This is a genomic window from Mycobacterium sp. 012931 (genome assembly GCF_000419295.1).
Taxonomy (GTDB): domain Bacteria; phylum Actinomycetota; class Actinomycetes; order Mycobacteriales; family Mycobacteriaceae; genus Mycobacterium; species Mycobacterium marinum.
In genome coordinates this window covers 2,422,207-2,883,579 of record NZ_AOPX01000001.1, presented here as the reverse complement: position 1 = coordinate 2,883,579, position 461,373 = coordinate 2,422,207, and the positions used below count along the sequence as shown (strand labels likewise).

Genomic DNA, 461,373 nt, shown 5'->3' with positions numbered 1-461,373 from the left:
GGTGCCGATCGCCGAGAGCGTTCGAGCCCGATGGGAAGATCGCCTTCCTTAACTTGTTGGAAGAGTGTTTCGGGGCTGTCGTAGGGTCCTGATCACCCTCGGGTGGCAGGTATGGCTTAGATCGCCGCCTCTGGGGTGACGTGGGCCCAGGTCTTGCGTCGTGATCGTTCCCGAGGCGCGTGCAGTGCGTGTCCGGTGCGTAGGCACCAGACCAACTCCCATTTGAGCGCGCCCCGCCCCGGATGTAGAGCGATTGGTAGATCGCTTCGTGGCTGATACGCATGGACTTGTCCTCGGGGAAATCGACTTTGAGCCGGTTGGCAATCTGCTCTGGGCTCCACGCTAGCGACCACGGTCGGTCCTTGCGGTGGGGCTTGTTGCGGCCGGTGAATCGGGGCGGTTGCGGTCCGGCGATGGTGCCGCCGTCGGGGTGGCTAATCTGCCCTGAAAGGCGTTGCTGCACATAATCATGCAGCTGCGGATTGGCGGCCAATTTCGCGGTCTTGGGCCGACATGCGGCCATATCGGCCTTCCACAGCACGACCGAGGCCCGGAAACCGCTGCTCCCGTAGCGAACAGCGGCGCTGCGGCGCAGTTCCCGTGAGATCGTGGACGGGTCGCGCCGAATCGCCCGGACGATTGCTCAAACACGTTGCCCTGAACCCGCAGTAGCGCGACTTCCTCACACTCAGCGAAGGACAGGCAACGGGAACTTCACATCAAAGCGTTGTGGAACCAGCGTGCCCCGACCGCCGACGCCACGCCGGCGATCGCAGCTTCGGCCGGATCACCCGGTCTGCTGCCTGCTGACGACAAACCATTCAACACCTCCAACATCGAGGTGTTGCGACGACCACTCGAATCCGCCATCACCGCCTCAACCTCTGAGCGCAGCAGATTCCACTGTTCGTCGGTGAGGTCCCAGGGATACCGCGCTGTTCTGTCACGACATGGGCAACCCGCAGCGGGGCAACTGGTTTGCCTGGACTCGACAAGGTAGACAGGCATTCACGGGGTTCCCAGCAGCAAGGGGATGTGGTGTCCATCTGCTACCGCGGGCTCCGTCTCATGCCATTGCGCGACGCCCGATCGTGATCACACCGATATGACCAGTCACTTTAGTCACACGAGTATGTGAACAGCCTCTAACCGCAGTCCCGCCTCCGGCCTGGGCCATTAGGGGTTAAGCCTGGAGATCAGGATGCGGTCCGGATCGTGCTCCTGAACAACGGACATCAGCTGGTCGGTGTCGTCGCCCCACCAGTCGTTCGGCGTGTCCAAGATGTCGGCATAGTTGACGTAACGCCCGCCCGTCAACACGCCGGCAAGGTCGTGCCGGATTTCTTGCAACAGGGCGTCGTGCCGGGCGGCGAGGCCCGCGTCAGCCGGCAACCGGTCACCCAGCCCCCAGTGATACACAAAGTCCTGCCCGCGGTGGAAAAAGGCGGTTTCCTGCGGCGTGAATGCGGCAACTGCACCGTTGATCGCCTCGATGCCCACTGCGCCGCCAGGCAGTTCGGGCGCGAATTGAAGTTCGTTGATCTGTCCGACGATGGCGGCCGCTTCGACTGCACCGAGTGCACCTCGGCCGATGTCGCTGGCTATTCGGTGTGGACGGAGGGTCGCGGGTGCCGGGTCGTGAAGAAAATCGTTCGAGACGAACACGGCATCGAAAAACGATTCTTCGCGGATCGATGCATGCAAGGCGGCAGGGTGCTCGAGCAGTGGCCGCATGAGCGAGCGGGCGTCGTCTTGGTTGCCGAGAAACTGGCCATCGATACGCACTCGGGGCGTGCCGGGAATCACGTCGGCAGGGCCGGCGCTTGCTTCGTCGGCATAACGGTCCGCACCTGTCGTTCGAATGCTGAGTTGCAGATCGAGTTCGCTCGGCGCCGTGTGCATCAATTGAGTGAACAGAAGAATCGCCTCGACTGCCGCGTCCCAACGCCAGCCGAGAGTCACACCTGTCACTTGCTGGATCGGTACGGTGTGAAACACCAGGTCCGTGACGATTCCTACACAACCAGCGCCGCCACGCAGCCCCCAGAACAGATTTGCGTTGGTCACATGAATCTGTCCACTGGCAGTGACAACCGTCGCCTCGGCCAAGAAGTCCGAGGTGAGGCCGAAGTGGCGAGTGCATTGGCCAAACCCGCCGCCAAGCACTAACCCGCCGACGCCCACGGTGGGACATTCGCCGATGGGCATCGCCCGCCCAGTTCCATCCAGCGCGCGCGCAATGTCGCCGACGGTCGCGCCCGTCATCGCGTGCAGGTATCCCGACGGGGCGTATCGGACCGCGCTCAATCCGCGCAGGTCAAGCAATACGCCGTCGTCACGGACAGGGAATCCATCAAAGCTGTGCCCACCCGACCTAATCGATAGCCGAATCCCCGCCGCATTCGCCCAGGCCATGATGGCGGCAACCTGGTTTCGATCAGCTGGACGCAACACGGCCGCTGGCGACCGGATGCGTCCGGCGCGCGAAAAAACTCTGCGCCCGGCCTCATAGAGCGGGGAGCCGGGAGCACCCACTCGCCCCGGGCACAGGTTCTCCAAGGTTCGAAAATCGCACGCCTCAAGAGCCATGCCAAACTCCATCATGTTCGGCGGGAAAGAGGTTGTCCCGAGTTCCGCAAAACTTCCGCGGCGGGCCGGTGTGAACCATCCCGGATTTCATGCGGTTTCATGCCCCCTCGGGATTCTGTGAGCCAGCCGGTCGACCGGTCACGAGTTGGGAATAGTAGCGGGCTTCGGCTTCGGCGGGCGGGATGCGTCCGAGGCGGTGCATGAGACCGTATGTGGTGACTGCTCGCCGAGTGGCGTACTTACTGGCCGGGGCCTCGCTCACGCAATCTCGTGGGCTACCGAGCGCGGTTCTGTGCTCGGCCCTTCCGACAGGTGTTAAGGAGGCCCCCGTGTTTTGCGAGCGTACAAGTGTTGGTTTGATGTGCACGCGTGTTCGGTTGTCGCGGCGACGATCGATGGGCGAAGCGCGGACGTGTTTTGGGCGCGGTTGACGCCGTCGCACGCGAAGGTCATCGAGTGAGTGGGCAAGCTGCCCGGCCCGTGCGCGGTGGTCTACGAGGCCGGTCCGACGGGTTTCGGGTTGGCGCGGGCGTTGTCGGCGGCGGGATTGCGATGCCAGGTCGCGGCGTCGTCGAACTTGTTTCGCCCGGCGAGTGATCGGGTGAAAACCGATGCGCGCGACGCGCTGAATTTGGCGCGGTTGTTGCGGCTGGACGAGGTTGTGCCGGTGTGGATTCCGAGTGCGGCCGAGGATGTTACCCAGGATCTGGTCCGCGCCCGAGAAGCCGCCAGAACGGACTTGATGCGGATCAGACATCGGTTGTCGAAATTGTTGGTGCGTCACGGGATCGTCAACTACGACGGCAAGGCGTGGACTGAACACCCCGACCGGTGGCTGCACCACCAGCGATTCGACGCCGCCCCCACGCAGTCGGCATTCGAGGATGCTTACGAGGCGGTGGTGCTGGCTACCGCGCGGCGTGCCGTCGCGTCCCATGCAGTGGTGTAAGTCGGGCTGGCGATTCGCATGAGGCTCTGCGAGTTTTAACCATGCCGTGAACGCGGCTGGGACCACAACGTGTTGGCCGGGTTGATCATCAGCGCGGCTGAGCAGAGCAAGGGCGGTTTCGGAGAGATAGCGTTCGGACACACCAAGATCGCCGACAAGAACATTCCGTGCAAGGGACTCTCGTCGCTGGATCTCTGATGCCGAAGTCGCCGAAATCCCCTACACCGCCTTCGCATCCACCAAAGACCGGATCACCGCACGCCTGGTCGTCCGTCGTGTCAAGGACGCCTGCCGCCCCGACGCGTTGTTCCCGGTCTGGCGGTATCACCCGTTCTTCACCAACACCGACCTACCCGTCGAGGCGGCCGACATCACCCACCGCCAACACGCGATCATCGAAACCGTGTTCGCCGGCCTAATCGACGGACCCATGGCGCACATCCCGTCAGGCCACTTCGCCGCGAACTCCACCTGGGTGCTCTGCGCGGCGATCTCTCCCAACCTGCTGCGCGCTACCGGCGTCCTGGCTGGGGACCGACACACGCGGGCACGCGGATCGACCCTGCGCCGCAAGATCGTCGACGTCCCGGCCCGGCTGCCCCGCCCACAACGCCGGCCGGTTCTGCACCTACCCACCCACTAGCCCTGGTCAAAGGCCTAGCTTGCGTTGCGGCACAGCACCATCAGATACAACCCCCAACGGGCGCAACAACCCGACCCCGCCGACAGGCCCGACCGCAGCGCACAGGAAAGGCTGGACAGGCCAGCGACTCCCTCGGGCCCCAGGGCTCCGGCGTTCCCTGGACCCGGTGGCCGCTGCGCCGGGAGTTGTCCCGGGCCCCTCGGGGCCATTACCAGGCCCGCTTCCGGCGGGTGTAGCGTCGATACCGATTATCGTGCCGTTGCCTGCTGGGCCGGAGCCGGATGGGGTACCCAGCAAATAGGGGAATGGCTCGGTCTGACACGCGGAAGGCGCATTCTGCACCCGGTTGGGTGTCTGGTGCGCCCGTGCGTCGTAGCGGTCGAAGACGCCGCCCTAGCCCGGATTTTTTGCGCGGGTCTGGTTTGATGCTGGTTTGATGCCACTTCGCCCTGAAAGGCGTTGCTGCACATAATCATGCAGTTGCGGATTGGCGGCCAATTTCGCGGTCTTGGGCCGACATGCGGCCATATCGGCCTTCCACAGCACGACCGAGGCCCGGGAACCGCAGCTTCCGTAGCGAACAGCGGCGCTGCGGCGCAGTTCCCGTGAGATCGTGGACGGGTCGCGCCGAATCGCCCGGACGATTGCTCAAACACCGTTGCCCTGAAGCGCGATTTCATCACACTCAGCGAAAGACAGGCAGCGGCCCGAGGGCTGGAACTTCACATCAAAGCGTTGTGGAACCAGCGTGCCCCGACCGCCGGACGCCACGCCCACAATGCCCGCGGCTTCTTCGGCGAGAAGCCCTTTAGCGATCTGTCCCCAGAAGGCCACCTCGACATGACGCCGATACTTCCGATGCCCCGGCGATCGCAGCTTCGGCCGGATCACCCGGTCTGCTGCCTGCTGACGACAAGCCATTCAACACCTCCAACATCGAGGTGTTGCGACGACCAGTCGAATCCGCCCTATCTCCCTATCTTACTGTGGGAGACCGAAGAGCCGAACCACCCCGTGATCGCGCCCGGCGGTGTAGCCGCCGTCGACGGCAATGGCCTGGCCTGTCACAAAAGAAGCGTCGGGTGAGAGCAAGAAGGCAGCCATGGCCGCGATCTCCTCCGGCTTTCCCAATCGTTGCAGCGCATGCTCGTTGGTGATCGACGCACGCGGGCCCTCCATTCCCGGCATGCCGAAGACCCCTTCGGCCAGGGGGGTGGCGATGAAGCCCGGGCAGATCGCGTTCGCCCGGATACCACTGGGCCCATAGTCGAGCGCAATGTTCTTGGTCAGCAACACAACACCGCCCTTGGCGGCGTTGTAAGAACTACCGCCGGCGGTGCCCTCCAGACCTTCGATGCTGGCCAGCGTCACGATTGAGCCGCGTTCGCCGTCCACCCGGGGTTGCTCGATCATCCTGGCCAACGCCGCCTTGGCTACCAGAAAAGTGCCGGTGAGATTGACCCCAATGACTCGGTCCCATTCAGCGCGCGCCAGCAGATGCACCGGGCCGCCACCGGCCACCCCAGCCGAATGCACCACCCCATCGAGGCGGTCGGGCACGGCGTCGAACACGCCGGCGACCGCGTCCTCGTCGGTGACGTCGGCGGTCACGAACGTGAATCGCGGACCGAGGTCGTGGGGCGGGGTTACGACGTCGGCACCGACAACTGCGCAGCCTTGTTCGAGCAAGCGGCCTACGGTGGCCAAGCCAATGCCCGAGGACGCACCGGTTACCACAAACGTGCGGGACGCCCGATGATCGAGCACCGGGCCGCCCTAACTTTCCAGTGCTGCCGCGCAGCCGTCCAGGACCGCGACGAAGCTCGACCTCAATATCGGGCGACTGACCACCTCCAAGAACCTGCCACCCGCACGCGCCGGGTGGGTATAGGTGGTCAGCCAGTCGACGTGGGTTCCACCGTCTGACGGCGTGAACGTCAGGGTGCCCCCCTGATGAATCAACGGCGGGAAGGATCGCAAGATGAGATAGGAGTAGCTGCGTGGACGGTCGACGGCCGTGATCTGCTCCCGGAACCAGGCACCCAGCGCGGTCACCTCGCGCACCGCACCAGCGCCGGGCGGGGGTGAGTCTTTGGTGTAGCCGGCCTTGAGTACCAAGGGGGCCGCGGCCAACTTGGTCGGGTCGGCCAGCCAGTCGAAGACCTGCTCAACCGGCGCAGCGATGGTTCGCTCCAAGTGAATCTCGACCATGAGATCTCCTGTCTGGCCGAAGCCGCATCCCCCGCACATGCTAGACGCCACCGCGTCGCGCTGTCGCTGCCCCGCGCGGCGGCGCACCGTTTCGAAACGAGGGCCTGACATTGCCGAGGGCCACTCGGCGAGATCGGCACCGACCGTTGTTTGCCAGCGACTCGCGATGGGTTGATCGTCAGCCACCATCCACGCGAAATAGCTTGGCTTGGTTGGTTTTAAGCCTCGAATCGGCGATGGCCCGGCGGTCGTGCGCCGCGCATGGCATATACTGAGCCGGCGCACTTTGGCAGCAGACCGACTCACGCAGTTTGAACTGCCCGTTGCGCTCCGCCGCACCGTCTGGTTTGACGCTGTGCGGGCCCGGCGGGAGGCAACATGGTCGCAAACTGCTCGACGAACACCGGGTGGCCGCTATTGGAAGGAGCTGATTCATGGATGTGGCGAGGACCCCGGATGCCCGATTCCAGAATCTGGTCGGTTACCCGTTTGCGGCCCACTACGTCGATGTCGCGGCAACCGATACCCCACATTTGCGGATGCACTACATCGACGAGGGTCCTGCCGACGGGCCACCTATAGTACTGCTGCATGGGGAGCCCACGTGGAGCTACTTGTACCGCACCATGATCCCACCGCTTGCTGCCGGCGGATACCGTGTGCTCGCGCCCGATCTGATCGGCTTCGGCCGCTCCGACAAGCCCACTCGTATCGCGGACTACACATACCTGCGCCATGTCGAATGGGTGAAGTCCTGGTTTGAAGAATTGCGCCTGGCCGAGGCCACGCTTTTCGTCCAGGATTGGGGATCGCTGATCGGACTGCGCGTCGCCGCCGAACACGGTGACGCGATTGCGCGGCTGGTGGTGGCCAATGGGTTCCTTCCCACGGCACGCGGGCGCACCCCGACGGCGTTTCACATCTGGCGGGCCTTCGCGCGCTACTCTCCGGTGCTGCCCGCCGGTCGCCTTGTTGCGGCCGGGACGGTGCGCAAAGTTCCCCCCGCCGTGCGGGCCGGGTACGACGCCCCCTTCCCCGACAAGAGCTACCAGGCTGGCGCCCGCGCCTTCCCCCAGTTGGTGCCGATCTCACCCGATGATCCCGCGGTTGCGGCCAACCGTGCCGCATGGGACGCCCTTGGCCGCTGGGAGAAGCCTTTCCTGGCCATCTTCGGGGAGCGCGACCCACTCCTTGGACGAGCCGACCGTCCACTGATCAAGCACATTCCCGGTGCGGCGGGCCAGCCGCACGCCCGTATCAACGCCAACCATTTCATCCAGGAAGACAGCGGGCCAGAGCTGGCCGAGCGCATCATTTCCTGGCAGTAGGCCCGTTCAGGCAGCGCGACCTGGCGGGCGGCGGTAAAGCGCTGCGCCGGCCGTGACGCCGGCCCCGGCGGCCACAAACAGGATCTGGGCGCCCACCGGAACCCGCGCGATCTGCTGCTCGAACGCGGCGGGCAGCGCTGCGGTGTGCATGCGTCGATCGTTTGCAACCCCGATCAGCTCTGCCGCCACCCCGAGCCGAGCGCTCAACGCGGCGCGGAACCCGGGCCTGGGCGGGGCGGCAACAATCATGTCGACCGACGAAAGCGCCACGCAGTTCGCCGCCAGGCATTCGCGCACCGCATGTGCCGCGACAGCGGCAAACTCTTCATCCGCCTCGGCCGACTCCGCGAATCGCAGAACGTTGCGGGCGTCAGCGAAACCAACTGTTGCGCTGAATGATTCGTCTGCCTTCCCGTTGACGGCGTTAGCCCACTGCACCCGGCTCAGGCCGTAGGTGTCATCGCTCCAGCCGCATAGCAGCGCGGCCCCCGTGGCGGAGAAGGGAAAGTGCTCGCTCATTCCATGGCCTGGATCGGCATCGCTGGCGACGATGAGCGCCCGACTGATGCTGTGCGTCCGCAAGAATCCGTCAACGATCTGCAATGCGGTGAGCACCCCGCAGGCCCCGTTGGCGATATCGAAGGAGAACGTACCGTGAGCACCGGCGTGGGGGTCCTCCGGGTTGGCGCCGATGTCGTCCTGGATCAGTGCCGCCAATGCCGGCTCACCGAGGTTGCGGTCGCGGTAGATCCCCGCATTGACCACAAGATCCAACTCGTCGGGGTCGCATCCGGTGCCCTGTAGGCAGTCTTTGGCAGCTGCAACGGCTAGGTGAAGCGCACTGTGCCGGTTGCGCCAGCCCGAATGTGCAACGTCGACGCGGTCAATCACTGTGCCCATAGCGGCTCACCATCTTCTCATCCAGGGTCAGCAAGACGATCCCGATTTCCAGCCCCGAGGCCAGAGCGATCAAGGCAATTCGCTCCCCTGCCACGATGCGTCCGGCCGTGAGTTCCTCGATGAGGGCCACGGTGTGTGTTGTCGATGCCGTGTTGCCGTAGCGGTCCACGGTGATCACCGCGTCATGGCGGGGCTTGTCCCCAAAGGCTTCCGACATCTTGGCCATGCCTTTACGGATGGCACGTGCCGACGTCTGGTGGGTGATCACATGGTCGATGTCGTGAATTGAGATTCCGGCCGTCTCGAGGACCTCCTCGAGCAGCAACGGCGTATTGGCCATTGCGGCCTGGTGGATCGCGCGGGCATTGGTGAACATCCGCGCGCCCGGGTCGTGTCCGCGCGGGTAGGCCAGGCACAGCCGGCTGTAGTCGGCGAAGGTTGTGAATCCGGCCAGCGCGATTCCCGCGGAACCGACGGGAGCTCGCTCCAGCAGCAGCGCGGCGCCAGCGTCTCCCAGGGTCAACGAGGCCAACTCCTTGCTCATGATGTTGCGGATGTGGCGGGCGGCATTGTGGCTCAGTTGTGAGATGTATTCACCGCTGACGACCAGGCCGCGCTCTACCACCCCCTGCCGGATCCAGTTGTTCAAAATCGTTAACCCGGTGAGCATTCCGGCGCAGGCGTTGGACACGTCGAACGTCATCGCACGGTGTGCCCCAATGCCGCGGGCCACCGCACTGCTCATCGATGGCTCGAGCCATTGGGTGAGGCCACCGCGGAACTTGGTGATGCTGCAATTGATCACCACATCCAGCGACGCCGGATCCTGGCGTGCAGCGGCCAGCGCGTCCAGGGCGGCGGCGGTGGCCAGGCTGTAGGAATCCTCATCGCCCACCGAGACGCGGCGCTCGCGGATCCCGGTCAGCCGTTCCAGATCGATGTGGGTGCGATGGCGGGTGCTGGACATCAATTCGTCTGTGGTGAGGTGCGTTTCGGGTAGATGCCGACCAGCACCGGCGATCCGGGTGACATACGGTGCGCGCGGACCGTTCGGGGTCTCCATCACCAGCCAATGTCGCGTCATGCGTGAGACCTCCTTGCGGTAGCACCGGTCAGAGCCGGAACTCAAGGACGTCGTCGACTGGGCGACGGCCGGAGCGTTCCACGTGCTGATCATGTCTCGGCGACTTGCCGATTCGGATGAGCAATTGCGGAAGGCTTGTTGTCTGGACGATCTCGGCGATGATGTTGCGACTCATGGCCATCTCGGTCATGTGGGTCAGCGTGCAGGTCGCCAGGCCCGCCATCGTGCACTCGAGTAACACCGCCGACAACGACTCACCGCATCGAAGCACGTCACACAAGTCGTCGGAATCGGTAGAGAGCACCACGATCTTAGACTGATCATGCTCGATAGCGGAGCGACGTCGCCCCCCGCCGGCCGGGGGAAAGCTGCGCGCAACGTCGACTCGGGAAGCTTCCGACGTCGACAGCAGGGCACCTTCCGGCGCATGGTCGGCGTTCGAGCTGAATGGCGAAGTCCACCATCGTAGTTCGGACATATACGTGGTGTCGTTACGTCGCAAGTTCTCGGTGAACCGAGACGCCTCGGCCAGCGCCGCTCGGCCATCGTCCGCCACCACGTGCAGCAGCACGTCATACCGGACCGCGGCGTGACGCAGCACCGGCTCGATCGCCGCCCATTGGGTGACCGGGTCAAAAGGCAAACGGTCGGTGCGGCGTTGCCCGATGGCATCCGCCCGATGGCGCTGGGACGCGGTGACGGCCTGCATCGGGTGAAACCGCAGTGTCGCCAGATGATCTGGATTGCCCCGATCGGGCGTCCGTTCGGTGACACTCTCCCAGCCGGCAGCCGACGTCGCGACCCGCAGGTGGTCAAGGACAGCACCGCAACTCAATATCAGCTCCCGGCCCGCGTGGTCGGTGGCCGGCATCGAACGGGCTCGATCAGCCCACAGTTGCAGTGTGTCGGCTTCGGCGACCCACCGCCACGGTTGGCTGTTGTGTAGCGACGGAGCACGACTGGCAAGCGCCACTGATTCTCGAATCACGGTTTCGTCGGGCGCCGTCGCCGCCGTCATAGCCACCACCCTTGCGTCTGTGACGTCACAGCTAGAAACTTGCGCCGCAGGTTGGCCAGGGCCGTTGGTCCTTCACGGCAGGGACTTAGGCTCGCAGCCCCGCCTACTCGGGGTAGATCGCTCGGCACCAAGCGTCGTGGGCTTCGTTTAGGGAGAACTCAATTGGCCGGGAGGTATCCATCGGTAGGGCGGTATCCCAGCCGGCATGTTGAGCCGCCATGGTCGCGGCGATCTCCGCAGTTACCTCGGAATTGCCCGGCGCTCGGGTGATGATTCGGTCAGCGGCCATATCGACCGGCAGGGTGCACAGCAGTTCCACCAAGGCCGCATGAGTTTGGCCGCCAAGGTGGTGAGCCCGCGCGCGAGATTGCGGATCCCGCCAGGTCCCGTCCAGGATCACCGATCGCCCCTCTTGCAAACACCTGCGCGCCCGGCTCAGCACCAGATCGTAAACGACCGTGACGTTGTCGCGGGTGTACAGGCCTTCGTCCAGAACACCCGACTCGCCGTGAATGTCACCGCGGTCGCGCAGTTCCTTGCGCACATCGTCGGTTGAGATGACCTGTGCGCCAACCTGTTCGGCCAGAGCACGCGCCAACGTCGACTTTCCGGTACCTGGATTCCCGCCCACCAGCGCCAACCGAACTGCGCCGGTCTCCAGGTGCCGGGCGGCTAGCTCCAGGTGTCGGGCGGCATCCGCGGCGGCCTCTGGTTTGCCTTGCGACAGCCGGACACAGTCGGTCTTTGCGCGCACCACCGCGCGATAAGCGATGTAGAAGTCTCGTAGTGACGCCGGCGCCACATCCCCGGAGTGCGCGAGATAGCGATCCAGGAAGTACTCCCCCAGGTCCTTGCGCCCCAAGAACTCCAGGTCCATCGCCAGAAACGCGGCATCATCGACGCGATCGACATAACGAAGTCTGTCGTCGAACTCCAGGCAATCGAGCAGGGCGGGTCCGCCTTCGGCGCAGAAGATGTCATCGGCGAGCAGGTCCCCGTGACCGTCGACGATGCATCCCTGGGCAATGCGCTGGGCCAAGAGGGTCTCGCGGCCGGAGATGAATGCCGCGACCAGGTCTTCGATCCGCCCGATCGACTCGTCGGGGAACGACGTCCCCGCATAACGATGCAGTTCTGCCAGGTTGTCGCCGAAGCGTCGGCCGATCGCGGCCGGTTCGCCCGCGGGGTTGATTGTCGGACTGCGCTCGGCGCCCTCGTGAAAGCGGGCCAGCACTGTGGCGATGGTGTCCAACAACGCGCGCACCGATTCGTCGGATCCGCCGCTGCTGATCTGATACGCAAGCCGGTCGCTGTCGTGGTAGCGACGCATTACGACCAGCGGTTCGGCCGGCCCCCCGGTCGGGTCGGTGCAGTGCGCGACGCCGAGGTAACTGGTGGGGGCTAGTCGACTGTTCAGCTCGACCTCGCGGGCACAGGCCCGCTCCCGTTGCTCCGCGGTACGGAAGTCCAGGAAGTCGGTCAGCACCGGTTTCTTCGCCTTGTATGCACGTTCGCCGACCAGCACCACCACACCGGTATGTGTTTCGTGCACCTCGATATAGGCGGTGTTAGGGCTGTGGGTGGCATCCGGCGACTCGGCAGATTCGCTGTCGGTGCTGATGGCGGCCTCCGTGGCTCTCGGTTATCGGCGGGTATGGGCGGCCAGCCCGGTTGGTGCCGATCTCAGGCGGACCGGGCCACGATGACCGGCGTGTGAACCGCGTGCAGCACCGCGTTGCTGGTCGAACCGACCAGCATGCTGGTAAATCCGCCCCGGCCGTGGCTGCCCAGAACGACCAGCTGCGCGGTCTGTGCTTGGTCGATCAATTGTCGCGCCGGTCGATCACACACGACCACTCGATCCACCGTGACATCCGGATAGCGCTCCTGCCAGCCGGCCAGACGCTCGGCCAGAGTCTCCTCGGCCTCTCCCTTTACCGTCGACCAGTCCAACCCGGGCAGGTCAACCACTTCAAGATCACTCCAGGCGTGCACCGCTTTGAGTTCGACGCCCCGGCGCGACGCTTCGTCGAATGCGATCGCGGTCGCCAGCTCTGAGGCCGACGAGCCATCGATGCCCACCACCACGGGGGCCCGGTCACGGTCTTCGGGTTGGGGCGCCTCCGGATCTTCGTCTCGGATCACTGCCACCGGACAGTGCGCCCGGTGCACCACCCCGGAGCTAACGGAGCCGAGCAGGCCGCGAGCGACGGCCCCGCGGCCGTGGCTGCCGACCACCACCAAATCCGCTTCCTGCGACAGTTCGACGAACGTGGGAACCGGCGCCGACCATCTCAACTCGCTCTTGATCTGGGTGTCGCGACCCTGCTGCGTGACCTCTTGGGCGATCTTTCCCGCCTGTTCGAGAACCTGGCGGCCGTCTTCCTCCTGCCACGCTGACATGCTCGTCATCATGGGCATCTCGGGCCACATCGGCACCGCCTGGTTCACCATGTGAACCAAGGTCAGCGGAACATGACGCAATGTGGCGTCACGCGCCGCCCACGAAACCGCCGCAGACGAGGCAGCCGAGCCATCGACGCCAACAACAATGCCAAGGTGTTTCATCGGTGCAGACATTTGATCCTCCTCGGTCATCAAATACGTTATTCGCCAAACGGCCATCGGTCTTGAGGCTTTGGTCATCAGCCACGTGGTCATGAGGCCCGGGCTGACATTATCGGCACCACCCAGGCTGTGGCTTGCCGGCCGATCGAGGTCCAATGCCGACGTCGCGCAGATTCCGGTCGGCCGCGCGTTACCAAAGCCGCAAAACCGGGGTCAAACGGCCCTGCCCCGGCCTCAGGGCAGCTCAATAGCCTCTTGCCGTGAGCGGCCCACCGACGCCAGGGCAGGCCAGCGGTCCCGGATGGGAGGGTGCCATGAGCCATCCGCAAGCGCCTAGGTGCGTTGTTGTGGGCGTCGACGGTTCACAGGCCGCGATCAACGCCGCGCGCTGGGCCGTCCCCGAGGCCGCCAGCCGCGGCATTCCCCTACGCCTGGTCCATGCCGTTCCCGAGCGGGCGGCATCGACCAACGATGAGGCCGCCCTGGATGTCGAATACGCACAAGCGGCGTTGCACGCGGCTTCGGCTGCGCTGCATGCCATCGAAGTGCCGGTCGAGGTAGAAGTGGACATCGTGCGAGGATCGGCCGAGGCCGCGTTGGTCAGCGAATCACTTACTGCGGCAATGGTTTGCGTTGGATCGGTGGGAATCGGTCGAGTGGCGCGCAAGCTACTCGGTTCGACCGCCGAGGCGGTGACGCAGCGAGCGCATTGCCCAGCGGCCATCATCCGCACCGATCCTGACACCGAGTTGTCGGACACGTCCTGGATCGCTGTTGTCGTCGATGACTCGCCCGGAAACGATGCGGTGCTCGAGCACGGCTTCCGGGAGGCCCAGCTGCGCGGGGCGCCGATTCTGGCGATGGGAGTGTGGCGGTGGGGCCTGGGCGAGATTGCCTACGAGCAACTCCATCGCCGGCTTGACCGCTGGGTGTCCCGCTATCGAGATGTCCACGTCCAGCCCGCGGCCGCACGACACGGTGCGGCCGACTTCCTCGCCAAGACCGAGGAACCTATCCAGTTGGCCGTGGTCGGCAGCGATGATGCTGGCGATGTGGCACGAATGGTCGGCGCGGTGAGCCGGCGTCTTCCCCAGCGCAGCGGGCATTCGGTGCTGGTGGTCCGCCGCTGATCGCGCTGACCGAGCCCGAAGTCAGAGATCGCCGAATGGAACGGTCCAGCTGATCCGCGTTCCGCCCTCGGTGGGCGTGGTGATCCCGCAAGTGCCGCCGAGCTTTTCGGCCCGCGACCGCATGTTGGCGAGGCCGCTGCGCCGCGATACGTCGGGGGATATGCCGCAGCCATCGTCGACGACTTCGAGGCTGAACATGTCGCCGACACTGACGTCCAGCGTCACTCGCCCGGCGCCGGAATGGCGAACGGCGTTGCTGATGGCTTCGGTGGCCGCCGCCTCGGCGTGGTCGGCAAGCTCACCTTGAACGGCCGACATCGGCCCATGCATATGGATTGTGGTGACAACGTCACGGTGTTCGGTCAGGTCGGCAACCACCTGCTGAATCCGCTGCCGAAAGCCGCCGTCGCGACCCGACGGAGACTTCAGCTGGAAGATGGTGCTGCGAATTTCTTCGATGATCGTTTGCAGATCGTCGACGGTACGGTTGAGCCGGTCGATGACCTCCGGGGAGCGGGCCCTGGCCAGCGTTCCCTGCAGATCCATACCCGAGGCGAACAGCCGCTGGATGACGTGGTCGTGCAAGTCATGCGCAATGCGCTCGCGCTCGGCCAAGATGGTCAGCTGCCGCGCGTCCTCGCGGCCCGAAGCCAGCAGCAGTGCAATCGCCGCGTGGGTGGCGAACTGGCTCACCAGATCCAGGCAGCGGGCATCGAATGGCGGCTGATCCGCGCCCCGCGCGACGGCAATCACCCCGGCGATCTTTTCGTGGGCGCTCAGCGGCATCACGATGGCCGAGCGCTGCGCCACGTCGGTGAATGCCTCAATCGGGTAACTGAAAGCCTCACTGATCAATGGTTCGCCGGACCGAAAAACGTCGCCGCAGGTAGAGCCGCGCACCGGAACCTGCTGGCCGACAACCTCCTCGGCATGCAGCCCTACCGCGGCGGAGACCACCAGGGTGTCGATCTCGTCGGTGGCCAGGTCGGACTCGACGGGCACCAGAACGATGGCCTGTTCGGCATCGGTGAGCGTGCAGGCCCGCTGGGCGATCAATTGCAGGGGCTCGCGCCGCGACTCGGTGCTGGACATCAGCGCCGTGGTGATCTCGCGGCTGGCCTCCATCCACTTCACGGCCGTGCGCTCGCGCTCGAACACTTGGGCATTGTCGATAGCGACACCGGCCGCAAACGCCAACGCGCGGGCGGCGAACTCGTCGGACTCGGAGAACTTGCGGCCCGGATCGACATGGGTCAGATACAAGCTGCCGAACACGGTTCCCCGGATCGTGATCGGTACCGCGAGAAACGCTCGCATGGGCGGGTGGTGTTCGGGGAAGCCGCAGGCCGCCGGGTGCATGGTCAGGTCGTCCAGACGCAGCGCGGGTGTCTCGACCAGCGAAACGCCCAGCACCCCCTTGCCGACCGGCAGATGCCCGATGCGACGGGCCACGTCATCGTCCATTCCCGCGTGAATGAACCTGATCAGTGTCCCCTCGGGATCACGGACGGCCAAGGCACCGTAGGGGGCTGAGGTCAACTCCCTGGCGGCAAGGACGATCCGGCGCAGCGTTGCGTCGAGGTCGAGATCGGAGCCGATCTCGACGATCACCCGCAGCAACTGCTCCATCTGATCGCGAGCTGCCAGCAACTCGTCTAGCTGCGCGTGCATCCTGCTAACCAGCCCTAGCCGGCCCAGTCCAGCAAACGCTGGGCCGCTTTCGTCGCTGCCCACCCGACCCGGTACCTCCACCCATGCCTTTTCGGTACTACCGCAGGTGACGCTGCGTTCGCAGCGTCGGGAACCGATATTTAGCTTAATCCCATTGAAATTGAGCGACCACAACCTGGCCGCAAGCCGGGGAGAACTCCCCCAGTCTCAGCCGCGTCCGCGATTTCGTCGCGAGGGCCGTCAATCGCCCTGCACGGACCGTGTTCCCTGACCCAAACGGGAAGCGAACACCGCCGCCTGCGTTCGCCGCTCCATGCCCAGCTTGGCCAGTAGGCGCGACACGTAGTTCTTCACGGTTTTCTCGGCGAGGAACATCCGGGCGGCGATCTGCCGGTTCGTCAACCCCTCGCTGAGGTGTCCGAGCAGCGTTCGCTCCTGTTCGGTCAATCCGGACAGCGGATCCTTCTGCTCGGCCCCGCCACGCAGCTTCGCCATCAGTGCCGCGGCCGCGCGGTTGTCCAGCAGCGATTTGCCGGCACCGACGTCTTTGATGGCCCGCGCCAGCTCCATTCCCTTGATGTCTTTGACGACGTAGCCGCTGGCCCCCGCCAGAATCGCCTCGAGCATCGCCTCGTCGGAGGTGAACGACGTCAGCATCAGGCACCGCAATTCCGGCAGGTCCGAAAGCAGGTCGCGGCACAGTTCGATGCCGTTGCCGTCGGGCAGACGGACATCAAGCACGGCGACGTCGGGCTGCAATGCCGGGATTCGTGCCATCGCCTCGGAGACCGAGCCCGCCTCGCCGATGATTTCCAGATCTGGGTCGGACCCGAGCAGGTCGACAAGTCCGCGCCGAACGACTTCATGGTCGTCGACCAAAAAAACCTTAACCATGGCGAGAAACCCTAACCATTGCCAGTCCTTCCACATGACGGTGCGAACTGAGAATCATGGAGCCGTGGGTGACGATTTCCACACCCCATGATTCCCCACTTTCGCCGGCGATGGGTACTCGCGCCCGGCGGGGGTGGGCGCCGCGGCCGGTAGCATCCGGTGACGTATCGCGGCCGGCCCGCCGGCGCTGGCCCGCCAGCCAGGCTGTTTAATGCCGAACCAGCAGAACCGAGCAGTCGGGGTAGCCCAATATCGGATGACAGTTGGGGGTGGTCAGTCCCGGCAACTCATCGGCGTCGGCTTCGCCCACAACGGCCAGGTCGATGGCACTGCTGTGGTTTTCGACGGATCGTGCGCCGGTACCGGAGGCGACAACCTGGACCGGCACGTCCGGGTAGCGGCGCACCCAGCTGTCCAGCCGGCGATCGATTTGGCGAACGACCGCGTGGCGACGCCGCCCCTCCTCCATGGCCGCGTGCACAACTTCGTCATTGTCGGCGTCGTCGTTGAGGACGACAGCGATTACCCCCAGCTCCGTCGGGGATCCATCGGGATTGGTCCGGATGACCGCCACCGGGCAGTGTGCACCCCGGACCAACGCCGCCGCGGTCGGGCCCAGTAACCCGTCCGTCGCCGGTCCTCGCCTGGTGGTGCCGACACAGATCAGTGCCGTCTCCTGCGATTCATCGATCAAGACCTGCGCGGGCTCACCAGCACGAACAACGGTCTCGACCTCGATCGGATGGCCGTCGCTCTGGACGGCACCCTCCGCCTCGGCCAGTGCCCGCTCCGCGCGCTCGAGCTCCCAGTCGGGGGCATGCACCGATCCCGTCTGCTGGCTGGGGATGATATAGACGAGGCGAAGGGGCAGCTGCCGGCTGATCGCCTCGTCTACGGCCCACTTGGCAGCGTTGATCGCGGCCTGCGAGCCGTTGATGCCCGCCACCACCGACTTCGCGTCCAGGTGCTTCATGAAGGCTCCCAATTACTTCGATCCGCTCCATCCCAGCCTATTGCGCCTGCGTCCGTAATGTGAGGGCCGTTGGACCGCTGCCGCGGCAGTTCCTTGTTGGGGGGGCCGACCACAGATCCGCGTTCGGGGGTTGCGGCAACCCCTAGGCGACCTCCACCGGTTCGGCGACGTGCTCGAACAGCCGCTCGACATCCGCACGCTCGCAGGCTTGCGTACCCGGCGTCAGCAGCATTGCCGCACCCGCCGCAATGCCCAACCGAACCGACTTGACCAGCGGCCATCCGCGAGCCAGACCGACCGTGGTCGCGGCAACCATGGCGTCGCCGGCCCCAACCCCGCTGCCGCCTCGCATCTCAACCGCTCGAAATCGATGCCGCGCCCGGCGAGTCGCAAGCAGTGCACCATCAGAGCCCAACGACACCACCACGACCTCTGCGCGACCCGTTTCGACGAGTTCGCTTGCCGCGGCCAATTGCTCGGCCTCGGTAACCAGCGGCCGACCGACGCACTCGCGCAGCTCCCGCACACTGGCCTTGAGGAGGTACACCCCCGCACGGATGTGGCTGAGCCCGCCGCCGGAGGTGTCCAGGATCAGACGTGCGCCCAGACCACGGCAAGCCTCGGCGACCCGCTGATAGAAGTCGGCCGGCACGCCCGGCGGCAGGCTGCCGCTGGCCACCACGAATTGCGCTGAGCGCGCGGCAAATCCAAATTCTTGCAGGCACTGGGCCTGCTCTTCGGGTGCCAGCACGGGTCCGGGAAGCACAAAACGATACTGCTCGCCGGTGCTGGATTCGTTGACGGTGAAGCTCTCCCGCGTCGATGCCGCTATCGGGATTTCGCCGAAGGCCACACCGGCTTCGCTGAGCAGTTTGCTGACGTGGGCGCCATGCGATCCGCCCACCGGAAACACCGCGAACACCGAGCCGCCGAGGACGTGCGCGATCCGCGCGACGTTGATGCCTCCCCCACCCGGGTCATAGCGAGTTTCGCTGCAACGCAGTTTCTCCGTCGGCCGCACCACGCCGACACAGGTGGTGATGTCCAGCGCCGGGTTCATGGTCAGCGTGACGATCTGTGGTCCGCGCACCGCCGGATCGGCCGGACTCGTCATCCGCGTTGGCTCCGCTGATCGCCGGGCGCTACAGGCCACTCGGGTAGGTTTCGGGCGTCTCCCCGGCGATCCACAAACTCGTGGTCTCGAGGGGCTCGAGGGCGCGGGTCTTGTCGATGTGGATCATGGCGTCGAACTGATCGGCGGGACGGACATGGAAGTAGTGGCTCTGCCGCTCGGTGGCCGGAAGATAGATCACCCCGATCGCCCGGCCCAATCGAACCCCGGACAAGGGGTCAGCGGCCTCCGGGCTGGTTGCCGCCGAAACCAGGAAGGCGTCCTTGCCGGTGTCGTGGAACAGTTCTTCCACACTTGCGTGCAGCGCCGGGCGCACCACTTTGCGTTCGGCGATGCCGCCCCACTCACTGGCGGCGGTGACCGTACCGGAGTAGGTACACAACCCGATCAGACGACTGTCATCGCCGTAGCGTTGACGGACCAGTTGCCCCAGCGTCAGTTGTCCGTCCGCCCACACTTCCGTGGCTCGCGCATCGCCGACATGAGAATTATGGGCCCACACCACTATCCGGGCGGGCGCCGCTTCGCGATGGCGATCCAGGTGCGCCTGCAGCGCCGCCAGCGTCTCGGCCATGTGCTGGTCGCGCAGGTTCCATGACGTGACACGGCCACTGAACATCGCCCGGTAATACACCTCGGCATTGCGCACCGTTTGTGCATTCTGTTGGGCGTAGAAGGCCTCGTCTTCGGCGATGAGTCCGTCTCTGCGCGCGTAGTCGAGCGCATTGCGCTGCGTGTCGACCAACTGCTCGATCGCTTGGCGTTCACAGGAGGGGCCGGCACCGAATGCCGCCGCATACCCATACGCCTGGCCGTCATCGGCAGCCGTGTGGTCGAAGCACGCGTAGCGAGCCCGGGCCCGCGCCGCCGCCGCCGGATCAACCCTGTCCAAGAAGGCGACCACCTCCTGCATCGACCGATGCAGGCTATAGAGGTCTAGGCCGTAGAAACCGGCTTGACGCTGACCGTTTGACGCGCAGCGCTGATTGCGCTCCCGTAGCCAGTCGACGAAGTCACGAACCACGGTGTTGCGCCACATCCAGGCGGGAACCGCGCAACGCCTGCTCGGCACTCTGGTCCTCCCCCAGCCCGTGCACATATCGATTCACGCGATACGCGTCGGGCCAGTCCGCCTCGGCCGCCACGGCGCAGAAACCCTTCTGCTCGATCAGCCATTTCGTAATCTCGGCCCCGGCTTCGTAGAACTCGTGCGTGCCGTGCGAGCTCTCGCCGATCAAGACGATCCGGGCGTCACCGATGACGGCTTCCAGCGCTTCGCGCGGCGGTACCCCTCCGTGCGCGTCGATGGCCACATTTCTGATCACCTCGGCCGGCGTGGGTACCGCAGGTCTGAGCGCCGGGATCCCCGTCGTCGGGGTAGCCAGCAGGTTGCGAACCTCCTCGTCGGTGACCTGACGGAAGTCCCAGAAAGACTCCCCGACCGCGAGGAAGGGGGTCGGCATCGACGCGCACACCACGTCATCGACGAGGCCGGCGAACTCTCGGCAACTCGACTCGGGGGCGGCCGGCACCGCAATCACGATGTGCGCGGGCTCGGCATCGCGTATCGCCTGCACCGCCGCAAACATGCTGGCGCCAGTCGCCAAACCATCGTCGACCAAGACCACCGTCTTGCCGGCCACGTCCAGAGGTGGACGGCCCGCGCGGTAGGCGGCTTCGCGCCGGACCAGCTCCCGGGCTTCGCGCTCGGCGGTGTCGCGAAGTTGCTGCGGCGTGATCCGCAGGCCCCGCACGACGTCGTCGTTGACCACCACGCGGCCGCCACTGGCCAGAGCACCCACGGCAAACTCCTCGTGGCCGGGAGCGCCGAGCTTGCGCACGATGAAGGCGTCCAACGGTGCGTGCAGCGCGGCCGCGACCTCCCACGCGACGGGTATTCCGCCGCGCGCCAAACCCAGGACAATCACGTCTGGCCGGTCGCGGTAGGCGGTCAACAGATCTGCCAGCACCTGGCCGGCCTCGTGACGGTCCCGGAAGACCCGCCGCGGTGCGTTCCGATCGGCTCTCGCCGCGCTCGTCCTTGCGTACCCGCGGTCGTGTCAGTTGACGGACTGGACCCGTACCCGGCGCTCGGCCGGCTTCGCCTCCGCGACGGGAACCGAGACGGTGAGAATTCCCTTGTCGTAGGAGGCCTCAATGCCGTCTTCGGTGACGCCGGACGGTAGCGGCACGGTCCGGATGAACGAGCCGTAGCAGAATTCTGATCGCCCGTTGAACTCTTTCTTCTCACTGCGCTCGGCCTTGATGGTCAGCTGCCCGTCGAGCACCGTGATCTCAATGTCTTTTTCGGGGTCGACACCAGGGATTTCTGCGCGTAGTTCGTAGCGGTCGCCCTTCATCTCGTCCTCGAGCTTCATCAGCCGCGAATCAAAGGCAGGACGGAGCCCGGCGAAAGACGGGAAAGCCGCGAACAACTCGGAAAACTCCGGGAAAAGCGACCTTGCGGGGCGCTGAACGGAAAGGGTGCCCATGATTTCTCCTCGATCTCGAAATCACCGTGTTGACCACTGTCCATCCGACCACCAAATGCCGGCCGCCAATAGGGACGGAAGTCCCCGACTGGCGCGGCTTTCTGGGGATCGCCGCAATGGGTGGGCTCAGATCACACGGGCACCACGACCGACGGGGCAGCCGGCAACCTCGGCCGGTCGGCCGCAACAACCGGTTTAAGCGCCGCCACCACCCGCGGCGGGCGGCGCGGGAGGCGCCGGCTCGTCCAGCCACGGCTGTTCATCGACGGGAAGGTCGCCGGGCACGAAGTCACGACTGTGGTCGGCGCCATCGACATCCCGGTGAACATCATCGTGGCAGGTCGTCGGATCCCAGTTGGGCCCCCAAGTCGGATCGAAAGGCTGGCCCGGGCACCAGTAGTAGGTGGGGGCCGGCGTTGGCGATAAGCCCGAAGTCCGCCATAGCGAGCACGGCGGCGATGATGCCCGCGACAACCAGGACAGCCAGACGTATGAACCGATGCACAGCAGGAACCCTATTCAAGTTGCCTGGCAGTTGGCTGAAATTGGTCTGGGATGTCGGCGAATGTGCTAAGAGTCGGTGTCTGCCGGCGGACACCGCCCGACCCGAGCAGCCCCCGGTGATCACCGGCTAGCGCTCCGATGTTCGCAGTTCCACAGCTGGGCGCGGCACCGCACTGATGTAGGCCATGACACGGCCGAGAATGAGATCGTACGCATCGCCGTCCTCTGCGAGGCGGACCAGCCCCTCACGCCGCAAAAAGCCCTCAATGCGCCGATCTAACGGCCATTCGCGATACATCGTGTTGTCGGCATAGGGCGACCTCACGAATCGGCAGGCTATGGCATCGACATCAGAGTCTGTCAATAACGGCGGACCGCCCAGCGCAGAAACCACTTCCATTTCCTTACCTATGTACGCACGGCACTGGTTGAGTCACCAGGGTGACCCCATGATTCGGTGCCCTTCACGCACCGCATAGGGCCGTAAGTCACCTATGCGAGAAGCAAATCTGGTAATTCCACGGTAGCCGCCGGCCGGTACCCGCGAAAGAGCCCACCGGCAAATTGCAGCGGCCAAATAGCGCCACCTGCCCGAGCCACAACCTGGCGCTAGCGGCGGATCTCCAATACATCGCGCAGCGGCCGCCGCGGCGTCAACTCCGGGGCGGCACCCGTTGGCGCAATGCCGACCCGAACCAATACCTGTGGCTCGGCTTGACCACCGGTGAGTTCGCGAACGGTGGCACGGCCGGCGTCCATCTCCGTGAGGTGGGTGACCGGGCAAGTGGCCAGCCCCGCCAGGGTGCACTCCAACAGGACCGCTGATAGTGCCGCGCCGCAGTTGAGCGCATCCGCGCGGCTGTCGCCCGGCGTCGACAACACAACGATCGTGGCGTGGTCATGCCGGCCCGCAGAACTGCTCTCGCTACGCCAGTCGACCGGGAACGAACGGTTCACCGCTACTTCCCGGGCCGCTGTTCCAGACGCCAGGGCGCTCTGGGGTATCCCCTCAGACTCCCTGGAAGGTGCCGTCCACCAGGCCAATTCATGATGGTAGGCGTCGTCGTAGCGGCGCAGCGCCTCGGTGAGCCGAGACGCCTCCGCCAGCCGGGGCCGCGCGTCTTCGGCCAACACCGCCAGCGTGACCGTTTCGGTGTCCACCGAACTGCGCAGTACGGGCTCGAACGACTCCCAGTCGCCTGGCGCCCGGAATGGACGGCGGTCAGTCCGGCGCCGCGATATCGCCTCGGCCCGCTCACGCCGGGCCTGGGCAATCTCGTCGATCGCCGCGAAGTCGATCGAAGCCAGATGGTCAGGATTGTTGGGGTTGGGAAACAGGTCGACGTTGCTGTCCCAGCCGGCGGCGGCCATCGCGACCTGGAAGTGATCGAGCAGCGCGCCGCAGCTGATCACCGCTTCGCGGCCCGAATCATCGGCCGACGTCACCATCCGATGCGGGTCGAGAAACAAGTCGACGGCGCCGCTGGCAGCCACCCATCGCCAGGGCTGACTGTTGTGCAGCGATGGAGCGCGGCTTGCCAGCTCGACAGCCCTGGCAATCACCTCGGTGTCAACCATCGTCTCGGTCATCGCACTCACCTGCCTCCCATCTTCGACCATCGGGCATCAGAACATCCGACGCAAGGGCCTTTGGCCCCCGCCGCGACGACATAGGGCCCCGGGAGACTCGCCGGGCTCCCAGGAGCACCAACTCGCGTTCACCAGGTTGCCACTTGCGTGGCGGGACGGGCGACCGCTGACATAGATGACTTTCTTCTCTATTGCCGCACACCATCCCGGGAAAACGATGGAGGCGCGTCAGCAACCAAAGGAAACGGCCATGGCAAAAACCTGCCGCCGTGAGCATCCGGCACGAAAAGTCGCTGGCCCCCGCCGCTAGGACCACCCATGGACGTTATTCACAAGACTGCCCACGACTCTCGTGTCGCCCCCAACCTCTCCGACTACCAGCGGGCGCGGGCACAATTCCGGTGGACCGATGTGCCGGCATTGTGCGAAGGCATGGGAGACGACAAGTGCAACATCGCCTTCGCGGCGGTGGATCGGCACTGCGCTGGTCCGATCGCGACCCGTACCGCCCTGCGGTTTGTCACCGACCAAAGCCGGGAGGACCAGTCCCCCACTCAGGACGTCAGCTATGCGGAATTGGGCCGGCTGGTCCGGAAATTCACCGCGGTGCTACGCGGGCTCGGCGTCAACAAGGGTGACCGCGTGTTCACCATCATGGGCCGCATCCCCGAGCTGTACATAACGATGCTGGGCGCGCTGCGCAACGGCAGCGTGGTTTCGCCCCTGTTCTCGGCATTCGGCCCGGAGCCGATCGCCACCAGAGTGGAGATCGGGCAAGCCGATGTGCTGGTGACCACGGCGGCGATCTACCGGCGCAAGATCGCCAAGATCCGCGAACGACTCACGTCGGTGCGCCACATTTTGGTGGTGGACGCTCAGAGCTCGGGCGATCAGCTGCCCGGCACGCTCAGCCTCTGGGAGCTGATGGCAGCCGCGGACGACAACGCGCCGGCGGAACCCACCACCGCCGACGACCCGGCCCTGCTGCACTTCACCAGTGGCACCACCGGAACACCGAAGGGCGCCATACATGTGCACGGCGCGGTCACTATGCACTACATCACCGGCCTGTATGCACTCGACCTACACCCCGACGACATCTATTGGTGCACAGCAGATCCCGGCTGGGTCACCGGAACGTCCTACGGCATCATCAGTCCGCTATTGCACGGCGTGACGTCCATCGTCGACCAGGCCGAGTTCGACGCCGAGCGCTGGTACCGGATCCTGCAAGACCAGAATGTGTCGGTTTGGTACACCGCCCCGACCGGGATCCGGATGCTGATCAAAGCGGGCGCCGAATTGGCAGCACAGTATTGCTTCCCCCACTTGCGTTTCATCGCAAGCGTGGGCGAACCCCTGGATCCCGAAGCGGTGTGGTGGGGAAAGCGGGTGCTGGGCCTGCCGATTCACGACAACTGGTGGCAGACCGAGACTGGCGGCATCATGATCGCCAACACGCCGGCCTTCGACATCAAACCTGGCTCGATGGGCAGGCCGCTGCCCGGGGTGGACGCATATATCCTGCGCCACAACGACGATGGCACCACCTCGGTGATCGATGATCCCGACGAAGAAGGTGAGCTAGCCCTCGAGCCGGGCTGGCCCTCGATGTTCCGCGGCTATCTACACGCCGAGGACCGATATCGAAAGTGCTTCAGCGACGGGCTGTACCTCACCGGAGATCTGGCCAAGAAGGACGCCGATGGCTACTTCTGGTTCGTCGGCCGCAAGGATGACGTGATCAAATCCGCCGGCCACCTCATCGGCCCGTTCGAGGTGGAGAGCGCGCTGACCGATCATCCGGCGGTGGCCGAGGCGGCGGTCATCGGCAAGCCCGATCCGACCGTCGGCGCAATCATCAAAGCATTTGTGGTACTCAAGGACGGCTTTACCGCCGATGACGACCTGCGGCTGGAGCTGCTGGGGCACGCCCGCAAACACCTCGGAGCGGCCGTGGCGCCCAAAGAAATAGAGTTCGCCGACGCACTGCCCCACACCAGCAGCGGCAAGATCATGCGGCGGCTGCTCAAAGCCCGCGAACTCGGTCTCCCCGAGGGGGACACATCCACCGTCGTGGGATTTCCCGAACCCAAGCCCCAAGGAGTGCCACTGTGATGGATGCGAAGCTGGCGCGCGAGCTGCTGTCGGACATGGTGCGGGTGCGCCGGATGGAAGAGAAGTGCGCGGAACTCTACAGCGCAGCCAAGATCCGCGGATTTCTGCATCTCTACGTCGGAGAAGAGGCGGTAGCCGCCGGATCTCTGCGAGTGCTTGCCGAGGACGACGCGGTGGTGGCGACATATCGCGAGCACGCGCACGCGCTGCTGCGCGGTATTCCGATGACCTCGATCATGGCCGAGATGTTCGGCAAGCAGGAGGGCTGCTCGCGAGGTCGCGGCGGGTCGATGCATCTGTTCGACCAGGCCCGGCGATTCTACGGCGGCAACGCCATTGTCGCCGGAGGCCTGCCACTGGCGGTCGGCATCTCGCTCGCCGACTCCATGCTGAAGCGAAATCGGGTCACGGCATGCTACTTCGGTGATGGAGCCGTCGCCGAAGGCGCGTTTCACGAGTCACTGAACATGGCGGCACTGTGGAAGTTGCCGGTGCTGTTCCTATGCGAGAACAACCTGTACGCCATGGGCACCGCATTGCATCGAGCCCAGTCGCAGACCGACCTCACGGTCAAGGCGGCGTCGTACAACGTTGCGACGCTGGCGGTCGACGGGATGGACGTAGCGGCCTGCATGAGCGCTACCCAGCAGGGTGTCGACCACATCCGCAGCACCGGCGGACCGTTCTTCATCGAGTTCCGTACCTACCGATTCCGGGCCCATTCGATGTTCGACCCCGAGCTGTACCGGGACAAGGCGGAAGTGCAGCGATGGCGCGAGCGCGACCCGATCCGGCTGTTCACCGAACAGTGTCTGAACAGCGGCACGCTGACCGATGACGACGTGCGCGACATCGAAGGGTCGGCGGCCGACGAGATCGCTACGGCGGTTGCCTTCGCCGATGCCGGAACATGGGAGGACGCATCGGATCTCGAACGCGACGTGCTGACTCCGCCCGATAGCTGCGATGCGACCGCGGAATCGATCTGGGAGCCGGCGCGATGAAGACCACCTACCGAACCGCTGTCCACGATGGCTTGCACGACGCGTTGAGCAACGACCCGCGGGTGGTGCTGATGGGCGAGGACGTCGGCCGCTACGGGGGCACCTACGCCGCATCCAAGGGCTTGCTCGAGGAGTTCGGACCCGAGCGGGTGCGCGACACACCGCTGTCCGAGCTGGGCTTCGTCGGCATCGGAATCGGCGCGGCACTCAACGGGTTACGTCCCATCGTGGAAGTGATGACAGTCATTTCAGCCTGTTGGCCCTCGACCAGATCGTCAACACCGCGGCCGCCCTGCGACACATGTCCGGCGGGCAGTTCTCGGTACCGATCGTGGTGCGAATGGCGACCGGCGCCGGACGTCAGCTGGCGGCGCAGCACTCACACAGCCTGGAGCCCTGGTATGCCCACGTCCCGGGGATCAAGGTCCTCGCCCCCGCCACGGTCGAGGATGCCTACGGAATGCTCGCCCCCGCGCTGGCTGACCCGGATCCGGTGATCATCTTCGAGCACGTACAGCTGTACAACACCTCCGCCGATATCGATGTGCTCAAGCCGACCGACATCTGTAAGGCGGCGGTGCGCCGCAGCGGTACCGACGTCACCTTGATCGCCTACGGCGGCTGCCTGGCCAAGGCGCTGGACGCGGCAAACGAGTTGTCGCTGAACGGAATCGAGTGTGAGGTCGTCGATCTGCGGGTGTTGCGTCCATTGGATACCGACACGATCCTGGAGTCCGTCCGCAAGACGCATCGAGCGGTGGTGATCGACGAAGCTTGGCGCAGTGGAAGTTTGGCCGGCGAGATCTCCGCGCAAATCATGGAGGGCGCCTTCTATGACCTGGATGCACCGGTTTCGCGGGTGTGCAGTGTGGAGGTCCCCATCCCCTATGCCAAACACTTGGAGCAGGCGGCGCTGCCCCAACCCGACAAGATCATTGCCGCGGTCCAAGCGCTGTTCGGTGACCAGTCATGATCGAGTTCAAAATGCCCGCCCTGGGCTCCGACATGGACGAGGGCACGCTGAACGAATGGCTGGTCAAGCCGGGTGACAAGGTAAGCCGCGGACAGATCGTGGCGATCGTCGAGACGACCAAGGCCGCCGTGGAGATCGAGTGCTGGCAGGAGGGCACGGTCGATGAGCTGGTCGTCCCCGTCGGCGATACTGTCGAAGTCGGAACGGTACTGGCCACCCTGCTGGAGCCGGGAGCCAGTCCGCAGAAGTCGCCGCGCCAGCGACCCCGCAAGCGCGCCAAACCCGCCCCCACGGTAGCCGCATCGGCACCGGCGCCCGCCCACGGCGCCACCGCGGCGCCGCGCCACCGGCGCTGGGTCTCCCCCGCCGCCCGCCGGCTGGCCCAATCCCTGCATGTCGATCTCGACGCGGTCAGCGGCACCGGCCCCCAAGGGGCGGTCACGATCAGCGACGTCGAGCACGCCGCCGCCAGCGCCGTACCTGCCAAGCGGCCCGCGGCCACGGCTGCGAGCACGTCCGCCAAATCCATCGGGGCCAAATCCACGGCCCAGAACAAGATCGCCGAGCGTGCCGCGCAAATGCGCAAATCCATCGCCGCGGCGATGAGCCGGTCGAAGCGGGAGATCCCGCACTACTATCTCGCCGACGAAATCCTGATGGAGAAGTCACTGAACTGGCTGACCACCCGAAATGCGCAACGCTCAATCACCGAGCGGGTGCTGCCGGCCGTCTTGCTGCTCAAGGCCGTCGGACTGGCCGCCCAACGCTTCGGCGAGTTCAACGGCTTCTGGCGCGACGATGGGTTCCAGGCCGCCACCGGCGTGCATGTCGGGGTCGGGATATCACTTCGCGGGGGTGGGCTGGTCGCCCCGGCCATCCACGACGTCGCCGACAAGAAGCTCGACGAATTGATGGGTGACCTCACCGACCTCGTCGCGCGGGCACGCGCCGGTTCGCTGCGCAGTTCGGAGATGTCGGACCCGACCATCACGGTCACCAACCTTGGCGACCAGGGCGTCGACACCGTCTTCGGCGTGATCTACCCGCCGCAGGTGGCCATTGTCGGGTTCGGGAAACCGGCCCAACGAGTGTGCGTCATCGACGGCGGGATTCGCGTTGTCACCACCGTGGAGGGCACCCTCGCCGCAGACCACCGGGCCAGCGATGTACACCGTGGCGCCCTATTTCTGGCCGCGATCAACGAGCTGCTTCAGCAGCCCGACCTGCTAGAGAAGTGATGGGCACATGACGACACAACAAGACACCCGCGCCGTGGTCCTGTCGGTATTGACGACCATCGCGCCCGAGGTCGACGCCGATGACATCTGTGACGATGTGCTGCTGCGCGATCAGGTCGATCTTGACTCGATGGATTGGCTGAACTTTCTACTCGGTATCCACAAACGGATGCACGTGGACATCCCCGAATCCGACTACGCGACCCTGCGCACCCTCAACGATGTCGTGACCTACGTCGAGACACACGCGTCCAAAACCGCTTGAACGACATTGGTCCCTGCCCGGTAGGACCTTGGGCCGGCGATGCGCGCCGCCGACTTCAATAGCATCATGCTTGTGACCTACCAAAGGAGAGGGGTTGGCTGATGTCGGGAGCCGGTGATGGGATCACCATCCTGCCCGTGCACGAATGCTGGGACCTGATGAAAAGCGTCACGTTAGGACGGCTGGTTACCAGCGTCGACGGGCGGCCGCAGATCTTCCCGGTGAACTTCGTCGTCCAGCGCCGCACCGTGCTGTTCCGCACGGCCGAGGGCACCAAGTTGGTCAGCACGGCGATAAACCACAAAGTCCTGTTCGAAGTTGACGATCACACCTCCAGCGAGGGCTGGAGCGTCATCGTCGAGGGCAGGGCCCGTTCGATGCGCACCGACGAGGAGATCGCGGAGGCCGAGAGCGCTCACCTGTTGACGTGGACGGCAACGGAGAAAACCCACTATGTGCGGATTCTGCCGGACGCGGTGACAGGTCGGCGGTTCCAGTTCGGTCCACCGGGCCAGGAATAAACCAACCGCCAGCTGGCGCCGGCGCCGACTCGTGATCGCCGGCGCCAGCACGGCGAGTTTGTTAGATCTGGGTTAGATCTGCCCTGAAAACGACAGATTTCGGATACGGCTGACGTGCTCGCCTGTGAAGATGGGCCGCACGGGGCCGTACGTCGAACCGGGGGGGGATGGCAGTGTCGCTGGTAGTCGCCGAACCCGACGCGTTGAGCAACGCAGCCGGGCATTTGGCGGGTATCGGCTCGAAGATCGAGGATGCGACGGCTGCCGGGGCCGGTCCCACAACTACCGTCGCCGCCGCGGCCTCTGATGATGTGTCGATCGCTATCTCGGAGTTCTTCGGTACCTACGGCAAGCAATTTCAGACGTTCAGTGCGCGGGCGGCAGCATTTCACGACGAATTTGTCAGCCTCTTGCGCGGCGGCGCGGCCGCATACCTCGACACCGAGTTCGCCAACGCCCGGCTGGGCCAGGCGAACCCGGCGAACTCGCCGGCTCCGGCGGCCGCGGCGCCCGGCGGCGCCTTCCTCGCCGAGTTGAGTGCGGGCAACACCGAGTTGGGCCCGATCACCGGTGCAATCTCGGTGGGAGAACTTCTCCCGGGCGCCCCGCCAGAGATTGGTGCCGCCATATCTGTTCTCGGCGGCGGCTCCCTGTTGCCCGGGCTGTTCGGGTTTGGCCCGTTCGCTCCGACAACCGGTTCGCCTGCCGTTGCCGAGGGGCCATGGCAAACCCTGTTCGCCAATACCTGCGCCAATCTGCAGACCATCTATAGCGACTGGGCTGCCCATCCGTTCCCGGCCGCGCAGCAGGTGATCGCAAACCAAGCCGAATACGCCCGGACGATAGGCGGCGGACTCGCGGCCGCCGCGCAAGACCTCCCCGCAACTGTGGCGAACCTGCCGGCGAACATCGGACTCGCCGTCGCCGACGCCGTGAATTTCCCGGCGGAGCTGCAGGGATACCTCGGCAAGCAAGTTGGCTACGGCCAGGTAGTTGTGGACGCGCTGCAGAACGCGGGCGCGGAGCTGCCGCAGACTTTGCCCAACTTTTTCGGCGACGTCGACAAGGCCAACCAAGCGGTGATGGCGGGCGACTACAACGACGCGGTGGACTACGTCCCGCGAGCCGCGGTGGATCTTTTCCTCAGCGGAGTCAACATCAACAACCTCTCGCAGATCACCGTCGAGGGCCCAGCGGGAGAGCTACTCCCGCTGATGTCACTGCCTGCGCAGATGCAGCAGGACCTGATCGACCTGCTTCCGCCGGGCGCCATTCTCACGCAAATGGTGCAGAACAGCTTCAACGCCACCAGCACGGTCGTCAACTCGATCGCCTTGGCCGCAATCGGCCCGCCGATCGCCACGCTCGATGGGTTTGCAACGGGCCTGACGGTGCTCCGGCGGAGCGGTGGCCACGGGAAACGGTGTGGGGGCTGTCGGCGCCTTGCTCGATATGCCCGCCTACGTGTTGGACGGTTTCCTCAACGGCGAAACCGTCGTGGAGCTAAGGGTGCCGGTGAGCGAGACGGTGACTATCCCGTTGACGCCCCTGACGCCTCCCATCGTCGTCGGCGCCAACACGCCGGTCCTGGTCCGGATGCCCTTCGGCGGAGTGCTGGCCCAGCCGCAACCGATCACCGCGACAATCGAACTTCCGGGCACGGGGAGTCCCGCCCCGCTCGACATCACGATCCCCGATATGCAAGTTGCGGGTGTCGTTCCTACCCTGCTGAACGTGATACCCCAACGCGTCGCCGAGGCGATTGCACCCGAGTAATGGGTCGGCGGCCATTCCCAATTCCGGTGCGTTCGGCCCGGCCGGTCCCATACCTGCCTCTCACGACGAATGTCTCTGCGAGAAAGGGACTTCGGACCCTCCCATACGGTGTGCGTCGATGCTCAGATAGCTCTAGCTCGTCGCTACGGACGCGGTGGTCGGCTCGGGCGCCAACCGAGTTAGCACCATGAGCGACACACCGCCCGGCACCTCACCGTCGGGGTCAGCTACGGAAGGAATCACCATGGGCCTCGCGTTATCGACAAGGTTGACGGCCCCGTTCGATGACGCGGTGGCACGCACCCGGGCGGCTCTGGCCGCCCAAGGGCTTGGGGTGCTCACCGAGATCGATGTCAAGGCGACGCTGTAAGCCAAACTCGGCGCGCAGATGGAGGACTATCTGATCCTCGGCGCCTGTGACCCGGACCTGGCGCACCGGGCCATCGAAGCCGACCACGAGATCGGGCTGCTGCTGCCCTGCAACGTCTTGGTTCGCGCCGACCCGGACCGCCCGGGCGACGTGCTGGTCGAGGCGGTGAATCCGGGCATGCTGCTCGCGGTGACGGGCGAGGCGGCGCTCATCTCGATCGCCGATGAGGCGACCCAGAAGCTAGTCGCCGCCATCGCCTTGCTGGCCGCCACCGAAGCGGCCGCGCCGGCCTGATCGACGTCCGCTACACTTCGGCGCGTGGCCGCGGGCGACCGATTTCATCGACGGCCAGGCCGACCACCACCGGAATGGCATCCAAGACCTGTGGCGTCAAACCAACGCCGTGGCCGATGTCGGCGACGTCGACGGTGATGATGACCAGCCGTTCGGGCACCCGGTCCAAGGCTTGTCCCAGTGCGTATGCCTTGGCTACGTCGGCCCGGTGCGAACTCACCCCGCTGGATCCGGCCGCCAGGTCGCCCAGGGCACAGCGACGCACCCGGCCCGGTGTTGCTGGCGTCGCGACCGCGGCATCGATCAGCACGGCCAGCCCGGCACCCGACCACGCTTCGAGCAGACTAATCGGATCCGCGAGGTCGGTCACCACACGAACGCCCGACAACGCCAGCTCCCGCAACGCCGTGGCGGCGGCCACCCCGACACCGTCGTCACGCCGGTAGCGATTGCCGAGCCCGATGACGACGACAGCTGCGTTCATCCACGCTCGAGGGTGAGTGTCAGGAAGTGTGTCGAGCACGAGATGCACGGATCATAGTTGCGGATCGCACGTTCACACATGGTGGTGAGCACCTCGTCGTCAAGAGCGAGGTTCTCCGAAACCACCCGGGCCAGGTCGGCCTCGATGGCCGCCTGATTCTGCGAGGTGGGCGGAACGATGGTGGCCGCCGACACCAATCCGGCATCGTCGATACGGTAGCGGTGGTAGAGCAGTCCCCGTGGCGCCTCGCTGACGCCATGGCCCACCCCGGCCCGAGCCGGCACCTCGACGAACGGTCGCGCCGGCCGCTGGTAGTTCTCGATGATCCGCAGCGCCTCTTCTATCGCGTACACCACTTCCACGGCACGAACGATGATGCTGCGGAATGGATTTCGGCACTGGACGGAAAGTCCGGCCCGGGCGGCGGCCTGCGCGGCTATCGGGGTGAGTAACGACGAGTTCAGCGCGTAGCGGGCCAGCGGACCGGTCACATGGCAGCCGCCGTCCAATGTGGCATGCAGGGCGGTTGAATGGGGCACCTGCAGCTCCACGACGTGGTCGGTGAATTCGGCCACCGGAAAGACCGGTCCGGCACTGCGCGCGATGGTGCCGTTCTCGATCGGGTAGCGGTCGGGCGTAGTGAGCGCCAGGAACTCATGGTCGAACTCGAGGTCGGGGAACTCGAACCCGGCCACCCACTCCACGGCGGCCAGCGCGTCGTCCAGAGCGCGGCGCAACTGCTCAGCCATCGGCGCGAAGTCCGATCGAGTTGGGACGGAATAGAATCCGCCCAGCCGAACATTGATCGGGTGGATCGCCCGCCCGCCCACGAACTCCATCAGCTGGTTACCGGCCTTCTTCAGGCGTAACCCGCGCTCGACGATCTCACGTTCGTCTCGGGCGAAGGCGATCGCGTCGGGATAGCCCAGAAAGTCCGGTGCGTGTAACAAGCAGATGTGCAGGACGTGGCTGTGTATCCATTCGCCGCAGTACAGCAACCGGCGCAGCTCTATCAGGTCCGCGTCCAGCTCGACACCGCAGGCACCTTCGAGCGCATTGCAGGCACTGACCTGGTAGGCGACCGGACAGATGCCGCAGATCCGCGCGGTCAAGTCGGGCGGCTCGGTGTGCGCGCGGCCGCGCAGGAACGCTTCGAAAAACCTTGGCGGCTCGTAGATGTTGAGCTCGACTCGGTCCAGCTCGCCATCTTTGAGCGAAACGTAGAGCGCCCCTTCGCCTTCGACACGTGTCAACGTTCCGACGCTCAGCGTCCGGTTGTCAGGTGCCATCACTTGCTCCGCTCCGCGGCGAAACTGGTGACGTTGAAAGTCGAGAACACCCGGTCGACACCGTCTTCGGACATGCCGTCCCGGCGCAGCAGCGGGATCAAGGTCGCGGTCTGCGGTGCCGCCGATGGACCGAAGCAGCCATAGCAGCCGCGATGGTGCCTGGGACACAGCGCACCGCAGCCGGCGTGGGTGACCGGGCCCAGGCACGGGGTACCCTCGGCGACAATCACGCACGTCACGCCGCGCAGTTTGCACTCCGTGCACACCGTCTTGGCCGGCAGCCGCGGTTTACGCCCGATCAGCAGCGCCTCGAGAATATCGAGCAGCTGCCCTCGGTCAATGGGGCAGCCGTGCAGCTGGTAGTCGACTTTGACGTGCGCGGATATCGGCGTGGAAGTGGCCAGGGTGTCGATGTATTCGGGCTTGGCGTAGACGACCGAGGTGAACTCGGCGACGTCGGCGAAGTTGCGCAGCGCCTGCACTCCCCCGGCGGTCGCGCAGGCACCGATGGTGATCAGCAGCTTGGACTGGGCCCGAATCTCTTGGATACGTTGCTCGTCGTGATGGGTGGTGATCGACCCCTCGACCAGCGAAACGTCGTAGGGCCCGCCCACCATGGTGCTGGACGCCTCGGCGAATGTGGCGATCTGCACCTGATCGGCAAGCGTGAGCAGCTCGTCCTCGCAGTCCAACAGGGTCAACTGACAACCGTCGCAGGAGGCGAATTTCCACACAGCCAAAGTGGTTGGGCCCATCTAAAGCTCTTTCACTCGTAGCAGCGGTCCGGCGACGTCATAGCTGACGACGGGCCCGTCCCGGCACAACAGCAGCGGTCCCAGCTGGCAGTGACCGCACCACCCCACACCGCATTGCATGTTGCGCTCCAATGAGACCCGAATATCTTGGGCCGCTACCCCTTTTGCCAGCAGAGCTTCGGCCCCGAACCGCAACATCGGTTCGGGCTCGCACAGGAATGCGGTGGCGTGTTCGGGGTCCAGGGCAAGTCGGCGCAGCGGCTCGGTGACCAGACCGACCTCGCCGCGCCAGCCCTGAACCGGGACGTCGACGGTGACGTGCAGTTCGATATCGGGGTCCTGGGCCCACTTTTCCAGCTGGGCCGCGAACACGAAATCCGCCCGGGAGCGGGCGCCCACGATCAGCGTCAGCCTGCGGTAGCGAGAGCGCTGCGCCAGCGCGCCCAGGACCGCTGGACGCAAGGGGCACAACCCCACACCGCCGGCGACCATGACCAGATCACGGCCGGCCGCCTCATCAAGCCCCCAGGTCGTGCCGAATGGGCCCCGCACTCCCACGATGCTGCCCGGTGCGGCATCGTGCAGGGCACGGCTGACCGCCCCGACCGCGCGAATCGTGTGGGTGATCGACCCATCTGTGACGCTGGGATCGCCACTGATCGAGATTGCCGCCTCGCCCACCCCGAATGCGTAGAGCATCATGAATTCGCCCGGCTCCGGGCGCCGCAATGCCTCGCTGACCGGCTCCAGGTACAGCGTCGCCGAATCCGGGCTCTCCACAACGCGACTGCGCACCCGATACGGGACTGGCGCCATCGCTGATGGCGGCGCTGCGACTCCGGCCGCTGCGTCAGTCATCGTCGACCATCTTGTTCATCTCAGCGGTGATGTCGATGCCGGTGGGGCACCAGGCGATGCATCGCCCACAGCCCACACAGCCCGACATGCCGAACTGGTCGTGCCAGGTAGCCAACTTGTGGGTCAGCCAATGCCGGTAGCGTGACGCGCCGGATTGGCGCACGCTGCCGCCGCCGTGGACGTAGGTGAAGTCGAACTCGAAACATGACGCCCAATGCCGCCAGCGTTCGGCGTGTTCGCCGGTGAGATCGCTGACGTCTTCGGTGCTGGTGCAAAAGCAGGTGGGGCAGACCATCGTGCAGTTGCCACAGGTCAGGCAGCGACTGGCCACCTCCTCCCACTGCGGCGACTCCCGGGAGCGCAGCAGCAGGTCACGCAGATCGACCTCGGGCATCTGCCGTCCCATCCGGTCGGCGGCGGCCTCGACATCGGCGCGCGCCGACGCCACGTCGCCGCTGCTGGCTGACTGATGCGGCAGCGCGGCGAGCACGTCGGCGCCCTGTGGACTGCCGACGTCAACGACGTAACCGACTCCGTCGGAACCAACACGCTCGGTGAGCGCCAGGTCGTAGCCGGGTCCAACGCCGGGACCGGTGCCCATCGACGCGCAGAAGCACACTCCCCCGGGCTCGGCGCAGTTCACCGCTACCACAAAGATCTGGCGCCGGCGACCGACAAATGCGCTGTCGGGGTAGTCGGAACGACCCAACACCCCGCCCAACGTCGCGATCGCCGCCAGATCACAACCGCGCACGCCAAGGAATGCGTAACGCGGGGCCTCCGGCTCGGATTCGGCTGCGCCATCCCCGTCTCGAGTGCCGGCCCACATCCGCTGACGCGGCGGATGCAGGAACTGCTTCCAGGATTGCGGTCCCGCCGAGTGCCCGAAGGCCGCATCGTCATCGCGACGACGCAGCCGATAGTGCCCCGGAGCCACGTCAACACCCCAGCCGCGCGGAAGGTCGTCTGCGGACTCGAGTTCGGCAAGCACAATCGCGTTGTCACGCAAGGTCGGACCGACCACCCGATATTGCCGCTCCATCAGCACCTCGACGAGGCGACGCAGCCCGGCCATGTCCAACAACGCGGCGCCGGAATCTGTCCCGGGTCTGTTCATCGTCACACTCATCAGCCTATTTCACGACAGACGCCAAAGGGCACAACGCCTGAATTTCGGCCTGTGCCAGCCGAAGTGAAGCCCGCCAGCCATCTCATCAATATCGATTCGTCCTGCCGTCATCGTCTTGCAGACAACCGAGCTCACGGTCCCACTGTGCGTCACGCACTCGATCGAGCTGGGTACGGACCGCGGCCACCAGTGCTGCCAGCACGACGCACATGCTCAGCAGGATCACCATGGTCACGCCGACCGCGTCGACGGCGGCGTGCCAAGTCGGTGTCGGCGGCCGCACCAGATTGTCGTCTCGATCCACCCATACTTGGATACGCTGGCCCGCCTTGACCGGGCTGGTGCGTTGCAGCGAACCGGAGTGCTGCGCGGCCGCCCCGGGCCATCGCACTTGCACCACAACGGCTTCGGTGTTCGGGTTGCGCGTCGTGCCGGTCACTTCCGCTGTAACGGGGTGGCGCACCTGTGCCTGCTCGGCGTATTGATCAGCACGTGCGTTGAAGACGACCGCGCCCAACACCGCGGCGACCGGTATTGCGACTAGCGATGCCGCCAGCGCGATCAGCACGACCAAGGCTTCGACGCGGTCGGCGCGCCGAAGCAGTGGGTTGCGGCCGGCGATGCGAGCGATCCACCAGTCCCGTGGGTCCAGTTTGAACGTCTCCATCACAGCTTTCCCCGTCCCCGCGGTGCGGCTCGCCCGAGGCCGCGTACGCCGCACCAGGGGGCTATTCGGTGCCGCATTGTTCGCGGTCAGACATCCACTCGACGATCTCGGCGAGTGGACGTCGCGGGGTCGACGGCAGTGGATCGGCGTTGATCGGGGCCCATCCCACCCGAAGCAGCATCTGCGGATAGTCATTGTTGCCGAACACATCGGTCCGAACGGACTCGCGTGTTTCGGCAATCTCGAGCGGTTCGGTGACCGGGCAACTGGCCAGACCCATCGCTGTCGCGGTGAGTAGCACGACGCTGGTGGCCTCGCCGGCGCGGAGCTGGGCGAGCCGGTCGTCGGTTCGAGTTCCCAACGCCAGCATCACCGCATTGTCATCGGCGGGCGCGGCATCGGCCGGCATCGCCAACGTTGAGCCGGCGAATAGCCGGCTGGGCAGCGGCGCCGCGGGATCGGAGACGGGCGTGTTGCGAGCCGGAACACCGGAGGCCGAGGCGTGCCGCCCGCTCCAGGCGTTGAGTTCGGCCAGATACTCGTCATCGGCGGCGTGGTCCCAGACAGACTTCGCCACAATCGCGTTCAACTTGTCCGTGGCGTCGACTTGCCGCAGCGATACCCCGCAGCGGGCGGCCCGCGCCGCCATCAGGGCAACATCGCTTACCGGAACCGGCCAGAAGCTGTAGTGGCGCCGATCGGTTCGGCGCCTCGGTATCGCTGCGGCCAGGGTGATGTTCAGCTGGTCGGGGGTGTGGCGGGACACCTCCAGCGCGGCAAGGTGAGTCGGATCGGCCGGGTTCGGCAGACGAGCCACCTTGGCATGCCAGCCGACCGCCGCCAGCGCAATGACGCAGTGATTCAAGGCGGCGCCGCAACTCGAGATGAGGTCTCGCCCCTCCGGGTCGGTGTTGGGCAGCTGCAGGCTCGTGTCGGCGTACAAATGCAGCGTCGTTGCCCCAACCTGCCAACGCCACGGCTGGGTGTTGTGCACCGAGGGCGCGCGCGAGGCGAGGGTGAGAACAGTTCGGACCGTGCCGGCATCCGGGAAATGCGCATTCATGATTGCTGCTCCTTCGGCAAGTCGTCCTCCTCAACGATTGCGCAATCACATCGGCCATACGAGGGCATGGCGTCCCTGCAGCGAGGGACTTTGTGCCATTGTCGAAGCGGCCAACGCGCCATCAGCACGGCAGCACAGCGCAAACGCGCTAAGAATCGTCCTGCGCGAGGGTATCACCGCGACGTCGATGCCTTCTTACAGCAGCGCACCCGCCGCGGGCGGCAACCAGCCCAGTGCGGCCATCGCCATGGCCAGCAGGGACAGGCCCATGCCAACGCTGGCGCTTTGTACCGCAATGCGCCGCGACCACCGAGCGATATCCATCGCGTCGGCCAACCGGTCGAGGCGGTCGGTGGTCAACACTATGTCGGCGGCCTCCGAAGACGCGGTGGCCCCACGTGCTCCCATCGCCACCCCAACCGTGGCCGCCGCCAGTGCAGGAGCATCGTTGACACCGTCGCCGACCATCACGGTCACTGCCCGTTGGGTTTCGGCGCGCACCGCGCTGAATTTGTCGGCCGGGCTCTGGTCGGCATAGACCTCGTCGAGGCCCAAAATGGCGGCCACCTCCCGAGTCGGCTCGGCTCGGTCGCCGGTGAGCAGGATCAGCCGGGTGAAGCCGGCCTGGCGTAACCGGTGCATGGTTCGTGGCGCCTGCCGGCGCAACGGATCCCGCAGCAACACCGCGCCCTGGGGGTCGCCGTCCACACAGACCCACGCGATTGCCGCACCGCCGAGGCGGGCGCGGTTGACCGCGGCTCGCGCCCAAGGGCCGGTCGCCGTGTCGGCCGATAGCTTGCCGACCGTCAGGCGCCGCCCGTCGATGGTGGCACTGACACCGCGGCCCGGCTCCTCGACGACGTCTGCCGGCAGTGACAGCTGCAAACCGCGATTGAGCGCCTCGGTGACGATGGCTTCGGCAAGGACGTGCGGGGAAAGCTGGTCAACCGAGGCGGCCTGGCGCAGCAGCTCGGTCCCGCCGCTACCGGGTGCGCTCACCACGTCGACCACCGAGGGGCGCCCCACCGTCAACGTGCCGGTCTTGTCCATCATCAATGTCGTTGCGTGACCGAGGTTTTCCAGTGCGCCGCCACCGCGAATCACCACGCCCATGCGTGAGGCGCGGGACAGGCCGGAGACGATCGCGACCGGTGCTGCCAGCAGCAGCGGGCATGGCGTGGCGACCACCAGCACGGCAACGGCTCGCACCGCGGAGCCGCTGGCGAGCCATGACGCCGCGGCCAGCACCAGCGCCATCGGCAGAAACCAGGCCGCGTAACGGTCCGCCAACCGCACGATCGGCGCATTCTCGGCGCCGGCCTGCTGCGCCATCCGTACGATGCCCGCGTAGGTGCTCTCGTCCGCCGTCGCGCTCGCCCGAATCTCAAAGGCGCCGCCCGCATTGACCACACCACTGCGGACCGGTTCGCCGACACCACGTTCGACCTGCAGCGGCTCACCGGTCAGGGCCGACTCGTCCAGTACCGCCACCACATCGGCGATCCGGCCGTCCACCGGGACCACTTCACTCGGGCCCACGACCAGGATGTCGTTGACGACCACCTCCGCCAGCGGGATCTGGCTGACGTCGGATCCGGTGCGTCGCCGCGCAAACCGCGGCGCACGCTCCAGCAACAACCTCAGGTCCCGGGTGGCACGGCGTTGCGCGGCCGCGTCGAGCGCACGCCCGCCCGCCAGCATCACCGCAATCAAGGCACCGGCCAGGTATTCGTGGACCAGCAGGGTGCCGACCAGCGATAGGACCGCGATGATGTCCACGCCGACTTGACCCCGGCGCAACGCCAAAACGACCCAGGTCAGCGCCGGCACGACGGCCACCACGGTGGCCGTGATCCAGCAGCCGTCGGCCACCACCCGCGCACCGAAGAGCCAGGCGAGGCCACCGATGACCAACAAACCCACGGTGAGCACCACCAGGGTGGGTTCGATCAGCCAGCGCACCCGCAACATCCACCGGTGGGCCATCGTCGCAGTATCGCCAACCACCGGAAAATCCTATCGACACCAGCCATTTCTGAGTCCAGCACGCCGAGAGCCCAGGTGTGAGCAGATCGCCGTGCCAGCACAGTCGATCATTCCCGGACCGTGCTGGGCTAGGGCCGTAATACCCAGCCGGCCCGGGCCTTAGGACTTCGGGCGCGTGGCGCTGCGATACCTGTCAGTGGCTCAGCGGTGAGCCGACCCGATGCAAGGTGCCATCAGGATCGACGTAGGCGAACTCCCGCAATCCGTAGGGCGTGTCGTGCGGCGCATGAAAGTGGCCGCCGAGGTTTTCCACCGCTTGCCACTGCGTGTAGACCGAGTCGGCATCACCGACATAGAGGTAGACACTGGCAGAGGTGCTCAGCGGGTCATGGTCGGCCCACTCGGTGAGATGGATCGACACCTGCCCTCGGTCGACGAATCCGTACCGGTCGGGACCTTCGTAGGCTCGAGCGGCGAAGCCCAACGTGCGATACCGGGCCAGCGCCGCATCTAGACTCCGGACGGTCAAGATCGGCGCGATCGCAGTGAAGTCGATTTCAGCCACACCTCAGTGTGTCAGCTGCGTCCCGCACCGGATCTCGCCCCGGTTTTGCCTAATCGCGGCGACGGCCAAAAACCGGCGCGTAGAAGTACCAGAGTCCCGCGCGCGGGTGACCGTTGTGGTGTCACCATCGTTGGATGAGTGACGATCGAGTCCGGTACGCCCGCAATGGCGACGTGCACCTGGCGTACCGGGTGTTCGGGCAGTCCGGGCCGACGGTGATCTGGGTGCCGGGGTGGATGGTCAGCAACGTCGACACGATCGACGAACCAGGCAGTCCCTATGCGCCCGGCATCGAGCGCGCCTCCCAACAGGTCAGGCTGGTGGTGTGGGATAGACGTGGGACCGGCCTCTCGGACCCGGCGACGCATCTGCTCTCGCTGGACGAGCGCCTAGAAGATCTGCGTGCCATCGTCGATTCGGTGGGACTCGACCCAGCCGCACTCTGGGGTACCAGCGAGGGCGGCGCCGTGAGCATCTTGTTCGCCGCAACCTACCCGGACCGGGTGGGCTTGCTGAGCCTCTTCGGTACCGCCGCACGGTTTTCCCAAGATCTGCCGGACTTTCCCTGGGGATTCACCCCCGCTGAGGTGCAGTCGCAGCTCTGCGCGATCGAAGATGACTGGGGCCGAGGGGCATTGGCGGAACTGTTCTACGGTCAAGCGGCCGAGGTGCCCGGAATGCGAGAGCTATTCGGCAGGCTGCAACGGTCGGTGTCAAGCCCTTCGATGGCGAAACTGTGGCGGCAGGCCTTCATGGCGACCGACGCCCGTGCCGTGCTGGGTTCGATCCGCGTTCCCACATTGGTCCTGGCGCGCCCCGGTGATCAACTCGTACCCCTGGAATCCTCGGCGGCACTGGCGGCGGCAATTCCCAACGCTCAGTTTCGCCTCCTGCCGCCCGGTCCCCACACTCCGTTCGACATCATCGACGATCTGGCCCGGGAGGTGCTCGACTTCTTCACCGGGGAGTCGGGTGCGCCGGCCGACGAACGCGTGCTGAAGACCGTGCTGTTCACCGACATCGTGAGTTCCACCGAGAAGCTCAGCACCATGGGCGATACGGCATGGCGTCACCAGCTCAACGGCCATGACAGCGTGGTCGACAACCTACTGCTGCGCTACGGCGGCACCCGCGCCAAGCACACTGGCGACGGTGTTTTCGCGCTGTTTGATGCACCAACGAAGGCGGCTCGCTGCGCCCTGCAGCTGGTCCCGGCCCTTGCTGCCCTCAACATCGCGATCCGCGCCGGAATACATACGGGCGAGTGTGAGCGACGGGGCCAGGAGTGGAGCGGCATGGCGGTACACATCGGCGCCCGCATCGGCGCGCTGGCCGATGCCGGCGAAGTGTTCGCCAGCCGCACCGTGCGCGATCTGACCGCCGGCTCCGGCCTGACCTTCGAAAGCCTTGGCCCCCAGCAACTCAAGGGCCTCCCCGAACAGATCGAGATCTATCGGGTCAGTGCGGCCTGATACCGCTTCGACCGCGGCGCCGGCGGCACCCAGCTCAACGATCTCTCACCCGTCCCCGGCCGGCTGGCCAGTCCGGTTCAGGGATACCCGCGCGGGCCCCGTCGACCCGCTCAACCGGCGCCAATCCTCGTACAGGAGTTTGCATCCCAGCCACCCGAAGACGAGCGGGAAAACGAAGTACTGATATTGGGTCCACGCCAGCGCAAGCAGGGTATCGGCCACGCCGCCGGCCATGTTCTTGAAGCCCCCGAACACTTCGCTGAACGAGAAGATGAAGGTAGCCACCACCGGTTCTCCTGCTCCCAGGACTGGGATCAGGTACCGCATCGGCGAGCGTCTCTTGTTGAGCCGCCAAAACGCCAGCGCGCCGGCGATGTTGCCGAAGGCATAGATCTCCAGGGTGAAGAACGTCGGATTGTGATTGACCGTACGAAGGTCAACCGAACCAAATGAGGCCAGGTCCCACCAGTACATGTGCAGGACGTTCTCGCGCAGCCACGGGGTGTAGGCGACGATATCGCCCAGGGTGTGCAGGTCGTGGAAAACAAACGGCGAAAAGATCACCCAGGGGATCTCCCAGAGCAGGTTGGTTATCGCGTAGGAAACCATCCACAACACCAGGCACTCGTGAAACAGCGCCATCCGCGGCCGCTTGCGCGCCCCGGGGAGCAGCAGCGGGATGAACCAACCGTTGAGCCAGATGCTGATGCCGTAAAGAGACGTTTTGGTGCTGGTCGTGAAGTCCAGCACGCCCAGGTAGAACAGCGCCGCAAAGATCGCGGTTGCGCCCCAGAAGATCGCGGTCCACACCGCGAACGCCCGCCACGTCGAGGAGCTGACTCGGCGCTCTTCGCCAGCGCCGGGCAAAAAGCGGTCGGTGGTGGGACTGGCCAGTGCGGTCATCCGCATCGCCCGGCCCGTCTCGTCGACCCCGTCGTCTGCTCCCGGGCGACACCGACGCGTCCCCATTTGCCGCATTTCATGCCCTCACCACCGGCCCTTGCGTCTGTCGAAATATCGACATACCGTTCGATATTTTGACGGACACCGTAGACCCAGCCTCAGTTTCCAGTCAAGGCTCGTCCCCGCCCACCGAGCGGGTCATCGCGGTGCTGGAACTGCTCGGCCATAATTCGGCCAAGCAGTTCTCGCTGGCCGAAATCTGCCGCGGCCTCGGCATCAGCCGCGCCACCGGTCACGCCATCCTGACCACGCTGGCCGCGCGGGAGTGGGTGATCAGGGATCCCGAAACGTTTCGCTACAGCTGGGGGCCGGCCATCGCCGGATTGGACACGCCGACCACCGCACAGTTACACCGAGGCGATCTGCAAGAGCTGGCCGCCGCCACCGGCACCCAAGTGATGCTGGCCCGCCGGGAAGACGCCACGCTGGTTGTCATCGACACCGTCGGCGAGTGCCCGCGCGGACCGCGGATCTCGCGGGGTATGCGCACACCGTTCGTGGCTCCGATCGGACGAGACTATGTCGCCTGGTGGAGCCCGGATGCCCAGCAAGACTGGCTGCGGGCATTCGGGGCGCCAAACCCCCGGTTTCTGCAGCGAATGACATTAGTACTCAACCAGATTCAACGGCGCGGCTTCGTCGTCGAACGGCTCACCCGGCAGTACGTTCGGGTCTACACGGCGTTGCGCGCGCTCAGCGCCGACGGCGAGGTCGATGAGATCACCACCCAATTGGCCCGCGCTTATGCCGACCTGGCCATCATCGACGTCTTGGATGAGGAGCTGACCAGCGGCGCCACCCACAGTGTCGCCACGATCTCGGCGCCGATCCGCGGGCCCGACGGTTCGGCCACCATGACCGTGATGGCCACGGTATTTGCCAACCTCGACGGCGCCGGCATTCGCAAGCTCGGCGAAAGACTGCGCCGCAGCGCACACGCCATCGAGCAACGCAGCGCGCGCCCTAGCGCGTGACCTGGCACGCACCAGACGACGTCGTCGGTCCGCTAATTCGCCGATGCCCAGATGACGCCCAGATTCTGTCGTCGCCAATTGGCTGTTTTGGCCGCCGGCCGGAGTTTGCAGGCGACATAATCTCCCGAGGAGTGGTCCGACGAGTAGCGGCGCGGAGAGGGCAGTCATGTCAAAGGCATTCCGGTTGCCGGTCATCATCCTGGCCGGTTGCGCGGTCATCGCCGGATGCGCATCCGGGCGGCCCGCACCACCGGCAGCATCTGCTCCGAGTTCGTCGACATCGGCCGTCAACCCGGCCACCCCGATGACGACGCGCACCGGCGCGAGCCCAACCACCACCGCACCCTGCGTCGGACTGTCGATATGCCCGCCCCCACCACCGGACGCCGAGGGAAACCCGGCCTGCTTCTATTCCGACGGTTGGCAGCCCACTTCGTCCGGATCGGGTATCGAAGTGTGGTATTTCCATGAGCCGCAAGACATGTCGAAGTCCGGCAAGGTGACCGCGGTGGTGCGCAAGAAGGACGGCAGCAACGAGTCCCAAGAGGCCGTCATCGAAGCCGGCCAACAAGTGCATCGTTTCGAGTTTCCGACCGTCGACCAGTCCGCCGTCGACGAAGTGTTCCTCGACACCGGCAATAGCCGCTGCTTCGTCACCGGAGGAAGCAGTTGATCCGCGCACACCGGGCCACCAGATCGGCGGCATCGGTCATGCGCGATCCCCTTTGGGAGGTGGCGGGGGCGAACCGATGAGCGCCTGCATGGCCCGATGCGCGCGCAGGACGATCGCCGCCCGGTCCGCTCCGCTGCCGCGGTGCACGTGTGCGGCGTTGTCACCGGCGATGACAACCGGACCGTTGGCCAGGTTGTCCAGACCCTCACGGGCTACGTCGGCCGGATCGGAAACCAAGATTCCCGGCGCATCGAAGTTCAGCCCGGCCCGCTGCATCGCCGGCGTGCGGGTCACCCCCAGCACGAGTTCAAGCACATCCACGCCGGCTTCGCGCAGCTCTAGCCAGAGGCTTTCGGCGAACAGCCGGCTGAACGCCTTGGCACCGGCGTATGCCGACTGCCGCATCGCTCCGTAGGTGGCCGCCGTCGAACCGACCAGCAAGATGCCGCCGCGGCGGCGCGCCCGCATCGGCCGCCCGAAGTGGTGCACGAGTTCGAGCATCCGCGTCACGTTGAGGTCGATCACCCGACCCAGTTCGGTTAGCTCGGCATCGAGGAACTGTTCCCGGCAGGTGTTGGCGCCCGCGTTGTAGATCAACAAGCCGACCTCGAGGTCGGCCGTCTCGGAGCAGATCAGCGCAACCGCCTCGGGATCAACGAGATCCACGGCAATCGTGCGCACGTGCACGCCGGTCTCCCGGCAGCGTCGCACCGTATCGGCCAGCGGCCCGGATGCGCGCGATCAGCACCAGATTCAGCCCGCCGCCAGCCAGCTGCCGGGCGAACTCGGCGCCTACCCCCTCCGAACCGCCGGCGATCACCACCCACGGACCGTATTTGGTCATGTCGGTCATGGTTGAACAGCGTGGCACTGGCAGCGCCCGCCCGGTCCACGTGGGGGACCAACTCCTTACAGTTGCCCTCATGAACACCGCCTTGGACATCACCACCAACGGACCGATCCGGACCTGGACGATCAACCTGCCCGATGTGGGCAACGCGATCACCGGAAGGGACTTCATCGCGGCATTCGAGGCCGCGGTCGACGACGCGAACATCGACACCAGCGTCCGCGCGGTCATTCTCACCGGGGCCGGCAAGATCTTTTCGGGGGGCGGCAACGTCAAGGAAATGGCCAACCGCGACGGGATGTTCGGCTTGGACGCGCTCGAACAGCGGCAGGCTTACACCGACGGAATCCAGCGCATTCCGCGCGCACTGGCCCGTCTCGAAGTCCCGCTCATCGGTGCGATCAACGGCGCGGCCATCGGCGCGGGCTGCGACCTGGCGATGATGTGTGACATCCGGATCGCATCGCAGCGAGCCTCGTTCGCGGAGAGCTTCGTCGCGCTCGGCATCATCCCCGGCGACGGCGGCACCTGGTTTCTGCAGCGTGCGATCGGCTACGAGCGCGCCGCGGAGATGACGCTGACCGGCGACCGCATCGATGCCGCAACGGCTCTCGAATGGGGCATGGTCAGCCGGGTGGTGCCCCACGACGATCTGCTGCCGCAGGCACAGGAGCTGGCCGAGCGGATCGTCAAGAACCCCGCGCACGCGTTGCGCATGGCCAAGCGACTGCTGCAAGAGTCCCGGGTCGGCTCGCTCGAGTCGACGCTGGGGATGGCCGCCGCCATGCAACCACTTGCCCATCGCGACCCCGAACACCAACAACGCATTGCGAAGTGGCGGACGCGCTGATGGCGCTGCCCCGGTTGGCGCCACCCGCGGGGGCCCTCGATTCCCCCCGGGCCGATGTCCTGCGCGGCGAGGTCCGCGCATTTCTTGCCGAGCAGTCCGCCGCCGGCGGGTTCACCCCCTCGGTTGATGCCTGGCTGTCGGCGTGGGATGAGGACTTCACCGCCGCGCTCGCCGACCGCGGCTGGTTGGGCATGACCGTGCCCGTCGAGTACGGCGGACACGGGCGCACGTTCCTGGAACGATTCGTCGTCACCGAAGAACTGCTGGCCGCCGGTGCACCCGTGGCCGCCCATTGGATAGCCGACCGTCAAATCGTGCCGTCACTGCTCAAGTACGGGACCGAACTGCAGAAGTCGCACTTCCTGCCTCGGATTGTGCGCGGTGAGTGCTTTTTCGGCATCGGCATGAGCGAGCCCGATTCCGGTTCCGATCTGGCCAGCGTGCGGACCCGGGCGGTACGCGGCGAGGGCGGTTGGCTGTTGTCGGGCACAAAGGTATGGACCTCGGGGGCACACCGCGCCCACGCGTTCATCGTGCTCGCGCGCACCGCGCCGGTGGACCCCGACCACAGGCATGCCGGGCTAAGTCAATTCATCGTCGACCTACGCGGGCCGGGGGTCCAGACCCGGCCGATCATCTCCATGAATGGCGCCCACCACTTCAACGAGGTGATCCTCGACAACGCCCATGTACCCGACGAGATGGTGTTCGGGGCAATCGGCAACGGCTGGACGCAGGTGACATCGGAACTCAGCTTCGAGCGCAGTGGACCAGAGCGCTTCCTGTCCACCTTCGTATTGCTGGCTGCTACCGCCGAAAGCATGGCCGAGCAACGCTTTACCCGCGACCAGCAGCTCGGGCGACTGGTGGCGCGCATCGCCGGCCTGCACCAGATGTCCGCCGCGGTGGCTGGCGCACTTGAGCGCAACGATCCCGCCGACCTACCTGCGGCGGTGGTCAAGGTGCTGGGCAGCAGCACCGAGGGCGACATAGCCGAACTCGCCGACCTGGCCGACTCGACCGACCTGGCCGACTCGGGCGCCCCGCACCGCCCGCGCGATCCCGAGTTCGCCGCCCTGGTCACCGCGGCGCTGGACCAGCGGCCGGGCTTCACCCTGCGTGGTGGAACCAACGAAGTGCTGCGCGGTGTCATCGCGCGGGGATTGGGACTGCGATGAGCGCCACCGTGCACACCGTCGACCCCGCCCTGGTGAACATGATGGAGGCGGTCTTCGCCCAGTACCGCACGTCGCATCCCCCCACCGAGGCAAGCCGGCGCGATCCGGCGCTGTGGCAGCGACTCGAGCAGCTTGGCCTGGCCCGTCTCACCGGTGCGGAAGACAGCGGCGGCAGCGGGGCCAGCTGGTATGAGGCGGCCGAGTTGCTAGCTGCAGCGGTACGCAACGCGGTGCGAATTCCGTTGGCCGAACATGATCTGTTGGCTTGCTGGTTGCTCGATGCCCATGACATGGGCGCCGACGCCGCGGTAAGAACGGTGTGTCTACTCGACGCCGATGGGGTCACTACCGAGGTTCCATGGGCCTCTCACGCCGACCGCATCGTGGTGATCAGGCAATCGGCTGGCGAATACCGCCTTGCCGACGTCGATGCGCAGACACTCACTATCACTCCCGGCGCCAACATGATCGGCGAACCGCGTAACACGGTCCGTGCCGACCATCTCGACCTTCGGGGTGTGCCCACCACCGGAGCCGTGGTTTCAACGCTGAAGTTCAAGTCGGCACTGGTGCGGGCGATCCAGGTCTGCGCGGCGCTGGACCAGATTCTGCATCTGTCGGTTGAGCACGTGAGCTCACGCGTCCAGTTCGGCCGTCCGCTGGCCAAGTTCCAGGCGGTACAGAATCTAATCGCCGACATCGCCGCCGAGACCGCGCTGGCCAGGGCAGCGACCGAGGCCGCACTCACCAAGGCCGTCACCAGTCAATGGTCGGCGCAGAACTTGGACTTTCTTGTCGCGGTTGCCCGCTCGTGCGTGGGCCACGCCGTCTCGGTCGTGGTGCGCAACGCCCACCAGGTGCATGGCGCCATCGGCACCACCGAAGAGCACCGGCTGCACGAATTCACGCGCGCGGCATTGGCTTGGCGTTCGGAGTTCGGCTCGGTCCACTATTGGGACGAGCAGGTGACCAAGGCCGCACTGCACGCGGGCGGCTCCGGGTTGTGGGGTCTGATTACCGGGTAGCCGGGCCGGAGCGCTACCGCACCACAACGGTGCTCGGTGTTCGCGGTGCACCCAAGATGTGCCGGTGAGACGGCGGGTGGTGTCCGCCCTCGTCGGTGATGCCGTAGCGCTCGGCAAGCTCGGCGCCGATCACGGTTTGTCCGCTCAGCTCGCCCAGAGCGGAATCCCGATACAGTGCATCGATCAAATAGCCGGTGAATTCTGGGGTTTCGGCGTGCTCAGCGGTCTTGGCGAGCGTGCGCTGACCGTCTGGGTGTTGCCCGAATGCGCCTCGCAGCTTCTCGGTCAGCAGGATGCCCATCCAGATCGACACCGTTGCGACGCCGGTGTCATGAAAGTCCACCGCCATGTCGGCGGCCATCTTGTCGATACCGGCCTTCTGCGCCCCGTACGCCGGGCCGTGCATGTAACACACCGACCCCGGTGACGAGGTGAAGGCGATCAGGCCGCGGCCGCCGGCCACCAGAAGCGGTGCGGCATAACAGGATGCGACATAAGAGGACCGCAGACCGACATCGAGTACGTCGGCCAGCGCAAGCGGCTTCTCCCAGAACGGCTTGGGGTCGACCAAGTCATCGGAGATCGCCGCGGCATTGTTGACCAGCAGATCAAGGCGGCCCGATTCCTGCTGCACCCGCTCAAACAGCGCGGCGGTGGCCGTGTCATCGCGATGGTCGACCCGGACCGCGACTCCCCCGGGCGGCGCGTCGGCGACGCTGCGGCTCGTCGCATACACCCGCCAGCCCCGCGCGGCCAGAGCCGCCGCGATACCACGCCCGGCCCCACGGCTCGCCCCGGTCACCACCGCAACCAACGCCTCGTCACTCATCACGGTCCCGAATCTTCACTGAATCACGCACTGGAACAACATTTTTCAGTCTAGGACTGACCCGCATCCAGCACCCCGGCCGGAGCGGATGCGCCCCGGGCAATGACGACCGGTATCGAGGTAGCCGCGTCGGTGCGCAGGATCGTGTGCACGATGTTGACCAAGTCCTCGACCGGCATCAACTTGCCTGGCATGCAGCCACGCGCCAGCCAAAGCGGATAGGCCTTCATAGCTAGCTCTCTATCCCAGCCGATGTTCATGCCGGTCTGAGCATCGCCCTCGCCGCCGGCGCACTCTCCGACGATGACGCAGGTGAACCCGATTTCCGGGTGTTCGGCTCGCCACGCCTCCACGAGTCGTTCCAGTGCCGCCTTGCTGACGCCGTAGGCACCCAGGCCAGGCCATGGGGGCGCGTGGCTGCCCGCGTCCGAGGAGAGATAGACCGGCCTTGCCCGCGGCGGCCCTCAGTTGCGGCAACGCCGCCGCCGTCGCGAGCGACGCGCCTATGACGTTAGTGTCAAAGACCCGCCGCCAGGTGTCGGCGTCGGTTTCGGCCAGCCGAACGAGGGGGCTGATGGCGGGGGCGTAGACGAGGTTGTCGATCCCCCCAAGCGCGTCGGCCGCCGCGGCGAGCGCCGATCGGCACGACGCTTCATCGGTAACGTCGCATTCGACGGCGACGGTCCCCGGCCCCGCTTCCTTGGCGGCGGCCCCCGTTCGCTCGCGCCGCCGGGCCAGAAGTGCGACATGATCGCCACGCCGCGCAAGTCCAACACCAATGCAGCGCCCCAGCCCGCTCGAGGCTCCGATCACCACGGTCTTTGACATAACCCGCCTTCACCAGCCGATGTCACTCCCCCCGGCGCCATGGCCTGGAAGGATGCCAGCGCGATTCCCTTCGATCCACGGCGCGCAAGGTCGCATCGACGCTGCGCGAAGAGCCCCGCGCAAGCCACAGCGTATCGACCGTACCCGGACCGCGTAAGGCGTTCGGTGGCCCGAAGATCGCCGACGTCTACTCGGTGACCGCTTGCAGCACCACGCTGCTGCGCGCGTCAACGACGATCGTGGCCGCCGCCGGCAGAGCCCCGGCCGAAGTCGCTGTTGCGGCAGCGGTAGCGACCACAACCCGCCAACCGCTGCCGAACTCCACCGGCGGGAGGGTGAAGTCGATGGGCTCGAAGTGAGCGTTGAAACACAGGATGAACGAGTCATCGAGGACTCGGTGGCCACGCATGTCCCGGTCGGCGATGCCCTGACCATTGAGGAAAACGGCGATCGACTTGGCGAAACCGACCCCCCAGTCCTCGTCAGCCATCTCTGATCCATCCGCGGCGAACCAAGCGATGTCGGGCAGCCCCGCTTCGCCACGGCGACCGACCGGCTTTCCGTTGAAGAAGCGCCGCCTACGGAATAGCGGGTGGTTGGCACGTAGTGCGGACACCGCATGGGTGAACTCCAGCAGGCCGGTATCGACGTCGGACCAGTCGATCTAGGTGAGCACGCTGTCCTGGCAGTATCCGTTGTTGTTCCCGTATTGGGTACGCCCGAGCTCGTCACCGTGCGAAATCATCGGGACACCCTGCGACAGCATCAGAGTAGCGATGAGGTTGCGCTGCTGACGGGCCCGCAGCGCATTGATCGCGGGGTCATCGGTGGGCCCTTCCACACCGCAGTTCCACGAGCGGTTATGGCCCTCGCCGTCGTCGTTGTCCTCCCCGTTGGCCTCGTTGTGTTTGTCGTTGTAGGACACCAGGTCGCGCAGTGTGAACCCGTCATGGGCGGTGACGAAGTTGATCGAAGCAACCGGCCTTCGCCCGGTGTGCTCGTAGAGGTCGGCCGATCCGGACAATCGGTAGGCGAACTCATCGAGCGTGGCCGGCTCACCGCGCCAGAAGTCCCGAACGGTGTCGCGGTACTTGCCGTTCCACTCCGTCCACTGCGGCGGAAAGTTGCCCACCTGATAGCCGCCGGGGCCCACATCCCACGGCTCGGCGATGAGCTTGACCTGGCTGACGGTTGGATCCTGTTGCACGAGTTCGAAAAACGTCGCCAACCGATCGACCTCATAGAACTCGCGCGCCAGGGTAGCCGCCAGATCGAACCGGAAGCCATCAACATGCATCTCGGTGACCCAGTAGCGCAACGAATCCATGATCAGCTGCAGCGAGTGCGGATGGCTGACATTGAAGCTGTTGCCGGTTCCGGTGTGATCCACGTAGTAACGCATGTCATCATCGACCAGCCGGTAGTAGGCGGCGTTGTCGATACCACGCATAGAGAGCGTGGGCCCCAGATGGTTGCCCTCGGCGGTGTGGTTGTAGACGACATCGAGGATCACCTCGATGTTCGCCTCGTGCAGGGCGCGCACCATCGCCTTGAACTCCTGAACCTGGCCCCCTGGCAGCATGGCGCTGGAATATTTCGGGTCGGGCGCAAAGAACGAGATCGTGTTGTCGCCCCAGTAATTCGAGAGATTCTTGTCGGCCAACGTCGAGTCGTTGGCGAAACGGTGTACCGGCATCAGCTCGATCGCGGTGACACCGATGCTTTTGAGGTGGTCGATGATTGCCGGGTGCGCCACCGCGGCATAGGTGCCACGTAGCTGTTCGGGTATGTCCGGATGGGTCTGTGTCAGGCCTTTCACGTGTGCTTCGTAGATGACCGTGTCGGCGTAGTGGTGGTCGGGGGGCCGATCGTTTGCCCAGTCGAAATAGGGATTGATCACCACCGCTTTGGGCATGCTGGCCGCGGAGTCCTCGTCATTGCGGCTCTCGGGGTCACCGAAGGTATAGCCGAACAGCGACTGGTTCCAGGCGAATGTGCCTTCGATCGCCTTCGAATAAGGGTCCAGCAGCAGCTTGTTCGGATTGCACCGGTGCCCGGCGCGGGGATCGTGGGGACCGTGGATGCGGTATCCGTAACGCTGGCCGGGGTCGATGGCCGGCACATACGCGTGCCAGACGAACCCGTCAACCTCAGGCAGTTCGACCCGGCTCTCCGTGTCGTCCGCATCGAACAGACACAGCTCGATCCGCTCAGCGACTTCGCTGAAGATCGCGAAATTCGTACCCATACCGTCATACGTCGCGCCCAGCGGGTAGGCCCGGCCCGGCCAGACCTCACCGGTGGGTGTGGGAGCAACGGCGGTGCCAGCCATGGCGAACTTGATACCCGATCGGCGTCGCGGTCAAACGGCGCGACGGCCCGGTGGGCACCGCACGATCAGGCAGTTTGAACAAATCTAGAAATTTATCTATTGATTGCACAACTCCTCTGATATGTTCAAAACATGCCAGCGGTCGCCCCTCCGGCGCGCTGGCCGCACTACCTGGATCAGGGCAGTGACCACACTGAGAAAGGATCGTCATGACGTCCGTGGCGCAACCAAAGTCGGAAAATCCGGTCCAGCAATGGCGAGACCGGAAGCGATACCTGTGGCTGGTGGGATTGGTGCTGCCGACGGCATTGCCGGCAAGCCTCGCGCTGGCATGGGTGTTCGGCAAGCTCGGCTGGACCGCCGTCACTCCGGTGTTGTGGTGGATCGGGCCGTTCCTGCTCTACCTGCTGCTACCGGCCCTGGATGTGTTCTTCGGCCCAGACGGCGAGAACCCTCCTGACGAAGTGATGGAGCGCCTGGAGAACGACAAGTACTACCGCTACTGCACCTACGCCTTCATTCCGCTGCAGATGGTCAGCCTCGTCTTGGCCTGCTACCTGTGGTCGGCCGACAACTTGAGCTGGCTGGGACTGGGCGCAGGACTGGGCCTGATCTCCAAGATCGGTCTCACCATGACCATCGGAGTCGTCGGCGGGGTGGGCATCAACACCGCCCACGAATTGGGACACAAACGCGAGAACCTGGAGCGGTGGCTGTCCAAGATCACCCTCGCCCAGACCCTGTATGGCCACTTCTACATCGAGCACAACCGCGGCCACCACGTCCGCGTCTCCACCCCGGAGGACCCGGCCAGCGCACGGTTCGGTGAAAGCTTCTGGATGTTCCTCCCGCGCAGCATGTTCGGCTCGCTCAAGTCCGCATGGGAGCTGGAAAAGAGCCGCATGCAACGCATCAACAAGCCCACCCTGAGCATGCGCAACGATGTGCTCAACGCCTGGATCATGTCGGTGGTTCTGTTCGGCGCGCTGACCGCCGTGTTCGGCTGGCAGGTGCTGCCATTCCTGATCATTCAGGGACTGTTCGGCGCATCACTGTTGGAGTCGGTCAACTACCTCGAACACTATGGGCTGCTGCGGCAGCGCACCGCTTCGGGGCGCTACGAACGCTGCGCACCCGTGCACAGCTGGAACTCCGACCACATCGTCACCAACATCTTCCTGTACCACCTGCAGCGGCACAGCGACCACCACGCCAATCCCCTACGCCGCTACCAGACGCTGCGCAGCATGGACGGCGCCCCCAACCTGCCCAGCGGCTATGCCACGTTGATCACGCTGACCTACTTCCCGCCGCTGTGGCGGAAGCTGATGGACCACCGCGTCATTGAGCACTACGACGGCGACATCACCAAGGTCAACATCGATCCGCGCAAGCGCGACAAGATCCTCGCCACCTACGGTGTCCGGTGATGGCCGCTTACCACTGCCCGGTGTGCGACTACGTCTACGATGAAGCTGTCGGTGCCCCGCGCGAGGGGTATCCGGCGGGCACCAGCTGGGCCGATGTCGATGAAACTTGGAACTGCCCAGACTGCGGCGTCCGGGAGAAGATCGACTTCCAGCTACAGGAGGCCTGACATGTCAACCGATTTCAAGCTGTATCGCTGCGTGCAGTGCGGGTTTGAGTATGACGAGGCACAAGGTTGGCCCGAAGACGGCATAGCCCCGGGAACACGTTGGGACGACATTCCCGACGACTGGAGCTGCCCGGACTGCGGCGCCGCAAAGTCGGACTTCGAGATGATCGAAGTCAGCCGGACCTAGCACCATCAGCCCACCGGATATGGCCATGCGGACATGTATGGCCATATCCCCAGATAGCAACCTTCAGTAGCCATTTCGGTTGTCACAACCGGCCCGCGAGGACCTACCGGAGTTAATTCGGGCGGGACCGACGTCGTCGACATTCTCGCAAATGCACGGGCGGCGCCTACCCAAAACAACATTGTGGACCGAAAGTCGAAGGCACTATCAATGCGCACTAATCTCAGCTACATGGTCGACCCCGAGCATCGAACCCGCAATCCGTATCGCAGCACCGCTGCGAATCTGATGCATAACGGGGTTCTCGACGCGATGCACGGGTTGCTGCTGGTCAAGAAATGGTCGTCGATCACCATGGCCGATGTGGCTTCCGCCGCAGGCATCAGCAGGGGCACCCTCTACAACGAATTCCAGTCGCGCCGGGGCCTGGCGCGCCACTACGCCCTGCGCCTGACCGACAGCATCGTCACCGGAATGCAAACGGCGATCAGCGAAAACCACGGCAACGGCTACAGCGCTATGCAGACCGTGTTCAGTGATTTCTTCCACCGCGTCGCCAACGACCCCCTAGCCCAGGTGCTGCGAACTGAAGACGCACCCAACGACATTCTGCGTTTGATCACCGTCGAGAGTCAGTTCCTGGTCGATCATGCCACCGAACAGCTGTCCCAGACCTTCCAGCACAGCTGGGTAAACGCCAACGAATACGACGCGGCGGTGATGGGCCAGGCGGTGGTACGGGCTGCCCTGAGCTACCTCGCCCTGCCCCCGAGTGATGCCGATGAGGCCGCCAAAGGGATGGCGCACCTGCTCGCGCCCTACATCGACTCAGTCAATAGGGCGCGCTGACGGCACTCGCCGTCGCCGCGAGCGTGCGTGTCTGCACGAAGACACGCCGTGCTGACCGGCATTCTGCGCACCCTCACCGCCCAGACGCAGGGAGACCGCTCAATACCGTGTGAACCATGAAACACCTCGAGGTCGACGGAATCGGAAATGTCAGCCGGATCGGGCTGGGCACCTGGCAGTTCGGCTCACGCGAGTGGGGTTATGGGGACCGGTACGCCTCCGGCGCCGCCCGCGACATCGTCGCGCGCGCTCGTGCGCTGGGAGTCACCCTGTTCGACACCTCCGAGGTCTACGGACTGGGCAAGAGTGAGCGGATTCTCGGCGAGGCACTCGGCGACGAGCGCGCCGAAGTGGTCGTAGCCAGCAAGATCATGCCCGTGGCGCCGTTTCCGGCGGTGGTCAAGCAGCGCGAACGGGCCAGTGCCCGCAGGTTGCAGCTCGACCGCATCCCGCTATATCAGATCCACCAGCCCAACCCGGTGGTCCCCGATTCGGTGATCATGCCGGGCATGCGCGAGCTCCTCGACACCGGCAGGATCGGAGCGGCCGGCGTCTCCAACTACTCGTTGGCGCGCTGGAAGAAAGCGGACGCCGCACTCGGGCGCCCCGTCGTCAGCAACCAGGTGCATTTCTCGCTGGCGCATCCCGGTCCGCTCGATGACCTGGTTCCCTTCGCCGAACGGGAGAACCGCATCATCATCGCCTACAGCCCACTGGCGCAGGGGCTGCTGGGCGGCAAATACGGTGTGGACAACCGGCCGGCCGGTGTTCGGGCCGTCAACCCACTGTTCGGCACGGAGAACCTGCGCCGGATCGAGCCGCTGCTGCAGACGCTTCGCGCCGTCGCCACTGACGTCGACGCAAAGCCCGCCCAGGTGGCGCTGGCATGGTTGATCAGCCTGCCCGGCGTGGTCGCCATCCCGGGAGCGTCCAGCGTGGAGCAACTCGAGTTCAATGTTGCCGCAGCCGACATCGAACTCAGCGCGGACGCGCGTGCCGCACTAACCGAGGCGGCCAGGGCTTTTCACCCCGTGTCGGCCCGGCGATTCCTCACCGACACGGTCCGCGAGAAGCTGGGCCGGCGTTAGTTACAGCGTTCGCGTCAGACGATCCGCCAACAGCTCGGCGAACCGGGCCGGATCGTCTGGCGCACCGCCTTCGGCAAGAAGCGCTGTGCCGTAGAGCAGCTCCGCGGTTTCACTGACCGCCTCCTTCTTGGCATCGTCGTCAGCGCTCGCCTGCGCCTGGCGCAGACCGATCACCAGCGGATGGGCGGGGTTGAGTTCCAGCGTTCGCTTGCCGACCGGAACGTCTTGCCCGGTGGCCCGGTAGATGCGGGCAAGCGCGGGAGTGATGCCGAACGTGTCGGTGATCAGGCAAGCCGGCGACTCGGTCAGGCGGGTGGACAACCGCACTTCCTTGACCTGTTCGCCCAACGTCTCCTTGAGCCAGCCCAGCAGGTCGGCGAACTCCTTCTGCTGCTCTTCGCGCTCGGCCTCGCTCCCTTCGCCGTCGGAGTCCAGGTCTACCCCGCCCTTGGCGACCGACTGCAGCGGCTTTCCATCGAACTCGTTGACCACTCCCACCCATACTTCGTCGACCGGTTCGGTGAGCAGCAGCACCTCATAGCCCTTGGCCCGGAAGGCCTCCAGGTGCGGCGACTTGAGGATCTGCTGTCGCGAATCCCCGGTCGCGAAGAAGATCTGCGTCTGGCCTTCCTTCATGCGCTCCACGTAGCCGGCCAGGGTGGTGGGTTCCTCTTCGCTGTGGGTCGAGGCGAAGGAGGAGATCTCCAACAGCGTCTCGCGGTTGTCGAAGTCGGCCAGCAGCCCTTCCTTGACGACCTTGCCGAACTGGGTCCAGAAGGTGCGGTAGTCCTCGGGCCGCTCGGACTGCAGATCCTTGATGGTGGACAGGACCTTCTTGGTCAGCCGTCGGCGAATCGCCTTGATCTGGCGATCCTGCTGCAGAATTTCGCGAGACACGTTCAGTGACATGTCCTGTGCGTCGACGACACCCTTGACAAAGCGCAGGTACTCGGGCATCAGCTGGTCGCAGTCGCCCATGATGAATACGCGCTTGACATACAGCTGAATACCGAAGACCGCATCCCGATTGAACAGGTCATGCTGGGCGTGCGAGGGAATGAAGAGCAGCGCCTGGTACTCGAAGGTACCTTCGGCCTTCATGGCGATGACCTCCATCGGGTCATCCCAGGCATGCGCGATGTGCTTGTAGAACTCGTTGTACTCGTCGGCGGAGACCTCGTCCTTGGGCCTGGCCCACAACGCCTTCATCGAGTTGAGCGTCTCGGTTTCGAGGACCACGGTCTCCTCGCCGGGCTCCTCACCCTCTTCGTGAGGGGCCGGGACGCGCTTCTCCACCTCCATGCGGATCGGCCAGGCGATGAAGTCTGAGTACTTCTTGATCAGATGCCGTAGCCTCCAATCCGCCGTGTAGTCATACAGCTCGTCCTCGGCGTCTTCGGGCTTGAGGTGCAATGTGACCGAGGTCCCCTGCGGAGCACCCTCGACGGATTCGATCGTGTAGGTGCCCTCTCCGCTGGACTCCCACTTGGTGGCCTCGCTCTCCCCGGCCTTGCGGGTGAGCAGTTCGACCTTGTCGGCGACCATGAACGATGAGTAGAACCCGATGCCGAATTGGCCGATCAGCTCCTCGGAGGCTGCGTCGTTCTTGGCCTCCCGCAGCTGCGCGCGCAGCTCGGCGGTGCCCGACTTGGCCAGGGTGCCGATCAGGTCCACGACCTCCGCCCGGGTCATTCCGATGCCGTTGTCGCGCACCGTCAGTGTCCGCGCGCCCTTGTCGGCCTCGGTCTCGATGTGCAGGTCCGAGGTGTCGACTTCGAGGTCCTTGTTCCGGAAGGCCTCAATTCGCAGCTTGTCCAGCGCATCGGAGGCGTTGGAGATCAGCTCCCGCAGAAATGAGTCCTTGTTGGAGTAGACCGAGTGGATCATCAGATCCAGCAGCTGCCGGGCCTCCGCCTGAAACTCCAGCTGCTCGACACGCGCGTTCATGAGATTCCTTCCGACGACATGGCGTCTCGATTTTAGCGAGATGGTTGAAAACACACGTCACGGGGGTCACCGAGCGAGGCCGCTGAGGTCGGTGCAGCCCCTGCGCCCAGCCGAACACTTTGCGGCAATGTTCGAGGTAGAACCGCCTTCGGTGTGGCATTCTGCGTTAGTGGCCGCTGATCTGGGGGGGGTCCACCTTCGGGGATCGTGACGTTCCTGTTCACCGATGTTGAGGGCTCCACCCGCCGGTGGGAGTCCGACCCCGATCGGATGCGGGCCGCCCTCGCGGCCCATGATGCGGTGCTCACACGGACGATCCAGACGCACCGGGGCTGGTTGTTCAAGCACACGGGCGACGGCGTCTGCGCCGCGTTCCCGTCGCCGAGATCCGCCGTCGATGCCGCCGTCGATGCACAGCGAGCACTCGAGTTGCCGGTGCGGATGGGGCTGGCGACCGGCGAAGCCGAGCCGCATGACGCGGACTACTTCGGTGCGGTGCTCAATCGCGCCGCGCGGGTGATGGCGACCGGCCACGGTGGCCAGATCCTGCTGACCGACTCGACAGCAAATCTGATCAGCGGAGTGGACTTGCTAGATCTCGGGTCACGCCGGTTGCGGGATCTGCCTGCCCCGGTGCGGGTGTTCCAGGTTCGGGCACCGGGCCTGCGCACCGATTTCCCCGCCTTGCGGGCACCGGATACAAGTCCTGGCAACCTGCGGCCCGCGCTGACCAGCTTCGTCGCTCGTGCGGCGGAGATCGGCCAGGTACAGACGGCGTTGCAGGTCCATCGGTTGGTGACGTTGACCGGGGTCGGTGGTGTCGGCAAGACTCGGCTGGCGCTGGAGGTCGCAACACGTGTTGCTGATGAATTCCCGGATGGCGTTTGGCTTTTCGAACTGGCCGCCGTTTCCGATCCGGCCGCGGTGCCCGACGCGGTGGCCGCCGTGCTGGGGATTACCCAACAAGCGGGAAAGACCGTAACCCAGAGCGTGGCCACGGCGCTGGAAGGACGGGTCCGGCTCTTGGTGTTCGACAATTGCGAGCACGTGCGTGACGCGGCGGCCGACCTGATCGAAGCCATCCTCGCCGGTTCGACGACCGTGCGGATCCTGGCGACCAGTCGCGAGCGGCTGGAGGTGCCTGACGAGCAGCTGTGGTCGGTGCCGTCGCTGGATGTCGGTGGCGGCGTGGTGTCCGCTGCCGGCACCCTCTTCGTCGAACGCGCCCAAGGTGTTGCCCCCGGCTTCGCACCGACCGATGCCCAGGATGCGGCCGCGATCGCCGAAATCTGCCGGCGTCTTGACGGAATCCCGCTGGCCATCGAGCTGGCCGCCTCCCGCATGGCGTCGATGACCCCGATCGAGGTGCGTGATCGGCTCGATCACCGCTTCCGCTTGCTGGTCGGATCTCGGCGCGGCCTGGGACGTCACCAAACGCTGCGTCACGCCGTTGCGTGGTCTTACGACCATCTCAGCGACGCGGAAAAGGTTCTGCTAGAGCGTTGCTCGGTGTTCGCCGGTGGTTTCGATCTGCAAAGCGCCTGCGCGGTAGCCGGATCCGCCGATACTCACGACGACTACGAGGTGCTGGACTTGCTGGATGCGTTGGTGGGCAAGTCCCTGCTCATCGTCGACCGGCTTTCGGGGCGATCACGGTTTTCGATGCTGGAGACCATCCGCGAGTTCGCCGAGGAGCAACTGGTCACCCGCGGGCAGGCACTGGCCGCTCGAACGGCGCATGCCCGCCACTTCGCCCAGCGGTTGCCCGACGTGGCGGCGGTGTGGGACAGCCCCCGGCAACCTGAGGCCTACACGTGGCTCACCGCCGAACTCGCCAATCTGCGCCTGGCCTTTCGCTGGACCGCCGACAACAATGACCTCGACGATGCCGCGAGCATCGCCACCTGGGTGGGATTTCTCGGCTTTTTTGTGAACAGATTTGAGCCGCTGACGTGGGTCGAGGAAGCGATCGAACGAGCGGTCGATCATCCCAAGCTCGCGTTCCTGCACGTGCTGGCATCACAGTGCTATACGACGGGGCGCGTCCAAGAAGCCATCCGCTACGCCGATGAGGCCGCCCGGTTGCTGGCCACCGACCGCTACGAGGTGCCGTTCGGCATCGAGGGGTGGCCATCCGGTGCGTATACCAGCAGCGGGCACCCTGAACAGTCGGTCGAGTTGTGCCGCACCCAGCTCGCGCTCGGTCACGACACGCACACACTCACCCTGGGATGTCTGGTGCTGGCCTTGACGATCAAGGGTCAATGCGACGAAGCCGAGCAGCTGGCCGATGCGCTGATCGAGTCCGCCGAAGCCACCCGCAACCCCGCGGCGCTGTGTTACGCCCTACTTGCCTATGGATTCACCTTCCGCGACACCAACCCCGCCAGCGCCCTTGCCGCCATGCGCCGTGGTTTGCGGATCGCCCAGGACACCGGTAACCGCAACAGCGAGACGCACCTAGCCGCCGTATTGTGCCGCGTCGAGGCCAAATATGGTGATCCATTGTCCGCGCTCGACCACTTCACATTGGCGATTCATAATCACCACGAGGCCGGAAACACCACCCTGATCAACACACCGCTGGCCGTACTGGCAGCGTTCTTCGATCGGCTGGGCCGCTACGAGGCGGCTGCCACCATCGCCGGTTTCGCATTTCACCCCATTACCGAGGCGTCGTTCCCGGAGCTCAGAACAACCATCTCGCACCTGCGCGATGCACTTGGAGACCACGCCTATGAATCGTTCTCCCAGAGCGGTGCCGCCATGACCACCGCCGCCATGGCGACCTATGCGTATCACCAAATCGACCACGCCAGAACGGAACTCCAAGCACGGTGAGTGGGGCGCCCAGGCAAAGAAGGTCGGCTATGACAGGTCTTTGGCGACTGCATAGAGGCTGGGATCATGAGCACAGATGATCAGCAGCCCCGGATTTTGGCGGCGCTGCAGCTCGGCTAGACGCGCCTGATTGTCACGCAGTTGCCTGCGGTCAAAGGAGAATAGCTCTTCCTGGCTTCGCAGAACGAACGGCACTTTGGACTGTCCGTCCAATGTTCCGACGTGATAGAAGGCGTCGCCGCAATGCAGGATCCAACGGTCGCCAGCGTCGACGGCAACCGCGGCATGGCCACGGATGTGACCGGGCATCGGCACCAGGACCACACCGTCAGCAATGGTGTCAAGGGTTTTGGCCGCGGCGAATCCACGCCAGGATTCGCCGTCGTGACCATGCTCCACCAGTTTGGGGCCGTGCGCCCATTGCACGCTTCGATACCGCACGCGCTCACGAAACGATGGGGCGTGGATGGCGCCGCGCGCCTCGGCGGAGGTGACGTGGACCTGAGCGTCCGGGAAGTCGGCCAGCCCGCCGATGTGGTCGAAGTCGAAGTGGGTCAGCACGATATGGCGAACGTCGGACGGCCGGTAGCCAAGGCGCTCGATCTGGTGCACCGCAGTTTCGTTCTGCAGCAAGGCAGGCCGAAGGAAGTGACGAAACGCGCCCAGCCGGCGCGGATCAAGACAGTCTTGTACCCCAAAGCCGGTGTCGACCAGGACCAGCCCGTTGCCGGCCTCGACGAGCAGGACGTGGCACAACAGTGCTGCGCCGGGTGAATTCATGGTGCCGCAGTTGAGGTGGTGGACCTTCACCGGCGGGCTCCTTCCGATTCCGGTATGACACCGATGCAGCTACAAGAACTCGGCCTAGTTAACAAGGGCCGGACCGGGGCCGGCACGCCAACACGGCGGACCGTTTTGCCCGTAGGATTCGCAGCTATGCGTCGACGCCACGGGCAGACCGAGGGGCAACGCCCGTGAAAGCATCGGCGCCATCGCGACGGATTGTCGCGGTGCTGCTGTGTGTGGTTCCGCTGAATCAGATTCCGATGGACGCCTACACCCCCGCGCTGCCACAGATGGAAACCAGTATTGGCACCACCGCTACTGCCCTGCAGTCCACGGTGACGGTGTTCATGATCGGCATGGCCTTGAGCTACCTTGCCGTGGGCATCATGTCAGATTCCTGGGGACGCAAGCCGGTGCTCATGGGCTGCGCGGCCGCGCTGACGGTGACCAGCCTCGCCTGCGCGGCGGCCAACAACGTTGCCATGTTGCTGGTGCTGCGGTTCCTGCAGGGCGGTGCGTGTAGTGCCTTCATCGTTATCGCAATCGCCATTGCCGCAGACTGTTTCGAAGGTGCACGCCTGAGATCGGTCAACGGCTTGCTGGGTGCTGCCTGGTCAGCGGCACCGATTCTGGCCCCGGCAGTGGGCGGGTTCATTGTCGAGTACACTTCGTGGCACTACGTTTTCGTCTTGATAGCGGCGTTGAGCGTCGTGGTGGGATTGGCGGTCGCCTGGGCGCTACCGGAAACCCTGGATCAAGAGTCCCGGACCCGATTTGAACTCGGCCAGACGTGGCAGGTTCTGACCGTGACCGCGCGCAACCGCGTGTTCCTGGCGTTGGCAGCGATTTTCGGGTTATTGGCCGGTCCGCAGCTCTCATTCGGTGTGGCCGCACCGTTTTTGTATCAGGACGAGATGGGCTTGTCGCCCTCAGCCTATGGTCTGATCGCGCTGGTCGTCGGTGTTGCGGTGTTGCTCGGCAGCTTTTCGACCGGCATGCTGGCCACTCGCATGGCCTTTCGCCGATTGGCATTTGCCGACTGGACGCTCTACATGGTCGGGGCGGCGCTGCTATTGGGGTCGGCCCCCGTGGTTGGTGTCAATCCCTGGGCGATCACGCTGGCGGTATCGCTGGCGGTCGCGGGGTGCGGCGCGTTGGTCCCTCAGGCGCAGGCCGCAGCACTCGGGGCGTTCAGTCGCAACCTCGGTTTGGTCAGCGGACTGTTCGGCACCCTGACGTACCTGATCATCGCCGCGATCATGACCATCGTCGGAGTCAGTCCGGAACGCACCCAGGCTCCGCTGGGATGGCTCTATGTGCTTTGTGGCGCACTGGTATTCGCCGCACTCGCCTGGGTGACGCCACGAGTCCAGGGCGAAAAACCCACGCCGGGCTAGCTCACCCGCCGACGGCCCAGCGTGTTAGTCGCGGACGCATTCGATGACGATCGCGGGCGGATAGTTGAGGTAGTCATCCCAAAAGTCGCCCTCGTCTTCGCCCTGAGGTGCCGCCGCCAGTTCGGGCACGTGCACCACGAAATCGTGAAAGCCGGCCTGCCGCAGCGCGGCTTCATACGCCGCAATCGGCAGGTAGTAGTTTTCGATCACCAGCGGTGCGCCATCGACAAACGCCGTCAACTCGATGGGCGCGCCCTCGAACGCGGCATCGGCCAGCTTGATCTGGAATCCATACTTGCGGTAGTCGGGCACTCGTCCGAATGTGTAAAGGCCCGGGTTGGTGGTGAGGGTGACAAACCGGCCACCCGGCCGAACCCGGCAAGCCACCCCGCGACACATCCTGGCTAGCTCGTCGCGGTCTCGGGCGTACACCAGCAGATAGGCCGAGATCGCGAGGTCGAAATCCTGTTGTGCCACTTCCTGGCTGGCGTCGGCAACGAAATACTCGATACCTAGTGGCTCGTGTGCCTCCTGCCCGCGGGCCAGCCCGATCATTTTCTCGGAGATATCGAAACCCACAACGCGCGCGGCGCCGGCCCGCCGCATCACGCGGGTGTAGTCCCCGGCACCGCAGGCGATGTCAACCACCTTCTCGCCCGTGACGGCGCCAATGTGTTTCAGAAATGAGTAGGCCTCGATCCTGGTCCGCACCGGGATCGCCTTCGTCTTCTTGTACTGTTCAGCGATTTCGCCCTGGTTGTAGTCAGTGACCATCCTGTCCCCTCTTCCTGTCCTCTGTGTTCGTCCTCTTTCCTCACCCGGGTTGCTGTCCAGCCTATGTTCTGAGCTGGTCAGCGGTTGGAACCCAACGCTGACCGGTCGCCCCCATATTTCTGCGATTCCCGAGACCGACACCAGCGCAGCGGCGAAAGTGGTCACGTGACGGATCGCGCACCGACGGTGGTGGACGCCCACGTTCACCAATGGGACCCGTTTGCCACTCCCCGGGCAGTGTCCGGCGTTGCGAAGATCGTGCGCCGCGCGCCGGCGGTGCTTCCAGCGCTGCTGCGGCTTTTTCCACGCGCCTCGCGCGAGTTCATCGGTGACCCGCGCTACCTGCTGGATCGCTACCTACCGGTCGACTACCTCCAAGACAGCTCCCCCGTCGGCGTCGACGCCGTCGTGCACGTGGAAGCCGGGTGGCGGACCAAAGACCCACTGGGCAGCGTGGACGAGACGCAGTGGGTCAGCGCCCTGCCATTCGGCATTGCCGGAGCACCGGTCCTCGGCGCGATCGTGGTGCATGCCGACCCGTCGGCGCCACGTATCGCTGAACTGCTGGACGCACACCTGCAGGCGAGCGCGTTGGTGCGCGGGGTGCGCTGCATCGGCGCGCACAGCGACGACCGCGGCGTCATGAATTGGACGCCCAACGCCCATCTGTACTCGAGCGCGGATTTTCGGCGCGGCTTCACCGCGGTGGCCGAGCGCGGGCTCAGCTTTGACATGTGGGTCTACGGCCACCAATTACCCGACGCGATCACGCTCGCGCGGGAATATCCCGACACCACCTTCATCCTCGATCACTACGCCACTCCGGTGGGCGCATACGGTCCGTCCGGCAAACACACCGGCACTAGCTCCGCGGACCGCCGCGCCATCCTCGGGCGGTGGCGCGACGACATCTCATCGCTGGCCGAACTGCCCAACGTGGTCGCCAAGCACAGCGGCTTCGGGATGCCGGTGTTGGGCGCCGGAGCACGCAGCCACGACGAACTGCGCGAGGCGGCTGCGCCGCTGATCAGCCACTTGCAGGCGGCCTTCGGACCTCAACGCACCTTCTGGTCCTCGAACTTCCCCATCGACAAGCCCAACGTGGCTTTGCCCCAGACCATTTCGATCCTGCGCGAGGTGCTCGGTGACCAGTTCGACCAGACTCGGATACTGCGCGACAACGCCAGCCGCGTGTACCGGCTGACCTCGAACTGACCTCAGCGAAGCGTCTTGCGTAAGACCCGTCAGATGTCGGTGGTGGTGTATCTGATCTTGACTGGAGGCGCGGCCAGCAACGGCGGCAGCTCTGTTATCCGTCCGGGGCCGGCACGAAAGCTGCGGTAGGCCTCATCGTGCTCGACGGTGTCCCAAAGCTCGTAGATCAGCCAGTGCGCTTCGTCGTCCTCGTCGACAAGCACGTCGGTGCCGAGGTTTCCGTCGAAGGCCCGGGTATCTTGCAGCGCTCGCCCCAGGACATCGCGTGCCGCACCCACAGCCTCGGGCTTGATTCTGAGTTCGAGTGTCACGGTGACTGGCATGGCGGTCTCCTTGTCAGATTTGGTCGTCGGATTTGGTCGAATCGTCTTGGCCAGCGGGCAGATTAGCAGTACCCCGCCACCGGCGTTACCAGGGCATTCCCCCGGTGAACCTACCGAGGTCAAGCCGAGTCTGTCACCACCGCCGCCGGGTCGCCAGCATCAGCATCATCCACAACGCGGCCAGAAACCCCACCGCGACGACGGCAAACGTCACCCATCCGAGCAGCATCGCGGCAGGTCCCGGTGATCTGGTGATCGCCAGCGGGATGCACGCGGTTGGTGGGTGAACGCGGCCCACGGGCGCCGCCACGATCACCACCGCGGCGATGGTCGACGCGAGCAGCCCGGACATGGAGGTGAGCATGCCGATCAACGTGATGGGGACCGTGATCGCCAACCCGGTGGCATAGCAGCTGGCGATGACGTGCGGTCTGCGCCGGTAACGGTTCGGTGAGTGCAGGACGATAGCGGTTGTGCTCGCCATCGCCGAGATCGCGAAAGGTTCGCCCAGGCGCAGCAACAATAGTGCGCTGGGAAGCAGCACCAGCGCACCCGCAACCATCCGTTCGGCCACCGCGATGGCCGGTCTTCTCGGGTTCGTGGCGCCGGTGCGGGCAGCGCCGGTACTGCCGGCGCTGCCATCAACGTCCTGCCAATACGGCCACCATCGAACTCGAGCCATCCTGGCTATCCTCTCTCGCGGATTGACTCCTTGCAGCGTTCGGGAGCAGGCTCGGTGGCAGCCTGGACCGTCGCCACGTGGGCGTAGCCGCCGGGGCGGCCCCAAACGGTCGCTCACCCGGGCCGACAAATCCAGAATCCGTTGACGACGGGAGCACGCGCATGAGGTCCGCTGTGGTGACGACCCCGGGCCACACCGACGTCATCGAGGCACCCGACCCGCAGGTCGGGCCCAAAGACGTGTTGGTCAAGATCCGCGCCTGCGGAATCTGCGGCACCGATTCGTTCTACATCTCGATCGGTGGCCTACCGCCCCATCGAGGCCGGATGCCGCTCGGGCACGAACCCGCCGGCGAGGTGGTCGCGGTCGGCTCGCGGGTATCTGGCCTAGCCGTCGGTGACCACGTCGTCATCAATCCGATGGCCGCCCCCAACGGCATCATCGGCAACAGCGGAGCCAGTGGCGCGCTGGCGGACTATCTCCTCATCGAGGAGGCGGTGCGCGGGGTAAGCCTGGAGGTCATTCCCGAGCACATACCGTTCGAAGTGGCCGCGCTCAACGAGCCGATGGCGGTGGCCCGCCATGCTGTAAACCAATGCAAGCCAAAGCCTTCTGACAAGATCCTGATCTACGGTGCCGGCCCAATCGGTCTGGGCGCGGTGCTGGCGTTCAAGTCGGTCGGCGCCGCGCACGTCGCGGTCGCTGATCTCATCCCGTCCCGCCTGGACAAGGCGCTCCAAGTGGGTGCCGACGCGGTCATCAATTCCGCCGAGGAAGATCTCACCCAACGGCTCATCGATCTGCACGGTCCTGGGCAGGCACTGTTCCCCGGCAAGGCGGGCACCGACATCTACCTGGACGCCGCCGGCGCGCCCGCGGCCGTCAACAGCGCGCTGACCAACGCGAAAAAGGGGGCCACCATCGGCATCGTGGCCGTCCACAAGAAGCCGGTCGAGGTCGATCTGGTCACCGTGATGAGCCACGAGATCACCCTGGTGGGATCGATCGGCTACCCCACCGAAATCTTCGACGTCACCAAAGACATCGTCGCCGATTGGCAGAGATATGCATTGATCGTCGACCGCACCATCGCATTCGACAACGTGCAGGATGCCCTTGCCGCCGCCACCGCACCGGGAACGGCCGACAAGATCGTTGTGACTTTCCCCTAGACCGCCACCCGTTGCGCCGACCCCTGACTGCTATCCCTCGTGGGCAGCCGATCAGGACAGCTGATAGCCGTCGCGTGAGATCGAGAAACCTCCGCCGTCGCCGATATCGCGGCAGGTCACCCCCGACGTCTCACTTTCACACTGCAGCGATCCCTTGGTGATCTTGTCGCCGTAGGCCAGCGCCGGCCCGCCGCCCAGCGCGGTGTCACCGGCACAGACAAATCGAGCGGGCTGACCGGCGGTGAGCACGATGCCCTGCCCATAATTCATCATCGACTCGCAGTCGGCGGGCTTCGGCGGCGGCGACCAGGTGCGGTCACGGACATCGCAGCGCACCGACGAAGAGTCGATCATGCAGCCGATGTTGCCGCTGGGCGACGTGAAGCCGACGATGTCGGCGTGAGCCGTTGCCGGGGCGAGCACGCCGGCCGCGAACGCACCGACAACTGTAACGAGCAGGCGTTTCGGGTGGCGAGTCATTGCTTGGACCCTACTCGTCGGTTGTCGCTGCAAGGCGGGCAAAATGCATCCGTTGCCGGCCGGGACATCCGGCCAACGCCTGCCCCACCCGATACGGCCACCAACCTCGCAGCACAAGCGATTCACCTCGCGACGACATCGCTGCGCAATGGCCAACTCGCCAAGACGTCCAAACATTCAGTTGTTCAACAGGTTTAGCGGATCGACCGGTGATTGATGAGCCCGCGCGCACCGGGCTCGGGGTCTCGGATCGCACGGGTAACCGCAAGGCCACGCCCGCGGGCCGCCGTCTCGGGGGATTGTCTCGGGGGATTATTGTGCGGGTCCCGCCTGCTCTATGACGGCGCAATCGTGGCCGAACGCTACGCGGCCGTCGGAGAATTCCTCGACACCAACCCGTCCGGCGCCGATCCGACGGTGGCCGCCATCATCACCGCGGCGCGCTCCACCACCGGGGCCGCCTTCGCCGCGGACCTACACGCGCTCGCCTATGCGCGCGGTGCTGCGGCCGAACTTCTGGGCCGCTTCTACGCACTGTTGCTACCCACCACCACCGAGCACCCGAGTTTGGCCGCCGTTGCGGCCGATCCGGCCGGGATCAATCGGCGGATGGGTACCTTCACCAACTTCTGCAACTTGCTGGACTTGGCCGCGATCGCCATCCCCGCCGCACCACTGCCGGACGCGAGGCCGTTCGGTGTCATGCTCATCGCCGCGGCCTTCGGCGACCAGGTCGCCATCGACATTGCGGCCCGCCTCAGCGGGGTCAGCACCCCGTTGCTGGTCAATCATGGGGTTGAGCTGGCCGTCTTCGGGGCTCATCTGCGCGGACAGCCACTGCACCCCCAACTACAAGAGCTGGGCGCCCGCTATTGCGGGCCGATCACCACCAGCGACGCCTACCGCCTGACCGTCCTGGACACCACGCCCGCCAAACCCGCGCTCGTGCGCACCGATCCCGGCGCCGGCGCCGGCATCCGCGGCGAGCTCTACCGAATCTCGGAAGCCGGCCTGGGGCGCTTCCTGGCCGCGCTACCACCACCCATGGCGCTGACCGCGATCGAACTCGAAAACGGCAGCGAGGTGGTCGGTTTCACGGCCACCCAGGACGCAACCAGCGACGCGACCGACATCACCGCCTACCGCGGCTGGCTGGCCTATCTGGCCGCGCAACGCTAGAACCGTCGCGACCGAAACGCGGTCAGCTCTTGGTGCCGACGGTGATCAGATCAGGCACCAGCCGCGTCCAGACCGGCCGACGGACGCGGTGCTGATCGCTGATCGTGAACCCCGCGCCTTCGAACAGTGCCCGCATCTCGGCCGGCGACGGGCTGTGCTGGGGTTTCCATTTGCTGGCCGCTGGGAGCTGCAGCAGGGGCTGGCGCGCGCTCAGGGACGAGACGGCCACCAGGCCGCCGGGGGCCAAGACTCGATGAAACTCCCGCAGCGCCGCCGGCTGATCGAAGAAATGAAATGCGGTGGTGGTAACCACGGCATCGAGTGCGCCGTCATCGAACGGCAGTTGCTCCGCCGGGCCGCGCAGCCACCGCACCCGATCGGATTTGGCCCGGGCCTGGTCGAGCATCCCGTGCGACATGTCTACACCGTAGATTTCGTCAGGGTGCAGTTCGCGCTCGATCCGAGCACTGAGAATGCCAGTGCCGCAAGCAATATCAGCAATCCTGCGAGATTTGTGGGCGCGCAGCTGGGCGAGAACCTCGTCATGGGGCGGGCGATATACCCATTGCTGCAGGATTGCCAAGTCGTAGGCCGGGGCCAACAAACTCCAGATCCCCGTGACGGCGTCGTTGAAGCCCCGGCGCGGCACCGTCGTCATGCGGTCAGGACCGAACTGTAGTAGATCGTGTCTGCCATGGTCACCGAGTCATTGTTATGCGGGATCGGCGCGGCACCGTTGTCGGCCAACAGCTGACTCATCTGGGTGCCGACCGACTGCCAGCCCAGGTTTTGCAGATACAACTCCACATCCGCTCGGTCACCCTCATAGCCGAGATCACCGAACTCCAGCTCAAACCCGTGCTCACGCCATCTGGCGGTGGCCTTGCGCATCAGTTCCCGCGCCTTTTCGGCGTCTTGCTGCGGCCTGTTCGGGATCGCCTCGCAGGCCAGCCGGCTGCCCGTGGCGCTGAGCGCGGTGATGTTGTCCAGCAGTCGGTCCTGAGCTTCCGGAGGGAGATAGCCGAAGAGGCCCTCGGCAATCCACGCGGTAGGGCGACCGGCGTCAAAACCCGCTTCCGTCAAGGCCTTCGGCCAGTCTTGACGCAGATCCACGGCCACCGTGCGCAAGTCGGCTCGCGGTACTGCGCCCAGCCCCGCCAACGTGGTGGTCTTGAACGCGATCACCTCCGGCTGGTCTATCTCGAAAACCGTCATCCCGGCCGGCCAATCCAATCGGTAGGCGCGCGCGTCCAGGCCCGACGCCAGGATCACCGCCTGACGGACGCCGGCGCGGGTCGCATCCTGAAAGAACGCGTCGAAGAAGCGAGTCCGCACGGCCATCGCATCTGGCATCTGCGCTAGCTGCCAACCAGACTCCGTATCGTCGACGTCGGCTACCACCAGATTGCCGGTGACCCAGCGCGTGAAGAAGTCCACGCCGACTGCACGAACCAGCGGTTCGGCGAACCTGTCCGCAATCAAGGGGTTGTCGGCATTGGTGGCGATCGCCCGCGCCGCCGCCACCATCGTGGCCGTCGCCCCCACACTGGTGGCCAAGTCCCAGCTGTCGTTGTCTGTGCGTGGCATGCGCCCTCCGATATCGAAGCCGAAAATACTTAGTCAGTATAACCACTATCCCGGTGCGCGCTGAACCGGCGTAAAATTGATGTCTCAATGGCAGTAACCGAAAGCGTCGCGCGATGCCGAACCTCGACACGAACACCCAGAATCGGACCAACTTGTTACGGGCGGCGCTCATCGCCGTCGGCTTGATCTTCACCTTCGCCGTCTACCCCCTCACCATCATCTGGCCATCCGGCTGGAGTTGGGGTCACGGGTCATCGCATTACCTGACGATGATCATCGGCATCTACACCACACTTGGAGTCTTCCTTCTGATCGCGGCACGAGATCCGCTGGCCCACCGCAGCCTGATCTGGTTCACGGTGGTATCGAGCGTCGTTCACGCCGCGATCATGGCCGCGCAGGCGATCGGCGACCCACACGAGCGCGGCCACCTGGCCGGTGATGTGCCCGCTCTGGTGATCGTCGCCGTTGTCCTGGGTCTGTTGATGCGGGGCGCCGAAACCCCGCGACGAGTCCAGACACCCGGGTAGGCCCATCTAGGGCCCGCTCGGGCCAACTACGATCGGCGGCGAATCCTTGCCAGCCAGATATCCGAAAGGCCCAACGCCGGTGGCCCGTTCATATGATTTTGCTCAGGTCGACGTGTTCTCTGCGACGCCATATATGGGTAACCCGGTCGCGGTCGTTCTCGACGCGGCCGGGCTGGACGACGAAACGATGCAGCGCGTCGCCCGCTGGACGAACCTCTCGGAGACGACTTTCGTGCTGCCGCCCGAAGACCCGAACGCCCACTACAAGTTGCGGATCTTTACTCCTGGTGGGGAGCTTGCTTTCGCCGGTCACCCCACCCTCGGCTCGGCGCATGCCTGGCTCGAGCACCGCGAAAGCCCAGGCTGTGCGGATCACATCGTGCAGGAGTGTGGCGCAGGCCTGGTGCAACTGCGTCGCCATCACGGCATGCTGTCGTTCGCCGCCCCACCCATGCGACGCACGGGCGATCTGGACGAGGCCTATCTGACGCAGATCGTCGCCGCATTCGGCATTGCTCGCGACCAGGTGCTGGCCCACCAATGGGTTGACAACGGTCCCGGATGGGCGGTCGTGCAACTGGCCACCACCCAAGAGGTGCTCGACCTTGAACCTGACTTCTCACAGATGTCCGCTGCCATGGTGGGGGCGATCGGCGCCTACCCGTCGGGTTCCGAACACGCGTTTGAGTTGCGCACCTTCGCTCCCGGGGTCGGGGTCGCCGAAGATCCGGTGTGCGGCAGCATGAACGCCGGCGTCGCCCAGTGGCTGACCAGCACGGGCACCGCGCCGCTGAGCTACACAGTCTCCCAAGGGGCGCGTCTGGCCAGAGCCGGAGAAATATCGATAACCACCGATCCAGACGGTGTCGTTTGGGTCAGCGGGGCGACGAGCACCTGCTTCAAAGGCACCGCCCTGTTCTAGCAACGCCACACCGCTACCCGTCGTAGCCCGTCGAAGAGGGGCTCGCACCGACCGTGGACCAGGTCATCGGGTCCGGCCCCTGGCCGACGCGCAACCCGGCAGCGCGCAAGAGAGGACGCGGGAAAAAACGGAAAAAGTGAGGGATCGAAAGCCGTAGCCTCTGTGGTCCCTCAAAAAAGCCGCATGAAAGCGGGGTCCGCGCCCTCCCCATGATCGAACCGCATGCCGGCAATCACCGCAAGTTGCGCACCTGCACGAGCGAAACCAGGCCCATCTGGTGCCGCAGCGTCCTGGGCGGAAGCAGCCGAAAGCCGTGCACACCCGGCCGGCCCGTGGCGACCTGGACGATCTTGCGCGCGATGCGGAAATCCACGTCCTTGAGCACTCCCCGATCCGTTGTCGTCTCGAGCAGTGCCGATAGGCCGGAAACCGCAAAGGGATTCGTGACATCGAGCATCACGTTGGTGGCCTCGACGAGCTGGCGCGCCCGTTCCTCGGCCGGCATTCCCGACAGGGCCGATCCGGTCGCGTCCAGGCGCGTCGTGATCCGACCGACGAGGCGACGCAGCCGATGAGGCGCCAGCGCCATCGTCCCGGCATGGGTGACGGACATCCCGAGACAGTCGATCCGGTTGCGGCCGCGGTAGGCCGGATCGGAGGCGCACGGTTGGCCGGTCGCGCTCAGGGTGGTGCGAAGCTCTTTGGCGAGCTTGCGTTTGACGCCCAACTCGTCAAGCAACGCATCGATTCGCGCATCCGCCTCGTGCAGCGCCGCGAGGTCAGGATGAGCGATGAGGAAGTCATCGTTGTACCGCGCGTAAAAGATGCCTTCGATACCGACGATCGCCCGGTCCATGGGTATGACCGCCAGATTGCCCAGCACCGGAACAAGCGGTGTTCCCATCGCGACGCCGTAGCGCCGGGTGAACTGGACCCCGCTCTCATCGCGCACGATGGGGCGGGCCAGCGCGGTGATGAGGTCCCAGGTGTGAACTCCGATGCGGCCCTTCGAACTACCGAGGGTCGCGATCTCGCGCAGCGTTGGCCACAGCGCCGCGTCCGGACCGACCGGCAGATTGTCGCCGTAGTGTTCGAAATCTGACTGCAAGACATACAGCGGCGGGCCTTTGTCGCCCACCCGGTGGCGGTGAGCTCGCACATAGCCGGCAAGAGCACGCACCGCCGCAACATTCGTCAGGCCAGGCAGATAGGAGTAGACGCCGGGCAGGCCGTAGCAGCGCGCATTATGCGAAAGCAGCTGAAACAGAGCCGAACCCACGACGTGATCGCTGAACGCGGGCGTGTGGGCGGCGCGGACTTTCCCTTTGGTCTCGAGCATCCAGAGGTCGACCGGCTGCGGTCGGTATCGGCCGCTGCCGACACCGCGGGCTATCGCCCGCGACAGCGTGCGCCGCTGGCTTGCGGTGCCAAAGTAGGTGACGCCGCCGGCCGCCTCACCGAAGGCCAACCCGCGCCGGCGCTTCTTGGAGAAGATCCGCAGAATAGCGTCTTCGTAGGTCTTCGGATCCGCCAGTCGTCGCTCGATGTCAACGGGTTCAACCATGGCGGCCCAGCCCCGTCTCCATGGTGCCCCAGCTGAACCGCCAGGCCTTCATGGTTTGCAGCCAGCGCCTGAACACCGCGGGTTCGGGGTCGGGAGGCAGCAGCATGAGCCGACGCAGCCTGCCATCGTGATACAGCGGCGTGAGCAGGCGATCAGCCAAGGGAACCACGATGGAGCCGCCCTCGAGGCTCGCTATTGCCGCGGGCAACGCCGCGGTCAACACACCGTGGTCGAGATTGCGCATGTCTCGTGCCCCCGCGAACGTGTCGAGGTCGAAAACGATGCCGTCCGGAAAGAGCACATGAAACTCGGCGCACAGCGTTTCAACATCACCCGACTGCGATGTCACATCGTCCATTGGCAGGATCCATTTTTCGGCGATCAGACGGTCGAGGGCAGCCGCTCCGGTAGTCATCGGCATGCCCAACGAGTTGCCGCGGTTGGCAGCGCCCCCGGTGATCGCCTGGAGCGCCAGGTGGGGCTGCTGTGCGGTATCGCCGTTCGCGGTTCGCTGGTAGTAGACAAGAATCGTTGCCGACCGAAACGCGAAATGCCCTTTACCGCTGAATGTTTGCCGCATCAGCGCCACCGCGGCCGATCTCTGCTTGGCCGCGATCGAGTCCGGGATGGTGATGCTGCCGACCAGGACTGGCCCCTGCTCACGGGCGAGCGCACGCATCCAGTCCCCCAGCATCAGCAGCGTGGGCGGCGCAGGTGGGCGGCGGTCTCGATAATGCTGCAGGTCGATCAGCACGACGAGTTGGGCGATCAGCGCGGCGGTGATCTGAATCAGGTCAGAGGCGGGGTTGCGGTCCATCCATACCAGCCACAACAAGCCGGCCAGCAACACGATGGTCAAGAGGTGGGTGCCGAAGCGGCCTTCGGCGAACAGCCGGATCTGGTACATCCCGATCAAACTGCGCACGACAAAAAGCGGAAGCAACGCAAACAGGAAGCTCAGCGGAATGTCGTGCAGGACATAGGTCCCGAGCACGGCGGCAAGCGACCAGAAGAACAGGGCGATGAGCGGCGTCATCATCAGGAGCCGGTGGAAGAAGAAGAGCCGAAATTCCCTGAGCGCCGGGATACTGCGCAGTCGGACGAAGTCGAAATAGAAAAGCCCCGCGCCCTCGAAGGCGCCGCAAAACAACGGCAGCACCAAATAGAAGAACTGGAACACATCGACGTGCCGCCACGCCGCTACACCGGCGGTGAGATCAAACGATCGCGTGCTTGTCCCATACACGCCGACAATGGCAAGCACGATGATCGCGTCCATGCGCAACACAAGTCCCGACAGCGTTGTCTGCAGACCAAGCCAGGGCGGGATCTTGGGCAGCAGCCGCCAGAATGCGTACCAGGGTGCCCCCAGCTTCGGCCACAGCCCGGTCAGCCGATAGACCTCGAGGGTGAAGTGCACGGTGCCCCAAATGCCGATGGCGTTGGACGCGACGATCGCAATGATGATCGCGGCGGTGGGATACCAGTAGAGGCCGGCGGTGAGGATTCCCAGCTGGACGAAGGTGGGAGCGAGCATCAGCCATCTGGGCCGGTAGATGCGCCGGGTGGCATAGATCCCGGAATGGATCACTCGGACCGGAAAGCCGAGCGCCAGTTCCAGGACCACCAGAAGTGCATAGAGGTGCGCAATCGAGTCGTCGCCGGATGGGCGCAACAACGTCAGTGCAGCACCGGCACCGATCATCAAGACCACGGCGACAATCACCGAAAGTACCAACCAAGAGCCAATTTCGCGTTCGGCCGCGTCCCGGTCCCCGGCCCGGAAGAAACCCCTCAGCCGCTCTCGCATGACTTCGAGCAGCCCCCACCAGCCGCCACCGGCGATCAGGCTGCCGATTCGCAGCACCATGACGGTAAACACGGCCAGCCCGCCGAGGCTGGAGAGCAGCAGCAGGAATTCGATGACGTGAACGGCGAATCGGCTGGTGTCGAGCAGGAACGCGGACCGCAGCCGGTAACGGAAGTAGGCGAAGATCCGGCCGGTGAGCAGGCTCGTGTAGAGAGAAACCAAGCGGCCTTCCCGGCGCGCTCTGCGCTGGAACCAGCGATCGATCTCGTTCACGAGACGCGTTTCCGGCGCCGCAAGCTCGTCGGCTGCGGCAAACACATGTGATCTTTGGCGGGCGATCCACCAACGTTGACACACGGACGTGAAAAGCTGTACTGCGTTACTGGTTTGGGCGAGTGCGGGAATCTCCCGCTCAACACCGCTGAGAAGAGTGGACCATGCAACTGCGGCGAGGCGACAAGGCTGTACTTTCGATATCGGCCGGTCTCGCGGCGATTGTCGTCGCGGCTGTCGCCTTCGGCCTGCTCGTGGTGGACCGCTCGCCGCCACCCTCCAAACAACCCGGCAACAGCAGCTCGAGCCTGCTCGTGATGACCTGGGGCCCCAGCCTGTGCCGGGTCGAGCGCAACAACTCCGGATGCAGATCCGGTCACGTCGAGAAGTTGGGGCGGACATTGATCCTGCACGGGCTCTGGCCCCAACCCCCAACCGAACAGTTCTGCGACGTGCCAACAGCGGACGAAGGTCGGGCTCGTGACCATCTACGCGATACCGACATCGCGTCGCTGGATCTGCCGCAGGACGTGCAATCGAAGTTGCAGTCGATGATGTCGGACATCAAGGCCATGGTGCCGCACGAGTGGTATGCGCATGGCAGCTGTTCCGGCGTCACACCGGCGGTCTACTTCAGCGCTGCCGTGACACTCGCCGACCAGCTCGGCAGGATCCTCGATCCGGTGTTCGAGAAGGCGCAGGGCCGGCAACTGTCGCTCGGCACGATACGCGAGCGCATCGATGCCGAACTGGGCGACGGGGCGGGCGAGCGCGTCAGTCTCACCTGCCGGGATGTCGACAAGAAAGAGATCGTCGTCTACGAGGTGCAACTGTCGCTTCCTCCCGTCGCCGAACTTGGCGCCACCCAGAGCACCCTGTCACTGCAAGACTTGCTCTTCAAAGGCCCAACGATATCCGCCCAATGCCGGCGTGGACGTGTGCCGTGAGGATTTGCTCAAGTTTTGCAAACTCCACCGCTGCATAAACCCAACGCCGTCGGTGGCGGTCGTTTCGCGGGTACCATCCCACCTCGCATCTGCACCCCGGTCAACCGCATACGGACTTCGATCCCGTGTCACCGGCCCGGGCATCAACCCGACCCGGCAAGCTGGTGACCGGCCGGTGAATGCCCGGCCCGAGCGCCGCGATGAACCTGAATCCGAAACCAGCGGGCCATCATCCATGCGATAGATACGCCCACGGAAATGGATGCGCGCCGGCCGGACGACGAATCCGTCCTACCTACAGCACGTCGACTTGCCGGTCGGGCCCCGACGGATCGACTGCCGCACCGCAACCAGGGAACATCACACCGATACCCTCCCGGGGTAGGGTCTTATCCTTCGGCGCCCGAGCTGATTAGCATTCCCGCTGTGGGTACGCCGGGCATCAGACATTTTGCCCGCCCAATCGCTGGACCGTGGTTTGGCGACCGGCCGGGCACCAGCTCATGCACCAATCCGAAATTCAAGAAGTAGGAGAAAGCATGCATATTGCGCTAGTACGAGCGGCGGCGGTCGCGGTGCTCCTGTCCCCCGGCTTCCTCGCCGTCGGCTGCGGTTCGGACTCGACGAAGTCCGGACCAACCACGCCGACCCAGTCGACGGCCAGCGGGGCATCTTCGACAACCACGGCCCAGGCCAGCGGCGGTGAATGCCCCGCGGCGACCGCGGTCAACGTCAGCTCGACAAACGGCGGCTACCCGGATGGGATCAATTGGTCCACCGTCTACGCGGCGGCAGATCGCCCGCTGGCCGGCCTGGGGGGTGACGGCAGGGCCATCGTGGTGTACATCGGCACCACCAAGCGTCCGCTGGCGGATCTCAAGGATCGCAAGATTGAACTGGCGGCCGATGAGGCGTTCCTCAAGCTGGAGTTCACCAACGGCGCGCAGAATGCCGGGGAAGGCGACTATACGACCTCCAGCGACCGCAAAGACCCCAACACGTTCGATCTCTCGATCCGGGTGACCGGACGGACGACGGTGCAGATGTCGCAGGCAAAGGGCAAGGCCCAGCTGGTCACCGACGGTAACCGGGTCTGCGGCAACTTCGACATCGCGGACAAGTGGACGTCGGCGTCTGGCACCTTCGCAGCCGAGGTGGCAACCTAGCCCCACCAGCCGGTTCATCGGCGTGCGCGTGGTGCGGCAGGATGGATATCACCATGACCGACACCGCGACCGATCCTGCGCCCCCAACTGCCAGCCGGGGGCGTCACCTGGTGCGGCTCGCGCTGTTCGCCGGTTTCCTGCTCGGGATGTTCTATCTGGTTGCCGTGGCCCGTGTCATCGACATCGCGGGGATCCGTAGCGCGATCACGGCGGCGGGCCCCCTGGCGCCGCTGGCGTATGTCGTGATGTCGACCGTCCTCGGCGCGATGTTCGTCCCGGGTCCGATCCTGGCGGCCGGCAGCGGCGTGCTGTTCGGCCCGGTACTGGGCACATTCGTGACCCTGGGCGCGACGGTGGGTACCGCGGTGGTCGCCAGCCTGCTCGGCCGGCGCGCGGGCCGGGACAGCGCCCGTGTCCTGCTGGGCACCGACCGCGCCAATCGTCTCGATGCACGGATCGAACGTCAGGGGCTGTGGGCGGTGGTTGGCCAGCGCTTCATCCCCGGCATCTCGGACGCACTGGCCTCCTACACCTTCGGGGCCTTTGGGGTACCGCTGTGGCAGATGATCGTCGGGTCGCTCATCGGATCTGCGCCGCGCGCGTTCGTCTACACCGCGCTGGGTGCCACCATCATGAACCTGTCGTCCTGGCTGGCGTACGCGGCCATCACCGTCTGGTGCGTGACCGCGATCGTCGGGGCAGTCACCGCGCGGCGCGAGTACCGCAAGTGGCGTGAGCGCGCGAGCGACCCGGCGCCGGCCGAGTCGGCCTAGGTTCATCCGCGTCGACGACGACACCATCGGGTGACGGCTGGGCGGCGCTGCCGTACGGTCGCCAGCGACCCGTGAATCTTGTTTGGAAGGTGAGCGCACGCGATGCCGGAGCAGTCTCAGTTCCCATCCGCGGCTAGTGTCGCCGTGAGTCTGGCGTGGGTGGGCGGTGCGCTGATCGGCGCTTACCTGCTCGGCGTGCTGTTGTCGTGGATATTGAAACGCATCGGCCGGCGCAGCGAACTGCTGGGCGATATCGCGCCGCTTACCCACAAGCCGCTTCGGGTCACATTGATGGTGATTGCCGCGATTGTCGCGGTACACGGTTCCGTGCACGGTGCCGTGGCCTCACACGGCTGGGTTGACCACACCCTGGTGCTGCTGTTGATCGCCGCCATCACCTGGCTGGTGGCCAGCCTGGTGCTCGTCGCGGAGCGGCGCGCGATCAATCAGTTCGGTGGCGGTGACGCGACGATGACCGATGCCGATCTGCACCGCAGACGGATCCGGACCCAGGTGACGACGCTGCGCAGGCTGGCGGTGGCCGCCGTGGTGCTGTTGGGTCTGGCGGCGGCCCTGATGACCTTCCCCGCCTTCGCCGCGCTCGGCACCGCCCTGTTGGCCTCCGCGGGCGTGCTGTCGGTGGTGGCCGGTCTTGCCGCGCAGACCTCGCTCGGTGCGGTCTTCGCCGGTATCCAGATAGCGTTCTCCGACGCCATCCGCGTCGGCGATGTCGTTGTGCTCGAGGATAAATGGGGCCGCATCGAGGAGATCACGCTGACCTATGTGGTGGTAAACCTCTGGGACCAGCGACGGCTGGTCTTGCCCACCACTTACTTCACCACGACACCATTTGAGAACTGGACGCGCAATGCCACCGAACTGCTGGGCACCGTCGAACTCGACGTCGACTTCGCGGTTGGGCTGCAGGCGATGCGCGCCGAACTACAGCGCCAGCTGGCCGGCAGCGAACTTTGGGACCAGCGCGTTGGCGCGTTGCAGGTGACCGACGCCGTCGGCGGCCACGTGCGGGTGCGGATACTGGTCAGTGCGCCCAATGCCGGCGCCCTGTGGGACCTGCGCTGCGCGGTCCGCGAAGGCATGGTCGACTGGTTGCAGCGCAACCAACCCGCAGCCCTACCGCGCTGGCGCGTTGCGCATTCCGACACCCGTTGCGCCGGACAGCCCGCATGCCGCGATGCCGGAAACGGCGCAAATGAGCAGGACCCTGGCTAGTCGACTGCGCGATCGGGTGTTCCGTGGTCGCGTGTGTGGCCCGGACACCGGCCCCTTGTGCCGCGACATCGGAGGCCAAGCTGGCACCGACGAGTTGGCGCTACGACTCCGTCTCCAAGTCTGCGTCGGTGCCGTGGCCGACTCCGGAGGCACGCGAAAAGATCTTGCGGCGCAACACCCAAACGACCGCCAGCACCAGCACGCCTAGTACCGGGATCCACGGCAGCAGAAATCCAATAGTCAACACCAGGCCATCGACAGTCGCGATCAATGACTGCCATCCGCGTTCGAGGGCTCCGAGGAAACCACCGGGCGCCACCGTCGGCTTGGACGAGAGAGTGACATTGATTGTTGCATAGGAGATTTCGTCACCGAGTGTGGTGCGCTGGGCACGCAGCGAGTCCAGCTCGGCCTGACGCTCGGTCAGCGACGACTCCGCGGCGAGTAGGTCGGCAACACTGCCGGCCCGGCCCATCAGCTCGCGCAGGCGATTCACCGATGTTTGCAGAGCCTCGATGCGGGCGTCGAGGTCGACGCGTTGGGACGTGACGTCGGTGCGGCCGATCGACATCGATTCCACTTCACCGAGATTCTTCGCGTCGGCCAGAACGCCGTCGAGCTTGTCGGCGGGGATGCGCACGACGAGGCTGACCGTGGGCGAGGAGGCCCCGGAGCGTTCCGAGCGCGAGTCGACCCTGCCGCCGGCGTCGGAGACCGCGGCGGCGAGCTGGTCGGCGGCTTGGGCGGGCGCTGCGACGACCATCTGCAGCGATCCGTTGGTGATGATGTCCCGTTTGTAGGTTCCGTCCGCCGGGGTCCTTGGTGGCGGCGGCGCTTCCGGCAACGCGACCGTGTTCTCGGTGCCGCCGAGGCTGCCCTTGGTCTCCGGAATCCCGATTGAATCCGCGATTTCGGGAGGCTTGCCGCCCACTATGCCGGTGCTTTGATCACGCGTCGCGGTGGACAAGCCGTCACCGCTAAGCGACCAGATCCAGCCGGTGCCAACCAGCAGCGCACTGACCAGCGCCACCGCAACTACGTTGCGTAGCTTGACCGTTCGCGCTTTCGATCGCTTGGCTTCCGAGTCGCCGCGGGCGGATCCTTCCGCCCGCCGGGTCGATACCGCATTCTGCGACGCGCCCCTGACTCGCGGCGGGTCGTGGGGGGCCGGCACCGCGACGGGCTGGATCACCCGGTGGTGCAGGGCGCCCTCGGCTACCACGCGGCCGTCCCGAAGTTCACTGGCGACATAGGCGGTGAACCTGCACAAGACACCGAAGCGCAGCGACGTGTCGACGATCCGCGTCGCCACGTCGTCTCGGGTATCCGCTGGCGCCGCGGCGTAGCCGTCCTCGAGGTCGCGCAGGTGGGCCCGCGCCCATTGCGCCGTCACGGCTGGGACCGCGCAGCGCTCCGCGGCCACGGTGATCGACCAGTCCGCGCCCGCCTCGGTGGCGCCGCGCACGGTCAGCGAACCGGGCGCACTCCCCCGATACCGTCCGGACACCACCAGCGGCACCCCGGGCAACAGGTCGGGCAACCGAGCCGGGCTCATGGTGTCCTCGATAGCCGTGAACCCCGCGGCACGTACTTCCAGCCCGGTCGCCAGCGGCGTCCGGGCGCAGCGCTGGATGACGCCGGGCAGGGCCTCGTCGAGGCGGTCCTCGTTGTCCACCAGCACGCAGCGTCCCCCACCGACACCGGCCAGGCGGCGCAGGAATCCGGCGTTGACAGCCTCATCGACACCGATCGTGTGCAGCCGTACCCGCCCCAGATCGCCGGACAGCTCTTGCAGTAGCTGGTCCTCGTTGCCGACCTGCCCGTCGGAGATCAGGATGAGCACCGCATCATCGGTGTCGGCCACCTGCTCCCGGCCCAACAGGGCCAGCGCCCGCCGCAACGGCGCGAGCATTTCGGTGTCGCCGCGCGCTTCGACGCGAGCGAGGTGCTCGACCGCGCGATAGCGATGCCGGTCACTGGCCTCGGTCAACCCCGCGGGCAGACCGACCGGATACTCGATGCCGTCATCGAAGGTCAGCACCGCGAACCGGTCGTCGCTGGTGAGCGCGTCCACGATGCGGGATGCGGCGCGGCGGGCGGCGGTCATCTTCCACCCGGCCATGCTGCGGGAGCGGTCCAGCACCAGCACCAGGTGCCGTGGGCGCGGTGTTGCGGCACCGGCCGGCGGCAGCACCGTCAGCTGGTAGGTGCCCTCGTCGCCCTCGGCATCGGGAACCAGCACCAGCGAGCTGGCGAGTTCCTGGGCGTCGCAGTCCAGCCGCAAGACGAAATCCCGGTTGGCCGGTGCACCGGGTGTCACCTGTATGCGCCCGTCGGCACCGGTCACCGCGGGCATGTTTGATCGCACCTGCGACAGGTTGAAACCGGCGGGGTCGATCCCGACGTCGATGGTCACCGGAACCGAGTGCGCAAATCCTGCCACCAGCATCGGCGGGGTGATCCGAGATGCGTCGGGGACCGCGTCAGTGTCGTCGGCGTAGCCGTCGCCGACAGCAATATCGGCCAGCGGTTCACCCGGGATGTAGCGGGGTGCGACCACCAATGGGAAGCGGAATGTCGCCTCACCATCCTCGTAGGTCAGCGGGTTGATGATGGCGAGCGCGACGGTGACCCGTTGACCGGGCACGATATTGCCGACCCGGATGGTGAACACGTCCGGCCGGTCCTCCTCGAGGATCCGGGCCGATCGTCCCGATGCGATGGCCTCGTCATACGCGCGGCGAGCAGCCTCACGCTCGCGCAACTCGGCTTCAACATCGCGCCCGTCGACGCTCACCCGCATGCGGGTGACCGCCGCACGATCTGGCAGCGGGAACACATAGCTGGCTTCCAGGGCTACGTCGAAAGCGTTGACGAAGTCTTGCCTCAGCTCGACTCGGCTGGTGAGTCCGGTGATATCGACCCCAACATCGACGCGTTCGAGTGGCAGGCTGCCCCGGTCGGTGCTCAGCGCGCCCGGGCCAGGCTGGCCGTCGGCGGCGACGGGGCCGGTCGTATCGGCCTCAGTCGTCGGCGTGATGCGCACGGTCATGATGGGCTCCGTTCATCTCATCCTGGGATAGCAGGCCCGACAGCAAGCCGCGGTCGGCCAACAGTTGCAGCAATGGCCGGGCGGCCGCACGGATCGCGTGCAGGTCGTCGTCACCGGGGCGGCCTTGGCCCTCGGCGGGCAGCAACAGCGTCACCCCGCCAGGCAGGCTTACCGCCGCAAGCGACGTGACAGTGTCAGCACCGCCACCGTCGGTCGCCGGTTCGACGGTGACCGGCCGATCGGCCCAGAAGCGGCTGCGGCGGCTCGGGTGGACCTCGGCCGATGCCCGCGCCGCGGCCGTGACCAGTTCGTCGGGAACGGCGGCCACCCTGCTCAACGTTTCGTTGGTCGCTCCGGCGAGCTCGGCTTGAATGTCGGCCAACGAACGGCCCTCAGCCTGGCGACGTTTGACCCCAATGACCTGCAGCAGGTGCCGCAGGCCATACAACGCGGTGCGCCCCTGCATGACCGGCCGGTCGACGAGCCCGGTAGTCGTGTACCACCGCACCGAGCGTCGATCGGGAAGCTAGCGAACCCGGCCGTTGGGCGCTCCCGGGTAGGCGGGATCGGCCAGCCCGGCAGCAACCCGTCGCACCAGCTCGTCCAGCGTCCACGACGCCCGCTCGGCCATCCGTCGATACTGACACTGTCACTATTACACTGTCAACGTCTGGGTGTCTCCGACCTTGAAGCACTGCGACGACGGCCCACTCGATCCGGGCGGATCCGGACGGATCTTCGGGCCTGGCCAGTCGGCGCCCACCGGCCCAGGCGGAACGGCTCACGAGCACGATTCGGTAATCCCACCGCCAACGGCTCGCGTCTCACCCAGAATAGGGAGTCGTGAACGGTGCTGCTCCCCTAGGCGGGCGACGGGGTTGATGGCGGAAAGATCGTGTTGAGTTTCGGCGCCCTCGGGCCATTGGAGATGACGATCGATGGCGTAGCCGTGCCGTTGGGCACCCCCAAGCAACGGGCGGTGCTGGCCGCGTTGCTGATCAATCGCAACCGCCCCGTCGCAATCGATGCGTTGATCGAGGCGGCGTGGGAACAGGGGGCTCCGGCGGGGGCACGAGAAACGCTGTATGCGTATGTGTCAAAGCTGCGTCGCCTGATGGCCGGCGCCGGCATCGAGACCCGGGAACTGCTGGCAAACATGCCGCCGGGATATCGACTCACGGTTGCCGACGGCGACTACGACCTCGGCCGTTTCGTGACCGAAAAGAACGCCGGGGTACGGGCCGCCGCGGCTTCGGGCTTTGAACAGGCTAGCGACCACTTCTCGGCCGCGCTTGCCCAGTGGCGCGGTCCCGTGCTCGACGACCTACGCGACTTCACCTTCGTCGACGCCTTCGCCACCGGACTGGCCGAGGAAAAACTGGTCACACAAATCGCTCGCGCGGAAGTTGAAATTGCTTGCGGCCGCGCCCAGTCGGTAATTGGCGAGCTGGAAGGACTCACCACCGACCACCCCTACCGGGAACCGCTTTGGGTGCAGCTGATCACCGCTTACTATCTGGCCGAACGCCAATCCGATGCGCTGGATGCCTATCGTCGACTGCGGGACAGGCTGGCAGACGACCTCGGTGTCGACCCCGCTCCTACGGTGCGCGCGCTATATGGACGAATCCTGCGTCAGCGGCCACTCGACGTCTGCAAGACCGCCCAGTCGAACGCCGATGAAACCATCAGCACCCTGTCGGTCCACATGCCGGCCATTCCGGACGCCACCCACGGCCCCTCGCTACGCGACGCGAACGAACGTCGGTATCCGTTGGTCGCGACCACCACCCGGATCGGGCGCAGCCCGGACAATGACATCGTTCTTTCCGGTGGCAAGGTCAGCCGTCACCACGCCGCGATCGTTGACACCGGGTCCAGCTTCGTCATCGTGGATTTGCGGTCACTGAACGGCGTTTCCGTTTCTGGTCGGCGTGTTCATACCAGCACCGCGCTAACCGAAGGTGACCGGATTCGCATTGCCGAACACCAGTTGATGTTCGAAACCGCCTCCGGAGCCGACAGGGTGTCCTAGGCCGCAACGGCGATGAGCGTGATGCGCCGAGCATCGTCGATCGTCGAGATAGCCCAGCACGGCTGTGCCCAGCCGCATGCAGGGGGCCGATCCCAGGGCTCCGGCGTTCCCTGGGGCCGATCCCAACCAGGTTGTCGCCGTTGAGGAAAGCCCCAAGGTTGTGGTTACCAGTGTTGAAGAAACCCTCGTTGAAGGTCCCATGGTTAGCCAGACCCAACAACCCCAACCCCGGCAACGGCAACGGCAACGGCAACGGCAACGGCAACGGCAACGGCAACGGCAACGGCAACGGCAGACTAGAGTTGTTGCTACCCACATTGAAAGCACCAACATTGTTGAGGCCGTCGTTGCCGATACCCAACCCACCGAACTGAGTCAGCGGATCAGTAGGGGTGAAATGCGGGCCGACGTTCCCGATACCGATATTGACCGAACCGTTGTTGAAGGCGCCGATGTTGTCCAGACCGTTGTTGGCGATGCCGAGCCCCCCGAACAGGGTAATCGGATCAGTAGGAGTGAAGTCCGGACTGATGTTGCTGATACCGAAGTTCAGCGTGCCGTTGTTGAAGAACCCGACATTGCCCTGACCAACATTGCCATAGCCATAATTCGGCCACTCCGACGCCGCCCCTGGTAGCCCGGCCAGGTCTGCACTGTTGAAGCGCAGGGGGCCGATCCCAACCAGGTTGTCGCCGTTGAGGAAAGCCCCAAGGTTGTGGTTACCAGTGTTGAAGAAACCCTGGTTGAAGGTCCCGTGGTTAGCCAGACCCAACAACCCCAATCCCGGCAACGGCAGACCAGAGTTGTTGCTACCCACATTGAAAGCACCAACATTGTTGAGGCCGTCGTTGCCGATACCCAACCCACCGAACTGAGTCAGCGGATCAGTAGGAGTGAAATGCGGGCTAACGTTCCCGATACCGATATTGACCGAACCATCGTTGAACGCACCAACATTGAACAGACCATTGTTCGCGACCCCCGCCCCACCAAACAACGTGATCGGATCAGTAGGAGTGAAGTCCGGACTGACATTGCTGATACCGAAGTTCAGCGTGCCGTTGTTGAAGAACGCGAAATTACCCTGACCAACATTGCCGTAGCCATAGTTCGGCCACTCCGACGCCGCGGGCGAGATCAGCTGGGCAGCAGCGGCGGCCGCTCCGCTGTGGTATCCCACCATCGCGGCCACGTCCTGTGCCCACATCTCCTCATAGATTCCCTCGGTGGCCGCGATCGCCGGCGCGTTCTGCCCGAACAGGTTCGACAGCACCAGGGACACAAAGTTGGAACGGTTGACCGCTATCAGCTCCGGGTGCACGGTGGCTGCCACCGCCGATTCAAACGCACCCACCACCGCTTCGGCCTGTGCCGATGCACTCGACGCGTGGGTTGCAGCGGTGTTCAACCACCCCGCATACGGCGCTGCCGCGGCAAGCATCGCTTTGGACGCCGGCCCCTGCCAGGCCTGGGCGGCTAATTCCGCGGTCGTCGAGGAAAACGATTGCGCTGCCGCATCGAGCTCAGAAACCAAGGCATTCCAGGCAGCGGAGGCCTCCTACATGGGAGCCGAGCCTGCGCCGGCTAACATCAACGCCGAATTGATCTCCGGCGGTAACGCGAAAAAACTCATCGCCCATTATCCCTTCCCACAAACCCGCCCCCGGGCAAATGTCCGAAAAGTCCTACAGCGGAACAGACGGTACAGCGGCAGGCCCGACCGAGGTTGCGCAACGAGAAAAAAAGGAAGAATTGAGACCTTCCGCCTGCCGACATGGCCCAAATAGATTCATCCCACCAGTACTGAACAGGCAAAAGGCGCTAACCACACACCAGCCGCATCTCACCCATGAGAAAATCCGAGCCCTCCTGCACGCCTCCGACCACGTACTTGAACCGGGTTGCCTGGACTCCTACGCGGGCGGCGAGAGCAATGATCAGAGCGTTCTGGATGAATTTCTGTGGGCGGGCGCGAAAGTGGGCATGTGTTCGCGTGGGTGATCTGACCGTCGAAGTGGTGTTGCGCGAGGCGCTGCCCGCGGCCGGGGGCGATGGAGGTCAAAAGCACCGCGGGGCATCGACCGCCCTATCACCCCTGATTCGGTTGAGCGGCAGCGGCCTTCCCCGCCCATCCCGCCCGTGCCAGCTCGCTAGCCGCGACTTACGGCCGGCGTCGCAGGGATGGCTGTCGGCCCCCTGGCGCGGCGCTACCACCGGCCGCGGCGGCAATTGCTGCGGTCCGGATGATTTCGGGGGACGATGGTGCCCAACGAGTGGGTCCGTAAAGTGCACCCGGCGTACTTGCCGAGGCCAGAGCGGACACACAACAAGCTCCGAAAAAGCAAGTCGTTACGGTTGGGGTAATTGATACAGCCGGTGCACGAGTGCGAAAGTCGAGTGCGCTGGTTGCTGGGACTAGTGTTGGCGCAGGAGGTCCGATGACGGGTACCGATGCCGGTGGGCACCCATCTGACCCAGCCGTGACCGAGAACGAGTCCTATGAGGTACTGCGTCGTCTGCAAGGGCCACACCGCAATTCCACGAGTTCGACCGGTGGGGTAGGCGAATTTTCCGAAATCACCATCACAAATGCGGTGCCGGAATTGGCTGACCTGGGGTTTGTCGACGCGTATGAGGTGGGACGAGGCGGGTATGGGGTGGTGTATCGCTGCCTGCAGGCCGAGTTGGGCCGGGTGGTGGCGGTCAAGACGTTGACCGCCGATGTGGACGAGTGGGGGCCGCGGTTTCTGCGGGAGGAGCAGGCCATGGCCCGACTGACCGCGCGTCCCAATATTGTGCCGGTGCTGCAGGTGGGGCAAACCGCCAGCGGTCTGCCGTTCTTGGTGATGCCGTTTTGTGGGCGCGGGTCTGTGCAGCAACGGATCGAGCGCTATGGGGTGTTGGCGGTCGAGGAGGTGCTGCGGATCGGGGTGAAGATCGCGGCGGCCTTGGAGTCGGCGCATCGGGTGGGCGTGGTGCACCGCGACGTCAAGCCCGCCAACGTGTTGCTCACTGATTACGGTGAGCCCGCGCTATGCGACTTCGGCATCGCGCGGATGGAGGCGGGATTTGAGACCGGGCCCGGGATGTTCGTCGGGTCACCCGCAGGGCCTGGGGTCACCCGCCTATACCGCTCCGGAGTTGTTGGCTGGTGAATCGCCTAACGCCGCGTCGGATGTGTATGCGCTTGGAGCCAGCCTGTTTGCCGGATTGACGGGCGATGCGGCGTTCGAACGGCGCAATGGTGAGCAGGTGGTGGCGCAATTCCTGCGGATCGCCAATGAGTCGATCCCGGATTTGCGTGACAACAATATTCCCACCCAGGTGGCGGACGTGGTCAATGCGGCGATGGCCCGCGAGCCCGGGGATCGCCCTTCGGCGCTCAAGCTGGGTGAAATGATCCAGCAGGCCCAAGCCGATCTTGGGCTGGCTGTTGATGCGATGGCGCTGCCGGAAGCCAACGGTGAGGAGGGAATTCGGTCGGCGCGCCGGATACCGACGGGGGCGCGTTCCGGGGCGGAGCGCTACGGACCGGGCCGGGTGCCGGTTCTGCCGGCCGGGCTGGTGGGACGCCGCGACGAGCTGGCGCAGTTGCGAAAGTCGTTGTACAGCTCGCGGCTGGTGACGGTGACGGGCATGGGTGGAGTCGGAAAAACCACGCTCGCGATCGCCGCGGCCGGCCAGTTGCGCGCCGAGTTCTCCGATCAGGTGTGGCTCGTCGAGCTCTCCGAGCTACGCGACGGCGACATGCTAGCTGAGGTCGCCATCGCCGCCCTGGGGGTCTGCGATCAAACGGGCGCGCCGCCAACCGACGTGCTTGTCGAATTTCTTGGCCACGGCATGACTCTGCTGGTGATCGACAACTGTGAACAGATCATCGACGCGGTAGCCAAACAGGTCGACAACTTGCTGCACCACTGCCCGCAGCTACACATTCTGGCTACCAGCCGTGAAGTCCTCGATATCGATGGGGAATCTGTCCTACCGTTGATGCCACTCGCGGTGCCCGAAACCGATGCCGACTCCACGCTGGGCAGTCTGGCCCGCTATGACGCGGTGGAGTTGTTCGTTGCTCGCGCCCGGGCCGGGGTCCCCGAGTTCCGCCTGACCCACGCCAATGCGGCGGCGGTGGCCCGCGTCTGCGCGCGCCTGGACGGCTTGCCGCTGGCGATTGAGCTGGCGGCAGCCCGGCTACGGGCATTGTCGATCGAGCAGATCGCCGACGGTCTGGCGGACCGCTACCGCCTACTCAGCCGTGGCCACCGCGGTGCGCCCACCCGGCAACAAAACCTCGTCAGCTGTGTGGCGTGGAGCCATGACCTGTGTACCCCCACCGAACAACACCTGTGGGCAATACTGTCGGTCTTCGCCGGCAGTTTCGATCTGCCCGCCGCCCGGCATGTGAGCGCCGGCAGTTTGCTCGACGAGCAGTGTCTGGATGTGATGTGCACGCTTGTCGACAAGTCCATCCTGATCCGCACCGAGCACGATGGCCAAGTTCGGTTCCGATTGCTCGACACCCTGCGCGACTACGGCCGCACCCACCTCAGCGCTGCCGAACACCACCAACTGCGCCACCGCCAAGCCGACTACTACCACCGTCTGGCGACGCAAGCGTACAGCGATTGGTTTGGACCTCAACAAATCGAATGGTTGAGTCGTCTCACCGCAGAAACGCCTAACCTGCGCGAAGCGCTGCAATTCTGCATCACCCATGAACCTGCCACCGCGCTGGAATTGGCCGCAAATTTGCGCGAGATCTGGATTCCGCGCGGAATGTTCAGCGAAGGGTACCGCTGGCTGGATCTCGCGCTGACTGCGTTACCACCCCTACCCAGCCCCGAACGCATCCGAGCGTTGGCTCACATTTCGGAGTTCGCAAATTTTCGCGGCAATTTGCCGAGAGCGACGGAGCTAGTCGCGCAGGCACGCCAACTTTACGAATCGCTGGCCGATCGACGAGTAATTGCCGTGCTCGAATGCACCGACGGCCATATGGCGATGATCAACGGTGATTTCGAACGCGCGCGAGACTGTCTCCGACGTGCTGCGTCGGCAACCGACGACCTGCAATCCAAGGGCTGCGCGATGTTGCTCATGGGTTGGGACTCTCTCTTTTGGGGCGATGTTGAGAATGCGTCAGACTGGTTCGAGAAGGCCCTTGCCGTGTCCGAATCCCACGGCGAATCGTTGCAACGATCATATGTGTTGGTATGCACCGGAATTAGTTCATGGCGCCGAGGCGCGTTCGAACGCGCCGAGCAACAGCTCCAGCAGGGTATCCAAATTTGTCGAGCACTCAATGATCGGTGGATGGCCGCGCAGTATTTTGAGGCACTGGCGTGGTGCGCCGGATCCAATGAGGACTTCCGGCGTGCCGTCGTGTTGATGGCGGCGGCCAATGTGCTGAGCCCGGCTACTGGATTTCCGCTGATGGCACTTTTCTCCGGACTTCACGACGAGTGTGAACAGCGCTCCCGCGCCGGGCTCGACGACGCGGAATATCAGGCGGCTTGGAACCAAGGCAGCGCGCTGAGCTTTCAACAGGCCGTCATGGTCGCCATGGGCGAATGATGAGAACTACCTTTTGCGGGCCTACGTGGCCTGTCCCCTAGACGGCTCACCCGGATAAGCGGCGCGCCGTAACCCCAGCGGCCCTTTGCGCCCTGCGGTTCAACAGTGACGCCCAAGATCACCGGCGGCTGGTTGGAAATCCCACAACCTGGGGAAATGCCCGACTATTCAAACACCGCACGCGAGAAATTGCACCGCTTAACGCGGGTTGCCCCGGTGATCATCGGCGATTGACGCCGACCGACCGGGCGACGGTAAGGATTTGTAAAGGTCGGAACCCGATAGTGCTGACATGCGAACCCAACACGGTTCCAGGCAGCCGGATCCACAGGTGCCAGGTCGGCGACGTCAACCTGCCCCGCTACGGCTCGCCCCCATCCGCGTCGCGGCAACTCGAGTTTCATTCACTCACGCCAGCCGCCGGACAGCGGAAACACGTCAGCGCAATGACGCATGCCGACGTGCACACCACAACACAACCGCTACTACCGCCGCGGCAAATCTGCGCGCAACAAACGATGGCGTTTGCCCGTGCAAGTGACGCGGTCAAGAAGCGCTTCCCAGAAAGGAAGAAGCCGTGATAGACAAAGCCCCGTTCCCAGGGCTCCGGCGTTCCCTGGCCCCGTTCCGAGGCGCACGTACCGTTCTTCACAACACCACGACGGCGAGCATGCAGCCGACAACCACGCACCCGGCCCAAGCCAGAAGGCTTCGTAGTTCTGGGGAACTGCTTGGCGCGCGAGATGTATCGGCCCACAACAAGCCACGCAACGTCGACAACACCAGGGGTGGTAACGCGCCCGCCAACGAGCGGCGCCGCCGGCCCGGTCGCCCCCGTGGCAACAGCTCCGACACTCGGCAGCGCATTCTCGCCAGTGCTCGCGAACTGTTTGCGAGCAACGGTATCGACCGAACATCGATACGGGCGGTGGCCGCGGCGGCAGATGTCGATGCGGCGCTCGTGCATCACTACTTCGGCACCAAGCAGCAGCTGTTCGCCGCCGCGATCCACCTTCCCATCGACCCAAAGCTCGTGCTGAAACGCATGCAGAACACCCCAACCGCTGAACTCGGATTCGCGCTGCCGTCCATGCTGCTGCCGATGTGGGATTCCGAACTCGGCACGGGGTTGATCGCCTCGCTGCGCTCCCTGTTCGGCGGCGGCGATGTGGACTTGGCACGCTCATTCCTGCAAGAAGTCGTCACCGCCGAGATGGCGTCGCTGGTCGACAATCCAGCGGGAACGGGCATGATCCGTGCCCAGCTAGTCGCGTCGCAATTGCTGGGCGTCGTCATGGCTCGCTACATCTTGCAGATCGAGCCGTTCGCCTCGATGCCGGCAGAGGACATCGCGCGAGCCATCGCGCCGAACCTGCAGCGTTACCTCACTGGGGAAATCTAGGTCCCGCGCCCATCGTTGATCGGGCGTGCTCGCCGTCGTCATCGGCAGCGCGGGCCTGGTCGACAAGTGGCGCCGGGAGACAGTCTTGGTGCGGTGGGCCGGTCGAGGCGGCGGAATCGTCGAGTAGATTCCCGTGTTCGGTGCCGGCCCGCCGCAATCGGCGCTACCGGCTTCGCTGTTTATCCGGTTTACCCGCGCCATGCGATCCGGCACCCGTGCCGGCCCGGGGTTCTTGGGTTCCGGGCCAGCACGCCCCGGTCGGTGTCTCACGTTCGCAACCGTTGCGGACACATCGTTGACACCGGCGTAACAAGTTTGGCATCGATGCTTCCTATGGTGAGGCGGTCCGCCTTCCGCGGTGCAGGACGTCGCGGACCCCCTTACTGGTAGGAGCTCAGTTGAGCGGAAACGCAGTTCGCCTGCAGGCGATCAACAACGTCGAGGCATATGTCCCCCCAGCCGTCAGTTTCGTCGCGGGCGAGGCCCCGGGCGAGATCTTCGGCTCCAACGTCTTCACCAAAGCGGAGATGCAGGCACGGCTGCCAAAAGCGGTGTTCAAGTCGGTCCTCGCCACCATCGACAAAGGCGCCAGGCTCGACCCTGCGGTCGCCGACGCGGTCGCGGTGGCGATGAAGGACTGGGCGCTGGAGAAGGGCGCCACCCACTACGCTCACGTCTTCTACCCGATGACGGGGTTGACCGCCGAAAAGCACGACAGCTTCTTGGAACCCACCGCCGACGGACAGACGATGGCCGAGTTCGCGGGCAAGACGCTGATCCAGGGTGAGCCCGACGCGTCGAGTTTCCCGTCCGGCGGGTTGCGCAGCACGTTCGAGGCGCGCGGCTACACCGGCTGGGACGTCACCAGCCCGGCCTATGTTCTGGAAAACCCGAACGGCAACACCCTGTGCATTCCCACGATTTTCGTCTCGATGACCGGGGATGCCCTCGACTACAAGACGCCGCTGCTGCGCAGCCAGCAGGCCATGGGCATCCATGCCGAGCGCATTCTGAAACTGTTCGGCCACAAGGAACTCAACAAGGTCGTCTCGTTCTGCGGTCCAGAACAGGAGTACTTCCTGGTCGACAGGCACTTCTTCGTGGCGCGGCCCGACCTGGTCAACGCCGGTCGCACCGTCTTCGGCGCCAAGCCACCCAAGGGCCAGGAGTTCGACGACCACTACTTCGACGCAGTCCCCGAGCGGGTACTGGGCTTCATGATGGACACCGAGCGGGAGCTGTTCAAACTGGGCATTCCCGCCAAGACCCGCCACAACGAGGTCGCCCCGGGCCAGTTCGAGGTGGCCCCGATGTTCGAACGGGCCAACATCGCTTCTGACCACCAGCAGCTGCTGATGACGGTCTTCAAGACGCTGGCCAAAAAGCACGGCATGGAATGCCTGTTCCACGAGAAGCCATTCGCGGGGGTCAACGGTTCGGGTAAGCACGTCAACTTCTCGGTCGGCAATGCCGAGCTCGGCTCACTGCTGGTTCCCGGCGATACGCCACACGAAAATGCGCAGTTCCTGGTGTTCTGCGCCGCGGTGATCCGTGCCGTGCACAAATATGCTGGGCTGCTTCGGGTTTCAGTTGCATCGGCCACCAACGACCACCGGTTGGGGGCCAACGAGGCGCCACCGGCGATCATCTCGATCTTCCTTGGTGAGCAGCTTGCCGATGTGTTCGAGCAGATCGCCAAAGGTGCGGCCACTTCGTCAAAGGACAAGGGCACCATGATTATTGGGGTCGACACCCTGCCGCCGCTACCCACCGATCCCGGCGACCGCAACCGCACCAGCCCATTTGCGTTCACCGGCAACCGGTTCGAATTCCGCGCACCCGGCTCGGGCCAGACGGTTGCGGTACCGATGACCATCCTCAACACGATCATGGCCGACTCGTTCGACTACATGGCCACGGTCTTGGAGAAGGCCGTGGAGGACGGGGAGGACTTCGACGCCGCGGTGCAGAAGCTGCTCACCGAGATCATCACCGAACACGGTGCGGTGGTGTTCAACGGTGACGGCTATTCGGAGAACTGGCAGGTCGAGGCGGCCGAACGAGGCTTGCCGAACCTCAAGACCACGCTGGACGCCATTCCCGAGTTGATCAAGCCGGAGTCGATCGACCTTTTCCACAAATACGACGTCTTCAATGAACGAGAGCTGCACAGCCGCTACGAGGTCCGTTTGGAGCAGTACGCGCTGACCATCGCGGTCGAGGCGAGGCTGACGTTGGAGATGGGGACGACGGTTATCCTGCCGGCGGCGATGCGCTACCAGACCGAACTCGCCCAGAACGTCGCCGCTCTAAAGGCCGCTGGCGTTGAACCGAGCATGGTCGCGCTGGAAGCGATTTCGGCTCCGCTGTCGGATCTGTCCGCGGCACTGGCGTCACTGAAGATGGCGTTGTCCGAGCACTCGGCGGATTCGGCGCTCAGCGAGGCCAAGCATGCCCAGGAGGCGCTGCTGCCCGCGATGGACGCGGTGCGCTGCGCCGCTGACACGTTGGAAAGCGTTGTGGCCAATGACTTGTGGCCGCTTCCCACCTACCAGGAGATGCTCTACATCCTGTGATGAGCCCGTCGGGCGTGGGGGTCGGCCGCGTCAGCGGACACTGGTGATTCAGCCCCCACGCCCGGCGCTCTGCGCTAGCACCGGGGCCGCTGCTGCGCACCCGGTTGCTCATCGAGGCCGGCCGCCATCCCCACGCGACCGGATGCCACGTCAATATTTGAGCGATTTCACCGGTCTCTTGATCCCGTGATAGGCACCAGCCCTGCCGCGCCCGACCGACGCCGGTGCACGGCAATCACCCGCGGCACTACGCAGCTAGATGCGACACCTACTGGTGTCCAGGCGGGCGTAGACCCAGAGCGCGCAACAGGTCGTCAGGCTCCCACCGCGGGCTGCTCACCGCGTCACCGGAGTCGCGCAACCGTCCGCTCTGGGCCCGAAGCCCCGAGCGCTTCTTTGAATGCCGGCGCAATCCACGAAGGCTCGTCAGCGGAAGGAACAAGGTCGGCCCGTCGCGCTCAACCCCGGTCCGCCGCGCCGGACCGCCTTGGTTCGCCGAACTGTCCGAGTGGGCCGGGTTGACCGGCTGCAGCGGGTTGGTTGCATGCACCAGTTGAGCTTTAGTCGACATCGTCAAGGAAGGTTCGGCCGTCGCGGAGGCCGCTGTCGGCAGCGCCGATGTTGCCGTCGGCGCCAACAGTTCGCCCACACCGCCGACGGCTCCAGGGGCACCGCTGCCCACGGCCCCCAACGGCCCGCCTGCCAAGGCGGCCGTGCCATATCCATCCAATGACCTGCCAAGGCCGGAGCCGAGCCCGACGCCATGACCAGGACTGTGGCCGCTGGCCGAGCTGGTCGCACCGGCACCGTGGTCACCACCGGTGCTGGCAACACCTTGGCCCGCCGAACCACCGCCGCCTGCTCCGCTCGAGCTGGCGGCCGCGTCGGTACCGCCGGCCGAGTTAGCCGCCCCGCCGGCCCTGGCCGCGCCGCCGTCGCTGACGTGCGAGCTAGCCATGCCGTCTCCGCTACCACCTCCGGCACCGCCGTGTTGTACGCCGGTGCCCACCGACGCAGCATCTCCGTTGCCGGCCGCAGGTCCGGAGTGCACCGTGGCCTGGGCGGGACTGCCTCCGGTTCCGGCCGCGGCCGTAGCGCCGGCGGGTCCGACCGGTGCGGCGTTAGCGGTGGGTTGACCGACATCGCCAAATCCGCCGGCACCGCCATGCAGACCGCCGCCGATGGCGCCGTTTCCCGTTCCGGGTCCCCCGGCCTGCCCCTCTGCCGGCGCGGTGAACACGCCGATCGCCTTCTCCAACGGCGAGGCGTTGGTGGCCTCGGTGGAGCCGTACGCTTGCGCGCTCGTTTGCAGGATCTCGACAAACCGGTCGTGAAACTCCGCTGCTTTGGCACTGAGAACCTGGTAGTTGTAGGCGTGCGCGCCGAACAACGACGCGATTCCTGCCGAGACGATGTCGCCGCCCGCGGGCTGCACGGCCGCCGTCGGGGCCGCGGCAGCCGCACTGGCTTGGCGCATCGTCGAAGCGATCGCGGCCAAATCCCCGGCCGTGGCGGCCAGCAGGTTCGGCGAAGTGGTCACGTGCGGCATGAACGTACTCCAACTCCAACTACCAAAACCCGACAGTCATCGGATCGCGACTTCACAAAAACTATCAGCTATCAGCCGAAATGTTAGCCCGATCCGGGAAGACAGCTCAGGATTCACGCACCCTGAGGCTCCGCTCGCGAACTCGCCGGCGCCCCAGCATAGCGGCAGGCGCCAACTGCGTGCCGGTGCACGGCCATCAAGAGTGCGTGCCGCTGCCGCCAAGAGGACTGTCACCGAACATGTTTGGTTCGAAATGCTCTTGTGACCGACGGCGCTCATCGATACCCAATCTCATCCGTAGCAAATCGTTTTGGAGAAGACACGGTTACGACGTCCCCGCCGCGCATCGGTTCGGCAACTAAATCGGCCGCTCGTCTAGGAAAGATCTCCGGACGGCGATACAGTTCCGCCGCACCGTTCGTTCGCGGAGATACCTTCTGAGCGCGATCATGAGAAGAGTTGTCGTTGAGAAAGTTTGATCGAATCAACATCGCTGTGGTTGCCAGTGCCGGGTTGTGCGGGGCCGCCTTTGCGTTCAGCCCCAGCGCGGCGGCGACGCCGTTACGAACGGGCGACCCCAGTTGTGTGGAACAGATGGCGGGGGTTGGAGCACCCGCGGCGGGTGCGGCGCCAGTGATGGCGCCGATCCTGCCCGGCCCCCCGGTAGCGGGGGCGGTGCCCGTCGCGGGCGGCCCATTGCTGCCGGTGCCCGCCGCCGGCCCGGTACCGATCCCGGCACCGGTGCCCGCGGGCGCCCCGGTACCACTGCCAGCCGGCGCGCCAGTACCAGTACCAGTACCAGTGCCGGTGGCGGTTGGCGCTCCGGTGCCGGTAGCGGCTCCGGGACCGGCCGCCGCGCCACTACTGCTTCAGGCCGGGGGCAAAGGCGAGCCCACCGCCATCGACCCGGCGCTGACGGCTGACCCAGTCGTCCTACCTGGTCCCCCGCCGGCACCGGCCCCTGCCCCACCGGCACCCACGGTGGTCACTGGCGCGACGTTAGCCGGGGCCACCCAACCGGTTGCGCCCTGCTGCAACCCCTGATCAGTTGCTGGGCGGTGCTGGCTCTTCGGGCTGGCCCGGCAGTCCCTCAACAGCGCGGGTGGGGATGGGATCGGCCGACTTGATTGTGCGGGCGGGGATGGGATCGGCCGACTTGACTTGCGAGGGAACCCCTTCCTTCACAATCACCGGGTCGCCGACGTTGACCGTGTTGAAGTACCATTCGGCGTCGGCGGGGCTCAGGCTGATGCAGCCATGGCTGATGTTCTCCACCCCCATTGCTTGTGTCGCCCACGGAGCGGAATGCACATACAGGCCGCGGCCGGTGATGCGAACGGCGTAGTCCACCGTGAGCCGATAACCGTCAGGAGCATCCACGGGTATTCCGACGCTGCTCGAATCCATGATCACCGAACGGTCTTTCGAAAAGACGGTGTAGGTGCCGACCGGCGTCGGATACTCCGATCTACCCATCGAGGCGGGAAGCACCCCATCTTCACCCCAATGGGGACGGTGGTGCGGGGCGGGTAACCGAGGCGGCGGTTCCGCGTCGACCCCATCGATAGTCACGGTGAAGGTGTGATTTGCGATGTCGGCAACACCGAGGACCTCCGGACCCGTCTTGAACTGCGAGGATACGCCGCCCGCCGAGAGGGCCACGGTGCTGTGCGCCGGCCAGAATTGATCGGGAACCCACTGCACAACGTTGTTGTCGAGCCACTGGTACCTACCGGTCATCGCGGGCGCCGACTTCACCGCGATGGCGCGCTCGGCCGCATGCCGGTCGGCGACCGGCCCGCTGAACGTCACCACCACGGGGTGCGCAACACCCACCACCTCGCCCCGCGTGGGTCGAAGTGATGCAATCGATAAATAGCCCTGCGACCGGTTGATCCCCGCCAGACGTACGTCACCTGGCCCTGCGACCACTGCCGCAGCGATCCCGATCACCACTAGAACAGACCTAACAACTGCCCGCATCGCGTTTATCACCCTTTGAGATGACCAAATTGTCATTGTTGTTTCGACGATGTTAGGGGCGACATGGCAGACGGTGCGTAAGTACGCGTGACCTGAATGGTCAAGGCTTCGAAAAGATTTGGTCACAGGCGGCCGATGTGACAAATGGTCTCACCGAAACTCATCACGATGAATTGAGCTGAAGCAACGCCGCACGACCGCGCAATCGCGGGCCCGGAGCCAACCAACAAATCGCCTCGCCTCGCGACCCAGCGCGGCTTCGCCGCCGAGTTGTTCGGCGGGCCGGCGGCTCGGCAAATTGACGTTCCCGACGCCCGCCGGGTGGCGCGAGCGTGTAGAACGTCATTGTGCGCCATGTGCAAGACACCGTGTCCACCCCCGACGACAGCTGTCCGGTGAGCCTGTTCGTACCTGATACCTGCGAACCGGTGCCGGGCGTCGTCATGTATCCCGATGTCGGCGGATTCCGGCCGACCTTTCAGGAGATGGCGGCGACCCTGGCCGGTTTCGGCTATGCGGTGTTGCTACCCGACATGTACTACCGCCATCGTGGCTACGCCCCATTCTCGTTGCCGTCGGCATTCACCGATCCAGGCGAGCGGGCACGGATGATGGCATTGGGAGACAGTTTGATCCCCGACATGATGGCCAGTGATGCCGATGCCTACTTCGACTACCTGAGTACGCGAGCAGAGGTGCGCGACAACAGCTTTGGTGTATGCGGATACTGCAGAGGCGGACGGGTCTCAATGATCGTCGCCGGACGATGTCCGGATCGTGTCGCGGCAGTCGCGTCATTCCACGGAAGTCAATTGGCTGCCGACAGTCCCAACAGTCCGCACCTGCTGGCCAGCCGGATGCGCGCGAAAGTGTATGTCGCCGCGGCAGACAACGATGCACTGTTCCCTCCGCAGCAGGCCGCAACCCTGCGCAGGGCCCTGACCGCGGCCGGAGTGGACCACACGATCGAAACCTATGCCGCCGAACACGGATTCGCCGTTGCGGACAACCCCGGCTACGACGCCGATGCGGCCCGCCGCCACTGGGATGCGTTGCGCGACTTCTTCGGTTCGACGCTAGGTACCCAACCGGGCAACACCGGTTGAATTAGACCTAAGACGCCTAAGACGCCCCGCTGGTGTCCTTGGTCAAGTGCTGGCCGGTCTGCGGATTGACCGCGGTTTCGCCCGCCGGCAAGTTCGACAGGTCTGCCGCAATCACCGTCTGCATGTCTCCCGAGTCGGGCAGGGCCAGATGCGCGGGCGGGGACACGGCCGGCTCGAGGAGCAGATCGGCACTGTGGCGCCGCAGCGTACGGCCGCGGAAGAAGCCGGGCGAGATCGCCCACCAGATCAACATCACCACCACGCCGAGCAGCATGGACCCCACCCCGACCACCGCCACCGCGCCGAACCCGAAGATCGTGACATTGTGGCCGTTCTCGACGAGCCAGTCCCGCTTCGCGTACTCGATCAGGCCGAAGATGAAGACCACCGTCAACACCACCCCGCCGGTCAGCAGCACGACGCCGCGCTTGACGAAGTTGCGCAGCGACTTGGTCAGCGTCGCACGGTAATAGTGCGCGCAGGCATATCCGGTGAGCCCGTAGTAGAACGCGATCACCAACCCAACCGAACCGATCAGTGCGCTCAGCAGGTTGCGGCTGACCAGCGTGAACAGCACATAGAACAAGATCGACACCGCTCCCATCGCGATCGTCGACACGGTGGGCGTGAGGTAGCGAGGGTGGATTTTGGCGAACGACGCGGGCAGTGCCTTGTACACCGCCATCGACAGCGTGGTGCGCGCCGTGGGCAGGATTGTGGTCTGCGTCGAGGCCGACGCGGAGGTCAGGATCGACGCCGAGAGCAACAGCAGCCCGATCTTGCCGAGGACGCCGTCGCCGAACAAGGCCGGCCCGACCGCGGCGAAGACATCGTTGGAATTGTCCGGATTTCCCAGTCCGATGCCGTCGACGCCGACACCGGCGGAGGCGATACTCGCCACCGTGACCACCGCATAGGTGGCCAGCAGCAGAAACGTTGAGATCACCGCCGCACGCCCGGGGGTGCGGCCGGGGTCATCGGTCTCCTCGTTACATGCCACCGCGGTGTCAAAGCCCCAGTAGATGAAGATGGTGATGAGCAACGCCGGCGCCATTTGGGTGCCAAAGTCCAAACCGCTGGGCCACAACCAGGACAACGAGGGCCGCAACGAGCCCACATCGCCATGATTGGTGTAGACCCTGGCCAGCGCGACGGCCGCCAGAGCGACCAGCACAACGAGTTCCACCGATAGCAACACGTACTGCATCCGCGCAGAGACGTCGGTGCCTCGATAGCAGATGTAGGTCATCACCACGATCCAGGCGACGCCCGCGACCGTGGACCACAACGTGCTGTGCGCCAGGTTGCTCGCCGACTGCCAGCCAAGCTCGCCGACGAACGTAAAGGAATACGCACCGGCGATTTGCGCCAAGTTGGCCATCACGATCACGTCGGCGGCGATGATGCCCCAGCCCCCGAGCCACCCGGTAACCGGCCCGAAGGCCCGCGATGCCCAGGTGAAGGTCGTCCCGCAATCGGGTTCGGCCTTGTTGAGCTCCTGGTAGGCGACGGCGATCATGTACATCGGAATGAACGAGAGCAGCACGATCGCCGGCGCCTTGACGCCGCAAAGCAACTCGCCGCGGCTTGCCACGATGAGTCCCGACGTCGCCGCCAGACTGTAGGCGGGTGCCGTGGAGGCCGTACCGATAACAACACTGGATAGCAGCCCCACGGCGCCACCTTTGAGACCCTTGCCTTCCACCGCGACGCTCGTGGCCTCACCCTGGCTCACACAATCTCCTTCGATCGGTTGATGACTGGTCTTCTTGTCAGCGTCAAGGTGCCCCACTATCGAGGATGTGGCAACTCGAAACCGGATCTGGGCGCGTCACCATGCCGACCGGCGAGTCGCCGGCGGTCGCGGCTTGGCGATCAACTCCTGGCAGGTACCTCCTGAAGGCCCCACGGCGCCCCGTAGGCACTCAGCAGCTCGAGGAAGGGCACCGCGTCGAACGCTTCCGGACCCAGCACTCCCCTGCCGCTCCAGGTGCCACTGGCCAACAGTTCCAGCGCCACAACGGGGTTGATCGCGGTTTGCCAGACCACACACTGGTGTCCGTACTCGTTCATCGACCATTGGTTGTCGACGACGTGATACAGATAGGTCGAGCGCGGGTTGCCGTCCTTGCCGGTTCCGGTCACCCACAACCCCGCGCATGTCTTGCCGTGCATCTTCGGCCCCAGCGTGGCGGGATCGGGCAGGCAGGCGGCGACCACATCGCGCGGGCTGACTTGCGCGCCGCCGACGGTGATCTTCTCGGTGCGATCCAGCCCCAGCTTGCGCAGCGTCTTGAGCACTTCGATGAACTCGGTACCCAGACCGTATTTGAAGGTGGCGCGCTTGGCTTTGACCCAGCGGGGCATCAGCAGCACTTCCTCGTGCTCCACGTTGACGCATTCCACCGGTCCGATCCCGTCTGGGAAGTCGAAAACCTCTGGTTCGCTGAAGGGTTCGGTAACAAACCAGCCACGATCGTGCTCCCAGATCACCGGCGGGTTCAGGCATTCTTCGATGGTGGTCCAGATCGAGAACGACGGCGCAAAGTCATACCCGTCCACGGTCAGGTTCGCGCCGTCGCGGGTCCCCAGTTCGTCGATGTCGGTGAATAGGTGATCGGCGGCGTAGCGGGCAAACACATCGGAAAGCCCCGGCTCGACTCCCATTCCCACCAGCGCGAGCCGATCCGCGGCCCGCCATTGGTCGTCGGCGGCGAACTGCTCGTCACCGAGCTTGACCCCGGTCAGCTGGTAGGGCTGTTCGGGATGGCGCTCAGACAGGCTCATCGCCATGTCCAGGTAGTCGGCCCCGGCGGCCAGCGCCCCTTCGAAGATCGGCATCACGAATCGCGGGTCGACCGCATTGACTACGTGGGTGATCTGATGACGGCGCACCGCGGCGGCTACCGCGTCCGCAGATCCGGCATCAAGAGCGGCTGAGCAGAACCGCGCATCGGCCACCGCCTGCGCGGCACGGCTGGCCCGCGCCTCGTCGTAGTCACAGACCACCACATGTTCGAAGAAGCTGCGGCGCGCGGCAATCGCGCAGAATGCCGAGCCCACGCCGCCAGCGCCGACCAACAAGATGCGCATCGGTGTCGTCGTCACTGTGAAACCACCGCCACTGAGTATGTAACTGGCGCTTCGACATTAGCCACGCTGTATCCAGACCTTTCTGACCAGCCCGCGGTATCGGGCAGATTCGGCATGCTCGGCGTTCACCGGGCACGTGGGATGCATTGCTTAGATCGGTTCTGCGGCATCACATCCGCGCTTGCCCACCCGCGGCGGGCACGATTCATCAATCCCCACTCTCCGTGTCGAGCTGAATCGGGCTGGTCGGATCGCCCCGGTCCGGTAAACCGTCGGGCGATCTCAAGAACTAGATTCGCGTGGAAAAGATTGTTCGATGCCAAGGCTTTTCAGCGACACCAGTGATGTCGCTCATGACATGTTTGATGGTGAGGTATTCCTCGAACGAGTACTCGGACATGTCTTTTCCGAACCCGGACGCTGCCACGCCGCCGTGCGGCATCTCGCTGACGATCGGAATGTGGTCATTGATCCACACGCAGCCCGCCGAGATCTCTCGCGAGGCCCGTTGCGCCCGGTAGACATCGCGGGTCCATGCCGATGCGGCCAACCCGTAGTCGGTGTCGTTTGCCTGTCGCAGCGCGTCGTCGTCGCCGTCGTGCGCACGCACCGTGAGTACCGGGCCGAAGATCTCTTCGCGGTAGGCCTGTGACTGTTCGCCGACGTCGGCCAGCAGCGTCGGCAGATAAAAGGCACCGGCCAAATCCGGAATCCGGCCACCCACCACGATGCGGGCTCCCTGCGCCGGAGCCTTGGCCAAGATGTCGGCCACCCGGTCACGATGGGCGAGCGAGATGAGCGGCCCGATGTCGGTGTCGGGGTCCATGGGGTCGCCGATCACGACCGTCGACATCACGTCGGCCACCCCGGCCACGAAGTCGTGGTACAGCTCGCGCGCGACAATGGCACGGGTCGCCGCTGCGCAGTCCTGCCCCGAGTTGATCAGCGCGCCGGCCACCGCTCCTTGTATCGCGGCATCCAGGTCAGCGTCGTCGAACACGACAAACGGGGCCTTGCCTCCGAGCTCGAGCTGGGTGCGGCGGCCGTGCGTGGCAGCGGCGGCCATCACCTTGCGCCCCACCGCGGTGGACCCGGTGAAGGTGACCAGGTCGACGCCGGGGTGAGCGGCCAGTGCCGCCCCCACGTCGGCGCCCAGTCCCGTCACGACGTTCAGCACGCCATCGGGCAGACTGGCCTCGGCGGCCAGCCGCGCCAGGGTCAGCGTGGTGAGCGGGGTGAGTTCGCTCGGCTTGATGACGACGGTGCACCCGGCCGCCAACGCCGGCATCACCTTCCACACCGCCATCTGCAGCGGGTAATTCCACGGCGTGATGGTGGCCACCACGCCGATCGCCTCACGGCGGATGCTCGAGGTGTGATCGGCGGAGTATTCGGCGGTGGCCTGACCCGGCAAACGCCGCGCGGCGCCGGCGAAGAACCGGATGTTGTCGACGCTGCCGGGCACGTCAAATTCCTCGGCCAGCCGTAGTGGCTTGCCGGTCTGGCACACCTCTTCGGCGATCAGTTCGGGTGCGCGCTGCTCGAGTAAGTCCGCAAGCTTGGCCAGCACGGCGGAGCGTTCGGCCGGCGTCACGCCGGCCCATTGGGGCAGGGCACGTCGCGCCGCTACGACAGCGCGGTCGACGTCGGCCGGTGTGGCCAGGGCCAGCTCGGCGATGGTTTCCTGAGTCGCGGGGTTGATTACCGCATGTTGGCGCCCGCCCGTGCTGTGAGCTGCACCGTTAATCCAACTTCCGGCCACCGACACAGTCGTTGTCATGGCGATAAGATATCTGACCACGTGCGGTTCCGCTACGCATTTCGCACTTTTTATCGGATTTCGCATCGATTTCAGTGGTTAAGCTATACATATTCCACTGATTTCGTGTATACTGTCTGCCATGACTAGTTCTGGCGCACCGGTTGGCAATCAACCGGAACAGCTGCGCCCGACTGGCCTGGGCGCGGCCACGCAGCTCGATGACCTCTCCAAGGCGATCATCAAGGAGCTGCAGGAAGACGGTCGGCGTTCCTACTCGGCGATCGCCAAGACGGTCGGGCTCTCGGAGGCCGCGGTCCGCCAGCGCGTGCAGCGATTGATCGAGACCGAAGTAATGCAGATCGTGGCCGTCACCGACCCGATCCAACTCGGATTCGCCCGCCAGGCGCTGATCGGCATCCGCGCCACCGGCGACACCACCAAACTCGCGCAGCAATTGGCGGCTATTCCCGCGATCGACTATGTCGTACTGACCGCGGGAACATTCGATGTGATCGCCGAACTGGTCTGCAAAGACGACGGCGATCTGCTCGATCTGCTGAATCTGGAAATCAGGGCGCTGCCCGGAGTTCTCTCGACCGAGACACTCGTTTACCTGAAACTCGTTAAACAGCAATACAATTGGGGAGTCAAATGACTGAACTGTCCGCCAAGGCCAACCGCCACCTGTGGGGGCATTTCGCCCGTCACGGCGCCGGGATCACGCCGCCCATCATCACCCGCGGTGAGGGCGTCACAATCTGGGACGACCGCGGCAACAGCTACCTCGATGGACTGTCGGGGCTGTTCGTCGTGCAGGCCGGCCACGGCCGCACCGAACTCGCGGAGGCCGCCGCCAAGCAAGCCGAAACGCTGGCCTTCTTCCCGCTGTGGTCCTACGCCACCCCGACCGCGATAGAGCTCGCCGAGCGCGTCGCGCACTATGCACCCGGCGATCTCAATCGGGTGTTTTTCACCACCGGCGGCGGCGAGGCCGTCGAGTCCGCGTGGAAACTGGCCAAGCAGTACTTCAAGGAAACCGGCAAACCCGGTAAGTACAAGGCAATTTCGCGATCCACCGCGTACCACGGCACACCGCATGGCGCGCTGGCCATCACCGGGTTGCCGGCGTTCAAGGCGCCGTTCGAGCCGCTCACCCCCGGCGGCGTGCGGATTCCGAACACCAACTTCTACCGCGCCCCCGCACCGTATGCAGACGACTCGAAGGAGTTCGGCCTGTGGGCGGCCAACCGAATCGCCGAGGCGATTGAGTTCGAGGGGCCCGACACGGTCGCGGCCGTCTTCCTCGAGCCGGTGCAGAACGCGGGCGGTTGCTTCCCGCCGCCGCCCGGGTACTTCGAACGGGTCCGCGAAATCTGCGACGAGTACGACGTGCTGCTGGTCTCCGACGAGGTGATCTGCGCCTTCGGTCGCATCGGATCGATGTTCGCGTGCAACGACTTTGGCTATGTCCCCGACATCATCACCTGCGCCAAGGGCATGACCTCCGGGTACTCGCCGATCGGCGCGATGGTCGCCAGCGACCGACTGTTCGAGCCGTTCAACGACGGCAAGACGACGTTTGCGCATGGCTACACGTTCGGTGGGCACCCGGTGTCCTCCGCGGTGGCGCTGGCCAACCTGGACATCTTCGAGCGGGAAGGCCTCAACGACCACGTCAAGCAGAACGCGCCCGCGTTCCGCACCACGCTGGAGAAGCTGCTCGACCTGCCGATCGTCGGCGATGTCCGCGGCGAGGGATTCTTCTACGGCATCGAGCTGGTCAAGGACAAGGACACCAAGGCGACCTTCAGCGATGAGGAAAGTGAGCGGCTGCTGCGCGGCTTCCTGTCCTCCGCACTGCTGGAAGCCGGGCTTTACTGCCGCGCCGACGACCGTGGGGACCCAGTGGTGCAGCTGGCTCCGCCGCTGATCAGTGGCCAGCAGGAGTTCGACAAGATGGAGCAGATCCTGCGCGGGGTGCTCAGCGAGGCCTGGAGCCGACTCTAAGTCGGCCCCCGCGAGCAGACGCAAAATCGCACTGAGCCGCGGACCGCGGCGCGATTTTGCGTCTGCTCGCGCAAGAAACTGGGCCCTCCCGGGACCTCTACTGGTGGTATTGAGCCACCAGGGCAGCGTATTCGTCGAGCAGCCGCAGGGACTCCTCCCGCGGGCAGGTGGGCAGCAGCAGCGCCAGCTGGCCAAAGCCCAGGTCTTGGGCGGCGCGCCAATAGTCGGGCTTGTTCGGTGTTCCGAACATCGCCAGCGGGACTTCGTGACCGGCGGCGCTGCGTAGTTGGTCCACCCGCTGGGTGAGCTGGTGCACCGGAAGCGGGTTGGAGATCCAGCCAGCGTCATGGCGAACGACGCGTTTCACCGTGGCATCGGAGTTACCGCCGATGTAGATGGGCGGATGAGGCTGCCGCACCGGCTTGGGCCGGCTGTAGGACGGGGGAAAGTCCACGTACTTGCCGTGATATTCGGCCGGTTCGTCGGTCCAAAGCGCCTTGATGGCCTCGATGCGTTCGTCCAGCAACGCACCGCGCGTCTTTGGGTCGGTGCCGTGGTCGCGTAGTTCTTCGATGTTCCAGCCGGCGCCCACCCCGAAGACGAATCGGCCACCCGAAATAAAATCAATGCTTGCGGCTTCCTTGGCCGTGGTGATCGGGTCACGCTGGATGAGCAACGCAATCCCGGTGAACAGTTCGATCTTGGACGTCACCGCCGCGGCGGCGGCCAGTGTGACGAACGGGTCAAGGGTGCGGTAATAAACCCCTGGCAGCTCGCCGCCGCCCGGATACGGTGTTTCGCGGCTGGCCGGGATGTGGGTGTGCTCCGCGATCACCAGCGACGAAAACCCGCGCTCTTCGATCGCACGCGCCAGTGACACCGGATCGATGCTGTCGTCGTTGACGAAGGTGGAGATCCCGAACTTCATCGCACTACCCCTATCTGTCTGCGTCGCGTCACCGATGAGACATTGCGCGCCGACCAATTATTCCGTGGGCAGCGAAACGGCTGCGACAGGGGCAGATTCACTGCCTACCCCGATGGTCGCGAGGTGTGCTGAGCGATCAGCTGTTGCAACATCGGCACGGTCCGGTCCAGTGGGTCGGTGGAGCGTGCGGCCAGGCAGAGAATCACGGCACCCTCGACCGCGGCCACGACGGTGGTGGCCAGCGATTCGGCCGTGTCGTCCCCCACGCCCTGGGCCCGGAAGCGTCCGGCAAGCACCGTCTGCCAAGCGCCGAATACCTCACCGGCTGCATCCGCGGCCGACGGCGACTCCGTGCGCCCGAGCGCGGCGGCCACGATCGGGCATCCGGCCGCGTAGTCGCTGGCGCGCAGGGTCTGCTTCCACGAGTCCGCGAACGCCACCAACGGCTGATCGCCGCCGGCGGCGATGCTGGCCAGAGTGGAATCCATGAGCCGGCCCGCCGTCCGGGTAGCCTCGGTCATCAGCTCTGACTTGCCGCCGGGAAAGTTCACGTAGACCGACCGGCGCGCGGTGCCGCTGTGTTCGAGTAGGTCGGCTAGGCCGGTCCCCGCAACCCCGTTACGGCGCAGCAGCTCGATGGCGCTTTCGATCAGACGCTCACGCGCGGTCATCGTCTCGCCCTTCCTCGGGTCCGCTGGTCGCTAACACACCCATCGGTTGCAGTATACCGATTGGTCTACTAATGTCAGGTAGACCCATCGGTATAAACCAGGGAGAGGACCCCGATGACATCCACACCGCCCGTCGCACTGATCACCGGAGTGTCCTCTGGCATCGGCGCGGCCATTGCAGTGCGACTGGCCAGCGCGGGATTCCGCGTGGTCGGCACCTCGCGCGCACCGCAGCGCTTGGCTCCGATTCCCGGTGTCGAGACCTTGGCGCTGGACGTCACCGACGACACCGCGGTTCGCTCGGTGGTGTCGGAAGTCATCGACAGAACCGGACACATCGACGTGCTGGTCAACAACGCCGGCCTGGGAATCGCCGGGGCCGCCGAAGAGAGCTCGATCGACCAGGCCCGTTCCTTGTTCGACACCAACTTCTTCGGCCTCATCCGCCTCACCAATGAGGTGCTGCCACACATGCGCCGACGCGGCAGCGGGCGAATCATCAACATCAGCTCGGTGCTCGGCTTCCTCCCCGCGCCGTATGCGGCCCTCTACGCCGCGTCAAAGCATGCCGTGGAGGGTTACACCGAATCGCTGGATCACGAACTTCGCGAGTACGGCGTACGCGCGCTGCTGGTCGAACCCAGTTACACCCGAACAGATTTCGAGTCGAACATGTGGGAGGCCGACACACCGCAGGCGGCCTACGCCGACAATCGCGCCGCCGTGCGCGCAGTGGTGGCAAACAAGATTCGCAACGCCGAGTTGCCCGCCGTTGTGGCTGACGCCACGTACGCCGCGGCCACCGACAAACGGATCAAGCTGCGCTACCCCGCCGGTCGCCACGCCCGACAACTCGCGTTGCTCAAGCGCATCGCACCGGCCGCCGTGCTCGATAACGGCATCCGCAAGCAAACCGGACTGAATTCGCCGCGACCGACACCGGTTCTGGCCGAGCGCTGACGGATCACTCAAAGACTCAAAGGGGTCGCCATGACAAACGTCAAAGACGACAAGACGCTCCGCAAGTTCCGCAGGGAGCGTGCGCTCGGACGCTACTTACTCAACCCCGCCGTGAAGGGGATGGGCAAGCTGGGACTGCGAACCGCGCTGGCCACCGAGCTGGAGACGATCGGGCGCAAGAACGGCCAGGCCCGCCGCGTTCCGGTGTCCGCGCAATTCGATGCCAACGGCGCGTGGATCATCTGTCAGCACGGCACCCGCTCGGGCTGGGGACGCAACATCGTCGACAACCCGAATATCCGGATTCGCCAGGGGACTCGGTGGCCTACGGGCGTGGCGGCATTGCGGCCCGACGACGACGTCGTCGCGCGAGGGCGCAAGTTCGGCAGACTGGGAGCAACCGTGGTCAAGGCACTGGAAACCACACCGGTTTCGGTGCGGATCGACTTCACCGACTAGTCGTAGATGACGGCACGTCCCTGCCGCTGCAGCTGGGCCAAACGGTCCCGCATGGCCTGCAACTGTGCGGGGGAATGCCCCGCCCAGTCGGTGAGTTCACCAATGATTCTCACCGGCTCTCGGGTGCGGTAGGAGCGAGTCGGGTTTCCGGGAAGCTTTTTGTCCGTCACGTTCGGGTCGTCCTCTAGCGCACCGACCGGTTCCACGACGTAAGACCCTCACCCGTCGCCAGCTCGGCTCCCCACACCGCCGCATCCAGCGTTTGGGTGACATAGACGTGGTTCGACAGCCGCTCCGCGCCGTAGTTCGACCGGCGCCCCGGCACCAACAGGTCCCCCACCGACAGCTCTGCTTTGGTGCCATGCAGGAGCGCACCCGACTCGTGGACCTCGAAGGGTTTGGGTGCAGCGGGCACACTAATCCCCGTCAGCGGGAACGGCGTTGGGAGTCACGAGGAACTTCTCGCCGGTCGCTCGTTTGACGTATTCGTGGAACGCCTCGGGTTTGAGCATGCCGGCCAGCGAAACCTCGCGAGTGTAGTGACTGGCGAACGTCGTGCTGAGCTCCGCGGCCACCCGAGCTCGCAGCCGAACAAAAGCCTCAGCCCCCGCGCTCTGCAAGAACGTGGTGAGCAACCATCCGCCGACGCCCAAGGCCATCCCGAAGTCCCGCTTGAGCACCGTGGGACTGGTGTCGAGGGAGCCGTAGATGTACACCTGCTTGTGCACGCTCGATCCGTAGCGTGAGTACTCGGCCGCGGTCGCGTTGGCCGCCTGCTCCATGCCGCTGAGGATCTGGCCGGCCAGCGTCCCACCGCCGGTCGCGTCGAAGGCGAGCGTGGCCGATGTCGCCTTGAGAGCCTCGACGAGGTCCGTCGAGAACGACGGCGAAGTGGAGTTGCAGACGTACTCGGCGCCAAGCGATCTCAGCAGCTCCTCTTGCTCGGGCTTACGCACGATGTTGATCAGCGGTATCCCGTCTTTGAGGCAGAGCTTGACCAGCATCTGGCCGAGGTTCGACGCCGCTGCGGTGTGCACAAGGGCCGAATGCCCTTCGCGGCGCATGGTTTCGGTCATTCCCAGTGCCGTCATTGGGTTGACGAACGACGATGCCCCATCTCTGGCCGTGGCCCCGTCCGGCAGAACCAGACATGCGGAAGCGTCGATCGCCCGGTATTGCGAATACATCGCGCCGCCCGCGATGGCCACCTTCTTGCCGATGAGGGCTTGGGCCGCTTCGGACGAGCCCGCGGCCACCACGGTGCCGGCTCCCTCATTGCCCACCGGCAGCGATTGGTCCAGTCGCGCCGAAAGGGCTCCCAAAGTGGCTTTTCCGATCGGGGCGGTGACGATGGGGCGCTGCGCCGTGCCGGTGACCGTCGCGGTAGCCATGTCGGCGCTGGCGACCAGAAGGCCCAGATCCGACGGGTTGATCGGCGAGGCTTCCACCCGCACCAGTACCTCATTGGCACCGGGAACCGGAACCGCAACCTCGTGCAACGAGAGTTCGAGCGTGCCCTCAGATGTCACCACTGAACGCAGCTCGAGGGCGATCTCAGGAAGGTCTTGGGTCATAGTGGTGCCTCGCTCCTGTGTCGGACGGATGCTCAGAGCATATGAACTCACCGCGGCGCCAATTATCTTCCCGGGCCACAAACCTCATGCTAGACAGGCTTGCATGAGCACCCTTGCCGAGCAGACCCGTTGGATGGACGCAACCGATCAAGCGGCGCTGGTCGCGGCCGGCGAGGCATCCCCTAGCGAGCTGCTGGAGGCCGCGATCGAGCGCATCGAGCGCATCAACCCGGCATTGAACGCGGTGGTGATCCGCTGGTTCGACCACGCTCGCGAGACGGCCAGCGCCGATCTCCCCGGCGGCCCGTTTCGCGGTGTGCCATTCCTGATCAAAGACCTCTATGCGCTCTACGCCGGACAGCCCATCAGCAACGGCAACCTCGCGTTCAAGCAAGCGCATGTCATCGCGGACGCCGACACCACGCTGGTCGGCCGGTACCGCGCCGCGGGGCTGGTGATAGCCGGGCGCACGAACAGCCCCGAACTCGGCAGCCTGCCGACCACCGAACCGGTCGCCTGGGGCCCAACCCGAAACCCATGGGACACCAGCCGCACACCCGGTGGATCCAGCGGCGGTTCGGCGGCGGCCGTCGCCTCGGGCATTCTGCCGTTCGCCCACGCCAGCGACGGCGGCGGATCGATCCGCATTCCGGCGTCATGCTGCGGCCTGGTCGGGCTCAAACCCAGTCAGGGCCGCATCACGCTCGGCCCGCTCCGAGAGGAGAGCGGCATGTCGGTCGAGCACTGCCTCAGCCGCACCGTTCGTGACACCGCCGCGTTGCTCGATGCGACGCGCGGACCGGGCGTCGGCGACACGGTGATCGCGCCACCGCCGATACGGCCCTACACCGAGGAACTCGGTGCGGACCCCGGTCGGCTGCGCATCGGCATCCTCGACCACCACCCCCGCGGTGGGCCGGTCGACGCGGAAGTCACTCATGCGACCCAGGCGGCCGGCCGGCTGCTCGAGTCGCTAGGTCACCACGTGGAGGTGGCATGGCCGGCGGCGTTGGAGGACGCCTCATTCGACTCGACGTTCGGCGCGCTGTGGAGCACCAATATGGGCCTGGCGCAGCGCCGCTTCGAGGAGCAACTCGGCCGTCCCTTGGGCGAGGATGAATTCGAGCTGGTGAACCGGGCCCAGGCCGACTTCGCCAAGCACTTCACTTCCGTCGACTACGCGCTGGCGCTGTCGGCGATCGCTGCGTTCCGCAGGGCGATCCAGTCCTGGTGGCACGACGGCTGGGATCTGCTGCTCACACCGACGGTTGCCTCGTTGCCGGTCAAGCTCGGCACCATCGTGAGCACCCCCGAGCACCCGATGGCGGCGATGCAGCGCGCGGGCGAATTCGTACCGTTCACTCCCCCGTTCAACACCAGCGGTCAGCCGGCCATCAGTCTCCCGCTGGAGTGGACACCCGATGGGTTGCCCCTCGGAGTGCAGCTGGTCGCCGCCTACGGTCGCGAAGACGTGCTGCTGCGCATCGCCAGCCAGCTCGAGCAGGCAAAGCCCTGGGCGCAGCGCACACCCGACATCTGAGCGCACAGCCCGCAAGCGGACAGTTTTGCGCGGTGTCGGAAATCAGCAGGGACCGCTGGGGATCCCGCGGGCGGGTGAGGTCTCCTGACTGGGCATCACCTGAGGGAACGGCACCCGATATGGGGGCACCGTCTTGGTAAACACCGTCACGGTGTCAGGAACGCATTGCACCTGTTGCGGAACGGCTTTCAACGCGGGGTGATCGAGATTCGGTGGTGATGCGTTGGGCGGGACGGCGAAGTTGAATGTCGAGGTCATGTCGCCGGTCACCCCCCGTCGCCAGGTGGTCAGGTTGGGAACCGGCACACCGAACCGTTGCTCGAGCAACCGCAGCTGCGAGGTGTGGTCGAAGATGTCATGCACCATCAGCGGGCCACGGCTGTAGGGAGAGATCACGAAGCAGGGCACGCGATAGCCCAGGCCGATCGGCCCGCGGATGCCACCGGACCCGGTGACCGCGTTGATGTCGGGCACGGTAATCCACTCTCCGGGCGTGCCCTCCGGCGCAGTTGTCGGTGTGACGTGGTCAAAGAAGCCGCCGTTTTCGTCGAAACTGACGATCAGCGCCGTCTTTTCCCACACCGCGGGATTGGACAGCAAGATGCGCAGGATATTGACGATCGCGGTGCCGCCGACGGCAGGCGCCACCGGCACTCCGGGATGCTCGGACACCTGGAACCCGGGCAACACCCACGAAACCTGGGGCAGCCGGTTGGATGCGACGTCGGCGACGAAGTCCAAAGGATAGGTCGGGGCGATGCCGTAGCGGGCCATGTTCGAGCGGGGATCCCGGGCCTGAACGAAGTCGTTGAGCATGCCGTCGTAGCCGATGACGGTGTTGTTGAGCGCGCCCAGCAACTTGTTTTGGTACACCTTCCAACTGATTCCGGCATCGCTGAGGTTGTCGGGCATGGTGCGCCAACTGAAACGGCCCTGCGGCTGGATGTTGGGGTCCACCAGCAGCGGGCCGCCCTGTTCGCCGTTGGGATCGATCCAGGCGCTCATCCAGTACAGCCGGTTGGGCGAGGTTCCACCGATCAGGGAACAGTGGTAGCCATCGCAGATGGTGAAGGTATCGGCGAGCAGGTAGTGGATCGGTTGGTCTTGGCGGGTGTAGTAACCCATTGTCACCGGGACGTTGCCTTGCAGCGTCTGGGCTTGGGCCTGCGCGCCCAGCCAATTGTCGTTGGCACCGTTGTTGAACGCCCGGTGCATGTCGATCCATTGGTGGCCGGGGTCGTTGACACATGCGCCGTTGAGCAGCGGGCCCCTGGTGGTATCGAACCGGTAGGGAATTGTCACGCCGGCGGGGTCAATTGATTGGGTCTGAGGATTCCAGCCCTTTTGCTGGAATGCTGATGAGGGCGTGTCGAATCCGTTGATGCCCGACAGCGAGCCGAAGTAGTGGTCGAAAGACCGATTCTCCTGGAGCATGAACACAAAGTGCTCAATGTCGGTCAAATGCCCAGAGCACGGACCGGCGCCGTAGGCCTTTTCGATCACTGGACCCGCCAAGGACATCATTGCGCCGGCGCTGCTAGCGGCGGCGAGTTTGGCCATGAACTCTCGCCGCGACATGCCATCGACAGGGTGTTTGCTCACCAACATACCTTTCCTGCTGGACGCTGCGGTTCACGGTATATTTGCGGTGGTGATTGGCCACAAAGGTCATCCGGTGTGTCGTGTCCGGATTTTGACGTCGTTCGCCAGCCGCGGTACATCGTTTCCCCATTCGGGGTGCCTTTTGGGAGTTGCCGGCAAATATTGACGCCGGCTATCTGCGTCGCCCTGCGCGTGTGACCGGCAGTGTGCCCGCGGACTTGCCGATGTGGGCGTGGAGGCGTCGTGACGGTGATTTGTCGCGGTGCCGAACCGGATCTTTGGCGCGTGCGGATTCGGCTTGCGCTCACCGCGCCTCGGGTGTCACCGACTCGGCACGGACATTCGTCGCGATGCCCTCGAGCGCCCATCCCTTCGCAGCCGGACTGTCTTGGGACACTGCAACTTCGGCACCAGAATCAAGGCACGCCCGGCCTGGGGCATCCTTGACGGGGGCGGACCCGACCCGCGGCGAAATCGGCCGCATTCTCTGTGGTGACGCGCGCGCCGAACACCCCATCAGCGTGAACATGGCGGCGCCGCGGGCGAGCGGTCGGCCGAGCACCCGCGTTATCGCGCATCTGTCGCCGTTGGATGTCGCCCCATGGCGTCCACAGCAGGAGCGGGACTTTCCCTGGCAAAAAACTGGGACTTCCAGATGACCATTGACATGCGCCCCGGCCGAATGTTACAATAATGTTAGCCGGAACGCCGGAGCCCTGGCCATCGCCCGAACCCGCCGGTGACAAGGAGTTCCCGAGACCACCAAAGATCGGGCGCGGGCAACACAGTATTGCCCGTAACGCCGAAAAGGCGTGGCGGTCACGCTAGATTCTGGTGCTGCGGACAATTCAATGGTGAAGGGCCGGGTGGCATTAGATGTCGTATGTGATTGTGGCGCCGGAGATGCTGGAGGCGGCAGCGTCGGATTTGGCGAATATCGGTTCGGCCATCGGCGTGGCCAATGCGGCGGCGGCCCTTCCGACAACGGCGGTGCTGGCCGCGGCCGCCGATGAGGTGTCGGCGGCCATCGCGGCGGTGTTCGGCGAACACGGTCAGGCCTATCAGGCCTTCAGCGCACAAGCGACGGCATTCCATGCCGACTTTGTTGAAGCCCTCACCACAGGGGTCGGCTCGTATGCCGCCGCCGAAGCCACCAATGCCGGGCAGGCGCTGCTGGGTGCGGTGAACGCGCCCGCCCAGGCGCTGCTAGGGCGCCCGCTGATCGGCAACGGCATCGATGGAACAGCGACGAACCCGAACGGCGGGGACGGCGGGCTGCTCTACGGCAACGGCGGCAACGGATACAGCCAAACCGATGGCGGGCTAGCGGGCGGAAAAGGCGGAAACGCCGGGCTGATTGGCAATGGCGGCGCCGGCGGGAACGGCGGCGATTACCTTGTCGGCGGCGGAGGGGCCGGCGGCAACGGAGGGGTGCTGTACGGCAACGGCGGTACAGGCGGGGCCGGCGGCAGTGGGACAACGAGTTACGGCGCCGCCGGGGTTGGCGGCAACGCGCTGCTGTTCGGCAACGGTGGTACCGGCGGAAGCGGACTTGGTGGCGGCGGCAACGGCGGGAATGCCGTGTTCGGCAACGGCGGTGCGGGCGGCGCCGGGGTAGCCGGCATCGGTGGTAACGGCGGAAACACCTTCATCGGCACCGGCGGTGCTGGCGGGGCCGGCGGCGGGACCATTCTCGGCGGCGGCTCCCACGCCGGTGGGGACGGCGGCAGCGTCGGGCTGTGGGGCTCCGGCGGGGTCGGCGGGGCCGGCACGACCCCGGATGCGGATAGCGGCTACGCCGGAGGTGATGGCGGCAACGGCGGCAACGGCGGGCTGCTCTACGGCGACGGCGGTGCGGGCGGGGCCGGCGGCCTCGGGTCGGATTACAGCTCGGTCCTTTACAACGCGGGTAACGGCGGCAATGGAGGCGTGGGCGGTAACGCCAGCCTCTTCGGTAACGGCGGTGCCGGCGGTGCCGGTGGCGCCGGCGGAACCGGCAGCAGCCTGTCCTACGGAGGCCATGGCGGCAACGGCGGTAACGGCGGCACCGACGGCCTGCTGTTCGGCAAGGGCGGCGCCGGCGGGGACGGTGGCGCCGGCGGAGGAACGACCTTCAGCGGCACCGGCGGCACCGGCGGCACCGGCCGGCACCGAGGCAGCAGCTTCATCGGAAGCGGTGGCACCGGCGGAGCCGGCGGAGCCGGCGGGACAGCTACCGGCTCCGGCGCCAGTGGTGCCGGCGGTGCTGGCGGTAGCGGCGGCTACAACGGCTTCATCGGTGCCGGTGGGACGGGCGGCGCCGGCGGCGACGGCGGGGGCGGCAACCAGGGGGCTGCCAGTGGAGACGGTGGGAGCGGCGGTACCGCCGCCGGCCTGTTCGGTGCCGGCGGCACCGGCGGTACCGGCGGTACCGGCGGCACCGGTGGCACCACCACCGCCAATGGCGGAACGGGTGGAGCCGCCGGGGTCGGTGGAAGCGGCGGCGACGCCAGTAGCCTCATCGCTCTTGGTGGCACCGGCGGCGTCGGCGGCGTCGGCGGCGCGGCCACCGGCGGCGGCGCGACGATCGGCGCGGACGGCGGCAACGGTGGCAACGCCACCGGCCTGCTCAACTTTGGCGGTAGCGGTGGGGCCGGCGGCGCCGGTGGGGCCGGCGCGACCACCGGCGTCCAGGGAGCCGGCGGCATGGGCGGCACACCCGGTGGCCAGCCGGGCGCAGCCGCCGTGTCTGCTCTGCTTCCCGGCGGCCTGGCCAGCAGCACTGCCGCTGTCGGCGGCGCCTACCAAGACCTGTTCACCAATACGATCACCAACCTGCAAAGCCTCGGCGCTACCTGGGCCGCCAACCCGGCGCCGTTCCTGGGCCAGATAGTCAGCAACCAATTCGGCTATGGCCAGCTGATCTTCGCGGCGCTCGGCAATGCCACCAGGGACTTCACCCTCGGGCTGGCCGGCCTACCGCCGACCTTCCAAACGGCCTTCCAAGCCGTGTTGGCAGGCGATTTCAGCGGCGCGGCCAGCGACATGGCGGAGGGCCTGTCCAAGCTCGTCGCCACCGGTGTCGACACCAGCGATCTGTCCAACATCAAGCTGCTCGGCCCAGTGGGAGACCTGCTGCCAATCCTGCGTATTCCAGGCGACACCGCATTCAACGTCGCCAACGTGATCCGGACACCCACGGACACAACCGTTTCGGTGGAGTTCACGAGTTATGTTCCGCCCGCGATTACCGGCACCTTCGGGCTGCCAGTGGCGCTGACCCTAGATGCGGCGGGTTCGGCGGTGACCACCGCGAACGCGGTCGGCACCAGCGTGACAGCGCTGACCAACGCCGTGCAGGCCGGTGACTGGCCGGCGGCGATCGGCGCACTCGTCGATGCTCCCGCCGTCGTTGCCAACGGCTTTCTCAACGGGCAAGGCACGATGACCGTGCCGTTGTCGGTACCAATCGTGGATTCGGCGGTCATCAATTTCCCTGTCAACGGGATTCTGGTTCCCCCCCACGACTACACCGCGACGGTGGTGATTGCCGGGTTCTCCTATGACGTGCCAATCATGGGCACGCCCATCGGTGGCATCGTGCCGGGACTGCTGACCTATGCGCCCCAACAGTTCGCGAACGCGATCGGCGCTGCCGGGTAGGCGTTTTGCGGGGCACGCTGGCGGGAGGCGACGGTGCCGCGGCCTCGACGCGGCGTGCACATCACGACCGTCGGGTGCGCCTGCGCGATCCTGCGGCGATCGTGGCCGCATACGCGAAATGCCCTTGCGTCCTACACTCCTGACATGGACATCCTGCGAGCTGCGACCGAGGACATTCGGTTAACCGCCCGCCGATGGCATACCCAGTCCGCCGCACTCGGCGTCGACCCACCACGATCGGCCGGGTTGCCATGTCAGTCCTCTGCAGCGGCGGTGAACGCAGCGCATGCTGCCATCACGATCGCCGCTGCGCTGACGGGGCGGGTGCAGGCAAGTGCAACCAAAGTGGCACAGGCCAACACCGGCTATCGCGCGAATGAGGCCAAGTCAGCGGCGCAAATCGCCGCAGTAGCGGACCGGGCAAGAGACTGCTGACGAATGGCGGCCGCAATCGGATCACTACCTACCTTGTCGAACCTGATGGCCTGACCGACGGAGCATCTGACCGAAGCTGCCGCTTCCTGGACGGCAGCCGGCTATCGTTGGTAAGAGGTGTTCAACCAGATCTGGCGAGACAGTCTGTCAGTCGACTGGAAGGGCATCGGAGCTGACGCGCTGCACACCCGAACCCACGCCGATCACACCAAAGTCAGCGGCTTGGTCGACCAGTTGCACGAGGCGGCCCGCATCGCTCGCGTCGGTGCCTCCGATTTGTACGCGGCCCGGTCGCGGGTTCGGTACGCGGTTGAAGATGCCCGTGACGCCGGATTCGTTGTTGGCGAAGACTTATCGGTCACCGACTACTCAACGGGCGGCTCCCTCGTCGAGCGAGCAACTCGTCAAGCCCAAGCCCAAGCACTCGCCGCTGACATCCGCCAGCGCGCAGGGCTACTGATCAGCCTTGATGGGCAACTCGCCGGCAAAGTGACTACCGCGATGGCTGGTATCGGCAACGTCTTCCCGGCGGATAACCCGACAACTACGACCACGCCTCCGCCTCCCCCGCCGGCAAGATGCGACCCCGAAGACGTTGCAGAGCTCATGCAGAAGGTAGACGAGTGGAACCAGAGAGACGCGCAACTTACCGATGAAATCAATGCATACAACCGCGAAAAGCGGGACTTCAATCTGAACGATCCTGAGGAGCGCAGGAAGGCAGCAGACTACATCCGACGCGGGCAGGAACTGCAGGCGAAGAAAGACAAACTCTTGGATGACCAAAGAGACCTGATTCGGGAGGTGACGGAGTGCGGAGCGAAAATCGTAGACAGCCACATAGAGTGGCCAAACGGATCAACGAGTCCGACTCCGAGCCCGACGCCGCCGCCAACCCCAACTCCGACCCGGTGACTGCCCCGATGCGAATGCCGCGAATCACTCGGCGGCCAGGAAGGGCATATACAGCGGTATCAGTGGTCCTAGCGGCGGCCGCAGTTTTCAGCACTGCCATCGGGTGCGGCCCGGCAGCGACCGACAAGGCTTCGGGCACAACATCACCGAGCGCCAAAGCCACCGACTCATTCGCCCCAGCCCCGCCGGTGATCAACGCGCCGATTTTGACGTCCGCCCCCGCGGCTCGGCTGCAACCAGGATCTCCGATCATGGTTGGCGAGGGAACCGCGACCATGGTGTGCAAGGCCGGCTTTCTCATCGACTACCCCGACCCGAACCGTGCTGATCAGCGACTGCCCGGCTTCATCACCGCCGCGCAATGTTCTCGAGGCGCTACACATGCACCGGTGTCGGTAATGCGGGCCCAGGACGCAAGCCAACCACCTAGCCGAATCCAGGTCGGCGAGATCACTTACGCCGCTCCCGGCACGGAGCAACCAGCAGTCACCAACGAGCCCTGGACAATCCCGACGTCTCCGCTGGCAGTGTTCGGCTCTGGCCGACAAGACTGGGCACTTCCCGTGGACGCCGAGATCAATAACCAAACAGCTACGGGCGCAACGGTTCAGGAGTTGGTACCAGCCAGGCTAAGCAGGGCGTCTGCAACGTGGAGCAATGTCGACGGAGACATCGTGACCGGCCGCGTGCTCGACCCAGTCGAAACGCCAGAATTGAAGAACCTTCCGACTGGTATCGCCCGGGTGGTCCTGGCCGCAGATGATGCAAACAAGCCCATCGAACAGTGGGTACTCGGCTCTCCGGTCACCGTTGATATTGACAACGCGATCTACAACCTAGGCGTGATAGTCGGTGTAGACGAGACCAGACACTGGGTCGTGGTTGACCTCATCAATCCGCTTCTCACTCAACTAGATGCGCGCCTGATCACCACTGCCTAGCGTCCAACCTTCTCGCAGAATGTGGTAGGCGTGACTCTTCAGAGTGTGTTGCGTTCTAAACAGCTTGCTTCGGAATGTTGCCCACTTCACCGAGCGACAACCGGAGGGCCCTAATTGCACCGACCGAGATCACCAGCATCGACTTGATATCTGGTACTCGCATTTGAAGCGTTCTGCGCGATCCCCACTCGTTTGGCCGCTTGACGTGTGACAACGTTTTCGCAGTACCAATGGAGAATCGTCGAGGCTGCCCGACCTGTCGAAGCCGAGTTGTCCTCGCCCGTAGACAGTGAAGTGATATGAGCCATCGTCGGCAATGTCGATACTCAGACCATCATTCGTCCGAAGTCCTAGCTGTATCGGACTGACATCTAGCTGCGCCGATAGTCGATTAGTGTCGAATTGCAGTTGGTCACGTTTATCACCCAAAAAGCGGTCTGCATTCGTCAACTATGTCGCTGTCTACCAATTCCCTGGGTTCGCCTTGACGCCGTCCGGGCCAAGAATCATGTATTAGAGCGCGCCAGGCGGTGGGCCTGACGTCGAGAACGAGTGGGCGCAATCCGCTCACCGCGGGTGCCCACCCCAAGACAGTCGAGTTCTTCAACACCGCTACGCATTGAGACGATCCCAAGGTCCTATTCGCTGGAATCTCGCTCAACCAGAAGCCGAATTGCTCGCTGTCGCCGCTGGCGAGCTGCCGCCCAGAACGGGCCTGAGCAACTACTTCATGCGATCGGTGATCGCATCAACTACAGCATTCGCTGTCTGCTCAGACTGCGGAAGACCCAACACCGCCACATCAATCAGTACCGAAGATTGCAGGCGATACATCACATTCCATAGATCCGACTTGAGGGCCACGGTCGAGGGATTCGGCTGAGCGATTGTGAAATCGTAGTGTTTAGCCTGCATATCGGAACATGCTGTCAGCGCCGGAACAAGTCGATCGAACGCGTCGCGCGCCGCACCATCATCCGGATAGATGCCGATCCCCTGTGTGACAACGGCAGCCATATGAGGTTGCCCCGGCCCGGTGTTGATTGTTCCGTTGTATGTCACCGACCGAAACTGTGCCCAGCCGCTGCCGAACGCAACGTTCTGGTCGAAGACCGCCCGGCATGGCCCCGGAGCGTCCGAGTCTGTGTGGCGCGGTGAGCGCACGTCTGATCCCTGCTCTGACGTGAGGCCATCGAAGCTAGCGATACGGCGCACGTCATCGATGCCGACGATCAAGGAGTCGGTAGTCACGCCCGGCGCGGCTTCGGCACTTGTGTTGACACATGCGGACATCGCGGCGACACAACAGCCGATGACCGCCGAGTTGCCCACCGCAGACACCACCGAACGAATCGCGGACAGGCACCCACCCGCAGATCGCCGTCGCCAAAGGAATTGCGAATTCATCGGATTGAAGATCGCAGAGCTCCTATCCCAGGTCAAACTGATCTTCACAGCCCGAAGCGACTGGCGGCTCGCGCGCCGGAACGCTGGCGAGTCCATGGGGTCGCATGGCACAACATGCGGGCAGTTCCGCTGGCGCGCAGAACGACGATAGCCCCGGATTGGCGGCATCGGCAGCCACCGTCTCACCGGTTGCACACTTGGCAGCGCCCCATAGAAGGGTCGCGGCTTCTGGTAGCTACTCCGGCGGTGCCTCGTTGAGGGTGTCGCTGTCGGCGGTGACGCCCGCGGTGACATCGAGCCGCATGGCTTCCAGTTCCGAGTCCGCCACCAGATCTTCAATGCAGGCTTGCGAAGCGCCGAGGTAGGTGCTGTCAAAGTCGATTTCGGTGGCTAGGCACCAGGTGTGGTCACCTGGCCAGCACAGGTTGGCGGAGAGGTGCCACGAGTAGCCGCTGTCGGTGCTCAAAGACTGGGTGAGTGCGGCGAGGGGGCCGTGAGCAAGATGGTAGTCGCGGTTGGGAAGCGCGAAGGTCGGTCTGTCATGAAAGGCCTGGTGGAGTTCGCCGCGGCCGGCCCACACCGCAAACCAGCAGTGGTCAGCGCTGGTGGTGTGGTGCGACAGAACGCGGGTGAGCGAGGCGGCGGTGCCGGGAGTCAGCGCTCCTACCGCTGGTGCTTCGTCGAAGAGACCGGGTTGGCTATCGGAGTACCCCGAGGCATATCGAGACCGGTAGCCGATCAATCGGGTGAACTGCATCTGCGGATGGACGATTTTTCGGTTAGCTCGGGCGATCTGAGCCCAGCTCACGGCGTCACCGTGGTTGTCGGCGGGGTGGAACACCCGAGCGTAGGCGGCGAAGGTGTCCGGGACTACCGACCCGACGTTCTCAGCAAAGCTGCGCACGCTTTCGGTCAACCACCGCGCCGGGCCGAGATCATCGACAACCTCCAAACCACCCACGGCAACCACGTCATCTACCGTAAAGCGCCCGGTACAAGATCGCACGTGCTTCGTTTCAAGAAATTCGAGAGTGATCCGATCCCTCTCGCAGAATGTCGTAGGCGTGTCTCTTCAGGTTGTGGTCGTCAGGCTCTCGCCAGTGTCGGTGTAACTGGGTGCACCGGGAAAGCCCGACGTGCAATGGGCCTTTCTTGATCGGCACCTCATAGACCAGGACTCCACCTTGACTTCTTACCGGACGAGAATGCGAAATTGGGTCCCTGAACCCGTTCGGGTCGATCAGCCAAGTTGTCCAGTGCTGATCGCGTGTCCCCGGTGAATCAGTGGGACCGACGATCGGGGACCTCCCACGCCAGTCGAGACTGGCTGCAGTGCGGCGCAATCCGTCAGCTGCGAACCGGCGGCAGCCGAGACGGTCAGCCGTTCCCGTCCGGTTCGCCGATCGCCCGACCGAGATCACTGATCTTCGTCAGGCCGTAGTGCGCCGCGGTCGCGGCGGTCACGACGATGCCGTTCTTGTTCTGGGCCGGCGCCGGCTGCAGAGCGACCAGCCCCGTTCCCTGTAGCGCCTGGGCGAGCACGGCATGGGCTTGGGGCGGATCCGAGATCGAGCCCCGGCTACCGTCCAGGTACGCGAGGAGGCTGCCCACGTACTCGGGGACCAGGCCGACCGTGCCGTCGCGAAGCAGCGGAAAGTACGTGTCGCGGTTGCCGATCCCGAGGTGCCGCTCGACCAGGAAGCCGGCGCCCGCCAGCGCATGGGCGTAAAGCTCGGCCACGGTGACGCTCTCGGCGAAGTTGGCCGAGCCGACGACAATGGCCGGTTGGTTTCTGCGCGGTGTGCGCGGAGTCAGGCCGTGACGCCGCTTGGTGAGGAATTCCGCCGCCACCGCCGCGGCAGAAGCCCCGAGAAGGACGCGGCGATTGAGCTCGGCGAGGCGCTCGGTTGTGAGTTCCGCGCTCAGGGCGTCGATGCTTGCGGCGAGGTGCTCGCCGTGCGCCGCCCGCAACTCGTCGCGCAGGATCGGCGTGACACTCTCGGCTGGCTGGGCATGGCGGTCATCCTCGAGCAGAACGAAGTCGCCGGCCAGCAGACGTGGATCGGTGGTGAAGAGCACGCCGACCTGAATCTCTCCGGCTTCGAGCGCGTCGACGGTGCGCGGCCCCGCCCGCATCGGTGACGCGAAATTCCTTGAAGGTCAGCCCGTATCGCGCGCGCAGCAGCGGCAGACAAAGCGGTTCGGTTGGACACTCGGGACCGGAGCCGAACACCAAATTCTTGGCCGGGATCACATCCGGCTCCACGCTTTACGGGTCAAGCTTGTCGCTTTCGAAGACCAGGAAGCTCGCCCCCTGCGGGTCTTGCAGCAAGCTGAAGACGCCCTTCGGCTGTTCGGTCGGCTCCGCGAGAACCGCGCCGCCGGCGGCGACCGCGGCAGCGCCAGTCTCCGCGATGTCGGTCACCACGAAGTAGGGCAGCCAACGCGACGGCACACCGGCGTCCGCCGCTGTCAGAGCGCGCATCCCGCCGTTGTCGCGCCCTGCCACACGAATCACCCAGTAGGGCACGGGCATGCCGTCGAGAAAATCGATGCGCCAACCGAATAGCTGCGAGTAAAAGGCGATCGCGGCATCGACATCCGGGGTGGCCAGCTCATTCCAGGTCAGGCATCCAGGCTCGTTCACGCAAGTCGCGCCGAAGGATCGACCGGGCTGACAGAGGTGGATGACGGACCCGTGCGGATCGCGCACGACCACCATCTTTCCTCGGTCTCCGAGATCCAGTGGCCCGGCGAGGATGACACCTCCCAATGCACGGGCGCGGGCGGCCGCTGCGTCGACGTCGGCGACCGAGATGTGCGAGTTCCAGCGCGTCTGATCACCGGCGGGGTCGGCCACAGGCAGGGCATAGAGCCCGGCGACCTCCTGGCGGTCTCGGCACAACACCGTGTACGCGCGCCCGTCTGCCGTGCGCCGCTCCTCCGGCGTCCAGCCAAAGAGCTGGCCATAGAACATTGTGGCCGCCTCCGGCTCGGTCGTGGCAAGGTCGACCCAGCTGAACGTCCCGTCCGCGTACCCGGTCCGCGCTCCCATGAGGGGCAGCCTATCGAAGCACCGGCCACCTGCGGGCCCGTCTAGCTGCAGACGTCAACGACAGACTTGCGCCGCTCGTACGCGTTCGACGAGAGCGATGCCGCCGCTGATCCAACCTTCTGGTGTCCGCGCCGGAACAAGCCGATCGAGCGTGTCGCGCGCCGCACCCTCATCCGGACAGATGCCGATCCGCTATGTGGCGACGGCAGCCATATGAGGTTGTCCTGAGCCGGTGGTGGTTATTCCCGTGTGACGCGGTGAGCGCACATCTGTCCCGGGCTCGTCGAAGCTCGCGACGCGACGCAAGTCATCGACGCCGACACAACAGCCGATGACGGCCGAGCCGCTCACCGCCTCACCACCGCGCGAGCGGTCACTTGCTGGAAACGGCGGACAAGGGATCCGCAAGACACCTGAGTTACCTGCCCGACTTGAAGAACAAGGCGGCCTAGACCCACCAATCGCTGTCCACCGCCGAATACAAGGAGATGAACCGAACCGCTTTCCATCAGGTGGAGGCGGCCAAAGCGATTGTGGCCTCAGCAGGCCCGAACCTTGACATCCGACAAACGCGGTTCCCAGATCGGCGGCCCCTGTGCCACTTCGGGTTACACCATTGGCACAGCGCATGCGCAACGGGGGCGGCGCGAATTCGCCCAACACGTAGTTGCAAGAGCAGAGCTGGCAGGTGCGCGGTCCGCAAGCGCGCTGCGCAGGCAGGAGTTGCCGCCATCGACGTGCGCGGAGACTGTGTCACCGTGTCGGGAGAACTGCAGGGCAGTGTGATCGTCGAGCGGCGTGGAAATCCTCAGACGTACGGAGAGCTCGTGGACTACCTTCGCTCTGCAATAAGGGTGTTGCAGTCTATGGTCGGCGACCCGGCACTCTGGCGTTGGCGAGGTAACCAAGAAGGCGGCCATACATCCGATCCTCGAAACCGAAGCGGTACGGGACACCCTCTTCGAGGCTCTTGCATCTCTCCTCGATGATGCGCTCCGCAAGGTCCGCACTGAGATCAAGCACCGGTATGCGCTGTTCGCCAATGTTGAGAAGCCGAAATATTGGGGCCGCGACGAAGTCCGAGCCAGACGTCGCTGGCCGTCGAGCCGGACTAGATGCACGGCTTCCAGCGGCCGCACCTGCCGAGGAGCCGGCTTCGCTGGCCTATACACACCAAAGCCCGAACGGTGAGCAGTGCTGACACCGATATTGTACGACACCAACGTTAGGGTTGGGGCTGCTGATTCGAAGCCCTGACGCCACAGCGGCCCGGTACGACGGCCGAGCCCCCGTCGGTGATCATGTAGAAATGCTCCAGGCCTGGCACGTGAGTGTGCACGGAGGCTACGCCGTCGCTCGACGTGTGAACCTCGTTGAGGTAGGCGCTATAGCGATGTTGGGCGAGTTTGGCCGCCAGCTGGCTTAGGTGCTCAGATGGCGATGACGGGGCGCTGGTACCGACATATGGGGGTACCGCCCGAAGATACTGTCGGAGTTGTTAATTCGAACGCTGCGCACGCCTGCAGGCTCGGATAGTCGACGAGCAACTCGATAGCGCGCAGACGATCTGCGTCGTCAGCGTGCGTCAACTCGGCTTCGGCCAGTTCGGTTAGCGCGCGATAAACGCTGTGATGCCGAGACAGCGAAGCCCCGGAACCGCGCCGCGAGCCGCCCGCCCGGCGCGGTGGCGTACGCAAGCGTGACGGGTACGTCTAGGTCGGTAGTGATGTCGACCAGCCACACTTCACGCGAATCCACTGTTCAACAGCATTTTTCGGTAGCCGACATGCCACGAGCCTAGGGCGTGGTAACGCGGTCTGCGACCGCCACACCCACACAGCGCAATACCCCGGGCCTGGTGCTTGAATTCGCTGCCGGCCGTCGTCGCCGCGCGGTCACAGGTTGCGTTGGCGGCGGCTAGTCGTGGGTGTGTGTTCCCAGGTGGGTTGGTGTGTGATTGGGATTACTTGTGGTGCAGGGGCTGCGGGCGGGTAGGCATGAATCAGCTATGAGCGCCGAGGGTTTTCACCGAATCACGATTGACAGGCCGATACCGGATCGGTAGCTTCCCTCCAGGTCGGTCGCCGCGGTCGAAAAACCAGCGTGTTGGCTGCGAATACGCCGAAGATCGTTTGTCTGTCAGTGTTTCTCAGGTTTCTAGGAGGCGTTGAGTGTTGTATGGGTTGTTGCCGCCGGAGGTGAACTCGACGCGGATGCATACCGGCGCGGGAGTGGCCCCGATGCTGGCCGCTGGTGCAGCCTGGGAAGGGCTAGCTGCAGAACTGAGCACCGCAGCGACCTCATTCGGGTCAGTAACGACAGATTTAGCCGGCGGCCCATGGCAAGGACCCGCGTCGGTAGCCATGACCACAGCCGCAGCTCCCTATATTGCGTGGTTGACCGACGCCGCCGGGCACGCCCACACCGCAGCAACACACGCCATCAGCGCAGCCAACGTTTTCGAAACCGCACTGGCGACCACGGTGCACCCCGCAGTAGTCACCGCCAACCGGAGCCTGCTCGCCACCCTGGTCGCCACCAACCTGCTAGGACAAAACAGCCCCACGATCGCAGCCACCGAAGCCGCCTATGAACAGATGTGGGCTCAAGACGTCGCAGCAATGACCGCCTACGACAGCGGAGCCCGATCGCTGATCACCGCGTTGAAATCGGAAGAGAAAACACCCCCACCCGGCGATGTCACACTGCCCGAACCAATCCCAACAGCCACACCCAAACAACCCGCTGGTGGTGGGCTGATGTCAGGCCTGGTATCACAACTGGCCAAGTCCGCCATGCCACTAGCCATGGGTTTAGCCCCTGTAGCACTGTCAGCGGGCATGTCAGCGCTCGGGCCAGCCATGTCAGCAGCTGCTGATGGCGCCGGCCCACTGGCCACTGCCGGTGCCGGTGTTGCCGGTAGCCAGGCGGGGGCGGTATCTGCAGCCATGGGCCAAGCTCATTCCGTGCGGGCGTTGTCGGTGCCACCAACTTGGGGGGTATCACCGACCACCAGCGGGGCCAGTAACGCAGTCATGGCTGCGACGCCATCAACGTCGAGCGGTGTTAGTGCTGTTGGTGCGCCAGCCGGTCGCCTGGGGGCACCGATGCCGATGGGCATGCCGATGGGCGCTGCCGGTGCCGCAGCCGCTGGCAGCAGCAGCGGCGGTAGTGGTGGCGGGGTTGCGGTGACCTCATCACGACCCAGCATCATCCCCCGCATCGTCTAGAGAAAAGCTGGGTTTGTTGTGTGTGGGTAGGTGATCGCCGAATTAGACAATCAAAGAATCGGATAGATCCGGGAAATTATGGTGTCTATTATTAATGGAGTTAGGTAATGGTTGAGCGTTTTATGACTGACCCGCACGCAATGCGGGACATGGCAGGCCGGTTCGCAAACCACGCACAAGTAGTCGAAGACGAAGCCCGCAAGATGTGGGCATCCACCCAAAACATTGCCGGTGCCGGGTGGAGTGGTCTGGCATCGACGACCTCGATGGACAGCATGGCGCAGATGAATACCGGGTTCCGCAACATCGTGAACATGCTCCACGGAGTCCGTGACGGCCTGGTCCGTGACGCGAACCACTACGAACAACAAGAACAAACCTCGCAGAAGATCCTGGGCAGCGACACATAAATACCGCGCAACCGCCGGGCCCCGGGGGGTCAGGGCTCCGGCGTTCCCTGCCCGGGGGGTGAACCCGGGGTTTATTCATCACTGTTTCCCCGCAGGGCTTCATACACCCACCACGATTGTGTTCAGTAATTAGGGAAAAGGGTTTCCATGACAATTAGTTACCAGTTCGGCCAAGTCGACGCTCACGGCGCAGTCATCCGAGCCCAAGCCGCAGCACTTGAAGCCCGCCACCAAGTGATCGTCAGCGATGTCCTACGCGCCGGCGACTTCTGGGGCGGCGCCGGATCAACAGCCTGCCAAGAATTCATCACCCAACTCGGCCGCAACTTCCAAATGATCTACGAACAAGCCAACACCCACGGCGCCAAAGTCCAAGCCGCGGGAAACAACATGGCCACCACCGACACATCAATCGGATCCAGCTGGGCCTAACCCCCCGGAACCGCACCACCGCAGGGTGTGAACCGCCACCCACCCGGCGCCCACACCACACCCGTCGGTGCGTGCCCCCACCCGCCACCCGGCCCAGTCACAGATGCAGTAACTAGTAGTCAAAACCCAAGAAACCCAAGGCAGTACCCGGCTCAGACGCGAACCCACAACGCCGCGAGCCCACCTTCGACGAGTAACCCATCAAATACCGAGTTCATAGTTTGGGGAGTGTTGTTGTGCCCGTAGACGTTGTCCCACAAGAGGTAATCCTCGCTGCTGGCGATCTAGCCGGTATCGGCTCCACCATCAGTGCAGCCAACAACGCAGCCGCCCCACCCACCACCGTGCTCGCACCCGCCGCCGCTGATGAGGTATCAGCCCAACTCGCAGCGGTATTCGGTGACTACGCCCGGCAATTCCAAGCCCTCAGCGCTCGAGCAGAACAGTTCCACGACCAATTCGTGCATACCCTACGCGCAGCCGGCTACACCTACGAAGACGCGGAATACACCAATGTCTCGCAATGGATCTCGGGAGAGTTCTCCAAACTAGTACAATTCATCCTCAACCTGGTCAACGCGCCCTCGGAATTACTGTTCGGTCGGATGATGATCGGCAACGGCGCAGACGCCACCGAAGCCGGAACCGCCGGCCAAGCCGGCGGCTGGCTAATCGGCAACGGCGGCAACGGCGCCGCCGGAGCAATCGAACAACACGGCGCCGGCGCCGTCGGGGGCGCCGGCGGCGCCGCCGGACTATTCGGCAACGGCGGCAACGGCGGCAACGGCGGCTGGTCCGGACACGGTGGTGCCGGCGGCCGTGGTGGATGGCTCATCGGCAACGGAGGCGCCGGCGGCAACGGCGGACTATCCGGCAACGGGGCCGCCGGCGGTACCGGCGGATGGCTAGCCGGTAATGGTGGCAACGGCGGTACCGGTGTACTCGGCGGCAACGGCGGAGACGCGCGAGGACTGTTCGGACACGGCGGCAGCGCCGGCAGCGCCAACGACTATCGCCTATTCGACATAGGTGGCAATGGCGGCCACGGTGGCCGGCTCTACGGCAACGGCGGCGACGGCGGCGCCGGCGACACCGGCCTCTTCGGACACGGCGGCAACGGCGGCAACGCCCGAGGACTGTTCGGACACGGCGGCACCGGCGGCGACGGCGGCACCAGCGGCTGGTTCGGCAACGGCGGCGACGGCGGCACCAGCGGCTGGTTCGGTAGCGGCGGCAACGGTGGCAACGGCGGCGACGGCGGAACCACCGGCATCGCCCGCGGCGACAACGGCGGCGACGGCGGCAACGGCGGCAACGGCGGCTGGTTCGGCACCGCCGGCAACGGCGACTTCAATGGTTCTGGCGGCCACGGCGGTACCGGTGGGTTGGTCACTGGTTCCGACTTCCGACGGTGCCGATGGCACCGAAAGCTTCGACGGCGGCAACGGTGGTTCGGGCGGCTTCGCGACCATCGGTGCTGGCGGTGCCGGAGACACCGGCGGTTCGGGCGGCTCTACCGGTGGTGACGACGGCCCAGACGGCTGGGCATTTGCCGGTGCTGGCGGTGCCGGTGAAGACGGCGGTTTCGTAGCGGTATCGACGGGGACGGCGGCACCGGAGGTTATGTGAATGTCGGATCTGGCGGTGATAGTGGTGCCGGCGAAGCCGGCACCATCGGCTGCCGCAACCGCCCAGTTCGCGGAATCGTCGGCATCCCAGCCGATCTGTGCAAACTGCCATCTTCACGCCGCAACGCAATCAAACCTCGATACGAAGAACTCGTCGCCTACTTTCAACTCGCACATGATCATGAACCAACAACATCCGAACAATTTTCCCTTTAGCAGCGTGCGGCTTTCGACACCCGCGAAGCTAGACCAGAACCAAGCTCGCCAGGCCAACAACGCGCCCACTGGCGCAATCACGCCACCACATACCTCGGCGGACAAGCCAAGCTGGACGCAATGCTGGCAGACACACTCACAGCACGCGAACGGCCCGGGGTGGAGATCACACCGGATTGGATCCAGTCACAAGCCGCCGCTGTAATCGAAACTATCTCCAAGTCACGCTCGGCCTGGGAACGAAACCACGTGTTCGCCGAAGCTCAAAGAAGTGCGCGCACAGAAGGAGCAGCCCTCGATCCTCGGGTCGCGGTCGCCATCACCGACACCGCACTCCAAGAGCCCCAAAGCATTCCGCGTCCGAGATCAGCGCATAAAAGCCGTTGAACGCTTTTACTCAGCGAAAATGTTCGACCTGTCCAAAGACCCGTACGTGCTTGCCCAACAGAGTATCTGGCTCTCCCGCTAGAACGACTGCTCGAAGAGCCAGTGTGCGCAGCAATTTACCGGCAAAGCCCCATATTCGTTTCCGTCGCATTCGACGCGAGGTGGGATCTCTTCGCCGGCTCGGGCCGCGATTTTGAGCAGTCTGGAAGTGGCAGGCGATGGCCGATCGGCGCATGGAAGGCGACGCCGACAATGGACTGTTGACACCGAACGCGTACGACCGCAGCAGCCCCTCAACTACGCTAACCGGCAACTGGCTGACCGAGAGGACCTCGCGATGCGTTTCAATCCACCACCCAACTGGCCGCCGCCACAGGACGGCTGGGTTCCTAGCCCCGGTTGGACCCCCGATCCCTCCTGGCCTCCGCCCCCGTCGGGGTGGCAGCTGTGGATCGACGACGAAACACTCCCGGCAGGCCCCACAGGGGGTGTAGCTGCACCGCCTCCGGGCCGTCTAGGTCCTCCGGGTCGGCGTAAGTTTGTCGTCGGCCTCGCGGCGGTCGCGGCTGTCATTGTCGCAGTCGGCGTAGCGGCACTGATCCTTGTGCCGCAAACGGCCGCCGATCCGCCGAAGTCCGACGAAGACCAGATTCGCGAGGTCCTAAGCGGAGTCGTCGAGGCGTACAACAATGCCGACTTCAACAAGTATGTGAGCTATTTCTGCCCGTCGGAACGGTCGGGTCTCGGCGACGCGTCGCAACTCCGGCAAAATCGCTCCGATACCGGTCGCCTCAGTTTCGACGACATCTCCATCGACGTCACCGGCGACACCGCGAAGGTCACGGCGACAGCGACGGTGGAGAACGAGGACGAGCCAGATACCCAGACAGTGGACTTCGTGAAGGAGGACGGGCGTTGGATGATGCTGCTGTTCGAGGACAAGTGCTCAGCCTGACTACGCCGGGGACGTAGCCGTCCCCGGAGACTGCCGGTAAAGCCACATATTCGATTCCGGCGTATTTGGTCGTGCCGGGCGGTGGAAATGGACTATAGCTGAGCCCGCCCGCATAGCGCGTTCCAGTTGGGAGGTGTCTTTGGTGTTCGGCCGACACGAACGGCAAGTAGAGGAGCTGAACGCCGACACCGGCTCGGATCGACGCTGCAATCCGTTCGATGCGCGCGGCCCACGGCGCAACGATGGCCCGCCAGGCGAAGACAATTCTGCGTGGCGGATTGCAGCTGACGGTAATGGCCAACACGTTGGGCGCCAACCCGGTCCGCGATGTTCAGCCGATCAGGCTCAAGCGACGACCAACTGGCGCGACGGCGCTCAGCGCCGACGATCTGCACGACCTGCTGGTGCGGCTGCGGGCCGACGACTACTGCCAACGAAACGATCTTGTTGACCCGATCACCGTGCTAATCGCCACCGGGCTTCGCCGATCCGAGCTGCTGGCGTTGCGGTGGACCGACTTCGACGAGTCGAAACAGACGATCGCGGCCACCGGAAATGTGGTGCGCGTATTGCCTGGGTTGTTGGGGTCGCGAAGGGTGCCTGCTGTCGATGGAACGACTGCGGTCATTTCGCCAATGCATGGGTAGCAGTGGCGGAAAGTGCGCGACCAACTCGGCGTGCCCGGCGTTACCACCCACTCGTTCCGCAAGACTGTCACGACGTTGATCGACGAGGAAGGCCTATCCGCTCGCGTAGGCGCCGACCACCTCGGACACTCCAAAGTGTCGATGACGCAGGATCGATACACGTCTCGCGGGCGCGTGCACACCGAGGTCGCCGCCCTGTTGGACCGCGCCATGAAGTACGAATAACGGTCGGATCAGATAATTAGGTGGGCTAACTACCACCTCTGACGTGGGGCGGGCGGGGCTCGAACCCGCGACCAACGGATTATGAGTCCGCGGCTCTAACCAACTGAGCTACCGCCCCTGGCGCTATCTAGCTACGGACATGATTTCCGATCTCGTGGTTTCGGCTTCCGGATACCCCGGCGCTTCCGATCGCTTGCCTACGACGCCCGCTGTGCAGCCAGGCGGTGGCTGTGCAAGCGCCTGAGACGATCAAGCGTCTTGACCACTCTCGGGCGCCCTAGAAGCCTCTGCACAATTTTGACATTAGTGCTCACGCCGGTCGCCATCGGCACCCTGGGCAGTCGCGGCCCGTGCGGCGCCGCCCCCGCAACCCCAGCGCTTCGCCGAAGGAGCGCTCCAGGCTAGGTCTTGACTCCCTCGACCAGCGCGCTCTTATCGCCGGCGAAGGTGAAGCAAAGGGTTGTCGCAATGCGGACTATTAGCACCTAACCGGCGTGCCCCGGCATAGATCGAAATGCCCATCCGCGACGCACCCAGCCAAACGGACGGCGCAACACGCAACAGCCAGGAAAGCCAAAACAACAAGCACCTAGCCCACCAAATCCACCCGCGTGGCACATATTATTCGAAACCAAAACACCCCTGTCAAGAACTTTCGTAAATTGAGAAACTCTCCACCTGCGCTCTCCCGAAAATGCTCCTCACGCCAACGCCGCGACCTGCACGAATACCCGCGTGGAGACAAATGCACTTCTCACCAACAAGGCGAATGAAACACCGCGCAATACAATGAGCCAGCACTAGCAGAACCGATCATCAACGCGCTAACCAGGAGAACGGCGCGGCCGCCTCACTAGTCCCATTTCTGACACTTGACCCGCCGCCGGTAAGACCGCATAATCTTGCGAAACTCAACGACTAGACAGAAACCAAGCTGAGGAGAACTCCGGCATGGATCGATCAATTCTCCGACGCGACGAATTCAAATATCTTCATTTCACCGAGGCCCAGCAGTCCGGCCTTGTTCACCTTGCGCGCCGCATTCATGCACAGAGCTACGTCGCATCCCAATTTGTCACGGCGGACGCACTGGTGGACGGAGCCTTGCCTGCAGAGCTCGATCATGCACGCGGCCAGCACGTCACCTATTCCATTGCCTACCTGACAGACTCGCAGATCGAGGAAGAGTCACTCGGGTCCTCGGACCCTACCGGTCACGCGATCGCGACATGGCGGATTCGAGATATTGCCCCCGATGACGACTTCACCTCCCTTCCGGCGTACACCTCGACGGCCGGCGCCCTATCATCAGACGGACTCGATTTCCTGCGCTCAGTAGATGGCGATCCGAGATCGATACTGCGAGAAATCGGCGCCCTTGCAAAAACACCGATGTGCCCGGCCGGTGCGGTACTCGAAATCATTCGGGACGCGCTCCACCGTGCGCTTGCCCGTGACGTCGACGAGGTCTGGTTCTTTAGCATCGTCCAATCGACGTATGAGACATTCGTAAAGCACCTTGGATGCCTAACGGTCCGGCCGATCGGCAATGCGGTCCGCTTACGAAAATCCGGGGTGCGGTCTCATGTGCGGCTTGTACCGGTGATTGTCGAGCCGCGCCGATTCCTCGAGCGCCTCTACCGGTGCGCAACCACTCCGGCGAACCCCCGCGCAAGAACGCAGCTGGCGAGCTTTGAGTTCTTTGCAGAAGGGCTGCCCGAAGACTACGTCAGCAAATAGATAGTCGCCGCATCGGTAAACCAGGAAGAAGTGGTGTCCTCGAACGCAAGATGTCTCGCATGAATCGTGTGGGTTCGTTTGGCTGAATGCATAGATCATCGACGGCCACCAAGGCCGACCAAGTCAGCATGACGGATCACAAACGCAGCGCAGCGCATCCGACTGCGCTCGGGAATCTGCGGTCCGGGGACAACATCCAGCACGCGATCGGCGGCTGCCCGCCGACCGGGGCGCACCGTTGGACAGGTCGGCACCACCATCGCGTTGGGCCTGCTGTTCGACACCCTGATTGTGCGCTCGTTCATGACGCCAGCGATCGCCGCGCTGCTTGGTCGCTGGTTCTGGTGGCCCCAAACTCCACCGCGGAAGCGGCTTGCGCTGAAACCATGAACACCCCAGTCGGCCAGGCCGCACACCCCGTCATTTCCCCTCAGGGTGAGACTGATTTCCCCAGTGGAGAAGAATTTGCCCAGGTCAAACGGCCCCGCTGAGACAGCCAAAGCTATGGCGCGGCCGGCGCGCTGCTCAAGTCAGTCCATCTGCTTGACAGTGCGCACCGCCATTTGAAAGATGATGGTGGACAGCATGATTCGATAGGCTCTGTTGCCGGTGCAGTCGCGTCGGCCAGTGGTTTGTCGCATCGGGGTCGACTTCGCCCGGCACGCCGGCCAACCGCTCGAACGCTTCGTCGAATCCACAACTTCCATAACGACTGCCGGGGGCGACTCGTATGAACAACGACACCGTCACTGCCGCAGACGTTATGCACGCACTCTCGCTGGCTCGCGAGGTGCTAAACAGGCAGCCCGAGCTGGCCAAAGGCCAACCTTTCACCTGGACTGCGGGGCGCCCGTGCCTGTCCATCCACGCGGCCATCGTCTTCACCAGTCCCAACCCGCGGGTCCGCGATGCCGTGAGCGAAGCGACTCTGCGGGCACTGCAGGGCCAGTTCCGGGGTCGCCGTATCGAAGATTTCAACGACCACCAGCACACCACCGTCAGCGACGCGCAAACGCTGCTACAGCGGGCGAAAGCCAATGCCCTGGCGGTGGCTGCCGTTGACACCGAACCGATTTGGATTCCCGCCCGGTCATCGGCGACCCCACCGCACCGCACCCCTTGGCACCGCCCCACCCACCTGTCCGATGTGCCGTGGAATTCGCCGGACTGCGAGTGGAAGGATCGTCGCTCCGGATGAGGCGACCTCGCCACGACAGACGCAAAACCCCCGGCTCAACGGTCCGCGGGAAACCGTGCCCCACGGCCGATGAGCCCCGTCGACGGGACAACGCAGCAAGATCACCGTGACGTTCGCCCCGGCAGGCTGCGCATGGCTTCGCGCGCAACGGAGCGCTTCCACTCCGGATGGTCCGCCGAAACAGCGCGCAGGGTACGATAGGACTTCCAGAAATCACGCGGGGACGGAACCGACGGCAGCCGCGCCAACTCCCAGTGGATGCCATTGATCGGATCGTCGAAGAACACCGCGTAGTAGCCGGGTGTGTAGATGGGATATTCCCTGGGCGGGTCGGTGACGGGGATTGCCCGCGGGAGCAGAAAGTCTCGATGGAAGCGATCGATTTCCGCCCGGCTTCTGGCCCACAGCGCGATGTGGTTGATGCCGACCTTCTGGTCCCGATGCCGTAGCTGCCCGCCACCGTCGGCAGGCTGAATGCCAATGTAGCTGTGCGGCAACGGGAACCGAGCCATGTAGTACGTCGACCGATATTCGATGTCGAGGGTCCAGAAGCTCATGTAGCCCAGCCAGCCGAACATCGCGTCATAGAAGGCGATCGACTTGTCGTAGTCCAGAACATTGAATTCCACGTGGTGAACACCGCGCCAGCGCATCGCGCCTCCCTACCTCACCGGGCCAGACCGCGTGAGCACCACCGCGCCCCAGACCCGTGCACCCGACAACTATCACCGTAGGCGTCGGGTAAGGCCACCGCTTCGGTGGACTTCTCCGCTGCCCAACGACCGCGCCGGATATAGCATTTCGGCTGGTGACAGCGGTGGGTCCGAGCACGGGGCACCGCGCGCCCTCGGCGCCGGGCCCGGCACCGGTTGAGAGGAGGGGCGATGGCCGACGTCCTGCCACCCGGGCTGAGCACCGCACAAGCCCGCGAACAGCTCGCCCACGATGGCGCCAACCGGCTGCCGGCCGCCAAACGGCCCTCGGTGGGCCGGCGCCTGATCGGGGAGCTGACACATTTCTTCGCCTTGTTGCTGTGGGCCGCGGCGGTGCTCGCTTTCTTCGCCGATCTCCCCGAATTGAGCATCGCGATCGTTGCCGTGATCGTGCTCAATGGCGTCTTCGCCCTGATCCAGCAGGCCCGCGCCGATCGGGCCGCCGACCGGCTTCAACAGATGCTGCCGACGCGGATCACGGTCTGGCGTGATGGCCGCCGGCAGGTGATCGACGCCGAGGATGTGGTGGTCGACGACATCGCGCTGCTGGAAAGCGGCGACCGTGTGCCGGCCGACGCCGTGGTGCTCACCGAGAACCGGTTGCTTGTCGACTCCTCGATGCTCACCGGTGAAAGCGAGGCCAGCGGCGTGGCCAGCGGTGAACCGCTGTTCGCGGGCACGTTCGTGGTCGAGGGTGACACGTGCGCACGGGTCACCGCGATCGGCCAGCACACCCGCCTGGCCGGGATTGCCCGGCTGACGACCTCGACCACCAAACCCGACACCCCGCTGACCCGCGGCCTGCGCGGCGTGGTGCGCCTGACCGCGGCGATCGCGGTCAGCGTCGGCGCGATCTTCCTGCTCGTCTCGGTGCTGGTGGGCAACCCGACCCAACAGGCCTTCGTGTTCGCCATCGGTGTCACGGTGGCCCTGGTCCCCGAGGCGCTGCTGCCCACCGTCACCCTGTCGCTGGCCTGGGGATCCGAACAGATAGCCAAACGTCAGATCCTGGTCCGCAACCTCGAGGCCGTCGAGACGCTGGGCTCGACGACGTTCATCTGCACCGACAAGACCGGCACCCTGACCCGCAACCAGATGACCGTCGTGCAGGCCTGGACCCCGGCGGGCGCGCTGGGCGTCGAGGGCGCCGGCTATGGTCCAACGACGCAGCTGGCGTGGTCGTCTCCCGGCGCAGCGGATCCGGTGCGCGAACTGGCCGTGGCGGCCCAGCGCTGTTCCACCGGGTACGCCGAAGAGGTCGACGGACGGTGGCGCGCCCACGGGGATCCGATGGAAGCGGCGTTGGACACCTTGGCCCGCCGGGTGGGCATCGACACCGTCAACGACCGTCGCACCAGCTCCGTGGCGCTGCGCTTGCCCTTCGATCCCCGACTGCGCCGCTGGCCGTGGTCGCGGCGGACCAGATTCTGGTCAAGGGAGCACCCGACAGCGTGCTCCCGCACTGCGGCGACAACCCGGCAGCCCGGCAAGAGGTGGAGACGTTCACCGGCCGGGGGCTGCGGGTGCTCGCCGTCGCGGCGGCCCCACGCGACGGCCGTACCCCCCGCAACCTCGAAGAGTGCGACCGGGGGCTGCGGCTGCTGGGCTTGGTGGCGTTGGAAGATCCCCCGCGAGAGGGCATCGGCGACTCGCTGCGGGCCTGTCGGGGGGCCGGCGTGAAGGTGGCGATGGTCACCGGCGATCATCCGGCCACGGCCACGGCCATCGCCAACGAGGTGGGTCTGCGCTCCCCCGACGCGCCGGTGCTGTCGGGGACGGACTTGCCCACCGACGAACAACACCTGGCGGCGCTGCTCGACCACGACGGCATCGTCATCGCCCGGGTCTCCCCGGAGGACAAACTGCGCATCGCCCGGGCCCTTCGTTCCAGGGGCCACGTGGTGGCGATGACCGGGGACGGGGTCAACGACGCCCCCGCACTGCATGAAGCCGACATCGGCGTGGCCATGGGCGAATCCGGCACCGACGTCGCCCGCGAGGCCGCCGACCTGGTGTTGCTCGACGACTCCTTCGCCGGCATCGTGGCCGGCATTGAGCAGGGCCGCGCCACCTTCGTCAATATCCGGCGATTTCTGACCTACCACCTGACCGACAATGTCGCCGAACTCGCGCCGTTTCTGGTCTGGGCGCTGTCCGGCGGCCTGTTTCCGCTGGCTCTGGGCGTGCTGCAGATTCTGGCGCTCGACCTGGGCACCGACACTTTGTCCGCGGTTGCGCTGGGTGCCGAGCCGCCCGCCAAGCACCTGCTCGACGGACCGCCGGTGCATGGCCGGCTGATGAATCGCACCGTGTTGCGCCGGGCCTTCGGGCTGCTGGGGCCCCTCGAAGCCGTCCTCACCCTCACGGCTTTCCTGGTGTCGCTGATGGCGCTGGGCTGGCGCGTTGGTGATCCGTTTCCCACCGGCGCGCACCTGGCCGCGGCATCGGGCGCGGCGTTCATGACGGTGGTCCTGGCTCAGACGGCGAACGTCTTCGCCTGCCGGTCCTCCTCGCGCTGGCCTGGATCGCTCGGTTGGTTCACCAACCGGCTCTTGGTGCCGGCGGTGCTCATCGAGCTGGCCTTCTCGCTCATCGTGATGTGGGTGCCACCCGTGGCGAGGCTGCTCGGCCAGTGGAACCCGCCGCTGTGGGGCTGGGCCGTCGCGCTGGCCTCCATGCCGATCCTGCTCGCCGTCGACGCATTGGATAAGCGGGTACGGTCACGGCGGCGGCGGGCCGGAATACCGCCAAACGGTCTATCCCGCTATAGGTTTGGGCTGACCGCATCGGGGCCGTCCGCGGCGTCGGCTGCTGCGATCAATGCCCGCGCCAACCCGCGAGCCCGGTGTGCCGTGAGGGGCTGGTCAGGTAGCAGCCCGCCGACCGCTACTCGGGACACGACGCGCCCGTCCGCGTACTGCATGCCGCGGATGCACACGGTGATGTCGTGAGTTTCGTGCGGGCTTTCGACCGTCCATCTGCGGCCGTCGAAGAGACGAATCCCGCCTTCCCCGGTGGCGACCCCCTTCGGGCTCGCGGGACGCTCAACATCAGGGTGACCGGCCATGGTCACTTTGCTCCCTTGCCATGTCCTGCATAGCGCCCCAAACCTACGTCGACTCGGCGCCATGACACAAGCGAACATTCCAGTGCTACAACATAATCCACACACATACGGCAGGCGAATGAGAGCTGGCGAGAAGGTGAACGGCACCGCCCGCGGGCCGCACCGCGATGGCGCTAGTACAGGTAGACGATGGCGCCGTCACCGCCGCTGCACGTCACCAGCGGCCCGTTGGCGGTGCAGGTCATCGAGTAGGACTGACCGGTCACCGGGCTGACCACCTCCACCTATCGAGGTGCGGCACCGGCGGGGGCGCCGGCTCCGTAGGCGAGCCGAACCTGCTCGGCGAAGGGACAGGAGGTCGCCGGCGTTCCCGCGGCCGACTGGGCGAATCCGCCCGCGGGCCCGGACACGTTCGGGCAGGCTTGGGCGCCTTCCGGCAACGTCACGGGCGTGGTCGACGTCGTGGTGGTTGTCGTGGTCGTGGTCGTGGTGGCGCTCGAATCCAGGGTCCAGGGTGGACAATGTTGGGTCTTGAAGGCCGCATCGCTCGGCCTGATCTGGACCACTTGGGGACCGGTACCGGCGCCGTTGGCGATGACCTCGTCGAGGGTTCCGCCGACCCCCCTCAGCCGTTCCCAATAGCAGGAGTCGCCACCCGCCGAGCGATAGGTGCCGGCCTTGATGTCCACTCCCACCCGAAAGGTGCCGTCCCCCGGAATGCCGCTGGCCGGACCCGCGGAGGTGGTCGTCGGCGGAATCGACACCGTCGTGCCCGGATAGATCGGGGGTAGCCGTGATTCTTCGTTGCCCCCGGTGGGCAACCTCGGTGCCGCCGACCTTCCGCCGGATCCAAAACAGCCCGCCAGCCCGCACGCCGACGCCACCCCCACGAAGATGGCGACAACCGCCTTCGCCGCGATGACCCGTCGCCCGCGGCCGCTAGCCACACCCGTCAACTGAACACCGTCTGACCATCCGCACCGATGCGATAACGCTCGGTGCCCCGTTCGACCCTGGGCGCATCGGCACCCAGCGACACAGCGATCTTGTTGCTGGTATTACGCATGATGTCAAGAGTCAGCTCGATGGCCTCCGCCTCGGAGAACCGGGAGCGCACCTCGGCGGCATCGTCGACGGCGAGGTGCGCAGGGGTCCAAATTAACGTATCGGTATACCTCAGCGCTGCTTTTGCGCGGTCATCGAGCACAACAGAATGCTCGAAACCCTCGATCTCGCCATAAAGCGGCTCGGAACCACCCGCGTCCAGCGCGGTGCTCTCCCGCAGTGATTTACACAGCCGACAGTTGTGCTGGGCCGCACCGCGCAGCCGCACCAGCTCGGAGATCACCGGGTCCAGGGCGCGCATCCGGGCCACTGCGGGCAGAAATTCGTTGAACACCACCTGGGACGGATCGGTGCTGTGATCCCACTCGATGGGCGCCCCCACCCAGCCCAGATAGTCCCGGCCCACCCCCAGTGCTTGCAGCCCGGCCCGCACCCGCGGCACGAAGTCGGCGATGAAGATCGATGCGACGGCACCCAATGTGGAGTCGCCCAGCTGCTTGAACAATCGAGACCGTTGTTCGGCGCTGATCGAAGAAACGTCCGCGCTGAATTGTTCGGCGAACTCCGCGACAACGGCCTCGGCTGCTGACTGGGGTTCGGCAACGACGACCTCCGCGGGCAACGCGGGCAGCCCGAGCGTGCGCGCACAGACCTGCCGAACCAGCCCCGCGATACGACCGTCGCCCGGGGACACCACAACCAGTCGGGCCAGCACATCACCGACTGGAGCCGCAGCCGCCATCCATCACACGCTAGAGCGCGCCATCACCCACAGCAATCACTTACTGCGCCTGACTGACCGACGACATGTGAAAGTCCGGAATCCGCAGTGACGGCATCGCCGTGCGGGTAGCCCAGTCGGACCATTCCCGCGGCAGCGTCACCTCGCTGACCCCGGCTTCGGTGGCCCGTCGAAGCAGGTCAAGCGGGCTTTCGTTGAAACGGAAGTTGTTGACCGCCGCGGTCACCTCGCCGTCTTCGACCAGGTACACGCCGTCTCGGGTCAGCCCGGTGAGCAGCAGTGTGGTGGGGTCGACCTCGCGAATGTACCACAGCGTGGTCAGCAACAGGCCGCGTTCGGTGCTCGCGATCATGTCGGCCAGATCGTTAGAGCCACCCGTCATCAGCAGGTTGTCGGCCGCAACGGCCACCGGAGCGTCGAACTTGGCGGCCGTGGCTCGTGGATAGGCCAGCGCGTTGATCGCCCCGTTGCGGACCCAGTCCACCTGATCGATGGCCATACCGTTGTCGAACACCGAGACCGTCTCGGTGGAGTTGCTCACCGCGACGAACGGGGCACACGCCAACCCCGGCGCCATCGGATCGGAGAACAGGGTCAGCGGCAGGTCGGTGAGCCGCTCCCCCACTCGCGTGCCGCCGCCCGGCGCGGACAGCGCGGTACGGCCCTCCTGTGCGCCGCGGCCGGCCATGGACCACGCCAGATAGAGCATCATGTCGGCCACCGTGGACGGCGGCATGATCGTCTCGTAGCGCCCCGCGGGTAGCTCGACCCGGCGCTGGGCCCAGCCCAGTCTGATCGACAGCTGCTCGAGCAGCAGGTCGGTGGGCACGTTGACGAAGTTGGGTGTCCCGACGCCCGCCCATGCGCTGGCATCGCCGTGTTTGAGGTTGATCTCCACCGCTCCGGCCGGCTGGGTATAGCGCCGCCGCAGGCCCGTCGATGACGCCAGAAATGTCGTCGAAACGCTGTGGTGGGCGTAGCCGTACAGCCGGTCGGCGCCCCGGAACTCCCGGCTGAGCGAGGCGGCGACGTCGGCGAACACTTCGGGACCGGTGCCGGCTACCGGCGCATCCCAGTCCACCGACACCCCGGCATCGGCCAGCAACGGTGCGACATCGCCGGCCTCGGGGGCCGAACACGCCGCGTCCTGCGATGCCGCCACCAGACCGGGCAGCGCCGACGGGTCTACCTCGCCGGATACCACCGCGCCGACGAAGGCGCTATCGCCCTGGCGCACAATCGAAATCACCGTGATGTGCCGCTGGGTCGACAGGCCGTTGGTGGTCATCGAATTGTTCGCCCAGCGCAGCGTGGCCTCGGTTTTGTCGACGACGAGCACCATGGTCTCGTCGGCGCGGCCACGCTGTGCCGCCTCGTCCAACACGATGTTGACGACGTGCTGCGCAGTGATCATCGTCCGCCCTCGGTACGGGTGTTGAGTATGTTGACGCCACGGAACAGGGCCGACGGACAGCCGTGACTGACCGGGGCAACCTGACCGGGCTGGGCCTTGCCGCAGTTGATCGCACCGCCCAGCCGCCAGGTCGACGGGCCGCCCACCGCCTCCATGGAATTCCAGAATTCGGTGGTAGTGGCCTGATAGGCGATATCGCGTAGCTGACCGTCCAGGCGGCCATCCCGGATGCGGAAGAACCGCTGGCCGGTGAACTGGAAGTTGTAGCGCTGCATGTCAATCGACCAGGACTTGTCTCCGACGATGTAAATCCCGTCTTCGACGCGGCCGATCAGATCGGCCGTGCTCAGGTCCTCGGCTCCGGGTTGCAGTGACACATTGGCCATCCGCTGGATCGGGACGTGATGTGGCGAGTCGGCGTAGGAGCAGCCGTTGGAGCGCGGCTGGCCCAGCCGCGGGGCGAACACCCGGTCCAGTTGGTATCCGACGAACACCCCGTCGCGCACCAGATCCCAACTCTGTGACGCCACCCCTTCGTCGTCGTAACCGATGCTGGCCAAGCCGAATTCGACGGTGCGATCGGCGGTCACGTTCATGACCGGTGAACCGTAGCGCATGCTCCCGAGCTTGTCCGGGGTGGCGAACGAGGTGCCGGCATAGGCGGCTTCGTAACCGATGGCCCGATCGTATTCGGTGGCGTGGCCAATGGATTCGTGGATCGTCAACCACAGATTGGTTGGGTCGATCACCAGATCCGTGGGTCCCGCAGTCACGCTGGGCGCCTTGGTCTTCTCGGCCAACAGCGACGGCAGCTCGGCCAGCTCGTCGGTCCAGTTCCAGATCTCGTCGCCGGCGACCACTTCCCAACCGCGCGCCGTCGGTGGCGCCAGGGTGCGCATGGAATCGAAAATGCCCGCCCCGGAGTCGACGGTCACCGCCTCGAGCGACGGGTGCAACCGCACCCGCTGCTGTGTGATCGACGACCCGTAGGTGTCGGCATAAAAGGTCTGTTCCTTGACCGCGTTGAGGCTCGCCGATGCGTGATCGACACCGTCAGCGCTCAACAATCGCCCCGAGTAGTCCTCCAGCACCGCGATCTTCTCGCTGGCCGGCAAGCTGAACGGGTCGATCTGATAGTTGGAGACCCATACGGCGTCGGTGTACACCGGTTCGGGTGCGAGTTCGACCCGCTCGGTGTTCAGCGCCGCCAGCGTGGTGGCCACTCGCACCGCCCGCCGTGCCGTGTCGGCCGCGGCCGACGCCGACAATTCGGCGTGCGAGGCGAATCCCCAGGTGCCGTTGACGATCACCCGGACCGCGAAGCCAAGCTCACGACTGAGGATCGCGGTCTCTAGCTCCCCGTCGCGCAGGTGGATGATTTCGGTGCCGATGCGCTGAATACGCAGGTCGGCGTAGCTGGCCCCAGCCGCGGTGGCCGCCGAGAGCGCAGCGTCGGCCAGTGCAAGGCGCGGCAGGTCCAGGAATTCGGCATCGATTCCCCGGTTCGGTGTCACGACTCCACCGTAACGATCACGCTTTAATACTCCCATGCGCGCCACGCCACGCCGAACCACCGCGTTGGCCTATGCCCTGCTGGCACCCAGCCTGTTCGGGGTTCTCGCCTTCCTGTTGCTGCCCATCCTGGTGGTGATCTGGCTGAGTCTGTACCGCTGGGACCTGCTGGGACCGCTGCGCTACGTCGGGCTGGCCAACTGGCATTCGGTGCTGCGCGACGGCGACTTCGGTAACTCGTTGGTGGTCACCGCCATCTTCGTGGCAATCGTGGTGCCAGCCCAGACGGTGTTGGGCTTGCTCGCGGCGATGATGCTGACCCGCCGGCTGCCGGGCACCAACTTTTTCCGCACCCTCTATGTGTTGCCCTGGATCTGTGCGCCGCTGGCGATCGCGGTGATGTGGCGCTGGATTCTGGCGCCCACCGACGGCGCCATCAGCACCTTGCTCGGGCGCCGCATCGAATGGCTCACCGATCCCGACCTCGCCCTACCGGTGGTTGCCGCGGTGGTCATCTGGACCAACGTCGGCTACGTCTCGCTGTCCTTCCTCGCGGGCCTGCTGGCCATCCCGGACGATATCCACGCGGCGGCACGCACCGACGGCGCCAATGCCTGGCAGCGGTTCTGGCGCATCACGCTGCCGATGCTGCGCCCGACCACGTTCTTCGTCTTGGTCACCGGAATCGTGAGCGCCGCACAAATTTTCGATATCGTCTACGCGCTCACCGGCGGAGGCCCGGAGGGCAGCACCGAGCTGGTGGCGCACCAAATCTATGCCGAGGCATTTGGTTCGGCGGCCATCGGACGGGCGTCGGTGATGGCCGTGGTGCTGTTCGTCATTCTCATCGGCGTCACCTTTGTTCAGCACATGTATTTTCGGCGGCGGATCAGCTATGACCTCACTTAGCCGCCGCCTGTCCCGCCGAGTGCCCACCAGGGTGATCTACGCCGGGCTGGTGCTCGGCGCGCTGATCACGCTGCTGCCCTTTGCGCTGGGACTGCTCACCTCGTTCACCTCCGCACATCAATTCGCCACGGGTACGCCGCTACAGTTACCCCACCCACCGACGTTGGCCAATTACGCCGACTTGGGCGGTGCCGGGTTCGGCCGGGCGGCGCTGGTGACCGCCCTGATGACGACGGTGATCCTGCTGGGCCAGATGACCTTTTCGGTGTTGGCCGCCTACGCCTTCGCCCGGTTGGAGTTTCCCGGACGCGATGGGTTGTTCTGGGTCTACATCGCGACCCTGATGGTGCCGGCGACGGTCACCGTGGTGCCGCTGTATCTGATGATGGCCCAGCTGGGTTTGCGCAACACCTTCTGGGCCTTGGTGCTGCCCTTCCTGTTCGGGTCGCCGTACGCGATCTTCTTGCTGCGTGAGCATTTCCGCATCATCCCCAACGACATGATCAACGCCGCACGCCTGGACGGAGCCAACACCCTGGATGTCCTGGTACACGTGGTGATTCCGTCCAGCCGCCCGGTCCTGGCCGCCATGACGCTGATCACGGTGGTCTCGCAATGGAACAACTTCATGTGGCCGTTGGTGATCACCAGCGGCCACAAGTGGCGGGTGCTCACGGTGGCCACGGCTGATCTGCAGTCCCGGTTCAACGCCCAGTGGACGCTGGTGATGGCGGCGACGACGGTTGCGATCGTTCCGCTGATCGTGCTGTTCGTCGCCGCGCAGCGCCACATCGTCTCGTCAATCGTGGTGTCGGGGCTCAAGTGAGTCGGCCCCGCTTTTCCACCCTGGTCGCTGTGGCAGTCACGCTCATCGCGGCATTGTTGGGCGTCACCGCGGTGGCGCTGGACCGCATCGACGCACCCCCCGGCGGCAAGATCGTGGTCACGGTCCGGCTGTGGGCGGCGCCGATCGCCGCGGCATATCAACAGTCCTTTGCGGCGTTCAGCCGCACCCATCCCAATATCGAAGTGCACACGAATCTGGTCTCCTTTTCGACCTATTTCGATACGCTGCGCACCGATGTGGCCGGCGGCAGCGCTGACGACATCTTCTGGCTGTCCAACGCCTACCTGGCCGCCTACGCCGATAGCGGCCGGTTGATGAAGATTGACACGGCCGTCGATCCCGGCGAGTGGGAGCCGGCGGTGGTCGACCAGTTCACCCGCAACGGTGTGTTGTGGGGAGTGCCGCAGCTGACCGACGCCGGGATTGCGGTGTTCTACAACGCGGATCTCCTGGCCGCGGCGGGCGTGGATCCGGCCGAGCTGGACGGCCTGCGGTGGAGTCCCGGTCCCGACGACACGCTGCGTGCACTGCTGGCCAGGCTCACCGTCGACGCCGACGGGCATGTTGGCGGCACCCCGGGTTTCGACCCCGGGCGAGTCCGCCAGTGGGGATACAACGCCGCTAACGACCCGCAGGCCATCTACCTCAACTACATCGGCTCGGCCGGCGGCGTGTTCATGCGCGACAACGAGTTTGCCTTCGACAATCCACCCGCCATCGATGCGTTCCGCTATCTCGTCGGCCTGATCAACAACGATCACGTCGCGCCGCCCGCCTCAGACACCAACGACAACGGTGACTTTTCCCGCAACCAATTCCTGGCCGGCCGGATGGCGCTGTTCCAGTCCGGCACCTACAGTCTGGCTCCGGTGGCCCGCGATGCCACCTTCCGCTGGGGGGTGGCGATGCTGCCGATCGGCCCCGCGGGCCGGGTCAGCGTCACCAACGGTATTGCCGCTGCCGGAAATTCCGCGTCCCAGCATCCAGACGCCGTGCGTCAGGTGCTGGCCTGGATGGGGAGCAGCGCCGGCAACGAGTATCTGGGCCGCGACGGTGTTGCCATTCCCGCGGTGCGGTCCGCCCAGCCCTCCTACTTCGCCTTCTGGGAAGCCAAGGGCGTCAACGTTGAACCGTTTTTCGCGGTGCTGTCCGGGTCACGCATTCCCGCACCGGGGGGCGCGGGGTTCGCCGCCGGCAACGATGCGCTCAAGCCCTATTTCGATGAGATGTTCCTCGGCCGTGGCCAAGTCGCGACAATTCTGCGCGAGGCGCAGGCGGCGGCCAACGCCGCCGCACGGCGGTAGTTGGAACAAACCGACGCGGCCGGTCTGAGACTAGCCGGGTAACACCAGCACCGGCACCGGACTGTGCCGAATGATCTTGCCGCTGTTGGAACCCAGGAAAACTCTGGCGATGTCGCCGCGCGGTGAGGTGCCCACCGCCAGGATCTCGCCGTCTTCCCAGTCCGCCGCATCCAGCGCATGCTGCCAACCGTTGCCCGTGATCACCTCGAGCACAGCGTCTTCCTCGACGATGCCGTCCTTCTGCAGCATTTCCAGCATTCCGCGCGCTTGCTCGGCCCAAGCCTCCAATACCAATGCCTCCGCATGCAGCCCCACCTCGGGCGGATACATGGTTCGGCCGCGGACCGCAAAGGTGATGACCCGCAGCGGAACCCCGTACTGCCTGGCCAGCTCGGCGCAGCGACGCACCACCTCGACCGAGTCGGTGGTCGCGGCGTAACCGCAGGTGATCCTGGTCAGCCGGTCGGTGCGGGAGTGGTACTGCCGGGGACTGATGGCCACCAGCACCGGCGAGGAATGCAACACCCAGTCGGCGGTCGAGCCGATCAGCACCCGGGCCCTTCGCCCGTTCGGAAAGGAACCCAGGATCAGCATCTGGGCATCGAGTTCCTCGACCACCTCGATCAATCCACCCGACACCGACCGGTGCTCACGATGGCAGTAACTGACCTCGATCCCGGTTGCCACGGTGCGCAGATACCGGTGCGCCTCCTTCTCCGAGTCTTCGGCGACCTGCTCGGCCCACTCCGAATAGTCGCCCTTGGCTAGCGGGGGCGTCAGCCACGGCTTGGTCAGGATGGTCGCCACCGTCAGCGAGGTGTCCAATGTCCGCGCGGCCCGAACGGCTAGATGCAACGCCGAGGGACCCACCCGGCCGGCCAGATAGCCGACGACGACGGTCACCGTTCCTCCCCGGTCGGATTGTCATGCAACGCGGGGGCATTGAGCCTACTGTGGTGCCGCCCCCAGAACAGGTAGAAAATTAGCGCGATCCCGACCCAACCGCCAAACGCGATCCAGGTGTACCAATGCAGGCTGTACAGCAGGTAGCCGCAGGCCAGTATCGAAAGGATCGGGGTCACGGGATAGCCCGGTACCCAAAAGCCGCGCGGCAGGGCCGGCTCGCGCACCCGCAGGATGATCACACCGACCGATACCACGATGAAAGCTGTCAGCGTGCCGATGGACACCATGTCGGCGAGCCGGTTCAGCGGCACCAGCGCCGCCAGCACTGCCGCCGCGATGGCCACGACCACCGTGTTGCTCACCGGAGTCTGGAAGCGCGGATGCACGGCCGCGAACCGGGCCGGAAGCAGACCATCGCGGCCCATCGCGAACAGAATGCGCGTCTGGCCATACATCGTGACCAATGTGACGGTGAAAATCGAGATCACCGCACCCATCGCCAAAACGGTGCTGGCCCATGCGCTGTGCGTGACGTTGTCGAGAATCGTCGCCAGCCCGGCCTCCTCCTGGCCGGCGAACATCTGCCACGGCTGGGTTCCCAACGCGGCGAACGCAACCAGCACATAGACCCCGGTGACCACGAACAGCGCGGCGATCAGCGCGCGTGGCACGCTCTGCTGCGGATTCCGCACCTCCTCACCGGCGGTAGACACCGCGTCGAGGCCGATGAACGAGAAGAAGATGGTGCCCGCGGCAGCGCCGACACCGGCAACACCGAAGGGAGCGAAGTCCTTCAAGTGGTTGGTGTCGTAGGCGGTGAGCGCAAGGATCACGAACATGCCCAGCACGCCGAGTTTGATCAACACCATGATCGCGTTGACCTTGGCCGATTCGCTGACTCCCCGAATCAACAGCAATGCGCAGAGTCCGATCAGGATGATCGCCGGCAGGTTGAGATAGCCGGCCGCTTCACCCGGCCGCTCATCCCAGGGCGCCTCGGACAACGCTTGGGGTAATTGGAATCCGAACACGTTGTGTAACAGCTTGTTTACATAGCCGCTCCAGCCCACCGCGACGGCGGCGGTGGCCACGCCGTATTCCAGCAGCAGGCATGACGCCACCCCCATGGCGACCGCCTCCCCCAGGGTGGCATACGCATACGAGTACGACGAACCGGAAACGGGCACCACCGATGCCAGTTCGGCATAGCAGATGGCGGCAAGACCGGCCGCGACACCAGCGATGATGAACGAGACGATGACGGCGGGCCCCGCTTCCGGCACCGCCTCCGCCAGCACGAAGAAGATTCCGGTACCCACCGTCGAGCCGACTCCGAACATGGTCAGCTCGAAGGTGCCGAAACTCCGTTTTAGGCTGCCTGCCGCACCTTCTGCGACAGGGGCGCCGCCCACCGGGCGGCGCCGCAGCATCTGTTCTCTTAGCCTGATCGAAGTGGCCGGCAATTGCGCCTCCTGTTGCGGGGTCAGGCTGATTATGAGCCTGCTTCCCGCAATACCGCAGCGAACTGCCGAACAGCCCAGTCGATTTCCTGGGCAGTAATCACCAGCGGCGGCGCAAACCGCAGCGTGGAGCCGTGGGTATCCTTGACCAACACACCGCGATCGGCGAGGCGTAAACTGATCTCCTTGCCGGTGGCCAACGCCGGGTCGACGTCGACACCGGCCCACAGGCCAAGGTCCCGCACCTCGAGCACACCCTCACCGATCAGCGCACCCAGCCGCGCGTGCAACCGGGCCCCCAGCTCGGCCGAACGGGATTGGAATTCACCGCGCTCCAGCATCGAGACCACCGTGGTACCGATCGCCGCGGCCAACGGGTTGCCGCCGAATGTCGAGCCGTGTTCGCCGGGATTGAGCACCCCGAGGACATCACGGTCGGCGACCACCGCCGACAGCGGAACCACCCCACCGCCAAGCGCCTTGCCCAGCAAGAACACATCGGGCACCACATCCCAATAGTCACAAGCGAAGGTGTAACCCGTGCGGCCCAGTCCGGACTGGATTTCGTCGGCGATCATCAGCACGTTGTGCTCCGAGCACAGCGCACGAACGTCGGGCAGATAGTCATCCGGTGGAACGACGATGCCCGCCTCCCCTTGGATCGGCTCGAGCAGCACCGCAACGGTGTTCTCATCGATCGCCCGCGCCAGTGCGGTGGAATCGCCGAACGGCACCGAACGAAAACCCGGCGTGAACGGCCCGAATCCACCACGGGCAACGGGATCGGACGAGAAACTCACAATGCTGATGGTGCGCCCATGAAAATTGTTGTCCGCCACGACGATGTTGGCCTGGCCCTCGGGAACGCCTTTGACGTCGGCTCCCCATTTGCGGGCAACCTTCAGGCCGCTCTCCACGGCCTCGGCACCCGAGTTCATCGGCAACACCATGTCTTTGCCGCACAGCTCGGACAGCGCCGCGCAGAACGGCCCGAGGCGGTCGGAGTGAAAGGCGCGACTCACCAGCGTCACGGTGTCGAGTTGGGCATGCGCCGTTGCGATGATCTCGGGATTGCAGTGCCCGAAATTGACCGCGGAGTACGCAGACAGACAATCCAGGTAACGCCGGCCCTCGACATCGGTGATCCAGGCACCCTCGGCACTGGCCGCCACCACCGGCAGCGGCGAGTAATTGTGCGCGGCATGCTTTTCGACCAACGCAATCGCGTCGCCGGTTTCATCGACCTCCACCGAAACCGGAGCGTCGAGAATCGTCATGGATGTACCTCCAATGTGCAGCACTTCACGGAACCGCCGCCCTTGAGCAGCTCGGACAAATCGACGCCGATCGGCTCGAAACCGGCCTCACTAAGCTGCAGCGCAAAACCTGTCGCCGCAGCGGGTATTACGACGTTGCACCCATCCGACACGGCATTGAGGCCGAAGGCGTAGGCGTCTGCACTGCTCACCAGGATCGCGTCGGGAAACAGCGCCTGCAGCTGGTCGCGTGCCGCCGCACTGAAGGCCGGCGGGTAATACGCGATGGTGTGGTCGTCCAGAACAGCCAGCACCGTATCCAGGTGATAGAAACGAGGATCGACGAGCTCGAGCGAGATCACCGGCATGCGCAGTGCGGCCGCGATTTCGGCGTGCGAGCGCGGATCGGTGCGAAAGCCATATCCCGCCAACACCATTTCGCCGACCCGCAGCAGGTCCCCCTGACCTTCGTTGACATGCCGAGTCGACACCGGCCGATATCCCATGGCCGACATCCAGCGGGCGTAGGCCTTGGACTCACCGGCCCGCTCGGCGAACCGGAACTTGGCGACGATTGCGATGTCGTTTCCGATGAACCCGCCGTTGGCGGCGTACACCATGCCCGGCAGCCCGGGCTCGGGCTCGACCAACTCCACCTGGTGGCCCAGCCCCAGATAGGTCTGGCGCAGTTGCTCCCACTCTGCGAGCGCGACCCCCGCGTCAACCGGCGTCGTGGTGTCCATCCACGGGTTGATCGCATATTCGACCGCGAAAAACGATGGGGGGGTCATGGCATAGCGCCGCGGGCTGGCCGCCCGGGTGCGCTTGCTGGACTCTTGCCGTGCCGGCGCGCCCGCCGGTGTGCCCGCCGCAGCGACATAGTAATCCGTCATGAAACAAAGATATTTGCCCTTTCTTGCACAATCAAACGATGATCATTGCGCGTCGACCATCAATATGTTGCGCTAGATTCCCATGTATAGCGATCTGTTGCGCGCCGAGACGAGAGGGGTGACATGGATCACCTGGACGACACCGACGACCGCATTCTGGTCGAGCTGACCGACCATGCCCGGGCCACTTTCGCCGAGATCGGACAGAAGGTGAATCTGTCCGCACCGGCGGTGAAACGCCGGGTCGACCGGATGATCGACAACGGCGTGATCAAGGGCTTCACCACCATCGTCGATCGCAACGCGCTCGGCTGGCATACCGAGGCTTATGTCCAGGTGTTCTGCCACGGCAGGATTGCGCCCGATCAGCTGCAGGCGGCGTGGATAGATATCCACGAGGTGGTCAGCGCGGCCACCGTGACCGGCACGTCGGATGCCATCCTGCACGTACTGGCCCGCGACATGGGCCACCTCGAGACCGCGCTCGAACGCATCAGATCGAGTGCCGACATCGAACGCAGCGAAAGCGTCGTCGTGCTGTCGAACCTGATCGACCGGATGAGGCCCCAGCCCTAAGCGGCGTGCAGCATCGTCTCGATGACCACTGCGGCACCGCTGGTTGCGGCCGTGATCGCCAGTGTCACCCAGTCCCCCAGTTTCGGCCGCGTGGGGTTCGCCGACAGCTGACCGGTGCCACCGCGCGCGGTGATCGCGTCGCCCATCTCGTCCGCCCGGCGCAACGTCACGGTGATCGCCGCCGCCAGCAGGTCGATCACTTCCATCCCGCGCCGCTGCCGGCGCGCCTTGCGCGTCACCGGCATCGGTCTGGGCCTCAGCCGGCGGGCAGCGTAGAGCACCTGAAATTCGTCGATGAGCATCGGAAAAGCGCGCAGCGCCAGCGCCAGAACCACCGCCCATTCGTCAACCGGGATCCGCAGCAGCCGCAGGGGCCGGCCCAAAGTCGCGACCGCGGGCCCGATTTCGGCGACATTGGTGGTCCAGGAAACCATCGCCCCCAACGCGAGCAGCACGATCGACAGCGCGGTGATCCGCAAGAAATTCAACGCTCCGCCCAGACCGAGCTCGACACCGCCCACCGAGACCATCGGATCACCGCCGGCCAACGCAGCCGTCAGCCCACCAAACGCGAGGACGACAAAAAGCCAGCGCGGCATCGATGGCACCGCACCGCGAGGAATGTGCGCGATCCAGGCCGCCACCAGCACCAGCGCCGCCATCAACCCGATGGTGACCCATCCCGGATAAAACGTCAGCAGCACCGAGATCGCGAAAACCACCAGCAGCTTGGTGCCGGCCCACAGGTCGTGGATGGCAGACCCGCGCGGCACCGGCACCAGCAATACCACCGGTCGCGCGGCGCGCCGGGAGCCACGTTCTGGGGTAGCCGAGGCGCTCGGCGACGAAACAGTCATGGCTTGCCCCCTGCCCCTGTTCGGCCCCCAAGTCCTCCGGCGGCGGTCGTCGAGACCGGTTCCATGACACCGTTGTTCAGATGCAACGTCCGCGGGCAAAGCTCGTCCATGCCGGCGAAGTCGTGCGAAATAACCACCACCGTCAGACCCTGTTCCCGGCGCAGGTCTTCCAGCAGGCGCAGCAATCCACGCTGGCTGGTGGCGTCCAGCCCGGCCAGCGGCTCATCAAGGATCAACGCCCGCGGCGAGCACGCCAGAAGTCCGGCCAGCACCACACGGCGCATCTGCCCGCCACTGAGCTGATCAATGCTGCGCTTGGCCAGTGTGGGATCGAGCCCAACCACGCTCAGCGCCGCGGCCACCCGGTCCTCGTCGCGGGCCGAGAAGCCGGCCGCCGAAGCGACTTCCAGATCGACCCGGCTACGCATCAGCTGCAGGCGCGCCGCCTGGAACGACAACGCGACCGCACCCACCTGCTCGTGGGTGGGCCGACCATCCAGCAGGCAGGCGCCGGTGGTGGGGACGGCCAGCCCGGCCATCACCCAAGCCAGCGTCGACTTGCCAGAGCCGTTACCGCCATGGATCAGCACGCCGTCGCCCTGCTCCACCACAAAGTTGAGATCGCGCAGCGCGGTCTTGGCCCACGGGGTGCCGATGTTGTACTCGTGGCCGACGCCGATGAGTTCGAGCGCCGGCCGCTGCACTCCGACGCTCACCGCCACAGCCGGCGCGGGCACCGGCGCGGTCTCGACCATCTCGGCGTTATCCGGCGATTCGCTCAAGTCGACCGTGCGGTCGGCGGAGTCGGCCTCGTTGTTGTAGTGCGTGATGTGCACCAGGGCGGTGCGGTGCCGTTTCGTCAGACCGGACAGCACCCGCAGCAGCGCTTCGCGGCCTTGCTGGTCGACCATGGTGGTGACCTCATCGGCGATCAGCATCGCCGGCTCCCTGGCCAGCGCCGCCGCCAATGCCAGTCGCTGCAGTTCACCGCCGGACAGATTGCCGGTCTCGCGTTCCGCGAGCCCCTCTAGGCCCACCTCCGCAAGTTGCTGGTCGACATCGATCTTGGTGCCCGGCGGCAGACCCCACACCACGTCGTCGGCCACCCGGGTACCCAGCACCTGACTTTCCGGATGCTGCAGTACCACCGCCGTGCCGCCGAGCTTGCCCAGACCCACCGCGCCCGGCCGCTCCACAGTGCCCGAGGTCGGCTCCCGCCCCGCCAGGATCAGCATCAGCGTGGTCTTCCCGGAACCATTGGCCCCGGTGATCGCGATGTGTTCGCCGACGCGAACGTCGAGGCTGACCTCACGCAGCGCATCTTGTCCGGCACCGGGATAGCGGAAGCGCACCTTGTCCAGCCGCACCGGGACCGGCTCGATCGAGGTCGCTTCGCCGTCCACGGGTGCGTCCAACTTGTGCACATCGGGGATTCCGCGCATCCGCTCCAGCAGGCGCGACAGCGCCCACCACCCGATCAGCGAGACCACCATGATCGCGACGGTGAAGTAGCCGAGCAGCACCCACGGCCAATAATGCAGACCCTCGGCGAAGTGGCGCTTCAGATCCTCGGCGGCGCCCTCCATGCCCATCCGCGCCATGAACGAGGAGAGCCCCTCCACGTTGGCGGTCATCACCTTGAAAATCAGGTGCCGCAACCGCGTCAGCGCCGCCAACATGCCAACCATGGCCGAGCCGAACGCCAATCCGGCGATCAGGGACGAGACGATCACCGTCGGTGTGCCGCGCCCCTTGCGTTTCACGATTCCGGTCAGGCCACCGATGTAGGCGCTGTGCACCACCCCCATGAATCCGCCCAGTCCGGCGATCAGAAAAGCGATCAACCCCGCGGCGACCGTGGCCGCAACCAGCACCCGCAAGCGGTAGCGGTAGGCCAGCAATCCGGTGGGGACGGTGCCCAGCAACGCCAGTCCGGCGGCAAACGGAACGACGACAGAAATGATCGCGGTCACCGCGCATAGCGCGGCCATCACCGAGGCCTGCGCCAATTCGCCCGGCCGGAGCGGCCCGCCTCGGTGGGGCGGCGCAAGCGGGGCTGACGCGGTCATTTCATCGATTCTGCCAGCCTCGGGCCGGCGGGGCGCCGCAGCACACCGCCATACGCTGGTTTGATGTGATGGGCCCCACGATTAGCGGCACTTAGCAAAGCTATGAAACGATAGGAACATGACCTCATCAGCCACAGCCAACCAAGCCCAGGTTGCGCACGGCCTTGGAGCAGATCTGCTGGCCGTCGTCGCGCGGCTGAATCGGCTGGCAACGCAGCGCATCCAGATGCCGCTGCCCTCCGCTCAGGCACCGCTGCTCGCGACCATCGAGGCCCAGGGCGAAGCCCGCATCGGCGACCTGGCCGCTGTCGACCACTGCTCGCAGCCCACGATGACCACTCAGGTGCGTCGGCTCGAAGACGCCGGAATGGTGACCCGAACCGTCGACCCGGGCGACGCCCGCGCCGTCCGGATTCGTATTACGCCAGAGGGAATGCGCACATTGAGCGCGGTGCGAACCGACCGGGCCGCCGCTATCGAACCGCAGCTGGCCCGGCTCGAGCCGTCGGACCGCCAGGTGCTCGCGGATGCGGTCGAGGTGCTGCGCCGCCTGCTGGACAATGCGGCCGCCACGCCAGGCCGCAACACCCTCTGACCGACGCGGTGCATCCTGGATGGATAGACCCGTCCAGCGGGTACACACTTAGTTCCAGACCGGTTGGCCGGGGAGCTGGACGCGATCGGTGACGGAAGGTGGCGGGCATGCGGACCGAGGCATCTTGATACCGAACGGTTTCCCTCTGACCGTGTGGCTCGGATCGATGCGCTACGTCTTTGCTCCGGGCCGCGACGCATTGGTGGGTTACGGGAACAAGTTCGATATCCGCCTGGATGGCCCGGCACCCTTTGACACCTTTGACCGGCCAACCCCGGAACTGGCACTGCGATTCGCCGGCAATCGTTGGGTGGCCATCGATCAAAGCCGCAACGGCATGTTCGTTGACGGAGCGCGGTTGGCGACCGTCGACATCCGTGACGGCCTCACGATCACCGTCGGCGATCCCCACCATGGAACGCCGCTGCGCTTCCAGGTCACCGCTGCCGCCGGAGCGCGATCGCTACCTGCCGATCCGCCACGAGGCCCGGGGCATCCGCCGCCGCGTCCCGCCCGGGCCGAGCCCGCCCCGCCGCAGCCCGTCCCCCCGGGCAAACCGACGGAGTCGGTCACCCAGCAACTTCCCACCGCATCGGCGACCCAACGAATCGCCACGCCACCGCCGGCACCGTCGACGTTCGAGCGGGCGACCCGGCCAATCCGGTTGGCACCCCTGGGCGCACCCGCGGCCCCTCCCCCGATGCCACCGCACCCACCAGCACCGCCATCACCACCGCGTCCGCCATCACAGTCCTCTCCGACGCCGCCGACCCCCGAGTTACCCGCGGCGTCGGCACCAGCTGCGTCCGAGGGCGAGGAACAGCCCAAGAGCCGGGGCCTGGTGGAGCGGATGATCGACGCCACCCGCAAGCTGCTGCCCGGCCGTGCCGAAACCGACTCCGCCTCCGCCTCCGCCTCCGACTCCGACTCCGGTTCCAGCACCGGCACCGGCGAGTTGCCGTCGACCAACCGATTGCCGCTCAAGCCCGGCGCACGCACGATCGGCGCGGCGGCATATCAATTGGGGCTCACCGTCGACGGGCACGAGCTGATCTCGGACGTCTCATTCACGACGCGCCCAGGCTCGTTGATCGCCGTGGTCGGCCCGTCGCGAGCCCGCAACTCCAGCCTGGCCGGGCTACTGGCCCGCACCCGACCGCTCAGCGACGGTGTCCTGACCGTCGATGGTCACGACGTCGCGGCCGAACCGGAATCGATGCGGTCGCGCATTGGGGTGGTAACGCGGGACAACCGGGTACACCCGCGGCTGACCGTCGAACAGGCACTGAGTTATGCCGCCAGGATGCGGCTGCCACCAGACACCTCGGCCGACAATCGCCGGCGCGTGGTGAACCAGGTTCTCGACGAAGTCGAGTTGACCGCGCAACGCGCCACCCGGGTGGCCAAACTGACACCCGACGAGCGACGGTGCGCGGCGATAGCAATCGAACTCATCACCCGACCGTCGTTGCTGGTGGTCGACGAACCGAGCGCCGGGCTGAACCCGGCGCAGGAGATGCATGTGCTGGCCATGCTGCGCCGCCAGGCCGATCTCGGGTGCGTCGTCGTGGTCGCATCCATGCCGCTGGCCCACCTGAACATGTGTGACCAGGTGCTGCTGCTTACCCCGGCCGGGACCTTGGCGTTCGCCGGGCCTCCCGTCCAGATCGAATCGACGATGGGCACCGCCAGCTGGCCGGACATCTTCGCGCGGGTCAGTGCCGATCCGCAGGCCGCGCATCAATCGTTTCAGAACCGGCTACGCGCGTCGGTGTCACCGACACCACCGTCGGTGCTCGAACCCGAACGGCGCCCCGCCGAACTCACCTTCGGCGCGCAAGTCCGCCTGATACTTCGCCGCCAGGTGCGGGTTTTCCTCGCCAGCCGGCTGTACTTCGTTTTCCTGGCGCTGCTGCCATTTGCGTTGGGTGCCCTGACGTTACTGATTCCCGGCGATTCCGGCTTGGATAGACCGCCCCCGGGCAGCGGCAACCCCCACGAAGCCGTCGAGATCCTGGCGGCCCTCAACTTCGCCGCGGTGCTCATGGGCACCGCCCTGACCGTTCGCGATCTGGTCAGCGAGCGCCAGATTTTCCGCCGTGAACAGGCCGTTGGGCTATCAGCTTCGGCCTACCTGATCGGGAAGATCATCATGTTCGGCCTGGTCGCGGCCGTTCAGGCCGCGATCCTCACCGCCATCGTTCTGCTCATCAAAGGCCAGCCGGTGCACGGCGCGGCGCTGCTCCCCAACCCCGGTGTCGAGATCTATGCCAGCGTGGCGGCCACGACCATCGTGTCCGCCATCATCGGGCTGACGCTCTCGACGTTGGGCAGCTCGCTGCGCGAGGTCTTGCCGCTGGTGGTACCGGTGATCCTGGCGTCCTTACTATTTGCCGGCGGCCTGGTGCCGCTGGTGGGAACCTGGGGATTCGACCAGATCGCGTGGTTTGTCCCCGCCCACTGGGGATTTGCGGCGACCGCATCCACGGTTGATCTGCACCGCGTCGACGTGCTTGCCACCCACAATGAAGTGTGGGCGCACTATGCGGGCTGGTGGGCCTTCGACATCGGCATGCTGGTCACCTTCGGTGTCGTGGCAGCCGGACTTGCCCGCTACCGGCTACGGGCTCCCGGCGTCCCGGCAGATCACGGCATCGCCCACAGCAGGAGTTGAGTGACCTTGGCGGGTGAGAAGTCGTTGTCACTCACCAGCACCACCGATTGACGGCCGTCCGCCAATTTCGGTCCCAGCGTGATTCCTTCGATGTTGTTCAGCGGTGACAATGCCGCGGCCGCCGCCGTGCCGGCCAGGGCGGGCAGGTCGGCGGCCAGCGTCTTGCGCATCGGGGTCAACGGCGTCCCGTGAGTCGTTGGCATCGACAGCACGTCCGTCGCGGCACCGATCTCGGCGCGGAAGATGCGGATGACCGGAGGCACCGTCGCCGTTCGTTCCACCACCAAGAACGTCGTATCCGACAGGGCGACCAGATCTGAGACGCCGTTGCGGACCGCGGGCGATGCAGCCGGCTCCATGGGGTAGGCGTACTGGGCGCTGGGCGCGGCCGTCTCCACGTCGAATTTGGTGAAACGCGTCAGCACTTGGCGGCCGGTGTTGGCCGGCGGCTCGTCCTGCAAACCCGGTTCTTCCATCGCGGCGTACAGCGACCGACCGTCGGGTGTCAGCGCCAGACCCTCGAGCGCCTGATTGTTGCGCGGCCCGGTGCGTTGGGCGGACACCGCCAGATTCGGCGGCAAGGTGAACTGTCCCAGATATCGGCCGTCCAGATCCGCTATCCGGATCCACGGGTCCAACAGCCCCGATTGCCGATCGGCGAGTCGCTCACCTTCGGAGCTCCAATACAGTCGCCGCCGGGCGGTGTCCACGGCGATGCCTTCCAGATCAGGGGAAATCACCGGTGGCGTGCTGCTGCGATTCAGCGGCCCGAACGGCTTACCGTCGCGGTCCAGCAAGGAATACGCACCGGTGACGGTGATGTCGCTGACGCCGATGTCCGACAGCGCCAGCCGCATTGTGAAGAACCGGCCGGGTCCCCGGTCGGAACGATCATCGCTGATCACGTAGTAGACCTGACGGTCGGCGTCGTAACTGATGCCCGAGAGTCCGCCGATCACGGCGCCATCGACGCTGGCTCCGAACGGGATCTGCGCCTGGCCGAGATAGCTCAGCAACGCAGCTGGGGTGCGCACCCCGCCCCGCTGATGTGTCGGGGCGCAACCGAAGACCGCGGGGCACAACACGCACCCCACTAGCAAGCAGGCCAGCAGCCGGCCGAGAAACGGTTTCACATCACCGAAGCGATAAGCAGCCCAACCAGATAGGTCGCGGCGACCGCGACCGAGCCGAATAGCAATTGCCGAAAAGCGCTCCACCAAATCGCTTTACGGGTGAACCTCGCGGTCACACCACCGGCGATCAACAGGCCGGCTCCACCGAAAATCAACCCAGCCGACAACGAGCCGAATCCCAGCAAGTAGGGAATCAACGGCATGACCGCACCGATGGCGAACATCGCGAAAGACGAGATCGCGGCCGCCGATGCGGATGGCTTCTCGGCCGGGTGCACACCGATTTCTCCGACCATATGGAAGTTGACCGCCCGGTTCTCGTCGCGATGGATCTCGTCGGTGGCGGTCTGGGCGGTCTTTTCGGTCATCCCCATGTCCACCAACATCGCGACCAGCTCGGCCCGTTCTGCTTGCGGACGGGCACGCAACGCGCGACGTTCCACATGCACCTCGGAGTCGATCTGTTCGTTGGCCGTGGTCACCGAGGTGAATTCCCCCAGTGCCATGGAGAACGCGCCCGCCAACAATCCGGCGATGCCACTGACGATGGTGGCGTGAACGCTCTCGGCCGCCGCGACACCGGCGATCAGGCTGGTATTGCTGACCAGACCATCCATCGCGCCGAAAGCCGCGGCTCGCAACCAGCCTCCGCTCACATCGGAGTGCGCGTGCCCAACGTCGAGAGCCGATTCGGGGTTGTGATTGGAATCGGTTGGTTCTGGGGTCGACATCGCAATATCTAAACCCACCTCAGCCTCCGCTGATCGGTCAGGATGGGCCCCCGACGGCCTCCGATGGGCCAAACCCGAGACGCTGGTGTCTCACACACCCCGGTTTAGCGAGCTACGGTTCGGGTATGGCGCCGGACATGACCAACACAGCCAAACATCTGCGCGACGCCCTCGACGGCCGGTTCCGCGACGTGAAAAACGAGATGCGGCAGCAACTGACCCTGGAGATATTCCGGCCGCACTACACACCGAACACCGTCATCGCGCGCGCCAAGGTTGCCGAACAGATGAAATTCATGGCCGGGGCGGGAGCGGCCGAGGACAGCTTCCGCAAAGAACATGGCGGCACCGGCAATGTGGGTGCGGCCATCACCATGATCGAGATGCTGGCGATGTCGGACCTGTCGCTGATGGTCAAGGCGGGCGTCCAATGGGGACTGTTCGGCGGCGCGGTCGAAAATCTGGGCACCGAGCGCCACCACGAACAGTACGTCCCAAAGATCATTGACCTGCAGCTGCGCGGCTGCTTCGCGATGACCGAGACCGGACACGGCAGCGATGTCCAGTCACTGGAAACCACGGCGACCTACGACGCCGATACCGAGGAGTTCATCATCGACTCCCCGACCCCTACCGCCCGCAAGGACTACATCGGCGGCGCGGCCGAAACCGCAACCATAGCAGCGGTTTTCGCGCAGCTGATCACTCAGATCGACGGCGAACAAGCCAATCACGGGGTGCACTGTTTCTTGGTTCCGATCCGCGACGAGGACGGCAACGATCTGCCAGGTGTGACGACCTCGGACTGCCACTACAAGGGTGGGCTGCCGGGCGTCGACAACGGCCGCATCACCTTTGATCACGTTCGGATTCCCCGGGTGAACCTGCTGAACAGGTACGGCGACGTGGCCACCGACGGCACCTACAGCTCGCCGATCGACAATCCCAACCGCAGGTTCTTCACCATGATCGGCACGCTGATCCGTGGCCGGGTCACCGTTGGCGGCAGCGCGGCCGCGGCCGCTCGGGTTGCGCTGGACATTGCCACCCGATATGCGTTGCAGCGCAGGCAGTTCAGTGCACCCGATGACGACGACACCGAAGTGCTGATCATGGACTACCTGATGCACCAGCGCAGGCTGTTCCCGCTGATCGCGCGTTCGTATGCGCTGCAGTTCGCACAGAACGAACTGGTGTCGAAATGTCATGACCTGCAGACAACGGACTCCCCCGACGCCGAAGAGCAGCGCGAACTGGAGGCTCGCGCCGCCGGCCTGAAGGCCGCCAACACCTGGCACGCCAGCCGTGCCATTCAGGAAGCGCGCGAAGCGTGCGGCGGCGCCGGCTACATGGCCGAGAATCGGCTGATCGCGTTGCGGGCCGACACCGACGTGTTCACCACGTTCGAAGGCGACAACCACGTGCTGACCCAACTGGTCGCCAAGGAGCTGCTCACCGCGTACGCCGACGACATCCGCAGTATGAGCCCGGTCGAGTGGGTGCGTTTCGCGGCCAACGCGGTCGGCGACCGGGTGATGAAGCGCACCGCGGCCGAAGCGATCATGCAGCGCATCGTCGACGCCCGCCAGGACAACGAAGAAGAAGGCAGCCTGTTCAACCGCGGCACCCAAGTCAAGATGTTCGAAGATCGCGAAGACTATCTGTTGTCCTCGGTGGCTCGGCGGCTGCAGAACAAATCCAACGAAATGTCGGCGTTTGATGCCTTCAACGCGGTCCAGGACCACGTGCTCCATGCCGCGCAGGCCCATATCGACCGGGTGGTTCTCGAGGCTTTCGTCGCCGGCATCGAGTCATGCACCGACAAGCAGGCCCGCGAGCTATTGGGGGTCGTCTGCGACTTGTACGCGTTGTCGGTAATCGAGGAAGACAAGGCGTGGTACATCGAGCACCGGTACCTCTCGACCGAACGCGCCAAGGCAGTCACCCGGGGCATCAACGATCGATGCCGGGTGCTGCGCCCGCACGCCAGGACGCTGGTGGACGGTTTCGGCATCCCGAAGCCCCTGCGTTACGCCGAGATGCTGCATCCCGAGAATCTTCCTGACTGAGATCGGACCGCTCAGCGTCCGGCCATTTGGTCGTTGACCAGCGGGCTACTCAGGCGACGACCGTGACTTCTGGCTCCATCGGATCGTTGGGCTCCATGTCCTTGCCGTGGAGCTTGAGCAGATACTCGTAGTTGGAGGGCAACGTTTCAACCAGATGCCGCTGCTTTTGCTTCACATCGAGGAACAGCGCATCCGCTTCGTGGATAGCCTCCGACTGGTAGTTGATCGCCGGCAGTGTGTGACCAGGCAGCACCCCCAGGGCTCCGGCGTTCCCTGGCAGCACCCCCAGACCGGCGAAAATGCAGTAGTAGCTGCCGTTGGTCCAGAAGTTCTCGAACTCCGCGTCGAAGTTCGAGTAGTACGACGACTCCGTGGCAATTGGCGGATTGACCGGCACGCCCGCCTTGTACATCGCAACCTTCTCCTTGATGGAATCGGTCAACGTGAGTTCCTTGTTGGCGCGCCAGAATTCGGTATCGGTGCGAGGCGAGAAGTAGAAGTGAGCCTGCGGGAAATCGCGGGTCTCGTCGAATAGGGTATCGATCTTTCGGTTGAACCGATCGATGAGCACCGGGTCAAAGCGGCGGTCCGGGAAGTGCTTGGCCAACTGGTATAGGGCCGCGTAGATCAAAAAGATTCCGGTCGACTCCAACGGCTCCAGGAAGCACGAGGAGAGGCCGACGCTCACCACGTTCTTCACCCACGACCGGCGGTTGCGTCCCACCCGGAACCGAATCTTGTTCAGCGGCGTGTCTTCCGGGTCGAATTGCCACAAGTTGCAGAAGTCGCGAATGGCCTCGTCTTGTGATGCGAATTGACTGGAGTACACATATCCCGACCCGAACCGACCGAGCAACGGCGTGCGCCACGTCCAGCCGGACTTCATTGCGATCGCCGAGGTGTAGGGCTCAATACCGTTGGCCGCATCGTCATGCCGGATCGGTGTGGCGACCGCACTGTCACACAGCAGGTGGTCGTTCATATCGATGAACGGCTCGTTCATCGCTTCATTGATCAGCAATCCGCGAAAGCCCGAGCAGTCGACAAACAGATCTCCATCGAGTCGGCGACCTTCCTCGGTTCGAAGCGCGGTGATGTACCCGTTGCTGTCCTTTTCAGCCAAGGTCATCTTTTCCTGCACGTGCACGACACCAAGGTTCTTGGTGGCGAAGCGTCGCAAGAAGTCCGCTACCAGCGCCGCGTCGAAGTGCCAGGCGTAGTAGGTGGCCTGAGTCCCCTCCAGGTACCGAGGCGCCTTCATGGCGTCCATGATCGCGGGCTCACGGAAGCACGCATAGTCGAAAGGCTCGGAGGTTCCACCCTTTAGCTGATTGCGGGCCCAAAAGTGCGACAGTGGAATGTGCTGCGGGGACGGCAGCAATCCGAACGGGTGGTAGAAGTGGTCCGGCCTCCCCCGCCAGTGACGGGCAACAGGTGATCCCTCACCCGGGGTGCGCCAGTTGATGAACTTGACCGCGGTCTTGAAGCTGGCGTTGCACTCGCGCATCCACTCGTCCTCGGGGATGCCGAGGAAGTCAAACACCACCCGCTGCAAATTCGGGACGGTGGCCTCGCCGACGCCGATACGCGGAACGGAGGGCGCCTCTAGGACGGTGATTTCTACATTGCCCTGCAGCGCCTTCCCAAGATATGCAGCCGTCATCCATCCCGCGGTGCCACCGCCGAGAACTACGACCTTCTTGATCAGGTTGTCATCCACAGACTTCAATTCCTTTCCGATTGGTCGGCCGATCGCATAGGTGCGGTCTGGTCCGGGTGCTCTGACGTTGCTGGCGTGTCGCTCCAGCCAGTGCGGGTAACGACGCAGTCCCGAGCCCGATCACGGGGCGGCAGCGATACGGCTGCTGTGGGAAGGACCGACTTCCACACTTTGGCGGCGCCGCTGGACGCCGCGAAACATCCACTGATCTTGGCCTTTTCGTCTCCCGGCCAGACGTCCAAGCCGGCTAGCTGGCCGTCCGGACTCGAGACAGCCCGCGGCAAGGCACACCCGGGGGGAAGCAAGGGCCGTGCCGCGGGCCGAGTCCAGGACGTGGGTGGCACTACGGTCGAGCCGTGCGACCGCCGACTCAGCCATCCCAGCCGGTACATGTAGCTTATCTATGTTATTAACCATCGGCCGCACTTCAGGGATAGAGGCCGACAAGATGGCGAATCGATGATAACCCGCTCTTGGCATGGCGAACTTTCACTGTGGGCCCAGTAGACGCCGCCCAACAGTAGGACCGCATCTCCGGTAAAGTCAACCAATTAAATAGTATTTTTGTTTACTAGTTGCTAACGTGTCTATTCATGTCTAACACAGCCGCCGACCGGCCGGCGCCAACCGAATCGAGAGCACGCGGATGACGGCTACCGTCCAGGACGAGACAGCGGACGACGGCGCCAAGCAGCCTGGAGGCAAACATCAAGCGGGCGCGGATTCGCTCACCCCGCCAAGTGCAGATTGCACCTTGGGCAGAGGCCGCGCTGACGCTCGACAGTTCGGCATTGCGCGCACCACAGCCGACGGCGACCGGGTCGACCTGCCGAGCCTGGTCGCGGAAGCCGAACAGATGGGCGGCATAACACCAGGTCAAGCGGCTCTTCTGGTCGTGCACCACGCGGCTCTGCAAGCAGTACTCCGATACGGAAGCCGAAATTTACAGTCACGTCACATCGACGATATGCGCTCCGGAAATTTGGTATGCGCGCTCGCTATCACTGAGCCCGATGTGTCGGGGTCCAATCTGCGCGGCCTCACCAGCAAAGCAGTCAGAGATGGCGACGATTGGGTGATGTCCGGGGCGAAGTCCGCCATCACCGGAGCACCGTTGGCCGCATTCTTCGTCACTCTGATCCCGTTCATCGTTGAAGGTGGCGTGGCGTTGACGGCCGTGTTGGTGCCATCCGACAGTCCGGGAGTCACCATCCAGCCTCCCGAGGACATGTATGGATTATGGTCCGTGCCGATCTCTGGCGTTCGCTACGAAGACGTGCGCATACAGAGCTGGCAAATTCTTGGCAAAGTCGGCAGCGGGGTGGACGTCATCGGTGACAGTTTGCTAGTTGGACGAATCTGCGCGGGTGCGATCAGCCTTGGCGTGCTGAAACGCGGCGCTCAATTGATGTACCGCTTCGCGTCACGCCGGCAGGTGAGCACCGGCCGCCTTGCCGACGACCCGGTGTTCCAGCGCCGGATCTCTCGCATCACGGCCGAAATTGCCGCCGTGGAGGCCCTACTCTCCACCATCACAACGGAATTCGAGGTACCCCAGGAAATAGCTCTAGCGCTGAAGGTGGCCTCCTCGGAGTTCGCCCACCGCGCCACCGACGATGCGATGCAAACGCTCGGATGGAGAGGCTACATGGAGGCCAGCGGCGTGGCCGAACTGATGCGCGATGTCCGCTTCCTGCGGATCGGCGAGGGGCCCTCTGAGGCCCTGTTGACCGAGTTGGGCAGCCGGTTGGCCGCGCACGACGACACCATCTACGACTGGATCGCCGACCGTGATCCCTCATCGGATGCAACTAGTCGGCTACGCGAGACGGTCAGCGAGCTCACCGCAGAAAGCTCGACTGGCCTCTTCTGCGACCTTGGCTGGTTTGGCGTGTGGGCGATCCTGGATGCGGTCGTACCGCGGGGATCCGCGGCCAGCGCCCTCATTGAGAACGCTTGGCATCTGGCCCGTGTCAGCGTCGCGGCGCGACCGGCAACGGGTAGCGATTTTCTGCAGTCAATACCAAACTTTGCCGACTCGGTCGGTACGCTCGACGAGTTTCTGTCCTGCCACGCAACGGAAATCGATCCGACGCTGCACCCCACACGGGGCAAAGCCAGCCAAGGCGAGCCACTCGTCGGACCCGAAGCTCCAGGTTGGCAAGAGACCGTGCACGACCTGGTCTACGCCCAAATCGCGCGAACCCCTGATGCAATCGCCCTACGAGACGCCAGCGGGCACAGGATCACCTACGCCGAACTCGGAGAGCACGCGGACGCGCTCGCCAACCGCCTTCGCGCGCAGGGAGTGCGAAACGGCGATGTCGTCGGGGTCTTCCTCAGCCGCGACGCTCGGATGGCCATCGCCGCAATCGCCGTTTTGCGGGTCGGCGCGGTATTGCTCATGCTCAACCCTGCCCACCCAACTCGCCGAGTGCGCGACATGATCGCTGACGCGGACGTCGGCTGCATCGTTGCGGACGAGCAGACCCGCGCGCTGCTTCCAGCGAATGCGCCAGAGTTGATCATCGCCGATGGCAGCGGTGAGCCCGGTCCGGTGATTTCGCGATCGGACCCACGTGGACCGCCCACGGCGAAATTCCGTTCGCCGACTTGCTGGAACGCTTTGGCACGCGGCTGCAAAAGTCAGCGTCGCTGACTGAGGTGTCCTTCGTGCCCGAAATCGCCCTCGCCCGCGGTCCACGGTTCGACCGGGCGCAAACCACTCCCGTGCCACATGATCCCAAGCGCGCCCTGTTCAAGCTCGGACTGGTCCTGCAGTCCGACGACAAGGATCTGTATCTGACCTTCGATTTCAGCACCGCGCTGTGGGCCCCCCGGACCATCGAGCGGATGGCCCAACACCTGGTCACCCTTCTCACCCGCGGGTTGGCTGAGCCGGACGTCCCATTGAGAAGCTTCGCCATGCTGACCGATCATGAAATCGAAGAGTTGCGTTCTGTCGACGGGCGTCGCGATATCCCCCATCGGCACCGAACATTGCACCTGGGCTTCGAAGCCCAGGTGGACGCGGCTCCGAAGGCAGAGGCCGTTCGGTCCAACGGGAGCGGCCTGACCTACGCGGAGCTCGACGCGGCGGCCAATCAGCTGGCCAGGTTATTGATGTCCAACGGGGTAGTCCGCGGGGACAAGGTGGCGCTCTTGCTCGAGCGGACCCATCTCATCCCGATCGCTGTGTTGGCCATCGTCAAGACCGGTGCGGCCTATGTCCCAATCGATGCCAGCTGGCCGGCAAGCCGGGCGGAGCTAGTACTTGCGGACTCGGCTCCCTCAGCCATTCTGACCGAATCCTCGTTGCGGCACGTGGTGGCCGGATACGACACCACGATCCTCGAATTGGACTCGATGGAGATCTCCGATCAACCCACGCAACGGGTCCAGGTCGAGGTCGACTCCGAAGACGTCGCCTACGTCATCTATACGTCGGGGTCCACTGGCCGCCCCAAGGGTGTCGAGGTAACCCATCACAACGTGATGCGTCTGTTCAGTGCGACCGAGGAACTATTCACCTTCACCAACAAAGACCGTTGGTCGATGTTTCACTCCATCGCGTTCGACTTCTCGGTCTGGGAACTCTGGGGGGCATTGCTTCACGGCGGGTGCGTGGTGGTGGTTCCTTATCTGGTGACCCGAAACCCGGTCGCATTCCGCGAGTTGCTCACCGCCGAGCGGATCACCGTCCTCAACCAAACGCCCTCAGCATTTCGGATTTTGCGCGACGCGGACGCCAACACCAACGCCGGACTGTTCTTGCGCTACGTGATCTTCGGCGGGGAGAACCTGAGTTTTGCTGATCTGCTCCCCTGGATCGATGCGCACGGCGACGCACGCCCCGAACTGATCAACATGTACGGCATCACCGAGACAACGGTGCATGTGACGTTACGCCGGGTGCGTCGCGAAGATGTCCTCGGCGCCAACGGTTCCAACATCGGCCGCCCGCTGCCGGACCTGGAATGCCTGCTAACCGACCCGGCGGGCAATCTGGTCCCCTACGGAGTGCGGGGAGAGATCTGCGTTGGCGGTCACGGGTTGGCCAATGGGTACCTGGGCCAGCCGGAGTTGACTAGCCAGCGTTTCATTCCACACCCGTTTCGCGGCGGGGAGCGCCCCTACCGATCCGGTGATGCCGGGCGACGCTTGCCCAATGGCGATATCGAGTACCTGGGCCGTCTCGACAACCAGGTCCAGCTCCGGGGTTTTCGCATCGAACTCGGCGATGTGGAAGCCGCGCTCCTCGCGCTCGACGGAGTATCGGCCTGCCATGCGATGGTGCGCTCCGATGGAGGCGAATCCCGTTTGGTGGCCTACGTTGTCACTCACTCCGGCGAACAACCGGAAATCGGGCCGACCCGCCGGAGCCTGGCAGCGCGCCTACCTGACTACATGTTGCCGGCAGCCATTGTCGCCGTGGAGTCGCTGCCGCTCACCGTGAACGGCAAGATCGACCAGAAGGCGTTGCCGGAGCCAAAGGGGGCTTCCACACGGGCGGCCAGCGACGGTGCTGCGCAAACCACCGCCACTGCGGTACGCACCTCGACGAAAGATCGTGACGGCGCCGTGCTCGATCAGATCCGGCACCTCTTCGCTCAGGCTCTGGACCTGGACTCCGTTGCTTCATCGGACAACTTCTTCGAGATTGGTGGCGACTCGATGCGCGCGGTGCGGGTCTCGGTCAAGGCCAAAGAACTCGGCCTCGCGGTATCGGTGCAAGATCTGTTCCAGTATCAAACGCCGGAGGAGCTCGCTGCTGGGCTGACGTCTGCCGAGTCAGCCGAGAACGACACTTCAGGCGTTGAATCCTGGTCAACGGCAATGCTGTTGGAGTCGGATTTCAGGGCGGAGGGCGACCGACCCGCAACCGCGACAGACGCCTATCCATTGGCAGCCTTGCAGGCGGGGATGCTCTTTCACAGTAGGGTCGACGGGCCCAGTGTCTATCACGATGTGTTCAGCTACCTGGTTCGGGCGCAGTGGGACGAGACCGCCTTCCGCGCCGCCCTGGACGAGATCACGGCCAGACACCCGATTCTGCGCACGACCTTCGAGCTCGCCGCATACTCGCAGCCACTGCAGATAGTGCACGAATCGGTGGCAACACCACTCACAGTCGTTGATCTGTCCGGTCTTTCGGAATCCGATCAAGAGGCTGCACTATCGCGGTGGATGGACAACGAGGCCCACTCACCCATCGAATGGCAGAGCTGCAACCCATTTGGGGTGGTAATCCATCTGCGTGATGGCAACCGCTTCGAACTTGGGCTGACTTTCCACCACGCACTGCTGGACGGCTGGAGCGTGGCGGAACTGCAACGCGACCTCCTGAGCAGCTACGACACCTTTCGGAGACATGGAGCGGCGCCGTTCCGAGCGCCGCTGCGGACCAGCTTCCGCGACTTTGTCGCACTCGAGCGTCAAGCGGAGCGCAGTGCCTCGAAAGTGTTCTGGCGCAAACAGCTTCAAGGGCTCGAAACCGCGCATTTTACCGGGGAGCGATCCGGCTCCAGCCGCCTCGAGACCACATGGTGGGAGTTTCCGCGTGATATCGAGGCGCGCCTGTCAGAGGTGGCCCGCAATCGCCGCGTACCGCTGAAGAGCACGCTGCTCGCCGCACACATGGTGGTCAACGCCCGACTCGCCGCTACCGACGATGTGGTCAGCGGCTTGGTCGTCAACGGCCGGCCGGAAACCGACGACTCCGCCCACGTACTCGGCATGTTCCTCAACACGGTCCCGCTGCGGATGCGATTGACCTCGACCGACTACATCGGGCTCATTGATGAGGCCTTCGCCGCAGAACGTGCTGTGCTGCCGCATCGTCGAGTCCCGTTGCGGACAATTCAGCGCGACATCGGAATCGGCGAACTCTTCCAGACGGCGTTCAATTTCGTCAGCCTGGACCAAACCCGGGACACGGCGGATCCCCCCGCGGAGCGGTCCGTGACCATACGGCGAAAACTGATCGAACACACCAACCTTCCCCTGGTCACCGTGTTCGTGAAAGAGAACGACACGCTTGGCATCGGAATCGAATTCGATCCGCGCATCCTGCAAACCGAACAAGTCAGCGCGATCCTCGATGCCTACCGTGATGCGGTTGCTGCCGTCGCGAACGGAGGGTCGGCACCGTTGCCCAGGTTCGGGACGGAAGCTGCGCTGAATCTTCTCCATCGCACTCGCCGTATCGCTGCACACATATCCGACGATGCGCGCTCCCGGGTTCGCGAGGATCTAAGGCGAATTTGGGAAGACGTGTTGGACCGGTCCGTGGACACCACCGACAGCGTGGGAGATAGCGGTGGCGACTCCATTCACGCACTGGTACTCAGCGAGCGGATCGCAAAGGCATTCGCCTGTGATCCCCCACTCGTGCAACTCCTTCAGGGCGCCACGGTGGAGCAACTTGCCGCACTACTGACCGACTAACCAGGAAGACGAGTCCACGATGTCTGTTGACGCACCAGACACCGCGGCCGAACAGGGCCCGGAGATCCTTACACCGGACGTGTTCCGCGAGTTCATGAGCAGCTATCCCAGCGGCGTAACCATTGTCACCACCTACGACCACGATGGCGCTCCTCGCGGATTCACCTGCTCCTCGATGTGCAGCGTGACCATGGAGCCTCCGACCTTGCTGCTGTGCGTGAACACCCGCAGTACCACCCTGGATGCGGTTCAAGACTGCACACGCTTCGCCGTGAATCTGTTGCACAGCGGCGGCGAGTCCGCCGCCCGCGTCTTTTCCTCCGTTCAAGAGGACCGCTTCAGCAAGGTTCGCTGGCGAGCGAGCACCACAGGCGGACTGCCCATTCTGTACGAAGACGCCCACGCCATCGCTGAATGTCGGCTCACGGCCACCCGCAACGTGGGAACCCACACAGTTCTATTCGGCGAGATCGACGCCATCATTCTGGATCACCAACCGCTCCACTACCGCGCAGACATGAACCCGCTGCTGTATTGCCGGCGGCAGTTCACCGCGTTCCCGACCCAGCAGCCGTAGGCCCGATCCCACCAGCCAGCTCTTCGCAACAGAAAAGCGAAGGCGTCGCCCAGCACGAGAAAAGGGGGAAGCACGTGCGCGCCGACGAACTCTTGGAATTCTTTCTACAGTTCGGGCTGCTGCTGCTCGCCGCCACGATTCTTGGCAGAGTGGCCATTCGGCTGGGAATGCCCGCAATCGCTGGTGATTTGTTCGCCGGGGTGCTGCTCGGACCATCGGTACTCGGTCAGATTGCACCAGGATTATCCAGTTGGCTGCTGCCCGAGCAAGTCAGCGAACGGTTGGGTCTTGACGCGGTCGGCACCTTCGGAGTGCTACTGCTGATGGGCCTTACCGGGATGCAAGTTGACTTGAATCTGCTGAAATCCAACCGGCTTGCCATCACCAAAATCAGCGCGGCTTGTCTACTCGTCCCGGTCGTGTTTGGCCTCGGTATCGGGTTTCTGATGCCGAGCGTGCTGACCGGCGGCTCCAACCGCCTCGTCTTCGCGCTGTTCCTCGCCGTTGCGCTCTCGGTCAGCGCGATCGCGGTGATTGTCAAGACGCTCTCCGACCTTGGCTTGATGCACCGCGATATCGCTCAACTCATTCTGGCTACGGCGGTCATCGACAACGTAATAGATTGGGTATTGCTATCCGTCGTCTGCGCGATGGCACTCGCCCATCTATCCGTAGGCACCGTGCTGCTGACCGTCTTCTTGATCATTTCGGTCGTGGCGGCAACGATTATCGGCCGCAAAATAGTCGAAGTCTTGGTCAACAGTCGCCAGCAACCAGCAGCGGCAGAACATTCCGCTGGCCCACGGCCCATCCTGGCCTACGCAGTCGAGCTGGTAATGCTGGCGGCCGCCGCAACTCACGCCCTCAAACTGGAACCAGTCCTGGGGGCGTTTGCCGCAGGAATCGTGTTGGCAGCGTTGCCGCCGGACCGCCGCAGCGGCCTTGATTCGCTACATCCCGTTGTCAACAATGTTCTCGCTCCGCTGTATTTCGCCACCGCCGGGCTGCAGGCCGACCTCACGGGGCTAGCGGACAGGACCACGCTCGCCGCGGCGCTCGTGGTACTTGCCGCCGCGGTGGCTAGCAAGTTCCTCGGAGCCTACATCGGCGCCAAGAGCAGCGGGCGTAGTGGCGCCGAGGCCGTCGCGCTCGGTGCAGGACTAAACGCGCGAGGCGTTATTCAGATCATCATCGCCGATACCCAGGGCTCCGGCGTTCCCTGCGCCGATACCGCATACGACCTGGGAATATTCAACGACAGTTTCTATACGATTGTTCTACTCACCGCCATCGCAACATCCGTAATGGCCGCACCGATCCTTCGAATTGCCGCGGCACGAATTGCGATCGATCCGGACGATGAAATTCGCCGACAGGACGCCCTCCCAGAAGCCCATTAGTCGACCTCTCAACAGTTCCGTTAGAGAAATCCAGCGGAATATCAGCACCGCCAGCAGAGTAAGGAGCAACTGACCATGCACGCCGATCGCCAGGAATTGACCCGGGAAAAATACAACAATATTGCAACACAATATGCCGCCGGTATGATAAACATGGCGCTCTACCATGATTTGTGCCAGAAGCCGGTCATCATCGACGCCCTCACCGAAGCTGCCGGCAAGAGCCTGCTCGACCTGGCCTGTGGCGACGGGTTCTACACGAGGCAGTTTCGCACTCTTGTCAAAGCGGGACCCGTCAGCGGCTCCGACCTGTCAGCTGAGCTCATCAGCCTCGCAATGAGTCAGGAGAACCAGAAGCCGCTGGGGATCGACTACCGGGTCGACAATATCTTGAATCTGCAGGAATCGCGGACCTTCAATACCGTGACAGCGATTCATCTTCTTCACTACATGCCGGATCCGGTGAGGCTGGAAACCGCAATGCGCAACGTTTATCGGTTGCTCGAGCCAGGCGGCCGTTTCGTCTCCTTCAGCTTCAATCCCGATTTCCGAATCGAACTCCATGACAAGAAGGACTCGGAGGAGAAGTTCGGCTACTACGTCTCCAAGGCCGAGGAAAAAACGGCGGGTTGGTTCATTTTCATCCAGCCCGAGTCGAGGGCCTGGTGTTCGAAGTGTACCGGTGGCATAAATCCTGCATCGAGGATATCGCATCGGTGGTCGGGTTCACCGATATTGAGTGGCGGTCTCCATTCGTAGCGAAAGCCGGGCTAGATGAATTTGGTGCCGACTTCTTCGAGAACCACTTCAATAATCCACAAGGAAAGTTGCTGATCCTCACCCGCTAGGTCGGACCCGGCCAGCTTGGCGACCGGCACCAGTAGGCAGGCCCTTGTTTGGGCGTCAGGGTTTCTTCGGCCTGCCGGGTTCCGACGCCAGCTGGCCGGGGCGATCGCCGCTCTTGCACTCGAAACCCCATAACGCGCGGGCCGATCGAGCCGCAATGGGCGTTGCGCAGCGCGACCTGGCCAGCGAACGTGCCGAGGCGGTCAACCGGGCGCCCACGATCGATGCCCCGTGCCGCCCGCCAGCACTCCGGTTGACGGTCAGCCGCATCCGCGCGTCGGTGCGAGCCCTAGGAGCCAAGCAGCTCCGCCGCCGCGGGTGCCGGCTGCGGTGCGATAGCCGGCGGCAGAGCCTGAATGCCAACCACCGGGCGGCGCACGTAGACCTTCCACGTCAACGCGGCCGCGCCGGCGTAGAACACCATGAAGAGCCAGAACGCATCGGTCGTCGTGCCCGTAGCGACGAAGGACTCGCGCAATGCAAGGTTGATCCCGACCCCGCCGAGAGCGCCAAGCGCCGAGACGAACCCGATCACCACCCCGGAGATGACGCGCGGCCGGTCGCGGTGATCGAGCCCTCCGGCACTCGGGCCATGATCCAACGAGCGCCCACATGCCGCGAAGATCGTCGGAATCATCTTGTACACGGACCCGTTGCCCAAGCCGGCCAAGACGAACAGAGCGATGAAGCAGACGAAGTAGCCGGTCATGGTGGCTCCGCGCATCGGGCCACTGTGCCGACCTTCCAGGCTGCTTGCGCTGATCAACAGCCCGGCAACGACTGTCATCGCAACGAATACCACAAGGGTGATCCGGCTCCCGCCCAGCCGGTCGGCCAGTCTGCCACCGTAGATGCGGGCCACCGCGGCAAGCAGCGGACCGAGGAACGCCAGTTCGGCCGCGTGCAGGGTGGCCTGGGCAGCGTGTTCGCCAATCGCCATGAAGTTGGTCTGCAAGACCTGCCCGAAGGCGAACGAGAACCCGATGAACGAGCCGAAGGTGCCGAGGTAGAGCAGCGACAGCAGGTAAGTGTCGCGGTTGGCCAGGACCGTGGTGACGATCGGGCGCATATGGCGGGCCTTAACCCGGTGCTGCGCAACGTTGTTCATGGACAGCGCCACTCCGATTGCGGCGATCGCAAGGAACACCCAATACAGCGCGCAGATCAGGTACGGCTTGCCTTCGCCGGCAACCGCGATAATCAGCAGACCCATCAACTGGATCGCCGGAACGCCGAGATTTCCTATGCCGCCGGCAATTCCGAGCGCTGATCCTTTGAGTCGGTGGGGGTAGAAGGCGTTGGCGTTGCTCATCGAGGCCGCGAAGTTGCCACCGCCCAGCCCGCTTAGCGCCGCGCACACCAGATACGGCCAGAGCGGCAGGCCCGGGTGCAGCAAGAGCACCATGGTGCCAACGACCGGAAGCAACAGCACGGCCGCCGAGAAGGTGGCCCAGTTTCGGCCGCCGAAAACCGTGGTGGCAACCGAATAGGGGATCCGCAGGCCAGCCCCAACCAGTGTCGCGACCATGTCGAGCAGAAACTTGTCGCCGGCAGAAAAGCCATAGACATTCTCGGGCATGAACAACACCAGCACCGGCCACAGCGTCCACACCGAGTAGCCCAGGTGCACGGTCACCACCGACCAGAGCAGGTTGCGCCGTGCGATGCGCTTGTTGCCGGCCTCCCAGGCCACCAGATCCTCAGCGTCCCAATGGGAGATGTGACGGGAGCCACCCCAGCGCCTGGTTACAGCATTCGAGCGGCCGGGACTGCTCTGCGACTCTTCGCGTTGCAGCAGCATCTGCTGTTCCATCACCCTCCTTAGACCCGCCTCCTGAGAAGCGACAACGATTTCCCAGCGTGCCAAAACTCGGGCCGCCAGGCACCTCGTAGGCAGCCTGAAACTGCTGGGGAACTGCTGTAAAACTGCTGTAGAGAGGGCAAATCCAGTGATGTCGAGCACACCACTGGCGGGTTTGGGGGTGCTTCACAGCGAGTAGTTGCTGAGGCGAGACGAAAACGACTGCTTAGCGCGGCTATTGGTGTGGTATCGGACCGAGCGCTTTGAGCTTGCCGTCCGGCCCGACCTGGAATCGCACGGTGCCGCTACCGGTCGGACAGCACTGCGGATCGCTACCCACCCGCCACTGGTACTGGACCGTCACGGTGTCCTGACCAGAGGGCAGCACCCTTATATAGGGCTTCGGGTTTCGAGTTGGTGAACCCAACGCGGTGTTGTGGTCGAAGAACAGCAGCTGTTGCGGAGTCGACTCGGAGGCAATGGTGGGGATTATCTGCACCCAGTACAAGCGGCAGTTCTTGGTGTGTCCCCGCGCGATTTCGACCCAAGTCGAGTTCGGCACCCCGACGGGAACCGCGGCAATGGCTTGACGCACCGTCTGGGAGCTCGGCCCATCGGAGTTCTTGCAGGTATCCGGCGCGGTAGTCGGCCGTGGCGCAGACTTGTGGCCGCAGCCGGGGGCACCCAAACCCAGGACCAGCCCCAGGATCATCAGAATCACGCGTAGGTGACGGTGCACTTCGCGAGCTTAGCGAAGTCTGTGAACCCGTTGGACAACGTCTGTAGACCCCGAAATACCGAGGTCAGGATCACGGCGTGGGAAGGCGCGTCTCGCGAGCTTGACGCAAACTGTGAATGTCCCCCGGATTTCGTCAAAACCCCAGCTCAGGCGAATAATGATGGTGTCTTCGGCGGTAGCCTGGCGACAGATAGCCGGGTCGACGAAGACCTTGGGGATGACCGGAATCGGCTCAACTGCGTAACCAAGGTTTTGGTGCCGTTTCCAACAACGCACCGGCAGGCCCGGCCCGCTGCGAGGAAACCGTAAAACGGCCGAAACCTTCGACATCCCGCGCTGAAACATCCTTATCGCAAGATTTCAGCGCATAACCCCTTGTGCAGCAGGGAAGAAAGGATGCGGCGTGGCCAGGGAACTCATGGCGCCCAACAAGGACGCCGTGAAAACCGTGTGTGCGTACTGTGGCGTCGGCTGCGGGATAGTGCTGCAAACTACGACCGACCCGCAGACGGGAAAGCGTCGCGTCGCCAAGTCAACTGGGGACAAGTCGCATCCGGCCAACCTCGGCCGGTTGTGCACCAAGGGAACGACCACCGCGGACCTGCTTGCCGCGCCCGGCCGGATGGAATCGGCGCACCTGCGGGCCCACCGAGCGGGGCACCTGGAATCCATCCCGATCGACGATGCCATCACCCAGTGCGCCATGCGGTTACGCGCCATCATCGATGAGCACGGGCCGGACGCCGTCGGCGTCTATGTGTCAGGACAAATGTCGATCGAGGCCCAGTACCTGGCCAACAAGCTGACCAAAGGGTTCATCGGCACCAGCCAGATCGAATCCAACTCTCGGCTCTGCATGGCGGGTGCGAGCTCGGGCTACAAGCTGTCGTTGGGAGCGGATGGTCCGCCGGGCTCGTATCAGGACTTCGACCACGCCGACGTGTTTCTGGTAATCGGCGCCAACATGGCCGATTGCCACCCGATTTTGTTCCTGCGGATGATGGAACGCGTCAAGTCCGGCGCCAAGCTGATCGTCGTCGACCCACGGCGCACGGCGACCGCCGACAAAGCCGATCTGTTCCTACAGATCGCGCCGGGCACCGACCTCGCACTACTGAACGGCCTGCTGCACCTCATCGTTGAGAACGAACAAACCGATCCGCAGTTCATCTCCGAGTTCACCGAGGGATGGGAGGTGATGCCGAGTTTCCTCGAGCAGTTCACCCCCGGCCGGGTAAGCGAGATCACCGGCATTCCCAGCGAGGACATCCGCACCGCGGCACGCTGGATCGGTACGGCGGCGAACTGGATGAGCTGCTGGACAATGGGACTCAATCAGAGCACTCATGGAACTTGGAACACCAACGCGCTGTGCAACTTACATCTGGCTACGGGCGCGATCTGCAGGCCGGGTAGCGGCCCCTTCTCCCTCACCGGCCAGCCCAATGCCATGGGCGGACGCGAAATGGGCTACATGGGGCCGGGTCTGCCCGGACAACGCTCGGTGTTGTCGGCGCCGGACCGGGAGTTCGTCGAGGAGCAATGGGGTCTACCCGGTGGGGCGCTGCGCACCGATGTCAGCGGCGGCGTCATCGACATGTTCTCCCGCATGGCCGACGGCGAGATCAAGGCGTGCTGGATCATCTGCAGCAATCCCGTTGCCACGGTAGCCAATCGCAAAACCGTCCTGGCCGGCTTGGAGAAAGCCGAATTGGTGATCAGCCAGGACGCGTTCTTTGAAACCGAGACCAACGAGTACGCGAACGTCTTGCTGCCGGCCGCATTATGGACCGAATCCGACGGCGTGATGGTCAACTGCGAACGCAACATGTCCTTGTTCCCGAAGGCCGTTGATCCGGTCGGTGACGCGCTACCGGACTGGCAGATCATCGCCCGGATCGCTTGCGAGATGGGTTTTTCGGAGTCGTTCAGCTATAGCTCCGCCGCTGAGGTATTCGAGGAGATCAAGCGCTTCTCCAATCCGGCAACCGGATACGACCTGCGCGGTATCAGCCACGACAGATTGCGCGAAACCCCGCTGCAGTGGCCGTGTCCGCCGGACGGCGCGAGCAACCGAAGCCCGATCCGCTACCTCAACGACGGTGTCAGCCAGCTGCAATTCGTTCGCGCCGATGGCACCGTCCCGCGGCTGGCGTTCCCCACCGCAACGGGGCGTGCGGTGTTCTTCGCCCGCCCGCACCTGGTGCCCGATGAGATGCCCGACGGCGACTACCCATTCCTACTCAATACCGGGCGCCTAGCCCACCAGTGGCACACGCTGACCAAGACCGGCAAGATCGCCAAGCTCAACAAGCTCAACCCCGGCCCGTTCGTTGAGGTCCATCCCGACGACGCCGCCGATATGCAGATCTGCGAAGGCGACCACATCGAGATCGCGTCCCGCCGCGGCCGCGCCGTGTTGCCGGTGGTGATCACGGACCGCGTCCGGCCCGGCAACTGCTTTGTCCCGTTCCACTGGAATGACGCATTCGGTGAATATCTCTCCATCAACGCCGTAACCAACGACGCGGTAGACCCGATATCGCGCCAACCGGAATACAACGCCTGTGCGGTCACCCTGACCAAGGTCGCCAGGCCGCAGCTGCAACCAGAACCCGGCGAACCCGCCGACGCCTGCGCGGATGCGACAGCACCCAAGCTGCTCGCCGATACAGCCCAATTCAGCGTGACGCAGGTCGACGCTCTTGCCGAGCTATTGGGCGTCGCAAACGAACCCACCCCGCAGTTCGGTCCGTTCGCCCGCTCCTACCTGGCGGGCCTGATAGCCGGGCTGCGTTCAGAAACCGGTCGACGCATGGCCGGGGTGCCGACCCTGCCCATCAGTTCTCCCTTCGATACCGGCACCCGGCTGTGGCTCGACGGCCTACTCGCGGGCATGTTCGCACGAGCCGAGACACCCCCCGCCTTGCCGTTCCCCCAAACGCCCGGTGCCGCTGCCCAATCGGACAACGCCGCCGAAGCTGCCGTCGAGCAACCCCCGATCGTGGTGTTGTGGGCGTCGCAAACCGGCACCGCCGAAGAACTCGCCGCCAGCGTCGCCGCACAACTGAGCGCCGCCGAGCTGCCGGTTGTACTGCATGGCATGGACGAATTCGCGGTGGCCGATCTGGTGTCCACCCAACGGTTGCTGCTTGTCACCAGCACCACCGGGGACGGGGAACCGCCGGACAACGGTGCCGCCTTCTGGCGCGAGCTCTGCACCGCAACGGCCCCGAGCCTGGCCGGCACGCGCTATTCGGTTCTCGCGTTGGGCGACTCCAACTACGCCGACTTCTGTGGCCATGGGCGCGCCCTGGACCACCGGCTGGCCGAGCTGGGTGCCTCCCGCATTACCGACCGCGTCGACTGCGAGCCCGACTATGAAGAGTCCGCCGCCAGGTGGCTGCAGGAGGTACTCGACGGGCTGCGCCGCACGGCCCCGCCGGTCATCACCGCCGAGCCTGTTCGAGCAGCCAGCATCGCCAGCCGCCCCCTGGGCTACACGAAGAAGCGCCCATTGTTGACCAGCGTGATGCGCAACACCACACTCAGCAGGCCGCGCTCGGCCAAAGACGTTCGACAACTGGTATTTCGGGTTCCCGAACAAACGGTCAGCTACGAGGCCGGGGACGCTCTTGGGGTGTGGCCACGCAATGCCCATCAGCTTGTCGACGAGTGGCTGGGTGTGACCCGGTTGGACGGCCACACCGAAGTCGAGGTCGCCGGCCACGGGACGATGTCGTTGCGCGCCGCCCTGACAGACCCGTTCGAAATCGCACACCTGAGCCCGGACCTGCTGCGATTCGTGGCGCAACGGACGCTGGACTCCAACACCGCGAACCAACTTGCCGAGCTGATGCGCCCGGAGAACAAAGCCGCCCTTGCCGATTGGACCTGGGGCCGTCAGTCGGTCGACCTGCTCGCCCAGTCACCGGTCCGCGCCTCAGTCGACGAGTGGATGAGTGTACTCAAACCCATTCAGCCCCGGTTATATTCGATTTCGTCCAGCCCCAAAGAGCACCCCGGTGAGGTTCATCTGACAGTCTCGCCGGTGCGCTACAACTTTCAGGGCGTCCCTCGGCGTGGAGTGTGCTCGACCTATCTGGCCGACCGCAGCCCCAGCGATCAAATTGCGATCTATGTGCGCAAATCCAGCAATTTCCGGCCTCCAAGCGATCCCCGCACACCGATGATCATGATCGGGCCGGGAACCGGGATCGCGCCGTTCCGGGGATTCCTGCAGGAACGACGCGCCCTCGGCCACACCGGGCCAAATTGGCTGTTCTTCGGCGAGCAGCATGCCGCGACCGACTTCTACTACCGCGATGAGATACAGGCCATGCATCGCGACGGACTGCTGACCAACCTGGACCTGGCGTTCTCCCGGGATCAGCGAGACAAGGTCTACGTGCAGCACCTGATGCAGCAGCGCGGAGCACAGCTGTGGCAGTGGCTACAGGACGGGGCGCAGGTATACGTCTGTGGCACCGCCGACCCGATGGCCAAAGACGTTGACCGCATGCTCTGCCAGATCGTGGCCGAGCACGGCGGCCTGGACCCAGAGTCTGCAACTGCTTTTGTCCACGCGCTGAGCGCGGACAAGCGCTACCACCGCGACGTCTACTGAGCCTGGCGATCGAATCCGGCCAGCGGTCGCAGTGGATTGCTCGCGACAGTGAGCCGGCCCTGCTTGGACACTTCCCCGCTCGAGCGTTGCTCTACCCGGCCACTGACCTTCTGGCACACGTACTCGCTGGATCCAACAAAAACGTGACGTAACCAATACTGACTAGGCAAACGTGATCTCGGTATCAGCCCGGGCCGTGTTGGGCTGCTCGGTCGCGGCAACCAAGCGAATATCGGCAGGTGACCAATAGCATTGGACTGCTGATGCTTCCACCGGAGCTGCGCGATCTGTGATGGCCGAAAGGCGCGATATCCCAGTGCCCGGTTGGCTACCGAAAACTCCACCCCAGCCGCTGGCTTCCAGGCCTAACGCTGCGGCAGCCAGGCCATTCATATCCCCTTATGGGGTAACATCTTCGGTAACGCAATCGGCATTCACATGGTGTTTTGGTCACGACTGAAGCCCCGCCGCAGAGCCGTTTCTCCCGTTCGGGCGTTGTTGCCTCTATCGCGAGACCTACAAACAGGCCCGAATTCCCAATACAGGAGGTCATATTTGGACCCGGAACGGCCCGGACCGGCGAGCACCGATCCCAGCCCTGCCAGACTGGCCGGCGAGTCGACCGCGTCTCCCCGACGCCTGCCGATCATGATGGTCCGGAAATTCACCGACGACCTCGCCGCATCGCTGCGGTGTGGATCCAGTGCCAGGCCAGTGCTATTCGGCTTCATGATGATCTCGAACCTGGCCGGCGTTGCTTTGGTTCTGGTCCTGGTCATCGTGGCGATCCCGACCCCAGACATGTTCGCACCAGAGGTTCTGTGGATCACCGAGGGGGTCCTGCCCGTCTACGTTGTCATGGCAATGACCTTCGGCTGGGTGTGGCTCATCAAGCGGGTCCTCGCCGGATTGCGATGGGAGAACGACAATCAGCCGTTGACGGCAAAGGACCAATGCAACGCTTTCCTCGCCCCCTGGCGCCTAGCCCTGGTTCCCGTGGTCTCGTGGACGATCGGTTCGGCACTGTTCGCCGTCCTTTACGGACGCGTCAGTTACGAGTACGTCCCCAAGATCATTCGCGGCACCAGCCTAAGTGGCATCGCACTGTCGGCTACCTGTTACTTCTTCGCCGAGCTGATGCTGCGGCCGGCGGCCACCATCGCGCTTGGCGGCGGGCAGCCCACACGGCGTCTTGCCCCCAGCGTGATGGGACGCGCCACGACGTCGTGGGTGTTGGGCTCGGGTGTTCCACTGGTGGGGATCATCCTCGCTGTCGCGTTCGCGATGTCGCAACAACACCTGACCAGGAACGATCTTGGGCTCGTGCTGTTGTTGCTGGCGCCGGCCGCGCTCGTCTCGGGCGTGCTGTGCAACATGATCGCGGCCTGGCTGACTGCGACGTCAGTGCGCGATCTACATTCAGCCCTCAAGCGTGTGGAATCTGGTGACCTTGATTGTCAGCTCGATGTCTTCGACGGGACCGAGCTCGGCGAACTGCAGCGCGGCTTCAACGCAATGGTTGAGGGGCTGCGCCAGCGTGAACGGATCCGGGACCTGTTCGGCCGTCATGTCGGGCGTGACGTCGCCGCTGCCGCCGAGGACCAGAGTTTCGAACTTGGCGGCGAAGAGCGCTGCGTTGCGGTTCTTTTCGTGGACATCATCGGATCTACCCGTTTGGTGACCGCCCGCCCTCCCGCCGAGGTTGTGCGGCTATTCAATCAAATGTTTGCCGTCATCATCGACGAGGTGAGCCGACGCAACGGACTGATCAACAAGTTCCAGGGCGACGGAACTCTGGCTATCTTCGGCGCCCCGATCCGGGCGCTTTCACCAGAAACCGACGCGCTGGGCGCCGTCCGCGCGATCGCTCATCGACTCGCCAACGAGGTACCCGAGTGCCAGGCCGCGATTGGAGTGGCCGCGGGAGCTGTCCTGGCGGGCAATGTAGGAGCATTCGAACGGTTCGAATACACCGTCATCAGTGAACCGGTCAACATCGCGGCGCGATTGTGCGAACTGGCGAAATCGGATCCACACCGCGTCCTGAGTTCGGCTGAGACAGTGCAGGCGAGCGCCCCCGACGAGAGCCAGCACTGGACATTGGGCGGGCACACGGTGCTGCGGGACCTCGACCGGCTTACGCAACTGGCCAGCCCCAACGACTGCCCCACCGGCCCCCGTGACACACATGTGGTCGAGTCGTTGCCGGCGCAGATCCGCACATCCGGATTTCCGTCCAACATGGTTCGGTGATCGGACTGGGAGCAGCCGCGGTTCCCCACTGAGATCATGCGCACGCTACTTGTGCCGCATGCGGGTCCAGCAGGGTCATGTCGGCCAACCAAACCCGTGAGTTGCGGTTGGCATCAAGTGCGGCAGCTCCAAAATCCGCGAGACACATGCCCTGCGGGCAACCGAGATGGTCGTGCCCCAGACCTCGCCGGCCCTCGCCGCGCCCCATCGCGCGCATCAACCGGCCCACCGTGCGTCGGATCACCAGAGCTGACTTCTATTTCATTGTCCCGCTTAGCGTTCCCGCGCTACCTCGAGGGACCCAACTCAACCTGCGCGGTGAACTAATAGCGCTGTGGCTAAACGTGTTTCGACAATTCTCAGGATTATCGATACAAGTCCGCCAAGGCTGGCGCATCAGCGGCCGGCGAAGATCGGCCACATTTTGTTGCGCCACAGCAGAGGGTGAGCAGTCATCACCTTTACAAATGCCCCACTCATACCTTACCGAAAGGTACTGTCCACCTCCTTTACAGCCACGCGTTTGAGCCGTCGAAATGCCCTCTCTGTCAAGACGTCTCACCGAACAGTCGATTTCGGAAGGCCCGGCAACCATTTGCTACGCTCGGCCGCAAATGCGGATTTGCCTTCCCAGCGGCCAGCAGCCCTAGCCGCGGCTGTTCGCGACCAGGGGCAGCCTCAAGGCCTCAAAGCTGTCAGGTATTGACGATCGGAGGAGCAGTGGTTCCTAGGGATGCGCGCCCGGTGGGCGCGGCGTCGTTGAGTGCTCTGTTGTTGGCGAGGCAGGGCAAGCTGGCCTCGCCGCCTGCTTGGGCAGATCCGTTGTCGTCAGCTTTGGCGGAACCGCGCACCCAGGGCAACGCACCCGCCCCGGACCGAGGAGCTATGACTTCAGGAGCCCCCTCGTGACGGCGTCTGTATGGATGGCTTCGCCGCCGGAAGTGCATTCGGCCTTGCTGAGCGCGGGCCCGGGCCCACTGTATGAGGCCGCAACGGCATGGACGGCACTTTCTGCCGAACACGCCTCGGTGGCAGAGGAGCTCACCACCTTGCTGGGTGGAGCGGCCGCTACGTGGGAGGGGCCGAGCGCGCAGAGCTATGTCGATGCGCACGCGCCGTACCTAGCCTGGCTGACCACCACCAGCGCCGGCTACGCGGCGACGGCGGCCGAGCACGAGGTGGCGGCCGGGGCCTACACCAGCGCGCTGGCAACGATGCCGACACTGGCGGAGCTAGCCGTCAACCACACCACCCACACGGCGCTGGTCGCGACCAATTTCTTTGGGCTCAACACCATCCCCATCACGCTCAACGAAGCCGACTACGCACGGATGTGGATCCAAGCGGCCACCACCATGAGCGCCTATCAAGTCGTCTCGGGCACGACACTGGCCTCGATGCCCCACACCACACCAGCCCCGCCGGTACTCAAGGCCGAAATCGGTACCCTCGCCGGCCAGGGAACGCCGGAGCCCTGATGAGCAGAGTAAGGATCAGCGGCGATGTCCAGCCGATCTGGGGGCCCTCAATTACGGCATAAACAAAGGCTCCCACGGTGACGATGAACAGCGCCTGACCAGACAGATCCAACCGGCCGGCCCGGGCGTTGCGCGACTCCGCCACAAATCCGACGGTGAGCAGAATGACGAACACCCCCATGGGCACGTTCACGTAGAAGATGCTCCGCCACCCCCACGTATCCACCAGCAGACCGCCCAGCGTCGGGCCAGTAGCGGTGCCCACGCTGGCGACCGCGGTCCAGATCCCGATCGCTCGCGCTTTCTCCTTCGGGTTGGGAAATGCGGCGCTCACCAGTGCCAGTGAAGTGACGCTGACCGTTGCCGCACCGAAACCCTGAACCCCCCGCGCAGCGGTGAGCATCGCGATCGAGGGCGCCAAACCGCAGGCGATCGATCCCAGCGTGAACAAGACGATACCCATCAGGTACCAGCGACGGCGGCCGTAGCGGTCGGCAAGCGTGGCGGCCGACATGATGAAGACCGCCATGCCGAGGCTGTATGCCGCCACCACCCATTGCAGGCCGTCCTCCCCCACTCCAAAGGTATTTTGGATGTCCGGTAGCGCCACATTCACGATGAACGCGTCAAGGAAGATCATGAATAGGCCAAGCCCGGTGGCAAAGATGGTGAGGAGCTGAGTGCGGTTCATACCGGCCCCGTTCATCAGGCATTGGGAGCGCGTCCCGATTGCGTGAATTTCGGCAACGATCTGCGGTGAACTGTAAGCTTCGATAACCGTCGGTGTCCGCGAATTTGTAACTTGGCGTGAATAAATATGTGCCGGCAGCTTCCTTATGCCCGATTGCGGCGAGAGATCATTCACCATGGTCCCGGCCGGGCTCCCCAAACCCACCCGTAGCGTGCGCCCAGGGCGCGGCTTGGCCAGCGCGGCGTCCGGGCCGACAACGCCGAAAACGCCTCAGCGACAGCGGTATGCGATACCGGAAGCCCGACCAGTCCGCCGGGAAACAGCCGGCAGAAACGCGCAGGCGCCGATCATCTTCCCGGGGCCGCCGCGGGGCGTTACCGTGGCTTAACTCGTCAAGTCACGGATGGAGGCTATCGATGAGCGATGCCCGGGTGCCTCGGTTTCCGGATGCGTTGTCCACACCAAGTCTCAATCGCGGCGTCGGCTTTACCCACGAGCAACGTCGAGCACTGGGCCTGACCGGCCGACTGCCCGCCGCCGTGCTCACCCTGGACCAACAGTCCGAACGCGTATGGCATCAGCTGCAAAGCCTGGCCACTGACCTGGGCCGCAATCTGCTCCTGGAGCAGCTGCACTATCGCCACGAACTGCTGTACTACAAAGTGCTGACCGAGCACCTGGTCGAGCTCATGCCGGTGGTGTACACGCCCACCGTCGGAGAGGCCATCCAACGCTTCTCGGATGAATACCGTAGTCAACGGGGATTGTTTCTGAGCATCGATGAGCTCGATGAGATCGCTGCTGCCTTCGAAACGTTCGGTCTGGGTCCCGACGACGTCGACCTGATCGTCTGCACCGACGCCGAAGCCATCCTTGGCATCGGAGACTGGGGCGTCGGGGGCATCCAGATCGCGGTGGGCAAGTTGGCCCTGTACACCGCGGGCGGCGGCATCGACCCTCGCCGCAGTCTGGCGGTGTCACTCGATGTCGGTACCGACAACGAACAGCTGTTGCAGGACCCGTTCTATCTGGGTAATCGCCATGCCCGGCGCCGCGGCGAGGAATACGACCAGTTCATCAAGCGCTACATCGAGATCGCCCACCGGCTGTTCCCCCGCGCGATGCTGCACTTCGAGGACTTCGGGCCGACCAACGCGCGGATGATCCTGCGGACATACGGTGCGGACTACTGCGTGTTCAACGATGACGTACAGGGCACCGGCGCGGTGGTGGTGGCGGCCATTGACGGCGGATCCCATGTCACCGGAGTCCCGGTGCGCGACAACACGGTGATTGTCTTCGGCGCCGGTACCGCCGGGGTTGGAGTCGCCGACCAGATCCGTGACGCGATGGTCGCCGATGGCGCCACCGTCGAGCAGGCAACGTCGCAGATCTGGGCCGTCGATAAACAAGGCCTGTTGTTCGACGACATGGCTGACCTGCGCGAGTTCCAGGTGCCCTACGCCAAGAACCGGGCCCGGCTAGGCGTCGGCGCCTCGGATCGGGTGGGCCTGGTCGACGCGATCAAGCTCGCCGCACCGACCGTCCTGCTCGGATCCTCGACCGTCTCCGGCGCATTCAACCAAGAGGTGGTCGAGGCGATGATGCAATCGTGCGATCGCCCGATGATCTTTCCGCTGTCCAATCCGACCTCGCGGATGGAGGCCATGTCCGCCGACGTGCTGGCGTGGTCGGGAGGAAAGGCGTTGGTTACCACCGGCACCCCGGTCGCACCCGTCGAATACCACGACATCGCCTACACGATCGGCCAGGCCAACAACGTGCTGGTGTTCCCCGGCATAGGGCTGGGCGTGATCGTGGCCGGGGCCCGGTTGTTGACCCAGGGCATGCTGCGAGCGGCAGCGAAAGCCCCTGCGCACCAGGCGAGTCCGACAACGACCGGGGATTCCCTGCTGCCGGATGTCCAGAACCTGCGGGGGATTTCGAGAACGGTCGCGGCGGCCGTGTACCAAGCAGCCGTCGCAGACAACGTGGCCACCAGAATCCATGCTGACGTAGGTCAGGCCATTCGCGAAACCATGTGGCTGCCCGAATACGACTAGTGTCGGCGATCGCGCTACCGCTCCAGACCCGCCCCGCAGCCGTGAACCGGCACGAGCCAGCAGCCAAGCCCACTCGACGCGCATGCCGGGCCCTGCCGTCCGAACAGGCGGAATACCCGCATGCCTTATAGTAGAGCCATGCAACAGGCCGCACAGCTGAGCTTTGTCCTCACGCGCTGCCCCGCCGTGGACTGTTGTTGTTGCTGTTGATTCCTGACGCGTTCTGACCGTCCAGTAATCGTCGCCTCTGTCGCCTCATGGATTGTGACGCAAGCTGACCAAAGTCTTCAGGAAGACCAACCCCGCTATGACTGTGTTATCCGTACCCAACCGCAAAGCCCGGGCGGACCGGACACCGCGCTACCACCATCTGATCAGCCCGGCCGCCGCGCGAGTGGCGGTAAAGCCGGGCAACGGCGTTGTCCGGCAGGACATCTCAGCGTTTCCCGCCGTTAACCCGCGCACTTGTACCGGCCCGGACGTCGGCGAACTCGACCAGCCCACCACCGCTTCCGGCTCCGCTTTCTCGGACCAACCACGGGCGCCAATCCCCCTGAGCCTCAGCGGCACTGGCCGCGTCGGGCGCCCCGGTACCGAGGCGGCCGCCGGCGCCACGCACCGACTCCCAGTTTGGCCAACGACTCCTGCTCCCACCACAACCGAGTTCGACCGCATCCGGGTGGCCGCCGCGGGCGGCGCCGACACCGACGGAGACTGCCAATGACCATCGCAGAAAACATCACCCAGCTGATTGGGGGTACGCCGCTGGTCCGGCTGCGGCGGGTCACCGACGGCGCAGCGGCCGATGTCGTCGCCAAACTGGAATCGTTCAATCCAGCCGGAAGCATCAAAGACCGCATCGGGGTCGCGATGATCGATGCGGCCGAGAAAGCCGGTCTGATCAAACCCGACACCATCATCCTCGAACCGACCAGCGGCAACACCGGCATCGCGCTGGCCATGGTGTCCGCCGCACGCGGCTACAAGTGCGTGCTGACGATGCCGGACACGATGAGCATCGAGCGGCGCATGCTGTTGCGCGCCTACGGCGCCGAGCTCGTCCTCACCCCCGGCGCGGAGGGCATGGCGGGCGCCATCGCCAAAGCCGAGGAGCTGGCCAAGACCGACGACCGATACTTCATCCCCCAGCAATTCGAAAATCCGGCGAATCCGGCGGTCCACGCCGTCACGACCGCAGAAGAAGTGTGGCGCGACACCGACGGCAAGGTCGACATCTTCGTATCCGGAGTCGGGACGGGCGGCACAATCACCGGAGTTGCCCAGGTCATCAAGCAGCGCAGGCCTTCGGCCCAGTTTGTTGCCGTGGAACCGGCGGCGTCCCCGGCGCTGTCCGGTGGACAGAAGGGACCGCACCCGATCCAGGGCATCGGTGCGGGATTCGTGCCCCCGGTGCTCGACCTCGCCCTGGTCGACGAGGTGATAACCGTCGGCAACGACGATGCCCTCGAGCTGGCCCGACGGATGGCAACCGAAGAAGGACTGCTGGTCGGCATCTCGTCGGGCGCGGCCGTGTGGGCGGCGCGCGAGCTAGCCCACCGGCCGGAGAACGCCGGGAAACTCATCGTCGTCGTCCTACCCGACTTTGGCGAGCGATATCTGAGCACGGTGTTGTTCGCGGATCTGAGCGAGTGACCATGCTGACCCAGATACGACGCGACATCCAGGCCGCCAGACAGCGTGATCCGGCCCGGCCCACCACGCTGGAGGTCATCTTCTGCTACCCGGGCGTGCACGCGGTGTGGGGACACCGGATCAGCCACTGGTTGTGGCGTCGTAACGCCCGTCTGGTGGCGCGCGCGCTGGGCGAGATCAATCGCATCCTGACCGGTGTCGATATCCACCCCGGGGCCGTACTCGGTGGCGGGCTGTTCATCGATCACGCGACCGGGGTTGTCATCGGTGAGACCGCAGAGGTGGGCGACGACGTCACGCTGTACCACGGTGTCACCCTCGGCGGCACCGGCACCGACGTCGGCAAACGCCATCCCACTCTCGGCGACCGGGTGATCATCGGCGCGGGCGCCAAGATCCTGGGCCCGATCAAGATCGGCGACGACAGCCGCGTCGGCGCCAACTCCGTCGTCGTCAAAGAAGTCCCGTCGAGTGCGGTGGTGGTGGGGGTGCCCGGACAGGTCATCAGCCGCCAGGGGCCGTCTGGAGACGACGACTCGCTACTACCCGATCTGGTGGGGGTCAGCCTGCAGTCGCTGCTGACCAGGGTGGCCAGGTTGGAGGCGCAGGTCGACGACCGCCCGCCCAACGCGCGGGTGATCCGGCCGCCGGAGGCCGGGGTGTGGCACGGCGAAGACTTCTCGATCTGAGGATTGGCCGATGAGCACCACTTTGATAGCCGCCTCCGCGATCGTCGCGGCCCTGACCGGGGCATCGGCGATCGGGCTGACGGTCAATCGCCGCGCGGGAGTGTTGCGTGAAACCGGCCCCTCGACCGACCGCGCGCACCAGGACACCTCGGATCTTGGCCTATCTGAAACCAGGCCCACCGTCATGCACTTCAGCGCCAATTGGTGTGGCCCCTGCGCCGCGGTGCGCCGCGTGGTCGATCAGGTATGCGAGGAGCTACCCGATGTGGCACACGTGGAGGTCGACATCGACGCGAATCCGGTCGCGGCGAAACGGCTGTCTGTGCTCTCCTTACCCACTACCTTCATCTTCGACACCGACGGGCGGCAGCGATACCGCACCGCGGGTGTCCCGAAGGTAGCTGACCTGCGGGCAACGCTGATCCCCTTGCTCACCTAACCGCCACCGCCGGACAGGAGCGGCCAGATGCCCAGCCATCCAAGTCAAGTGGATGTACGAGGCCCGCGATTTGCCGCGTGGATCACCACGATGGTCCTGATCCTCACCCTGGTCGTCTCCATCTCCAGCACCCGGGCCGCAGCGGTGATCCTGGGCGTCCAGACCATGGTCTTCGCCGTCACCGCGCTGCGGGGTCCACGCCGCAGCCCCTATGGATTCCTGTTCGCCAAACTCGCCGCTGCGCGACTTGGACCGGCGCGGGAACTCGAGCCGGTGCCGCCACTGCGGTTCGCCCAATTGGTCGGACTGGTTTTCGCCGCCGCCGGCGTCGTCGGCTTTGCCCTCGGGGTACCGCTGTGGGGCGTCGTCGCGACCTCGTTGGCGTTGTTCGCGGCCTTCCTCAACGCGGCATTCGGTATCTGCCTGGGCTGCCAGCTCTACCCACTGGTCGCCCGCCTTCGCCGGGCACCCATTGCCTGAGCGGTGATTATCGCAGCGGGTTAACGGGTAGCGGCGATGTCCGCGGAATGCCGGTCAATCGATCAAGCGACCCGTCTAACTATCTTGGCTCCCCCGGGAGGACTCGAACCTCCAACCCTTCGGTTAACAGCCGAATGCTCTGCCAATTGAGCTACAGGGGACTAACCGGTCCATGCGAACGGTGGCGCAGATCGCGGGACGACTCTAGCGTACTGGTAGACCTGCGCCCAACTATCAGAGGGACCAGATACCCACCCGATCGTCGTTTTTTCGGCGCCGCGCACCCGGCTGGAGGGATCGGGCGAGCGCACCGCCGTGCCCGTGAGGCAGGATAGAAGCAACCGCACCGTTAGTCGGAGGGACAGCATTGATCGGGTATGTCGCCCTGCTGGGACTGGGTTACGTGTTGGGCGCGAAGGCCGGGCGCCGCCGTTACGAGCAGATCGCCGGCACCTATCGCGCGCTTACCGGCAGCCCCGCCGCCAAAACGGTGATCGACGCCGGACGCCGCAAGATCGCCAACCGCGTCTCCCCCGATTCCGGGTTCGTCACGTTGACCGAGATCGACACGCAAACGGTCGTCGTTGAACGCCAACCCAAGGCCGCACCCTGACCTGACGCCCCGTCTCACGCGGTGAGGTCATCGCCGCTGGCCTGTTCCAACAGGCTGCGTCGATAGGCCTCCATAGCGACCAGGTCGCCAAACAGCGCGTGATACTCGTCGCCTTGTTCAATCGGTGACATCCGCTGGAGCTTGGATTTCACCTCGGCGATCTGCCGGCCCATCCAGACCTCCTGCAGCCGGGCCAGGACACCACCGATGTAGCGGGGCAGTTTCTCCTCATCAACCTGGATCGTCTCTACCGTCAATTCACTGATCAGCCCTGAGGTCAACGGTGAAGTGGTCTGTTGGCGCACCATGTCCATCCATTGCGCCCCGGTGACCCCGGTCGCCGTGCCGCCCGCCGCGTCAATGGCTGCTCGCACCGCGGCGTACCCGGGGTGGGTGAAACTCTCGACGGTCAGGGTGTCGAAGACCGGCCCGGCCAGCGCCGGGTACTGCAGCGCCGATTTGAGCGCCTCACGCTGCGGCCACAGCGTCGGATCACGCGGGTCGGGGCGAGCGGCGGCCGGCTCGGCAGAGCCCGTGTCAGTGGACTCGTGAGCGACGCGACGAGGTGTCTTGGTCGCGGCACCACCCCGGTTCGGTCTGGTGGCGTTCTTCGCTTCGCCACGCACCCGGTCGATGACTTGAGCCACATCGTCCCAACCGACCCAACCGGCCAACTGCCGGGCGTACTCGTCGCGCAGCGTGGGGTCTTTGATCTGACCCACCATCGGTACGCAGCGGCGTAACGCGCCCACCCGGCCCTCGGCGCTCTCCAGGTCCGACTCGGCGAGGGCGGTGCGGATCGCGAACTCGAACAACGGGGTCCGTCGGGCCACCAAGTCACGCAGGGCGGTATCGCCCGAGGCCAACCGCAGGTCACAAGGGTCCATCCCGTCCGGGGCGACCGCGACAAAGGACTGACCGGCCAAATTCTGTTCACCGTCGAAGGCCTTGAGCGCGGCGGCACGGCCCGCTTCGTCACCGTCGAAGACATAGATCAGCTCGCCCCGAAAGAAGCTGTCGTCCATCATCAGCCGGCGCAGCATCGCCAAGTGCTCGTCGCCGAACGCGGTGCCGCAGGATGCCACAGCCGTGGTGACACCGGCCAGATGCATGGCCATCACGTCGGTGTAGCCCTCGACCACCACGGCCTGATGCCCCCTGGCGATATCGCGCTTGGCCAGGTCGATTCCGAACAGCACCGAGGACTTCTTGTACAACAGCGTCTCGGGGGTGTTGACGTACTTGGCGTCCATCGGGTCGTCATCGAACAACCTCCGCGCCCCGAACCCGATCACCTCACCGGCCGAGGAGCGGATGGGCCACAGCAGGCGCCGGTGAAACCGGTCGATCGGGCCACGTCGCCCCTGCCGGGACAACCCGGCCGCCTCCAGTTCCTTGAACTCAAAGCCCTTGCGCTGCAAATGCTTTGTCAAAGAGTCCCACCCCGACGACGCAAAGCCGCAGCCGAAGTGGTGGGCGGCCGCAGCGTCAAAACTGCGCTCGGTCAGGTACTTACGGGCCAGTGCCGCCTCGGGGGACTCGAGGGCCTCGGCGTAAAACGCCGCGGCGGCCGCATTGGCGGCAATCAGCCTGCTGCGGCTGCCGCGATCACGCTGCACACTGGTGGCCGCGCCGGTGTAGCTGATCGTGTGACCGATCCGGTCGGCGAGCAGTTCCACCGCCTCGACGAAGCTGACGTGTTCGATCTTCTGCACGAACGCGTACACGTCGCCGCCCTCACCGCAGCCGAAGCAATGGAAGTGGCCGTGATTGGGTCGCACATGAAACGACGGCGACTTTTCGTTGTGAAACGGGCACAGACCCTTGAGTGAGTCGGCGCCGGCGCGTCGGAGCTGGACGTAGTCGCCGACGACATCCTCGATGCGGGCGCCTTCGCGGATGGCGGCGATGTCACGATCAGAAATCCGCGACCGGCCTCCCGAACCGGGACGACCCGCATCTCTAGTACCCGCCGGACCCGACATCGGCTCAGTCTAAAGCGTGCACAGCTACGCCATCAGGCCGCTTACCCGACCCTCCCATCGCCCAGCTGCGCGGCGTCGATACGTTCCAAGCGGCCCTCGGTGTAGGAGGCGATCTGATCGACGACGACCCGCATCCGAGCGCCGTCGTCCCCGGCGGCATTGAATGCCGCGGCAAAGATCGGATCGAGCGTGCGCGGCGCCCCCGCATACAGCAGCTGCGCCACCCGGTGGATTCGTTCGCGTTGCCGGGCCTGAGTCTCGAGATGCCGCGGATCGGACATGATGAACTGCAGCGCCAGTATTTTCAGCACCGCGACCTCGGCTCGCACCAACTCGGGCACGTGCAGATCCGCCTGGTAACGCACCAGCGGCCCCGGCCCGGCCGCGGCCCGGGTAGTCGCGATCGCGGCGGACGCGAACCGGCCCACCAGCTCGCTGGTCAACTGCTTCAGCGCGACCGAGGCCGCTAACATCGCGTCGTACTTGCCTACCGCCGCGACGACGGGAAGCCCCGACAGCCGACCGGCAGCCTCCATCAATTCGTCGGCACTGACCCGCGAGAATTCGCTCTCCCCCAGCTTGGCCAGCGCCGCCGCCTCGTCATGGTCGGCAAGCACCCGCAGATCGATGCGTTCGGAGACGACACCGTCCTCGACGTCGTGCACCGAATAGGCGACATCATCGGCCCAGTCCATCACCTGGGCTTCCAGGCACGGCCGGCGCTGCGGCGCCCCCTGCCGAACCCAAAGCGCTGGTTGCAGATCTTGGTCGTAGAAACCGAACTTGCGCCGCGCGCGGCCACGTGGCCAGGGATATTTGGTGACCGCGTCCAGTGCTGCCCGGGTCAGGTTCAGACCCACGCTAAGGCCGTGTTCATCAAGAACTTTCGGCTCGAGGCTGGTCAGAATGCGGAAGTTTTGCGCGTTTCCCTCAAAGCCACCGCATCCGGTGGCGACTTCGTCCAGCGCCCGTTCACCGTTGTGCCCGTAGGGCGGGTGCCCGATGTCGTGGGCCAGACCCGCCAATTCGACCAGGTCCAAGTCGCAGCCCAGGCCGATCGCCATGCCCCGCCCGATCTGGGCCACTTCCAGTGAGTGGGTCAACCGGGTGCGGGGCGTATCGCCTTCGCGCGGTCCGACGACCTGGGTCTTGTCGGCAAGCCTGCGCAGCGCAGCACAGTGCAACACTCGAGCGCGGTCGCGGGCGAAGTCGGTGCGATGTTGACCTTCGGTGCCCGGCAGACCCGCGGTCTTGGGCGCTTCGACCACGCGCCTTTGGCGGTCGAAGTCGCCATACGGCTCCTGCTGCTTTGTGCTCACCGCCCCACAGTCTGCCAGGCAGATCGCCGCCGGGACCCACGGCCGGCGCTCGCGCCGACACTGTTTGCCTCCGGCGGCGAATCGCCCGGACATGCAAAGCCTTGCTTCGATGAGACTGTGTGCTCGCCAGGCTAAATTAGGCTATGCGCATCCCCCGCCTACTTGGCGTGATCTTGATGATCTTCACCACCGGGCTGCTGTTGGCGCCGCCTTCCGGCGCACAACCGCCATTCCGGCTGGCGAGCTATGTCACCGACAACGCTGACGCGCTCACCAGTTCGGGTCGCGCGAAGGTGACAACCGCCGTCAACCAGCTCTACACCGAGCTACATGTGCGGCTCTGGGTGGTCTACGTCGACGATTTCTCCGGGCAGAGCGCCACGAACTGGGCGCAGCGCACCATGCAAACCAGCGAGCTGGGTGACTACGACGCGATACTGGCCGTGGCCACCGTCGCCCGCTCCTACGCGTTCCTGGTGCCGTCCACCGTGGACGGGATCACCTCCAGCCAGGTCGAAAGTCTGCGCCGCAACAAGATCGAGCCCAAACTGCGCGACGGCGACTGGGCCGGCGCTGCCGTCGCCGCGGCGGACGGACTCAACAAATCGCCACGCCCGTCCGGCGGAATACCGCTGCTCGTCGTCCTGAGCGTCCTCGCCGTAGCCGTCGCGATCTTCTGGATTGTGATGCGCTACCGCGCAAGCCGGCGGCGCACCAACGCACTGGCTGCGGCACGGTGGGTCGACCCCACCGATGCCCGGGCTCTCGCCGCGGTGCCGTTGGACGTCCTCGACGAACTGTCCCGGTCAATGGTGGTCGATGTCGACAACGCCGTGCGCACCAGTTCCAATGAGCTCGCCGTGGCGATCGACGAGTTCGGCGAACAACGGACCGCGCCGTTTTCCCAGGCGGTACGCAACGCCAAAGCTGCGCTATCCCAAGCGTTTAGCGTGCGTCAGCAGCTTGACGACAGCACCCCCGAGACACCCGCGCAGCGGCGTGACCTACTAACCCGGGTGATCGTTTCGGCCGCCAACGCCGACCGCGAACTGGAGTCCCAGACCGAAGCCTTCGAAAAGCTGCGTGACTTGGTGATCAACGCACCGGCCCGGCTGGACCTGCTCACCCAGCAATACATCGAACTCACCACCCGCATTGCCCCGACCGAACAGCGACTGGTCGAGCTGCACGACGAGTTCGGGGCCACCGCGCTGAGTTCGATCTCCGCCAATGTCACCTCCGCCCACGAACTGCTGGCTTTCGCCGATAGCAACATCAGCTCGGCACGTGAGTTGTCCGCAAAGGCAGTCAGCGGCCAACAGACGGGTTTGGTGGATGCGGTACGTGCCGCCGAGTCCGCGCTCGGTCAGGCTCGTTCGCTGCTCGACGCGGTGGACAGCGCGGCCGGCGACATCAGACATGCGGTTGCCACCATGCCGTCGGTGCTGGCTGACATTCAGGCGGGCATCCAGCACGCCAACGAGCAATTGCAGAAGTCACCGGCCAACAAATCGGCCTACGCAGCAGAGCTGATCGCGGCCCGCGATGCGGCCGCTCGGGCCGTCGATAACGCTCGCGTCACCGGCGCCGCGGATCCACTGAGTGCATTTGCCCAGCTCACCACGGCAGACGCCGATCTCGATCGACTCCTGGCCGCCATCGCCCAGGAGCAGGCAAACGCCGAACACCTCAGACGTTCACTTGAACAGGCACTGTTCACGGCCGAGTCGCGGATACGCGCGGTCTCGGACTACATCGATACCCGTCGCGGCAGTATCGGGCCGGAAGCCAGGACCCGGCTGGCCGAGGCCGGACGTCGACTCGACGCCGCACAGAGCTACCGATCGACCAATCCGACCGAAGCGATCGCCCAGGCCAACGCGGCCTCGACGCTGGCCGCGAACGCGCAGTCGCTGGCCAATTCCGACGTGCAGGCCGCCCAGCGCGCCTACACGCGCCAGGGCGGCAGCAATACCGGCGCAGTCCTTGGCGGCATCATCATCGGCGACCTCCTCAGCGGAGGCATGCGCGGTGGTTTCGGCGGGTGGAGCCCCACCTCGTTCGGCGGCTCCTCGGGCTCGTCCGGCGACTCATCCGGCGGCGGCTTCCTGGGCGGCGGCGGGCGGTTCTAGCGCCCACGCCCCCAGCCAACGCAACCGTCTCGACCGTCTCGGCGTGTTGCGGACAACGGGAACAATTAGGCACAGGGAACATCAGGCACAAAAATGCGCACGTCCACGTGCGGGCACCGGGTACCCGTACATGGACGTGCACATTTTCGGTAGGGCGGGCGCACCGGCCAGCGGTGCGCCGCCGCGAACCGAAACTTCTCCAGACCTATCAGGCCCAGCTGGAACCGACGGCGCTGTCCGTTTGCGCCATGTTGTTGCCGGCGGCCTGAACCTTCTGGCCGTGCGAGTTGGCCTGCTCGTAGATCACCTGGAAGTTGCGACCCAACTGGGTGATGAACTCCTGGCAAGCCACCGAACCGGCGCCACCCCAGAAGTCGCCGGCGGCCAGCACATCGCGAACGATGGCCTGGTGCTCGGCCTCCAACGAAGCGGCCTGTGCGCGGATGAGGGCGCCGTGGGCGTCGACATCGCCGAACTGGTAGTTAATTGTCATTGAACCTGTTCTCCTTAGCTTGTAAAAGTGTTTGGCTGCAACAGCTTTCGCTGCGGTGGACGTTAGCCGCGGAGGACCTGCTGCGAGGCCTGCTCTTGCTGCTCGTAGTTGTTCGCGTCGCGAACGAGACCGTCACGCACGCCGTGCAGCATGTTGACGATGTTGCGGAAAGCGGTGTTCATCTGACCCATGGTGTCCAGCGAGGTTGCCGAAGCCATACCGCTCCAGCCCGCGCCGGCGATGTTCTGCGAGGACGCCCACATCTTGCGGGCCTCGTCCTCAACCGTCTGGGCGTGCATTTCGAAACGGCCCGCCATGTCCCGCATAGCGTGCGGGTCGGTCATAAAGCGTGTTGCCATCTTGCCTGTCTCCTAATTCTCTCGACTCAGTTACCTGGGATTACTCATGCAGATTGATTGTTGGTATTGCCAACTGCGGGATCCCCAAGCCGCCAATCAATCGTGAAGGAATGACTGTCTTCCCCCTCTCTCTCAACCGGCCGCCGGCGAATTCGGTATCACGCTGCTGGTACGGGGCATCTCGAAATGAGGTTCGGCATTTGCTGCCTCCCACTCCCTCCATTCCGCCCACTCGTCCCACTCGTCGGTACCGGCAGCTGCCGCATCCACGTTTTCTTCGACCACGGCCTCGGCGCCCTCTTCAGGCTCCGGCGCCCAATGGTCGTAGTCATCCGGCGGAACGGCCGTACCCCAGCTGAGCGGAACCGACAAGCCGCAGAGCAGCCCCGACTCACCCCGTTTAGCCGCCACAGCATCAGGTGGCAAGGGCGGACCAAGAGGCAATAGCACGCTGTCCCCTTCCAGTGCCGATCTCAAGACCCCAACTCTCAATGGCGAAACACAAACCACCAAGCACCCGCATCGTAAGCCAATATCGCGGGCCATATGCCCCGATTGATCGAATTTTCTGGGGGCCCAGACGGACGCCGCTCGATGTGCAACTTGCACAGCGAACGGCTCACGACGGTCTGGCCGGCGCCGGCTCGACCTGCGCCTCGACCAGCGCCGCGTGGGCCCCATGCCGCTCGGCTGCGATGGCGGTGGGCTTCCTTTGGCATAGGCAAATATTCAGCGACTAACAGATGCCGCTGGGGACGCCACGCACCGGTCCGGACTCCTGCGTGGGCGTCGTCTGGGGATAAGGCACCCGATACGGAAGCCCTTCGTTAAGAAATCCCAACACCGCATTCGGTACGCAGTTGATCAGCTTCGGCAGTTGTTTGGCCGGATGGTCGAGGTTGGGCTGCGAGGGGTTGGGCGGGACAGCGAAATTGAATGCAGAAGTCATGTCCCCGGTCACGCTGGCCCGCCATGGGGTCAGGTTGGGAACCGGCACCCCGAATCGCTTGCCGATCAGCTGCAGCTGCGAGGTGTGGTCGAACCGCTCGTGAGCCAGCAGCCCGCCGCGGCTGTAGGGAGAAATGACAAAGCAAGGCACTCGATAGCCCAGCCCAATCGGCCCGCGGATACCGCCGGACCCGTCGACCGTGTTGATGTCGACCGTTGGGGGGATCCATTCACCGGGCGTACCCTCCGGCGGCGTCGGCGGCGTCACATGGTCGAAAAAGCCGCCGTGTTCGTCGTAGGCAATGATCAGCGCGGTCTTCTCCCACACGGCCGGGTTTCGCAGCAAGGCCCGGATCAGGTTGACGATGGTGACCGCACCGACCGCGACCGGGAACGAGGGATGCTCGGACTCGACGGTCAGGGGGACGACCCACGACACCTGCGGCAACCGGTTGTTCATGATGTCGAGCACAAAGTCGGCGGGATAACGCGGTGCAATGCCGTAGCGGGCCAGATCCGACCGCGGGTCTCCCGCCTGCTTGAAGCTGCCCACATATCCGTTGCGGCTCAGCGATGTGTCGTTGAGCCCGCCGAGTAACTTGCTGTTGTAGACCTTCCAGCTGACACCGGCATCGCTGAGATTCTCTGGCATCAGACGCCAGCTGAATGTCAACTTCGGCTGAATAGTCGGCTCGACGATTTGAGGGCCGCCTTTGTCACCGTCAGGATTGACGGTTCCACTGATCCAGTACAGCCGATTGGGCATTGTCCCGCCCAACAGCGACGAGTGGTACTGGTCGCATATCGTGAAGGTGTCGGCGAGCAGGTAATGGATGGGCATGTCCGGGCGTGCGTAATAACCCATTACCACCGGTGTATTGGCTTGCGACCGCGTCCTGGCCTGCGCGGCCAACCAGCCGTCGTTGCCGCCCTGGGCGGCGATCCACTGGTGATCGGGATCGTTGACGCACTCGCCAACTCCGTTGGGCCCCCGGGTCGTATCGATGCGGTAGGGCACCGTGGTACCGGCCGGATCGACCGATTGCGTCCGCGGGTCCCAACCCTTCTGCTGAAACAACGACGTTGGGGTGTCGAACCCGTCCACACTCGAGAGCGAGCCGAAATAGTGGTCAAAAGACCGGTTTTCCTGAAGACACAACACGATGTGCTCAATATCGGTCAGATGTCCGGAGCACGGACCGGCCGCATAAGCCTTTTCAATCACCGGAGCGGCCCAGTCTGTCAGGGAACGCCGGAGCCCTGCCCAGTCTGTGAGAAAAGCGCCAACCCCGGTGGCCTTAGCCATAAATTCTCGACGTGACATTCCGGCGAACGCGTCTCGGCTCACCATGCGCACTCCTTGGCGTGTCGTGGGTCACCTTATGTTGAGGACGCCCAGAGGCGACAAATGCCGACCGGCGTGTCATCCGGGGATTGTTGCCATGTCCAATAGCGCGCGTATGCGTGAACCGGGCCCAACCGTTGTATGGCGCCGCAATCTTGCGCGCGTGTTATCCCCGCCGCCGCTGTGGAAATGACGGGTTCTCGCGAATCGCCCCTGCCGCATAAGCATTTTCAGACATCGGACCGACCGATGACGCGACTGCGCCGGTAGCGGCTAATTTCATTGTCCGCCAATCGAATCCACAGAACTTCGCCGGATCACGCCGACCAGGGCGAACCCGCAGCGCACCATCAGGACGCGCCGGGTGTCGTCGGTACCGCGATCCCCTCAGTGCGCTCTGGTCACACACACAATCCGCTGGGAATCCCACGCACCGGGGTGCTTTCCTGGCCGGGCATCGACTGAGGATAGGGCACTCGATATGGGATGGCAGGGCAAGTTCCATCCGAGGTTCCCAGCACCACGTTCGGGATACATTGCGGGAGTTTTGGCACCGCCGCCAGAAGCGGGTGACTCAAATTGGGCCGCGACGGATTTGGCGGGGTTGCGAAGTTGAACGTTGAGGTCATGTCGCCGACCACGCCATCTCGCCACGCGGTCAGGTTGGGCACTGGCACGTCGAATCGTTTGCTCATCAACTTCAGCTGCGAGGTGTGATCGAAGATGTCATGGACCATCAAGCCCCCGCGGCTGAACGGCGACACAACAATGCAGGGCACTCGGAAGCCCAGCCCCAGCGGTCCGCGGATTCCTCCCGACCCCGGGACTGAATTGATGTCCGGCACCGTTACCCATTCCCCGGGCGTCCCGGGGGGCGCAGTCGGCGGGGTCACGTGATCGAAAAAGCCACCATTCTCGTCATAACTGATGATCAGGGCCGTCTTCTCCCACACCGCGGGATTGGACAGCAGGATCCGCAGCGCCGTCACCATGGCCACAGCGCCCAGCGCGACCGGAAGTGCGGGATGTTCGGACTGCAGGAAGTTCGGCACCAACCAAGAAACCTTCGGCAGTCTGTTGGCCTTGACATCGGCGGCGAAGTCCACCGGGTAGCCCGGCGCGATGCCGTACCTGGCCAGGTTCGACCGCGGATCACCGGACTGCTTGAAAGCCTGGACCAGGCCATTGTTGCTGATCGGGGTATTGATGAAGCGCCCCGCGTCTTTGTTCTGGTACACCTTCCAACTCACGCCGGCGTCCTCGAGGTTCTCCGGCATGATGCGCCAGCTGTATTGATGCAGCGGCAGAAAGCCGGGTTCTACGAGCTGAGGCCCTCCGTTGGTGCCAGCCGGGTCATTCCAGGCGCTCATCCAGTACAGCCTGTTGGGCAAAGTGCCGGTCAACAGCGAGCAGTGGTAGCCGTCGCAGATTGTGAACGTATCTGCCAGCAAATGGTGGATCGGTATGTCTTGGCGCGTGTAGTAGCCCATTGTCATCGGGACGTACGGCCCCGTGCGGGTATTCGCCTGAGCGGGCAACCAGTTGTCGTTGGCGCCGCCGTTCCACGAGAGATGCATTGCGGTCCATTGGTGCTCCGGGTCGTTGACACACTCGCCGTCCAAGAAAGGGCCGCGGGTGGTGTCGAGCCGGAACGGAATGGTGGTGCCTACTGGGTCCAGCGCCTGCGTCCTGGGATTCCAACCTTTTTGCTGAAACGTCGGCGATGGGTCGCTGAAACCCCGAATGCTGGAGAGGGTGCCAAAGTAATGGTCAAATGACCGGTTCTCCTGCATCAACAGCACGATGTGCTCGATGTCAGTCAGCTGACCTGAGCAGGGCCCGGCCCCATATGCCTTTTCGATGACCGGCCCCGCATAGTCCATAAGCAATGCCGCGGCACCAGCGCCCGTCATCTTGGCGATGAACTCCCGGCGCGACATTCCTCGGAACGGGTTGCCGCTCACCTAATCTGCCTCCCTGAAAACACTCCAGATCACGGTATAGTTACGGAGGCGATCAACAGCGGCACGCCGACCGGCGTGTCGTTCTGGGTTTTGGTTACCGACAACAATATTCGCCGTTCGCTTCGGCAGCACAATGCGGCGGGTTTTGACAGATTTCGGGCAACTCACGGGTCGCCTGAATTGCATTCAAATGCCGCCAAAACCACCGCCGGGGTCGCGCCGTCGATCATCGGCAACCAGCTACCAACAACCACAAGGCCCGGCGATCCTTCGAAGGATGACGGAGTTGATCCCCCGAGCGCAGGCCGGCGGGCCACGGTGGCATCGGCGCCCGCGGGCCGTTCGGCGCAGCGATAGCCACTAACTGCGGAACGATATTTTTTAAAAGGCGTCACGACAAAAATTTATCTAGTCTCACATTCCTAATCGATCCCTCATAGAGCCATTTCTCGACCCACCCCCGGCCCCACCAACACAGCGTTTCCCCTGTTCAGGGGTCTCTCATCCACATGAGTATCGACAAAATAGAGCAACTAGGATCTTATTCTCAAGCCAGAAAAGATTCGCGGCTCGAGTAATCCGGTCGTGATCGGAAAATCAATCATCGATAAGGGTTTCGTAACCAGGGCTCCGGCGTTCCCTGGGCACCCACCGGGCCGCGCGTCAGGTCACGATCCCGGGGTGACAGCCGGCCCGACGTGCCATCGAGGGGCGATGGCAGATAGAACACCCAACCGGGTGCCGAGACTCCCGCCGCGGGTGCGCCGGCAAGCACACCAAACCGGCGACAGCACCGACCGACCCGACGTCTAGCAGCCCTTCAGACGCGGCGCCAGGTAGTCGGCGACCTTGGCGATCCCGATCCGCTCCTGGGTCATGGCATCACGCTCACGCACGGTGACGGCGTCGTCCTCGAGGGAGTCGAAATCCACCGTCACACAGAACGGGGTGCCGATCTCGTCTTGGCGCCGGTAGCGTCGCCCAATGGCACCGGCATCGTCGAAATCGATGTTCCAGTACTTGCGCAGCTCGGCGGCCAAATCCCGCGCCTTGGGGCTCAGGTCGGCGTGCCGTGACAACGGCAGCACCGCTGCCTTGACCGGCGCCAGCCTCGGGTCCAGCCGCAGCACGGTTCTCTTGTCGACCCCGCCCTTGGCGTTCGGAGCTTCGTCCTCGGTGTAGGCGTCGATCAGGAATGCCATGAACGAACGGGTCAGCCCCGCTGCCGGCTCGATGACGTAGGGCGTGTAGCGAACGTCTTCGACCTGGTCGTAGAACGACAGTTCGGTACCGGAATGCTTGGAGTGGGTGGACAAGTCGAAGTCGGTCCGGTTGGCGACACCCTCCAGCTCTCCCCATGGATTGCCGACGAAGCCGAACTTGTATTCGATGTCGACAGTGCGGTCGGAGTAGTGCGACAACTTCTCCTTGGGGTGTTCGAATAGCCGCAGGTTCTCGGCATCAATGCCGAGGTCGACGTACCACTGCAATCTGGTGTCGATCCAGTACTGATGCCATTCCTTGGCCGTGGACGGCTCGACGAAGAACTCCATCTCCATCTGTTCGAACTCGCGGGTGCGGAAGATGAAGTTGCCCGGGGTGATCTCGTTGCGGAAGCTTTTGCCGATCTGACCGATGCCAAACGGCGGCTTCTTACGCGACGTGGTCAGCACGTTGGCGAAGTTGACGAAGATGCCCTGCGCCGTTTCCGGACGCAAGTAATGCAACCCCTCCTCGGTTTCGATGGGGCCGAGGTAGGTCTTGAGCATCATGTTGAATTCGCGTGATTCGGTCCACTGGCCGGGCTCGCCGGTTTCGGGATCGCGAATGTCAGCGAGCCCGTTCGGCGGCGGCTGACCGTGTTTTGCCTCGTAGGCCTCGATGAGATGGTCGGCCCGGTATCGCTTGTGGGTGATCAGCGACTCCACCAGTGGATCGTGGAAGACCTCAACGTGGCCCGATGCCACCCAGACCTCGCGCGGCAGGATGATCGACGAGTCGAGTCCGACCACGTCGTCGCGGCCGGTAACCACCGACCGCCACCATTGCCGTTTGATGTTCTCCTTGAGTTCGACCCCCAGCGGACCGTAGTCCCACGCAGACTTCGTACCGCCGTAGATCTCGCCGGACGGATAGACCAAGCCTCGCCGTTTTGCCAGGTTCACCACGGTGTCAATGACAGACGCCACGGGGCAACCCACTCCCTTCCCGATTGGGCAAACTCGTGCGCCGGTAAGCCACCGCGCACAAAACCTCAGCCATGGTAGCGATCGGCACGGCGGTCTTTGACATGCATCATCATGCATGTGACAGTGGAAGTCAGCCGCACGCCGCTTCGGCGGCAGTCCGGCCCGGTCCGATTATGTGCTCTCCTCGAGGCGGTGACTCAATACATGGCGACGTCGCCCTCACCTTCGACGGCCGCCCACGACGACTTCGTTTCCCGTCACGAGCACGATGTTGGCGACTTCGCCGAGCATCCCGCGTTTCCCGCACCGCCGCCGCGAGAAATCCTCGAGGGCGCCGGCGAGCTACTGCGCGCTCTGGCCGCACCCGTGCGAATCGCCATCGTGCTGCAGCTGCGTGAAGCCCAGCGCTGCGTTCACGAACTGGTTGATGCATTGGGCGTACCACAGCCACTGGTCAGCCAACATTTGAAGATCCTCAAGGCCGCCGGCGTGGTGACCGGCGAACGGTCCGGCCGCGAGGTGCTCTATCGGCTTGTCGATCAGCACCTGGCGCACATCGTCGTGGATGCGGTCGCCCACGCCGGTGAGGATTCGGCATGACCGGCACAAGCGTGCGTTCAACCCGGCAGCGAGCGGCGATTTCGACATTGCTCGAAACAGTCGATGACTTCCGTTCCGCCCAAGAACTGCACGACGAACTGCGCCGTCGCGGCGAGAACATTGGCCTGACCACCGTCTATCGGACCCTGCAATCGATGGCATCCGCTGGAACGGTCGACACGCTGCGCACCGACACCGGTGAATCGGTCTACCGGCGGTGCTCGCAGCACCATCACCACCATCTGGTGTGCCGCAGCTGCGGGTCCACCATCGAGGTGGCCGACCATGAAGTCGAGACCTGGGCTGCCAACGTGGCCGCCCGGCACGGCTTCTCCGACGTCAGCCACACCATCGAGATCTTCGGCACCTGCTCAGATTGCCGCCGGCCCGGGGCCGCGGCGCTGCGCTAGGAAGTCAGCTTGCCGCGGATCTGGCCCCCACTGTCTAGGACCAGCAGAATCAGGGTTCGCAGCGCGTTGTCGGTCAGGCCGGCGCCGGGGAAGTTGTAGCGCAGCATCACGTCCACGGTCTTCGGGAGCGTCTTCGCCGAACCCTTCCCGGCGTTGCGCTGCACGGCCTTGTCGGCGACCTTCTCAACCGTGGTGACGGCGCCGAAGTTGGTGTCGCGCGCCTGGTTGGCCAGTAGATCGCTGATCTTCTTGGTCAGCGGCAGATCCCAGGCCAATATCTGAGTCAGCGATACCAAATCAAGATCCTCGGCGATGTTGACCACTCGCAGCGAGGCGAACGTACCGTCGTGGCGCACCGTCAGCGCGCCGTCGGGTTCCTCCTCGACGGGGAGAACGTCGCGAAGTATCGATGCCAGCCGATCCTGCAGGGAGGGCACTAGGCGCTCCCGAACCGTCGATTGCGGGAGGCATATTCCTCGCACGCCGCCCACAGGTCGCGCCGATCGTAGTCGGGCCACAACTTGTCTTGGAAGATGTACTCGGCGTATGCCGATTGCCAGAGCATGAAATTGCTGGAGCGCTGCTCCCCCGAGGTCCGCAGAAAGAGGTCGACGTCGGGGATGTCGGGTCGCTGCATGTGACGGGCGATGGTGGACTCGGTGATCCGCTCCGGGTTCAATCTGCCCGCGGCGACTTCGCGGGCGATGTCTCGAGTAGCTTCGGCGATTTCGGTGCGGCCACCGTAGTTGACGCAATAGTTGATGGTGATGACGTCGTTGTTGTTGGTCATTGCTTCGGCTACCGCCAGTTCGTTGATGACGCTGCGCCACAGCCGCGGCCGCGAACCCACCCAGCGGATCCGAACACCCATTTGATTGAGGACGTCGCGGCGTCGCCGTACGACGTCGCGATTGAAGCCCATCAGGAAGCGGACTTCCTCGGCGGAGCGCTTCCAGTTCTCGGTGGAAAAGGCGTAGAGGCTTAGCCACTTGATCCCAAGTTCGACCGCACCGCAGGCGATGTCGATCACCACCGCCTCGCCCATCTTGTGCCCCTCGGTGCGGCGCAGCCCACGTTCGGTGGCCCACCGCCCATTGCCGTCCATCACGATGGCGACGTGGTTGGGTAACCGGTCGGCCGGAATCCGTGGCGCGGCCGTTTTGGAGATGTGCTGCGGCGGCCGGCGCGGACCGCCGTCGGGCGACGGCGGCAGCTCCGGGAAAACGACCGGCCAACTCGACGTATCGGGAAAGGTCGGATAGTCGTCCGGCGCCTGAGGCAGCTGTGGGAAGTCGGCGGATTTCAGTCGCCGGGCGCTCTTAGCCACATTCACTATCCTGCCCGATCAACGCAGCGCGACGTTCGGCAACCGATCGGTCAGCCTGGTAGAACCGCTCCACCAGCGGCAACGTCTTGAGCTGGCGTTCCAGATGCCATTGCAGGTGCGCGGCCACCAACCCGCTGACGTAGCTGCGGTGTGATTGCGGCGCCCCCTGGGCGGCCTCCCAGTCGCCGTCATGCAGCGCGGACATCAGGTCCAGCACGCCCAGCGGCGGTGTCGTCGAGCCAGCCGGACGGCAATGCGGGCAGACGCTGCCCCCGGCCGCGATGTGAAAGGCCCGATGTGGACCGGGCGTGGCGCAGCGGGCACATTCGGTCAGCGCCGGCGCCCAGCCTGCGATGCCCATGGCACGCAGCAGGTAGGCATCCAACAGCAGATCGCGAGGCCGGCTGCCGTCAGCCACCGCCCGCAACACACCCACCGTCAGGCGGTGCAGGGCCGGGGCGGGCGCACGCTCCTCCCCGGCGAGGCGTTCGGCGGTTTCCAGCATCGCGCAGCCGCAGGTGTACCTGCCGTAGTCGTTGACGATGTCGGCGGCAAAGGCGTCGATGGATACGACCTGGGTGACGATGTCGAGGTTGCGACCGGGGTGCAATTGCGCATCGATGTGCGCGAACGGCTCGAGTCTGGAACCGAATTTGCTGCGGGTACGCCGCACACCTTTGGCCACCGCTCGCACCAGCCCGTGGTCGCGGGTCAACAGGGTGACGATCCGGTCGGCTTCACCGAGCTTGTGCTGGCGCAGCACAACAGCCCGGTCTCGATACAGCCGCATCATAATAGTTTCGCACCCCACCGCGACATCGCCGGTATCCGCGCCGATAGTCTCGTACCCCGTGGTTGGCGCTTCTGGGTTCGCTTCCGGGGCCGTTTCCGGGTCCGGCGGCCCGCGCCTGCCTACCCTCACCGACCTGCTCTACCAACTGGCCTCCGGTTCGGTGACCTCCGTTGAGCTGACGCGCAGGTCCCTGCGCGAGATCGAGGTGAGCCAGTCCACCCTGAACGCGTTTCGGGTGGTGCTTACCGAGTCCGCGCTGGCCGATGCCGCGGCCGCGGACCGGCGGCGGGCCGCCGGGGATGCCGCGCCGCTGCTGGGCATCCCGATCGCGGTCAAGGACGACGTCGACGTTGCCGGTGTGCCGACCGCGTTCGGCACCCAGGGATACGTCCGGCCAGCCGCCCACGACAGTGAGGTTGTTCGCCGTCTGAAGGCGGCCGGCGCGGTGATCATCGGCAAGACCAATACCTGCGAATTAGGCCAGTGGCCATTCACCAGTGGTCCCGGATTCGGGCACACCCGCAACCCGTGGGCACGGCGGCACACACCGGGCGGCTCATCGGGTGGTAGTGCGGCGGCGGTGGCCGCGGGCCTGGTCACTGCTGCGATCGGCTCTGACGGCGCCGGAAGCATCCGCGTTCCCGCAGCCTGGACCCACTTGGTGGGCATCAAGCCGCAACGCGGTCGCATCTCGACCTGGCCGTGGCCCGAGACGTTCAACGGCATCACGGTCAACGGCGTGCTGGCCAGAACGGTTGCCGACGCCGCCCTGGTACTGGACGCGGCGTCGGGCAACGTCGAGGGTGATCTGCACAAGCCGGCACCTTTGACGGCATCCGACTACGTCGGTATAGCACCCGGGCCATTGAAGATCGCAATGTCAACCCGGTTCCCTTACACGGGTTTTCGAGCAAAGCTGCATCCGGAGATCCTGGCTTCGACGCGGCGAGTGGGCGAACAGCTCCAACTGCTCGGCCACACCGTGGAGCGGGGCAACCCCGACTACGGCCTGCGGCTGTCGTGGGACTTTCTCGCCCGCTCCACCGCAGGTCTGTGGGAATGGGCGGAGTGCCTGGGCAACGGTGTCACGCTGGACCCCCGCACGGTGACCAATATGCGCGCGGGGCACGCGCTTTCGCAGGCCATTTTGCGCAACGCGCGCCACCACGAAGCGGCCGCCCAACGGCGGGTGGGATCGATCTTCGACATCGTCGATGTGGTTTTGGCACCGACGACCGCACAGCCACCGCCGCTGGCCCGCGCGTTCGACGATATGGGCGGGTTGGCCACCGATCGCGCCATCATTGCCGCATGCCCGTTGACCTGGCCGTGGAATCTGCTGGGCTGGCCCTCGATCAACGTGCCCGCGGGGTTCACCGTCGACGGTCTGCCGATCGGGGTTCAGTTGATGGGACCGGCCGAGAGCGAAGGCCTGCTCATCTCGCTGGCCGCCGAGTTGGAAGCGGTCAGCGGCTGGGCGACCAAGCAACCGAAGGTGTGGTGGAACACCGGGACCAGCACTCCCCCAATCCACAGTGTCCGGCCGCCGCGGCGCTAGAAACCAAGTCGGCCCAGCTGTTTGGGATCGCGCTGCCAGTTCTTGGCGACCTTGACGCGCAAGTCGAGGTAGATCTTTGTGCCTAGCAACTTCTCGATCTGACTTCGCGCCGCGGTGCCCACTTCACGCAACCGGGCACCGCCTTTGCCGATGATGATCCCCTTTTGGCTGTCCCGCTCGACATACAGCACGGCGTGGACGTCGATCAGGTCTTCCCGCCCTTCCCGCGGACTGACCTCGTCGATCACCACCGCCAGCGAATGCGGCAATTCGTCGTGCACGCCCTCGAGAGCCGCCTCACGAATCAGCTCGGCCATCAAAACCTCTTCGGGCTCATCGGTCAGCTCGCCGTCGGGGTAGTAGGCCGGCCCCTGCGGCAATGTGCGGGCAAGCACGTCGATCAACACCTCGACCTGGGCGCCGGTCACCGCCGATACCGGAACGATCTCCGCGGAGTTTGTCACCAATTCGCTGACCGCGACCAGCTGCGCGGCCACTTGGTCCTTGGGCACTTTGTCGATCTTGGTGACGATGACAACCAACTTCACCTTGGGCGCGGTGGCAGCGATCTGCTCGATGATCCAGCGGTCGCCCGGGCCGATCGATTCGTCAGCCGGGATGCACAGCCCAATCACGTCGACCTCGGAGTACGTGTCGCGCACCAAGTCGTTGAGCCGCTTGCCCAGCAGAGTCCGCGGCCGGTGCAGCCCCGGGGTGTCGACCAGGATGATCTGAAAGCTCTCTCGATGGACAATCCCGCGAATCGTATGCCGAGTGGTCTGCGGCCGCATCGAGGTAATCGCCACTTTGGTGCCAACCAGGGCATTGGTCAGCGTCGACTTGCCGGTGTTCGGTCGGCCGACCAAACACACGAAGCCGGAATGGAATTCAGACGTCATAACAGGGTTCCCCAGAACTATCGGTCATCATCAAGGCAATCGGCGACAACTCGGGTGGCGCCGTGAGTGTCGACAGGCCCACGGGCACAGCCACATAGGTGCGGTCGTCGACATCGCGCAGGGCGGCACCGCTGTCGGCCTCGGCGCGCGCCAGCGTCACCAGCGTGACGTCTTGCGCATCCAGCGGCTCAGCCATCGGCACCGGTTTCCGCGGCGCCATCGCCCGCGCCGTCGGTCTCTTCGGTTTCCATCGGACTTACCAACACGGTGCCGATCCTTACCCGGCCCCGGTGGTCGGGGCCGCCCTCGGCACGCAGGCGCAGGCCGTGGAATATCACCTCAGCGCCTGGCAGGGGAACCCGGCCCAGCTCCAGAGCCAGCAGGCCACCTACGGTGTCGACATCGAGATCGCCGTCGAACTCGATCCCGTACAACTCCCCCACATCCTCGATCGGCAGTCGCGCCGATACGCGAAATCGTTTGTCGCCCAGAGCCTCTACGGGCGCCGTCTCAGCTTCGTCGTACTCGTCGGCGATCTCACCGACGATCTCCTCGAGCACGTCTTCGATGCTCACCAATCCCGCTATGGCCCCGTATTCGTCGACCAGCAGCGCCATGTGATTGCGGTCATGCTGCATTTCGCGCAACAAGGCATCCAGCGGTTTGGAGTCCGGCACGAACACCGCGGGACGCATGAGGTCTGATACGTCAATCTTGCGCCCCTGGTCGGGCGCGCAGAATGTCTGCCGCACAAGGTCTTTGAGATACACCACGCCAAGAATGTCATCAACGTTCTCGCCGACCACCGGAATACGGGAGTGTCCGCTTCGTACCGCCAGGGTCATCGCCTGGCTGGGCGACTTGTCACCTTCGATCCACACCATCTCGGTGCGCGGCACCATCACCTCCCGCGCCGGGGTGTCACCAAGCTCGAAGACCGATTCGATCATCCGGCGCTCGTCTGCGGCAACCACACCGCGCTGCTGCGCCAGGTCGACGACTTCGCGCAACTCAACCTCGGATGCAAACGGCCCATTACGGAAACCCCGGCCCGGGGTCAGCGCGTTGCCCAAGAGCACCAGAAGCCGGCTGATCGGCATCAGCAACCACGAAATCACCTGCAACGGAACAGCGGTACCCAGCGAGATGGAATACGCATTCTGGCGCCCCAACGTGCGCGGACCCACCCCGATGACGACGAAGCTGGTCACCACCATGATGGCCGCCGCGAGGAACAATCCCCCGTTCATGCTGAGGTTGTGCCGGAAGAACACCACCAGAAGCGCGGTCGCGGTGATCTCACACACGATGCGCAGCAACACGACCAGGTTGATGTAGCGCGGTCGATCTTCCATCACCTTGGACAGGGCCACCGCACCGGGGCGTGCCTCCCGCACCAGTTCCTGCACCCGGGCCAGTGACACCGTGCTGATAGCGGCATCAATGGCGGCGAACAATCCGCCCAGACCGACCAATGCGATCGCACCGAGCAGCTGAGGCAGACCTTTCACGGCTCGTCGAAATATCTTGACTTGTCCAGCAGGCGGCGATCCCGTTCGTCCTGACGGTCCTGCTGGTAGGCCTGCACCTGCTCGGCCACCCACTCTTCGAGCAACCGATCCTGCAGGGCGAACATCTCCTTCTCCTCGTCTGGCTCACCGTGGTCGTAGCCGAGTAGATGCAGCACGCCGTGGATCGTCAGCAGCGCCAGCTCATGGCCCAGGCTGTGACCGGCCGCGGCCGCCTGTTCGGCGGCAAACTCCGGGCACAGCACGATATCGCCGAGCATCGCCGGGCCGGGCTCGGGGGCATCGGGGCGGCCGCCGGGCTCCAGCTCGTCCATGGGAAAGCTCATCACGTCTGTCGGCCCGGGAAGATCCATCCAGCGCATATGCAAGTCGGCCATCGCGGCGGTATCCAGCAGCACCATCGACAGCTCGGCGCCCGGATTTACGTCCATCTTGCCGATCACGAATCGTGCCACGCTGACGAGTTCTGTCTCGGAGACGTCGATGCCCGACTCGTTGGATACCTCGATGCTCATAAGATGCTCACCGCACCATCATCGACGATTGCGGGTGCCCGACGCCCGCCGAGCCGCCCGGTTCATCCCCGAGCCCGGCTCCTCGTATCGCGCATACGCGTCGACGATCTCCGAGACCAGGCGATGGCGCACCACATCCGCGCTGGTCAGTTCGGCGATGTGAATGTCGTCGATATCGTCGAGGATGTCGACCGCCGCGCGCAGCCCAGACCTGGCGCCGCCCGGAAGGTCAACCTGGGTGACATCCCCGGTGACGACGACTTTGGATCCGAAACCCAGGCGGGTCAGGAACATCTTCATCTGCTCCGCAGTGGTGTTCTGCGCCTCGTCGAGGACGATGAAGGCGTCGTTCAAGGTCCTACCGCGCATATACGCCAGCGGCGCCACCTCGATGACGCCCGCCGACATCAGCTTCGCGATCAGCTCGGGATCCATCATGTCGTACAAAGCGTCATACAGCGGCCGCAGGTACGGGTCGATCTTTTCGCTCAGCGTGCCCGGCAGGAAGCCAAGGCGCTCACCGGCTTCCACGGCGGGACGGGTCAGGATGATGCGGTTGACCTGCTTGGTCTGCAGCGCATGGACCGCCTTGGCCATGGCCAGGTAGGTCTTTCCGGTGCCGGCCGGGCCGATCCCGAAGACGATGGTGTTGGCGTCGATGGCGTCGACATACCGCTTCTGGTTGAGCGTCTTGGGCCGGATCGTCTTTCCCCGGCGGGACAGAATGTCGAGAGTCAGCACCTCGGCCGGCGACTCGTTGCCGGCACCGACCAGCATCGCCACGCTGTGGCGCACCACCTCGGGAGTCAACGGCTGCCCATTGGCGACGATCGCCACCAGCTCGGAGACGGCCCGCTCGGCGATGGCGACGTCGGCAGGCTCGCCCGCCAGGGTGACCGTGTTGCCGCGCACGTGCAGGCTGGCGGTCAAGGTGCGTTCGAGTGCCCTCAAATTCTCGTCGGCCGAGCCGAGCAAGCCCACAACCAGGTCGGGCGGAACGTCGATGCTGCTGCGTACCTGAGGGTCGGCCGGTCGGGCTCCAACTGCGTCAGCAGCGCGGGTCTCGCGGGGCGTCACGTGGCTTCCGATGCCTGCTTTCTGGCCTATCGAAGTGGAGGGTGGGCGGGTGTGCTGAATTCACAGTCTAGCGCCGGTCGCGACGGCGTTCGAATGATTCGATGCCCGCCAGCAGGATGTCCAGTGCCCGTTCGAAGTCAGCCGCCGGTGTGGACCGTTGGCTGGCTTGCGCCAACGCGGCGATGTGCGGATGCCCGGCGCCGGCCAGACCGCCGATCCGCGCCGCGACGGCCACCTGCTCCTTTTCCCGTCCGGTTCCGGCCAGCGGGCCGGCCAACTCCGCCTGCGCACTGCCCATGACCAATCCGAGCACCCCCCGAAAACTCGCCAACAGATCTGCATCGCCCACCCCGCTGCGCCCGAGCGCGGCGATCAACCGGTCCGCGACCATATAGCTGGACGCCGATACGGTACGGCGGGTCAGCACCAGCGGGATGGCGTTGGGATGCTGGCGCATCGTCTCCCACATCGCTGTTGCGATCGCGTGTACGTCAGCGCGCCAATCATCGGTGGGTGCGGGGACTTTGACGTCTGCGACTACCGCGTCTGCCACCAGCGCTTCGAGTTCGCGCCGATCCCTGACGTAATTGTACAGCGTCATCGGACCAGTGCCCAGAGCCGCGGCCAGCGAGCGCATGCTCAGCCCGCTGAGCCCGTCTTGGTCGACGATGGCCAGTGCCGCACTGGCGATGTCGGAAACCGTGAAGCGTGCTCGCACGTCGCCCTCCCAAACCGTTGACAGGTACATCGTACGTAAGGTAAACACGTACAACGTACGTATGGAGGTCGCGCCATGGTTTCAACGTTGGGCACCGCCTTTGAATCGCGGGGCACCCGCTGCGCGGCTTGGTTCACCCGCCCCGCGGGGCCGGGCCCGTATCCGCTGGTCGTGCTCGCCCACAGGTTGGGCGCCAACCACACCATGGCCCTGGCCCGATATGAGCGGCACTTCGCCGCCGCCGGCATCGCCACTCTCGCGTTTGACTACCGGAATCTCGGCGCATCCGGTGGCACGCCGCGACAACGACTCAGCCTGCGTCGGCACCGCCAAGACATCGCCGCGGCGCTGGAGTTCGCCCGCTCGCTGCCCGACGTCGACGCGAGTCGCGTAGCGCTATGGGGCACCAGCCTCGGCGCGATGCATGTGCTGCTGATCGCGGCCCGCCGCCGGGACCTTTGCGCGGTCGTCGTGCAATGCCCCATCGTGGACGGCCCGGCAACGCCGCGCCGGCTAGGGCTGGCGGCGACGCTGCGGGCCGGGCCGGCAATTGTCGAAGATGCCCTGCGCTGCGCCGCCGGCCTGCGGCGGCGATACATCCCCATAGTCGGACCGCCGGGCAGTCTGGCGGCGGTGACGGCGGCCGGCGCCCTGCAGGGCTGGCGCTCCACCGTCGACCCGGGAGGGTCCTTCGATAACCGCATCGCCGCGTCAAATCTCCTCGGCATCGGCGTCACCAGCACCAAACGGGCGGCCCGCCAGATCAGCGCGCCGCTACTGGTGTGCGTTTCCCGCCGGGAGACACTGATGGATCCGCGTCATGCCGAGGTCGTGGCCGGGCGGGCGCCGCGCGGCATCGCGCGCCACTACGACGGTGACCATTTCGAGATTTATCATCGACCCCTTGTCGACAGCTTGCTTGCCGACCAGACCGCCTTCTTAGGGGAGCATCTCCATGTCGAAGACACGTAACATTCTGCACAACAACGATATTCGATTCGTCGAATTCGCCTCCGGCCTGTCGGCGGCCGAGTGGGGCACCCCAAGCCTGTGCGGCGAATGGAGCAACCACGACGTACTTGCCCACCTGGTGATCGGATATCGGGCCTCATTGCGCATGTTGGCGGCCGACCTGGTCAGCCAGCGCGGTTCATTCGACCGCGCCAACGCCGCGCTCGCCATCGACCTAGCACGGCGACACAATCCGGATGAGTTGATCGCCGAATTCGCCGAGCTCGCGGTCCACCCACGCGGGATCGGACAGGTATTCCCTCGGCGACTCTTGCTGGGCGATCACGTGATTCACGAACTTGACATCGCGTTTGCGTTGGACCGAACCCCCACCGTCGGCATCGACGCCCTGGTCGCCGTGCTGAATACCCAAGTGCGGGTTCCGAACCCGTTCGTACCGGTGGCGCAACGGGCACGCGGACTGAGTCTGCGCGCTCACGATGTCGATTGGACCAGCGGCGAAGGCGATTGGGCGGTGACAGGCGGCGCCGCCCAGTTGGCTTCGGCACTGGCCGGTCGCCCATGGGCACTCGATCAGCTCAGCGGCAAGGGCGTCGACACGCTGCGAACACGAATGCTACTGCACTAGCGCAGCATTGGCCGCCAGAGGATCACAGGCTCGCAGCACTATCCCAGCGCTCGGTGAGCACGCCGAGCGCCCCCAGCGCCACCGCCGCTGCGGTCGACGTCCGCAGCACCGTCGGGCCCAGCCGAACCGAAACCGCTCCGGCGCCTGCTAATGCGTCCATCTCCTCGGGCGCAATTCCGCCTTCGGGACCGACCACGAGAACCAACGATTTGGCTTGTGCCACAGCAGTATCGACGAGCTGATCGGTTGCCGATTCATGCAATGCCAATACCATCGCACCCGCTTGCGCCTCAGCGGTGATTCGCCGTATCAGCGCCGCCGTGGATAGCACCCCCTCGACAGGTGGGATGTGCGCGCAGCGGGACTGCCGGGCCGCGGAGCGCACGGCCGAGCGCCAGCGGCGCAGCCCCTTGTCGGCCCGGGCTCCTCCCCAGTTGGCCACGCAACGTGCGGCTTGCCAGGCCAGGAATGCGTCCGCACCGGCCTCGGTCGCCAATTCGACCGCCAATTCCGAACGTTCGGATTTGGGCAATGCCTGCACCACGGTGACCGCCGGACGCACCGGAGCCACGCTCCAGCGCTGCAGCACCCGTGCCGTCAACCCGTCCCGCGCTGCGTGCTCGACCACGCAGCGGGCCAGTTCGCCGGCGCCGTCCCCGAGGACCAGCTGCTCACCGGGACGGATCCGTCGCACCGTGGCCGCGTGAAAGCCTTCGTCGCCGTCCAGTGCGGCCAGCTCTCCCGCCTCCGGCACTGTGTCGACATAGAACAGCGTTGCCACCATCTCCGGGCCCCGGCGACCTGAATCCGCGTCAGCGCCCGGAGAAGGTTTCGCGAAGCTTGCTGAACAACCCGCCGCCGGCGGCATGCGACGAGCGAACCTCGGCGACGTCACGGCCACGGCGGTTCTTCAGCTCACGCAACAGTTCGGTGTCGCGGTGGTCCAGCCTGACCGGAACCATTACGTCGACGTGCACATGCAAATCGCCGCGCGCACTGGACCGCAGGTGCGGCATTCCGTGGCCGCGCAGCGTGATCACCGCGGCCGGTTGGGTGCCGGGCGGGATCACAATCTCGCTGGGCCCGTCCAGGATCGCGTCCAACGTCACGGTGACCCCAAGCGCCGCATCGACCATCGGCACCGAAACCGTGCAGTGCAAGTCGTCACCTTCGCGCACGAAGATGTCGTGGGCCTGCTCATGAACCTCGACGTACAGGTCGCCCGACGGGCCTCCCCCGGGCCCGACCTCCCCCTGGGCGGCGAGCCGGACGCGCATGCCGTCGCCGACACCGGCAGGAATCTTGACGCTGATCTCGCGGCGGGCCCGCACCCGGCCGTCACCCATGCACTGGTGGCACGGGTCGGGAATGACCACCCCGACGCCGCGACAGGTGGGACATGGCCGCGACGTCAGCATTTGGCCGAGCAGCGAACGCTGGACGGTCTGTACTTCCCCGCGGCCGCCGCAGGTGTCACACGGAATCGGCGCGGAGTCGCCGTTGGTGCCCTTGCCCTGGCAGCGATCACAGAGCACCGCGGTATCGACGGTCACCTGCTTGGTGACACCGGTCGCGCACTCCTCGAGATCCAGCCGCATCCGCAGCAGCGAATCCGAGCCCGGACGAACCCGACCAATCGGACCTCGCGATGCCGAGCCGCCACCGAAGAACGCCTCGAACACATCGCCCAGCCCGCCGAAGCCGGAAAAGCCGTTGGCCGCCGCGCCGGCACCTTCCAGCGGGTCACCGCCCAGATCGACGATCCGGCGTTTCTCCGGATCGCTGAGCACCTCGTAGGCGACGCTGATCTCCTTGAACTTGGCCTGCGCCGCCTCATCGGGGTTGACATCGGGATGCAGTTCGCGCGCCAACTTGCGATAGGCGCGTTTGATTTCTGCATCACTAGCGCCCTTGCTCACGCCGAGCAGGCCGTAGTAGTCGCGTGCCACGGTTGACTCTTTCCTATGCGAGGTCTTATGCCGCTGCTACGCGGCTGTCCACAAATTCTGTAGCGAGTGCGCGGTCATCGAGCACCCAGCACTTCGCCGATATACAGGGCAACCGCGGCAACACTGACGATAGTTCCCGGATAGTCCATGCGGGTGGGCCCCAGCACACCCATCCCGCCGTACACCGTGTCATTGCTGCCATAGGCGGTGGACACCATCGAGGTGCCGACGATCTGCTCGGCCTCGGTTTCGTGGCCGATTCGCACCGTCACCTTGCCGGCTTCCTGCTGTGCCGCCAGTAGCCGCAGCACCACAACCTGCTCTTCGAGGGCCTCGAGGATGGAGCGCAGCGACCCCCCGAAGTCCGCGGCGTTGCGGGTCAGGTTCGCGGTGCCGCCCATCAGCAACCGCTCCTCGGTGTGTTCCACCAGCGACTCCAGCAAGACCGTCGCCGACCGGCCCACCGCGTCGCCCAAGCCGCCGGCGCCGCTGAGTTGCCCGGCGAGGTCGGCGACCGCAACCGATGCCGCCGCCAGTTTCTTGCCCTCCAGCGCCTGCCCCAGCAGCTCGCGCAGTTGCGATAGTTGGTGGTCATCGATGACGTCGCCGAGCTCGACGATGCGCTGATCCACCCGCCCGGAGTCGGTGATGACCACCATCAGCAGCCGGGCCGGGGTCAGCGCGATCACTTCCAGATGGCGAACCTTTGAGGTCGACAGGGTCGGGTACTGCACGACGGCAACCTGGCGGGTCAGCTGCGCCAGCAGCCGTACCGCACGGCGCAGCACATCATCGAGGTCGACCCCGGATTCCAGAAAGCCCTGGATGGCCCGCCGTTCGACCATCGACAGGGGCTTGACATCGTCGAGGCGGTCCACGAACTCGCGGTAGCCCTTCTCGGTGGGCACCCGGCCCGAGCTGGTGTGTGGCTGGGCGATGTAGCCCTCCGCCTCCAGCACTGCCATGTCGTTGCGTATGGTGGCGCTCGAGACACCGAGGTTGTGCCGCTCGACCAGCGATTTCGAACCGATCGGCTCGTGGGTGGCAACGAAGTCGGCGACGATGGCCCGCAGCACCTCGAAGCGGCGCTCGTCAGCAGTTCCCATCGACTTCTCACCTCCTTGCAGCTAGCCGGCCGCGTTCATTTTACGGTCTCACCAGTGGCTGACCGCCGACCCGCACAATCGCCGGGCGGCCGATGGCCTACCGCGCCCTGCAGTGCAGATCTGTGCGTCGTTGCGAACCTCCGGTGCGGCGCAGGCCAGATCGGAGTTTCGCAACCAGTCCATGGAGACTTCAATTCCATCGGACTTGTTGCGACTAGCCTATTGCGCATGATCCTGTCCGGCATAAACAACGCGTCAGGGACGATCCGCCCATGATTTTCAAGGGCGTGCGGGAAGGCAAGCCATATCCCGAACATGGACTGTCGTATCGGGATTGGTCCCAGATTCCGCCACAGCAGATACGGCTCGACGAATTGGTCACAACCACCACCGTGCTCGCGTTGGATCGCTTGCTGTCCGAGAACTCGACGTTCTATGGCGACTTATTCCCTCATGCGGTGCGGTGGCGGGGCGTCATCTACCTCGAGGACGGCTTACATCGAGCGGTCCGCGCGGCGCTGCGTAACCGCACCGTGCTGCACGCGCGGGTGTTCGACATGGACATACCGCCGGGCGGTCTGAGGTAGCCACGCCGGCAGCGGGGCTCAGGTCGGTTTGGTCACATTTTCGTGCCCCCGGGGGTCATACCCAATAACGACCACCGACCCGTTAGGAGCCGCCATGTCCCGCCTTGTGGGGGTCAGCGACCACGACGCCGGCATAGCCGCCAAGATCGCGTTCTTCTTCACCAAGCGCAAGCTGGCAAGAATGGCCGGGCTCGCGACGGCCGACATGCTCGAACCGCTGCGGATGTATGCCCACATCCCCAGATTGCTCAACGCCTACGGCAGGCTGGAACAAGCCGAATCGAAACTGGATGTGCTCACTGCGCGGCACCGGGCCTTGGCCGAATTGAAGGCCGCGACCACGGTCGGCTGCCAATATTGCATCGACCTGGGTTCACAGATTGCCCGGGAGTTGGGAATCAGCGACCAGGAGCTCCTGGCGTTGGCCAACTACCGCGATGCTTCCTGCTTCTCCGAGGTCGACCGGTTGATCCTGGACTACGCCGCCGCGATAAGTCGCACTCCCGTCGCCGTGAGCGACGAACTGTTCGCGGCTCTGCGCGCCCACTTCGACGCGGCTGCGCTGGTCGGGCTTACCCACATCATCACGCTGGGCAACCTGCGCGCCCGGTTCAACATCGCCCTGGGCATCGGGTCCTCGGGCTTCTCGTCCGACCGGGTCTGCGCGCTGCCCGAGGGCGCCGGGCCACCATGACCGATCCGGCATTGCTCGCGCGCTTCCAAGCGGCCAGGCCGCGGCTGGGTGCGCTGGCCTACCGGATGCTGGGCTCACTTGCCGACGCCGAGGACGTCGTTCAAGAGGCCTGGCTGCGGCTCAACGCCACCACAGACCGCCCCCAGGGCGCCCAGGAGCTAGTCAATCTCGATGCATGGCTGACCACCGTGGTGGCACGACTATGCCTGAACCTATTGCGGGATCGTCGCGGCCGGGGCCGAGAAGAGCTGGTCGGTCAGCTGCCGGATCCGATCGTGGATGGCGTCGCAGCGTTCGACCCCGAACACCACGCGATGCTGGCCGATGCGGTGGGCCTGGCCTTTTTGTCGTGCTGGACACGCTGGCCCCGGCCGAGCGGTTGGCTTTCGTGCTGCATGACGTCTTCGCGGTCCCGTTTGACCAGATCGCACCCATCCTCGAGCGCACACCCGAGGCGACGCGCAAACTGGCCAGCCGGGCACGGCGCCGGATCGAGCGCGCGGAACCGTTTCCCGACCGGCGACCTCTGCGCACAGCGTGAAGTCGTCGACGCGTTCTTTGCGGCCGGGCGCAGCGGCAACTTCGAGCGCCTGGTTTCGGTGCTACATCCGGACGTGGTGTTGCGCGGCGACTTCGGACCCAACACCCCGCGATTTCGAGCCCAGGGCGCGGCCACCGTGGCCAAGCTGGCCCGCAGCTACGCGGGCCCGGAGCGCACGGTGCTCAACGCCCTGGTCAACGGGGCCGCCGGCGCCGTCATCTCGATCTCCGAGCAGGCATCGGCGGTGATGGGATTTCTGGTGCGCAACGGACGCATCGCAGCGATCGACGTGCTGGCCGATCCGCAGCGAATCGCCACACTCGATATCAGCGGTCTGAGCGGGCCGGGCGGATAGCCAGTGCTGCGCCTGCGCTATCCGCCCGTGCGGCAGATCAGTGGCCCGCGGCCTGCAACAGCTGCATCGCCGAGCTGCGTGACAGCACCCAGCTGCCTTGGTTGACGAACGTCACATTCTGGGTGATCGGCGCGGTGAACTTGGGTCCGCTGACGGACACGTCGGCGGTCTCGGCGCCGGCGGCAGCCGGTGCAATGTTGGCCACGGTGAACGACAACGGCAGGTCCCCGTTCTTCGCCGCCTTCTTCAACTCGTGGTCGGCAAGGCGCGCCTCGGTCCCGCCAATGCCGCCCTCGACCAGACCGCTCTTGCTGGTGAACGAAACGTTGGGGTCAACGAGGCTGTTGAGCAAGCCGGTCAGCTCGGCGGCCGCCGGAACGTCGGTGGCCGGGGCCGGTGCCGGGTCCTGCGGCAGTGGCGCACCGAAGACGACTGGCTGCACCTGGTAGGAGGCCCCGGCGGCAGAAGTGACGACGGTCACCCCCGTGACCGCGGCTCCGATCGCGGCCGCCGCTGCCATACCCATGGTGATCGATTTCAGGGTCATGCTCTCCCCCTTGACTCATATGTTCTGCGCATGTCGCGACTGTGGTCTCGTCTGTATTTCCCCGGTTCCGCCGCTTCCAAACTAACCGCGAATACCAGGGCTAGGGTGTGGCACACCTGTGTGCCGGCTATGAGAGTCGCCCACCCGGACGAGAGGTCGGGTCGCCAGGATATCGGTATGACCGCCGAATTCGTTAATGCCGACCATCGCCGGTCCATGTTGAGGCGTCTTCATGGTGAATCGCAAAAGGTTTCATCGACACGCGGCCTGTGTCGATGAAGTACTAGCTTTCGGCGAGCACCTCTTCATCGGTCAAAGCCGCGACGTCAAGATAGTGGCGGGCAATCACCGATAGCCGTTCCGGCGTACCGCGTGCAGCCTCCCGGTCTTGTAGGCGCTGCGCCAGGGCACCCACCGTTCTGGCCGCGAATAGGTCCGCGACCACGACGTGATCGATGTCCAGCCAGTCGCGGATCCGCGCGATCACGGCGGTGGCAAGCACCGAATCACCGCCCAGAGCAAAGAAATCGTCGTGCACGCCAATCGAGGCCTGATCGAGCACCTCGGCCACGATCTCGGCAAGCGCGGCCTCCACGTCGTTGCGTGGAGCCCGGTCTTCGGTTATGCAGGCTTCGGGTTCCAGCAATGCGGTCACCGCTCGGCGGTCCAGCTTGCCGTTCGCGGTCAGCGGGAATCTTTCGAAAAATACCGTGCGGGTGGGCACCATGTAGCTCGGCAACAGATCCGCCAGTACGGCGGTGATATCGCCGACCGTATTGGGATCCGCCGCGACGGCGGCAACCAACTTGGGTGCGCTCGCACCGACTACGGCCGCAACGGCGTGACGCACTCCGGAAACGGCACGTAGCGCGTTCTCCACCTCGCCGAGCTCGACGCGGTATCCACGAATCTGCACCTGATGGTCGGCACGCCCCAGGAACTCGATGGTGCCATCGGGCCAATACCTGGCCATGTCACCGGTCTTGTACCAGCGGATCCCCTGGTGCTCTACGAAACGCTCCGCGGTGCGCTGCGGATCATTGCGGTATCGCGCAGCGACATTCGCGCCGCCGACCCACAACTCGCCGGCTACCCAGTCCAGGCAATCGCGGCCCGACGGCGACACAATGCGACAACGTACGTTGCGCAGCGGACGCCCGAACGGCACGGTCGCCCAGTGCGCTGGTGGTTCGCCCACCACCTCACAGATGGTGTTGTGGATCGCGGTCTCTGTCGCACCGCCCAGACCGGAGAACCGGCATCCCGGAACCTGCCTGGCTAGCCTGCGGGCCAAGTCAGCGCCCACCCAGTCGCCACCGAGCGTGACGGCCCGCAAGGAGTTGCCCAGCCGATCACCACCGAGATCCAAGATCATGTCGAGCATGCTCGGCACACAGTTGAGGATTGACACGCGGTGGTGCACCAGCAATTCCACCCAGGTGGTCGGCGCCGATTTTTGCTCTGCGTCAACCGCGACCAGTGAGCCGCCGACCGCGAACATGCCGAAGATGTCATACACCGACGCATCGAACTCGAGCGCGGACAGCGCCAACACGCGATCGGCGCTGCCAACGCCGAACCACTCGTTGACGGCGTCAATCGTGTTCATCGCCGCGCTGTGCGGTACGTCGACTCCCTTGGGCAGGCCCGTGGAGCCGGAAGTGAAAATCACGTAGGCGATCTCGCCGATATCGGGAAAGACCGGCTCCGGCCATGGCTTCGGATGATCGCGTGCCGTATCGATGGATACGCACGGGATTGCGTCGCCCATCCTCGCGCCCTCGACGGTCAGCGCCGCGACAACGTCGGCGGTCTGAAGAATCTTGGCGCGCCGCGCCTCCGGCTGGTCGAAGCCGATCGGAACATATGTACCCCCGGCGGCAAGAACTCCGAGCACAGCCGGGATCTGAGCACGCCCCTTCGGCAATTGCACGGCGACCGCGTCGCCCGGTCGCACCCCGCACTCGTGCAGCGTTGCGGCGACGGCAAGCGACTGCCTGCGCAATTCTCGGTAGCTCCAGACACCCCCGTCATCGCCCACATCCCACACCACCGCCGGCGCGTCCGGATTGGCCGCGGCATGCTCGAAAAATCCTTGATGCAAGCATTTTTCGCCGGCTGGTCCATCGGTTGCATTGGTCGCTGCACGGGTCGCGGCCTGCGCGGCGGGCAACTGCACCGGGGCGGAGGCGTCCCAGCCAGCGTCGCCGTCGGCCAACCGCTTGACCGCATCGGTAAACCGGTTGAACATCGTGTCGATCAGTCCCGGCGGGAATGCTGACTCGCGGGCATCCCAGTTGACCAGCAACCCGCCACGTAACTCGGTGACCTGAGCATCCAGCAGGACTTGGGGCCCCTGCGAAATGATCCAGACCGGGTCTCCGAAGGTCTCGATCACTTCATCGGCAAACAACTCACCGAGATCGAGAGCGCTGGTAAACACCACCGGCGCCAGCACCGGTTCGCCGCGGTACCTCCCTAGATCGCGCAGCACTTCCAGACCGGAATAGGCAGCGTGTGAACCGCTTTCGTACATCCTGCGTTGAATGTCTCGAGCTCGTTGGACAACCGAAACGTCTTCGGTGACGTCGACCTCGAGCATGATCGACGAGGTGAAGTCGCCAACCACTCGATCGATGTCCGGGTGCACCGATTCGCGTTGAAACAAAGGCACATTCAGCAGAAACTTACCTTGCTCCGACCAACCGCCGATGGTGTCGGCGAAGACCGCGGCCAACGCCATGGCCGGCGTGACCCCGCGCGCATGCGCCCCGGCCATCAGCTGCTGCTTGGCTTCCGGCGCCAGCCAGTGCTCGTAGCGCTCGGTCCGATGCGGCGCCCCGGGTTCTCGCACGGCCACGGTCGGCAGTTGCGGCGCGCCGGCCATCTCCGGCAACCGCCGCTGCCACCATTGCCTGTCCCGCTCGCGCGCCGCCCTGTCCGGTTCGTATTCGGTGCGATAACGCCGGTAACTGAAGCCGGGAGACTGCAGCGTCGCGCCCCGGTACAGCTGCGCCAGGTCCGACACCAACACCCGATAGCTCATCGCGTCACCGGCCAGCATGTCGACGTCCAGATGAAGGCGACTGCGGTCGCCATCCCACAGCGTGAGCGTGAAGTCGATGACCTGACCGTCTTCAATTGCCAGGCGCTGGTGCCCGTTACGCTCACGCATCTGCAGCAGTGCGGACTCAACCTCGTCCGCACTCTGCCCCCGAAGGTCGACCAGGGCGAACACCGGCCTACCCGGGCTGGGCATCGTCTGCTGCGTCCCGTCGGCGAGAAATCGGGTACGCAGCATCGGATGCACCGCAACCAGGTCGGACACGGCACGTTCCAGCCGCTCGGGATCGATTCCGGTTCCGTCGAATTCAACGTAGAGATGGGCGGCAACGCCGCCGAGCTCTTGTTCGTCAGCGCGACCGATCCAGTAGGCGTGCTGCATCGTTGCCAACGGGAACGGGGCTTGTGGTGCCTCCGGTTCCAACAACAACTCGGGGCGGTCGGCCGGTGCAGTTACCGCACATCCGAGCTGGTCGGCGTTGAGCAGTTCGTGCCAGGACTGCACCGTCGCGGTGGCGGCGAGTTGCGCAAAGGTGATGTCGGCTCCGCGCTTGCGCCAGCGTCCGGCCATCGACATCATGCGGATCGAGTTCAGGCCTAGCTGAATGAGATCGTCGTCGTCGGCAACATCTGCCGCGGGACAATCCAGTTGGGCCGCGATCGCGGCCCTGATCTCGTCCCGGCTAATCCACTCCGTGCTGAGCGGCTCCATCCCAGTCCTTTCCGACCAGTCTATTGACTCGGCGCCTAGTCCAACCCGGCCGCGAGCGCGGCAATGCCGCGCTGCCACAGGCCGGGCAGGTGGTCGATGTCGGAGCGTTCGAACACCGCGTCACTCCAGCGCCAGTTGCCGATCAGTTGGGTGCCCTCGGCTGTCACGCCGACAAACACACTGAGGTTCAACGCAAAACGCAGGGGCAGATCCGGCTCCGGATCAATCGGAAGCGCGTCGAGGTAGGGCCCGGTCAGCAGCGACCACGGTTGATCGGCGACGCCGCCGAGGTCCAGGCGCCCCAGATAGCTGAACTGGATCTGCGGATCGACCGCGTCCACCAGTTCGGCAACGCCGTCCACGTACCGAAGCAAGCCGTAGTCCAAACCGTCGTTCGGGATCGCTTCGAGGTGGCTGACGACGGAATGGACCAGGTCCTGGGCGGCCACCGGATCCCGCTCGGCCTGCTCGATATCCACCGCCGCCGCGCCCGCGCCGAGGCGCACCGGGAATGCGTTGGTGAACCAGCCGACGGTGTTGGTGGTGTCGGTATCGAGTACGGCATCAGCGCGCCCGTGGCCCTCCAACGCGACCAGGACCCCCGCCGCCGGATCCTGAGCACGGACCCGACGCCAGCTTGCCACCGCCATCGCTGTTGCGGCCAGCAATAGTTCGCGCACGCCTTGGTCGCGTCTGACCGCGCCCAGCACCCTCTCCGTGACATCGACCGGAATGGCTGCCCGCGTGAGTTGCAGCGTGGACCAGGTATCGCGAGTCGGGTCCGGGTAGCGCAGGCCCAACGCCGGATCGGGTTCGCGCACCAGGGCCGCCCAGTAGTCGCGCTGGTCCTGTACTTGCGGCGCCGAAGCCCGGTGCCACATCAGCTCGCACCACCGGCGGTAGGAGGTGAACTCCGGCAATATCTTCGGTGGCGTGCCCGCCTGCAGCGAGCGCCACGCCGCGGCGAGGTCGCCCAGCATGATGTGCCAGGACACCACATCCACGGCCAGGTGATGAGCGGTGAGCAGCAACATATTCGCCGGGTCAGCCCGATGTTCGGTGCCGCGGAACCAGATGGCGCGCACCATCGCACCGGCGGATGGGTCGATCTGGTCGGTCACGACCCGCGCGGCGTGCGCGACGGCCGAGGCCAGTTCGTCATCGGAGCCTTCGGGCAACCTGATACGGGTCAGCACGTCTTCGGCACGCACCGCCGCGGGCTCGCGAGTGACCAGCCGCGGCCCCTCTGGGGTTTCGGTCAAAATTGACCGCAAGGTGTCGTGTCCATCGAGCAGCAGCTGCAGCATCAGTTCGATGGACGAGCGGTCGATGCCCGAGGGTAGCCGCAGCAACACGGTGTGGGTGAATCGGCGGTAGTTGCCGTATTCATAGAGCCAGGACACCATCGGCAGCGGCAGCACCGCACCGTAGTCGGCGTCGGCCGGGGCGTCCTGCGAGTCCACCGCGGCATCGATTGCGGCACCGAGTTGGCGAATCGTCGTAGCGGTCAACACCATCCGCGGGTCCACTCGAAGTCCCTGCCGTCTCGCCTGGTGGGCCAACGAGATTGCCACGATGCTGTCCATACCGAACAGGAACAGATCATCATCGATGTGCGGAACAGCGTTGAGCTGCTCTTCGAACAGTTCGCACAACACGCGTTCGGTGTCAGTCGACGCCGATACCGCTGTGCCCCCGGAGACACTCGTCAATGCGTCTTCGGCCAGCCGATCCAATGCGTGACCATCCAGCTTGCCGTTGGCATTCACCGGCAGCCGCGGAAGCGTCACGATACGCGCTGGAACCATGTAGGACGGCAGGCGCTCGGTGAGACCGGCGCGCAGCTTGATCAGGTCCTCGTGCATATTGTCCTGCCACACAACGAAACCGACCAGGCTGGTGCGGTCCTGCTGACGCAGGACCGAAACCGCCGCGTCATGCACGCCGGGCTGGCCGCGCAGTGCCGCCTCGATCTCGCCGACCTCGACTCGATAGCCGCGGATCTTGACCTGGGTGTCGGCGCGGCCCACGTAGGCGTAGCCACCATGGGACAACCGGCGCACCAAGTCCCCGGTCCGATACATGCGCTGACCCGGACGCAGCAGGTCGGCCACGAAGCGAGCAGCCGTCATCCCAGGTCTGCCAACATAGCCCCGGGCCAGCTGCGCCCCCGACAGGTAGAGCTCCCCCACCACGCCGTCGGGCACCATCCGCAGCGCCGAATCGAAGACGTAACCGAAAGTCCCCGCGTTGGCAGTACCGATCGTCGGTTTCCGATAGTCCTTGACCGCGGCGACCACCGCCTCAACCGTCATCTCGGTCGGCCCGTAGCAGTTGTAGACCGCCATCTGCGATAGCCCACGAAGCTGATCCCACAGCCCGGTGTTGATCGCCTCGCCGCCCAGGGCAAGAACCGAGAGGTTGTGATCCAACAACCCGGCGGCACTTAGCTGGACGAACATTGACGGGGTGGTGTCGATCATGTCGATCTGACCGATCGCGATGCCTTCCACCAGGCGATCCGCGTCGCGCATCTCATCGGCGTCGAACAGATGGATCTCATGCCCGTCGAGCAGGCCGACCATGGGCTGCCACGAGGCGTCAAAACTCAGCGACCAGGCGTGAGCGATGCGCAACGGCCGGCCCAGGCGGGCGCGGGCTGCCCGGTATACGCGCTCGGCGTGGTCAGCGAAATAGCTCAACACCGCGGCGTTGGTACCGACGACACCCTTGGGTTCACCGGTTGATCCGGAGGTGAAGATGACATAGGCGGACTGTTCCGGTCGACGGTCGACGGTGGGCGCGGCAGCGCTGCGCCGCGAAATACTGTCCACCGCGGCGGGATCATCGAGCGCCAAGGTCGGCACGGCGTTGCCGACCAGCTGCGAATAGTCGGCTTCGGTGATGGCTAACGCTGGGCTAGCCTGACGCACAATAGATTCGACGCGCGCACTGGGAAGGGTGACGTCTACGGGTAGATAGGCCCCACCGGCGGCCAGCACCCCCAGAATCGCGACGATGGATCGCTCCGAGCGCGGCAACACCAGCGCCACAACCGTTTCCGGGCCGACTCCGTGCTCGGCTAGCTCCCCCGCCAGCCGGCAGGCCCGCGCGTGCAGTTCGGCATAGGTATGGCGCACACCACCCGCGGCAGTCAGGGCGACGGCATCCGGTGTGGTTTGCACCTGACGCTCGAACATTTCCCACACCGTCGTATCGAAGGTGGGCGCCGACCTCGCGGCAAGGAGGCCATGTGCCTTCAGCTCAGCCGCGGTCCGAATGTCCAGGTCGTCGGGAGTGCCGTCGCCGATATCGGGAAGTTGACGCAGCACGGTCAGCATTCGCTCGCCAATTTCGGCGGCCGGAAGATACGGCAGCGCCTCGGCTATGGCCTCGATCAGCACCAGCAACTCGTCCTCGCGCAGGTGCGAGACCACGGTCAGCGGGTAGTGCGTCAGGCTTTCCATCTCCACGGGAAGGAACTGGGCGCCGTCGGGTGTGGTGGCCGGGCGGATGGCGTCGTCGATCGGCGCATTCTCGAACACGAACAGGGAGTCGAAGAGGGGGCCGCGGCCATGTTCGCGTTGGATTTCCGACAAGCTCAGGTAACTGACGTCGCGCATCGCCGATGACTGGCGCTGCACCTGAGTGCATTGCGCCACCACAGCTTCCGTACCACTCACGTAGTGGACGACCGGTACGGCGTTGATGAACAGCCCGACCATGGTCTCCACCCCGGGCAGCTGGTCAGGACGGCCGGAGACAACGGTGCCGAACACGACATCACGACGGTCCGTCAGCCTGCTCAGCACGACTGCCCAGGCGAAAAGCACCGCGGTGTTCAGCGTGAGGCCATGGCGCCCCGCCCACTGTCGCAGGCGCGCAGTGTCGGCCGCCGGCAACAACAGTTCCGTTTTCCCCGGCTTGCTCTGCCCCGCCGTGGCCTCATAAGCCACCATGAGCGGTTCGGACACCCCGCGCAGATAGTCCATCCAGCCGGCGAGCGCGGCCGACCTGTCCTGTTTGGCGAGCCAGACGATGTAGTCGCGGTAGGGGCGCGCGGCCGGAAGCGCGTCGGCCGCTCCCCCCGCTCGGTACACCGCGAGCAGTTCGGTGAAGAACACCGCAAGTGACCAACCGTCCACCAGGATGTGGTGAGCGGTGAAGATCATCCGGCGCTTGGTCTCGCCAGGAACGCTGAGCACCACCACCCGCAGTGCCGGTCCACGGCTGAGATCAAACGGACGGCGTCGCTCCGAGCGTGCGATGGAGTCAAATTCCGCCGGTGTCGCCACCCGCTCGGACCACGGCAGCGCGGCATGGACGGGCACAATCTGCACCGGCTTGGGCACATCACGATCCCAGAAGGCGGCGCGCAGATTGGGATGGCGGTCCAGCATGGCTTGCGCGCTGCGACGGAGCAATTCGAGGTCAACCGGTCCGTCGATATCGACCACGAACTGCATGCTGTAGAGGTCGACGCCGTCCTCGGCCAGCTGGTGTAACGCGAACAGCCCCTCCTGCAGCGGGCTGAGGGCAAGGACGTCCTCGATCTGTGGGGCAGCCGCGGTCACGATGCGCTTCCCTGCTGCAGCCAGGATGCGCTCAGCTTGGCCAATGCATCGGGAGCCAAGCCGGATGCGCTCATCGGCGTATATTCCTGCGCCGGTGGCGGATCCGCCTCGACCACGGGCTCGCCGTTGGCCGCGTCGACGGCGGCGGCCAGCTCAGCGATGGTCATGTGCTCAAACACCATGGCCGGGGGAAACGGCAGCCCCAGCGCACCGGCTTGAGCCGACCATTTGATGGCGATGATGCTGTCGCCGCCCAACGCGAAGTAGTTCTCGTCGCGATCGATGCCGGTGATCTCGAGCAACTCCTCCAGCATGGCGGTCAGCCGCCGCTCGGTTTCCGCGGATCCAGCGGCGACCGGCTGCGACGCCGCGGGACCGGCCGGCAGCGGTGGGGCCAGCAGCTTTGCCAAGTCAGCGCTGGGCAGCAGCTGCACCGCCGACAGTGGGAGGTCCGGTGTTGTTGCGAACGCAGCGAGTGCGGCGTCCAATGCATCGGCGATCAGCGCAACCGTCACGGGTTCGTAGAGGTCGGCGTTGGCGATGACCTGCACGTCGAGTTCTCCACTCAGTGTCACGCTCATCCCAATGGCCAGAAAGAGCAGGGCGACTTCGAAGTTCACCGGAAGTGGCACAACCGTGGTTTCGCCCCTTCCGGTGAGATCGCGCGGGACCAGCGCCCAGTCCTCGCCCCGGAAGTTGAGCATGTTCTGGAACAACGGATTGCGCGACAGCGCGCGTGGTGGGTTGAGAACCTCCACCAACCGCTCGATGGGAAGCTCCTGGTGTGCCAACGCATCGAGCACCGTGTCGCGACTGCCGACGAGTATGGAGCGCAGCGTCGGATCACCGGATAGGTCGGTGCGCAGCACCACGACGTTGGCGAACAGACCGACCAGCTGCGCGGTGGCCGGTTCCACCCGGGCGGCCACCGGGCTGCCCAGCGCGATGTCGGTGCCGCCGCCGAGCTTGTGCAGGACGACGGCCAGAGCGGCCTGATAGAGCATGAACTCGGTCGCGCCGTTGCGCTCGGCGAGTTGGGTAAGTGCAGAACGACGGGCCGCCGGGACACTGAACTGCACTACCTCGCCGCGCTTGCCGAGCACACGTGGACGCGCGCGGTCAGTTGCCACCGAAATCTCGTCCGGCAGTCCGGCCAACGCATCGCGCCAGTAGTCGAGTTCGGTCTGTCCCCAGTTGGACTCGAACGTGTTTCGTTGCCACACCGCGTAGTCCGCAAACTGGATGGGCAGGATGTCCCACTGCGGCGCGTTGTGTTGCAGTCGGGCCCGGTAGGCAACGATCAGGTCGTCGAAAACAATCTCGAGCGACGCGTGATCGCTGACGATGTGGTGCACGATCAACAACAGCACGTGCGTATCCGGCCCCAGCACCAACAGGTTGGCTTGCAGCAACGGCCCGGACTCCGGGGTGAACACATGCCGGCGTAGCTGAGTCGATACGTCGTCGAACTCGTCCTGGTCGATCGCACGGACCGCTAGCTGCACCGTCCGGCTCGGGTGCACGATCTGATACGGAACGCCTTCGTGCTCATCGAAGTTGGTGCGCAACGCCTCATGGCGGGCCACCACATCGTTGAGTGCCGCGGCGAGTGCGACCGAGTCCAGTGGACCTTCGAAGCGAAGCGCGAGAGGCATGTTGAACTCTTCGCGGGCGCCCTCGATCCGGTGCTGAAACCAGGCGGCGAGCTGGGAGTGGGACAGTGGAAGCCACTGTGGCCTGGCCGATTTGACGAATCCGGGGCGGGCCCGTTTCGGATCCAACGGCATGTCGTCGGCGGCCAAGTTATCAAGGTCGAGTTCGAAATCGTTGCGGAACCGTTCCACCAGGCGGGCCGCCAGCCCGGCCGGAGTCGGAGCGTCGAAGATGGTGCGCACAGTCAGGTCCACGCCGAACTCGGCCCGAATCTGGGCAACGAGTCGAGCCGCCAGCAGCGAATGGCCGCCCAGCCCGAAGAAGGAGTCTTCGGCGCCGACCCGCTGCCGGCCGAACAGCTGGGCGAAGATCGAGCATATCCACCGCTCGGTGGCCGTCTCTGGCTCGCGGTAGCGTCGGGTCGCGATCGGAGTTGGCGCGGGCAATGCCCGCCTGTCGAGTTTGCCGCTCACCGTCATCGGGATCTCTGGGATCACCGCGAACGCGCCGGGCACCATGTACTCCGGCACTGCCGCTGCGGTGTGCGCCCGGATCTCCTCGAGGTCGACCTGGGCCGCCGCCGGCACCAGGTACGCGGCAAGCATGGGTCCGGCCTCGGTTTCTTCCGCGACGACGAGGCAGTGCCGTACCGCTGGATGCGTGGTGATCACGGATTCGACCTCGCCAAGTTCGATGCGGAAGCCGCGGATCTTGACTTGCTCGTCGGCGCGGCCGACGAATTCCAGCTCACCGCAATGGTTGCGGCGAACCAGATCGCCCGTTCGGTACAGCCGCATGCCGGGATTGAACGGGTCGGCGATGAAGCGTTGCGCGGTCAGAGTTGGCCGTCCCAGATATCCACGCGCCAACTGACTGCCGCCCAGATACAGCTCACCGATCACCTGGTCCGGTACCGGATGGAGTTGCTCGTCAAGCACGTATGCGTAGACGTTGCGGTTTGGCACACCAATCGGCACCACTCGGGCACCATGCGAGCCCGTGACCACCATGTGTGTGGAACAGACCACCGCCTCGGTCGGCCCGTAGTGATTGCGCAACTCCGCGTCGAAGTAGCCGGCGAATCTGTCCGCCACCTCACCGGGAAGCGCTTCTCCGCCGACCGGAACGTGGCGCAACTGCCGCCACTGCTGGACCTGGGGCAGCAGTAGCAGGGTGCTCAGCATGGAAGGCACCAGGTGTAACACCGTGACGCCGCGGCGGCTGATCAGATCCGCGACATAGCTGATGTCGCCGAAGGCATCCGGCTTGGGCACGATCAGCTGTGCCCCAAGGAATAACGTGACGAAGATATCCGCCAGCGAAGCATCGAAGCTGACCGACGAGAACTGCAGCCACCGGTCTTCGGCCGTCATGGTCCACTCGGCGACGAAACCCTGCACATGTTCGGCGATCGCGTGATGCGACACCGCCACCCCTTTGGGCCGGCCGGTGGAGCCGGATGTGTAGATCACATAGGCCAAATGCCCAGGGCGCAAGGGCCTTAGCCGGTCGCCATCAGAGAGTGGCAGATCCGAGTTATCGGCCGCGGCCCGCTCGGCAACGTCGAGTTCGGGCCGCCCGATGACCGTCTGCGGACGAGCGTCGGTGATGAGGTAGTCGATGCGCTCGTCGGGGTAGGCGGGATCGATCGGCAAGTAGGCCGCACCGGCCTTGAGCACCGCCAGCATTGCGACGATGAACTCGATCGAGTTGGCCATCCGCAGCCCGATGATGTCCTCAGGCCCGAAGCCTTGGCCGATAAACCGGCGCGCCAAACGATTCGCGCGCCGGTGTAGTTCGCTGTAGGTCAGTTCGGCCTCGTCGGAAACCAATGCCAGCGCTGTGGCCGTCCCGGCTGCCGACGCGGTCGCTTCCAGCAGCTTGACCATCGTGGTGGCAGGCATTTCAACAAGCTCGCCATGCGACTGGGCCAGCACGCTATCGCGTTCGCCAGCGCCGAGGATGTCCAGGCTGGACAGCGGCCGCTCGGGCTCGGCCAGCGCTTTGTCCACCAGCTGTAGGTAATGGGCCAGCATCTGGTCGACCAGCACAGAGCTCAGCTGTTGCTGATACTCGAATTCGACCGAGACATCATCGGGGTCGAGCGCGATCGTCAACGAGAGCGGAAGATGCGCGGCTACCGCACCGAGGCCGAGTTGGCGCACCACGACGCCGTCCAACGCAAGGCCACCGGCGCTCTTGCGCATGTTGAAACCGAGTCGGACCAGCAGGTCCATCCCGTCGCGTCCCATTCGCTCCGGGTTTGCTTCGCGTACCACCCGGTCGATGCCCACCGATTGGTGGGCGAAGCCGGCCAGACAGGTTTCCCGTACCTCGTTGACGAATGAGGTGAAGGTGTCCTGCGACCGTGTCGTGATCCGCAGCAGCAACGTGTTGCCGAAATATCCGAGGGCACCCGCGGCGGCACCACTGCGTTCGGTGACCGGGACCGAGACCAGAAAATCCGATGCTCCGGTGTAGCGGCGCACCAGCACGCCGTATGCCGCGAGCAACACCATGAACGGTGACGCGGAGCACTTCCTGGCGAATTCCTCGACCCTGCTGAACAGGCCGGCGGGCAGCGGCCGAACTCGACGCTGCGCCCGCCTGCAGGGATTCGCACCGGACACACCGGGAAGCTCCGGCGGTTCCGGCAGCGGACGCAATGTCTCCGCCCAGTAGCCGACGTCGGCCACGCTAGGAGCCGCAGAGTTTTGCAGCACCTCAACGCTGAGGAACTGTGCTGCCGGGTCGTTGATCGGCAGATCGTTGTAGGCGGCGCTGAGCTCGCCGAAGAAGACCTCCCAGGAATCGTCGTCCCAACAGATGTGATGCACGACCAGAAGCAACACCAATTCGTCCGCGCGGGTACGTATCACGGTGATCCGCAGCGGCAACTCGTTGGTCAAGTCGAAGGGACGGCCGAACTCGTCGGCCGCCAGACTCTCGATCTGCTGCTCATGTCCGGCCTCGGGCAGCCGGGTCAGATCCTCACGTCGCCACCCGACCTCAACGTCGTCGGAAAATACCTGGTATGGCTCCCCTTCGGTGTCCACCCCGTAGGTGGTGCGCAAAATCGCATGGCGCGCAACCACATCGTTGACGGCGGTATGCAAGCGGTCCTCGTCCACCAGGCCAGTCAGCCGGTACGCGACGCAGATGTTCAACGTGACGTCATCGGGGTCCATCGTCTGCAGGAACCACATGCGGCGCTGGCCGTCCGACAGACGATAACGTTCTCCCGGGCAGATACATGGCTGGTCGCTCGACTGCTCCGCCGCCAATCCGCTCTCGGCGATCCGCCGGCGCAACAGTTCCCGGCGGCGATCCTGCAAAGTCCTGACATCATCTGCCATGGTTAGCCTCACTCCTCACCGTCGCTGCGCCGGACCAATCAGAACCTGCGGGCCCCGGCTTCCCAGGTCTGAAATCAAGCGACACGACGCGCATCAAACCAACCCCTCCAACTCGCCAACGCCCGCGCGCTGTCCGGGGGCAAGCCCCTGCATGCCGAACAGCCTTCGCCAAACCAGGCTTATGTTAGCCTTCGCTAAGTTGAATGGCTGTTGCGGCCCGTCGCGGCTATCACGGCAAGACAGAGACCGGATCGATCCTGCGCCCCAGGCGCTGATGGCGGGCCATCCGGGCCAGATGGTCGGGAGGTACCTAGTGAACGCGCTTGACCTGCAACAATGTCGCGCCGCGCTGGATCATGAGGCCTTCTCGGGCGAGTTCTCGCTGCGGCGGCTGGACCCCGAGGGCGACCTCGATTTGATGCATTCCTGGATGAACGATCCCGAAGTGGCGCGCTTCTGGCGCAAGCCGTGGCCACGGCCCCAGATCGCCTCGTATCTGTTCGACCAACACTGCAGCGCGCATTCCGTCCCTTATCTCGGCCTGCTAGACGGCGCCCCGATCAGCTATTGGGAGCTCTACCGTGCCGATCTGGATCCGCTCGCCCGCCACTACGCCGCGCGCGAGCACGATGCCGGCCTGCACAGTTTGCTAGGTCCCGCCGAATGCCGGGGACGGCGCCTCGCCGCGGATCTGCTGCGCATCGTCTCGACGTGGCAGCTGGATGCGGATCCGAGCGCAGACCGTGTCATCGCCGAGCCCGACGTCAACAACACCCGAATGATCCGGGCGCTCGAACGTGCCGGGTTCGAGCGCACCGCCGACCTTGATCTACCGGACAAGCGGGCCGCGCTGATGATCCGTGACCGGCAACGCCGATGAGCCCAACCGCGGCGGCACCGAAACCGGCGGTCGGCGAGCTGGAACCGGTGCGCACAACAACGAGAACTTGTCGCAACGAGCGAAGTGGTCGAGTGAGAGGTAGTGCTGCATGGCGCGCAAACTAGGGTGGGGCAGGCAATTCCACGAACCGGATGCCCCCGAAAGCCTTCCGCTGCTCGTCTTTCCGCATGCCGGGGCGGGCGCGTCGGCATATCGCGAGTTCTCGAAGGTCCTCAGCGAGACGTTCAACGTCATTGTCTTTCAGTACCCGGGGCGCCAAGATCGGGCCGCTGAACCCTCGTGCGCCGCCATTTCCGAGATTGCTGCCGGCGCGTTCAGCGAGTTCGCGGCATCGGAGCACAATCGCGGACTCCCGATCATCACATTCGGTCACAGCATGGGGGCGCTGGTCGCGTTCGAGTTCGTCCGCCTGGCCGAAGCCAACGGTATCGATGTGCGGCACCTCAACGTCTCCGCCGCGGTGGCCCCCTGCAACGCGGCGGCCAAGCCGGCACATCCCAGCGACGACGAAGAAATCCTCAACCATCTGGGCGCGCTCGAGGGCACCGATACGGACGTGTTCAGCAACCGCGAACTCATGAGGCTGGCACTTCCCGTGATCAAGGCCGACTACCACGCTTTTGACACATACTCGTGCGCCGAGGACATCAAGGTGGCGACGCCGATTCACGCCATGGGCGGCGACCAGGACCCTTACATCACACTGGGCGATCTCTACGGGTGGGGCAAGCACACCGATACCGCCAAGGTCACCATGTTCGACGGGGGACACTTCTACTTGCGGTCACACATCGACGCCGTCGCGGCGTTGCTGGCCTCGAGCGCACAGTACGGGCAGCAAGCATGAGCACCAACGGATCCGCCGGAGCAGCCGACCCGATCGTCATCTCCGGAATGGCCGTCGAGGCACCCGGCGGAATCGACAGCCCGGCTTCTTTGTGGGCAGCGCTTGCCGAATCCAGGGAACTACTGAGTCCCTTTCCCCGCGACCGCGGCTGGCCCGTCGATGATCTGTTGTCGGTATCCGACATGGAAGGTTGGGGGCAGGTTTGCGATTCCGGCGGATTCCTGGATGGAGCAACCACATTCGACCCTGGCTTCTTCGGTATCAGCGCCCGCGAGGCCATCGTGTTGCATCCCCAGCAACGGGTTGCGATGCGAGTCGCGTGGAAGGCACTGGAGAATTCCGGAATCAACCCCGGCTCGACTGCCGGGGCAGAGAGCGGCTGTTTCGTCGGCATGTCGCCAATGGAGTACGGACCACGGGCATCGGTAGCCGATGCCTACAGCGGTCATCGGATCGCCTCGCTGGGCCAACTGGGGGGCGCCGCCCGAATTTCGCACAGTCTTGGCCTGATCGGTCCTTCGATCAGTGTCGACACGGCGTGCGCCTCGTCATTGTCCGCACTGCACCTGGCCGCCACGGCGGTGCGGGAGGACGAGTGCGAATGGGCGCTTGCCGGCGCCGTGTGCGTGATGGGTTCGCCCGGAGCGTTTTACGAGTTCGCGAGACTCAATGCCCTTTCCGAGGACGGGCATTGCCGCGCCTATTCCGATAACGCCACCGGCACCGTGTGGGGGGAAGGCGCGGGAATGGTTCTCGTCGAGCGGGAATCACGAGCACGGCGAGAGGGCCGGCGAATCTACGGACGTATCGCGGCCATCCGCACCAACCACAACGGTAAAGGCAAGCCAATCTTGGTTCCCCGGGTACGAGCGCAAGAGCAGGTTATTCGCAAGACGCTGGAGGTGGCGGGAATTGATCCGGTCGAGGTCGGAATGATCGAAGGACACGGCACTGCAACGCCTGCCGGCGACCCAGTCGAATTGATCGCGCTGTTCAAGACCTACGGCGCTGCGGGGTCGGAAGCCCTGCTCGGGTCGATCAAGTCCAATGCCGGACACTCGCAGGCGGCATCCGGAATCCTGGCGTTGATCAAGCTGCTGCTGGCCGGCCAACACGGTCAGATTCCGCCAACCCTTTTCGCGGACAACCCAACCAAAACGGTGGACTGGGATCTGACCGGCCTGCGGCTGGCGACGAAACTACATGAGTGGGAGCCCAAACACGGTGTTCGCTACGGTGCCGTGTCTTCGTTCGGTGCGGGCGGCGCCAATGCCCATGCCATCATTTCGATGCCGGCTACCGGAGTCGGACAGTGAGCGCGGCCGCCTACCGCCTGCCGGACGGCACCATTCCCGTCCTGCTCTCGGCGGACACGCCCGAGCTACTGGACAGCGAGGCCACAGCGCTGCGTGACCATGTCGCAGCTCATCCCGACCTCACCCCCGGCCCGATCTCCGCCATGCTGTTTCGGACGCGGGCCGCTCGCCGGCACCGGGCCCTGGCCATGGTCAGGACGCGTGCGGAGTTGATCGACGCCCTGCAGGCGATGATCGACCGATACGAGCATCCCGCCCTGATTCGTACCGACCCGGCGGCCATCCGCCGTCGCATCGGCTATGTCTTTCCCGGGCAGGGAGGCCAGCGCCCCGGTATGGGACAGCTCTTTTACGAATCGGTGCCCGCGTTTCGCGCCGAGGTAGATCGCTGCGCCCAGGCGTTCGAAGCACAATCCTGCGGGTCACCGCGAAACTATCTGCTCGACAAGAATTTTCAGGATGATGGCAGCGCCGGCATCGTCCAGCCGGCGCTGTTCACCCAGATGGCCGCACTGGCGGCGATGTGGCGATCATTCGGCATTGCGCCCAACGTCACCATCGGGCACAGCCAAGGGGAAGTCGCCGCGGCTTACGTTTCCGGCACGATTACCCTCGAGGACGCCCTGCGCGTCATCGGTATCCGCGCCCACGCCGCCGACGAGTTCGCTGCTGCTGACTACGCCATGGCCATCGTCGCCGCCGACCGGGAAACGTGCGAGGACCTACTCGCCCGATGCTCCGGCTGGGCGCAGCTCTCCGTGGTCAATTCCCCACGCATGGTAGGTATTTCGGGTGAACGGGAAACGGTTCAGGGCATCGTGGACACCTTGACCGAGGGCGGCACCTTCGCCCGGGTTATCCGGGTCCGCTATCCCGCACACACCAGCTTGATCCACGACGGTGCCGACAAACTTCGTGCAGCCATCCAAGACCAACTGCAGCACCCAAGTTTTGTCGACACCGACATCGACTGCCTCGGTGCCACTCTCGGCGCGCCCATCACGTCGGAGCTCCCTGTCGGTGACTATTGGTTTTGGAACCTGCGCAACATCGTTCGGTTCGACAAGGCAATCGCCGCCGCCGTGCAACGTGACGTCGAAACGTTCGTCGAACTGGCCGAGCATCCGACGCTGCAGTTGGCGATTCACGAGAATCTGGCCGCCCTGCGCGACGAAGCCGATGACCGCCCCGCCATGGTGGTAGGAACCTCCGAACGCACCGCCACCGATCTGGGCGAATTCACCCGCAATCTGGCCCAGCTGGCCGTGCATGACCTGAACTACCCATGGGAGTGTCTGCGCGCCGAGCCGGACGGCGCCCAGGCCTTACCGTTGCTCGACTTTCCCAACACCCGAATGAACGAGATCCGGTTGTGGCTGCCCTATGACGAGGTGCTGCCCCGTCGTCAGCCGCCGTCGGTATCAGTTGCTCCCGCAGCACCGTCGGTCCCCGACGCGACCGCGGACACCACACCGGCGCGTCTGCTGGTCGAAGAATGGGTGCGGCTCTCGCAGCGCTCGCTTACGCCGCCACGGGTCGTCGGGATTGTTGACCCCACCGGAGCCTGCGCCCAGCTCGCCACCGCGATGACTGCCGCGGCCCACCAGGCCGGGGCCACGGCTCGGGTGGTCAATGGCGAAAATGACGGCACCGGAGCGGATGTCAACACGCTGGTCATTCTGCTTCCGGAAACACCGAAACTGGATGGCCGCGCCGCCGCCGCCGAGGTCGGAGGATTCTTTTCGAACCGGGCGTGGTGGCCCGGAGTCGACACCGGGGTCACCGACTGCTGGCTGGTGACGGTGGGCGGTGAGGCGGCGACCGCCGCGGATGGGCCGCCAGATCCGGTGCACGCGGCGGCAAGCGCGGGCTTTCGCAGCATCGGCGCCGAACACCCGGGCGTGGGATTCCGCCACCTGGATCTGCCGGCCGGAGCGACGGCCCAAGACTGGGCGCATCCCATTGTGGCGGCGCTGCACACAGCCAACGAACCGGAGCTGGCATATCGCGACGGCGCTTTCTATGCCAAACGGATCGTGGCGGGCGAGGGCGCGGTGGTGCACGGTGCGGGCGCGTGTCCAGAACACGTGCTCATCATCGGCGGGACCGGCAACCTCGGGCTCGAATTCTGCGACCACTTCGCCCACCGCGGCGCACGGAGAATCACTCTGGTGAGCAGATCAGGCGAGTCTGCTGCGGTGGCGGAGCGCCTGGCGCAGCTCCGCTCGGCGACAGCCGCCCAGATCGCTGTCACCCGATGCGACGTGGGTGACCCCGCTGCGGTATCGCGGTTGGCAGCGCAGCACCGGTCCACACCGGCGGATCTGATCATCCATGCCGCCGTGGCTTATGCGTCGGTGGAGTTCTCCGACATCACCACCGATGACGCCGACAATGCGCTCTACGCCAAGGTTGTCGGCATTGGGCAGGTCCTGGACGCTTTCCCCAGGACTGATGGCTGTCGCATCGTTTTGTGCTCTTCGGCACGGGCCACCATCGGTGGTCGCGGACAGGTCATGTACGCCGCGGCCAACCGAATGCTGGACGCGATGGCCCACCGGCTGCGGGCCGAGGGGCTGGACTGCGTCTCCGTGCAGTGGGGCCAGTGGACCGTGCATTTCGATCTCGATGCCTCGAGCATGGCGCAGTTGGCCGCCATCGGTGTGATCCCGATGCCGCCCGCCGAGGCGATCGCGTTGGGAATGCAGCGGCTCGGCCGCAATGCCATCGTCGCGGCATTCAACTTCGATCGCGCCCGCCCGGTACTGGAAACCTTTGGCTACGGCCCGCTGGTATCAGAGCTGCTCTCGCCCGTCAGCGAGACCGCTGCGCCGGCCGAGCCGGCGGACCTACCGGGACGACTCAGCAACCTGCTGGCCGCAGCGATTGGCGCGGAGCGCGCCGAGCGGATCGACACGTCGGTGCCCATGGTCGCGCTCGGACTGGATTCGTTGCAGGCGCTGGAGCTACGCCGGCGCGTCAAGGCCGAGTTTGATCACGAGCTAGAGGTCTCGGATCTGCTCGGCGGGGCGTCGATCGCCGACGTGCTTGCCCAGCTCGGTTCGCGGTGAACGGTTAGTTGCCGGCCATCGCGTCGCGCAGGCTCTTGGGCCGGATGTCGGCCCAGTGCTGCTCGACGTAGGACAGGCAATCGGCGCGCGTGTCCGCGCCGAACGCTACCCGCCAGCCGGCGGGCACATCGGCGAATGTCGGCCACAGGCTGTGCTGTTCCTCGTCATTGATCAGCACATAAAACATGGCGTCTTCGTCATCAAACGGATTGGTGCTCATCGCTTCTCCCCTTTGACCGATTGGTCCCAACCGGTGCGGGCGCTAGGCCGAGTTCGGCACTGAGGATGCGGTCGGACAGCAGACCCAGACAACTCAGATTCGGAAATCCCGGACCTTCGTTGAGGCCGGCCAGATTCGGCAGGAACATTTTCGGGGCAACGCCGGACACAGCCAGATCGGCACCGATGGATTCCTCGAGCCGCTGACAGGTCAGCGGCGCCTGCAGCCCCAGCTCCAGCAAGTCCACCGCATCCTGACTCAGCAACGATAGAAACCACAACGGGTCGGCGCCGGAACCGTCGATGACGAGGTCGAAGTCATGCAAGGTCTCGCGGGGTTCACCGCAGCAGTAGGTGGACAGCGTGAGCCAGATTCGGTTGTCGCGGTTGACCGCACGAGCAACCCGCCCGCGCATATGCCGGATTCGCTCGTCGGTGAGCAGGGATTCCTGTACGCGCGCCGAGAACACCCCACGGTCGGTGCGAGCGATGCAGTCGCGCCGTTCCGACAGGGCCAGATTGCGCCACCCGGCGGGATCGGAGAACAGAGAGTTTTCGAAGAAGCCCTCACCGCGGGTGAACAGGGTCGCCTGCGGCGAGAAGGCCGTGATCGCCGAAACCCGATGATGAAACAGCTCATTGAGGATTGATGCGGCGGTCTCGCCACCGCCGATGACCGCGACGCGTTCGGCAACAATCCGCTCATGTTGTGCCGCGCGGTGCCAGAACTGGGCAATCGACAGCACCCGCGGATCGTGGGCAAGGATCGATCTTTCCGGCTGGCCAGGCCCGGTGAACATCACCATGTCTGCGGTCAGACTCGAGTCGGCCGTATGCACCACCCAGCGAGATTCGTCGACCGACAGCTGAACTACCTCGCCACCAACGACTTCCAGACCAGCCCGGTCGGCAACCCAGCGCAAGTACTGCGCCCACGTGTCGTGGGCCGGCGACGGCCTGCCCCGGTCCACCCAGCCGACAAATTGGTCGGTGTCGACCAGAAAAGACTGCCAGCTAAACCGAATCATCCGCTCGTCGATTTCGGCGTTGCGGCCCGGCCACAGCGCCGACCGATAGGGGAAACCGACGTCCTTTTCGGGGCTGGTACCCAGCCGCTGCCGGCCGTCGGTCCAGCCGCCGCCGGCTCGCCAGTTCGCGGCCACCCCGGTTGACTCGATGGCAACCAGGTCAGGAACCTCGACGCCCATCTCGCGTAGCACCGCCGCCTTCGCCGCCACCGCCGCCGCCTTCGCGCCGGCCCCGACAATCGCGAGCGTGGCGCTCATGCGGCGCCCAGCAATCGCACATGGCCGCGGGAGCACGTTGGGTAATAGCGCTGCCATTTCCAGTTCGCCAGCATCCCGGCGAGGGTGGCGCCGCCCACCAGCCACCTCCCATCCTTAGCCCAGGCTGTCCTAACTTCGAGTACGCTACCCTATGGTCCGAGGGGTGGGAAACGCACGCCCCAAGGGGAGTCGCCGAGTGCCTGTTACATCCGCCCAGCCGCCTCGACCGGGGCCGGTGGCCGGGTTCATTCCGTACCCACCCGAACGAGTGGCCAGCTACCGCGCCGCCGGTTATTGGACCGGTCGCAGCATCGGCTCGCTGTTGCGGCAAGCGGCCGCACGCTGGCCTGACCGAGTGGGTGTGGTCGACGCCGGCGCCAGCCATACGTTCTGCGAACTGGACAAACTGGCCGATCGAGCCGCCGCGGGCTTCGTTTCGCTGGGCATCGCACCGGGCGACCGGGTGCTGCTGCAGTTACCCAATTCGTGCCGGTTCGCGGTCGCCTTGTTCGGCCTGTTGCGCGCCGGAGCCATCCCGGTGATGTGCCTGACCGGACACCGGCTGGCAGAACTGCGCCACTTCGCCGAGGTCAGCGGTGCGGTGGGTTTGATCGTCGCGCAGCACGCCGGCGGCTTCGACTACCGGTCGATGGCCGAGCGGTTGGTCGCCGCTCACCCCCAGTTGCGCCACGTCATCATCGACGGCGAGTCCGGGCCCTTTCTGCCGTGGTCGTCGCTGTCCGAAGGCGCCACACCCGACATCGATGTCGACACCACATCGCCCGCCTTGTTACTCGTCTCAGGTGGCACCACCGGCACTCCGAAACTGATCCCCCGAACACACGACGACTACGTCTACAACGCCACCGCGAGTGCGCAGTTGTGCCGGCTGACCGCTGACGACGTGTACCTCGTGTCGCTGCCGGCGGCGCACAACTTCCCGTTGGCATGTCCGGGCATACTCGGCTCGATGGCCGTCGGCGCCACCATCGTTTTCAGCACCGACCCCAGCCCGGAGGCCGCCTTCACCTTGATCGAGCGCCACGGCGTCACCGTCACGGCGCTGGTACCCGCGCTGGCCAAACTGTGGACCCAGGCCTGTGATTGGGAGCCGGTAACCCCGAAGTCTTTGCGGCTATTGCAAGTTGGTGGCTCCAGATTGGAGCCCGAGGATGCTCGCCAGGCACGAGAGGCATTGACCCCGGGGCTGCAACAGGTCTTCGGGATGGCCGAAGGACTGCTGAACTTCACCCGCCTCGAAGATCCGCCGAACCTCCTCGAGCACACCCAGGGCCGGCCCCTGTGCTCCGCTGACGAATTGCGCATTGTCGACGGCGCGGGCGCGCCGGTGGCTCCCGGCGCAGAGGGCGAGCTACTGGTGCGCGGTCCCTACACCATCAACGGCTACTTCTGCGCCGACCGAGACAACGAGCGCTGCTTCGATCCAGCCGGCTTCTATCGCAGCGGCGACTTGGTCCGACTCCGCGACGACGGCTACCTGCAGGTCACCGGGCGCGTCAAAGACATCATCTGCCGCTGCGGTGAGACCATCTCGGCCCAGGACCTCGAAGAACAGTTGCTCAGCCACCCGGCGATCCGCTCGGCCGCGGCGGTGCCACTGCCGGACCCGGATATGGGCGAGCTGATCTGCGCTGCAATTGTTTTCGCGGGGCCACCGCAGACGCCGCAGACCTTGTCGGGACTCAATGACTATCTCGAGCAGCGTGGCGTGGCCGCACATATCCGCATCGATCGGCTGGTCGCGATGCCGTCGCTGCCGACCACACCGGTGGGAAAGATCGACAAGAAGGCGATCGCGAGCCAGATCCTGACAACCACGGAGACCTGAGCAGGGCAATCACGTCCGCCACGCCGCCATGCGGGTCCGCCGAGCCGACATAGCCGACCGACAAAAAGTGACATTGACTAATGTCACCATTTGGTATTGACTGCATTTTATGACGGACGTCGTTCCGGTCCGCGGGTCATTGCGGTCCCGCACCGCGGTAGCGGTGAGCTCGATAATGATGCCGCCCATCACCGCGGCAATACCGCCGGAGCGCACCTGGGGAATCTGGATGACGCGCCAGGTCATCGCGCGGCTGATGGGCACGCTCGGCCCATCACTGTCGGGCACCCACGTGAAACCGGTGAACTCTGTTCTGCCAGACGGGCGCCGGGTCGTCGGCGAATGGGTCCACGGGCCGCACCTGCCGACCGGGCCCGCACCGAATCGCAGCGGCGCAATCTATTTCGTGCACGGCAGCGGCTACACCATGTGTTCACCCCGGACGCACCGGCGCCTGACGGCTTGGCTGTCCTCACTCACCGGGCTACCGGTGTTCAGCGTCGACTACCGATTGGCGCCACGACACCGCTTCCCCACCGCCGCCGACGACGTGCGGGCCGGGTGGGACTGGCTGCCGGGCGCATGCGGCTTGTCGCCGGAACGCATGGTCGTGGTGGCCGATTCGGCGGGCGGTCACCTATCGGTTGATTTGCTCTTGCAGCCCGACGTCGCCGCCCGGCCGCCGGCCTCACTGGTGCTGTTCTCACCGCTGATCGACCTGACCTTCGGGCTCTCGGCCGCACGCGAACGGACGAAGCCCGATCCCGCCGTCCAAGCGGCCACCGCGGCGCGCGTGGTCGGCCTCTACCACGCCGGGATCGATCCCACCCATCACCGCCTCAGCCTCGACGTCGCGGGCGGATCGCCACTTCCCAGCACGCTGATCCAGGCCGGCGCGGCCGAGATGCTGGAGGCGGATGCGCGTCAGCTGGCCGCCGACATTCGCACTGCCGGTGGCCGCTGCGAACTGCAGGTCTGGCCCGATCAGATGCACGTATTCCAGGCACTGCCGCGGATGACTCCGGAGGCCGCCAAAGCCATGGCCTACGCCTCCGCGTTCATCGCAGGCTCATTGCAGGACAACGCTACTGCCGAGGCGGTCTGACATGTTGGGTCCCTTGGACAAGCTGCTGGGCAAGTCCCGAAAGACCAGCCACGATGCCCTGGCGGTGGTCACCGGAGCGGGCAGCGGAATCGGCGCCGCATTCGCGCTCGAACTCGGTCGCCGCGGTAGCGCGGTAGTTTGCAGCGACATCGACGAAGTGGCCGCCCAGAACACGGTCGCAGCGCTGACCGAGGCGGGCGCCAGAGCCATCTCGATCGGCTGCGACGTCTCACGCATCGAAGACGTGACGGCGCTGGCCGAACGCTCACAAGCCTGGTTCGATGGACCGCCGACATTGGTGATCAACAACGCCGGCGTCGGTGCTGGCGGCGCGGGTATCGGCGAAATCCCCCTTGATGATTGGTTATGGACCCTGGGCATCAATCTCTGGGGCCCGATCCATGGCTGCCATGTTTTCACCCCCATCCTGCGGGAGGCCGGACGGGCGGTCGGCCCGCGGGGCATCATCAACGTCGCCTCGGCCGCCGCATTCGGCGCGGCTCCGGGCATGGCCGCCTATAACGTCAGCAAGGCTGGGGTGCTCTCACTATCGGAAACCCTGGCCGCCGAACTATCCGGCACCGGCATCAATGTCACCGTGCTGTGCCCGACCTTCGTCAAGACCAACATCGTCGAGTCCGGTCGGATCAGCGAGCAGTCCAGCGAGGTCGTCACCAAACTCATTCGCTGGACCGGATTTTCGCCCGACAAGGTGGCACGCATCTGTCTGGACGCCAACGACCGCGGCGATCTGTACTGCATGCCCCAGCTGGACGCCAAGATCGGGTGGAACATCAAGCGGATGGCGCCCGGCACATACACCAGGGCGGCCGGTCTGATTTTGCGGGCGACGATGCGCTAAGAGCCCGTTTCACCAACGGAAGGAGCTTCTGGTGACGATCGACATGGAAGCTATGCTCGCCAAGATCAAGGATCGTCAGTGGGCGCTCGCCGACATCGACTGGGAAGCACCGGGCGCCGATACCATTCGGCCCGAATTCCGGCCCAAGCTCAAGGCATTCATGGCGGACCTGTGCTGGATCGAGAACATCGGGGCGCGCGGCTTCGCCGCGCTGGCCAAGAAAGCCCCCGACCCGACAATCGCGGAAATCTACCGGTATTTTCACGCCGAAGAACAGCGCCACGCCAACGCCGAGCTAGCCCTGATGAAGCGCTGGGGCATGCTCGACGAGGGCGAACTTCCCAAACCCAACGTCAACATCCGGTTGGCTATCGAATGGCTGGACACCTACTCGGATGGCATGCCGCTGTCCGTGCTGGGCACCGTGATTCCGATGCTCGAAGTGGCGCTCGACGGGGCGCTGTTGAAGTTCCTCCTCGATAGCGTCGAAGATCCGGTGTGCCACCAGGTGTTCGAGAAGATCAACAACGACGAATCCCGGCACATCGCCGTGGATTTCGAGGTGCTCGACATGATCGGGCACGCCACGGCGCGCCGGCTGGCGATCGAGTTCGTCGGCAATATCGCCTCGCCGGGACTGATCATCGGCGCACTCATCTACATACCGCTGCTCAACCGGGTGCGCAATGAGATGGCCGGCATGGGCATGGAACCGGAGCGGTTGTACAACGCGGTCAAGCGCTTCAGGCAACTCGGCGAGCGCAGCGCGAAAACACCACGGGTTCCGGCGTACCGCGTCCTCAAGCGCCATGCCGCCATGGTGGTCAACCCGAGCCACCCCTATCACCTACTGGCCAACTCCATGGTGTGGCTGTCGGACTACTACCCCAAGCCCTTGTTGAAGCCGATACCCAGCTGGTTCAAAGAACTCACCTATCGGCCAGCGGCGTGACCATGGCGCCCGATCACGCCTACGCGACGCTGATTGTGGGAGCGGGCCTCACCGGACTGGGTGCGGCAATCCGACTCGCCGAGGCCGGTTTGAGCAACCCCGATGAGGTGGTGATTCTGGAGCGCGGCGACCGGATCGGCGGAACCTGGCGCGACACCACCTATCCGGGCGCCAGCTGCGACATACCCTCACTGCTGTACTCGTTCTCGTTCGTCCGCAACCCCAAGTGGTCACGCACCTACTCCCCCGCCGCGGAGATCTACCGGCACATCGAGGCCATGGTGAACCGGTTCGGTATCGGTGATCGCATCCGGTTCGGCCAACGAGTCACTGGCCTCACATTCAACCAAGACACCGGCATCTGGACCGCGACAACGCAGGCGGGCGAAAGGTTTCGGGCCCGGACCGTCATCCTGGCTTCCGGTCCGCTCTCCGATGTCAGCTTCCCCGACATCCGGGGCCTGGATCGCTATGAAGGTCACAAGATCCACAGCGCGCGCTGGGACCACGACTACGACTTCAGCGGCAAGCGAGTCGCCGTTGTCGGCACCGGAGCCAGCGCCGTGCAAATCGTCCCGGAACTGGTGAATCAGGCCGGCTTCGTCAAGGTCTTCCAGCGCACCCCCTGTTGGGTCTTGCCACGGCTCGACGTCGCCACGCCACCCGCCGTGCAGGCCTTGTTCACCAAAGTCCCCGCTGCTCAACAACTCGCGCGACAAGCCCTGTTCTGGGGCCACGAGGCCACCGCGGGCGCGTTGGTGTGGAACACTCCGCTGACGTCGCTGGTGGCGTTACTGGGCCAGGCCCATCTTCGCGGTCAGGTCAAAGACCGGTGGTTACGCCGCCAACTGACGCCGGACTTCCGCCCGGGCTGCAAGCGCATGCTGGTTTCCAGCGACTACTATCCCGCGCTGCAACGCCCGAACTGCAAACTCATCGACTGGCCGATCGCGACGCTGAGCCCGGTTGGCATCCGGACCAGCGATGGTCTAGAGCATCACCTGGACTGCATCATGTTCGCGACCGGCTACGACGTCCATCTGACGGGACCTCCCTTCCCGGTCACCGGCATCGGCGGCCGGTCGCTGGCCGATGAATGGGCCCACGGCGCACAGGCTTACAAGAGCATCAACGCACACGGATATCCCAATCTGTTCTTCATGACCGGACCGAACTCCGGGCCCGGGCACAATTCGTTGCTGGTGTACATCGAAGGCCAACTCGACTACGCGGTGCGCGCCATCACCACGATCCTCGACGAACGCCTGCGCTATCTCGATGTGCGTGCAGACGTCCAGCGCCGCTACAACGAGCGAATCCAGCGTCGGCTTGCCAAGACGACGTGGATGTCGGGTTGCCGCAGTTGGTATCTCACCAAAGAGGGGTTCAACGGGTCGATGTTTCCCGGGTTTGCCACCGAGTACCTTTGCCAAATGCGGGATTTCCGCTACGGCCACTACCATGCGGTCGCCCAAGACGCCGGCAGCCTGGTGACCTCGACGGCATGATCCCCAACGGTGACATGACCAACGACCGATCGGCGCGACCCGACCCCGGCACCATAGCCAGCGTGCTGCACAACGTGCGGCGCGCGCCGAAACGTGTCCGGCGCCAATCGCGGGAGCTTGGCGAGTTCATCGAAGCCGCTGTGACACAACTTTTCGATGCGGCCGTCCGGCACTCCAATGGTGGCGCGGCCTCAGGTGAATACCGGATCGACGAACTGGCCAGACTGGCCGGCACCACCACCCGCAACATTCGGGTGTACCGAGACCGCGGCCTGCTGCCCCCGCCGCTGCGGGTCGGCCGAATCGCGTTGTTCAACGACACCCATCTGATCCGGCTTCGGCTCATCACGTCCATGCTCGACCGGGGGTACAACATCGCACATGTTCGAGAGATGCTTAGCGCCTGGGAGGAAGGCAGAAACCTCGGCGACGTCCTGGGCTTGGAGACGGCCATCGTCGGCAGCTGGACCACCGAGAAACCGCAAGCCATGCCACTTGCCCAGGCTCAGCGGCGCGTCGACGATCCACTGGCATTCGAACGGCTGGTGGCGCTGCGACTGATCCGCATCGACGGCACCCAGGCGATCATTGCCCGCCCCAAACTCATTGACGCATTCAACGAGGTACGGGGCTATGGCATCAGCATGGACAAACTCATCGACCTGCACGAGCAGATCCTTCCCAAGGTCGACGAGATCAGCGACCTGCTGGTGCGAGCCGGCGCCGAGCATGTTGTGGATCGGATCAAGCCGGGCGAGCCGCTGCCCGGTGACGCCGAGATCGCCGAGCTGATCACCATGCTGATCCGGTTCCGGACCCAAGCCGTCGCATCGATCACCGCGACGCTGGCGTCCTCGATCGAATCAACCATCGAGTCACTGGTCAGCCGCCTACTCTCGGACTACATCGAGCAATCCTCGGAGGCCCAACCCGCCCTGCGGCGCCAGCAGGCACCGTGAGCCACCGATGCCGGGCCAACCGGCTCGGTGATCACATTCTGCTGAGGGTAAGCGTCCCTTCGGTTTTGAGCACCCGACTGGCGGTGATCTTCTCTGCCCTGCGCTCCTCGCGCTCGAGGTAGCGCTGCTTGGACTCGTCGAACTTGTCGCCGGCTTGTTCGAGCTCCTTGATCAGCACACCGAGATCGTCGCGCATCCACGCGGCCTCGCCCGTGAAGTCCTCCCGCTCGAAAATCCGCCACTTCTTCAGCACCGGCATCACCACCTCGTTGAGGTGGATCCGCGGGTCGTAGATGCCGCCGACGGCGATGATCACGGCCTTGCGACGGAACTCCGGGACGGTGAACCCGGGCATCTTGAAGTTGCGCAATATCCGGTGCACAGACTTCATCGCCTGGTTCGGTGCGATGTCCAGCCCGGCCGCGCTGACGTCACGGTAGAAGATCATGTGCAAGTTCTCGTCGTGCGACACCCTGGCCATCAACTGCTCGGCGATCGGGTCGTTGCTGGCTTTACCGGTGTTGCGGTGCGAGACGCGGGTGGCCAACTCCTGAAACGACACGTACATGACCGAGTCGAACACACTTTCCGCAAACAGATCACCCTGTTGGTTCTGGCCCGGGCTGAAGCCTCTTGTCATTTGCTCCAGGCGCAGCTTCTCCAGCTCTACGGGGTCGACAGCACGTGTCACCACCAGATAGTCACGCAGCGCGGTGCTGTGTCGGTTCTCCTCGGCGGTCCACCGGTTGACCCACTGTCCCCATGGACCGTCCATGCTGAAGTTCATCGCGATCTCGCGGTGATACGACGGTAAGTTGTCCTCGGTCAACAGATTCTGCACCATCGCCACTTGAGCGACGTCGGTGAGCTGGCTCTGCCCGGGCTCCCAATCCTGGCCGTCGAGGGCGTAGTAGTTCTTGCCATCGGACCAGGGAACGTAGTCGTGCGGATTCCATTCTTTGAACATCGAGATGTGCCGGTTGAGCAGATTCTCCACCACGGGCTGAAGCTCGTGGAGTAGCTGCAGGTTGGTCATTTCCTTGGACACGTTGGTCTCCCAGCTATGTGTTCCGTCCAGTTACGGGCAATATATCTGTAAACCGCGGTTACATTCAAGTCAGGCGCGCCGGGCGGGACCGACCAATCCGAGATCGCCGTCGTAGCGGGGATAGAGCAACTGGCCGCGGCCAGTAGCCGAGTCGGTGAAAAACAGCAGCTGAAGCCCGTGTTCGCGGGCGCGGCACAGGGCCTCCTCCTCGGTGAGGGCCAGCGTCGGGCGAGAATTCACGATCAGGGGTACCGGCGGCGCCGAATTGCTCGGCGACCAAGCCCATCCCGGCGGATATACGTGCCGCTGCCGAGCCAGCCGCAGCCCCGAGGGGCCGGCCCGGTAGACCACCGCGTCCTCGCCCGTTTCTGCGTCGGTGAACACGTGCGCGTCGTAGTCCATCGCATCCATCACGGCCACCGCCGCCAGGGGCGTCGAGCACTGCAGCGAGACCGGCTTGCGACGCGCGATGGCCGCATCAGGCCGCACGAACAGCCGACGACGCGTCAGATCGGGCCAGGGCCGGGGACGCCACTGGTCATGCATCCGCACGATATGACGGTCCAGCCCGAGCAATGCCGGCGTCAGATCATCGATGCCGGGCGTAACGGCAAGCACCCGAGCCGGAAGTTCCCCCACCCGCAGGTTCACCTGCACCACCATCGGGCCACGGCCACAAGCTCCCGTCTTGAGACGCACCCGGGCCCCTCCGACGATCTCGCGGTGCACCAGAATTTGACCCACCGCGCGCGCCACCTGCTCACCATGAGCAGCCGACACCGACGCACTGGAAAGCACGGTCACATCAGGGAACTCCCGCACCGACCACGGCCTGGGTGCATACACGGCGCACCGACCCCGCTTTCTCGACATGTGTTGCTGCCGCTGAAAGGGAAGCCTGGCTGGCCAGATGCCTACTCGGCTAGGGCCGAAAGTCCTTGCGCACGGTGTGCGATTGATCACCGTTTGGTCAACGGCGTCCACTCACCCGGCGTACGGCAGACGTCCTCGTGCCCTACCGCAGTGTGAGCGCGCGGCGGCACTTACCGCCGGCGTTGCGAAAGCCTCGAAGGCTACTGACGCTCAACCAGATACGGCGCCAACGTGGAGAGCTTCTCGCAGGTCTCCTCGAATTCGCGCTCGGGCTGGGATGCCTCGATGATGCCGGCACCCGCCCGCAACCAGGTGCGCCCGTCACGCTCGTAGGCGGCGCGCAGTGTCAGGGCGGCATCGAGCCCACCATCGGCCGACAACATGACGACCGCCCCCGAATACAGTCCGCGCGGACCTTCGTCGAGACGCAAGATCGCGTCGACACCGTCGGCCTTGGGGATGCCCGATGCCGTCACGGCGGGAAAAAGCGCCTCCAACGCATTCATCCGATCGCTGGCCGCATCCAGGCGGGCGCTGATCGTCGAACCGAGGTGCTGCACGCTACCGCGCTCGCGCACCGACATGAAATCGATCACCGCTGCGGTTCCGGGCTCGGCCACCTCGGTGATCTCGTGCAACGACGTGCGCACCGAAATAGCATGCTCGACAATCTCTTTGGCATTGCTCTCCAGGTCCCCACGGGCCAGCCGATCATGGGCGGCACCCCGGCCCAGCGCGCGCGTGCCGGCCAACGGCTCGGTGACCACCACACCGCTGGGCGAAACCGCGGTGACGAGTTCCGGGCTAAAGCCGAGGGCGCGAATTCCACCAAGCCGCAGCAAGAATGACCGTACGGGTGTGTTGCGCTCACGGCCCCGCCGATACGTCGACGGAAAATCGAGCCGGAACGGCACCTCTACGCAACGGGACAGGATTACCTTGTGGTACGCGCCGGACGCGATCTCACGAACCGCTACCGCCACGCGGTCGCGATAGCCCGACGGATCGGCGCTCAGATCGATGGTTCGAGATCGCGGCACCGTGGGCAGCCCGTCGCGCAGCAGCCGCAGCACCGCCTCGCGCTCGTGCGGCTCCGCGCCGAACAGGCTTACGTCATCGCGGGTCACCACGATGCGGGTGCGCGGCCAGAAGACCCGAGCCAGCGGGGTGCCCGGGGCCAGGCGCGCCTGCAGACCGTAGCGGTACAGCCCGAATTCGAAAGCCACCCAGCCGAAGACCTGATCGGTCTCCAACAACAATCTGTCGATGGCCTCGCCCAGGACCTCCCCAGGTCGCCCCGACCACTGCTGGCGCTGAGTCACACCGTCGCGGATAACCCGGACCTCGTCGCTGTCCAACTCCACCATCGCCTGCACACCCGACGCCAGGACCCACTGGCCGTCACGCTCGTAGAGCAGGTATTGGGTACCTTCGGGTCTCACCGCCTCGCACAGCACGACGGCCAACTCGGCCGCAAGGTCGGCCGGACCGATATCGGCCGGCATCGGGATCGACGGTTCAGCGGTACTGACAGCACTCGCTTCGACACTAACCTCCACCACAGTAGGTAAATGTAGCCTAACCTACGTAAATTCGCGCTATCCGCTCCCGTAAGACGCGGCTACCGGCCAAGACTCAGCGGGAATCAATGGCGGGACCCATGCGCGCCGGACCCCCCTGCCGGTGGCGCCAACGCATCCCACCTCAACCCCGAGTCACGCCAGCTCACCCGCCGCCACCAGCCCATCACGCTCGCCTCGCCGACCTCTGGCTTGCACAACGACCACAGATCGCCAACCATTTACCTGATCGACACACCGTGAGATGCTGCTGAGCGGGCAGTTCTCTTACCATCACTGTCTAGCCAGCTAGCCAGTCGCAGAGATGCCCGCCGGCGCTCACCCACCCCCGCCCAAGACCGCCTGCCGCAAGCATCAAGGAGGACCAGCACATGTTCGTAATCCGGCTTGCCGACGGAGAAGAAGTCACCGGCGAATGCGATGAGCTCACCATCAACCACGACACCGGCGTTTTGACGGTCTGCAAGGTCGACGGCTTCGAGGAAACGACGACTCACTACTCGCCATACGCCTGGCGGTCGGTGACGTACCGAAAGCGCGACATCGGCGTCAGGCCGTCGCTGGTTTCTTCGGCGCGTTGAACGCCGCAACGCCCGTCTCACAGTGGATTGCCAGATAACTCACACTAAACTGGCGGCCAGCTGACTTTTACGGCATGTTGCCAGCGCAATTGCCATCGCCGACTGTTACATGGCTGTTTCGGCCGCTGCCGTGTCGGCCAAAACGGCCCAAATCCAGCTACTTTAATACTTTAATAGGCGTACCAAGTGGCGATTTGGCAGCCGCCTCGCTAAATTCTCAGCGTTGTCTGGGGTGTGTTCCCGGTTGCTCCGCTGGCGGTGGGTGCTTCCTGGATCGCGGCACGATGGGAGGCGTCAATGCTGCACGAGTTCTGGGAGAACTTCACCCATAACCTGTTCAAACCGCTCTTGTTGTTTTTCTATTTCGGGTTTTTGATTCCGATCCTGAAGGTGCGGTTCGAGTTCCCGTATGTGATCTATCAGGGCCTCACCATGTACCTGCTGCTGGCGATCGGCTGGCACGGCGGTGAGGAACTCGCCAAGATCAAACCGTCCAGCATCGGCAGCATCGTCGGCTTCATGGGTGTGGGCTTCGTCCTGAATTTCCTGATCGGCGGTCTGGCCTACCTGCTGCTGAGCCGGATGAGCCGAATGCGGCGAGTCGACCGAGCTACCGTCGCCGGCTATTACGGGTCGGACTCGGCGGGGACCTTTGCCACCTGCGTGGCCGTCCTCACCAGCGTGGGCATCGCCTTCAACGCCTACATGCCGGTCATGTTGGCCGTCATGGAGATCCCCGGCTGCCTGGTGGCCCTGTATCTGGTGGCGCGGCTGCGGCACCGCGGGATGGACGAGGCCGGATACATGCCCGACGAACCGGGCTACACGCCCCCGGCCAAGGTCTCGGTCGGACCGGGTACCGCCGCACGGCCCGCGCGCGGCGAGAGCCTGGAAAGCACACATGACCGCGAAATCGAGCAGGAGCTGGAGTTTTCGCTGGAAAAGCGGGAGCACACGGACCAGGACGAACCCGCCAAGGGCAGCGGCCAGCCGTCGCTGTTCTCCCGGGAGCTCTTCCAGGAGGTCTTCCTCAACCCCGGGCTGGCTCTGCTGCTCGGGGGCATCATCATCGGCCTGATCAGTGGCCTGCAAGGCGAGAAGGTCGTCCACGACGACGACACCTTCTTCGTTACCGCGTTCCAGGGTGTGCTGGCCCTGTTCCTGCTCGAGATGGGCATGACAGCGTCGCGCAAGTTGAAGGACCTCAAGACGGCCGGGCGCGGGTTCATCTTCTTCGGCCTACTGGCCCCAAACCTTTTTGCCACCATCGGCATCATCGTGGCGCACAGCTACGCCTACCTCACCAACAGCGACTTCAAGCCGGGCACCTACGTGTTGTTCGCGGTGTTGTGCGGTGCGGCGTCCTACATCGCGGTGCCGGCCGTGCAGCGACTGGCGATACCCGAAGCAAGCCCGACGCTGCCGCTGGCCGCATCGCTGGGTTTGACCTTCTCCTACAACGTGACGATCGGGATCCCGCTCTACATCGAGATCGCCCGCATGGTCGGGATCTGGTTTCACACCACGGGCTGAGCCGCCCGAAGCTACCCGAGCAGCGTGCGCACCACGGCGTCGGCCAGCAGCCGTCCCCGATCGGTGAGCACCACGCTGTCGCCCTCGGCGGTCAGCAGCCCGTCGGCCACCGCGGCCTGAGCTCGCTCACGCTCGCCGGCATCGAGATGCGCCAGCGGCAACCCTTGCCGCAGCCGTAGCCCCAGCATCACCTCTTCGGTGTGCAAGGCGTCCTCTTCGAGCCGCTCGAGGCCGGCCACCGGCAGCGAAGAACCCGCCAGTATCTCCGCATAAGTGTTGGGGTGCTTGACATTCCACCAGCGGGTCGCGCCGACGTACCCGTGTGCGCCGGGGCCCGCACCCCACCATTGACCCCCATTCCAGTAGCCGAGGTTGTGCCGGCATTCACCGCCCGGCCGGGCCCAGTTGGACACCTCGTACCACGCCAACCCGGCCGCGGTCAGCCGCGCGTCGGCCAATTCGTAACGATGTGCCAGCACGTCGTTGTCGACGGGGGGCAACTCGCCTTGCCGCACTCGCCGCGCCATCGCGGTTCCGTCCTCAACGACCAGGGCGTAGGCCGAAACGTGGTCGACACCGGCTTCGATAGCGGCGTCTACCGAGCGCAGCAGGTCGTCGTCGGTCTCCCCGGGGGTTCCGTAGATCAGATCGAGGTTGACGTGTTCGAAACCCGCGGCAAAGGCCTCGCGCGCCGCCGCCGAAGCCCGGCCGGGCGAATGCACCCGGTCCAAGGTGGCGAGCACACGGGGCGCTACCGACTGCATGCCCAGCGATACCCGCGTGTAGCCGGCCGAGCGGATGGCGTCGAAGAATTCCGGCCAGGTGGACTCGGGATTGGCCTCGGTGGTGATCTCGACGTCGGGCGCGAGCACAAAATGGTCGCGCACCATGTCCAGCAGCGTCGTCAGGCGCTGACCGCCCAGCAGCGAGGGTGTCCCACCGCCGACAAACACCGTGTTCACTGTCGGCGCGTTCAGCCGTGCCGCGGCCAGCTCCAGTTCGCTGCGTAGCGCCAGCAGCCACGCGTCGGGGTTGACGCCGCCCAGCTCAGCCGGTGTATAGGTGTTGAAGTCGCAATACCCGCAGCGGGTCACGCAGAACGGGACATGCAGGTACAGCCCAAACGGCCGTCCGGGGCTGGGCAACAGGGCGGGCAGGTCGACCGGTGCCTCGCGAACAGTCATGCCAAATCTTCGCACGCCGGCCGAGACCCGGACGCCGGTGTGCACGCCGGCGGTCAACGAGGGGCCCCCACCCCGGGAAGTGGGCCCGTCTGCCGCGGGGCCTGGATGTTCTCAGCCGCTTCGCGGCTTCGTCTATCCAAGCCCCCCAGTCTCGCTCGGTAGTTTTGGTCACTGTGAGACAAAATCAGCCCTGTTCGCGCGACGACCGCGGTCCGTGGCAGAATGTCACGGTGCCCGCCAATTCGAACCCGCACATCGCGCTGGTTATGCGTCGGCACATCGACCTCAAGCGTGTCTGCAGCTGTTGCTGTCTTCCTTGATGTCGTAGACCCGGCCCCTTTATACCTTTAGCTGGCCATCGGATCTGCGCACCCCGTCAGACTCGATGGTTTTGTGCACGCCCAGGTTGGCATTTCTCGCGAAGGAGAACAGACCCAATGACCACGGCACGTCCCGCCAAGCCCCGCAGTGAGGGCCAGTGGGCGCTGGGAAATCGCGAGCCGCTCAACGCCAACGAGGAACTCAAGAAGGCGGGCAACCTACTCGATGTGCGCGAACGCATCGAGAACATCTACGCCAAGGCCGGATTCGACAGCATCGACAAGAGTGATCTGCGGGGGCTCTTCCGCTGGTGGGGTCTTTACACCCAGCGCGAACAGGGCTACGACGGTTCCTGGACGGGCGACGAGAACATCGACAAACTCGAAGCCAAATACTTCATGCTGCGGGTGCGCTGCGACGGCGGTGCCCTTTCGACGGCCGCATTGCGTACTTTGGGCGCCATTTCTACCGAATTCGCCAGAGACACCGCCGACATCTCCGACCGGGAGAACCTGCAGTACCACTGGATCGAGGTCGAGAAAGTACCCGAGATCTGGCGGCGGCTCGACGAAGTCGGGCTGCACACCACCGAGGCGTGCGGGGACTGCCCCCGCGTCGTGCTGGGCTCGCCACTGGCCGGCGAGTCACTCGACGAGGTGCTGGACCCGACTTGGGCGATCGACGAAATCGTGCGCCGCTACATCGGCAAGCCTGACTTCGCCGACCTGCCACGTAAGTACAAGACCGCGATCTCGGGCCTGCAGGACGTTGTGCACGAGGTCAACGATGTCGCGTTCATCGGCGTCAACCACCCCGAGCACGGGCCGGGACTGGATCTGTGGGTAGGCGGCGGTCTTTCCACCAACCCGATGCTTGCCAAACGGGTCGGGGCCTGGGTGCCGCTGGAAGAAGTGCCCGAAGTGTGGGCAGCGGTCACCTCGGTATTCCGCGACTACGGCTACCGGCGCCTACGGTCCAAGGCGCGGCTGAAGTTCCTGATCAAGGACTGGGGCATCGAGAAATTCCGGGAAGTTCTCGAAACCGAGTACCTCAAGCGGCCGTTGATCGACGGTCCTGCCCCCGAACCCGCCAAGCATCCGATCGACCACGTCGGCGTGCAACGGCTCAAGAACGGGCACAACGCGGTGGGGGTTTCCCCTATCGCCGGTCGGGTATCGGGCACCATCTTGACGGCGGTGGCTGAGCTGGCCGAGCGGGCCGGGTCGGACCGGATCCGGTTCACGCCCTACCAGAAGTTGGTCATCCTCGACATTCCCGACGACAAGCTCGATGAGACCATCGCCGGCCTGCAGGCGCTGGGTCTGCGCGCGCAGCCATCGCATTGGCGCCGGAATCTCATGGCCTGCAGTGGCATTGAGTTCTGCAAGCTATCGTTCGCCGAAACCCGGGTCCGGGCACAGTCTTTGGTCCCCGAACTCGAAGAGCGGCTGGACGATCTCAACTCCACGCTTGATGTCCCGGTCACCGTCAACATCAACGGATGCCCGAACTCCTGTGCACGAATTCAAGTCGCTGACATCGGGTTCAAGGGCCAGATGGTCGACGATGGCGCCGGCGGCCAGGTCGAGGGTTTCCAGGTACATCTGGGCGGCAGCCTGGGCCTGGACAGTGGCTTCGGCCGCAAACTGCGTCAACACAAGGTCACCAGCGACGAGCTGGGTGACTACATCGATCGGGTGGTGCGCAACTTCGTCAAGAACCGCGCCGCCGGTGAACGCTTTGCTCAGTGGGCAATTCGGGCCGAGGAGGACGACCTGCGATGATCGAAACAAGCAACCTGACAGAAGCCGAGCTGCGCGAGCTGGCGGCACGCGGTGCGGCCGAACTCGAAGGGGCCAGTGCCACCGAACTGCTGCAGTGGACCGATGAGACCTTCGGCGGTGCCAATCGTGCCGCCGGTGTCGCTGGTGTCCAGACGGCTAACTACGTGGTGGCCTCCAACATGCAGGACGCCGTGTTGATCGACCTGGCGTCCAAGGTCCGCCCGGGCGTACCGGTGCTGTTTCTGGACACCGGATACCACTTCGCGGAAACCATCGGTTCCCGCGATGCGGTCGAATCCGTCTACGACGTCCAGGTGCTCACCATCACTCCCGAGCACACCGTTGCCGAGCAGGACAAGCTGCTGGGCCAAGGCCTGTTCGCCCGCGATCCCGGCGAGTGCTGCCGGCTGCGCAAGGTGGTCCCGTTGCGTCAGGCCCTGAGCAACTTTTCCGCCTGGGTGACCGGACTGCGCCGGGTCGAGGCACCAACGCGAGCCAATGCACCCGTGATCAGCTTCGATGAGGCCTTCAAGCTGGTGAAGATCAACCCGCTGGCGGCCTGGTCTGATGACGAAGTCCAGGACTACATCGTGGCCAACAATGTTCTGGTCAATCCGCTTGTCGACGAGGGCTATCCGTCGATCGGCTGTGCCCCGTGCACGGTCAAGCCGGCCGCCGGCGCCGACCCGCGCAGCGGGCGCTGGCAGGGGCTGGCCAAGACCGAATGCGGGTTGCACGCTTCGTGACGGCGCTGGTACTCACGGCGCACGGCAGCAGGGATCCCCGGTCTTCGGCGAACGCACGAGCGGTGGCGGCCCGAGTCGCGCGCATGCGGCCCGATCTCGATGTGCGGTTGGCGTTTTGCGAGCTGAACTCGCCAGGCCTGGTCGAGGTGCTCAACGGATGTTCCGGTGATGCTGTGGTCACACCCCTACTGCTGGCCAACGGTACCACGCGGGCATCGACATTCCCGCGCAAATCGCAAGCTGCCGGGAGAGTTTGCGGGTGCGCCAGGCCAACGTGCTCGGAACCGACGACCGGCTGGTGTCGGTGCTGCGGCAACGCGTGACGGCGTTGGGAGTTTCCCGATTCGACGACGGCCTCGGCGTACTCGTCGTGGCGATCGGCTCGTCAAACGCCGCGGTCAACTCCCATACCGCCCAGGTCGGGCCGAAACTGGCCGAGGGAACCCGCTGGGCCGCGGTAGCGACCGCGTTCGCCACCCACCCGCCGGCCGCCCTGGCCGAAGCCGTCAGCCGGCCGCGTCGGCGCGGTGCCCACCGGGTGGTCGTTGCACCGTGGTTCTTGGCCCATGGCAGACTGCCGGACCGGGTGCAGCGCTTTGCGGCCGATACTGGGCTCGCCATGGCCGCACCCCTGGGTGCGCACCGTTTGGTGGCCGAGACAGTACTAGATCGCTTCGCGCAGGCAACCGCTGGTCGCGTCGCGGCGTAACGGAGTTTCGTTCAATGACTTTTGTCAAGCGTTGTGGTGCAGTGCTGGCCGTAGCGGCCCTTGCGCTGGCCGGATGTGGCACTACCCACGTGGGGGCGCCGAACTCGGCGGGCCCGTGCGAGATCGTGCCCAACGGCACCCCGGCGCCGAAAACCTCGGTCGCCGCCGCGGCCCCGTCATCGAGAAACGTGGCGACCAACCCGGAGATCGCCACCGGCTATCGCACGGACATGACCCCGGTGCATACCGCGCACTATTCGGTGTCGGCCGCCAATCCACTGGCCACTCAGGCCGCCTGCCGAGTGCTGCGCGACGGTGGCACCGCCGCCGACGCTGTGGTGGCGGCCCAGGCGGTGCTGGGCCTGGTCGAACCCCAGTCCTCGGGCATCGGCGGCGGCGGGGTGCTGCTGTACTACGACGCCAGAACGCGGTCGGTGCAGGCCTATGATGGCCGCGAGGTCGCCCCGGCGGCGGCCACCGAGAACTACATGCGCTGGATCAGCGATGCCGACCACAGCGCGCCCAGGCCCGATCCGCGTGCCTCAGGACGATCGATCGGAGTGCCGGGCATCCTGCGAATGCTCGAGATGGTGCACAACGAGCACGGCACCACACCGTGGCGTGACCTCTTCAGTCCCGCGGTGGCATTGGCCGACAATGGTTTCGACATCAGCCCGCGGATGGCCGCGGCCATCTCCGACTCGGCGCCGCAATTGGGCGCCGACCCACAAGCGCGCGGGTATTTCCTCACCCCCGACGGCACCCCCAAGGCCGTTGGCACCCGGCTGACCAATCCCGCCTACGCAAAGGCGTTGTCCGAGATCGCATCGGCCGGCGCGAGCGTCTTCTATACCGGCGATATTGCTCACGACATCGTGGCCGCCGCCGGCGACACCTCCGGTGGCCGCACGCCCAGCCTGATCACCCTTGAAGATCTGTCCGCCTATCCCGCCAAGAAGCGCGAACCGCTGTGCACGACCTACCGTGGCCGGCAAATCTGTGGGATGCCGACGCCGTCATCGGGTGGCGTCGCGGTGGCCGCCACTTTGGGAATCCTCGAGCACTTCCCCATGAGTGAGTACCGGCCCGACAATCTCGACCCCAACGGTGGTCGCCCGAGTGTGATGGGCGTGCACCTGGTCGCCGAGGCCGAGCGGCTGGCGTACGCCGACCGCGATAAATACGTGGCCGACGCGGATTTCGTCCCACCGCCCGGTGGGTCGCTGAGCGCCCTGGTCGACCCCGCGTATCTGGCCGGGCGCGCGGCGCTGATCTCGCCCCAGCACAGCATGGGAACCGCCAAGCCCGGCGACTTCGGCTTGCCGACCACCATCGCCGCGCCGGTTCCCGAACACGGCACCAGCCACGTCAGCGTCGTTGACTCATACGGAAACGCGGCCGCTTTGACCACAACGGTGGAATCGGCGTTCGGTTCCTTTCACATGGTCGACGGTTTCCTGCTCAACAACCAGCTCAGCGATTTCAACGCGCAGCCATACGACTCCGATGGTGCACCGGTGGCCAACCGCATCCAGCCCGGGAAGCGGCCGCGAAGTTCGATGGCACCCACCTTCGTCTTCGATGGCGCACCAGCAGAACACAGCTCGCTGTATGCGGTGGTGGGCTCCCCCGGCGGGTCAACGATCGTCCAGTTCGTTGTGAAAACCCTTGTGGCGATGCTCGATTGGGGGCTGGATCCGCAGCAGGCGGTGTCAGCGGTCGATTTCGGCGCGGCAAACACGCCACGAACCAATGTCGGCGGCGAGCACCCCGACATCAACACCGCCGACAACGGCGCCCACGATCCGCTGGTGGAAGGCCTGCGCGCGCTGGGCCATCAGGTCAACCTGGCTGACCAGTCCAGCGGGCTATCGGCGATCACCCGCAGCAAGTCGGGGTGGACCGGTGGCGCCGACCCGCGCCGCGAAGGTGTGGTGATGGGCGACACCAGCTAGCCCCCCGCGCGCGGCACCTGCCGTGGTCGGCCCGCCGGGGCCAGGTGGGGATTGCTGCGGATGGCGGCACTAGCGGATATGGTCGAGCCCCATGTCTGGTGCACTGGGCAGTACACGCGAGATCACCACCCGCGGGATCATCCTGGGTGGGCTGATCACGCTGGTGTTCACCGCGGCGAATGTCTATCTCGGCCTCAAGGTCGGGCTGACGTTTGCCACTTCCATCCCGGCCGCGGTGATCTCGATGGGAGTCCTGAGGTTTTTCGCGAACCACTCGATCGTGGAAAACAACATCGTGCAAACCATCGCGTCGGCCGCAGGCACCCTGTCGGCGATCATCTTCGTGCTACCGGCACTGATCATGATCGGCTGGTGGAGCGGGTTCCCGTACTGGACGACGGTGGCCGTATGCGGATTCGGTGGCCTGCTGGGTGTCATGTACTCGATCCCACTGCGCCGCGCGCTGGTCACCGGTTCCGATCTGCCCTACCCCGAAGGCGTCGCGGGGGCAGAGGTTTTGAAGATCGGCGCATCGGCACGGGGGCGGAGGAAAACCGGAGGGGACTTTCGGTCATCGCGCTGGGCGCGGTGACCGCGGCCGGATACTCGCTGTTGGCCGCGCTCAAGGTGATCAGCAACTCGCTGGCGGTGACCTTCCGGTTGGGTTCGGGCGCGACGATGGCGGGTGCGAGCCTGTCGCTGGCGCTGGTCGGCGTGGGCCATCTCGTCGGGCTGGGCGTCGGTATCGCGATGATTGTGGGTGTGCTCATCAGCTACGGTGTGCTGCTGCCGATGCGCACCGCCGGTCAGCTGCCCCAGGATGGGGCGTTGGCCGATTTCGTCTCCAGGACCTTCTCGTCGGACGTGCGTTTCATCGGGGCGGGAGCCATTGCGGTGGCGGCGGTTTGGACGTTCCTGAAAATCGCCGGCCCCATCATGGCCGGTATCGCCGAGGCCGCGGTCTCCGCGCGCACCCGTCGCCGGGGCGAGGCCGTCGACCTGCACGAGCGCGACATCCCGATCCAGCTGGTCGGGCTGGTGGTGCTGGTCTCGCTGATCCCGATTGGGTTGCTGCTCGGCGACTTCACCGACCACACGCCGATCGCTGGGCGGGCCGGCAGCATCATCGCCGTCAGCTTGCTGCTGATCGTGACCATCGGTCTGGTGGTCGCATCGGTGTGTGGGTATATGGCCGGCCTGATCGGCTCGTCGAACAGTCCGATCTCCGGGGTCGGCATCCTGGTGGTGCTGCTGGCCGCGCTGCTGATCAAGTGGACCTATGGTCCGGCCAGCGATGCCCAGACCCCAGCTTTGGTGGCGTACGCCGTCTTTACCGCCGCGGTGATTTTTGGTGTGGCGACCATTTCCAACGACAATCTGCAGGACCTCAAGACCGGTCAGCTGGTGGGAGCGACCCCCTGGAAGCAGCAGGTGGCCCTGGTGATCGGGGTAACGATCGGCGCGGCGGTGATAGCTCCTGTTTTGCAGTTGATGCAAAGCGCGTTCGGCTTTCAAGGAGCCCCCGGCGCTACCGGAAATGCGCTGGCCGCTCCGCAGGCGGCACTGATCTCGGCACTGGCGAAGGGGGTCTTCGGCGGATCGCTGAACTGGTCGCTGGTGGGATTGGGCGCGCTGATCGGCATCGTGGTAGTCGTGGTCGATGAAGTACTGACCAGGACCACCGCGACACTTCGGCTCCCCCCGCTCGCGGTGGGTATGGGCATGTACCTGCCGATCTCGCTGACGCTGGTTATCCCGGTCGGCGCGGTGCTCGGCCGGATCTATGACTCGTGGGCGCAGCGATCCGGTGATGAGGATGAAAGCAAGAGACGCATGGGCGTCATGCTCGCCACCGGCCTGATCGTGGGCGAAAGTCTTTTCGGCGTGGCCTTCGCCGGCATCGTCGTGGGGACTGGCACCGAGGACCCCCTGGCCATCCTGGGCGACGGATTCACGCATTGGGCCGAGCTGTTGGGTCTGTTTGTCTTTGCCGCCATGATCGCGCTGCTCTACCGGTACGTCCGGGCGGCGGCGTTGTATCGCCCCACAACGCCTGGCCAGGAGCCTGAACCGCTATCCGGCCGGGCCGGATAGGACGCCCGTCACAGCTACGGGGTGACCGTTACTGTCCCCCCACACCGATCTGCGCTGCCCTGGGAGTGCTGCCGGCACCGTCGTCCGGAACGGCCGGGGCAGCTCCGGCGATCGGGGGCACCCGGGTGGCGCGCACATAGACGGTGTCGCCTTCCTGCAGAGCCAGCGCCTCGGCGTCACCCCGGGTGATCTGGGCGGTGAAGGCTCCGCCGGTGGCCGCGCTGGTCAGCTCCACCCGCACCTCGAAGCCCAGCACCACGATCCGGTCCACGACGGCGCGCGTGACACCGGTGGATTCCCCCGTGCCGTCGGCCGCCGCGACGGCCATTTCGGGGGTGCGGCCGACCCGAATGTCGTGCGGGCGCACCAGCGCACCGTTGAGCGCGGAAACCGCACCCAGGAAGGACATCACGAACGCATTCGCGGGGGCGTCGTACACCTCGGTGGGGGAACCAACCTGTTCGATCCGGCCCGAGTTGAGCACGGCGATCCGATCCGCCACATCCAGCGCTTCGGCCTGATCATGGGTGACCAGGACGGTGGTCACGTGCACCTCATCATGGAGTCGGCGCAGCCAGGCCCGCAGATCCTCCCGGACCTTGGCGTCCAACGCACCGAAAGGCTCGTCGAGGAGCAGCACTTCCGGGTCGACGGCCAGCGCGCGGGCCAGCGCCATCCGCTGCCGCTGACCACCGGAGAGCTGATTGGGGTAGCGGCCGTGAAATCCGCTCAATCCCACCACTTCTAGCAGATTGTCGACTTTGTCTCTGATCTCGGCTTTGGGCCGCTTGCGGATCTTCAAGCCGTAGGCCACATTGTCGCGAACGGTGAGGTGCTTGAAGGCGGCGTAGTGCTGGAACACGAAGCCGATGCCGCGTCGCTGGGGCGGCACCCGGGTCACATCGCGTCCATTGATCGTGATGTTGCCGCTGTCGGGCTGATCGAGCCCGGCGATGGTACGCAGCAGCGTCGACTTGCCCGAACCGCTGGGCCCCAGCAAGGCGGTCAGCGAACCGGCCGGCACCACGAAGTCCACGCGGTCCAGCGCGACGAAGTCCCCGTATTGCTTGAAGGCGTCCCGCACGACAATGGCGTGACCACCGGTTCCCGGTCCAGTCAATGAAGTCTCCTTCTTCATGCCCGGCTGGTCGTTCGAGACCGGCGCACGTCAAGTGCCACCTGGACGATCAAGACCACCACCGCGACAGCCATCAGCAGCGTCGACAGCGCATAGGCCCCGTACCCGGCCCCGCGGTGGTAGCGGTCCGAGACCAGCAACGTCAGCGTTTGCGATGTCCCTGGGAGATTGGACGACACCATCAGGACCGCACCGTATTCGCCCAGGGTACGGGCGACAGTCAGCACAATTCCGTAGGTCAGGCCCCACCGGATCGATGGCAGCGTGATGCGCCAGAACGTCTGCCACCAGCCAGAACCCAAGGTTGCGGCGGCCTGCTCTTGGTCGGTGCCCAATTCGTGCAACACGGGTTCGACCTCGCGTACGACGAACGGCAGGGTGACGAAGATGCTGGCGAGGACCATCCCGGGCAGGCCGAAGATGATTCGGATCCCGAGGTCTCGTTCGACGAAGCCCAGGGCACCCGCCGATCCCCACAACAAGATCAACGCGGTGCCCACGATGACGGGCGAGACCGCGAAGGGCAGGTCGATGATCGCCTGCAACACGCCCTTGCCCCGGAACCGGTTGCGGGCCAGCAGCAATGCGGTCGGAATGCCGAAAATCACGTTCAGCGGCACCACGATGGCCACCAACAACAGCGACAGATGCAGCGCCGAAATCGCCGCCGGGGTGCTGATCCAGTCATAGAACTGGCCCAAGCCGGGTTCGAAGGTGCGCCACAAGATCACCCCCATCGGAACCACCAGCAGCGCAAAGACATACGTGAGCGCGATGGCCCGGAGCAGGTAGCGAACCAGCGGGGACGAAGTCATGGGGCCAACTCCTCCCGCTTGGCCGCGCGCGCACCGAGGACCCGCAGCACCAGCAGTACCGCGAATGAGATCGACAGCAGGACAATGGAGATCGCCGCGGCCCCGGTGCGGTCATCGTTTTCGATCAAGGTGCGAATCCACTGCGAGGACACCTCGGTCTCACCCGGGACTGCGCCGCCGATCAACACCACCGACCCGAACTCGCCGATGGCACGGGAGAACGCCAGGCCCGCACCGGACAACAACGCCGGCATCAGCGACGGAAAGATGACGGAGGTAAAGACCTTCCAACCGGTGGCACCCAGCGATGCCGCCGCTTCCTCGGTCTCGCGGTCGAGTTCCAGCAACACCGGTTGAACGGCACGCACCACAAACGGCAGGGTGACAAATGCCAGCGCCACCCCCACGCCCCACACGGTGTGCTGCAGGTGCAGCCCCAGCGGGCTGTTATGCCCGTAGAGCGCCAGCATGACCAGGCTGGCGACAATGGTGGGCAGGGCAAACGGCAGATCGATGACGGCATCGACGAGTCGCTTACCCACGAACTCGTCCCGGATCAGCACCCAGGCGATCAACAGGCCGAACACCGTGTTGAGCAACGTGACGCCGGCGGAGACGGTCAACGTCACCCGCAACGACTCCAGCGCCGCGCGCGAGGAGACCGACAACCAAAATGCGTGCCAGCCGCCGTCGGCGGCCTGCCAGGCAATGGCCGCCAACGGCAGCAGCACGATGACCGAAAGCCACACCATCGACACACCAACCTGCAGCGCCGTGGCGCCCCTACGGCCCGAGCGGCCGAGTCCGGATATCCATTGCGGACCGCCGTCGGCGCGCTGACCGGGATCCGGCGCCACCGCCGGCGGATCGGACTGCCCGGAATGTGCTGTCACCGTCATCCGGTGGCCTGCATGTAGATATTGGTGATGCTGCCGGTGCCCTTGTCGAATAGCTGCGGATCCACCGTGTCCCAACCGCCCAGGTCAGCGATCGTCCACAGTTTCTCCGGCAGGGGAAACTGATCGCGAAACTCGGCGACCACGGCGGGGTCGACCGGCCGGAATCCGGCCTGCGCCCAGAGCCGTTGCGCCTCGACGGTGTACTGGAAGTTCTTGAATGCCGTCGCCGTGGCCAGATGTGCGGTGGTGGTCACCACCGCCAGGGGGTTTTCGATCTGGAAGGACTGCGGCGGGGTGACGTGTTGAACGCGCTTGCCTTGCCGCTCGGTGGCGATCGCCTCGTTCTCGTAGCTGATCAAGACGTCGCCGCTGCCCTGGACGAAGACATCGGTGGCTTCGCGGCCCGAGCCGGGGCGTAGTTTGACGTGCTCGCGCACCAACCTGCTGACGAAGTCGATCCCGGCCTGGCTGTTTCTGCCGCCCTCGCTCTTGACCGCGTAGGGGGCGAGCAGGTTCCATTTGGCCGACCCCGAGCTCAACGGGCTGGGGGTGATGACCTCCACGCCGGGCCGCAACAGATCGTCCCAATCCCTGATGTTCTTGGGATTGCCCTCCCGCACGGCCAGCGTGACCACCGACTCGAACGGAATGCCCCTGGTGGCGTCGGCGTCCCAGTCCTTGGCGACCTTGCCGGCCCTGACCAGTCGAGCGATGTCCGGTTCGACCGAGAAATTCACCAGATCGGCCGGTTTGCCGTCGGCGACACCGCGAGATTGGTCGGCAGAGGCACCGTAGGAGGTAATCACCTGCACGTCCTTGCCTTCCTCGGAGGCGTTGAAGGCCGGGATCACCGTGCTCCAGCCGGGCTCCGGGGCCGAGTAGGCCACCAGCGTGATGCTGGTGTGCGCGTCGGTGGGTCCACCACCACCCGCGATGTCGCTAGGACCTCCCTGACACGCCGAGGCCAGGACGGCGATCAGCGCGAAGATGACCCCGAACGTGCCGGGCCGCCGCGAGCGCGCCGCGCCCATGAACGTCTGCGGCATTGGTGGCCTTCCAGTGCGGGATTTGTGGACAACGTTTCCCGTGACTGCGGAAGGAGCGATCGGCTAGCAACTGAGGCATTGACGAACTCCGCACCAGACCGCGCACGGGTTTGGCGTCAGCGACAACAGCGCACGTCAGCAGTGGCGCAGATCACCACGGCTTCACTCACGCAGGCCACTGCAAACCCCAAGCACCCCAAAGCACTGGCCACTGCGTGCATGCCGCGAAGCCTAACAGAATCCGCCGGGGACAGACCGCGTCCGCATCTCAGTGCGTGAGCAACCACATGGCGACCACCAACACCAGCAGGACGACGAGAACCAACGTGACGTGCGACCGTGGCATCGCTTACCCCGACGCTTCGTCGCTATGGCGGACGCGTTGCATCAGCTCGATACCCATGCCCAGCAGGGCATCCAATATTGCCGCCGAGATAAGGGCCACACCCAGCACCACCGGCATCACCGTGAGCGCCTGCAGTGCGAACGGAAGCCCGGAGAGCCACAGCTCAACACAGTCCCACCAATTCAGGATGCCGCTCACCGGACTCACCCTATGCGGCGCGGCAGCCGAAACCAATGCGCCTGATCGGCCGGATGATCTGCCTAAGATCGCCCAGTGCCTCAGCCATCGGAAACGACAAGCGTTCTGGTAGCCGGCGGCGGACCGGCAGGCATGATGCTGGGCTTGTTGCTGGCCCGGGCCGGCGTTGACGTCACCGTGATGGAAAAGCACGCGGACTTCCTGCGCGACTTCCGCGGTGACACGGTGCACGCCAGCACCCTGCGTCTGCTTGACGAACTCGGTCTTGGATCCCAATTCGCTCAGATCCCGCATCGCCTGATCGACACCATCAGCATGAAGGTGCAGGGCCAACCGGTCGACCTCGACCTCAAACACCTGCCCGGCGCCCACCAGCACATCGCCTTGGTGCCCCAGTGGGATTTCCTCGAGTTGCTGGCCGCCGCGGCTGAGGCTGAACCCACCTTCCGATTGCTGCGCAGCACCGAGGTGACCGGGGTGCTGTGGGGTGACGGACCCGACCCGGGCCGCGTCGTCGGTGTCACCTACCGCGCGCAATCCGGTGAAACAAAACACATGCACGCCGATCTGACCGTGGCCTGCGATGGCCGGGGCTCCACGGTGCGCTCGGCCTTGGGCATGGCGACCCGCAGCTTCGGCGCACCGATGGACGTCTGGTGGTTCCGACTACCACGTCGGCCCGATGATCCGACCGGTCTGGCCGGCATCTTCAACTCAGGTCACGGCGGAATTGCCATCGACCGCGGCGACTACTACCAGATCGCCTACATCATTCCCAAGGGCAGCGATTCCCAATTGCGCGCGCAGGGTATTGAGGCACTGCACCGGGCGCTGGCGGACTTGATGCCCTGGCTCGCCGACCGCGTCGACGCACTGAAGTCTTTCGATGACGTGAAACTGCTTGATGTACAACTCAATCGGCTGCGGCGCTGGTACTGCGACGGCGCGTTGTGCATCGGCGATGCGGCGCACGCGATGTCCCCGGTCGGCGGCGTCGGGATCAACCTGGCCCTGGCCGACGCGGTGGCCACCGCCCGGATGCTGGCGCCGTCGTTGCGCGTCGGGCGGGTGTCCACCGGCCAGCTGGCGCGGGTGCAGGCACGCCGGTGGGCCCCGGACGGCCTTTCTGCAGGGCATCCAGCGGGCCATCCACGCCGCCATCGTCGCGGTGGCGGTAACCGGCGGGCCGCCGCAACCGCCGCCGGTGGTGCGCCTGGTGAGCCGTTCGGTGCCAGTGCGGCGGATCATGGGCTATCTGGTGGCGATCGGCCCACTGCCCGAACACGCCCCAAAGTACGCGAGGCGGGCACGGTAGACCCGACACCTCGGCGCCGCGCGGAGCGCAGTGGTGGACGCAGGGCAGGTCGACAGTCGATGATGGTGGGATGGTTTTGCACGCCGAACACGCAGACGAGGACGTCGAGCTCACCGTCGAGCCGACGGAGGCCCCGCACGCCGCGCCGGCTACCCAGATTCCCGCGTTGGACGGGGCCCCCGCGGCGTCGGTCGAACTCAGCCAGCACGGCATCTCCCCGTCCAGCGCATCGCTGCGCAATCCGTTTCCGCCGATTGCCGACTACGCGTTCCTGTCCGATTGGGAAACGACGTGCTTGATCTCTCCGGCCGGCTCGGTGGAGTGGATGTGTGTGCCCCGGCCGGACTCCCCCAGCGTGTTCGGCGCGATTTTGGATCGCAGCGCCGGTCATTTCCGGCTGGGCCCCTACGGGGTTTCGGTGCCGTCGGCGCGGCGCTACCTTCCCGGCAGCCTGATCATGGAGACCACGTGGCAGACCCACACCGGGTGGCTGATCGTGCGCGACGCGTTGGTGATGGGGCCCTGGCACGACATCGAAAGGCGCTCGCGGACTCATCGGCGTACGCCGATGGATTGGGACGCCGAACACATCTTGCTGCGCACCGTGCGCTGCGTCAGCGGAACCGTCGAGCTGATGATGAGCTGCGAACCGGCGTTCGACTACCACCGTCTCGGGGCCACCTGGGAGTACTCGGCCAACGCCTACGGTGAGGCCATCGCCCGGGCCAGCAAGCAACCCGATGCTCACCCGACGCTGCGGCTGACCACCAACCTGCGGATCGGGCTGGAGGGCCGGGAGGCGCGGGCGCGCACCCGGATGAAAGAGGGCGACGACGTGTTCGTCGCGTTGAGCTGGACCAAGCACCCGGCGCCACAGACCTACCAAGAGGCCGCCCAGAAGATGTGGCAAACCACCGAATGCTGGCGGCAGTGGATCAACATCGGCAACTTTCCCGACCACCCGTGGCGGGCATACCTGCAGCGCAGCGCGCTCACACTCAAGGGGTTGACCTACTCGCCCACCGGCGCACTGCTGGCGGCCAGCACCACCTCGCTTCCGGAAACACCGCGCGGCGAACGTAACTGGGACTACCGATACGCCTGGGTTCGCGACTCGACCTTCGCGCTGTGGGGGCTCTACACCCTCGGTCTGGACCGCGAGGCCGACGACTTCTTCGCCTTCATCGCCGATGTATCCGGCGCCAACCACAACGAGCGCCACCCGTTGCAGGTGATGTACGGCGTGGGCGGCGAGCGCAGCCTGGTTGAAGAAGAGCTCAACCATCTGTCCGGCTACGACCATGCGCGACCGGTCCGGATCGGCAACGGCGCCTACAACCAGGACCAGCACGATATCTGGGGCTCGATTCTGGATTCGTTCTATCTGCACGCCAAGTCGCGTGAACAAGTCCCGGAAACATTGTGGCCGGTGCTGAAGCGACAAGTGGAAGAGGCGATCACGCACTGGCGCGAGCCCGACCGCGGAATCTGGGAAGTGCGGGGGGAGCCGCAGCACTTCACCTCGTCAAAGGTGATGTGCTGGGTGGCGCTGGACCGCGGGGCCAAACTCGCCGAGCGCCAGGGCGAGAAAAGCTATGCCCAGCAGTGGCACCAGATCGCCGACGAGATCAAGGCGGACATTCTCGAGCACGGGGTGGACTCGCGCGGGGTGTTCACCCAGCGCTACGGCGACGACGCGCTGGACGCCTCGCTGCTGCTGGTGGTGCTGACTCGCTTCTTGCCCCCGGATGACCCGCGCGTGCGCAATACCGTCCTGGCGATCGCCAACGAGCTCACCGAGGAGGGCCTGGTGCTGCGGTACCGGGTCGAGGAGACCGACGACGGACTCTCCGGCGAGGAGGGTACCTTCACCATCTGCTCGTTCTGGCTGGTCTCGGCGCTGGTTGAGATCGGCGAAGTGGCCCAGGCCAAGCGGCTCTGCGAGCGGCTGCTGTCCTACGCCAGCCCGTTGCATCTGTACGCCGAAGAGATCGAGCCACGCACCGGGCGGCATCTGGGCAACTTCCCGCAGGCGTTCACCCACCTGGCGCTGATCAACGCGGTGGTCCACGTGATCCGCGCCGAGGAAGAGGCCGACAGTTCCGGGATGTTCCAGCCGGCCAACGCGCCGATGTAGCCCCCGTCGATTCGGGGTCAGCTCATATTGCTGACTCTTTCCATCATGGCGTGGGCGATCTCGATAGCGCTGGTATTGATGTCGGCGGACCCCTTGTCTGCGGGTCCTCGCACACTGAAAAACGCGATCTCGACTTCGACCAGGCAATTCCCCCGCAGGCCAATGGCACGCGCCTCCGGTCTGGCCGCTTTGAGCTGTGAACCGGATATTCGGGTGCCAATCGAAACGGTCGCCGCCAGCACGGAGTTGGTGATGCGCACGTCGGTGATCTTGTCCGCGAAGGCAACCTTGCCGCTATCGATGGTCACCATCGCGCCGTCGCAGCTGTCCCATTGCTGGGTGAAGCTCTCGAACAGTTCGGCGGCCTCGTCGGGCCCCGACAGCGCGACCACGCCCTCCGCCACGCTGATCACCTTCGCCGGTCCCGCGGAGTTCCACCAGGTCTCCCGCGCCACGTTCTCCACGCTGCCGGATCGACGCGCCGACTGATAGGCGCTCTTGGCCAGCATGGTCGTGATGCCCAGGCAGTCGACCCGCGACACCCGACCGAAGGCTTCCTGCAACCTCTCCGGGCCACCGAAGCGCGGTGGCAATTCTGACTTGGCCGTGAAGTCCTGGCCGAGAATATTTGCCAGTGCGGCGCTGTCCAACAGCACGTCCTTGATCGCTTCTCCGGTGACCAGCTGGGGGGCAAGCCCCGCCGCGGGGAGCGCGGTGCCCGCAACGACAGACGTGCAGCCCGAAGCCAGACTGATGACCAACAGGCAGGCCAAGACCAATCGAGTTCTCATCAGTTCGTGCTCGATACCTTGCGCAGCATCACCTTGACGAGTTCGATCGCCCTGGTCCCGGGTTGCGAGTGCGGCCTGAGCGCCACCTTGGCATCGGCGAGGACGTCGCCCTGGACGCCGACGGCCCGTTCGACCGGGGACTGCGGAGTGTGGTGGTTGTCCCAGCTGATGATGGTCGCCGAAAGTATCGGCCCGTCGGTTCGGACTTCGGTCACTTTCGAATACAACTCTGTATCGCTCCTGTCATGGGTGTACATCGTGACGGTGCGGCCCTCGCATTGTCGCCATTGCTGCGTGAAAGACGCGAATAGTCGTTGCGCGTCGTCTGAGGACGCCAACTTGATCGCGGCCACCGTTGCACTAGACGTCACCACACCGGAGTCGTAATTCCAATAATCCTGCAGTGCCGCCGCGCGGACCGGCGCCACCTCGTAGCTGATCCGCATCGCCGGCGCTATCGCCCCCAGACATTCGATGGGCGCGGCGGCAGAATTGTCGCGAATCCCGTTGGGCAACACGCCGATATCACCCACCATCGGCGGGCTGTGGGGCGGCAGATCGTTGCCGACCGCGGCCTTGACCTCCTCGCCATCCGGCAATACTTGCTCGGGGGTAAGCGCATTCGCACCCGGCTGGCCGGCGTGGGTGGACACTCCCGCAACGGTGTTCGTGCAGCCGGTTCCCAGCAGGCCGATACCCAGCAGGGCAACGGCTCCCGCCCAGCCGGCTCGCCCCACCGTCACGGCTACTTCTTGCCCTTATCCCCCGCGGCGTCGGTGGACAGTGCCGCGACAAACGCCTCCTGCGGCACCTCGACCCGGCCGATGGTCTTCATCCGCTTCTTGCCCTCTTTCTGCTTTTCCAGCAGCTTGCGTTTGCGGGTGATGTCACCGCCGTAGCACTTCGACAACACATCCTTGCGGATCGCGCGGATGTTCTCGCGCGCGATGATCTTGGAACCGATGGCCGCCTGCACCGGCACCTCGAACTGCTGACGCGGAATCAGCTCCTTGAGCTTGGTGGTCATCTTGTTGCCGTAGGCGAACGCCGAATCCTTGTGGACGATAGCGCTGAACGCATCGACGGCCTCGCTTTGCAGCAGGATGTCGACCTTGACCAGTTGGGCTTCCTGCTCGCCGGACTCCTCGTAATCGAGACTGGCGTAGCCACGGGTCCGCGATTTGAGCGAGTCGAAGAAGTCAAAGATGATCTCCCCCAACGGCATTGTGTATCGCAGTTCCACCCGTTCGGGCGACAAATAGTCCATGCCCCCCAGCTCGCCGCGCCGCGACTGGCACAGCTCCATGATGGTGCCGATGAATTCGCTGGGCGCGATGATGGTGGTCTTCACCACCGGCTCGTAGACGGTGCGGATCTTGCCCTCGGGCCAGTCCGACGGGTTGGTCACCTGCATTTCGGTGCCGTCGTCCTTGATGACGCGGTACACGACGTTGGGCGAGGTCGAGATCAGGTCGAGGTCGAACTCGCGCTCCAGACGTTCCCGACTGATCTCCATGTGCAGCAGGCCCAGGAAGCCGCACCGGAATCCGAAACCCAGCGCCACCGACGTTTCGGGCTCATAGGTCAGGGCCGCGTCGTTGAGCTGCAGCTTGTCCAGGGCGTCCCGCAGGTTCGGATAGTCCGATCCGTCAACGGGATACAGTCCCGAATACACCATCGGCTTGGGTTCGCGGTAGCCGGTCAGTGCCTCGGTGGCACCTTTTCGGGCGGTCGTGACGGTGTCGCCGACCTTGGACTGCCGCACGTCCTTGACCCCGGTGATCAGATAACCCACCTCGCCGACACCAAGGCCGTCGCTGGCCTTGGGTTCGGGTGAGACGATGCCGACCTCGAGCAGTTCGTGGGTGGCGCCGGTGGACATCATGGCGATGCGCTCGCGGGGGGTGATCTTGCCGTCGACGACGCGGACGTAGGTGACCACACCGCGGTAGATGTCATAGACGGAGTCGAAGATCATTGCGCGAGTGGGTGCGTCGGCATCGCCCTGCGGTGGCGGCACCTCGCGCACCACGTGGTCGAGCAGGTCTGCGACGCCTTCCCCGGTTTTGCCGGAAACCCGCAGCACGTCGCCGGGCTCGCAGCCGATGATGTGAGCAATCTCGCCCGCGTAGCGGTCCGGGTCGGCGGCCGGCAGGTCGATCTTGTTCAGCACCGGAATGATGTGCAGGTCGCGGTCCAGTGCCAGGTAGAGGTTGGCCAGCGTCTGGGCCTCGATGCCCTGGGCGGCGTCAACCAGCAGCACCGCGCCCTCGCAGGCCTCCAGCGCACGTGACACCTCGTAGGTGAAGTCGACGTGTCCTGGCGTGTCGATGAGATGCAGGACGTACTCGGTTCCATCGAGCTGCCAGGGCAGCCGCACATTCTGCGCCTTGATGGTGATCCCGCGTTCGCGTTCGATATCCATCCGGTCCAGGTACTGGGCCCGCATCGAGCGCTCGTCAACGACCCCGGTCAACTGCAGCATTCGGTCCGCCAGCGTCGACTTTCCGTGGTCGATGTGAGCGATGATGCAGAAGTTCCGAATCTGCGCCGGCGGGGTGAAGGTTTTGTCGGCGAAACTGCTGATGGGACTCTCCTGAAGCGGGGGTTTGCGGGTTTCCAGCCTATCTGTGCAGCGCCGCCCGGACCTACTTGAGGCCAATCGCGCTCGGCGGATCGCGTCTATGCTGCGAATATGACGTCTGCCGGGAAGTCCCAGTGGAAGACGTTCCAGCGCTTCGCGGAGAACCTCGTGTTCAACGAGGCGCCCAAGGTTGTCCATCGTCTGCAGAACACCCAGGAAACGCTGCGGACCATTCAGCAAGCCGTCAAAATCACCGCCAACATCGTGGCGATGGGGCTGCCGCCGCCACCGGCCGAGATCACCGCGGGCCGGCCGGTGACCGACACCAGCTCCCCGACCGCTGCGCGGGCGCGCAAGCTCACCTACTCCCCCGACCTCGATGGCCGAGCCGACCCGGGCGAAATCGTGTGGACCTGGGTGGTTTACGAAGACGATCCCACCCAGGGCCAAGACCGGCCGGTGCTCGTCGTAGGCCGTGAGCGCAACGTGTTGCTGGCATTGATGTTGTCCAGCCAGGAGCAGTACTCGGCCGATCCGGACTGGGTCGCAATCGGCACCGGCGACTGGGACTTCGAGGGCCAGCAAGGCTGGGTGCGGCTGGACCGGGTGCTCGATGTACCCGAGGAGAGCATCCGCCGCCAGGGTGCGATCCTGCAGCGCGACGTGTTCGACGTGGTGGCGGCGCGGCTGCGTGCCGAGTACAGCTGGCGCTAGCGACGAATGCGGCTATTGGCCGCCGCGGCACCGGGCAGTGATCACCCCTGGGTGATGTAGGACTGCAGCTGCTCCTGCTCGGCCTCGAGTTCTCCCATCCGCGACTTCACCACGTCGCCGATGCTGACGATGCCGATCAGCTTCTGGCCGTCGAGCACCGGCACGTGCCGCACCCGGTTCTGCGTCATCAGCACACTGATGCTGTCGACCGTGTCGGACTTTGTGCAGGTGGCGACGGCACTGGTCATGATTTTGGAGACCGGGCGAGTCAGCACGCTGGCGCCGTGCGTGTGTAGCTGGCGCACGACATCGCGCTCCGACACGATGCCGACCACACCTTCCACTCCGACCACCACCATCGCGCCGATGTTCTGCTCAGCCAAACCGGCAAGCAATTCCCGGACCGTCGCATCGGGGTTGATGGTCGTCACCGCTGCCCCCTTGTTCCGCAAGACGTCCGCGATCCGCATTGAGGCCTCCCGCAGCTTGTGACCCGACTCACACCCAGGCTACAACTAACTCGTGCGGCAGGAAAGCCAACACCCCAACCGGGCACAAACAGCCAAGTATCGATCCGGTCACCTGCACCTGGGCGCTTCCCGAGCCCCCTGACCGATAGAACCAATCCTGATACCCGCCAGCCGGATCGACCGGTTGAGCGATGACGCACCGACCCGGCTTGCAAGGATGGGCTCATGATTGAGATCACGTTGCTCGGAACGGGAAGTCCCATCCCCGACCCGGATCGTGCGGGGCCATCGACCCTGGTGCGAGCCGGCGGACAGGTCTTCCTGGTCGATTGTGGCCGCGGGGTGCTGCAGCGCGCGGCGGCCGTCGGGGTGGGTGCGGCCGGCTTGTCGGCAGTGCTGCTCACCCACCTGCACAGCGACCACATTGCCGAACTCGGCGACGTGCTCATCACCAGCTGGGTCACCAACTTCGCGGCCGATCCCGCGCCCCTTCAGGTCATCGGGCCGCCCGGCACCGCGGAAACTGTCGAGGCAATGCTCAAAGCGTTCGGCCGCGACATCGGTTACCGGATCGCCCATCACGCCGACCTGAACGCTCCGCCGCCCATCGAGGTTCACGAATACACCGACGGGACGGTCTGGGACCGCGATGGTGTAGCGATCCGAGTGGCACCCACCGATCACCGCCCGGTGGCGCCGACGATCGGGTTCCGCGTCGAGTTCGACGGCGCGTCGGCGGTGCTGGCCGGGGACACCGTGCCCTGTCCCAGCCTGGACGAATTGGCCGCCGGCGCCGGTGCGTTGGTGCACACCGTGATCCGCAAGGACATCATCACGAACTTCCCCCAACAGCGAGTCAAGGACATCTGCGACTACCACTCCTCGGTACAGGAGGCGGCCGCGACCGCCGCCCGCGCGGGGGTGGGCACGCTGGTCATGACGCACTACGTGCCAGCCATCATCGCGGGTCAGGAAGACCAGTGGCGGGCGTTGGCCGCGACCGAGTTCGGCGGGCGCATCGAACTGGGCAACGACCTGCATCGCGTCGAGGTGCACGCCCGCTAGCGGTCCTCCGGGCACGCCCCACTGACTGTTCACCGCCGACACGAATTGCCCTTTTGTCGGCGCGGTGCGGGTTTCGTGGAAACGCAAATCCGCCTGCTCACGCTGCGTAACATCCATATCGCCTGGTAATTGGTCAATGGTCGTGAAGTGGTGGTGGTCGTGATGTCGTTTGCGGTCGTAGCGCCAGAGCTAATGCGGGTGGCCGCTTCGGATCTGGCCAATATCGGCTCCACGCTCAGCGCCGCCAACGCGGTCCCGGCGGCCCAAACGACCGCGGTGCAGGCGGCCGCGGCCGACGAAGTGTCTACCGCGATCGCGGCCCTGTTCGGCTGGCACGCGCAGACGTACCAGTCACTGAGCGCGCAGGCGACGTCATTTCATGACCAGTTTGTTCAGACCCTGGCGTCGAGCGGGACCTCGTATTGGTCCGCGGAAGCCACCAATGTCGAGCAGACGCTGCTCAACGCGATCAACGCACCCACCGAGGCCCTGTTCGGACGCCCGCTGCTCGGCGACGGCGCCGACGGGCAAACCGTCAACGGGGTGGGACAGGCCGGCGGCGACGGGGGCTTCCTGTGGGGCAACGGCGGCAACGGCGGCGACAGCACCAGTGCCGGTGTGGCCGGCGGCGCCGGCGGTAGTGCCGGGCTCTTCGGCAATGGCGGCGCTGGCGGCACCGGCGCGGATGCTGATGTGAGCGCGACCAACGGTGGCGCCGGCGGGGCGGGCGGCAACGCCGGACTGATATTCGGCTTCGGCGGAGCCGGCGGCACCGGCGGCAGCGGCATCAATTCCTTCGCCTCGTTCGGCGGCAACGGCGGCGCGGGTGGTAACAGCTACCTGTTAGGGGCCGCCGGCGCAGGCGGCAACGGCGGGGTGGGCCTGGGGACGTCCGGATTCGGCGGCACCGGCGGGGACTGCGGCCAGGGCGGGCTGTTCGGAAACGGCGCCGCGGGCGGGCTGGGCGGTCAGAGCACCGACGGTGACGGCGGCAGTGGTGGCAGCGGCGGTCGAGCCGGAATCCTCTATGGCGACGGCGGCGACGGCGGCGACGGCGGTGCCGGCCGGTTCAGTTCAGGGTCCGGCGGCGCCGCCGGCACCGCCATCCTTGCCGGCAACGGCGGTAGCGGCGGCAACGGCGGTAGCGGCGGTAGCGGCGGCAACGGCGCTAGCAGCACGGCTACCAGCGGCGACGGGTTCGGCGGTTTCGGTGGGATCGGCGGCACCGGCGGCATGTTCTTCGGCAACGGCGGCGACGGCGGCAACGGCGGCGACGGGTTCGACGTCGCCAACGGGGGCGGCTGGGGCAGCAGCGGCGGCTCGGCCCTGCTCTTCGGCGACGGTGGTGCCGGCGGCAACGGCGGCGCCGGCGGCGGCCAGGGCGCAAACGGCGGCCTCGGCGGCCTGGTGATCGGCAACGGCGGCAACGGCGGCATCGGCGGCGCCGGCGATTCCGGTAACCCCGCCGGCGGTCAAGGTGGCAACGGCGGCGGCGCCTACCTGATTGGCAATGGCGGCTGGGGAGGCGTCGCCGGCGGCAGCGGTGGCGACGGCGGGTGGCTGCTCGGCAACGGCGGTAACGGCGCCGAGGGCGGCACCAGCTCAGCAACCGGTGGGGCCGGCGGCAATGGCGGTAACGCTCGGTTCATCGGCAACGGCGGCGACGGCGCTCACGGAGGTGACGGTACCCCCGACGGTGCCAGCGGTACCGGCGGCAGCGGCGGCATCCTGTTCGGACAGAACGGCAGCGATGGCGGATAGCCCACAGCGTCGGGCGGACGCGGGCGAAATGTGCCCGGACTGCTGATCGCATCGCGATACGATCCGCACCTGGCCCAGTGGTCCTGACCCTCAGAGGTGCGCCATGGCATATGTGATCGCCGACCTGGAGGCAATGGCCGCGGCGGCCGCCGATTTGGCCGGGGTGAATTCGGCAATCGCGGCAGCCAACGGGATTGCCGCGATCCCGACGACCGCCGTGCAGGCCTGCGCCGGCGATCAGGTGTCAGCGGCCGTCGCGGCGTTGTTCGCCGCGCATGCCCAGGGCTATCAGAGCATCAGCACACAGATGTCGGCAATGCATGACCAGCTCGTGCAGACCCTGTCCGCCAGCAGCGCGTCCTACGCCGGGGCCGAGGCCTCCAACGCCGCACAAGCATTGCTCGATCTGATCAACGCTCCTACCCAAGCGCTGCTGGGGCGCCCGCTGATCGGTAACGGCGCCGACGGCGCGACCGTCGGCGGAATCGGGACGCCCGGCGGGGCGGGCGGGCTGTTGTACGGCAACGGCGGCCGGGGCGGTGACAGCACCCTTGCCGGTGTCTCGGGAGGCGGCGGTGGCGACGCCGGGCTGATCGGTAACGGCGGCGCCGGTGGCACCGGCGGCAACGGCGGCAGTGGCGGGCTCGGCGGCAATGCCTGGCTGCTCGGCAGCGGCGGTACCGGCGGCACCGGGGGTGCCGGTGTCTCATCCGGATTCGGGGGTACCGGCGGAAACGGCGGCCTGGGCGGGCTGCTCTACGGCAGCGGCGGTGCGGGTGGCACGGGTGGTGCCGGTGCCGCGGGCGCCGTGTTGGGCGGCATGGGCGGGCTGGGCGGTGACGCGCGGCTGTTCGGCACCGGCGGCGCCGGCGGGACTGGCGGCGACAACAGCCTGGGCCTGACCGGTCAGGGCGGCCAGGGCGGCGACGGCGGCTACGGCGGTGCGCTGTTCGGTTCCGGAGGTTCCGGCGGGGGCGGCGGCACCGGGAGTTCCGCTGGCGGCGACGGCGGCGCGGGCGGCGCCAGCGGCTACGGAATCGGCAACGGCGGTGCCGGCGGTGCGGCCGGCGACGGTGGTGGTGCGGGCAGCCTCGGCACCGGCGGGAATGGCGGATCGGGCGGACGCGCCGCGTTGCTCTACGGCGTCGGTGGTGACGGCGGGGCCGGCGGCGCCGGCGGCGACGTCGTCGGCAGCGCTGGCGGCAGCGGCGGGCTCGGGGGCGCCGCCGGGTTGGTCGACGTCGGCGGCGACGGCGGAGGGCGGGGACGGCAACGCGGGCAGCCTCGCGGGCGGCACCGGCGGCAATGGCGGTGACGCCAAGTTCATCGGTAACGGCGGCAACGGCGGTGACGGTGGGGTCGGCTTCGGCGGCGGCGCCAACGGCTCCGGTGGTACCGGCGGCGCCGCGGGGCTGCTTGGCAGCCCCGGCAGCGACGGCACCACCGTTTAAGGCCCTAGGCCAGCCGGGTGATCTCCACGTCCACGTCGAGGTCGGTGACGCCAAGCCCGGAGTAGATGCCTTTCAGCGGAGGTACGTCGCTGTAATCGCGGCCGGCGCCCACGCTGATGTACTGCTCGCTGATCTCGGTGTCGTTGGTCGGGTCGTAGTGCCACCAACCGCCGGTCCACGCCTGGATCCAGGCGTGACTGCGTCCGGCCACCGACTTCCCCACCACCGCGTTGCGCTTGGGATGCAGATAACCGGACACATAGCGCGCAGGAATTCCCATGCCCCGCAACACAATCAGCGACAAGTGCGCAAAGTCCTGGCAGACGCCTTTGCCCTGTTCCAGGGCATCGAGCCCGGAGGAGTGCACACCGGTGGTGCCGGGCAGGTAGTCCAATTCGCTGCGCGCCCAACGGGCCGCCGCGACGACCGCCTCCACCGGGTCGTGATACTTCCTGATCCGGCGTCCCACGGCGGCGACACGTTTGCTTGTCGGGGTGTACGAGGTGGGGCGCAGCACCTCGTCGAAACGATCGATGACGGCCATCGACTCGAGTTCTTCCCAGGTGACCTTCGCCTCCGGCGGCTCCGGACGCTCGGTCTCGACGACCGAGGAGGACGTGACCGTCAGCTCGGTGTGCGGGGCGTGCAGGTCGAACGCCGTCACCGCGGTACCCCAATAGTCGACGTAGCGGTAGGACCGGGTAGCCGGAATGGTTTCGACCCGGTTGAGGATCACGCTCTGCCGGGAGTTGGACCGCGGCGTCAGTCGCGCCTCGTTAAACGACGCCGTGACCGGCGCCTCGTATGCGTACCCGGTGCTGTGCACCACCCGCATCCGCCACATCAGGATTCTCCCTTCCTGACGACCATCTGGCCGCGGGGGCCGGCATCGGTCCAGGCTACCCATGGGGTTACGTGGAAATACTGCAGTGTCAACGCTTCTCCGACGTCACGACAGGTTCGTTGCAGACCTGACAAGCGGCTGTCCAGGGACTCCAGCAAGACCCCGGGCTGGACGAACTCGAGTTTGCTGCGCGCTTGCCCAAGCAGCCGCTGCGCTTCGGTGGTCGCCCCGATGCGGCTCTGCGGATTATGCAGCAGCTCATCGAGGTTGTGTTCGGCCATGCGCAGCGAGTAGTAGACCGAGCGCGGGAACAGCCGGTCCAGCATCATGAACTCGACCACCCGGGCCGCGTCCAACACCCCGCGATAGGTGCGCAGATAGGTGTCATGGGCACCCACCGAACGCAGCAACGTGACCCAGGCCGGCGATGACGCGCTGTCCCCTACCCGGGACAGCAACAGGCGCACCGTCATGTCGACCCGTTCGATGGCGCGGCCCAGCAACATGAACCGGTATCCGTCGTCGCGCGACAGAGTGGAGTCGGCCAGCCCGGCGAACATGGCCGCACGCCCTTCGACGAATGACAGAAATTCATGCGGCCCAAGTCGTTTGGCTGCTCGCTCACGTTCCGGGAGAGCGTGGTAGGTGGTGTTCAGGCACTCCCAGGTCTCGATGGACGTCACTTCGCGAGCCGACTTGGCGTTTTCCCGCGCCGCTGAGATCGCCTCGACGATCGAACAGCCGCCCGAAGCGTTGGTGCTGAAGGCCACCAGGTCGGTCAACGACCAGACATCCAGCTCGTGATCGGGAGGGTCGATGCCGAGCACCCGCAACAGCAGCCGCGAGGCATGGTCGGGGTCGATGCTGGAATCCTCGAGCAGCTGGTGTATCGCGACATCGAGAATTCGGGCGGTGTCGTCGGCGCGCTCTACGTAGCGACCGATCCAGTACAGCGCTTCGGCGTTGCGGGCAAGCATCACTTCTTCGCTTTCTGCTGCTGTTGTTGCTGGTGCTGACCTTCTTGCGGCTGATTTTGCTGCGGCTGCTGCTGGTTGGGCCGCGTATCGTCGGGACTCTGCTCGGGCACGGTCCGCGGCAACGACCGCAGCACTTGGGCGCCGCCCAGCTCACGGCCGGTAGCCAAGGAGCGCGGCGCCAGCACCCAGGTGTCCTTCGACCCGCCGCCCTGACTGGAATTGACCACCCGTGACCCCTCGACCTGGGCCACCCGGGTCAACCCACCCGGCAGCACCCACACGTCGTTGCCGTCATTGACCGCAAACGGCCTCAGGTCGACGTAGCGCGGCGCCAGCGAGTCCTCGATGCGTGTCGGCACGGTCGACAGTTCCATCATCGGCTGCGCGATCCAGCTACGCGGATCGTCACGAATCTTCTTGCCGACCGCGGCCAGCTCCTTGTCCGACGCGTCCGGGCCGAACACGATGCCGTAGCCCCCGGATCCCTCGACCGGCTTGAGCACCAGTTCCTTGAGCCGGTCCAGCACTTCTTCGCGTTCCTCGTCCAGCCAGCACCGATAGGTGTCCACATTGGCCAGCAACGGCTTTTCGCGCAGGTAGTACTCGATCATGGTGGGCACGTAGGTGTAGACTAGCTTGTCGTCACCGACACCGTTTCCGATCGAGCTCGAGATGACCACATTGCCCGCGCGGGCGGCATTGACCAGACCGGCCACTCCCAGCACCGAGTCGGCGCGGAATTGCAGCGGGTCCAGGAAGGCGTCGTCGATGCGCCGGTAGATGACGTCGACCTGGCACTCCCCCTCGGTGGTGCGCATGTACACCTGATTGTCGCGACAGAACAGGTCGCGGCCTTCGACCAACTCGACGCCCATCTGCCGGGCCAGCAGCGAATGTTCGAAATAGGCCGAGTTGTAGACACCTGGGGTCAGCACCACCACGGTGGGGTCGGCCTCGTTGGTGGCCGCCGAGTTGCGGAGCGCCCGCAGCAGGTGCGAAGGGTAGTCGTCGACCGCACGGACCCGATGGGTGGCGAACAGGTTCGGGAAGACCCGCGCCATGGTGCGCCGGTTCTCGATAACGTAGGACACCCCCGACGGCGAGCGCAGGTTGTCCTCGAGGACCCGGAAGTCACCGCGCTCGTCGCGGATCAGGTCGATGCCGGCGACGTGGATGCGCACACCGTTGGGCGGAATGATCCCCACGGCCTCCCGGTGGAAGTGCTCGCAGGAGGTGATCAGCCGCCGCGGAATGACGCCGTCACGCAGGATCTCCTGGTCGCCATAGATGTCGTCCAGGTACATCTCGAGGGCCTTGACGCGTTGGATGATGCCGCGTTCCAACCGGGACCATTCGGCCGCCGAGATCACCCGGGGCACCAGGTCAAGCGGGAACGGCCGCTCCTGGCCCGACAGCGAAAACGTGATGCCCTGGTCTAGGAATGCGCGGTCCAACGCATCGGCGCGGGCCTTGAGCTCCGACGCATCCGACGGCGCAAGCTCGGCGTAGATGCCCTTGTAGGGGCCGCGAACGTTGCCCTGGGCGTCGAACATTTCGTCAAAGGCTTGGGAATACACATCCGACGAGTTGTAGCCGCCGAATATGCGTTCCGGACGCGCTTGTGACCGCCGCCTACTTGCTTGCATCGGTTCAGTAAGACTCACCTGGTTCATGGTGCCTCAATTCGACAATCCGCCGAGCTAACGGCTCCTCTTTTGGGTGAAAACGTAACCGACTGATAACCTGAGCACTCGCTGTCGGGTGTCAAGGTCACCCGAGCAACCACCGAGCAGACTTTAAGGAACTAACGCGTGGCCAACATCAAGTCGCAGCAAAAGCGCAACCGCACCAACGAGCGCGCCCGACTGCGCAACAAGTCGGTGAAGTCGTCGCTGCGTACGGCGGTCCGGTCGTTCCGCGACGCTGCTCACTCGGGCGACAAGGAAAAGGCCGCCGAGCTGCTGGTTTCGACCAACCGCAAGTTGGACAAGGCGGCCAGCAAGGGCGTCATTCACAAGAACCAGGCCGCCAACAAGAAGTCGGCACTGGCGCGCGCCCTCAACAAGCTGGGCTGACCCGTCAAACCTGAAAACCGGGCCTGGTCCAGGCCCGGTTCAAGCGTGTCTCAGGCCTGGTTCACATCTGGTCAGGCCCGGTCGGCGACCAACTCAGCCACCGTTCTGACCGCGGATTCCAGCGCGTAGTCAGCGTCGGCCGCGGCTCCCTTGACGTCGGCGTTGAGTTGCGCGACCAACTGCATCGCCGTTGCGACCTTGTCGCGCGACCAGCGCCGCGCTTGCTTCTGGGCCTTTTGCACCCGCCACGGCGGCATGCCCAGCTGGCTTGCCATGCGGTACGGGTCTCCAGACAACGGCCCCACCCGACCGATCGTGTGTATGGCTTCGGCCAGGGCATCGGCCAGGACCACCAGCGGTTCTCCGCGCATCATCGCCCAGCGCAGCGCCTCGGTGGCGCCGGCCACGTCGCCGGCCACCGCCTTGTCGGCGATATCAAAACCTTTCACCTCGGCCTTGCCGCTGTGATAGCGACGGACCGCGACGGCATCAACGTCACCGCCGGTGTCGGCAACCAGCTGTGAACAGGCCGAGGCCAGTTCGCGGATATCGGATCCGACGGCATCGAGCAGGGCCGTCACAGTGTCCTCGCCGACCTTGACGCGCAGCGCGCGGAACTCGCCACGGACAAAGTCGACACGCTCGCTAGCCTTGCTGATCCGCGCACACGGGTGCACCTGCGCACCCAGCGACTTCAGCTCACCGGCGAGCGCCTTGGCCCGCCCACCGCCGGAATGCACCACCACCAGCACCGTGCCCGGTGGAATGTCGGCGGCGGTCGAGGCGATCAACGCGACCGCGTCTTTGCCGGCCTCGGCAGCGGCCTCCAAAACGACTATCCGCTCCTCGGCGAACAGCGAGGGGCTCAGCAGTTCGGCCAGCTCGTAGGTGCTGACGTCGCCCGCGCGCATTCGGTTGACCGGCACGTCGTCGGTGCCCGTGGCCTGGCGTGCCCGCTCACGCGCTGCCCGCACGATGTCGCCCACCGCCCGCTCGACCAACAGTTCCTCATCACCCAGGACCAAGTGCAACGGCGAAATCTCGCTCACCCCCTGATGGTGTCACGAGGGGCCGACCAGGCCCGCCACCGACCACGCCAGCCCACTGCCGAGGGTGGCCAGCAGAGCTGAAATCATCGCGAGCCGAATCCACCGAAATCGCCACAGCGCCACCACCAACACGGTGACTCCCCCCACAATCAGCACCCCGGCAAGCCCCGCCGGGACGGCCACGGTCGCCCCTGGCACATCGGCGGCCCACCGCGCCACATGCAACACCCACCACACCTGCGGCCCGGTGAAGCGGATCAGCAGCTGCGCGCCGGCCGGCCACGGGATGACCAGCACGGCCGCCGCACTGCCCAGCACGGTGATCGGCGCGATCACGGCGGCTACCGCGAGGTTGGCAACCACTGCGACCACACTGAACCGGCCGGAGATCGCGGCGACCAGCGGTGCCGTCACCACCTGTGCCGCGGTCGCGACGGCGAGCCCGTCCGCCAGCACTTTGGGCCAGCCCCGCGCCACCAGGCCGTCCGACCACCCCGGAGCGACGACGACCAGGGCCGCGGTAGCCACCACCGACAACGCGAAACCCATGTCAACGGCCAGGTGCGGCGCCGCAACCAGCAACACGAGCACGGTGGTCGACAGTGCCGGAATCGCCTGCCGTCGACGCGACGACAACATCGCGGCCAGCGCGATGGATGCCATCAGCGCCGCCCGCAACACACTTGCCGTCGGCTGCACCACGACCACAAACGCCACCAGCGCGATCCCGGCCAGTGCCACCGCGGCCCGCGGTCCGACCCAACGCGCCGAGAACAGCACCGCACCGCAGACGATGGTGACGTTGGCTCCCGACACCGCCGTCAGATGGGTCATCCCCGCTGACCGGAACGCGCGGCCGGTCTCGGTGCTGACCGTCGAGGTATCACCGAGGACCAAGGCGGGCAGCATCGCGGCCTGGTCGGCGGGCAGAACGCGCCGTGCCGCCGCGGCAAACCGGCCGCGCACCTGGTGAGCGGCCCGCTGCAACGCACCGGCACGACCAGCCTTGACCGCACCCGCCGAGTTGAGCACCGCGACCGTGAGATCGTGGCGGGCGGGACCGCTGATGCGGGCCGTGAAGCGCACCGGCCGCCCGACCATCAGCTCTCCCATCTCCTCGAACTCGGAGGCACGCGCGAACACCACGACACGACCGGAGATCTCGTCATCACGCAGCCGCTGGATCGTCGCCCGAAACATCAATCGGTCAGACCCCAGCGACAAGGCACTTTCACTGGGTGTGACGGTCACCGCGGCTGAGGTTCCGAACGCGGCGCTGATCGGATGGCGCGCCAGAGCCTCGGTCCGCAGCGCGATCGCCATTCCAAAGCCCGCGCCCACCACCCCGACCGTGACCAGGCCGGCGCTGACTACGCACGGCCACCGCCTCGACCGCGGCCGGCGATCGTTGATCCACCACAACACCTCGGCCCCGAGCGCGAGCAGCAGGCACCCGGATGCGCACGCGCGACCGACCGGCCAGACGATTCCCGCCGCGGTCACGATCCAGCTGGTCAGCGCACCCGGAACCAGACGCACATCCAGTCGCTCCGCGACGTCGCGGCCGGCGCCGGCCATCCCGCTATGCACCGGCGTCAGACGCGAACCAGGGACCGCAGCTTCTGCAGTCGCGCCGGACCGATGCCGTCAACTTCAGCAAGCTGGTCCACGCTGGTGAACTTGCCGTTGGCCGCTCGCCACGACACGATCGCAGCGGCGGTGACCGGCCCCACCCCGGGCAGCGAATCCAGTTGTTCCACCGTCGCGGTGTTGAGGTCGAGGACCTCGGCCGGATTGGGGCCCGGGCTCCTCGTGCCCGACGTCGCCGCGGGCGCTGGGCTTGGTGTGGCGGCGCCGATCGAGCTGCCGAATCTTTTGGGCTGCCCCGCGACGGGTGCGAGCCCCACCACAATCTGTTCGCCATCGGCCAGCTGACGGGCCATGTTGAGGCCGATGGTGTCCGCACCGGCCAGCGCGCCGCCGGCGGCCTGCAACGCATCGGCTACCCGGGCGCCCGGTGCCAGCGTGAACAGTCCCGGCGTATGGACCAGGCCAACGACACTGACCACCACCGGCCGATCCGGGCCGGCAGCCGCGGCGGGACTTGCCGAGGATCCAGGGCTGGCTCCCGAGCTCCCCGAAACATGTTCCACCGCGGGTAGTTTCGCCGACATCACCGGCGCAGGGCGATCGTGCAGCAACGTGAAAGCGGTGACCAGCACCGCAAGCGCGGCGACTACGGCCAACGCGATGGCACCGGCACGCCCGGGGTCGGCGCGCACCCTGCTCAACAAGCCGCTGCCATCCCCTGCCTCCGGCAGCCAGCGCGGGAGCAGCGAGTTCGGGTCGTCATCGCGATCGTCGTGCGGATCCGCACCGGATTCGGCGGCACCGGACTCGGCGTGCAATCGGAGGTCGGGGGCGGTGGTGAGCCGTCGCTGCAGTCGCTCGGCGGGAAGCTCTGTTCGCATGGGCCGACGGTAAATGCGCCGACCGCCACACCAACTCGAAGCGACGGCGCCAAGCCTGGTGCTTGTGGATGAACCCGACACTGTGCATCGGGCAGGTGCAGCAGGACCGGTCCAACACCGGTGTCGAGGCACCCGATTAACAGGTGAGCCCGCGATGCGCCTAACGTGCAAGGCAGGACTGCCGGTTTCCGGCACGCGCAGTCCCTGCGCGGGAAGCAAACCCAACGGTGGTCACCTGAAACAGGAGGCTGCCGATGAAGCTGGCTCTCACCCCCGACGAAGCCGCCTTCCGCGACGAGCTTCGCACCTTCTACACCACCCGGATACCCGAAGACCTGCGCGAGCTGGTGCGCCAGGGCCAGTCGCCGAGCCGCGATGAGATCGTCACGTGCCACAAGATCCTCAACGATCACGGGCTGGCGGTGCCGAACTGGCCGGTGGAATGGGGCGGTAAGGACTGGACACCGACTCAGCACCAGATCTGGGCCGACGAGATGCAGCTGGCCAGCGTCCCGGAGCCGTTGAACTTCAACACCAAGATGGTCGGTCCGGTGATCGCCGAATTCGGATCCCAGGAGATCAAGCAGCGCTTCCTGCCGCCGACGGCCAGCCTCGACATCTGGTGGTGTCAAGGCTTCTCCGAACCTGAAGCCGGTTCGGATCTCGCATCACTGCGCACCACCGCCGTGCGCGATGGCGACAGCTACGTCGTCAATGGCCAGAAGACATGGACGACGCTGGGCCAGTATGCCGACTGGATTTTCTGCCTGGTGCGCACCGACCCCCAGGCGCCCAAGCGGCAAGCCGGCATTTCGTTTCTGCTCATCGACATGGCCACCCCCGGCATCACGCTGCGGCCGATCAAGACCATCGACGGTGGTCACGAAGTCAACGAGGTGTTTTTCTCCGACGTTCGAGTACCGGCCGATCAACTCGTTGGCCAGGAGAACCAGGGCTGGACCTACGCGAAGTTCCTGCTGGGCAACGAGCGCACCGGGATCGCCGGGGTGGGCCGCACCAAGGTGCGCCTCGCCGAGGTGAAAAAGCACGCTGCCAACAACGGCCTGCTCGACGATCCGCTGTTCGCGGCGCGCCTTGCTGAAGCCGAAAACGAGCTGCTGGCATTGGAACTCACCCAGGCTCGGGTGGTTACCGACTCGGCAGACGGTAAGCCCAACCCGGCGTCGTCGGTACTCAAGTTGCGCGGCAGCCAATTGCAGCAAGTCGCCACCGAATTGCTCGTCGAGGTAGCCGGGCCCGACGCGCTACCGGTGGGCGGTGCACAGGCGGCAGGGATCGCGTCACCGCAGTGGGCCCAGAGCAGCGCCCCGCGCTACCTGAACTACCGCAAGACATCGATTTACGGCGGCAGCAACGAAGTGCAGCGCAACATCATCGCGTCCACCATCTTGGGATTGTGAGGCAGTCATGGACTTTCAGTACAGCGACGAGCAAACGCTGCTCCGCGACACCACCCGTGATCTGTTGTCTCGCAGCTATGACGCGGAGAGCCGCAACAAGATCATCGACACCGATCTCGGCTGGAGCCGCGACGTTTGGAGTCAACTGGCCGACACCGGGATCTTGGGGCTCGGATTCGAGCCGGCCGAGGCCGGCCAGATCGAGATCATGCTGGTGATGACCGAAGTCGGTCGCCGGCTGGCCCCGGAACCCATCGTGCACGCCGCGCTGGCACCCGGCGCGATCATCGCCGAGTTGGGCAACGACGCACAGCTGCAGCTACTCGACGAAGTCGCCGCCGGAGGGCGACTGCTGGCGTTCGCACACCTGGAACCGGGCCAGCGCAGCCCGGCGGCCACCGTGTCGACTCGTGCTGTGCGGCAAGGTGATTCATGGCTCCTGAGCGGAACGAAAAATCCGGTCCTGGCTGGTGACTGCGCCGACACACTGGTGGTCAGCGCAGCTTTGCCCGATGGTGGGGTCGGGTTGTTCCTGGTGGATGCCGGCCCCGAGGGCGGTGGGGTCGACAAGCACCCGTACCCGACGTTCGACAGTCAGCGCGGTGCGCAGATCGACCTGGACCAGGCGCCCGCGGCACCGCTGGGCGACGCCGTCGACGCGTCAGCCGCCATTCGCAACGCCATCATCCGGATCCAGTCGGCGATGTGCGCCGAAGCGGTCGGTGCGATGGAAGAAGCCCTTCGCCTGACCACCGATTACCTCAAGACGCGCAAGCAGTTCGGCGTCACACTGAACAAGTTCCAGGCGCTCACCCAGCGTGCGGCCGACATGTACGTGTCGCTGGAGCTGGCCCGCAGCATGAACTTCTACGCCGCAATGTCCATTGCCGACGGCAACCTCGACCCGCTCATCGCCTCCCGGTCCAAGCTTCAGATTGGCCGGTCGGGCCGCCACATCGCGCAAGAGTCGATCCAGCTGCACGGCGGCATCGGGGTGACCGCGGAGTATCCGGTGGGCCACTACGCGGCCCGGCTCACCGCGATCGACCACACCCTGGGTTCCACCCAGGATCAGCTTCGGGTTCTCATCGATCACATCGCCGACTACGACCTGGTCAGGCTCTAACTCCGGGCCGCCGATCGCCTGCCCGCCGCGCCCAGCCCGGCGGCGATCCGCGGAACCGTTTGACCGGCACCCGATCGGGGCGCCCGGCGCGCCAACACCCGCCCGTGGTCACAACCATTGGTTGTAACCACTCAAAGAAGTGCCCTCTGCCCACGCGCGGCTGCCGCCGAAATACTAGAAATGTCGGCGCGTCAACGTGCGCCGGCAAGACGAAACAAACCGACAAACGTATGCGAACAAGCCTCAAGAGGAGACATGACTCACTACACGTGGACCGTCATCGGAGCCGGACCCGCAGGGATCGCCAGTGTTGGCAGACTGCTCGACCACGGCGTGCGGCCCAATGAAATCGCTTGGATAGATCCGCAGTTCGCGGCAGGAGACCTGGGCGAAAAGTGGGGTGCCGTCCCGAGTAACACCCAAGTATCGCTGTTCCTGGACTACTTCAACGCCTCACCCGCGTTCGGCTTCGCCGCGGCACCGCATTTCGACCTGCACGACATCGACCCCCAGCACACCTGCCAACTAGGCGTAGTCGCCGGGCCGCTGCGTTGGGTCACCGAGCACCTGCGGGCCAAGGTGGCAGCATTTCAAAGCACCGCAACCGAGCTCTCACTGCGCAACCAACACTGGCAGATCACCACACTCGACGGTGAAATCTCTTCCAAGAACGTGATTCTGGCGGTTGGCTCGACACCCAAGAAGCTGACCTACCCCGAGCTGAAAGAGATACCGGTCGAAGTTGCCCTCAACCCTGAGAAGCTGGCGCAGCAACAACTGGACGGGGCAACCGTTGCCGTATTCGGCTCGTCCCACTCGACGATGATCGCATTGCCGAACCTGCTCGAGCATCCCGTGCACAAGGTGATCAACTTCTACCGCAGCCCGCACAGATACGCTGTCCCCTTCCAGGATTGGACCCTCTTCGACGACACCGGCCTCAAAGGCGACGCGGCTCGGTGGGCGCGGGAGAACATCGACGGACGGCATCCCGAACGGCTGCACAGGTGTTTGGTCGACAGCCCGGAATTCGCCAGACTGCTTCGCGAATGCGACCAGGCCGTCTACACCGTCGGGTTCGAACGCAGGCACCTTCCCCTGACCCCGCAGTGGGGACCGCTGGAGCACGACGGCGCCAACGGGATTCTCGCGCCCGGGCTGTTCGGGATCGGCATTGCATTCCCCGAGTACCGGACCGATCCGCTGGGATTCGGCGAGCACCGGGTGGGAATGGCCAAGTTCATGCAACGCCTCAACAGTGTCCTGCCGCTGTGGCTGCAGTACGGCGGATCGCCGGCCCAGGCGGCGGCTCTTTGCCCGGACGGCGTCGGGCTGCTCGCGGGCGCAACCGCCTAGGGAGCCAGCGCACACGGCTAACTCCAGCTGGGGTCAGCCCGCGGCGAGGCCGTCTCCCGCCCCGCACCCGGATGCCGCTATGACGACCGGGCGCGGGGCGGGCCGGCAGCACCAAAGGACCCCAGACGTTGCCGCTGGCGGGGCCCGTGCACAACCCCAACGGTCCGCGTCCGGTGGGTGGCAGCGGCGATGCCGCGCGGCCACCGGGCAGCGCGGCGGAACCTAGAACTCGAAAGCCGTCTCGGCGGGGACCTCGCTGGAAAACGCCGCATCGAGCCGGGCAATCACGCCAACATCTTTGGCCTGCAACCGGTTGGCCGCGGCCAGTGTGGACGCGCGGTGGGCACCCAGGTAGAGACTGCCCAGCACGTCGCGATCCATCTCGACATCCGCCGGTGCGTCGGTCGGGGTGCAGGCCGCGCGTCCGTCACGGATCTGCAGCACGAACCGGCCACCACCGGTGATGGCGATCACCGTGGTGAGGTCGCCGAAATAGGCGCGGGCCTCGAGGGCGGGCACAACGTCCATGATGCGCAGCCACAGGCCGTCTTGCCGCCAGGTCGTGCGAGCCAGTCGGGTGTTGGTGAGCAGGAACGGCATCGGCTCAGCCGGATGGCTGACGATGCTGACCCGCTCCATCGAGTCCAGCCCGAGCAGTGTTCGCCACAGGGCTGCCCGCGCTTCCGGGGTCACAGCGCGCAGCTCGTCGACGCGGGTCAGCTTGGGGTCGGATCTGTCCGCCCGGTAGAGCGCGTAGCCGTCGGCATGCAGCAGCGCAAACGATTCGCGCTCGCCCCCGGGCGAGGCTTTGCATTCGGCCATCAGCTGGTCCCAGAACACCGGCGGGCGCACTAGGCCGCCTGGTACGCGTTGGCGCCAGCGCTCGTAGATCGCTTCGAACTCAGCGCGATGGCGCGCGGGGCTGACCAACCTGACCGGCCCTCCGTCGGGCACCCCGGCATGCAGTCGGGCGAAGCGTCTGTCGACGGTCAGCTCCTGCAGAATCGTCGCCGGGCCGTAGCCGAATCGGCCGTAGATGCCGCCCTCGCTGGCATGGAGCGCAGCCACGGCATACCCGGAATCGGCCATCCGCCGGTCCAGTTCACCGCACATCGCGCGCAGCAGCCCGCGCCGGCGGTGCGTTGGCGCGACGGCGACAAAGCTCATGCCGGCGGTGGAAAGCACGTTGCCGCCGGGCACCGTCAGCTGCAGATCAATGAACAGCGCCATCCCGACGACATCACGGCCGTGACGGGCCACCACCGCCCCATCGGCAGGTATCAGCCCCCGCCAGGCGTCGGCCGACTCCGCACCGATGAAATCAGTGAAACTTGCCGCGGCCAAAAGGTACATCCCGGCCCAGTCGTCCTCGGCCGGAGTGGTCAACGTCACCGATGCGGGCAGTACTGCAGTCACGGGCTCCGACTCTGGCACACGGCGGCGCCGGCCCGCATCCCATTTACCGGCTCCGCCCGGGAGGCAGTCCGAGCCCACCAAAGCTCGGTGAACATAATGGGTCCAATCGCAACGGCAAAGGAGCCTTCGATGAGCACAGAACGCCCGCTTCGGGTTATCCAGTGGACCACCGGAAATATCGGGCGGCGGTCGCTGCACGCCATCATCGGGCGACCCGACCTGGAACTGGTGGGGGTGTACGCACACGGCCCGGACAAGGTTGGTGTCGACGCCGCCGAGCTGGCGGGCTGGCCGGACCCCACCGGGGTGCGGGCGACCAGCGACATCGGCGCGCTGCTCGCGCTGGGCGCCGACGCGTGTTGCTATAACCCGTTGTGGCCCAACATCGATGAGCTGGTGGGATTGCTCGAGTCGGGCGTGAATGTGTGCACCAGCGCCGCCTGGATCACCGGGGGCAAGCAGACACCGCGGGACCGGGAACGCATCCTGGCCGCCTGCGAACGCGGCGGCGCGACGATCTTCGGCAGCGGCGCACATCCGGGGATGACCAACATGGTCGGCATGGTGCTCAGCGGCTCGTGCGAGCGAGTCGACGAAATCCGGATCACCGAATCCGTCGACTGCTCGACCTACGAATCGGCGGCCACCCAGACGGCGATGGGGTTCTCCCAGCATCCCGACACCCCCGGCCTGGCCGAGAGCGTGCGGGCCGAAAGCGAGGTCTTCGCCGAATCGGCGGCGATGATGGCCGACGCGATCGGCGCAACGTTGGACAAGATGACCTTCGACGTCACCTTCACCGCGGCCACCGCGGACACCGATTTGGGGTTCATGAAGATCCCCGCGGGCACTGTCGGCAGCGTATACGGCTACCACCGCGGCTGGGTCGGTGATCGCAACGTCGTCAGCGTCGGATTCAACTGGACGATGGGCAATCATGTGGTTCCGCCCAAGCCACTCGAGCACGGACATGTCATCCAGGTGTTCGGGTTGCCCAACATGCGCACGGTGCTGCACTGTCTGCCGCCGAAGGACTGGACGGAGCCCGGTTTCATGGGCCTGGGCATGATCTACACCGCGATGCCGGTCACCAATGCGGTTCCGGCGGTGGTGGCCGCCAAACCGGGGATCGTGACGCTTGCCGATCTGCCGCCGATCACCGGGCGGGCGGCCCTCTGACAATGGCTGCCTACGCCAGGGCCCTGCTCAGTGTCATTGCCATCAGCATCACTTTGGAGGTCTTGTGGACCGGCGGGATCTCCCGCCCACCCAGGGCTCCGGCGTTAACGCCGGAGCCCTGCCCGCCCACCCACGGTCCTCTACCACCTGTGGCATATCGGACTGATGCTCTTCGTCCTGGCGGTGCGGCTCGCATATCAGCGACAGCTTTCGCCAGAAGTGGCGAAGTATTCCCTGGTTTTGATCGTGGGGATGGCATTCGCCACGGTCGGAGATGTGGTCAATAGCGCGATCTCCGGCATCGAGCCGATCAGCCGCAAACTGTCGGCCGCGGTGATTCTTTTCGGCATCGCCTACGGCCTATATGCCATTGTGCTGTACAAGTTTGCCGCGCCCAGGCTGCGCTCGTACGGCGGCTTCGCATATCGGGCTCGCTGGCTTATCGTCGCCGTGGTTGCGGCGGCCAACACGGCGACTTGGGTCCTGCACATCCGGAACTCGGTGCAGGGCCATCACTTCCTCGAGGTGGGCAGCTTCCTCTTCAATCTGATCATCTACACGGCGCTGATCAGTTTCAGCATCTGGTATTTCTGGGCCGACCGATTCAGCTTGCTGGCGCTATCGGTACTGATTGGCGGATTGCTCATCCCCGTCTCAGACCTGTACCTATTTTTCACCTGGCTGCCCTCGGGCCAGGACTCGAATGTTCCTGGGTTCGACCTGTATGCGCTGAACTGGATTCTTTACTTTGGCGGGCAGGTGCTGTTTGCGTTCCTGCCGGTGGCGCAGGACAGCGATTCGCGCCCGCAGCGCACGTGACTCGAACGGCTGAACAACACTGCCGAGAGCGGTCCCCCGGCGAAAGTCAGATCAATAACTGCCGATGAGCGGCGCCTCGATGCGTCGATCAAGCAAGTTTAAAAGCGCCCATTGTGGCGGTCGGCCATGCCGATCCGAAGCGATCACCCCCGCCCGCCGGCGCCTGGAACGAAGTCGTGCACTAAGAGTTAGACTGCTTAGCCAAGCAAATATTTTCTTGCCTACGCCGGAAGCTTGCTTGCCCAGCAGGCCACGGCGAGCTGCATCGGCGAGCGGAGGGGCGGTCGGGTGCCTACGATTCCTGTTACCAGCGTGCTCAAACGAGCGTGGATCCCCTTGCTGATGGTGGTGGTACTGGCCATCTCGGGCTTGGTGGTGTCACGCCTGCACAAGATATTCGGTTCTGAGGACCTCAACGCCAACGCCGGCGCCGGGATCGACATCGTGCAGTTCAACCCCAAGGTCGTCATCTATGAAATCTCCGGCCCCGCCGGATCCACCGCCAACATCAACTTTTGGGACGCCGACGCCAACACACACCAGGTAAACGCGGCCCCCCTGCCGTGGTCGTTCACTATCTCGACGACGCTGCCCTCGGTGAGCGCAAACATTATGGCTCAAGGCGACGGTAGTCAGATCGGCTGCCGTATCACCGTGGATGGTGTGGTGCGGGAAGAGAAGTCGGCCGCCGGGGTCAATCCGCAGACCTTTTGCTTAGTGAAATCGGCATGAGCGAGTCCAACAGCGGCGCCAGTATCAGCACCGAGGACACCGGCCCGATCGAAATCGGCGCGGCCACCGGCGGCGCACCCAACCGCGAGCGCGGCCACCGCCCGGTCATTCCGCACACCATCCGGATCCTTGCCGTGCCGATCATCCTGGGCTGGGTGCTGCTGACGGTCCTGGTCAACGTGGTCGTCCCGTCGCTCGAGGTGGTCAGCGAACAACATTCCGCGCCGATGACCCCGATGGACGCGCCGTCGATGAAGGCGATGATGCGGCTGGGACACAACTTCCGGGAATTCGACTCCAACAGCACGGTCATGATCGTCCTGGAGGGCCAGCACAAGCTCGGCGATGATGCGCACCAGTACTACGACAGCCTAATTCGCCAGCTGCGCCAGGACCCCGAACACATACAGCACATCCAGGATTTCTGGGGCGACCGGCTGACCGCCGCGGGGGCCCAAAGCGCCGATGGAAAAAGCGCCTACGTGATGGTGAACCTGGCCGGAAACCAGGGCACGACCCTGGCCAATGAATCGGTCGAAGCCGTGCGTGACGTCATCAACCGGACGCACGAACCCGCCGGGGTCAAGGCATATGTCACCGGGCCCGCCGCGCTCAGCGACGACATGAACCTGATCGGCAACGCCAGCTTGGCCAAAATCACGATGTTCACCCTGGGCGCCATCGCGGTGATGTTGCTGCTGGTCTACCGCTCCATCGTCACCACCGTGATCCAGCTGTTCATGACCGGAATCGCGTTGGCCTCCTCGCGGGGAGTGGTGGCGGTATTGGGCTACCACAACGTATTCGGACTCACCACGTTTGCCGCGAACATTCTGACGATGCTGGCGATCGCCGCCGGGACCGACTACGGGATCTTTCTGGTCGGCCGCTACCAAGAGGCGCGCCAAGCGGGCGAGGACCGAGAAGACGCCTACTACACAACCTTTCGTGGGGTGGCCCCGGTGGTCTTGGGATCCGGCCTGACCATCGCCGGTGCCACCTACTGCCTGAGTTTCGCGCGGCTGCCCTGGTTCAACACGATGGGCGCACCCGTGGCAATCGGGATGTTGGTCGTCGTGTTGGCCGGGCTGACACTGGGTCCCGCAGTGGTATTCGTGGGCAGCCGATTCCACCTATTCGAATCCAAGCGGGCCGCCAATAGAGGCCGGCTGTGGCGGCGGGTCGGCACCGCGGTGGTACGTTGGCCCGCACCGATTCTGGCGCTGAGCGGCGCGATCGTTCTGGTCGGCATGGTCGCCCTGCCCGGTTTCAAGACCAGCTACAACGACCGCTACTACCTACCGGCCTCGGCGCCGTCCAATCTCGGCGAGGCCGCTGCCGACCGGCACTTTTCGCACGCCCGGATGAACCCCGACATGTTGATGGTCGAGGCCGAACACGACATGCGAAACCCGGCGGACATGCTTGTCCTGGACAAAGTGGCCAAGAACGTCATCCGCACCGTGGGCATCGCCATGATCCAGGACATCACCAGGCCGCTGGGTATCCCGATCCAGCACAGCTCCATACCGTTTCAGAACAGCATGCAAAGCCAGACGATGATGCAGAACATGGCCTTCCTGAGAGAGCGAATGGCCGACATGACCAAGATGGCCGACGAGATGCAGGTCCTGATCGACACCACAGAACGCATGTACGCCGTCATGCGCGAGCTCGACACCACCACGACCGACATGGCGCGCGTCACCGCCGAAACCTCGACCATCACCGACGAGCTGCGAGACCACCTCGCCGAGTTCGATGACTTCTGGCGACCGATGCGGTCCTACTTCTACTGGGAAAAACACTGTTTCGACGTTCCGATCTGCTGGTCGTTCAGATCGCTGTTCGACTCTCTGGACGGGATCGACAAGCTTTCCGAGAAGTTCTCCGAACTCACCGAAGACATACAGCACACGGCCGGTCTCACGTCACAGATGCTGACTTTGATTCCGCCGATGATCGCCACCATGAAGACGACCAAAGCGCTGACGCTGACCATGCAGTCCACGTTCTCGGCGATGCTCGACCAGATGGACGAACTCAGCAACACCGCTATCGTCATGGGCCAGAGTTTCGACGCTTCCAAGAACGATGACTTCTTTTACCTGCCCCCGGAAGCCTTCGACAACCCGGACTTCCAGACGGGGCTTCGGATGTTCTTGTCTCCGGACGGAAAATCGGCCCGGTTTTTCATTACCCACCAGGGCGATCCGATGACCCCGGAGGGGATTTCGCGGGTCGACGCGGAACGCACAGCGGCGCAGGAGGGCCTGAAGCAATCGTCGCTCTCGGATGCCAAGGTCTATCTGGGCGGAACCGCCGCCACCTTCAAAGACATGGCCGACGGCGAAAAGTACGACCTGATGATCGCGGTGGTATCTGCGCTGACACTGATCTTCTTGATCATGTTGCTGCTCACCCGAAGCGTAGTCGCCGCCCTGGTGATCGTCGGCACCGCAGCCAGCTCGATCGCCGCGTCATTCGGTCTGTCCGTGCTCATTTGGCAGGATTTGTTCGGCATCAAGATCCACTGGATCGTGGCCGCGCTGTCGGTCATCATCCTGCTGGCCGTCGGTTCGGACTACAACCTGTTGCTGGTCTCGCGGTTCCGCGAAGAAATCCACGCCGGACTCAAGACCGGGATCATCCGGTCCATGGCCGGAACCGGTGGGGTGGTGACCGCCGCAGGTCTGGTTTTCGCCTTCACCATGGCGTCCATGCTGGGCAGCGATCTGCGGGTGCTCGGACAGTTCGGGTCCACGGTGTGCATCGGCCTACTGCTGGACACGCTGATCGTGCGCACCCTGCTGATGCCATCGATCGCGACGTTGCTGGGCCGCTGGTTCTGGTGGCCGCAGGTTGTGCACCCGCGCGGCGACAATGCCCGGCCCAGGGTCGCGGCGCCAACCCACTGAAAACCGCGCCCTGTCCGAACAACTCGGTGTTTGGGCTACCCCCGCAGCGAAGCAGCGCCGACTTGCACGCAAACCGCGACCGCTTCGGCGCCGACGTGCAACGCCAGCACCGGCCCCAGTGGGGTCACCAGCGCCGGCTCACATGCCGGAAGGCGGCGGCCCAGTTCCACCGCGACGCTGTTGGCGCCCTCCACATTGGCGACATGATGCACGGCCAAGAGCGCCGGTTCGCGCCCGACCACTTCACATACTCGGTCGACCAGCGCCGCCATTGCATGCTTGACGGTGCGAACCCGTTGGGCTAGCACGAGTTTTCCGTCCTCAACCCGCAACAGCGGCTTGAGGGCCAAGGCGGTGCCCAGCCATGCCTTGGCGCCGCCGATTCGTCCGCTGCGGCGCAAGTTGTCCAGCCGGTGGACGACGACGAACGCGTGCGTCCGGCTCACGGTGGCATCGGCAGCGCGCCCAACGGATTCGAGATCTTCTCCGGCCGCAGCGGCCCGTGCCGCCGCGAGCGCGACGAACCCGGTTCCCATCGCGGCCGACTTCGAGTCGATGACGCGCACCTCGGGCCCCAGATCCGCCGCGGCCAGTTTGGCGGCGCGGTAGGTTCCCGACAGTCCCGCCGAAATATGCACCGCCACTACCCCATCACCGGCACTATCGGCCAGCGCTGCGCGATAGGCGGCACGCAGCTCGGCCGGGGTGGCCGCGGCAGTGGTGGCATGACACTTGTGAATATCGTCGGGGACCTCATCCACACCGTCACGCAGGTCGACGCCGTCGAGCAGGATATGCAGCGGGACCTCGCGTATCGCCCACCGTTCTCGGATATCGGCGGGCAGGCGCGCCGATGTATCCGTGACCACCACAACGGCCATGGTTTAGCTGCGCGGCTTCTCGCTGGGCACCCCGGCTTCGGCCAGCGCCTTGAGCATCAGCTCCGCGACCCCCTGGTGAGCCTCGAAGTTCCAGTGGATTCCGTCCGGGTTGCCGCACCCGCTCATGATCTCTTCGGCAACTGCGGCTTTGAGATCTACCAGCGGGACATCGTGGCGCTGCGCCCATCGTGTTATCGCGGACACGGTGCCGGGGCGGCCGTGATGCGCCTTGCCGTAGGTCTCGGCGATGTGCACTGACGGTAGGGACGCCACAACGGGAATGCCCGGGCGGTTGAAATCGATTGCGCTACGCGTCTGTTCGAGGTATTCAGCGCTCAGATCCGCCGGCAGGGCCGAGCGAGCCACCGGTGACAGCCGTGGCTGCACCCAGGCGTACCCATCGCGCACCCACCGTCGCAACCACGGTGGACGCACATAGCGAATGAGCTCGCGCAGCGCCGTCGGCAACACCGAGGGCAGTGAGTCCATCCCGCTGGTGGCAAAGATCACCGCGCCGGCTCGGGGTAGCGCCGCCCACGACCGCGGATCCTGGGTGGCCGCCCACCAGACGTCGCGGCATGTCCAGCCGATCCGCCCGATCAGTTCCAGATCCCACCCCAGTTGTGCTGCAACGATATTCGGCCAGATGCGGGGATCGTCGGCGGGCAGTCCGCCGGTCGGACCGTAGTAGGACAGCGAGTCGGCGAAAACCAGCAGCAGGGGCCGTTGGCTGGGGCTTGCCCCGCGCTCAGAGGACATCGTTGGCGACCTGCGCCGAAGCGTTCCACACGTCCAGACGCCACCGGATCGCGTCGAAATCGCTGCCGGCAGCGTCGGAATGGCCGGACAGCTGCACCCAGCTGGCGTTGCCCATGCCCCCCAACGCGGGCCAATTGGAAACCGGCAGCCTCAGCAGCGCGGCCGACAACGCGGCGATCAGACCGCCATGTGCGACGAGCACCACCGGGCGGTCCGCCTGGGTGGGGCCACCCCATTCCGGCTCGGCGGAGACCAGCTCGGTGACCAACGGCACGCTGCGCGCGGCCACGTCGATTCTGCTTTCCCCGCCGTGCGGAGCCCACTCGGCATTTTCGCGCCATGCCAGCCGGGCGCCTGGCGCCTCGGCGTCAATCTGGGTGTGGGTCAATCCCTGCCAATCACCGAAGTGGGTCTCACGCAGCCGGGGGTCCACCCGCACCTGCTGGCCGGTGCGCTCCCCCAGCCTGGTTGCGGTGTCGTACGCGCGCCGCAGATCCGACGAGACGATCAGCAGCGGCTGCAGTTTGCCCAGCACCTCTGCGGCGGCCACGGCCTGGGCGCGGCCCAGGTCGCTTAGATCGGTGTCCAGTTGCCCCTGCATCCGGCTACCCAGGTTGTAGTCGGTCTGCCCATGCCGCAGCATCACCAGCCGGCGCACGGTCATGGCGCCTCCGCCGGGTCATCGGAGCCCTCCGCCAAGTCCACCGCCACCACCGGGCAGTCGGCCCACAACCGGTCGAGTGCGTAAAAACTGCGGTCATCCTGATGCTGGACGTGGACCACGATGTCGCGATAGTCCAACAACGTCCAGCGGCCCTCGCGGGCCCCCTCGCGGCGCGCCAACTTATAGCCGGCTCGGCGCATCTTCTCCTCGACCTCGTCGACGATGGCGTTGACCTGGCGCTCGTTGGACGCCGAAGCAATCACGAAGCAGTCGGTGATGACCAGCTGGCCGGACACGTCGATGACCAGCACGTCGTCGGCCAGTTTGGCCGACGCGGCGCCGGCAGCCACCGTCGCCATGTCGATGGCTTCCTGAGTAGCGCTCATGTGTTGTTCCCCGCGGGCAGAATGGTCGTGGTGTCCAGGGTCTCCCCGCCCCCCGAGTCCGGTGGCGTGCGGTAGAGCCTGCGCTTTGAGACATACTGCACGACGCCGTCGGGCATCAGGTACCACAGGGGGCGACCATGCGCGGCGCGCCGACGGCAATCCGTCGATGAGATCGCCAGCGCCGGGATCTCCACCAGGGACAAGGCGTCCTCGGCGAGCCCGTCCAGCGCGGCGGTGACATGGTCGTGGCGCAGTTCGTAGCCCGGCCGACTCACTCCGACAAACCGCGCCGACTCAAACATCTGCTCCCAGCCCTGCCAGGACATGATCGAGGCCAGGGCGTCGGCGCCGGTGATGAAGTACAGCTCCGCAGCCGGGTTGAGGGCATGCAGATCCCGCAGCGTGTCCTTGGTGTAGGTAGGACCGCCCCGGTCGATGTCGACCCGGCTGACCGAAAAGCGGGGGTTGGAAGCCGTCGCGATGACCGTCATCAGATAGCGGTCTTCGGCAGGCGAAACACGCCGTCCCTTCTGCCACGGCTGTCCGCTGGGCACGAACACGACCTCGTCGAGTTCGTAGCGGTCGGCTACCTCACTGGCGGCGACCAGGTGACCGTAATGGATGGGATCGAAAGTCCCACCCATGACACCTAGCCTGCGACGGTGCTTTTGCACGGTTTGCCAGCTTACTTGAGCGCACGGCGCCGCTCAGATCGTGCGGGAACCGGCCCGGACGGAGCAAACGACAGGCACTGGGCCGCTGGTCCGCCTGGCCCAGCCCGGACCTGCGGGAGCCGCTTCGCGTTTTGCGAATCATGAGCCTTTGAGCAATGGCGCCGCATCGAGCCGCCCGGTCAGGTAAAAGGGGTCTGTGGAAAACATGCCGCTGGGCTCCGTGGACTCCCAGCAGTCGCTGAAAAATTCGATGACCCGGCGGTTTTATAGCCGATCGGAGGTCACCGGCAAGATCACGCTGCCGGCGGTGCCGGCCATGATCGACGAGTACGTGAAGATGTGCGATGGCATGTTCGCCGATGTGGGACGAAAGTTCTCCGAGGAGGAGCTTGCCCATCTGCGTTCGGTGCTCGAAGGCCAGTTGGCTCAGGCCTACTCGGCCTCGCCCCGTTCCAGCATCATCATCTCGTTCAACGCGCCCGTCGGCCCCACGCTGAACTACGAGGTCAATGCGCGCTGGTGGACCGTGGAGGCCGCCTACGAAAACTGGATCGACACCCGCAAGGCCCCGCTGTTCGGTACCGAACCCGACGCTCGGGTGTGGGCGCTGGCTAACGAGGCGGCCGATCCCAGCACGCATCGGGTGCTCGAGATCGGTGCGGGGACCGGGCGCAATGCCCTTGCCCTGGCGCGACGGGGGCATCCGGTCGACGTCGTGGAACTGACGCCGAAATTCGCCGAGATGATCCGGGCCGACGCCGAGAAGGAGGGCCTCGACGTACGCGTCATCGTGCGCGACGTCTTCACGACCATTGCGGACCTGCGGCGCGATTATCAGCTGATCGTGCTCTCGGAGGTGGTGTCGGACTTTCGGACCACCCAGCAGTTGCGCGAGCTCTTCGAACTAGCCGCGCAATGCCTTGCTCCCGGTGCGCGCTTGGTCTTCAACGCCTTCCTGGCCTGCGGCGGCTACACGCCGGACCAGGCGGCGCGCGAGTTCGGCCAACAGGCCTACACGACCATTTTCACCCGGCACGAGCTATCGGTTGCGGCGGCCGGACTACCCGTCGAACTCATCGCCGACGACTCCGTGTACGACTACGAGAAGGCGCATCTGCCGGCCGACGCCTGGCCTCCCACCAGCTGGTACGCCGACTGGGTCAGCGGCCTCGACGTGTTTCCGGTGGCCCGCGAGATGAGCCCGATCGAGCTGCGCTGGCTGGTCTTTCGCAAGACGCACTGAAGTGCCCCGGTCACACCGGCAGTAGTTCGTCGATCACGGTGGCCAGCTGCTTTGCCGATCTGCATTCGTGCATCGCGATGACCTCCTGATAGCGCGGCACCGCCGAGTCTCCGCTGCCCCACAGGTGTTGGGGCTCGGGGTTGAGCCAGTGCGCGTGCCTACTCGCGGTCACCATGTCGGCCAGCACGTCGGTGGCCGGATTCCGGTAGTTGGTGCGACCGTCACCGAGCACCAGAAGCGAGCTGCGGGGGGACAGCACGTTGGGGAAACCCTGCATGAAAGAGACAAACGCGTTGCCGTAGTCGGAATGGCCGTCTCGGCTGTAAACCCCGGCCTCCCTGGTGATCCGCTGGATCGCCACAGCCAAGTCAGCATCCGGCCCGAACATGTGCGTCACTTCGTCGGTGGTGTCGATGAACGCAAAGACCCGCACCCGCGAAAACTGTTGGCGTAGAGCATGTACCAACAGCAACGTGAAGTGACTGAACCCCGCCACCGAACCGGAGACGTCGCACAGCACAACCAGTTCCGGGCGCGCCGGGCGCGGCTTGCGCAACACCACGTCGATCGGCACCCCACCGGTGGACATCGATTTGCGCAGCGTCTTGCGCAGATCGATGGAACCCGCCCGAGCGCGGCGCCGCCGAGCCGCCAACCGGGTCGCCAGCGTGCGCGCCAGTGGGGCAACCACCCGGCGCATCTGACGCAGTTGCTCACCGGAGGCTCGCAGGAACTCGACATTTTCGGAAAGCTGCGGAATGCCGTACATCTGGACGTGGTCACGCCCGAGCTGCTCGGCGGTGCGCCGCTTGGTCTCCGCGTCGACCATCTTGCGGAGCTGAGAAACCCTCTGCGCTGCAATCGCTTTAGCGATCTGCTCTTGGGTGGGGGTGAGCTCGTCACCATAGGGGGCAAGCAGGCCGGCCAACAGCTTGCCCTCGAGTTCGTCCAGCGCCATCGCCTTGAGCGCCTGATACGACGAGAACGACGGCCCCCGGCTGGAGTTGTACTTGCCGTAGGTCTCCACGATCAGCGCGATCATCCCCACCAGCCGCTGGTCCATGTCGGCCAGATCCGGGTTGTCGGTGAGCAAATCCAGCAGCATCTGCCGCATCGCCTCGACGTCGTCGGGCGGCAAGCCCTCGGACTGCCCGGCTTGCTCCTCGGTGATGACCGCCCGCGCGCCCAGGGCGGCCGGGAACCACAGGTCGAACATGGCGTCGTAGGTGTCGCGGTGGTCGGGCCGGCGCAGCACCGCGCAAGCGATGCCCTCGCGTAGCACCTCACGATCCTCGAACCCAAGGGCCGCCATCACTCGGCCGGCGTCCACCGTCTCCGAGGGGCCCACCGAAATTCCGCTGCCGCGAAGCGCTTCCACGAAACCAACCAGATGGCCGGGCAACCCGTGCGGGGCGAGCGGGTAGCTAGGTCGGATACGGCGAGTGGCCATCAGCGCAATCCCCTCAGTTCAACCGGAGTTCCCCGGTTGCACGTTGCTGATCGGACTGATGTTTGAGCACCACACCGAGGGTGGCAGCAACGACCGCATCGTCGATGGTGTCCAGCCCCAGCGCCAGCACGGTGCGGCCCCAGTCGATGGTCTCGGCAATCGACGGCAGCTTCTTGAGCTGCATCCCGCGCAGGACCCCGATGATGCGCACCAGCTCCTCCGCGATGTGCTCGGGCAGCTCGGGAACCCGCGACAACAGAATGCGGCGTTCCATTTCGGGAGTCGGGAAGTCGATGTGCAGGAATAGGCAGCGCCGCTTGAGCGCCTCGGACAGCTCTCGGGTGGCGTTGGAGGTCAGCAGCACGAACGGCGCCCGGGTTGCGGTCAGCGTGCCCAGCTCGGGGACGGTGACCGCAAAGTCGGACAGCACCTCCAGCAGCAGGCCTTCAATCTCGATGTCGGCCTTGTCGGTTTCATCGATCAGCAGCACCGTCGGTTCGGTGCGCCGAATAGCGGTCAGCAGCGGGCGCTGCAGCAAGAATTCCTCGCTGAAGACGTCATCCTTTGTCGCCTCCCAGTCACCCGAGCCGGACTGGATGCGCAGGATCTGTTTGGCGTGGTTCCACTCGTACAACGCGCGGGCCTCGTCCACGCCCTCGTAGCACTGCAGCCGGACCAGCCCGGAGCCGGTGGCTTGCGCGACGGCGCGGGCCAGTTCGGTCTTGCCCACCCCGGCGGGGCCTTCTACCAGCAGCGGCTTGCCGAGCCGGTCGGCGAGAAAGACCGCGGTCGCGGTGGCGGTGTCCGGCAGATAGCCGGTCTGCGCCAACCTGCGTGAGACATCGGCGATGTCGGCGAACAGCGGTACGGACCGTGCTGGCACGCTCACAATGGTTCTCCTTACAGGTCCTAACGGGGGCCGTCAGGCCGGACGCGTGTGACCCTCACCCCACACGATCCACTTGGTCGAGGTCAGTTCCGGCAGGCCCATCGGACCGCGGGCGTGCAGCTTCTGAGTCGAGATACCGATCTCGGCGCCGAAGCCGAACTGCTCACCGTCGGTGAAGGCCGTCGATGCGTTGACCATCACCGCAGCGGCATCAATCCGCTCGGTAAACCGTTGGGCCGCAGCAAGGTTAGTGGTCACGATGGCCTCGGTGTGACCGGTGCCGTACTCGTTGATGTGGGCGATGGCACCGTCCACACCGTCCGCCACCGCCACCGCGATCTCCATCGCCAGGTATTCACGACGCAGGTCCTGCTCATCCGCATCGAGATGCACGGTGACACCGGCGTCCTGCAGAGCGCCAATCAGCCGGGGCATGGCATGCTCGGCGATCGCCGCGTCGACCAACAGCGTCTCGGCCGCGTTACAGACGCTGGGTCGGCGGGTCTTGGAGTTGAGCAGGATTCGTTCGGCGACGTCGAGGTCGGCGGCTTCATGCACGTAGACATGGCAGTTGCCGACGCCGGTCTCGATGGTGGGAACCTGCGCATCACGCACCACCGCGTCGATCAGACCCGCACCGCCACGCGGAATCGCCACGTCGACCAGGCCGCGGGCCTGGATGAGATGGGTGACCGTGGACCGGTCGGCGCTGGAGAGCAGCTGGACCGCGTCGGCGGGCAGCTGCTCGCTGTCGAGGGCCGACCGCAACACATTGACCAGGGCTTCGTTGGACCGCGCCGCCGACGAACTGCCGCGCAGCAATGCCGCGTTACCCGACTTGAGGGTGAGTCCGAAAGCATCCACGGTGACGTTCGGACGCCCCTCGTAGATCATGCCGACCACCCCGAGCGGGACACGCTGCTGGCGCAGCTGCAGACCGTTGGGCAAGGTGTAGCCGCGCAGCACTTCGCCAACCGGGTCGGGCAGGCCCGCGACCTGACGCAGGCCCGCGGCGATCCCATCGACCCGTTGCGGGTTGAGGGCCAGCCGGTCGAGCATCGCGGCGGGGGTATCGGCAGCCCGTGCCGCGTCGAGGTCTTCGGCGTTGGCCGACAGAATCCGGTCGACGTGGGCCAATATCGCATCGGCGGCCGCATGCAGCGCGCGGTCTTTGACCCCGGTCGGCACCACGGCCAACAGTCGAGCGGCGACCCGCGCCCGGCGCGCGGCGTCATGCACCTCTTGGCGCAAGTCCGGCTCGCGCTGCTGGGCCGCTGCACTCCTGGGTGCTGCTTGCAGAGTCATTACCCCAGGGTAACGGGCGTTAGCCGGACGAGTAAGACGGCCCGTTCGGGTGGCCGCCCGGCCGCGCGGGGCCGGCCGGGCGGCTCGGGGGGCTAATTGAGGCCGCCCACCCGTCGCACCTTGCTTTGCCGCTCCTCGAGGATGTGACCAAAATCCTGCAGCAGCAGTGGTTTCACGCATCACCAGATGTTCGAGGTGCTCGCGGTCGACCTCGAGCGCGGTGACCTCGTCGAGCGCATGTGCGCCGGCCAGGTTGGGTTGGCGGGTCAACGCCGTGAGCCCCAGGAATCCGCCTTCATGCAACGTGGTGACCGGCACGACCGACCCGTCTTCGGCCGTCGCGGTCAGCCGCACGCGTCCGGTGATCAAGAACGTCATCCCAGCCGGCACCTGTCCGGCGTACTCCATGGTGTCGCCGGCCGCGAACCGAATGATCCTGGCGCTGGACAACAACGCCTGCTGGTCGGTATCGCTGAGCCTCATCACCGGTGCCACCACCGTCTTGAGCGCGGGCTGGACGCGTTCGGTGGTCGAGAAATCGTCATCGGCCTCGTTGAGGTGCAGCCCCTCCCGCCGCGCGGCGTACCAAATCCAGCGCAGAAATGTTGCGCGCGCGGCACTCTCCTCGGCCGGCGACCGCAGCCCGATGGTGGTGCAGTATTCGGTGCCGCCGACCGGCTCGGTGGTAACTAGGAACCCGCCGTCGAGCTGCGGCAGCGCGGCGGCAACCCGGGACAGCAGCGCGCACACCCGATCCGGGGGCGTCCGCGTCGGAAAACTTGGTCGGTATCGCCAACTGGTAGGCGCCGGCCGGGCGGCTCAGGTTGGTGAACGGTGTGCTGGCCAGTACCGAGTTCGGGGTGATTCGCAGTCCGCTGCCGGTCTCGATGTGCACTGCACGCCAGTTCACCTCGACGATTCGTCCCCGCGTGGTGGTCGTATCGAGCCAGGCGTCGATCTGGAACGGTTGCTCGAACAGCATGAACAGGCCGGAGACAATCTGGCTGACGGAGTTCTGCAACATCAGACCGATGACGACCGATGTCACCCCCAGCGCGGTGAACAGGCCGCCGATTCGAACGCCCCAGACGAACGAGAGGATCACCGCCAGTCCGGCGCCGATCAGTACGAACCGTGCGACGTCGACGAAGATGACCGGTAGCCGTCGGCGCCACGAACCCTGCGGGGCCCCGGAGAAGACCGCGGCATTGAGCCCGGACAACAGCAGGACCAAGACCAGGAAGCCGAATACGGTGGCCAGCAGCCGCACCGCGGTGTCGTGGGCCGGCACTCCCGTCGCATTGACCAGCAGCAGCAACAGCGCGCCCAGCGGCAGCACATAGTTGCGCAGCAGGCCGACTTGGCGGGCCAGCGCGCTTTGCCTGCGGCGCAACAGCCGCTGGACTTCGGTGAGAATCACGACCAGCACGGGCAGAGCCGCCGCGATTCCGACGGCCCAGTAGAACCAAGCCGAGCCGAACACGCTCATCGCCGCTCCGACACTTGCCAGATCTGCTGCTGTGATCCCCGGACCGAGATGGCGCCGGCCGGTGTGAACGTCCATATTTCGCGCATCGCGTCGTGCACCCGGGCGCTGACGTAGATGCCCGGATCCGACAGGTGGCCGAGCATTCGGTAGGCCATCTGCACCGCGCCGCCCCACATGTCGTAGGCCAGGTTCGATCGGCCCACCAGACCACTGACGACTCTGCCGGTGGTGACCCCGACCCGCACTCGCAGCGGATGCTGTGACTGGTTGGCGAACCTGTTCACGATGAGCTCGATCTCGAGGGCAAACTCGATGCCCCGGTGCACGTTGTCCAGTCGCGGCGTGGTGGCGCCGCAGGCGGCGAGGTAGCCATTGTGAAATGTGCGAATCGGTTCCACGCCCAGGGATTGGGCCGCCGAATCGAACTGTCGGAACAGCTCGTCGACGATACCGACCAATTCGTCACCAGAGAGCCCGTCGGAGATCTCTTCGAGCCCGATGAGCTCGGCGAAGATGACCGTGACATCCTGATGCTCTTCGGCGATGACCTCGCCGCCCGCTCGGTAGCGCTGCACCACCGGTTCTGGCATCAGTGCGAGCAGCAGCTGCTCGTTTTGGCTGCGCTGCTCGGTGAGCAGCTGATCCTTGACTTTCAAATTGCTGCTCATCTCGTTGAAAGCCGCAGTGAGATCACCAAGTTCGTCGCGCGACTTGACCGGCACGGTGACCTCGTAGTCGCCGGAGCGGATCTTCTCGGTGCCCGCCTCCAGCCGACGGATCGGGCGCACCAGCAGCTTGGCCAGCACCATGGACACCACGCAGATGAATAGGGTGATGCCCGCGACCGCCAACACCACCGTCCGGCCGAACGACGACAATCGCTCGTAGGCATCCCAGTCGTCTCGAGTCGCCAGAATCGCCCACCGCAGATCGGAATTGGGCACGTCCAGTGGGGCGTAGGCCTCCAACTCTCGATTGCCCAGATAGTCGGTGTCCTTGGTGATGCCGGACTGTCCACGCAGGGCAGCGCGCAAGCCCGCGCTGGGCACCGGTTGGACCAGCACCGTGGTCCCCAACCGGATCGCCTTGTTCACGACGTCTTCTCGGGTACCGCCGGCCAGCGCCTCGCGGCGGTATTCGTCCGGGCTTTCCAGGAAAAGCCGTGAGTCCGAACGCATCAGGTTGTCCGAGCCCGCCAGATACGTTTCGGTCGATCGACCCATGCCAACGGCTTCCCACTTCTCGTTGGCGTTCATGATCTGGTTCAAGTTGGTGGGCGGCAACGCCAGGGCCATCACTCCCTGCAGCTTGCCGTCCACCCCGACCGGCGACACCAGCCACGCGGTGGGGGCGTCAACTTCGGGCTGATAGCGCTGGAAGTCTGTGATCCACACGAAGTCGATCTCATTGGACGCCAGCGCCTTTTGATACGCGGTACGCAGGTTGGTCTCGCGATACGGGCCGGTAAAGAGGTTGGTCCCCAGATCGGGTCCCTTGTTGACCGAGTAGACGACGTTGCCTTGCAGGTCGAGCAGCAACGCGTCGCGGTACTGGAATCGGGTGACGATGCCGCGGAAAAAGTCGTTGAAACGGGCGTTGGCCGCCGACCATGCGCTGCCATCACCGGCGTTGTTGAAGCGCATCGACTCACTCGACGAACTGAACGGTGCGGTGTAGTACGCCTGCAGGTACGTCTGCGCGGGCGATGCCGGCAGCACCGCCTCGAGATCGAGTTCGTGTCCGGTCGCCTGGTCGATCGGCTTGATCAGCTCGTTGACGTAGTAGTCGACGATCGCCTGCTGCTGGACCGGGTCGACGGTCGCGTTGGCCAATTGCGCGAAGCCGTCGGTGAACGCCGCGGTGGCTTCGTTGGCGCTCATCCCGTTGCTGTACACCATCACCGACTTGGTCAACTCGGAGAAGAGTGCCTCGACCTGCCGCTTCTGGGCCTCCCGCAGCTGGAGTAGTCGCTCAACGGCAACGCGCTGCAACGCGTTGCGGCCGCTGACGTAGCCGATGACCCCGACCACCGCGACCGAAAGGATGCTGCAGACCAGCAGCGTCACCAACAACTTGGCCTGAATGCCGACCCGGAGAAATCGCAGCAACCGACGACCTCGACTGTCGGTTCTGCCGGTCTGACCGGACGCGGCTGCTGTGACGGGTTCCGTTGGCTGCCCCGATGTCACCCGGCTTCCTTTCGCCTATGGCCGCGGGACCGGCAGATCCCGCAGCAGACTAACGCGGAAACGCAGACAAAACGGCGTTTGCGCGAAACACGCGATCGCGCATGAGCCAGCAGTTGATCTCAAGTCTCGCCGGCCGATGGGCCCACGTCGCGACCGCGGCTGCTGTCAAGCGACCCGTTCGCGCTGGGTTACTTGCCGCACCTTCATCTGCCGCTCGTCGATCAGTCGCCCCAGCTCCTGCAACAGCGCCGGCTTGCTCATCACGATGCGCTCGAGATACTCGCGATCGATGTCGAGCACGGTCACCTCTTCCAGCGCCACCGCACCGCCCGGGTTGGGTTGCCGAGTCAACGCGGTCACCCCCAGGAAGGCGCCCTTACCGAGGGTGCCGACCGCGACGGCGGGACCGTCCGCCGGCGTCACCATCAGACGGACGCTGCCGGCGATGATGAAGGACATGCCTTTGGGCACAACGCCGGCTTGCTGGACGGTTTCATCGGTGCCGTAGCGCACCACCTTGGCGTATGGGGCCAGCGACTGCTGATCGAGCAGACTGAGCTTGAGTTCCGGGCTCACCGCGCGCAACGCGTCCTGGACTCGTTGGGGGGTCGAGTAGCTGTCACCGGCCCCGTCCAGCGCAAGCCCCTCGCGACGGGCGGCGTACCAGACCCACCGCAAAAACGTATCTTGGGCAGCACCGTCTTCGGCGGGAGACTTGATCCGGACGGTGGTGCGGTACTCGGCGCCGCCCAGGGCAACCGTGGCCGGCATCACCCCGCTCTTGAGATTGGGCAATGCGCTGGCGACCCTGGTCAGCATCGCGCATACCTTGTCCGGCGCATCGTCCGCCGCGAATTTGGTTGTGATGCTGCACTTGTGCGAACCACCCGGGCGACTGAGGTTGGTGAAAGCCGTCGTCGCCAGCACCGAGTTTGGGGTGATTCGCAGCCCGGTTCCGGTTTCGATGTGTACGGCACGCCAGTTGACCTCCACCACTCGCCCTCGCGCAGTGGGCGTGTCCAACCAGTCGTCGATCCGGAATGGCTGCTCGAACAGCATGAACAAGCCCGACACGATCTGGCCGACGGAGTTCTGCAGCATCAGGCCGATCACGACCGACGTCACGCCCAAGGCGGTGAAGATGCCTCCGACCCGAACCCCCCAGACGTAGGACAGGATCATCGCCAGCCCGATACCGATCAGCGCGAACCGGGCCACATCGAGAAAGATGGTGGGCAACCGCTTGCGCCAACTGTCCTGCGGCGCGCTGGCAAATACCGTCGCGTTGAGCGCAGAGAGCAGCAACACCAGCACCAGGAAGCCGAACACCGTGGTCAGGATTCGTACCGTGCCTTCTCCTGCCGGCACTTGTGAGGCTTTGACCAGGAACAGCAGCAACGCACCGAGCGGGAGCAGGAAGTTGCGTAGCAGGGTGACCTGACGGGCCACGTGGCTGTTCCTGCGGGCCAGCGAATTGTGCAGCTCGGTGAGCAGGATCAGGCCAACCGGCACTCCGATCGCGATGCCGATGGCCCAGTGGAACCACGAGGCGCCCAGGACGTTCATGACTGCTCCGACATCCGGTAGATCTGCTCTTGCACACCGCCGACCGAGATGGTCCCTGCCGGTGCGAACTGCCGCTCGTCTCGCATCGCCTCATACACCTGCGAGGTGACGTAGATACCGGGTTGCGTTGACCCACTATGCATTTGGTAAGCGGTGCTTACCGCCGCACCCCACATGTCGTAGACAACGCTGGTTCGACCGACCAGCCCGCTGATGACGTTGCCGGTGTTGATTCCGGCCCGCAGCCGTAGTTGGTGGCCGCTTTGGTGGTTGAACCGCTCGATGATGCGCTGCATCTCCAGCGCGAATGCGACCGTGCGGGCGACGTTGTCCAAACGTGGCGTGGTGACCCCGCAGCTGGCCAGATAGCCGTTATGTAGCGTGCGGATCCGTTCCACCCCAAGGGATTCAGCCGCCGAGTCGAACTGGCGGAACAGGTCATCGACGATGGCGACCAACTCGTTGCCCGACAGCGATCGGGAGACCTCGTCCAAGCCCAGGATGTCAGCGAAGATCACGGTGACGTCCTGGTGTTCCTGGGCAATGGTCTGCTCGCCCTCGCGATACCGCTGCACCACCGGCTCGGGCATCATCGACAGCAGCAGCCGATCGTTTTCCCGGCGCTGCTCGTTGAGCAGATCCTCCTTGATATTCAGGCTTCGGCTCATCTCATTGAAAGCGGCGGTCAGATCGCCGATCTCGTCACGCGACTTCACCGGAATCGCGGCGTCGTAGTCACCGCCGCTGATCTTCTCGGTGCCCGCCTCCAGGCGTCTGATCGGCCGCACCATCAGTTGGGCGATCAACATCGAGAAGACACAGATGATCACGATCATCGCCACGGTCACCAATACCAGCGCCTTGCTGAATGCGGCCGCGGCGGCGAATGCCGCAGAATCGTCGTTGGTCGCCAGGATCGACCAATGCAGATCCGAGTTGGGAATATTCAGCGGCGCAAAGGCTTCCAGCTCGCGGTTACCCGTATAGTCGACCGCGCTGACCGTTCCGGTCTGGCCCCGCTGCGCCTCACGCAGACCCGCGGTCGCCACCGGATGCAGCAACACCGTGCTCCCGAGTTGGATCGCCCGGTTCACCACCTCCGGTGAGGTCCCGGCCGCCACCGCCTGGCGGCGATATTCTTCGGGATCCTGCAGGAACAACCTCGAATCCGATCGCATGAGGTTGTCCGGCCCGGCAAGATAGGTCTCGGTCCCGGTACCCATCCCGGCCGCTTGCCAGTTCTTGTCGGCGGTCATCATCTTGTTGATCTTGGCGATGGGCAGCGGTAGCGCCAGCACACACCTTCGGTTCTGCCGCCCTGCAGCACCGGGGACACCAGCCAGGCCGTCGGCGCGTCCAGCTGTGGTTGATACGGCTCGAAATCGGTGATCCAGGTGAAGTCGACGGCGTTGGCGCCCAGCGCCCTGAGATAAGCATCACGCAGGTTGGATTCGCGATACGGCCCGGTCAGTATGTTGGTGCCGAGATCGGGGTCCTTGCTCAAGCTGTAGACGATGTTGCCACGGGTATCAAGCAGAACCGCATCGTCGTAATCGAATCGGGTGACGATCTCGCGAAAGTAGCCGTTGAATTCCGCGTTGGCGGCCGACCACGCGCTGCCATCGCCGGCGTCGTCCAGCCGCATCGAATCCTGATCGGACGTGAACGGCGCGGTGTAGTACGCCTGCAGGTATTTCTGCGCCGGCGATGTCGGCAGCAGCGCTTCGAGGTCGAGTTTGGTTCCAGTCAGGTGTTCGACCGGTTTGATGAGCTGGTCGTTGTAGTAGTTGACGAGCGACTCTTGCTGCGCCGGGCTTATCGTCGCGTCCGCCAGTTGGTCGAATCCGGCGGTGAACTGCGCGACCGCGTCTATCACGGTCAGCCCGCGGGCGTAGATGACCAGCGAATTGGTCAGGTCGGAGAACAGCGTCTCCACCGCACGCAGCTGCGATTCGCGTAGCTGGGTCAGACGTCCGTACGCGGCAGCGCTGAGCGAACTACGGCCGGCGTGAAAACCGACCGCCACGATCGCGGCCACCGAAACGATGCTCGACAGCAGCAACAGCACCATGAGCTTGGACTGGATGCTCACCCGGAAGCGCGGCCGGCGGCGGCGCTTGCCCTTCGCACCATCGTGAGCCGGGGCACCCTCCACCACCGGCTCCGGATCTTTCGCCTCGGCCGCCGTCAAAAGACTTCCTTTCTGTAATTTGCCGCCCAACCGCTCTACGATGCACCGATTGCGCGCCAGACGAGCGCCGACACGCAGCGCGGGCCCGGTTTGCCGTGTTTGTTGTGCGAGCGCCTGGTGACAACCGCGTCACCTTCGCCGTCGTTGCCGCGGCCGCTACCCGCCTGCCGGGCAGGGAACGCCGGAGCCCTGGCCTGCCGGGGTGCACCAATTCACCGACGAGACAATTATGGGCGGAACGAAAATTCGTTCAATACTGAATTATCAATTCGCTCGATAATGAATTAATAGAATGTTTAAAGGGCCTCAATTAGACCGGCCATTAACGTAACGTGTCTTCCGCCCGGACCAATTCCCCACGGCACCTAAGGCGGATAGCAAGCGATGGCCGACTCCTGTGGTTCCAACGATCAAGGTCGCGATGTCGCCAAGCCGGGACACCGGTTGACCAGTGCGCCGCCAGTCACCGCACGACGTTGCCGAAATCTTCATCCAGGTAACCCTTTTGACCGGAAGCCTGCCCTGGGATCGCGAGCCGTCGAACAACGCCGACGGGGCCGTGATCACGGTTGCCCGCCATCGGCCCATCCCGCCTCAATTGCTTGGCCCGCTGGGGCTGGCGCGAAAGGCCCGACAGTCGATCCAGCCCTTACCGCACACGCAATAGCCGGCGGCGCTGCCCGAATCGGTTGACCTCGGCGCGAAACCCCTCCGTCATTGTCCGAGGCTAGCTAAAGGAGCAATTTGATGTCGTACGTTTTGGTTACGCCCGAGATGGTAGCCACTGCGGCCGCGGATGCGGCTGCGATCGGCTCGACGGTCAGCGCGGCCAATGCCGCCGCGGCGATCCCGACCACCGCGATAGCCACTGCCGCCGCCGATGACGTGTCTGCGGCCATCGCGGCGCTGTTCAACGCCCACGCCGAGCAGTACCAGGCCCTCAGTGTTCGCGTGGCCGAATTTCATGAGTCCTTCACCCGCGCCCTGACCGCCGGCAGCACCGCCTACGCCACAGCCGAAGCCGCCAACGCCGGGCCCCTGCAGCCGCTGCTCGACCTGATCAATGCGCCGACCCAGGCACTGCTGGCACGCCCGCTGATCGGCGACGGTACCAACGGGGCACCGGGCACCGGGCAAGCCGGCGGCAACGGCGGCCTGCTTGTCGGCAACGGCGGCGCCGGCAGGTCCGGAGCGTCCGGTCAACGCGGCGGGGCCGGCGGGGCCGGGGCGGCCACGGCACCGACGGCTCCGCCGGTGTGGCCGGTCATGGCGGTGGTGCCGGTGGCGCCGGCGGTGACGGCGGCAACAGCGGTGACGGCGGTGACGGCGGTGACGGCGGTGACGGCGGTGACGGCGGTGACGGCGGTGACGGCGGTACGGGCGGTATCGGCACCGCTGGTGGTGCGGGGGGCGGAGGCGGCGCGGTGTCCGGCCGCCCCGGCCAGAACGGCAGCGAGGGCCAGCCTGGGTGAACCCCGCACGTCGAGGCGGCCGTTCTTCCGGTCGCGGAAACCCTTAGGGGCCCAACGGTGTTCGCGGATTGATGGAACTAGCAGACGTGGCCGCTACGGCCGGTCTGTCTGGCTAGTCGCGCGGCACGGTGGTTTCGATCTCGTCGAGCCAGACTCGCGCCGACATGTCCGAGGGAGCCCGCCAATCGCCGCGCGGAGACAGCGCACCTCCGTGGGACACCTTGGGACCATTGGGCAGTGCCGACCGCTTGAACTGGCTGAACGAATAGAAGCGCTGGGCGAAGACCATCAGCCAGTGCCGGATCTCGGATAGTGAGTACGACGGCCTCTTGTCGTCGGGGAAACCGGGTGGCCAGTTGCCACGTTGCGAGTCGCTCCACGCGCGCCAGGCCAGAAAGGCAATCTTCGAGGGGCGAAATCCGTACCGCAGCACATGAAACAGCGAGAAGTCCTGCAACGCGAAGGGGCCCATCTTGGACTCGCTGCTCTGCAATTCTTCTTCCTCGCCGGTGGGCACCAGTTCGGGAGTGATCTCGGTGTCCAGCACCGACTGCAATACCTCGTCCACATGCTCGTCGAACTGACCCGATGAGATGACCCAGCGCATCAGGTGCTGAATCAATGTCTTGGGGACGCCGGCGGTGACGTTGTAGTGCGACATCTGGTCGCCGACACCATATGTCGACCACCCCAGCCCGAGTTCGGACAGGTCGCCGGTGCCGAGCACGATTCCGCCGCGATGGTTTGCGATGCGGAATAGATAGTCGGTGCGCAGCCCGGCCTGAACGTTCTCGAAAGTGACGTCGTAGACCTTCTCCCCGCTGGAGAACGGGTGCCCGATGGTGTCGAGCATCAACCGGGCCGTCTCGGTGATGTCGATTTCCTCGAAGCTGACCCCCAGCGCCTTGGCCAGCTTGATCGCGTTGTTCTTGGTGCGATCACCGGTGGCGAATCCGGGCAGGGTGAACGCCAGAATGTCGCTGCGCGGGCGGCCTTCGCGGTCCATGGCGCGAGCGGCGACGATCAGCGCGTGGGTGGAGTCGAGCCCGCCGGAGACCCCGATGACCACCTTCGGATAGTTGAGCGCCCGCAGCCGCTGTTCGAGGCCGGACACCTGGATGTTGTAGGCCTCGTAGCAATCCTGTTGCAGCCGTTGCGGATCAGCTGGGACGAAGGGGAAGCGTTCGAGCTCGCGCCGCAACCCGATGTCTCCGGCCGGTGGATCCAGCCGGAACACGACGGGCCGAAATGAGTCCGCCAATGACCGGTGATGGCGGCGGTTGTCGTCAAAGGTGCCCATCCGCAGCCGCTCCGATCGGAGCAACTCGGTGTCCACGTCGGCCACGCAGCGGCGTTCTCCGCGGGGAAACCGCTCGGATTCGGCCAGTAGCACCCCGTTTTCCCAAATCATGGTCTGGCCGTCCCAGGCCAGGTCCGTCGTCGACTCGCCCTCCCCCGCCGCGGCATAGACATAGGCGGCCAGACACCGTGCCGACGCCGAGCGGGCCAGCAGCGCACGGTCCTCGGCGCGCCCGATGGTGATCGGGCTCCCGGACAGGTTGGCAAGTATCGTCGCGCCCGCCAACGCTGCCTCAGCACTGGGCGGTATGGGGACGAACATGTCCTCACAGATCTCGACGTGCAGCACGAAGCCGGGCAGGTCGGAGGCGGCGAAGAGTAAGTCGGGGCCGAACGGCACGTCCGCGCCGCAGACCCGAATGGTGCCCCGCTCGTCGTCTCCGGCCGCGACCTGACGGCGTTCGTAGAACTCGCGATAGGTGGGCAGATAGGACTTCGGCACCACCCCCAGCACGGCTCCGCGATGAATGACGACGGCGGTGTTGTAGATGCGATGCTGATACCGCAGTGGCGCGCCGATCACCAAAACGGGCAACAGATTGGCCGACGCCGTCACCACATCGAGCAGCGCGTCCTGCACGGCGTCGAGAAGAGCGTCCTGCAACAGGATGTCCTCGATCGAGTAGCCCGACAGCGTCAGCTCAGGAAACACCGCCAGCGCGACACCGTCGTCGTGGCACTGGCGGGCCAACCCCAGTACCGACGCGGCATTGGCCGCCGGGTCACCAAGCGTGGTGTGGTGGGTGCACGCGGCAACGCGCACAAAGCCCTGGCCGTATGCGTTGTAGAAGTCCATCGTCGTTCCATTATCGGCTTCCCACCGCCGAAGACCGAAACGACGGGCGGAAACCGATCAACGAGCCTTGTCTAGGGGTCCGGGTGGGCGCCTAGATCGCAGGCAAGATGTCCCGCTCGGTGCGTTGTCGCGGCGCCCATGCCCCACCCGCCCCTGGGCCTGAACGGCTTCGGTCTGCTCACCGAGTTCGGCGACACTGCCGCCCATCGCGTCGGCGCCGCTACCGGGTCGGATACCCGCCTCACGAAACCGCTCGATTGTCCGACGGCCGATTGGCAGGCAAGCTGATTCGTGCCTACTCTCGAGGCTGTGGAATCCCCGGAACTCGTCGCGGCGCTGACCGGTCACCGGATAGCCGTGCTCACCGGCGCCGGGATTTCCACCGATTCCAGCATACCGGACTATCGCGGACCCGATTCGCCGCCGAGCAATCCAATGACAATCCGCCAGTTCACGTCGGACCCGGTTTTCCGGCAGCGGTACTGGGCGCGCAATCATGTTGGCTGGCGGCACATGGATGACACCGCACCCAATGCCGGCCATCGCGCGCTGGCCGCGCTCGAACGTGCCGGCGTGGTGACCGGAGTGATCACCCAGAACGTCGATCTGCTGCACACCAAGGCGGGCAGCAAGAATGTGGTCAACCTGCACGGCACCTATGCGCAGGTGACGTGCCTGGGCTGTGGTCACACGATCAGCCGCTCGACGCTGGCCGCCGAACTCGAGTCGCTCAACCCGGGATTCATCGAGCGCGCCGAAGCCGTCGGCGGCCTGGCCGTGGCTCCCGACGCGGACGCTGTTATCGCCGATACCGAATCGTTTCGCTACATCGACTGCCGCTGCTGCGGTGGGATGCTCAAGCCCGATATCGTCTACTTCGGCGAAAGTGTCCCCAAAGAACGTGTGGATCAAGCATTTTCACTGGTCGATCAGTCCGACGCGCTGCTCGTGGCCGGTTCGTCACTGACCGTGTTCTCGGGCTACCGGTTTCTACGTCACGCCGCGGCACGGGGCATTCCGGTCGCGATCATCAACCGGGGCCACACCCGCGGAGACGATCTGGCCGACGTCAAAGTCGACGGCGGTTGTTCTGAACTGCTGGTCTTGCTGGCTTCCGAACTAGCCGCAGCGGTTTACGTGGAACCGATAACCGTTTGCTAGCAGTGTCTTTGATCGCCAGCTTGACCAGCGGATGCCCCTGCGCAAAGGCCGATGATCCGCTTGGACCGATGCCATGTCCCGCACCGTCAGAAGGTGCAGGGCATGCTGCGGATGGCGTGTACGAAGTTGCTGGGCACGTAGACCGGATCACCGGCTTGGATATCGGGAAGTTGCACAAGTAGCTCGCCGAAGATGGCACGCAGTTGCGCGCGGGCCAGATGCGCGCCGAGACAAAAGTGCACTCCACCGCCACCGAAGCCCACGTGGGGATTTGGACTGCGGCTCAGATCGAGGCGTTCGGGATGACAGAACGCATCCTCGTCCCAGTTTCCGGAGGCATAGAACATCACCACCTTCTCCCCCGCACGAATCAGTTGTCCGCCCAGCTCGAAATCCGCTGCCGCAGTAAGGCGAAATGTCATCACCGGCGTAGCCCACCGAACGAGTTCCTCGACCGCTGTACCAATGCGAGTGTCGAAATCGACTAGCAGCCAAGCCTTCTCGCCGGGAAAGTCGGTAAGCGCCTTCAGGCCATGACTGATGGTCTGGCGGGTGGTGTCATTACCGGCCACCGCAAGCAGCACAAAAAACGCCGCCACATCCGCATCGGTGAGCCTATCGCCGTCCACCTCGGCGTTGACCAGAGCGCTGAACAGGTCATCGCCGGGCCGGTCCCGCCGCTCGGCGGCCAAAGAGGCGGCGACCTGATGCAGATACATCTGATTTTCGAAGAGCACGGCCAGCGGTTCTCGACCATTCAGGTAGCGGGGGTCCGCCCAGGAGACCAGCGCATCGGCGGCATGTGCCACCCGCTCACGGTCGGCTTCGGGAATTCCCACCATGTCCGACAGGGTGCGGATGGGCAGTTCCTTGGCGCAGTGCTCGACGAAATCGACACCGCCGCCGGCCATCCGGAGCTCTTCGACAATGCCCTTGGCGTTGATCTTGATCGAGTCCTCGATGCGACGGACTTGCCTGGGCGTGAATGCCGCGCTGACCAACTTGCGCAGCTTGGTGTGTCGCGGTGGGTCCATCGCCAGAAATGACTGTGACGCTTCCAGCAGTTCGGCGGGGACATTCTCGAACAGCACGCCATTGCCGGACAAGAACACCTCGTTGGTGCGGCTGACCGCAACGATGTCAGCGCGCCGGGTGACCGCCCAGAACCCCGGGTCGCTGGGATCCTGGATGAGCGCGTCTTCGACCGGAGGGTGCCAGCTCACCGGGCGTTCGGCCCGCAACACCGAAAATGAGCTCTCCCGCTGCGCCGCACTCGATGCCCAGAACGCACGCGATGACAGATCGATCGTGTCGTAGGGCCGCACGCTCGCCGAAATTGCCGTCATCGCCGCTCTCCTTCATCAACTATGACCCCGGTCACAGACCGACGATGCTATGTCTAGACACTATGTCTAGTCAATATGTCGAGCGGTTGGCTATGCTCGTCCGAAGACCAGGAGGTGCCCGGGCAAACATGGCGTCCATCACCCGAAATGCGCAGGCCAACCGCCGGCAGCGGCGCGAGCAGATGGAATGCCGCCTGCTAGAGGCCACCGAGCGACTGATGAACAATGGCGCCAGCTTCACCGAGCTCAGCGTCGATCGGTTGGCGACCGAGGCTGGCATTTCGCGCGCCAGCTTCTACATCTACTTCGATGACAAGGGCCACCTGCTGCGCCATCTGGCCGGTCAGGTGTTCGACGACCTGGCCACCGGCGCGCAGCATTGGTGGGACGTGGCCTGGCGCCACGATCCGGACGACGTCAGAGCCGCGATGTGCGCCATCATCGCCCGCTATCGCCGTCATCAACCGATCCTCATCGCCCTCAACGAGATGGCCGGCTATGACCCCCAGACAGCACAAACATATCGGGACATCCTGACCGCCATCTCCGCGCGATTGGCCCGGATCATCGAGGACGGCCAGGCCGATAGCTCAATCCGCCCCGAACTATCCGCGACCACCACGGCCAACGCGCTCACATGGATGGTCGAGCGAACCTGTCATCAGAACCTACCGAGCAGACCGCCCGAATTCGACGCCGAACTGGCCGATACGCTCTCTGAAATCGTATGGGGTGCCCTGTATCTCACGTCAACGTCGCTGCGATGACGCACCGGGATTGGCCTACCACGACCTCGGCAGGCAGGTCGCTGATCTGAGCGAAGGCATTCCGGTGCGATTAGTGTGCGCCGGTTCCGCCGGATCCGCCTGCGCCGCCGAGGCCGCCGTCGACCAGCGCCGGCCCGGTCGGCCCGCCGCCGGTCACGCCACCATGGCCTGCTCCGCCAATCCCGACAAGTTCGGTATCGACGAACCGGTCACCGCCAGCGCCGCCCGTGCCACCGGTGCCGCCGGTGCCGCCGGTGCCGCCGCTGCTGCCGCCGAACGGAGGGACGGGCGGGGATCCGTCACCGCCGTTGCCACCTTGGCCGCCCTTGCCGCCCTGGCCGCCCTGGCCGCCCTGGCCGCCCTGGCCGCCCTGGCCGCCCTGGCCGCCCTGGCCGCCAGGAGCATCCCAGCCGTCACCACCGTCACCGCCGTTGCCGCCTACCCCGCCGTTGCCGGCACCACCAATACCCTGGGCATCAACTCCGCTACCACCCTGGCCGCCAGTGCCGCCGCCGCCACCTATGCCCCCGAAGCCCATACCGCCGTCACCGCCGGCGCCACCGGTACCCACGCTGGAGTAGCCACCTCTGCCACCGGTTCCTCCCGAGCCACCAAAGGCCCCGTTGCCGCCGTCGCCGCCGGCGCCGCCGGTACCGGGTGCGTTGAAACCAGTGGCATTTCCGCCGATGCCACCGTTTCCGCCTGAGCCGCCGTTGCCGAAAGTGCCGAGCTCGCCGGCCGCGCCCGTACTTGATCCGTCCCCACTCAGGCCGCCTTGACCGCCAAGCCCGCCCGGGCCCCCACCTCCGCCGTCACCGCCCTTGCCGCCATTCTGTGGCGGACCAGAGATGCTCCCGTCAGCTCCTTTACCACCATTGTCTCCCCAGGCCCCGAGGCCGCCGGTACCCCCCTGTCCGCCGTCGCCGCCGGCCCCGGTGGCACCGTCAGTGAACCCCGCGGCGTGAGCCTGACCACCGACGCCGCCGGTACCACCGGCACCTCCGACACCACCAAAGCCGCCGTAGCCGCCATAGCCGCCGTTAGCGCCGCTGCCAGAAGCCATGTCTGCTCCATGCGCACCATCGCCACCGGTACCGCCCATGCCACCGGTACCGCCGGACCCGCCGAGGCCACCGTTGCCGCCTTTGGCACCGCCGTCGCCACCGGCCCCGCCGACACCACCGGTCGCGCCAGCCCCGCCCCTATCGCCGTCCGCGGACAATGTGGCACCGCTGTCCCCGACGGTGCCCTTCCCGCCGGTTCCACCATCACCGCCGTTTCCGCCATTGCCGTAGAGTCCGCCGTCGCCACCGGCCCCGCCGGCACCACCTTTGACGCCGATAGCGCCACTGCCGCCGTCTCCGCCGTCACCGCCGTTACCACCGGTGGTTACGCCGGACCCGGCTTTGCCGTTTCCGCCAGATGTGGGACCGGCGCCGGCCTGGCCACCGGCCCCGGCGTTACCGGGGTCACCCCCATGTCCGCCGTCACCACCACGCTCACCGGAGCCCGCTACCGCGTTGGCGCCGTCACCGCCGTCCCCGCCGATTCCGGCGGTCCCACCGTCCCCGCCAGCACCACCAACGCCCTGCGTTCCATCGGAGTAACCCGCGGCTTGGGCCTGACCGCCCTGTCCACCGGCACCGCCAGCTCCGCCGGTCCCACCATTTCCGCCCTTACCGCCGGACCCGCCATCGATATCGGCCCCGGTGATCCCGTTCGCACCATTTCTGCCGGTACCGCCGGTACCCCCGGTACCCCCGTCTCCACCGCTACCGCCATCACCGCCGTGACCGGCCAACGCGCCCCCGCTGCCACCGGCACCGCCCTGACCGCCAGTGCCGCCAGTTCCTCCGGTTCCGCCCGCGCTACCTGCCACAGGGCCGGTGGAGCCGACCTGGCCCTTGCCGCCGTTCCCGCCGTCACCACCGTCGCCGCCATTGCCGTAGAGCCCGCCGTCACCACCGGACCCGCCGGCACCGCCGTTCACGCCGGTAGCGCCGTCGCCGCCGTTGCCGCCGGCCTTCCCGGAGCCAACGTCCGCGTTTGCGCCGTGGCCGCCGTTGCCGGCGTTCCCGCCGGTCCCGCCCACGCCGCCCGCGCCGCCGACGCCCTGGGTGCCGTCCGCGAATCCCGCGGCCTGAGCCTGGCCGCCTAGGCCGCCGACACCACCGGTCCCGCCGGTACCACCGTCACCGCCGTTGCCGCCGTTGCCGCCGTTGCCGCCGTTGCCGCCGTTGCCGCCGTTGCCGCCGTTGCCGCCGTCACCACCGTTTGCGGAGGAGAAAATGCCAGAGGTACCGGTACCACCGCTACCACCGGTGCCGCCGGTACCACCGACACCACCGGTACCACCGTCACCGCCGTGGCCGGCCAAGGCACCACCCTTGCCCCCGGCGCCACCGTCACCACCGGTCAACCCGGTGTGGCCATCACCACCGTTGCCGCCTCCGATGGTGGTGCTGCCGTTGAAGCCGATGCCCCCGGTGCCCCCGGTGCCTCCGGTGCCTCCGGTGCCTCCGGTGCCATACAACCCGCCGTCACCGCCGACCCCGCCGGCACCACCTTTCACACCTTGAAAACCGCTGCCGCCGCTGCCGCCGTCACCGCCGTTACCGCCGGTGGTCGGGCTGAACCCATCCGCGCCGTGGGCCCCGTCAGTGGAGCCGGCTCCGCCGGTGCCACCGGCGCCACCGGCACCGTTGTCGCCACCATGCCCACCGTTACCCCCGGCCGCACCCGAGAACGCCGCCGCGTCGGCACCCTTACCACCGTCACCAGCGACACCGCCGGATCCGCCCTCACCACCGGCCCCGCCGACACCCTCGGTGCCGTCGGCGAATCCCGCGGCCTGAGCCTTACCGCCGGCACCACCGTCACCACCGGCCCCGCCGACACCACCCTTGCCCCCACTGCCACCGTCACCGCCATGAAGGTTGCCCCCGGTCACACCCTCAGCGCCGGTAGCACCAAGCCCGCCCGCACCACCGGTCGCGCCGACACCACCGACCCCACCGGCGCCACCGTGACCGCCCAGGGCACCACCCATGCCACCGACCCCGCCCATGCCGCCAGCCCCGCCATCACCGCCGTTCTCCCCGGATGCGCCAGCCGCGGTGGCATCCGCCCCCTGGCCACCGACTACGCCATCACCGCCGTCCCCACCGGCGCCGCCATTGCCATACAACCCGCCATCACCGCCGGCACCACCGGCACCCCCGGCAGACGCGGCTGGACCGGAGGCGCCGTTTCCACCGTCACCGCCGTTGCCGCCGGTGATGGGGCTGAACCCATCCGCCCCGGTGGCACCGACGGTGGAGCCGGCTCCGCCGGTACCACCGGCGCCACCGGCACCGTTATCGCCACCATGCCCACCGTTACCCCCGGCCGCACCCGAGAACGCCGCCGCGTCGGCACCCTTACCACCGTCACCAGCGACACCGCCGGATCCGCCCTCACCACCGGCCCCGCCGACACCCTCGGTGCCGTCGGCGAATCCCGCGACCTGAGCCTTACCGCCGGCGCCACCGTCACCACCGGCCCCGCCGACACCACCCTTGCCCCCACTGCCACCGTCACCGCCATGAAGGTTGCCCCCGGTCACACCCTCAGCGCCGGTAGCACCAAGCCCGCCGGACCCGCCGGCCGCGCCGACACCACCGGACCCGCCTGCGCCACCGTGACCGCCCAGGGCACCACCCATGCCACCGGCCCCGCCCATGCCGCCGTTCTCGCCTGATCCGCCAGCCGCGGTGGCATCCGCCCCCCGCCACCGGCCACACCATCACCGCCGTCCCCACCGGCGCCGCCATTGCCATACAACCCGCCATCACCGCCGGCACCACCCGCCCCACCGGCAACCCCGGCAGACGCGGCTGGACCGGAGGCACCGTTTCCACCGCCACCGCCGTTACCACCAGTGATGGGACTGAACCCATCCGCCCCGTGGGCACCGACGGTGGAGCCGGCTCCGCCGGTGCCACCGGCGCCACCGTCACCCTGCCCGCCCAGGAACCGCAAAAAGCCGCCCTGCCCGCCAGAACCGCCCGCCCCGCCGGCACCACCAACGCCGCCACTGCCGCCATTGCCGCCGTTGCTCCCGGGCGCGATCCCGGCAGCCCCGGCCCCGCCCGCGCCACCGGCGCCACCAACACCTCCGAGGCCACCCGCCCCGCCGGAGCCGATCAGCCAACCACCGAGCCCGCCGGCACCACCGTTGCCGGCACTGCCGCCCTCACCACCCGCCTCACCAACACCGCCTGCCAGACCGACAGCACCGTCGCCACCCGCGCCGCCGTGACCGCCCAACCCCCACAGCCCGACAGCAGAGCCACCGGCGCCCCCGTCACCGCCGCTACCGGCGACCGCGCCGGTTCCGCCGGCCCCGCCAGCGCCACCGCTACCGAACAGCCGTCCGCCATCGCCGCCACCGCCACCGGCCCCACCATCGCCAGAGTCCGAATTGACTCCGCCGATACCGCCAGCCCAGCCCCGACCCCACAACCCGCCATGACCGCCATCGCCACCGGCCCCAGCACTACCGGAGCCGGAACTGTCACCACCGGCACCGCCGGTGCCGCCGATGCCGAATAAACCGCCGTTTCCGCCGGACCCGCCGGCACCCCCGTTTAGACCAAGCCCCTGTCCCCCGGCACCACCGGACCCGCCAGCACCCAGCAACCAGGCCCGCCCGCCGGCACCTCCAACACCCCCGTTGACCGGGCCCGCACCGCCAACTCCCCCGGTTCCACCGTTGCCGTACAGCCATCCGCCGGCGCCGCCGGCCCCACCGACACCGCCGGTACCGGAAGCCCCGGCCTGCCCCCCGGCCCCACCGGCACCGCCATGGCCGAGCAACCCCGCCGACCCGCCGGCGCCACCGGATTGACAGACCGCGCCGGAGCCGCCGGCGCCGCCGTTACCCCACAGAATTCCGCCAGCCCCACCGGCTTGCCCGGTCCCCGCCACCCCATCGGCGCCATTGCCGATCAGCGGCCGCCCAAACCAGTTCTGGCTGGGTGCATTCACCAAACCCAGCACGTCTTGCTCCACGGCCTGCAACCACGAGACGCTGGCCGACTCGCTAGCCGCGTAGCTGTTGCTCCCCGCGGTCAACAGCGCGACAAAGCGCTCATTGAGGGCCGAGATCCGGGTGCTAATGGCCTGATATTCCTGGGCATGGGTGCCGAACAAGGCCGCGATCGCGACCGACACCTCATCGGCACCGGCGGCCAGCACCGTCGTCGTGGCGCCCGCCGCCGCTGCGTTGACCGCATCGATCGACGAACCAATGCGCGCCAAATCCGAAGCCGCCGTCGCCACTACCTCGGGCGCCACGCTCACGAATGACATCAAGACCTCCGTCATCTCCGACGAGGCCCCACGATAGCCGGACAGACCGAGCACCGCCGGTGCAGCGAAATCACCATAGAAAGTTGAAAACCTCACGGCCCCAAGCCCTCACACAAAAATCTCAGCGCAAGGCCTCTACCTGTGGACATAGGCCGATCACTCGGCGATAGTCGTCTCATCACTAAGAAGATTGGTCACAACGGCTCGGCGTCGCTTCCGAAGCGGAACCAACGATTCCCGCCGATTCGGCGAGCGAGCGGAGCGGCCATCGCCCGGGTTGAGTCGCTCGCAACGGACTTGCCGCTGGCGATCTGGCCGGAACCCGAATCCCGCGCCTTTCAAAGCCCTTGACGCCGAAACACCGTCGACATCAGCAACGGCCCGTCACGGAACCACTGGGGCGGTCGTCGAGCCTCCCGGCTCGGCGGCCGGCGCCACCTCGCTCACACCGCGACAAGGTCGTCGGCGTGGACCGCGGGCCGGCGCAGCTCACCGGGTAACTCTGAGGTGGACCGGCCCATCATGGCGGCCAACTCCGTCGCGTCATAGGCAACCACACCGCGGGCCACCATCGTCGCGTCGGGCCCACACAGATCAACGACATCGCCGCCAAAGAACTTGCCCGCCACTGCCGTGATGCCCGCCGGCAGCAACGAGCGCCGATGCCCGACGACGGCCCGCACAGCACCTTCGTCGAGGGTCAGCGATCCGGCGGACTCGGCCGCATAGCGTACCCAGAATCGGCGGGCCGACATGCGTTCGGACCGCGCGGCGAAGACGGTGCCCACCGACGCATCGGTGAGTGCGGCCGCCGCATCCGCCGCAGGAGCGAGCAACACCGGAACTCCGGCATCCGCGGCCAGCAGCGCCGACGACATTTTCGACGCCATGCCGCCGGTGCCCAGGTGGCTGCCTTGTCCGGCGACTACTCCATCGAGGTCGGCCGGACCGGACACCTCGGGAATGAATCTGGCGTTCTGGAATTTTCGTGGATCGGCATCGTAGAGGCCGTCGATGTCGGACAGCAGCACCAAGGCGTCCGCACCTACTAGGTGCGCTACCAGCGCCGAAAGCCGATCGTTGTCGCCGAAGCGAATCTCGTTGGTAGCAACCGTATCGTTCTCGTTGACGATTCCCACCGCATGCAGTGCCCGCAGCCGGTCCAGTGTGCGCTGGGCATTGGTGTGCTGCACCCGCATCGCAATGTCGTGTGCCGTCAACAACACCTGCCCTACCGTGCGGCCGTAGCGGGCGAAGGCGGCACTCCACGAGTTCACCAACGCCACCTGACCGACGCTGGCCGCCGCCTGCTTTGTCGCCAGGTCCTTTGGCCGACGTGATAGTCCGAGCGGTTCGATGCCGGCAGCGATCGCCCCCGAAGACACGATGACGACGTCGGTACCGGCCTTCATCCGCGACTCGATCGCGTCGGCCAGTTCAGCCAGCCTGCCGGCGTCGAACACCCCCGATGGCGTGGTCAGTGCCGTCGTCCCAACCTTGACCACGACACTGCGGGCGGTGCGAATGGCTTCGCGGTGCGGGCTGCCCATCAATCGTCATCGCGTTCACGACGTTGGCGGCGGGCAGCCTTGCGCTCGGCCGCACCGACGCGGTCGCTGCGTTCCAGCCGCACATCGGTACCCCGACCGGACATTGCGACGTGACCACCCGCGGGCGTTTGCGGCTCCCAGTCGAAAGTCATCTCACCGATGGTGACCGCGCACCCCGGCTTTGCCCCCAACCGCAGCAGCTCCTCCTCGACCCCCAGCCGCGCCAGGCGGTCGGCCAGGTAGCCGACGGCCTCGTCGTTGTCGAAGTTGGTCTGGCCGATCCAACGCTCGGGTCGAGCGCCGGTCACCACGAAGCCCCCGTGTCCGTCCGCCTGCACGTCGAAGCCGCTGTCATCGACCGGAACCGGGCGGATCACCGGCCGTCGCGGCGCGGCTTGCGGCCGAGCCGCGTTGTACTCCGAGACCATCTGCCACAGCCCGAAGATCAACGGCTGCAAGTTTTCCCGGGTGACCGTGGATACGAGAAATACCGGCCAGCCGCGTTGCGCGAGCTCGTCCTCAACGAACTCGGCAAGCTCGCGGGCCTCGGGCACATCGATCTTGTTGAGCACCACCGCACGTGGCCGCTCGGCCAGGTCGTCGAGCACCGCATCGCCCTGCAGCGTGGGTTGGTAGGCCGCCAATTCGGCCTCCAGCGCGTCGATGTCGGAAATAGGGTCCCGGCCCGGTTCAGCGGTGGCGCAGTCCACGACATGTACCAGCACCGCGCAGCGCTCGATGTGCCGCAGAAAGTCCAGCCCCAGCCCCCGGCCCTGTGAGGCGCCCGGAATCAGACCGGGAACGTCGGCGACGGTGAATGAGTGACCACCGGCAGCGACCACGCCGAGGTTGGGAACCAGGGTGGTGAAGGGATAGTCGGCGATCTTGGGCTTGGCCGCCGAGATGACCGACACCAGCGAGGATTTTCCGGCGGAGGGGAATCCAACCAGCCCCACATCGGCGACGGTCTTGAGTTCTAGGGTGAGGTCACGGGCCTGTCCCGGCTCACCAAGCAGGGCAAAGCCTGGCGCCTTGCGCGCCCGCGACGCCAGCGCTGCGTTGCCCAGCCCGCCGCGACCACCCGCGGCGGCTTCAAAGCGGGTGCCGGCTCCCACCAGGTCGGCAAGCAGCCGGCCGTTGTCGTCGAGTACGACGGTGCCGTCGGGAACTTTGACTTCCAAGTCTGCACCGGCAGCGCCGTCCCGGTTGCTGCCCATGCCCTGTTTGCCTGACGCCGCGGTGACGTGCGGGCGGAAATGGAAGTCGAGCAGGGTATGCACTTGTGGATCTACCACAAAGACGACGCTGCCGCCGCGCCCGCCGTTACCGCCGTCGGGACCACCGAGCGGCTTGAATTTCTCACGATGAACCGAGGCGCAGCCATTACCGCCGGAACCCGCTCGGGTGTGAATGACGACCCGATCGACGAACCGAGGCATCGGGCTTCCTTACATATCCTTTCCCGGACGAAATCTACGTTTTGCAGACTTTGTGCGAGAACTCAGCTGCAAAACGTCGATCTCGACCTGGAGGCGGACGCGACTAGGCGTCCTGTGTGGCCGGCTCCACGATGTTGATTGTCTTGCGTCCACGCTTGATGCCGAACTCGACCGCACCGGCCGCCTTGGCGAACAACGTGTCATCACCGCCGCGTCCGACATTCACACCGGGGTGGAACTTGGTACCGCGCTGGCGAACCAGGATTTCGCCGGCCTTGACGACCTGGCCGCCGAACCGCTTGACCCCCAGCCGCTGTGCGGCGGAATCACGACCGTTGCGCGAGCTGGACGCGCCCTTTTTGTGTGCCATGTGTCTGGTCTCCGCTACTACTTGATGCCAGTGACTTTAAGGACCGTCAACTGCTGACGGTGACCCTGCCGCTTGTGGTAGCCGGTCTTGTTCTTGAACTTGTGGATCCGGATCTTGGGGCCCTTGACGTGCTCCAGCACCTCGCCGGTCACCGCGACCTTGGCAAGGGCGTCGGCATCGGAGGTGACGGCGGCACCGTCAACGACCAGGGCGACCGGCAGCGATACCTTCGCACCGGGCTCAGATTCGAGCTTCTCGACCTTGACCACGTCTCCCACGGCAACCTTGTACTGTTTGCCGCCGGTCTTGACGATTGCGTAGGTCGCCATCGTGGGTGCACCTCTACTCGTTGTTGTGCTTGCTTCTCGTGGGCACGCGCAAAGACTGCTTACGCGTGCTGGTCTGGTTTGGGGACTTCATCTGTCCCGCTGTCACCGGCCGAGACGTCAACGCTCGGCAAACGCCTGATGACAACTTTCCGAGGGTACGTGACCAGCGGCTACAGGGTCAAACTGGCTCCTGGCGTCCAGCGGGTTGGTGCGTTGAACCTGTCACCAGCCCTCCCATAGCCCTATCACCAGGTCTTTCACTCGCCCTGTCATCAGCCCAGATGGATGGGCGGACCGCCCGCGCCGGCCGCACGCCGCCGGCGCGGGCGCTCGGCAATCGTGGTGACCTCGAGGGCTGCGGGACGGCCAGCAGCCGGCTCTGTGAGTTCGCTCTCACCATCCTCGTCGTCGCTATCCGAATCGTCGTCATCCAGCTCGTCATCCAGGTCGTCGTCGTCTTCGTCGAGGTCGTCGTCGTCGTCGAGATCGTCCTCGTCGAGGTCGTCGTCGAGTTCGTCGTCGTCTTCGGTGTCTTCGTCCCCGTCGACGTCCTCGTCGGTGTCTTCGTCCTCATCGGCGTCAACGTCGGTGTCGTTGGTCTCGTCGGTGTCGTCGTCCTCGTCCGAGTCGTCCGAGTCGTCATCAAAATCGTCGGTCTCGTCGGTCTCGTCGGTCTCGTCGGACCCGTCGGTCTCTTCGGACTCTTCGGTCTCGCCGAGATCAAGGGCCACCTGAACCGCGGTTTGGTCGTCGACCGCGGCGGTCAACTCCTCGCCGGACTCCTCGACTTCCCCGTCACCGTGCTCGGCCTCCGATGACGAACTCGCGGCCATGGCTTTGAACATCGGGTGTTCGCCCGGAGCGTGGGTGGGAACCTTGGCCACGGCCTCCTTCTCGCTGGGCTCTTCGGCGCGGTTCTTCTTCGATCGGCGGTTCCGCCGACCACCCGAGTCAGCTTTACGTCCAGTCGTCGGCGCCGAATCCACCGGGTCGGCATGCAGCAGAATCCCACGGCCGCTGCAGTGCGGACAGGAGGTTGAGAAGGCTTCGATCAGCCCGGTCCCCAACCGCTTGCGAGTCAGTTGGACCAGACCCAGCGAAGTCACTTCCGACACCTGGTGACGGGTCCGGTCGCGGGCCAACGCCTCGGTCAGCCGGCGCAGCACCAGGTCACGGTTGGACTCCAGCACCATATCGATGAAGTCGATCACCACGATGCCACCGATGTCGCGCAGCCGCAGCTGGCGCACGATCTCCTCGGCGGCCTCCAGGTTGTTCTTGGTCACCGTCTGCTCGAGGTTTCCGCCGGAACCGGTGAACTTGCCGGTATTGACGTCGACCACCGTCATCGCTTCGGTCCGGTCGATCACCAGAGTGCCGCCCGAGGGCAGCCACACCTTGCGATCCATTGCCTTGGCCAGTTGCTCGTCGATGCGATGCACCGCAAAGACATCCGGCCCGACCTGCCCCTCCGACCCGACGGCCGGTTCGTACTTGCTCAGCTTGGAAACCAAATCAGGGGCAACAGAGCTCACGTACTCGTTGATGGTGTCCCACGCGTCGTCCCCGGATACGACCAGCCCGGCGAAGTCTTCGTTGAACAGATCCCGGATGACCTTGACCAGCACGTCGGGCTCTTCGTAGAGCGCTACCGCGGCGCCCGCGGCCTTCTGTTTGATCTCGACGGCCTTGGCCTCGATCTGGTTCCAGCGCTCCTGCAGCCGGGTGACGTCCGCACGGATGTCGTCCTCTTTGACACCCTCGGACGCGGTTCGAATGATCACGCCGGCGTCGGAGGGCACCACCTCACGCAGGATTTCCTTGAGCCGCTGACGTTCGGTGTCGGGCAGCTTGCGGCTGATCCCGGTCGATGACGCACCCGGCACGTACACCAGATAGCGGCCCGCCAGCGATACCTGTGTCGTCAGTCGGGCACCCTTGTGGCCGACCGGGTCCTTGCTGACCTGCACAACGATGTAGTCGCCTGGCTTGAGAGCCTGTTCGATCTTGCGGTCGGCCCCGCCGAGGCCCGCCGCGTCCCAGTTGACTTCACCGGCGTAGAGCACGCCGTTGCGGCCACGACCGATATACACGAATGCCGCCTCCATCGAAGGCAGCACGTTCTGCACGATCCCCAGGTAGATGTTGCCCACCAGGGAGGCAGAAGCAGCCGAGGTCACAAAGTGCTCAACGACGATGCCGTCTTCAAGCACCGCGATCTGGGTGTAACGCGAGCCCGGGTGGGGCGGCTCGGTGCGAACCCGGTCGCGCACCACCATCACCCGCTCGACCGCCTCGCGACGAGCCAAGAACTCGGCCTCACTCAACACCGGTGGGCGGCGCCGTCCGGCGTCACGCCCGTCGCGGCGGCGCTGCCGCTTGGCTTCCAGCCGTGTCGAGCCGTCTATGCCCTTGACCTCGTTGCCACCGGAATCGTCACCGCTATCCGAGTTGCCCGACTTGCCGCCGGAGCGGGGGGCACGCTCGTGTACGACCGTGTTGGGCGGGTCATCCGGGGCCGGACCCTCGTCGCCGTCATCACCAGCACCCGACTTGCGGCGCCGGCGCCGGCGCCGACGCCGGCTGGCGCCGTCGGCCGAACCGTTGTCGTCGTCGCCGTTGTCCGACTCTTCGGAGTCAGCGCCGTCTTGCGCCTCGCTGTCGTCCGATGACGTGGAGTTGCCCCCCGTCTTCTGCGGGGAATCGTCACCATCGTCGCCGGGTTGGTCCTGACCGTCGTTTGCGCCCTGCTCGCCGCGCCCGCGGCCGCGCCCGCGCCGACCCCGGCGGCGGCGCCGGTTGGCCGGCCGGTCGGCCTGCTCTTCGTCATCGTCACCTTCGTCGCCCGACTCGTCATCGGCATCGTCGCCAGCGACGGGCTCCGAAATCGGCTGGGGTGCGACAAACAGCGGCATGTAGTGCGGCCGCTCCACCCAGGTCTCGACGACCTGCACCGTCTCCTGGGTTTCCAGCATCAGGCGCGATTCGGGCTCGGCGGGTTCGCCGGGCGCATCGGGCACCTCAGCGGCCACGGCGTCAGGAGCTTGCTGGCCCTCCTCGGCCTGGCCCTCCTCGGCAGGTTGCTCGGCCAGCAGGTCGCGCACCCGGACCGCATCGACGCGGTCCACACTGGAATGGGCGCTGCGAATCCGCCCATCGAGCGCACTCAACGCATCCAGCACCCGACGGCTACTGGTTCCCAGCGTTCGCGCCAGTGAGTGAACTCTCAGGCGGTCCGGCAGGTCCTCACGCTGTGTCGGCTCGTTTTCCGGGTCTGAAGATGGGGCACCGTCTACCACGTATTCTCCTCAAGCCCCCGGGCGCGTCTAATCGACGCGGCCACGCGAGGGCTTCACTGTGTGCCCGGGTCACTTCTCCCGGGCTTGTGATGGTCTCGCTCCGAGCAGCTCCGAACGAACCCACTCGGCGCCGTACTGAATGACGGCTTGACACGCCGCGCCGCATCACGGGAACGCGATCGTCGCGCTTGTCGAAGTCTTCATCCGGGTGTCCGACGCTGGTACAGCGACGTTCACCCGAAGTCAGTATCCCATACCACCGGAGCGAGTCACCCTCGCCTGAGCAACCCGGTCCAAAACCAGCCCGCAAGCCCCGCGTCGCGGAGCTAGGCGCTGGGAAACCAGAGTGCGATCTCGCGCTGCGCGGATTCGGCCGAATCCGAGCCGTGCACCAAGTTGAACTGGGTTTCCAGGCCGAAGTCACCCCGGATGGTGCCCGGCGTGGCCTTCTCGACCGGATCGGTACCACCGGCGAGTTGGCGAAACGCCGCGATGGCTCGCGGTCCCTCCACGATCGCCGCTACCACCGGCGCCGAGGTGATGAACTCCAGCAACGAGCCGAAGAACGGCTTGCCCTCATGTTCGGCGTAGTGCTGGCTGGCCAGCTCCTCGGTCACGTTCCTGAGCTCTAGCGCCGCGATAGCGAGGCCTTTGCGCTCGATGCGGCTGATGATCTCGCCCACCAGTTGGCGCTGCACACCGTCTGGCTTGATCAGTACGAGGGTCCGTTCGGTCACGGGGGCTAACAGTAGATGGCCCGATTCTGCGGCCTAAACCTGGATGCCCCTAGGCCGGTCAGATCAGCGCGACGGCGGAGGCCCCTGGCGCTCTCGACGCCTGACCTCGGCACGGAAGTACGCCATCATGGCCCATACCGCGCCGAACACCACACCCAAAAACCCGACGGCCGGGTAAACGAAAACGCCGGCGATAGGCACCAGCTGAATGCCCAGGTTCGCCCAGATCGCCCACGGCCTGCGCTGCACGCTGGCCAGCAACACCAGCGTCACGGCAAGCCCAATGAGGTAACCCAGCGACGCCGGAGTCAGCCCGCCGCCGACCGCACCCACCACCGGGATGGCCAACAGCACCACGATCGCCTCGAGGATAAGTGTCGCTGCCATCACCGAGCCGAAGCTCTTCCATGGGTCTGACTGTGGTGCCGGATCCCCGTGATTTGCCGGCTCTTGCGGCTGCCCGGTCATTGCGGATCACGACCGAACAAGGCGCGGGCGGCCCCGGCAGTGACCACCGAACCGGTAATGACGATCCCGGTTCCCGACAGTGAGCCCCCCTGCGCTTCCCAGTCGATCGCGGATTCATCGACCAGCGCGGTTGCCGCGTCGACGGCATCACGCAGGTTCTCTGCGGTGATCACCCGGTCGGGGCCGAAGTATTGCTCCGCCGCCAGGGCCAGTGACGCGACATCCAACGCCCGTGGCGAACCATTGTGGGTCACCACGATGGAGTCGAATGCGGGTTCGAGTGCGGCCAGAATGCCATTCACGTCCTTGTCTGCCATCACGGCGACCACCCCAACCAGGCTGCGGAAGTCGAACTCTGCGACCAGCGACTGCGCCAGCGCCGCCGCCCCGGCCGGATTGTGGGCGGCATCGATAAAGACCGTCGGTGAGCTGCGCAGGCGCTCCAACCTGCCGGGGCTGGTGACCGCGGCGAAACCAGCACGCACCGCGTCGACATCGAGCTGACGCTGGGCGCCGGCACCGAAGAACGCCTCCACTGCCGCCAGCGCCACCACCGCGTTATGCGCTTGATGTTCACCGTGCAGCGGCAGGTAGATGTCGGAGTAGACCCCACCGAGGCCCTGCAACTGAAGCAGCTGCCCGCCTACCGCCACCTGGCGGCCCAGCACGGCGAACTCGGAGTCCTCTCGCGCGACGGCGGCGTCGGCGCGAACCGCCTGGGCCAGCAGCACCTCCATGGCCTCAGGGAGCTGACGCCCGATGACAGCGACCGTGTCAGGGGAACCGTCGGCGGCTTTGTGGATGATGCCGGCCTTTTCACCGGCGATAGACGCGATGTCATCACCGAGGTAGTCGACGTGATCAATGCTGATCGGGGTGATCACCGCGACCGGCGCGTTGATCACGTTGGTGGCATCCCACCGTCCTCCCAGACCGACCTCGACCACCGCGACATCGACCGGCGCGTCCGCGAACGCGGCGAACGCCATCGCGGTGAGCACCTCGAATTTGCTCATTGCCGCCCCGCCTGCGGCCTGCGACTGTTGGTCGATCATTTGCACGAACGGCTCGATCTCGCGGTAGGTCTGGACGTATTGAGCCGGGGTGATCGGCTTTCCATCGATCGATATCCGTTCCACCGCCGACTGCAGATGTGGGCTGGTGGTCCTGCCGGTGCGTTGATGCAGCGCGGTGATTAGCGCGTCAACCATGCGCGCCACCGACGTCTTGCCGTTGGTGCCCCCGATGTGGATCGACGGGTAGCTCAGCTGTGGTGAACCAAGCAGGTCCATCAGCGCACTGATCCGCGTCAGGCTCGGCTCGATGCGGGTTTCCGGCCAGCGCTGGTCCAGCAGGTGCTCGACCTGCAGCAGAGACGCGAGTTCGTCCGGGGTCGGTTCGGCGTCACTCCCTTGAGCTAACCCTGTCCAGTCAGGTGGATCGAAACTCATTGCAGCGCTGCCAACCTGGTCGTGATCCGGTCGCTTTCCTCCTGCGCCAAACGTTGGCGATCGCGGATCTTGCCGACGACGGCCTCGGGCGCCTTGGCCAGGAAATCGGCGTTTGCCAATTTGGCCGCGGTCGATACCAATTCCTTTTCGGCTGCGGCCAAGTCCTTTTCGAGACGCCGCCGCTCGGCAGCCACGTCGATGGTGCCCGAGGTATCGAGCTCGACAACAACCGTGTGGTTCATGCTCGGGCCGAGCCGAACCTCCAGCGAGACCGACGGCGCAAAGCCTTCACCCGGCGCGGTAAGCCACGCCAGTGAGGTGACGGCAGCAACCTGAGCACCCAAATCGGATTCCTCGACACCGATCAGCCGAGCGGGCACCTTTTGCCGGTCGGCCAGCCCTTGGTCACTGCGGAAACGCCGGATCTCGGTGACCAGATTCTGCATATCACTGATCCGCTGCGCGGCAACCGGATCCAGGGTGATTCCGGAGGGCTGCGGCCAGTCGGCGATCACCAGCGATTCCTGCCCGGTCAGCGCCTGCCACAACGCCTCGGTGATGAACGGGATGACGGGGTGCAACAACCGCAACAGTGTGTCCAGCCCCGCCGCCAGCACCGCGGTGGTAGCCGAAAGGCCCTCGGCGAGCTGGGTTTTGGCCAGCTCGACGTACCAGTCGCAGAATTCGTCCCACGCGAAGTGGTAGAGCGCCTCGCAGGCCCGGCTGAATTCGTAACTGTCGAAGGCCGAATCAACTTCGGCCCTAACCTCTTCGAGCCGCCCCAGGATCCAGCGGTCGGCATCGGTCAGCTCCCCCAGCGGGGGCAGCGGGGCCAGCGCGGCACCGTTGAGCAGCGCGTAACGGGTCGCGTTGAACAACTTGGTACCGAAGTTTCGTGACGCCCGGACCGCGTCCTCGCCCACTGCCAGGTCACTGTCGGGGCTCGCACCACGGGCCAGAGTGAAGCGCAATGCGTCGGCACCGAACGTGTCGATCCAATCCAGTGGGTCGATGACGTTGCCTTTGGACTTACTCATCTTCCGGCCGAACTCGTCGCGGATCAGGCCATGCAGAAAAACGTCGGTGAACGGCACCTGGGCGCCACGGCGGCCGTCCAGGGTGATCACCTCGTCTCCGCCGACGAAGGTGCCGAACATCATCATCCTGGCCACCCAGAAGAACAAGATGTCATATCCGGTGACCAAAACACTTGTGGGATAGAACTTTTCCAGCTCTGGAGTCAGTTCGGGCCAGCCCAGTGTGGAAAACGGCCACAGCGCCGAGGAGAACCAGGTGTCCAGGACATCGGAGTCCTGTTCCCACCCCTGCGGCGGCGTCTCGTCCGGACCGACGCACACCTTCTCCCCGTCGGGGCCGTACCAAATCGGAATGCGGTGACCCCACCACAATTGTCTCGAGATGCACCAGTCGTGCATGTCGTCGACCCAGGCGAACCAGCGTGGCTCCAGGCTTGCGGGGTGGATCACGGTGTCCCCATTGCGCACCGCATCACCCGCGGCCTTGGCCAGCGACTCCACCCGCACCCACCACTGCAACGAAAGCCGTGGCTCGATTGGCTCTCCACTGCGATCGGAATGCCCGACGCTGTGCAAGTAGGGACGTTTCTCCTCGACGACGCGCCCCTGGGCCGCGAGCGCCTCACGCACCGCGACCCGGGCTTCGAATCGGTCCATGCCGTCGAATTGCGTTCCGGTGTCCACGATCCGGCCCTTGGTATCCAGAATCGAAGGCATGGGCAATTGGTGGCGCATTCCGATCTCGAAGTCGTTCGGGTCGTGTGCCGGGGTGACTTTGACCGCACCCGTGCCGAATTCGGGATCCACGTGCCCATCGGCGACGATGATCAGCTGCCGGTCCACGAATGGGTGCGCCAAGGTGGTGCCGACCAGGTGGCGGTAGCGCTCATCGTCCGGGTGGACGGCGATCGCGGTATCGCCCAACATTGTTTCGACCCGGGTGGTGGCCACCACGATGTGGGGTTGGGAGTCCTCTAGTGAGCCGTACCGGAACGACACCAGCTCACCCTCCACCTCGAGGTAGTTCACCTCGAGGTCGGATATCGCCGTCTGCAGCACCGGCGACCAGTTGACCAACCGCTCGGCCTGATAGATCAGCCCGGCATCGTAGAGCCGCTTGAAGATCGTTCGCACCGCCCGCGACAGGCCCTCGTCCATGGTGAACCGGTCACGGCTCCAGTCCACCCCGTCACCGAGCCGGCGCATCTGGCCGCCGATCGCGCCGCCCGACTCGCGCTTCCAGTCCCAGACCTTGTCGACGAACAGCTCGCGACCGAAGTCTTCCTTGGTCTTACCGTCGGCCGCGAGCTGCTTTTCCACTACGGTCTGGGTCGCGATGCCGGCATGGTCCATTCCCGGCTGCCACAGCACCTCATAGCCCTGCATCCGCTTGCGGCGGGTCAGGGCATCCATCATGGTGTGTTCCAGCGCATGGCCCATGTGCAGGCTGCCGGTCACGTTGGGCGGCGGCAACACAATCGAGTACGGCGGTTTCGAGCTGGTCGGATCGGCGACGAAGTAGCCGGCATCCGCCCACTTCTGATAGATGTCGCCTTCCATCGCAGCTGGATCCCACGACTTGGGCAGCTGGTCGGCGGCAGAATCGGCGCTGGCGGTCACCGGTCAATTCTAGGAATAGCGCTCGGGCGGCCTGTAGGCACCCAAAACCTCAGGTGCACGCCGTTTAGCCGCGATCAGGGAATCGTGAGCACCTCGCCGGGGTGGATCAAGTCGGGATTGGCCACACCGCTGGCCTCGGCAATCACCTGATACTTGCTGCCGTCGCCGTAGAAGCGCTCCGCGATGGCCCACAGGGTGTCACCGGAGACCACGGTGTAGGTCCGCGGCGCGGGCTCGGCAGCAGGCTCCGGTGGCGCCGGTTCGGCGACCGCTGCCGCGACGGCCTCCGGGGTGGTGTCGACGCGCTGAGCCGTATCCGAGGCAGTGGCTTCGGCCGCGGCGGTGGGCTCGGGCGGCGGCGGGGCGTCGGTCTCGGTATGCGTCGACCAGGCCGGTCCGTCAGCGGCATAGAGCACCAGATTGCGATCGTCTTGCAGCACCAGCCGGACGTTCTTCTTGCCTTTGGTGTCGGTGTGCCAGACCGGTTTGTCCGCCGTGTACACCACAAAGTTGCCGTCGCGCTGCACCTCGGCGCGCACCACCTGCTGGCCGTTGGTGGCGCTCGCCCACAGCGGGGTGCCGCGGGAGGCCAACACGAGATTGCCGTCGTCTTGCAAGGTCAGGGTGTAAGCCCCGTTCTTGGAAACCAGTGACTCCCCCGGCACCAGCTGCTGTCCTTCGGTCAGTGTGTCCGACATTGGCAATACCCCTCTCGTTACTTATCTTGAATCGGCTCGCGGTGGTCGAGCGAAACGGCAGCTACGCCGGCCGCCGACTGGCGCTACTTCTTACCGCCCAGTGGGCCGCCCAGAATGTCACCCAGGGCGCCGCCTTTGCCTCCCAGCACACTGCCGAGAATGCTCCCCAGGGACTTGTCAACGGATCCGCCCCCGAGGATGCTGCCCAGCACCTCGCCTAGCCCTCCGCGGGAGGCTGACTCGGAGTTCTGCTGCGATCCTTCCCCCGAGCCTAGCTGATTTCCGATGTAGGCCAACACAATCGGGAGCACGATCGGCAACAGCTGCTTGAGCAGATCGCGGTTGCCGGCGCCGCCCTTGGCCAACGCCGATGCGACTTGCTCGGCGTCGTTGCCACCGAAAAGTGTCGCAATCGTCTGATGTCCGTCGCCCCGGTCCGCCGCATCAAGGTTGTGATCCAGACCCCCGCCGGCGTCGAGCAGGCCCCGGGCCGCCTGACGGTTGGCGGCAGATTCGATCCTGCTGGCATGGTCGGGATCTTGCGAAGTCTGGTGCAGACCGCTGACCAGCACCGGCACCGGCACGTGAACCGCGCTGTCAACCTCGCCCTGGTCGACGCCTAGCCGACTGGCGATTTCCGAGGTAGGTATCCGAGCGTAAAGATCGTCGAGACCGGCCATCGATGCCACCTCTTTTGCGGCTCATTGGGTGCGCTGTGAACTTCTGTGGACCACTTTCGACACTAGACCGCCGCGCTCTTCACCGAAAGCCGTTGCGGCAGACCAGTTCAAGTTAACCGTTCGGTAGCCAGCGCGACACCCGCGGCCGGTAAGCGCGCTAGCAACGCGTCACCCATCGCGGCCGCCGGGGTGAGCACGCCATGCAGGCCCGAAAGCTGGTCACGATCGAAGGCCAGTGCCAGACCGCACTCCCCCAGCAACACCGACGTCGCTTTGTACCCGGGATCACCGTCCTGCCCCATCCGTGCCACGTACCTATCACCCGAGGTCGTCGTGGTGTAGGTCTCGATGCGGTAGTAGCCGCGCTCCCGAGTTGCGGCGCTGGGGCCGGTGCCGGGTTTGGGAGCGATGCGCTCCACCAACCGTTGTGGCAGCAACCGGAAGTAGCGGCTGCCCAAGCCCGTCATCGCGTTGCCAACACCGCTGATCATGGCCGAGGCCACTGGCGCCACCGCCGACGAGCCCAGGCTCATGTGTTCGGTGTACTGGAACCGCTTGCCGTACGCCCAATCCAGCAGCGCGTTGCTGCGCCGCACGATGCGGGTGTTGGTGGGCGCCATCATGAATCCTGCCGTCCACAGCCCGGTCAGTTCTGGAGCGATTCGTCCACCACGACGCCAGGGCAGATCGGGCTGCGGTCCAAGTTCCGGCTCGGCGGCGCGGTCGGTGCTCAGCGTGTAGGGGTCGGTGAACTGGCGACGCAGATCGGGGTCGGCGGAGACGGCACGCAAAATTTTCAGCATCGACGCGACCGTGCCGCCCGATACCCCGCCGGCGAACGAACGGACGACGAAGTCGGTGCGACCCAGCTCACCGGCACCGTCGTCGCGGACGGCACGGTAGAGGGCGTACACGGTGAGGTCCGATGGAATCGAATCGAAGCCACAGGCGTGCACGATCCGGGCCCCGGTGTCGGCGACCTGTTTGTGATACAGGTCGATGCTTTCGCGCACGAACGGCGGCTCGCCGGTCAGATCGGCATAGTCGGTGCCGGCAGCCGCGCACGCGGCCACCAGGGGCAGGCCATAGCGCATGTACGGCCCAACCGTGGTGACGACCACCCGGGTGCGGGCGGCCATCTCCTTGAGTGTCGCCGGTGCGCCGGCGTCGGCGCTGACCACGGGCCAGGACTGTGCGGCCTCTCCCAGCGTCTGACGGACCGCCAACAATCGGTCGGTCGACCGGCCGGCCAGCGCGATTCGCGCGTCGCCGCCGGCCCGGGCCAGGTATTGCGCGGTCAGCTTGCCGACGAAGCCGGTCGCTCCGTAGAGGATGATGTCGAATTCACGCGGCGTCTCGCTCACCGACCCGACGCTACCGCGCGGTCAGGGGTTAGTGAGCAGACGAGGGCCAGTGGCGCCCGGATTCACACCTGATAGGGCCGGGCTGGACCCGGTAAGACCCCAAACAAGGTGAGAGTGCCGGGCCCGAAGGCCCGACACTCTCATCAAAAGTCCAGCGTGGCGTCGGCTAGCCGCGTCGGCCGCAGACCGGCCACGCGCCGATGCCCTGGCTGCGCAGCACGTTCTCGGCCACTCGGATCTGCTCTTCACGGCTCGCACCGGCGGCCGATCCCGCGCCGCCGTTGGCCCGCCAGGTGCTCGCGGTGAACTGCAGGCCACCGGAGTAGCCGTTGCCGGTGTTGATGCCCCAGTTACCGCCGGATTCGCACTGTGCGATGGCGTCCCAGTTCACGGTGTAGACCTTGGGAGCGGGCGGCGGGGCAACGTCCGACGCCGGCGGCTCGAAAGCGACTGGTTCCGGAGCTGGCGGAACATCCTCAGGGGCCGGCGGCGCGAAGGCGTCCGGGGCCGGCGGTGCATCCTCCGGAGCGGGACCGTCCGGCATGTCGACCGGCGCGATCATGGCCGTCGGGGGCCGGCGGTGCGTCCTGCGGGGCCGGCGGTGCCTCCTCCGGAGCGGGGGCCTCCGGCATGTCGACCGGCGCGATAAAGGCACCCGGGGCCGCAGGCAGGTTGGGGTCAAAGCCCGTCGTGTCGGCACCGACCGCATTCGGGTCCAGGCCGTCGTCGGCGTTGGCGGTGGCGGCGGTGGGCACAGTCACGAGCGTCCCTGTGATCGCCGCGACGATGAGCGTCTTGCGAACGTTCTTCAAGATTGTTCCTTTCGCGGTGCGCGCGCCAAAGCCAGCCAGCCCACGAGACGTGGGTTGGTTGCGATGTCCAGTTAGGAATTGCTGCTTTGAGACGTGCCGTCTCGTTTCGGCACGACAGCGGAGGGCCTGATCTGCCCGGCGGGCCTTGCCCGACCGCAGCGGCGGCTATACGAAACTCGTGCCGCCCGCAGCTCCGCTCACACGCGGGTCCGTGGATTCAATTTTGTTCATTACTGTTGCCCGGTTTTTTGGGCTACGGGGACCGTACGATAACGATTTGGATTCGCCATCTCCGCCACGCCGATATTTCAGTTCTATAACGCGCGAATCACGGCCGGATACCAGAAATGTTCCCGCTGGTCAGGCGCAAGTTTGTGGCAATACACGAGCATTGCCGGTTTGAGCGCCTTCGTGAACCGAATCACGCACATTTTGTGAGCTGAGACACGAGTTTGCCCATCAACAACTCGGCCGGCGCACTAGGCACCCACAGCGCGGCCGCCGTGACCCAGGTCATAACCACGGACAAAGGCGAGTTGGACCACATTCAGCTGCAGTTCGTAGAAGTCTGCTGTCAAACAACTGAACATCAAGTGTCACAGTGTCGTTCACCGCGATGGACGAGCAGTGGCGGCTGACGGAGCAAAGAGTCACCGCAGGGACGAATATCGCTGCAGGACAGAGCTTTTACCTCCGCCACACCGAGACGACCCTAACTCCACGAAGCAAACCCCAGGCTGCGCGACAAGAGCCGGGCAGGCCCCCGCATCGGCACGAAGATTGCGATGTTTTCGAATTTGCCGCAATACGGTCGCCAGCTCCCACCCAGGGCAGCGCCGGACCAATAGGAAGGCTCCCCGGCTAAAACGGAATCGACCGTAGGTACTAAATACCCTGTACGGCAACGCAATACGTTCTAGCGGCGCCGGTAGCCGCTCCGACCAGGGAACGCCGGAGCCCTGCCGCTCCGACCGTTCAAGATCCGGGGGAAACCAATAACGGGATAGGCCGCGACAAATAACGATGCGAATCGACGAACACTAAAGAAGAGAAATATTCGGAGACCCATTCCAAATCGAACGGAAATGAAATCAGCGAGACAAATCTAGAAAAGCAGTCATAACCACCGGTGCACGCAGGCCACCCAGCGACCGATACGGCAAGGGTCAGTGTCCGGGCCGCACCGGTGCGGGCAGGTCCGCGGCAGTGTTGACATTGGCCAACGGCGCAGAGTCCGACATCACGATCCGTTGCGTATCCGAACGGTCGGCCAGAGCGCTCATCTTGCGCTCGCCCGAGGCGACGAGCGCGTCGACCCGCTCGGCGAGATCGGTCCGGTATATCGCCGCCAGATAGTGGCTGCGGCCGTCCCACGGCAGCACCACCTCGGCGTCGGTCTCAATAGCGCTGCGCACCAGATCATCGATCAGATCCACCGTCAGCCCGGGCATGTCGACGGCACACACAAAGGCAAACCGAGCGCCGGCCTCCGCGGCCGCACGCAGGCCACGTCCGGTCGCCGGCAGCGGTCCCAACCCGCGCAATTCGTCGCGCAGCACAGGAACCTGCAGGGGCGGTAGTGGCTGCCCCTGGGCCGCCATCACAAAGACGGGCTCGCAGCGTTGCCCGACAATGCCGAGCACGTGCTCGACCATTGTCGTGCTGCCACCGGGCAGCACCAGTGTGGCTTTGTCACGTCCCATTCGCCGGGATTCTCCCCCGGCTAGGACGACCCCTGCCAACGACACGGCGTCCGACTCGCGTCCGGCCATTTCAGGAAACGGTCCAGGTGTCGCGGCCACGCAGCAGCGACTGCAGCGCCGCCGAATCCGAAGGCGTCGACTCCCGAGCGGCACTGATCTGGGAGCGAGCCGCGTCGTCGTAGGCCGGTCTGCTGATGCTTCGGAAGATACCCAACACCGTGTGTTCGAGGTTTTGATCGGACAGCCGCGACAGTGCGAAGGCGTAGGCCGCGTCATCGGCGTGGGCATCATGCACCACGATCTCGTCGACGGCGACGTCGGCGGTCTTGGCCACGTCGAGGCCGAAGCCGGATCGCACCACGCAGTATTCCCCGTTGGCGCCGAACACGATTGGTTCGCCGTGGTGGACGTTGATGACCCGCTCTTCGGAACCCTCCTTGCGCAGCGCGTCGAAGGAGCCGTCGTTGAAAATCGGGCAATCCTGCAGGATCTCGACCAACGCAGCGCCACGATGCTCGGTGGCGGCGCGCAGCACTTCAGAAAGCCCCGCACGATCGGAGTCCAGCGCGCGGCCGACGAACGTGGCCTCGGCCCCCAACGCCAATGACACCGGGTTGAACGGGGTGTCCAGCGAACCCATCGGCGTCGACTTGGTCACCTTGCCGACCTCCGACGTCGGCGAGTACTGGCCCTTGGTCAGCCCGTAGATCCGATTATTGAACAGCAGGATCGTGATGTTGACATTGCGCCGCAGCGCGTGGATCAAGTGGTTGCCCCCGATCGAAAGGGCATCGCCGTCACCGGTGACCACCCAAACCGAGAGGTCTTCGCGGGCCAGCGCGAGACCGGTCGCAATTGCCGGAGCGCGCCCGTGGATCGAGTGGAAGCCATAGGTCTCGAGGTAGTACGGGAAGCGGCTAGAGCAGCCGATCCCGCTGATGAACACGATGTTCTCGCGACGCAACCCCAGCTCCGGCAGGAAATTGCGGATGGTGTTGAGAATGACGTAGTCGCCACAGCCGGGGCACCAGCGGACCTCCTGGTCGCTGGTGAAATCTTTGCCCTTCTGTGGCTGGTCGGTGGTGGGCACTCCGGTGTTCTTGGACAAAACAGGCGTTACACCCAGGTTTGTGCCAGCCAGATTGCCGATCACGCTAGTCATGAGCGCCGCTCCTCCTCATCGCCTCGCTCTGCGTCGTCGCGGCACGGGTCATGCGCCTACTCCCGCTTCAACCGTGGCCGCCGACAACTTGGCGACCATCATCTTGTCTTGCTCGAGTTCGCCCAGTCTGCCGGCCAGCGCGGCCCGGATGAAGCGCCCCACCTCGTCGGCCAGGAACGAGACACCCTTGACCTTGGTGACTGACTGCACGTCGACCAAATACTTCCCACGCAGCACCAACGCCAGCTGACCCAGGTTCATTTCCGGAGCCACCACCTGCGGGTAACGTCGCAACACCTCGCCCAGATTCGCCGGGAAGGGGTTGAGGTAGCGCAGATGAGCATGCGCCACTTTGGTCCCACGCCGCCTCGCCCGCCGGCACGCTTCGCCGATGGGCCCGTAGGAACTGCCCCACCCGATGATCAGCAGCTCGGCATCACCGGTCGGATCGTCGACTTCGAGATCGGGAACACTGATCCCCTCGATCTTGGCCTGCCGCAACCGCACCATCAGGTCGTGGTTGGTCGGCTCATACGAGATGGCGCCCGTTCCATTGGCCGCCTCTAGTCCGCCGATACGGTGTTCCAGTCCGGGAGTGCCGGGCACGGCAAACTGGCGCGCCAGGGTTTCCGGGTCGCGGGCGTAGGGCTGGAAGGGCTCGTCGGGCTTGGCGAAGGTGTGCTTGATCGGCGCCAGATCGGCGACGTTCGGGATGCGCCATGGTTCCGATCCGTTGGCGATCGCACCGTCGGACAACAGGATCACCGGCGTGTGATACGACACCGCAATCCGCACCGCCTCGAGAGCGGTCTCAAAGCAGTCGGCAGGCGACCGCGGCGCCAGCACCGCCAATGGCGACTCACCGTTGCGGCCGTATAGGGCCTGCAGCAGGTCAGCCTGCTCGGTCTTGGTGGGCAGACCGGTCGACGGCCCTCCCCGCTGCACATCGATGACGATCAGCGGCAGCTCGGTCATCACGCCGAGCCCGAGCGCCTCCGACTTGAGTGAAATGCCGGGTCCCGATGTGCTGGTGACGCCCAACGCGCCCCCATAAGCGGCGCCAAGTGCGGCACAGATGCCACCGATCTCATCTTCGGCCTGGAAGGTGGTCACGTTGAAGTTCTTGTGCTTGGACAGCTCGTGCAGGATGTCCGACGCCGGCGTGATGGGATAGCTGCCCAGCGCCACGGGGAGGCCGGCCAGCTGCCCGGCCGCGACGATGCCGTAAGCCAGCGCGGTGTTCCCGGAGATCTGCCGGTAGTCGCCGGGCGGAAGCTTCGCCGGGGGTACTTCGTAGGTGGTGCCGAAAGCCTCGGTGGTTTCGCCGAAATTCCAGCCCGCCTTCAGGGCCAACACATTGGCTTCAGCGATCTCGGGCTTGCGGGCGAACTTCTCCCTGATGAACGTCTCGCTGGTCTGTATCGGCCGCCCATACATCCAGGACACCAGGCCCAGCGCGAACATGTTCTTGGCCCGCTGCCCGTCCTTCTTCGATGCGCCGATCGCTTCGACGGCTCCCAGCGTCAGCGTGGTCATCGGGACGGAGTGGACGACGTATTCCTCGAGCTCGTCAGACTCCAGCGGGTTCGTTACGTACCCCACCTTGGTCAGATTGCGCTTGGTGAACTCGTCCGAGTTGGCGATCACCATCCCGCCCAGCGGCAGGTCGCCGATATTGGCCTTCAGCGCGGCCGGATTCATCGCCACCAGCACGTCGGGCCGGTCACCGGCGGTCAGGATGTCGTAGTCGGCAATCTGAATCTGAAAAGACGAAACCCCGGGAAGCGTGCCTGCGGGGGCCCGGATCTCGGCGGGGTAGTTCGGCTGGGTCGCCAAGTCATTGCCGAAAAGCGCGGCCTCCGACGTGAATCGGTCGCCGGTCAGCTGCATGCCGTCGCCGGAGTCCCCGGCGAAACGGATAACCACATTCTCCAGGCGCTGCCGGTCAGGCCCGCCATGGGTCGCCGCGGTATGAGACTCTGGTCCGGCTTCGCTGCCGTTCGGATCCACGTCTCCGCCCTTCCGTCTAACTGGGGACAGGCACTCCGCGCCAAATCTCTAGATTACGCGTCGTCGGAGTGGCTCCCCGCCCTCACGATTTTGTGTCACTGGCAGTACCGATTATGGCACTTACATAAGGAGTGTATGGCAACCTCATGTCACCTCCCTAAGGGGACAATGACGCCGAAATGTCCCGTGTACAGGGGACATACATCGCAAACCCGACGTCAGAGGGGGCGATAACGGCGGCCGAAGAAAAGTGTGGTATTGGTCACTTCTTCCGCCCCGGCCGCGCCGAGCGTGGCGCACGACGTCAGCCCGCCGCGCACAGCCACCGCAACTCAACGCCCGGCAAGTCTTGCCGATGCCGTTTCCGGCATCGCAAGCAAGTACAAGATGAAGCCCGCGCCAGCGATCGCACCAAGGGACATGAAGGCCACGTTGTAGCCCGCAGTGACGACCACCCAGCCGGAAGCAAAGTTGGACAACGCCGCGCCGACCCCCACCGCCGTGGTGATGGCGCCAAGGCTGATGTTGAAGTGACCCGTTCCGTGGGTGAGGTCCTGGACGATAAGCGGAAACAGCGCTCCGAAGATGCCGGCGCCAATGCCGTCGAGCAACTGGACCCCAACCAGCCAGTACGAGTTGTCCGACAGCGTGTAGAGAAAGCCACGAGCGGTCAAGACGGCGAACGCCACCAGAAAGATCGGCTTTCGTCCCCAGGCATCGGCCCTGCTTCCGGTCACGTACGCCACGGGCACCATCACCACCTGGGCCGCCACGATGCACCACGACATCAACGCCGTGCCCTCGTCCCTGTTGTGCAGGGCCAGCACCTGGCCAACCAGCGGCAGCATGGCCGCGTTGGCGAAGTGGAAAGCGACAACGGCCGCCGCGAAGATCATCAATGTGCGGTTGTGCAGCAGCACCCCAAAGCCTGATGGCTGAGCATGCGGTTCCCCGGGCGCGTGATCCATACCGCGGGCGAGGTCATGATCGATCGCATCATGCGGAATACGCAGGGTTGCCACGACGCTCATCGCCGCCATGGTGGCAAGCACCCAGAACACCACCACCGGCCCGAAGAAGAAGGCCAACCCACCGGTGATGGCGGCGGCCGTGGCGTTGCCAGCGTGATTGAAGGATTCATTGCGCCCGATCCGCCTGGCGAACAGCTGCGGGCCGACGATGCCCAGCGTGATTGCAGCCAGCACCGGAGCAAAGACCGAGCTGGCGATCCCGGTGAGCACCTGCAGCAACGAGATGGAGCGGAGTTCGGGAAACAGAGGCATCGCCAGCGCACTCGCGGTGACCGCCAAGGCGCCGGTGATGACCAACGCCCGCTTGGCCTTCGTCCGGTCCACGAACGCGCCCATCGGTGTCTGCGCCACGATGGCCGCGATGCCGCCGACAGCCATCACAAACCTGATCGAGGCTTGGTCCCAGTTGTTGGTCACCAACAGGTACACCGACAGGTACGGACCCAAGCCATCGCGGACGTCAGCCAGCGAGAAGTTCACCAGGTCCAGCGCATGGACCACTCGCCGCGGCAGCGCATCGTAGGCCGCCATCGAATCAGCGAAGCCGGCGTCACTCGACTCGGTCGATGACGCCGGCTTGCGACCGGAAGCGCCCGGCATCAGCGCCGGTTAAGCACTCTTGTCGCGGCGCTCACTACGTGACGGCTTGCGAGGCACGATCGTCGGCAACACGTTGTCTTGCACGGTCTCCTTGGTGACCACCACTTTGGCGACGTCGTCACGGCTCGGGATGTCATACATCACCGGCAGCAAGACTTCTTCCATGATGGCCCGCAGCCCGCGAGCGCCGGTGCCGCGGTGGATCGCCTGGTCGGCGATCGCTTCCAGCGCGTCATCGGTGAACTCCAGCTCCACACCATCCATTTCGAAGAGCCGGGTGTACTGCTTGACCAGTGCGTTCTTCGGTTCGGACAAGATCTTGACCAAGGACTCTTTGTCCAGGTTGGTGACGGAGGCAACGACCGGGAGCCGACCGATGAATTCGGGGATCAACCCGAACTTGATCAAGTCCTCGGGCATCACTTCGGCGAAGTGGTCGGTGGTGTCGATCTCGGCCTTGGAGCGCACTTCGGCGCCGAAGCCCAGACCGCGCTTGCCGACCCGCTCGTAAATGATCTTCTCCAGCCCGGCGAATGCACCCGCGACAATGAACAGCACGTTCGTGGTGTCGATCTGGATGAATTCCTGGTGCGGATGCTTGCGGCCGCCCTGCGGGGGCACCGAAGCCTGGGTGCCCTCCAGAATCTTCAACAGGGCCTGCTGAACACCCTCACCGGAGACATCGCGCGTGATGGAGGGATTCTCGCTCTTGCGAGCGATCTTGTCGACCTCGTCGATGTAGATGATGCCGGTCTCGGCGCGCTTCACGTCATAGTCGGCGGCCTGAATGAGTTTGAGCAAGATGTTCTCGACGTCTTCACCCACATAACCCGCCTCGGTCAGCGCGGTGGCGTCGGCGATCGCGAACGGCACGTTCAGCATTTTGGCCAGGGTCTGGGCTAGGTAGGTCTTACCGCATCCGGTAGGCCCGAGCATCAAGATGTTGGACTTGGTCAGCTCCACGGCCTCGCACCTGGAATCGCGAGACTTCTCGCCGGCCTGGATCCGCTTGTAGTGGTTGTAGACCGCGACGGCGAGCGTGCGCTTCGCGGTGTCTTGGCCGATGACGTAGCCCTCGAGGAATTCCCGGATCTCGACCGGCTTGGGCAGTTCGTCGAGTTTCACATCGTCGGCGTCAGCGAGTTCCTCTTCGATGATCTCGTTGCACAGATCGATGCACTCATCACAGATGTACACACCGGGGCCAGCTATGAGCTTCTTGACCTGTTTCTGACTCTTTCCGCAGAACGAGCACTTCAGCAGGTCGCCGCCGTCTCCTATGCGCGCCATTTTGGTGAGGGCCTACTTCCTGTTCGCCGTTCGTCTTGCCGTGCCGCGTGTACCCCCCGACGCTACCCGCTTGCTCCGGCCCACCGCGACCGTTAACACCGAATAGCGTCCTTGGTATTCGCTGGGTTATTCGTGCCTTTCGTCTGAATGCAACATATAGCCCAACGGCTCCCACTACTCGCCGAGACGCGCTGTACGTTTCTCTGGCGTGTCGTGGTCGTTACGCCACCGAGGCCCGTCAGCTGGCGAAACTCATGGCTACCAAGCCCCCAGGCGACAACCCTACAGCGACGTTGCGCGGTTGGCTGATGTTTCTGCACTGATCGAGGTCGGCGGCTCGCGTCGGCGCCCAGTCCCGCCGGCGCCCACGGTTGAGCCCTGGTCCCCCGTCACCGAGCCGGCGTTGGAAAAGCTGCGTAAAACGCAGTTGCTACTACGTCAGTTTCCCTAGTGTTGAGCATTGTGAGAGCGATGCTCGGCAACGCATGGTTTGGCAGCGCCGGCCGCCGACCGGCCTCGTGGTCCGCCCTGGGGTCCCGGCCTGCTCCCCGATCCGCGGGCCCGTCAAAGCCGTCAAACCTAGCCGACGAACTTCTAGCCGCATTCCCTGTCCACGCGAAAGGTCAAGGCGGGCTATGAGCAACCCAGGCGAAATCGGCGAACCCCCAACCACGTCAGGCAGCGCTGAGGTACCCGCCACTGCCCCCGCCACTGACAATGTCGTCATGACCCGACGCCAGCGGCTGACCGTGGCGGCAACGGGGCTGGGCATCTTCATGGTGTTCGTGGACGTCAATATCGTCAACGTCGCATTGCCCAGTATCCAAAGGGTGTTTCACACCGGCGAGCAAGGTCTTCAGTGGGCAGTCGCCGGATACAGCCTGGGGATGGCGGCCATGTTGATGAGCTGCGCCTTGCTGGGCGACCGCTACGGCCGCAGGCGCGGATTCTTTGTCGGACTGGCCCTGTTCGTCGCAAGTTCGGTGGTTTGCGTGCTCCCGATCAATCTCGGCATGTTCACCGCGGCCCGAGTGATCCAGGGCCTGGGCGCATCGTTCATATCGGTGTTGTCACTTGCCCTGCTCAGCCACGCCTTTCCCGATCAGCGCATGAAGGCGCGGGCCATCGCGGACTGGATGGCCATTGGGATGGTCGGCGCCGCGTCGGCACCGGCGCTGGGCGGACTGATGGTGGAGACCCTTGGCTGGCGCAGCGTGTTCGCGGTCAACGTGCCGCTCGGCGCGATCGTGTTGGTGCTGACCCTGATCGGTGTCGACGAGTCCAGGGATCCTGACCCGACCGAGCTGGATTGGGTGGGACAGCTGACCTTCGTGCCCGGGATCGCGGTGCTGGCGTACACGATCATCGAGGCACCTCGGTTTCAGCAGCGGTCGGTCATCGTGCTGACCTCACTGCTGTTGATCATCGTCGCGTTGTTGTGGACTTTCATCCGGCATGAACGGCGCGCCCCGTTTCCGTTGATCGATCTCCAGTTGTTCACCGAGCCGGTGTACCGGTCTGTGCTGATCGTCTATTTCGTGGTGATGTCCTGCTTCTTTGGGACGCTGATGGTGATCACGCAGTTCTTCCAGAATGTGCGCGACCTGTCGCCGCTGCACGCGGGCCTGATGATGTTGCCGGTGGCCGCGGGATTTGGGATGGCGAGCCTGCTGGCGGGCGCGGCGGTCAACAAATGGGGCCCGCGGCTGCCGGTGGTGACGTGTCTGGCTGCCATGGTCACCGGGCTGGTGCTGTTCGTCACCGCGATGGGCCATGTGCCCGCGCTCGCCCTGATGGGACTGACCGTCTTCGGCGCGGGGGCCGGCGGCAGCGTCACACCGCTGCTACACCTTGGTATGACCAAGGTTGATGATCACCGCGCCGGCATGGCCGCCGGCCTGCTCAACCTGCAAAGGTCCATGGGCGGAATTTTTGGTGTCGCCTTCTTGGGCTCGATTCTGGCCGCATGGTTTGGGCGCCACACTGCCGGACAGCATGGAAGATGACCTGCCCGATCCCGTCGTGCGCTCGATCGTTGTCAACACCATCGTGGACAGCGCCAATCCGCATGCGCACGCGGCCTTCATCGGGCCGCGACACCGCATCACGTCGGCGCAGGAAACCAATATCGTCAGCGCCGCCGATTCGGACTTCATGCAGGGCATCCGAATCGCGCTGGGATGCGCCTCGGTGTTACTGGCGGCCGCGTTCGTCCTGGGCTTGCGGCGCTTTGCCCGCCCCGACTGTGACGAGAGCCCCGACCCCGACGAGAGCCAACTCGCCGGGTCAGACCTCGACTAAGACAGCCGAGCGCGGTCGTACTGACCGTCGCCCGTCAACGAAATTCCGGCCGTGCCTCAGGCGTTCTGGGCCGAGAGCTTGCGGTACTCCAGAACCGTGTCGATGATCCCGTAGTCCTTTGCCTCTTCGGCGGTCAGGATCTTGTCCCGGTCGGTGTCCTTGCGAATCACCGAGGGATCCTTGCCGGTGTGGCGGGCCAGCGTGGACTCCATCAGGGTGCGCATCCGCTCGATCTCGGCGGCCTGGATCTCCAGGTCGGAGAACTGTCCCTGGATGACGCCCGACAACGACGGCTGGTGGATCAGCACTCGCGCATTGGGCAGCGCCATGCGCTTGCCCGGGGTTCCCGCGGCCAGCAACACGGCCGCGGCCGAAGCGGCCTGTCCCAGACATACCGTCTGGATGTCCGCCCGCACGTACTGCATGGTGTCGTAGATCGCCATCAGCGAGGTGAACCCGCCGCCCGGCGAGTTGATGTACATGGTGATGTCACGGTCGGGGTCCAGCGACTCCAGCACCAGCAGCTGCGCCATGATGTCGTTCGCCGACGCGTCGTCGACCTGGACGCCGAGGAAGATGATGCGTTCCTCGAACAGCTTGTTGTACGGGTTGGATTCCTTGACCCCGAAGCTGGAGTGCTCGATGAACGACGGCAGGATGTACCGCGCCTGGGGCTGGACCTGAGGATTCACTGTGCTTCTCCGTTGACGTGGGCGGCGCGGGTGATGATGTGATCGACGAAACCGTATTCCAGAGCTTCGGGGGCGGTGAACCAGCGGTCGCGATCCGAATCCGCCTCGATACGCTCGATCGACTGGCCGGTGAATTCGGCGTTGAGCCGGAACATCTCCTTCTTGATGACGGCGAACTGCTCGGCCTGAATCGCGATGTCGGCCGCACTACCGGTCACCCCACCCAGCGGCTGGTGCATCAGGATGCGGGCGTGTGGCAACGCGTAACGCTTGCCCTTGGTGCCCGCCGCCAACAGGAACTCGCCCATCGAGGCGGCCATGCCCATCGCATACGTGGCGATGTCGCAGGGGGCCAGCACCATGGTGTCGTAGATCGCCATGCCGGCGCTGATCGATCCACCCGGCGAGTTGATGTAGAGGTTGATGTCCTTGCTGGCGTCTTCGGCGGCGAGCAACAGAATCTGCGCGCACAGCCGGTTGGCGACTTCATCGTTCACCTCCGACCCCAGGAAGATGATGCGCTCGGAGAGCAAGCGCTCATAGACCGAGTCCGTGAGATTGAGACCCTGCGAGTTCGAACGCATGTCAGTCACGACTGGGTTACCTGCTTTCTCGAGTTCTTCTGTGTCCGACCCTAACCAACCGCACCCACTGTGTGGCGCCCACGCACCCCCTGAAGTCGGCGCGTTCGCTCACAGCGTCATGCCATGTGGCCTTAGCCGGCCCCCTGGGCCGCGTCGGCGCTGTCCGCGTCGGCGGGCTCTGCTGAGTTTTCTGTATCCCCATCGGCGTCCACGCCGGCGTCTCCGTCGGCGTCGTCGTCCAACAAGTCCGTTACGTCGTTCTCCGGCGGCTTGCCGAAGAACTCACTGGTGTCGATCGTGTTGCCGTCGGTGTCGGTCACCGTCGCGGCCTGGGCCACGGCCTTGACCGCCAACTCGCGCCGAACGTCGGCGAACATCGACGGAAGCTGGTTGTTTTCCTGCAGGTAGGCAAACAGCTGTTGCGGTTCGATGCCGTACTGGCGCGACGTGAGGACCAGGCGTTCGGTCAGGTCTTCCTGACCGACCTGGACCTTGAGGTCATCGGCCAGGGCGTCCAGCAACAATTGCCGCTTGACGTCCTTCTCCGAGGCGGTCCTGGCCTCAGCGTCGAACGCGTCACGCGAAGATCCTTGCTCAACGAGCAGTTCGTTGAACCTGGCCTCGTCGTTGTTGATGCCGCTGAGTGCGCTGTGCAGCACACCCTCGTACTGCGCCTGCACATACGACTCCGGCGTCGGCACGTCGACCCGCTCGAGCAGGGCGTCGATGGTGGCGTTGCGAATCTGCTCCGCCTGGCCGACCCGCTTGGCTTGCAGCACCTGCTCGCGAAGGCTTGCGCGCAGCTCGTCGATGGTGTCGAACTCACTGGCCAACTGCGCAAACTCGTCGTCGGGTTCGGGCAGTTCGCGCTCCTTGACCGACTTGACCGTGACGGTGACCTCGGCATCGCGCCCGGCGTGATCTCCGGCCGCCAGCTTGGCGGTGAATACCCGCGACTCGTCCACCGACAATCCGACCACCGCATCGTCGAGACCCGCGATAAGCCGGCCGGAGCCGACCTCGTGGGACAACCCTTCGGCGGCGGCGTTAGGCACGTCCTCGCCGTCGACAGCCGCCGACAAGTCGATCGAGATGAAGTCCCCCGTGGCCACCGGGCGCTCCACTCCGGTCAGCGTGCCGAACCGGGCACGCAACGACTCCAACTCGGCGTTGACCTCGTCGTCGGTGGCCTCGATCGCATCCACCGAAACCGACAGCCCGGTCAGGTCCGGCAGCGCAATTTCCGGTCGAACGTCCACCTCAGCGGTAAAGGCCAGGTCCTGGCCATACTCCTTTTGAGTCACCTCGATGTCCGGTCGGCCCAGCGGCTGGATCTCGGACTCTGCCAACGCCTGGCCGTACCGGCTGGGCACGGCATCGTTGACGATCTGGTCCAACATCGCTTCCCGGCCAAAGCGAGCCTCGAGAAGCTTGACCGGCGCCCTCCCCGGCCGGAAGCCGGGCAGCCGCACCTGTTTGGCCAGCTCTTTGTAGGCCCGCTGGAAATCAGGCTCGAGTTCGGCGAAGGGCACCTCCACCTTGATGCGAACCCGGGTGGGGCTCAACTGCTCGACACTGCTCTTCACGGATCTGCTCCTTGGTGGTTGTTCGTGGCGGTGAGTTGGTCGGGGTGACAGGATTTGAACCTGCGGCCTTCCGCTCCCAAAGCGGATGCGCTACCAAGCTGCGCTACACCCCGGACTGACCTCGCGATCCTACGGCCCGGCGGCGGCGGGCCTGCAAGGACCTCCAGGGTCCGACAGGGTCCTCGAGGAAGTCGCGCCGCGTCCCAAGCGGTCACATGACTGCGTCGATTAGATTTGATCTCAGCCACCACGTAGAGTTTCGCTCGACTTGCTACATGCGGGCGTAGCTCAATGGTAGAGCCCTAGTCTTCCAAACTAGCTACGCGGGTTCGATTCCCGTCGCCCGCTCCAAGCACGGCCTATGCACCACAGAAAGGCGCCATGAGCGACGTCGATATTTACGGCTCATGTGCGCGGAAGTTCCAAAGAGTGCGTGCTGCCTTTGAACGGAACTTCACCCAGTGCATGGAGGTCGGAGCAGCCGTCGCGGTGTGGGTGGACGGTGATCTGGTCGTCAATCTCTGGGGCGGTTCCGCGGACGCCGCCGGTACCCGGCCGTGGCGGCAAGACACCCTGACCACCGTGTTGTCCGGCAGCAAGGCGCTCACGGCCACCTGTGTCCACCAGCTCGCCGACCGCGGTGAACTGGACTTACACGCTCCGGTCGCCCGCTATTGGCCCGAATTCGGGCAGGCGGGCAAGGAAGCCATCACCGTGGCCATGGTGCTCAGCCACCGCTCCGGTGTGATCGGCCCCAACGCGCGAATGAGCTGGCAACAAGTCACCGACTGGGATTTCGTGTGCGAGCAATTGGCCTTGGCCGAGCCGCGGTGGGAGCCGGGTAGCGCCCAGGGCTACCACATGACCACGTTCGGTTTCATCCTCGGCGAGGTATTCCGCCGGATCACCGGGCGCACGGTCGGGCAGTATCTGCGCACCGAGATCGCCGAACCGATCGGCGCCGACGTCCACATCGGCCTGTCCCCCTTCGACCAGAGCCGCTGCGCCGAGCGGGTCAACAAGCCGCACGCCCGAGACCTGCTGGCCGATGTGCAAGCCCCCAGCGACCCCACCAGCCTCGACGACCACCCCAAGGCGGGGCTGTCGATTGCGATGGGGTTTGCCCCCGATGACGAACTTGGCTCCAACGACCTGCACCTGTGGCGCCAGCTGGAGTTCCCCGGCACCAACGCGCAGGTCTCCGCGCTGGGATTGGCAACGTTCTACAACGCACTGGCGCAGGAGAAACTGCTGAGCCGCGAGCACATGGATCTGGTCCGGGTCTCGCAGGGCGGCTTCGACACCGACCTGGTGCTCGGGCCGCGGGTCGCCGATCACGGCTGGGGCTTGGGGTACATGCTCAACCAGCGCGCCGTAAACGGTCCCAACCAGAAAATCTTCGGCCATGGCGGCCTGGGCGGGTCGTTCGGTTTCGTCGACCTCGAACACCGGATCGGCTATGCGTACGTGATGAACCGCTTCGACGCCAGCAAGGCCAACGCCGACCCGCGCAGCGTCGCGTTGAGCAACGAGGTCTACGCGGCACTTGACGTTGCCGCGGACTAGCTCGCCGCGGCCAACCCGAACGAGCGCACCCTGCCGAACCGATGTCGGCAGGGTGCGGCCATCCGGCTAGGCGTCGTCAGGGATCAGTGCGGACCACCCGGCCCGCCCAGCCCCTCTCCCGGCCCCCCGGGACCACCCGGCCCGTCCGGTCCCTGCTGCCCAGGTGCGGGCTCTCCCGGCCCTCCCGGACCTGCGTGACCGGGCTGGGGGTTGGGTCCTGGCCCACGCCAGTTGTCGTGACAGTGACCCATGTCCCAGTTTTGCCCCCAGCCGGGATCCCAAAAGTCGCCCGGGCACCACTGCGTGGGGGCGCCGGGCTGCGCCGCAGCCTCGGATGCGACGCCTACTCCGGCCAGTCCCAGACCGAGGACCATTGCCAAGCCTGTTGCAGCTAAACGTGGGTAAGTTTTCATAGGCACCAGACTTACCCGGCCAACCTGTAGCCAATCTGAAGAATCGTGCCCAACCTGGGGCCGACAACCGAAGTGCCAGAACGCAAGTCAGGTGACGTCACGTTGCGCACCTAGATAGTGATCAAGATCACGCCTGACAGGAGGGGCACCAAAAGACGTTGCGGCCCTCGAGTACGGCCGTACCGACCGTGGCCCCACACACCCGGCATGGATCTCCCGCGCGCCGGTACACGTAGGTGCGAGGCCGTCCCGCCGCGTACGACGGTGCCCCGTGGTCATGTTCGGGACGAACCACAACGATCTTGCCGCCGCGCAAACCGACTTTCATCAGTGCCACCAGATCGGTCCAGGCCGCGCTGAACTCCGCTTCGGTGATCCGCTGACCGCTGCGGTACGGGTCGATGCGGTGCCGAAACAACAACTCGCTGCGATAGACGTTGCCGACCCCCGCCATCACCTTCTGGTCCATCAGAAGTGCACCGATCGGCCTGCGCGACTTGGCGATCCGAGCCCACGCCCACGACGGGTCGGCATCCTTACGCAAGGGGTCAGGTCCCAGCCGGGCGAGCACATCGGCAACCTGGGCGTCGTCGATCACCTCACATACGGTGGGCCCGCGCAGGTCGGTGCCGTATTCGGCACCAACCATCCGCATCCGCACCTGCCCGACCGGGTCGGGAAGAAGCTCACCGGCAGAACGTACCCATTCGGTGAAAGCCCCGTAGAGACCGAGGTGCACGTGCACCACCGGACCGCCGGCATAGTGATGGAACAGATGCTTGCCCCATGCGCTGGCGGCGCGCAACACTCGGCCATCTACCGCGCCGGCCGAGTCAGCGAATTTGCCTTGCGGACTCGATACCACCACCGGCGCACCGGCGAACCGGCGCTGATGCAACCGCGCCAACCGGTGCAACGTATGCCCTTCGGGCACAGGTGCTCTCAGTCCTGAGCGCCGGGCACCGGCGGCGCTTGGTGGGTCCGCTCGTACTCGGACAAGATGTCGATTCGACGTTGATGCCGCTCGGCTTTGGACCACGGTGTGGACAGGAAGGCGTCGACGATAGCCAGCGCCTCGGCAACGGTGTGCATCCGACCGCCGATGCCGATGAGCTGCGCGTTGTTGTGCTCGCGCGCCAACGATGCGGTTTGCTCGCTCCAGGCCAGAGCGCAGCGGGCACCGGGGACCTTGTTGGCGGCAATCTGCTCACCATTGCCCGATCCGCCCAGCACGATGCCCAGGCTGCCCGGGTCTGCCACGGTGCGTTGCGCGGCGGCGATGCAAAACGCCGGGTAGTCGTCCTCGGCGTCATAGGTGAATGCACCGCAGTCGATCGGCTCGTGCCCAGTTGCTTTCAGGTGCTCGATGATCTGCTGTTTGAGCTCCAGGCCGGCGTGGTCGGCCCCCAGGTAGACGCGCATGCCCGACATCCTTCCCTGGCGGAAGTCAGCTATGCAAAGCGCGGCGTGTCGCGCCACGTTGGGCGAACCGGCGGGCTCGGCCCGCTCAAGACTCGGCGACGCCCGTCGGCGGCGCGTCGTCCCGATCGATCATGGTCCACTCGTCAAACGGATCGCGACCGTGCAGTACCGCGTCGACCTTTGCCCGGTCAATCGTCTTGGTCCACCAGCCCACCAGGATTGTCGCGACCGCGTTGCCGGAAAAGTTCGTCAGCGAACGGGCCTCCTTCATGAAGGTGTCTGTCCCCGCGACCAGCGCGACACCACCGAGGAGCTCGGGACGATAGGCCTGCAAGCCGCTGGCCAACGCGGCCAGACCCGCACCACTCACGCCGGCGGCGCCCTTGGAGGCAAAGATCATGAACACCAGCAGCGAGATCTGCTCGCCCCACGCCAACGGCCGTCCGAGTGCGTCGGCGATGAACAGCGACGCCATGGTCAGATACAGCGCGGTGCCATCGAGGTTGAACGAATACCCGACGGGCACCACCACCCCGACGGTCGCGGGTTCGACGCCCAGGTGCTTCATCTTGGCGACAAGTCGCGGCAACACCGCCTCTGACGACGACGTGGCAAAGATCAGCAGATACTCCCGGGCCAGGTAGCGAACCAGCCGGAAGATCGACACCCCAGAAACCACGTAGAGCAACACGCCCAGCACACCGAACACGAACGCCGCACACGTCAGGTAGAAGCCAACCAACAGGATCAGCAGGTTGGCCACGGCACCCCAACCGGTGGCCCCGATGATGCTGGCGATCCAGCCGAATGCGCCGATGGGCGCCAGCCACAGCAGCATGCCAAGCACCTTGAAAACCAGCTTCTGCAGGTACTCGACGCTACGCAGGATGGGCTCACCCGCAGCGCCCATGCCCTGGACCGCGAAGCCGACCAACAGCGCCACAAACAGTGCCTGCAGCACGTTGCCATTCGTCAGACCCGACAACAACGAGGTGGGGATGACCTGATCGAGCAGGCCGTGCATCCAGCCCGACGGCGGCGCCGCGTCGGCCACCTCGACGCCGCTGCCCATTGACTCGACGGACAGATGCAGACCGCGAACCGTCCCAATCAGGTTGCCGACGAAAAGGCCGATCCCCAGCGCCGCCGTTGACATCACCAAGAAGTAGAGGAACGCCAGTCCCCCGACCTTGCCGAGCAGCGCGGCCCGGTTCAGCGAACCGATGCCCAACACGATGGTGCAGAAGATCACCGGCGCAACCATCATGGTGATCAGGTTGACGAATGTCGTCCCGAGGACCGCGACGTGTGGGCCGATCGACGGCACAGCCAGCCCGGCGATCACCCCGAGGATCACCGCGCCGATGACCGCGAAATACAGCCAGCGGGTGCGGTCGGGACGCTTCTTGCTCGCCCGTGGATCGGTAGCTGGGGGCTGATCCAGCGGGGTAGTTATCGACGACTACCTAGCAGGCCGCACAGTCATAATTCCGCACATCCGATCGGCCGGGAATCGACACTGGCCGGATTATAGATGCGCCTGACCGGCGATGTTCAGCACTTGGCCAAGCGGTTACGCACCCGCGTTCAGTCGAATTCGGGCGGCTCGGTGCGGGTCCGCTTGAGCTCGAAGAAGTGCGGGTAGGCGGCGAAAGTCACCGAGGCGTCCCATAGCTTGCCGGCTTGTTCGCCCCGCGGAATCCTGGACAGCACCGGCCCAAAAAAGGCGACACCGTTTACGTGGATGGTCGGGGTGCCGACGTCATCGCCCACCGCGTCCATCCCGGCATGGTGGCTCTTGCGCAGCGCATCGTCATAGGCGTCGCTGGTGGCGGCCGCAGCCAGATCGGCGGGCAGACCAGCGTCGGCCAGCGACAGCTTGATCACCTCATCGAGGTCTTTGTTGCCCTCGTTGTGAATCCGGGTGCCCATCGCGGTGTAGAGCGAGGCCAGCGCACCGGCACCGTGCGCCTGCTCCGCCGCAATCGCTACCCGCACCGGTCCCCACGCCTTGGCCATGGCTTCGCGATATTGCTCGGGCAGACCTTCACGATTCTCGTTCAGGATGGCAAGGCTCATCACCCGGAAGTTCACTTCGATGTCGCGAACCTTCTCCACCTCGAGGATCCAGCGCGAGGTGATCCAACACCACGGACACAGCGGGTCGAACCAGAAGTCGGCAATAGATTTTTCGGCGGCCTGATCGGGCATGGCGTGCGGTCCTCTCGTCGGTGGTCAATTCAGCGCAACCGGGGCCACCCGCTGATTGTTCCCGGATCGCCCCACCGAGGGAGATGCATTTTCTCCCCGGTCAGCCGGCCTGGCCGGAGTGGCCCGAGTTGCCGGTCGCACCGGTCGCACCGTTGGCACCGGCCGCAGCACCCCCACCCTCACCGAACCCACCGGCGCCGCCCAAACCACCGGCCCCGCCGCTTCCGCCACCGCCGGCGGCACCGCCGAGCCCCGAACCACCGGAGTGACCGATCAGCCCGCCCGCGCCACCGGCGCCGCCATTTCCGCCGTTGCCGCCATCACCGCCATCACCGCCATCACCGCCATCACCGCCGACACCACCCTGCCCGGTGTGGAACGGGCCACCGCCGAACGCGCCGTCGCCAGCGGCTCCGCCGGCACCACCCCCGCCACCGACAGCGCCGGTTCCGCCGATACCGCCGCCACCACCGGCACCACCGATGCCGCCATCTCCGAACAGCAGTCCACCCTGACCGCCGACACCACCATTGCCGCCGTCGCCGGCAAGGCCGGCAGCAACGCCATCACCGCCGCGTCCGCCCATACCGCCGTTGCCGCCGGTCGCGGATTGCCCGGGAAAGACATTCGCGTTCACATCCGCGCTGCCCCCCGCGCCACCGATGCCACCCGCCGCGCCCGCCCCGCCGGCCCCGCCGGCCCCGCCGTGGGCACTGCCGGTGCCGAGCACGGTACCGGCGGAACCACCCGCTCCGCCGGCTCCGCCGATGGCTCCGGCGCCCCGTCACCGCCGCCGCCACCAGCACCACCGGTGACATTGGGGGTACCCGTTGGTGATTGGGCCCAGGCGGCGCCGCCACGGCCACCCACGCCGCCGATCTCCCCGGCGGTAGTTCCGTCGGCGCCGGCGTGGCCGCCAGCAGCGGTGCCATCGATGACGTCATGACCCTGCTGGCCACTATCGGCGTAGCTGAATGGGGCGTCAGCCGGGACAGGATTGACGCCATCGGCCCCGGCCCCGCCTGCCCCGCCGATTCCGCCGTTGCCGCCGTGACCCCACAGCCCCGCACTGCCGCCGGCACCGCCGTTGCCACCTAGGCCCGCGGTGACACCAACGCCCCCCGCGCCGCCGTTGCCGCCATTGCCGAACAGCATCCCGCCCGCGCCACCGGTACCCCCTGCCGCACCGAACCCACCCGTGCCGCCGTTACCGCCATCACCGATGAGCCCGGCGCTACCGCCATTGCCGCCGGCCTGGCCGGCCACGCCGCCGGCCGCCCCGTCACCACCGCTACCGATGAGCCACCCACCATTTCCGCCGTTGGCGCCCGGGGTCGTCGCATCGGCGCCATTGCCGAACAATGGCCGCCCGGTAAGTGTCTGAACTGGAGAGGTCACCAGATTCGCGGCCTGCTGCAGCGAAGTGTTGGCCGCCTCAACTGCGGAATAGCCGCCCGCACCCGCAGTCAACGCCCGCACAATCTGGTCGTGAAGTGCCGCCGTGTGGGCACCGAAGGTCTGATAGGCCTCAGCCTGCGCCTCGAAGCACGCGGCTACGGCCGCCGAGATCTCATCGCCCCCCGCGGCAAGCACCGCCCTCGTCGTAGCCGCCGCGGCACCATTGGCCGCGCCGATCGTCGAACCGATATTCGCCAAATCCGCTGCCGTCGCCGCCACCATCTCCGGGTCCACCACCACAAAGGACATCGCTCAGTCTCCTATCAGCCACGGCACCGCTAGCACTTACCGACCATCAAAATTCGAGAGCATTGGCACCACACCCTAGCCGAGTCGGCACTACAATTTCTCGCAAATGCGTTATGGGGGAACGTAATTCACCGGTGGATGATTATCGCGGGCAGGCGAATCGGGTTGGCCCCGCTTGCCCAGGGCACCACTGACCACGGCACCGGCCAGCCTTACCACGATCTTGCAGCGGGGCTGTCGTGTGCAGTGCCAGCGCAGCCGATATCTTGGACGCCGTGGCTCTTCCAAACCTCACCCGGGATCAAGCTGTCGAACGCGCCGCCCTGATCACGGTCGACAGTTACCAGGTCAACCTCGATGTGACCGGCGAGCGCACGTTCCGCTCGACCACCACCGTGATGTTCGACGCGCTGCCCGGCGCCGATACGGTGATCGACATCGCCGCCGAGGGCGTCCGCAGCGCCAGCCTCAACGGCCAAGAGCTGGATGTCTCTGGTTACGACGAATCCACCGGAATCCCCCTGCGCGGGCTGTCGCATCGCAATGTCGTCATCGTCGATGCCGACTGCAGGTACTCCAACACCGGCGAAGGCCTGCATCGTTTCGTCGACCCGGTTGACGGCGAGGCCTACCTGTACTCGCAGTTCGAGACCGCCGATGCCAAGCGCATGTTCGCCTGCTTCGATCAGCCCGATCTGAAGGCCACTTTCGAGATCCGGGTGACCGCGCCTCAACACTGGAAGGTGATATCCAACGCCGCCGCGGTCGAGGTCTCACAGAGCCAGTCGGCCGCCGTGCACAGCTTCGGGGTCACCCCCCGGATGAGCACCTATCTGGTGGCACTGATCGCTGGACCGTACGCAGTCTGGAACGACACCTACAGCGACGAACACGGCGACATTCCCCTGGGCATCTACTGCCGCGCGTCGCTGGCGCAGTACATGGACGCCGAGCGGTTGTTCACCCAAACCAAGCAGGGATTTGGCTTCTACCACAAGCACTTTGGCATTCCCTACGCGTTCGGCAAGTACGACCAGTTGTTCGTCCCGGAGTTCAATGCCGGTGCCATGGAGAACGCCGGCGCGGTGACTTTCCTCGAGGACTACGTGTTCCGCAGCAAGGTCACCCGGGCCTCCTACGAGCGGCGCGCCGAGACGGTGCTGCATGAGATGGCGCACATGTGGTTCGGCGACCTGGTCACCATGACCTGGTGGGACGACTTGTGGCTCAACGAATCCTTCGCGACTTTCGCTTCGGTGCTGTGCCAAAGCGAGGCCACGGAATTCACCGAGGCCTGGACAACCTTCGCCACGGTCGAGAAATCCTGGGCTTACCGGCAAGACCAGCTGCCCTCGACCCATCCGATCGCCGCGGACATTCCCGACCTGGCGGCGGTGGAGGTGAACTTCGATGGGATCACCTACGCCAAAGGCGCTTCGGTGCTCAAGCAGCTCGTCGCCTATGTCGGACTCGAGCACTTCCTGGCCGGGCTGCGGGACTACTTCCGTGCCCACGCATTCGGCAATGCGACATTCAGCGATCTGATCACCGCACTGGAAAAGGCATCCGGGCGCGACTTGTCCAATTGGGGTCAGCAGTGGCTCAAGACCACCGGTCTCAACACGCTGCGCCCGGACTTCGACGTCGATGCCGACGGCCGGTTTACCCGGTTTGTGGTGCAGCAAAGTGGCGCGGCGCCCGGTGCGGGCGAGACCCGGGTGCATCGGCTGGCGGTGGGCGTCTACGACGACGATGTCGCCGGCGGGTCGGGAAAGTTGGTGCGAGTCCATCGAGAAGAACTCGACGTCGCCGGGACGGAGTCGGAAGTCCCTGCCCTGGTTGGTGTGCCTCGCGGGAAACTCATCCTGGTCAACGATGACGACCTGACCTATTGCTCGCTGCGGCTCGACGGTGACTCGCTGCAAACGGCGTTGGGGCGCATCGCCGACATCGCCGAACCGTTGCCGCGCAGCCTGGTTTGGTCCGCGGCCTGGGAGATGACACGCGAGGCCGAGCTGCGTGCGCGTGACTTCGTGTCGCTGGTGTCAGGCGGCATTCACGCCGAGACGGAAGTCGGCGTGGCACAGCGACTGCTGCTGCAAGCCCAGACGGCGCTGGGTTCCTACGCCGAACCGGGTTGGGCCAGCGAAACGGGTTGGCCGCAGTTCGCCGATCGGCTGGTGGAATTGGCCCGCGCGGCCGATGCCGGGTCCGATCATCAGCTGGCCTTCATCAACGCGCTGTGCACGTCGGTGCTCTCGCCCCGCCATGTGGAGACGCTGGCGGCGCTGCTGGACAATGACCCGGCCGAGTTGGGATTGGCCGGCCTGGAAGTCGATACGGACCTGCGCTGGCGCATCGTCACCGCGCTGGCGACCGCCGGCGTCATCGACAGCGATGGACCGGAGTCACCCCGCATCGACGCCGAGGAAAAGCGCGACCCGACCGCCACCGGCAAGCGCAGCAGTGCGCACGCCCGTGCGGCGCGGCCGCAGTTCCCGGTCAAAGACCGCGCGTTCACCACGGTGGTCGAGGATGACACGCTGGCCAACGCCACCGGCCGAGCCATCATCGCGGGAATCGGCGCCCCCGGACAAGGTGAGCTGCTCAAGCCCTTCACCGCCCGCTATTTCGAGGTGATTCTCGGGGTATGGGAGCGCCGATCGAGCGAGGTCGCCCAATCGGCGGTAATCGGCTTGTACCCCTACTGGGACATCACCGAGGAAGGCGTTGCCGCCGCCGACCGTTTCCTGGCCGACCCCGAGCTAGCACCCGCGCTGCGGCGGCTGGTGTCCGAGGGCCAGGCCGCGGTCAAGCGGTCGTTGCGAGCCCGACGGTTCGACGCCGCGCTCTAGCGCGGCCGTGTGCCCTCGCGAGGGTGCGCAACCGTACGCCGACACGCCGTGTTGGGCGTACAGCTGCGCACCCTCGCGGGCAGACGCGCGGCGACTAGGCCGGGGTGATTCCCGAGCTGAGCACGCGGATGGCGCTGACCAGACCATCGATCAGGTTGCCCTGCTCGAACGCCGACGTGGCGGCGGCAACTCCCAACGGAGCCGCCGACTCGGCGCCGCGCCCCCGCAGGTTCGCGCCATAGACAACCTCGACGGCGCATTGGTCGGGTGAGACCGCAACCAGCACCGCGTCGTTGGGTGTCGGCACCTTGGCCAAGATCGCGCGCGCACGAGCGGCGGTGTCACTACCCAAATCGCCGAGGTACACCGCGAAACGCGCGTTGGACGCACGCGAGGCGTACTTCAGGGCGTCATCGACGGCCACGAGGTCGTCGATCGGGAACGGGTAGTGCACGGACAATTCCCCGGGTTCGGTCACCCTGGATATCCGTCCGCTACTGGTGAATACCGAACCCCGCGGCAGGTCGGTGGGCTCGATCGTCGCTACGTCACCATGTGCCACTGGCGCCACCTCCAACTGAGAATTCCGAGGAACCATGCCCGCCGTGTCCGTGGGCGTCTCCGACAGCCTCATCGGTGGCGGCCCACAGGATCGGGGGATGCGTCCATTTCTCCGACAGTTCGTAGGTGGCCGGGTGCGGTCCCTTGCGGGTCAAGAAGATCGCTCCCAGGACAACCACCAAGAACAACGGTATTCCGACGAAAAAGAGATGAATCTCCATAACGCTCACGCCCCAAACCGTATCCCACCGAGGGTTCACCCGGCGCAGTTAGGACACGAATTTGATCACCGCGACAGTGTCGGCCAGTCGCGATGACAACGCTAGGCAGCGCCCTCGCCGAGGTATCGGGCCCAGGATGGGTCCAATTCCTTGATCGTCGAGAGCAGTCGCCAGTGCTGACCGGTCGGCGGCAGCGGCGTTCGGCGCAGTGACCAGCCAAGTTCGGTGAGCAGCTTGTCACCCTTGCGGTGATTGCACGCTGAGCAGCACGCGACGCAGTTCTCCCACGAATGCTCACCCCCGCGACTGCGCGGCACGACGTGGTCGACGGTGTCGGCTTTCGCCCCGCAGTAGGCACAGCAGAAACGGTCACGGTGCATCAGCGCGGCACGGGTCATCGGAACCCGGGCACGGTAGGGCACCCGGACGTAGGTCCGCAGTTGGATTACCGAAGGAACCACGATGGTTTGGGTCGCCGAGTGGATGACCGGCCCTGCCGGGTCGTCGTGCACCACGTCAGCCTTGCCACAGATCACCATGACGATCGCGCGGCGCATCGGCAAGGCGGTGAGCGGTTCGTAGGTGGAGTTCAGCAGCAGCACCCGCCGGCGGCTCCAGATCGACGCGGTCTCGTGGCGGTTGGGCGGATGGGTATCGACACTGTGCAGACATGACGCGGTCCCAGTCATGCTGGCCGCGGCGCCGTGGTTGCGGTGGCCGCGGCGCTTCTTGCCCTGCGCCATAGATCCTCCGGGCAACAGTCCACCACGATTTGCCGCCGATCGCACGCCTTTTGCCACGTCGACGCCGTGTCACTTGGGTGAACAACAGGGTCTAACGGGTCGCCCGCAACAGCCAGCCAAGACAAATGGCCCACAATGGAAGGGATGGATCAGATGACCGAGCCCTTCTACGACGCTGTCGGGGGGGCCAAGACCTTCGAAACAATCGTGTCCCGCTTCTACGAGTTGGTCGCCGAGGACGAGATATTGCGCCCGCTGTATCCCGAAGAGGACCTATCGGGCGCGGAAGAACGCCTGCGGATGTTCCTCGAGCAGTATTGGGGCGGCCCGCGCACCTATTCTGAGCAGCGCGGACACCCCAGGCTGAGGATGCGGCACATGCCTTTCCGAATCACGCCGATCGAGCGCGACGCCTGGCTGCGGTGCATGCACACGGCCGTCGCTGCCGTCGATTCGCAGACCCTGGACGACGATCATCGTCGCGAGTTGCTCGACTACCTGGAAATGGCCGCCCACTCACTGGTCAACTCACCATTTTGATGGCGGCCGACGGCGACGAAGCGAAGCCGTGGTGGTCCACCGCGGTTTTCTACCAGGTCTATCCCCGATCGTTCGCGGACAGCAGCGGCGACGGTGTTGGTGACTTGGACGGGGTCGCGGCCCGGCTCGATCACCTGGCCCACCTCGGTGTCGACGGGATCTGGCTGAACCCCGTCACGGTGTCGCCGATGGCAGACCATGGCTATGACGTCTCCGATCCCCGCGACGTCGACCCACTGTTCGGCAGCATGGCCGCACTCGAGCGGCTCATCGCGGCGGCGCACCGGCGCGGCATCAAGATCATCATGGACGTGGTGCCCAACCACACCAGTTCGGCGCATCCCTGGTTTCAGGCCGCGCTTGCCGCAGGACCAGGCAGCATCGACCGAGATCGGTACTTCTTCCGCGACGGGCGCGGCCCCGGCGGCGTGCGGCCGCCCAACAACTGGGAGTCAGTCTTCGGCGGACCGGCGTGGACCCGGGTGACCGATCCGAACGGCACGCCCGGCCAGTGGTATCTGCATCTGTTTGATACCGAACAACCAGATCTGAACTGGGACAACCCCGACGTCTTCGACGACTTCGAGAAAACGCTGCGCTTCTGGCTGGAACGCGGGGTGGACGGCTTCCGTATCGACGTTGCGCACGGCATGGCCAAACCACCCGGGCTTCCGGACACATCGGACGTCGCAGAGGTATTGCGCCACACCGACGACGATCCGCGCTTCAACCACCCGAATGTGCACGCGATTCACCGCGACATCCGGACGGTCATCGATGAGTACCCGGCCGCGGTGACCGTCGGCGAGGTGTGGGTACACGACAACGCTCGCTGGGCGCAGTATCTGCGACCCGATGAGCTGCATTTGGGTTTCAATTTCCGGCTGGCGCGAACCGACTTCGATGCGGCCGAGATTCACGCCGCGGTGCAGAACTCGCTGCAGGCCGCCGCGATGGCGAACGCCGCCCCCACCTGGACACTGGCCAATCACGATGTGGGCCGGGAGGTCACCCGCTACGGCGGCGGGACCACGGGGCTGCACCGGGCCCGGGCCATGGCGATGCTCATGCTCGCCCTGCCGGGCGCCGTGTTCCTCTACAACGGGGAGGAACTCGGGCTGCCGGATGTGGACCTGCCCGACGAGGTGTTGCAGGACCCGACCTGGGAACGTTCCGGACGTACCGAACGCGGCCGTGACCGGTGCCGGGTTCCGATGCCGTGGTCGGGTACGACTCCCCCGTTCGGGTTCTCCAGCTGCGCTGACACCTGGTTGCCGATGCCGCCCGAATGGGCGGCGCTGACCGTCGAAAAGCAGCTTGAGGATGCCGGTTCGACGTTGGCGTTTTTCCGGCGTGCGCTCGAATTACGCAGGAAGCGTAGGGAATTCGACGGAAACGAAATCCGGTGGCTGAGCGCCCCACGCGGCGCGCTGATATTTCGCCGCCCGGCTGGGTTGGTGTGCGCGCTCAACGCCGGCGACCGCCCGCTGACGCTCCCGGACGGCGAGCTGCTGCTGGCCAGCGCGCCACTAGTCGACGGCGCGTTGGCGCCCGATGCGGCGGCCTGGCTGGTGTAACGACGCGGCGGCCAAGCCCCGTTGGCTCCGAACAGCCAGGCGCCGTTGCCGCCGCTACGCCAGCATCATGGAACGCTCCCGGTCCCGCCGGTGCCGAACCGGATCGGCCGACAGCGAATCCGAACTTGCCTCCAACACGCCGGTCGACTTGGCGCAGCAAAGCATCGCCGGCGTATACCGTTCCTCCCACAAACGCACAGGGAAGGTAGGCGGTGAGCAAGAGCCCCGTCGATGCGATGTCGCGTCGCGAGTTTTTGGCCAAGGCCGCCGCCGCCAGCGGGGCCGGTGCCTTCATGTCCTTGGCCGGCCCGGTCATCGAAAAGGCCTACGCAGCGGGGCCATGTTCGGGTCACCTGAGCGACATCGAGCACATCGTGTTGTTCATGCAGGAGAACCGGTCGTTCGACCACTACTTCGGCAAGCTTTCGGGCACCAACGGATTCGACAGCGGCTCACCGCTGTTCGCCCAGAAAGGCTGGAACCCCCAAACACAGTCCAACGATCCGGCCGGAACCACGATCCCCTACCGCTTCGACACCACGCGAGGCCCGCTCGTTGCCGGTGAGTGTGTCAACGACCCAGGACACGACTGGATCGCCATGCACAACGCCTGGAACAACGGCGGCAACGACAACTGGCTGCCGGCCCAAGCCGCGGTCAGTGCGCTGCAGGGCAACACCCCGGTGACGATGGGCTATTACCAGCGCGAAGACATCCCGATCCACTACCTGCTGGCCGATACGTTCACGATTTGCGACGGCTACTTTTGCTCGCTCATCGGAGGAACGTCGCCAAACCGGCTCTATTGGATGAGCGGCACTATCGATCCCGATGGCGCCAACGGGGGGCCGCTGCTGGTAGACCCCAACATCCAACCCCAGGGGCGGTTCAGTTGGCGCACCATGCCCGACAATCTCGAGGATGCCGGGGTCAGCTGGAAGATCTACCAGAACAAGCTGCTGGGGGCGCTGAACAATACGGTCATCGGCTATGACGGGATGCTCAATGATTTCAAGCAGGCCCAGAATCCGCGGACGAATCTAGCCCGTTACGGCATCGCGCCGACCTACCCCAGAGACTTCGTCTCCGATGTCCGCAACAACCGGCTGCCCAAGGTCTCCTGGGTGCTGCCGGGGTTCCTGTTGTCCGAGCACCCGGCGTTCCCGATGAATGTGGGCGCTGTGGCGATTGTGGACGTGCTGCGGATCCTGCTTTCCAATCCGGCGGTGTGGGAAAAGACGGCGCTCATCGTCAGCTACGACGAAAACGGCGGATTCTTCGACCATGTCACGCCGACCACGGCTCCCCCGGGAACTCCCGGCGAGTGGATCACCGTGCCCAACATCGACGCGGTCACCGGCTCCGGTGGCATACGTGGACCGATCGGTTTGGGTTATCGCGTGCCATGCTTTGTCATCTCGCCCTACAGCCGGGGCCCGCTGATGGTCCACGACACGTTCGACCACACCTCTCAACTGAAGTTGATCGAGACGCGGTTTGGCGTTCCGGTCCCCAACATCAGCGCCTGGCGCAACGGCCTGGTCGGTGACATGACCTCGACGTTCAACTTCGCGGTCCCGCCGAATTCATCGCGCCCCAACCTCAGCCACCCCGCGATCAACGCCGTCCAGAAGCTGCCCCAGTGCGTGCCCAACTATGTCCTGGGCACCGTGACGAAGACGGCGGTCCCCTACCGGGTGCCGTTCCCGCAGGTGATGCCCACGCAGGAGACCCAGCCAGCGCGCGGGATTCCCAGCGGCCTCTGCTAGGCCCGCGCGGCCACCCAGACGGACGGCTCAGACGCGGTCGTCGAGTTCGGTAACGGGGTCATAGCCGGGCAGGCCAAGTTCGCGACGCATCAGTTCGGCGGTGCGTTCGGCGAACATCGAGATGGTCAGAAACGGGTTCACCCCGATGGCTCGCGGGATGACCGACGCGTCACACACGTAGAGCCCGTCGTAGGTGCCGCCATCGGGGTGATACACGTGCCCGGCGTGGTCGACTACGCCGGCGTCGACGTTGTCGGCGGTGGCACACCCACCCATCTGATGGGCGGTGATCAGGTGCTTGCCGAGGAAGCGCTTGTCCCATCGCGGATTCTTGATGTACGTCCCGCCAATCGCCTCGACAGCGGGTTTCATGATCGCGTCGACGTCGCGGTAGACCGCTTCGGTCGGGGCCCCCGGCCAGTCGACCTTGACGGTGCCGTTCTTGCGTAGCACCAGTTCGCCGTCGGAGTTGTCGTGCACCATGATCAGGAATCCGAGCGAGTGGTTCATCGCGCCGTCGGTGTTGAAGGTGACGTCACGACGCCAGCGGTCAAGTTTGGTCGGCCGCAGGTCGCGATAGCTGGCCGCGGCCAGCCCCATCAGCCCCAAGCGGAAGCTGTCGACGAGCGCGCGGGGCAGCGACAAGTCCTCCACGGTGAACCGCTTACGCACGTCGGATTGGTCGGCGCCGAAACGCATCACCGCGGTGATGCTCGGCCCGCAAGTCAGCTCGGATCGCGGCGGCCCATCGGTGGTCGCCCAGGTTTGGGTATCGGTGCGCATGTCGGTGTTGTAGGCGATCGCGAAGTTATCGCCGTTGCCGCTGAAGTTCTTACCCAGCCGCCCAGACAGTTTCAGCCCGGCATCTCTCGAGCGCATCAGGATTCCGTTGCTGCCCAGCGCGCCGGCACAGACCACGACGTGACGGGCGGTGATGACGACATCGCCGTCTTGGCCCTTGCGCGAGCCTTGACCTTTGCGCCCGGTGCGCCCAGCGATCACCCGCCAGCGGCCGTCGTCGGCGGCTTCGATGCGCTCCGCTTCGATGCCGCAAAACATCTGGGCGCCATGGTGTGCGGCCATCGGCAGATAGTTGGTCATCAGGGTGTTCTTCGAACCGGTGTTGTCACCGGTGCCATCGCCACCGTGGTTGGGGCAGCGCCGCCGCTGTACGCCGTATCTGGTCACGCGGTCTTCGGCGCTGACCGTGATGTCCAGGATCTGCAGCTGGGCACCCGCGTTCTTGGCGATCTGGGTGAACGCTTCGACGCGACGCAGCGGCACGTTCTCCGCATAGGGCACGGCGCCGAGCATGCGGCGGGCTCGGCCGAAGTATTCGTCCAGGCCGCCAACACCCTCACGCTGCTGTTCCACCAACGCGCGGAACTCCCGCGGCCATGACGCCAGGAACACTTCCCGATCGGGGACGATCGCCACATTGAAGTTGATCAACGAGGTGCCGCCAAGTCCGCTGGCGTGGATCACGTCGATGGTCTTGAAGCGTTCGATCTCGATGAGGCCCAAGGGATTCGAGCGCGAGCGAAGTTCGCCAAGCGCGGCCTTCTCGGTTTCGGGGAAGGTTCCGGTGGGGTGCTCGGCGCCCCGTTCCAGCACCGCGATGTCGAGTTTGCCGCCCGCTGCCGCGTTGGCGGTTGCCAGCCGCGCCGCGGTGATCGCGCCTCCATAGCCGGAGCCGAGGATCACAACGTCGTACTCGCTACGCAACGCATCGGTGTTGCAAGCCAGAACTGCAGCGGTGTCGGCCATGACAAAAACCTAGCGTCAATTTCACCCCAGCAAAACGGGTCCTCCGCTGCGGCCGCCGACCGGATCGGGAACCGGTGGTCCGCTCAACCCGGTTGGTCCGCTGCTTCGTGACCGGTATCGGTCGATCCCGAGAAGCCCAGCATGAACAACCCGGCGGCCACGCCGCACAATGCCACGCACGCGGGCAGCAGCATCGACTGCGACATCGCGACCGAGAAGGGCTCACGCAGCAACCCGGGAAGTCGCACCGCTGTGCCGTCGCTGCCGCGCAGCGCAGGCGAGTTCCCTGGCGACGGCGGCATCTCGGCGGCGATCCGCGCTGTCATGAACGCCGCCATGCCTGAGGCGCCAAGCACGGCCCCCACCTGCCGAGCCGCTGTGTACACGCCGGCGCCCGTACCCGCCAACTGTGCCGGCAGGTCTCGCGAGCCAATGGCGGCCAGCGGCGCCCACACAAAGGGAATGGCCACGCCGAGCGCCGTGATGGGCAGCACCAGCCGCCAGATCGGCGTGCTCAAAGACATCTCGATCGATAGCCAGGTGAGCGCGACCGCCAGCATCGTGAACGCTGAACTAACCACCAGCTTCGGGTGATACCTGTCGACGATCTTGCCGACCAGGGGCGACACCACCCCACTCATGACCACCATCGGGGCAATCAATGCCGCCGAGCGGATCGGCGACAACCCCACGGCCGACTGCACGAAGAACATCGCCGGCACCATCATCGCTGTCGTCGCAAACGCGACGGCCGCCACCCCGATGCTGGACAGACTGAAGTTGCGGTCGCTGAAGATCTTCAACGGGACCAGCGGGTCACCGCGATTGACCGACTGCCAATAGACGAACACCGCGATGACCCCGACGCCGCCGATCAGCATCATCGAGGTCCACGGCGCCCACCCCGCGTGCTGACCCTCTTGCAGCGCGAACACCACGAGAAAGACACCCAGCGCCGACAGTGCGGCCCCAAGCAGATCCAGCTGCGGGCGGTGTACCGGCAAGACCGGGAGCAGCAGGGCTGCCAGCACCAGCCCGGCGAGGCCGATAGGGACGTTGATGAAAAAGATCCACTGCCAGCCCAGCGCCTGGACCAACACACCACCGGCCAACGGTCCCACCAAAGTTACGACGCCACCGGTGGCTGTCCAGATGGCCAACGCCACACCACGGCGCTGCGGCTCGAATATCCGGCTGATGATCGACAACGTCTGCGGAAATAGCAGCGAGGCGCCCAGGCCCTGCACCGCACGGGCCGTGATCAGCATCCCGATGCTGCCAGACAACCCACACCACAACGATGCCGCCGTGAACACCGCAAGGCCGATGACATAGATGTTCTTGGGACCGAATCGATCACCAAGGCGCCCGGCCACCAGCAACGGCGCCGCGTACGTCAGTAGGTAGGCACTAGTCACCCAAATCACCAGGTAGTAACTGGTGTGCTGGTCGGCCATGATGCTCGGGTTGGCGATCATCACCACCGTGGAGTCCAGGACGATCATGAAGTAGCCGACCAACATCGCCCACAGCGCAGGCCACGGGTTCAATGATCGCGCCCGACGGGTGCCCCGAGCTATCCGCCTGGCGCGTCCGGCGACGAGGCTGGCCCCGATCATGCGTCCGCGCCGCTCCGAACCCCCTTGCGCCACTCTGCTAACGGCCGGCGCCGGCTGCGAACTGACGGGCTCGGTGCGGTGCAGAACCGCAACAAGATGGCCGGCGACTCACCCGTGTCGGCGTCGGCCAGTTCGGCGAACTCCAGCTGCAGTCGCTGTAGCTGGGCACCGTAGCTCGAAGACAGGCCATGCAGCTCTTGATCGTTGTGAGCGTAGAGAAACAGCGGCGTTGTCGGTCCTACCGCCAGCCCCTCCTGCTGTGCGCGGATCCACACGGCTTGAGAGGCCGATCCGCCACGTGCGTAATCGGCCAACGACCGGCCTTGCACGTACACCAGGGCCAGCGCCGAACTCGAAGAGAGCCGGGCGAAGCCGTCGAACCCTAAGGCCACTCCCCCATCCCACCGCGCGAGTTGGGCCGTGACCTCAGGGCGGCAGATCTGCTCGAGCATCATCAACCTGAACGCATCCAGCTCCAGACTGCGAACGTCGATGCCGCTGTTCGCGGCCGGGTCAGTTGGCCAGTGCAGCTCAGCAACCAATTCGGCATGCAGCTCCGGAGTGAGATAGCGGATGCGGTCACTGGCTCCGATAATCCTTGCCGCCCTGTCGATGTCGTCACGACTGCGCAAGACCTGCAGCCGCGCGCCCTCGCCGCGAGCGGCAAGTTCCAGCATCTCCACCGTCTCATCGGAGATCGGAGTGGGCGTCCCATCGTACCGATTCGTCTGGCGCGCCAGCATCGGTTCGTAAAGTCGCGCCAGATCCGGGTCATCTCCGCTGCCCAGTCTTACCGTCGCGGTCAACGGAGACCGTTCGCTGACCGCACCGATCTCGACCGGCCCGAGAACGCCATGGGCAGCGGCCGCGACCCGCGCGTTGAACACCGCCGCGCCGATTCCTACCGCGCTGCAGCGCAAACCGATGTCCAACAAAGACGTGTGCTCGGGCGCGAGCTCGATGACAACACAGTCCCGATCGGCTCGGATGCGCCACGGTTGGGCGTTGCCGACCGACGGTGCACGATTGGCGGCCGCGGCGACCACGTCAACGACGTCGCCCAGCTGCGCGGCTTCGGCCAGTGGGTCGGCGTCGGCATAAGACTGCGCGGCGCAAGCCGGCCCGGCCGTCTGCCGGTCGGTGGCGTGGGCGGCGGGATCGTCGATACGGCTGAGCATCTCTTCGACGTCCATACGGATGCGGCCCGATGAAAGCGGCTGTTGTAAGCCAATTTTGCGAACGGCCTCAGCAACGCTGGCCGCCCCGAGTTGGACCTCGCTGGCCAGCTGTGGCCAGCCGGACAGCGTCGAACCAACTTCGATGAACGCCGCGGCCTCTCGCGCCGTCACCTTCTCGGGAGAGGTAATGCGATAAAGGTGTGGAATCTTGTCCCAGTCCGACAATCCGCTCAGGGCTGCGGCGTCGATGTCGCCGAGCAGGCCGTGCAGGATCGGCCGCGTCGGTTCCAGGTCGTATCGCTCGACGTCTAACAGACCGCGATAATCAGTGGCCATGATGACCGGTATCCGCCGTGCGCGCGCAGCCTCACGGACCATGACTTTCGTGTCCAGCGAGTCGCATTCCTCGACCACGATGTGCAGCCCGTCAAGAAAAGCGTCGATCGTATCTGCGGTGATGCCGGCCGTGACGACGGACACCTTCAGGTAGGGATCCAACTCAGCTATCCGGCGCGCGGCAGCGGTCGCTTTGTTCACGCCGAGGTCGAGCACCGACAAAGGGACCCGATTGAAATTGGACAGCTCCAGGTGATCAAAGTCGGCGAGCCGCAGCTCACCGCAGAGCCCTTCGGCCGCGAGGGTGTACGCGAGGGTGTGTCCGACGCTCAAGCCGACTACCCCGATACGCAACTCGGCGAGCTGATCTTGTTCCTCCTCGGTGATCAGATGCCGGTTTCGGTCTAGCCGGACAGCGCGAAACGCGTGTGGCCCCAACACACCGACGACCGTTCGTCGCCACGGGTAATGAACCCACCGGTGCCGCTCGGCAATGAGGTCGGCGTTACGGCCAGGGCGGATTCCGCGAATAATTTGCGCCTGCTCGTCAGTCCGGTCCAAGAAGTTAATCGATGGATCTGCGCGCAGGCATTCCAACCGATGAGAATCCGCGGGAACGTCCGGATTAAGAATCTGCGCCCCAGCATCGTCCCCATCGCCGCTCGCCCACATGCCAGCGATACTTTCACCCACCGAAGCGCTTCGCAAGGATTTTGGGGACGCAATAGCCGTCTTCGATCCCGGCCAACAGGATCCTCATTAATTGCCACAACAGGCCCGCCGAAAAACCAAATTAGGCTCGCCGAATTCACTCGGTTCAGCGCAGCCCCCAACCGATCAACCCGCGGGTCCAACCGTCCGGACCAGAATTAAAGCACTTGCCCATCAACGGTATCCGCAGTATCAAGACCCAGTTCAACTTCGCCACTATCCAACCGATTGCGCACCGTTCAACAGAGCGGAAAGACCATTGCGAGCGGCAAATACTCGCGCTAGCCGAAGTTGGCCACACGCGGACCGAAAGAATCGTAGAGTTGCCACTCGAAACCCCACAACTGGGCTATCAGGAATTAAGACAATCGTTATGGGTCGGTAATAAAAAGAAAAATGGCATTATCCACCCGGTGGGGAAATCCGCTTTGCCGGTCACCGACCGCTTCCGGGCAAGCCGCGAGCCCGACTATCACCTCAACATCAAAGGCGGATGCCCGCGGCGCCGGTACACCGATCCGAATCGCGCATCCAGCCGCAACCACGTCGGCATTACCCGCACCCGAACCATCTCATCGGCATCAATCGCTTCTGCCGACTGCGGCAGGAAACCCATTGCCGTCAAGGCGAATACGCAGCGCATCGGCAGACCGACGGCGGCGTCATCGGAGCTGACCTGGATGACCTCTTGGTCCATCAGTGAGACCGGTGGACCGTGAGAGCTGCTGTGTTCCTTGACAAGTCGTGCACCACTCTGCGCCAGGTCCAGCACAACGCGCGCCGGCAGGTCTTCGAGGTGGACGAATCCGGACTCCGGCGGCAGCGCGCCCCGCCACGCCGAGTCCATCGGGTAGCCCGGATCCAGGTAGCCGGAACTGTCCGTCGCAGCAAGTCCGCGGGCCAGCGCGTCGGCGCCCACCGTTAAGTCATTGGGGCGCACTTTACCGACCACCACCCGGCTGGCCAGCACATCGAAACTGGTTGCCACCCAAGCCGTCAGCAATCCGGCGGATCGTGCCCGCAGTCGGATGATCGCGGCCGGGTCAAGCCGGATCGCATGCTCGACGAATGTGGACAGATCCGAACGATGAGCTGGGTCCGTCAACCACAGCCCGCGCTCGTCTGTCCCCGTCATTCCCGCAGCCACCGCTGCAGGTACTCCCGATGCTGTGCCGACAACCGCACCAGCCGCTGCTCTTCGATGTGCACCGCAGCGAGCTGCGATTCCGCGATGACGGCCGGCTTGGACTCCGGGGCCGCGCCGATCGAGCGGACTTCGTAGCCCAGCGTGAAGTCGACCGCCCGAAGCCGCTTCGTCCACATCGTCACCTGCAAAGGCGAATCCGCAAGCCGCAGCTGATCCTTGTAGGTGACCCGGACATCGGCGATCAGCAGGCCGATGGTGGTGATATCGGCGCCGAACGGCTCCCGGAGGAATGGGACCCGAGCCTCTTCGAGGATGGTGACCATGGTGGCGTGGTTGACGTGCTGGTACATGTCAATGTCCGACCAGCGCACCGGCACCGCAGCGACGTACCCGACGGTCATCCCGAGATCCCTCGTCCGCTGGTGCGGGTCATTCGGCGGACCTGGCGGGCGGCCACCGACAACGTCGCGAGATCCTTTTGGCCGCTATCCCGAATCTCGTTGAGTGTCCGGCGTGCCCGGTCCACCCGGGAGGCGCTGAGCTGCTCCCATTCCAGGATCTTCTGCTCACTGCTCTCATCGGGCTCACCCACGGCGATCACGTCGAAGCACAACGACCGCAGCGCACCGTAGATGTCGTCGCGAATCGCCAAGCGGGCCAATGAATGCCAGCGATCCTTTCGCGGCAGCTCGGAGACGGCGGTGAGCAAACCGTCCGCACCCAGCCGATCCACCAGGGCAAAGTAGGTATCGGCGACTTCGGCCGCGTCGATATCGGCGATGTCGGCGATGTCGATGATGTCGAGCAGGCTGTAGCGATACAGGCCGACCGCAACGCGGTACGCCAGGTCCTCGGGTGCGCCCTGGGCGATGAACTCCTCGGAGGTCTTCTCGACGATGGCCTTATCGTCGCCGCGCAACCACTCCGACATCCGCGGGGTCAACGCTTTGACCTTCGCGGCGAACCGGTTGATCTCGGCACCGACGGCGAGCGGCTGAGGGCGGTAGTTGAGCAGCCAGCGACTGGCACGGTCGATGAGCCGGCGGGTATCCAACGTCAACCGGTCGGACAGCGCCACCGGTAGCTCCTCCGCACGGATACGGCGCCAGATGTGACTCACGCCGAAGATGGCGTCGGTGGCCATGTAGGTGCGCACCGCGTCGATCGGTGAGACACCGACGTCTTCGGTGATCCGAAAGGCGTAGGTGATGCCGGCGGTGTCCACCAGGTCGTTGATCACCATGGTGGTGACGATCTCGCGACGTAGCTGGTGCGAGCGGATCTCGGGAGCGAACCTCTCGCGCAAGGGCTTCGGGAAATAGGAGGGCAACCTCGAGGCGAACACATCCTGATCGGGCAGCTCGGTGGTCAGCATCGTCTCTTTGAGCGCCAGCTTGACGTGCGCCATCAGGGTTGCCAACTCGGGCGAGGTGAGCCCGATGCCCGCTTCCGAACGTCGCGCAATCTCCTTTTCGGAGGGCAGCGCCTCCAATTCCCGGCTGACTCCGCGCTCGGCCACCAAGTACCTGATCTGGTCGGCGTGCACCGGCAGCAGGCTGACCGGGTTAGCGCGGCTGGTACCCATCAAGTCGTTCTGATCGGAATTGTCGGTGAGCACCAGCTGTGCCACCTCGTCGGTCATCGACTCGAGCAGTTGTTTGCGTTCGTCTGTTCTTACCTTGCCGGCGCTGACCAGCGAGTCGATCAGAATCTTGATGTTTACTTCGTGGTCGGAGCAGTCCACACCGGCGGAGTTGTCCAGCGCGTCGGTGTTGATCCGCCCGCCGGACAGATCGAATTCGACGCGACCCAGTGCCGTGACCCCGAGGTTGCCGCCTTCACCAATGACCTTGGCGCGCACCTGGTTCGCGTTGACCCGCACGGGATTGTTGGCACGGTCACCGACATCGGCATCCGACTCCGACTCAGCCTTGATATAGGTCCCTATGCCGCCGTTGAACAGCAGATCCACTGGGGCCTGCAGAATCGCCCGGATCAAGTTGGGCGGGGTCATCTCGGTGACGTCGCCGCCAATGCCAAGGGCATTGCGAACCTGGTCACTGACCGGGATGGACTTCTGCTCGCGGCTGTACACCCCCCCGCCCTCGCTGATCAATGACTTGTTGTAGTCATCCCAGCTGGATCGGGGCAGATCGAACATTCGCTGCCGTTCCTGCCACGAGGCAGCGGCATCCGGATTCGGGTCGAGGAAGACGTGGCGGTGATCGAAGGCAGCGATCAGCCTGATGTGCTTGCTCAACAGCATCCCATTGCCAAAGACGTCGCCGCTCATGTCGCCGACGCCCACGACGGTGAAGTCCTCGGTCTGGGTGTCGATCCCCATCTCTCGGAAGTGCCGCTTGACGGCTTCCCAGGCGCCCTTGGCGGCGATCCCCATGGCCTTGTGGTCGTAGCCCACCGACCCACCGGACGCGAACGCGTCACCCAACCAGAATCCGTAGGAGTTAGCGACCTCGTTGGCGATGTCGGAGAACGTGGCGGTGCCCTTGTCCGCGGCCACCACCAGATAGGCGTCGTCGCCGTCGCGCCGCAGCACCTCCGGCGGCGGGCTGACCACTCCGGTCGTGTGGTCGACGTTGTCGGTGACGTCGAGCAGCCCGGAGATGAACAGCTGATAGCAGGCAACGCCTTCGGCGCGAGTGGCCTCGCGGTCGGTGGCCGCGTCGCCGGTGCTCAACGGCGGCCGCTTGACGACGAATCCGCCTTTGGCTCCGACCGGCACGATGACGGCGTTCTTCACCGCCTGCGCCTTGACCAGACCGAGGATCTCGGTGCGGAAATCGTCGCGCCGGTCCGACCAGCGCAGCCCGCCTCGCGCTACCGGGCCGAACCTCAAATGCACGCCTTCGACCCGGGGTGAATAAACGAAGATCTCGTACTTGGGCCGCGGCAGCGGGAGCTCGTCGATCAGCTGGGCATCCAACTTGACTGACAAGACATCGCGGCTGCGGGCCGAACCTTCGCGTGAGACAAAGTAATTGGTCCGTAGGGTGGCCTGAACCAGCGACGCGAACGCCCGCAGAATCCGGTCGGTATCCAGACTCACCAGTGCGTCGATGTCAGCGGCAACGGCAGCAGCAGCGGCTTGCGCGTCAGGACTTACCGGTGAGCCCGCCGGCCGTGGATCGAACAGGGCCTCGAACAATAGGACCAGTGACCGCGCGGTGGAGGGGTGCTCGTTGAGAACTGATTCGATGTAGGACTGGCTGTAGGGGAAGCCCGCTTGCCGCAGGTATCTCGAATAGGCACGCAGCAGGACCACCTGTTGCCACGTCAGCCCCGCCCGCATGACCAACTCGTTGAACCGGTCGATCTCGATCCTGCCCTGCCAGATCGCGGTGACCGCATCGGCGAATCGCTGTGCCGCCGCGGCCCGCTCGGCGGGAACCGTCGCCTTCGGGATGGTGGGATGCGGTGAGATCTTGAACTGATAGATCCAGACCGGCAACCCGTCCGGGCGGGTGACCGTGAACGGCCGCTCCTCGAGCACCACCACACCCATGCTCTGCAGCATCGGCAACAGCTGACTTAGCGAGGCAGTACAGCCCCCCAGGAACCAGGTGAGCTGGGCGACACCGTCCGCGGTGCGATCGGAGAAGACCAATTTGACCGAGTCATCAGCTAGCTCGTTGATGATCGCGATGTGGTCGATGGCGTCGGCCGGGGCGACCGCCTGCTTGTAGGCCTCCGGAAAGGCAGCCGCGTAATGCTCGGCGTCGGCGTGCCGCACCGAAGCATCGGAGGCAGCGCCGATCAGGCGGTCGGCCCAGGTGCGCGCGGCCTCGCTCAACAGCGCCTGAATCCGGCTTCGGTTGGCCTCCGAAACATCGATCGAACCCGTCGCCACGTCTTCGGGCAACCGAACCATGAAATGCATGAGCGCCCAGGGTGATTCACTGACTCTGGCAGTGAACTCCAGCCGGGTGCCGCCGAACTCGCGGACCAGGATGTCGTCGATCTGCAGCCGCACGGCCGTCGTGTAGCGATCGCGCGGCAAGTAGACCAAACACGAGACAAAGAACTGCAGCCGATCGACCCGCAGGAACAGCAGCGCTCGTCGCTGGGAGCCCAGATCCACCACCGCTTTGGCCATCGCCAGTAACTGTTCGGAGCTCAAGGTAAACAGCTCGGGACGAGGGACGGTCTGGATGACGTCCAGCAGAAGCTGGCCCGGGTGGCTCGGGTCGTTGCCGGCCAACTCCAGCGCGTCACGGACCCGATGCGAGATCGCCGGGATCTCCAAAACGTCGGCGTTCATGGCCGCCACTGTGAACAATCCAACAAAGCGATGCTCGACGATATTGCCGTCGCCGAGGCTCTCGCGTATCGCGATCGCGTACGGGTAAGCGCCGTAGCGCAGGTAACTGCCGACCCGCGCCTGCGCCAGGACCAGCAACTTGGTTTCGTCGGTAAGCCGGGGCCGCGTGCCGGTCCGCGCACGCAGCACGCCCAGGCCAGTCGAGCCGTCGCCGAGGACCATCCCGTCGTCCACCTCGCAGGGCTGATAGCCAAGCAAGAGGAAGTTTCCATTCCCCAGCCAACGCAGCAACGCCGCCACCTCTTGGTGGTCCGGAGCCGCATAGTGGCCTTCGCGATCGCTGTCGACTGCGACCGCCAATTCGCTGAGGGTGGCAATCATTGCCGGCGCATCCTTGGCGACACGCTGAACATCAGCCAAGACCTTGGGCAGCAACTGTTCGACTTCGGCGAGGGCTTTGGCCTCGACCGTCGGCGAGAGTTGGACGTGTATCCAAGCCTCACCGACGTAGGGCGAGGCGTCCCGGGACTTCGGCTCGACGCGCTGCAGCTCACCGGTGGGGCCGCGGTGCACCTCGAAGACCGGGGTCATGATGGTGGTGTAGCCAACACCAAGCCGGTGCAGGAGCACCGTCACGGAATCCATCAGCATGCTGCCGTGCTCGGTGACCACTTGCAGCGCCGGCCCGAACCAGACCGGGTCGTCCGCCGGATACACGGCGACGCGACTCTCACCCATGGGGCGGTGCTGCCCGAGCCGATAGTGCGCACTCAGCATCGCCGGCGTCACCACGGAGGCAGCGGCTTCGGCGGCTCGTTGTGAAGCCTGCGAATCCTCCTCCCCCCGACGCTGGTAGCTGTCCAGGTAGGCCTGCGAGATCCAGTCAGGAATGTCGGCGGGTTGGGTGAACGCCGTCCACGCCCCGACATCCTGCTTGGCCCCGGGATCGATCGTCATGCCGACTGCTCCAAACTCACGACTGAAACCAGCGCGCTACTTGATCGGCCCCACTCCTCACCGGCCATAGGGGCCGCATCGTTGCGGGGCACCACTTGACTGCCCCACTCCTCAGCAGCCATAGCGGCCGCATCGTCGCGGGGCACCACTTGACTGCCCCACTCCTCAGCAGCCATAGCGGCCGCATCGTCGCGGGGCCTTCGCAGAGCTGACACTAGTCGCGCGTCAACCTTCTATGAGTAACCCGGTGCGGCCGCGCAGCCTCGACGCCAAGCCGCTCAACCTTATTTTCTTCGTAGGCTCCGAAGTTCCCCTCGAACCAGAACCACTTGGCCTCGCTGTCAGCGTCGCCTTCCCACGCCAGGATGTGCGTGCACGTGCGGTCGAGGAACCAGCGGTCGTGCGAGATCACCACGGCACAGCCCGGGAAGTTGACCAGCGCGTTCTCCAGCGAACTCAGTGTCTCGACATCCAGGTCGTTGGTCGGTTCGTCCAGCAGGATCAAGTTGCCGCCCTGCTTGAGCGTCAGCGCAAGGTTGAGCCTGTTGCGCTCGCCGCCCGACAACACACCCGCGGGTTTCTGCTGGTCTGGTCCCTTGAACCCAAAGGCCGACACGTAGGCGCGCGAGGGCACTTCAGACTGGCCCACTTCGATGTAGTCGAGCCCGTCCGAGACGACTTCCCACACGGTCTTCTTCGGATCAATGCCAGCGCGAGTCTGATCGACGTAGCTCAACTTGACCGTTTCGCCGACCTTGACCGTGCCGCTGTCCGGCTCCTCGAGCCCCACAATGGTTTTGAACAGGGTGGTCTTGCCCACTCCGTTGGGGCCGATAACGCCGACGATGCCGTTGCGGGGCAAGGTGAAGGACAGGTCCTTGATCAGGGTGCGCCCGCCGAAGCCCTTGTCGAGGTGTTCGACCTCGACCACCACGGAGCCCAACCGGGGTCCGACCGGTATCTGGATCTCCTCGAAGTCAAGCTTGCGAGTCTTCTCCGCCTCGGCGACCATCTCCTCGTAGCGCTGCAGACGCGCCTTGCTCTTGGCTTGGCGCGCCTTTGCCCCCGACCGAACCCAGGCCAGCTCTTCCTGCAGCCGCTTTTGCAGCTTCGCGTCCTTTCGGCCCTGCACCGCCAGCCGATCGGCCTTCTTCTCGAGATAGGTCGAGTAGTTACCTTCGTACGGGTAGGCGCGGCCGCGATCCAATTCCAGGATCCATTCGGCGACATTGTCGAGGAAGTAGCGGTCGTGGGTGACCGCCAGTACCGCACCGGCATAGCTGGCAAGGTGCTGTTCGAGCCACTGCACGCTTTCCGCGTCGAGGTGGTTGGTCGGCTCGTCGAGCAGCAGCAGATCCGGTTTCGACAGCAGCAGCTTGCACAGCGCAACCCGCCGGCGTTCACCACCGGATAAGTTGGCCACCGGCTCCTCGGGCGGCGGGCAGCGCAGCGCGTCCATGGCCTGCTCCAGCTGCGAGTCGATGTCCCACGCGTCGGCGTGGTCCAAATCCTCCTGCAGCCGGCCCATTTCTTCCATCAGCTCGTCGCTGTAGTCGGTGGCCATCAACTCGGCGACCTCGTTGAATCGGTCGAGCTTCACCTTGATGTCGCCCAGACCCTCTTCGACGTTGCCCCGAACCGTCTTTTCCTCGTTCAGCGGCGGCTCCTGCAAGAGGATGCCGACCGTGGCCCCGGTAGCCAAGAACGCGTCGCCGTTGTTCGGCTTGTCCAAACCGGCCATGATCCGCAAGACGCTCGATTTTCCGGCCCCGTTAGGGCCGACGACACCGATCTTGGCGCCCGGGTAGAAGCTCAACGTGACGTCGTCGAGGATCACCTTGTCGCCGTGCGCCTTGCGGACCTTCTTCATCGCGTAGATGAACTCAGCCATGCCGCGGTATTGCCTTTCTAGTCTTTGGAGTTACCCCGCCGACCATCCTAGGCACCACCGCGCAGCGCTAAGCCGACAGTGGCAGTGCATTGCGATCGGCGGCGTCCGCACCCGCCGCAACGTCCGCAGTGTCAGCAACGTCGCGGGCGCTGTGGTCGTCGTTGTCGGCGACGTCCTCGCATCGCGTTGTGGCCGCGGCCGCCGCTGCCTTTTCCGGGCTCGGACCCGTGTACCCGGGCTTCTCGATACGCACAATGACGCGCGAGAGATCTGGACCGACGGAGGTTGCCCGCAGCTCGAGCGAGGAGCGGCGGTTGCCATCGCGGTCCTCGTACTCGCTGGTGTAGACGTGGCCCACGACAATCACCGGTGCACCTTTGCCCAATGCCGCCCCCACCCCGGTAACCAGCCTGCCCCAGCAGTTCACGGTGATGAACAGCGAGTTGCCCGGCTCCCAGCCGCCGTCTGCGGTCCGCCGGCGCGAATTGCTGGCGACCCGGAACTTGATGAACTCCTGATCGCCGACCTTCCGGCGCTGCGGGTCATTGACGATGTGACCGACCACGGTAAGAGGCGTTTCAAACATCTGCGCGATTCCCTTCGCTGGGTTGCTGTCGTTGGCTGTTTCGTGCCGCCCGCGGGTGGATCCGCGCGGTGCTGGCTGTCATTCACCTGCACCGCACCGACAGCCGCCCGAGGCGGGCGCGGTCCGTCCAACCCGCCTGTGGGCAAAGACGTGACTGTGGATCGAAGTCCCGAGCGTGGGGCCACGACCGCAGACCTGAAACCAACTGTCACCAGAATCTGAAAACCACCCGTCTCAGCAGGTCAACGGCGATAGCATCCAAAGGTCGTCGCATTTGCCAGCCACGGCGACCGGACAGCAAATGGAGGCTGCCACGGTGAACGCAAAGTTGAAGGGCCAGAGGATGGGCGTACGGGTGGCCTGGGTGGTCGGCACGCTGGTGGCGGCCGCTTATGCGCTGCTGGCGGTGGGCTGCTCATCGGATCTGAAAGGAACACCGGCCCCGGAGGGCGACGGCATGCCCGAAGGATGCTCAGGTCAGCTGGTACACGTCCCGGCCCCGACGTTTGTGGCACCCACACACATCGGTCTCTGAATCGGCTTCTGACCGCTCAGGGACCACGGCCTTGCTCAACAACGCGGCCGGGTGGGGTCTCACGATGCTAGGTGAGCAATGGAACGCGCCGTCCCGATATTTCTGACCGGGTTCATGGTGCTGGTGGGGCTGGACTTCCTCAGCTACCGGCTCGGCAAACAGCGCAACCGGTCACGCCCCAGCGTGTCCGCTCGCGATACCGCAGCCAACCTGTCGGTCTACGCCTTGGCCCGACTGACTCGATCGGTAGGCAGCGTCACCGCAGTACCGCTAGTCCTGATCGCCAGTTCGCTGACGCCGATCCACCTGCCGACCTCCCAGTGGTGGACCTGGGCGTGCGCACTGGTGCTGACCGACCTGGCCTACTACGGCAGGCACCGCATGACCCATCGGATTCGAGTGTTCTGGGCCGCGCATCATGTGCATCATTCGAGTCAGTACCTCAACCTGTCCACGGGGATGCGCACCCCCTGGCTGGTCCCCGGTTGGTTGTTCATATCAGCGGTCGTCTACGTGCCGCTGGCGCTGATCGGCTTCCCCGTCTGGATGATCTTCGCTTGCCACGCAATCGTGCTCTTCTATCAGTTCCCGATCCACACCGAGCGCATCAACCGACTGCCCAGACCGATCGAGTATCTGTTCAACACGCCTTCTCACCATCGTGTGCACCACGGCGCGAACAATCCGTACCTCAACAAGAACTACGGCGGCATTCTGATCGTGTGGGACCGACTGTTCGGTAGCTACGCCGAGGAAGACGAGCCGGTTCAGTACGGGTTGCAGCAGAACATCGCTACCCATAACCCGATCAAACTCAACTACCACGAATTCGCCGCAATGCTTAGCGACGTTGGGCGGGCAAAGACGCGGCGTGGCCGGGTCGGGTATCTGCTGCGCCCGCCCGGCTGGAGCGAAGTAGCCGAGACGCCTGCGCCCCGCTCACATGACAGCGATGATCACGCGGTTCCCGTCGATGGCCAGCACTGGGCGGCGGCAGGCAACGGCTAGCTGTTGCGGCGCCGGGCGGCGCCACTGGCGGCGTCGATCGCCGCACCGTCGCGGCGACTACTGAGCCTGTTGCTCGAGTCGCTCCTGACGGGCCTTGAGCTCACGAGCCACGAACCGGTTTCGCGCGATCTTCCCGACGTAGTCGAAATCACGCAGGATATTGCGCAATTCGGCCAGGAACGCGCTCCGACGCTCGGTCAGGTCTGGCGCGGGCTCGATCAGGTGCTGGTCGTCGACCACCTGACGTGCGGTTGCGAAGAGCAGTGTTGACACCGGCTCGCTGCTGCGGACCCGCGCCTGGGCCACGTATTGGCGCCCGAGGCCCAGCGCCAAGTCCGTCAGGTCCTTCTGTTTGATGTTCGCCGGAGCATCGCGCAGCACGTCGGCAACGATTGCGTAGGCCTCGAAGAACACCCGCAGCATGGCGTCCGAAATCAGCGGTCGCTTTGCATAAAGGATTGCGTCGATCTGATCGCCCCCGGCGGCGACCTGGCTTTCCCAGTCCTGGTGCCACGCCATCTCTTCGGCGATGTTGGCGCGAAATGCCGCCGAGTCGGCGAAGTAGAAGTCGAATTTCAGCAGATCCCGCAACCGCATCACCTGGTCCCAGAAGGCGGCCATGCGATCGCCTTCGGCGTGGCGGGCATGGGCCAGCGCAAGCTCCACGATCGAGGTTTCCAGGAAGGCGTGGATCACCGAATTCCGGTAGAAGGCCGCGGCGAGTTCGTCCTCGGGAGCGATGTACCAGACCGGTTCGCGGCCGCTGTCCACCCGGGTGACCGGGTGCGCGTTGGACAGGGCGTCCACGGCCGCCCGGACCCCCTCGCGCGAACGCAGCCGCAGCGCACTGGTCGACATCGGTGTCTGCTTGCGTTCGAGATAGTCAAGCGAATCCTGCAACGTGTGGTGCAACTGGCCAAGGGTTAGTGCGGTACCACGTGCGGTGAGCAGCAATGCACACACCAAACCGGTCGCGGTCATCGGCGTCGCTCGCAGAATCCGCCACGCGACCTCGAAGGACATCTTCTGCAGCGCAAGCCTTTTGGCCGCCAGATCATGGGTTATCGGACCATGCGGAACACCGAGGTACTGCCGCATGGAGACCGCTTCCGGGAAGCGCACATAGATCTTTCCGTAGTTGCGCTCGCCCTGTGCCTTGATGAAGTTGTAGAGCCAGCTGAAGCCCTCGGGTGTCTTCTCGGCGCCGCGCGCGTAGGCGGCGTATTCAGCGATCTCGTGCAGCTGGTCGAAACAGATCGAAACCCCTTGCAGCAGGATGTCGTCACTGCGCCCGTCGAGGTAGGCATCGGCGACATAGCTCATCAGGCCGAGCTTGGGTGGCAACATCTTTCCGGTGCGCGAGCGGGTGCCTTCGATGGACCAACTCAGGTTGAACCGCTTCTCGACGACATAGCCGACGTATTCCTTGAGCACGTACTTGTACAGCGGGTCGCCGGCGATATTGCGCCGGATGAAGATCATCCCCGCGCGCCGCATGAGCGGCCCCATCACGCCGAACGACAGGTTGACGCCGCCGAACATGTGCACCGGCGGCAGCCGGTTGTCCTGCATCGCCACCGGTACCACCGCCCCGTCGATGTAGGACCGGTGGGAGAACAGCAAGACAGCTGGATGGGCTTCCAGCGCGGTGCGCATGGCCGCGACCTGATATTCGTCGTAGTCGAATTCGGGATCGAATCCGCGGCTGATCAGCCTGCCCAGGACGGAAAAAACATCGACCGATGCCTGACTCCAGCCGGTGGCGAGTTCGTCGAGCATCTTGCCGGCTTCCTCGACAGTGGCGCCGGGGATCTTTTCCAGGCCGGCACGAAATCGTGCGGACGCCAACATCTCTGGCTTCACCAGCCGCGGCGATTTGTATTGCGGCCCAAGGATCCGGTACTCGGCGCGGGCCAGCGCCAGGATCGCCCGGCGGGCAACGAAATGGGCAAAGTCGTGTTGGTCCTCGCCAACGGTGTTGTCACACCACTGCTTGCGCAGCTCCGACACCGTGGCCGACTCCCCTGCCATCACCCTGGCACGCTGCGGGTCCGAACGCAGGATGCGGCGCTGCTGGCGGGGGTTGGGATGGCATGGATCGCGGCCCGGAAGAAGCCCGGCAACCTTTGCCAACCGGCTGCGATCCGCCGGCGGCTGCCAGAACACCTGGACCGGCACGATGGACCGATCTGCGCCGGCTTCGGAACCGGACTCGAGTTGCTCAACCAGCGCGGTCAGCGCGGCCGTCGGGGCATTTCGCGGCGGCAGCTTCAGGACGTCGAACTTTGCCCCTGGTGTGCGGGCCCGCTGCTCGCCCAGCCAATCCATGATCAGCTGCATTTCGACCGGCGAGCCCATCGAGGCCAGCACCAGCGTGTCTTCAGAGGTAAGGACTGCGCTGGTATCAGCGACCGGTTTGGTCACGGCCGTCCTTTGGGCCTAGAGCTCGATGACTCGGCCGCGTCGCTTCGGCCTGCGCCGAGTTGTTGCGCGTCGCCATCATGGGCAATGGGTTCGGGTGCGATCTCGGTCGGGTTCGACGCCTCGCCCACCGGCTTGGGTGCGGACAGCTCGGTGTCGGTGGCGGGCGTCGCAGCCTTTGCAGCCGCGCTCTCGGGCACCTTCTTCGCAGGCGCCTTCTTGGCGGGTGCTTTCTTTGCCGTCACCTTCTTGGCAGGTGCCTTCTTGGCCGGCGCCTTCTTCGCAGGTGCCTTCTTGGCCGGTGTCTCCTTCTTGGCGGCAGCCTTCTTCGCGGGTGCTTTCTCGGCCGGTGTCTCCTTCGCGGACGCCTTGGCAAGCTGCGCCTTGGCTTTCTTGGCCGCCTTTTCCTCGGCGTAGAGATTGACCTCGGGCAGTTCGTCGACCGGCCAGTCCTTGAGTGTGTCCAGATAGAGCTGGCGCACCTCGGCGATGCGGTCCGGAAGGGTGTCCAGCGTCCAGTCATCGACCGGGATCGGCGGAAACACTGCTATGTCGACGGTTCCCGGATTGATCGTGGTGGAGTTGCGGGAGGCGACGATCTCCGCATTGCGGATCACAATCGGCACGATCGGGATGCCGGCCGCCATAGCGATGCGGAACGGCCCTTTCTTGAAGGGACCAACCTCGGTGGTGTCCAACCGGGTGCCTTCGGGGGCGATCACGATGGATAGCCCGTTCTTTGCGCGTTCCTCCACGGTATGCAGCGTCTCGACGGCTGAGGCCGGGTCATCGCGGTCAATGAACACACCGTCGAGGACCTTGCCCAGCGTGCCCATGATCGGGTCGTTCTGCAGCTCTTTTTTGCCCACCCCAACCCAGTTGTCCCGGACCAGGGCACCAGCAATCACCGGGTCGACCTGGTTGCGGTGGTTGAAGATGAAGACGGCTGGACGCTGCGCGGTCAGATTCTCCTTGCCGACGACATTGAGGTGCACACCGCTGGTCGCAAGCAACAGCTGGGAGAAGTTCGAGGTAAAGAAATTCACCCCACGGCGGCGATTACCCGTCAGCAGGCCGATTCCCACTGCCCCGGCAGCAACCGGGAACATGGTGCTGAAACCGGCAAGCGTTCGTATCTGCCGGCGCAGGCCCACCCCCCCGCGGCTGTTGAACTTCAGGATGGGCCAGCCACGGCGTTTGGCCACCGCGGCCATCTTGCCTTCCGGGTTGGTCGGCCGCGGATTACCGACCAGGTACATCAGTGCGACGTCTTCGTCGCCGTCGGCGTAGAAGTAGCTGTCTTTGAGGTCGATGTCGTGCTCGGCCGCAAAACGCTGCACGGCTGCGACTTTGCCGGGACCCCATAGGATCGGCTTCACCACGCCACCGGTGAGCAGCCCGTCCTCATTGGTCTCGAACTTGTTGGTGAGCATGTTCACGATGCCCAGGAAGCGGGCCACCGGATTGACCTGAATGGTCAGGGCCGACGAGCTGAGCACGACGGTATGACCGCGCGCCACGTGCGCCCGGACCAGCTCGCGCATCTCCGGATAGATCCGCGACTCGATGCGCTGGGCAAACAGCCGCTCGCCGATCTCCTCCAAGTCGACGAGCTGGCGTCCGCGCAACGCCGAGGAGGCCGTGTTGATGAGCTGTTCGAACTCGATTCGTCCCAACGTGTGGTTCAGGCCCGCCTGAACCATGCTGAGCAGCTCCCCCACCCCTATGTCGCGGCGCCGCAGCCGCTCCTGGGTGAGGATGACGGCCGTGAAACCAGCCACCAGTGTGCCGTCGAGGTCGAAAAACGCGCCAACCTTTGGCCCCGCGGGGCTGGCCATGATCTCGGCGACGGAGCCGGGTAACCGTAGGTCCCCCGCCGCCTTGTCCTGCTCGCGCCCGTCACCTGGTTCTTCGGCGGCGCTCATGAATTGGACACCGATCGAGACTCCGATCCAGAGACAGTGGTGAAAGAGGCAGGAATCGAGCGCGGTGCGGGATCGCCGGCGAGCGCCAGGATCTCGTCGAAGCCCTCGACCAGGCAGCGGGCGAACAACTCGTCATGTCGGACCGAGGCCCGGTCGTAGCGCACGGTGATGGTGGCCCATCCGCCCCGGGAAATCAGCACCACCATCATCGCCACTCCCGGCAAGGGGCCAATCCCGTACTGGCGCAATATCTTTGCTCCAGCGACGAAGGTGTCCCCGGGGTAGACCGGCACGTTGCTGGCCTGCACGTCCGAGCCGATCACCGAACTGCTGATCCTCTCTAACACCGCCGTGGGTAGGACACTGAGCACTGGCGCCATGGACCCGACGACGTTCATCGCGGGCTCGTCGCGGCGCTGCGTCATCTGGGCTCGGATCTTTTTCATCCGCGCCACCGGATCGGCGGTGCCCACTGGCGCTGCCAGGTTGACGCCGGTGAACCGGTTGCCGCCGGCGCCGTCCGCATCGGCCCGCAGATTGACTGGGACCGCCATGGGCAGCGTGCTGATCGGCATCCCGAGGGCCTCGTAGTAGTGCCGCAGCGCGCCACACAGGCCCGCAAGATATGCGTCGTTGATCGAGCCGCCACCGGCCTTTGCGGCCTTGTGTAGCTCGGAGAGCCGAATGTCGATCGCCTCGGTGCGCGTGGTCAGGCTACGCCGGCGCAACAGCGGTGAGGGCTCAGCCGCGCGGTTCATCACCCGCACGCTCGACAGCGCATAGCCGACAATCCCCGAGACGGTGGCGGCCGGATCCAGCACCGCGCGTCCGGCCACCGAGACCGCCCCGGCTATCGCTCCCGCCACGCCGCCAACGAGGGCGATGGGCAGGTGGCCGATGCCCTCACGCATCAAGTCATTGGGCGACAAGTCCTGGGGAATCGGTAGCGGCGGTGTGGGTCTGGGCGCCGGATCCCGTTCCAGGTCATAGATCTGGGCGAACATCTCCACACCGCCGACGCCGTCGGTGACCGCATGGCTGACATGCAGCAGAGTCGCGGCCTTGCCGTCGGCCAAACCCTCGACCAGGGTGGCCGTCCATAGCGGGCGCGAGATATCCAGTGGCGATTGCAGGATCACCTCGGCCAAATCGAAGACGTCGCGTAGCGTGCCGGGCTCAGACACACGCACCCGGCGCACATGGAAGTCCAGGTTGAAGTCCGGATCCACCACCCAGCGCGGCGCCGCGGTCGGCAGCGTGGGAACAACCACCTTCTGTCGCAGCCGCAACACGCGTCGCGAGGCATTCTCAAACCGGGTCCGGAACCGCTCCCAGTCCGGCGTGGTATCGAGAAGCTCTAGGGCCATGATCCCCGAACGCGTCCGCGGATTCGCCTCGCCCCGATGCATCAAATAATCGACGGGCCCCAGCTCATCGGACAACCCAACCGCCTCAGCCATGATCACGACCCACTCGGCCAACTCGACGCGCCATCCTCGTCACCGCCAATCAAGCCTCCTGCTCAGTCCCCGCCAACCAAAGTGCCAACACAACGCTAGTCCGGTTGACGCGGCGGTGAAAGTGAGGATCCGCTCAGCACGGCATGCGCCGCGGACAAGCCCGCAAGACGACGTGGCTGGCAATCGAGTCGGTAACTCGGCGGTTCTCGCGTTCTGGCCGGCGCCTGCCGATTCAGCTGGCCGAATTCGCTGAGAACGCCAACGAACCCAGTACCGAGCTGGTCCAACGCCCGTAGACGACCCCCAGGAAGTCGGAGACCGCACTGGCGGCCAGCCGGGAGCGGACGGTTGGGGTGATGTCGAACGCGTGATGTGCGTTGGCGAGCTCGGCATAGGCCACGGTGTCGGCTCCGGCGCCCCGCAACGCTGCGCAGAACGCCCGCGCCTGCCCGCTTGGGACAAGCTCATCGCGCTCACCGTGCAGCACGAAGAAGGGCGGCGCCTCCCGGTGCACGTAAGAAATCGGGGAAGCAGCGGTGAACGGCTCCGGGTCGTCGGCGTAGCGGCTCTTCATCACGAAGTGCTCCAGGAACGGCAGCATCAATTCATGCATGTTGTCGAAGTCGGTGAAGTCGTAAACGCCGTAATAGGGCGCGACCGCCTGAACCGTCGTGTCGGCGTGTTCGAAGCCAGGCTGAAAAGCCGGGTCGCACGGAGTCAGCGCCGCCAGGGAGGCCAGGTGCGCACCGGCTGAGCCGCCGGTCAGGGCGATGAAATCGGGGTTGCCGCCGTAGGCGGCGATGTTCTCCCGGACCCAGGCAATCGCCCTCTTGACGTCCACCACGTGTGCGGGGAACTTGCAGCGCGGACTCTTGCTGTAGTTGATGGAGACGCAAATCCAGCCCAGCTCCACCATTCGGCTCATCAGCGTGTAGGCCTGCGGACGCTTCCCGTTGACGCTCCACGCTCCCCCAGGCACCTGGATCAGCACCGGGGCCCGGCCTCCCGGCGCCAAGTCGGGGCGGCGCCAGACATCGAGCAGATGTTCACGACCACCCGGCCCGTAGGAGATGTCGGAGGTCTGCGCCGCGTAGCGGCGGCGGGGTCCCGACGGCAGCAGGCCGCCGCGCGTCGCACACGCCGAGCCATCGCCGGAGGGGTGTGACACCAGGTCACGGAATTCCGATCCGAAGGACTCCTCGAGTGCCGCGGTGAGGGTCAGATCGGCCCGCTGGGCCGCCCACGCGGTGCCGTACCGGCCGATGGCCGGCGGAGAGACACGGGACAACGCGTACCCGGTCAGCACGTGCGGCGGAAATTCCGCGGACACCCAACCGGCTACCCAGCCGAGGGCAAACGGAGAACCCCGAAGCAACAGAGCTCCGGAACGGACAGCGTCGCGCGCGTCGGCCGCAAGCTGCGCTCCTTGGCGCAACGCTTCGGCACCTGCCCGCGAGCACCGCGAAGTCACACTGGCCATGCACATAACAAAGCCCACCCCTCGACGTCAGGCACACGCGTCGTTGCGGTAAACGGCCGATTACTAGCCGGTGTTGTACGTGTGTCGAGGCTCACACAATAACCGATTTCTGGCCCAGGCGAAGAATTTTGGGGCGCGTCGCGTCACCCAATCTGATCTTGAATCCGGCTTGGATAGACTGACCTGCGCATTGCCTCCGTAGCTCAGGTGGATAGAGCAAGGGCCTTCTAATCCCTAGGTCGCACGTTCGAGTCGTGCCGGGGGCACCAACCAAGGTGTGTGACGTCGGCTGATGCTCGACGTTTTACCTTCGGTCGATGCCTGACGGTGGCTTCGGGCCAGTGCCCTCGCGGCCGGCGATTGGGCGGGGCAACGGACCCCCGGCCGCCACCTGCGCCTCCTGGCGTCTCCGTGCAACACCGGACGCGTGAGCGCGATCGGTGGCCAGACCTGGTTTCCGCAGCGTTTCGCGGATGAGCATCGCACAATTTGGGCGCTCCGTTTCGGCCGCGATGTGCCAGCATCAAAACGTGAACGCACGCCAATTCACTCGTTTGCCGGGTGTCGGGCTCGCGACAATCTGCGCGGCCCTGCTGAGTGCCCCCCTGATCATTGCCTCCGCGTCGGCCGCCGCCTGCCCCGATGCCGAAGTGACGTTCGCCCGCGGGACCGCCGAGCCACCCGGCGTCGGTGGGGTCGGACAGGCATTCATCGATTCCCTACGCTCCCAGCTTGGCGGCCGGTCCCTCGGGGTGTATGCCGTCAACTACCCCGCCACCGAAGATTGGCCCCCGTCCGCATCCGCGGGCGCCACCGATGCCAGCACTCACGTTGAGTCCATGGCGGCCAGCTGCCCCAATACCAAGCTGGTGCTCGGCGGATATTCCCAAGGCGCGATGGTGATAGACCTGATCACGATCGCTCGAGCCCCCGTTGCCGGCTTCATCCCCCAAACGCTATCGGCGGAGGTGGCTGATCACGTCGCCGCGGTCGCCGTCTTCGGGAATCCGACCGACAGATATCTTGGCGGGCCAATAAGCGAGATCAGCCCCTGGTATGGCCATAAAGCGATTGACTTGTGTGCGCCCAACGATCCGATTTGCACCCCCGGCGCCCTTGCGCTGCCTTCTCACGATGAGATGTTCTCCGCGGCACACCTGTCGTATGCGCAGTCCGGGATGCCCAGTCAGGCAGCGACTTTCGTGGTGAGCCAGCTCTAGCGCGCGAGTCGGGGGATCACTTGCCGGTGGGATCGGCACACCCGGCTAGATCATGGTGGCCACAGCGAACTCGGCGCCGACGCCGGCCAGGCGTGGCCGTGGAGCACACCGGAAAGCCAACGAGTACTCGGCTAACAATGCCGATTAAAGCAGCCGATCTCCGGCCCTCGAGGCAAAGTCAACCCCTCGGCGCAACCCGTCACCAAAAACGCGTACAAACTGATGAATACCGCTCCGAGCAGCCATTTAAGCAGCATTCGCAGGTTGCCTGTCGTCATCTTGACCTCATTGTTCAGCAATCCATTATCAGTGTCTTGTTCTGCGCTTTCGTGCTTACAGCAAACGACAGTTGCTACCGCCACCGCCCGGCACTTGGACCCGGTCAGCGTATACCAAGAGGAATGAAATAGGGCAGAATCCGACTTTTCTAATAATCTAATAACGGCCGCAACCAATGCATATCGGCGCGCCCGGATCGGCCCGAATTTAATGACGCGATCTAGAATTCAGCTCCAAAATAAAAACGCGATTGCCAATTGCCGGCGAAGCCAACGCCGGCGCCCACGAGCGCGGGGTGAGCGCGTCCGGCCCGGTCGGGTCGATGACTACCGCACGTTCGAGTTGTGTCGAGGGTCGTCGACCGCTCGGTGCGATCACGGCGCGCCGGGCGGGAGGAAGGGCAAGGCCGGCGCGCAACCGTGCCGAGCCAGGGCGAGCAGTGCATCGACGTCAAGGTGACGTTCGACCAGATCGCCGAGCAGGTCCAGGCGGCGCTCGCGTGCCGCCGAGAACGAAGTGCCCGACCCAGTGAGCCCGAGCGTCTCGCGCAGGAAGGCCTCGCGCAGGGCATCCCCTTCGAGCGAACCGTGCCACATCGTCCCGAATACTTGTCCGTCACGCGCGCCGCCGAGGAACTGCTGAGCGGCGTCACCGGCGGTAATCCTGCCGTGATGTATCTCATAGCCCGAAGCGGTCACTCCGAGTCCCTGCCCGCGCGGCAAGCGCAGCACCTTCTCGGCGCCGAACGTGGTCTCCACGTCGAGCAAGCCCAAACCGTCGGCCTCGGCTACCGGCCCTTCCACACCGTCTGGGTCGCGAATCACCCGCCCCAGCATCTGGAACCCGCCGCAGATGCCGAGCAGCGGCTTGCCCGCCGCCACATGCGCCATCAGCGCACGGTCCAGGCCCCTCGCTCGTAGCCACGCCAGATCGGCGATCGTTGCACGGGTACCCGGGACCACGATCAGGTCGGCATCGCCCAGCCCTCGGGGGTCGGAAGCAAACACGACATCCAGGTCGGGTTCCAGACCCAGTGCGTCGACATCGGTGAAGTTGCTGATCCGTGGGAGGCGCACGACGGCCACCCGATGGGCCCCCGCGCTCGCCGCGCGCCGGCCGGTCAGGTCGAGGGCGTCCTCTGAGTCCAGCCAGAGGTCAGCGTGCCACGGCAGCGTGCCGAACACCTGTCTGCCCGTGACCCGCTCGAGGTCACGCAGACCTGGTGCCAGCAAGTCGAGGTCGCCACGGAACTTGTTGACGACAAACCCCGCGACCAGCGCCTGGTCCTCGGCAGACAGCAGCGCGATGGTTCCGAAGAATGCCGCGAACACCCCTCCGCGGTCGATGTCGCCGACAACGATGGTCGGCAGTTCCGCGTGACGGGCAAGCCCCATGTTGACGTAGTCGCCCGCACGGAGGTTGATTTCGGCTGGGCTGCCGGCACCTTCGGCGACGACGACGTCGTAGCGGGCCGCCAGGTCGTCGAAGGCTCGGTGCGCCGTATCGGCGAGAACCTGCCGGCCCTCGAACCAGTTGGACGACGCCAGTTCGCCCCAGGATCTGCCCATCAACACCACGTGGCTGCGGTGGTCACTCCCCGGCTTGAGCAAGACCGGATTCATGGCCGCCTCAGGTGTCGCGTTGGCCGCGAGCGCCTGCACCCATTGCGCGCGACCGATCTCCACACCCGCGCCACCCGGGCCTTGGCAGACCATCGAGTTGTTGGACATGTTCTGGGCCTTGAAGGGCGCCACCCTGACGCCGCGTCGGGCGAACGCACGACAAAGACCGGCGGTTAGGGTGCTCTTACCGGCGTCGCTGGTCGTACCGGCCACCAGCAAACCCGGCATCAGCCGTGCCTCGGTAGGTAGAGATCTATTGCCCAGCCCGCCTTCGCCTCGTGTTCGGGAAATCGTGGATCATCGACATTCGAAATCTGTTGCGATGCTGCTCCTTTAGGCGCTGACCGACACGGTGTCCGTATCCACACTAGAGCCTCGGCGGCGCCGCCATCAGGCGCCGGAGGGGATCTGGGGCCGGACCGGCTGGGCGTCCACCTTCCCGGGTCGGCGCCGAGAGCGCGGCGATGCCGGCAGCAATCGCCATGACGATAGCCGGGTTGATCGAAATAGATTGCGATCGTTGATCTTTGGTCGGCAGCCCGGCCACCGGTAACCATCCGGGGCGGCTCGTGGAGGTGCAGCGCCGGAGGTCGGCAACCCAGCCAGTGCCGAGTAAGACCGGCGCGGCAAATGGACTCGAGGGCTACCTCACCCAGCATCGACGCGAGACCAGCCACCGGAAGCCAGGGGCCATCCGAAGTGAATCCGTCAACGATCAGCCGACTCTGAACTCACGCGTCAGCACCAATTGGATGCCGCAGATCACCAGGGCTCCGGCGTTCCCTGCACAGATCACCCGGCCAACCCAAGCCGACTTCGCCGATCGGCCGCGTCGGTAAGTGGCAATTATAGACATTCCCGAAGCCGGCGTTTCGGTGCTAGTTTTTGACCGGTACCTATCGGACAAGATTTTCGTTGGGAAGGTCGTGCACTTATGTATGCTGGGTCGCCGCGGCCCATCCGCAAGCTTTAACCAATGCTCGGAATCGGGCTGCATTCGTTCAACATTCCTGACGGAGTCAAAATGATGCTCAAGCTCAGTCGCCTTGGCGCTGCGATATTGGGTGGTGTCGCGGCGTTGATGTTTTCTACCGCGGTCGCCACCGCTGATCCGCCCGACCCACACCAGCCGGACATGACCAAGGGCTACTGCCCTGGCGGTCGATGGAGTTGGGGCGAATTGGCCGTGTGTGACGGCGAGAAATACCCGGACGGGTCGTTCTGGCACCAGTGGATGAGGACCTACATGACCGGCCCGCAGTTCTACTACGACTGCGTCGGTGGCGACGAACCACTCCCCGGCCCGCCGCCCCCCGGTGGCTGCGACGGAGCTATTCCACCCGCGGATGCTCCCCCACCCGCAAACTGACCGCGACCGGCTCGTTCACCTTGCTTTCTGCAAGGTGAATTAATTGACGTCGATGTAGCCGTCCCGAAACGGCTTGGAGCGCCGATGAGGCACCTCATATAGCGCTCTTAGCCCCCGTCGGACCGAATCTCGATGGCATCGTCTGGCCTCATCCATTCGAGGTCCATTTGAGGTCCATTTGAGGTCTATTCGGGCTTCCAAAGCCCGCCCCACAGGTCGAGGTTCACCGCAAGTTCTGATCATTGCGTGGAATCGGCTGTATTCATTAAATATTTCCAATGGAGGCAAAATGATGCTCAAGCTCAGTCGCCTTGGCGCTGCGATATTGGGTGGTGTCGCGGCGTTGATGTTTTCTACCGCGGTCGCCACCGCCGGTCCGCCCGACCCGCACCAGCCGGACATGACCAAGGGCTACTGCCCTGGCGGTCGATGGGGTTGGGGCGAATTGGCCGTGTGTGACGGCGAGAAATACCCGGACGGGTCGTTCTGGCACCAGTGGATGAGGACCTACATGACCGGCCCGCAGTTCTACTACGACTGCGTCGGTGGCGACGAACCACTCCCCGGCCCGCCGCCCCCCGGTGGCTGCGACGGAGCTATTCCACCCGCGGATGCTCCGCCGCCCGCGGATGCTCCCCCACCCGCAAACTGATCGCGACGACCAGCCAGTTCACCTTGCTTTCTGCAAGGTGAACTGGTTGACGTCGATGTAGCCCTCCTGGAACAGCTTGGAGCAGCCGGTGAGGTACCTCAGATAGCGCTCATAGACCTCGTCGGACTGAATCTTGATGGCCTCGTCCTTACGAACTTCCAAGGCCTCAGCCCACAGGTCGAGGGTTTTCGCATAATGCAGCTGCAACGAGTGGCGCCGAGTCAGGGTGAAACCGGGCTTGACCGACTGCTCCTCCACCATCTCGATGGTGGGCGGATGGCCGCCGGGGAAGATCTCGGTTTGGATGAACTTGAGGAAGCGGGCCAGCCACAGGGTGAGCGGCAGACCGTTCTCGACCATCTGCGACATCGTCAGCCCCGTGATCGTGTGCAGCAGCATCACCCCGTCGCTGGGCAGGATGTTGTGGGCCAGGGTGAAGAAGTCGTCGTAACGGTCGTGACCGAAGTGCTCGAACGCGCCGATCGAGACGATGCGGTCGACGGGCTCATCGAACTGCTCCCAGCCCTCCAGCAGCACCCGCCGGGTGCGTGCGGTGTCCAGCTGGTCGAACGATTTCTGCACGTGGGCGGCCTGGTTCTTGGACAGGGTCAGGCCGACGACGTTGACGTCGTATTTCTCGATCGCGCGGCGCATGGTGGCGCCCCAGCCGCAGCCGATATCGAGCAGTGTCATGCCGGGCTCCAAGCCCAGCTTGCCCAGCGCCAGGTCGATCTTGGCGATCTGCGCCTCTTCCAGCGTCATGTCATCGCGCTCGAAGTAGGCGCAGCTGTAGGTCAGGGTGGGATCCAGAAACAGCCGGAAGAAATCGTCGGATAGGTCGTAATGCGCCTGTACGTCATCGAAACGCGGCGCTAGATGTTTGGCCATGAAACAGGAGTCCTTTCGGCCCGAAGACTGCCATTGTGTGCTGATGCGAAGCGCGACAATGCGCTCCTCAAGCCATGCTGGACACGAGCAATCCGCGACGGCGCGATACCACTACATGGCTTTGTCAGGAACCCACGTTACGGGCTCGTGAATCGGCAAGCCAAAAGCCCAGGCCATGGGGCTGGGCGGGTGTCGCAACGATGTTGGCGTGCGGTTTCGCGCCGGTACTAGGCTCCGGCTGCCGCCAGTGCGATCAACAGGGCACCGGAGGACAGAAGTGAGAAGAAAATCACCGGCCGCCGCCCGGGTGGATTGGCCCTACAGGTCCAACAGCGCGGTCTCCGGCGCCTCGATCAGACCGCGCAATTCACAGATGAACCGGGCGACTTGGGCGCCATCGGCGACGCGGTGGTCGAACACGCAGGTCAATGACATCGTCGGCCGCACAACAACCTCGTCACCGCGGACCACCGGCCGCGGCTTGATTGACCCCATGCCCAGGATGGCGGCTTCGGGATGGTTGATCACCGGCACTCCGTCATCGACGCCCAGCGCCCCGTAGTTCGACACGGTGAACGTCGATCCGCGCAGCTGCCCGGGTGCAAGGGTGCCTTCGCGCGCACCGGTGATCAGCTCTGCCGCGCGGCAAACCAATTCACGCGTGGTCATGCGATGGGCATCGGCGATCACCGGCACCAACAGTCCGCGCTCGGTAGCTACACCGAAACCCAAGTGCACTCCCGGGTGCAGATGAACCTGCGGCCCTCCTGGCGAATCGACCCATGTCGAGTTGAGTAGCTCGTTGTTCTTCAGAGCGATAACCAACATTCGCAGCGCCAACGCGAACGGCGTCGCCGGCGGCACCGCCGCCCGGAACTGTTCGCTGAGCCTGAGCAGTTCGGTGCAGTCAACCTCGACGCTAGCTTTCGAAGCCGGGATTTCTTGGCGGGACAGGCTCATTTTCTCCGCCATGTGTGCCTGCACACCACGGACTTCCCGAACCCGCGCTGACGCTCCGGCGCCCTTCGCGGCGGCCAGTACATCGGCCCGGGTGATCACCGTGCTACCCCGCTGCAGCGAAGCGAGGTCAACCATGAGTTCCTTGGCCAGCTTGCGCACCGGCGGGGCCGCGCGCGGCCGGCCTGGGCGCCTGCTGGTGTCGATGGCCGCGTCGGCGCCGTAGCCCACCAGCGTCGGGACCGCGATCTCACCGTTGGTCGGGGCCGACAACTCCGGTGCCGTGTCGATGCGCACAAGTGCTGCGCCCACTTTGATGACATCGCCTTCGGCGCCACCGAGTTCAACGATGCGACCGGCGTAGGGGCTCGGGATCTCGACTTCGGCCTTGGCGGTCTCCACCGAACACAACACCTGATTGAGTTCGACATCATCACCAACCGCGACGGCCCAGCACGTCACGGTGACTTCCTCGAGGCCCTCACCAAGGTCGGGCACCTGGAAGCACTTCAGCCGGTCGCCGGTGCTCATGGCTGCCCCAGCACCCGTTCGACACAATCCAGCAGCCGGTCGGGCCCGGGCAGCCACAGCCGCTCCAATCGTGCCGGCGGATACGGAGTGTCAAATCCGCAGGCGCGCAATACCGGAGCCTCCAGTTCGTAGAACAACTCCTCCTGTATCCGGGCGGCCAGCCCGGCGCCGTAGCCCAGGCTGCGCGGCCCCTCGTGCAGCACCACACACCGTCCGGTCCGGCGGATCGAGGCGGCGATGGTTTCGAAGTCCAAGGGGATCAGCGACCTGAGGTCGATGACTTCTAGACTCCAACCCTGTTGGTGTGCAGCGTCTTCAGCGGCCGACAGCGCGGTCGAGACCAGGTTTCCGCAGGTGATGACGGTCACGTCGGCCCCGGCCCGGCAAATCATCGCTTGACCGATCGCAGGTTCCGGCCGGCTGGTGTCGACGGGTCCGCGAACCTGGTACCGGCGCTTGGGCTCCAGATACATGACGGGATCTGGGCAGGCGATGGCGTGGCGCAACAGCCAGTAGGCATCGCCGGGGGTTGAGGGAACCACCACCTTCAAGCCCGCCGTGTGCGCCCAGTAGGACTCGGTGGAGTCCGAATGATGTTCCGCGGCGCCGATGCCGCCGAACGACGGGATCCGAACGGTTACCGCCATATTGACCTCGCCGCGGGTGCGGGTCCGGTACTTGGCCAGGTGACTGACCACTTGATCGAATGCCGGGTAGGAAAAGCCGTCGAACTGGATCTCGGGCACCGGCACGAAGCCGCGCAGCGCCAGCCCCACCGCGATGCCGATCAAAGCCGACTCGGCTAACGGGGTGTCAAAGCATCTGTGCTCACCAAAGGTTTCGGCCAATCCCTCAGTCACCCGGAAGACGCCGCCCGCAATCCCAACATCCTCGCCGAAGACCAGCACGCGATCGTCAGCCGCCATCGCGTCATGCAAGGCCTGGTTGAGCGCTTGCACCATGGTCAATGACTGCATGGTGCCCACCACCGGCGCGGCCGGAGCCGGGCCGGGACGGGCTGGCGGATCGGCGATCTGTGTCATGAACGGCTCCTCAGTCGATCCGGTCCAGTTCGGCCCGCAGCTGTTGGCGTTGAGTTTGCAGCCCGGGGGTGATCTCGGCGAATACGGTGGTGAACACGTCGTCGACGTCGAAGTCGGACGCGCCGAATACCGCTTCACGCAGTTCGGCGCGCAGCCGACCGGACCGTGCGGCAACGCGTTCTTCCAGACGCTGCGACCACAGCCCCTGGCCCTGCAAGTAGGAGCGGTAACGCGAGATCGGATCCAGCGCCAGCCAGTGATCCACCTCCTCCTGGCTTCGATATCGGCCCGGATCATCGGCCGTCGTGTGAGCGCCGACTCGGTAGGTCACCGCCTCGATCAGGGTTGGCCCGTCGCCGCGTCTGGCCCGGGCAGCGGCCTCGGCCGTCACGGCATAGCAGGCCAACACGTCATTGCCGTCCACTCGAATGCCTGGCATCCCATATCCAATTGCCTTGTGCGCAATCGAGGGTGCGGCCGTCTGCTTGGACACCGGAACTGAGATCGCCCACTGGTTGTTCTGCACGTAGAACACGCACCCGGCATCGAACACGGCCGCGAAGTTCAGCGCCTCGTGTACGTCTCCCTCACTGGTGGCGCCGTCGCCCAAAAACGCGACCGTCACCGAGTCCTCGGCCAAGCGCTGTGCGGCCATTGCCGCGCCGACGGCGTGTAGGGCCTGGGTACCTATCGGAACCGAGATCGGGGCACAGCATTTCTTGGTGAACTCCAGCCCGCCATGCCAGGTTCCGCGCCACGCCGCTCCGACGTGCCCCGGCGGAATGCCGCGCACCAGATAGGCGCCCAATTCGCGATATTGCGGGAACAACCAGTCCGTCTTGCGCAGACACGCTGTCGCGCCGACCTGCGCGGCCTCTTGACCACGGCAGGACGCGAACAGCGCCAATTCCCCCTGCCGCTTCAGATTGATGAACTCGGCGTCGAGCTCCCGGGTGACCACCATCATCTCGTAGAGCCAGCACAGCGTCTCTTCGGGAAGATCACGGCTGTAGCGGTGTTCGTCGGTGGGCTCGCCATCGGCGTTGACCAGCTGAACCGGCTCCAGGCCGACAGTCATCGGGATCCGAGGTCGATCTGCCATGCCGCCTCCTCAGCTCGAAGCCAAGGTCACGCCGTCAGACGATGCCGTCCTGCCGATCGTCGATCACCGACCAACCGCGTTGCATCCTTTGCCAGCGTCAGCGGCGCGGCACCCACAGCAAAACCCGAGCGGGAACCGCCGCGAGCCCAGAGCACATCGCCAGAGCCCCGATAGGCTCTGCTCGCCGCGACACCGACGCGCCATCCATTATGCCCTCGAACACGAAGACGCCGCGGCGATTGCGAGATCCGCGCAGCCGTGTCGCCCCAGCGGCGATCGCCGAGTATCACTGGGCGGGCCGCCGCACCGTCGAACGCGATTGGGGTGAAATCAGCAACCGTCACGCGGGGACGGATTCCCCGGCCCGCCGCAGCAGCATTTCCGCGTGCCTGAGCACCGGGGAGTCGACCATCTGCCCTTCGAACGCGAACACGCCCCGCTCGGTGCGTGCTACGACGAGCACGCGCCGCGCCCAGGCCAGCTTCTCTTCGTCGGGGCGATACGCCTTGCGCACCACCTCGACCTGGCTGGGGTGGATGCACACCGTAACGTCGAAACCCAACGTTGCCGCATCGATCGCCTCGGCGTGCAGACCGTCGACATCGCCGATGTCCAGATGCACCGCGTCCAGCGCCAGCCGGCCAAACGCTGACGCCGCGAGCAGAATCGTCGAGCGCACGTGACGCGCCACATCGCGATAGGTGCCATCGCCGCGCCGGCTGGAGCTGCCGCCCAGGGTTGCGATCAGATCCTCGGCGCCCCACATCATGCCAACGGTGTTGTCGGCGGCCGCGATCTCCGCGGCGAAAAGCGCACCGCGCGCGGTCTCCACCAGCGCAATGACGTCGCGGGGCGCAAGTAGCGCCAACTGTGCGACCGACTCCGCCTTGGGCAGCATCACCGTCGTATAGGCAGTACCCGCCAAGGCCGCCAAGTCGCGGGCTTGTTCATCGGTATCGCCCGCGTTGATGCGCACGATGGTTCGCTCCGGATCCAGCGGGGTGTCCAGCAGCGCCTGGCGCGCGGCAGGTTTCTGCGCTTCGGCCACACCGTCCTCGAGGTCGAGGATCACCACGTCGGCGGCGGCTGCTGCCTTCGCGAAGCGTTCCGGGCGGTCCGCCGGGCAGAACAACCAGGCCGGACCAGCGGTACGCAGCTTCATTTCGCCTCCTCACTGGGCCTCTTCTGCACGAGCGTGGTCCGCACCGCCCGAGCAACGACATCGCCGTGCTGGTTGCGGCCGGTGTGTTCGAGGGTGACGATGCCTTCTCCGGGACGGCTTTTCGACTCACGCTTGCCGGCACAGACCGTCTCGGCGTACAGGGTGTCGCCATGAAAGACCGGCTTGGGGAAAGACACCTCAGAGAAGCCGAGATTGGCCACAATGGTGCCCAGCGTCAGCTGGGCGACCGACAACCCCACCAGCGTTGACAGAGTGAACATCGAGTTCACCAGCCGCTCACCCCGGAAACCCGGCTGCTCGGCGGCCCAGGCCGCGTCCAGATGCAGCGACTGGGTGTTCATCGTCAGCGTGGTGAACAAGACGTTGTCCGCCTCGGTGACCGTACGGCCGGGCCGGTGCAGATATGTCGTACCGATCTCGAACTCTTCAAACCACAAGCCGCGCTGCACCACCGACTTGCCGGCGGGCTCCCGTTCGCTCACGACAGGCCCAGTGAACGGGCGATGAGCATCAACTGCACCTCGGTGGTGCCCTCGCCGATCTCAAGGATCTTGCTGTCGCGATAGTGACGGGCCACCGGGTACTCGTTCATGAAGCCGTAGCCGCCGTGGACCTGGGTCGCGTCGCGGGCATTGTCCATCGCAGCCTCCGAGGAGATCATCTTGGCGATCGCCGCCTCCTTCTTGAAGGGCTTGCCCGCCAACATCTTTGCGGCAGCCTCGTAGTACGCGGTGCGGGCCACGTGTGCCCGTGCTTCCATGCGCGCGATCTTGAAGCTGATCGCCTGATAGGAACCGATCGGCTGACCGAAGGACTGACGCTCCTTGGCATACTTGACGCTTTCGTCGACACAGCCCTGAGCGACACCTGTCGCCAACGCGGCGATCGCGATTCGGCCCTCGTCGAGGATGGATAGGAAATTCGCGTAGCCCTTGCCACGGATTCCAAGCAGATTCTCTTCCGGCACGCGCGCGTCATCGAAGCTCAGCGGGTGGGTGTCCGACGCGTTCCAGCCGACCTTGTTGTAGACCGGTTCCACGATGAGTCCCGGCGTGCCGCTGGGCACGATGATCGTCGAGATCTCCTTCTTGCCATCGGCGATGCTCCCCGTGACGGCGGTGATGGTGACCAATGAGGTGATGTCGGTGCCTGAGTTGGTGATGAACTGCTTACTGCCGTTGACGACCCATTCGCCGCCGTCGAGGCGTGCGGTGGTGCGGGTGCTGCCGGCGTCCGAGCCCGCGCCAGGTTCGGTGAGCCCGAAACCGGCCAGCGCACGCCCGGCCAGCAGATCCGGCAACCACTTGCTCTTCTGTTCCTCGTTGCCGAACCGGTAGATCGGCATGGCGCCCAGACCCACACCCGCTTCCAGGGTGATCGCCACCGACTGGTCAACCTTGCCGAGCTCCTCGAGCGCCAGGGCTAGCGCGAAGTAGTCCCCGCCCATTCCCCCGTATTCTTCGGGGAACGGCAGGCCGAACAACCCCATCTCGCCCATCTTGGCCACGACTTCGTAGGGAAAGCTATGTTCCTCATCGTGTTTGGCCGATACCGGCGCAACCACCGACCGCGCGAAGTCGGCCACCGTGTCGCGCAGATCCTGATATTCCTTGGGTAATGTTCCTGCGGAGATCGCTGTCGTCATGATCTTTCAATCCTTGCTCTCGGCTGAATCCTTGCTCTGGGCTTGTTCGGTGTCGGGGATCAACCGAGCCAACACCTGCTCGACCTTGACCTGATCGCCGACGGCCACAAGCACCTCCACTCGGCCTGAAATCGGCGCGACCAGTGGGTGTTCCATCTTCATTGCCTCGATGATCACCACCACGTCGCCCTCGGACACCGCGGTGCCGGACTCGGCCTGCACCGCGATCACATTGCCGGGCATCGGGCTGACGACTTCGGCGGGGCGCTCCCCCGCCGCACGGTGGATCTTGTGCTCCTCGGCCTCGCGAATGTGCCAGGTCCCGCGTACGTCGGCGATCCACAGGTGCCGCTCCGCCTCCGCCCATCAGTAGTCGCGACGCAGGCCATCCACCGTCACGCTCATCACACCGGGCGCGAGCTGCACACTCGCTAAAAGCATCTCGCCATCGCCGACCTGGACGTGGGCCCCCTCCGGCAGACCGAACACCGATACCGTCTCGGTCCGCAACGGGGTCTGCATCGCGGTGCGCACCGGTGCCGTTACCCCACCGACACGCCACCCACTGGGCGCGGCCCACAGACTGCCGGCGGCGCGGCGCGATAGCGCTTGTTGGACATACAGGCCGGCAGCGGCGAACACATCATCGGGTGCCGCCAACGGCACGAAATCGGCCAGGCGTTCGTCCAGCAACGCGGTGTCGAGGTCTCCCGCCCGCACCCGCTCGTCAGCCAGCAGAAAACGCAGGAACTCAACATTGGTCTGCACACCCAGGATCGCGGTGTGGGCCAGCGCCCGGTCGAGCCGCTCCAACGCCTGCTCACGGTTGGCTCCGTGCGCTATCACCTTGGAGAGCATCGGGTCGTAGTCGCTGCCCACCACGGTGTCGGCCAGCAGCGACGAGTCCACCCGGATACCTGTGCCGCTCGGTTCGGCCACCTACAGCACCCGGCCACCGGTGGGCAGGAATCCCCGTGCGGGGTCCTCCGCGTACACCCGTGCCTCGATCGCGTGCCCATTTAGGTCGATGTCGTCTTGGGCAAACCCGAGCTTTTCACCGGCGGCCACCCGCAGCTGCCACTCGACCAGGTCTAGCCCGGTCACCGCCTCGGTGACCGGATGTTCCACCTGCAGTCGGGTGTTCATCTCCATGAAGAAGAACTCATCCGGGCGATCGCCCGACACGATGAATTCCACGGTGCCGGCTCCGACGTAGTCGACGCTGCGGGCGGTGTTACACGCCGCGGCTCCGATCCGCGCCCGGGTTGGGGCGTCCAGCAGTGGCGACGGCGCCTCCTCGATGACTTTCTGGTGGCGCCGTTGCAGGCTGCACTCGCGCTCGCCGAGGTGCACCACGTTGCCGTGCGTGTCGGCAAGCACCTGCACCTCGATGTGCCTGGGACGCAACACGAACCGCTCCAGAAACAGGGTGTCGTCACCGAACGCGGATGCCGCTTCCCGCCGCGCGCTGACCAGCGCCTCACGCAGCCGCGCCGGCTCCTCCACCATGCGCATGCCCTTGCCACCGCCACCGGCCGAGGGCTTGACCAGCACCGGGTATCCGACCTCGTCGGCTGCGGCGATCAGGTCATCGTCGGCCAGTCCGGGTCGCGCGATGCCCGGCACCACCGGAACGTCGAAGGCGCTGACCGCGTTCTTGGCGGCGATCTTGTCGCCCATCACCTCGATCGCGCCCGCGGGTGGCCCCAGGAAGACCACCCCGGCGCGATCACAAGCCGCGGCGAATTCGGCGTTCTCGGAAAGAAACCCGTAGCCCGGGTGGATCGCCTGGGCCCCGGTGCGTACCGCCGCATCGATCACCTTGCCGATGTCGAGGTAACTCTCCCGCGCCGCGGCGGGACCCAGCCGCACCGCGGTGTCGGCCTCGATCACGTGCCGGGCCCGGGCGTCGGCGTCGCTGTACACGGCAACCGAGCGGATCCCCAGCCGCCGCAAGGTGCGGATCACTCGCACCGCGATCTCGCCGCGGTTGGCCACTAAGACGGTGTCAAACATGAGTCACATCCGGAAGACGCCGTAGGAGACCGATTCCACGGGTGCGTGAGCACACACCGACAGAGCAAGTCCGACAACGGTTCTCGTGTCGGCCGGGTCGATGATGCCGTCATCCCACAGGCGTGCGGTCGAATAATAAGGATTGCCCTGGTTCTCGTACTGTTCCCGGATGGGCGCCTTGAACTGATCTTCCTCGTCGGACGACCAAGGCTTGCCGGACGCGGAAAGTTGCTCGCCACGCACGGTGGCCAGCACCGAGGCGGCCTGCTCACCGCCCATCACCGAAATCCGCGCGTTCGGCCACATCCACATGAAGCGCGGCGAGTACGCCCGCCCACACATCGAATAGTTACCCGCCCCATAGGATCCGCCGATCACCACGGTCAGCTTCGGCACCCGGGCGCAGGCCACGGCGGTGACCATCTTTGCGCCGTGTTTGGCGATGCCCCCCGCTTCATAGTCACGGCCGACCATGAAGCCCGCGATATTCTGCAGGAACAGCAGGGGGGGGTCTTGCGTTTGTCGCACAGCTCGATGAAGTGCGCTCCCTTGACCGCAGATTCGCTGAACAGGACGCCATTGTTGGCAATGATGCCGACCGGATGTCCGTGGATGCGCGCGAACCCCGTCACCAGCGACTTGCCGTAATTGGCTTTGAACTCGCTGAATTCGCCGCCGTCGATCAGCCGCACGATGACGTCGTGCACGTCGTAGGGCACCCGCGGATCCGGGGGCACGACGTCATAGAGCTCGGTCTGAGCGTGCTTGGGTTCAACGGATGGGCCGATCTCCCATTGCGCGGGTTCCAGTGGGCCGAAGGTGGCCGCGATCGCACGCACGATCCGCAGCGCGTCTTCGTCATCGTCATCGTCGGCCAGATGATCGGTGACACCGGATACCCGCGAGTGCAGGTCGCCGCCGCCGAGTTCCTCGGCCGTGACGATCTCGCCGGTGGCCGCCTTGACCAGAGGTGGGCCGCCCAGAAAGATCGTGCCCTGCTCGCGGACAATGACGGCTTCGTCGCTCATCGCCGGCACGTAGGCGCCGCCGGCCGTGCACGAACCAAGTACCGCGGCCACTTGCGGAATCCCCTTGGCGCTCATGGTCGCCTGGTTGTATAAGATCCGTCCGAAGTGTTCGCGGTCCGGGAAGACCTCATCCTGGTGGGGCAGGAATGCCCCGCCGGAGTCGACCAGGTAGATGCACGGCAGCAGGTTCTGCAGTGCGACTTCCTGAGCACGCAGGTGCTTTTTCACCGTCATCGGGTAGTAGGTGCCGCCCTTGACCGTCGCGTCGTTGGCGACGATGACGCACTCCCGCCCGGAGACCCGGCCGATCCCGGTAATGATCCCCGCGCCCGGAGATTCGTCGCCGTACATGCCGTTCGCCGCCAGCGCGGCCAACTCCAGAAAAGGGCTGCCCGGGTCCAGCAAGCGGTACACCCGCTCGCGCGGCAACAGCTTGCCGCGACCGACATGGCGTTCGCGGGCACGTTCATTGCCCCCCAGGGCCGCAGCCGCAAGCTTGGTGTTCAATTCGGCGACCAGCCGGCGATGCTCGTCGGCAAATGATGGCGCGGCGATGGTTGTCACCGGGCGACCAGATCATCGAGGACAAGGGGCGGTTGGGTTTTCGCGACGACTTCCTCCGCCGAGACATCCGGTGCGGTCTCGATCAGGTGCAGGCCGTCGTGGCAAACGTCGATGACCGCGAGTTCGGTCACGATCCGGTTGACGCAACCCACCCCGGTCCGCGGCAACGTACATCTCTCCAGGATCTTCGGGCTGCCGTCCTTGGCGGCGTGCTCCATCATCACGATCACCTTGCGCGCGCCGTGCACCAAGTCCATCGCGCCGCCCATTCCTTTGACCATCTTGCCCGGGATCATCCAGTTGGCCAGATCGCCACTGACCGAAACCTGCATGGCCCCAAGCACCGCGACGTCCAAGTGGCCGCCCCGGATGATTCCGAACGAGGTGGACGAGCCGAAGAACGCCGCACCGGGCAGCGTGGTCACCGTCTCTTTGCCCGCATTGATCAGATCGGCGTCGAGTTCCTCGCGAATGGGATAGGGGCCGACACCCAGGATTCCGTTCTCCGAGTGCAGGACAACGGTGACGCCCTCGGGAATGTGGTTGGGGATTAGCGTGGGCATTCCGATACCGAGGTTGATGTACTGCCCGTCCTCGAATTCGGTGGCCACCCGTGCGGCCATGCCGTCTCTGCTCCAGCTCATCTGGCGCCGCTCCTCCTCATCGCTTCGCTCTGCATCGTCGCCAGCGGGTTCACGGCCGCACCGTCTCTTTCTCGATCCGCTTGATGGGATTGGGCACATGCACCACCCGCTGCACGAACACGCCCGGGGTGTGGACTGTGGCCGGGTCGATCTCGCCGGGCTCGACAAGATGCTCGACCTCAGCAATCGTGATCCGGCCCGCCGGAGCGCACTCGGGGTTGAAGTTCGCCGCAGAGTAGCGATACAGAAGATTGCCGTGCCGGTCCCCCTTCCACGCATGAACCAGCGCGAAGTCGGTGCGGATCCCGCGCTCGAGAACGTAAGTAGCGCCATCGAATTCACGAGTCTCCTTGGGAGGCGACACCACCGCGACCGCGCCCGAGGCGTCGTAGCGCCAGGGCAGGCCGCCGTCGGCTATCTGGGTACCAACACCGGCCGGTGTGTAGAAACCTGGGATGCCCATACCACCGGCGCGCAACCGCTCCGCCAACGTGCCCTGCGGGGTCAGTTCCACCTCGAGTTCGCCGGAAAGGAACTGACGCGCGAACTCCTTGTTCTCCCCCACATAGGAGGAAACGGTTCGGCGAATTCTCTTGTGCTGCAATAACACGCCCAGCCCGACGCCGTCGACACCGCAATTGTTCGACACCGTCTCGAGGTCAGTGACACCACTATCTACCAGCGCCGCGATCAACGCTTCCGGAATGCCGCACAGGCCGAATCCCCCGACCGCCAGCGACGCCCCATCGGTTATGTCTGCCACCGCCTCCGCGACGGTGGCCACTACCTTGTCCATTGCCGCAGAGTCTCCTCGCTATCGGCTCGGGCTGAGATTTTTTCAGTTAATCTTGATTAACCGAAGCTTGACAATACCACTGCCCCGCCCAGCACGTAAAGAGAGCGCGTACCCGCACGCTCAGTGCTGCCCACGGAGGTACTCGATCGCCTGTTGGCGCATTTCAACTTTGCGAACCTTGCCGGTCACAGTCATCGGGAACTCGTCGACGAGCCGCAAATATCGCGGGATCTTGAATTTGGCGATTTGGCCGGCGCAGTATTCGCGCAATAGGCCGGTGGTCAACTCTGGCGCCCCGGCACGCAGGTTAACCACCGCCATCAGCTCCTCGCCCATCCGCTCGTCGGGCACCCCGACAACGTGGGCGTCGACGATATCGGAATGAGAGTGGAGGAATTCCTCGATCTCACGCGGCGAAATGTTCTCCCCGCCTCGCACCACGATGTCCTTGATCCGGCCCGTGATCTGCACGTATCCGCATTCGTCCATCAGCGCCAGATCGCCGGTGTGCATCCAGCCCTCGGGGTCGATCACCTCCGCGGTCCGCTCCGGAGCCTTCCAGTACCCAGGCATCACCGAGTAGCCCCGGGTACAGAACTCACCGGCGGTGCCGCGGGGCACGACCCGACCGGTCGCCGGGTCGACCACCTTGATCTCCAGGTGCGGACCCACCCCAGGGAACGCCGGAGCCCTGGGACCCACCCGCCCCACCGTCGTGACGCGTCGCTGAAGGGAATCGTTGCTGCGAGTCTGGGTCGCCACCGGCGATGTCTCGGTCATGCCGTAACAGATGGAGATCCCGGCCATGTGCATCTGGTCGATCACTTTGCGCATCACCTCGACCGGGCAGGTCGAGCCCGCCATGATGCCGGTACGCAGGCTGCTCAGGTCATAAGTCGCGAAGTCCGCCAGTCCGAGCTCGGCGATGAACATCGTCGGGACGCCGTACAGGCTGGTGCACCGTTCGTCCTGCACGGCCCGCAAAGTCGCGGCCGGGTCGAACCCAGGTGCCGGAATCACCATGCAGGCGCCGTGGCTGGTAGCCGCCAGATTGCCCATCACCATGCCAAAGCAGTGGTAGAACGGCACCGGGATACAGATGCGATCCTCGGCGGTGTATTCGATCAGTTCACCCACCAAATAGCCGTTGTTGAGGATATTTCGATGGCTCAGCGTGACACCTTTGGGAAAGCCCGTTGTGCCAGAGGTGTATTGGATGTTGATGGGATCGTCGGCGCTGAGTGTGGTGGCAATCTCCTGCAGCGCAACCAAATCGGCACCGGATCCGGCCAGCTTCGCCCAGCCATCGCCGTCTAAGAACACGACATCGTGCAGTTCGGGACACCCCGGCGCTACCTCCGCGAGGATCGCCGCGTAGTCCGACCCCTTGAAACCCGAAGCGGCGATCACCATCGCGACGCCGGATTGGCGCAATGCATACTCCAACTCGCGCGCCTGGTAGGCAGGATTGATCGTGACCAGGATGGCTCCGATTTCAGCGGTCGCGTATTGGACCAGCACCCACTCCCAGCGGTTTGGCGCCCAGATCCCGACCCGATCGCCACGGCCGATCCCCGCCCTCACCAAGCCCGTCGCCAATTGGCGCACGTCGGTTAGAAGCTGGGCGTAGCTCCACCGACGGCCCGAACGGACATCGACGAGGGCGTCGCGGCTTTCACACTGGGACGCGGTAGCGGCGAGATTTGCGCCGATGGTCATCTCGAGTAGGGCGGGCGCGATGGGACCACGGTCATAGGAGAGCTGATTTTGGTCTGCGGCAGCGGTGGTTGCCACGGCCCCTCCGTCTATTTGCATCACGCGGAGTTAATATCTACTAACTCGTGTTACGTTAGTGACGATTAACCGAAGTGTCCAGGACGAGTTGGACGGAGGCCGTCATGGCAGCGTCCGCCCCGGATGAGCAGACCGCGACCCCGAATCGTCGCAGCCAGCAAAAGTCCGATCGGCGTTTGCAGCTGTTATCGGCGGCCGAGCGACTGTTCGCCGAGCGCGGCTTTCTGGCCGTACGACTCGAAGACATCGGCGCCGCGGCCGGCATCAGCGGTCCTGCGATCTACCGGCACTTCCCCAACAAAGAGTCACTACTGGTCGAGTTGCTAGTCGGAATCAGCTCCCGGCTTCTCGCCGGTGCCCGTCAGGTGACCACCAACAGCAATGACGCTGCCGCCGCTCTGGACGGTTTGATCGATTTCCATCTCGACTTCGCCTTGGGCGAACCGGACCTCATCCGGATCCAGGACCGCGACCTCGGGCACCTGCCCGCGGCGGCCGAACGCCAGGTGCGCAAAGCCCAGCGGCAGTACGTGGAGATCTGGGTGGGCGTGCTGCGCCAACTGGATCCCGGCCTGGCCGAAGCCGACGCCCGGCTGATGGCGCATGCCGCGTTCGGCTTGCTCAATTCCACGCCACACAGCATGAAATCAGCCGATACCAAGTCGGCGTGTGCACCCCATTCCCGCGCCGTGATGCGGGCGATGACCGTCGCCGCGCTAACGGTCGACGTGGGAGCCTAACGCCGGCCGCGCCGCGCAGCCACAATCGCCTTCACATCACGGGCCGCGCTGAGCGCGCGCTCGGCATCGGCACCTAAGCTCTTGGCGGAGTCGTGGTGAGCTAGGGAGACAATGCCGCAGCGCGCGCTCGCGGACATGGCGAGCGGGGCGGACCGGGGCAACCGGGTACAAAACCGGTCTGGCATCACGGCCACGTAAATCTTGGGTACCCTTCAATCCATGAGGTGGGGATGAACGATCCGCGTCGACCCCTGCGGTATGGCCCCCCGCAACCGGGGCCCGGGCCAGGCTGGCCGCAGGGTCCGGTAAACACGCCGCCCGCCGATCCGGCCTACGCCGACCAGGCGCCCTATGCGCCGACATACGGCGGTCACGTTCCGCAATGGGCTCCGGGTTCTTACGACGAGGCCAACCCCACTCAGCAATTGCCGCCACAGTATTGGCAACAGAACCCGGGTCAGCCGGGCGAGGTGCTGCGCGACGGACCGCCACCGCCGGAAGGCCCGAAGACACCGCGCTGGCTGTGGATCGCGGCTGGCGCGGCGGTGGTCCTGGTCATCGGTTTGGTCATCGCGCTGGTGATCGCGAACATCTCAGTCAAGAACCAGACCGCCCTCGAGCCGCTGCCACCGATCGCTGGGCCAAGCTCGACAATCGCGCCCCCCACGACGCGAACCTCACCCACGCCCAGCAGCAGCCCGGCGCCCACAACGACCAGCGGTTCGGCGACACCGACCACGACGCCTACCGCCGGTGCGATGCAGACCGTCGTGTACACCGTCACCGGCGAAGGCCGCGCGATCAGCGTCACCTACATGGACACCGGGGACGTCATACAGACCGAATTCAATGTCGCGCTGCCCTGGAGCAAAGAGGTGAGCCTGTCGCGGTCGGCGAACCATCCGGCGAGCGTCACCATCGTCAACATCGGCCACAACGTGACCTGCTCGGTGACGGTGAGCGGTGTTCAGGTCCGCCAGCGCACCGGGGTCGGCTTGACCATCTGCGACGCCTCGGGCTAGGTCGTCTCGGTCACGACGACACCGCCGTGCCGCGGAACACGCACCACCAGCATTCCCACCAGTCCCACCGCCAGCACCAGACAGATGCCGCCCAGTCCGGCTCGGACCGCGCTGAAGATGTCGACAAAGATTGAAAACAGCCACGGCCCGAGGAACGCCACGGCGCGGCCTGTCATCGTGTACAAGCCGAAGGCCACCCCCTCCTTGCCGTGCGGTGCCATGCGCAGCAACAGAGCGCGCGCCGACGACTGCGACGGTCCGATGAACAGACACAGCAGCAGCCCGCACACCCAAAAAGCCGTCGCTCCCGACAGCACCATCAGAACGATCGCACTGATCAAGATCGAGGCCAGGGATGCGACGATGACCGGCTTGGATCCGACCCGATGGTCAACAAACCCACCGACCACCGCCCCGACCGCGGCCACCACGCTTGCGGCCACACCAAACAGCAGTACATCGGCTTGAGTCAGCCCGTAGACGTTGACGCCCAGTACCGCCCCGAAGGCGAACATCGCCGCCAGGCCGTCCCGGAAGATCGCGCTGGCGATCAGAAAGTAGACCAGATTGCGGTCGCGACGCCATTCCGAACTGATGTCGGCCCACAGCTTTCGGTAGGCACCGAGCATTCTCGTCGCCGGCTGCGGCACCGTGCCGACATCGGGGAGTCGGTGGGCTACCAGCAGCAGCGGCGAGGCCAGCACGGCTAACCAAGCCGCCGCGAGCAGCATCGCGACCCGGATGTTGAAGCCGTCATGCGCCGGCAACTGCAGCAAGCCGCGGTGAGCGCCGCTGCCCGCCACGAAGCCCAGATAGATCAATATCAGCAACACAACGCTGCCGACGTATCCCGATGCCCAGCCGAAACCCGAGATCCGGCTGGCGGTCGTCGGCGGGGAGAGCTGACGCAGCATCGAGTTGTACGGAACGCTCGCCAGGTCACTGCATGCCGCGGTCGCGGCCAGCAATGCCAACCCGGCCCACAGGTATCCGGGACTGTCATGGATCAAAAACATCGCGCAGGTCAGCGCCACCGTGACGCTGGTCAGTACGCCCAGGGCCACCCGGCGGCGGTGCGGGGATTCCACCCATACGCCGACCAGCGGAGCCAGCAACGCGATGGTCAGGCCAGCGGCGGCCGCGGCTCGACCCAGCCAACTGGCCGGGTCACTGCCTCCCGGCATCCCCTCTCCCACCATGCTGGTCAGGTAGACGGAAAACACAAAGGTCGTCACGATCGCGTTCAAACCGGTCGACCCGCAGTCCCACAGCGCCCATGCCACCACCCGGGATCGCACAAACGTTCCGGTGGCCGGGTTGGTCATGCCCGGCACTCTATCTCGCGATTGGCCGCGACCTGCTGCGTCGGCTCCGCTGCGCTTGTGGTCGTTGTGAAAAGGCCACTGTCTACGATTGGCTCATGCCGATACCTGCGCCCAGTCCCGACGCACGTGCCGTTGTCACCGGAGCTTCGCAAAACATCGGCGAAGCGCTGGCCACCGAGTTGGCCGCGCGGGGGCACAACCTGATCGTCACCGCGCGCCGCGAATCGCTGCTGAACGAGCTCGCCGCCCGGCTGACCGACAAGTACCGCGTCACCGTCGAAGTCCGGCCGGCAGATCTCGCCGACCCACAGGAACGCACCAAGCTGACCGACGAACTCGCCGCGCGACCCATCTCGATCCTGTGCGCCAACGCCGGCACCGCGACGTTCGGTCCGGTCGCATCGCTGGACCCGGCGGGCGAAAAGGCGCAGGTGCAGCTCAATGCCGTCGCCGTGCACGACCTCACCTTGGCGGTGCTGCCGGGCATGATCGAGCGCAGGGCCGGCGGGATCTTGATTTCCGGTTCGGCGGCCGGCAACTCGCCGATCCCCTACAACGCGACCTATGCCGCCACCAAAGCCTTCGCAAACACCTTCAGCGAATCGCTGCGCGGTGAGCTGCGCGGCTCCGGAGTGCACGTCACCTTGCTTGCCCCGGGGCCGGTACGCACCGACCTGCCCGACGCCAGCGAAGCCTCGCTGGTCGAACGGCTGGTACCCGATTTCTTGTGGATCTCCACCGAACACACCGCCCAGGTTTCATTGGACGCCTTGGCCCGCAACAAGATGCGCGTCGTTCCCGGCCTGACCTCGAAGGCCATGTCGGTGGCCAGTCAGTACGCTCCCCGGGCCATCGTGGCACCCATCGTGGGCGGCTTCTACAAAAAGCTCGGGGGCGGCTAGGCGTTACTTGCGCCGACGCCGCCCGGTACCGAAGATGCTGCGGGTGAACTCTCGTGCGGCGGTGTTGATCGCGCTCTTCACGGTGGGATTCTTGAGCACTTCTTCCCACAACGGAGGTCCCTGCGGCTCGACGGGCGTCGGCATCGGCGGTAAGTCGAAGTCCTGCGGCCAGGGCAGCGGGTCGTATTTTCCTCGTGGGGGCTGAGGCGCCGTCGCGGGTGGCTCCGCCGCCTCGGTCGCCGGCGCGTACTTGGCGCTCAACATCTCGTGGGCCGATTCCCGGTCGATGGTCTGGCCGTAGACGGCCTGCAGTGGGCTGGCCTGGGCCACAGCGCGGATCGCCTCGGAGCCGATAGCACCCATCAGCGACCGCGGCGCGCGCATCCGGGTCCACGCCACCGGCGTCGGCACCCCCTTTTCGGAGAGCACCGTGACGACGGCCTCGCCGATTCCCAGCGAGGTCAGCGCGGACTCCAGGTCATAGACATCGGTTTTCGGGTAGGTGCGTACGGTCTTGGTCAGTGCCTTGTGATCGTCGGGGGTGAATGCCCGCAACGCGTGCTGAATCCGGGCGCCGAGCTGGGACAGCACATCCTTGGGCAGGTCGGTCGGCAATTGGGTGCAAAAGAACACCCCTACGCCCTTGGAGCGAATCAGCTTGACGGTTTGCTCGACCTGCTCCAGGAAAGCTTTGGAGGCATCGCTGAACAGCAAGTGCGCCTCGTCGAAGAAGAACACCAGCTTCGGCTTGTCCAGATCCCCCACCTCGGGCAGATAGGTGAACAGGTCGGCCAGCACCCACATCAGGAAGGTGGAGAACAACACCGGGCGCAGCGACTGACTCCCCAGCTCGAGCAGGGAGATGATGCCCCGGCCCTGGCCGTCGACACGAAGCAGGTCATCGGGTCTGAGTTCCGGCTCGCCGAAGAAGCTGTCGGCGCCTTCGGCCTCCAGGTTGACCAACGCCCGAAGAATGACGCCGGCCGTCGTAGGAGATACCGCGCCAAGAGATTTCAGCTCGGCCTTGCCCTCATCACTAATCAGATGCGTGATGACCGCACGCAGGTCTTTGAGGTCCAGCAGCGGAAGTTCCCGCTGATCGGCCCAGTGAAAGATCAGTCCAAGCGTCGATTCCTGGGTGGCGTTAAGTCCCAACACCTTTGCCAGCAGGATCGGGCCGAAGCTGGAAATGGTGGCGCGCACCGGAACGCCCACCCCGCCGGCACCCAGCGACAGAAACTCCACCGGAAATGCGGTGGGCGTCCACGCATCCCCGGTCTCTTCGGCCCGCGCCGCCAGCTTGTCATCGGTCTGCCCGGCTCGAGACAGGCCGGACAGGTCTCCCTTCACGTCGGCCATCAGCACGGACACCCCAGCCGCGCTGAGTTGCTCGGCGATCAGCTGCAGCGTCTTGGTTTTTCCGGTACCGGTGGCCCCAGCTACCAGACCGTGCCGGTTGACAGTGGCCAGCGGAATGCGAATCTGTGCAGCTGGGTCCGCCTAGCCATCGATCACGACGCTGCCCGGCTGAAGCGCTTGACCGTCCACGTCGTAGCCGGCTGCGATCCGCTGCGCCGGCCCCACCTGCCCGTCGGGCCCATCGGTACTCATCGTTGCCGCGCCCCCTTTTCCCAGTGGTTCCGGCGTGCAGTTGGGGAAAGCATCACACTACTTTGCCGGGGGCAGGCGGGGTGCGAGCCGGGCGTGGGCCTTAGTCTGAGCGCTGTGCGTGAGGAATTGGTATGGATCGACTGTGAAATGACCGGACTGGATCTTGGGTCGGACAAGTTGATCGAGATCGCCGCACTGGTCACCGATGCCGACCTAAACATCCTGGGAGACGGCGTGGACGTAGTGATCCACGCCGACGACGCCGCGTTGTCCTCGATGGTCGACGTGGTCGCCGACATGCACTCGCGCTCCGGGCTGACCGAAGAGGTGCGGGCATCCACGGTCGACATGGCCACCGCCGAGGCGATGGTGCTCGACTACATCGGTGAACATGTGAAGCAACCCAAGACGGCGCCCCTGGCCGGGAACTCGATCGCCACCGACCGCTCGTTCATCGCCCGCGACATGCCGGCGCTGGACGCATTTCTGCACTACCGGATGATCGATGTCAGCTCCATCAAGGAACTGTGCCGGCGCTGGTATCCGCGTATCTACTTCGGACAACCGCCCAAAGGGCTGGCGCACCGGGCACTGGCCGACATTCACGAATCCATCCGGGAGCTGCAGTATTACCGGCGTACCGCATTCGTGCCCCAGCCCGGGCCCACTACCAGCGAAATCACCGCGGTGGTCGCCGATCTTCAGGGCGCGGACGACGCACCGGAGGCAACCGATTCGGCCCAGGAGCGTCCGAGCGGTTAGTATCGACGTCGCCGTTGGTTAGCCCCGGTCGGGGCGGGCGACGGCCATGGTGAGTGTAGTTCAGTTGGTAGAGCACCAGGTTGTGATCCTGGGGGTCGCGGGTTCGAGTCCCGTCACTCACCCCACTGGTCAGAGGGCGTTTCCCGCCCTCTGACCTTTTGCTTTGGATGGCCCTCGGGACGCCCTCATGACGCCGTTGGAGACCCGGAGCTGGTTTGGGTGTCTGCGCGCATCTCGTGGATTCGTTGCGATCTGGCCAAGATCAGGCCGCTGACCAGCAGCACCCACGCGGGAAACATCAGCGTCACCCACATGCTGACGTCACTGACGGTCAACAGGGCCGCGGCGGCCGCGTAACTGATTCCGGCCAGCCAGCGCGGCATCAAGCCGGTCCGCAGCCAGATCGTCGCCAGCGAGATCATGAACACCGCCGCCATCCGCAGCGCGTAGGTCTTGCTGGCAGTCAGCACCACCGCCTTGCCAAACCTGACCACCTCGGCATGCGCGGCCGGGTCGACGACATTGGCATTGCTGGCCACCAGCCCGGCCGACGCCGCCGTCATGACGAAGATCATCACCAAGAACAGCAAGCCGCTGCCCAGAAACACCGTCGCGAAAAACCGGTCCTCATAGCAGCCGAAGCCATCACGCACCACCCCGATGAACCACAAGAAGCTGATCCCCGCGAACGGCATCAGCATGGCAGCGGTCGCGATCCCGCCGTGCTCGTTGTTGAGCCAGCCCGCGGTATCCCCCTCACCCTCAGGCATTCTGGTGCGAATCAGGATGATGACGGCACCGAACAGCAGTGCAAAGACCACTCCAGCCAGCGCCGCGGCTCGGGGGGTCGTCAACGGGTGCAGTGATGCCTGCGGTGGTGGATGCACGGCCTCATCCTTTCAAAGCTGCACGCACTGGCGCGGGGGTTTGAGCCGCTCCCGCTTGGACGCACCCAAATATCGTGGCGCACCACGAAGTTGGGCTCCGCTTCGCGACTCGACGGGAGATGCCTGATCGCATTACCGGAATCCGGCGAGCGCGATCCGCAGCGCCTGGCCCATCTGGACGTGAAATATCGGGCTGGACGGCGGATCCGTGCTCAGCCAGCGATCGAATACGAATTTCACTGTGGCCAGGCTCGTGTGGACCAGCAATGCCGGTCGAATGTCGGTGCGCGCGTCGACTCCCATTCGGGAAGCGACGTGCTCGATGAAGCGGTGCTGGTCGTCTTCGCTCACCAAAGCCGACTTGCTCAACAAGTAGGGAGCGGTCGCGATCGCCCGGCGCCAGGTATCCAGTTTGAGATCACCGGCGTCCCTGGCGTAGCTGACGAACAACGCGATCAAGGCCTCGACCGCGGATTCATCCGCGGGCCAGCTGCGGTAGGAGCTGACGATCTCGGTGATGGCCTGCCGGACCGGATCGACCAGCAGTCCCTCCTTGGTGGGGGCGTGCCGAAAGTAGGTGCTGATGGAGACTCCAGCCGCCGCGGCAATGTCTTCGGTCGTCACCGCGTCGAATCCACGCTCGGCAAAGAGTCGGTGGGCGGTCTGCTGAATCAGCGAAAACAACTCGGCGCGCCGACGGTCTCGCAGCGAACCAATGTTTGCTGGATTCATACCATCACCCTCGGACGCCATCCCGGAACAGCAAGGCGATTATGCCTTCCGCGCTGATGGTAGATCATCGCGGATGAACGTTTCTACACTATTGAAAGTGCCTATCGACTAGGCCTGCGTGTTACCGCATACCATACTGAGCTGCAGAGTCGCGGAACCCGAGCGCGCCACCCCAGGCAAGACTCGCTCCATGGCGCCCGATAACTTCTGCTGGACGATGTAGGACAAAAGCGGTGGGGAGGGCGCCAATGGAGTCGGGCGCTAGCACGCGATGAGGCGCGGCCCGGGTTTGCTCACGACGCCGTTGGTTGCACCGCGATAACCACCCAACCCGAGCCCGCACTGCTCGGTTCACGCAATGACGACGGCGTTGCCGCCATCGGTGACTGGGCCGCCGGCTACGTTAGGCGCCACCCACTAGCCGCACTCACCACCGTCGGTGAACAGTTCGTCCTCGGGGTGCGCACCATCCAGTACTTCTTCGTCGATCTGGTCACCGGCCGCTTCCAGTGGCAAGAGTTCGTCCGCCAAGGCGCCTTCATGGCAGGGACCGCGGTGCTGCCGACGATCCTGGTTTCGCTGCCGATCAGCGTCACGTTGTCGATTCAGTTCGCGCTGCTCGCCGGCCAGGTCGGGGCCACCTCACTGGCCGGAGCCGCCAGCGGCCTGGCGGTCATCCGGCAAGGAGCCTCGCTGGTGGCGACCGTCCTGATGGCGTCGGCTGTCGGATCGGCCATCACCGCCGACCTAGGTTCGCGAACGATGCGCGAAGAGACCGACGCTATGGAAGTGATGGGCGTATCGGTGATCCGGCGCCTGGTGGTGCCGCGCTTTGCCGCCGCGATCATGATCGGTGTCGCGCTGACCGGTGTCGTGTGCTTCGTCGGCTATTTCGCCAGCTACATGTTCAACGTGTACTTCCAGAACGGGGCACCGGGCAGCTTCGTGGCAACGTTCGCGTCTTTCGCGACGACCGACGACATGTTTCTGGCGCTGTTCAAGGCCGTCATCTTCGGCGCCATCGTGGCGGTCGTATCGGCCCAGAAGGGCCTGTCCACCAAGGGCGGGCCGACGGGCGTGGCGAACTCGGTGAACGCGGCGGTCGTCGAGTCGATCCTGGTGCTGATGATCGTCAACGTCTCGATCAGCTAGTTGCACGTCATGCTGGCTCCCCGGACGGGGCTGTGACATGACGGTTTCCGCCTACCGGCCGCTAGCGCCCATCACCGAGCAGGTGGTTCGGCTCTACCGCAGGACCACCAAGCCGATCATTCGGCTGGGCCACATGCTGGTCTTCTTCTTCCGGGTACTGGCCGGAGTGCCGATCGCGGTGCGCCAATACCGCGGCGAGTTTCTGCGGCTGTTGTCCAACATCACCTGGGGCAACGGCTCGATTGTGGTGGGGGGCGGTACCGCCGGGGTGGCGGTGGTGCTCGGCATGACCGTTGGCGCGCTGCTGGGCATCGAGGGTTACAACTTCCTCGATCTGCTTGGCCTGGGCCCCGCAACCGGCTTGATCTCATCGTTGGTCAACACCCGCGAGTTGGCTCCCCTGATGGCGTCACTGGCGTTTGCGATGCAAGCCGGCTGCCGGTTCACCGCACAGCTGGGTTCGGTGCGCATCGCCGAAGAGATCGACGCGAGGGAATCGATTGCGATCCGCCCGATCCCGTTCTTGGTGACGACTCGCCTGGTTGCCTCGATCGTCGCGATGATCCCGCTCTATGCCGCTTGTCTGGCCATCGGCTACCTGACCACCCAAGTGGTGGTAGGCATCAGCAGCGGTGGCTCCACCGGCTCCTATTTGCACTACTTCTCGCTGATGCTGGCCGGTCAGGACATCTTCTATTCGTTGCTCAAGACCGTCATCTTCGTGTGGATCGCTTCCACTATCCAGTGCTACTACGGCTTCTACGCCAGCGGCGGCCCCGAGGGGGTCGGTGTTGCCGCGCGACATGGCATGCGGGCCAGCATCACCGTCGTGATCATGGTGAACATGCTGATCACCATGGCACTGTGGGGCGTCGACTCCGGGGCACGGTTCGGCGGCTAGGTAGATGGTCAGGTTGATGACAGATGCCCAATTCCATTGAGTCAGACGGGCGTGGCCCGTCGGATCGCCAGCTGATCGGCATCGGACTGGTGGTTGTGCTGCTGGCGGCGGTGCTGACCATTGCGCTGCTGGTCAAATCGACCGGCCGGCTCAACGACTACGTGCGCGTAACCGCGGACCTGCGCAACGTGGGCGACGGCCTGCCCAAGAGATCTGACGTCAAGTACCACGGCGTGCTGGTCGGCATGGTGGACGGCGTGGCTCCGGCGGCCAACGGGCGGCCCAACTACGTCCACATCAATCTCAAACCCGAATACGCCGCATCGATTCCGGCGGCGGTAACCGCTCGCGTCGTTCCCAGTAGCGTTTTCGCCGTGTCGTCCGTGCAGCTGATCGACGCACCCGCACCGCGTGGTCGCCAACCTGCCATCCGGGCCGGGACGCACATCCCCGAAGACAGCCGGCTACCCACGGTACTTTTTCAAACCACCGTCAGTAAGCTGCGCGATCTGCTCGCTGCGGCCGGACGCGGTCGTGAGGATAACTCGCTGGGAATCCTCGCTGCGATCGCGGCCGCCACCGACCATCGCCGTGCGCCCTTACTCAGCGGTGGAGCTCAGCTCAATCGCCTTCTCGATCAACTCAATTCGATCGTCGCCACCGATTCGGAACCCTCAACGGTCGCCGCGCTCATCGACGCGACCCGCGGATTGCAGGCCAGCGCACCCGAACTCGTCGAGGCGTTGCACCAGGCCGTGGAGCCGATGAAGACGTTCGCCGAGACCCGTGCACAGCTCGCCGCCCTGCTCGCCGGCGCCGACCACACCATCGGGACCGCGCAGCAATCGTTGGGCAACCACATCGATCAGCTGATCCAGATCACCACCGACTTCACTCCGGTGCTGGGCGTGCTGGCGCAGCAGTCCGACAATTTTCTGCCCGCGGTCATCAAACTGGACAACCTGGCCACCAAGTTCATGGACGAAGTCTGGATGCCCGAGAACAACACCGGAAACATGCGGGTGAACCTGTCGTTCACGCCCAGCCACTCATACACGCGCGCGGACTGCCCGCGCTACGGCGAACTCAAGGGGCCCAGCTGCTTCACGGCGCCGCTGGTTCCGGTTCGGCCCGACCTACCGGAAGTGCTGCTGCCGCAGAACTATCAACCACCCAAAGATCTGGCACCGCCACCGGGGACCGCTGTCGGTCCAGACGGCAACCTGGTGGCCCTCGGCCCGCCGCTGATCAACCCGAGCCCCAATCTGACCGATCCCAATCCACCGTTGCCCGCATGGTTGACTCCATCACCGCGGGTGCCGGGGACCGGGGACCGGGGACCCTGACGATGCGCCACCCGCGCCACCCGCGCCACCAGGGGCCGCTGCGCCGTCGGCATTCGGCGGCAACGTCGGTCCCGTCGGCAGCCGCCAGGAGCGCGACGCACTCGCCCTGATCACTGGCCGGCCCGCCACCGTCGCCACCGAATTGCTGCTGGGACCACTCGCCCGTGGGACGGTTGTGTCGCTACGTAATTCGGGTGCGGGTGGGGAGCCACGATGAAGTTTCGCGGTCCGCTCATCGGGCTTTCCCTATTCATGGTCGTTGCGGTGGCACTCACCTGGATGGTCTATGTCAGCCTGCGACGTGAAGTCGCCGGAAAGACCGTGGCGTATGCGGCGGTGTTCACCGACGTGTACGGGCTGCGTGAAGGCGACGACGTCCGCATGGCCGGCGTTCGGGTCGGCCGGGTCGAAAAGATCGACCTTGAAGGGAAACTGGCGAAGGTGCGGTTCGTTGTACAAAACGAGCAACGACTCTTCGGCAACACGGTCGCCTCGGTGACCTACCAGAACATCGTCGGGCAACGTTACCTCGGGCTGTCGTTGGGCAAGAAGGGCAGTCCGGATCAGCTCGCGCCGAGCAGTGTCATCCCCGTGCAGCGCGCCGAACCATCCTTCGACGTCACGGCGCTGCTCAACGGTTACGAGCCGCTGTTCAGCCTGTTGAACCCACGTGACGCCGACAACCTCACCAAGGGCATCATCGAGTCGCTGCAGGGCGACACCGCCTCGCTGGCCACATTGGTCAGCCAGACATCCACGCTCACCGAGACATTCGCCGGCCGCGACCAGGCGCTTGGCGATGTGATCACCAACCTGAACAAGGTGATCTACAACCTGGCTCAGCAGAACGACAACCTCGACGGCGTGATCACCGATACCCGGGAGGTGGTGTCTACCCTCGACCAGCGCCGTCCAGAGCTGGTTTCCTCAATCGGCTCCCTGGCCCGGGTACTAGAGCGACTATCCGCCTCCGCCAACGACGTATACCCGCAACTGCGTGAGTTCATCGACCGCCAGCCCGGCGCCACCCGCCATATTCTCAGCGTCGAGCCCCAGGTGGCATTCTTCGGCGACAACATTCCGCTGCTGTTGAAAGGACTAACCCGCGTAGGCAACCGGGGCGCCTACGGCAACGCATACGTATGCGACATCAACGCCTTCGGATTCTTCCCCGGCCTCAACGACGTCATGCCGATCATCGTCAACGCTGCGACCCCGGGGAACCAAGCCCGGCACACGCCGCGATGCCGGAGCATGGCTGATGGCTGATTCATCGCTGCGCCACAGGCTTTCCGCGTTGCAGAGGCGCCCGCTGGAGAGCTACAACAAGACCTGGCTGGGGTTTGCCGCCGTCGCGGTGGTCGCGGTGGTGATCGCGGCCATGCTGGTGGTGCATCTGGCCGGAGCCGGATATCGGCGCTACACGGCGGAGTTTCTGCAGGCGGCTGCGCTGCGAGCCGGTAACCCGATCGCCATCGCGGGCATCCCGGTCGGCACCGTCACCAGCATGAAGCTCGTCGGTGATCACGTCGAGGCGGGTCTGCGGATCCGCGATGACGTGGTGCTGGGCAAGGACTCCACGGCCACCATCAGAGTCACCACCATTCTCGGATCCCGCTATCTGGCCATCGAGCCCGACGGCGCGGCGTCGCTTCCCGACCACACCTTCGACTTGGCACACACCGCGGTTCCCTACGATCTGCAGGCCGCGTTGAAAGACGCGACAACAACTTTCGAGCAGGTCGACTCGGACCGATTCGCGCAGTCGCTTACCGTGCTGGGCAGGCAGCTCGACAAGCTACCGCCGGTGGTGCCGCAGGCGGTGGCCAACATCGACTCGCTGTCCTCGATCATCGCCACCCGCCGCGATCAATTGGGCCAGCTGCTCGAGAGCACCGAGCAGGTCACCAATACCTTGCGTCGGCAGCTTTCCACCATCGGCGGCCTGGTCAACCAGGGACAGGACCTGATGGGCCAGTTCGTCGCGCGGCGCGCCGTCTTCCACGCGATGATGCGATCCCTCGACGGCTTCGTCGGCACCTTGCGCCAGATCATCGGCGACCGCCCGGGCGTGGATGCGCTGCTGAAAGACATGCGTGAGTTCACCGGTCTGTTGGCACAACACGACGACCTGTTGAGCAATCTGCTGCAGATCAGCCCGATCTTCTTCCGCGAGGCGACCAACATCACCGGCGATGGCAACGCCGTCAACTTCAACGCACCCAATGGCCTGCTGCTGGTGGATTCATGGATGTGTGCGATCAGCGGCCGCGCCGAGCAGTTCGGGATGATTCCCTATTTCAAGGACTGCAAATGACAACCAGCAAGGTCAAGATCCTCGCCGTCGTCGCCGCCGTGCTGGCGGTGGTCGCGCTGGCCGGTGCCGGGTGGTGGCGGATGGGTGCCGATGATGACCCGATGACCGTGACAGCCCAGTTCGACAGCGCCTCGGGGCTGTATGAGGGCAACGTGGTGGCTGTCTTGGGTATGCCGGTCGGCCAGGTCACCAAGATCAGGCCCAAAGGCGGCTGCGTCGAAGTCGAATTCACCATCGATCGCAAGGTCAAGATTCCCGCCGACGCCCAAGCCGTCACGGTGTCGACCTCCATCCTCACCGACCGGCAGATCGAACTCACGCCGCCCTATCGGGGTGGCCCGGTGCTGCAAAGCCACGACACCATCGGCTTGACCCGCACCAAAACTCCCGTCGAATTCAGTCGGGTGCTCAGCGTTCTCGACAAGGTGACCAAGTCGCTGCAAGGCGATGGTCACGGCAGTGGTCCCGTCGCCGATGTGCTGAGCGGGGGTACCGAGATCGTCGACGGGAACGGCGCCAAGATCAAGGGAGCCCTTGACGCCCTGTCGCGGGCGCTCCGGCTCAGCAGCGACGGCGGCGCCCAGACCCGCGAACAGATCACGACGATCATCAGAAACGTCAGCTCCTTGTTCGACGCCGCAGCAGCCAACGACGCAAAGCTCCGGGAGTTTGCCTCGACGATCCATCAGGTCAGCCAGATTCTGGCCGACGAGGATATCGGCGGCGGCAACACCGGCAAGCGGCTCGATCAACTGGTGCAGCGTGCCGGTGACCTGCTCGATGCCAACCGCGAGGCGATCCGACAGACCGTTCTCAACGGCAACACCACATTGCAGACGGTCAGCGACCAGCAGCGGGATCTCGCGGAAATACTTGATCTCGCGCCGCTGGTGGCCGACAACGGGTACAACGCCATCGACCGGGCCAACGGTGCCGTTCGAGCTCACTTCCTCACCGACAGAATGATATTCGACAGCCAGCTGACCAAAGAGGTCTGCAACATGATGGGCTTGAGGCAGCTGGGATGCAGCACTGGGACCCTGCAGGATTTCGGGCCCGACTTCGGCCTGACCTTCGTGCTGGACGGCATGGCCACCATGGGGCAGAAGTGATGAGCGGGTTCGGGAAAGCCGCCGCCGCGATCGCGGTGACCACGCTGCTCAGCTCCGGATGTGCCGCTAACGGCCTTGATAGCCTTCCCCTTCCGGCTCCGACACTGGGCTCCGGGGGTTACACGCTGACCGCAGTGTTCGCCGACGCGCTCAACCTGCCGATGAACGCGAAGGTCAAGCTCGCCGGCGCCGACGTCGGACAGGTCGAGTCAATGGTCGCGCGCAACTACACGGCGGTGACGAGGCTGCGCATTACCGATGACGTTCGGCTGCCTCGGGGCAGCACGGCGGAGTTGCGGACCGCCACCCCGCTCGGTGATGTGTTCGTGGCGTTGCGCCCACCCGCGGGAGCCGGTACCGAGGCGGCGATGTTGAAGGACGGCGACACCATCGGGTTGGATTCCACGACGGCGGCCGCAACCGTGGAATCGGTGCTGAGCTCTGCGGCAATCCTGGTCAACGGCGGAGCAATACGCAATTTCACCAACATGATCAACGGCTTCGGCAACGCCACGGGCGACCAGGGCCAGGCATTCGGAAATCTCATTCGCAAGTCCAACCGGCTGCTGGCCACGCTGGACTCGCGGTCTGAGCAGATCTCGACTGGCCTGAGCGAATTAGCCAGCCTGGCGGAACAACTCGATGCCAAGAACCAGGCCGTCACCGAGTTGATGGCCGCCGCCGAGCCTGCCGCCGACGCCCTGGCCGCCAACACCGGGGAGCTGTCCAACCTGGTCGTCCAGGTCGGCGACACCACCCGCCTGCTGGCCAGGTTCCCAGCATTGGGCGGAACCGACACCAGCGGCCGCAGCATGATCCGAGACCTCAACACGATTGCCGGGGCCGCCAACGACATCGCGGTCAGCCCCGACACCAGCTGGCTGGCCTTGAACCGGATGATCCCGCCGATGGTTAAATCCACTGCTCGGGGCGCACTTTCGGTGCGCGCCAGCGTGGACCGGCTGGTGCTCGGATCGATACCCGACATCGGCTTCCCCGGCTACGTCGGATTGCACGGACCGCACCGCTACAACTGGAACCAGTTCATCGGCTCGTTGAAGTACGCGCTGTGGCGGCTGCAGGAACGAGTGGTCGGGCGAGGACCGGGTTCGCCGCAGCTGCCGGTGATGCCCGACCCGGAGGTTCCGGGCGAAATCCAGATCGCTCCTCCCCTGTCCCCCCAACCGCCGGGACCCCCACCGTGATCACGCCGATCGCCAATGCCGTTGTCCGCGTGGTGCGGGCGGGACATCGTCAGCAGACGTGGCTGTCGGTGGCGGGGCTGGTTCTCACCCTCGTCGTCGCGGCCGCCTACTTGCTGGTCGGCGCGTTGCGGCTGACGCCGTTCGCCTCGAGCTACCGGGTTACCGTCTCGCTACCGGAATCCGGTGGCCTACTGCCCAATCAGGACGTCGCACTGCGTGGTGTGCGGATCGGACGAATCGAGTCGCTGCACCTCACCGAATCGGGTGTCGATGCCATCGCCAGCATCACATCGCAGGTAAAGATTCCGGCGTCCAGCACCGTTCATGTGTCGGCGCTGTCTCCGGCTGGTGAGCAGTTCCTCGATTTCGAACCCGAATCCGACACCGGGCCCTATCTAAGCGAGGGCGCAGTGATCGGAGTTAATCAGGCGAGGGTCCCGGTCAGCCTCGCGCAGTTGCTCGGTGATGCCAACGGATTGCTCGCGCAGATCGACCCGCACCAGGTCGAGCTGATCAAGAAGGAACTGAGCCTGAGCCAGGCGGGGTCGAAAAAGCTTGCCGCCATTGTTGATGGCGGCACGTTCCTGCTGTCGACGCTCGATTCGGTGTTGCCCGAAACCACCAGCATTATCAGGACCAGCCGGGTGGTGCTGAACCTGATAGCCGACAAGAATGCCGGGCTGGCCGCGACCGCCGTGACACTGGATCGGACCCTGGCCGGCGTGGCCAGAATGCAAGGCGGGTATCGGAGCCTCACCGAGCGGACACCGCACACCCTGGCGGCCATCGACCACTTGTTCGCCGATAACTCCGACACGATGGTGCAGTTACTGGGCAGCATGGCTACCGGCGCGCAGCTGCTCTACCTGCGGGTACCGGCGCTCAACGCGCTGTTCCCCGACTATCGAGGATCGGTGCTGGACGCTCTGGCAAGCGCTTTCCACGACCACGGCGTCTGGGCGACGGCCGAACTCTATCCGCGCTACACCTGCGACTACGGCACCCCGTCGTATCTGCCTTCGGCGGCCGACTATCCCGAACCGTTCATGTACACCTACTGCCGCGACGACGACCCCGCGGTCTCGATTCGAGGAGCCAAGAACGCGCCGCGCCCGGGCGGTGACGATACTGCCGGACCACCGCCCGGGGCAGATCTGGGCCGGCGAACCGATCCAACGCCGCGGGGCCGCTTCACCATTCCCACCCCCTACGGGGGGCCGGTGCTGCCGATCGAACCGCCTCACTGAGCACGACACCACGTCCAACGCAAGGAGATGATTGTGGTCGCTACCACGGAGAAAGACGACGAAACCCAGTCCGAGGAACCCGCTGCCTCGTCGGAGGACAACCAAGACACCGAAGACACCTCACAGACCCCAGACATCGAAGTCGACTCGGTTGAGCACGCCGAGGCCGAGTCGGCGGACGACGACGAGGACAACACGCTGCTGGCGGACAAGCGCGAAAAGGCGGCGCGCCCAAACCGCTCCTGGGCGCGGTATCTACGGCGCGGCGCAATGCCGCTGTTGCTCGCTGGTGCACTGGCGCTTTCGGCATTCCTGGGCTGGCAGCAATGGCAGCAGCGCCAGGTGAAGCTGGCGGGCCAGCAGGCTCAACAAGCCGCCATCGCCTACGCCCAAGTGCTGACCAGCATTGATTCCAACAACGTCGACCAGAACTTCCGTCAAGTGCTCGACGGGGCGACCGGCGAGTTCAAGGACATGTATACGCAGTCCAGCGTTCAGCTGCGTCAGTTGCTGATCGACAACAAGGCCAGTGCCCATGGCGTCGTGGTGGATTCCGCAGTTGCCTCCGAAACCGTGAACAAGGTCGTCGTGCTGGTCTTTGTCGACCTAACCGTGACCAACATGGCGGTACCGGACCCGCGCATCGATCGCAGCCGGATCAAGATGACCATGGAAAAGGTCGACGGACGCTGGCTGGCCAGCAAAGTCCAGCTGCTCTAAACCGTTCGGAGCCAACCCATGCCGATCACACGATTGCTCACGACACTGACGCTGGTCGTAGCGGCAGCAACCTCGGGGTTCGTCAGCCCGCCAACGGCGCGGGCATCAGCTTCGTCGTTCTGCGGGAGCTCGGTGGCGACTGGGACGGCCAGTACTGCCATACCTCGGTGGTCTCCGAACGCAAAGCGGTCCGCGATATCAAAGTGGCGGTGCCCGCTGACCTCATCGACGATGCGACGGCAGGTCCGGTGGTCCGCGACTATCTGCGCACCCTGGTCACCAACTGGAAATCTGTGGGCGCACAGATGGTCGCGGACAGCTTCGGCGAGGAGAACTACCAGGTGTTCCGGCACGGCAGCATGCTCAGCGCCGTGTTCCACGAGGATTACCACGCCGACGGCCCCAAGCCCAACAACGCCTATCGCACGTTCACCTTCGACACGGGGGGCGGGAGGCGAGTGCAGCTGGCGGACCTGACGACCTCGAATCCGCTTACCGCAATTCCCCCGCTGGGCCAGCCCTACATCCAGGCCGCACTCGATGCGGCCGCGCCACCGCACGACCCGGGAACCTACCCATTCGTCGCCGACCGGTGGACACCCGACAAGGTCTATTCCGGCGGCTACCGGGCTTGGGCACTAACCCCAGACGAGTTGGTTCTCTACCTGCCCGACTACCCGGTGGGTCATGACGAGCCGATCGACTTCACGCCCGGGGCCGCACAATGGTCCATGGACGGAGGAGCCGTCGTAGCGCACATCCCGCTCTCGGCGCTGGGTCCCGTACTGCGCGGCTGAGTTACGCGTTGGCGTTGCCGGCGCGCCACTGCTCCCAGGGAATGTTCCAGTCGCCAAGCCCCTCAGTGCCGGGCAGCGTGCCTCCCACGGTGTTGACGACCTCGACGATGTCGCCGGTCTTGATGTGGTCATAGAACCACTCCGCGTTGCTGGGGCTCACATTCAGACACCCGTGGCTGGTGTTCGTGTGGCCCTGGGCACCGACCGACCACGGCGCGGAGTGCACATAGACACCGCTATAGGACAGCTGCGTGGCCCAATTGACATCGGTGCGGTACCCATTGGGTGAGTTGACCGGCACGCCGTAGGTCGAAGAGTCCATGATGATGTGCTTGAACCGCGCGCCCACGATGTAGATGCCGTTGGCGGTCGGGGTGCTGTCCTTGCCCATCGAGGTCGGCATGGTCTTGACCACCTCGCCGTTGACCAGGATGGTCAGCATCTTCGTGTTGTCGTCGGCGGTCGCAATCACCTCGTCGCCGATGGTGAAGTGCGTCTTGACGTTGTCCTCGCCGAACATGCCCTCACCCAGATCGACACCGTAGGTGTTCACCGCGACATCAACGCTGGTCCCCGACTTCCAGAAGTGCTCTGGGCGCCAACGCACCTCGCGGTTGTTGAGCCAGTAGAAGGCGCCCTCGACGGCCGGTTTGGTGGTGATCTTGATGGCCTTCTCGGCAGCCAGGCGGTTGGCGATGTTCTCGTCGAACCGGATCGCGACCGGCTCACCGACGCCGACAACCTCACCGTCGGCGGGACTCACGTACGGCATCGTCAGATGGGCCGGCGAACTGGTCTGGAACGTCATCTGGCGGGTCGCGGCACCGCCCAGGCCAAGCGCCTTGGCGTTGAGCGTATAGCGCCGGTTGTATCCGAGCGGCTCGTCAGTCGACCAGTGCAGTCCGTCGGAGCTGAGTTTCCCGCTGATGGACTTGCCGCTCTCGTTGACCATGGTGACCGCGGCCAACACACCGTCGGAGACGCTCACGGTGACCGGTGCGTCCACGGTGACCCCGACGGCCCCGTCGGTCACCGATGCGGTGAGCTTGGGCACCAACAGGTCGGCAAACGGGGTGCCCTTGTTCTCGATCACCTTGGTCGCGGTGGGGGTAGCACTGCTGCCGCCGCAGGCGACGGCCAGCACAGCAACCGGGATCAGGATCGCAGCCAGCCACGATCGACGTCTGCTCAAAGGCGCCATCAAGTGACCTTCCAGATACTCACGCTTACTTTGGTCACCGCTGACCTCGGATTGTTACTAGCATTGTACTGCCTCATCACCGCCAGCTCGGCGAATGAGGCTCCGTTCCTGCGGTCCAGTATCGCACTGCACCCCGTGTGATCCGGAGATTTCCCTCTGCGCCGGGATGCCTGTTATTGTCGCAACGCGGTCTTGCCAGACCGATGCGCCGTTAGCTCAGTTGGTAGAGCAGCTGACTCTTAATCAGCGGGTCCGGGGTTCGAAACCCTGACGGCGCACTTCACGAAATGCCCCTTGTGGGAGCCACGATGCGGCGAGCGGCCTCTACGGCCGCTGCCCGTCGCCCCTCGATAACCGCGCGATCAGTAGCGACGGCATCGGGATGAGGCGACTGCGCCCAGGCCAGACCCACCCCAAACAACAGGACGAGCAAGTCCATCGGATACCAGTGCGGGTCGACGTGGCCGGCGGCTTGGGCCGCTTCGATCACACCGACGTCGCGCGCCTGGACCGATTCCACGCCCTCGACCTGCGGCGGGTCCAGGACCAAACCCTCTAGATTGGCCCAGGTAATCATGCGCAGGTGCTCGGGCCTGCGGCAGGCCAGGTCGTAGATGTCGCCGACGAACTCGGGGACCGCGTCGGGACGCAGCGTCACCGCGGCAAAGAACTCCTCCATGTCGGCGGCGACAACGCTGCGAAATAGCGCCTCCTTGTCCTGGAAGTGCGCGTAGAGCCGCTCCTTGCTCGCCTCGGCGGTCCGCGCGATGCGGTCGATCCGGGCACCGGCCAGGCCGTATTGCGCGAACTCGGACCGAGCGGCGGTCAGGATCGTCTCGCGAAGTTCAGCCGTGGTTCGCACAGCATGATCATAGCCATACGAACTAGTTCGTTTGATAGCGTGGTAGTCCGAGCACGAATCCGAGCGGAGGAAGCCATGGGCGGACGCATCGATACCGAGGCAATAATGAGCCCGCCGCGCCGAGTGGAGTTCCTGCGCGGTGCGCTAGACCGGACCCAAGACGGGATTGCGCCGCTTATCGACCTGTTTCGGCCCCATGTAACCGGCCTGGAAACACTGCCCGCCAACGGACGATTCTTGTTGGTGGGCAACCACACTCAGTTTGTCGGCGGTGAGGTGCTGCTGGTTCCGCACTTCGTTCGTCGGGCAATCGGCAGCCGAGTGCGTCCACTGGCCGATCGCCGGTTCGGGCGGCGCCGCGGCATTGGTTACGACCTGATGACCGCCTACGGCGGCGTCGTCGGCGCGCCCGAAAGCGCACGAGAACTGATGCGGCACAACGAAACCATTCTGGTATTCCCCGGCGGAGGCCGCGAGATCGCGAAATTCAAGGGCGAGGAATACCACTTGAATTGGAATGGGCGCAACGGATTCGCCCGCATCGCGGCCGAAAACGACTATCCGATCGTTCCGGTCGGACTGGCCGGCGGTGACGATGTCTACAAGAGCATGGTCACCCGCGACAGCGCGCTCGGCCGGCTCAGCCAGGCCGTCAGCGTGAAGCTGACCGGCCGCTCCGACATGGCGATGCCGTTGATGCGCGGGATGGGACCAACCCTGATCCCCCGCCCCCAGCGGATGTACCTGCGTTTTGGCGAGCCGATCGACACGACGCAGCCGGATGGGAGAGCGGCCCAGGAGTGGGTCGAGTCGGTGAAGAAAAGCACTCAGCACGCTCTGGAAACAATCCTGGCCGAGTTGCTGAGCATTCGCGCAGGCGACCCGTTCCGCGCGCTCAACCCGTTGTCCTGGGCGAGCGCGGCCAAAGCCGAAGCGACCAGCAGCGCGAGCCAAAATTAGGGTGCCGCCGCAACTTTGGCAGCGCCCAGCCCATACCCGCCAGGCCTGGCCGACGCGCGCTGTCCAGGGGCTATCAAGACGCCTTCGGTGGGCCGATCGGATCTGTTCGAACCCCCGCCTTTGGCGGTAGTTTTCTTCTGACACCGAAGTTGTGATCGGCGCCCCCAGACCAGGTTTGTCGAAGGAGCTGTAATGGGGTTCATCCAGCCAAACCTGCCCGTCGTCGACATGGCCGAGTGGAGCAAGGGCACCCGCGCGCAGCGGATCGTTCCGATGGCCCGCCACATTGCAGAAAACGGCTTCGGCACCCCGCTGGTGATGCCCGTGATGTATGGCATCAAGATCGTGCTCTACATCCTGGGCGCGTACTGTTCGCCTTGTCCACAAGCGGTGTCGAGGGCTTCAGCAACGTCGGCGCGTGGTGGACGGAACCGATCGTGTTCGAGAAGGCCGTGCTCTACACGATGCTGTTCGAGGTGGTAGGTCTGGGCTGCTGCTTCGGCCCGATGGCCGGGCGCTACTTCCCGCCGATGGGTTCGATCCTGTACTGGCTGCGGCCCGGAACCATCCGCCTGCCCCCCTGGCCCAACCGGGTGCCACTGACCAAGGGCACCAACAGAACTCTGTTCGAGGTTTTGCTCTACGGCGCCCTACTCGCGCTGCTCGTCGTCGCGTTGGTGTCCGACGGCACCGGGCCAATTCCTGAGCTCAACACCATGATCGGCGTGCTTCCGCGGTGGCAGCCGGTCGCCATCCTCTCGGTGCTCGCGGTCCTCGGCCTGCGCGACAAGATCACCTTCCTGGCCGCGCGCGGTGAGGTGTATGCGCCACTGACACTGGTGTTCCTGTTCTCCGGCAGCGACATCGTCGTCGGAGCAAAGCTGGTCTTCATCGTCATCTGGCTGGGCGCAGCGACCTCGAAGCTCAACAAACACTTCCCGTTCGTGATCTCGACGATGCTGGCCAATAATCCGTTCATCCCCTCCGGGTTCCTCAAGAGGTCGTTGTTCAAGCGATACCCGGATGATCTACGGCCCAGCACGTTATCGGACTTCATCGCACATTTCTCGACCGCGGTGGAAGGGCTGGTACCGCTGGCGCTGTTCTTCTGCCACGGTGGCTGGCCGACGACCATTGCCGCGTTCGTGATGGTCATGTTCCACCTCAACATCCTGCTGGCCTTCCCGATGGGGGTGCCGCTGGAGTGGAACGTCTTCATGATTTTCGGGGTGCTGTGGCTGTTCGTCGCCCACGCACACCTCGGGCTCGCCGATTTGACCGGCCCGTGGCCCGTCGTCCTGTGCGCCCTGATCGCCGCCGTTGTCGTCATCGGAAATCTCTACCCGCGCATGGTCTCCTTCCTGCCCGGCATGCGTTACTACGCCGGCAACTGGGACACCACCCAGTGGTGCGTCAAGCCGTCGGCCGACGAAAAGATCCGAGTCGGTGCTCGCGCACTCGGCCCGATGTATCACCTGCAACTCGAGCGGCTCTACAACAGCAAAGAGCAGGCCCTGGTGCCGATACACCTGGCCTTCGCGTTTCGGGGGATGAACACCCATGGCCGCGCGCTCTACACGCTGGTGCATCGCGCACTGGCCGGGTACGACGAGGACGACTACAACGTGTGCGAGGGCGAGCAACTTTGCGCCATGGTGCTCGGATGGAACTTCGGCGACGGGCATCTACATAACGAGTGCCTCATCGAGGCCCTACAGCAGCGGTGCGGATTCGAGCCGGGTGAGGTTCGGGTGGTGATTCTCGACTCGCAGCCCATCCAAATCCAGCGCCAGCAGTACCGGCTCGTCGACGCCGCCACTGGCGAGTTCGAGCACGGTTACGTCGATGTGGCTGACATGGCCGAGGCCCAGCCCTGGGTCGATGACCTGCCGATACACGTCGAAAGCGGCACCGCGGCCGGAATGACCTGAGGGCACTGCGGTGGTACCCAATCGCGTCGAGCGTGCCCCCAGGGCGTCGAGTGTGCGCTCAGGGTGGCGATCCGGCGGTTTCCACGCCCTGGACGCACATCCGAAGCCGTCTCAGCGGTTCCTGATCTTGCGGATCACCACGACCACGACGACAGACCCGATCCCGACCAACGTCACGGTCACGGCCGGTTTGGTGACGAACTCGATCACTTTGGCCTTCACGTCGTCGGCCAGGCGGCGGGGGTTGGCACGCTCAACCAGCGAGTCGACGGTGGTCGCCAGCTGGTCGCGGGCGACGTCGATGTCCTGCTTGATGGTGTCGGGATCGCGGTCCGCCACGTGTCTGTCCTCCAAGTCTCCCGCTATCCGGCCTATACACCTGCCCGCACTACCCTAGATCAGCCGGTGCGAGTCCTAACGCTCCGGTGAACAGAAAGGGACCTACGTTGAGCGAGACCACACGCCTGGCGCCAGGCGACAAAGCGCCTGCATTCAGCCTGCCCGACGCCAACGGCAACAAGGTGTCACTGTCCGACTACAAGGGACGCCAAGTGGTGGTGTACTTCTACCCGGCCGCTTCGACTCCCGGATGCACCAAACAGGCCTGCGATTTCCGCGACAACCTGAGCGAGTTGAACGAGGCCGGCCTCGACGTGGTCGGGATCTCGCCCGACAAGCCGGAGAAGCTGGCCAAGTTCCGCGATGCCGAGGGGCTCACGTTCCCGCTGCTATCCGATCCGGACCGCAAGGTGTTGGCCGCCTACGGCGCCTACGGCGAGAAGATGATGTACGGCAAGACCGTCACCGGCGTGATCCGTTCCACGTTCGTGGTCGACGAAAACGGCAAGATCGCCGTCGCCCAGTACAACGTGAAGGCGACCGGGCACGTCGCCAAACTCCGCCGCGACCTACAGGTGTGATCAGGCCAGGTTGGCCAGCAGCAGCGCCTCGGCCACCGCGGCTCGCTCCAGCACCCCCAGATGCAGGCTCTCGTTGACGCTGTGCGCCTGCGTCCCGGGATCCTCCACCCCCGTGACGAGGATCTTCGCGTCAGGAAACGCCTCGGCGAACTCGGCGATGAACGGGATCGACCCACCCATACCCATGTCGATCGGGTCGGCACCCCACGCCTGGCGGAACGCCGTGCGTGCGGCGTCATAGACCGGACCGCTCGCGTCGATCGCGTAAGGCTGACCGATGTCGCCGCGCTCGACGCTTACCCGGGCTCCCCAGGGCGCATGCTTACGCAGGTGAGCTTCCACGGCATCGAGGTGCGCCGCGGCGTCCCCGCCGGGTGCGATCCGAATGCTGATCTTGGCGCGAGCCCGCGGAATCAACGTATTCGATGCTGCCGCAATGGAAGTGGTGTCGATACCGATCACGGTGATCGCCGGCTGCGCCCACAGCCGCTGGGGCACCGAACCTGACCCGATCTCGGTGACACCGTCGAGCAGACCCGAGTCCGCACGCACCCGCTCGGGCGGATAGTCAACGGCGGCGGCCGTGCTCTCGTGCAATCCGGCCACCGCTACGTTGCCGTCGTCATCGTGCAGGCTGGCCAGCAGCCGCACCAACACACTGAGCGCGTCGGGAACCACACCACCCCACAAACCGGAGTGCAGCCCGTGGTCGAGGGTGGCGACTTCCACGACACAGTCAGCCATGCCACGCAGCGACACCGTCAGCGCCGGCACATCGGTGCTCCAATTGTCCGAATCCGCGATGACGATCACGTCGGCCACCAGCACGTCGCGGTGAGCGGCCAGCAATCGGCCCAACGACGGCGAACCGGACTCCTCCTCGCCCTCGACGAAGACGGTCACACCCACCGGCGGTTTGCCATCGTGCGCCCGAAAGGCCGCCAAATGCGTTGCGATTCCCGCCTTGTCATCGGCCGTGCCACGCCCGTAAAGACGACCGTCGCGTTCGGTCGGCTCGAACGGGGCCGAGGCCCACTGATCGGGGTCTCCCTCGGGTTGGACATCGTGGTGGGCATACAGCAGCACGGTCGGCGCGCCCGGCGGTGCCGGATGCTGCGCGATGACCGCCGGGGCACCGCCTTCGCTGACGATCTGGACGTCATCAAAACCTGCCTGTGCCAACAAATCAGCTACCGCTTGAGCACTGCGATGGACCTCGGCGCGTCGCCCCGGGTCGGCCCATACGGATTCGATCCGGACCAGCTTCTCGAGGTCCTGCCGCACCGACGGCAGCACCTCGCGCACACGCTCAACAAGATCAGTCATGACACTGAGGCTAACCAACGGGCTGGCTATGCTGAGCGCGTAATGGCGACACGCGGTCCCGACCCGACGGCGCCGCTCTGGCGGGCGGCGCAGCTATTCTGGCTGCTGAGCTGCGGCTACGCACTCGGCTTCCACATCGCGATCAACTCAAACCTGCAGCGGCCGCTGCTGGGCTGGGCGCTGTTCGCGGTGCTGATCGGCTGGAGCGCAGCCTGCGCGGTCGCCTACCTGCGCGGCTTCGGCCGGCGGCCGGCCTGGGTGATCACCCAGGGCTCCGGCGTTGTTGATTAGCAGGCTTGTGAGCTGGGTTGATGATCTTTGGTGCCGCGCTCCCTGGGTGATCACCGAGATCGCCGTCGTCGTCGTGCTGATGCTGTCCACCAAGATGGTGGCCTCGGCACAGTGGGCCCTGGACAACCAGACCTGGCCGACCACGCTTTGGGCCAGCAACGCCACCATCTCGGCGGCGCTGCAGTTCGGCCCGGCCGGCGGCATGTTGACCGGCATTGCGGTGACAGCCGCCAACGAGGCCGTCAAGGGCTACGTCAACGTCAACCTTGGGCGCAGCGCGACCATCGTGATCGAACTGGCGGTCGGCCTGGCGGTCGGCATGGCCGCCCGCACCGCCCGGCGCGCCCACGCCGATCTGCAACGAGCGGCTCAGCTGTCGGCCGCCTTGCAGGAGCGGGAGCGGCTCTCCCGGCAGGTCCACGACGGCGTCATCCAGGTGCTGGCGCTGGTCTCTCGGCGCGGGCACGAAATCGGTGGCCCCACATCCGAGTTAGCCGAACTCGCCAGCGAGCAGGAACGCGCGCTGCGCCGATGGATAATCTCCACTGACACCGATCGTGACGGCAACACCCGCAGCGTCGACCTGTGCGCCCTGTTGCGGCGCAGGGCGTCCGACCGGGTATCGATGAGCTTGCCGGGAACTCCGGTGACACTGACGCGGGAGGTCGCCACCGAGCTGGATGCGGCGGTGGGCAACGCCCTCGACAACGTGCGCCTGCATGCCGGGCCGAGCGCCCGCGCATTCGTGCTGCTCGAAGATCTCGGCGACTCGGTCACCGTCAGCGTCCGCGACGACGGCGTGGGCATTGCCCCGGGGCGACTCGACGAGGCCGCCGGCCAGGGGCATCTGGGTATCTCGAAGTCGATTGTGGGACGGCTGGCGGCCCTGGGTGGCACCGCAGAACTGAGCACGGACCAGGGCGAGGGCACCGAATGGGAGCTGCGGGTGCCACGCCGGGAAGGATCGTCATGAGTGAGCACGAATCGCCGACGGTGATGGTCGTCGACGACCATCCGATCTGGCGTGACGCGGTTGCCCGCGATCTCTCCGATGACGGCTTCGCAGTGGTCGCCACCGCCGACGGGGTGGCGACGGCGCAACGGCGGGCCGCAATCGTCAAGCCCGACGTGGTGGTGATGGACATGCGGCTGGCCGACGGCGATGGTGTGCAGGCAACCACGGAGGTGCTCAAGGTCTCGCCCGCGACCCGCGTGCTGGTGCTGTCGGCCTCCGACGAACGCGAGGACGTCCTGGAAGCCGTCAAGGCGGGGGCAACCGGATACCTGGTCAAGAGTGCGTCGAAGGCCGAACTCGCCGATGCGGTGCGCGCCACCGCGGCGGGGCGAGCCGTCTTCACCCCAAGCCTGGCTGGGCTGGTCTTGGGCGAGTATCGGCGTATCGCGCAAACCGCGGACTCGAGCCAGGATCGGCCCAGCCTGACCGAACGGGAGACCGAGATACTGCGCTACGTCGCAAAAGGACTGTCCGCCAAGCAGATTGCTGAAAAGCTCTCGTTGAGCCACCGGACGGTGGAAAACCACGTCCAGGCGACGTTCCGCAAGCTGCAGGTCGCCAACCGGGTGGAGCTGACCCGCTACGCCATTGAGCACGGGCTGGACAAGTAGCCGCCCAGTTTGCGTAGTCCTACTCATCCATGCCGGGGCCAAGAACGGCAGAGTAATCGACATGACCGAATCGCGGCACGCTGTCATCAGTCGACTCTCCGCGGAATTCGACTCATTGGCTCGTCAGATGGCCCGCGTTTCCGGCGAACTCAGCCAGCTTGACCGCCTGATCTCCGATTCGGTCGGCGCGCCCCAACCCGCTGCGGCCGCGCCGCCGCAACCACAACCGCAGCCTGTGGCTCCGTACTGGTACCCCTACTGGCAGCAGTGGGCGCCCGTGGCGCCAGCACCCGCCGCGGCGCCGCCACGCCAGGACGCTCCCCCACCTACCGCGCGCCCGGCCCCCAAGGCCCACCGGCCCCGGCACCGGCCGCGGCCCCACCGGTCTCCGCACCGCGGCGCCCCGCCGAGAGCACCGAATCCGGCTGGATCGGCAAGCTGCTAGCGGTCGCGGGAGTGGCGGTGACGTTGACCGGCGTGGCGCTGCTGCTGGTCCTCGCCGCGCAAGCCGGGCTGCTGCGACCCGAGATCCGGGTCGCCGGTGGCACGGCGTTGTCAGTCGCGCTCGTCGGCGTGGCCGTCCGGCTGCGCGGCCGCCCCGGTGGACGCATCGGCGCGATCGCGTTGGCCGCCACCGGTATCGCAACCGCCTACCTGGACGTCATCGCGGCGACCACCATCTACCAGTGGGTGCCGGCGCCCGCCGGGCTGGTGCCGGCCGCGCTGGTCGGTGGGGCGGGACTTGCGCTGGCCCGCCGCTGGGATTCCGGGCACCTGGGGCTACTGGTGCTGGTGCCGTTGATCGGGCTGGCGCCCGTGCTCACCAGAGGTGCCGATCTCTTGCTGGTGAGCTTCATGCTGGCGCTGTCGGCCGCAGCGTTACCGGTGCAACTGGGCAAGGATTGGGTCTGGCTGCACGCCGCGCGCGTCGCGGCACCCACCGTGCCCCTGTTGATCGCCCTGGTGGCGGCCGACAAGCACGACAACACCTGGCTGCTGGGCGCAGCCTGCGGTGTCGCGGCGATCCTTGCCATCGTGAGCGGCCTGATCGTGTTGCCGGGCGGCAAGAACGCCGCCGCCCTGGCCGTGCTCACGGTGGTCGGGACCCTGCCCGTCTTGGCCGCCGCCGTCGCGGTCGATCGCGTGTTTGCCGCGCTGCTGGCCGGCACCCTGGCCGCGGCACTGTTGGCAATCGTTCTGGTAGGCAGTGAACTTCCCACCATCTTCAACCGGGTCTTGGCGGCATGGTCGGCAATCTCGGCGCTGGTCGCCGTTACCGTTGCCTTCGACGGCCACGTCGAGGGGCCGATCCTGCTCGCCCTTGCCATCGTCGTCGCGATCGCCGGTCGCCACGACCGCATGGCGCTCTGGGCCGCAGCGGGTTTCGGCATCGTCGGCCTCGGCCTGTACTACAGCTATGCGCTGTTGACAGCGACGGTGATGCCGACCCCGATCGCGGTGTCCACCTTGGCCGCCAGCCTGCTCAGCATCGCATTTGTCGTTGCGATGAGCAGGGCGTGTGCCGGCATCGGAGGCCAGAATCGCGACATCCGCCGGATCCTGGCCGCCGTCGGCGGGGTGCTGGTGATCTATGCCGTCACCGCGTTTACGGTCACCGCCGGTGTCCTGATCGCCGGCACCGAGGCGGGCTTCCTGGCCGGCCACATGGCGGCCACCATCTGCTGGATCGCCGTAGCGGCGCCGCTGTTCGTCTACGCACTGCGAGTCGCAGACCGGGAACGCCGCACCGCCCCGATCAGCGCCGGCCTGGCGCTCACCGGGGCCGCCACCGCCAAGCTGTTCCTGTTCGATCTCGCCACGCTCGACGGCATCTTCCGGGTCGCGGCGTTCATCGTGGTCGGCCTGGTGCTGCTGGCGATGGGAACCGGATACGCGCGCAGCCTCGCGCGCTAGCACCCTGGCGAGCAGACGCGAAATCGCACGGGATCGGAGATTCCGATGCGATTTCGCGTCTGCTCGCCGGAGATCAACTGGTCTCGAGAATGGCCACGGCGGCCGCCGTATCCCCCTCGTGGGTCAACGACACATGGATCGTCACATCGGCCAGGTGCTTGGCGATCTCCCCGGTGAGACGCGCCCGCGGCCGTCCCCACATGTCGGTGACCACCTCGATGTCGCGGTGGATGTCTTCGGGCAGCACCGGCCGCTGCGCGAACCGTGATCCAGACCAGGCCTTGATCACCGCTTCCTTGGCGGCCCAACGGGCCGCCAAGTGCCGCGCCGCCGACGAACTCTTATCGGAGGCGTCGCGGCGCTCACCGGGGGTGAAGGTCGCAGCGAACGCCGTTCCCGGCTGATCGACCTGCTCGGCGAAATCAGGAATGGAGACGAGGTCGATCCCGACGCCGACGATGCCCATGGATCGCCACGTTAATCGATGACCAATCTCATCCGATGTAGGCCTCGCCGTCGCCGAGCCGAGCGGCCGGATTCAGCAGCATCGCTGCCTCTTGCGGCTTCTCGGCCGTGTCGTGGTCGAAACGGCGGTCCGGAGGCCGCTGATACATCGGCTCTCCACCGGCCATGGCCGACGCCAGCCTCCGCTGACCGGCCAGCAGCCGCGTATCGGCACGCCGCTGGTAGTCCGCGCGCTGCTCAGGAGCCAGCGAGGCGATGAACGCCTGTGGGTGCACCAACGCGACCAGACCGGACACGTGGCCGAACCCGAGGCTGGTCAGCATGCCGGCTTTGAGCGGGAACTTCCCGCCCAGCCGCAACGCGTCACGCACCCACACGAAGTGCGCTGCCCCGGCCAGTTCATCGTCCACACAGTCCAGACTCCGGTTGGGCGGAATGACACCGTCACGCAGAATCTGGCACAGCCCCATCATCTGGAAGACCGCCGCGCCACCCTTGGCGTGACCGGTCATGCTCTTTTGCGACACCACGAACAGTGGCGCACCCTCGGATCGGCCAAGTGAGTCGGCGAGCCGCTCGTGCAATTCCGTCTCGTTGGGATCGTTGGCCAGCGTCGACGTGTCGTGCTTGGAGATGATGGCGATGTCATCGGCACCCACGCCCAACTTGGCCAGCGCCCGCGCCAGCGCGGAGTCCCGGCCGCCGCGTCCGGCGCCCAATGCGCCCAGCCCCGGAGCCGGAATCGAGGTGTGCACACCGTCTCCGAAGGACTGTGCGAAGGCCACCACCGCGAGCACGGGCAGGCCCATCTTCAGAGCCAGGTCGCCACGGGCCAGCAGAATCGTGCCACCGCCCTGGGCTTCCACGAAGCCCAGCCGGCGCCGGTCATTGGGCCGGGAGAACTTCGAGTCGGCGATTCCGCGGCCGCGCATCATGGCGGTGTCGGCGGTGGCCGCCATGTCACCGAAGCCGATGATGCCTTCCAAGGTGAGGTCGTCGATACCGCCGGCCACCACCATCTCGGCCTTGCCCAAGCGGATCTTGTCGACGCCCTCCTCGACCGACACCGCGGCCGTCGCGCATGCGGCGACCGGTTGGATCATCGAGCCGTAGCTACCGATGTAGGACTGAACCACGTGCGCAGCGACGATATTCGGCAGAATTTCCTGGAATATGTCGTTCGGCTTGTTCCGGCCCAACAGGTTTCCGTGGTACATCGTCTGCATCGACGTGCCGCCACCCATCCCGGTGCCCATGGTGTTTGCGACCAAACTCGGGTGCACATAACGCATTACCTCGGTCGGGCTGAACCCGGCGCTCAGGAACGCGTCGACGGTGGCCACGATGTTCCAAACCGCTACGCGGTCAATCGAACTGGCCATGTCCTGACTGATGCCCCACACCGTCGGATCGAAGCCCGTCGGGAGCTGGGCGCCAACCACCCGCGACAGTGTCGTCTTGCGCGGCACTCGAATCTCGGTGCCGGCCTTACGGATGACCTGCCAGTCACCCGAATCGGGCACCGGCCGGATGACGGTGTGCTCGGGATCGAAGTCTGCGAAGGCACGCGCGTCGGCCTCCGAGGACACCACGAAGGAGAAGTCCTTGTCCAGGAACACCGACACCAGCAACGGCGACGAGTGGTCGGAGTCGATCGTGCCGTCGTCGACGAACTCCCGAATGCCGACGCGCTCCACCACCACATCGTGATAACGCTCGACCAACTCGGCTTCGTCGACCAGCTCACCGGTTCCGGTGTCATACCAGCCCGGTTGCGGGTCGTCTTCCCACCGGACCAGCCCGGTGGTCCAGGCCAACTCCAGCACACCGGCGGCGGAGAGCTCGTTCTCGACCTCCATCTCGAAACGCGTCCGTGAGGAGCCGTATGGACCGAGCTCGGCACCGCCGACGATCACCACCAGGTCGGACGGGTCCACGTCGAGGTCGTCCCAGTGCGGTGGCGGCGCCGGCGTGTATCCACGCGGCGGTGACGGCAGCGCGGGAATTGCCCCCTCAGTTGACTCTTCGTCATCTGCGGTCGCCTCGGTCGACATCTCCTCACGCGCCTTGGCGGCTAGTTTGGCCATGTCGAGGTTGGCCTCCGCCAGCCCACCCGTGAGGTCCGCTTTGATCGGGGTACTGGCCGCCGCGACCTTGGACTCCACATCGCACAGGCCGAGCAGCATCGCCGCCATCTCGTCAGTGGAGTAGGTGGTGACGCCGGCCTCTTCGACAGCGCTGACGATGGCGTCGTTGTGACCCATCAGGCCGGTGCCGCGAGTCCATCCGATCAGCGCGTGCGCCAGGCTGACCCGGGCCGCCCACGAGGACTCGGCGTGCCAACGACTCACCACCGCGTCCAGCGCCGACTTGGCTTCGCCGTAGGCGCCGTCACCACCGAACATGCCGCGGTTGGGCGAGCCGGGCAACACCACGTGCAGTCGCGAGGCGATGTCGCGCTCGGCGCCGATCGTCGAGAGCCCGCCGATCAGCCGCTGCACTGCCCACAGCAGCACCTTCATCTCCATCTCGGAGCGCGAGCCGGCCTCCGACAGGTCGCCGACCACGCGCGGCGCCGCGAACGGGAACAGCAACGTCGGCGTCTGCGCGTCCTTGATGTGAATCGACTGCGGCCCAAGGCTTTCGGTTTGCTCGCTGCCGACCCATTCGACCAGGGCGTCGATGTCGGAGTAGGAGGCCATGTTGGCCGCCACCACCCACAGCGCCGCACCGTAGCGGGCATGGTCTCGGTACAGCGTGCGGTAGAACGCCAGCCGCTCGTCGTCGAGTTTGGACGTGGTGGCAATGACGGTGGCACCGCCATCGAGCAGTCGTGCCACCACCGATGCCGCGATCGAACCCTTCGAAGCGCCGGTCACCACCGCCACTTCGCTGCTGTCCGGACCCGGGTCCGGGTTCTCCGCACCGGCGGCGATTCGGCCGTACAGCGACGCGTGGATCTGCCGCCCCGCCGCCAGCGACTTGCCCTGCCACCAGGTGGCTTGGGTCGCGACGACTTGGCCGGCTCCCTCGAAGCGTTGCGATAGCCGCGCCCAGTCGGCGTCAATGTCACCTTCGTCGGTTAGCCACAGTTTGACCAGGTCTTCGCGGGCGCTGGCCCAGCGGTCGTCGAACACGACTGCTTTCTTCCCGTCGAACACCGGCGCCACCAAACGCGGCCAGTCCGAGCCCAATTCAGCGGTGACCAGTTCGATGAGGTCTGCGTCGGTCGCGGCCGGCAGCGCGGTGGCCGGGGCGTCGAGACCCAACTGGCCCAACACCAGACGAGCAGCCGAGGCGAGCACGCCGTCGCGACCGGTGATCTGATCGGTGAATTCGGCGAGCGCCGCCGCGTCGACGGTAGCGCCACCGCCACCGCCGGCCGACGGCAGCGCCACGGCGACACCACGGCGGGCGGCAACCGATGCAACCGCGGCGTCGACCACCTTGTCGACGGAAGCCGCATCGGCCAACGCGCCCTCGTGCAGGTTGCCCAGGGCGCCGCCGCGAACGCTGCTGCCCTCGCGGGTGCCTAGCGCCACCTCGACGGTGACGTGTTTTGCCCAGCCATCGCCAAGCTCCCAGGTCTTCTTGACCCGCTCCGCGATGGCACCCGGGCGCTTGCCCGAGGGTCCCAGCACCGTGCGAAGTTGATCGTTGATCGCATCCGAAAGCACTGGGCCGTAAGGCTTGTAGGTCCGTGCCAGCTTGGTGACCTGCGAGCGCAGCCCGGCCAGGTCGGCCTCGGCCGCGCCGTCGATGGCACCCAGATTCAATTCGGAGCCCAGATCCACCAGCAGCTGGTTACGCCGCGACGACGCGCCGTCGGTGATGGACTCGATGGAGTCCAGCTGCTCGATCTGGTCCAGGCGCATCTTGGCGGACAGCGCGATCAGCGCCAGAGTGGCATCGGCGGCGTCAAACCCGATGTCGTCGGGCCGCGGGCCACCCGAAGGTGCGGCCGGGGCGGCGGCCGGTGCCGCGGCAGCGGCCGCGTCGCCCGCCTCCGCCGCGGGCTCCTCTGCCTCGGGCTCCGGCTCCGGTTCGGGGTCGGTGTCGGTGGCGAACAGCACCGCGGCATCGCGCTCGGCATTGAGCACTTCCACTGTGCTGTGGGCGTATTCGGGCAGCTTGAGCGTGTTGGTAGCCAGACCCGCCACGGTCGGCGAGGTCTTCACGCCGATCTCGACGAACCTCTCCACGCCGAGCCCGCCGGCGGCCTCCTCGATGAAGAGCAGATCCTGGGTCTCAATCCAGCGCACCGGACTGGCGAACTGCCATGCCAGCAGCTCGATGAAGACGGTGCGCGCCAGCTCGCGCGGGCGCTCCCGAATCCAGGTGTCGTAGTCGGCCAGGATCTCGTCGAGCGGCTCGGCCGGCACCAGATCCCGGATCTCCTGGATAAAGTCACGGTCCAGGTTGAACAGCCGCGGCACCAGGTTGGGGATGTAGCGCCCGATGATCAGGTCCGGATCGGCGTCGCGCGGCATCACGCGGTCCAGCGAACGGCGGAACTCCGCGACACCAACCCGCAGCACCCGCGAGTGGAACGGAACGTCGATGCCGGGCACCAGGATGAACGAGCGTCGTCCGCCGCTGAGTTCACGGCGCCGCTCCACTTCAGCCTCCAGCGCCTCTAGCCCGCGCACCGTGCCCGCGATCGCGTATTGCGACCCGCGCAGGTTGAAGTTCACGATCTCCAGGAACTCACCGGTGCTCTCGGCGATCCCGGCGACGAAGGCCGGAACGTCGTTGTCATCGAGGTCGATCTGCGACGGCCGGATGGCCGCCAGCCGGTAGTTGGACCGCCCCAGCTCGTCACGAGGCACGATGTCGTGCATCTTCGAGCCGCGGTGGAACACCATCTCCAACAGGGCTTCTAGTTCGTAGATACCCGTCACGCAGGCCAGTGCGGTGTACTCACCCACCGAGTGTCCACAGGCGATCGCGCCCTCGACAAAGGCACCCTGCTCACGCATTTCGGCCACCTGCGCGGCCGCCACGGTGGCCATCGCAACCTGGGTGAACTGCGTCAGGTACAACACCCCGTCGGGGTGGTGGTAGTGCACACCGCTGGCGATGAGGCTGGTCGGATTGTCCCGAACCACGTGCAGCACCGAGAAACCCAGCGTGTCGCGGGTGAACCTGTCCGCGATGTCCCACACCTTGCGGGCCGCCTTGGAGCGTGCTCGGACCTCCATGCCCATGCCTTTTTGCTGAATACCCTGACCCGGGAAGGCATAGACAGTCTTGGGCGCGGCCAGTCGTGCGGACGCCGACATGACCAGATCCGAACCGATGCGCGCTGACACTTCCAGAACCTCTGCGCCCTGGTCGATTCCAACGCGCTCGACACGGAAGTCCACATCGTCACCGGGGCGCACCATGCCCAGGAAACGCGCGGTCCACCCGACCAGGCGGGCCGGCGGGCGAGCTTTCCCGTCGGTGGCGGTCACGGTGTGCTGCGCGGCGGCCGACAACCACATGCCGTGCACGATGGGCGATTCCAGGCCGGCCAGCAACGCCGCGGAACGATCGGTGTGGACGGGATTGTGGTCGCCGGACACCACCGCAAACGGACGCATATCCACGGGCGCCGTGAGGGTGACGTCGCGGCGACGACGCCGCGGGGTGTCGGTGGCGTTCTCCGATACCGTGCCACCGGCCCGAACCGGGTCGCTGAGTTCAGCGGTTCCGGTACGGCCCAGGATCGCGAACCGCTCTTCGAGAGTGGCGATCGTCGCACCGTCGGGCCCGGCAACTGTCACCGAGACCGGCACCACACGACCCATGTCGGTGTCGGTGGCATTGGAAGCCGTTGCCGTAACGGTCAATTGGGCAGGAATCTTGGGCAAATCGCCGACCACGCGAGCCGCATGGTCGAGGTGGACCAGGCTGAGCAGCCCCTCCACCACCGGCACACCGCTGTCGGTCACCGCGGAACCGATCGCTGCGAAAACCGCCGGCCAGCACTGCCCGACCAGTGCGTCCGGAACGGTTGTGAGGCTAGGTGCCAGCGACTCACCGAAAGTGGCCGTGACCCCGGTGTGGTCGGCCACCTTCTCGGGGTCCCAGTCGACGGTCACCGTCGCCGTTCCATCGGTTACCGAGGGCAATGACTCCGGCCCGTCCACACCGGCCGCGATCGCCAGCACCGAGCGCATCGCGGTGGTGGCGTCGTCGGTGGAGACCACCGGGATGCCGCCGTCAACGGTGTTGGCGGGCAGGGTGAACCGGATGTCGATCCAGGTGGCCGAAACCGGCACACTCAATACCACGTCGCTGCCCTGGACTTGCAGCCGAGCGCCAGTGGACGTGTGCGTGGCGCGGGGACTTTCGGGTCCGTCGTGGACCTGCCACTCGCTCGGGTCGGCGATCCGGTGGACCGGATTCGTCGCGGTACGCCCGGCCCACAACACGTCCGGGGCATCCAGCACAACGGCGAGCGGCCCGGTCACATCGGGACGGCCCAACCGGCGCGATGTGACCGCTTTCGCGTCACCGTCGCTACCGAGCACCTCATCGATGGCGGCCCGCTCGAAGCGGTCCAGCAGCTCACCGACCGGCTCGTCCATCCGGGTGATACCGGCGACCGCCGCGGGGCCGGGAATGATACACACCTGGTCAGCGTCGTAGCGGGCGTCATGGGCCTGCCACAGCGAGTCACTGCGCCACCAGCGCCGAACGTCCTTGTCGATGACGGGCACAAAGTTGACCGGCTTGCCAAGGGTCTTGCACAGCGTCACAAAGAACGGCACGTCCGCCGGGTGCAGCTGGACGGTCTCGGCGTCCGGGTAACGGGCCAGCAGCGCGGCGATGGTCTGCGTCGGATTCTCCAGCAGCGCCGGATCGGCGAATGCGGTCTCGATGGGACCGAAATCCTGTGGGTGCAAACGCGCTTCGGCGCGCTGCAGCATCTGCTGGAACCGGTCTCGCCAGGTGTCGGCCAGCCACGGGCTGCCCGGCGCGGCGGTGTCGGCAGTCGAATTGCCTTCGCCGATAGCCAGTTCGACGTAGCGCTGCAGCCACTGCAGATATGTCATGTCGGCGATGTCGCCGAAGTAAGGCTTGGCGGTCTTGGCCATCGCGGCGATGATCTCGTCGCGACGCTCGGCGACCGCATCCGCGTCTCCGGCCACCTCGTCGAGCAGCTGCCCGCAACGCGACGCGCTGTTGTCGATCTCGTGGATGTCCGCACCGAGCTGGCTACGGCTGGAAGCCATGCCGCCCTGAGCTTTTCCGGCGCCGATCCACTCACCGGCGCCCTGGGTTTCGACCAGCATCTTCTTGACCGACGGCGAGGTGGTGGCCTCCAGTGCGGCCATGGCGGCGGTGCCGACCAGGATCCCGTCGATCGGCATCAGCGGGAAGCCATAGGCCTGCGCCCAGCGCCCGGACAGGTACTCGGCCGCGCGCTCCGGGGTACCGATGCCACCGCCGACGCAGACGGTGATGTTGGCGCGCGACCGCAACTCCGAATAGGTCGCCAACAACAGGTCGTCGAGGTCTTCCCAGGAATGGTGGCCACCGGCGCGCCCACCTTCGACGTGCATGATCACCGGCTTGGTGGGCACCTCGGCGGCAATGCGGATCACCGAGCGGATCTGCTCGATGGTGCCGGGCTTGAACACCACGTGGCTGATTCCGATGTCGTTGAGTTCGTCGATCAGCTCGACGGCTTCTTCGAGGTCCGGGATGCCCGCGCTGATCACCACACCATCGATTGCCGCGCCGGACTGGCGCGCCTTTTGCACCAGCCGCTTGCCACCGAGCTGGAGCTTCCACAGGTAGGGATCGAGGAACAATGCATTGAACTGATAGGTGCGCCCCGGCTCGAGCAGACCGGACATCTCGTTGATGCGGTCGGCGAAGATCTCCTCGGTGACCTGCCCGCCGCCGGCCAGCTCGGCCCAGTGCCCAGCGTTGGCCGCCGCGGCGACGATCTTGGCGTCCACGGTGGTGGGCGTCATACCCGCGAGCAGGATCGGCGACCGACCGGTCAGCCGAGTGAACTTCGTCGAGAGCTTCACCCTGCCGTCGGGGAGACGAACAGCGGTCGGGGCATAACTCGACCAGGCCCTGGCAACCTCGGGCGTGGCTCCGACGGTGAAGAGGTTGCGCTGGCCGCCGCGCGTTGCCGCGGGCACGATGCCGATGCCCAAGCCCCGGATCACCGGCGCGGTCAGCCGGGTCAGGATGTCACCGGGCCCCAGGTCCAGGATCCAGCGTGCGCCGGCCTCGTGGACCCGGTTGATGTCACTGACCCAGTCCACCGTGTCAACCAGGATCGCCTCGGCCAGCTGGCGGGCCAGGGCGACGTCGAGGCCAACCTTTTCGGCCCAGCCGCCCACAATGTCAATTCCGTCCGCCAGCCGCGGAGTGTGGAAGCCCACCTCGACCTTTACCGGATCGAACACGGGCGCGAAGACATCGCCGCCGCGGACCTTGCTCTTGCGCTCGGCTTCTTCTTTCTCCGATATCTGGCGGCAATACAGCTCGAAGCGAGACAACTGCTCGGGGGTGCCGGTGATGACGACCGAACGCCGACCGTTGCGGATGGACAGCACGGGCGGAAGCACGGTGCGCACGTCCTGGGCGAAGTCCTCCAGCAGCTGCTGGATGCGCTCGGGGTCGGCGTTGGTGACCGAAACCATCGGCGGGCGATCGCCGAGGACGGATATCCCACGTCGCCGCGCCACCAGCGTTCCCGCCGCACCGATCAGCTGAGCCAGGGCCAACAGCTCCACGTCGCGCGCCCCACCGGCGTTGAGTGCCTCCACCGCCAGCACGCCCTGCGAGTGCCCCACCGACACCACCGGAGGGGTCGCAATCAGGTCCATACCCTGGCGTGCCAAGGCGCGGACGGCTGCGACCTGGGTAAGCAGCACGCCCGGCAACGACACCGCCGACGATGTCAGGTGCTTGTCGGACGGGACTGGATCCTCAGCGGCCAACGCACGTACCCACTGCAGCGGCTCGAAGCCGATCGGGCGGACCACAACCAGTTCCTTGGACACCGGCTCGAGCAGCAGCTCGACCTCGCCCACCAGGGCGGCCAGTTCTGATTCGATTCCGGCCGCCGAAACCAGTTCCTCGAGAGTCTCGAGCCACGCGCTGCCCTGTCCCCCGAATGCCACCGCGAACGGCTCACCCGCGGTCAGACGATCGACCAGAGCATGGGTGCTGTGCGGGCCAGTCTCGTCGCGGTCAGCTGACACCCGGTCGTGCTCGTGGATCGTCACGTTCAACATCTCCTGTTTGTGCGTCTGTATATCTCAGCTCGTTCGGCCGCCCGGACTCCCTGCGGGGGTTGCTCGATTCCGCGTCGAATCGCAGCCGAAAAATCCTGTGACCGGTGTGTTGTCGGCGGGCCGGCCCATGGATCGGGCGGCGCGACGGACTGCATCGGCCATATAAGAGTGTCATAAGGATCCGTCCACTCTTTTGACGCCAATAAGTTACTGGCGAGTTCTACGCACGGGTAACCGTGTCATGGGTAACACCGCGTTTAACCGACGGCACAGGCATGCCGAACAAACGTCCTGCATGCAGGTGGTTACGCCTGAGTAGCTATAACTGCGCTGATCAAGGCAGTATTGTTACCAAATCGTTATGTTAAAAGTTAGCGCCAAGGCCACCGTGCGACATCGTCTCAGCCGTTTCAGCGCGTGGGCATCGGCGCGGACGGCGCTGCCCAGCGAGCGAACAAGTGTTTGCTGGAGTGATGGCCACCCAAGGGGTGGCTAGGCCGAAGGTCAGGCCCACTGCCCAAACTGGGGCTTGAGGATCTCGTTGATGTCCACGCCGACTCCGCCAACTTTGCGCTTGTCGATCTCGACCTGGTGCAAATTGGCGGCCGGGTGCGTGTATCCCTTCGGCGAGCCCCAGTTGTGCTGCCAGAAGTAGGAGCCCAGGCCGTCGCGCACCGCCCAGTCGATCGTCTTCGAGTTGGCGTACACACCGGTGCGCTGATGGCCGATCACCGACTCCCAGGCCCGCAGATACGGAACTATCTGGTTCTTGTACTGCTCATAAGACGGGTTGTCGTCGACTGAGGCATAGATGGGGGCACTTGGCGGGCCGCCGGCCGCCGTGTGCAGCTCCACGCCCCGCCTGGCGTGCTGTACGCCCGCGGCAGCGCCACCCAGCCAGTCCGAGGTGCTCCCCTTCCCGTACTGATAACAGGAGACGACCTTGAGCCCATTACCGACCAGATCGCGCGCCTCACCGATTTGGATCGGCTTACCGAGCATCCAGGCTCCGCCGGGCCGACGGTCGGAGACATACCGGATCGACCCGACCGCGCCGGCCGCCCTGATCTGACTGGCCGGAATGACGCCCGCGGCATAGTCCAGCAGGGTGCCCAGCGACGCCGCCGACACCGGCGCAGCGCGCAACGACGCGGCAGCAGCCCCCAGGCCTACCAGCCCGGGCGTCGCCGCCGCGAATTTGAGCACCTGACGCCGCGAAACCGACACATGCCCCAGATTACTTCACAAGTAACACATGACACATTGGCCACAACCATCACATATGCATCACATCGCCGCATCCTCGCCATCGCGAGCCCGCGGGGCCGATTCACACCAGCGCGCCCGACCGCACCAGCACCGGCGCCGCCGGGCATCGTTGGCACGGATTCGCTTTCACTATAAAGTTAGTAAAGTTACTGCTACGGCTGCAGCTGGCTCGGTTGGCTCGACTGCAACGGGGGATCTGATGGATCGCGATCAGCTCATCGACCTCACCCGACGGGCGTTGAAACTCGCCCGAGACAAGACCACCGACCTCGCCCCGCATCAGCACGCCGTCGACGCGCGCGAGTACACGTCACTGGACAGACACGAGCGCGACCGAGCCATGGTGCTCGACAGCCCGCAGCTGGTCGGCTACTCATCCGAACTACCCGGTCCCGACACCTACTGCACCAAGACGATCATGGGCCGATCCATCCTGTTGACCCAGGCTGCCGATCGGGCGGTCCGGGCCTTCGACAACGTCTGCCTGCATCGACAGTCCCGGGTGGCGACGGGTTGCGGTACCGCACTGCGGTTTACCTGTCCCTATCACGGGTGGACCTATGACAATGGCGGACGCCTAGTCGGGCTGCCGGGCCGTGAAGGGTTCCCCGGGATCGCGGTGGGGTCCGACGGACTGACCGAACTTCCGGCCACCGAGTTCGCCGGGTTCCTCTGGGTGTCATTACATCCCGCCGCGAGGCTGGACGTCCCCGCACATCTGGGCCCCCTCGCCGGCGAGCTCCAGTCGTGGGGCATCGGCCGGTGGTCTCCATTGGGCGAGAAGGTGCTCGGTTCGCCCATCAACTGGAAACTTGCCGCCGATACCTTCGCGGAGAACTATCACTTCGCCACGGTGCATCGGCGGACCTTCGCCACCATTGCGCGCAGCAACTGCACCGTCTTCGACTCGTACGGACCGCACCACCGATTGATCTTCCCGCTCAACACAATCCTGGAACTGGAGAACGTCCCCGAGGGCCAGTGGGACCCGTTCCACCACATGGTGGTGATCTACGCCCTGTTCCCCAACGTCGTACTGTCGGTCACCATCGCCAACGGCGAGCTGTTCCGCATTTATCCGGGCGACCGGCCTGGCAGCTCTATTACGGTGCACCAGAACTCGACTCCGTTGGACCTCTCCGACGAATCCGTCGCCACCGGCGCTCAGGCCGTCTTCGATTACGCGCACGCAACCGTGCGCGATGAGGACTATCGGCTGGCCGAAACGCTGCAGACCAACCTCGAATCCGGTGCCCGGCAACGATTGGTGTTTGGGTGAAACGAGCCCGGGCTACAGCATCGCCACATCACCTGGGCACAGGCCCTCGAGACACCCGGCTGAGCCGCAGCCGTCCCCAGTACCGCGCGGGCCGCCATGACTGGCTTCCCCTGGCAGCCCGGAGCCGCTTTTTCGCTATGTTAGCATGAATAGCGAAGTTACCGTCGCCTGCCCCGAGGTGGTGCCCCGATGACGGCCGATTCCACGCACCGTTCGTTTGACGAGCTGTTCATCGGTGGACGCTGGCGCAAACCCACCATCGCGGAGCCGATCACCGTGATTTCCCCACACTCGGAGGAGGCGATTGGGCGGGCCCCGGCGGCTGGCCCCGACGAAGTCGAGGCGGCCGTGGCCGCCGCCCGGCGCGCCTTCGACTACGGTCCGTGGCCACGGCTGGATCCGGGTGAGCGGATACGCAAAGTCGAAGAGTTGGCCGCGATCTACGCGAGCCACCTCGATGACATGGCTGACCTGATCACCGCGGAAATGGGCTCGCCGCACAGTTTCAGCAGGCTGGGCAAAGCGGCCGGAGCAGCGGGCCTGATGCAGCTGGCACTGGCGGCGGGCCGCAACTTCCCCTGGGTGGAGCGGCGCCAGGGAATACGCGGACAGGCGCACCTGCGTCGGGCCCCGGTCGGGGTAGTCGGGGCGATTGTGCCGTGGAACGTGCCGCAATTCCTCATCATGCCCAAGCTGATCCCCGCACTGATCGCCGGTTGCACCGTGATCATCAAGCCGGCTCCCGAAACCCCCTTGGACGCTTTGTGGTTAGCCGAGATGATCGAACAGATCAAGCTACCCGAGGGCGTCGTATCGGTGCTTCCCGGCGGACCGACGGTCGGCGAGGCGCTGGTTCGCCATCCCGGGGTCGACAAGATCGCGTTCACCGGGTCCAGCGCCACGGGCCGTCGGATCGCCGCCCTGTGCGGCGAAGGACTCAAACGGGTGAGCTTGGAGCTGGGCGGAAAATCCGCGGCGATAATCCTCGACGACGCCGACGTCGGCAAGACCGTCGCCGGGTTGAAAACAGCAGGATTGATGAACAACGGGCAGGCCTGCGTTGCTCAGACCCGCATCCTGGTGAGCGAACGCCGTCACGACGAAGTCGTCGACGCCCTGGCCGACATGATGTCGGCGCTGCAGGTCGGCGATCCCGCCGATGAGAAGACCGACGTCGGGCCCCTGGTCGCGCAGCGACAACAACGTCGGGTTCGTGACTACATTCGCTCCGGTCAGCAGGAAGGCGCACGCATCGTGCTCGGCGGCCAGGACAACCCACAGGACCGCGGCTGGTATGTGCGGCCCACCCTGTTCACCGACGCCACCAACGACATGCGCATCGCCCGGGAGGAGATATTCGGACCGGTCCTGACTGTCCTGACCTACCGGGATGAACAGGACGCGATCCGGATCGCCAACGACAGCGACTACGGCCTGGCCGGTTCGGTGTGGACCGCCGATACCGCGCACGGACTCGAAATCGCCGCGGCGGTGCGTACCGGCACCTATGGCATCAACATGTACACGCTGGACATCAGCGCACCATTCGGCGGGTTCAAGCAGTCGGGCATCGGGCGTGAGTTCGGACCCGAGGGGCTTGCCGAATACGTCGAGCTGCAGACGGTGCTGTGTAGCGGAAAAATGCCACCACTCAAGGGCTTTGAGGAACCTGCAGGGTGATCTCGACGGGACAGCACAGCGCGCCGTGCTGGTTTTGGACCTCGATCTGGATCTCTAGGAGGTACTGCGGCGGGTCAACGCTGGTGTCACGCCGTTTGGCCATCACCCTTGCGCGGCCCACCATCGTGTCACCGGCATAGATCGACCCGGTCAATCGCATCCGGCGACGTATTACTCGGCTGGCCGGCCCCGCCCAGTCCGTCGCGATCCGGTCGGCGAATCCGGCCAGGTGCATGGTGTTGACGAAAATCGTCGGGCTGCCCTGATCCCGGGCATAGCCCGGATCGAAGTGGCCGGGAAAGTAGTCCCATGTCGCCCCGGCGTTCTCCACCACACGCTGGTAGCTGATCTCATCAACGACCTCGGGCAGGTCGAACGGAACGCTGATCTCGTCCCAATGCAGCTCCGAACTTGTCATGACGATGGCCCGGGGGTGAAGCGAAACAAGGTATTCCGCGACCTGGCGACCACCACGGCGTCCTGGCGCCGGTAAGTCTCCAGGGTTTCGACGAAATGACCGACGCCAAGCCGCGTTCGCTTCTCCGGAGAAACCGACACCAGCTCCTCGACTACGCAGAGACGGTCCCCCTCCACGATGGGCTGCAGAAACTCGACATCGTTTGCCGCGTTGATAAATGCGGTTCCCGGCAACGGCACTCGCAGCGCCAACGACCCTGCCGAGTCCCGCTCCGCGGGCTGCCAGGGCGGAGTTGTCAGCCAGCCCATCAGCAGTGCCGGCGGAGCCAGCAGGCCTCCCCAGTGCGCCCGCGCATAGTCCTCATCCCAGTACGAGCGGTTACCGTCGTGAACGAGGGCGGCGAACAGCTGGATACGCGCTCCGCTGACCGCGGTGGCCGCGGTTCGTGGCGGGCTCGCAGTGCCGACCATCTGCAGTGCGTCCTGGTAGGTGCCGAAGGCCAGTCGGTACCCCACCTGGCTACCGGGAGCCACGCCGTCTACATGACCAACGGTGACGGCTGGGCACCGAATCCCACTCGAGCACACGGGAAGTGAAGTACCAGCCACCGCGCTCGTAGACCAATTTATCCCGGAAGATCCCGGTTGCCCGCAGGTTCGTGTCACCATGCAAAGCCGCGAAAAGCACAGCAACACAGCGCTGGACCGCGTTGACCCCGTCCACCTGAACCTCGTGGTCGAGACTGACCAGGCGTTGACCATCACCACCATCGAAGGCGGCCCGCAGGTCGGTGAATGACTCGCCATCACGGGTGTAGCTGGCCCCGGAATGACGGAAAGTAGCGATCCAGCCGTCACGGTCGCCATCGGAGTAGGCGCGGTTGTGCCGGGCGGTCAGATCCAGGATGGCAGCACGGCCCGTCGCGGCCTGCAGCAGTTGCTGTTCCTGATAGGACATGGTCATCTTGCTCTCCAGCCGCACTCGCGGGAAACAACAGCTCCAACTGACGTAACAGTAACCCAAATCACTGGCCGCGGCAGTGGCCGCAGCGACCCGACGGAATGCCGCTCCCCCGCCAGAGGTAAGACTCAGCAACACCGTGGCAGGCCGCGCTACACCAGGCGGCATGACAAGCCCGGCAAAGCCCCGGTTCACCCCGCCCGGCCCGAGCGTAAATCCGAGTCCACAACCATCCATCATCAGATCCGGGCGCCCGGGATTCGCCTAGCCGGTCACCATCTATTCACATTCCAGGCATGACCATCGCCAAACGCGCGAGCGTATAGCAGTCAAATTATTTGACACGGTGAATTAGACATAAGCAGTGCACAGTGCACAGTGCACAGTCTTGTTTCACAAACAGTGCACTATGCACAATGCGCAACCGACAATTAACAACGTGTTCACAAGCGGGACTCCGGGGCTGAACAACCAGACCGTTGATGCTAAAAACGTTGTTGCAGTGGATAACGAAGTCACACCGGCCGAGGGACTACGCCAGCCCCTGAGGCGCGCCGCCGCACGTTGTCCGCCCCCTCTGGGAAATAATCGCAATCCCTTGCCAGCGGGTTGTTGCATGGAATAGATTCGCATATCAGCGACACTCATATTCTGAACGCCATTTCGCAGTCAGTTCTGGATCGACATATTCGTCCCAAGACCGACATATCCGTCTCAAGATTTGAAGGGGTGACATTTTGGCCTATCCTGAAACCAATACTGCAACGGACTACCCATTCACTCAGCCGGACGCGTTGTCGGCGCCTCGGGATCTCGGCAAACTCCGGCAGCGGTGCCCGGTCGCCGACGTGCGGTTTCCCAGCGGCGACCCGGCGGTTGTCGTCACCCGCTACGACGATGCCAAGCGAGTGCTGGACGACCCTCGAGTCAGCCGCAACATGTACCGCGCGGACGCCGCCAGGCTGTCGACCACCCAGCTCAACATGCTCGAGCTGGAGTTCGTCTCGACGCTGGTTGACCCGCCCAATCACACCCGGATCCGCCGGCTGTTCGCCAAGGCACTGCGCCGGGGGCGAATCGAAGAGTTGCGGCCGAGGATCGTCACGATCGTCGATGAGCTCCTGGACGCAATGCTGGCCGGGCCGATGCCCGCCGACGCCGTCGATGCCCTCGCCCGCCCACTGCCGCGGCAGATCATCGGCGAGATGTTCGGCTTTCCACCGGGCGAGGGCGACCGCGCCCAATACTGGGCGGAGCGGCTGTTCAGCCTCTCGCTCCACACGGCCGAGGAAATGGCCGCCGGCCAGCAGGAGTTCGCGGCGTTCATCTGCGAGCTGGCCGAGAAACGGCGGGCCGAGCCGACGGGCGACTTCTTCAGCGATCTAGTCGCGGTGTCCGACGTCGACGACGGGCAGCTCAGTCACCTCGAACTGGTCTACCTCGCACAGGCCCTCTTCGCCGCCGGCATCGACTCCACCTGGGTGATGATCTCCCGGATGATCGGTCTACTGCTGCACAAGGGTTGCTATGGCCGGGTGGTTGCCGATCCCAAACTGATCGAGCCGACGGTCGAGGAGGTGTTGCGCTACCTGCCGCCGTCCAACCTCGGTGCTCTCCGTTATGCAGTCGAGGACATCGAACTCGACGACGCGGTGATCCCGAAGGGAACGACGATTGCGGTCAGTACTACTGCGGCCAACCGCGACCCCCGTTTCTTCGACGACCCAGACGAGTTCCTGGTCGACCGGTCGGAGAATCGGCATGTCAGTTTCGGCCACGGCCGGTTTCTGTGTCCGGGGGCCTGGCTGGCTCGTTGCGAGATGCAGTCGCTGCTTCGCGGTCTGGTCACCCGGGTGCCGACACTCGAACTCGCGGCGGATGTAAACGACTTGAAGGTTCGTACCGGGATGATGAACGAGGGCATGCTGTCGCTGCCAGTGCGTTGGTGACACCCTGACGACGACCGAGAGGCTGCCATGATGCGCCCGAGAGCCACCGTCGCCGCGGCCACGCCGACCACCGATCTCGCGGCCGGCAGGGCGCTGATCACCCCGAGGCGGCGCAACTTCATCTTCGTGGCGCTCGTGTTGGGAATACTGCTCTCGTCCCTGGATCAGACCATCGTCGCCATCGCGTTGCCAACCATCGTTGCCGACCTGGGAGAGGCGGGGCGCCAATCGTGGGTGGTCACCAGCTACCTGCTGGCCTCTACGATCGCCACCGCGCTGGTCGGCAAGCTCGGCGATATGTTCGGACGCAAGAGGGTATTTCAAGTCCGTGCTGCTCTTTGTGGCGGGGTCGGTGTCGTGTGGGCTGACGCAGTCGATGACCATGCTGGTCGCATCCCGTGCCTTACAGGGCGTCGGCGGAGGCGCCATCACCGTCACCGCTATCGCCCTGATCGGTGAGGTGGTGCCACTTCGAGATCGGGGTCGGTATCAGGGGATCCTCGGCGCGGTAATCGGTATCGCGACGATCGGCGGCCCGTTGCTCGGGGGCTACTTCACCGACTGCCTGAGCTGGCGGTGGGCATTCTGGATCAACCTCCCGGTTTCGGCGGTGGTGATCTGCGTAGCGACGGCGGCGATCCCGGCGCTGGCGGCGACAACCCGACCCGTAATCGACTATGCCGGAATCATGTTCATTGGCTTGAGCCTCGCCGCCTTGACCCTGGCTACCAGTTTGGGCGGGTCGGTCTACGCGTGGGGATCGGCGCCCATCATTGGTCTGTTCACGGCTGCCGGCGTGACTCTAGCCGTGTTCGTCTGGGTGGAAACCACCGCCGCGCAGCCCATTCTGCCAATTCGCCTGTTCGCCGCGCCGGTATTCAGCGTGTGCTGCGTGCTGGGGTTCGTCGTGGGGTTCGCGATGCTGGGCGCACTGATCTTCGTGCCAACATTCATGCAGTACGTCAACGGCGTTTCGGCAACCGCCTCGGGACTGCGCATCCTGCCGATGGCGATCGGCATGTTGATCACGTCCATCGGTAGCGGCAGCATGGTGGGGCG

333 protein-coding genes, 7 tRNA genes and 41 pseudogenes (2 of these 381 cut by a window edge) are annotated in these 461,373 nt (G+C 65.3%); 168 read left to right on the top strand and 213 right to left on the bottom strand.

Going from position 1 to position 461,373, the window contains the following annotated elements:
• Positions 1-702, bottom strand: a pseudogene (locus tag MMSP_RS12775) (IS30 family transposase) (it extends 483 nt beyond the left edge of the window).
• Positions 703-1,176: 474 nt separating this feature from the next.
• The gene (locus MMSP_RS12770) at positions 1,177-2,454 is read right to left on the bottom strand and encodes an FAD-binding oxidoreductase (RefSeq protein WP_255342225.1); all 1,278 of its coding nucleotides are present in this window, start codon (positions 2,452-2,454) and stop codon (positions 1,177-1,179) included.
• A 595-nt stretch (positions 2,455-3,049) separates the two neighbouring features.
• Here MMSP_RS12770 and MMSP_RS12765 point away from each other — a divergent pair.
• The 3 genes and pseudogenes from MMSP_RS12765 to MMSP_RS12760 form a co-directional block, all read left to right on the top strand.
• Entirely contained in the window at positions 3,050-3,538 is a 489-nt protein-coding gene (locus MMSP_RS12765; protein WP_020786933.1) for an IS110 family transposase, read from the top strand.
• Between the two features lie 69 nt (positions 3,539-3,607).
• Positions 3,608-3,736, top strand: coding sequence for a hypothetical protein (locus MMSP_RS29340; RefSeq protein ID WP_020730503.1), 129 nt, complete (start codon positions 3,608-3,610; stop codon positions 3,734-3,736).
• A pseudogene (locus tag MMSP_RS12760) lies at positions 3,720-4,199 on the top strand (IS1380 family transposase); the annotation flags it as partial. The gene MMSP_RS29340 and the pseudogene MMSP_RS12760, both read left to right, overlap by 17 nt.
• 630 nt (positions 4,200-4,829) lie before the next feature.
• Here the strand turns inward: MMSP_RS12760 and MMSP_RS12755 are convergent.
• The 3 genes from MMSP_RS12755 to MMSP_RS12745 all read right to left on the bottom strand — a co-directional run bounded on the left by MMSP_RS12755 (position 4,830) and on the right by MMSP_RS12745 (position 6,392).
• Positions 4,830-5,072, bottom strand: a complete 243-nt coding sequence (locus MMSP_RS12755; protein ID WP_096370429.1) for a hypothetical protein — start codon at positions 5,070-5,072, stop codon at positions 4,830-4,832.
• Between the two features lie 90 nt (positions 5,073-5,162).
• Positions 5,163-5,948: an SDR family NAD(P)-dependent oxidoreductase gene (locus MMSP_RS12750; protein ID WP_012395102.1), complete on the bottom strand. Its 786-nt coding sequence runs from the start codon at positions 5,946-5,948 to the stop codon at positions 5,163-5,165.
• Between the two features lie 9 nt (positions 5,949-5,957).
• Complete coding sequence (locus MMSP_RS12745) at positions 5,958-6,392, bottom strand: SRPBCC family protein (RefSeq protein WP_012395103.1); 435 nt, start codon at positions 6,390-6,392, stop codon at positions 5,958-5,960.
• 434 nt (positions 6,393-6,826) lie between these two features.
• On the opposite strand from MMSP_RS12745, the gene MMSP_RS12740 reads away from it, so the two are divergent.
• Positions 6,827-7,720 carry a haloalkane dehalogenase gene (locus MMSP_RS12740; RefSeq protein ID WP_020786930.1) on the top strand — a complete coding sequence of 298 codons (894 nt, stop codon included), beginning with the start codon at positions 6,827-6,829 and terminating at the stop codon, positions 7,718-7,720.
• Between the two features lie 6 nt (positions 7,721-7,726).
• On the opposite strand, the gene MMSP_RS12735 is transcribed toward MMSP_RS12740, so the two are convergent.
• The 5 genes from MMSP_RS12735 to MMSP_RS12715 all read right to left on the bottom strand — a co-directional run bounded on the left by MMSP_RS12735 (position 7,727) and on the right by MMSP_RS12715 (position 13,302).
• The gene (locus MMSP_RS12735; RefSeq protein ID WP_020786929.1) at positions 7,727-8,620 is read right to left on the bottom strand and encodes a 3-oxoacyl-ACP synthase; all 894 of its coding nucleotides are present in this window, start codon (positions 8,618-8,620) and stop codon (positions 7,727-7,729) included.
• Positions 8,604-9,704 (bottom strand): 3-oxoacyl-ACP synthase III family protein, encoded by a 1,101-nt coding sequence (locus MMSP_RS12730; protein WP_020786928.1) that lies wholly within the window; start codon positions 9,702-9,704, stop codon positions 8,604-8,606. The genes MMSP_RS12735 and MMSP_RS12730 overlap by 17 nt, the downstream gene beginning before the upstream one ends.
• 28 nt (positions 9,705-9,732) lie before the next feature.
• The gene (locus tag MMSP_RS12725) at positions 9,733-10,722 is read right to left on the bottom strand and encodes an Oxygen-insensitive NADPH nitroreductase (protein WP_020786927.1); all 990 of its coding nucleotides are present in this window, start codon (positions 10,720-10,722) and stop codon (positions 9,733-9,735) included.
• Positions 10,723-10,825: 103 nt separating this feature from the next.
• The gene (locus MMSP_RS12720) at positions 10,826-12,274 is read right to left on the bottom strand and encodes a bifunctional aminoglycoside phosphotransferase/ATP-binding protein (protein ID WP_020786926.1); all 1,449 of its coding nucleotides are present in this window, start codon (positions 12,272-12,274) and stop codon (positions 10,826-10,828) included.
• A gap of 131 nt (positions 12,275-12,405) precedes the next feature.
• Positions 12,406-13,302 (bottom strand): universal stress protein, encoded by an 897-nt coding sequence (locus tag MMSP_RS12715; protein ID WP_036427245.1) that lies wholly within the window; start codon positions 13,300-13,302, stop codon positions 12,406-12,408.
• Positions 13,303-13,637: 335 nt separating this feature from the next.
• Between MMSP_RS12715 and MMSP_RS12710 the strand changes: the two genes are divergently transcribed.
• The gene (locus MMSP_RS12710) at positions 13,638-14,420 is read left to right on the top strand and encodes a universal stress protein (RefSeq protein WP_020786924.1); all 783 of its coding nucleotides are present in this window, start codon (positions 13,638-13,640) and stop codon (positions 14,418-14,420) included.
• Between the two features lie 21 nt (positions 14,421-14,441).
• On the opposite strand, the gene MMSP_RS12705 is transcribed toward MMSP_RS12710, so the two are convergent.
• From MMSP_RS12705 to MMSP_RS12665, 10 genes and pseudogenes are all read right to left on the bottom strand, one after another.
• Positions 14,442-16,091, bottom strand: coding sequence for a GAF domain-containing sensor histidine kinase (locus tag MMSP_RS12705; RefSeq protein ID WP_223161135.1), 1,650 nt, complete (start codon positions 16,089-16,091; stop codon positions 14,442-14,444).
• Positions 16,092-16,331: 240 nt separating this feature from the next.
• Positions 16,332-16,985, bottom strand: coding sequence for a response regulator transcription factor (locus tag MMSP_RS12700; protein WP_036427243.1), 654 nt, complete (start codon positions 16,983-16,985; stop codon positions 16,332-16,334).
• A 208-nt stretch (positions 16,986-17,193) separates the two neighbouring features.
• Positions 17,194-17,958 (bottom strand): universal stress protein, encoded by a 765-nt coding sequence (locus MMSP_RS12695; RefSeq protein ID WP_020786921.1) that lies wholly within the window; start codon positions 17,956-17,958, stop codon positions 17,194-17,196.
• 142 nt (positions 17,959-18,100) lie between these two features.
• The gene (locus tag MMSP_RS12690; RefSeq protein WP_020786920.1) at positions 18,101-19,072 is read right to left on the bottom strand and encodes a 1-phosphofructokinase family hexose kinase; all 972 of its coding nucleotides are present in this window, start codon (positions 19,070-19,072) and stop codon (positions 18,101-18,103) included.
• 28 nt (positions 19,073-19,100) lie between these two features.
• Positions 19,101-21,138: pseudogene (locus MMSP_RS26815) on the bottom strand (erythromycin esterase family protein); the annotation flags it as partial.
• A gap of 12 nt (positions 21,139-21,150) precedes the next feature.
• Positions 21,151-21,582: an Hsp20/alpha crystallin family protein gene (locus MMSP_RS12680; protein WP_015356340.1), complete on the bottom strand. Its 432-nt coding sequence runs from the start codon at positions 21,580-21,582 to the stop codon at positions 21,151-21,153.
• 195 nt (positions 21,583-21,777) lie between these two features.
• Positions 21,778-21,996, bottom strand: a pseudogene (locus MMSP_RS12675) (pilin); the annotation flags it as partial.
• Positions 21,911-22,087, bottom strand: coding sequence for a hypothetical protein (locus tag MMSP_RS28415; protein ID WP_235065918.1), 177 nt, complete (start codon positions 22,085-22,087; stop codon positions 21,911-21,913). The gene MMSP_RS28415 and the pseudogene MMSP_RS12675, both read right to left, overlap by 86 nt.
• A gap of 126 nt (positions 22,088-22,213) precedes the next feature.
• Positions 22,214-22,486, bottom strand: coding sequence for a hypothetical protein (locus MMSP_RS12670; RefSeq protein ID WP_036426478.1), 273 nt, complete (start codon positions 22,484-22,486; stop codon positions 22,214-22,216).
• A 209-nt stretch (positions 22,487-22,695) separates the two neighbouring features.
• On the bottom strand, positions 22,696-23,676 hold the full coding sequence (locus tag MMSP_RS12665) for a nitroreductase family protein (RefSeq protein ID WP_036426477.1): 981 nt from the start codon (positions 23,674-23,676) through the stop codon (positions 22,696-22,698).
• 318 nt (positions 23,677-23,994) lie between these two features.
• Between MMSP_RS12665 and acsA the strand changes: the two genes are divergently transcribed.
• The 8 genes and pseudogenes from acsA to MMSP_RS12625 all read left to right on the top strand — a co-directional run bounded on the left by acsA (position 23,995) and on the right by MMSP_RS12625 (position 32,235).
• Entirely contained in the window at positions 23,995-25,794 is a 1,800-nt protein-coding gene (gene acsA / locus MMSP_RS12660) for an acetate--CoA ligase (RefSeq protein WP_036426476.1), read from the top strand.
• Entirely contained in the window at positions 25,794-26,798 is a 1,005-nt protein-coding gene (pdhA, locus tag MMSP_RS12655; RefSeq protein ID WP_036426475.1) for a pyruvate dehydrogenase (acetyl-transferring) E1 component subunit alpha, read from the top strand. The genes acsA and pdhA (MMSP_RS12655) overlap by 1 nt, the downstream gene beginning before the upstream one ends.
• Positions 26,795-27,771: pseudogene (locus MMSP_RS12650) on the top strand (alpha-ketoacid dehydrogenase subunit beta). The gene pdhA (MMSP_RS12655) and the pseudogene MMSP_RS12650 overlap by 4 nt, the downstream one beginning before the upstream one ends.
• Positions 27,768-29,009, top strand: coding sequence for a dihydrolipoamide acetyltransferase family protein (locus tag MMSP_RS12645; protein ID WP_020786911.1), 1,242 nt, complete (start codon positions 27,768-27,770; stop codon positions 29,007-29,009). Before MMSP_RS12650 ends, MMSP_RS12645 begins: the two are co-directional and overlap by 4 nt.
• A gap of 7 nt (positions 29,010-29,016) precedes the next feature.
• Positions 29,017-29,274, top strand: coding sequence for an acyl carrier protein (locus MMSP_RS12640; RefSeq protein ID WP_012395124.1), 258 nt, complete (start codon positions 29,017-29,019; stop codon positions 29,272-29,274).
• Between the two features lie 101 nt (positions 29,275-29,375).
• On the top strand, positions 29,376-29,795 hold the full coding sequence (locus MMSP_RS12635; RefSeq protein ID WP_012395125.1) for a pyridoxamine 5'-phosphate oxidase family protein: 420 nt from the start codon (positions 29,376-29,378) through the stop codon (positions 29,793-29,795).
• Between the two features lie 173 nt (positions 29,796-29,968).
• Positions 29,969-31,762: a PE family protein gene (locus tag MMSP_RS12630; protein WP_020786910.1), complete on the top strand. Its 1,794-nt coding sequence runs from the start codon at positions 29,969-29,971 to the stop codon at positions 31,760-31,762.
• 53 nt (positions 31,763-31,815) lie between these two features.
• Positions 31,816-32,235, top strand: a pseudogene (locus MMSP_RS12625) (DUF302 domain-containing protein).
• A gap of 10 nt (positions 32,236-32,245) precedes the next feature.
• On the opposite strand, the gene MMSP_RS12620 reads toward MMSP_RS12625, so the two are convergent.
• The 9 genes from MMSP_RS12620 to MMSP_RS12580 all read right to left on the bottom strand — a co-directional run bounded on the left by MMSP_RS12620 (position 32,246) and on the right by MMSP_RS12580 (position 41,022).
• Entirely contained in the window at positions 32,246-32,719 is a 474-nt protein-coding gene (locus MMSP_RS12620; protein WP_020786907.1) for a hydrogenase maturation protease, read from the bottom strand.
• The gene (locus MMSP_RS12615; protein WP_020786906.1) at positions 32,716-34,008 is read right to left on the bottom strand and encodes a Ni/Fe hydrogenase subunit alpha; all 1,293 of its coding nucleotides are present in this window, start codon (positions 34,006-34,008) and stop codon (positions 32,716-32,718) included. The genes MMSP_RS12620 and MMSP_RS12615 overlap by 4 nt, the downstream gene beginning before the upstream one ends.
• Positions 34,008-34,763, bottom strand: a complete 756-nt coding sequence (locus MMSP_RS12610; protein WP_020786905.1) for an NAD-reducing hydrogenase subunit — start codon at positions 34,761-34,763, stop codon at positions 34,008-34,010. Before MMSP_RS12610 ends, MMSP_RS12615 begins: the two co-directional genes overlap by 1 nt.
• Complete coding sequence (locus MMSP_RS12605; RefSeq protein WP_020786904.1) at positions 34,764-35,621, bottom strand: FAD/NAD(P)-binding protein; 858 nt, start codon at positions 35,619-35,621, stop codon at positions 34,764-34,766.
• Positions 35,614-36,750: a 4Fe-4S dicluster domain-containing protein gene (locus tag MMSP_RS12600; RefSeq protein ID WP_020786903.1), complete on the bottom strand. Its 1,137-nt coding sequence runs from the start codon at positions 36,748-36,750 to the stop codon at positions 35,614-35,616. Before MMSP_RS12600 ends, MMSP_RS12605 begins: the two co-directional genes overlap by 8 nt.
• Positions 36,751-36,835: 85 nt before the next feature.
• Positions 36,836-37,417, bottom strand: a complete 582-nt coding sequence (locus MMSP_RS12595) for a hypothetical protein (RefSeq protein ID WP_020786902.1) — start codon at positions 37,415-37,417, stop codon at positions 36,836-36,838.
• A gap of 61 nt (positions 37,418-37,478) precedes the next feature.
• On the bottom strand, positions 37,479-38,480 hold the full coding sequence (locus tag MMSP_RS12590; protein ID WP_012395134.1) for a nitroreductase family protein: 1,002 nt from the start codon (positions 38,478-38,480) through the stop codon (positions 37,479-37,481).
• A gap of 195 nt (positions 38,481-38,675) precedes the next feature.
• On the bottom strand, positions 38,676-40,466 hold the full coding sequence (locus tag MMSP_RS12585) for a heavy metal translocating P-type ATPase (protein ID WP_235065873.1): 1,791 nt from the start codon (positions 40,464-40,466) through the stop codon (positions 38,676-38,678).
• A gap of 193 nt (positions 40,467-40,659) precedes the next feature.
• Positions 40,660-41,022, bottom strand: a complete 363-nt coding sequence (locus MMSP_RS12580; RefSeq protein WP_172607291.1) for a VOC family protein — start codon at positions 41,020-41,022, stop codon at positions 40,660-40,662.
• A 143-nt stretch (positions 41,023-41,165) separates the two neighbouring features.
• On the opposite strand from MMSP_RS12580, the gene MMSP_RS12575 reads away from it, so the two are divergent.
• Positions 41,166-42,503, top strand: coding sequence for an adenylate/guanylate cyclase domain-containing protein (locus MMSP_RS12575; protein WP_020786900.1), 1,338 nt, complete (start codon positions 41,166-41,168; stop codon positions 42,501-42,503).
• A 45-nt stretch (positions 42,504-42,548) separates the two neighbouring features.
• Here the strand turns inward: MMSP_RS12575 and MMSP_RS12570 are convergent, their stop codons facing one another.
• Positions 42,549-43,472, bottom strand: a complete 924-nt coding sequence (locus MMSP_RS12570; RefSeq protein ID WP_235065735.1) for a hypothetical protein — start codon at positions 43,470-43,472, stop codon at positions 42,549-42,551.
• 68 nt (positions 43,473-43,540) lie between these two features.
• Here MMSP_RS12570 and MMSP_RS12565 point away from each other — a divergent pair, with 68 nt between their 5' ends.
• Together MMSP_RS12565 and MMSP_RS12560 are read left to right on the top strand one after the other, a co-directional pair.
• Positions 43,541-44,440, top strand: coding sequence for a helix-turn-helix domain-containing protein (locus MMSP_RS12565; protein ID WP_036426474.1), 900 nt, complete (start codon positions 43,541-43,543; stop codon positions 44,438-44,440).
• 166 nt (positions 44,441-44,606) lie between these two features.
• Positions 44,607-45,113: a hypothetical protein gene (locus tag MMSP_RS12560; RefSeq protein ID WP_020786897.1), complete on the top strand. Its 507-nt coding sequence runs from the start codon at positions 44,607-44,609 to the stop codon at positions 45,111-45,113.
• A 36-nt stretch (positions 45,114-45,149) separates the two neighbouring features.
• On the opposite strand, the pseudogene MMSP_RS12555 reads toward MMSP_RS12560, so the two are convergent.
• Positions 45,150-45,966, bottom strand: a pseudogene (locus MMSP_RS12555) (SDR family NAD(P)-dependent oxidoreductase).
• A 70-nt stretch (positions 45,967-46,036) separates the two neighbouring features.
• Here MMSP_RS12555 and MMSP_RS12550 point away from each other — a divergent pair.
• Genes MMSP_RS12550 through MMSP_RS12540 form a run of 3 tightly spaced genes read left to right on the top strand, consistent with a single transcriptional unit; the run spans position 46,037 to position 49,016 of the window.
• Positions 46,037-46,813 carry a crotonase/enoyl-CoA hydratase family protein gene (locus tag MMSP_RS12550; protein ID WP_015356358.1) on the top strand — a complete coding sequence of 259 codons (777 nt, stop codon included), beginning with the start codon at positions 46,037-46,039 and terminating at the stop codon, positions 46,811-46,813.
• Positions 46,813-47,991 (top strand): acyl-CoA dehydrogenase family protein, encoded by a 1,179-nt coding sequence (locus tag MMSP_RS12545; protein WP_036427239.1) that lies wholly within the window; start codon positions 46,813-46,815, stop codon positions 47,989-47,991. The genes MMSP_RS12550 and MMSP_RS12545 overlap by 1 nt, the downstream gene beginning before the upstream one ends.
• Complete coding sequence (locus MMSP_RS12540; RefSeq protein ID WP_020786893.1) at positions 47,988-49,016, top strand: acyl-CoA dehydrogenase family protein; 1,029 nt, start codon at positions 47,988-47,990, stop codon at positions 49,014-49,016. Before MMSP_RS12545 ends, MMSP_RS12540 begins: the two co-directional genes overlap by 4 nt.
• 13 nt (positions 49,017-49,029) lie before the next feature.
• On the opposite strand, the gene MMSP_RS12535 is transcribed toward MMSP_RS12540, so the two are convergent.
• The 3 genes and pseudogenes from MMSP_RS12535 to glgX form a co-directional block, all read right to left on the bottom strand.
• Complete coding sequence (locus MMSP_RS12535) at positions 49,030-49,845, bottom strand: SDR family NAD(P)-dependent oxidoreductase (protein WP_036426473.1); 816 nt, start codon at positions 49,843-49,845, stop codon at positions 49,030-49,032.
• Positions 49,846-49,895: 50 nt separating this feature from the next.
• Positions 49,896-50,661: pseudogene (locus tag MMSP_RS12530) on the bottom strand (SDR family oxidoreductase).
• A 199-nt stretch (positions 50,662-50,860) separates the two neighbouring features.
• Positions 50,861-53,005 (bottom strand): annotated as a pseudogene (glgX, locus tag MMSP_RS12525) (glycogen debranching protein GlgX).
• Positions 53,006-53,214: 209 nt separating this feature from the next.
• On the opposite strand from glgX, the gene MMSP_RS12520 reads away from it, so the two are divergent.
• The 5 genes from MMSP_RS12520 (at position 53,215) to MMSP_RS12500 (ending at position 56,726) form a co-directional block, all read left to right on the top strand.
• Positions 53,215-54,435, top strand: coding sequence for an alkane 1-monooxygenase (locus MMSP_RS12520; RefSeq protein WP_015356363.1), 1,221 nt, complete (start codon positions 53,215-53,217; stop codon positions 54,433-54,435).
• Positions 54,435-54,602, top strand: coding sequence for a rubredoxin (locus MMSP_RS12515; RefSeq protein WP_015356364.1), 168 nt, complete (start codon positions 54,435-54,437; stop codon positions 54,600-54,602). Before MMSP_RS12520 ends, MMSP_RS12515 begins: the two co-directional genes overlap by 1 nt.
• A 1-nt stretch (position 54,603) precedes the next feature.
• A complete protein-coding gene (locus tag MMSP_RS12510) occupies positions 54,604-54,789 on the top strand; it encodes a rubredoxin (RefSeq protein ID WP_011740670.1) in 186 nt (61 codons plus the stop codon).
• A 210-nt stretch (positions 54,790-54,999) separates the two neighbouring features.
• Positions 55,000-55,638 carry a TetR/AcrR family transcriptional regulator gene (locus MMSP_RS12505; protein WP_012395149.1) on the top strand — a complete coding sequence of 213 codons (639 nt, stop codon included), beginning with the start codon at positions 55,000-55,002 and terminating at the stop codon, positions 55,636-55,638.
• 116 nt (positions 55,639-55,754) lie between these two features.
• Complete coding sequence (locus MMSP_RS12500) at positions 55,755-56,726, top strand: aldo/keto reductase (protein ID WP_020786888.1); 972 nt, start codon at positions 55,755-55,757, stop codon at positions 56,724-56,726.
• Here MMSP_RS12500 and htpG read toward each other — a convergent pair whose 3' ends face one another.
• Positions 56,727-58,673 carry a molecular chaperone HtpG gene (gene htpG, locus MMSP_RS12495; protein ID WP_020786887.1) on the bottom strand — a complete coding sequence of 649 codons (1,947 nt, stop codon included), beginning with the start codon at positions 58,671-58,673 and terminating at the stop codon, positions 56,727-56,729.
• A 207-nt stretch (positions 58,674-58,880) separates the two neighbouring features.
• Here htpG and MMSP_RS12490 point away from each other — a divergent pair, with 207 nt between their 5' ends.
• On the top strand, positions 58,881-61,514 hold the full coding sequence (locus MMSP_RS12490) for an adenylate/guanylate cyclase domain-containing protein (RefSeq protein WP_020786886.1): 2,634 nt from the start codon (positions 58,881-58,883) through the stop codon (positions 61,512-61,514).
• A gap of 27 nt (positions 61,515-61,541) precedes the next feature.
• On the opposite strand, the gene MMSP_RS12485 is transcribed toward MMSP_RS12490, so the two are convergent.
• Positions 61,542-62,324, bottom strand: coding sequence for an MBL fold metallo-hydrolase (locus MMSP_RS12485; protein ID WP_020786885.1), 783 nt, complete (start codon positions 62,322-62,324; stop codon positions 61,542-61,544).
• 164 nt (positions 62,325-62,488) lie between these two features.
• Here MMSP_RS12485 and MMSP_RS12480 point away from each other — a divergent pair, with 164 nt between their 5' ends.
• Positions 62,489-63,697: a multidrug effflux MFS transporter gene (locus MMSP_RS12480; protein WP_020786884.1), complete on the top strand. Its 1,209-nt coding sequence runs from the start codon at positions 62,489-62,491 to the stop codon at positions 63,695-63,697.
• A gap of 24 nt (positions 63,698-63,721) precedes the next feature.
• Here the strand turns inward: MMSP_RS12480 and MMSP_RS12475 are convergent, their stop codons facing one another.
• Entirely contained in the window at positions 63,722-64,471 is a 750-nt protein-coding gene (locus MMSP_RS12475; RefSeq protein ID WP_020786883.1) for a class I SAM-dependent methyltransferase, read from the bottom strand.
• Positions 64,472-64,636: 165 nt separating this feature from the next.
• On the opposite strand from MMSP_RS12475, the gene MMSP_RS12470 reads away from it, so the two are divergent.
• Positions 64,637-65,686, top strand: a complete 1,050-nt coding sequence (locus MMSP_RS12470; RefSeq protein WP_036426472.1) for an amidohydrolase — start codon at positions 64,637-64,639, stop codon at positions 65,684-65,686.
• A gap of 29 nt (positions 65,687-65,715) precedes the next feature.
• Here the strand turns inward: MMSP_RS12470 and MMSP_RS12465 are convergent, their stop codons facing one another.
• Positions 65,716-66,009 carry a putative quinol monooxygenase gene (locus MMSP_RS12465; RefSeq protein WP_012395157.1) on the bottom strand — a complete coding sequence of 98 codons (294 nt, stop codon included), beginning with the start codon at positions 66,007-66,009 and terminating at the stop codon, positions 65,716-65,718.
• A gap of 133 nt (positions 66,010-66,142) precedes the next feature.
• On the bottom strand, positions 66,143-66,691 hold the full coding sequence (locus tag MMSP_RS12460; RefSeq protein ID WP_012395158.1) for a hypothetical protein: 549 nt from the start codon (positions 66,689-66,691) through the stop codon (positions 66,143-66,145).
• Between the two features lie 161 nt (positions 66,692-66,852).
• Between MMSP_RS12460 and MMSP_RS12455 the strand changes: the two genes are divergently transcribed.
• Positions 66,853-67,863 (top strand): zinc-binding dehydrogenase, encoded by a 1,011-nt coding sequence (locus MMSP_RS12455; protein ID WP_036426471.1) that lies wholly within the window; start codon positions 66,853-66,855, stop codon positions 67,861-67,863.
• Positions 67,864-67,914: 51 nt separating this feature from the next.
• Here MMSP_RS12455 and MMSP_RS12450 read toward each other — a convergent pair whose 3' ends face one another.
• Positions 67,915-68,343 carry a DUF6636 domain-containing protein gene (locus MMSP_RS12450; RefSeq protein WP_036426470.1) on the bottom strand — a complete coding sequence of 143 codons (429 nt, stop codon included), beginning with the start codon at positions 68,341-68,343 and terminating at the stop codon, positions 67,915-67,917.
• Positions 68,344-68,655: 312 nt separating this feature from the next.
• Here MMSP_RS12450 and MMSP_RS12445 point away from each other — a divergent pair.
• Positions 68,656-69,522: pseudogene (locus MMSP_RS12445) on the top strand (allophanate hydrolase); the annotation flags it as partial.
• A 22-nt stretch (positions 69,523-69,544) separates the two neighbouring features.
• On the opposite strand, the gene MMSP_RS12440 reads toward MMSP_RS12445, so the two are convergent.
• Complete coding sequence (locus MMSP_RS12440; protein WP_020725830.1) at positions 69,545-70,180, bottom strand: class I SAM-dependent methyltransferase; 636 nt, start codon at positions 70,178-70,180, stop codon at positions 69,545-69,547.
• Positions 70,177-71,109, bottom strand: coding sequence for an SAM-dependent methyltransferase (locus tag MMSP_RS12435; RefSeq protein ID WP_020786876.1), 933 nt, complete (start codon positions 71,107-71,109; stop codon positions 70,177-70,179). Before MMSP_RS12435 ends, MMSP_RS12440 begins: the two co-directional genes overlap by 4 nt.
• Before the next feature lie 113 nt (positions 71,110-71,222).
• On the opposite strand from MMSP_RS12435, the gene MMSP_RS12430 reads away from it, so the two are divergent.
• Positions 71,223-71,639, top strand: a complete 417-nt coding sequence (locus MMSP_RS12430) for a DUF6632 domain-containing protein (protein ID WP_011740684.1) — start codon at positions 71,223-71,225, stop codon at positions 71,637-71,639.
• A 79-nt stretch (positions 71,640-71,718) separates the two neighbouring features.
• Positions 71,719-72,561, top strand: a complete 843-nt coding sequence (locus MMSP_RS12425; RefSeq protein ID WP_036426469.1) for a PhzF family phenazine biosynthesis protein — start codon at positions 71,719-71,721, stop codon at positions 72,559-72,561.
• 232 nt (positions 72,562-72,793) lie between these two features.
• On the opposite strand, the gene MMSP_RS12420 is transcribed toward MMSP_RS12425, so the two are convergent.
• Positions 72,794-74,125: a hypothetical protein gene (locus tag MMSP_RS12420; RefSeq protein ID WP_020786874.1), complete on the bottom strand. Its 1,332-nt coding sequence runs from the start codon at positions 74,123-74,125 to the stop codon at positions 72,794-72,796.
• Positions 74,118-76,208, bottom strand: coding sequence for a hypothetical protein (locus MMSP_RS12415; RefSeq protein WP_020786873.1), 2,091 nt, complete (start codon positions 76,206-76,208; stop codon positions 74,118-74,120). The genes MMSP_RS12420 and MMSP_RS12415 overlap by 8 nt, the downstream gene beginning before the upstream one ends.
• Before the next feature lie 164 nt (positions 76,209-76,372).
• Between MMSP_RS12415 and MMSP_RS12410 the strand changes: the two genes are divergently transcribed.
• The 4 genes from MMSP_RS12410 to MMSP_RS12395 all read left to right on the top strand — a co-directional run bounded on the left by MMSP_RS12410 (position 76,373) and on the right by MMSP_RS12395 (position 80,327).
• The gene (locus MMSP_RS12410; protein WP_020786872.1) at positions 76,373-77,155 is read left to right on the top strand and encodes a ribonuclease I precursor; all 783 of its coding nucleotides are present in this window, start codon (positions 76,373-76,375) and stop codon (positions 77,153-77,155) included.
• A gap of 539 nt (positions 77,156-77,694) precedes the next feature.
• Positions 77,695-78,321, top strand: a complete 627-nt coding sequence (locus MMSP_RS12405) for a hypothetical protein (RefSeq protein WP_020786871.1) — start codon at positions 77,695-77,697, stop codon at positions 78,319-78,321.
• 53 nt (positions 78,322-78,374) lie between these two features.
• Entirely contained in the window at positions 78,375-79,094 is a 720-nt protein-coding gene (locus MMSP_RS12400) for a TVP38/TMEM64 family protein (protein WP_020786870.1), read from the top strand.
• Between the two features lie 102 nt (positions 79,095-79,196).
• A complete protein-coding gene (locus tag MMSP_RS12395) occupies positions 79,197-80,327 on the top strand; it encodes a mechanosensitive ion channel family protein (protein WP_036426468.1) in 1,131 nt (376 codons plus the stop codon).
• A 100-nt stretch (positions 80,328-80,427) separates the two neighbouring features.
• Here the strand turns inward: MMSP_RS12395 and MMSP_RS12390 are convergent, their stop codons facing one another.
• Both MMSP_RS12390 and MMSP_RS12385 read right to left on the bottom strand, forming a co-directional pair.
• A complete protein-coding gene (locus MMSP_RS12390; protein WP_036426467.1) occupies positions 80,428-83,379 on the bottom strand; it encodes a DUF4349 domain-containing protein in 2,952 nt (983 codons plus the stop codon).
• Positions 83,351-83,887: a secreted protein gene (locus MMSP_RS12385; protein WP_020786867.1), complete on the bottom strand. Its 537-nt coding sequence runs from the start codon at positions 83,885-83,887 to the stop codon at positions 83,351-83,353. Before MMSP_RS12385 ends, MMSP_RS12390 begins: the two co-directional genes overlap by 29 nt.
• 387 nt (positions 83,888-84,274) lie before the next feature.
• On the opposite strand from MMSP_RS12385, the gene MMSP_RS25960 reads away from it, so the two are divergent.
• Positions 84,275-85,414: a BTAD domain-containing putative transcriptional regulator gene (locus tag MMSP_RS25960; protein WP_020725841.1), complete on the top strand. Its 1,140-nt coding sequence runs from the start codon at positions 84,275-84,277 to the stop codon at positions 85,412-85,414.
• Between the two features lie 1,159 nt (positions 85,415-86,573).
• Here MMSP_RS25960 and MMSP_RS27505 read toward each other — a convergent pair.
• Positions 86,574-86,960, bottom strand: a pseudogene (locus tag MMSP_RS27505) (PPE family protein); the annotation flags it as partial.
• Positions 86,961-87,852: 892 nt separating this feature from the next.
• Between MMSP_RS27505 and MMSP_RS28410 the strand changes: the two are divergent.
• From MMSP_RS28410 to MMSP_RS12350, 5 genes are all read left to right on the top strand, one after another.
• The gene (locus MMSP_RS28410; RefSeq protein ID WP_255342202.1) at positions 87,853-88,569 is read left to right on the top strand and encodes a serine/threonine-protein kinase; all 717 of its coding nucleotides are present in this window, start codon (positions 87,853-87,855) and stop codon (positions 88,567-88,569) included.
• Positions 88,484-90,988, top strand: coding sequence for an NB-ARC domain-containing protein (locus MMSP_RS28405; RefSeq protein ID WP_255342201.1), 2,505 nt, complete (start codon positions 88,484-88,486; stop codon positions 90,986-90,988). The genes MMSP_RS28410 and MMSP_RS28405 overlap by 86 nt, the downstream gene beginning before the upstream one ends.
• A gap of 105 nt (positions 90,989-91,093) precedes the next feature.
• Positions 91,094-91,222 carry a hypothetical protein gene (locus MMSP_RS29335; RefSeq protein ID WP_020725846.1) on the top strand — a complete coding sequence of 43 codons (129 nt, stop codon included), beginning with the start codon at positions 91,094-91,096 and terminating at the stop codon, positions 91,220-91,222.
• Between the two features lie 436 nt (positions 91,223-91,658).
• Entirely contained in the window at positions 91,659-92,390 is a 732-nt protein-coding gene (locus tag MMSP_RS25950) for a TetR family transcriptional regulator (RefSeq protein WP_020786865.1), read from the top strand.
• 398 nt (positions 92,391-92,788) lie between these two features.
• The gene (locus tag MMSP_RS12350; RefSeq protein WP_020786863.1) at positions 92,789-94,966 is read left to right on the top strand and encodes a glutamine synthetase III; all 2,178 of its coding nucleotides are present in this window, start codon (positions 92,789-92,791) and stop codon (positions 94,964-94,966) included.
• A 268-nt stretch (positions 94,967-95,234) separates the two neighbouring features.
• On the opposite strand, the gene MMSP_RS12345 is transcribed toward MMSP_RS12350, so the two are convergent.
• A complete protein-coding gene (locus MMSP_RS12345; RefSeq protein ID WP_020786862.1) occupies positions 95,235-96,515 on the bottom strand; it encodes a PE family protein in 1,281 nt (426 codons plus the stop codon).
• Positions 96,516-96,980: 465 nt separating this feature from the next.
• Between MMSP_RS12345 and MMSP_RS28400 the strand changes: the two genes are divergently transcribed.
• Entirely contained in the window at positions 96,981-97,559 is a 579-nt protein-coding gene (locus MMSP_RS28400) for a hypothetical protein (protein WP_020786861.1), read from the top strand.
• A gap of 132 nt (positions 97,560-97,691) precedes the next feature.
• On the opposite strand, the pseudogene MMSP_RS12340 reads toward MMSP_RS28400, so the two are convergent.
• A pseudogene (locus tag MMSP_RS12340) lies at positions 97,692-98,498 on the bottom strand (L,D-transpeptidase); the annotation flags it as partial.
• Between the two features lie 347 nt (positions 98,499-98,845).
• Here MMSP_RS12340 and MMSP_RS12335 point away from each other — a divergent pair.
• A complete protein-coding gene (locus MMSP_RS12335; RefSeq protein WP_036426462.1) occupies positions 98,846-99,604 on the top strand; it encodes a dienelactone hydrolase family protein in 759 nt (252 codons plus the stop codon).
• Between the two features lie 16 nt (positions 99,605-99,620).
• Here the strand turns inward: MMSP_RS12335 and MMSP_RS12330 are convergent, their stop codons facing one another.
• From MMSP_RS12330 to MMSP_RS12320, 3 genes are all read right to left on the bottom strand, one after another.
• Positions 99,621-101,339 (bottom strand): APC family permease, encoded by a 1,719-nt coding sequence (locus MMSP_RS12330; RefSeq protein WP_020786858.1) that lies wholly within the window; start codon positions 101,337-101,339, stop codon positions 99,621-99,623.
• A gap of 140 nt (positions 101,340-101,479) precedes the next feature.
• Positions 101,480-102,697: a saccharopine dehydrogenase family protein gene (locus tag MMSP_RS12325; protein WP_036426461.1), complete on the bottom strand. Its 1,218-nt coding sequence runs from the start codon at positions 102,695-102,697 to the stop codon at positions 101,480-101,482.
• A 289-nt stretch (positions 102,698-102,986) separates the two neighbouring features.
• On the bottom strand, positions 102,987-104,477 hold the full coding sequence (locus MMSP_RS12320; protein WP_036426460.1) for a gamma-aminobutyraldehyde dehydrogenase: 1,491 nt from the start codon (positions 104,475-104,477) through the stop codon (positions 102,987-102,989).
• Positions 104,478-104,598: 121 nt separating this feature from the next.
• Between MMSP_RS12320 and MMSP_RS12315 the strand changes: the two genes are divergently transcribed.
• Together MMSP_RS12315 and MMSP_RS12310 are read left to right on the top strand one after the other, a co-directional pair.
• The gene (locus MMSP_RS12315) at positions 104,599-105,114 is read left to right on the top strand and encodes an Lrp/AsnC family transcriptional regulator (protein ID WP_012395185.1); all 516 of its coding nucleotides are present in this window, start codon (positions 104,599-104,601) and stop codon (positions 105,112-105,114) included.
• Positions 105,111-106,466, top strand: a complete 1,356-nt coding sequence (locus tag MMSP_RS12310; protein WP_012395186.1) for an aspartate aminotransferase family protein — start codon at positions 105,111-105,113, stop codon at positions 106,464-106,466. Before MMSP_RS12315 ends, MMSP_RS12310 begins: the two co-directional genes overlap by 4 nt.
• 97 nt (positions 106,467-106,563) lie before the next feature.
• Here the strand turns inward: MMSP_RS12310 and MMSP_RS12305 are convergent, their stop codons facing one another.
• Together MMSP_RS12305 and MMSP_RS12300 are read right to left on the bottom strand one after the other, a co-directional pair.
• Entirely contained in the window at positions 106,564-107,394 is an 831-nt protein-coding gene (locus MMSP_RS12305; RefSeq protein WP_020786855.1) for an LLM class F420-dependent oxidoreductase, read from the bottom strand.
• A gap of 104 nt (positions 107,395-107,498) precedes the next feature.
• On the bottom strand, positions 107,499-108,065 hold the full coding sequence (locus tag MMSP_RS12300) for a TetR/AcrR family transcriptional regulator (RefSeq protein WP_012395188.1): 567 nt from the start codon (positions 108,063-108,065) through the stop codon (positions 107,499-107,501).
• A 114-nt stretch (positions 108,066-108,179) separates the two neighbouring features.
• On the opposite strand from MMSP_RS12300, the gene MMSP_RS12295 reads away from it, so the two are divergent.
• Together MMSP_RS12295 and MMSP_RS12290 are read left to right on the top strand one after the other, a co-directional pair.
• Complete coding sequence (locus MMSP_RS12295; RefSeq protein ID WP_015356398.1) at positions 108,180-109,025, top strand: oxidoreductase; 846 nt, start codon at positions 108,180-108,182, stop codon at positions 109,023-109,025.
• A gap of 30 nt (positions 109,026-109,055) precedes the next feature.
• A complete protein-coding gene (locus tag MMSP_RS12290) occupies positions 109,056-109,484 on the top strand; it encodes a nitroreductase/quinone reductase family protein (RefSeq protein ID WP_015356399.1) in 429 nt (142 codons plus the stop codon).
• On the opposite strand, the pseudogene arr reads toward MMSP_RS12290, so the two are convergent.
• Positions 109,481-109,899 (bottom strand): annotated as a pseudogene (arr, locus tag MMSP_RS12285) (NAD(+)--rifampin ADP-ribosyltransferase). The gene MMSP_RS12290 and the pseudogene arr sit on opposite strands and share 4 nt — an antisense overlap.
• Before the next feature lies 1 nt (position 109,900).
• Positions 109,901-111,058, bottom strand: a complete 1,158-nt coding sequence (locus tag MMSP_RS12280) for a zinc-binding dehydrogenase (RefSeq protein ID WP_020786852.1) — start codon at positions 111,056-111,058, stop codon at positions 109,901-109,903.
• 103 nt (positions 111,059-111,161) lie between these two features.
• Here MMSP_RS12280 and MMSP_RS12275 point away from each other — a divergent pair, with 103 nt between their 5' ends.
• Positions 111,162-112,598, top strand: a complete 1,437-nt coding sequence (locus tag MMSP_RS12275) for an amidase (protein WP_020786851.1) — start codon at positions 111,162-111,164, stop codon at positions 112,596-112,598.
• A gap of 42 nt (positions 112,599-112,640) precedes the next feature.
• On the opposite strand, the gene MMSP_RS12270 is transcribed toward MMSP_RS12275, so the two are convergent.
• Positions 112,641-114,206, bottom strand: coding sequence for a phospholipase C (locus MMSP_RS12270; protein WP_020786850.1), 1,566 nt, complete (start codon positions 114,204-114,206; stop codon positions 112,641-112,643).
• A gap of 870 nt (positions 114,207-115,076) precedes the next feature.
• Here MMSP_RS12270 and MMSP_RS12265 point away from each other — a divergent pair.
• From MMSP_RS12265 to MMSP_RS26805, 3 genes and pseudogenes are all read left to right on the top strand, one after another.
• Complete coding sequence (locus MMSP_RS12265) at positions 115,077-117,842, top strand: PE family protein (RefSeq protein WP_036426459.1); 2,766 nt, start codon at positions 115,077-115,079, stop codon at positions 117,840-117,842.
• Between the two features lie 501 nt (positions 117,843-118,343).
• Positions 118,344-119,192, top strand: a pseudogene (locus MMSP_RS12255) (hypothetical protein).
• Between the two features lie 251 nt (positions 119,193-119,443).
• On the top strand, positions 119,444-120,133 hold the full coding sequence (locus tag MMSP_RS26805; protein ID WP_015356406.1) for a hypothetical protein: 690 nt from the start codon (positions 119,444-119,446) through the stop codon (positions 120,131-120,133).
• A gap of 141 nt (positions 120,134-120,274) precedes the next feature.
• On the opposite strand, the pseudogene MMSP_RS29815 reads toward MMSP_RS26805, so the two are convergent.
• The 5 genes and pseudogenes from MMSP_RS29815 to MMSP_RS12230 form a co-directional block, all read right to left on the bottom strand.
• Positions 120,275-120,541, bottom strand: a pseudogene (locus tag MMSP_RS29815) (hypothetical protein); the annotation flags it as partial.
• A 315-nt stretch (positions 120,542-120,856) separates the two neighbouring features.
• Positions 120,857-121,465 carry a sensor domain-containing protein gene (locus MMSP_RS12245; protein ID WP_020786846.1) on the bottom strand — a complete coding sequence of 203 codons (609 nt, stop codon included), beginning with the start codon at positions 121,463-121,465 and terminating at the stop codon, positions 120,857-120,859.
• A 310-nt stretch (positions 121,466-121,775) separates the two neighbouring features.
• Entirely contained in the window at positions 121,776-122,510 is a 735-nt protein-coding gene (locus tag MMSP_RS12240; RefSeq protein ID WP_020786845.1) for a hypothetical protein, read from the bottom strand.
• Positions 122,511-122,917: 407 nt separating this feature from the next.
• The gene (locus MMSP_RS12235) at positions 122,918-123,676 is read right to left on the bottom strand and encodes a glycine betaine ABC transporter substrate-binding protein (RefSeq protein WP_015356409.1); all 759 of its coding nucleotides are present in this window, start codon (positions 123,674-123,676) and stop codon (positions 122,918-122,920) included.
• Positions 123,677-123,809: 133 nt separating this feature from the next.
• On the bottom strand, positions 123,810-124,595 hold the full coding sequence (locus MMSP_RS12230; protein ID WP_036426458.1) for a VOC family protein: 786 nt from the start codon (positions 124,593-124,595) through the stop codon (positions 123,810-123,812).
• A 2,171-nt stretch (positions 124,596-126,766) separates the two neighbouring features.
• Between MMSP_RS12230 and MMSP_RS12225 the strand changes: the two genes are divergently transcribed.
• The 7 genes from MMSP_RS12225 (at position 126,767) to MMSP_RS12190 (ending at position 132,725) form a co-directional block, all read left to right on the top strand.
• A complete protein-coding gene (locus tag MMSP_RS12225) occupies positions 126,767-127,825 on the top strand; it encodes a PPE family protein (protein ID WP_020786841.1) in 1,059 nt (352 codons plus the stop codon).
• Between the two features lie 107 nt (positions 127,826-127,932).
• Positions 127,933-128,235, top strand: coding sequence for a WXG100 family type VII secretion target (locus MMSP_RS12220; protein ID WP_015356413.1), 303 nt, complete (start codon positions 127,933-127,935; stop codon positions 128,233-128,235).
• Between the two features lie 147 nt (positions 128,236-128,382).
• Positions 128,383-128,667, top strand: coding sequence for a WXG100 family type VII secretion target (locus MMSP_RS12215; protein ID WP_015356416.1), 285 nt, complete (start codon positions 128,383-128,385; stop codon positions 128,665-128,667).
• A gap of 236 nt (positions 128,668-128,903) precedes the next feature.
• Positions 128,904-130,193 carry a PE family protein gene (locus tag MMSP_RS29575; RefSeq protein WP_304412613.1) on the top strand — a complete coding sequence of 430 codons (1,290 nt, stop codon included), beginning with the start codon at positions 128,904-128,906 and terminating at the stop codon, positions 130,191-130,193.
• A 1,309-nt stretch (positions 130,194-131,502) separates the two neighbouring features.
• The gene (locus MMSP_RS28390) at positions 131,503-131,853 is read left to right on the top strand and encodes a nuclear transport factor 2 family protein (protein ID WP_020725874.1); all 351 of its coding nucleotides are present in this window, start codon (positions 131,503-131,505) and stop codon (positions 131,851-131,853) included.
• 218 nt (positions 131,854-132,071) lie between these two features.
• Entirely contained in the window at positions 132,072-132,500 is a 429-nt protein-coding gene (locus tag MMSP_RS12195; protein ID WP_036426457.1) for an integrase, read from the top strand.
• 12 nt (positions 132,501-132,512) lie between these two features.
• Positions 132,513-132,725 carry a tyrosine-type recombinase/integrase gene (locus tag MMSP_RS12190; RefSeq protein ID WP_012395212.1) on the top strand — a complete coding sequence of 71 codons (213 nt, stop codon included), beginning with the start codon at positions 132,513-132,515 and terminating at the stop codon, positions 132,723-132,725.
• A gap of 44 nt (positions 132,726-132,769) precedes the next feature.
• On the opposite strand, the gene MMSP_RS12185 is transcribed toward MMSP_RS12190, so the two are convergent.
• A tRNA-Ile gene (locus MMSP_RS12185) sits at positions 132,770-132,843 on the bottom strand.
• An 833-nt stretch (positions 132,844-133,676) separates the two neighbouring features.
• Between MMSP_RS12185 and MMSP_RS12180 the strand changes: the two genes are divergently transcribed.
• The 3 genes and pseudogenes from MMSP_RS12180 (at position 133,677) to MMSP_RS12165 (ending at position 135,663) form a co-directional block, all read left to right on the top strand.
• Complete coding sequence (locus MMSP_RS12180) at positions 133,677-134,465, top strand: hypothetical protein (RefSeq protein WP_020786838.1); 789 nt, start codon at positions 133,677-133,679, stop codon at positions 134,463-134,465.
• A gap of 231 nt (positions 134,466-134,696) precedes the next feature.
• Positions 134,697-134,855: pseudogene (locus MMSP_RS25920) on the top strand (MMPL family transporter); the annotation flags it as partial.
• Between the two features lie 340 nt (positions 134,856-135,195).
• Positions 135,196-135,663, top strand: coding sequence for a hypothetical protein (locus tag MMSP_RS12165; RefSeq protein WP_015356423.1), 468 nt, complete (start codon positions 135,196-135,198; stop codon positions 135,661-135,663).
• Between the two features lie 101 nt (positions 135,664-135,764).
• On the opposite strand, the gene MMSP_RS12160 is transcribed toward MMSP_RS12165, so the two are convergent.
• Positions 135,765-136,316 carry a VOC family protein gene (locus MMSP_RS12160; RefSeq protein ID WP_020786835.1) on the bottom strand — a complete coding sequence of 184 codons (552 nt, stop codon included), beginning with the start codon at positions 136,314-136,316 and terminating at the stop codon, positions 135,765-135,767.
• Positions 136,317-136,547: 231 nt separating this feature from the next.
• Between MMSP_RS12160 and MMSP_RS12155 the strand changes: the two are divergent.
• Positions 136,548-139,327, top strand: a pseudogene (locus tag MMSP_RS12155) (cation-translocating P-type ATPase).
• Between the two features lie 400 nt (positions 139,328-139,727).
• Here MMSP_RS12155 and MMSP_RS12150 read toward each other — a convergent pair.
• Genes MMSP_RS12150 through MMSP_RS12135 form a run of 4 tightly spaced genes read right to left on the bottom strand, consistent with a single transcriptional unit; the run spans position 139,728 to position 144,178 of the window.
• Positions 139,728-140,399, bottom strand: a complete 672-nt coding sequence (locus MMSP_RS12150) for a hypothetical protein (protein WP_235065733.1) — start codon at positions 140,397-140,399, stop codon at positions 139,728-139,730.
• Positions 140,396-141,250 (bottom strand): carboxymuconolactone decarboxylase family protein, encoded by an 855-nt coding sequence (locus MMSP_RS12145; protein ID WP_015356427.1) that lies wholly within the window; start codon positions 141,248-141,250, stop codon positions 140,396-140,398. Before MMSP_RS12145 ends, MMSP_RS12150 begins: the two co-directional genes overlap by 4 nt.
• 40 nt (positions 141,251-141,290) lie before the next feature.
• On the bottom strand, positions 141,291-142,664 hold the full coding sequence (locus MMSP_RS12140; RefSeq protein ID WP_020786829.1) for a TldD/PmbA family protein: 1,374 nt from the start codon (positions 142,662-142,664) through the stop codon (positions 141,291-141,293).
• Positions 142,661-144,178: a TldD/PmbA family protein gene (locus MMSP_RS12135; protein ID WP_020786828.1), complete on the bottom strand. Its 1,518-nt coding sequence runs from the start codon at positions 144,176-144,178 to the stop codon at positions 142,661-142,663. Before MMSP_RS12135 ends, MMSP_RS12140 begins: the two co-directional genes overlap by 4 nt.
• Before the next feature lie 34 nt (positions 144,179-144,212).
• Between MMSP_RS12135 and MMSP_RS12130 the strand changes: the two genes are divergently transcribed.
• The 3 genes from MMSP_RS12130 to MMSP_RS12120 are packed head-to-tail and all read left to right on the top strand — an operon-like array spanning position 144,213 to position 147,236.
• On the top strand, positions 144,213-145,085 hold the full coding sequence (locus tag MMSP_RS12130) for a carbohydrate ABC transporter permease (protein ID WP_020786827.1): 873 nt from the start codon (positions 144,213-144,215) through the stop codon (positions 145,083-145,085).
• Complete coding sequence (locus MMSP_RS12125; RefSeq protein ID WP_015356431.1) at positions 145,072-145,911, top strand: carbohydrate ABC transporter permease; 840 nt, start codon at positions 145,072-145,074, stop codon at positions 145,909-145,911. The genes MMSP_RS12130 and MMSP_RS12125 overlap by 14 nt, the downstream gene beginning before the upstream one ends.
• A complete protein-coding gene (locus MMSP_RS12120; RefSeq protein ID WP_012395243.1) occupies positions 145,908-147,236 on the top strand; it encodes a sugar ABC transporter substrate-binding protein in 1,329 nt (442 codons plus the stop codon). The genes MMSP_RS12125 and MMSP_RS12120 overlap by 4 nt, the downstream gene beginning before the upstream one ends.
• A 30-nt stretch (positions 147,237-147,266) precedes the next feature.
• Here MMSP_RS12120 and MMSP_RS12115 read toward each other — a convergent pair whose 3' ends face one another.
• From MMSP_RS12115 to ddaH, 4 genes are read right to left on the bottom strand one after another with little or no spacing between them, the layout of a single operon-like run.
• Positions 147,267-148,139, bottom strand: coding sequence for a universal stress protein (locus MMSP_RS12115; protein ID WP_020786825.1), 873 nt, complete (start codon positions 148,137-148,139; stop codon positions 147,267-147,269).
• Positions 148,136-149,605, bottom strand: a complete 1,470-nt coding sequence (locus tag MMSP_RS12110; RefSeq protein ID WP_036426455.1) for an amino acid permease — start codon at positions 149,603-149,605, stop codon at positions 148,136-148,138. The genes MMSP_RS12115 and MMSP_RS12110 overlap by 4 nt, the downstream gene beginning before the upstream one ends.
• A 29-nt stretch (positions 149,606-149,634) precedes the next feature.
• Positions 149,635-150,879 carry an ornithine--oxo-acid transaminase gene (rocD, locus tag MMSP_RS12105; protein ID WP_020786823.1) on the bottom strand — a complete coding sequence of 415 codons (1,245 nt, stop codon included), beginning with the start codon at positions 150,877-150,879 and terminating at the stop codon, positions 149,635-149,637.
• The gene (ddaH, locus tag MMSP_RS12100; protein ID WP_020786822.1) at positions 150,876-151,751 is read right to left on the bottom strand and encodes a dimethylargininase; all 876 of its coding nucleotides are present in this window, start codon (positions 151,749-151,751) and stop codon (positions 150,876-150,878) included. Before ddaH ends, rocD begins: the two co-directional genes overlap by 4 nt.
• 123 nt (positions 151,752-151,874) lie before the next feature.
• Here ddaH and MMSP_RS12095 point away from each other — a divergent pair, with 123 nt between their 5' ends.
• Complete coding sequence (locus MMSP_RS12095; protein WP_012395248.1) at positions 151,875-152,327, top strand: Lrp/AsnC family transcriptional regulator; 453 nt, start codon at positions 151,875-151,877, stop codon at positions 152,325-152,327.
• Here MMSP_RS12095 and MMSP_RS12090 read toward each other — a convergent pair.
• Both MMSP_RS12090 and MMSP_RS12085 read right to left on the bottom strand, forming a co-directional pair.
• Entirely contained in the window at positions 152,324-153,184 is an 861-nt protein-coding gene (locus MMSP_RS12090; RefSeq protein WP_012395249.1) for an energy-coupling factor transporter transmembrane protein EcfT, read from the bottom strand. The two genes, MMSP_RS12095 and MMSP_RS12090, sit on opposite strands and share 4 nt — an antisense overlap.
• The gene (locus MMSP_RS12085) at positions 153,181-155,253 is read right to left on the bottom strand and encodes a DUF2232 domain-containing protein (RefSeq protein ID WP_084472556.1); all 2,073 of its coding nucleotides are present in this window, start codon (positions 155,251-155,253) and stop codon (positions 153,181-153,183) included. Before MMSP_RS12085 ends, MMSP_RS12090 begins: the two co-directional genes overlap by 4 nt.
• Positions 155,254-155,371: 118 nt before the next feature.
• On the opposite strand from MMSP_RS12085, the gene MMSP_RS12080 reads away from it, so the two are divergent.
• Complete coding sequence (locus tag MMSP_RS12080; protein ID WP_020786820.1) at positions 155,372-155,848, top strand: MarR family winged helix-turn-helix transcriptional regulator; 477 nt, start codon at positions 155,372-155,374, stop codon at positions 155,846-155,848.
• Positions 155,849-155,999: 151 nt separating this feature from the next.
• A complete protein-coding gene (locus tag MMSP_RS12075; protein WP_020786819.1) occupies positions 156,000-158,522 on the top strand; it encodes an ATP-binding cassette domain-containing protein in 2,523 nt (840 codons plus the stop codon).
• On the opposite strand, the gene MMSP_RS12070 is transcribed toward MMSP_RS12075, so the two are convergent.
• Positions 158,495-159,655: an esterase-like activity of phytase family protein gene (locus tag MMSP_RS12070; protein WP_020786818.1), complete on the bottom strand. Its 1,161-nt coding sequence runs from the start codon at positions 159,653-159,655 to the stop codon at positions 158,495-158,497. The genes MMSP_RS12075 and MMSP_RS12070 overlap by 28 nt on opposite strands.
• On the bottom strand, positions 159,652-160,386 hold the full coding sequence (locus MMSP_RS12065) for a VIT1/CCC1 transporter family protein (RefSeq protein WP_012395253.1): 735 nt from the start codon (positions 160,384-160,386) through the stop codon (positions 159,652-159,654). Before MMSP_RS12065 ends, MMSP_RS12070 begins: the two co-directional genes overlap by 4 nt.
• 125 nt (positions 160,387-160,511) lie before the next feature.
• Here MMSP_RS12065 and MMSP_RS12060 point away from each other — a divergent pair, with 125 nt between their 5' ends.
• Positions 160,512-162,455 (top strand): acyl-CoA dehydrogenase, encoded by a 1,944-nt coding sequence (locus tag MMSP_RS12060; protein WP_020786817.1) that lies wholly within the window; start codon positions 160,512-160,514, stop codon positions 162,453-162,455.
• 49 nt (positions 162,456-162,504) lie between these two features.
• On the opposite strand, the gene MMSP_RS12055 is transcribed toward MMSP_RS12060, so the two are convergent.
• The gene (locus tag MMSP_RS12055; RefSeq protein ID WP_036426454.1) at positions 162,505-164,175 is read right to left on the bottom strand and encodes a tryptophan halogenase family protein; all 1,671 of its coding nucleotides are present in this window, start codon (positions 164,173-164,175) and stop codon (positions 162,505-162,507) included.
• Positions 164,176-164,821: 646 nt separating this feature from the next.
• Between MMSP_RS12055 and MMSP_RS28385 the strand changes: the two genes are divergently transcribed.
• The 5 genes and pseudogenes from MMSP_RS28385 (at position 164,822) to MMSP_RS12025 (ending at position 173,358) form a co-directional block, all read left to right on the top strand.
• Positions 164,822-166,834: an acyl-CoA dehydrogenase family protein gene (locus MMSP_RS28385; RefSeq protein ID WP_232022585.1), complete on the top strand. Its 2,013-nt coding sequence runs from the start codon at positions 164,822-164,824 to the stop codon at positions 166,832-166,834.
• A pseudogene (locus MMSP_RS25310) lies at positions 166,759-170,622 on the top strand (amino acid adenylation domain-containing protein); the annotation flags it as partial. The gene MMSP_RS28385 and the pseudogene MMSP_RS25310, both read left to right, overlap by 76 nt.
• A 19-nt stretch (positions 170,623-170,641) precedes the next feature.
• On the top strand, positions 170,642-171,199 hold the full coding sequence (locus MMSP_RS12035) for a flavin reductase family protein (protein WP_015356444.1): 558 nt from the start codon (positions 170,642-170,644) through the stop codon (positions 171,197-171,199).
• A gap of 74 nt (positions 171,200-171,273) precedes the next feature.
• A complete protein-coding gene (locus tag MMSP_RS12030) occupies positions 171,274-172,599 on the top strand; it encodes a cation:proton antiporter (protein WP_036426451.1) in 1,326 nt (441 codons plus the stop codon).
• Between the two features lie 75 nt (positions 172,600-172,674).
• Positions 172,675-173,358, top strand: coding sequence for a class I SAM-dependent methyltransferase (locus tag MMSP_RS12025; protein ID WP_232022587.1), 684 nt, complete (start codon positions 172,675-172,677; stop codon positions 173,356-173,358).
• A gap of 376 nt (positions 173,359-173,734) precedes the next feature.
• On the opposite strand, the gene MMSP_RS12020 is transcribed toward MMSP_RS12025, so the two are convergent.
• Together MMSP_RS12020 and MMSP_RS12015 are read right to left on the bottom strand one after the other, a co-directional pair.
• Positions 173,735-175,258 carry a NarK/NasA family nitrate transporter gene (locus tag MMSP_RS12020; RefSeq protein ID WP_020786810.1) on the bottom strand — a complete coding sequence of 508 codons (1,524 nt, stop codon included), beginning with the start codon at positions 175,256-175,258 and terminating at the stop codon, positions 173,735-173,737.
• Positions 175,259-175,481: 223 nt separating this feature from the next.
• The gene (locus tag MMSP_RS12015) at positions 175,482-175,958 is read right to left on the bottom strand and encodes an LppP/LprE family lipoprotein (RefSeq protein ID WP_015356448.1); all 477 of its coding nucleotides are present in this window, start codon (positions 175,956-175,958) and stop codon (positions 175,482-175,484) included.
• Between the two features lie 445 nt (positions 175,959-176,403).
• On the opposite strand from MMSP_RS12015, the gene MMSP_RS12010 reads away from it, so the two are divergent.
• The 3 genes and pseudogenes from MMSP_RS12010 to MMSP_RS12000 all read left to right on the top strand — a co-directional run.
• Positions 176,404-180,612 carry a bifunctional nitrate reductase/sulfite reductase flavoprotein subunit alpha gene (locus tag MMSP_RS12010; protein ID WP_036426450.1) on the top strand — a complete coding sequence of 1,403 codons (4,209 nt, stop codon included), beginning with the start codon at positions 176,404-176,406 and terminating at the stop codon, positions 180,610-180,612.
• A gap of 555 nt (positions 180,613-181,167) precedes the next feature.
• The gene (locus MMSP_RS12005) at positions 181,168-182,865 is read left to right on the top strand and encodes an adenylate/guanylate cyclase domain-containing protein (RefSeq protein ID WP_020786806.1); all 1,698 of its coding nucleotides are present in this window, start codon (positions 181,168-181,170) and stop codon (positions 182,863-182,865) included.
• Positions 182,866-183,770: 905 nt separating this feature from the next.
• Positions 183,771-184,334, top strand: a pseudogene (locus MMSP_RS12000) (PPE family protein); the annotation flags it as partial.
• Positions 184,335-184,344: 10 nt separating this feature from the next.
• On the opposite strand, the pseudogene MMSP_RS11995 reads toward MMSP_RS12000, so the two are convergent.
• Positions 184,345-185,034: pseudogene (locus MMSP_RS11995) on the bottom strand (MFS transporter); the annotation flags it as partial.
• A gap of 416 nt (positions 185,035-185,450) precedes the next feature.
• On the opposite strand from MMSP_RS11995, the gene MMSP_RS11990 reads away from it, so the two are divergent.
• The 6 genes from MMSP_RS11990 to MMSP_RS11965 all read left to right on the top strand — a co-directional run bounded on the left by MMSP_RS11990 (position 185,451) and on the right by MMSP_RS11965 (position 190,358).
• Positions 185,451-187,097: an NAD-dependent malic enzyme gene (locus tag MMSP_RS11990; RefSeq protein ID WP_020786803.1), complete on the top strand. Its 1,647-nt coding sequence runs from the start codon at positions 185,451-185,453 to the stop codon at positions 187,095-187,097.
• 307 nt (positions 187,098-187,404) lie between these two features.
• Positions 187,405-187,821, top strand: a complete 417-nt coding sequence (locus MMSP_RS11985) for a hypothetical protein (RefSeq protein ID WP_015356452.1) — start codon at positions 187,405-187,407, stop codon at positions 187,819-187,821.
• Entirely contained in the window at positions 187,818-188,750 is a 933-nt protein-coding gene (gene cysK, locus MMSP_RS11980) for a cysteine synthase A (protein ID WP_020786802.1), read from the top strand. The genes MMSP_RS11985 and cysK overlap by 4 nt, the downstream gene beginning before the upstream one ends.
• A gap of 2 nt (positions 188,751-188,752) precedes the next feature.
• A complete protein-coding gene (gene cysE, locus MMSP_RS11975; RefSeq protein ID WP_015356454.1) occupies positions 188,753-189,439 on the top strand; it encodes a serine O-acetyltransferase in 687 nt (228 codons plus the stop codon).
• 10 nt (positions 189,440-189,449) lie between these two features.
• Positions 189,450-189,878, top strand: a complete 429-nt coding sequence (locus tag MMSP_RS11970) for a thioredoxin family protein (RefSeq protein WP_015356455.1) — start codon at positions 189,450-189,452, stop codon at positions 189,876-189,878.
• A gap of 27 nt (positions 189,879-189,905) precedes the next feature.
• On the top strand, positions 189,906-190,358 hold the full coding sequence (locus MMSP_RS11965) for a DUF4395 domain-containing protein (protein WP_012395272.1): 453 nt from the start codon (positions 189,906-189,908) through the stop codon (positions 190,356-190,358).
• An 85-nt stretch (positions 190,359-190,443) separates the two neighbouring features.
• Here the strand turns inward: MMSP_RS11965 and MMSP_RS11960 are convergent.
• Positions 190,444-190,519, bottom strand: a tRNA-Asn gene (locus MMSP_RS11960).
• Between the two features lie 206 nt (positions 190,520-190,725).
• On the opposite strand from MMSP_RS11960, the gene MMSP_RS11955 reads away from it, so the two are divergent.
• Positions 190,726-190,971 (top strand): hypothetical protein, encoded by a 246-nt coding sequence (locus MMSP_RS11955; protein WP_011739606.1) that lies wholly within the window; start codon positions 190,726-190,728, stop codon positions 190,969-190,971.
• A gap of 14 nt (positions 190,972-190,985) precedes the next feature.
• On the opposite strand, the gene dnaG is transcribed toward MMSP_RS11955, so the two are convergent.
• Positions 190,986-192,956 carry a DNA primase gene (gene dnaG, locus MMSP_RS11950; RefSeq protein ID WP_020786801.1) on the bottom strand — a complete coding sequence of 657 codons (1,971 nt, stop codon included), beginning with the start codon at positions 192,954-192,956 and terminating at the stop codon, positions 190,986-190,988.
• A 41-nt stretch (positions 192,957-192,997) separates the two neighbouring features.
• Positions 192,998-194,275, bottom strand: coding sequence for a deoxyguanosinetriphosphate triphosphohydrolase (locus MMSP_RS11945; RefSeq protein WP_020786800.1), 1,278 nt, complete (start codon positions 194,273-194,275; stop codon positions 192,998-193,000).
• Between the two features lie 143 nt (positions 194,276-194,418).
• Here MMSP_RS11945 and MMSP_RS11940 point away from each other — a divergent pair, with 143 nt between their 5' ends.
• Positions 194,419-196,407 (top strand): TPM domain-containing protein, encoded by a 1,989-nt coding sequence (locus MMSP_RS11940; protein WP_020786799.1) that lies wholly within the window; start codon positions 194,419-194,421, stop codon positions 196,405-196,407.
• A gap of 208 nt (positions 196,408-196,615) precedes the next feature.
• Here the strand turns inward: MMSP_RS11940 and MMSP_RS11935 are convergent, their stop codons facing one another.
• The 6 genes from MMSP_RS11935 to MMSP_RS11910 form a co-directional block, all read right to left on the bottom strand.
• Positions 196,616-196,900 carry a WXG100 family type VII secretion target gene (locus MMSP_RS11935; protein WP_011740938.1) on the bottom strand — a complete coding sequence of 95 codons (285 nt, stop codon included), beginning with the start codon at positions 196,898-196,900 and terminating at the stop codon, positions 196,616-196,618.
• Between the two features lie 62 nt (positions 196,901-196,962).
• Positions 196,963-197,259: a WXG100 family type VII secretion target gene (locus MMSP_RS11930; protein ID WP_011739602.1), complete on the bottom strand. Its 297-nt coding sequence runs from the start codon at positions 197,257-197,259 to the stop codon at positions 196,963-196,965.
• Between the two features lie 132 nt (positions 197,260-197,391).
• Positions 197,392-197,709, bottom strand: a complete 318-nt coding sequence (locus MMSP_RS11925; protein ID WP_012395276.1) for a hypothetical protein — start codon at positions 197,707-197,709, stop codon at positions 197,392-197,394.
• A gap of 286 nt (positions 197,710-197,995) precedes the next feature.
• Complete coding sequence (locus tag MMSP_RS11920; RefSeq protein ID WP_152522489.1) at positions 197,996-199,531, bottom strand: phospholipase C; 1,536 nt, start codon at positions 199,529-199,531, stop codon at positions 197,996-197,998.
• Between the two features lie 422 nt (positions 199,532-199,953).
• A complete protein-coding gene (locus MMSP_RS11915) occupies positions 199,954-201,492 on the bottom strand; it encodes a phospholipase C (RefSeq protein ID WP_036426448.1) in 1,539 nt (512 codons plus the stop codon).
• 833 nt (positions 201,493-202,325) lie between these two features.
• Positions 202,326-203,717, bottom strand: a complete 1,392-nt coding sequence (locus MMSP_RS11910; protein WP_152522446.1) for a glycine--tRNA ligase — start codon at positions 203,715-203,717, stop codon at positions 202,326-202,328.
• A 192-nt stretch (positions 203,718-203,909) separates the two neighbouring features.
• Between MMSP_RS11910 and MMSP_RS11905 the strand changes: the two genes are divergently transcribed.
• Both MMSP_RS11905 and MMSP_RS11900 read left to right on the top strand, forming a co-directional pair.
• Positions 203,910-204,305, top strand: coding sequence for a helix-turn-helix transcriptional regulator (locus MMSP_RS11905; protein WP_011741352.1), 396 nt, complete (start codon positions 203,910-203,912; stop codon positions 204,303-204,305).
• The gene (locus MMSP_RS11900; protein WP_011741353.1) at positions 204,302-204,715 is read left to right on the top strand and encodes a Fur family transcriptional regulator; all 414 of its coding nucleotides are present in this window, start codon (positions 204,302-204,304) and stop codon (positions 204,713-204,715) included. Before MMSP_RS11905 ends, MMSP_RS11900 begins: the two co-directional genes overlap by 4 nt.
• Here the strand turns inward: MMSP_RS11900 and MMSP_RS11895 are convergent.
• The 3 genes from MMSP_RS11895 to recO are packed head-to-tail and all read right to left on the bottom strand — an operon-like array spanning position 204,712 to position 206,832.
• Positions 204,712-205,152: a hypothetical protein gene (locus MMSP_RS11895; RefSeq protein ID WP_015356468.1), complete on the bottom strand. Its 441-nt coding sequence runs from the start codon at positions 205,150-205,152 to the stop codon at positions 204,712-204,714. The genes MMSP_RS11900 and MMSP_RS11895 overlap by 4 nt on opposite strands.
• Positions 205,152-206,042 (bottom strand): decaprenyl diphosphate synthase, encoded by an 891-nt coding sequence (locus MMSP_RS11890; RefSeq protein ID WP_011741355.1) that lies wholly within the window; start codon positions 206,040-206,042, stop codon positions 205,152-205,154. The genes MMSP_RS11895 and MMSP_RS11890 overlap by 1 nt, the downstream gene beginning before the upstream one ends.
• Positions 206,035-206,832, bottom strand: a complete 798-nt coding sequence (gene recO, locus MMSP_RS11885) for a DNA repair protein RecO (RefSeq protein WP_036427227.1) — start codon at positions 206,830-206,832, stop codon at positions 206,035-206,037. The genes MMSP_RS11890 and recO overlap by 8 nt, the downstream gene beginning before the upstream one ends.
• Before the next feature lie 61 nt (positions 206,833-206,893).
• Between recO and MMSP_RS11880 the strand changes: the two genes are divergently transcribed.
• A complete protein-coding gene (locus tag MMSP_RS11880) occupies positions 206,894-208,393 on the top strand; it encodes an amidase (RefSeq protein ID WP_020786793.1) in 1,500 nt (499 codons plus the stop codon).
• Here the strand turns inward: MMSP_RS11880 and era are convergent.
• From era to MMSP_RS11850, 6 genes are all read right to left on the bottom strand, one after another.
• Positions 208,390-209,292: a GTPase Era gene (era, locus tag MMSP_RS11875; RefSeq protein ID WP_012395291.1), complete on the bottom strand. Its 903-nt coding sequence runs from the start codon at positions 209,290-209,292 to the stop codon at positions 208,390-208,392. The genes MMSP_RS11880 and era overlap by 4 nt on opposite strands.
• Complete coding sequence (locus MMSP_RS11870) at positions 209,282-209,488, bottom strand: hypothetical protein (protein WP_020786792.1); 207 nt, start codon at positions 209,486-209,488, stop codon at positions 209,282-209,284. Before MMSP_RS11870 ends, era begins: the two co-directional genes overlap by 11 nt.
• Positions 209,481-210,803: a hemolysin family protein gene (locus MMSP_RS11865; protein ID WP_012395293.1), complete on the bottom strand. Its 1,323-nt coding sequence runs from the start codon at positions 210,801-210,803 to the stop codon at positions 209,481-209,483. The genes MMSP_RS11870 and MMSP_RS11865 overlap by 8 nt, the downstream gene beginning before the upstream one ends.
• Positions 210,800-211,336, bottom strand: a complete 537-nt coding sequence (gene ybeY / locus MMSP_RS11860) for an rRNA maturation RNase YbeY (protein ID WP_011741360.1) — start codon at positions 211,334-211,336, stop codon at positions 210,800-210,802. Before ybeY ends, MMSP_RS11865 begins: the two co-directional genes overlap by 4 nt.
• Before the next feature lie 18 nt (positions 211,337-211,354).
• The gene (locus tag MMSP_RS11855) at positions 211,355-212,413 is read right to left on the bottom strand and encodes a PhoH family protein (RefSeq protein ID WP_012395294.1); all 1,059 of its coding nucleotides are present in this window, start codon (positions 212,411-212,413) and stop codon (positions 211,355-211,357) included.
• 67 nt (positions 212,414-212,480) lie between these two features.
• Complete coding sequence (locus MMSP_RS11850) at positions 212,481-213,131, bottom strand: TetR/AcrR family transcriptional regulator C-terminal domain-containing protein (RefSeq protein ID WP_020786791.1); 651 nt, start codon at positions 213,129-213,131, stop codon at positions 212,481-212,483.
• Positions 213,132-213,206: 75 nt separating this feature from the next.
• Between MMSP_RS11850 and MMSP_RS11845 the strand changes: the two genes are divergently transcribed.
• Positions 213,207-214,103 carry an alpha/beta hydrolase gene (locus tag MMSP_RS11845; RefSeq protein WP_020786790.1) on the top strand — a complete coding sequence of 299 codons (897 nt, stop codon included), beginning with the start codon at positions 213,207-213,209 and terminating at the stop codon, positions 214,101-214,103.
• Positions 214,087-214,731 (top strand): maleylpyruvate isomerase family mycothiol-dependent enzyme, encoded by a 645-nt coding sequence (locus MMSP_RS11840; protein ID WP_020786789.1) that lies wholly within the window; start codon positions 214,087-214,089, stop codon positions 214,729-214,731. Before MMSP_RS11845 ends, MMSP_RS11840 begins: the two co-directional genes overlap by 17 nt.
• A gap of 22 nt (positions 214,732-214,753) precedes the next feature.
• On the opposite strand, the gene MMSP_RS11835 is transcribed toward MMSP_RS11840, so the two are convergent.
• The 3 genes from MMSP_RS11835 to hrcA form a co-directional block, all read right to left on the bottom strand.
• Positions 214,754-215,515, bottom strand: a complete 762-nt coding sequence (locus MMSP_RS11835; protein WP_020786788.1) for a 16S rRNA (uracil(1498)-N(3))-methyltransferase — start codon at positions 215,513-215,515, stop codon at positions 214,754-214,756.
• Positions 215,516-215,543: 28 nt separating this feature from the next.
• Complete coding sequence (dnaJ, locus tag MMSP_RS11830; RefSeq protein ID WP_012395299.1) at positions 215,544-216,680, bottom strand: molecular chaperone DnaJ; 1,137 nt, start codon at positions 216,678-216,680, stop codon at positions 215,544-215,546.
• 74 nt (positions 216,681-216,754) lie between these two features.
• Positions 216,755-217,786 carry a heat-inducible transcriptional repressor HrcA gene (gene hrcA, locus MMSP_RS11825; protein WP_020786787.1) on the bottom strand — a complete coding sequence of 344 codons (1,032 nt, stop codon included), beginning with the start codon at positions 217,784-217,786 and terminating at the stop codon, positions 216,755-216,757.
• Positions 217,787-218,058: 272 nt separating this feature from the next.
• On the opposite strand from hrcA, the gene MMSP_RS11820 reads away from it, so the two are divergent.
• The 3 genes and pseudogenes from MMSP_RS11820 to MMSP_RS11810 all read left to right on the top strand — a co-directional run bounded on the left by MMSP_RS11820 (position 218,059) and on the right by MMSP_RS11810 (position 219,963).
• Positions 218,059-218,373, top strand: coding sequence for a type II toxin-antitoxin system VapB family antitoxin (locus MMSP_RS11820; protein ID WP_020786786.1), 315 nt, complete (start codon positions 218,059-218,061; stop codon positions 218,371-218,373).
• 94 nt (positions 218,374-218,467) lie between these two features.
• Positions 218,468-219,067, top strand: coding sequence for a carboxymuconolactone decarboxylase family protein (locus tag MMSP_RS11815; RefSeq protein ID WP_012395302.1), 600 nt, complete (start codon positions 218,468-218,470; stop codon positions 219,065-219,067).
• A pseudogene (locus tag MMSP_RS11810) lies at positions 219,064-219,963 on the top strand (sigma-70 family RNA polymerase sigma factor). Before MMSP_RS11815 ends, MMSP_RS11810 begins: the two are co-directional and overlap by 4 nt.
• 37 nt (positions 219,964-220,000) lie before the next feature.
• On the opposite strand, the gene MMSP_RS11805 reads toward MMSP_RS11810, so the two are convergent.
• The 4 genes from MMSP_RS11805 to MMSP_RS11790 form a co-directional block, all read right to left on the bottom strand.
• The gene (locus MMSP_RS11805; protein WP_020786783.1) at positions 220,001-220,510 is read right to left on the bottom strand and encodes a hypothetical protein; all 510 of its coding nucleotides are present in this window, start codon (positions 220,508-220,510) and stop codon (positions 220,001-220,003) included.
• A 283-nt stretch (positions 220,511-220,793) separates the two neighbouring features.
• Positions 220,794-224,285, bottom strand: coding sequence for a non-ribosomal peptide synthetase (locus MMSP_RS11800; RefSeq protein WP_020786782.1), 3,492 nt, complete (start codon positions 224,283-224,285; stop codon positions 220,794-220,796).
• Between the two features lie 35 nt (positions 224,286-224,320).
• Positions 224,321-228,859, bottom strand: a complete 4,539-nt coding sequence (locus MMSP_RS11795; RefSeq protein ID WP_020786781.1) for a non-ribosomal peptide synthetase — start codon at positions 228,857-228,859, stop codon at positions 224,321-224,323.
• Positions 228,856-233,868 carry a non-ribosomal peptide synthetase gene (locus MMSP_RS11790; protein ID WP_020786780.1) on the bottom strand — a complete coding sequence of 1,671 codons (5,013 nt, stop codon included), beginning with the start codon at positions 233,866-233,868 and terminating at the stop codon, positions 228,856-228,858. Before MMSP_RS11790 ends, MMSP_RS11795 begins: the two co-directional genes overlap by 4 nt.
• A gap of 313 nt (positions 233,869-234,181) precedes the next feature.
• Here MMSP_RS11790 and MMSP_RS11785 point away from each other — a divergent pair, with 313 nt between their 5' ends.
• From MMSP_RS11785 to nbtC, 4 genes are all read left to right on the top strand, one after another.
• A complete protein-coding gene (locus MMSP_RS11785) occupies positions 234,182-234,748 on the top strand; it encodes a GNAT family N-acetyltransferase (RefSeq protein ID WP_020725936.1) in 567 nt (188 codons plus the stop codon).
• Positions 234,749-234,857: 109 nt separating this feature from the next.
• A complete protein-coding gene (locus MMSP_RS11780; RefSeq protein WP_020786779.1) occupies positions 234,858-235,616 on the top strand; it encodes a thioesterase II family protein in 759 nt (252 codons plus the stop codon).
• Positions 235,613-236,932, top strand: a complete 1,320-nt coding sequence (locus MMSP_RS11775) for a polyketide synthase (protein WP_020786778.1) — start codon at positions 235,613-235,615, stop codon at positions 236,930-236,932. Before MMSP_RS11780 ends, MMSP_RS11775 begins: the two co-directional genes overlap by 4 nt.
• Positions 236,929-240,003, top strand: coding sequence for a nocobactin polyketide synthase NbtC (nbtC, locus tag MMSP_RS11770; RefSeq protein ID WP_020786777.1), 3,075 nt, complete (start codon positions 236,929-236,931; stop codon positions 240,001-240,003). The genes MMSP_RS11775 and nbtC overlap by 4 nt, the downstream gene beginning before the upstream one ends.
• Positions 240,004-240,007: 4 nt before the next feature.
• On the opposite strand, the gene MMSP_RS11765 is transcribed toward nbtC, so the two are convergent.
• Positions 240,008-240,223 carry an MbtH family protein gene (locus tag MMSP_RS11765; RefSeq protein WP_011741377.1) on the bottom strand — a complete coding sequence of 72 codons (216 nt, stop codon included), beginning with the start codon at positions 240,221-240,223 and terminating at the stop codon, positions 240,008-240,010.
• Positions 240,204-241,508, bottom strand: coding sequence for an NADPH-dependent L-lysine N(6)-monooxygenase MbtG (gene mbtG, locus MMSP_RS11760; RefSeq protein ID WP_036426447.1), 1,305 nt, complete (start codon positions 241,506-241,508; stop codon positions 240,204-240,206). Before mbtG ends, MMSP_RS11765 begins: the two co-directional genes overlap by 20 nt.
• Positions 241,509-241,704: 196 nt before the next feature.
• On the opposite strand from mbtG, the gene MMSP_RS11755 reads away from it, so the two are divergent.
• The 6 genes from MMSP_RS11755 to MMSP_RS11730 all read left to right on the top strand — a co-directional run bounded on the left by MMSP_RS11755 (position 241,705) and on the right by MMSP_RS11730 (position 248,743).
• Positions 241,705-243,357, top strand: coding sequence for a (2,3-dihydroxybenzoyl)adenylate synthase (locus MMSP_RS11755; RefSeq protein WP_036426446.1), 1,653 nt, complete (start codon positions 241,705-241,707; stop codon positions 243,355-243,357).
• Positions 243,358-243,466: 109 nt separating this feature from the next.
• Entirely contained in the window at positions 243,467-244,462 is a 996-nt protein-coding gene (locus tag MMSP_RS11750; RefSeq protein WP_020786774.1) for an alpha/beta hydrolase, read from the top strand.
• Between the two features lies 1 nt (position 244,463).
• On the top strand, positions 244,464-245,324 hold the full coding sequence (locus tag MMSP_RS11745; RefSeq protein WP_011741381.1) for an SDR family NAD(P)-dependent oxidoreductase: 861 nt from the start codon (positions 244,464-244,466) through the stop codon (positions 245,322-245,324).
• Positions 245,325-245,355: 31 nt separating this feature from the next.
• Positions 245,356-246,276 carry a hypothetical protein gene (locus tag MMSP_RS11740; protein WP_020786773.1) on the top strand — a complete coding sequence of 307 codons (921 nt, stop codon included), beginning with the start codon at positions 245,356-245,358 and terminating at the stop codon, positions 246,274-246,276.
• Entirely contained in the window at positions 246,273-247,784 is a 1,512-nt protein-coding gene (locus MMSP_RS11735) for an NAD(P)/FAD-dependent oxidoreductase (protein ID WP_020786772.1), read from the top strand. The genes MMSP_RS11740 and MMSP_RS11735 overlap by 4 nt, the downstream gene beginning before the upstream one ends.
• The gene (locus tag MMSP_RS11730; protein WP_020786771.1) at positions 247,781-248,743 is read left to right on the top strand and encodes a MerR family transcriptional regulator; all 963 of its coding nucleotides are present in this window, start codon (positions 247,781-247,783) and stop codon (positions 248,741-248,743) included. The genes MMSP_RS11735 and MMSP_RS11730 overlap by 4 nt, the downstream gene beginning before the upstream one ends.
• Before the next feature lie 31 nt (positions 248,744-248,774).
• On the opposite strand, the gene MMSP_RS11725 is transcribed toward MMSP_RS11730, so the two are convergent.
• The 3 genes from MMSP_RS11725 to MMSP_RS11715 form a co-directional block, all read right to left on the bottom strand.
• A complete protein-coding gene (locus MMSP_RS11725) occupies positions 248,775-249,779 on the bottom strand; it encodes an acyl-ACP desaturase (protein WP_369797351.1) in 1,005 nt (334 codons plus the stop codon).
• Between the two features lie 81 nt (positions 249,780-249,860).
• Complete coding sequence (locus MMSP_RS11720) at positions 249,861-250,664, bottom strand: sigma 54 modulation/S30EA ribosomal C-terminal domain-containing protein (protein WP_051153663.1); 804 nt, start codon at positions 250,662-250,664, stop codon at positions 249,861-249,863.
• A gap of 200 nt (positions 250,665-250,864) precedes the next feature.
• The gene (locus tag MMSP_RS11715; protein WP_020786769.1) at positions 250,865-252,226 is read right to left on the bottom strand and encodes a salicylate synthase; all 1,362 of its coding nucleotides are present in this window, start codon (positions 252,224-252,226) and stop codon (positions 250,865-250,867) included.
• A gap of 389 nt (positions 252,227-252,615) precedes the next feature.
• Here MMSP_RS11715 and MMSP_RS11710 point away from each other — a divergent pair, with 389 nt between their 5' ends.
• Entirely contained in the window at positions 252,616-252,825 is a 210-nt protein-coding gene (locus tag MMSP_RS11710) for a hypothetical protein (protein ID WP_012395320.1), read from the top strand.
• Between the two features lie 297 nt (positions 252,826-253,122).
• Positions 253,123-254,358 carry a sodium-dependent bicarbonate transport family permease gene (locus tag MMSP_RS11705; RefSeq protein WP_015356495.1) on the top strand — a complete coding sequence of 412 codons (1,236 nt, stop codon included), beginning with the start codon at positions 253,123-253,125 and terminating at the stop codon, positions 254,356-254,358.
• 11 nt (positions 254,359-254,369) lie between these two features.
• Here the strand turns inward: MMSP_RS11705 and hemW are convergent, their stop codons facing one another.
• A complete protein-coding gene (hemW, locus tag MMSP_RS11700) occupies positions 254,370-255,542 on the bottom strand; it encodes a radical SAM family heme chaperone HemW (protein ID WP_012395322.1) in 1,173 nt (390 codons plus the stop codon).
• A 266-nt stretch (positions 255,543-255,808) separates the two neighbouring features.
• On the opposite strand from hemW, the gene MMSP_RS29810 reads away from it, so the two are divergent.
• From MMSP_RS29810 to MMSP_RS11670, 6 genes and pseudogenes are all read left to right on the top strand, one after another.
• Positions 255,809-255,862 carry an Ms4527A family Cys-rich leader peptide gene (locus MMSP_RS29810; protein WP_350356019.1) on the top strand — a complete coding sequence of 18 codons (54 nt, stop codon included), beginning with the start codon at positions 255,809-255,811 and terminating at the stop codon, positions 255,860-255,862.
• Between the two features lie 117 nt (positions 255,863-255,979).
• A complete protein-coding gene (locus MMSP_RS11695; RefSeq protein WP_020786767.1) occupies positions 255,980-257,647 on the top strand; it encodes a nitrite/sulfite reductase in 1,668 nt (555 codons plus the stop codon).
• Positions 257,644-258,393, top strand: coding sequence for a phosphoadenylyl-sulfate reductase (locus tag MMSP_RS11690; RefSeq protein ID WP_020786766.1), 750 nt, complete (start codon positions 257,644-257,646; stop codon positions 258,391-258,393). The genes MMSP_RS11695 and MMSP_RS11690 overlap by 4 nt, the downstream gene beginning before the upstream one ends.
• A pseudogene (locus tag MMSP_RS11685) lies at positions 258,372-259,102 on the top strand (sirohydrochlorin chelatase). The gene MMSP_RS11690 and the pseudogene MMSP_RS11685 overlap by 22 nt, the downstream one beginning before the upstream one ends.
• Before the next feature lie 14 nt (positions 259,103-259,116).
• The gene (gene ggt, locus MMSP_RS11680; protein ID WP_020786764.1) at positions 259,117-261,057 is read left to right on the top strand and encodes a gamma-glutamyltransferase; all 1,941 of its coding nucleotides are present in this window, start codon (positions 259,117-259,119) and stop codon (positions 261,055-261,057) included.
• Between the two features lie 91 nt (positions 261,058-261,148).
• Positions 261,149-263,151: pseudogene (locus tag MMSP_RS11670) on the top strand (OPT family oligopeptide transporter).
• 28 nt (positions 263,152-263,179) lie between these two features.
• Here the strand turns inward: MMSP_RS11670 and MMSP_RS11665 are convergent.
• The 5 genes from MMSP_RS11665 to MMSP_RS11645 form a co-directional block, all read right to left on the bottom strand.
• Positions 263,180-264,289 (bottom strand): sulfate/molybdate ABC transporter ATP-binding protein, encoded by a 1,110-nt coding sequence (locus MMSP_RS11665; RefSeq protein WP_051153662.1) that lies wholly within the window; start codon positions 264,287-264,289, stop codon positions 263,180-263,182.
• Positions 264,286-265,104, bottom strand: a complete 819-nt coding sequence (gene cysW / locus MMSP_RS11660) for a sulfate ABC transporter permease subunit CysW (RefSeq protein WP_020786760.1) — start codon at positions 265,102-265,104, stop codon at positions 264,286-264,288. Before cysW ends, MMSP_RS11665 begins: the two co-directional genes overlap by 4 nt.
• Entirely contained in the window at positions 265,101-266,003 is a 903-nt protein-coding gene (gene cysT, locus MMSP_RS11655; RefSeq protein ID WP_020786759.1) for a sulfate ABC transporter permease subunit CysT, read from the bottom strand. Before cysT ends, cysW begins: the two co-directional genes overlap by 4 nt.
• Complete coding sequence (locus tag MMSP_RS11650) at positions 266,000-267,049, bottom strand: sulfate ABC transporter substrate-binding protein (protein WP_020786758.1); 1,050 nt, start codon at positions 267,047-267,049, stop codon at positions 266,000-266,002. Before MMSP_RS11650 ends, cysT begins: the two co-directional genes overlap by 4 nt.
• 349 nt (positions 267,050-267,398) lie before the next feature.
• Complete coding sequence (locus MMSP_RS11645) at positions 267,399-267,602, bottom strand: hypothetical protein (RefSeq protein ID WP_232022594.1); 204 nt, start codon at positions 267,600-267,602, stop codon at positions 267,399-267,401.
• A gap of 123 nt (positions 267,603-267,725) precedes the next feature.
• Here MMSP_RS11645 and MMSP_RS25895 point away from each other — a divergent pair.
• Together MMSP_RS25895 and MMSP_RS11635 are read left to right on the top strand one after the other, a co-directional pair.
• Positions 267,726-268,908: pseudogene (locus MMSP_RS25895) on the top strand (FAD-dependent oxidoreductase).
• Positions 268,909-268,978: 70 nt separating this feature from the next.
• The gene (locus MMSP_RS11635) at positions 268,979-271,045 is read left to right on the top strand and encodes a glycoside hydrolase family 15 protein (RefSeq protein WP_012395333.1); all 2,067 of its coding nucleotides are present in this window, start codon (positions 268,979-268,981) and stop codon (positions 271,043-271,045) included.
• A gap of 17 nt (positions 271,046-271,062) precedes the next feature.
• Here MMSP_RS11635 and MMSP_RS11630 read toward each other — a convergent pair whose 3' ends face one another.
• The 3 genes and pseudogenes from MMSP_RS11630 to lepA all read right to left on the bottom strand — a co-directional run bounded on the left by MMSP_RS11630 (position 271,063) and on the right by lepA (position 274,499).
• Entirely contained in the window at positions 271,063-271,836 is a 774-nt protein-coding gene (locus tag MMSP_RS11630; protein WP_036426444.1) for a sensor domain-containing protein, read from the bottom strand.
• Positions 271,836-272,579, bottom strand: a complete 744-nt coding sequence (locus tag MMSP_RS11625) for a sensor domain-containing protein (RefSeq protein ID WP_015356508.1) — start codon at positions 272,577-272,579, stop codon at positions 271,836-271,838. Before MMSP_RS11625 ends, MMSP_RS11630 begins: the two co-directional genes overlap by 1 nt.
• A 2-nt stretch (positions 272,580-272,581) precedes the next feature.
• Positions 272,582-274,499, bottom strand: a pseudogene (gene lepA, locus MMSP_RS11620) (translation elongation factor 4).
• 32 nt (positions 274,500-274,531) lie between these two features.
• On the opposite strand from lepA, the gene MMSP_RS11615 reads away from it, so the two are divergent.
• Positions 274,532-275,134, top strand: a complete 603-nt coding sequence (locus tag MMSP_RS11615) for a type II toxin-antitoxin system PemK/MazF family toxin (RefSeq protein WP_012395337.1) — start codon at positions 274,532-274,534, stop codon at positions 275,132-275,134.
• Positions 275,135-275,175: 41 nt separating this feature from the next.
• Here MMSP_RS11615 and MMSP_RS11610 read toward each other — a convergent pair whose 3' ends face one another.
• Entirely contained in the window at positions 275,176-275,604 is a 429-nt protein-coding gene (locus tag MMSP_RS11610) for a CBS domain-containing protein (RefSeq protein WP_012395338.1), read from the bottom strand.
• A gap of 225 nt (positions 275,605-275,829) precedes the next feature.
• On the opposite strand from MMSP_RS11610, the gene MMSP_RS11605 reads away from it, so the two are divergent.
• From MMSP_RS11605 to MMSP_RS29570, 3 genes and pseudogenes are all read left to right on the top strand, one after another.
• Positions 275,830-276,669: an Rv2407 family type 3 sulfatase gene (locus MMSP_RS11605; RefSeq protein WP_020786752.1), complete on the top strand. Its 840-nt coding sequence runs from the start codon at positions 275,830-275,832 to the stop codon at positions 276,667-276,669.
• A 162-nt stretch (positions 276,670-276,831) separates the two neighbouring features.
• Entirely contained in the window at positions 276,832-278,430 is a 1,599-nt protein-coding gene (locus MMSP_RS11600; RefSeq protein WP_200861946.1) for a PE family protein, read from the top strand.
• Positions 278,431-278,533: 103 nt separating this feature from the next.
• Positions 278,534-279,881: pseudogene (locus MMSP_RS29570) on the top strand (PE family protein).
• Positions 279,882-279,885: 4 nt separating this feature from the next.
• On the opposite strand, the gene MMSP_RS11590 reads toward MMSP_RS29570, so the two are convergent.
• The 3 genes from MMSP_RS11590 to MMSP_RS11580 are packed head-to-tail and all read right to left on the bottom strand — an operon-like array spanning position 279,886 to position 283,375.
• Positions 279,886-280,725: a transglutaminase family protein gene (locus tag MMSP_RS11590; protein ID WP_020786750.1), complete on the bottom strand. Its 840-nt coding sequence runs from the start codon at positions 280,723-280,725 to the stop codon at positions 279,886-279,888.
• On the bottom strand, positions 280,725-281,702 hold the full coding sequence (locus MMSP_RS11585; RefSeq protein ID WP_020786749.1) for an alpha-E domain-containing protein: 978 nt from the start codon (positions 281,700-281,702) through the stop codon (positions 280,725-280,727). The genes MMSP_RS11590 and MMSP_RS11585 overlap by 1 nt, the downstream gene beginning before the upstream one ends.
• The gene (locus tag MMSP_RS11580) at positions 281,702-283,375 is read right to left on the bottom strand and encodes a circularly permuted type 2 ATP-grasp protein (protein WP_012395343.1); all 1,674 of its coding nucleotides are present in this window, start codon (positions 283,373-283,375) and stop codon (positions 281,702-281,704) included. The genes MMSP_RS11585 and MMSP_RS11580 overlap by 1 nt, the downstream gene beginning before the upstream one ends.
• 138 nt (positions 283,376-283,513) lie before the next feature.
• Between MMSP_RS11580 and rpsT the strand changes: the two genes are divergently transcribed.
• Entirely contained in the window at positions 283,514-283,777 is a 264-nt protein-coding gene (gene rpsT, locus MMSP_RS11575; protein ID WP_011741410.1) for a 30S ribosomal protein S20, read from the top strand.
• 71 nt (positions 283,778-283,848) lie between these two features.
• On the opposite strand, the gene holA is transcribed toward rpsT, so the two are convergent.
• From holA to MMSP_RS11560, 3 genes are read right to left on the bottom strand one after another with little or no spacing between them, the layout of a single operon-like run.
• A complete protein-coding gene (gene holA, locus MMSP_RS11570; RefSeq protein ID WP_152522487.1) occupies positions 283,849-284,808 on the bottom strand; it encodes a DNA polymerase III subunit delta in 960 nt (319 codons plus the stop codon).
• Between the two features lie 30 nt (positions 284,809-284,838).
• Positions 284,839-286,404 (bottom strand): ComEC/Rec2 family competence protein, encoded by a 1,566-nt coding sequence (locus tag MMSP_RS11565; protein WP_020786747.1) that lies wholly within the window; start codon positions 286,402-286,404, stop codon positions 284,839-284,841.
• A gap of 17 nt (positions 286,405-286,421) precedes the next feature.
• Positions 286,422-287,297: a ComEA family DNA-binding protein gene (locus MMSP_RS11560; RefSeq protein WP_015356515.1), complete on the bottom strand. Its 876-nt coding sequence runs from the start codon at positions 287,295-287,297 to the stop codon at positions 286,422-286,424.
• Between the two features lie 254 nt (positions 287,298-287,551).
• Between MMSP_RS11560 and MMSP_RS11555 the strand changes: the two genes are divergently transcribed.
• The 3 genes from MMSP_RS11555 to MMSP_RS11545 all read left to right on the top strand — a co-directional run bounded on the left by MMSP_RS11555 (position 287,552) and on the right by MMSP_RS11545 (position 291,200).
• A complete protein-coding gene (locus tag MMSP_RS11555; protein WP_011741415.1) occupies positions 287,552-288,718 on the top strand; it encodes an acyl-CoA dehydrogenase family protein in 1,167 nt (388 codons plus the stop codon).
• 7 nt (positions 288,719-288,725) lie between these two features.
• Positions 288,726-289,844, top strand: a complete 1,119-nt coding sequence (locus MMSP_RS11550) for an acyl-CoA dehydrogenase family protein (protein ID WP_015356517.1) — start codon at positions 288,726-288,728, stop codon at positions 289,842-289,844.
• A gap of 255 nt (positions 289,845-290,099) precedes the next feature.
• A complete protein-coding gene (locus MMSP_RS11545; protein WP_020725964.1) occupies positions 290,100-291,200 on the top strand; it encodes a hypothetical protein in 1,101 nt (366 codons plus the stop codon).
• A 222-nt stretch (positions 291,201-291,422) separates the two neighbouring features.
• On the opposite strand, the gene MMSP_RS11540 is transcribed toward MMSP_RS11545, so the two are convergent.
• On the bottom strand, positions 291,423-292,616 hold the full coding sequence (locus MMSP_RS11540; RefSeq protein WP_020786746.1) for an enhanced intracellular survival protein Eis: 1,194 nt from the start codon (positions 292,614-292,616) through the stop codon (positions 291,423-291,425).
• 129 nt (positions 292,617-292,745) lie between these two features.
• Here MMSP_RS11540 and MMSP_RS11535 point away from each other — a divergent pair, with 129 nt between their 5' ends.
• The 4 genes from MMSP_RS11535 to MMSP_RS11520 all read left to right on the top strand — a co-directional run bounded on the left by MMSP_RS11535 (position 292,746) and on the right by MMSP_RS11520 (position 298,264).
• Positions 292,746-293,795: a dihydrodipicolinate reductase gene (locus MMSP_RS11535; protein ID WP_036426441.1), complete on the top strand. Its 1,050-nt coding sequence runs from the start codon at positions 292,746-292,748 to the stop codon at positions 293,793-293,795.
• 165 nt (positions 293,796-293,960) lie between these two features.
• Positions 293,961-294,614 carry a hypothetical protein gene (locus tag MMSP_RS11530; RefSeq protein WP_020786744.1) on the top strand — a complete coding sequence of 218 codons (654 nt, stop codon included), beginning with the start codon at positions 293,961-293,963 and terminating at the stop codon, positions 294,612-294,614.
• Positions 294,615-294,956: 342 nt separating this feature from the next.
• Complete coding sequence (locus MMSP_RS11525) at positions 294,957-295,346, top strand: MmpS family transport accessory protein (RefSeq protein ID WP_020725966.1); 390 nt, start codon at positions 294,957-294,959, stop codon at positions 295,344-295,346.
• Positions 295,343-298,264, top strand: coding sequence for an RND family transporter (locus MMSP_RS11520; protein ID WP_020786743.1), 2,922 nt, complete (start codon positions 295,343-295,345; stop codon positions 298,262-298,264). Before MMSP_RS11525 ends, MMSP_RS11520 begins: the two co-directional genes overlap by 4 nt.
• Before the next feature lie 35 nt (positions 298,265-298,299).
• Here the strand turns inward: MMSP_RS11520 and MMSP_RS11515 are convergent, their stop codons facing one another.
• Genes MMSP_RS11515 through nadD form a run of 5 tightly spaced genes read right to left on the bottom strand, consistent with a single transcriptional unit; the run spans position 298,300 to position 301,628 of the window.
• Positions 298,300-299,145 carry a DegV family protein gene (locus MMSP_RS11515; RefSeq protein WP_020725968.1) on the bottom strand — a complete coding sequence of 282 codons (846 nt, stop codon included), beginning with the start codon at positions 299,143-299,145 and terminating at the stop codon, positions 298,300-298,302.
• Positions 299,146-299,148: 3 nt separating this feature from the next.
• Positions 299,149-299,904: a diglucosylglycerate octanoyltransferase gene (octT, locus tag MMSP_RS11510; RefSeq protein ID WP_020786742.1), complete on the bottom strand. Its 756-nt coding sequence runs from the start codon at positions 299,902-299,904 to the stop codon at positions 299,149-299,151.
• On the bottom strand, positions 299,894-300,568 hold the full coding sequence (gene gpgP, locus MMSP_RS11505) for a glucosyl-3-phosphoglycerate phosphatase (protein ID WP_015356523.1): 675 nt from the start codon (positions 300,566-300,568) through the stop codon (positions 299,894-299,896). The genes octT and gpgP overlap by 11 nt, the downstream gene beginning before the upstream one ends.
• Positions 300,565-300,954 carry a ribosome silencing factor gene (gene rsfS, locus MMSP_RS11500; protein ID WP_012395357.1) on the bottom strand — a complete coding sequence of 130 codons (390 nt, stop codon included), beginning with the start codon at positions 300,952-300,954 and terminating at the stop codon, positions 300,565-300,567. The genes gpgP and rsfS overlap by 4 nt, the downstream gene beginning before the upstream one ends.
• Positions 300,951-301,628: a nicotinate-nucleotide adenylyltransferase gene (nadD, locus tag MMSP_RS11495; RefSeq protein WP_081435735.1), complete on the bottom strand. Its 678-nt coding sequence runs from the start codon at positions 301,626-301,628 to the stop codon at positions 300,951-300,953. Before nadD ends, rsfS begins: the two co-directional genes overlap by 4 nt.
• 205 nt (positions 301,629-301,833) lie before the next feature.
• On the opposite strand from nadD, the gene MMSP_RS11490 reads away from it, so the two are divergent.
• Positions 301,834-302,871, top strand: coding sequence for a bifunctional 2-polyprenyl-6-hydroxyphenol methylase/3-demethylubiquinol 3-O-methyltransferase UbiG (locus MMSP_RS11490; protein WP_223161078.1), 1,038 nt, complete (start codon positions 301,834-301,836; stop codon positions 302,869-302,871).
• Positions 302,872-302,881: 10 nt separating this feature from the next.
• On the opposite strand, the gene MMSP_RS11485 is transcribed toward MMSP_RS11490, so the two are convergent.
• The 7 genes and pseudogenes from MMSP_RS11485 to MMSP_RS11455 all read right to left on the bottom strand — a co-directional run bounded on the left by MMSP_RS11485 (position 302,882) and on the right by MMSP_RS11455 (position 313,950).
• Positions 302,882-304,321, bottom strand: a complete 1,440-nt coding sequence (locus MMSP_RS11485; RefSeq protein ID WP_036426440.1) for a VWA domain-containing protein — start codon at positions 304,319-304,321, stop codon at positions 302,882-302,884.
• Between the two features lie 13 nt (positions 304,322-304,334).
• On the bottom strand, positions 304,335-305,210 hold the full coding sequence (locus MMSP_RS11480) for a MoxR family ATPase (RefSeq protein WP_011741427.1): 876 nt from the start codon (positions 305,208-305,210) through the stop codon (positions 304,335-304,337).
• 33 nt (positions 305,211-305,243) lie between these two features.
• Positions 305,244-306,515: a glutamate-5-semialdehyde dehydrogenase gene (locus MMSP_RS11475; RefSeq protein WP_036426439.1), complete on the bottom strand. Its 1,272-nt coding sequence runs from the start codon at positions 306,513-306,515 to the stop codon at positions 305,244-305,246.
• A 92-nt stretch (positions 306,516-306,607) separates the two neighbouring features.
• A pseudogene (locus MMSP_RS11470) lies at positions 306,608-308,004 on the bottom strand (mechanosensitive ion channel domain-containing protein).
• Positions 308,001-310,193, bottom strand: a complete 2,193-nt coding sequence (locus MMSP_RS11465) for an adenylate/guanylate cyclase domain-containing protein (RefSeq protein WP_012395364.1) — start codon at positions 310,191-310,193, stop codon at positions 308,001-308,003. Before MMSP_RS11465 ends, MMSP_RS11470 begins: the two are co-directional and overlap by 4 nt.
• Before the next feature lie 165 nt (positions 310,194-310,358).
• On the bottom strand, positions 310,359-311,759 hold the full coding sequence (locus MMSP_RS11460) for a mechanosensitive ion channel domain-containing protein (RefSeq protein WP_020786737.1): 1,401 nt from the start codon (positions 311,757-311,759) through the stop codon (positions 310,359-310,361).
• Positions 311,756-313,950 (bottom strand): annotated as a pseudogene (locus tag MMSP_RS11455) (adenylate/guanylate cyclase domain-containing protein). Before MMSP_RS11455 ends, MMSP_RS11460 begins: the two are co-directional and overlap by 4 nt.
• A 747-nt stretch (positions 313,951-314,697) precedes the next feature.
• Between MMSP_RS11455 and MMSP_RS29805 the strand changes: the two are divergent.
• Positions 314,698-315,419: pseudogene (locus tag MMSP_RS29805) on the top strand (PE family protein); the annotation flags it as partial.
• Positions 315,420-315,534: 115 nt separating this feature from the next.
• Here the strand turns inward: MMSP_RS29805 and MMSP_RS11435 are convergent.
• The gene (locus MMSP_RS11435; RefSeq protein ID WP_020786732.1) at positions 315,535-317,577 is read right to left on the bottom strand and encodes an NAD(+) synthase; all 2,043 of its coding nucleotides are present in this window, start codon (positions 317,575-317,577) and stop codon (positions 315,535-315,537) included.
• 291 nt (positions 317,578-317,868) lie between these two features.
• Here MMSP_RS11435 and MMSP_RS11430 point away from each other — a divergent pair, with 291 nt between their 5' ends.
• Complete coding sequence (locus tag MMSP_RS11430; protein ID WP_015356534.1) at positions 317,869-318,738, top strand: NAD-dependent protein deacetylase; 870 nt, start codon at positions 317,869-317,871, stop codon at positions 318,736-318,738.
• A gap of 86 nt (positions 318,739-318,824) precedes the next feature.
• On the opposite strand, the gene MMSP_RS11425 is transcribed toward MMSP_RS11430, so the two are convergent.
• On the bottom strand, positions 318,825-320,084 hold the full coding sequence (locus MMSP_RS11425) for a cytochrome P450 (protein ID WP_020786730.1): 1,260 nt from the start codon (positions 320,082-320,084) through the stop codon (positions 318,825-318,827).
• A 128-nt stretch (positions 320,085-320,212) separates the two neighbouring features.
• Between MMSP_RS11425 and MMSP_RS11420 the strand changes: the two genes are divergently transcribed.
• Entirely contained in the window at positions 320,213-320,851 is a 639-nt protein-coding gene (locus MMSP_RS11420) for a TetR/AcrR family transcriptional regulator (protein WP_020786729.1), read from the top strand.
• A gap of 70 nt (positions 320,852-320,921) precedes the next feature.
• Here the strand turns inward: MMSP_RS11420 and MMSP_RS29800 are convergent, their stop codons facing one another.
• From MMSP_RS29800 to clpX, 21 genes are all read right to left on the bottom strand, one after another.
• Positions 320,922-324,455 carry a hypothetical protein gene (locus MMSP_RS29800; protein ID WP_020786728.1) on the bottom strand — a complete coding sequence of 1,178 codons (3,534 nt, stop codon included), beginning with the start codon at positions 324,453-324,455 and terminating at the stop codon, positions 320,922-320,924.
• Positions 324,452-326,203 (bottom strand): PE family protein, encoded by a 1,752-nt coding sequence (locus MMSP_RS28365; protein ID WP_235065728.1) that lies wholly within the window; start codon positions 326,201-326,203, stop codon positions 324,452-324,454. Before MMSP_RS28365 ends, MMSP_RS29800 begins: the two co-directional genes overlap by 4 nt.
• A gap of 443 nt (positions 326,204-326,646) precedes the next feature.
• Positions 326,647-327,753, bottom strand: coding sequence for a glutamate 5-kinase (proB, locus tag MMSP_RS11405; protein ID WP_011741438.1), 1,107 nt, complete (start codon positions 327,751-327,753; stop codon positions 326,647-326,649).
• Complete coding sequence (gene obgE / locus MMSP_RS11400) at positions 327,753-329,192, bottom strand: GTPase ObgE (protein WP_020725983.1); 1,440 nt, start codon at positions 329,190-329,192, stop codon at positions 327,753-327,755. The genes proB and obgE overlap by 1 nt, the downstream gene beginning before the upstream one ends.
• A 103-nt stretch (positions 329,193-329,295) precedes the next feature.
• Positions 329,296-329,562: a 50S ribosomal protein L27 gene (gene rpmA / locus MMSP_RS11395; RefSeq protein WP_015356542.1), complete on the bottom strand. Its 267-nt coding sequence runs from the start codon at positions 329,560-329,562 to the stop codon at positions 329,296-329,298.
• A 17-nt stretch (positions 329,563-329,579) separates the two neighbouring features.
• Entirely contained in the window at positions 329,580-329,891 is a 312-nt protein-coding gene (rplU, locus tag MMSP_RS11390; protein WP_011741441.1) for a 50S ribosomal protein L21, read from the bottom strand.
• Between the two features lie 272 nt (positions 329,892-330,163).
• Positions 330,164-333,190 carry an Rne/Rng family ribonuclease gene (locus MMSP_RS11385; RefSeq protein ID WP_020786726.1) on the bottom strand — a complete coding sequence of 1,009 codons (3,027 nt, stop codon included), beginning with the start codon at positions 333,188-333,190 and terminating at the stop codon, positions 330,164-330,166.
• Between the two features lie 326 nt (positions 333,191-333,516).
• Positions 333,517-333,927, bottom strand: a complete 411-nt coding sequence (ndk, locus tag MMSP_RS11380; protein ID WP_012395377.1) for a nucleoside-diphosphate kinase — start codon at positions 333,925-333,927, stop codon at positions 333,517-333,519.
• A 63-nt stretch (positions 333,928-333,990) separates the two neighbouring features.
• Positions 333,991-334,395: a DUF4233 domain-containing protein gene (locus tag MMSP_RS11375; RefSeq protein WP_036426438.1), complete on the bottom strand. Its 405-nt coding sequence runs from the start codon at positions 334,393-334,395 to the stop codon at positions 333,991-333,993.
• Positions 334,392-335,846, bottom strand: coding sequence for a folylpolyglutamate synthase/dihydrofolate synthase family protein (locus tag MMSP_RS11370; protein ID WP_020786724.1), 1,455 nt, complete (start codon positions 335,844-335,846; stop codon positions 334,392-334,394). The genes MMSP_RS11375 and MMSP_RS11370 overlap by 4 nt, the downstream gene beginning before the upstream one ends.
• Entirely contained in the window at positions 335,843-338,503 is a 2,661-nt protein-coding gene (locus MMSP_RS11365) for a valine--tRNA ligase (RefSeq protein ID WP_020786723.1), read from the bottom strand. Before MMSP_RS11365 ends, MMSP_RS11370 begins: the two co-directional genes overlap by 4 nt.
• Before the next feature lie 74 nt (positions 338,504-338,577).
• A complete protein-coding gene (locus MMSP_RS11360) occupies positions 338,578-339,201 on the bottom strand; it encodes a LysM peptidoglycan-binding domain-containing protein (RefSeq protein ID WP_011741447.1) in 624 nt (207 codons plus the stop codon).
• A gap of 83 nt (positions 339,202-339,284) precedes the next feature.
• On the bottom strand, positions 339,285-339,881 hold the full coding sequence (locus MMSP_RS11355) for a DUF937 domain-containing protein (protein WP_020786722.1): 597 nt from the start codon (positions 339,879-339,881) through the stop codon (positions 339,285-339,287).
• Between the two features lie 107 nt (positions 339,882-339,988).
• A complete protein-coding gene (locus tag MMSP_RS11350) occupies positions 339,989-341,245 on the bottom strand; it encodes a trans-acting enoyl reductase family protein (protein WP_020786721.1) in 1,257 nt (418 codons plus the stop codon).
• Positions 341,246-341,411: 166 nt separating this feature from the next.
• Positions 341,412-341,636, bottom strand: a complete 225-nt coding sequence (locus MMSP_RS29795; RefSeq protein ID WP_036426437.1) for a transglycosylase family protein — start codon at positions 341,634-341,636, stop codon at positions 341,412-341,414.
• An 85-nt stretch (positions 341,637-341,721) separates the two neighbouring features.
• The gene (locus tag MMSP_RS29565; RefSeq protein ID WP_036426436.1) at positions 341,722-342,057 is read right to left on the bottom strand and encodes a hypothetical protein; all 336 of its coding nucleotides are present in this window, start codon (positions 342,055-342,057) and stop codon (positions 341,722-341,724) included.
• 1,166 nt (positions 342,058-343,223) lie between these two features.
• On the bottom strand, positions 343,224-343,829 hold the full coding sequence (mobA, locus tag MMSP_RS11335; protein WP_015356549.1) for a molybdenum cofactor guanylyltransferase: 606 nt from the start codon (positions 343,827-343,829) through the stop codon (positions 343,224-343,226).
• Position 343,830: 1 nt separating this feature from the next.
• Positions 343,831-344,922: a 2-oxoacid:ferredoxin oxidoreductase subunit beta gene (locus MMSP_RS11330; protein WP_020726006.1), complete on the bottom strand. Its 1,092-nt coding sequence runs from the start codon at positions 344,920-344,922 to the stop codon at positions 343,831-343,833.
• 48 nt (positions 344,923-344,970) lie between these two features.
• Complete coding sequence (locus tag MMSP_RS11325) at positions 344,971-346,932, bottom strand: 2-oxoacid:acceptor oxidoreductase subunit alpha (protein WP_020786717.1); 1,962 nt, start codon at positions 346,930-346,932, stop codon at positions 344,971-344,973.
• Between the two features lie 332 nt (positions 346,933-347,264).
• Entirely contained in the window at positions 347,265-348,494 is a 1,230-nt protein-coding gene (locus tag MMSP_RS11320; RefSeq protein ID WP_086085208.1) for an MFS transporter, read from the bottom strand.
• Positions 348,495-348,572: 78 nt separating this feature from the next.
• Positions 348,573-349,853 carry an ATP-dependent Clp protease ATP-binding subunit ClpX gene (clpX, locus tag MMSP_RS11315; protein WP_012395407.1) on the bottom strand — a complete coding sequence of 427 codons (1,281 nt, stop codon included), beginning with the start codon at positions 349,851-349,853 and terminating at the stop codon, positions 348,573-348,575.
• 725 nt (positions 349,854-350,578) lie between these two features.
• On the opposite strand from clpX, the pseudogene MMSP_RS11310 reads away from it, so the two are divergent.
• Positions 350,579-352,154, top strand: a pseudogene (locus MMSP_RS11310) (MFS transporter).
• 56 nt (positions 352,155-352,210) lie between these two features.
• Here the strand turns inward: MMSP_RS11310 and clpP2 are convergent.
• The 4 genes from clpP2 to MMSP_RS11290 form a co-directional block, all read right to left on the bottom strand.
• Positions 352,211-352,846: an ATP-dependent CLP protease proteolytic subunit ClpP2 gene (gene clpP2, locus MMSP_RS11305; protein WP_011741457.1), complete on the bottom strand. Its 636-nt coding sequence runs from the start codon at positions 352,844-352,846 to the stop codon at positions 352,211-352,213.
• Positions 352,843-353,430 (bottom strand): ATP-dependent CLP protease proteolytic subunit ClpP1, encoded by a 588-nt coding sequence (gene clpP1 / locus MMSP_RS11300; protein ID WP_036426435.1) that lies wholly within the window; start codon positions 353,428-353,430, stop codon positions 352,843-352,845. Before clpP1 ends, clpP2 begins: the two co-directional genes overlap by 4 nt.
• 131 nt (positions 353,431-353,561) lie before the next feature.
• Positions 353,562-355,016 (bottom strand): trigger factor, encoded by a 1,455-nt coding sequence (gene tig, locus MMSP_RS11295; RefSeq protein ID WP_020726009.1) that lies wholly within the window; start codon positions 355,014-355,016, stop codon positions 353,562-353,564.
• Positions 355,017-355,052: 36 nt separating this feature from the next.
• Positions 355,053-355,129: transfer RNA gene (locus tag MMSP_RS11290), tRNA-Pro, on the bottom strand.
• A gap of 164 nt (positions 355,130-355,293) precedes the next feature.
• Here MMSP_RS11290 and MMSP_RS11285 point away from each other — a divergent pair.
• Positions 355,294-355,367: transfer RNA gene (locus MMSP_RS11285), tRNA-Gly, on the top strand.
• Between the two features lie 30 nt (positions 355,368-355,397).
• Positions 355,398-356,582 carry a serine hydrolase domain-containing protein gene (locus MMSP_RS11280; protein WP_036427218.1) on the top strand — a complete coding sequence of 395 codons (1,185 nt, stop codon included), beginning with the start codon at positions 355,398-355,400 and terminating at the stop codon, positions 356,580-356,582.
• Positions 356,583-357,122: 540 nt separating this feature from the next.
• Here MMSP_RS11280 and MMSP_RS11275 read toward each other — a convergent pair.
• The 5 genes and pseudogenes from MMSP_RS11275 to MMSP_RS11255 all read right to left on the bottom strand — a co-directional run bounded on the left by MMSP_RS11275 (position 357,123) and on the right by MMSP_RS11255 (position 362,335).
• On the bottom strand, positions 357,123-357,929 hold the full coding sequence (locus MMSP_RS11275) for an Fpg/Nei family DNA glycosylase (protein WP_015356556.1): 807 nt from the start codon (positions 357,927-357,929) through the stop codon (positions 357,123-357,125).
• 8 nt (positions 357,930-357,937) lie between these two features.
• Positions 357,938-358,417, bottom strand: coding sequence for a ribose-5-phosphate isomerase (locus tag MMSP_RS11270; RefSeq protein WP_012395413.1), 480 nt, complete (start codon positions 358,415-358,417; stop codon positions 357,938-357,940).
• 85 nt (positions 358,418-358,502) lie between these two features.
• Positions 358,503-359,873, bottom strand: coding sequence for a cation:dicarboxylate symporter family transporter (locus tag MMSP_RS11265; RefSeq protein ID WP_036426434.1), 1,371 nt, complete (start codon positions 359,871-359,873; stop codon positions 358,503-358,505).
• 131 nt (positions 359,874-360,004) lie between these two features.
• Complete coding sequence (locus MMSP_RS11260) at positions 360,005-360,628, bottom strand: Rv2466c family mycothiol-dependent reductase (RefSeq protein WP_012395415.1); 624 nt, start codon at positions 360,626-360,628, stop codon at positions 360,005-360,007.
• A 100-nt stretch (positions 360,629-360,728) separates the two neighbouring features.
• A pseudogene (locus MMSP_RS11255) lies at positions 360,729-362,335 on the bottom strand (PE family protein).
• 275 nt (positions 362,336-362,610) lie between these two features.
• On the opposite strand from MMSP_RS11255, the gene pepN reads away from it, so the two are divergent.
• On the top strand, positions 362,611-365,190 hold the full coding sequence (gene pepN, locus MMSP_RS11250; RefSeq protein ID WP_036427216.1) for an aminopeptidase N: 2,580 nt from the start codon (positions 362,611-362,613) through the stop codon (positions 365,188-365,190).
• Between the two features lie 94 nt (positions 365,191-365,284).
• Here pepN and MMSP_RS11245 read toward each other — a convergent pair whose 3' ends face one another.
• The 3 genes from MMSP_RS11245 to MMSP_RS11235 all read right to left on the bottom strand — a co-directional run bounded on the left by MMSP_RS11245 (position 365,285) and on the right by MMSP_RS11235 (position 366,715).
• Positions 365,285-365,752 carry a DUF5130 domain-containing protein gene (locus MMSP_RS11245; RefSeq protein ID WP_011741466.1) on the bottom strand — a complete coding sequence of 156 codons (468 nt, stop codon included), beginning with the start codon at positions 365,750-365,752 and terminating at the stop codon, positions 365,285-365,287.
• A complete protein-coding gene (locus tag MMSP_RS11240; RefSeq protein WP_011741467.1) occupies positions 365,739-365,972 on the bottom strand; it encodes a hypothetical protein in 234 nt (77 codons plus the stop codon). Before MMSP_RS11240 ends, MMSP_RS11245 begins: the two co-directional genes overlap by 14 nt.
• 101 nt (positions 365,973-366,073) lie before the next feature.
• Entirely contained in the window at positions 366,074-366,715 is a 642-nt protein-coding gene (locus MMSP_RS11235; protein ID WP_015356563.1) for an HNH endonuclease, read from the bottom strand.
• A gap of 153 nt (positions 366,716-366,868) precedes the next feature.
• On the opposite strand from MMSP_RS11235, the gene MMSP_RS11230 reads away from it, so the two are divergent.
• The 3 genes from MMSP_RS11230 (at position 366,869) to MMSP_RS11220 (ending at position 370,601) form a co-directional block, all read left to right on the top strand.
• On the top strand, positions 366,869-367,255 hold the full coding sequence (locus MMSP_RS11230) for a globin (protein WP_012395421.1): 387 nt from the start codon (positions 366,869-366,871) through the stop codon (positions 367,253-367,255).
• Positions 367,255-368,832 (top strand): glycoside hydrolase family 13 protein, encoded by a 1,578-nt coding sequence (locus MMSP_RS11225; protein ID WP_020786707.1) that lies wholly within the window; start codon positions 367,255-367,257, stop codon positions 368,830-368,832. The genes MMSP_RS11230 and MMSP_RS11225 overlap by 1 nt, the downstream gene beginning before the upstream one ends.
• A 236-nt stretch (positions 368,833-369,068) precedes the next feature.
• The gene (locus MMSP_RS11220) at positions 369,069-370,601 is read left to right on the top strand and encodes a phospholipase C (RefSeq protein WP_036426433.1); all 1,533 of its coding nucleotides are present in this window, start codon (positions 369,069-369,071) and stop codon (positions 370,599-370,601) included.
• A gap of 27 nt (positions 370,602-370,628) precedes the next feature.
• Here the strand turns inward: MMSP_RS11220 and MMSP_RS11215 are convergent, their stop codons facing one another.
• From MMSP_RS11215 to MMSP_RS11180, 8 genes are all read right to left on the bottom strand, one after another.
• Positions 370,629-372,368 (bottom strand): GMC oxidoreductase, encoded by a 1,740-nt coding sequence (locus tag MMSP_RS11215; RefSeq protein WP_020786704.1) that lies wholly within the window; start codon positions 372,366-372,368, stop codon positions 370,629-370,631.
• 83 nt (positions 372,369-372,451) lie between these two features.
• Complete coding sequence (locus MMSP_RS11210; protein ID WP_020786703.1) at positions 372,452-373,987, bottom strand: MFS transporter; 1,536 nt, start codon at positions 373,985-373,987, stop codon at positions 372,452-372,454.
• Positions 373,984-376,173, bottom strand: a complete 2,190-nt coding sequence (locus MMSP_RS11205) for an Rv1355c family protein (RefSeq protein WP_036426432.1) — start codon at positions 376,171-376,173, stop codon at positions 373,984-373,986. Before MMSP_RS11205 ends, MMSP_RS11210 begins: the two co-directional genes overlap by 4 nt.
• A gap of 511 nt (positions 376,174-376,684) precedes the next feature.
• The gene (locus tag MMSP_RS11200) at positions 376,685-377,347 is read right to left on the bottom strand and encodes a hypothetical protein (RefSeq protein WP_011741473.1); all 663 of its coding nucleotides are present in this window, start codon (positions 377,345-377,347) and stop codon (positions 376,685-376,687) included.
• Positions 377,344-377,760 (bottom strand): thioesterase family protein, encoded by a 417-nt coding sequence (locus MMSP_RS11195; protein WP_012395428.1) that lies wholly within the window; start codon positions 377,758-377,760, stop codon positions 377,344-377,346. The genes MMSP_RS11200 and MMSP_RS11195 overlap by 4 nt, the downstream gene beginning before the upstream one ends.
• A complete protein-coding gene (locus MMSP_RS11190; RefSeq protein ID WP_020786700.1) occupies positions 377,757-382,595 on the bottom strand; it encodes an NAD-glutamate dehydrogenase in 4,839 nt (1,612 codons plus the stop codon). The genes MMSP_RS11195 and MMSP_RS11190 overlap by 4 nt, the downstream gene beginning before the upstream one ends.
• A gap of 214 nt (positions 382,596-382,809) precedes the next feature.
• The gene (gene ettA / locus MMSP_RS11185; protein ID WP_020786699.1) at positions 382,810-384,486 is read right to left on the bottom strand and encodes an energy-dependent translational throttle protein EttA; all 1,677 of its coding nucleotides are present in this window, start codon (positions 384,484-384,486) and stop codon (positions 382,810-382,812) included.
• A gap of 67 nt (positions 384,487-384,553) precedes the next feature.
• Entirely contained in the window at positions 384,554-385,072 is a 519-nt protein-coding gene (locus MMSP_RS11180) for a single-stranded DNA-binding protein (RefSeq protein WP_012395431.1), read from the bottom strand.
• 316 nt (positions 385,073-385,388) lie between these two features.
• On the opposite strand from MMSP_RS11180, the gene MMSP_RS11175 reads away from it, so the two are divergent.
• Positions 385,389-385,607, top strand: a complete 219-nt coding sequence (locus tag MMSP_RS11175) for a hypothetical protein (protein ID WP_015356570.1) — start codon at positions 385,389-385,391, stop codon at positions 385,605-385,607.
• Positions 385,608-385,685: 78 nt separating this feature from the next.
• Complete coding sequence (locus MMSP_RS11170; RefSeq protein WP_020786697.1) at positions 385,686-386,615, top strand: sterol desaturase family protein; 930 nt, start codon at positions 385,686-385,688, stop codon at positions 386,613-386,615.
• Between the two features lie 57 nt (positions 386,616-386,672).
• Here the strand turns inward: MMSP_RS11170 and MMSP_RS11165 are convergent, their stop codons facing one another.
• The 4 genes from MMSP_RS11165 to MMSP_RS11150 form a co-directional block, all read right to left on the bottom strand.
• Entirely contained in the window at positions 386,673-389,039 is a 2,367-nt protein-coding gene (locus tag MMSP_RS11165; RefSeq protein ID WP_020786696.1) for a glycerol-3-phosphate 1-O-acyltransferase, read from the bottom strand.
• Positions 389,036-390,961, bottom strand: coding sequence for an HAD-IB family hydrolase/lysophospholipid acyltransferase family protein (locus tag MMSP_RS11160; protein WP_020786695.1), 1,926 nt, complete (start codon positions 390,959-390,961; stop codon positions 389,036-389,038). Before MMSP_RS11160 ends, MMSP_RS11165 begins: the two co-directional genes overlap by 4 nt.
• Positions 390,958-392,421 carry a wax ester/triacylglycerol synthase family O-acyltransferase gene (locus MMSP_RS11155; protein ID WP_036427213.1) on the bottom strand — a complete coding sequence of 488 codons (1,464 nt, stop codon included), beginning with the start codon at positions 392,419-392,421 and terminating at the stop codon, positions 390,958-390,960. The genes MMSP_RS11160 and MMSP_RS11155 overlap by 4 nt, the downstream gene beginning before the upstream one ends.
• Positions 392,422-392,653: 232 nt before the next feature.
• Positions 392,654-393,907: an alpha/beta hydrolase gene (locus MMSP_RS11150; protein WP_015356575.1), complete on the bottom strand. Its 1,254-nt coding sequence runs from the start codon at positions 393,905-393,907 to the stop codon at positions 392,654-392,656.
• Positions 393,908-394,093: 186 nt separating this feature from the next.
• Between MMSP_RS11150 and MMSP_RS11145 the strand changes: the two genes are divergently transcribed.
• Positions 394,094-394,170, top strand: a tRNA-Arg gene (locus MMSP_RS11145).
• 243 nt (positions 394,171-394,413) lie between these two features.
• The gene (locus MMSP_RS11140) at positions 394,414-395,121 is read left to right on the top strand and encodes a cutinase family protein (protein ID WP_179953039.1); all 708 of its coding nucleotides are present in this window, start codon (positions 394,414-394,416) and stop codon (positions 395,119-395,121) included.
• Between the two features lie 653 nt (positions 395,122-395,774).
• On the opposite strand, the gene MMSP_RS11135 is transcribed toward MMSP_RS11140, so the two are convergent.
• Positions 395,775-397,250: a cobyric acid synthase gene (locus MMSP_RS11135; protein WP_020786691.1), complete on the bottom strand. Its 1,476-nt coding sequence runs from the start codon at positions 397,248-397,250 to the stop codon at positions 395,775-395,777.
• Between the two features lie 796 nt (positions 397,251-398,046).
• On the opposite strand from MMSP_RS11135, the gene MMSP_RS11125 reads away from it, so the two are divergent.
• Positions 398,047-398,391 (top strand): hypothetical protein, encoded by a 345-nt coding sequence (locus MMSP_RS11125; RefSeq protein ID WP_036427209.1) that lies wholly within the window; start codon positions 398,047-398,049, stop codon positions 398,389-398,391.
• Between the two features lie 289 nt (positions 398,392-398,680).
• Complete coding sequence (locus MMSP_RS11120) at positions 398,681-399,043, top strand: hypothetical protein (RefSeq protein ID WP_012395441.1); 363 nt, start codon at positions 398,681-398,683, stop codon at positions 399,041-399,043.
• An 18-nt stretch (positions 399,044-399,061) separates the two neighbouring features.
• Here MMSP_RS11120 and mmaA2 read toward each other — a convergent pair whose 3' ends face one another.
• The 12 genes and pseudogenes from mmaA2 to MMSP_RS11060 all read right to left on the bottom strand — a co-directional run bounded on the left by mmaA2 (position 399,062) and on the right by MMSP_RS11060 (position 413,255).
• Entirely contained in the window at positions 399,062-399,931 is an 870-nt protein-coding gene (gene mmaA2, locus MMSP_RS11115) for a cyclopropane mycolic acid synthase MmaA2 (protein ID WP_020786689.1), read from the bottom strand.
• Positions 399,932-400,249: 318 nt separating this feature from the next.
• Positions 400,250-401,419, bottom strand: a complete 1,170-nt coding sequence (locus MMSP_RS11110) for a dihydrolipoamide acetyltransferase family protein (RefSeq protein ID WP_020786688.1) — start codon at positions 401,417-401,419, stop codon at positions 400,250-400,252.
• Complete coding sequence (gene bkdB, locus MMSP_RS11105) at positions 401,416-402,462, bottom strand: 3-methyl-2-oxobutanoate dehydrogenase subunit beta (RefSeq protein WP_020786687.1); 1,047 nt, start codon at positions 402,460-402,462, stop codon at positions 401,416-401,418. Before bkdB ends, MMSP_RS11110 begins: the two co-directional genes overlap by 4 nt.
• Before the next feature lie 10 nt (positions 402,463-402,472).
• Positions 402,473-403,564, bottom strand: coding sequence for a pyruvate dehydrogenase (acetyl-transferring) E1 component subunit alpha (gene pdhA / locus MMSP_RS11100; RefSeq protein WP_020786686.1), 1,092 nt, complete (start codon positions 403,562-403,564; stop codon positions 402,473-402,475).
• Positions 403,565-403,904: 340 nt separating this feature from the next.
• Positions 403,905-404,726 carry a CoA ester lyase gene (locus MMSP_RS11095; RefSeq protein ID WP_020786685.1) on the bottom strand — a complete coding sequence of 274 codons (822 nt, stop codon included), beginning with the start codon at positions 404,724-404,726 and terminating at the stop codon, positions 403,905-403,907.
• Positions 404,723-405,229, bottom strand: a complete 507-nt coding sequence (locus MMSP_RS11090) for a MaoC family dehydratase (protein WP_011741488.1) — start codon at positions 405,227-405,229, stop codon at positions 404,723-404,725. Before MMSP_RS11090 ends, MMSP_RS11095 begins: the two co-directional genes overlap by 4 nt.
• Positions 405,226-406,392, bottom strand: coding sequence for an acyl-CoA dehydrogenase family protein (locus MMSP_RS11085; protein WP_020786684.1), 1,167 nt, complete (start codon positions 406,390-406,392; stop codon positions 405,226-405,228). The genes MMSP_RS11090 and MMSP_RS11085 overlap by 4 nt, the downstream gene beginning before the upstream one ends.
• Before the next feature lie 6 nt (positions 406,393-406,398).
• Positions 406,399-408,408: pseudogene (locus MMSP_RS11080) on the bottom strand (biotin carboxylase N-terminal domain-containing protein).
• A gap of 3 nt (positions 408,409-408,411) precedes the next feature.
• Positions 408,412-410,000 (bottom strand): annotated as a pseudogene (locus tag MMSP_RS11075) (carboxyl transferase domain-containing protein).
• A complete protein-coding gene (locus tag MMSP_RS11070; protein ID WP_020786678.1) occupies positions 409,997-410,644 on the bottom strand; it encodes a CoA transferase subunit B in 648 nt (215 codons plus the stop codon). Before MMSP_RS11070 ends, MMSP_RS11075 begins: the two are co-directional and overlap by 4 nt.
• A 49-nt stretch (positions 410,645-410,693) precedes the next feature.
• Entirely contained in the window at positions 410,694-411,440 is a 747-nt protein-coding gene (locus MMSP_RS11065; protein ID WP_012395451.1) for a CoA transferase subunit A, read from the bottom strand.
• Between the two features lie 120 nt (positions 411,441-411,560).
• Entirely contained in the window at positions 411,561-413,255 is a 1,695-nt protein-coding gene (locus MMSP_RS11060) for an AMP-binding protein (RefSeq protein ID WP_152522443.1), read from the bottom strand.
• A gap of 83 nt (positions 413,256-413,338) precedes the next feature.
• Between MMSP_RS11060 and MMSP_RS11055 the strand changes: the two genes are divergently transcribed.
• Both MMSP_RS11055 and MMSP_RS11050 read left to right on the top strand, forming a co-directional pair.
• Positions 413,339-413,974, top strand: a complete 636-nt coding sequence (locus MMSP_RS11055) for a TetR/AcrR family transcriptional regulator (protein ID WP_012395453.1) — start codon at positions 413,339-413,341, stop codon at positions 413,972-413,974.
• 230 nt (positions 413,975-414,204) lie between these two features.
• Positions 414,205-414,996: an MmpS family transport accessory protein gene (locus MMSP_RS11050; protein WP_012395454.1), complete on the top strand. Its 792-nt coding sequence runs from the start codon at positions 414,205-414,207 to the stop codon at positions 414,994-414,996.
• Here MMSP_RS11050 and MMSP_RS11045 read toward each other — a convergent pair.
• Positions 414,993-416,321 carry an MFS transporter gene (locus MMSP_RS11045; RefSeq protein WP_015356593.1) on the bottom strand — a complete coding sequence of 443 codons (1,329 nt, stop codon included), beginning with the start codon at positions 416,319-416,321 and terminating at the stop codon, positions 414,993-414,995. The two genes, MMSP_RS11050 and MMSP_RS11045, sit on opposite strands and share 4 nt — an antisense overlap.
• 95 nt (positions 416,322-416,416) lie before the next feature.
• Between MMSP_RS11045 and cmrA the strand changes: the two genes are divergently transcribed.
• Positions 416,417-417,223 (top strand): mycolate reductase, encoded by an 807-nt coding sequence (gene cmrA / locus MMSP_RS11040; protein WP_012395456.1) that lies wholly within the window; start codon positions 416,417-416,419, stop codon positions 417,221-417,223.
• Between the two features lie 3 nt (positions 417,224-417,226).
• On the opposite strand, the pseudogene MMSP_RS11035 reads toward cmrA, so the two are convergent.
• Positions 417,227-418,834 (bottom strand): annotated as a pseudogene (locus tag MMSP_RS11035) (helicase HerA-like domain-containing protein).
• 114 nt (positions 418,835-418,948) lie between these two features.
• On the opposite strand from MMSP_RS11035, the gene orn reads away from it, so the two are divergent.
• Positions 418,949-419,596 (top strand): oligoribonuclease, encoded by a 648-nt coding sequence (orn, locus tag MMSP_RS11030; protein WP_012395458.1) that lies wholly within the window; start codon positions 418,949-418,951, stop codon positions 419,594-419,596.
• A gap of 49 nt (positions 419,597-419,645) precedes the next feature.
• Positions 419,646-419,721 (top strand) — tRNA-His (locus tag MMSP_RS11025).
• Between the two features lie 60 nt (positions 419,722-419,781).
• Here the strand turns inward: MMSP_RS11025 and MMSP_RS11020 are convergent.
• Together MMSP_RS11020 and MMSP_RS11015 are read right to left on the bottom strand one after the other, a co-directional pair.
• Positions 419,782-420,483 carry a hypothetical protein gene (locus MMSP_RS11020; RefSeq protein WP_020786674.1) on the bottom strand — a complete coding sequence of 234 codons (702 nt, stop codon included), beginning with the start codon at positions 420,481-420,483 and terminating at the stop codon, positions 419,782-419,784.
• A gap of 132 nt (positions 420,484-420,615) precedes the next feature.
• Positions 420,616-421,215, bottom strand: coding sequence for a TetR/AcrR family transcriptional regulator (locus tag MMSP_RS11015; protein WP_020786673.1), 600 nt, complete (start codon positions 421,213-421,215; stop codon positions 420,616-420,618).
• A 318-nt stretch (positions 421,216-421,533) separates the two neighbouring features.
• Between MMSP_RS11015 and MMSP_RS11010 the strand changes: the two genes are divergently transcribed.
• The 10 genes and pseudogenes from MMSP_RS11010 (at position 421,534) to MMSP_RS10965 (ending at position 432,012) form a co-directional block, all read left to right on the top strand.
• Complete coding sequence (locus tag MMSP_RS11010) at positions 421,534-422,367, top strand: ABC transporter permease (RefSeq protein WP_051153658.1); 834 nt, start codon at positions 421,534-421,536, stop codon at positions 422,365-422,367.
• Positions 422,368-422,404: 37 nt separating this feature from the next.
• Positions 422,405-423,268 (top strand): ABC transporter permease, encoded by an 864-nt coding sequence (locus MMSP_RS11005; RefSeq protein ID WP_020786671.1) that lies wholly within the window; start codon positions 422,405-422,407, stop codon positions 423,266-423,268.
• 23 nt (positions 423,269-423,291) lie between these two features.
• Positions 423,292-424,831, top strand: a pseudogene (locus MMSP_RS11000) (MlaD family protein).
• On the top strand, positions 424,828-425,883 hold the full coding sequence (locus MMSP_RS10995) for an MlaD family protein (RefSeq protein ID WP_020786669.1): 1,056 nt from the start codon (positions 424,828-424,830) through the stop codon (positions 425,881-425,883). The pseudogene MMSP_RS11000 and the gene MMSP_RS10995 overlap by 4 nt, the downstream one beginning before the upstream one ends.
• Positions 425,876-426,931: an MCE family protein gene (locus tag MMSP_RS10990; RefSeq protein ID WP_020786668.1), complete on the top strand. Its 1,056-nt coding sequence runs from the start codon at positions 425,876-425,878 to the stop codon at positions 426,929-426,931. The genes MMSP_RS10995 and MMSP_RS10990 overlap by 8 nt, the downstream gene beginning before the upstream one ends.
• The gene (locus MMSP_RS10985) at positions 426,928-428,043 is read left to right on the top strand and encodes an MCE family protein (protein ID WP_020786667.1); all 1,116 of its coding nucleotides are present in this window, start codon (positions 426,928-426,930) and stop codon (positions 428,041-428,043) included. The genes MMSP_RS10990 and MMSP_RS10985 overlap by 4 nt, the downstream gene beginning before the upstream one ends.
• Positions 428,043-429,248 carry an MlaD family protein gene (locus MMSP_RS10980; protein ID WP_020786666.1) on the top strand — a complete coding sequence of 402 codons (1,206 nt, stop codon included), beginning with the start codon at positions 428,043-428,045 and terminating at the stop codon, positions 429,246-429,248. The genes MMSP_RS10985 and MMSP_RS10980 overlap by 1 nt, the downstream gene beginning before the upstream one ends.
• The gene (locus MMSP_RS10975) at positions 429,245-430,495 is read left to right on the top strand and encodes an MlaD family protein (RefSeq protein WP_020786665.1); all 1,251 of its coding nucleotides are present in this window, start codon (positions 429,245-429,247) and stop codon (positions 430,493-430,495) included. The genes MMSP_RS10980 and MMSP_RS10975 overlap by 4 nt, the downstream gene beginning before the upstream one ends.
• Positions 430,496-430,522: 27 nt before the next feature.
• A complete protein-coding gene (locus tag MMSP_RS10970) occupies positions 430,523-431,215 on the top strand; it encodes a hypothetical protein (protein ID WP_036426429.1) in 693 nt (230 codons plus the stop codon).
• A gap of 18 nt (positions 431,216-431,233) precedes the next feature.
• Positions 431,234-432,012, top strand: a pseudogene (locus MMSP_RS10965) (mannan-binding family protein).
• 1 nt (position 432,013) lies between these two features.
• On the opposite strand, the gene MMSP_RS10960 reads toward MMSP_RS10965, so the two are convergent.
• Positions 432,014-433,213: an Ig-like domain-containing protein gene (locus tag MMSP_RS10960; RefSeq protein ID WP_020786662.1), complete on the bottom strand. Its 1,200-nt coding sequence runs from the start codon at positions 433,211-433,213 to the stop codon at positions 432,014-432,016.
• A 205-nt stretch (positions 433,214-433,418) separates the two neighbouring features.
• On the opposite strand from MMSP_RS10960, the gene MMSP_RS10955 reads away from it, so the two are divergent.
• Positions 433,419-433,491, top strand: a tRNA-Lys gene (locus MMSP_RS10955).
• Between the two features lie 2 nt (positions 433,492-433,493).
• Here MMSP_RS10955 and MMSP_RS10950 read toward each other — a convergent pair.
• A complete protein-coding gene (locus tag MMSP_RS10950; RefSeq protein WP_020786661.1) occupies positions 433,494-434,075 on the bottom strand; it encodes a TetR/AcrR family transcriptional regulator in 582 nt (193 codons plus the stop codon).
• A 75-nt stretch (positions 434,076-434,150) separates the two neighbouring features.
• Here MMSP_RS10950 and MMSP_RS10945 point away from each other — a divergent pair, with 75 nt between their 5' ends.
• Together MMSP_RS10945 and MMSP_RS10940 are read left to right on the top strand one after the other, a co-directional pair.
• Positions 434,151-435,035, top strand: coding sequence for a lysophospholipid acyltransferase family protein (locus MMSP_RS10945; protein ID WP_020786660.1), 885 nt, complete (start codon positions 434,151-434,153; stop codon positions 435,033-435,035).
• Between the two features lie 192 nt (positions 435,036-435,227).
• A pseudogene (locus MMSP_RS10940) lies at positions 435,228-436,966 on the top strand (DUF3556 domain-containing protein).
• A gap of 111 nt (positions 436,967-437,077) precedes the next feature.
• Here the strand turns inward: MMSP_RS10940 and MMSP_RS10935 are convergent.
• Entirely contained in the window at positions 437,078-437,305 is a 228-nt protein-coding gene (locus MMSP_RS10935) for a DUF3618 domain-containing protein (RefSeq protein ID WP_011741513.1), read from the bottom strand.
• Between the two features lie 107 nt (positions 437,306-437,412).
• Between MMSP_RS10935 and bcp the strand changes: the two genes are divergently transcribed.
• Positions 437,413-437,886 (top strand): thioredoxin-dependent thiol peroxidase, encoded by a 474-nt coding sequence (gene bcp, locus MMSP_RS10930; RefSeq protein ID WP_011741514.1) that lies wholly within the window; start codon positions 437,413-437,415, stop codon positions 437,884-437,886.
• Here the strand turns inward: bcp and MMSP_RS10925 are convergent, their stop codons facing one another.
• A complete protein-coding gene (locus MMSP_RS10925) occupies positions 437,887-439,212 on the bottom strand; it encodes a dipeptidase (RefSeq protein WP_020786658.1) in 1,326 nt (441 codons plus the stop codon). It lies immediately after the preceding gene.
• A gap of 42 nt (positions 439,213-439,254) precedes the next feature.
• On the opposite strand from MMSP_RS10925, the pseudogene macS reads away from it, so the two are divergent.
• The 3 genes and pseudogenes from macS to MMSP_RS10905 all read left to right on the top strand — a co-directional run bounded on the left by macS (position 439,255) and on the right by MMSP_RS10905 (position 443,043).
• Positions 439,255-440,476, top strand: a pseudogene (macS, locus tag MMSP_RS10915) (MacS family sensor histidine kinase).
• The gene (locus MMSP_RS10910) at positions 440,473-441,129 is read left to right on the top strand and encodes a response regulator transcription factor (protein ID WP_012395552.1); all 657 of its coding nucleotides are present in this window, start codon (positions 440,473-440,475) and stop codon (positions 441,127-441,129) included. Before macS ends, MMSP_RS10910 begins: the two are co-directional and overlap by 4 nt.
• A gap of 61 nt (positions 441,130-441,190) precedes the next feature.
• Positions 441,191-443,043 (top strand): annotated as a pseudogene (locus tag MMSP_RS10905) (DUF2339 domain-containing protein).
• Positions 443,044-443,116: 73 nt separating this feature from the next.
• Here MMSP_RS10905 and MMSP_RS10900 read toward each other — a convergent pair.
• The 3 genes from MMSP_RS10900 to MMSP_RS10890 form a co-directional block, all read right to left on the bottom strand.
• Positions 443,117-443,509, bottom strand: coding sequence for a holo-ACP synthase (locus MMSP_RS10900; protein WP_020786654.1), 393 nt, complete (start codon positions 443,507-443,509; stop codon positions 443,117-443,119).
• Positions 443,510-443,537: 28 nt separating this feature from the next.
• Positions 443,538-452,750, bottom strand: coding sequence for a type I polyketide synthase (locus MMSP_RS10895; protein WP_020786653.1), 9,213 nt, complete (start codon positions 452,748-452,750; stop codon positions 443,538-443,540).
• Between the two features lie 513 nt (positions 452,751-453,263).
• On the bottom strand, positions 453,264-453,986 hold the full coding sequence (locus MMSP_RS10890) for a DUF1906 domain-containing protein (RefSeq protein WP_015356614.1): 723 nt from the start codon (positions 453,984-453,986) through the stop codon (positions 453,264-453,266).
• A gap of 241 nt (positions 453,987-454,227) precedes the next feature.
• Here MMSP_RS10890 and MMSP_RS10885 point away from each other — a divergent pair.
• Together MMSP_RS10885 and MMSP_RS10880 are read left to right on the top strand one after the other, a co-directional pair.
• Positions 454,228-455,304: pseudogene (locus MMSP_RS10885) on the top strand (aromatic ring-hydroxylating dioxygenase subunit alpha); the annotation flags it as partial.
• A 192-nt stretch (positions 455,305-455,496) separates the two neighbouring features.
• Positions 455,497-456,987, top strand: a complete 1,491-nt coding sequence (locus tag MMSP_RS10880; protein WP_020786651.1) for an aldehyde dehydrogenase — start codon at positions 455,497-455,499, stop codon at positions 456,985-456,987.
• Here the strand turns inward: MMSP_RS10880 and MMSP_RS10875 are convergent.
• The 3 genes from MMSP_RS10875 to MMSP_RS10865 are packed head-to-tail and all read right to left on the bottom strand — an operon-like array spanning position 456,959 to position 458,368.
• Complete coding sequence (locus tag MMSP_RS10875; RefSeq protein WP_020786650.1) at positions 456,959-457,405, bottom strand: MaoC family dehydratase; 447 nt, start codon at positions 457,403-457,405, stop codon at positions 456,959-456,961. The two genes, MMSP_RS10880 and MMSP_RS10875, sit on opposite strands and share 29 nt — an antisense overlap.
• Positions 457,402-457,875: a MaoC family dehydratase N-terminal domain-containing protein gene (locus MMSP_RS10870; RefSeq protein WP_051153784.1), complete on the bottom strand. Its 474-nt coding sequence runs from the start codon at positions 457,873-457,875 to the stop codon at positions 457,402-457,404. Before MMSP_RS10870 ends, MMSP_RS10875 begins: the two co-directional genes overlap by 4 nt.
• Before the next feature lie 49 nt (positions 457,876-457,924).
• Complete coding sequence (locus MMSP_RS10865) at positions 457,925-458,368, bottom strand: nuclear transport factor 2 family protein (protein ID WP_020786649.1); 444 nt, start codon at positions 458,366-458,368, stop codon at positions 457,925-457,927.
• 734 nt (positions 458,369-459,102) lie between these two features.
• Between MMSP_RS10865 and MMSP_RS10860 the strand changes: the two genes are divergently transcribed.
• Both MMSP_RS10860 and MMSP_RS10855 read left to right on the top strand, forming a co-directional pair.
• A complete protein-coding gene (locus MMSP_RS10860) occupies positions 459,103-460,314 on the top strand; it encodes a cytochrome P450 (protein ID WP_020726065.1) in 1,212 nt (403 codons plus the stop codon).
• A 27-nt stretch (positions 460,315-460,341) separates the two neighbouring features.
• A pseudogene (locus MMSP_RS10855) lies at positions 460,342-461,373 on the top strand (MDR family MFS transporter) (it continues 655 nt past the right edge of the window).

Bases quoted from the DNA above. Each gene is read 5' to 3' on its own strand.
- clpP1 (WP_036426435.1), bottom strand. From the start codon at position 353,430: ATGCGTTCGAACTCGCAGGGTCTCAATCTCACGGACTCGGTCTATGAG.
- cysT (WP_020786759.1), bottom strand. From the start codon at position 266,003: ATGACGGTGACAGCACATTCCGGGCAGTCCGATCCGCCGGCGGTGGCG.
- MMSP_RS11515 (WP_020725968.1), bottom strand. From the start codon at position 299,145: ATGGCCGTTGTGGTGGTCACGGATACATCGGCGCGCCTGCCCGCCGAT.
- MMSP_RS11695 (WP_020786767.1), top strand. From the start codon at position 255,980: ATGACCACGGCACGTCCCGCCAAGCCCCGCAGTGAGGGCCAGTGGGCG.
- MMSP_RS11915 (WP_036426448.1), bottom strand. From the start codon at position 201,492: ATGTCGCGCCGGGAGTTCATCGCCAAGATGACGGGCGCTGGTGCCGCG.
- MMSP_RS11580 (WP_012395343.1), bottom strand. From the start codon at position 283,375: ATGAACCAGGTGAGTCTTACTGAACCGATGCAAGCAAGTAGGCGGCGG.
- MMSP_RS11150 (WP_015356575.1), bottom strand. From the start codon at position 393,907: ATGTGCATGGCCAGTGTGACTTCGCGGTGCTCGCGGGCAGGTGCCGAA.
- rpmA (WP_015356542.1), bottom strand. From the start codon at position 329,562: ATGGCACACAAAAAGGGCGCGTCCAGCTCGCGCAACGGTCGTGATTCC.
- MMSP_RS12545 (WP_036427239.1), top strand. From the start codon at position 46,813: ATGGCGCTGCCCCGGTTGGCGCCACCCGCGGGGGCCCTCGATTCCCCC.
- MMSP_RS11845 (WP_020786790.1), top strand. From the start codon at position 213,207: ATGGTTTCAACGTTGGGCACCGCCTTTGAATCGCGGGGCACCCGCTGC.
- MMSP_RS12095 (WP_012395248.1), top strand. From the start codon at position 151,875: ATGGATCACCTGGACGACACCGACGACCGCATTCTGGTCGAGCTGACC.
- MMSP_RS12195 (WP_036426457.1), top strand. From the start codon at position 132,072: ATGCGCGCGGCCCACGGCGCAACGATGGCCCGCCAGGCGAAGACAATT.
- MMSP_RS12690 (WP_020786920.1), bottom strand. From the start codon at position 19,072: ATGACGAGTCCGGCCGATCCGGCGGTGCGCGGACCACAGATCGTCACG.
- MMSP_RS11140 (WP_179953039.1), top strand. From the start codon at position 394,414: ATGTGCCAGCATCAAAACGTGAACGCACGCCAATTCACTCGTTTGCCG.
- MMSP_RS11590 (WP_020786750.1), bottom strand. From the start codon at position 280,725: ATGTGGCGGATGCGGGTGGTGCACAGCACCGGGTACGCATACGAGGCG.
- MMSP_RS11205 (WP_036426432.1), bottom strand. From the start codon at position 376,173: ATGTGGGCGAGCGGCGATGGGGACGATGCTGGGGCGCAGATTCTTAAT.
- MMSP_RS12705 (WP_223161135.1), bottom strand. From the start codon at position 16,091: ATGCACGCGCAGCTAGACGAGTTGCTGGCAGCTCGCGATCAGATGGAG.
- MMSP_RS11375 (WP_036426438.1), bottom strand. From the start codon at position 334,395: ATGACCGGGCAGCCGCAAGAGCCGGCAAATCACGGGGATCCGGCACCA.
- MMSP_RS12680 (WP_015356340.1), bottom strand. From the start codon at position 21,582: ATGGGCACCCTTTCCGTTCAGCGCCCCGCAAGGTCGCTTTTCCCGGAG.
- MMSP_RS11605 (WP_020786752.1), top strand. From the start codon at position 275,830: ATGATTGAGATCACGTTGCTCGGAACGGGAAGTCCCATCCCCGACCCG.
- MMSP_RS12735 (WP_020786929.1), bottom strand. From the start codon at position 8,620: ATGGGCACAGTGATTGACCGCGTCGACGTTGCACATTCGGGCTGGCGC.
- MMSP_RS12090 (WP_012395249.1), bottom strand. From the start codon at position 153,184: ATGACTGTTTCGTCGCCGAGCGCCTCGGCTACCCCAGAACGTGGCTCC.
- htpG (WP_020786887.1), bottom strand. From the start codon at position 58,673: ATGAACGCGCGTGTCGAGCAGCTGGAGTTTCAGGCGGAGGCCCGGCAG.
- mmaA2 (WP_020786689.1), bottom strand. From the start codon at position 399,931: ATGGCCAAACATCTAGCGCCGCGTTTCGATGACGTACAGGCGCATTAC.
- MMSP_RS12605 (WP_020786904.1), bottom strand. From the start codon at position 35,621: ATGACTGACGCAGCGGCCGGAGTCGCAGCGCCGCCATCAGCGATGGCG.
- MMSP_RS12180 (WP_020786838.1), top strand. From the start codon at position 133,677: ATGGATCGATCAATTCTCCGACGCGACGAATTCAAATATCTTCATTTC.
- MMSP_RS10970 (WP_036426429.1), top strand. From the start codon at position 430,523: ATGATTGTGGTCGCTACCACGGAGAAAGACGACGAAACCCAGTCCGAG.
- MMSP_RS11070 (WP_020786678.1), bottom strand. From the start codon at position 410,644: ATGAGCTGGAGCAGAGACGGCATGGCCGCACGGGTGGCCACCGAATTC.
- acsA (WP_036426476.1), top strand. From the start codon at position 23,995: ATGGACGTTATTCACAAGACTGCCCACGACTCTCGTGTCGCCCCCAAC.
- MMSP_RS11900 (WP_011741353.1), top strand. From the start codon at position 204,302: ATGACCGGCACAAGCGTGCGTTCAACCCGGCAGCGAGCGGCGATTTCG.
- MMSP_RS11420 (WP_020786729.1), top strand. From the start codon at position 320,213: ATGGCGTCCATCACCCGAAATGCGCAGGCCAACCGCCGGCAGCGGCGC.
- MMSP_RS11530 (WP_020786744.1), top strand. From the start codon at position 293,961: ATGCTCTTCGTCCTGGCGGTGCGGCTCGCATATCAGCGACAGCTTTCG.
- MMSP_RS11985 (WP_015356452.1), top strand. From the start codon at position 187,405: ATGACTGTGTTATCCGTACCCAACCGCAAAGCCCGGGCGGACCGGACA.
- MMSP_RS12440 (WP_020725830.1), bottom strand. From the start codon at position 70,180: ATGACGACGGTGCCGCGCCGGGGCTTCAACGACGCCGTCACGGGGATC.
- MMSP_RS12550 (WP_015356358.1), top strand. From the start codon at position 46,037: ATGAACACCGCCTTGGACATCACCACCAACGGACCGATCCGGACCTGG.
- MMSP_RS11835 (WP_020786788.1), bottom strand. From the start codon at position 215,515: ATGGTGGCAACGCTGTTCTATGTCGACACAGTGCCGGAGGCGGGAGAG.
- MMSP_RS12215 (WP_015356416.1), top strand. From the start codon at position 128,383: ATGACAATTAGTTACCAGTTCGGCCAAGTCGACGCTCACGGCGCAGTC.
- MMSP_RS11435 (WP_020786732.1), bottom strand. From the start codon at position 317,577: ATGGACTTCTACAACGCATACGGCCAGGGCTTTGTGCGCGTTGCCGCG.
- MMSP_RS11970 (WP_015356455.1), top strand. From the start codon at position 189,450: ATGAGCACCACTTTGATAGCCGCCTCCGCGATCGTCGCGGCCCTGACC.
- MMSP_RS11775 (WP_020786778.1), top strand. From the start codon at position 235,613: ATGAGCACCAACGGATCCGCCGGAGCAGCCGACCCGATCGTCATCTCC.
- MMSP_RS11210 (WP_020786703.1), bottom strand. From the start codon at position 373,987: ATGATCGGGGCCAGCCTCGTCGCCGGACGCGCCAGGCGGATAGCTCGG.
- MMSP_RS11195 (WP_012395428.1), bottom strand. From the start codon at position 377,760: ATGACCGTCGGGTACGTCGCTGCGGTGCCGGTGCGCTGGTCGGACATT.
- MMSP_RS28365 (WP_235065728.1), bottom strand. From the start codon at position 326,203: ATGTCATTCGTGAGCGTGGCGCCCGAGGTAGTGGCGACGGCGGCTTCG.
- MMSP_RS12140 (WP_020786829.1), bottom strand. From the start codon at position 142,664: ATGATCACTGCGCAGCACGTCGTCAACATCGTGTTGGACGAGGCGGCA.
- MMSP_RS11690 (WP_020786766.1), top strand. From the start codon at position 257,644: ATGATCGAAACAAGCAACCTGACAGAAGCCGAGCTGCGCGAGCTGGCG.
- MMSP_RS12640 (WP_012395124.1), top strand. From the start codon at position 29,017: ATGACGACACAACAAGACACCCGCGCCGTGGTCCTGTCGGTATTGACG.
- MMSP_RS11550 (WP_015356517.1), top strand. From the start codon at position 288,726: ATGGACTTTCAGTACAGCGACGAGCAAACGCTGCTCCGCGACACCACC.
- MMSP_RS12695 (WP_020786921.1), bottom strand. From the start codon at position 17,958: ATGAAGCACCTGGACGCGAAGTCGGTGGTGGCGGGCATCAACGGCTCG.
- MMSP_RS12035 (WP_015356444.1), top strand. From the start codon at position 170,642: ATGTCTGTTGACGCACCAGACACCGCGGCCGAACAGGGCCCGGAGATC.
- MMSP_RS12220 (WP_015356413.1), top strand. From the start codon at position 127,933: ATGGTTGAGCGTTTTATGACTGACCCGCACGCAATGCGGGACATGGCA.
- mobA (WP_015356549.1), bottom strand. From the start codon at position 343,829: ATGGCCGGACGCGAGTCGGACGCCGTGTCGTTGGCAGGGGTCGTCCTA.
- MMSP_RS12230 (WP_036426458.1), bottom strand. From the start codon at position 124,595: ATGGGAGCGCGGACCGGGTACGCGGACGGGACGTTCAGCTGGGTCGAC.
- MMSP_RS12065 (WP_012395253.1), bottom strand. From the start codon at position 160,386: ATGTCGACCCCAGAACCAACCGATTCCAATCACAACCCCGAATCGGCT.
- MMSP_RS12730 (WP_020786928.1), bottom strand. From the start codon at position 9,704: ATGACGCGACATTGGCTGGTGATGGAGACCCCGAACGGTCCGCGCGCA.
- MMSP_RS11815 (WP_012395302.1), top strand. From the start codon at position 218,468: ATGTCCCGCCTTGTGGGGGTCAGCGACCACGACGCCGGCATAGCCGCC.
- MMSP_RS12160 (WP_020786835.1), bottom strand. From the start codon at position 136,316: ATGCGCTGGCGCGGTGTTCACCACGTGGAATTCAATGTTCTGGACTAC.
- MMSP_RS11720 (WP_051153663.1), bottom strand. From the start codon at position 250,664: ATGTCGAGAAAGCGGGGTCGGTGCGCCGTGTATGCACCCAGGCCGTGG.
- MMSP_RS12505 (WP_012395149.1), top strand. From the start codon at position 55,000: ATGCGCACTAATCTCAGCTACATGGTCGACCCCGAGCATCGAACCCGC.
- MMSP_RS12420 (WP_020786874.1), bottom strand. From the start codon at position 74,125: ATGGTTGAACCCGTTGACATCGAGCGACGACTGGCGGATCCGAAGACC.
- MMSP_RS12345 (WP_020786862.1), bottom strand. From the start codon at position 96,515: ATGCCGCACGTGACCACTTCGCCGAACCTGCTGGCCGCCACGGCCGGG.
- MMSP_RS11485 (WP_036426440.1), bottom strand. From the start codon at position 304,321: ATGGCCACTCGCCGTATCCGACCTAGCTACCCGCTCGCCCCGCACGGG.
- MMSP_RS10985 (WP_020786667.1), top strand. From the start codon at position 426,928: ATGACAACCAGCAAGGTCAAGATCCTCGCCGTCGTCGCCGCCGTGCTG.
- gpgP (WP_015356523.1), bottom strand. From the start codon at position 300,568: ATGACCGTGCGCCGGCTGGTGATGCTGCGGCATGGGCAGACCGACTAC.
- MMSP_RS11725 (WP_369797351.1), bottom strand. From the start codon at position 249,779: ATGACCAACCTGCAGCTACTCCACGAGCTTCAGCCCGTGGTGGAGAAT.
- MMSP_RS12300 (WP_012395188.1), bottom strand. From the start codon at position 108,065: ATGACCGCGCGTGAGCGTCTGATCGAAAGCGCCATCGAGCTGCTGCGC.
- MMSP_RS12165 (WP_015356423.1), top strand. From the start codon at position 135,196: ATGAACAACGACACCGTCACTGCCGCAGACGTTATGCACGCACTCTCG.
- MMSP_RS10875 (WP_020786650.1), bottom strand. From the start codon at position 457,405: ATGACAAGTTCGGAGCTGCATTGGGACGAGATCAGCGTTCCGTTCGAC.
- MMSP_RS11565 (WP_020786747.1), bottom strand. From the start codon at position 286,404: ATGGCCGGCGCCGGCCGCGACGTCGCGGAGCGACTGGATGTGCGTCTG.
- MMSP_RS12500 (WP_020786888.1), top strand. From the start codon at position 55,755: ATGAAACACCTCGAGGTCGACGGAATCGGAAATGTCAGCCGGATCGGG.
- MMSP_RS11125 (WP_036427209.1), top strand. From the start codon at position 398,047: ATGATGCTCAAGCTCAGTCGCCTTGGCGCTGCGATATTGGGTGGTGTC.
- MMSP_RS12235 (WP_015356409.1), bottom strand. From the start codon at position 123,676: ATGCGGGCGGGGCCGCGCACCGTCGACGCGCTCGAAGCCGGAGAGATT.
- MMSP_RS10980 (WP_020786666.1), top strand. From the start codon at position 428,043: ATGAGCGGGTTCGGGAAAGCCGCCGCCGCGATCGCGGTGACCACGCTG.
- MMSP_RS12320 (WP_036426460.1), bottom strand. From the start codon at position 104,477: ATGACAACGACTGTGTCGGTGGCCGGAAGTTGGATTAACGGTGCAGCT.
- MMSP_RS11085 (WP_020786684.1), bottom strand. From the start codon at position 406,392: ATGACGACAGCGATCTCCGCAGGAACATTACCCAAGGAATATCAGGAT.
- MMSP_RS12395 (WP_036426468.1), top strand. From the start codon at position 79,197: ATGCCGGAGCAGTCTCAGTTCCCATCCGCGGCTAGTGTCGCCGTGAGT.
- cysW (WP_020786760.1), bottom strand. From the start codon at position 265,104: ATGACTTCGTCCCCGCTGGTTCGCTACCTGCTCCGGGCCATCGCGCTC.
- MMSP_RS12265 (WP_036426459.1), top strand. From the start codon at position 115,077: ATGTCGTATGTGATTGTGGCGCCGGAGATGCTGGAGGCGGCAGCGTCG.
- MMSP_RS12725 (WP_020786927.1), bottom strand. From the start codon at position 10,722: ATGACGGCGGCGACGGCGCCCGACGAAACCGTGATTCGAGAATCAGTG.
- MMSP_RS11120 (WP_012395441.1), top strand. From the start codon at position 398,681: ATGATGCTCAAGCTCAGTCGCCTTGGCGCTGCGATATTGGGTGGTGTC.
- MMSP_RS11045 (WP_015356593.1), bottom strand. From the start codon at position 416,321: ATGACCAACCCGGCCACCGGAACGTTTGTGCGATCCCGGGTGGTGGCA.
- MMSP_RS11730 (WP_020786771.1), top strand. From the start codon at position 247,781: ATGATCCCCAACGGTGACATGACCAACGACCGATCGGCGCGACCCGAC.
- MMSP_RS28410 (WP_255342202.1), top strand. From the start codon at position 87,853: ATGACGGGTACCGATGCCGGTGGGCACCCATCTGACCCAGCCGTGACC.
- MMSP_RS12145 (WP_015356427.1), bottom strand. From the start codon at position 141,250: ATGGCGGCTGCGGCTCCAGTCGGTGATGTGCTGGCCCGACTGGTTGTG.
- MMSP_RS11270 (WP_012395413.1), bottom strand. From the start codon at position 358,417: ATGCGCGTCTACCTGGGGGCCGACCACGCCGGCCTGGAGCTCAAACAG.
- MMSP_RS12745 (WP_012395103.1), bottom strand. From the start codon at position 6,392: ATGGTCGAGATTCACTTGGAGCGAACCATCGCTGCGCCGGTTGAGCAG.
- MMSP_RS12740 (WP_020786930.1), top strand. From the start codon at position 6,827: ATGGATGTGGCGAGGACCCCGGATGCCCGATTCCAGAATCTGGTCGGT.
- MMSP_RS11225 (WP_020786707.1), top strand. From the start codon at position 367,255: ATGGCGGCCGACGGCGACGAAGCGAAGCCGTGGTGGTCCACCGCGGTT.
- MMSP_RS12310 (WP_012395186.1), top strand. From the start codon at position 105,111: ATGACTGAACTGTCCGCCAAGGCCAACCGCCACCTGTGGGGGCATTTC.
- MMSP_RS12435 (WP_020786876.1), bottom strand. From the start codon at position 71,109: ATGCCACGCACAGACAACGACAGCTGGGACTTGGCCACCAGTGTGGGG.
- MMSP_RS11060 (WP_152522443.1), bottom strand. From the start codon at position 413,255: ATGCAAATAGACGGAGGGGCCGTGGCAACCACCGCTGCCGCAGACCAA.
- bkdB (WP_020786687.1), bottom strand. From the start codon at position 402,462: ATGACACAGATCGCCGATCCGCCAGCCCGTCCCGGCCCGGCTCCGGCC.
- MMSP_RS12600 (WP_020786903.1), bottom strand. From the start codon at position 36,750: ATGAGTGTGACGATGAACAGACCCGGGACAGATTCCGGCGCCGCGTTG.
- MMSP_RS11870 (WP_020786792.1), bottom strand. From the start codon at position 209,488: ATGGCTGAGCCGCTGGATGCGCAAGACGTCACGCTGGTGACGCTGGCG.
- MMSP_RS11520 (WP_020786743.1), top strand. From the start codon at position 295,343: ATGAGCGAGTCCAACAGCGGCGCCAGTATCAGCACCGAGGACACCGGC.
- MMSP_RS11280 (WP_036427218.1), top strand. From the start codon at position 355,398: ATGAGCGACGTCGATATTTACGGCTCATGTGCGCGGAAGTTCCAAAGA.
- MMSP_RS12520 (WP_015356363.1), top strand. From the start codon at position 53,215: ATGACGTCCGTGGCGCAACCAAAGTCGGAAAATCCGGTCCAGCAATGG.
- MMSP_RS11940 (WP_020786799.1), top strand. From the start codon at position 194,419: ATGCGCATCCCCCGCCTACTTGGCGTGATCTTGATGATCTTCACCACC.
- MMSP_RS12585 (WP_235065873.1), bottom strand. From the start codon at position 40,466: ATGGCCCACCGGTGGATGTTGCGGGTGCGCTGGCTGATCGAACCCACC.
- MMSP_RS11780 (WP_020786779.1), top strand. From the start codon at position 234,858: ATGGCGCGCAAACTAGGGTGGGGCAGGCAATTCCACGAACCGGATGCC.
- MMSP_RS12700 (WP_036427243.1), bottom strand. From the start codon at position 16,985: ATGGTTAAGGTTTTTTTGGTCGACGACCATGAAGTCGTTCGGCGCGGA.
- MMSP_RS12080 (WP_020786820.1), top strand. From the start codon at position 155,372: ATGACCTCATCAGCCACAGCCAACCAAGCCCAGGTTGCGCACGGCCTT.
- MMSP_RS11805 (WP_020786783.1), bottom strand. From the start codon at position 220,510: ATGACCCTGAAATCGATCACCATGGGTATGGCAGCGGCGGCCGCGATC.
- MMSP_RS11190 (WP_020786700.1), bottom strand. From the start codon at position 382,595: ATGACGATCGATCCCGGGGCCAAGCAGGATGTCGGGGCGTGGACGGCG.
- cysK (WP_020786802.1), top strand. From the start codon at position 187,818: ATGACCATCGCAGAAAACATCACCCAGCTGATTGGGGGTACGCCGCTG.
- MMSP_RS12610 (WP_020786905.1), bottom strand. From the start codon at position 34,763: ATGGGCCCAACCACTTTGGCTGTGTGGAAATTCGCCTCCTGCGACGGT.
- MMSP_RS10945 (WP_020786660.1), top strand. From the start codon at position 434,151: ATGGGCGGACGCATCGATACCGAGGCAATAATGAGCCCGCCGCGCCGA.
- MMSP_RS10870 (WP_051153784.1), bottom strand. From the start codon at position 457,875: ATGGTCGGCACTGCGAGCCCGCCACGAACCGCGGCCACCGCGGTCAGC.
- MMSP_RS11110 (WP_020786688.1), bottom strand. From the start codon at position 401,419: ATGAGCACCGGCGACCGGCTGAAGTGCTTCCAGGTGCCCGACCTTGGT.
- MMSP_RS11490 (WP_223161078.1), top strand. From the start codon at position 301,834: ATGCCGCTGGGCTCCGTGGACTCCCAGCAGTCGCTGAAAAATTCGATG.
- MMSP_RS11215 (WP_020786704.1), bottom strand. From the start codon at position 372,368: ATGGCCGACACCGCTGCAGTTCTGGCTTGCAACACCGATGCGTTGCGT.
- MMSP_RS11665 (WP_051153662.1), bottom strand. From the start codon at position 264,289: ATGAAGAAGGAGACTTCATTGACTGGACCGGGAACCGGTGGTCACGCC.
- MMSP_RS11180 (WP_012395431.1), bottom strand. From the start codon at position 385,072: ATGTTTGAAACGCCTCTTACCGTGGTCGGTCACATCGTCAATGACCCG.
- MMSP_RS11930 (WP_011739602.1), bottom strand. From the start codon at position 197,259: ATGGCAACACGCTTTATGACCGACCCGCACGCTATGCGGGACATGGCG.
- MMSP_RS12315 (WP_012395185.1), top strand. From the start codon at position 104,599: ATGACTAGTTCTGGCGCACCGGTTGGCAATCAACCGGAACAGCTGCGC.
- MMSP_RS12060 (WP_020786817.1), top strand. From the start codon at position 160,512: ATGGCGCCGGACATGACCAACACAGCCAAACATCTGCGCGACGCCCTC.
- MMSP_RS11555 (WP_011741415.1), top strand. From the start codon at position 287,552: ATGAAGCTGGCTCTCACCCCCGACGAAGCCGCCTTCCGCGACGAGCTT.
- MMSP_RS11935 (WP_011740938.1), bottom strand. From the start codon at position 196,900: ATGACAATTAACTACCAGTTCGGCGATGTCGACGCCCACGGCGCCCTC.
- MMSP_RS10880 (WP_020786651.1), top strand. From the start codon at position 455,497: ATGACGGCCGATTCCACGCACCGTTCGTTTGACGAGCTGTTCATCGGT.
- MMSP_RS12635 (WP_012395125.1), top strand. From the start codon at position 29,376: ATGTCGGGAGCCGGTGATGGGATCACCATCCTGCCCGTGCACGAATGC.
- MMSP_RS11525 (WP_020725966.1), top strand. From the start codon at position 294,957: ATGGTGGTGGTACTGGCCATCTCGGGCTTGGTGGTGTCACGCCTGCAC.
- dnaG (WP_020786801.1), bottom strand. From the start codon at position 192,956: ATGTCGGGTCCGGCGGGTACTAGAGATGCGGGTCGTCCCGGTTCGGGA.
- MMSP_RS11055 (WP_012395453.1), top strand. From the start codon at position 413,339: ATGGCAGCGTCCGCCCCGGATGAGCAGACCGCGACCCCGAATCGTCGC.
- MMSP_RS11425 (WP_020786730.1), bottom strand. From the start codon at position 320,084: ATGACGGCAATTTCGGCGAGCGTGCGGCCCTACGACACGATCGATCTG.
- MMSP_RS28385 (WP_232022585.1), top strand. From the start codon at position 164,822: ATGACGGCTACCGTCCAGGACGAGACAGCGGACGACGGCGCCAAGCAG.
- MMSP_RS11615 (WP_012395337.1), top strand. From the start codon at position 274,532: ATGACGTCTGCCGGGAAGTCCCAGTGGAAGACGTTCCAGCGCTTCGCG.
- MMSP_RS11360 (WP_011741447.1), bottom strand. From the start codon at position 339,201: ATGTCGGACACACTGACCGAAGGACAGCAGCTGGTGCCGGGGGAGTCA.
- ggt (WP_020786764.1), top strand. From the start codon at position 259,117: ATGACTTTTGTCAAGCGTTGTGGTGCAGTGCTGGCCGTAGCGGCCCTT.
- MMSP_RS12400 (WP_020786870.1), top strand. From the start codon at position 78,375: ATGACCGACACCGCGACCGATCCTGCGCCCCCAACTGCCAGCCGGGGG.
- MMSP_RS11840 (WP_020786789.1), top strand. From the start codon at position 214,087: ATGTCGAAGACACGTAACATTCTGCACAACAACGATATTCGATTCGTC.
- MMSP_RS11015 (WP_020786673.1), bottom strand. From the start codon at position 421,215: ATGAATCCAGCAAACATTGGTTCGCTGCGAGACCGTCGGCGCGCCGAG.
- MMSP_RS11200 (WP_011741473.1), bottom strand. From the start codon at position 377,347: ATGACGGGGACAGACGAGCGCGGGCTGTGGTTGACGGACCCAGCTCAT.
- MMSP_RS11600 (WP_200861946.1), top strand. From the start codon at position 276,832: ATGTCGTTTGCGGTCGTAGCGCCAGAGCTAATGCGGGTGGCCGCTTCG.
- MMSP_RS11475 (WP_036426439.1), bottom strand. From the start codon at position 306,515: ATGACTCTGCAAGCAGCACCCAGGAGTGCAGCGGCCCAGCAGCGCGAG.
- MMSP_RS11095 (WP_020786685.1), bottom strand. From the start codon at position 404,726: ATGAAGCTGCGTACCGCTGGTCCGGCCTGGTTGTTCTGCCCGGCGGAC.
- MMSP_RS12535 (WP_036426473.1), bottom strand. From the start codon at position 49,845: ATGAGTGACGAGGCGTTGGTTGCGGTGGTGACCGGGGCGAGCCGTGGG.
- era (WP_012395291.1), bottom strand. From the start codon at position 209,292: ATGACGTCTGAATTCCATTCCGGCTTCGTGTGTTTGGTCGGCCGACCG.
- MMSP_RS12020 (WP_020786810.1), bottom strand. From the start codon at position 175,258: ATGGAACAGCAGATGCTGCTGCAACGCGAAGAGTCGCAGAGCAGTCCC.
- MMSP_RS11220 (WP_036426433.1), top strand. From the start codon at position 369,069: ATGTCGCGTCGCGAGTTTTTGGCCAAGGCCGCCGCCGCCAGCGGGGCC.
- MMSP_RS12595 (WP_020786902.1), bottom strand. From the start codon at position 37,417: ATGGAGACGTTCAAACTGGACCCACGGGACTGGTGGATCGCTCGCATC.
- MMSP_RS11240 (WP_011741467.1), bottom strand. From the start codon at position 365,972: ATGGAGATTCATCTCTTTTTCGTCGGAATACCGTTGTTCTTGGTGGTT.
- MMSP_RS10960 (WP_020786662.1), bottom strand. From the start codon at position 433,213: ATGGCGCCTTTGAGCAGACGTCGATCGTGGCTGGCTGCGATCCTGATC.
- MMSP_RS12715 (WP_036427245.1), bottom strand. From the start codon at position 13,302: ATGTCTGCACCGATGAAACACCTTGGCATTGTTGTTGGCGTCGATGGC.
- MMSP_RS10865 (WP_020786649.1), bottom strand. From the start codon at position 458,368: ATGACCATGTCCTATCAGGAACAGCAACTGCTGCAGGCCGCGACGGGC.
- MMSP_RS12560 (WP_020786897.1), top strand. From the start codon at position 44,607: ATGTCAAAGGCATTCCGGTTGCCGGTCATCATCCTGGCCGGTTGCGCG.
- MMSP_RS12645 (WP_020786911.1), top strand. From the start codon at position 27,768: ATGATCGAGTTCAAAATGCCCGCCCTGGGCTCCGACATGGACGAGGGC.
- MMSP_RS11260 (WP_012395415.1), bottom strand. From the start codon at position 360,628: ATGCCCGATCAGGCCGCCGAAAAATCTATTGCCGACTTCTGGTTCGAC.
- MMSP_RS11135 (WP_020786691.1), bottom strand. From the start codon at position 397,250: ATGCCGGGTTTGCTGGTGGCCGGTACGACCAGCGACGCCGGTAAGAGC.
- MMSP_RS12325 (WP_036426461.1), bottom strand. From the start codon at position 102,697: ATGCGCATCTTGTTGGTCGGCGCTGGCGGCGTGGGCTCGGCATTCTGC.
- hemW (WP_012395322.1), bottom strand. From the start codon at position 255,542: ATGACTGTTCGCGAGGCACCGGTCGACCTGCCCGCCCTGTTGCCCAGC.
- MMSP_RS11585 (WP_020786749.1), bottom strand. From the start codon at position 281,702: ATGCTTGCCCGCAACGCCGAAGCGCTGTACTGGATCGGTCGCTACGTA.
- MMSP_RS12455 (WP_036426471.1), top strand. From the start codon at position 66,853: ATGAGGTCCGCTGTGGTGACGACCCCGGGCCACACCGACGTCATCGAG.
- MMSP_RS12570 (WP_235065735.1), bottom strand. From the start codon at position 43,472: ATGGGGACGCGTCGGTGTCGCCCGGGAGCAGACGACGGGGTCGACGAG.
- MMSP_RS12410 (WP_020786872.1), top strand. From the start codon at position 76,373: ATGCAACTGCGGCGAGGCGACAAGGCTGTACTTTCGATATCGGCCGGT.
- MMSP_RS12015 (WP_015356448.1), bottom strand. From the start codon at position 175,958: ATGATCCTGGGGCTGGTCCTGGGTTTGGGTGCCCCCGGCTGCGGCCAC.
- obgE (WP_020725983.1), bottom strand. From the start codon at position 329,192: ATGCCTCGGTTCGTCGATCGGGTCGTCATTCACACCCGAGCGGGTTCC.
- recO (WP_036427227.1), bottom strand. From the start codon at position 206,832: ATGCGGCTGTATCGAGACCGGGCTGTTGTGCTGCGCCAGCACAAGCTC.
- MMSP_RS12575 (WP_020786900.1), top strand. From the start codon at position 41,166: ATGAGTGACGATCGAGTCCGGTACGCCCGCAATGGCGACGTGCACCTG.
- MMSP_RS11065 (WP_012395451.1), bottom strand. From the start codon at position 411,440: ATGGACAAGGTAGTGGCCACCGTCGCGGAGGCGGTGGCAGACATAACC.
- MMSP_RS11460 (WP_020786737.1), bottom strand. From the start codon at position 311,759: ATGAACGTCCTGGGCGCCTCGTGGTTCCACTGGGCCATCGGCATCGCG.
- MMSP_RS12515 (WP_015356364.1), top strand. From the start codon at position 54,435: ATGGCCGCTTACCACTGCCCGGTGTGCGACTACGTCTACGATGAAGCT.
- MMSP_RS11370 (WP_020786724.1), bottom strand. From the start codon at position 335,846: ATGAGTTTCGATCCACCTGACTGGACAGGGTTAGCTCAAGGGAGTGAC.
- pdhA (WP_036426475.1), top strand. From the start codon at position 25,794: ATGGATGCGAAGCTGGCGCGCGAGCTGCTGTCGGACATGGTGCGGGTG.
- MMSP_RS11635 (WP_012395333.1), top strand. From the start codon at position 268,979: ATGGTTTTGCACGCCGAACACGCAGACGAGGACGTCGAGCTCACCGTC.
- MMSP_RS12280 (WP_020786852.1), bottom strand. From the start codon at position 111,058: ATGACCCAAGACCTTCCTGAGATCGCCCTCGAGCTGCGTTCAGTGGTG.
- MMSP_RS12290 (WP_015356399.1), top strand. From the start codon at position 109,056: ATGACAAACGTCAAAGACGACAAGACGCTCCGCAAGTTCCGCAGGGAG.
- MMSP_RS12460 (WP_012395158.1), bottom strand. From the start codon at position 66,691: ATGGCTCGAGTTCGATGGTGGCCGTATTGGCAGGACGTTGATGGCAGC.
- MMSP_RS12010 (WP_036426450.1), top strand. From the start codon at position 176,404: ATGGCGCCCAACAAGGACGCCGTGAAAACCGTGTGTGCGTACTGTGGC.
- MMSP_RS11750 (WP_020786774.1), top strand. From the start codon at position 243,467: ATGACGGACGTCGTTCCGGTCCGCGGGTCATTGCGGTCCCGCACCGCG.
- MMSP_RS12405 (WP_020786871.1), top strand. From the start codon at position 77,695: ATGCATATTGCGCTAGTACGAGCGGCGGCGGTCGCGGTGCTCCTGTCC.
- MMSP_RS11160 (WP_020786695.1), bottom strand. From the start codon at position 390,961: ATGAGCGCCGCCGAAGAACCAGGTGACGGGCGCGAGCAGGACAAGGCG.
- cysE (WP_015356454.1), top strand. From the start codon at position 188,753: ATGCTGACCCAGATACGACGCGACATCCAGGCCGCCAGACAGCGTGAT.
- MMSP_RS12465 (WP_012395157.1), bottom strand. From the start codon at position 66,009: ATGCCAGTCACCGTGACACTCGAACTCAGAATCAAGCCCGAGGCTGTG.
- MMSP_RS12430 (WP_011740684.1), top strand. From the start codon at position 71,223: ATGCCGAACCTCGACACGAACACCCAGAATCGGACCAACTTGTTACGG.
- hrcA (WP_020786787.1), bottom strand. From the start codon at position 217,786: ATGGGAACTGCTGACGAGCGCCGCTTCGAGGTGCTGCGGGCCATCGTC.
- MMSP_RS12025 (WP_232022587.1), top strand. From the start codon at position 172,675: ATGCACGCCGATCGCCAGGAATTGACCCGGGAAAAATACAACAATATT.
- MMSP_RS12085 (WP_084472556.1), bottom strand. From the start codon at position 155,253: ATGACCGCGTCAGCCCCGCTTGCGCCGCCCCACCGAGGCGGGCCGCTC.
- MMSP_RS11710 (WP_012395320.1), top strand. From the start codon at position 252,616: ATGTTCGTAATCCGGCTTGCCGACGGAGAAGAAGTCACCGGCGAATGC.
- MMSP_RS12125 (WP_015356431.1), top strand. From the start codon at position 145,072: ATGACCTCACTTAGCCGCCGCCTGTCCCGCCGAGTGCCCACCAGGGTG.
- pdhA (WP_020786686.1), bottom strand. From the start codon at position 403,564: ATGGCAGATCGACCTCGGATCCCGATGACTGTCGGCCTGGAGCCGGTT.
- MMSP_RS12305 (WP_020786855.1), bottom strand. From the start codon at position 107,394: ATGAAGTTCGGGATCTCCACCTTCGTCAACGACGACAGCATCGATCCG.
- MMSP_RS11965 (WP_012395272.1), top strand. From the start codon at position 189,906: ATGCCCAGCCATCCAAGTCAAGTGGATGTACGAGGCCCGCGATTTGCC.
- MMSP_RS12590 (WP_012395134.1), bottom strand. From the start codon at position 38,480: ATGAATGCGCATTTCCCGGATGCCGGCACGGTCCGAACTGTTCTCACC.
- MMSP_RS12540 (WP_020786893.1), top strand. From the start codon at position 47,988: ATGAGCGCCACCGTGCACACCGTCGACCCCGCCCTGGTGAACATGATG.
- MMSP_RS11320 (WP_086085208.1), bottom strand. From the start codon at position 348,494: ATGGCGGCCTACGATGCGCTGCCGCGGCGAGTGGTCCATGCGCTGGAC.
- MMSP_RS11905 (WP_011741352.1), top strand. From the start codon at position 203,910: ATGGCGACGTCGCCCTCACCTTCGACGGCCGCCCACGACGACTTCGTT.
- MMSP_RS12390 (WP_036426467.1), bottom strand. From the start codon at position 83,379: ATGACCGTGCGCATCACGCCGACGACTGAGGCCGATACGACCGGCCCC.
- rplU (WP_011741441.1), bottom strand. From the start codon at position 329,891: ATGGCGACCTACGCAATCGTCAAGACCGGCGGCAAACAGTACAAGGTT.
- ettA (WP_020786699.1), bottom strand. From the start codon at position 384,486: ATGGCTGAGTTCATCTACGCGATGAAGAAGGTCCGCAAGGCGCACGGC.
- MMSP_RS11650 (WP_020786758.1), bottom strand. From the start codon at position 267,049: ATGCCGCAGACGTTCATGGGCGCGGCGCGCTCGCGGCGGCCCGGCACG.
- MMSP_RS11535 (WP_036426441.1), top strand. From the start codon at position 292,746: ATGAGCACAGAACGCCCGCTTCGGGTTATCCAGTGGACCACCGGAAAT.
- rocD (WP_020786823.1), bottom strand. From the start codon at position 150,879: ATGACGATTCTCGACGCTCCGGTTTCGGTGGAGGTCGATGAAACCGGC.
- MMSP_RS10990 (WP_020786668.1), top strand. From the start codon at position 425,876: ATGGCTGATTCATCGCTGCGCCACAGGCTTTCCGCGTTGCAGAGGCGC.
- MMSP_RS12270 (WP_020786850.1), bottom strand. From the start codon at position 114,206: ATGTTGGTGAGCAAACACCCTGTCGATGGCATGTCGCGGCGAGAGTTC.
- MMSP_RS10900 (WP_020786654.1), bottom strand. From the start codon at position 443,509: ATGGGCATCGTCGGCGTCGGGATCGACCTCGTCTCCATTCCTGATTTC.
- cmrA (WP_012395456.1), top strand. From the start codon at position 416,417: ATGCCGATACCTGCGCCCAGTCCCGACGCACGTGCCGTTGTCACCGGA.
- MMSP_RS10995 (WP_020786669.1), top strand. From the start codon at position 424,828: ATGAAGTTTCGCGGTCCGCTCATCGGGCTTTCCCTATTCATGGTCGTT.
- octT (WP_020786742.1), bottom strand. From the start codon at position 299,904: ATGTCCTCTGAGCGCGGGGCAAGCCCCAGCCAACGGCCCCTGCTGCTG.
- MMSP_RS12615 (WP_020786906.1), bottom strand. From the start codon at position 34,008: ATGGCACCTGACAACCGGACGCTGAGCGTCGGAACGTTGACACGTGTC.
- MMSP_RS12620 (WP_020786907.1), bottom strand. From the start codon at position 32,719: ATGAACGCAGCTGTCGTCGTCATCGGGCTCGGCAATCGCTACCGGCGT.
- MMSP_RS11705 (WP_015356495.1), top strand. From the start codon at position 253,123: ATGCTGCACGAGTTCTGGGAGAACTTCACCCATAACCTGTTCAAACCG.
- clpX (WP_012395407.1), bottom strand. From the start codon at position 349,853: ATGGCGCGCATAGGAGACGGCGGCGACCTGCTGAAGTGCTCGTTCTGC.
- MMSP_RS11545 (WP_020725964.1), top strand. From the start codon at position 290,100: ATGACTCACTACACGTGGACCGTCATCGGAGCCGGACCCGCAGGGATC.
- proB (WP_011741438.1), bottom strand. From the start codon at position 327,753: ATGGGCAGCCCGCACCGCGAAGCCATTCGCACCGCCCGCAGTGTCGTG.
- MMSP_RS12295 (WP_015356398.1), top strand. From the start codon at position 108,180: ATGACATCCACACCGCCCGTCGCACTGATCACCGGAGTGTCCTCTGGC.
- MMSP_RS12275 (WP_020786851.1), top strand. From the start codon at position 111,162: ATGAGCACCCTTGCCGAGCAGACCCGTTGGATGGACGCAACCGATCAA.
- MMSP_RS12670 (WP_036426478.1), bottom strand. From the start codon at position 22,486: ATGGAAGTGGTTTCTGCGCTGGGCGGTCCGCCGTTATTGACAGACTCT.
- MMSP_RS11800 (WP_020786782.1), bottom strand. From the start codon at position 224,285: ATGGAGCCGCTCAGCACGGAGTGGATTAGCCGGGACGAGATCAGGGCC.
- MMSP_RS11820 (WP_020786786.1), top strand. From the start codon at position 218,059: ATGATTTTCAAGGGCGTGCGGGAAGGCAAGCCATATCCCGAACATGGA.
- MMSP_RS11230 (WP_012395421.1), top strand. From the start codon at position 366,869: ATGACCGAGCCCTTCTACGACGCTGTCGGGGGGGCCAAGACCTTCGAA.
- MMSP_RS11745 (WP_011741381.1), top strand. From the start codon at position 244,464: ATGTTGGGTCCCTTGGACAAGCTGCTGGGCAAGTCCCGAAAGACCAGC.
- MMSP_RS12130 (WP_020786827.1), top strand. From the start codon at position 144,213: ATGCGCGCCACGCCACGCCGAACCACCGCGTTGGCCTATGCCCTGCTG.
- MMSP_RS11005 (WP_020786671.1), top strand. From the start codon at position 422,405: ATGACGGTTTCCGCCTACCGGCCGCTAGCGCCCATCACCGAGCAGGTG.
- MMSP_RS11765 (WP_011741377.1), bottom strand. From the start codon at position 240,223: ATGAGCACCAATCCGTTTGATGACGAAGACGCCATGTTTTATGTGCTG.
- MMSP_RS11990 (WP_020786803.1), top strand. From the start codon at position 185,451: ATGAGCGATGCCCGGGTGCCTCGGTTTCCGGATGCGTTGTCCACACCA.
- MMSP_RS11235 (WP_015356563.1), bottom strand. From the start codon at position 366,715: ATGGCGCAGGGCAAGAAGCGCCGCGGCCACCGCAACCACGGCGCCGCG.
- MMSP_RS11790 (WP_020786780.1), bottom strand. From the start codon at position 233,868: ATGGCAGATGATGTCAGGACTTTGCAGGATCGCCGCCGGGAACTGTTG.
- MMSP_RS11050 (WP_012395454.1), top strand. From the start codon at position 414,205: ATGAACGATCCGCGTCGACCCCTGCGGTATGGCCCCCCGCAACCGGGG.
- ddaH (WP_020786822.1), bottom strand. From the start codon at position 151,751: ATGACGGATTACTATGTCGCTGCGGCGGGCACACCGGCGGGCGCGCCG.
- mbtG (WP_036426447.1), bottom strand. From the start codon at position 241,508: ATGAGCGCCACGCTCGCGATTGTCGGGGCCGGCGCGAAGGCGGCGGCG.
- MMSP_RS11155 (WP_036427213.1), bottom strand. From the start codon at position 392,421: ATGGCTGAGGCGGTTGGGTTGTCCGATGAGCTGGGGCCCGTCGATTAT.
- MMSP_RS26805 (WP_015356406.1), top strand. From the start codon at position 119,444: ATGGTTGGCGAGGGAACCGCGACCATGGTGTGCAAGGCCGGCTTTCTC.
- MMSP_RS11355 (WP_020786722.1), bottom strand. From the start codon at position 339,881: ATGGCCGGTCTCGACGATCTTTACGCTCGGATACCTACCTCGGAAATC.
- MMSP_RS12510 (WP_011740670.1), top strand. From the start codon at position 54,604: ATGTCAACCGATTTCAAGCTGTATCGCTGCGTGCAGTGCGGGTTTGAG.
- MMSP_RS11630 (WP_036426444.1), bottom strand. From the start codon at position 271,836: ATGAGAACTCGATTGGTCTTGGCCTGCCTGTTGGTCATCAGTCTGGCT.
- MMSP_RS12665 (WP_036426477.1), bottom strand. From the start codon at position 23,676: ATGACCGAGACGATGGTTGACACCGAGGTGATTGCCAGGGCTGTCGAG.
- MMSP_RS11170 (WP_020786697.1), top strand. From the start codon at position 385,686: ATGGAACGCGCCGTCCCGATATTTCTGACCGGGTTCATGGTGCTGGTG.
- MMSP_RS11560 (WP_015356515.1), bottom strand. From the start codon at position 287,297: ATGCGAACAGAGCTTCCCGCCGAGCGACTGCAGCGACGGCTCACCACC.
- MMSP_RS10910 (WP_012395552.1), top strand. From the start codon at position 440,473: ATGAGTGAGCACGAATCGCCGACGGTGATGGTCGTCGACGACCATCCG.
- MMSP_RS25950 (WP_020786865.1), top strand. From the start codon at position 91,659: ATGCAGCCGACAACCACGCACCCGGCCCAAGCCAGAAGGCTTCGTAGT.
- rsfS (WP_012395357.1), bottom strand. From the start codon at position 300,954: ATGAGCGCTACTCAGGAAGCCATCGACATGGCGACGGTGGCTGCCGGC.
- MMSP_RS10925 (WP_020786658.1), bottom strand. From the start codon at position 439,212: ATGACTGATCTTGTTGAGCGTGTGCGCGAGGTGCTGCCGTCGGTGCGG.
- ybeY (WP_011741360.1), bottom strand. From the start codon at position 211,336: ATGAGCATCGAGGTATCCAACGAGTCGGGCATCGACGTCTCCGAGACA.
- MMSP_RS11330 (WP_020726006.1), bottom strand. From the start codon at position 344,922: ATGACTAGCGTGATCGGCAATCTGGCTGGCACAAACCTGGGTGTAACG.
- MMSP_RS11610 (WP_012395338.1), bottom strand. From the start codon at position 275,604: ATGCGGATCGCGGACGTCTTGCGGAACAAGGGGGCAGCGGTGACGACC.
- MMSP_RS12475 (WP_020786883.1), bottom strand. From the start codon at position 64,471: ATGGTCACTGACTACAACCAGGGCGAAATCGCTGAACAGTACAAGAAG.
- MMSP_RS11920 (WP_152522489.1), bottom strand. From the start codon at position 199,531: ATGTCACGTCGAGAATTTATGGCTAAGGCCACCGGGGTTGGCGCTTTT.
- MMSP_RS12450 (WP_036426470.1), bottom strand. From the start codon at position 68,343: ATGACTCGCCACCCGAAACGCCTGCTCGTTACAGTTGTCGGTGCGTTC.